Raw genomic sequence first — 401424 nt, 5'->3', positions numbered from 1 at the left:
AACCCGCTGTTGACAGCCGCATTGCCGGAGACGGCAAGACGGTAGACGTCGTCAGATCCAGGATTTCTGAACGGCCATTCGTTCAGACTTCGGCTGAAGTTGGCTTGCCGAACCGACACTTGATGTCTGGTCGGTTCTCAAGTCCAATCATTCCCGGCGAAAATCGCTGCGGATTAATCAAGGAGTAAACCAATGCACACTGTTACCGCAAATGGGGCGACCATTCCCGCGCTCGGCTTTGGTACGTTTCGTGTCCCCGGCAGTGATGTCCTCAGGATTGTGCCGCAGGCGCTGAAGACCGGATTCCGCCATATCGACACTGCGCAGATTTATGGCAATGAAGCGGAAGTTGGCGAGGCCATCACCGGTTCCGGCATTGCGCGTGGCGACATCTTCCTGACCACAAAAGTCTGGGTCGATAAATACAAACGCGACGCGTTTGTAACCTCCGTTGACGAAAGCCTGAAGAAGCTGAAAACCGGCTATGTCGACCTGTTACTTCTCCATTGGCCGAACGACGCGGTTCCATTGGCTGAGCAGATCGGTGCGTTGAATGAGGTCAAGGAAGCCGGCAAGGTGCGTCATATCGGTGTTTCCAACTTTAACACGGCTTTGATGGCGCAGTCCGTTTCACTTTCAAAGGCGCCGATCGTGACCAACCAGATCGAGTATCATCCGTATCTCAATCAGGATGTCGTGATCGCCGAAGCCAAAAAGTCCGGCATGTCGATTACCAGCTATTTTGCCATGGCGGATGGCAAGGTGCTTGCTGACCCAGTTCTGAAAGATATTGCTGCCAACCACGGCAAGTCGGTTGCTCAGGTCGTATTGCGTTGGCTCGTCCAACAGGACGGCGTTATTGCGCTTTCCAAGACGGTGACTGAAGCTCGTCTCGCCGAGAACGCAGCGATTTTTGACTTTGCCCTGTCTTCAGAAGAAATGGCGGCCATTCACGCGCTTTCCAAAGCAGACGGCCGTATCGTGTCCCCGGATGGCCTCGCACCGGTCTGGGATGCTGCTGTGTGAAAACAACAGGAGGAGCCTGCGCTCCTCCCCAAATGCCTCTTTACATTTGTCGATGGTGTTACTCGCGCGCGCCATCGGCAAGCTGCATCAGACCCGGCATGTTGCAGACCAGAAGTTTCTGACGGCCGCCCTGCACAAGACCCTTGGATTCCCAGTTGCTCAGAATGCGCGACACCGTATGCAGTGTCGTTCCGGTCATCTCGGCAATATCCTGTCGGGATATCGGGAAATCGATCCGAATGCCTTCGCTTTCCTTGCGCCCGGCCTGTTGTGACAGACGAAGCACGGCGTGGGCAACACGGCGCTCCACTTCCTGCGTGGACATTTCGCGAATACGAGTATGGGCTTCTTCCAGCCGCTGGCCGATGGTCTGCATGGCAGACACTGCCAGATAAGGGTTTTGCTCAACAAATTGTGGCCAGAGGTCTGTCTGCCAGGACAGAATAACGCTTTCAGCAGCGGTGGTCGCCGTGCCGGGGTAATCGGTTCTTTGAAGAGCCTTGGCAAAACCGAAGAGATCGCCTGGATGCACAACGCGCACAATGATCTGCTGGCCATCCTGCGTGACCTGGGTGACCTTCAACCGGCCATGAATCAGCAGGAAAAAATGGGACGCCGCCTGTCCCTGCTCAAAGATCGCTTCGCCGGGTGGCACAAGCCGGGAATTGGCATGGGACAGAAGCTTGTCGAGGTCCTCGTCCAACATTTTACTGAACAAAGGCAAAGCCCGGATGACGCTGCGGTCAATCTTCACCAGATGTCCTCTCCAGACACCCTGTTTCCGCTTGTCTGCGGTAGTCGACGCTTCTGATCGAGCGGTGACGGCAGGATTAGTCTCGTTAAAAATTTCCGTGTTGTTTCGTCGCTGTCTTTAGCACGTGTCGAGGGTCGTGGAAAGGTTTGTCGGGGTTCTTAAACCGACCAACCATGGTTGCGCAGCCTTGCTGCAAGTGGTGCATGCCAACGTGTGTCCTTGATCAGCCGAAAGCCGAGATTATCCGGAGGTACGCCCACTGCACAGCCGCCGCCCTTCGGATTGCGCACAAAACCGCTAAGCGCTGCACGGTGTTTGCCCGAAGCAACCGGTATCCCACATGAAGAGACGGCGCTCGTTACATTGCCGTTGGCATCCAGATTGACGCGGCGACTGCAGGTCGCCGTCCATTCCCATATGTTCCCACCAAAATCCGAAAGGCCATGCTCATTTTCGCCGAACGTGCCGTATGATTGCGGAACCGGATTGCTCGAGGCCTTACGGCTGGTCTGGCGTTCGTAGTCTGCCAGCCAGCGTGCGGCAGGGTTGGTCGAATCCGTATCGACATCGAGTTTTTCATCAGGAAAGATCGAGCCGGCGGCGAAAGCCAGTTGCGCATCACTTGGCAAGGTCCAGACCTCGCCGGTGCGAGCGCTCAGCCATGCGGCATAGGCTTTTGCATCGTCGTGGCTGATGCCAGTTGCCGGTGTTCTCACATCAAGTGCGACGGTAAAACTAGGCTCTGGTGCAGCACAGGCACCATCCGTTACGCAACGGTTATAATCGCTGCCCGAGACCTGATATTTCATAATTGTCAGTGCACGGTTCATGGTCATGGTTCGCATTGGCGCGTCAACGGCATAACCGTTTTTGAAATATTCTCCGTCTTCACGATAGCTGAATGTGCCCGTTGGAATGACAATGGTCTGTGGTGCGTCAACGCTTGCAACAGGTGTACTGTCTGAACCGATGATACCCGCTTGGAAAGCTGCTGTCGCGGTCAGCGCTGCGATAATTGACAGCGGCAGCGCTATCGAGAGTGTTGGCGAGACAGGTTTTAGACGAAGCGCGGTCATAGCAATCTCCTTGCGCCATCAGTCGTGAAGATGTTCAGCTTGTATTCCGTACACCCACGAGGTGGGCCAAGGGGCCGGGCTGTTTCCGGTCCCTTGGCTGTTGGTCATGTTAGATGCTCGATGGTGCGAGAACCGCAGTCATCAGGTCGTCGTTCCAGTCACCAGTGACCTTGAAGTGAGCGGCCGCGCCCAGTTCGAAGGCTTCGATGAGGTTGTGGTTCACATAGGCGTAAATGCCTGGCTGCTCGAAGGTATAGAATGCTGCACCTGCCGTGCCGCCTGGAATGAACCAGGTTTCCTGATCGACATCAGGAATGTTGCGGAACTTGCCGGTCGCCCAAACATAATCGCCGTGGCCACCGATCAAGTGTGGACGGGTATCACGGTTGGCCTGCGAGTGGACGATCAGCACTTTTTCGCCAACTGCTGCCTTCAGCGCGTTATCACCTGTCAGAGCACCGACTGCCCCGTTAAAGACGATATGGCTTGGGGTCAGCGTGCGCATGACTTCCAGCGTGTCGACCATGGCATCGCCAGCACTGTCATACTTCTTGAAGGCACCCTTCTCATCACGAGGTACGTAGAAGTCCTGCTCACCGACGTAATAGACGCGGTCATAGGCCAGTTCCTTACCGTGGCCATCCGTCAAGCCTTCGCGTGGCAGAACCATGATGGCGCCATTCATGCCCGAGGTAACATGCCAAGGCACCATGCCGGGAGGTGCGCAGTGGTAGACAAATACGCCAGCCTTGGTGGCCTTGAAGCGCAGGATTGCCTTCTCACCGGGGTTGACGATTGTCAGGCCGCCGCCACCCAGGGCGCCTGTCGCCGAGTGGAAGTCGATGTTGTGCTGAAGTTCGTTGGTGTCAGGATTAATGAGCGTCAATTCAACATAGTCATTCTGGTGAACGACCATCAGCGGGCCGGGAACCGAGCCATTGAACGTCATGGCGTGAACTTCACTGCCCTTGTCGTCCAGCACCATCTTCTTTTCTTCGATGGTCAGTGTGAACTCGACAATTTTTGGTCCGCCGACAGCTTTCTGGGTGTGTTCATGCACGAAAGGTGGTTTCGCCAATTCCACTTTAACGCGAGGTAGTGCCGCAATCTCGGCGGGTGTCAAAGCCTTCTCAGCTGCCTTTGTTTCGCCTGCTGCATGCGCGGTTGCTGCGCCGATGACAGGTGCCATCGCACCAGCAAAAGCCGCACTAGCCAGTATGTTCCGGCGTGTGATGTTGAAGTTGTCAGTCATCGGGTTTCTCCTTCTCCGATAGGACAAGCCTTGCTTGGCCCTGTCGTGATCGTTTTTAGCGCAACTCGCGAATTACAATTTGAGATGGAACAAAGAGCCCGTTTTGATGGCTGCGACATTTTGGCTGGGGGTGTCGCGGTCTTTGCCTGTTCGCAAAGACGGGGTGGCCAGGGGTGGTTAGACAGATGTCAAGAATTCACCACGAAGGCTAATCCCAGGAGCAATATCATGAGTGGTACAGAAACAATCCGGCAAGAAGGACATGCCCGTCCAAAAGGCGGAGTTCCAAGAGGTTTGTCACGCACCGGACCGGTCATTTTTTCTTATGGTTTCCGCCCGTTCTTTCTGGCGGCGGCCATTTGGGCAATCGTCACCATGGTCTTGTGGATTTCCGCAATGAGCGGGTTCATCCAGATCGGCGGCGATTATGGCGCGCATAACTGGCACGCGCATGAAATGCTGTTTGGTTTTGCCTCGGCTGTGCTTGCCGGATTTTTGCTGACAGCCGTGCCGAACTGGACAGGCCGATTGCCGGTGTCCGGGTTGCCACTGGTGCTGCTGTTCGGGTTATGGTGTGTGGGACGGTTGATGTTCCTGGTGCCTGGCATGTTTGGCATGACATTAGCTGCGGTGATCGATGGTCTGTTTCTTCCGGCCCTGCTGGCGATATGCGCAAGAGAAGTCATTGCCGGGCGCAAATGGAAAGACCTGAAGGTACTGGCGGGCTTGTTGGCGCTTTCAGCCGCCAATATCGTCTTTCATTTTGCGGCGATCAGCGGCGATCACAGCCACGTTGCCACACGGCTTGCGGTTTCGGCCTATACGGTTCTGGTGATGATCGTCGGTGGACGCATCGTTCCAAGTTTTACCCGCAACTGGATCAACAAGTGTGGCCGTACCGATTTTCCTGTTCCTTATAATACCTTCGATACGGCGGCGATTTTAACGGGGGTTGCCGCCCTTGGTGGTTGGACCCTTGCACCCGAGAGCCCATTAACGGCCATTGTCGCTGCAATCGCTGGGTTCATGCATGCGGTCAGGCTTGTGCGGTGGCGCGGTTGGGCTACATGGCCGGAGCAATTGCTGGTGGTTCTGCATGTGGCTTATGCCTTCATACCGCTCGGCTTCATGGCCATTGCGCTGGGTGTCTATGAGGTGATGGATGCCCGCTCGGTGCTGCATATATTTACCGTCGGCGTTGTTGCCTGCATGATGCTGGCGGTGATGACGCGCGCCAGCCTTGGTCATACCGGTCGCAAACTGCATGCAACGAAGATGACAGTTGCCGCCTATCTGGCGCTGATTGGAAGCGCAGTGCTGAGACCAGCCGCAGAGGCCTTCCCGGATGCCATGATGCACCTTTACGCCTGCTCGGGCGCCCTGTGGATCATAGGCTTTCTGTTGTTCTGCATAGAATTCGGGCCGATCCTGACACAGGAGCGCAAACCGTTGCGGGCTTGACGGTTCGCAGCGGTTTTATCTTTCAGAATGAACCAAAGAAAATGCCCCGCTTGTTGTCACAGGCGGGGCATTTTGATGGAGGTATGCTTTGTTGCCGAGATTACGCTGTCAGTTCGGCGGCATGCCAATCCTGATGAACATACGGAATGCTGTGCGGCCTTCGTCGAAGTTTCCTGCCCATTGATGGCCATTCGACATCAGGTCAGCATAGAGAAAAACCGGTTCCTGCTGCATAACGGCAAAAATGACCGAACCCGGAGGGTGGCTCTTTGTGGCTTCCGTCAGCCGCTTGATTTGCAGTGGTGGAGCGAGTTCGACGAGATCAAGATATTCGCTGGGATCCGGCCATGCTTCTGGTTCTGCGGCATCATGGACCAGCGTTGGTGACACGGAGAGTTCTTCGCTTTTTTTATGCGGAATGAACTGGACCTCCCACTCACCATTGCCAAGCCCTTTTTCCAGATGATCGAACCCGCGGCGCGCCATGACATTGAACAATGGCACCGGGCGAAAGGTTGTCATGATCGTCAAACCTTCACCCGGAGCCAGCGATGCCACAGTCTCCATGATGGCGGGGAATGGTTCGATGCCACTGCGCAAAAGTGGACGCAGATCCAGTTCTTTCATGCTGCCATTCATGGTTCACCTTTTATCTTTGAAACAGCTTTTGCCGATTTTTGGAGACGTCTAGCATGGAGCCGGATTGCTCTTAATGGTTTGATCCACAGCAACAATCGCAGCCGGAATGTTCTTCTTCACTGCCTTCGCTCTCGCCTTCCATACGGTTGATGTCAAGGCGCCAGACTTCCGGACCCTGCTCGAGATATTCCCAGCCAAACTCGCCAGGGAAATTGGTGGCCAGTTGGTACAGCAGCGGGCGCGGGTCATGATCACTGGTGATCTGCAGCGACTGGCCGGCGGTTAATGCGCCAAGAGCACCAAAAATCTGCGGATGGCGTTCACGTGGCGGAATGACCCTGACATCAATGTTGGTAACGGGTTGAGCTTCGGACATAATCTGTTTCCATTGCCGCAAAACAAGGACTGCTCGTGCGTGCGGCAGCCGCTTGAGCAGCCCGGAAGCTACCTATTGTCACAGCGGGCAACGTTGACGCGGCTCAAATAAATCTGAAAATTGTCATGTATGCGCTTTTACGCAAAGAAGGGCGCATTCTTCACGGGCAGGATACGGGCACATTTGTAACCGTAAAGGAGTGCCCCATGCATCAGCCGCTTATCGAGAAATACGGCGAAGCGCGACTGCCGCGTTACACCAGTTATCCAACTGCACCGGCCTTTTCGGCCTCGATAGGGGCCGGAACCTATTCGGACTGGATTACCGAAATTCCACAGCAGGACAAAGTCTCGCTTTATCTGCATATTCCGTTCTGCCGATCGATGTGCTGGTATTGCGGCTGTCACACCACGATCACCAGCCGCGACCAGCCAATCCTTGATTACCTCGACGTCCTTCATGCGGAGATTGATCTGGTGCGGGCGCGGACATCTGGTCGCCTGAAGGTTGGCCATGTGCATTTTGGCGGTGGTACACCCACCATCATGCAGCCGGAGGAGTTCCTGCGGTTGATTGCATTGCTTGGCAGAAATTTCGTTTTTGACAAGACAACCGAGATGGCTGTCGAGATCGATCCCAGAACATTGACACCGGACATGGCGATTGCGCTGGGTGAGGGCGGTGTCAGGCGTGCAAGCTTAGGAGTGCAAAGCTTTGACCCTATCGTGCAAAAGGCCATCAACCGCATCCAAAGCGAAGAACAAACGCAGACCGCCGTCACGAGGTTAAGAGCTGCCCGCGTTCCACGGATCAATTTTGACCTGATCTACGGCTTGCCACATCAAACCGTGGCGTCCTGTATTGCCACGGCCAAGGCTGCGATCAAAATGCGGCCCGACCGGTTTTCGGTGTTTGGCTATGCGCATATCCCGAGCTTCAAACAGCATCAGAAACTGATTGATGAAAAGGTCTTGCCAGAAGCCAAGGCGCGGGCAGAGCAGGCAGATGCTATTGCCGCCACTCTCGAGCGGGCAGGTTATACCCGCATCGGTCTCGATCACTACGCTTTGCCCGGTGACGACATGGTGATTGCACAAAAGTCAGGACGTTTGCATCGCAATTTCCAGGGCTACACGACGGATGCCTGCCAGACTTTGATCGGTCTGGGCGCTTCCGCCATTGGACGCATGCCTGGTGGGTATGTGCAGAACGAAGTGCCACCCGGCATTTATGCGCGGCAGATTTCCAGCGGGCAGCTGGCGACCGTCAAGGGATATCGGTTGACCACCGAAGACCGGATGCGCGCCGATCTGATTGAACGGTTGATGTGCGATTTTCGCGCCGATGTGGCGGGGATTGCTGCGGGTCATGGTTTTGATGCGGCCATGTTGCTGGAGGACAATCGCCAGCTCTCCATGCTGGAAGGTGATGGCGTCGTTGACATCAGAGATGGCATCGTCAGCGTCAAACCGGATCAACGCTTCATTATTCGTGCCGTTGCGGCCTGTTTCGATGCCTATCTGCATTCATCGGGCCGCACACATAGCAAAGCGGCCTGATCCATATCTCGCGAAGGCTTGTAAGATCTTCGGGAGGACATTCTGCAAGGTAATGAAGACTGAAACAAAACAGCCCCGCTATTTGGCGGGGCTGTTATTTTGGTGGTATTTGCTGCGGTTAACCGGCCAAGCTGCGATAGATGGCGGGCAAGGCCGAGGGCAGTTTGGAAATCCTGTTGACGACGGCGTAGCCATTCTTGCCAAAGATCGCCGGAATGTAGGACTGGGCTTGCCTGTCCACCGTCACACCAAACACGTTGACGCCGGAGCGCCTTGCCTCGGTGATGGCCCGGCGGCTATCTTCGATGGCAAACCGGCCTTCATAGTGGTCAACGTCGTTGGGTTTGCCGTCGGTCAGCAGCAACAGCAACTTGCGTCTGTCAGGGCGCTTGCGCAACTCCGCAGCCGCATGGCGAACCGCAGGGCCAATACGGGTGTAATAGCCAGGTTTCAGTGCGGAAATGCGTCGCTCCACCTTGTCGCCCATTGGCTCGTCAAAATCTTTTACCGTTTCCACCCGCACCCATGAGCGACGACGGGAGGTGAATGTCAGAATGGAGTGGCTGTCGCCGCAGGCGGACAGTCCGTTTGCCAACACCAGCAGGGCTTCTTTCTCGACATCCAGGACGCGGCGGTTATCAAACCACGCATCAGTGGATAACGACACATCGACAAGAAGGGTGACTGCAAGATCATGAGCCTGCGGTCTGCTCATCATGTGAATGCGATCACTGCCTTGACCGCCGGCAGCCATGTCGCTTCGCACACGGACTACGGCATCCAAATCAAGATCGTTTCCGTCGATCTGGGCTTTGAGCATTTCATGGCGCGGACGCAGAACCTCGAATTGTCGTTTGACACGGCGGATCAAGCTCTTGGTTTGTTCATCGGCTTCTGGCGGTATTTCCGAACCGGCGGCCGCCGAGGCAAGCACGCGGCAATGGTTGGGTAGATAGGTGCCGCTGCGATAATCCCATTCCGGATAGGTCAGATCTGCCGTCAACGTGGTGCGATCCAGTGCTTCCGGTGGAAGGTCAAGATCGAAACGGAAGCGGGCGGATGGTCTGCCCTTGCGTTCGCCAAGCGTCATCTCGTCGAGTTCATCGGCGGCGGTGGCGTCATTATCATCACTATCGTCGCCGGGGCGATCGACATTGACCATTTCGGCCATGGCCAGGATCTTTTCGAACCTATTGAGAATGAAAGGGCTGCGTTCGGTCTGGCGATTTTCCGCCTTTTCTCTGACCGCAATGTGCCGGGCGGTGGGTGCGCCTTGGGGCTGAGCACCGCTGGCGGGCTGGTCTTCATTGTCGCGCGGTTCGGAGGCTTCGCGCAGCAGCGTATCGGGCCAAAGGGGAACCGGCAGCATCGGCAGATAACCAGGCGGTGCCTTGTATGGGAACTGGAACGGCGCGACCGGTGCATGGTGTTCGGCACCATTTGCCAGCATCGCCAGAATACGGTTTTCAACCTGCTGCTCGACCTTGGGAAGTGATCTTTTCTGGCGCACGGCAAGGATGGCAGCACACAGGCGACGATAGCGGTTTTTCATGCCTGGAAAGGCTTCCATGACATTGTCGGCCAACTTTGATGCCCGATCAAGCCGGGTGAGATCGTTCAGCAGCAAATCATCTGATGGCAACTGGTCGAGTGGCAGGCAAGCCATCGCCGCTGCAAGCCAGACATAGAGGTCACGGTTAAGTCCTTCGTCCGGGAACAGGTCGATGACTGGAGGCAACATCAACGTGGCGTGGTCACGGCCCGGCTGGGCCAACTTTTCCTCACCAAGTCCCATGCGTTGGCGCAAACGCAAGCGGTGGGTGGACGTGCGGGCACGGGCCGGCGCGATCTGCACCGCCCTTTCACCGCCGAAGCCGCGAAAGCACACAGCCAACACCGTTTGCACATCGTCCAGTTTGACGGCATGTTCAGGAAAACGCAGCCATGTTGCCGTTCCGCCAATCAGGCGATGCCATGCACGGCCAACGGTTTCTTCCAGTTCCAGAAAATCCAGCATCGAACTATCCTTGCCGCATCGGTGCGAAATCCCGTTTCGAATTTCGCAAATGGCGATGCGTAGCTTCAGTGTGTCGGAGGGCCTTTTGCGCCGTTGAAGACGCAAAGTGCCTTAGCGGATCATTGCGTCCGCGATCTCGAAAAGGGCTGCCTTTACATCCTGCTCGTCGGTCAGCGGTTCGATCATGGCAGCGCGGACGGCGTCACGATTGCTCATGCCGGCATCGATCAGGCTTGCGCAATAAACGACGAGGCGGGTTGAGACACCTTCTTCAAGGTCATGGCCTTTCAGGGTGCGCAGACGCTGCGCCAGATTAACCAGCGGTTCGATGTCGGATTCATCAAGACCACTTTCCTTCGAAACAACTGCTATTTCCTGGTCCTTCGGCAGGAAGTCGAATTCAATGGCGACAAACCGCTGCCGGGTGCTGGGTTTCAGGCTTTTCAGCAGGTTCTGGTAGCCGGGGTTATAGGACACTACCAGCATGAAGCCGGGAGGTGCGTCGAGCACTTCGCCGGTGCGTTCCAGCGGCAGAATACGCCGGTCATCCGTCAGCGGGTGAAGCACGACGGCGACATCCTTGCGGGCTTCAACAATTTCGTCGAGGTAGCAAACGCCGCCTTGACGAACCGCTCTGGTTAGCGGGCCATCCATCCAGACCGTATCGCCACCTTTCAGCAGATAACGGCCGGTCAGATCGGCGGCAGCCAGATCGTCATGGCATGAGACGGTGGAGAGCGGCAGTCCGAGCTTGGCGGCCATATGGCTGACAAAGCGGGTTTTGCCGCAACCGGTTGGACCTTTCAGAAGCAGCGGCAGTTGCCGGGTCCATGCTCTTTCAAACAGCTGGCACTCATTGCCGGACGGGCTGTAGAAAGGAATTTCCGTGGTGGTCTTTGGTCCGTCCCTGAAGATCGTGTTCATGTTTTTCTCTCCATGAGATTCTGAAAAAGGGAAGCGCCGGCCCCTGGGGTTTAAGGGCCGGCGCGTTTCTCATTCGGCAGGCTGCACTGCACGGGTGACGTCACTCCGTCGTTCCTTGCCGGGCACCAGGACTGCCCAGGTGAACATGAGAGCCGAAATGAGAACTCCAGCGCCCGTCGCCAGGCGTATCCAGTAGAACAGCGACAGCTGTTCCTGCACGTCCATGTAATTGTCGCCGAGCACGCGCTGCAGGTGCACCTGGACAACACCAGCAAAGGTCAGGGCAAAGGTCATCAGGAACATGGCGGTGCACATGATCCAGCAGCTGGCCATTGACAGCATCTGGTTATACGGTGCGCGCTTGCGCATTTCCGGCATGGCATAGGCCATCATGGCGAGGTTCAGCATCACATAGGCACCAAAGAAGGCGAGGTGACCGTGCGCGGCGGTGATCTGCGTGCCGTGGGTGTAGTAGTTGACCCATGACAGCGTGTTGAGGAAACCCCAGACGCCAGCCCCGAAAAATGCCATGACCGAGCAACCGATCGACCACAACAGGGCGGCGCGGTTGTCGTGCTTGCGTCCGGCCTTCCAGGTCATCACGAAAGTAAAGATAACCATGGTGAAGAACGGTGCGACTTCCAGCGTCGAGAACAGTGAACCGATCCACTGCCAGTATCCGGGAGCGCCGATCCAGTAGAAGTGGTGGCCGGTGCCGAGAATACCTGAGAACAGTGCCAGGCCGACGATGACATAGAGCCACTTCTCAACCACTTCACGGTCAATGCCGTTGAGCTTGATCATCAGGAAGGCCAGGATCGAGGCCATGATCAGTTCCCACACACCTTCGACCCAGAGATGGATGACGTACCACCAGTACATCTTGTCGAGTGCCAGGTTGACCGGGTTGTAGAAGGCAAACAGGAAGAAGATCGCCAAACCCCAAAGGCCAAATAGCAGGATGTTGATGACGGTGGTCTTGCGGCCTTTCAAAGCTGTCATGGTGATGTTGAACAGGAACATCAGCACGACGATCACAATGCCGACCTTGATGGCAAAGGGCTGTTCCAGGAACTCGCGTCCTTCATGGATGCGGAACAGGTAACCGACCACGGCAACAGCGGCGGCGACGAGGAACAGCCAGAACTGGATGATCGCCAGTTTCGGACTGTACAGCTCGGTTTCCGTCTCTTCCGGCAGCAGGTAATAAGTCGAGCCCATGAAACCCATCAACAGCCAGACAACAAGGGCGTTGGTGTGGATCATGCGGACGATGTTAAAGGGTAAAAGCTCGGACAGCGTGTTGGGCAGCACGTAGATTGTCGCTGCAAACACACCGAATATGACCTGCGCAATGAACAGGCCAATGGCGCCATAGAAGTAAAGCATGGCGACTTTTTGCGTCTGGTATTTCATGTCTTCTCTCCTTGCCTCACATCTCACCCGGCATCATTCGGTGGCCAGTTCTGGGTCTTGATGCGACTTGCCCACTCAAGGAAGTCGACAAGGTCATCAAGTTCCTGATCGGTCAGGTTGAACTGGGGCATCTGACGTCTGCCTTCGATGCCGGTCGGCTGTGCGGCCATCCATCCTTTGATGGAATCGCGTGCGGACTCCTTGTCCTCAACGCCGCCGTAACGCTTCCAGACATTGCCAAGCTCTGGTGCGAAATAGGCACCTTCGCCGAGCAGAGTGTGACAGTTGATGCAGGAGTTTTTCTCCCAGACATGTTTGCCGCGGGCGACACTTGCCGTCAGCGTGCTTTCATCCGTAGAAACGGTGCGCATATAATAATGGCTGTGGGCGGTAAGCCCGACGAATATCGCAAAGAAGAATATGGAGCCGCCATAAAAGACGTTGCGCGCTCCTGTCTTGGTCAGGCGTTCTGCCATGCCATGGTCCTTTCCATTCCGGGGAACCGCCAGCGCGGACCGGCTTGATCGAACCCTTTTCCGGGGTGTTTGGCTGTTGGGCGGCGCACTGCGGTAGGGCTGGGACCTTTCTAGAGGCTGGGGCAGAACCGTCTTTGCCATTTGGCAAACAACAGGCACGCTATCGGCCCCAGGTTGCTTTCAAAGATGATAGACGCCCTGCAGAACAGCGCGCAGCAGCGCTGCTGCAGCAAAAAGCACCGGCCATGCCAGCAGGGCATTACGCAAAAAACCCGGCTCGCCGCCAAGGCCCAGAAACTCATCGATAATGCGTCGGGATTTTAACAGCGCAAACAGCAGAACCAGGCACGCCGCAGCAAGTGCAGGCATGTAACCGGCCTGTCTTGCCGTCACCACGGCCATGCCGGCCAGCACCAGAATGCTAAGAATGACAAAGGTTTTGCGCAGTTGTGAAGATGTACGATCAAGCATGGATCTACACCAGATAGATAACGGGGAAAATGACGATCCAGACAAGATCGATGATGTGCCAGATGGTCGTGACGAGCGTGACGTTTTCATCTTTCGGTTTCACGGCAACGATCAGCAGCAGCCCTGCAACAAAGATGACGTGGAAAAGATGAAAGCCGGTGAGCATGAAATACAGCTCGTAAAAAGCGCCGTAGGCCGCATCTGATGCAAAGGCGATTTCGGTGCTGTATTCGTAGAGCTTCAATGCGGTGAAGACGAAACCCAGCAGGGCCGCCAAAATCAGCGCCCGTCTTCTCAGCTGCGCCGAGCTATTGCGCCGGGCGGCAATCGCCGCCTGCCAACCGCTACCAAGCAATACCAGCGTATTGAAGCCGGCAATTTGCGGCTGCAAATGGCCTCTTGCTGCGATAAATCCTTCTTCGTTCAGAGCAAAGGCGATCAGAAATGCCGCCAGCAATGCCCCAAATACAATCAACTCACTCCATACCAGAATCCACATCAGCAGATTGCCGTTATCCTCGTCTTTTGCCGCCATGACCTCATCCATATTTGCCGAATAGCAAGTCAGAGATAGGCGGGTGCACCATGTGCTTCTTTGCTGCCGATCAAAGAACGCCGTCAGTAAACGCTTATGGTCATGACAAAGCGCAATTACCATTTGATGGAGCATAAGCATGAACGACGCTCAGGTCGGACTCATTGTCGCAACGCCTATTATTATCGGCTTTTCTATCCTTCTTTACCGAATGGGGGTGTTACAAGGACCGGGCACCATTTCGGCCGTGCTGGCCTCTGCTGCCATAGCAACAGTGCTGTTTCTAGGGCAGTAAGAGAACAAGCGAGGATCCTGCCATGATAGAACTTTTAGCCGCATTGGCATTGTTCGTTGCCCTGCATTCCATCCCTGCCATGCCATCGGTGCGCGGCAAGCTGGTTGCAGCCATGGGCAGGCCCGCATATTTCGGTGTCTATTCTCTGGTGTCGCTGGCCGCCCTTGGCTGGGTTTTCCATGCGGCCCTGATGGTGGACTATATTCCCCTGTGGGACACCGCGCCCTGGCAAGCGCATGTGACATTTCTTGCTGCGCCACTTGGGGTGTTTTTTGTTCTTGCCGGCCTGTGCAGCGTCAACCCGCTGTCCATCTCGGTGCGGCAGGGAGAGAAGGCCGGGGCGATCGTCACCATTACCCGGCATCCGGTTTTATGGGGTTTTCTGTTCTGGTCAGCAGGGCATCTCGTTCCCAATGGTGACCTGCGGTCGCTGATCCTGTTTGGCGGTTTTGCCCTGTTTTCGCTCGGCGGAATTCCAATGATTGAAAAACGCGCCCGCAAGAGACTGGGATCTGGCTGGGGTGAGGCGACAGCCCGTACCTCATCCATTCCTTTTGCAGCTTTGTTGTCCGGCAAGGTGCGGCCAGCCTTTGATGCACCATTGCTGGTTGCTGCCGCTTTGACGGGACTTATCACTTGGTGGTTGCTGGCTGGCGGTCACGCCGCACTCTTCGGTGCCGACCCGATGCTTTACATGTAATCGCAAGACGTCAGGAGGCCGCAATCACATGCGGCTCCCATGCTTTTGCCTGTGGCGACGCCGATAGGCCAAGCTGGTCGATTGCGCGGGCGGCAAGTTGATCGACAATATCAGCCACACTTTCCGGAAGATGGTAAAATGCAGGCACGGGCGGCATGATCATAGCGCCCATTTCGGTGGCCGCACACATGTTGCGCAAATGGCCTAGGTGCAGCGGTGTTTCCCGTGCCATCAAAATCAGTTTGCGGCGCTCTTTCAAATGCACATCTGCTGTCCTGACAATCAAATTGTCGGAAAAGCCATGGGCGATTGCCGCCAGTGTCCGCATGGAGCAGGGGGCAACAATCATGCCTGCCGTGTGGAAGGAACCGCTGGCGATAGCAGCGCCAATATCGGTGACCGGATGGTTGAAATGCGCCAGCGCCGAAATTCGCTCTACGGCGGCCGCACCGACTTCATGCAGCAAGGTCTGGCGGGCAGAGGGCGAGATGACCAGATGGGTTTCTACGTCCCGCATGTCTGCAAGACGCTCAATGATGCGCACGGCAATGGCGGCGCCGGATGCACCGGTAATGCCAACAACGAGCCGGGATATGGTCATGGTTTTTCTCCCAATCCGAGCTCACTCCACATGGCGTCGACTTTGGCAATCACATCTGGCGTCATCGACAGCACGCGGCCCCATTCCCGCTCTGTTTCACCGGGCAGTTTGCGGGTGGCATCCAGTCCCATCTTGCCGCCAAGACCGGCCTTGGGAGAGGCGAAATCGAGATAATCAATCGGTGTGTTGTCGATGATCGTCACATCGCGTGAGGCGTCAAAACGCGTGGAAAGTGCCCAGATGACATCCTCCCATTTGCGAACATTGATATCCGGGTCCACAGCGACGATCAGTTTGACGTAATTGAACTGCGGCAGCATGGACCATAGGCCCATCATGATGCGCTTGGCCTGACCGGGATATCGTTTGTCTATGGAAACGACCATGACGCGGTAGGAACAGGCTTCCGGCGGCATCCACAGATCTACGATCTCGGCAAACTGTCGTTTGACCAGTGGCAGGAAGATTTCCAGCATCGCCTCACCCAGAACCGAGGGTTCATCCGGCGGCCGGCCGGTATAGGTGGAGAGGTAGACCGGTTTTTGCCGCATGGTGATGGCAGACAGGGTCATGACGTGGAAGGGCTCAACCGAATTGTAATATCCGGTGTGGTCGCCATAGGGACCTTCCGCCGCCGTTTCTTTTGCCGAGACGGTTCCCTCCAGAATGATTTCCGCATTGGCGGGGACGGGCATCGGCACCGTCACTGCCTGTGCGATACGGCTTCGCATTCCGCGCAGCAGGCCTGAAAAACCAAGCTCGCTCATATGTTCCGGCAGTGGCATGACGGCCGCCAGAATAAGGGCGGGATCCGCGCCGATCGCAATGGTAACCGGCATATCCTCTCCGCGATTTTGCCACATGCGGTGATGTCGTGCGCCACCACGGTGGGCAAGCCAGCGCATGATCAGCCTGTTGGGTCCGAGCACCTGCATACGGTAAATCCCGACATTGATATCGCTTGGATCATCCGGTGATCTGGTTATGACAAGCGGCCAGGTTATCAGTGGCGCAGGTTCTCCCGGCCAGCCCCATTGCACGGGTAATTTTCCGAGGTCGACCTCCTCACCCTGAAGCACAATGTCTTGCACCGGTGCGCGCGATACCTGTTTCAGGCGCATGGAAAAGGCCGCCTGCAACATCGGCAGTTTGCTCCATGCATCCTTGATGGAGTGTGGAGGGCGTGGCTCGCGCAGTTCGGCAAACCGCTCCGCCAGGGCTTTCAGGCCGCCGGTCTCAACCCCCATGCCCCATTCTATCCGTTGCTGCGTGCCGAACAGATTGGCCAGAAGCGGTATGTCATGCACCTTGCCGTCTGCGGCCACCGGCTTTTCAAACAGCAGGGCAGGCCCACCATTTTGCAACACCCGGCGGTGAATTTCCGTGACCTCATGCACCAGCGACACGGGCTGTTCAATGCGCTTCAACTCGCCACGTTGTTCTAGCATGGCAAGGAAGCCGCGCAGATCGCCGGCGCGGGTTGGCGTGGTTTTTTTATCCGTCATGTGTTCTGTCTGGCGATTGCAAATCCTTCTGTCTTTGCGCTCGGTCAAACGGATTTGCGTCCGGTGCGGTTAGTTTGCCGCACACTGGTCCATAGAGTTAGAGACGCCCATGATGACTTTCCCCACCGCTCTTGCGAAACCGATGCGCTATCTGCCGCTGCCGATTGTGCAGCGCATGACCGCGCTGATGCTGACGCAAATCATGAAGCAACATCCCGATCTGTTTGGTCGCCTGGCGGAACATCGCAACAAACATTATGCGTTTCTGCCAAACGATCTGCCATTTGCTTTTGTGGTTCATCCGGCACGTTCGTCAATCATCGTCAGCCGTAAAAGCCGTTCCTTGAAAGCGGACGCTTCGGTCACGGGACCGCTATTCATGCTGCTTGCCCTGATGGAGGGACGGCAAGACGCGGACGCACTGTTCTTCTCGCGTGATCTGACGGTTACCGGAGACATGGAGGCCATGCTGGCGCTCAGAAATGCGTTGGATGACAGCGGTGTCGATCTGCCACACGATCTGGGCAGCATTGCCGGGCCGCTTGGTCCGTGGGTGACCAAGGCTGCAAGCAACCTGCGTGGGCGCATCCCGTCTGAAGGCGGGGGTGCGGCATGGAACTGATCTGTCCTGCAGGAACGCCAGCCGCCTTTCGTGAGGCCGTCGATGCGGGGGCTGATGCCGTGTATTGCGGTTTCCGTGACGAGACCAATGCCCGCAATTTTCCGGGCCTGAATTTTTCGCGTGAAGAACTGGCGGACGCGATTGTCTATGCCCGCAAACATGGCACACAGACCTTCGTGGCGCTCAACACCTTCATGCGGGCAGGCAGCGAGGAGATCTGGTACCGCGCCGCGGCCGATGCCGTTAGGGCCGGCGCCGATGCGCTTATTCTTGCCGATTTCGGTTTGATGGCCCACGTGGCGGAAACCTTCCCCGAGCAACGTATCCATGTGTCGGTACAAGCCTCCGCTTCCAATGCGGATGCCGTGAACTTCCTCGTCGATGCATTTGGGGCAAAACGAGTTGTGCTGCCACGAACCTTGACCATTCCGGATATTGCCCGTTTGGCACGGCAGATCCGCTGCGAAATTGAGATCTTTGTATTTGGCGGTCTGTGCGTCATGGCGGAAGGACGCTGTTCGCTCTCGTCCTATGCCACGGGAAAGTCGCCGAACATGAATGGCGTCTGTTCTCCGGCCAGCCATGTGCGTTACCGGCAGGACGGCAAGGACCTGGTGTCGGAGCTTGGCGACTACACCATCAACCGTTTTCCGGATGGTGAGGCGGCGGGTTACCCGACCCTGTGCAAGGGCCGTTTCGATGTGGCCGATGACAAGGGGTACGCCTTTGAAGACCCGGTGTCACTTGATGTGATGGATCAGATTGACGCCCTGCGCGATGCCGGCGTCAGCGCGCTGAAAATCGAAGGCAGACAACGCGGCAAGGCCTATGTGGCGGAGGTTGTGTCCACCCTTCGCAAGGCACTGGATGCCGGCGCCGATGAACGCGGCAAACTTCTGTCGCGGCTCAGGCTTTTGAGTGAAGGCCAGCGCACCACGTCGGGCGCATACGAAAAACGCTGGAGATAATGGCATGTCACAAATAGCAACGCTGACACTTGGGCCCGTTCTCTATTTGTGGGAAGGGGAAAAGTGGCGTGATTTTTATTTCCGCATCGCTGATGAGGCACCGGTCACCCAGGTCTTTCTTGGTGAAACCGTCTGTTCCAAGCGCTTCCACTTTACCGAACCGCATCTGGCCGAGGTTATCGAACGGCTGGAAAATGCCGGCAAACAGATTGTTCTGTCGACCCTTGCCTTGGTGACGCTGGAGCGCGAAAGCCGCCATGTTCGTGGCCTGATCGCCGACAGCCCTTACCCTGTGGAAGCAAACGACCTGTCGGCCTTGGGCATGTTGCGCGGCACGCCGCATGTCATTGGTCCAATGGTCAATGTGTATAATGCTGCAACGGCGCGGCTGCTGGCCTCGCGTGGCGCCACCACGATCTGTCTGCCGCCGGAGTTGCCGGTGGAATCGGTCAATCGCATTGTTGCTGACACGCCTGATGTTGAGTTTGAGGTATTTGCATTCGGCCGCATGCCGCTCGCCATTTCGGCGCGCTGTGCCCATGCCCGCTCCAAGGGCAACATCAAGGATAATTGCCAGTTCGTCTGCAAGGATGATCCGGATGGTCTGGCGGTCAAGACGCTTGATCAGCAGTCGTTTCTGGCGCTGAACGGTGTGCAGACGGTGTCACATACTTGCCAGTCGTTGCTGGGGGAATTGCATGATTTGGCGCAGGCGGGTGTTTCCCGTTTCCGTCTCTCGCCGCAGGACTGTGACATGGTGGCGGTTGCCAAGATTTATGATGATGTGCTGGCCGGTCGGTGCGATGCCGACGATGGCATCGAACAGATGCAGCGCATCTATCCCGGCGTACCGCTTTCCAACGGTTTCCATCACGGACGCGAGGGTGCCGCATGGGTTGCCCGCGCTCGCAACACGGCGCATGGAACAAACCTCTGATGATCGATATGCAAAACCCGGTTGAAAAAATGCAGCCGAGAACCCTGAACGTGAGCGACATTCCCGACGCCATTCATCTGGTGCGCAGTGTGATCATGAAAAGTGCACTGGACTGTGAGTGTCGCGACAAGGTGGATGCGGCCCTGCAGCAGCTCGAGGCGTTTGAACAGCAGCGCAATCAGGCGAAACTATTGGCGATGGCGCGTGAGGAGCGCCGCAAGATCGGTATCCTCCTGGATATGCTGGGGGATTTTGCCGAGGATGACGAGATGGACAGCGGCATTATCGAAGCGGCTAGCCTGCTGTTTGCAGACATTGCTGCTGCCGCGCAGGAGGGCTCCCGAATTCTCAAGGAAATAACCTCTCCAGAAACATGCATTTAATTGTCATGTTTTCTCTGTTCTTTGTTCTAGAGCAAAGAGCGGGTACTTGCAAAATGTCATCTCCGGGACAGTAAAGTCTATCAAGGGATGAATGGCGTATGCGCTTGTTGGGGACTGGGTTATTTACGGTAACGGCATTGCTCGCCGCCGGGGTTTCGAGTGTTGCGTTGGCACAATCGGCAGCGCCCGGCTCTACGACAGTTCTGGACACGATCACGGTTGAAGGCAAAACATTGTCGGGCGTGGAGCAGGCGCGCAGACGTCTAAAGGCCGTTCCGGGCGGGGTTTCCTCTATTCAGCCGCAGGCGGATGCCGGTCCAGCCGTGCCGACATTGGCCCAAGCGCTGTCTTCGGCTCCCGGCGTTGTTGTTCAACGGTTCTTCGGTGGCAATGACCAGCCGCGTATCCAGATCCGCGGCTCCGGTTTGCAGCAAAACCCGGTTGAACGCGGAATTCTGGTGCTGAAAGATGGCCTGCCAATCAACCGCGCCGATGGCTCTTATATTGTCGGCCTGGCCAATCCGGGGCAGGCCAGTCTTATTGAAGTCTACCGTGGTTACACGGCAAACCGCCTGGGTGCGAGTGTGCTGGGTGGGGCGATCAATTTCGCTTCGCCGGTCGAAAAGGGCACGACCATTTCCGCCGGCGGTGGCAGCTTTGGGCAGGCCGATGTTTCCGCAAGAACCGGTTTTGACGGCGAACGTTTCGCAGCCGGATTTTATGCCGATGTCAGCCGCCGTAACGGTTTCCGCGATTATAATGATTCCCGTCGGGTTAATGTCGGCGGCGTGGTGGAAGCCGAGCTTTCCGACATTGTGAAAACCCGTATCTTTGCCAGCTATACAGATCTTGGTTTTGACGTGGCTGGACCGCTGAACAAGACCGCGATGGAGGCCAATCCGCAACAGGTTTCACTAGGCCCACCCACCAGTCAGGGCCCCAATGTCATCCGCGACAAACCGCGTCGTGAAGCCAGCCAGTTCCTGATCGGCTCTCGTACATCAATCGAGCTGGAAGAACATCTTTTCGATATCGGTCTCGGTTACACCTACACCAAGGACATGTTCCGCTTTCCGGTGTCGAGTGGCGTAAGACGCACCGAAGGTGGCGATGTGACCGGCCTGTTGCGTTACGCCTATCAGCCGGATGCTTCTGCCCTGTTGCCGCTGTTTGAAACATCCGTGCAGTACACGGTTGGCTCGTCGGACCGCACCTACAATATCAATCGCGCCGGTGGTGATGGACCGGCTTTCTCCAGCAATGATCTCGATGCTTCGACGTTATCGTTGAATGCCGGATTGAACATCCCGCTATCCGATACGGTGACGCTGTCGCCTTCCTTGTCCTACACCTATGCAACGCGTGACAGTGAAGATCTTTGGACGGCAGCAACGCGGCCACGTCTGACCTATGGTGCCGTTGGTGGTGTCCTGTCGAATGTGGCCGCTGTCGATACCAGCTATGAGCGCAACTACAGCGGTTGGTCACCGGCCATTGCTGCAAGCTGGCGGCCAGATGAAAACAACATGCTGTTTGCCGCGTTGAGCCGCAGCTTTGAACCACCGACCCATGATGATCTTCTCGGCACCACCGGCGGCACACCAAACGCCTCGCCGACAGGCTTTTCGACACCTGATCTCCACGCGCAAACCGCAACAACGGTGGAGATGGGTTGGCGCGGTGAACGTGGCCTGTGGACCTTCGATGCGACGGCCTATTATTCCTGGGTCGACAATGAGCTGTTGAGCCTGCGCGATAGCAGCGGTTCCTTGCTGGCGGCCTTCAATGCCGACAACACGACCCATGCCGGTCTTGAATTTGGTGTGTCCGGCGAAATCATCGACGGGTTGACGGCACGCATGGCCTATGTGCTGCAGGACTTCCGGTTCCATGATGATCCGGTGCGTGGCAACAACCGACTGGCCGGCGCACCGCGCCATGTCGTCAATCTGGCCTTGCAATATGCGCTGAGTGAGCAGTGGGACATCGGTGCAGCCTTGCAGTGGGTGCCCTCCAAAACCCCGGTCGATAACATGAATACGGTGTTTGCCGATCCTTACGTCGTTGTCGATGTGAAGAGCGAATATCGCATCAACGACACGCTGTCGGTCTACGGCGCAGTCACCAATGTCTTCGACAAGACCTATGCCTCCTCCACGCTCATTCTTGATCAGGCAAGCGCCGGTCAAGCGGTTTACCTGCCGGGTGATGGACGTGCGTTTTATGCCGGCATCAAGGCACGTTTCTAACAAAAGGACGGGATCATGACTTTGTTTACACGCCGCCAAACCCTTTCGGCGCTGTCAGCCTTTACGGTCGCCGGTCTCGTCGCACCCTCGCTGCTTAGGGCTGAGGCACCGCTGACCTTTTATGGCCCACCGGCGGCACCATCGGCCGTGCTTGCCCATGCGGTTAAGGGTGGCCTCCTGAACGAGGTTGCGCCGGGGGCGATCTTCAAGGCGTGGAAAACACCGGATGAAATGCGGGCCGCCGTTGCTTCCGGCTCGATGGGGGCGGTCGTCATGCCAAGTTACGGCGCGGCCAATCTTCACAATCGCGGGCTAGGCATTGGGTTCCTGAACGTGCTGACCACCGGCCTTCTCTACATCGTGTCGAAAGACGAAACGCTGACGTCATTGGAAAGCCTGAAAGGCAAGACAGTTGCCTTGCCGTTCAAGAACGACATGCCCGACTTCGTGCTGGCCCGACTGATCGCAGAACAGGGCATCAAGCCAGGGGAAATCGCACTTGAATATGCTGCTTCCCCACCGGAAGCCGTGCAACTGCTGTTGACGGGCAGGGTTGATGCCGCGCTGCTCAGCGAACCCGCGGCGACCGCCGTGTTGATCAAGGCCAAATCCTTCTTCATGACCGTGCATCGCACCATTGATGTTCAGAAGGAATGGGCCAGGGTGTCCGGCAAAGCTGAAATTCCACAGGCCGGTTTGGCGCTGACATCGGAGTTTCAGCAGAAACTTGGCAAGGCCGGCATCGCGGTATTACAGACGGGTATCGAGACGGCGTTGGCAAGTGCCATTGCCAATCCGCAGACCGCCGCAGAGGCCGCTGCCGATGCGCTGGGCTTCCCGGCTGACATTATCGCTGCTTCCTTCCCGACCAGCCACCTGTCGGCATTGAAAGCGAGTGCGGCGCGGGCTGATCTCGAGGCCTTCTATGATGAGCTTGCCAAGGCTAACCCCGCCATTATCGGCGGTAAAAAGCCGGATGACAACTTCTATCTGGTGTGAATGACATGAACCGTATTCTCGAAGGTTTCGGCTGGACTGGGCGCTATCTCTGGGCGGGGTGGGCCGGACTTTCGGGAATATTCTGTTTTCTCGCTGCCTGGCAGGCCGGGCATGAAATCTACGGCTCGTTCATTCTGCCGTCGCCGGGAGAGACGTTTTCTGCGATTGCGCAACTGGCAGCCCGACCTGATTTCTTCGACATTCTGTCGCAAAGCGCGGTGCGTGCGCTTGCCGGTTTTGTGATCGCGGCTGGCATCGGCACGACAGCTGGACTGCTGGCAGGTTATTCCTTTGCGGCCATGCGATTGATGAAGCCGGTGGTGACGGTGATGCTGGGCGTGCCGCCGATCGGCTGGATCGTGCTTGCGCTGATCTGGTTTGGGTCATCCGGCGGCACGGCTGTCATGACCGTGGTAATTGCCTCCGCTCCGGTGTCCTTTGCCGGTGCACTGGAAGGGGTAGCCAAACGTGACCGGCAGCTTGAGGTCATGGCACAGGCTTTTGGGGCGTCGTGGTTTTATCGCCTCCGCACCGTCACTCTTCCCCATGTGCTGTCGTACCTGTTTCCCGCCTGGACCACGACGGCTGGCAGCGCATGGAAGGTCACCGTCATGGCAGAGCTTCTTTCCAATTCCGGAGGCATTGGCGGCGAACTGGCAACCGCTCGGGCCCTGTTCGACATTCCGCAGGTAACGGCGTGGCTGGCGATCACCGTAACGCTGGCACTGCTGACCGATTACGGATTGCTGCATCTGCTGCGCGAAGCGGTGGAGCGGTGGCGGGCCGCCGGGCTGCCATGGGGTGTGAGACGATGAATGACACTGTTGCCCTGCATTTTGAGCGTGTTGGTCACGCCTTTCTAGGACGGACCCTGTTTGAGGATTTCGATCTGGATGTCGCAAAGGGTGAAACCGTTGCTTTGCTCGGCCCTTCCGGTAGTGGCAAGACGACCATCCTGCAAATTGCCGCCGGCATTATCGAACCGGTAAAGGGCCGTCTGCAAAGAGGTTATCACCGGCAAGGGCTGGTGTTTCAAGAGCCGCGGCTTTTGCCATGGATGACATTGATCGACAATATTGCCTATGGTCTTGCGGCCGAGGGCATGTCGAAACGCGAACGCCGGCAGATTGCCAGTGCCTTTGCGCTGGAAGTCGGGTTGGAAGAAACCGATTTTACAAAATACCCGGTTGAGCTTTCCGGCGGCATGCGTCAACGCGCCGGAGTGGCACGGGCGCTTTCCGTAGATCCGGATATGCTGTTTCTCGATGAGCCGTTCAGTGCCGTGGATGTCGGCTTGCGACGCCATTTGCAGGATTTGTTGATTGCGGCAGCGACCAGACGCGGTTTCGCCACCCTGCTGGTGACGCATGATCTTTATGAGGCGCTGCGGGTGGCGAACCGGCTGATTGTGCTTTCCGGGTTTGATGGTCGGGTGCTTGCCAATTATCTGCCTGACGGGCAGCCGGGGCAGCGTCAGGAACGGATGATCTTTGAAGAGGCAGACCGACTGTCGCGTGATCCGGCATTCGGTGAGTTGTTTTCGGCACGGGAGCGGCGCCGATGAAACGGCATCTGATCCTGTCCGAAGCGTTGCGGTTGTTCTTTCCGCTTGCAGCCCTGCATGGCGCCCTCTGGCCCTTCTTATGGGTGCTGGTGGGCGGTTATGACCTGCCATTTGCTCACGATATAACCCCGTCGCAATGGCATGCGCATGAGATGATTTTTGGCACCTATGGCATGGCCTTGGCCGGATTTCTGGTGGCCGCCGTGCCAGAATGGACCGATACCAAAACCAGCACCGGCAATACGCTGCTCTGTCTTGCCGCACTTTGGTTGCCCGCCCGGATTATCGGTGCTTTGGGAGCTGATGCTTTAAGCCTGCTCGCAGGTGTGTTTGATCTTGCATTTCTGGTTGGCATCGCCGCTATCATTGGCAGGGCGATGCTGGAGAGGCGCACGACAAAACATCTGGCATTTCTGGCTTGGCTGCTTTTGTTTGCCGGGGCTGAGGCCGGTGTTCGTTATGCCTGGCAGGTTGGCGATGTTGAACTGGCATCTCGTATGCTGGAAGCCGCCCTTTGCATTTTCATCGTGTTGTTTTCCTTGTCGGCCTCGCGCATCAATGTCGTTGTCATCAATCTGGCGCTTGATCCCACGGGCGAAAGCTCGCCTTACCGGCCGCATCCCGGACGCAGACACATGGCGGGTGCCATGGTCACGCTCTATCTGGTGGCAAAACTCGCCTTCCCAGACGGTGACGTGTCTGCATGGCTTGCTCTTGCTGCCGGCGCTGCATTTTTCGACCGGCTGGCTGAATGGTTTGTCGGCCGCGCTGCGTTCAAAACCGAGGTTCTACTGCTGGCTTGTGGCAATGCGTTTGCGGGCATCGGTTTTCTGGCGATTGGGGCAACCCGTCTTGGTTTTAACCTATCGCCCGCTGCCGGTCTGCATATGTTGTCGCTGGGCGCGCTCGGCTGCGCTGTCATGGCGGTGTTTATCATCGCCGGCCTTCGTCATACGGGGCGCAACCTCGACCGTTTGCCATGGCAGGCGCATGTTTCTGCTGGTCTGATGATCCTTGCCGCACTGGTTCGGGTGCTTCCCGAGTTTGATGCACTATCCGCCATAGCGCCCTATCATCATGGTCTGAGTGCTGCCTTGTGGGCGCTGAGTTTTGGCGTGTGGTTGCATGGCTTCATGCCATTCATGCTGCGACCGGGTGTCGATGATCAGGGGGCTTGCGGCTGATCTGAGGGTCTTACACCTCTGTGTTCGCCCCTGAGTTCACTGCCCGTTGTGTAGGCATGGCAAATTGATGCTGCCGATTTTTGTGCCTTGAACCTAAAATCAATCCCAAGCGTGGACCCGTGTTCGGGCATTTTTCGCTGCAATTACAATCCCGTTTTTATTTGGCATGCTTGTTGCTTCGTTTTGAAGGCGTCCAACGGCGGGCGCTTATAGCAAAGCTGCTGATCTGAAACTGACGTTCCTCAAGGAACGGCAATTTTCGATCTGCAGCTTTTTTGTTTTTGGGATTTTCAAAAGACCGGAAGGTCTTGTTCGAACCGGGTGATGTGTATGCAGGTTTTGCCATGACAGATACCAGAACGGTCAAAGGTTCCTGTCCCTATTGTGGTGTCGGCTGCGGTATCGTGATGCAGGTCAGGGATAACCGCGTGGTCAAGGTTTCCGGCGATAAGACCCACCCGGCAAATTTTGGCCGGCTTTGCACGAAGGGCAATAGCTGTGCGCAGGTTATCGCGGATCCGGGCCGGATGGATAAGGCACATATGCGCCATGAACGCGATCAGGACCAGGTTCCAGTTCCCGTTGAAAAGGCGATCAAGGAAACCGCGCAGAGGCTGAAGGCGATTATCGAACGGCACGGGCCGGATGCGGTTTCACTTTACGTGTCCGGGCAGATGTCGCTGGAGGCGCAATATCTGTCCAACAAGCTGGCCAAGGGATTTATCCGCACCAAACATATCGAATCCAACTCGCGCCTTTGCATGGCCAGTGCTGGCAGTGGCTACAAACTGTCACTCGGCTCTGATGGACCGCCCGGTTCTTACGAGGATTTCGACAAGGCCGACCTGTTTTTTGTGATCGGCGCCAATATGGCTGATTGTCATCCGATCCTGTTCTTGCGGATGATGGACCGCGTCAAACAGGGTGCCCGTCTTATCGTGGTTGATCCGCGCCGTAATGGCACGGCGGTCAAGGCGAACCTGTTTCTACAAATTCGGCCGGGAACCGATCTGGCGCTGCTCAACGGTCTTCTGCATCTGATTGTCAAAAACGGCCATACAGACAGCGGCTTTATCGCCGAGTTTACTGAGGGCTGGCAGCAAATGCCTGCTTTTCTGGCCGATTACACGCCTGAAAAAGTCTCTGACATTACCGGGCTTGCAGTCACAGATATTCTGCAGGCTGCTGACATGATGGGTACGGCGCGGGAGTTGATGAGCTGCTGGACCATGGGGCTGAATCAAAGCACACATGGCACCTGGAACACCAATGCGATCTGCAATCTGCACCTTGCCATGGGCAAGATCTGTCGGCCCGGGAGCGGACCTTTCTCGCTGACCGGCCAGCCCAATGCCATGGGTGGGCGTGAAATGGGCTACATGGGTCCGGGATTACCGGGCCAGCGTTCCGCACTTGTTGAAGCAGACCGAAGCTTCATCGAAGATCTCTGGAACGTTCCGCGTGGAAGCCTGCGAGCGGAAGCGGGTGGTGGAACGGTTTCGATGTTTCAGGAGATGGCGGACGGGCTGATCAAGGCCTGCTGGATCATCTGCACCAACCCGGTTGCCAGCGTTGCTAACCGCGACAATGTCCTGAAGGGTTTGAAGGCAGCTGAGCTTGTGGTGGTGCAAGACGCATTTCTCGACACCGAAACCAATATCTACGCCGATATTCTCCTGCCCGGCGCGTTATGGGCCGAAGGCGACAGCGTTTTGGTCAATTCGGAGCGCAACATCACGCTGACACCAAAGGCGGTTGAGCCACCGGGCGACGCGATGCCTGACTGGTTGCTGATTTCCCGCGTTGCGCAAGAAATGGGATATGCCGAGGCATTCAGCTACACCTCTTCAGCGGAGGTTTTTGAAGAGATCAAACAGGCCTGGAACCCGAAAACCGGCTACGACATTCGTGGGGCAAGCCATGAACGGTTAAGCCGCGGTCCATTGCAGTGGCCGGTGGCATCGACAGAAAGCGCGTCCCGCAATCCGATCCGCTACCTTAATGACAGCCAGAGCCAACCCCTCAATATGGACAATGCTGGAGCACCACGGCTGGTGTTTGCCACGGCCAGCGGTAAGGCTGCTTTTTTCCCACGGCCGCATATGGATCCTGCTGAAATGCCGGGGGCGGAGCGACCCTTTGTCCTGAATACCGGCCGCTTGCAGCACCAGTGGCACACGATGACCAAGACCGGCAAGATCGCTACGCTGAACAAGCTCAACCCCGGTCCGTTTGTCGAGATCCATCCTGAGGATGCTGCCGAATTCGGCATTGAAGACAAGGACAGGGTGGAAATCAGAAGCGCACGCGGACGGGCTATTCTACCGGCTGTGGTCTCCGACCGCGTTTTGCCCGGTAATTGTTTCGCGCCATTTCACTGGAACGATGTGTTTGGCGATGATCTCGCCATCAATGCTGTGACCAGTGATGCGGTTGATCCGATCTCCCTTCAACCCGAATTCAAATTTACGGCCGTTTCAATTCGCCTCAGCGAAAAAGCCAACAAGCCCGCATCCGCAAAGGAGACCTTCGCCGTGAACGCCATTGCAGATCCAGCCACCGCCTTTTCTCTTTCTCCCGTGTCGGAAATTGCCGCTTTCAGCAGGATGACCGGTGTCAGTCTGGCGCCTGCACCGGTGTTGACCACTCCCGAGCAGACCTATCTGCAAGGCTTTATAACTGGCCTAAATGCGGCAGCTACTTTGGGTACTATTGAAACACCGGTTCTGCCTGACAATGCACCCTTTGTGCAGGAACGTCGGCTGTTAATCGATGGCATGCTGGCGGGGCTTTTTTCACGCAGTCGCCTTAGACAGACTGACACGGTGCCGCTGGCGCCGTTTCTTGTGCCGACGGACGATGTGGAAGGTGCAGGTCAAAGCATTGTTATTGCCTGGGCATCGCAGACCGGCAATGCGGAAACCGCAGCGAGTGCCTTTGCCAAACAACTGGCCGCACAGGGGAAACATCACCGGCTTGTTGCCTTGGAAGACCTGTCAGTTGAGGATATGGCGAATAGCGGCATCTGCCTGTTTTTCGTCAGCACCTTTGGTGATGGTGATCCGCCCGATGGAGGCGAGGCGTTCTGGACGATGTTGAATGCGGAGAACGCCCCGCGACTGGAGAGGCTTCACTATTCTGTCTGTGCATTTGGCGACAGCAATTACGACCAGTTCTGCGGTTTTGGCCGTAAGCTGGACCAGCGGCTGGCGACACTTGGGGCGCAGCGCCTGACTGAGCGGATGGATTGCGAGCCGGATTATCAGGACGTCATTGTCGAGTGGGAAACACGTGTCCACGAACAACTGCAGCCAAAAAAGGAGGCGGCAGTTGCCTCAGACTCATCATCGGTCGGTTTCGTTGAGACCGCGAAGTCGGATGCCAAACCGGCTTTTACGCGCAAAGCTCCCTACACGTCTCGGCTTCTGGTCAATCGATGCCTGACGAAAGAGGGCGGGGCAAAGGACGTTCGCCAGTTTGTATTTGATCTTGGCCAAAGCGGTATGGTCTATGAGGCCGGGGATGCGCTGGGCGTGTGGCCTAGTAACTGCCCGATGTTGGCGGAAGAAATTCTGACCTCACTTCACCTGAAGGCCGATAGCCCTGTGACGCTTGATGGTCTGGGCGAAATGCCGGTTTTCGAGGCGCTTCAACGCCATCTCGAGATCGGCAATGCAAGTGCTGATTTTGCAAAGTCGTGGGCGGCACTGTCCGGTAACAAAGCCCTGACCGACATTCTGGCTGGTGGGAAGGAGCAGGTGGCGAACTGGCTGTGGGGCCGGCAGATTGCCGATGTGGTGGCTTTTGCGCCTTGTTCCCTTGGTGCTCAGGATCTGGTTGGCAATCTCAAACGGCTTCAGCCGCGGCTTTATTCGATTGCGTCCAGCCCGAAATCACATCCTCACGAAATTCATCTGACCGTCTCTGTTGTTCGCTATCTCAATGAAAGGATGAGCCGTTCAGGTACAGCCTCGGCATTTCTGGCAGATCGTGCCACGGACTGTCCGGTGCCGATTTTTGTGCAGCCTTCCGCGCATTTTCGTCCACCGCACAATTCAGATGCCCCCGTGATCATGGTGGGGCCTGGCACCGGCATTGCGCCGTTCCGGGGCTTTCTTCAGGACCGGCAAGCCACGGGCGCGAAAGGAAAAAACTGGCTGTTCTTCGGTGAGCAACGGCAGGCGACTGATTTTTATTATCGTGAGGAATTGGAGCAGTGGCAGAAAACCGGCCACCTCAACCGTCTTGATCTGGCATTTTCCCGCGATCAGGGCGCAAAAATCTACGTTCAGCACCGCATGCAAGAGCAGGGTGCCGCGCTGTTTTCCTGGTTGGAGGAGGGAGCGTATTTCTACATTTGTGGTGACGCAAGCCATATGGCGCGGGATTTGGATACCGCTCTTAGGGATATTGTTGCCAGGCATGGCAACATGGATCGTGATGCCGCCGAGGCATATGTGAAGCGGCTTTCATCCGAAAAACGTTACCTTAGGGATGTCTACTGAGCAGGCTGCTGTAGCGTGCTTGTTCATGTCCGAAATGGACAAGCGCAGCGGTCTATCAAAAGAATGTTGGCAAGCCGCGCGATTGTTCCTAAGAATCGCTTCTGCGGCATTCATCACCAATCCTGCCGTATCGAAATCACGAAGTGGACGGCAAGCTTTGGGACTGGATAATACTTTTGATACAGCCAGGGATCGCGCCTTGCTGGAGGCTCTGTTCAAAGCGGCGGTTGAGGCTGCTGACCCGTTGATCGGCATTAAAAAACATCTGCCGTCACCGCCGAAGAATGGCCGCACGGTGGTGATCGGTGCTGGAAAAGGCGCTGCACAAATGGCCGCTGCTCTTGAAGGCCTGTGGCCTGAACCGTTGAGCGGTGTGGTGGTGACCCGCTACGGATATGGCTGTAAGACGCAATCAATCGAGGTTATTGAGGCCGCCCACCCGGTGCCGGATGAAAATGGGCTTGCTGGGGCCAAGCGGCTTTTCGAGACCATTTCGGGGCTTTCAGAAAATGATCTGGTGATCGCACTGATCTGCGGTGGTGGTTCGGCTTTGTTACCTGCGCCGCCAGAAGGTTTAACGCTTCAGGACGAGATCGCCCTCAATGAGTTGCTACTGGCGTCGGGCGCGCCAATCTCTGCGATGAATATCGTGCGCAAACATCTTTCCACCATCAAGGGTGGTCGTCTTGCCGCGGCGACAAAAGCCCGGGTCGTCAGCCTGATCGTATCGGATATTCCCGGCGACAATCCAGCATTTGTGGCATCGGGCCCAACCATTCCGGATGACACGACGCGGCAGGATGCGCTTGAGATCGTCAGGCAGTACAAACTTGCCCTGCCGGCGGCCGCATTGCGGCATCTGAATTCGCCAGCAGCGGATGCGCCACATCCCGGTGATGTCGTTTTTGCACGCAACAGCCAACACATCATTGCCTCCGCCAGCGTTTCACTGGAGGCCGCCGCAGATGTTGCCCGGTCGCACGGGCTGGAGGCTCATATCCTGTCTGACTCGATTGAGGGCGAAGCGCGTGAGGTGGCGTCGGTGCATGCTGCATTGGCGCGCGAAGTGGCTGTCCGCAACCGGCCGTTTCGCAAGCCTATGGTTCTGCTGTCCGGAGGAGAAACCACCGTGACCTTGCGGCAAAAAGGCGGACGAGGCGGCCGCAATGGTGAGTTTGCGCTTGCCTTTGCCATTGGCATCAACGGCCATGATATCAGCGCACTTGCCGCAGATACCGATGGGATCGATGGTTCTGAAGATAATGCCGGTGCCTTTGTTGATGGTAGAACCGTACAACGGCTGCGGGCTGCCGGACTTGATCCACGGGTCTTGCTGGATGGTAATGACAGCTTCAGCGGCTTTTCTGCTGTTGGCGATATATTTCACACCGGTCCAACCGGTACCAATGTCAATGATTTTCGCGCCATTCTGGTCCGCTGACCCCTACGCGCAATGAGAGCATGTCCATGATTCTGTGTTTTGATATTGGCGGCACCACGATCAAGGGTGCCTTGGCGTATTCGGCTGAAGATATTCGCCTTTTGCCGCGCGTCACAACGCCGAAAGATGATTTCACAGCGTTCGTCGGCGTGCTCCGTCAGGCGGTTGAAGACTGCGAAACGAAGCCTGAATGTGTGTCGATTTCGATTGCCGGTGTTGTCGATGAAGACAATGGTTGGGCAACTGTTGCCAATATTCCCTGCATTCACGGTCGTGATCTGAAAGCTGATCTCGAGGTCGAGCTTGGCCTGCCGGTTATCGTTGCCAATGATGCCGACTGTTTTGTGATGGCGGAAGCCGGCATTGGTGCCGGCAAAGGCCACCGGGTGGTTTTTGGCGTTATCCTCGGCACAGGTGTTGGCGGCGGACTGGTGATTGATGGCAAGCTGATCAATGCCAATGGCGGGTTTGCCGGCGAATGGGGGCATGCTCCGGTCGCTGCGACACAAGCGGGCAATCCACCGGCTCATATTCCGGCGTTCCGCTGCGGTTGCGGTCTTCACGGCTGCATCGACGCAACCTGTAGCGCGCGCGGTCTGGAGAAATTGCACGAACTTCTGCATCAAGAAGAGAAGTCCAGCCAGCAGATCATTGATCTCTGGTGTGCGGGCGATAAAAAAGCCACTCGTACCATTGATGTCGAGGTCGATCTGCTTGCGTCGCCGCTTGCACTGGTGGTCAACGTTACGGGCGCTAGCATCGTGCCAGTTGGTGGCGGTCTTTCAAATTCGCAGGAATTGCTGTCGGCGCTTGATGACGCGGTGCGCAGTCGTATCCTGCGCAAAATTTCCCGACCGCTTGTGGTCAAGGCGCAGTGCGCCATTGAGCCGGGACTGGTGGGCGCTGCGGTGCTTGGGCTCGCGTCACTTGGCGACTGAAAGCACGCGTACTTATTGCAAATAGATATCAGCCGGGCCATCGCCGCGCCCGGTGGTTAGCCAGTTGCGGGTGACGCCAAGAATACTGGCAATGGGATCGAGATAGTTTTCCGGCGGTTCATCGCGGTCATTTTCCCAGTGCGACCAGATAAGTGCGGAAATTCCGAGCTTTGCAGTGACGATTTCGGTTGAAAGCTGTGCTGCATCACGGGCCAGCGAGAGACGGCCACCGATCGTGTCGTCATGGGCGGAGAAAGTCGGGAAAGAATGGATTGTCACAAGGTGTCACCTGCCGGTCATCACGGTAACAGCCGGGCGACCTGAACCGCCCGGCTGTAAAATTATCAGCCTTTTTCTTCGCCGACCCATGCGGCGATCTGATCGGGATGATCTTCAATGTATTTGGCAACGGCCTCGTCGTAGGAGGTTTCCTGAGCATTGAACATCGCGGCTTCCAGATCGGCAATCGGCAGCTTCATGCGTGACAGGAACTCGGCGACCTTAGGGTTTTCTTCCTTCAGGCCTTTACGAGCCAAAATGTCGACATGTTCTGCTTCGCCAAGCGAGTTTTTAGGATCGGCGATGTAGCGAAGCTTGTATTTGCCAAACATCCAGTGTGGGCTCCACGAGGTGGCGACAAACCATTTTTCAGACCGCATGGCGCGGTCGACAGTGGTCAGCATGCCGGCTTCACTGGAAATCTGCAGCTTGTAGTCGCTCAAGGCATAGTCTGTCAGTGCCTGTTCGGACAGACGTGTCAGGCCCGCGCCAGGATCAATGCCCTGAACGGTGTTAGCCAGCTGTTTTTTCACGTCATCCTTGGCCAGATCTTCGATCGAGGCGATGGCATCTTCCGGAATATAGTCGGGAACGACCCATCCGAGCTTTGCACCTTCGTAAACGGTGCCAAGGGTCTCAACCTTGTCTTTGACCTTGTCGTAATAATCCGCGTGGGTCTGCGGCAGCCACGCCATCATCATGGCGTCAATGTCACCACGGCTGACACCCTGATAGAGCGGTGCAACGTCTGTCTGCACCAGTTCAACCTTGGTGCCCAGCTTATCTGTGATCAGCTTGGCGGCAAGTTTGGTAACAAACTCGGCATCCGACCAAGCTGCCCAGCCGATTTTGACTGGCTTGGCATCCTGCGCGACGGAAAGTGTCGCCGTGCTGCCAAACATCATGGCTGCGAGGCCAAGGGTAGCGATTGTCTTGAACATATGTGCTCCTTTTTTGAAGGTTCGCATGGGGCGGGTTTGAGCCCGCTTATGGGGAAAGTTAGTTGGTGGCAGTGACCAGTTGTGGTTCGCGGGCGTTCTTGTGAAACAGCACACGCCAGAAGGCAGGGCGTTCCTTGCCAAGGCTCTGGGTGATGCGGTCCAGAATGACAGCAAGAATGACTACGGCGATGCCACCTTCAAAACCAGTGCCAACATCAAGGCGTTGAATGCCTGTCAACACGGTGTTACCGATGCCGCCTGCGCCAATCATCGAGGCGATGACCACCATGGAAAGCGACAGCATGATCGTCTGGTTGATGCCGGCCATGATGGATGGCATGGCGTTCGGCAACTGTACCTTGAGCAACAGCTGCGAAGGCGTGCAGCCAAAGGCCAGACCTGCTTCGATAAATTCTGCATGCACCTGGCGAATACCCAGATTGGTCAGGCGAACAACCGGTGGCATAGAGAAAATGACGGTGGCTATAGTGCCCGGCACCGCGCCAAGACCGAAGAACATGGCAGCGGGAATAAGATAAACGAAGGCAGGCATCGTCTGCATGAGGTCCAGCGTTGGACGGGCAACCGCGGCAACCTTGTCATTGCGCGCCATGGCAATACCCATCGGCAGGCCAAGCACCATGGCGATGATGGTCGATGCCAGCACCAGCGACAGGGTCTCCATCATTGCCGACCAAAGTTGCATATGGTTGACGAGATAAAGCGACAGGGCTGTGAAAACCGCAAAACCTGCGCCGACGCGCCAGAGAGCCAGCGCGACAAAAATGGCGATGCCAAGTGGCATGGGAATGGCTAGCAAACTGTCCTGAATGCCGCTGGTTACGAAGCCGATTGCTGCGGCGATGAAATCCAGTGCGGGGGAAAAGTTATCCAGAATGTAATTGACGGCAATGTCTATACCGTCTCCGATATCGAAATTCATGAGAGGGTCCAATTGTTGCGGCGACGACGAAGAACGGCGTGAACTGTTCCATCCGCAATCGCCGGGGTAAAAGGCGGCATGTCCTTAAAGCGCAGCTTGTCAGGACATGGGGTTGCGATGGTCATCAGTTGGTGCGGTCAAGCGTTTCCAGCAGTGTGGACTTGCTGATCGAACCCAGGTAGCGGTTTCTGTCATCGACGACAGGCACAGGCCATGGGCTGCCTGCAACCTTGCTCATCACATTGGACAAGGGTTCGGATGCGGCAATCGCCTCGGCTTCTGGCAGGAAGGCGTTGCGGTAAGGATCGTTCGCGCCAGCCTTGACCTTTTCCACAACGGAGGTCTGACTGACCATGCCATGGTAGGTTTTGTCACGGCCGAGAATGATCGCGTATTCGCGGTCAAAGCTCTTCATGCGCTCCAGGGCTGCGGCTGCGGAAACCCCCTGCCGTTCGATGATGGTGACCTGCGTCTTGCGGGCAATATCGCCAGCCTTGAAGACGTGCGAGACATCCACGTTGCGGAAGAACGAACGCACATAATCATTGGCTGGGTTGAGAACGATTTCATCCGGCGTGCCGACCTGCACGACATTGCCGTTTTCCATGATGCAGATACGGTCGCCGATGCGCATGGCTTCGTCGAGGTCGTGGCTGACGAACACAATCGTGCGGCTGTGTTCGGACTGAAGCCGGACAAGTTCGTCCTGCATTTCTGTGCGGATCAGCGGGTCGAGTGCCGAAAACGCCTCGTCCATCAATAGAATTGTGGGTTCACTGGCGAGAGCGCGGGCCAGACCGACACGCTGTTTCATACCACCGGAAAGCTGATCGGGACGGCTGTTTTCATAACCGGCAAGACCAACGGCAGCGAGGGCGGCCATGGCTTTTTCGTTGCGCTCTGTTTCACCAACGCCTGCCACTTCAAGACCGAAGGCGGCATTGTTGAGAACTGTGCGATTGGGAAGCAGGGCAAAGGACTGGAATACCATGCTGATGTCGCGTCTGCGCACATCAATCAGGTCACGCTGCGACATGCCGGTAATATCGCGTCCATCGATTTCGATCGAACCGGATGTTGGTTCGATCAACCGGTTGAGAAGGCGCAGGAGAGTGGATTTTCCCGAGCCCGACAGGCCCATGATGACGAAGATTTCGCCAGAGCGGATGTCGAAACTGGCGTCATTGACACCGATCGAACAGCCAGTGGCTTTGTGAATTTCGGATTTTTTCTGCCCTGACCGGAGCATTTTCAAGGCTTTCTCGGGATGGTCACCAAAAACCTTGTAGATGTTTTTCAGACTGATCTTGGTCGAGTTCTGCTGCACAGACGTCTCATTTTCAGTTGTCAAAGCCATACAATATGAGCCGCGCTCAATAGCGCAGGCATTCTCCTTGAGTTGAAGACTGTAACGTCAAAGAATAAATATCCTTATACGTAGTCTTTCTTGCGTTATTATTGGTTGTCCGGTTTCACCCGAACATTATGGATTTTTTATCGTGCAACTTGTTCAATAACGAAGTCACGCACGCGAATTTAGCGGCCATGTTGCACGCAGTAATATTGAGAATTACGGTGCTTCCGCGATGAAGTGTGCTCATCATATAATTCAATTAACTTGAATTGTCTACCAAAAAATCAAATTTGTGGAAATCCATTGCTAAAATTGCCTTATTTTAGGTTGAAAGTAGCTCAAAATTGTCTTCGCGCTTAAGGTTGTTGGAACGATAATCTGCGCGCGCGCTTTTTGTTCCACACCCCCTGAAAAATAACGGCTTTTCAGGGCGCTTTCTGTGCTGGCTTGGATCAGGAATGAAGCAGTTTTGGCGTCGCCGGAACGGGTGGCAATTTCGACAGGCCAATTCCCAGACTTCCCATCAATCGGTCAAAGGCCAACTTGGCTTTTTCAGTGTATTCCCGATGAACAGGATTGTCGGAATAATATCCCTTTAGCGTCGAGAATATCTCCAGTGCTTCGACTGTATTTCCAGACGCGGTCAGTGCAACGCCACGTTTGTAGAGCGCCTCGCGGTTAAATGGCGACAGTTTGGTGACTTTCTGGAAGGTTACCGATGCTTCTTCGTAGTGATGCAGCGCAAGCTGTGTTTCACCCAACCGCATCAGCACAGGAACGGGGCTATCGACCTGCCTGGCGAGAGTGGAAAAGGCAACTTCCGCCTGCGGGAGTTTTCCTTTTTCAAACAGCAGATTTGCCAGTCCAAAGCGTGCGCCGTAATGTTGTGGCGCTGCGTCTACCACTTGTTTGAAGGCAACCTCGGCATTGCCCTTCTTGCCCTCTTTGTACAATTGCAGCGCCTTTTCATAGACGAAGCGAATGCTACGAGGATGTAAGGTGCCGCCGAGATTTTCCCCGGTGCGGGAGCGAAACAACGTGCAGCTTATCTGGCGTTCATCCGGCCCGAACATATATTTGTAGGGCTCGTTGCCACGCAGGAAGTCATAATAGTGGAAGCCATTATCGATCGCACGTCGTATGCAATAACCGTGCAGAACAAAACCCGGTGAAGGGGTTTTCCAGTTTTCATCTCGGCCCGTGACATAAAACAGGACGGCCATTTTCTGCCGATCAACAATATTGGCAAGTGCACCCAATGGTTTGCCCTGATACCACAAAACGGGCACATCCAGATTGCCGTCAACAAAACAATCCATCAGCATTTCGCGTGATCCCGCGATCAACCTTTCGGTGCGCTCCTTGCCCTTGAAAGGCGCCCATTTTATGCGCCACAGGTCGAATAGGATTGTAATGTCGCGTTTGATGGTTTGCGGGGTTGCAAAGGTGATTTGCCAGTCCGCGTCGCTTTCCACCTTGCGCAGGAAACGCCGTAATTTCTGTCGTGACTGGCTGCTCATACGACTATCGAGATAGGCGTCAAAAGTGTCCGGCAGCGGTACGCCCGGGCACACGCAATTGTCGATGTCATTCAGGCTCTTGGGCGTGCTGTCCCGGAACATGACGTCCGGCCCTTGCAGTGCCCGTATCATCGCTTCGCGGCGTCCGGGAGGACCGTAGAAATATTCTATTTTCAGGTTGGTCCAGTTCTGCTGGCGAATATAGGAACAGAAGCCCTCAACGGCATGCTGCTCATATTCGGCCATGGTCAGGAACCCGGTATAGTCAGCGGCAAAATTCCCGGCCATGATCATTTCATCATAAAAACGACCGGTCTTTTCATTGAGGATCGTGACAATGCGCAAGGGGAAAAAGGCGACGTAGGGAGAACCTTCGGCCTTTTCGCGCAGGGCCAGAATAAACCAGCGCTTGCGGCGGAAAAGATAGCGTTTCAACCACACCCAAGACAGGAAATGCTGTGCGAAGGGGTCGCTCATGAAAACGCGATCCCAATTCTCACGCACATCGTCAAACGCCTGATCCGTATCGATTACATCGATGCGCATGGTCCCCTCCCGTTACGATTTACCTCTGTCGGGAGTGTTCATTGTATTGGGAATTATTCGGCTTCAAATATTCCCTATGGGTGAAAATCGGCCATCAATAGGGATTAGGCTCACGCCCATGTCACCGAAAAGACGTGGCCAAATGATCAGAATTTTTTCTTGAGGAAGTAACGGCCGATGGCATTTGGTGCGCCTTCCAGTTCACCAAATACGGTGTAGCCCATCTTTTCGTAAAACGGTTTGGCCTGAAACTCGAAAGTATCCAGCCATATGCCGATATAACCACGGTCTCGAGCAATTTTTTCGGCTTCTTCAATCAGGTGTGAGCCGAGTTTCTGGCCACGGAACTGTTCGGGAACGACGAGGTATTTCACAAAAGCCCAACCGTAGCTGTCGGTGCCGTAAAGGCCGCCCAGTACCTCACGAGTGCCAGGGTCACGTACCAGCACGGCAAAGTCCGGCTTATCCTCAATCATACCGCGGTTTGCCCGGTTAAACTGGCGCAGTGGTGCGATGATTGCTGCACAATCCTGCTCGGTCGGGTTTTCGGTAACGATGTCGATGATGGGCAGGCTCATGGGGAAATTATCCTTTGAATTTTCCCCGTATAAGAGCGCCTGCTTTTCGCTTGTCAATATGAGTGGGAGGCTTGAGATGGCTTTACAACTCGCCTGACACATGAGGGCTGGCGTGAATGAAATTCCAGATGGTCTTGCTGAGTTCGACTATCGCGCCGATCGATTTTTCAAGGGAGTCCAACTCCTTCTGGTCCATCTGCTCAACCTTGCCGTAGCGGACTTCCTTGTCATCGTCGAACAGACGCATCAGTTGTGTGCTGGAAATCTCGCCGTTTTCGTCAAACGAATAAATGCAGTGATTGTATTTGTTGCGCATTTTGGATTCTGACTTCAACCGTGCCATCATACCGAGAATGGCCTTCCGCTCGGCCGCAGGCGTTGCGGAAAGCTTGGCAAGTCGCTCGATGAGATCGATGCGGGCGCGCGTTGTATTAAGTGTCAGAAACACCACAATGGCTGCTTCTTTTTCAACGCGAAGCAGATGAGCGATGATGTAGATCAGCAGGCTTTCCGTATTGGTCCAGACGTAATTTAAACGTCCGACACGTAACAGAACATCTGACATGGCTGCCATTGTGGTCCTCCCATCTGGCATGACAGCACGATCATATGCTTCCGTCTGACGATCATCAACGTTCCTTGAAGGCGCGTGACATGCTGTCCGAAATCGGTTTCGTCAGATACTCGAAGAAGGTACGCTCAGATGTCTGGATCAACACATCCGCCGGCATGCCGGGAACAGGATGAAAGCCATTGACGCGGGCAATTTCCTCATCGGGAATGCGGACACGCACAATGTAGACATCCTTGGTCGAAAGACCGCTGCTTTCTTCGATACTGTCGGCAGATACGTAGAACACTTTGCCATGCAGCACGGGTGTGGTTCTGCGATTGAGGGAAGACAAGCGGATCGCCGCTGTCTGACCTTCATGCAACTGGTCAATGGAGGTGCGTAGCACCTGTGCCTCAAGGATCAGCGGAACACCCGCTGGCAGGATTTCCATGATCGGTTTGCCGGTGGTAATAACGCCACCTGCGGTGTGGTAATAGGAACGTATGACTGTGCCGGTCACCGGTGAGCGGATAATGGTACGATCAAGCACTTCGGCCGCTTCGTGCAGCTGTTGGCGAATACTGTCGAGGTCGGATTCGGCCGTTTCCAATGCGTCCAGTGCTGCCTGTTTGTTGGAGTTGATCGCGATGATTGCTTCTTGCCGGAACTTGGCAATCTCTGCCTCGCTCTGGTTCATCTCTCCACTCAGCCGGGCAATATCGCCCATAGCGTCCGCTATGGCCCGTTCCAGCGCAAGCATATCGGTTTTGCGGATGACGCCCTCCTTGGCGAGGCGCACCTTTGAATCCCGTTCCTGCGTCAGCAAAGATAGCTGACGATCAAAAGAGTCTTTTTGACCCTTGTAGCCCTCGTAGCGGAATTCAAGGGATTTGATATTCTTCTCTATAAGGTTCAGTTGTTCTTCAAGCTTGATCTGTTTGCTGTGAAACACAACATTCTGGCTTTGAATGATCGCGTTGATATCCGGGTCGGCGGCTTCTTTCAAAACGATATCCGGCACTTTGAAAGTTTTCTCACCTTGCGCTTCTGCCCGCAGTCTGGTGACGATCGTTTCCAGTCGCAGTTGGCGCAGTTTCAGCATGCGTTCGTTAGAAAGAGCTGCGGTCTTGTCGAGGGTGAGGAGTACATCTCCCTCATGCACCACATCACCTTCACTGACGCCGACATCCTTGATAATGCCGCCTTCCAAGTGTTGGATGATCTTATTGTTGCCGGTGGCAACGAAACTGCCTTGCGCGATGATGGCAGATGCCAGCGGTGCGGTTCCCGCCCAGTAGCCAAACCCGCCAAATGCGGTGAAAAGCACGGCCAGACCAACAACGCTGTGTAAACGTATCGAGCGTGGCACCTCGCTATACCATTCAAGCTGGCCTTGTTCTTTTATATCCTGCTTTTTGCCTTTTTTCCGGAAAGTCATTTGCGTTCTCCCTCAATGCGTGGAGCAGGGCCATTTTGTTCGCTTTTGTTGCCGCGCGACAGCGCTTTAAGGACGTCCATCCGCTCGCCGAACATCGCCACGGTGCCGTCTTTCAGGACCATGATCTTGTCGACGCATTGCAGAAGAGCAGGGCGCTGGGTAATCGTGACCGTTGTGATGCCCTGCTTCTTTGCGTGTATAATGGCTTTTGCCAGGGCAGCCTCGCCTTGCGTATCAAGGTTTGAATTCGGCTCATCCAGCACCACGAATTTCGGATCTCCGAAGAAAGCGCGGGCAAGGGCAATACGTTGTTTCTGGCCGCCGGAGAGTGGTGCGCCATCGGCCGCCACGACGGTTTCATATCCTTGCGGGAAACCGGCGATCAATTCGTGCACATCCGCCAGCACCGCAGCCTCAAAAATCTGGCGATCCTCGACATCGTCACGCATGCGGCAGATGTTAGCCTTTATGGTGCCGGGGAAGAGCTGCACGTCCTGTGGCAGATAGCCAATGCTTTCTCCGAACTGCCGCTGGTCCCAATTGCGCAGATCCATGAGGTCGAGGCGCACATTGCCTGAGGTTGGCATGATCGAGCCGACCAGCATCTTGCCAAGGGTTGTTTTGCCGGAACCGGAATTGCCGATGATGGCAAGCGATTCACCCTTTTGCAGAGAAAAGGAAATGCCGTTGAGAATAACCTTCTTCTGTGGTGGTGGCACAAACAGCAGGCGTTCTACATCCAGTCGCCCCTCAGGATTGGGCAAGCGCAGGCGTGGGAAATTAAGCGGTGAATTCAACAGCAGCGCCTTGATGCGTCCGTAGGCCGTGGCCGACTTGTTGAACTGGTGCCAACCTTCGATAGCACCTTCAATTGGTGCCAGCGCGCGGCCGGAAATGATCGACGCAGCAATGACCATGCCGCCTGTCAACTGATCGGACAGCGACAGATGGGCGCCCCAGCCGAGCAAGGTGATCTGTGTGATCATTCGGCAGGCTTTGGATATGCCGGAAAAGATGATGTTACGATCCTGTGCTGCAACATGTGACTGCAGCGAACCGGCTGTCTCACGCCCCCACATTTTCACAGCTTCCGGGATCATCGCCAAGGCGTTGATGATCTGCGAATTGCGCGACATGGAGTCGAGATGAAAATTGGCGCGGCTGAGATAGACATTTGCTTCGGCAAACTGGCGGGCTGTGAACTTCTGATTTAGCCATGCGATCAGGAACAGCACCGCACAACAGACCATGATGATGATGCCCAGATGCGGATGCACCAGATATACGACCACAACAAAAAACGGCATCAATGGCGCGTCAAGAAACGCAATCAGCGTACCTGAGGTGATAAAGGACCGCAGTTGCTGCAGGTCCTGCAAAATCTGGTAGTCCTTGCCATTACCATGCATCGATGCGCGCGCGGCGGCGCTAAGAATTGGGGCGCCCAGACGTACCTCCAGTTCAACCGCCGTGCGCATCAGGATAAAGCGGCGAATGGAATCGAGGAACGCCTGCAACAGAACCGCGCCAAGGACTGCGATGGACAGCATGATCAGCGTATCCATTGAGCGGCTGGTCAAAACGCGGTCGGAAATTTGAAAAAGATAAAGAGGAATGGCAAGCAGCAGTACATTGATGGCGATTGTGAACAACATCACGATGATCATGTTGCGCCGGATTGCCGCAATGCCCTTTGCCAGGCTGACCGCAAAATTCACCGGTTCGCTGCGTTTGTGGAAGCCGGTATTGTCGCCGCCGCCACCACCGCCGCCACCGCCACGAAATTCCGGGTCCTTGCCATTGCCGCCACCGCCGGTCGCCACGCGGCGTTCATTGTCACGTAGAGGGCCGACATTGCTATCGATTGTTTTGGTGAAGGCTGGAACCTCTGGTGCTGATTTCAACTGTGGTTCTGGCTCGCTTGTTTCACGGTCGATGGTCCGTTGCGGAGGAACCTGTTCTTCAGGGGCTATACGTGCAGTTTCCTGCGGTATGGGTTGAGGCGTTGGTGCGACTGGCACTTCTGGAGCGGAAATTGTTGTTGTTGGCCGGGTCGGTTCGACCGGTGGTGGAGCGGTAAGTTCCACCTTTTCATTGCTTCTTACCTCTTCAACGGGTTGGGACAGTGTGCGAAATTTTTCAACGGCATCATTGATGGCCGAAATGCATGCCTCGGTTACCTCGTCTTCGGTTTTTGCCTTTCCGTCGGCAGTTAGATTACGCGAAAACTGGTTCATCTGCTTCTCCTTCGGAATGCTATTTACGCGACGACGGATTGCATGACGTCGACTGGATGTGCCGACGACCAGGACAGGTCGTGACCGGCGTTAATAACGCCGTCGGTATCGTCCACCGCAGGGTTGTCATCATGGAGAAATGCTATGACCTCGTTTGCGAGGCCGCTTCCAACGGGCGTTGGCTGAGAGGTATCATGTTCGATGATGCCGCCTTGAATGAGGATCGCATCTGAATAGAGGTTACCTGCCAGGTAGGTTGTGGAACCGAAACTGTCGTAGTCAACAATCTGGGCGATGTTGACGATGGCATTGCTTCCGGTGTCGACAGTCACGGTCGCATCGTGATTGCTCTCAAGAACCTTGGATATGGCCTGGGTCACATCGTCGGAATCTCCTAGAATGCTAACCTGTTTGATGATGTTGACCTCGAAGAGGTTGCCCGTGATGTAGAGGACATTCAGTCCCGCGTAGCCCGTAAAGGTCGGGTCGGTCGCAAAGCCATCAGGAAGGTTTGGATCGCGCTCATTGATGGCGTCAACCGCTTTGCCAATGTGGTCCGGCATTGCCTCGAAACGATCGTTGCTGCCAATATTGTGGATAGATGCCTGGTTCCAGATGAGGTTGTTGCCGGATTGGGCAACGGCACCATTGGTGCCGCCCAAATCGGCCGCGGCTCTAACCCAGTCATTATCGTAGAGTACGGCGATCTGACTGATGATGCTCATGTCAAGCACATTGCCACCAACGATGATGAGATCGAACTGCGTACTCATGCCTAGGAACGAAAACAGGTTGATGGCGGCATTACCGCCTGTCAGCAAACTGACCTCGGAGCCGGTGGTCGTGATGGTCATCGTGTCGTTGTCGGAAATGAACTGATATTGTTCCAGCCAGTTCACAAAGCAGACATCGCCATCAACAACGCTGACGCGCCAGGCGGTTGGGAATGCCAAGTCTCCATGCTCATCAACGGCAGAAGGGTTCGTCGAGTATTCGTACGCGCCTCTTTCGAATGTCGCGATATTGTATGCCGCAGTTGCAGAATGGTTTTCTGAAGTTGTGAGCGCGCTGTCTATTTCGTCGCGGTCGCTATAAACAAAGGCTTGGGTTATCGCATCGATCTGATGGTAATCGCCCATCACAGCCATGACTGGAGCCATGACGCCGGTATTGGTTAGAGTTGTAATATTGGCGACGATATTGGCGCCCGCGGCAACATCCACACTATTGGGATGTGCTGCGTCGCTTTCCAGTGAAACTTCACTTTTTTCTGGTTCTTCAGCAGGTTTGGCGATTCCGCGCTCGGGCATGAAATCATTGACATCGGGTGCCTCTGCGGACAGCGCGCCATTGATGTAGACACCATTAATTTGATGGGCAGCCAAAACGAAATCGACTTCTGCACCGGTATTTAGGGAGGTAATGTCATTTTCGCGGGCATTGTCGACGTAGTCATGGACATCCTTGGCAATGTCTTGGAGTTTTGCGTATTCATCCGTGCGGGTGAAGCCCGAGAATGGAATATAACCCTCGGCCTTGTCGTAAAACTCCATCATGCGTGCCGTGACAAAGGTCGTGTCGCGTGGAATGTTCACACCGTCAGTCATGTTCAGATAGTCATCGTCCTGAAGCAGATTGACCTGCGCGGTGTGCGCGATGGTGGAGCCAGGGCCGCCGTGGATTACGAGTTCCTGCTCTTGCGAAAACGGCCCGACCCCCGGATGGTGGATGCGCGGTGCGCTCAACCCGAGAGCATGACCGGCGTGCAGTCGGTCGAGAGCGTCGTTGAAATCTCCGGCTGGTCTGTAGCCGAGGTAATTCCAGTCATAATAGGGAGCGTGGTAATTGACGCCGGGTGCATAGTCCTGCAAGGCAAGCCGGGAATCGAAATCCCGATCCTGTGTTTCCTCTGTCTGCAGGGCAGGATCTTTGTCCGGGGTGCTTCTGCCGTCGAGAAATTTCTGGCGCATGCGTGCTTCTTCTGTTTCGGTCTCGAACAGCCCGATGAAGTGCGCGATCATTTCCGAAATTTTGTCGTCATACACATACATGGTGAACCCCTCCTTTTAGAGCGGCATCACGAACAGAAATCGCAGGCTGGTCACTTCAGGGGAGACTGGGAGCGTGCGATTTCTGCTGCCACCGGATGCCCTTTGCCGGTTTTCACAACCGCCAAACTGCACCGGCGGGTGCCGGTGCAGCCTTTTCATTGTCGAGGGAGCATCAGTGACTTGAGGTATCTTCGCCCACATCGGTGATGTGAGAGTTGCCACCGATGATGCTGACATCAACGGCATTGCTGAGCATGTTGGCACCCTGTACCAGTTCCATGTGGAAGCCGGAATTTGCCAGGATCGCAGATGCATCGGCTGTGCTCGTGCCTGCGACGTCGTCGCCTGCCTTGAGGTCCCAACCCTTGCCGTCCATATCCACACCTTCAGCACCGTAGGCTGTGCCTGCATCGGCCTTGAGGTGGTTTTCAGCGCCGCCGTTGTTCATCTTGACGTCATAAGCGACGTCTTGATCAGCAAGGTGGTTGGCCTGCACAAGGCTGAAGCCTGTGTTATGGCTGCCACCGTTGAGGGAGCTGTTCAGTACATTGTCGACATCCAGTGTGAACGAGAAGTCGTCACCGAGGTTGAATGTGAGGTCGCCACCGGCAATACCCAGATTGCCAAAGTCCTTCACATCATCAAGAACGGCAAAGTCGGTGTCCGACTTGTAGAAGCTTTCGGAAGAATTGAAGCTTCCTGACGTGTTGGTTGTGTCGTCATCTGATATGTTCTTGATGTCCGTGTCGGTATCGGTAACGGTGGTTGTCTTGATGTTGGTGTCGTTGTCCGACATGCTGACTGTTTTGCTGTCATAGCTCCAGTCATAGTCAACTTTGGTGTCTGTGTCGGTGATGGTCGTCGTCTTGGTGTTGGTGTCATTGTCCGACAGGCTTACAGTTTTGCTGTCATAGCTCCAGTCGTATTCATTGTCGCGGTTGTCGCCATTACCAACGGCAACGTCGACTTTCGCATCAATGTCCGTGTTGGTGCTGTTGTCGCTATTGTCGTTGTTGCGGTTGTTACCATTGGCTGCGCCGACATTGCTGTCTTCTACGCTGGTGTCATTGGTCGCTGTGTTGGCAAAGCCGTCTGAAAGCGCGCCGATTTTCGTGATGTCGTCGTCGCTGCCGCTTGGCGATTTGTGATCGTAAGCACCCATTTCATTTCCTCCAAAAGAAATTGGAGCAGCTTTCGACATCCCTTTCATCTAAACGGGATTTTTCGTCTGTGCATGCTCCGTAGCGGTTACAGTTGGGCAGATGTGATCAATACAATTCATCTGCGGTTCATCCCGACCTGTTGATCAGGCCTTATTATCCGGTTGCGCCGGGTTTTTGGGATTGCACGTTACAAAATACAAAGGCGTACAAATCCGTTCTGGCAGCTGTTGCCGGCTGCAAGTCATGCGTTCATATGATTGTCGTTTAAGAAGGAAGGGCTGCTTACGTGCCAAACACAAATGCATTTCTGCGACGCTTCCGTGCTGCCCTGTGGCAACGGTCAAACTGTGTCTGATAAGGGAATGTTTTGATAGATACCAATTCGGATTACGTCGCCGCGGGCTATTGCGGGAGCAATATTTTCCGACTTATCTATTTGCAATAAAAAGATTTTTTAGTTTTTGACTTGTTCTGCGAATGGATGTGCGGAACTTTTCGGGCGCGAAATGATTACTACCCTTCGTACTTTGGCCGCATTGATAGTTATACCAACACAGACAACACGTATGGATATTTTTATTTTGTAAATAAGGTTCAGGCTTATTTTAAACGTCCGTCAAATTGATGGCTTAAACTTATCACGTAACAATTCGAGCAAGGCCATTCTGGCTGTATACCGCACAATTGACCGAAGAGATTTGGTGAGTTGACATTCTGTTGTGCGCCGCACAAGATTAACGAAAAGTTACACCGTCGCGAATGGAAACAGGCAATGGCTGAGCACATAACGGACAGTTCGACTTTGAAATCGAAACTTATTGCATCTGCGTCATATGACGAGGATAAACGCATGCTGTCCGTGACATTTCACGATGGTCGCCAAAGGACAATCGCTGTTCCTCGTGCCATGTATGAGAACCTTATTACGGCACAATCTCCCGGCTGGTATTACACCCGCCACATCAGCCCGCTCCGCAAATTGTTATGAGGAACGGCTCTGTCTTTTCCGTCTCCCGGCGGAGGGGCGCAGGCTTATGGTGACGAGCGGCGCGAGTAGCGCTGTAAAACTTGTTGCCATGCCCGGTATCTGCACGGAAAAATCGATTGCCGAGTGAATGGCGACCAGAACAATAGCCGCAAGGCCGAGCTTGGGTGCGAAACCGTAGTTCTTTCTCTTGAAAATGCCTCGTATGAAGATGGTTGCGAAGGTGACGACAAAAATCGCAACCAGAATGGCAAACACGATGCCGAACGTCAGCAGGCCTTCCATGTAAACATTATGGGCACGGGTCCATACACGGGATATGCCGCAGGCGGCTTCATGATATCCGGCATAGACGGATTGGAAGCTGGACAGGCCGCTGCCCCAAGGCAAATGATCTGCAACCGCGGATTTGACAAACGGCATGACGCAGAAACGGCCGTCTTCACCGCCAGCGGCTTCGATGCGCAGAGATGCACGTCCGGCAAAGGCCGAGAACATGATCATCACCATAAACATTGCAGCGCCCGTCAGGGCAAAGGGGCGGATGCGCGTCCATAACGTTGGTCGGGCGAAACTCGTGGCGGATGATTTTTTCGAACCAAACACCAGCATAACGGCAAGCATCATCAGGGAAATGAATGTTGCAGCGGTTGCGCCACGCGAGCGGGTCAGCATCAACGCAACGAAGGTTGCAAACAGCAACAGAGTATAAAAGCCGGTATGCAGAAGTTGTTTTTTCTGGTTGTCGGTCAGGCCTGTGCCATAGGTGATGCGTCCCCAGATATGGCGAATTTCCAAGGGCTCAAGTGTGCGCCATGCCAGCGTAAACAATGCTAGCAGCAACAGGCCGAGGAACGTTCCTGCGGTGTTTCTGTTAATGAAGAAGCTGGTGAGGCTGTCGAGATAAAATTTCTTCTGCCCAAAGCCGAGAGTGCCGGGCAGAAGCAGAAACTGCAGGATGGACCATATGGCAATGATCCCGCCACCGATGCCGATGATCTTGAGTGCGGACAGTGCGCGCTCATCCGTATCATACAGCATCAGGCCAAGCATGAAGATGCCTGCACACAGCGCGATTTTCAGAAAACCGCCCATGTCGTCCGCCGGGGTCAAGGATATCACTGGCACGGTATCAGGGTTAAGTTTGACCACTTCCTGCCAGGCGGGGTGCGCCAGCATATGGCCGGGCAGCGGGCTGGTCTGGAACGTGATAAAACCCAAAATAGCTATCAAAACAACGGCCGTTCCGATTATAAATGAACGGGAATATTTCGGCAGACCTGTTGTTGCCAGCATCATCGGCAGCAGTGCAAAAATGCCAAGACAGAGGATTGGAACAGTTTTTGTACCCGAGCCACCGTAATCAACGACCGACAGCAAGATAATCAACCAGTAAATTACTGAACAAATGCTCCGTGCTTTACTTATGACGAGGCTCACTGGCAGGGAAAGCGTACTCAAGACAGCACCTCATGCATGGCAAATGCATTTTCTGAAATTTTTTAAGGTCATAACGTGGGTGTTATAGAATTGACGCCCATAAACTATTGAACAGTTCTATGAAACAATAATTTTCGGTATGATTAATGCAAGAAGTCACAAGACTTGTTTTCCGTCTGTTTTGCGCTGTTGGTTTTTTCATGCTGGCTATGATGGTGGTTGCACAAATTATCGCGCCACCAGAAAGTGATGCATCATCACATTTGCTTGAAAAGGGGCTGTATTCACCGGATCAGCGGGCCGTTTGGACGACGGAACCTATAAAAGTACAGCGCCGCGAGCCGGATATTCCCCTGATCGATGAATTTCCCTACAAGTTCCGTGCACAATTCAACATGAAAATCCACGACAGTGCGTCCTTCTCGACGGACGAAGGTATTTTCCTTCTGGAAAATGTCGTCGGAATACCCTCACGCAAGATTTGCATTGATAAGAGCGGCCAAAGAAATGCATGTGGCGCAAAGGCATCGGTTGTTTTGCGGAATATTCTGGCCAGAAAGTTTGTGGAATGTCGTAGAACTTCCATCGCACTCAGGACATGGCTCGTCGATTGCCGTATAAATGGACGCAGCGTTTCTGATATGTTGTTGGAAAAGAATGCTGTAACGCCTTTGGAGCGGGCCGCGGCTGGCAGCCCAAAATGAATTGGAATGCTGTGCAGGAAAGTTTTTCGATAGAATGATACCGTCATTGCAAAGACTGTTCGGGAACAAGGCTGCACCACAGGCAGCGACCGAGCCCAGAAGGCAGAGAATCGATCTTGGTCCGCAAATCCCGCATTATCCTATCTACGCCATCGGGGATGTTCACGGTCGTATAGATCTGCTGCAGCATGCCGAAAGCCTTGTGGCAGGCGATCTGATTGCAAACGGACAGGCGGGTCTAGTCATTCTTTTGGGTGACTACATCGATCGTGGCAAAAACTCCGCTGATGTGATGAACTATCTCTGTGCACCGTCTGCTTACGGCCTGCAGCGCTATATCGTCTGTGGCAATCATGACGATGCGTTTCTGCAATTTCTGGATGACCCGGCACGCCATATGAACTGGCTGGACTTTGGCGGCCGCCAGACATTGCTGTCCTACGGCATCGATGCCGATTACATGCTGACGCGTGGCAAAAAGGGCATTGATGATCTGAAGCGGGCGCTGGCTGACACCATTCCTTCACAGCACGTGGAGCTGCTGAAAAATATGGTCGGTTATGTCCGGATCGGGTCTTACGTGTTTGTCCATGCCGGCTTGCGGCCGGGCGTGGCACTGGAGGAGCAGGATGACCGGGATCTGTTGTGGATCCGCGAACCGTTTCTGTCACGCGGGCCGGAACTGCCGTTTCTGGTGGTGCACGGTCATACGGTTTATGAGCGGCCGGAAACAGGCCCAAACCGCATCGGAATTGATACCGGTGCTGTTAACAGCAACCGTTTGACTGTTCTCAAACTTGAGGATGGTAAAGGCTTCATTCTGTCCTGAAGCCAGTTTTCAAAATTGCTGTCTATTTTGTCAGGTGAACGGCAATACGGTCTTTCCCGGCTTCAATGACATGGCGCATCGCAACCGTTGCCTTTTCTGGATCACGCAGGGCAATGGCGTGGGCAATACGCAAATGGTTGGTTGCGATTTCCTCGATGGTTTCTGGCGAAGCGGCTGGTGACGACAGCTTGAAGGAGATTGCCAACGCTGCTTCGATCAGACCGCTTGCCGAACGCATGAATGGATTGCCGGACATGCGGGCAATTGCGAGATGGAAATCAAGGTCCACCTTGGCGATGGTTTCCGGTGTGTGGCTAAGGTCATCAAACCGGGCAGCAATTGCATAAAGCGCTGCAATATCGTCGCTTGATGCCTGAGTGGCGGCAGCCGCTGCGGCTGCCGGTTCCAGCGTCATGCGGATTGTTGCCAGATGTTCTACAAATTCCTGGTCTAGCCCAGCGTCGCAGCGCCAGCCAAGAACATCAGCGTCAAAAAAGTTCCAGCTTTCACTGCCCAGAACGCGGGTGCCAACTTTCGCCTTGGGTTCGACCAGCCGTTTTGCGGCCAATGTCTTCATTGCTTCCCGGAGAACTGTGCGCGAAACACCAAACCTCAGCGACAGATCGGCATCTCCCGGCAGGATCGATCCCTCGGCAATACTGCCCGAGACTATTCCGCTGCCTAGTTCCGCAACAACATGTGCGTGGCTACTGCGTCTTTTACGTCCTGTGATCGTCGTTTCAAGCAGCCCCACGAAATCTCCTTGGCGTTGGCCCATTTCTGCATTTCGTTAAAACTGTACGTCAAAATTCAGCCATTTGCGAGAAATAGCTTGGTCGTCTCCTAACACAACAGGGCGATGAAGATTCAGCATATAGTATGATTATTGTACTCATGTTTGCTTTGCAATAAAAAACATATGTGTCTTCGCGGTAAATTAGCGTATTAAAAATAATGCTGTTTAGCTCTTTTATACGAGAGTGCCGTGTTTGGTGCCAACGACTCTTGACAAGCGTTCCCCTCGATAAATAGTAATACAAATAACGGAAGCGTGGACCGTAGTGGCATAGCTGCGTGCGGATACCTTCCCAGACAGAGCATTGACGCGGCTGTCGTCTTATTTTTGTTTTGAGGCAATCACCATGGGAAATTCCGATAATCTTCCGTCCACTTCCGGAAAACTGCGTTCTCGCGCTTGGTTCGATAACCCGGCCAACGCGGATATGACGGCGCTTTATCTCGAGCGTTACATGAATTTCGGCTTGAGCCAGGCGGAATTGCAGTCAGACCGTCCGATTATTGGTATTGCCCAGACCGGTTCTGATCTTTCGCCTTGCAACCGTCACCACCTTGAGCTGGCCAATCGCCTGCGCGAAGGTATCCGTGAAGCTGGCGGTATCGCCATCGAATTTCCGGTTCACCCGATCCAGGAAACCGGCAAGCGCCCGACCGCTGGTCTCGACCGTAACCTTGCTTACCTCGGCCTCGTTGAAGTGCTGTACGGTTACCCGCTTGACGGCGTTGTTCTGACCATCGGTTGTGACAAGACCACGCCTGCCTGTCTTATGGCGGCGGCCACCGTCAACATTCCGGCAATTGCACTGTCCGTCGGCCCGATGCTGAACGGCTGGTTCCGCGGTGAGCGTACCGGTTCTGGTACCATCGTCTGGAAGGCACGCGAGCTTCTCGCCAAGGGCGAAATCGACTATCAGGGCTTTGTGAAGCTGGTTGCTTCCTCTGCACCTTCAACCGGTTACTGCAACACCATGGGTACGGCCACGACCATGAACTCGCTGGCTGAAGCACTCGGCATGCAGCTGCCAGGTTCTGCCGCTATTCCGGCTCCTTACCGTGACCGTCAGGAAGTTTCCTATCTCACCGGTCTGCGTATTGTTGAAATGGTCAAGGAAGACCTGAAGCCTTCCGATATCATGACCAAGGATGCTTTCATCAACGCAATCCGCGTCAATTCGGCAATCGGTGGTTCTACCAACGCACCGATCCACCTCAACGGTCTTGCACGTCACGTTGGCGTTGAACTGACGGTTGATGACTGGCAGACCTACGGTGAGGACGTTCCGCTACTGGTGAACCTGCAGCCAGCCGGTGAATATCTCGGCGAAGATTATTACCATGCCGGTGGCGTTCCAGCCGTGGTCAACCAGCTCATGACGCAGGGTCTGATCAAGGAAGACGCCATGACGGTCAATGGCAAGACCATTGGCGACAACTGTCGCGGTGCGATCATTGAAGACGAAAAGGTTATCCGTCCTTACGAGCAACCTTTGAAGGAACGTGCCGGTTTCCGCGTACTGCGTGGCAACCTGTTCTCGTCTGCCATCATGAAGACCAGCGTTATCTCGGAAGAGTTCCGCAACCGTTACCTGTCCAACCCGAACGATCCAGAAGCCTTCGAAGGTCGTGCTGTCGTCTTCGATGGTCCGGAAGATTACCACCACCGGATCGACGATCCGTCGCTGGCTATCGATGCCAACACCATCCTGTTCATGCGGGGTGCAGGTCCAATCGGTTATCCGGGCGCAGCTGAAGTTGTGAACATGCGTGCACCTGACTACCTGCTGAAGCAGGGCGTCAATTCGCTGCCTTGCATTGGTGACGGCCGTCAGTCTGGTACTTCCGGCAGCCCGTCGATCCTCAATGCATCGCCGGAAGCCGCTGCTGGCGGCGGCCTTGCGATCCTGAGAACCGGTGACCGCGTTCGCGTTGACGTGGGTCGCGGCAAGGCTGACATTCTCATCTCCGGTGAAGAATTGGCTGCACGTTACGAAGCTCTGGAGAAGGATGGCGGTTACGAATACCCGGCTCACCAGACTCCATGGCAGGAAATCCAGCGTGCCATTGTTGGTCAGATGGAAAGTGGTGCCGTGCTCGAGCCTGCGGTGAAATATCAGCGCATTGCCCAGACCAAGGGTCTGCCGCGTGACAACCACTAAAATACAAGCTGTTCTCCGCAAATTTTTGTGGAGAACACTCCCCGCTCTGAATACGTGAGCGACAGTATATTTGCTGCATCATCGTGAAAGCCGTCCTTAAGGGGCGGCTTTTATGCATTTTTGATAAGATTCTTACTTATGCGTCGTAATCATTCTATTTCATTAATTGGTTCTCAATACCCCCCCTTGATGATGGTTTTCCATGGGGTGAGGCCTGTGAGAAAAATACAAACCGGACACAGTGCCTTCGTATGACTGGGAATTACTTTGTCACATGGTTCAGAAAATTATCCGTTCGATTGAAACGGGGGTGCCACAACAGGCAGGCGCTCATGTCCGCCAGCCGACACTTTTCATGCGTGTGAACGCGTGGAGGCGTTCGCTTGTCGGTAAGATCACCCTTGTTTTTCTGGGCGGAGTAATTTTTGCCTATGGCGCCGGAGCTTTTGTCGGCTGGTCGATGTTTGTGACTGCCGCCAGTGAACAATGGCGTAACCAGGCCCGCATCAATACCCAAATCGCCAGTGCTACCTTGCGCAGCATCTACACCTACATTGCTGTCAGTGTGGATGATGGCGGGCAGGTCGATCGCATTGTTACCGATCAGCCGATCGGCGATGACGAATCCGTCCTGGTGACCGGTTTCAGTCCCATTGATGTGCTGGCGCTGGTCAGTGCGCAAACCAAAAAGACCACGTGGCTTTACCGTTATGATGCCGAGCAGGCTGCATTTGTCAGCGTTGCCGTTGCCTATGATGGTGGTTCCGGTTCAGACGTATTGGCACCGATCCATGATCCTATTTTTCAGGATTATGGTGGCAAAGGTGAGTTTGCCACCGGCTTTGCGCAGATCGACGGCGTCAAACATTATATTGGGCTGCTGCCGATCCTGAAAAACCAGGGTGGCGAGGTTATCGGTGCGGTTGCAACCAGCATCGGCACGGACTCGGAGCTTTATAATGTCCAGCAACGGTTGCTGCGGAACTCCCTGTTGGTGCTGCTAGGGGTTTTTAGCGTCACAGGAATCATCGTCAGCTTTGTTGCCAAGCGGTTTCTCAAACCCGTTCCGGCGCTTATTCAGGCGACGTTGCGTATCGCCAACGAAGAGACCGATGTGGAAACACCGTTTCGCAACCGCAAGGACGAAATCGGTGCGATGGCCACAGCCATTGAAAGCCTGCGTGAGGCGGTGGTCGAAAGAGGCCGGTTGCGACAAGTACGCGATATGGCGCTGCAAATGGAGCATATGGCCCATCATGACGGGCTGACTGGTTTGCCCAACCGTGCCTTGCTAATGAAAACCATGAATGCCTGCCTGGAAGAGACCGCCCAGACCGGCAAGATGTTCAATGTCATGTTGCTTGATCTCGACCGCTTCAAGACGGTCAATGACACGCTTGGCCATGCGTCAGGCGATGCGCTTCTAGTGTCCACCGCATCGCGTGTTCGTTCCGTACTTGGTCCTGATGACATCGCGGCACGTCTCGGTGGTGACGAGTTTGCGATTGTGCAGAGGGTGAACCGCAATCCATTGCGCGAGGGCCAGAAGCTGGCTTCGCGCATTCTGGAATCCATCTCCACCAGTTTCATGCTGGATGACCATGAAGTGATGGTTGGCACCAGTATCGGCATTGCCTGTGCACCTGCGCATGGTGTGTCTGCGGGCCAGTTGCTGCAAAATGCCGATCTTGGTTTGTACCGTGCAAAGGCAATGGGGCGCGGCATTTCCGTGTTCTATGAAGAGGGCATGGACATGGCCGTTCAGGACCAGCACGCGCTGGAAATGGACATGAAATTTGCATTGCAGAACAATGAATTCGAGCTACATTACCAGCCGATCATCAATCTGCATGATGGCAGGATTGCCGCTTATGAAGCGCTTGTGCGCTGGCGTCACCGCAAACAGGGGATGATCCCGCCTGACAAGTTCATTCCGCTGGCGGAAGAAACCGGCTTTATCATTCAGCTCGGCGAATGGATCCTGCAACAAGCCTGCACCGATGCGATGAGCTGGCCTGATAACATCAGGCTGGCTGTAAACCTGTCTGCCGTCCAGTTGCGACAGAGCAATATCGTCGGAACGGTTGAGCAGACCTTGAAGGAAACCGGATTGTCACCTGAGCGCCTTGAGCTTGAGGTAACGGAAACCGTAATGCTGACCGGTGCGACCAGCATTGCGGCCCTGGCCAAACTCAAGGAAAGTGGCGTTCGTATCGTTCTCGATGACTTTGGAACGGGTTACGCCTCGTTTGGGGCGCTGAGAAATGTGCCCTTCACCAAATTGAAGATCGACCGCGAATTTGTGGCCGGCTTGCCGGATGATGCGACCAGTAACGCCATTATCAGCGCCATCACCACACTGGCGCGGCAGGTGGATATGGAAATAACGGCTGAAGGTGTTGAAGGGCCGGGGCAGGTTGCAGTGCTGAAGGTTGCGGGTTGCACGGAAGCGCAGGGTTATTACTTCGCGCGGCCGATGCCTGCGTCGCAACTGTGCCATGACCTGTCTACAGAGAATGAAGATTTTTTGAGGAAAGCAACGGCTCACGGTTGAGCGAAACAATACCTTTTCAGATGTTTAGGTAAATCAGCAGGAGACTTGGAATGCGTAAATTTGCGTTGTCTCTTATTATGCTTGGCAGCGTTGTGTCCTGGTCGACGGCCAGCGCGGAAACGGCAAGTGTGACATTACAGGCCATATCCAAATCGGGAAAAATCCGCATTGGTTACCGTGAGGCAGAACCTCCGTTTTCCTACCGCTTGCCGTCCGGTGAGGTAGTCGGTTTTTCCATCGATCTCTGCAAAAGTCTGACAGATCATATTCGACAATATCTGAAGCTGGACAAGCTGGATGTCGAGTATGTCATGGCGACACCGGCCACTCGGTTCATTCTCGTCAAAACAGGCAATATCGACATTGAGTGTGCGGCAACCACCAACACGGCAGAGCGCCGCAAAACGGTGGACTTTTCCTATTCGAATTTCATGACCGCAACGCAGTTCGTGTCACGGGCCGAAGACGGCATTTCCAGCATGAAGGATTTGACAGGGCGTTCGGTGACCTCGGCATCCGGCACGGTCAATATTGATCAGCTGAACCAGATCAACCGCGAGCAAAAGCTCAACATCGCGGTCATTCCAACCAAGAATAACGAAGAGTCCTTCGAACTGGTGGCCTCGGGACGAGCATCAGCTTTTGTGATGGATGGTATTTTGCTGGCGGCAATGATCGCCCAGTCACCAGACCCGTCGAAATACAGGCTGTCTGAGGAAACATTGAGTGAACCGGAGCCTTATGGTCTGATGCTTCGCCATGGAGACACAGCCTTCAAGACGCTGGTTAATGACAGCCTGAGGGAGATTTTCGCGGGAGATGAAATCAAGGCACTTTACAGCAAATGGTTCACTTCGCCGATACCGCCGAGCAACATGAATATGAACCTGCCGATGTCTGCAGCTTTAAGAAAAGCCTACGCAGCGCCAGTGGAGTTTAACGATTAATCCACATGCTGTTGTTTGATGATGAAATGAAGCTCATGCTTTCAGAGGATCACCATGTTGCGACTTAAAGCTCTGCTTTTTACCGGCTTGATGATGGCGTCGTCCGGTCAGGTTCTTGCGAATGAACCGGTGCCGACACTGGAGAGAATGACACAGTCAGGCACTATCAAACTGGGATATGCGACGAAAAACATTCCGTTCTCCTATCTCGATCACAAGGGTGAACCGGTCGGTTATACGATTGATCTATGCAGGCGGGTTGTCGATCTGGTGAAGCAAAAACTTTCCCGGCCTGACATCAAAATTGAGTTTGTTGAACGCACTGCCAGTAACCGCGTGGTGCTGTTGAATGACGGTTCTATCGATCTGGAATGTGTTTCGAGCACCAATACCGAAGAACGCCGCAGAAGCGTGTGGTTCTCCTATAGCCACTTCATTACATCGACGCGCTTCGTGACGCTTAAATCCAGCGGAATCAACTCGATCAACGATCTGGCCGGACGTACGGTCGTCGTTACCAAGGGTTCGACCAATATTGCCCAACTGAACACCATCAACCGTGAAAAGAGCCTCTATCTGGCGCTGGTGCAGGGCGTCAGCATCAATGATGCGTTTGATATGGTCACACAGGGCAAGGCATCTGCCTTCGTGATGGATGGAATTCTGCTGGCGTCTCTGGTGGCGAACGCGCAAAATCCGGAGAACTATGCGTTGTCTGCGGACACGTTGTCAGAACCGCAACCCTATGGGCTAATGTTGCGTAAGGACGACGTTGGCTTTCGTGATGCTGTCAATGACGCTTTGTTGACGATCTATAAAAGCGGCGAGATCAACGACATCTACAACAAATGGTTCATGACGGATATCGGACCTGATGGCGTCAACCTCAACACGCCGATGACTGACGATCTGAAGGCGGCGTTCGACAATCCTGTCAATCTCGGCGGCTAATACTCAAACTTTTCAAAATGTTGGCGGCGTGCACGCGCTGATCACTTCGCAGGGAACCACTCCCACGCAGCGAAAGCGGTGCGGGCGACGGCTTTCAAAATAATAGGCATCACCCGGCCCGAGAATGCGGCGTTCATCTTCCACGATAACTTCCAGCCGACCGCTTAAAACAATGCCGCCTTCTTCCCCTTCATGGACAAGTGGCACTTTGCCGGTGTCAGCACCGGGCTGATAACATTCTTTCAGAATTTGCAGGCTGCGGCCAAACAGGTTGTTGCCCACCTGGCGAAAAGAAATCGAGCCCTTGCCGATTTCAGTCAATTCTTCCGCTGCGTAAAAGAACTGCCTTGGTTTTTCCGGCTGAAACGCGAAGAATTCGGCAAGGCCGATGGGGATTCCATCCAGAATGCGCTTTAATGCGCCAACTGACGGGTTGGAGGCGTTCGATTCAATCAAAGAAATGGTGGAATTCGTGACGCCTGCACGTCTCGCCAATTCTCTCTGCGAGAGGTTGTGAAGCGTTCTTAAATGTCGCAACCTGTTGCCAATATCGACTGACATGCCTCAACCCTGTTGTCGTTGTTCGAAATATCGAAACATTAGCTCTTCGGCATCAGTTTTTTCAATAGGTTGGCTTCTCGAAGAAAAAGGCTTGTTGAAGAAGGGGAAATATTTCACAAATTGGCAAACATGGAGAGCATCATGAACGCGCATAGCAAACCCAATACACCCGTGCTTGAAAACTTCTGGATGCCATTTACTGCCAACCGGCAGTTCAAGGCAGCGCCTCGTCTGTTGGCCAGTGCATCGGGCATGTATTACACCGACGTTGACGGCAACAAGGTTCTGGATGGCACTGCCGGTTTGTGGTGCGTGAATGCCGGTCACGGCCGTGAGCGGATTGCCGAAGCCGTCGAGCGTCAGCTTCGCACCATGGATTTCGCACCAACCTTCCAGATGGGCCACCCGATTGCCTTTGATTTTGCCGAAAAGCTGGCCGCGATTGCACCCGGCGGTGAAGCTGCTCAGCTGGACCGCGTGTTCTTTACCGGTTCCGGTTCTGAGTCCGTCGATACCGCGCTGAAGATTGCCATTGCCTATCAGCGTGCCATTGGGCAGGGAACGCGCACCCGCATCATCGGTCGTGAAAAAGGTTATCACGGCGTTGGTTTTGGCGGCATTTCGGTTGGTGGCCTCGTCAACAACCGTCGTGTTTTCCCGCAGATCCCGGCGGACCATATGCGCCATACGCTGGATGTGGAGCGCAATGCATTCAGCAAGGGCCTGCCGCAGCATGGTGTCGAACTGGCAGATGATCTGGAGCGGCTTGTCGGCCTGCATGGCGCCGAAACCATTGCTGCTGTGATAGTTGAGCCAATGTCCGGTTCTGCCGGGGTGGTGCTGCCAGCAAAGGGTTACCTTGAGAAGCTGCGTGTCACGGCTGACAAATACGGCATCCTGTTGATTTTCGATGAGGTGATCACCGGTTTCGGTCGCCTTGGAACACCGTTCGCCACGGATTATTTTGGCGTTGTTCCTGACCTCGTTACAACGGCCAAGGGCATTACCAATGGCACGATCCCGATGGGCGCGGTGTTTGCAAAGCGTGCGGTTTACGATGCACTGATGCAGGGACCGGAAAACCAGATCGAACTGTTCCACGGTTATACCTATTCCGGGCATCCGGTTGCCTGCGCGGCTGGCATTGCAACGCTTGAAGTCTATGCTGAAGATGGCCTGTTGACCCGCGCAGCAGAGCTTGCCGAGTACTGGCAGGAGGCGCTGCACTCCTTCAATGGACATGCAAATGTCGTTGACGTGCGCAACCTCGGTCTGGTTGGCGCGATCGAACTTGCACCACGCGAGGGTGCGCCGGGAGCCAGAGCCTATGACGTCTTTGTTGATTGCTTCAGCAAGGGTCTGCTGATCCGCGTGACCGGTGATGTGATTGCGCTTTCGCCGCCGCTGATTATCGAGAAGGAACAGATCGATACGCTTGTGTCGATTATTGGCGACGCAATTAAAAGAGCAGCCTGATCAATCCTGAAAAAGGCGCCAGTCACTGGCGCCTTTTTTTGTAGGCTGTTTCAAAACACCATCATTGTTTGTCGTCCGTGTCTTGTCGTGCCGAGCGGGAGCGGAGCAATGTATGCGCTGATCGTTTTGGCTCAGGCAGCTTGTCTTCATCCAGTGAAGCGTAAAGCCAGTCGATAAACACGCTGACGATGGGTGCGTTGCGCATTTCGTGACGACAGGCGACGTGAAACGCGTCATCAGCCGGCACAGTCAAATCGAATGGCAGGACAAGCTCACCCTCGGCAATCAGGTTTGCAGCGGTGATGGTGTCGCCCAAGGCAATGCCCTGTCCATAAAGGGCGGCCTGTGTGGAAAGATGGGCGTCACTCATGAAGTGCTGGCGTGGGCGAGGTACGGCAGTTGCGTCTGCCGCCGTCAGCCAGGTGTTCCATTCTCGGCCGATATCGCCATGCAGCAGCACATGATCCGACAGGTCGCGTATCGAACGCAGTGGCCTGTTGTTGAGCAGGGTCGGGCTTGCCACGGGAAACAGCCGGATTTCGCTCCACAGGCTGCTCCATATACCGGGCCACCGGCCGTTTCCATAGAGAATGCACAGATCAATATCGGACGAGTTGAGCATGGCCGGATCATTGCCGGTCATTAGCGTCAGACTGATATCCGGAAACTGTTCCGAGAACCTGTTTAGCCGTGGGATCAGCCAAAGGGACAGAAGACCAGCCACGCTGCCGATCGTCAGTTTTCCGCCGGTTGCAGGGCGTGCCATCAGGGCCGTAGCTGCGGCAATACTGCCGAATGCCTGTGTGACGACAGGTAACAGGAGTGCACCCTGTGAAGTCAGTTTCAACCGTCTGCCGCCCCGTTCAAACAGCACTGTGTTAAGGGATTCCTCGAGCGACTTGATCTGGTGGCTGATGGCGCCATGCGTCACGTTCAACTCCCGCGCAGCGGCCGACACGGAGCCACGTCTGGCAGTGGCTTCGAAGGCCCTGAGAGGGTTGAGCGGGGGCAGACGACTGGACATTGAGCGTTGTCCTTGTGTGAGAAAAATTCACATTAATTGCTACAACAATGTGAATTGCTTTTTCAATTGCCTTGCGTTGAAATGACGAAAACATGGGCAGTATTTTTACCGTCCAAAAAATGTGCGGCGCACCTGGATGCGTTGCTGGTCAATGTGAATGGGAACCACAAAATGACATTCGACGACAAAAAGCTGCAAGCACTGAAGGCGAAGTATGGCGAGAGCCATGGCGGTGAACTGTTCGATCCCAAGTTCAGCAAGGTGGCGAGCAAGATCTTTTCCAAGAGCGGCACACGTGTTGCGCCCTATGCTGGAATGCCGACGCTGCTGGCTGCGCCGCATATGCCTGTCGACAATGACGAGCCGGATTTCGGCAATCTTCAGGTTGCCCTGCTTGGCGTGCCGATGGACCTTGGTGTGACCAACCGCACCGGCTCTCGTTTCGGGCCGCGTGCGTTGCGCGCCATCGAACGTATTGGTCCCTACAATCACGTTCTCAATTGCGCGCCGGTGCATGATCTACGTGTCGCTGACATTGGCGACGTTGCATTCCGCAGCCGTTACCGTCTGGAAATGAGCCATGACGATATCGAAAAGCGTCTGAACCAGATTGTCGATGCCGGTGTCCTGCCGCTGTCAGTGGGTGGCGATCATTCCATCACCCATCCGATCCTCAAGGCGGTTGGGAAAAACGGTCCGGTCGGCATGATTCATATCGATGCGCATTGCGATACTGGTGGTGCCTATGACCTGACCAAGTTCCACCATGGTGGCCCTTTCCGTAACGCGGTTCTCGACGGTGTTCTTGACCCCACCCGCACGATCCAGATCGGTATTCGCGGCTCGTCCGAATATCTGTGGGAGTTCTCCTACGAATCCGGCATGACCGTCATCCACGCCGAGGAAGTAACCGGCCTCGGTATCCCCGCAATCATTGAAAGGGCCAAGGCGATTATCGGTGACGGCCCGACCTATCTGTCTTTCGACATCGACAGTCTTGATCCATCTTTTGCGCCCGGTACTGGCACACCGGAAATCGGCGGACTGACGACGCGCGAAGTTCTTGAGTTGGTTCGCGGTCTGAAGGGTATGAATATCGTGGGTGGTGATGTGGTTGAAGTGGCACCACAATATGATGCCACAACCAATACCGCACAGGCTGGTGCGCAAATGTTGTTCGAAATCTTGAGCCTGATGGTGTTTAGTCCTTCCGTCAAAAGCTGATGATGACTTATTATCCGTAACAAAAACTGGGGACGGTCTGATAAAAGAAAACAGGCCGAACAATAAAGGAGAAGTCGATGTCTGAAAAAATTACATTGCCGGTCAGTCGCCGCACGGTTCTGGGAGCCGGTCTTGCTGGCGCATCCATGCTGGCCATGCCTTCCATCCTGCGCGCGCAGGACAAGTCGCTGAAGGTCGGCGTTTACGGTGGTTACTTCAAGGATTCGTTCGACAAGAACATTTTCCCTGAATTCACCAAGGCCACCGGCATTGCTGTTGAATCCGTGGCTGAGCCGACAGGTGAAGCATGGCTGGTACAGCTTGAGCAGGCCGCCAAGGCAGGTCAGGCTCCGGCCGACGTTTCCATGATGTCGCAGGTGGCGGTTCTGAAGGGCCAGGCGACAGATCTGTGGGCACCGCTTGATCTTGCCAAGATCCCAAGCTCGTCTGGTCTCATCGATCGTTTCATCAACAAATATCCTGACGGTCGCGTGTCCGGTATCGGTGCGGTGTCCTGGTACATCACGCTGGTGACCAACACGGATGTCTACAAGGAAGCACCAACCTCCTGGGAAGCCCTGTGGGATCCGGCAAATGCCGACAAGATCGGCCTTCTGGCACTCGTGTCCAACTCCTTCCTTCTGGAAGTGACAGCCAAGACATACCTTGGCGGCACCAATGCGCTCGACACCGAAGAGGGTCTTCTCAAGGCGTTTGAAAAGCTGGCGGAAGTGAAGTCCAATGTCAGCCTCTGGTACCGTGATGAGGCACAGTTCGAACAGGCGTTGAAGTCGGGCGAAATCCCGATGGGTCAGTATTACCACGACGTAACCGGTCTTGCTGCTTCGCAGGGTCAGCCGGTTCGCTCGACCTTCCCGAAGGAAGGCGGCATTCAGGACGCCGGTTCGTGGGTTCTGTCGCGTGCATCCAAGAAAACCGAAGAAGCGCATGCCTTCATCGAATATATGAGCCAACCGGCAACGCAGGCCGTGCTTTCGCGCAAGGTTGGCACAGCGCCAACCGTAAAGCGTGAACTGACCGACCTGACAGCGGAAGAGTTCGCGGCAGTGTCGACGGATATCGATCCGGTTATTCCACGTTACGATCTCTACCAGACCAAGTCTGACTGGTTGAACCAGAAGTGGACTGAGATGATTGCCGGTTAAGGCACTCATTTACAAAACAACATCCGGTCCGGGGGAAAACCCGGATCGGCTTTCAAAAAAAATAAACGGGGAATGTATGTCCGGTCTGGCCCTGAATAATATCGTCAAGCAATTCGGCAACTTCACGGCCGTGAATGGCGTCAGCCTGAATGTTCCGCACGGCACATTCGTCTGTCTGCTTGGCCCTTCCGGCTGCGGAAAAACGACATTAATGCGTATGATCGCCGGGTTGGATTTGCCAACCAGCGGCACGATCCGTCTTGATGGTGATGACATTACAACCGTGCCGACGCACAAACGCGACCTTGGCATGGTGTTCCAGTCGCTGGCCCTGTTTCCGCATCTGACGGTGGGCGAAAATATCGCCTACCCGTTGCGCATCCGTGGTGCTGGCAGGGAAGAGCAGAAAAAGCGCGTTGACGAGCTGCTGGCGATGATCCATCTGCCCGGTTACGCCGATCGCCCCGTTTCCAAACTATCTGGCGGCCAGCGCCAGCGCGTCGCCATTGCCCGTGCCCTAACAATTTCGCCAAAGCTTTTTCTACTGGATGAACCCCTGTCGGCGCTGGACGCGAAATTGCGTGAGGCGATGCAGGTTGAACTGCGCCAGCTTCAGCAGCGTCTGGGCATTACCACCATTGTGGTAACACATGATCAGCGCGAAGCGATGACCATGGCCGACACGGTTGTGGTGATGAATGGCGGCGAAATACGCCAGGCTGCTGCTCCGGTCGATGTCTATCGTAAACCGGCCGATACCTTCGTTGCCGACTTTATCGGCATGACCAACCTCATTGATTTTTCCGCCGACAGTGCTGGCCGTGCTGTTGTGCTTGGCGAAGCTGTAGAGGGATTGGCGCTTTCGTCCGGTCTGTCAAAGGGCGTAATTTCGGTGCGCCCGGAAGATGTCGAACTGACGGCGCCTGGTCAGGGCACGATATCCGGAACCGTTACCTTTGTGCGAGATCTTGGTGGTACGATCGAAACGTTCGTCGAGGCGGGCGGTAAGCAGATTGTTGCCGTGTCGACACCGAGCGCCCGTCCTCAGGTTACTGTCGGACAAACTGTCGGCGTGAAGCTCGGCGCTGACGTCTGCGTGGTATTGAAATCATGAGACGGGAAGCGCCGCAAAAACTGACCGATTACGGGCCGCTGCTGTTTCCAGCCCTGATGCTGATCATTTTCTTCGTCGTTCCGTTTGGCACGATGATTTCGGTCTCGTTTTTTCAACGCTTGCAGGGGGCGTTTTACGAACCGGCCTTCGTTCTCGACAATTATGCCCGGTTCATGAGCCTGTTTTTCGGGCGTGTGCTTGGCTTTTCACTGATGCTTGCGGTGCTTGTCGCCATTTGCTGCGTGGTGATTGCCGTGCCCTTCACCTACCTGCTGTCGCGCTCGGCGCGAAAAGTGCAGGTACTGTGGCTGGTGACACTGTTGTCGGTGTTGTCGCTGTCTGAAGTCATGATCGGCTTTGCATGGTCAACGCTGTTTTCGCGCACCGCCGGTATCACTAACCTGTTTGTGGCGATCGGGTTAATGGAGCAGGCAAAGGCTCTGACCCCGAGTTTTGGCGCTGTATTGACAGGTATTGTCTACCAGGCACTGCCTTACACCGTTCTGGTGCTTTATCCCGCACTTGTGCGGCTTGATCCGACATTGACCGAGGCTGCGCGCACGCTTGGTGCTTCACCGATCAAGGCATTCTTCACAGTCGTGGTGCCAGCGCTCAGAAGCACGATCATGGCAACTTCGATCATGGTGTTCATCTTTGCGCTCGGTTGTTATCTGCTGCCTCAGTTGCTCGGCCGTCCGCAGCACTGGACCTTGTCGGTGCTGATTACAGATCAGGCGATCTATCAATCCAACATGCCATTTGCAGCGGCCATGGCGGTATTTCTTGTTCTCGTAACCCTTGGACTTGTCGGCTTGACGCTGTTTCTGGGACGTAAAGGAGAGGCGGCATGACCACGTTTCTGAAACGCCTGTTCTTCACGCTTTTCGGCCTGTTTCTGGCAATGCCGCTGATTGTGGTTGCCGGCGTGTCCGTCAATGAAAAACAGACGCTGGCATTTCCGCCGCAGGGTTTTTCACTGTCGTGGTATGGCGAAATTTTTACCAATGTCGAATGGCGTAACGCGCTGTTTGCATCGGTAACGCTGGCTGCTCTTTCGGCTGCACTTGCGTTGTTGATCGCTTTGCCGCTGGCGTGGTTTCTGTGGCGTCGTATCGCGCCATGGGCAAATATTTTTCAGGTGCTAGGTGTTGCGCCATTTACGCTGCCACCAGTTATCACAGCGCTTGGCCTTTTGACCTTCTGGGCAACAACAGGCTTTTATGGCCAACCATGGACGGCCGTTATCAGTCACGCCATCTTTTTTGTGACACTGCCGCTGGTGACGATTTCACTGGGATTTTCCTCGATCGACCGCTCGCTGGTTGAGGCTGCATCGACGATGGGCGCCAATGACCGCACCATCTTCAGGACTGTAGTATTGCCATTGATCCTGCCCTATCTCGTGTCGGGTTATGCCTTCGCATTCGTGCTGTCGCTCAACGAATATATCGTCGCCTATATGACTGTCGGTTTCACCATGGAAACCCTGCCGATCAAGATCTTCAATGCATTGCGTTACGGCTACACACCGACCATGGCCTCGGTGACCGTGTTGTTCCTGACAATTGCAGCTGTGGTCTTTGGTCTGGTGGCGCGGTTCGGTGACTTGCCGAAACTTCTGGGTGCCATGTCCTCCAACGACAAGTGAGTGTCATGAAGATCGCAGCTTTGCAGATGCAGTCGGTTTTGGCAGATGTTTCTGCCAATCTGGCGCGTATTGAACAGGCAGCAAAGGAGGCAGCCTCGCAGGGTGCCTCATTGCTGATTGCACCGGAACTTGCTGTCACCGGTTACGGGGCTGGCGAAGCCATGGCGTCACTGGCATCTCCGGCCGATGGCGAGATTGAACAACGCTTGGCAGAGATTGCGAGCGTCTATTCGATTGCCGTTGTGGCGGGGTTTGCAGAACGTGCCGGGGACAAGGTTTATAACAGCGCGATCTTTGTTGATGAAAAGGGCGATAGCCGCATCTATCGAAAATCCCACCTTTATGGCGAATACGAACGCGGCCTGTTTTGTGCCGAAAAACCATCGGCTGTGCTCGTTGAGCATGGTGGCATCACCTTCGGTATGCTCATCTGCTACGATGTCGAGTTTCCAGAAAATGTCCGCCGTCTTGCACTTGTCGGCGCTGAGCTGGTGGTGGTGCCGACAGCCTTGCCCAAGGGGGCGTCGGGCAGCTTTATTGCCCAGACCATGATCCGCACACGTGCCTATGAAAACCAGGTTTATGTTGCTTACGTCAATCACTCCGGGAGCGACGGCGCCTTTGATTATGCCGGACTATCCTGCATTGCAGCGCCGGACGGCCAATTCCTCGCGCAGGCGTCCGCGGACAATGACGCCCTTCTTTACGCGGAGATAGAGCCCGGGGCCTACGCGCAGTCCCGACAGGAAAATACCTATCTGCGCGATCTCGTTTCGCTCACATAAACAACCCGACAGAAGCTTCAAGCATCTGCCGGGTTACGGAAGGAAGCACGTTGCTTCAGGTGATCTGAGCAACGTGCTTTATTTTTGTGGTGTCAGCCGATTGACATCAGGCTGGCGTTGCCGCCGGCAGCTGTGGTGTTGACGCTGACAGACACTTCTTCAACCAGCCAGTTCAGGCAATAGGCCTGCTCTTCACCGGCCAGTTCATCGCTCGATGCGGACTGCACGAGAACAAGCGGGCCAGGCAGGGCGGCAATAAGCCCGTTGGTCTGCTTGATCTTGTCGACATTGCCTTCAACCAGTGCGCCAGCAAATGGTCCTGCGTTTTTCCAGTCTGCAGACCATGTGACGCGATTTGCGATCGCCTGCGGCACGCCGGAAAGCGATGGCTGCAGGTTTGCAGCCGTATCAATGACCACGTTGTTACCTGTTGCCAATGCTGCCGACAGTTGCTGGTAGAGACCGCTTTCAGTTTCCGGAACCAGCAGGATGCGACCGCGCGGATGCAGAGCATAGACGTTGCGTTCGCCAACCGGGCCTTCCAGTTCGGTTTCAAAACCGACGGCGGACAGGTCTGCGGTTTTGCGGGCATTGGCGGCGGCTGATGTCTTGCCCTTGCTATCCAGCCACTTTGCAATTTCGGCAATCGCCGGATCGGCTTTACCGTTGTGCTTTTCTGCAAAGACCGGTGCCTTGGTCGACAGACGGCCAAGGTAAAGTGGTCCACCTGCCTTAGGACCGGTGCCAGACAGACCGCGACCACCGAATGGCTGCACACCGACGACCGCGCCGATGATGTTACGGTTGACGTAGAGGTTGCCTGCCTTCACGCGAGACAGGACATGGGCGATGGTTTCATCAAGGCGGGTATGAAGGCCGAATGTCAGGCCATAACCGGTTGCGTTGATGTCATCGATCAGCTTGTCGAGGTTGTCGCGCTTGAAGCGAATGACGTGCAGAACCGGACCAAACACTTCGCGCTTGAGGTCGGACAGGTTTTTCAACTCGATGATGGTCGGCGGTACGAATGTACCCTTGCCAGTTTCGCCAGCCAGTTCGATCTGTTCGATACGATTGCCAATCGAACGCATGCCCTCAATGTGGCTTTCAATGATGCCCTTGGCTTCAGCAGTGATAACAGGGCCGACATCCACGGACAGACGGTCGGTACGGCCGATGCTGAGTTCGTGCAACGCACCCTTCAGCATGGTCAGCGTGCGGTCCGCCACATCTTCCTGCAAGCACAAGACACGCAGTGCCGAGCAACGCTGACCGGCGCTGTCGAAGGCAGAAGCAATCACGTCGAAGACAACCTGCTCTGCAAGGGCAGAGGAGTCGACGATCATGGCATTCTGGCCACCGGTTTCCGCAATCAACGGAATTGGGCGGTTGCCTGCCGATACGCGCGTTGCAAGCTGGCTCTGGATAAGGCGGGCAACTTCGGTGGAGCCGGTGAACATGACACCAGCTGTCTGCGGCGCACCAACGAGGGCAGCACCAGTTTTGCCGTCGCCAGGCATCAGCTGGACGGCATCGGCCGGTACGCCTGCTTCATGCAAAAGGCGGATGCCTTCGGCGGCGATCAGCGGGGTTTCTTCCGCTGGCTTTGCGAGAACCGGATTTCCCGCGACCAATGCTGCAGTCACCTGACCGATGAAAATCGCCAGCGGGAAGTTCCACGGGCTGATGCAGACGATTGGACCGAGTGCCTTCTGTTCGCTTGCAAAGTTGTTGCGGGCTTCTTCCGCGTAATAACGCAGGAAGTCGATGGCCTCGCGCACTTCTGCAATGGCGTTGGGCAGGGACTTTCCTGCTTCGCGCACAATCAGGCCAAGCAATATTGGCATTTTTGCCTGCATCAGATCAGCAGCGCGTTCGATGATTACTGCACGTTCTGCGACTGGCAGGTTTGGCCAATTGGACGCGGTGGCAGCCTCGAATGCCTGCTTGACGTCAGCTTCGGACGGTTCGGTCACGTAGCCGACGATATCGGTGTGGTCGCCAGGGTTCAAAACCGGTCGGCTTGCACCCGTCGATGCCGGGAAAGCCGCCGTCCACTGCATGGCGGCACTTTCCGTCAGTGCGGCACTCAATACCGACAGAGAGTTTTCGTTGGCAAGGTCAATGCCGTCGGAGTTGCGGCGCTCTGTGCCGTACAGGCCGGCTGGGCTCGAAATCTTGTCATGCTGAGCACCCGGAACCGGCATTGCCTTCACAATGGCAACCGGGTCGGTCAGCAGGTCATCGACCGGTACAGCGGGATCGGCAATACGGTTAACGAAGGACGAGTTGGCGCCGTTTTCAAGAAGACGGCGAACGAGATAGGCGAGTAGGGTTTCATGCGTTCCGACAGGTGCGTAGAAACGGCACGGACGGTCAAGTTTGTCCTTGCCGACAACTTCACTGTAAAGCGGCTCACCCATGCCATGCAGGCACTGGAATTCATAATCGCCAATTTTGAAGTCCGGCCCGGCCAGGTGGTAGACGGTCGCCATTGTCTGAGCGTTGTGCGTGGCAAATTGCGGGAAGATCACGTCGCGTGCAGCAAGCAGCTTGCGCGAGCAAGCAATGTACGACACGTCGGTGTGGATCTTGCGGGTGTAAACGGGGAAGTCATCCAGACCATCCAGTTGCGCACGCTTAATTTCCGCATCCCAGTAAGCGCCCTTGACGAGACGCACCATGATACGGCGGTTTGAGCGACGGGCAAGATCGATGATGTAATCGAGGACAAACGGGCAGCGGCGACCATAGGCCTGCACGACGAAGCCCAGACCTTCCCAGTTACCGAGATCAGGATCAAGCGCCAGCGATTCCAAGAGGTCGAGCGAAAGCTCCAGGCGGTCTGCTTCTTCGGCGTCGATATTGAGGCCGATGTCGTAGTTTTTCGCCATCACCATCAGCGCTTTGACGCGTGGCAGCAGTTCAGCCATGACGCGGTCTGCCTGCGAGCGCGAATAACGTGGATGCAGTGCGGAAAGCTTGATGGAAATGCCAGGCCCACCATAAACCCCACGGCCGGCAGATGCCTTGCCGATGGCATGGATGGCTGCCTCATAATCCTTGTAATAGCGCTCAGCATCCTTGCCGGTTGTGGCTGCTTCGCCCAGCATGTCGTAGGAATACTGGAAGCCCTTTGCTTCATAGGGCTTGGAACGCTGGATGGCTTCGCCAATCGTCTGGCCGGTCACGAACTGTTCGCCCATCATGCGCATCGCCATATCGACGCCACGACGAATGACTGGTTCGCCCGCGCGGGCGATCAGACGGGTGAGGGCGGAGGAAAGACCAGTATCGTTGACGGTCGATGTCAATTTGCCGGTGATCACCAGACCCCATGTGGCGGCATTGACGAACAGCGAGCGACCGCCACCGATGTGAGACTTCCAGTCACCATTGGCAATCTTGTCACGGATCAGTGCGTCACGGGTTGCGGTGTCGGGAATGCGCAGCAACGCTTCTGCCAGACACATCAGCGCCACGCCTTCTTGACTGGACAGCGAATACTCCTGCACCAGACCTTCCACGCCGGTGCCTTTTGCCTTGGAGCGCAGGGCTTCAATCAGCTTGCGGGCGATGGAGCGGATTTCTTGTCCCGACTGTTCGGTAACAGTGGCGCGTTCCAGAAGAGGAGCAATGCAGTCCTGCTCAGAGCGGCGATAAGCCTGGGTAATGGCCTGACGGTATGCATTCTGCTCGCGTACAGGCGGTGCAAACCGCTCGAAGACGCCTTGAGCAGTCGTATTTCCATTCACACCCATGCTGCCTGTGACATCCGCCATCGGTTCGTCCTTCCAATTCTCAATGCATGAAATCGTTTTTGCAAAGGTGCACAGAAATATTTCGCGCACCTTTTCTCTGCTGAGAACATAACATTTCGCAGGAAATTGCATTGTCCTTATTTTTGCAATAAAATAGGCAAAACAGTCTTATTAAATCATAATGAAAGTCTATATTGATGGTTCAAGGCGTAAAATCAGGCGATTTGGATCAGTTCGATATGAAGATCCTCGAAGCTCTCAGCGATGATGGCCGCATGTCGGTTTTGCAGTTGTCGAAACAGGTCGGCCTGTCGAAAACGCCGTGTCAGGCGCGACTTAAAAGACTGATCGAAGACGGATATATTCTGGGTTTTCGCGCAACACTTAATCCGGCCAAGCTTGGACTTGAACATATTGCCTTTACTGAAGTGAAATTGTCCGACACCCGCGAAAAGGCGCTTGAGGATTTCAACTCGGCTGTACGAAAAATCAAGGAAGTCGAAGAATGCCACATGATCGCGGGCTCGTTCGATTATCTTCTCAAAGTCAGAACAACGGATATTCGCAAATATCGCAGGGTGCTGGGTGAAAAAATCTCCAGCCTTCCATCCGTTTCCAATACATCGACCTATGTCGTGATGCAGTCCGTGAAGGACACGGGTATTTAAGGCGCAAGCGCCTGTGGTTTTCATGCAAAAGGAAAAGGCTTGAGAGTGTTGAACTCTCAAGCCTCGATATCAGCGAATGATAGCGCTTGTGGTAACCGCAGTCATCTGGGCATCCGGCCCAAACTCCCGCTCATCCTCAATGCCGAGCAGTTCCTGCAGGCGCAGACGCGCGCGGCTTACACGGCTTTTGATGGTGCCAACAGGGCAGCCGCAAATTTCGGCGGCTTCTTCATAGGCAAAACCTGATGCACCAACCAGCAGAATGGCTTCACGCTGGTCATCCGGCAGCAAGGCAAGTGCCTGCTTGAAATCCTGGAGGTCTACTGAACCGTTCTGTTCTGGTGGCACTGAAAGCTTGGATGTGAAAGCACCGTCGGTGTCCTGGACTTCACGGCCTGATTTTCTGATCTGGCTGTAAAATTCATTGCGCAAAATGGTGACAAGCCAAGCACGCATATTGGTGCCAGGTTGATAGCTGTCCTGTTTTGCCCAGGCTTTCATGATGGTGTCCTGAACTAGATCATCTGCGCGATCGCGCGATCTAATCAGGGAAATGGCGAAGGCACGCAAGTTTGGCAGCGCAGCAAGCATTTCACGCTTGAAGTCGCGCTCGTTCTGATCCGAGGAACCGGTCATCGCGCCTCCGATGTACCGGCGTTACGCTCGGCTTCATCCAGCTTTTCCAGCAGATCGAGAAATTTGTCCGGAATACCTTCGTCTTGAACAGTGTCGTAGAGTTCTCTTAACTTGCGGGAAATAACAGTACGTCCGGAGGCTGGAACAACTGGTCCATCCGCCTTTCCTGCAATATCATCATCTGTCTGAAAATCACTCATAACTTAAAGTAGTCCTTTCATCGCCGTACAATAAAATGCGGCAAGCAAAAAAGAGTTCCGGCAGTGTGGAACTTTTTTTTAAGTGTTGTGTTTACACACGGATTTGCAGGGCAAATCGCATGTAAGGGGAGAATTATTAATGTCAGTTTCCACTCGTATAGCGCCTCATCTGCCTTATTTACGCAGGTTTGCGAGAGCCGTTTGCGGTTCCCAGACCACAGGTGATGCCTATGTTGCTGCGAGCCTCGAGGCCTTGATCGCCGATGTCAGTATTTATCCCAAGACCAGCGGCGACAGAGTTTCAGTCTATCAATTGTTTGTCTCTATTTTTGGTTCCGTTAGCATCAATATAAACCCCGAAGAACCACTGAGTGGTTGGGAAAAGCAGGCCTCTGCCAATTTGGCAGCACTGCCGCCTCTTCCAAGGCTGGCATTTCTGCTAACCACAGTGGAAGAGTTCAGCGCCAGTGAAGCTGCGGAAATTATTCAGGTTTCGGAAAAGAAGCTCGGCGAACTGATCGACACAGCCGCATCGGAAATCGCCCGCCAAGTGGCAACCGATATCATGATCATCGAAGATGAGCCTTTGATCGCCATGGATATCGAGCAAATGGTGACAGACCTCGGTCACAATGTTACCGGCATTGCTCGTACCCACAAAGAAGCCATCGAGCTGTTCAAGACCACCCGTCCAAAGATGGTTCTTGCAGATATCCAGCTGGCCGACGGAAGTTCCGGTCTTGAAGCGATGAATGAAATACTGCAGTCCACGTCGCTGCCAGTTATCTTCATCACGGCATTCCCGGAGCGACTGCTGACTGGCGAACGGCCAGAACCGACCTTCCTGGTTACCAAGCCATTCAACCCAGATATGGTGAAGGCACTGATCAGTCAGGCGCTCTTCTTTAATGAAAATTCACGTGCTGCTGCATAGGTGATTTGTCCAGTCATGACGGGGGAAGGGTAAGGCTCTTCCCCGGACATGGTGTTCGTCACAACCTTCGCGAAGCGGTTGTTGTGACATTGTTTAAGGAGATCATGAGTGCACCGTCTGGCTTGGTACACGCCTGGGCAGGATGAGCAGGAATTACGTGAATCGCTGATACTCGCTCTGCTGGATTCCGGCGAGACTGTCATGCTTCAGGATTGTTCCTCAAACTACATCTTCATAGCCAATCTCCCGGATCTTTGGCAGGTTCCCGCCGGGTGCGAACCGACTGATGAAAATCTTTTTGGATCGGAGTTGGCCCTTCGGCTTTCAGATTTGAAGCAAGGGCTCAACGTGTCCGGTGCCAGCGGTATGCTGGAGGTGAATGCGGGCGAAGACCGGATTTTCCAGTTTGCTGCCTACACTACCGTCACGCGCGGTGAGCAGCTTGTAATCAAAACCACGATCCGTGAGGTCACCGCAGAACGCAGGCGTGAGCAACTACTGCGCTCTTTATTGCGTGAAGTGAGCCACAGGTCGAAGAACCTGATGGCGATAATTCAAAGCCTTGCTTCGCAAACGGCACGTTTTACGCTGTCGAAAGACGAGTTCCTGCGCAAGTTCAGGGGGCGTCTGCATGCGCTGTCGCAGGCGCAGGATCTGATTACCGATTCCGATTGGCGAGGCGCTTCGGTTTTTGACCTATTGCGTCAGCAGTCCAATCTCTATCTGCCGGAATATCCGCATCTGGTTCGCATGCATGGCGATAATGTGCTGCTGAACCCGAATGGTGCTGTCTATGTCGGGTTGGCGTTTCATGAGCTGGTGGTTAATACCATCTCTCATGGCGGCAATTTGGCAAGCCATCTTCCAGTTACCTTGCACTGTACCCGTTCGCAGACGGATGGGGAAGATCGGCTGGAAATTCTATGGGAGGAGCCACTTTCAAACCGGCCTATCGAACCAAAGCCGGAGGGGCATAAACACAATGCCCATTTTGGCAGTGTTGTGCTTGAAAAGGTCGTCCCGGCGGCTCTGGCTGGCGAGGCGGTTTATGAAATTCATACCGACCACATCCGCTATCGTCTGACGTTCCCTATTTAACAGTGGTTTCTTCTGCCAGTTTTGCGGCCCTCCCCAATTTTGTTGCGGGAGGGTTATTCATTTGGGCAAGTGATCGATACTCAGGAAATCAGCCATAAAAAAAGCCCGGTTCGGGGGCTGAACCGGGCTTTTTTATACAGGTCTTAGGGCGGGACCTGCATAAGCCAAGGGAATGACGGGGGACGGGGTAACATTCCTGGCTTGCAGAAAGAATGCGTGAGCATTCATTTCGTTCCCAAGAAATTTTCATTTTTATTCTGCCTCGGATGTTTTGCTTGATTTGATGAAATAGCGTGTTGGGGCAGTGAGCGTCCAGGCAAAGCCAGAGGTGGCGTAATCCATGGAGACAACGCCCGAAAACGCGCCTTCCGCATGACGTTTGACAATGGTTGAACCAAATCCTTTACGGCTTGGTTGTTCGGCCGCCGGCCCATTTTTCTCGCGCCAGTAAATCGTCATCATCTCCTGACCATCATCTCTCTCAGAGTGCTGCCATTCAATTTCAACGATACCGTTTTTGACAGACAGCGCACCGTACTTGATGGAGTTGGTTGTCAATTCGTGCAGGATCAATCCGAGATTCTGTGCTGCCTCTGGCGAGAGCATGAAGTCTTCACCCTTGTTGACGACTTGCTGGCTTACACTGCCGAACACATCAAGATGGGTTTCGATCAATTTCTTGATTGGCAATCCCTGCCACTGGGTTTCTGTCAGGGCACGAATAGACATACCAAGGCCACGCAGTCTGTGATCGACCTCTCTCTGGAAATCAGCAATCGACGTGTTTTCACGCGCAAGCTGCCGCATCATCGCTTGCACAAGTGTCAGGATATTTTTTGATCGATGAACAAGCTCGTGCAGAACCAGCAACATATGGTCTTCAGCCTGACTTCGGTCGAAGGAGGCATTGGACAGAGCAATAGCCACCTGGTTCGCTTCGGTGATCTTGGTCTGTACCGGTGCAACAATTTCGCCCTGGCCGATGCGCTCCGCCATATCGGTTATTTCCAGTATCGAGCTTCGCAGTTGCCGACCGACGATATAGGCGCCGGTGATTGCGGCCAGCACCATCAGCACGCTGCCTATCATCATGTTGCGCCAGGTGCTGACCAATGCGACTTGGCTAGAGGATGCCGGACCCCAGATAACGGTTTTCCATGACCAGCCGAGAAACTGGGAATAGGCGAAGACGTTGCCGTGATCATCGAGAAAGTTGCCACTGAAACCGCTCATGCGGCCGAGCAGATTTTCCTCGGCAAATGCTTCTCCAGGCACGACCTTGCCTGGTTCGCTTGAGATAATCACCCTGTCTTCATCGTCCAGCACGGCAACAGACCAGTCAGCAGGCAGGTTCTCTGTCGAGATAAGCGGGCGAAGATCAGCGGCATTTTGCGTCATGATCAGTGCATCGCCTGTGCTTGCAAGTCTCGACGGTAGCGGCAATGTAACGTTAAACACCCATTGCTTGCTGGTGTTGCCAAAAAAGATATTCGATACGGTTATGCGGTTTTGAGACAGCGATTTCGAGAGGTCTGCCTGCTCAGGAATTTTTCCCAGCGTTTCGCCTGATGGCAGGCGCGTGTTCAGCTTCTGCTGCCCGTCTTTGGTGGCGACAATAACGTAAAGACCTTCTTGCGCGAGGCTTGAATGAATACGGCGCTGAAAGGCGGGAAGATCGTTGCTTTCAAGTTCTGGAAACTGTGCCAGCAAGTTGAGGGATGTTGCCATTTCCTGTAGGCGGCGTTCAATGCTGCGGCTTATCGCTCTGGCGTCGTCTACGGTTTCACGTTGCAGGTCGGAACGTTCGTCGGCCTCGAGTTTGAACATCAGGTAGCCGGTAAAAACAATCAGCGGCAAGGTGACGACAGTGGTCATCACCACAATATAAGCTCTTAGCGAAGCGACCGGGAACAACCGTCCAAGGTATGCTTTGAGTTTCTCGATCATCCCGTTCCTTGTCGGTCATGCGACTGATTTCACTTTCAGGCGATGAGAACGATTGCCAAACTGGTGATACATTATGTCATGCCGGATCATTTTAAAAGCATGATTACACCCCGAAATTTAGGGCGTTAGAATGAAAAAGCAAAGACATTTCCGTGCGTTGAGCAACTTTCTCGATAAAATAAGGAACCATCTCCGCCCTTGTGCCGTTTCCATACCGAACAGCAAACACAACCGAACATACCGGTTATTGCAAGTTCTTGATGTTACGAAAGGAAGGTTCGATATGAAGAAGACACTCACCATGATCGCATCCGCTGCCCTGTTGGGTTCAACTGCTTTCGCACCACTTGCGATGGCGCAAACCACACCGGCCCCGGGTGCTCCAGCAAGCCCTTCGGTAGAAAGCCCTGCGGCTACACCCACAACTCCTGTTGCTCCTGCAACACCTGATGCGACTGTTGCCCCAGACACAGCCGCTTCCGCGTCGGGTGAATATTTGACCGAGCAGTCTGAGCAGCAGGTCAGTGCCAATGACTATATTGGTAAGTCGATTTACACCTCTGGTGATGAAAGCATCGGTAACGTGACCGACCTTATTATTCAGGAAAACGGTGGCATTGATGCAGTTGTCGTCGGTGTCGGTGGTTTCCTTGGTATTGGCGCTAAAAACGTAGCGCTGCCAATCGACAAGGTAACTGTAACGCGTGACGCCGAAGCTGGTACCGTTCGTTTGACGACGATGGAAACAGCTGATGCCCTGAAGGCGGCACCACAGTTCATGACGCTGGAAGAAAAGCGTAATGCACAGAATGCCCAGGCGCCAGCAATGCCTGATACCTCGACAACCTCGTCAACCACCCCGTAATGGTTAGTTGAGTTCAAATAAAAAGGCGATGCTGTTAGCATCGCCTTTTTTGTTGCCTGTCTATCAGAGACATTTCAGCCGTTATGAGTGGAATGCCATTGCCAGGCCGAGCTGATGATGTCTTTTAACGTATATTGTGGATCCCAACCCAAAACTTCGCGTGCCTTGTCATTATTGGCGACCAGTGTGGTGGAGTCACCCTCGCGACGATCGGCATAGGTCACCGGAAATGGGCGTCCGGATATGTCGGAAATGGTATTCAGCAATTCCTTGACCGTGGTGCCCGTGCCGGTGCCAAGGTTCAACTCAACGGTTGAGCCTCCCGCCAGCAGATAATCGACAGCACGAACATGGGCGTCGGCCAGATCGAGCACATGGATGTAATCACGAACACAGGTGCCGTCGCGTGTGTCATAGTCTGTTCCGAAGACCTTGAAACCTTCACGGCGGCCAAGTGCTGCGTCGATTGCCAACGGAATGGCGTGGGTTTCCGGCGTATGCCATTCGCCGATACGGCCTTCAAAATCTGCACCTGCTGCGTTAAAGTAACGCAGGATAACCGACCGCAGATTTTTGTAGGTGCCAAAATCCTTCAAGGCTTGTTCAATGATAAGCTTGGTGCGGCCGTAGGGATTGATCGGTGCTTGTGGGTGTTGTTCATCCAGCGGCACCCGTTCCGGAAGACCATAAGTCGCGCAGGTGGACGAAAACACAAATGCATCGATCCCGGCATTTAGCGCGCAGGAGAGCAAGGTCAGTGCACCAATGACATTGTTGTCGTAAAAGGCGACCGGCTCCTTGACAGATTCTCCAACTTCGATCAGCGCCGCAAAATGCATCACCGCCTTTGGCTTGTGCTTTGCAATGACCTCGTCAAGGCGTGCACGGTCTCTGATGTCGCCCTGCTCGAATGGGCCCCAGCGCACAAATTCTTCATGTCCATTGGAAAGGTTATCGTAAACTACGGGCTCGTAGCCTCTTTCTGCAAGCAGGAGGCATGTGTGCGAGCCAATATATCCGGCCCCACCGACGACGAGAATTTTTTCTGGCATCTATTGTCTCTCAATTACTGCACCACGCGTTTCATTGCATGGTTTCCAGATCGAGGCCAGAGACGCAGACAGTTGTTACGGCAATATTAGGGGAGAACGGTATCCGGCCGTCCGATAACAGCCGGATAGATTTGTTACTTGCGCACGATTGGCCGCGCAGCCAGAAATGCTAACACACCGGCAACCGCTAGGGTCACATAGGGCCGGGACTGCATGGCGTTGCCAACCAATGACTGCACAACAAGCGGCGCCATGGCGACTTGCCCCACTCCAGGCGGAGGGCCGTAGGCACGTGGCCGGTTCATTACAGCCAAGATTATCAGTGCGATAACACCAAGCAAGAAGGCGATGCCTGCAATCAACAAAGCTGCAGGGCCGGCGCCAATTTCCCGGGCCAGATAGATGGCGCCAGCAATGATGCCGAAGATCAGAGCGACCAGAAAACTGAACAAGCAGAATGCCCACAACATGGCCTTGCAGCGCATGCGGCGGGTTATAACTCTGCCCTCACGCTGGCTGTCGCTGAGGTAAACGAGAAGGGTTTGGAGCATGGCGATTATTAGCGACGGTTGATAACGGCAAGCAAAAAGCCGACCGCAACAGCAATGCCAATAGACTGCAGGGGCTTTTTTTGCACCTGTTCTGTCAGGCTCTGGTTGAGGGCGGAAAACTCGTCGCGAACATTTTGCGCTGCTTGGGTGGAGGCGTTGATTGCCTCATCTGTGACACGACTTGCCTGCGCTTTGATCTCATCTGTTGCATCAACGCCAAGCGCTTTCACACTTTTGGCGAGGCCGGCAAGGTCTTCTCGCAAGCGTGCGAGTTGCTCGGCAATCTCCGCAACATTCTCATTTTCGAGCGCCTGATCGATCTTTTCATTCACGTTGCGTGGTCCAGCCATGTGTTGTCCCTTTCAGTTGTTGCCCTGTAAAAAATACGTCTATTGCGTGTCTCACATATAGCCGAAGAAGTAGAGAAGGATAATGACTGGGATAGGAATACCCACCAGCCAAAGAAAAATGCCTCTCATATTTATCTCCATTAGGGCGCTCGCAGGTACGCTTCACGCCAACTTTACCAACTACGGCTTTAAACAGCTCGAGACTGCATATTGTTCCATGACAAAAGGAATTTGCTGGCGATGACAGCCTGTTGACGGCTTTTTTTGGCAAACAGGGTTTGCACACGCACAACATTTCTGCGTGGTTATTTGTTTTCCTGTCACAAGCATCATATAAGGCCCATCAAAATCCTATAGACGAAGATGTGACGCCGCGATGATTCAGACACCTTATTACATGATCGACAAGTCCAGACTGCTCCAGAACATGGAGAAGATTGCCTATGTGCGGGAGAAGTCTGGCGCCAAGGCTTTGCTGGCGTTGAAGTGCTTTGCCACATGGTCGGTGTTCGATTTCATGAGCCAGTATATGGATGGCACGACATCCTCATCGCTGTACGAGGTTCGTCTTGGCCATGAGAAGTTTGGCGGCGAAACTCATGCTTACAGCGTGGCCTATGCCGATTACGAGATCGATGAAGTCATCTCGCATGCTGACAAAATTATTTTTAACTCGATCAGCCAGCTTGAGCGTTTTGCTGACAAGGCTGCTGGTATCACGCGCGGACTTCGCCTCAATCCTCAGGTCAGCTCGTCCAGTTTTGATCTGGCGGACCCGGCCCGTCCGTTCAGCCGTCTCGGTGAGTGGGACGTCGCCAAGGTCGAGAAGGTCATGGATCGGATCTCCGGCTTCATGATCCACAACAACTGCGAAAACAATGATTTTGCGCTGTTTGACCGCATGTTGACGCAGATCGAGGAAAAGTTTGGAACGCTGCTTTCTCGCGCCGAATGGGTAAGCCTTGGTGGTGGCATCCACTTTACCGGCGAAGGTTACCCGATCGATGCATTCTGTGACCGCCTCAAGGCGTTCTCGCAAAAATACGACGTGCAGGTTTATCTGGAGCCAGGCGAGGCTTCGATCACCAAGAGCACGACGCTTGAAGTGACGGTTCTCGATACGCTTTATAACGGCAAAAACCTGGCAATTGTCGACAGCTCGATCGAAGCCCATATGCTCGATCTGTTGATCTACCGCGAAAATGCCAAGGTAACGCCAAATGAAGGCGATCACAGCGTTATGGTCTGCGGTAAGTCCTGCCTCGCCGGCGATATATTCGGGGAGTTCCGTTTTGGCTCCGAGCTCAAGATCGGCGACCGGATTTCGTTCCAGGACGCTGCTGGCTATACTATGGTCAAAAAGAACTGGTTCAATGGCGTGAAAATGCCGGCCATCGTCATCAAGGAACTGGATGGCTCGCTCCGTTCGGTCCGTGAATTTGATTTTGCCGATTACGAGCAAAGTCTTTCATAACATGAGCTGTGATAAGGGCAGCTCCTGTAAAACCTAATCCAACAGTATCTTATCCCCGTGGGGAAAAGGAGGCATCACCTGAAATGAAGAAGAACGTTCTCATCATCGGCGCCGGTGGCGTGGCACAGGTCGTGGCGCATAAGTGCGCCCAGAACAGCGATGTATTGGGAGACATTCATATTGCGTCACGCACCGTTGAAAAGTGCCGCAAGATTGTCGAATCCGTACGCGAGAAGAAGAGCCTCAAAACCGAGGTGAAGCTTGAGGCCCATGCGCTTGACGCTATGGATGTTGAGGCAACAAAAGCCTTGATAGAGAAAACCCGTGTTGAGATTGTTATCAACGTCGGTTCGGCTTTCGTGAACATGTCCGTTCTTCGCGCCTGTATGGATGCAGGTGTTGCCTATATGGATACTGCAATCCACGAAGATCCGGGTAAAATCTGCGAAGCACCACCGTGGTACGGAAACTACGAGTGGAAGCGCGCCGCAGAGTGTAAGGAAAAAGGTATCACTGCCATTCTCGGCGTTGGTTTCGACCCGGGTGTCGTGAACGCCTATGCACGTCTTGCCAAGGATGAATATTTCGACAAGGTGACCTCGGTTGATATCGTTGATATCAACGCTGGCAGCCATGGTCGCTGGTTCTCCACCAACTTTGATCCGGAGATCAACTTCCGCGAGTTTACGGGCGTTGTTTACTCCTGGCAGAACCAGCAGTGGCAGACCAACAAGATGTTCGAGGTTGGTCAGGAATTTGACCTGCCTGTTGTTGGCAAGCAAAAAGCCTACATGACTGGCCATGACGAAGTGCATTCGCTTTCCAAGAACATGGACGGCGCCGATGTCCGTTTCTGGATGGGCTTTGGTGATCACTACATCAACGTCTTTACCGTACTGAACAACCTTGGTCTTCTGTCTGAAAAGCCGGTTAAGACCGCTGAAGGTCTTGAAGTTGTGCCGCTGAAGGTGGTCAAGGCCGTTTTGCCTGATCCGTCATCGCTTGCACCTGATTATGTCGGCAAGACCTGCATTGGCGATATCGTCAAGGGCACCAAGGACGGCAAGGAACGCGAAGTCTTCATTTACAACGTGGCTGACCACAAGGAAGCCTATAAAGAAGTCGGCAGTCAGGGCATTTCCTACACTGCTGGCGTGCCGCCAGTTGCTGCAGCGATGTTGATTGCGACTGGTGAATGGGATGTGAAGCAGATGGCGAACGTGGAAGAACTGCCGCCGCAGCCATTCCTCGACATCCTGAACCGTATCGGCCTGCCGACGCGCATCAAGGATGAGAACGGCGATCGCGCGCTGGACTTCTCTTGAAGATAGACAAAAAGAAAGCCCCGCAATTGCGGGGCTTTTTTAATGGCCTATTCGGCGGGAACCTTTATCTTTTTCGGTTTGGCAGGCGCGGCAGCCTTTGCCTTGGTTTTTCTTTTGACGGCCGGATGGGTGGCGGTGGACTCGTTCAAGAGTTTAAACTCCCGGGTCGCCTGGCCCCAATGTTCGGCATCCCTGCCATTTGGATGTCCTTCTGCCTCCCACAGGGTGTAGGCACGCTTGCTGATCCATTCGTATTCCGAAGACTGCATTTCAAATCTCCTGTTGATGATCGTTGCTTGTGCAACGCGATACGCATGGCCGGCAGGACGCTGGACAGGGATTGCGCCGGCAATCTGAGAGGTCATTACAAGGCATGATTCGGCAGGCGTCAAGCGTTCTTGCTGCGCTGCAAGAACGCCATGGTTGCCATTTGTCAAATCCATGCGATTTTTGGGACGAAGGTTGTATCGATCCTGGACCGGCATTGGTGTTTATCAATGCATTGCCACCTGTAAAATGTACTTTCACAATGAAAACCGAACAGCGTTTCCTGGCATTCAATTTTAGGTGATCAGATGAATGACATGACCGGTCCCGACAATGACCTCATGGTCGAGCGTAAAGGTTACTGCGGGATTATCCGGCTTAACCGGCCGCGCGCACTGAACAGTCTGAACCTGAACATGGTGCATCACATGAGGGAGGCATTGGCCACCTTCTCCGATGACCCTGAGATTGCCAGTGTCATTGTTGCCGGTGAGGGCGGGCGGGCTTTTTGCGCCGGCGGAGACATCCGCATTATCCATGATCTTGGCAAGGCAAACGATCCGGATGTCAGCCGTTTTTGGCGGGAGGAATTTCCGCTCAACTATACTATCGCACATTATCCCAAACCCTACATCGCCCTAATGGATGGCATCGTCATGGGAGGTGGCGTCGGGCTTTCCGCCCACGGTGCGTTCCGTGTGGTGACGGAGACGACACGTCTTGCGATGCCCGAAACCGGGATCGGTTATTTTCCGGATGTCGGGGTCAGTTGGCTTTTGCCAAAGGCGCCCGGGGAAATTGGCACATGGATGGGTTTGACCGGCAATGAGGTCAATGCCGCGGATGCGGTATTTGCAGGACTTGCGGATGTGCACGTTCCATCAGAGCGACTGGAGGAGTTGACCACTGCAATTTCTGCACTGGCTCCATCGCATGTGCATAAGGGCATTGAGATGCTGTTTGCGCAATTTTCAACGCCGCCAGCACCGGGGATGTTTGAAACTGGTCGAGAGCTTATCGATGCCGTGTTTAGCCATGATACGGTTGATGAGATCATTGCCACATTGAAGACCAGGGATAATGCTTTTTCGCAATCTATACTACAGACCCTGCAGAAGAGGTCACCAACCAGCCTGAAAATCACCTTGCGTATGTTGCGGCTGGCCCGTGACAGTTCCGGTCTGATCGAATGTCTGGAGCGTGAATTCGCGGCTGGATTAGAGGTTTTGAAGGGCCATGATTTTTACGAGGGTGTGAGGGCGGCGATCATCGACAAGGACCGCAATCCCCAGTGGCAACCGGCTATGCTCAGTGATGTCACAGATGAAGATGTCGCACGGTATTTCGGCCAAAATCCCCACCCGGTTTTTGCCAGCCACAGGCTATAAACTCGCAAAAGCTTTAGGCAATACTTCCTACTATTTGCCTGTGAGGGAATATTAATCGCATTCCGCCAATTCATTTGGCGTAAAATTCTCCTTTCCCGAGAGGTGTTGGAGGGGGATTCCTCGCATGAGCTGTCTGCTATCTATAGTTTCATCGGCAGTTCATTTGTGGGGAATTCAATGAAGCGCCTTCTCATTCTCGGTTCAGCACTTGCTGTTCTCTTCTCCGGTCAGGCTTTTGCCGAAACGCCGAAAACGCTGCTCAACGCATCCTATGACGTTGCGCGTGAAGTCTTTGCTGCCGAAAATGAAGCCTTCATCAAGGCGCATCCGGGCGTAACGGTTGACCAGTCACATGCCGGTACATCCAAGCAGGCGCGCGCCATTGTCGAAGGTCTGGAAGCAGACGTTGTGACGTTCAATCAGGTAACGGATATCGATTTTCTGGTGAAGCAGGGTTTTGTCTCTGCTGACTGGCAGAAAGACTTTCCGAACAACGCTTCGCCATTTTATTCCTTCCCGTCTTTCCTCGTTCGCGCCGGTAACCCGAAGAATATCAAGGACTGGGACGATCTGGCCCGCGATGATGTGAAGATTGTTTTCCCAAACCCGAAAACCTCCGGCAATGCCCGCTACACCTATCTGGCCGCCACCGCATATGCCAAGGAAGTGTTTAAGGGCGACGAGGCGAAGGTTGAAGGTTTCGTCAAGAAAATCTTTGAGAACGTTCCGGTTTTTGACACCGGAGGCCGCGCTGCCACCACCACCTTCGTTGAGCGTGAAATCGGTGACGTGATCATCACGTTTGAAGCTGAAACCCGTGGCATTGCCAAGCAATATGGCACCGACAAGTTCGAAAGCGTGGTGCCGTCGGTCAGCCTGCTTGCAGAATTCCCGGTTGCTGTCGTCGACAAGGTCGTTGACAAGCGCGGCTCGCGTGAACTGGCAAAATCCTACCTCGACTTCCTATACACCGAAGAAGGCCAGAAAATCGCCGCTGAATTCGGCCACCGCGTCAACAACGAAAAGGTCGCTGCAGAATTCAAGGATCAGTTCCCAGCAATTCGTTTGGTGACCGTGGACGATGTTTTCGGTGGTTGGGATAAGGTGCAAAAGGAGCATTTTGCGTCCGGCGCCGTTCTTGACAAGCTTTACGGCAACCGTTGATAAAATCGAACTGAATACGGATTTAACCCGGCAGGGCAAACCTGCCGGGTCAATTTGTTTGGGGGATGCCGTTTGAAACGCAATGTCTTGCCGGGGTTAAGCCTCTCACTCGGCGTAACCCTTTTTTACGTTGGCGTTATCGTTTTGCTGCCGCTGGCGGCGCTGGTGTTCAAGGCCGCCAGCCTTGGGCCTGTTGAATACTGGAACATCGTGTCGTCGCCGCGTGCGGTTGCAAGCTACCGCGTTACGGTTTTGTGCGCTTTGGCGGCCACGTGTTTCAACTTGGTGTTTGGATTGGCGCTGGCTTGGGTGCTGACCCGCTACCGTTTTCCTGGCTGGCGTTTTGTCGATGCGATTGTCGATCTGCCCTTTGCCTTGCCGACCGCCGTTGCCGGTATCGCGCTGACCGCCCTGTTTGCCGGCAATGGCTGGTTTGGTTCCGTTCTGGCCATGGTCGGTATCAAGGTTGCCTACACGCCGATCGGCATCATGATTGCGATGGCCTTTACCAGCCTGCCTTTTATCGTGCGCACGGTGCAGCCGGTGCTGGAAGATCTCGACCCAGCGCTCGAAGAGGCGGCACAATCGCTTGGTGGGTCCGACTGGGAAATCTTTCGCAAAGTCATTCTGCCATTGCTCACACCCGCCATTCTGGCCGGTCTGTCGCTGTCCTTTGCCCGCAGTCTGGGTGAGTTCGGTGCGATTATTTTCATCGCTGGCAACCAGCCATTTGAGACTGAAATCACCTCGTTGCTCGTTTTCATCCGGCTTGAGGAATATGACTATCAGGCCGCCGCAGCGATTGCATCGGTGCTGTTGTTGACGGCATTCCTGATGCTGGCGGTGACCAACCTGCTACAGGCTCGTGCCTTGCGTTATACGGTGAGGAGTTGAAGCCATGAGTGCAATCTCTTCTCATCGCAAACCGCCACGCGTCGGTGATACACCGCTTGTTCGCCGCTCCTTGATTGCCTTTGTGTTGATCATCGGTTTCCTGCTGGTGGTTGCGCCACTTGTTATCATTGGTGTTGAGGCTTTTTCGGCTGGCTTGAAAGCCTATTCCGCGACGATAATTCATCCGGATACACGCCACGCGATTTTCCTGACGGTGATTACGGCGCTGATTGCGGTTCCGATCAATACGGTGTTCGGTATTGCGGCGGCATGGGCAATCACCAAGTTTGATTTTCCCGGTCGCAGGCTGCTTCTGGTGGTCATTGAAATACCTTTTTCGATCTCGCCAATTGTTGCGGGTGTGGCCTATCTATTTGTCTATGGTCTGCAGGGGCTGTTTGGGCCGTTGCTGGATGCCTACGACATCAAGATCCTGTTTGCCCTTCCGGGCATCGTGATTGCGTCGATGTTCGTGACGGCACCCTTTGTGGCGCGTGAGCTCATTCCGCTGATGCAGGCGCAGGGCCGTGATCTGGAAGAGGCGGCAACCTCGCTGGGTGCTTCCGGCTGGCGGACATTCTTCTCGGTCACATTGCCGAATATCAAATGGGCTTTGCTGTATGGCGTTGTGCTCTGCAACGCGCGTGTGATGGGCGAATTCGGCGCGGTGTCAGTGGTATCGGGCAATATTCGCGGGCAAACCAATACGCTGCCGCTGCATATCGAGCTGCTTTATCATGACTATCAGACGGCGGGCGCCTTCGCGTCCGCCTCCATTCTGGCTTTCCTGGCGGTGGTCACCATCATTGCCAAGGTCATGCTGGAACGACGCGGCGCCGGGCGTGGCCGCAAGGCTGAAAATGGTGCCAGTGCTGCATCTACGGAGACACATGCATGAAAATCCGCCTCGAAAATGTGGTGAAAACCTTCGATACATTCCGTGCCGTGCATGATGTGTCTCTGGATATCGAAAGCGGCGAACTGCTTGCACTGCTTGGTCCTTCCGGTTCTGGCAAAACGACGATCCTGCGCATGGTGGCGGGGCTTGAATATGCCGATGGCGGCCGCATCATGTTTGGGGATGAGGACGCGACCAATATTCCGGTGAGAGATCGCGGTGTCGGTTTTGTGTTCCAGCATTATGCGCTGTTTCCACACATGACGCTCAATGAAAACATTGCTTTTGGCATGAAGGTGTCGCGCGTCAAACGTGACAAGGCAGAGATTGCTGCACGCGTTGACGAGCTGTTGCGGCTGGTCAAGCTGGACGGTCTGGGTGATCGGTTTCCGGCGCAGATTTCCGGCGGCCAGCGTCAGCGTGTTGCTCTGGCACGCGCGCTTTCGGTTGATCCAAAAGTGTTGCTGCTGGATGAGCCTTTTGGTGCTCTCGACGCCAATGTGCGCCGTGATCTGCGCCGCTGGTTGCGCGAAATTCATGAGGAGCTTGGTATCACCACGATTTTCGTGACGCATGATCAGGAGGAAGCGCTCGATCTGGCCGACCGTGTCGTCATTCTGAAAGACGGAAAGATCGAGCAGCAGGGCACGTCTAAAGAGGTTTGCCGCAATCCGGTGTCGCCGTTCGTCATGCGCTTTCTGGGCGATGCCAATCGTATCTCCGGCGTTGCCAGAAACGGCAAGGTGTTTGTCGGCGAGATGGAATTGCCCTTTGCCTATCATTCCGGTGACGGCAAGGTCGATATCTTCGTTCGTCCAGTCGATCTGGATTGGGAACATCTCCACGACGGGTTGCCTGCCAAGGTTATCCGGGTGCTGGACCGGGCCGGTGAACGACGGGTGATTGCCAGCACAGAAGCCGGGGATATTCTGGAATTCGATGTGCCCCCGGAAAACGGCGTTGAAGCCGGTGAAACCGGATATGTGGTCGTGCGACGGGCCCGGATTTTTCCAGCAAGCTAAAGCCAAGGGTGTTATGAGGTGAGGGTAAATTCGCCCTGCGCCTTGATTTCACCATTGATCAGCAGATCGACCTGATGGCGGCCCGGATAATGTATCCGGGTCGTAAAGTCTTTGATAGCGCGGTTGATGCCAAGTTCGACACGCTCGCCAGGTTCCAGATGCAGTTCCTTCCACTTGAAAACCTTGGGCGCCGTGCTGCCAGTTTTTTTGACGTAATGCAGGGCATAGTCCACCACCAGCTTTTGCCGCTCCGCACCGGTCGCCTTGATCGCAGCGGTAATTCGCACATTCTCTCCAAGGGAGATGTTGTCGGGTGATACCTGAAAGCTTTCAATCTCGACGTCTGCCTTGCCCTTCACACCAAGGATGGCGAGAGCCGAGTTGTCGCCTTTCTTGATCAGGGTTCGCAGCGCCTGGCGAATGATCCATGTGGTGTGCTGATTATCCGTGGGCCATGTCGCCACCTTCTGTAAAACGAAGGCCGGATTATCCTTGGTGATGTCATTGAGATGGTTGGCCACGGATTTGCGGACATAAAGAGACGGATCGCTTCTCAGCTTCTCCAGAATAGGCATGACCGGGGCGGGGTCGTCTACCAATGCCTTTAACTGGAAAGACCATGGCAAGCGCGGACGGCAACCTTCCGAACTCAGCCGACGCACATGCTCGTTTTCATCAAATGCCCATGTCTTCATAACATCCAATGTGCGCGACATGTCCTTTGCCAGAAAATGCCGGATTGCAAATTCCGATGAGCCGAAACGTGTGAAATATTGCAGCGCCTGCATCGACTGTTCGAAATGGTCCTGACCATAAAGCGCCACATATTCTGCAAGGCTGATCGAGGTGAAACCATGGTTGATATGGGGCGCAAGAGCCGTGAGAATTTCGATATTACGGTTGTAATCGCCGGGCAAAACGGCGTGCCAGGCAACGGCAACTTGCCGCATGCGTTGCATGATGCCGAGATCATCAAGTCCCAACATGGCATGGTGCATGAAAGCCGCTTCATCAAACGGTGCGTGTGCTGCCTTGGTAATTGACGCAAGGTGCCGCAGGCGGTCGCGATTGAATATTTCCTTTAGGGCGGGCTGGGGTTCTTGCGCCATTTTCTGCGATCCGATTGTTCTCTTTTTGTTCCTTAATCGTAAAACGATAGTGAGGCAATCGATAAAAGAAACCCGGCGTTTATGGCGCCGGGTCTCCTCGAAAAGCAGTGCTGTATCAGCTCATCTGGCTGATGAAGCGGGTTTCGAGATAAGCCTGTGTGGCTTCAGAGCCACCTTCCGTGCCGTAACCACTGTCCTTGATGCCACCAAACGGCACTTCCGGCAGGGCCAGACCATTGTGGTTGATGGTCAGCATGCCTGCTTCCACTTGGCGACCGAGGTCGTGGGCTGTCTTGGCAGAACCGGTGAAGGCGTAAGAGGCAAGACCGAAGGGCAGGCGGTTTGCTTCCGTCACCGCGTCCTCGAACTTCGAGAACTTGTTGATGATAGCGACCGGGCCGAACGGCTCATCATTCATGATCTTGGCGTGGGTTGGTACATTGGCCAGAACCGTTGGCTCGAAGAAGTTGCCGCGGTTGCCGATGCGGTTGCCACCGGTCTTCAACTCGGCGCCATGCGAAACAGCATCGTTGATCAGTGCTTCGATGGCCGGAATGCGGCGTTCATTGGCCAGCGGGCCCATGGTGACATCGCTTTCAAGGCCATTGCCAACCTTGACGGCCTTGGCAGCTTCCACGAAGCCTTCAAGGAAACGATCGGCCACACCCTCCTGAACCAGGAAGCGGGTCGGAGAAACACAGACCTGTCCGGCATTGCGATACTTCGACAGGGAGGTAACAGCAATTGCCTTTTCGATGTCGGCGTCATCAAAGATCATAACCGGTGCGTGACCGCCCAGTTCCATGGTGGCGCGCTTCATGTGCTTGCCAGCCAAGGCGGCAAGGTGTTTGCCGATTGGTGTCGAACCGGTAAACGAAATCTTGCGGATAACCGGATGCGGAATGAGGTATTCGGAAATTTCGGCAGGAACACCATAAACGAGGTTGATAACGCCAGCCGGAACGCCGGCATCAGCAAAGGCGCGGATCAGTTCGGCCGGTGATGCCGGGGTTTCCTCTGGTGCCTTGACGATGATCGAACATCCAGTGGACAGGGCAGCGGACAGCTTGCGGACGATCTGGTTGATCGGGAAGTTCCACGGTGTGAAGGCGGCAACCGGGCCGACCGGCAGCTTGATGGCAAGCTGCGAAACCCCAGTGGCGCGTGAGGGAATGACCTGGCCGTAGGTTCTGCGGGCTTCTTCGGCAAACCAGTCGATGGTGTCGGCCGCGCCCACCACTTCCATGGCAGACTGTGCCAGCGGTTTGCCCTGTTCGCGGGTCATGATCCAGGCAATGTAATCCTTGCGTTCGCGCAGAATGTCGGCAGCGCGACGCATGATCTTGGAGCGATCATAAGGCGAGGTATCACGCCAGACTTTGAAACCTTCGTCCGCCGCGACAAGCGCCAGATCGAGATCAGGCTTGGTGGCGTGGGCAATCTTGCCAATGATTTCGTCGGTGGCGGGGTCGCTGACGGCAATCGTCTCACCGTTGATGGCATTGCGCCATTCGCCGTTGATGAAAAGCTGGATGTCTGGATAAGTGTACATGTCAAACCTTTGTGATTTGGTGTATATCAGCGCGCCAGGGGGAGACCAATTCCAGGACTTGTCCGGTGGTTACAAAACCATAGACGTGAAACTGGCTGACAGAGCGTTGTAAAATCTTTGTGCCGTTATAGGATGGGAGACCGGACACCTGACATATTGGGTTTCGTCTGCTGCATTGCAATATGATTTGCGTTCAAATTTATTGAACTGAAACGTCGTTTTAGATGCTGATGGGCGCAATTGGTGCGTTTCAAACCATGTTCAGCAATGAAAAAACCGGCACCTTCTTGGATGCCGGTTTTTTGCAGGTGATGGCTTTTAAGGATTAGAAGAATGCCTGAATGCCGGTCTGCGCACGTCCAAGGATCAGCGCATGCACGTCGTGGGTGCCCTCATAGGTGTTGACGGTTTCCAGGTTCTGCGCATGGCGCATGACATGGTATTCAATTTGAATGCCGTTGCCGCCGTGCATGTCACGGGCCTGGCGCGCCACATCCAGTGCCTTGCCGCAATTGTTGCGCTTGACGATGGAAATCATTTCCGGTGCCATCTTGTGTTCATCCAGAAGACGGCCAACCCGCAAGGAGGCCTGCAGACCAAGGGTGATTTCCGTCTGCATGTCGGCCAGTTTCTTCTGGTAAAGCTGCATGCCAGCCAGCGGCTTGCCGAACTGCTTGCGGTCGAGGCCATATTGACGGGCGCGGACCCAGCAATCTTCCGCTGCACCCAGCACGCCCCAGGAAATGCCGTAGCGGGCGCGGTTGAGGCAACCAAACGGGCCCTTGAGGCCGGAGACGTTTGGCAGTAACGCATCTTCGCCAACTTCAACGCCGTCCATGACGATTTCACCTGTTATGGATGCACGTAGGGACAGTTTTCCGCCGATCTTCGGAGCGGAAAGACCCTTCATGCCTTTTTCCAGCACGAAGCCACGGATTTCATTGTTGTGTGCTTCAGACTTTGCCCAGACCACAAAAACATCTGCGATCGGTGCGTTGGAAATCCAGGTCTTGGCGCCACGCAGACGATAACCGCCTTCGATCTTTTCGGCGCGGGTTTTCATGCCGCCGGGATCGGAGCCTGCATCCGGTTCCGTCAGACCAAAGCAGCCGATCAGTTCGCCGGACACGAGGCCTGGCAGGTATTTGTCTTTTTGTTCGTCCGAGCCGTAGGCAAAGATTGGATAAATGACCAGCGAAGACTGCACGCTCATCATCGAGCGATAGCCGCTGTCGATACGTTCGACTTCGCGTGCAACGAGACCATAGGCAACGTAACTTGCTTCTGCGGCGCCGTATTTCTCAGGCAAAGTCACACCCAGCAGGCCGGTCTGGCCCATCAGGCGGAACAATTCCGGCTCGGATGTCTCGGTGAGATAGGCTTCCTGTATGCGAGGCAGAAGTTCGGCTTCGGCAAACGCCGCTGCCGTATCGCGGATCATCCGCTCGTCTTCAGTCAGTTGGTCTTCGAGCAGGAAGGGGTCCTGCCAGTTGAATGCAACACGCTCGCTCACAATCACGTCTCCTGTTTATGCCAGGGATAATTGGGTATTGTGCCGTCGCAGGCAAGCAATGTTTACTCATTTTCCTATTCCATATAGTAATGATGCATGACAACGCTCAGCCGCAAATTACTGCCGTCTTCCAGTGCGCTTGCCGCCTTCGATTCCGTGGCGCGGCTTGGTAGCTTTTCATTGGCCGCCGATGAGTTGTCACTCACGCAGGGTGCTATTAGTCGGCAGGTTATGTCGCTGGAAGAGCAGCTTGGTGTACGATTGTTTGAGCGTGGTGCACGCGGTGTTTCGCTGACAGCTGAAGGCCGCACTTATGCCAAGGCGATCGGTGCAGCTCTGGGTGAAATACGCGCTGCATCTCTACAGCTTATGACTAAAACGCATGGCAATGTTTTAAATTTGGCCATGTTGCCGACATTCGGTACACGTTGGCTGCTGCCGCGTATTCCCGATTTCGTCGACAGTCACCCCGAGATCACCATCAATTTTGCCACCCGTATCGGCCAGTTCGATTTCGAGAGGGAAGGGATCGATATGGCGATCCACATCGGTCAGCCGGATTGGCCAGCGGCAGAAAGCACGTTTCTGATGCCGGAAATGGTGGCGCCGGTCTGCAGCCCTGCGTTTCTGGCTGATCATCCCATTAAATCCGCGCAAGATATTGCCGATTTTCCGCTATTGCATATGGCATCACGGCCTGGCGCCTGGGATCACTGGCTTCAGAGCTTGGGTATTGTCACGTCGCCCTCCAAAGGCATGCGTTTCGAACAGTTTTCCAGCGTTGCACAGGCCTGTATTGCTGGGCTTGGTATTGCATTGATGCCATTGTTTCTGATCGAGGTGGAGTTGAAGGTCGGGCAGATCGTGCAGGCGTTCCCGCATCAGGTCAGAAGCCCCAGTTCCTATTACGCAGTCGCGCCGGTTTCGCGCAGCAATCATGTGCCGGTAAAGCTGTTCCGCGAGTGGCTGTTGGGGCAGGTTGAGCAATATCGCCAACAAGCCAATTTATAAATTTTTAGCGTCGTTTGAGGGCGTTACCGCGTTATCCCTTGTTTTTGAGGCAACGGGACTCGACTCGCAAATTCATCTCGCTTATGCTGATTAAACGTTTAATCACTACGATTGATTGGTATGGCAACTCTGCGGCCCGGAACAAATCTGAGCGCGATCGCAACGGCATTGGGTGTGTCGGTTGCGACGGTGTCCAACGCGCTGTCGGGCAAGGGCCGTGTTTCTGCCGAATTGAGTGAAAAAATCCGCAAAACCGCTGATGAACTGGGTTATGTGCCAAGTTCTGCCGGGCGTGCACTTCGCACCGGCCGCAGCGGCGTTCTTGGGCTTGTTCTGCCCGACATTGCCAATCCCCTTTTCCCGCAAATTGCGCAGGCCATTGAACAGGCCGCTGGCAATGCCGGTTACGGCGTGCTGATTGCCGACTCCCGCGGCGAAATTTCCAAACAGACCGAAGCGATCAACCGGCTTATCGAGCGGGGTGTTGATGGCATGGTGATTGTTCCACGTCGTGGCACCCGCATTGCTGATGTGGATTTTCCGGTGGCTGTTATCGACAGCCCGTCGACACCGGGGAATACGGTCTCTGCCGACCACTGGGAAGGTGGCGCAACTCTTGGCAATTACCTTTCCGATCTCGGTCATCGCAAAATCCTGCTTGTCGGCAAAAACCCTGACTCCAACGTGCAGAATGACCGATTGGGTGGCATTCGCTCCGCCTTGCCAAATGGCTGCGTGACGGAGACGTTGTGGATCGAACGGTTGGAACAGACGGCCGGCGGCGATTGCGGTCTCGGACTGGCGGAGAAGGTCCAGAACGGATTTACAGCATTTGCGGCTGTATCCGATCTGCATGCCCTGCGTATCCTGACGGAATTGCAGCGGGAAGGCATCAACGTGCCCGAGCAGGCCAGCGTTGCAGGATTTGATGATCTTATCTGGGGTCCTGTCGTCACGCCGCCATTGACCACAATGCGCATGGATATGGACCGTATTGCAGAAATTGCCGTGGCAGCACTCGTCAGCGTGATCGAAAACGAGGATGTGGCCGGAAAACAGATATCGGGAAATGTCACGTCGGAGGTGTCCAAGGTGCCGATGGAACTTGTCATTCGTGGTTCGGCAGGCCCGGTGACCAATCGTCTTATGAACGTCAAAAACTCTAGAGCTGGAGAACAAATAACATGAAAAAGATTCTTTTCGCGTCGGGCACAGCCTTGATGCTGACCATGGGTGCCGCACAGGCGCAGGACAAGACGCTGACGATCTCCGTCTACGCATTTGCCCAGGATGAGTTCAAGGAACTCGTCTACACACCATTCGAAGAAAAGTGTGGTTGCAAGCTGGTCGTTGAAACCGGCAACAGCGTTGAACGTCTTGCCAAGATGGAAGCCAACAAGGCAAATCCTGTCGTTGATCTCGCAATCGTTTCGATGGCTGACGCTCTTTCCGCCACACGCAAGGACCTGACGCAGAAGATCGATGCCGCCAAGGTTCCGAACATCGAAAAGCTGTACGACATTGCCAAGGACCCGAATGGCGACGGCATGAGTGTTGGCGTCAACTTCTACGCCACATCCATCGTTTATCGCACCGACAAGATGAAGATCGATTCCTGGGCTGATCTTCTGAAGGATGACGTTGTTGATCACGTTGCTTTCCCGAACGTCACCACCAACCAGGGCCCGCCAGCGCTCTACATGCTCGGCAAGGCCATCGGCAAGGACACGCCGGACCTGAAGGGCGCTATCGAAGCGCTCGGTGAAAAGAAGGACGAGATCGTAACCTTCTACGTGAAGTCTTCGCAGCTCGTGCAGCTCATGCAGCAGGAAGAAATCTGGGCCGCACCGATCGGTCGGTTCTCCTGGGCACCTTTCACCAAGCTTGACCTGCCACTGGCATGGGCAACGCCAAAGGAAGGCCAGACGGGCGGCATGAACGTTCTGATCCTGCCAAAGGATGGCAAGAACGAAGACCTGGCGCTGCAGTTCATGGACTTCTGGCTGTCCACAGACGTTCAGAAGGCTCTCGCTGAAAAGCTGGTCGACAGCCCGACCAACAAGGAAGTCAAGGTTTCCGACGATGTTGCCAACAACATCACCTATGGCGAAGAAACCGCAAAGAGCCTGCAGCTCATTCCGTCTGCTGTCGCTCTCGACAACCGCGACGCATGGTTGTCCGAGTGGAACGCCAAGGTCGGCCAGTAATACAGATAGCCTCCCAAGGCTTGAGGAGTGCGGCTCTGGGTAACCCGACCGCACTCCGCTCTTTACGAGGTTTGACTACGCTTTGCGGTGCACGGTGCACTGTTTGAAGGATGATTTGAATGTTTCAGAACCGGACTGAAGCTCTGGCGCTTGCTCTGCCGGCAGCGATTTTTGCAGCAGCGGTTTTTCTTGTGCCGGTGTTCATGCTGCTTTCGGAGGGTTTCCACACTCCGCAAGGGTGGACATTGGGTGCCTATGTCGACTTCTTCTCAGAACCGTTGAACCAGACGGTGTTTCTGCGCACCCTTAAACTGGGCGCTATCGTGACGCTGGTGTCCGCGGTTATCGGTTATGTGGCGGCTTTTGTCATTGTCAGCTTGCCGCCTGGCTCCAAGGGTCACGCTGTCAATCTGGTCGTTTTGCCGCTGATGATTTCACCGGTTGCGCGTACCTATGCGTGGATCGTTATTCTTGGCCGCACCGGTATCGTCAATCAGGCGCTGATGTCGATCGGTTTGAGCGACGCGCCGATCCGTATCCTGTTTAGTGAAACGGCCGTGTTTATCGGTCTGTTGCAGCTTTTCCTGCCGTTGATGATCATTTCGCTGATCAGCGCGCTTGAAAACATGCCGAAGGACACGATTGCTGCTGCCCGCGTGCTCGGTGCCAACTGGTTCCAGGTGTTCTGGAAGGTCATTCTGCCGCTGACCAAAGAAGGTCTGGTGGTGGGTGGTACGCTGGTTTTCACCGGTTCGCTGACCGCCTATATCACGCCCGCCATCCTCGGCGGTTCCAAGGTGCTGATGCTTGAAACGCTGCTCTACCAGCAGGTTACGGTTTCGAACAATTTCGTATCTGCCAGCGTCATCGCCTTCATTCTCATCATCATGAGCTTTGCTGCCAACATCCTGCTCAAGCGACTGGCGACAGCGAGGAACAAGAAATGACCCAACGCCTTTTCATTCCCATTACGCTCCTGTTGGTGCTTGGCTTCCTTATCGGGCCGTTCCTGATCATTGTGGCGGCATCCTTCTCCGCCGGTGATACGCTGGCTTTTCCGCCGCAGGGTTTCTCCCTGAAATGGATCGCCAAGGTCTTTACTGTTGAGAGCTTCCGGGCAAGTTTTGCCATGTCGATGTTCCTGGCGATTGGCGGCACGTTTACGGCCCTGGTGCTCGGCATTCCCGCAGCTTACGCCATGTCGCGCTACAAGCTGCCGTTTGCCGAGACGGTCAGAACCATCGTTTCCGCGCCGATTATCGTGCCGGGCATCATCGTTGGTCTGGCGTTGCTGCGTTACTTTGTCGTGCCATTTGGCGTTGGCATTACGCTGGCTCTGTTTCTGGCGCATACGGCGCTCATCCTGCCCTATGCGGTGCGGGTGGTGTCTGCCAGCCTCAACAACCTGCGCTCGGACATTGAGGAAGCGGCTGTTCTGCTTGGCTCCTCGCGGCTTGGCGCTTTCTTCCGGGTGGTGTTGCCCAACATCCGTGGCGGCATCCTGTCCGCCTTCATTCTTGGTTTCGTAACGAGCTTCAATCAGGTGCCTGTGTCGCTGTTCCTGTCCGGTCCAGGCGTGCGCACCCTGCCCATCGACATGCTGGGCTACATGGAAATTGTTTTCGATCCGTCCGTTGCCGCGCTTTCTTCGCTCTTGGCTTTCCTTTCCATCGGCATTGTTTTCCTTGCCGAACGTTTCCTGGGGTTCTCCCGTTATGTCTGACGCAAAATATCTCTCCCTTCAGAACCTCTCGCTGGCCTACGGTAATTCGATTGCCGTCAAGGATCTCAATCTGGACATCCGCAAGGGCGAATTGCTGGCGCTGCTTGGCCCGTCGGGCTGTGGCAAGACCACGACCATGCGCGCTGTTGCCGGCCTCATGCCGATTGCCGGTGGACGGATTGATCTTGATGGCGTCGACATTACCCGCGTATCTGCCAACAAGCGTGCGGTCGGTCTGGTGTTCCAGTCCTACGCACTTTTCCCACACCTGACGGTGTTTGAGAATGTGGCCTTCGGCCTCAAGCTCAAGGGCATGACGGGCAAAAAATTGGAAGACAAGGTCAATTCCGGTCTGAAGTCGGTTGGCCTTTCCAACTTCGCATCGCGCAAGCCGGCAGAACTTTCCGGTGGTCAGCAGCAGCGTGTGGCATTGGCCCGTTCGATGGTGATGGAGCCGAAAGTGCTTCTGCTGGACGAGCCGCTGTCCAACCTCGATGCACGTCTGCGTCTTGAAATGCGCACTGAACTTCAGCGTGTTCAGAAGGAAACCGGCGTAACGATGATTTTCGTTACCCACGACCAGATCGAAGCACTGGCGCTTGCTGACCGCATCGTCGTGATGAAGGGCGGTGCCATCGAGCAGATCGGCACGCCGGAGGAGATCTATAATGCCCCGGTATCCTCTTTCGTTGCAGACTTCGTTGGCTTCGAAAATGTCTTTTCGCTTGACAATGGCCAGTTGAAAACGCCGAACGGCAATGTGGCTCTTTCTGGCCAGATCCCTGCTGCTGCAGGACTGGCCTGGCGGCCGCGCATGGTAAACCTCGGTTCCGGTCCTTTCCGGGGTACCGTGCGCGGCACGTCCTTTGCCGGCAACACACGTGAATATCTTCTCGATACGCCGCTTGGCCCGATCAAGGCGGAAACGGATGCCGCACTGCCGTCGCATGCGCTGGGTGACCAACTTGATTTTGACCTGCCGATTGAAAAAGCGGCACGTCTGAACGAGGTCTGAAATGGGCGTCTGGATCGATACCGATATGGGCTTTGACGACATTGCCGCCGTTCTGGTGGTGATGCAGTCTGGTCTTGAAATCGACGGTGTGTCGCTGGTCTTTGGCAATGCGCCACTCAAACAGGCCTGCCAGAATGCAGCAGGTGCGGTTGCGGCATTTGGCTGGGATTTTCCGATCCATAGTGGCCGCGAACTGCCGGTGCTCGGCCAGCTGGAAACTGCCGAGCGTATTCTCGGTGAAACGGGCATTCCGACGCTTGGCCGGACCCTGCCGGATGTTGGACCGCTGACCATTCCACGCGGTATGGCTTTTACCGCCTTGTGTGACTGGCTGGAAAATGGCGAAGGGGAAAAGCGTATTCTTGCGCTCGGCCCGCTCACCAATATTGCAGCTCTCTGTCTCGCGCGGCCCGATCTTGCCGAGCGAATTATCGACCTGACATGGATGGGCGGCGGCGTTACCGCAGGCAATCACACGGCATCTGCCGAGTTCAATGCCTTTGCGGACCCCGAAGCCCTTTCGATTGTCATTTCCAGCCGGCTGCCATTCCACATGGTGGATCTCGACCTTTGCCGTAAGGTCACCGCGGGCCCTGAGGATGTTGATCTGGTGCGCAACGCCGGTGGGCGCAACGCGGAGATGATTGCCGATTTCCTCGGTGGTTTCATTCGTATCGCAACCAGCCGTGGTCGCTCCTCGATGGCGCTTTATGATCCGGTTGCTGCCGTGGCGTTTTGTTATCCTGAGCTTGTGACATGGCAAAAGGCACGTATTGACGTTGAGCTGCAGGGCACGTTCACGCGTGGACGTACGGTTCTCGAAGCGCGGCCCGGTCGTGCCGTGTTCAACGCCCGTTACGGTGCGGAGGTCAATGCTGAACGTGCCCGTGACATCATTCTGAAAACCCTCGTTGTGGAGGGGGCGCGATGATGTCGGATTATCCGCAGCATGAGCCTGACGATCTGAACGTCGAGGCTCTGCGAAGCCGTGCCGTGGCGGCGGCCCGTGGTGACATGCCGTTTGATATTCTTATCGAGGGCGGCACACTCGTTGATATGGTGACGGAAGAGCTTCGGCCTGCCGATATCGGTCTCGTTGGTTCGCTGATTGCCAGTGTGCATGAGGCTGGCAGCCGGTCGGATGCCGAGCGGGTAATCGATGCCAGCGGTGCCTTCATCGCACCGGGCCTGATCGACACGCATATGCATATCGAAAGCTCCATGGTGACGCCGTCGGTTTATGCCGGTGCCGTTCTCAGTCGAGGCGTGACCAGCATCGTCTGGGACCCGCATGAATTCGGCAATGTGCATGGTGTCGATGGCGTGCGCTGGGCTGTTGAAGCGGTCAAAGGCCTCAATCTCAGAACTATCGTGCTTGCACCATCCTGCGTACCATCCGCTCCGGGTCTGGAGCAGGCCGGTGCGGATTTCGACGCCAGCGTTCTGTCGGAATTGTTGTTTTGGCCGGAAATTGGTGGCGTTGCGGAAATGATGAACATGCGCGGTGTCATCGATGGGGACCCGCGCATGAGCGCCATCATGCAGGAAGGTCTTGCCAGCGAAAAGCTGATCTGCGGCCATGCGCGCGGTCTTGCCGGTGCCGACCTCAATGCCTTCATGACAGCTGGCGTAACCTCCGACCACGAGCTGACCTCTGCCGAAGATCTGATGTCCAAGCTGCGGGCCGGCCTGACGATTGAGCTTCGCGGTTCGCATGATCACCTGCTGCCGGAATTTGTCGAAGCGTTGAACAAGCTGCGCCACCTGCCGCAAACCTTGACACTCTGCACCGACGACGTGTTTCCCGATGATCTGCTCAATGGTGGTGGACTGGATGACGTTGTGCGGCGGCTGGTTAACTACGGTCTGCCAGCAGTCTGGGCGCTGAAGGCCGCGACACTGAACGCAGCCATGCGGCTTGGTCGCTCTGACCTTGGTCTGATCGCCGCCGGAAGACGCGCTGATCTGGTACTGTTTGAGGACCTGCAAAACTTTAGGGCACGCCACGTTTTTGCAGGCGGTGTACCCGTTGCCGAAAATGGTGTGATGTCTGTGGCTCTGTCGGCTGCCGATAGCAAACCGCTGCTTGGCTCCGTGCATGTCGAAGAACTGTCTGCCGATGATTTTCGGGTGAAATCTGCCGGCAACAGAGTTCGTCTTGCGACCATTGATCGGCCGCGCTTTACCCAATGGGGTGAAACGGAAGCCGAGGTCGTTGATGGTTTTGTCGTGCCACCAGAGGGAACAACCATGATTTCGGTTGTTCACCGTCATGGCAAGGCGACTGCCAAACCCCGCACCGGTTTCCTTGTCGGGTGGGGAGAGTGGGACGGTGCATTTGCCACCACAGTTGCCCATGACAGCCACAACCTCACGGTGTTTGGTGGCAACGTCGAAGACATGGCACTGGCTGCCAATGCGGTCATCAAGGCAGGCGGTGGTATGGCCGTTGCGTCGAAGGGTAAAGTGACGGCGCTGCTGCCGTTGCCATTGTCAGGATTGGTGTCTGAGGCGCCACTTTCCGAGGTATCTTCTGCCTTTGAAAAGGTTCGCGAAGCTGTGGGCAATGTTGTTGAGTGGCAACCGCCTTATCTGGTGTTCAAGGCCTGCTTTGGTGCAACGCTTGCCTGCAATGTTGGTCCACATCAGACCGATATGGGCATTGCTGATGTCGTCACCGGGAAGGTCATGACAAGCCCTGTTCTTGCCGTTATCGGCTAAGATACCAACCTTGTCACCCCCGTCGCTTAGGGCGGGGGTGACGTCTGTTGACCGTCAAGTTTTCATTCGGCCAGCAATTCCTGCTCGACCAATGTCGACCAGAAGGCCACGCCCGAGGCGATGGCGTCATCGTTGAAGTCATAGGATGTGTTGTGGTGCAGCGCGCCGTCCACGGCTGGACCATTGCCCAGCCAGACATAACAGCCCGGCACCTTGCCTGAGAAGAACGAGAAATCATCGCCGGCCGTTGACGGTGGGAAGCTGGTTTGTGTTTTTGATCCAAACACAGTTTGCGCTGCCGACAAAGCCCGCTTTGTTGCGTCTGCATCGTTCACGACAGGTGGAATGCGGCGTTCAAATTCATAGGAAACCTCAATGCCGAACATGGCGGCGGTGCCATGTGCGAGGCGACCGATTTCTTCCTCAAGCTGGTCTCGCACATGCGGTGTGTAGGCGCGGGCAGTTCCGCCGATTTCAACGATATCCGGAATGACATTCAGAGCCTTTGGATTGCCAGCCTGCACGGAGCATGCGCTAACGACAGCTGGCTGTAGCGGGTCAACCACCCGGCCGACAATGCTTTGCAGAGAGGCCAGAAACGTTCCGGCTGCCGTCACCGGGTCGCGGCCCAGATGCGGTTTTGCACCATGGGTACCAACGCCTTTGAAAGTGATGCGCCAGCTGTCGGACGAGGCAAGTTGCGGGCCTTCGACCACAGCCATTTCATCGGTTGCCAGTCCCGGCATATTGTGCAGGCCGTAGACTGCATCGCATGGAAACAGATCAAAGAAACCGTCTTCCAGCATTTTGCGCGCACCGCCACGACCTTCTTCGGCTGGCTGGAAAATGAAATGGACTGTGCCTGAAAAATTGCGGGTTTCGGCGAGATAACGTGCAGCACCCAACAGCATGGTGGTGTGTCCATCATGGCCGCAGGCATGCATTTTTCCGGCGACGGTCGACTTGTACGGCCGCTCTGCCACTTCCGGCATGGCAAGCGCATCCATGTCGGCACGCAGGCCGATTGTTCTGGTGCCGTTGCCAATCTGCAGCGTGCCGACAACGCCGGTCTTGCCCAAGCCGCGATGGATTTTTACGCCTGCTTCTTCCAGCAGTTTTGCAACGATATCGCTCGTGCGCTCTTCTTCAAAACCAAGCTCGGGGTGGGCATGCAAGTCCCGGCGCAGTGCAGTCAGAAACGGCACGTCTTTTGATATTCTGTCCTGCATGGGCATTGCGGTATTCCTGCTGGTAAATGGAACCGGAAACGAACGGCGGTTCCTGTCTGTCGAAATGTCCGCCAAGCTTATAGTCCGTAGCGGCTGGAAACAAATCAGAATTGGTTCTGCGGCGCTAATTATCCGAAAACCGCGTACACTTTTTGATCTGATGCTTTATAAGCGCGGCAATCAGTGAAATGAACAGCAACCTCTGAATTGACTGACCTTTTCCAGCACTCAGAGCAAGGTACCCGATATGCTCCCTCACGAATTCTGGCAGGAAATCCACGCAGCTGGCAGTTTTGATGTTTCCGGCCCCCATGGCGGATTTTATCCAGCAAGTCTTGAAGATGGACGGCAGATTTGCCTGCCAATTCGTCCGCTTGCCGATGGCCAGCATGCGCTTGCGTCGCTGATCGTCAATCAGGCCAGTTTTGCGGTGCTGGATGCGCTGGCGGAAAACCTTGCCGCGAAGCTTAGAACCTATGATCCCGATGTGATTGTTGGTTTACCGACACTGGGACTGACCCTTGCCTCGGAAGTTGCCCGTAAGCTTGGCCACACACGGTATGTGCCGCTCGGGACATCGCGCAAGTTCTGGTACCTGGACGAATTGTCGGTGCCGCTTTCCTCCATCACCACACCGGACCAGCAGAAACGCCTCTATATAGACCCGCGCATGTTGCCTCTGATGGAGGGGAAAAGAATAGCGCTTGTTGATGATGTGATCTCCAGCGGAACATCGATTATTGCCGGTTTGTCGCTGCTTGCAGCGCGTGGATTGGCTCCTGTGGTGATTGGTGCGGCCATGCTGCAATCCGACCGTTGGCGTGACCGGGTTTCCTCCTCGGATCCGGATTGGCAGGCGAAGGTTTATGGCGTGTTTCACACGCCTCTTCTTGGCAAAACGCAAGGCGGTTGGATGGCTTAACTTTACCCCTCTGAGGAACTGGTGAAAAAAGCGTCGTGATGAAAAATCCGGCTTGCACTCTTTAAGGATATGTTCTTAGCTTTGAATACGACAGATATTCGAGCCTTTGGAGGTTGCCTCCGGTAAAGGCTGCTCGCGCGGTGACATTCCGGCATCTGCCAGACAAAACGGCCATTATGGCTGCCCGCCCAAACCGTATCGGACATTCCTGCATGCAATTGATTTTTGATGGTCACAATGATGTTTTGCTTCGCTTGTGGCACAACAGCAAAACCGGCGCGGATCCCGTTGCCGAGTTTATGAAAGGTACCAAAGAGGGGCACATGGATGCGCCTCGCTGCAAGGCTGGCGGTGTGGCTGGTGGGCTTTGTGCGATCTATATACCCTCGGGTGATCTGGTTCTGAAAGAGCCGGATGAAAACGGTCACTACGAGACGCCTCTGGCTGCGCCGCTGGAGCGGTCCCCCTCTCTCGATATTGCGCTTGAGAAAGCAGCGATTGCCCTGAAGCTCGACCAGGCCGGTGCCTGGAGACTGTGCCGCAGCACCGCCGACATTCGCAAGGCGATGGCGGATGGCGTGTTTGCTGCTGTCATGCATATGGAAGGCTGTGAGGCGATCGGGGCTGATCTCGATGCGTTGGAGGTGTTTTATGCGGCGGGCCTGCGCTCTCTCGGTCCGGTTTGGAGCCGTCACAACATTTTCGGCCATGGTGTTCCATTCGCCTATCCAATGACGACGGATACCGGACCTGGACTGACCGATGCCGGTTTTGAACTGGTGCGTGCGTGCAACCGCCTGGGTATTCTGATCGATCTTTCGCACATCACCGAACAAGGCTTCTGGGATGTAGCAAAGACCAGCGAACAGCCATTGATTGCCAGCCACTCCAATGCGCATGCATTGACGCCGGTCGCCCGCAACCTGACCGACAAGCAGATGGACGCAATCAAGGAAAGCAAGGGACTTGCAGGCCTCAACTATGCCGTGACCATGCTGCGTGCCGACGGTCGCAATGACGGCAACACGCCAATTTCCGACATGATCCGCCATATCGACTACATGGTTGAGCGCATGGGAATTGATTGTGTGGCGCTTGGTTCTGATTTCGACGGTGCAACTATTCCGGAAGAAATTTCCGATGCGAGTGGCAACCATATTCTGGTTGCCGCGCTTCAAAACGCGGGATACGGTGAAGAAGATATAGCTAAAATATGCCGGGAAAACTGGCTTAGGGTTCTGGCTCAAGCGTGGCATGAGCCAGTGAAAGGTTGAGTGCAGTCGTACTCACAGAAAAGGGGAAACTATGATTAAGTCGTTCAATAAAAACATGCGTATTCTCAGCACCAGTGCTGTGCTCGCCCTGTCGGTTGCATTTGCACCGCAGGTGTTTGCTGCAACACCGGCGGACACGCTGGTCGAAGGGTTCGCAATCGACGACATTATTTCGCTCGATCCGGGTGAGGCGTTCGAGCTGTCGGCTGCGGAAGTGACCGGTAACACCTATAGCAAGCTGGTCACCATCAATATTGACGATACGTCCAAGGTGATTGGCGATCTGGCCGATAGCTGGACGATCTCTGACGATGGCATGACCTATACGTTCAAGCTGAAGTCGGGCCTGAAGTTTGCTTCCGGCAACCCGATTACGGCTGCTGACGTTGCGTTCTCGTTTGAGCGTGCAGTCAAGCTTGATAAATCCCCTGCATTCCTGCTGACGCAGTTCGGCCTGACTGGCGACAACGTCACTGAAAAGGCGAAGGCTTCAGACGATGCAACCTTCGTCCTGACAGTCGACAAGGCCTATGCACCGAGCTTCGTTCTCAACGTGCTGACCTCTACTGTTGCGTCCGTTATCGACAAAAAGCTGATCGAGGAAAAGGCAAAGGCCGTTACTCCGACCGACGACTACAAATATGAAACAGATTTCGGCAACGAATTCCTGAAGACCGGTTACGCCGGTTCCGGCCCGTACAAGATCCTTGGCTGGAAGGCTAACGAAGCGGTTATTCTGGAAGCCAACACCAACTATTACGGTGAAGCACCAAAGCTGAAGCGTGTCGTTTACCGTCACATGAAGGAAAGCTCGGGCCAGCGTCTGGCGCTGGAAAATGGTGACATCGACGTTGCCCGTAACCTTGAGCCAGGCGACATGGAAGCCGTTTCCAAGAAGGAAGGCCTCTCGGTTACCTCAGCACCAAAGGGCACCGTCTATTACTTCAGCCTCAACCAGAAAAACGAGAACCTGAAGAAGCCTGAAGTTATCGAGGCCTTCAAATACCTCGTTGATTACGACGCCATTGGCGAAACCCTGATTAAGGGCATCGGCGAAATCCACCAGACATTCCTGCCAAAGGGCCAGTTGGGTGCACTCGACGAGAACCCATACAAGCTGGACGTTGCCAAGGCCAAGGAACTGCTGGCAAAGGCCGGTCTTGCTGATGGCTTCACTGTCACCATGGATGTTCGCAACACGCAGCCGGTAACCGGCATTGCCGAAAGCGTCCAGCAAACACTTGCGCAGGCTGGCATCAAGCTGGAAATCATTCCAGGTGACGGCAAGCAGACACTGACCAAGTATCGTGCACGCACGCACGACATCTACATCGGCCAGTGGGGCTCGGACTATTTCGACCCGAACTCCAATGCTGAAACCTTCACCATCAACTATGACAACTCCGACGAAGGCAAGAACAAGACACTTGCCTGGCGCAACGCCTGGGACGTGCCTGAGCTGACGAAGGAAACACAGTCTGCGCTTCTGGAAAAAGACAATGCTAAGCGTGCGGCGATTTACGAAGACCTGCAGAAGAAAGTTCTCGAAAGCGGTCCGTTTGTCGTGATTTTCCAGCAGACAGAAGTTGCCGGTTATTCCGCCAAACTGAAGGGTTTCAAGCTTGGTCCGAGCTTTGACACCAACTTCGTTTTCCCGATCTCCAAGGATTGATCCGTAAGGGATCACGCTTTTGAGCATCGTGGATTCAAAACCAAAGGCAAGGCGCGGCAAAAGCCGCGCCAACGCACGCCTTAAAGCCGTTCTCGGCTTCGCCCTTACCGTCATCACGACCTTCTTGGGTCTGTTGGCCGTAACCTTCTTTATCGGTCGTGTTGTGCCTATCGATCCGGCTTTGGCCATCGTGGGAGACCGTGCACCGGCGCATGTTGTGGAACGGGTGCGTGAGCAACTCGGCCTCAATCTGCCTTTGTGGCATCAATTCATCATTTACATCCGGCAGGCACTGTCGGGTGATTTCGGCATCTCCGTTCTCACGACCAACCCGGTCATGCAGGACATCAAGCGCGTTTTCCCCGCCACCATGGAGCTTGCCACGATTGGTACGCTGATCGGTGCGGTGTTCGGTATTCCGCTTGGTGTATTGGCGGCTGTCAAACGTGGCAGCTTTATCGACCAGATCGTTCGCATCATTGGACTTGTTGGTTATTCTGTGCCGATCTTCTGGCTCGGACTTCTGGCTCTTCTGGTATTTTATGCGCAGCTGAACTGGGTAGCCTATCCCGGGCGTATTGATATCGTTTACGAATTTACGTTTACGCCCATTACCGGCTTTTATCTGTTCGATGCCGCATGGCAGGGGCAATGGGATGTTTTGTGGGACCTGTTCCGTCACATCATTCTGCCGTCCGGTCTGCTCGGCTATTTCTCTCTTGCCTATATCAGCCGCATGACGCGCAGCTTCATGCTGAATGAACTGGCACAGGAATATGTCGTGGCAGCTCGCGCCAAAGGTCTTTCCGAGGCCCGCATCATCTGGTTCCACGCACTGCGCAATGCTGCCGTGCCGCTGATGACGGTGATTGCACTGTCCTATGCCGGATTGCTGGAAGGCTCGGTGCTGACGGAAACAATCTTCGCATGGCCCGGTCTCGGGCTGTATATTACCAATTCGCTTCAGAATGCGGACATGAATGCCGTGCTGGGTGGTACCATCGTTGTGGGTGCCGTTTTCGTCGGTATCAACCTGTTGTCCGACCTGCTGTACCGCACACTCGATCCGAGGACGCGCAGCCGATGAATACACTGACTACACTTAAACCCTATAGCCGTGAATGGCTGCTGTCAGACCGTCCAACCTCGCGCAAGCAGGCACGGCTTGGTCGTGCCTATATTATCTGGCGCCGGTTTTCTGAAAACCGGCTGGCGCTTGCTGGTCTCGGTATTATTCTGGCTCTTATTCTGGTGGCCATTTTTGCGGATGTGCTGGCGCCGCACTCACCGGTACAGGGCGATTTGCGCAATGCGCGCCTTATGCCACCGGGAACGGCAGGGTACTGGCTTGGCACTGACGATCAGGGACGCGATATCCTGTCGCGTCTTATCCACGGTTCGCGGCTAACGCTGTTTGTCGTTGGACTGGTGGCGATCATTGCAGCACCTGTCGGATTGATCATCGGTACGGTTTCCGGTTATGCCGGTGGCTGGGTCGATGCGGTTCTGATGCGCATTACCGATATCTTTCTGGCATTTCCAAAGCTGGTTCTGGCGCTTGCGTTGGTTGCGGCTCTGGGACCGGGTATTGAAAATGCGGTTCTGGCGATTGCGCTGACCTCATGGCCTCCTTACGCGCGTATTGCCCGTGCAGAGACCATGACCTTCCGCAATTCGGACTTCATTGCCGCTGTGCAGTTGATGGGTGCTTCACCGCTTCGCATCGTGCTGAAGCACGTCATGCCGCTGTGCATGTCGTCGCTGATCGTGCGTGTGACGCTGGATATGGCCGGCATCATCCTGACGGCTGCTGGTCTCGGTTTTCTCGGCCTTGGCGCACAGCCGCCGCTGCCTGAATGGGGTGCGATGATCGCGTCCGGGCGTCGTTTCATTCTCGACCAGTGGTGGGTTGCCGCAATGCCAGGTATCGCCATTCTCGTCGTCAGCCTTGGTTTCAACCTGCTGGGTGATGGTCTGCGTGATGCGCTTGACCCGAAGGAGGCTGGACAATGACGCCGCTTCTGACGGTTGAAAACCTGCGAGTGACCTTCCCGACACGAACGGGCGAGGTGCAAGCGGTGCGTGGCGTATCGTTTACGCTTGGCAAGGAACGTCTGGGCATCGTGGGTGAATCCGGCTCCGGCAAATCACAGACGGGCAGGGCCATTATGGGCCTGACACCGGCACACGCGAAAATCGAGGCAGACCGTCTCGAATTTGCGGGCGAGGATTTGCTTGGCATGTCCGCCGGCAGACGGCGGGCGTTGCGTGGCAAGCGTGTTGCTATGATCCTGCAGGACCCGAAATATTCGCTCAACCCTGTCATGACGATTGGTCGCCAGATTGTTGAAACGCTGAAAACGCATGAGCGCATCGGATCTTCCGAGGCACGCAAGCGGGCTTTGGACATGCTGGAAGCGGTACAGATCCGTGACCCGGAACGTGTGTTCAATCTTTATCCGCATGAAGTCTCAGGCGGCATGGGCCAGCGCGTCATGATTGCCATGATGCTGGTCTGCGGGCCAGAACTGCTGATTGCCGATGAACCGACGTCTGCGCTCGATGTGACGGTGCAGCTGGAAGTGCTTGGCATTCTCGACAAGCTTGTGACCGAGCGTGGCATGGGGCTGATTTTTGTGTCCCATGATTTGCGACTGGTGTCGTCCTTCTGTGACCGGGTTATCGTGATGTATGCAGGGCGGGTGGTTGAAGAACTGCCTTCCGCAGACCTTGCCTCGGCCAAACATCCCTACACGCAGGGGCTTTTGAAATGTCTTCCGCAGATCGGTGATGATCGTCATCCGCTGCCGGTTCTGGAACGCAAACCGGAGTGGGCGCTATGACGGCTGTACTTTCTGTTCGTGACATGGTGGTCGCCTATGATGATTTCGTGGCGCTTGATCAGGTCAGTGTTGATGTGGCGCAGGGCGAATCCTTCGGCATCGTGGGTGAATCCGGCTCTGGTAAATCCACGCTGCTGCGTGCGATTGCCGGGCTTGCCTCTTTTGAGGAGGGCAGCCTTTCGGTTGCCGGACGCTCCTATAAAGGCAAAAAGCGCGATAAGAGCTTTTACCGCGACGTGCAGATGGTGTTTCAGGATCCCTATGGTTCGCTGCATCCGCGCCAGACGGTGGATGCTCTGCTGTTGGAGCCGCTTGTCATTCACGGCATGGATAATCGCGAGCAGCGTATATCGCGTGCGCTCGACGAGGTTGGTCTCGGTGCGGGTTTCCGCTTCCGTTATTCGCATCAGCTCTCCGGTGGCCAGCGTCAACGTATTGCCATTGCCCGTGCGTTGATCGTAGAGCCAAAAATCCTGCTGCTGGATGAGCCGACGTCTGCTCTCGATGCTTCCATTCAGGCTGAAATCCTCAACCTGTTGGAGGCGGCACGCAAGAAGCGCAAGCTGACCTTCGTCATGGTCAGCCACGACCTTGGCGTCATCAGCCATATGTGTGAACGCCTGGCGGTGATGAAAAGCGGCAAGGTTGTGGAGATGCTGGCTGCAAAGGCACTGGAAACCCGCGAGTTTTCTGCCGATTACACACACAAGCTGCTTGTTGCGAGCGAGGGTTTCCGCCGTAACTGAGCAAGACGTCTGTCTCGCGATCCATCTCATTCCTGTGCGTGTCAGGAATGAGATGTTTTCGCGTGACATTATCTCCCCTATGCTCCGCCCGTTTTAGAAGGATTTCTGCCGGATGAACCTGCGTGCATTGCTGTATTTCGACGAACTGGTGCGCACCAACTCGATGCGTGCGGCAGCGGAAAACCTCAACGTTGCGCCAACCGCCATCAGCCGCCAGATTGAAAATCTCGAAGAGTATTTCGGAACACAACTCGTGGAACGATCCAGCCGGGGTGTGACGCTGACGGCTGCCGGTGAATTTCTGGCCGCACGGGCAGGTAAGACCCTGCGTGAACTCGATCAGGTCCATCAGCTGATCGATGACCTGAAGGGGCTAGAGCGTGGACAGGTAACAATCTATGCCAATGGCGCGGCGGTTTCGAGCCTGCTTGCACCGGTTCTTGCGCAGTTTAGCCGGACCTATCCCAAACTGCGTTTTGAAGTGCGGATCACCAGCGCCCGTCAGGCCATCGATGCGCTTGTCTCCGCGCAGGCCGATATTGCCATCACGCTGTTTGCGCCAAAGACCGCTGAGGTCAAAATCCGCGCCCGTCGCGAAATCGCCTATGATGTCATTCTCCCGGCTGGCCATGCTCTTGCCAGTAAAGATGGCATATCACTCGCAGACCTTGCGACCCTGCCATTGGCGCTTCCGGAAAGGAATTTTGCGGCACGACAGGCCTTTGATGCTCTGTTTGGAGAGGCCGGGATTTCTTGTGAACCGGTGGTAACGGCAAGTTCACTCGAAATTCTGAAAGAGCTCGTCCTTGATGAAACCGCCGTGACCGTATTGCCTGCCATGGCGGTCAAACGCGAGATCAAGTCCGGGCAGATGGTGGCAATTCCCCTTGTTGGCACAAAGGGCGTTCGCACTTATGTCGAGCTTTGTGTTGCGCCAGACCGGGAGCTGTCCTTCGCCGCTTCAACACTTGCCGATTTCATCGAGCACTTTATGCAGCAATCTATTTCAAAGTAGGTGGTTGATTTCTACCCCAGACTTCGTGTAGCGATTTCGGCAACGCGATGAACACAAAATGTTTGCGCGATTTTGCGAATATACGGCCAGTGTGTTTCTTTGCTGTTGCCGCCTAACGGGGGATAATGATGCGCAGTTCTTTTTCTCAGCCGGTACAGCTGACGCGGCGTGTCGCGCTTGGCATTGCGTTCAGTGGTATGCTGGCACTGTCTTTTGTTCCTGCACCCGTATTGGCTGCACCCAAGACCACGCTTGCTCTTGGCATGGGCATAGAGCCAGCAGGGCTTGATCCGACCATTGCCGCACCTGTCGCTATCGGTCAGGTGACATGGCAGAATATTTTTGAAGGTCTGGTCCGCATCGACCATGACGGCAAGATCCAGCCACAGCTGGCTGAAAGCTGGACGATATCTGACGATGGCAAGACCTACACATTCAAGCTGCACAGTGGTGTCAGCTTCCATGATGGCGAAGCGTTCGATTCGTCCGTTGCCAAGTTTGCGCTGGACCGGGCGCGTGGCGATGCATCGGTTAACCCGCAAAAACGGTTCTTTACCTCGATTGATACGATCGACACGCCTGATGCCACCACTCTCGTCATCAAACTGAAGCAACCCGCCGGCAGTCTGCTGTACTGGCTGGGCTGGCCGGCATCGGTAATGGTTGCTCCGAAATCTGCGGAGAACAACAAGACCACGCCCGTCGGTACCGGACCATTCAAGTTTGTGAACTGGGCCAAGGGCGACAAGGTCGAACTGGTTCGCAACGATGCTTATTGGGACAGCTCCGCATCGATCCAGCTTGAAAAGGCGACTTTCCGTTTCATCACCGACCCGCAAGCGCAGGCTGCAGCCCTCAAAGCTGGTGATGTTGATGCGTTTCCGGAGTTTGGTGCACCGGAACTGATGCATTCCTTTGGTGGCGACAAGCGTCTGGTGACCGTCATCGGCAATACCGAATTGAAGGTTGTTGCGGGAATGAACAATACCCGCAAGCCTTTTGACGACAAGCGGGTTCGTCAGGCCCTGATGATGGCCGTGGATCGTTCAGCCGTTATAGAAGGTGCATGGTCTGGTTATGGTACGGCGATTGGCAGCCACTACACGCCCAATGACCGCGCCTATGTCGATATGACCGGCACATACCCGTACGACCCTGAAAAGGCGAAGGCACTGCTGGCTGAGGCCGGGTACGCCAATGGCCTGACGTTTACGATCAAGGCGCCACAGATGGCCTATTCCCAGCGTACATCGCAAGTCCTTCAGGCGATGTTTGCGGAAATTGGCGTAACGATGAATATCGAAACGACGGAGTTTCCGGCCAAATGGGTTTCCGATGTGCTGAAGGGTGCAGACTACGACATGACCATTGTCGCGCATGCCGAGCCGATGGACATCGATATCTACTCACGGGATCCCTACTACTTCAATTATCGCAACCCGGCCTTCAATGAGATCATCCGCAATGTCGAGATGACGCCTGACATTGCCCAGCAGGATGCGCTCTACGAAGACGCACAGGAAATTCTGGCCAAGGATGTGCCAGCGCTGTTCCTGTTCGTGATGCCAAAACTGGGCGTCTGGGACGGGAAGCTGAAGGGATTATGGGAAAACGAACCTATTCCGTCTAACGTCCTGAGCGACGTTCATTGGGAAGAGTAACCCTTTAGTTTACAGGTTGAGAGACGTGGTGTGACCGCCGTGTTGTGGAAGGTATTATGCTGAAACTCGTCGGTCGCCGTCTTCTCAATCTGATGCTGACCCTAGCTGTCGTCTCCGTGCTGATCTTTTTTGTGATGGGGCTGCTGCCGGGTGATCCGGCGGCCATCATGCTTGGAACATCGGCAAGTCCAGAAACACTTGCGGCCCTTCAACAACAACTTGGCTTGGACCAGCCGTTGCCACTGCGCTATCTGCACTGGCTGGCCGGTGTTTTGCAGGGCGATCTCGGGCAGTCCATCACCTATGGCGTGCCGGTGACGGGTCTTGTTCTGGAACGGCTGAAGGTCACAGTGCCACTGGCGTTGATGGCTATTGTGCTGTCCATCGCCATTGCCTTGCCACTCGGTGTGCATGCGGCCAGAAACCGCAACAGGGCGTTTGATGTGGTGGCTGGCATGTTCTCTTATGTCAGCATAGCGGTGCCCGGTTTCTGGGTTGGGCTGTTGCTGATCATTCTGTTTTCAACATTGCTGGGCTGGATGCCAGCCGGTGGTTTTCCCGGCTGGCAGGCTGGCATTGCTGCCAGTTTGCAGGCGCTTGTCATGCCAGCGGTTGCACTGGCGCTTTCACAGGCCGGTGTGCTGACACGGGTCAGCCGGTCGGCCGTGCTGGAAGTGCTGAATGAGGATTATGTCCGCACGGCGCGCGCCAAGGGTTTAAGCGAGGCTGCCACCATCTGGCGCCACGCAGTGCCCAACGCGCTGGTTCCTGTGGTGACGATGATCGGATTGCAGTTCACATTCCTGATTGCCGGAACTGTACTTGTCGAGAATGTTTTCAACCTGCCCGGATTGGGCAGGCTTGCCTATCAGGCCCTGACACAGCGTGATATCATTGTCATGCAAAGCGTGATCATGTTTTTCTGCGCTCTGGTTATCATCATGAATTTCCTTGTCGATCTGGCTTACCTCTTCATCGACCCTCGCTTGAGAGAGCAGGTGTCATGACGATATCCGCTATACGTCGCCCGATCTTCATGAGCGGTTTGGTCATAACCATGCTGTTGCTGGCCATGGCCGTGTTGTCGCTATTCTGGACGCCGTATTCGCCCACGAAAATGCAGATCGCCAACAAGCTCAAGGCACCGCTGGAGCAGGGGTTGCTTGGCACGGATCATTTCGGGCGTGACGTTCTGTCGATGCTGATGGTGGGCGCTTGGAACTCACTTTCGATCTCGCTGATTGCCGTGGCGCTCGGTGCCAGTGTTGGCAGCCTGATCGGTGTTGTGGTGGCCGCCAAACGAGGCGTGACAGAAAACGTCGTCATGCGCCTGTGCGATATCATCTTTGCTTTACCGCCCATCCTTTCGGCGATGATGCTTGGCGCATTTATTGGTGCCGGACGTTTCACGGCCATCGTCGCGATTGCCGTGTTCATGGTGCCGGTGTTTGCGCGATTGACGCTGGGCTCAGCGCTTCAAATCTGGACGCGTGATTATGTTACCGCAGCCATTGCCATGGGGCGCAGTCGTCTGCAGATCACGCAGGCGCATATTCTGCCGAATATTGCCCATATCATTACTGTGCAGATTACAATCCAACTTGGTCTTGCCATTCTCACCGAAACGGGCCTGAGTTTCCTTGGTCTTGGCATGCCACCACCAACCCCAACCTGGGGTCGTATGCTGTCGGAAGCACAAACTTATCTGGGTGTGGCGCCGTGGCTTGCCATCATGCCGGGTATTGCCATTGCGCTTGCCGTGCTTGGTTTCAATATGTTGGGAGATGGTTTGCGAGACTTGTTGGATCCTCGCTCGCGCTCAACCTGAAATCGGCACCCCTGAATATAGTAGCAACATTTATCTATCTGTTTTTGCTTTTATTTTCTAATTGACGCCTGTTGTTCATAGTGACCGTCGTTGCCACTGTCAATTTGCCTGTTAATGCGTGGTGCAACATGATTATCAGGCGTATCCTGACAGGCACTGTTTGACAGCGGCCTGCAAATAATGGCAGCAAAACAGGGCGGGATTCTTGAGAAAGGCGCTGTTGAATGGCAAAGCGGTCCGAGACTGGCAGTCGTCTGGATGATGCAGCACGTGCTGGCTGGCTCTATTATGTTGCTGGACGCACGCAGGATGAAATAGCTGCTGCCATGAGCATTTCGCGCCAGACCGCGCAGCGTCTCGTGTCGCTGGCAGTGGCTGAGCGTCTCATTAAAGTCCGGCTGGATCATCCCATCGCTGCATGCCTTGAAAAGGCAGAAGCCCTGCGTCAGAAATTCGACCTTCGATATATTGAGGTGGTACCGAGCGACCCCGAGGGGATTTCGAGCACGGTCGGTATTGGCGAGGCCGCAGCGGCAGAGATCGAGCGATGGTTGAAACGGCCAGACCCTATCGTGCTTGCGGTGGGTACCGGCCGCACGCTGAAAGTCGCAGTGGATCAATTGCCGCCGATGGAGTGCCCGCAGCACCGGATCGTTTCGTTGACCGGTAATATCGGACCAGATGGCTCCGCCGCCTATTACAACGTCATCTTCAGCATGGCTGATGCCATCAAGGCGCGCCACTTTCCAATGCCGCTGCCGGTTTTATGTTCTTCGCCCGAGGAGCGCGAGCTGCTGCATGATCAACCGCTTGTCCGCTCGACCCTGGCGTTGGGCACAGCCGCTGACGTGACCTTTGTCGGTGTTGGTGAAATGGGTGAGAACGCGCCTCTGTGTCTCGATGGTTTCCTTGGTGTCGACGAGATGAGGGCACTTGTTGCTCAGGGTGCAGCCGGGGAAATCTGCGGCTGGATGTATGATGAGAATGGCCACATCCTCGACAACGTCGTTAACCAGCGCGTCGCGAGTGTGCCGCTTCCGTCTCGCGACACTTCTGTCGTTATTGGCATCGCGCAGGGGCAACGTAAATTACTGCCCATGCTGGCTGCTTTGCGGGGACGTTTGCTCAATGGTTTGATTACCGACGAACGTGCTGCCGAATATTTGCTCTCTCACTGAGCAAAAAATAATTATTCGTTTTCATGTCGTTAATTGCCGGTCGCATCAATGTGACAGGGCGGGGCTTGACTTTATCTTGCCTTAAGTGAGTAATTGCCCTGGAGCAAAGCGAATGCTCAATTTTCTTCTGGGAGGAAGATATGACATTGAAAACAATTTTGCTGGGCGCATGCTCGGCGCTCGCCTTTGCGGGCATGGCTTCGGCTGAAACCCTCACCATCGCAACCGTCAACAATGGCGACATGATCCGTATGCAGGGTCTGACGGAAGACTTCACGTCCAAGAACCCAGACATCAAGCTGGAATGGGTTACGCTGGAAGAGAACGTTCTGCGTGAACGCGTCACCACGGACATTGCCACCAAGGGCGGTCAGTATGACGTGCTGACAATTGGCAACTACGAAGTTCCAATCTGGGCCAAGCAGGGCTGGCTTCTTCCTCTTGAGAAGCTGGGCGATAACTACGACGTTGATGACCTTCTGCCTGCTATCCGCGGTGGTCTGTCGGTTGAGGGCAAACTTTACGCGGCGCCGTTCTATGGCGAATCCGCGATGATCATGTACCGCAAGGACCTGTTCGAAAAAGCTGGTCTGAAGATGCCGGAAAACCCGACATGGGAATTCATTGGCGATGCTGCACGCAAGATTACCGATCGTTCTGCAGACATCAACGGCATGTGCCTTCGCGGCAAGGCTGGCTGGGGTGAGAACATGGCGTTCATCACTGCTCTTGCCAATTCTTACGGTGGTCGCTGGTTCGATGAAAACTGGAAACCGCAGTTCGATCAGCCTGAGTGGAAAAATGCCCTTCAGTTCTACGTAGACCTGATGAAGGATGCCGGTCCTTCCGGTGCCTCCTCCAACGGCTTCAACGAAAACCTGACATTGTTCCAGCAGGGCAAATGCGGCATGTGGATTGATGCCACGGTTGCTGCCTCCTTCGTGTCCAACCCGAAGGATTCTACCGTTGCTGACAAGGTCGGCTATGCGCTGTTCCCAACGCAGGGTGAATTGAAGAACCACGGCAACTGGTTGTGGTCCTGGAACCTTGCCATTCCTGCCAGCTCGCAGAAGTCGGAAGCTGCCGAAAAATTCATTTCGTGGGCAACAAGCAAGGATTACACCGCGCTTGTAGCCGCTAAGGAAGGCTGGTCAAACGTTCCTCCGGGCACACGCACCTCGCTCTATAAGAACGAAGAATACAAGAAGGCGGCTCCATTTGCCGAGCCGACCCTTGCAGCGATGGATGCGGCTGACATAACCAAACCAACGGTGAAGCCAGTGCCGTACACAGGTGGCCAGTTCGTGGCTATTCCTGAGTTCCAGGCACTCGGTACAACGGTTGGCCAGCTTTTCTCTGCTGTGGTTGCCGGTCAGTCCAGCGTTGATGACGCCCTTGCCGGCGCGCAGTCCACCGCGACGCGCGAAATGACCCGCTCCGGTTACATCAAGTAATCCTCCTGAAGACCACTGTCCGGCACCTGGTGCCGGGCAGTGGGCATGCACTGACTGCTTGAGTTGGTCGGGCATGGGCCTGCGTTGACACCCATTCAAAACAAGAAAATGCCAGACGTTGTTTGCTGATCAAACAAGGAACGTCATTGGGAGGGAGCCGCATCGATGGCTACGCAAAATACAAAAAATCTGGCGCGCGTGATGATGGCGCCCTCCGTTTTGCTGCTGCTGGTCTGGATGATCGTGCCGCTGGCAATGACGCTCTGGTTCTCTTTCCAGAACTATAATCTGCTGAACCCGGCCAATGTCAGTTTCGCAGGTCTGTTCAATTACAAGTTCTTCTACACCGATCCGGCCTTTTTCCAGTCGATCTGGAACACGCTGGTGATCGTTGGCGGCGTGCTGCTGATCACCGTCATCGGTGGCATCGCCATTGCACTGTTGCTCGACCAGCCGATTTTCGGTCAGGGCATCGTGCGTATCATGATTATCTCGCCGTTTTTCGTCATGCCGCCGGTCGCCGCGCTGATCTGGAAAAACATGATCATGCATCCCGGTTATGGGGTGCTGGCGGACTTGAACAGGTTATTCGGGTTTCAACCGGTCGACTGGTTTTCACAGTTTCCATTGTTATCAATTGTTATCATCGTCGCGTGGCAGTGGTTGCCTTTCGCAACGCTCATTCTGTTGACGGCCATGCAATCGCTTGACGGTGAACAGAAGGAAGCGGCCGAAATGGACGGTGCCAACTTCATCAACCGGTTCATTTATCTGGTGCTGCCGCATCTGGCGCGCGCAATTACTGTCGTCATCCTTATCCAGACGATCTTCCTGCTTGGCGTCTATGCGGAAATCCTTGTCACGACCAATGGCGGCCCGGGCTACGCTTCGACCAATCTTGCCTTCCTCATCTACCGCACAGCTTTGCTGGGCTATGATGTAGGCGGAGCTTCCGCTGGCGGTATCATCGCCGTTGTACTGGCCAATGTGGTTGCCATCTTCCTGATGCGCGCCGTTGGCAAGAACCTGGACCGATAGGAGGCTTTGTCATGGCTCGCCAAATTACCAAAGGAAGAAAAATCGGTCTGACAATTGCTGCCTGGGCTGTTGCGCTGATTATCTTTTTCCCCATTCTCTACGCATTCATCACCAGCATAAAGACCGAGCCGGAAGCAATTGCCGGCTTCAGCCTCTGGCCATCGGGAACGTTTGAAAACTATGTCACCGTCAACACGCAGCGGGACTATTTCAAGCCGTTCATGAACTCGGTCATCCTGTCGGTTGGCTCAACCATCCTGGCGCTGATCGTTGCTATACCGGCGGCCTGGGCAATGGCATTTTCGCCGACCAAGCGCACCAAGGATATTCTGATGTGGATGCTTTCCACCAAGATGATGCCTGCTGTTGCTGTGCTGGTGCCGATCTACCTGATGTTCCGTGATGCCGGTCTGCTGGATTCCCGCATCGGTCTGACCGTCATGCTGATGTTGATCAACCTGCCGATCGTGGTCTGGATGCTTTACACCTACTTCCGTGAAATCCCGGGTGAAATTCTCGAAGCGGCCAGAATGGATGGCGCCTCACTCTGGAATGAAATCGTGCATGTGCTGACACCGATGGCAGTGCCGGGTATCGCATCTACGCTTCTGCTGAATGTCATCCTGGCATGGAACGAGTCCTTCTGGACCATCCGTCTTACGACCACGAATGCTGCTCCGTTGACGGCGTTCATCGCGTCTTTCTCCAGCCCTCAGGGTCTATTTTGGGCAAAGCTTTCGGCAGCATCCATGATGGCGATTGCACCAATCCTCGTTCTTGGCTGGTTTTCCCAGAAGCAACTCGTTCGCGGCCTCACCTTCGGCGCGGTCAAATAAGGATAAAAACAATGGGCAGCATTTCTCTCAGAAAAGTCTCGAAAGCCTTTGGTGAGGCCAAGGTTATTCCTTCCATCGATCTCGATATCAACGATGGTGAGTTCGTGGTGTTCGTCGGACCGTCCGGCTGTGGCAAGTCCACGCTGCTGCGCCTGATTGCCGGACTGGAAGATGTGACCGGTGGCCAGATCATTATCGATGGCAAGGACGTGACGGAAACGGCACCGGCCGAGCGCGGTCTTGCCATGGTGTTCCAGTCCTATGCGCTTTATCCGCATATGAGTGTGCGCAACAATATCGGCTTTCCGTTGAAAATGGCCAAGATGGACAAGGCTGCCATCGACAAGAAGGTCACCGATGCGGCTGGTATCCTCAATCTGACCGATTATCTGGAGCGTCGGCCTTCGCAGCTTTCCGGCGGCCAGCGCCAGCGTGTGGCGATTGGTCGTGCGATTGTGCGCGAGCCATCGGCGTTCCTGTTTGATGAACCTCTTTCCAACCTGGACGCGGCGTTGCGCGGCACCATGCGTCTGGAAATCTCCCAGCTGCATAACACGCTGAAAACAACGATGATTTACGTCACGCACGATCAGGTGGAAGCCATGACCATGGCTGACAAGATCGTGGTGCTTAACCGCGGTAACATCGAGCAGGTTGGCTCCCCGATGGAGCTTTACCGTTCTCCTGCCAACCTGTTCGTGGCAGGTTTTATCGGTTCCCCACGCATGAACCTTTTCAAGGGTGCTTACGCCCAATCGAAGAATGCGGCGACCGTCGGAGTGCGGCCTGAGCACATTTCACTGTCGCATGAAAGCGGCGTCTGGAAAGGCAAGGTCGTGGTGGCGGAACATCTGGGCTCAGACACGTTCCTGCACCTTGATGTTGAAGGCATTGGCAGCATCACGGCACGTGCTGGCGGCGAATTCCAATGCAAACACGGCGACACGGTTTTCCTGACGCCGGATGAAGGCAAGCTGCATCGTTTCGACGAGCGGGGTATCGCCATTGCCTGAGCTTGGCTCAGGCTCCTGGCTTCACGAATAATGTTTCCTATCGAGGATAGTACCATGACCTGCAAACTCTCTCTGGCAACACTCGATCAGGTAAAAGCGACCGCCTCTGTTCCTGCCTATTCCCGTGCGCAACTCTCTGCTGGTATTGTGCATTTCGGCGTTGGCAATTTTCACCGCGCTCATCAGGCCGTCTATTTGGATGACCTGTTCAATGAAGGTCATGATCATGACTGGGCGATCATTGGTGCAGGCGTATTACCATCCGACACCGCGATGCGCGAAAAACTTGCGGCGCAGGATTTCCTGACGACGGTGGTTGAGCAGGATAACAACCGTACGGCTGCCCGGGTGACGGGGCCGATGATCGATATTCTGAAAGTCGGCGATATTAATACGACCGTTGAAACATTGGCAGATCCCAAGATCCGTATCGTCTCGATGACGATTACCGAGGGTGGCTATTTCATCGATGCGTCCGGTTCGTTTAATCCGGCACATCCTGCCATTGTCGAGGATGGCCGCAATCCGGCCGCACCCAAGACGGTGTTCGGTTTTATTGTGGCCGGTTTGAAGGCGCGCCAGGAGCGCGGCATTCAGCCGTTTACCGTGATGTCTTGCGATAACATTCCGCATAATGGCAAAGTGACCCAGAATGCAGTGGTTGGTCTTGCGAAGCTGTCCGATCCGGCGTTCGCAGACTGGATCAAAGCCAATGTTTCCTTCCCCAACTCGATGGTGGACCGCATCACGCCGGCAACCGGTGAACGGGAAATCAACATTGCCCGTGATGATTTTGCCATTGAGGACAACTGGCCGGTGTTCTGCGAAGAGTTCAAACAGTGGGTGATGGAAGACAATTTCCCGGCGGGCCGTCCGAAGCTTGAAAAGGCCGGTGTGCAGTTCGTGCCCGAAGTCGCACCTTACGAGCATATGAAAATCCGCATTCTCAATGGTGGTCATGCCGCCATTGCCTATCCTGCAGCATTGCTGGACATCCACTTTGTGCATGAGGCGATGGAACATCCGCTGATCCGGGCTTTCCTTGCCAAGTTGGAAAAAGACGAAATCATTCCGGTTATCCCGCCGGTGCCGGATACTGACCTCAACGCCTATTTCGATCTGATCGAGCGACGTTTCTCCAACCCGAAAATTGGCGACACCATTCCGCGTCTGGCGCAGGATGGCTCCAACCGTCAGCCAAAATTCATTTTGCCATCGACGGCTGATCGTCTGGCCCGCGGTGAGGATATTGTTGGCCTGTCGCTGGTTTCGGCGCTCTGGTGCCGGTATTTCCACGGCACGTCCGATAGCGGCCAGAAGATCGTATTTAACGACGCCAGCGCCGAGCGCCTGCAGGCTGCAGCGATCAAGGCGAAGGACGATCCGTCGGCATTCCTGGTGTTTGATGACATCTTTGGCGAGGTCGCCAAGTCAGAACTTTTCCGCAAACGCTTCGCGCATGCCTTGCGGACACTGTGGAGCCAAGGTACGGCAAAGACACTTGAACTTTATCTGCAAAACAAGCTCACCAGCTGACAAAAGAGATGCGCCATGCATAACGAAAACACTCCTCTGCTGATTTTCGATTGCGATGGCGTTCTTGTTGATAGTGAGCCGCTGTCGATTGCCGTTCTGATCGAGATGCTTTCCCATCTCGGCGTGCATATTTCAGAAGAGGACGCGTATGATCGTTTCCTCGGGCGCAGCGTCGCGAGCATGATTTCAACCCTGTGGAATGATTACGGGGTTGAAACCGATATCGACTTTCTCGACCACATGCGCAGCCTTCTTTATGAACGCTTTCGCACAGATCTCAAACCTGTCACCGGTGTTGCACAGGCACTGGATAATCTTGAGTGCCGCCGTTGTGTTGCGTCATCCAGCCAGCCGGAGCGCATTCGTTTTTCCCTTGGCCTGACTGGTCTGCTTGACAAGCTGGAGCCGCATATTTTCAGCGCGACCATGGTCAAAAACGGTAAACCGGCACCTGACCTGTTTCTGTTTGCTGCTGAAAACATGCAGACCAGCCCATCGGACTGCATTGTCGTGGAAGACAGCCCTGCCGGTATCATCGCTGCAAAGGCCGCTGGCATGACTGTTCTTGCATTTACCGGGGCAAGCCACGCCCGCTTTCCAGCCTTTCGTCAAAAAATTGAAATCCTGCAACCGCACGGCATGTTTGACGACATGGACGATTTGGTCCACCTTGTCAGTCAATTTACAAAAAACGGTCATGCAACCAACGAAAGACCGATGCGTTCTTGAAGCCTGATTCAGGGTCCGGTTTTTGAATGATGCCAAGGGGTGGGAATTATCCGTATGCGTGAGTTTCTCGTGGCGGTCGATGTGGGCACCGGCAGCGCACGTGTCGGCGTTTTCACAGTGAAGGGCGCCTTGCTTTCGCGTGTCGCACATCCAATTTCCATGAGCAGGCCACAGGAAAACCATGCGGAACACCAGTCGGAAGAAATCTGGCGGGTTGTTTGCCGCTGCGTGCGTGAAGCCCTTGATATTGCGAAGGTAACCGCGGGCCAAGTTGCTGCCATCGGGTTCGATGCGACCTGTTCGCTGGTTGTGCGTGGTAAAAAAGGTGAGCCGGTTACTGTTTCGGTCACGGGTGAAGACCGTTTTGACACGATTGTCTGGCTTGATCACCGTGCTCTGGCCCAAAGTGACTTTTTATCCGCTTCCGGCCATCCGGTTCTGGAATTTTCCGGCCAGTCAATTTCACCGGAAATGCAAATCCCCAAGCTGATGTGGCTGAAGCAACAAATGCCGGAAACCTGGCAGCGTTCGGGTTACTTTTTTGATCTGGCAGACTTTCTGACCTGGAAAGCCTCGGGTTCGGCCAACCGGTCACTGTGCACGCTCACGGCCAAGTGGAATTTTCTGGCGCATGATGGTGGCTGGTCCGGAGATTATCTGGCAATGGCCGGTCTTGAGGATTTGCTGTCGCGCGGCGGTTTGCCGTCATCGGCCATTGGGCCGGGGACAAGCATTGGATTTGTCTCGGCCGAAGCCGCACAGCAGCTTGGGCTTGATACCGGCTGCAAGGTGGCTGCAGGCATGATTGATGCCTATGCGGGCGCGCTTGGCGCTTTGGGCGGTTGCCTGAAAAATGATATCGAGCAGCATGCCGCGCTGATTGCCGGCACATCCAGTTGTCTTGTTGCCTTTACGGAAAAACCCAAGCCGGGCCACAGCCTGTGGGGACCGTATTGGGATTGTGTGCTGCCCGGCCATTGGCTGGTCGAGGGTGGGCAATCGGTCAGTGGCGGCCTACTCGACTACATCGTGCAGATGCATGCAGCTGGTGGTAAACCTGAGACCGGTTTGCACCAGCGTATAGAGCAACGCGTGCAGCAATTGCGGGTGAAGGAGGGGGCGGAGTTTGGTAGTCGGCTGCATGTGCTGCCTGACTTTCATGGCAATCGATCCCCCTTGGCGGATCCCCATGCGTTGGGTGTTGTCAGCGGTCTGACGCTGGATATGTCCTTCGACGGGCTCTGCCGCCTCTATTGGCGAACAGCCGTGTCCATCGCGCTTGGCACGCGGCATATTCTCGAAGCGATGGAAGACACCGGCTACCACATCGATACGCTGCATGTGACGGGTGGTCATGTGCACAGCAGGTTGCTGATGGAGCTTTATGCCGATGTGACAGGTCGCAATATCGTGATGTCAAAAACGGTTGATGCCGTGCTGCTCGGCACGGCAATGACGGCGGCCTCGGCCGGTGGCGTGCATGCCGATCTTTTTGCTGCCGGTAAGGCCATGCATTCGGCAGGTGAGATGTTGCGGCCCAATCCGGGTCTGACCGGTGGTTATGACCGTGATTATCGACGGTTTATGGCCATGCAGCGACATCGTGAAGAACTCGAAAGTCTTTGACACCCTATGTTTTGCGATGCCAGGGGTTTGACCGTTTCAGAACGCTAGGGCCCGGCTCAATTCCATCAGCCGCTGGGTGCGATCCTCGTTTTCGCTCTGCAGCTGTTTTGTGACGGCACAGGCCAGAAACTCGATCATCGACAGCAGCTGAATGGCACTGCCATGATCGGTCATCGGCACCAGCGGAATCATCAGGCAGATACTGGCACTGCCCGGACCCCATTCGTAATAACGACCGGTGATCAATACGACGGTGTAACCGGCTTTGACTGCCTCATGTCCGAGACGCTGGACATGCGCCGGGTTACCGCCGCAATCCACGATAATCAGCGTGGTGTTCGCAGGTTTGCCGTCAAAAACTGCGATATAACCCGCACCTTTTTCTCTCAGGTGATGCACATTGCCACGCTGTTCCAGCAATTTTGAATGCAGGTAATCGGAAATGCAAAACGCATCGCAGCAGGAGACGATGAACACGTCTTCGCTGGAAGCAATGGCATCAAGCGTTTGTTGCCAGACAGGCTGGCGACAGAGGTCATAGACGTTTTGAATGGACTGAACCTGCTGCAGCAAAAGCGCCGAAAGAGCGTTTTCCGGCGTGTCCGGTTGTCTCGGTGCCACAATGTCTGTTTGCGGCAGCTGCAACGAAGCGGGATCGCGCAAATGCTGGCGAATGTCGCTGAACTGCTGATAACCGAGCGAACGGATAAAGCGACCGACAGTCATCGGGCTGAGGTTAAGGCGCTGGGCTAAGGTCGCAGCCGTTTCGAATGGCAATTCCGCGAGATGTTCCAGAAGGTATTTTGCAATTCTACGCTCGGAAGGCGTTCCGAATTTCAAAAGCCGGGTCAGTTTCAGGAGTAGATTTTCCAACGCCGTTTGCCTGTTGATCGCGACCCCTATGGGAGCGTGCCGCATGAGTTGGCAAACTATTTCCCCCATAAGCTGTCATGGGATAAACATTAAATTAGAAAGTGCTTTTTTTCAAGCCAAATCTTGGGTGTTGCATTTACATTTTATTAATGCTTGCCCGGGTCTCCATTGCGATAACCGCACTACCTTCCTATGTGGGAAACAATTGTGACTTTGCGAGGGACCAAATGATATTTGATGCGACACGTTTGGCCTTGACCAACATTCTTTCGCCCGCGACACGTTCGGTTTTCTGGAAGGTATTAGGCCTTACCCTGCTGGTGCTGGCTGGCCTTTGGGTGGCCATCAGACAGCTGTTCATTTATCTGGCGCTGCCGTGGATCGATACGCTGTTGCCGGGTATTCCGGACTGGGCAGGTTGGCTCGGTTTTGTGTTTGCCATTCTCGCAGGCATCGGACTGGCGCTGGCACTGGCCTTGCTGATTGCGCCGGTAACGGCCATCATTGCTGGTCTGTTTCTCGACGATGTGGCCGAAGTGCTTGAGAAGCGCGATTATCCGCAGGATGCGCCGGGTCGTGCCATGCCGATGGGTGAGGCCATCTGGGCTTCCCTCAAGTTTTTTGGCGTGATCATTCTTGGCAACCTGATCGCGCTGTTGTTGCTACTGGTTCCCGGCGTCAATCTGATCGCTTTCTTTCTGGTCAACGGTTACCTGCTGGGCCGAGAGTTTTTTGAATTTGCTGCCATGCGGTTCAGGACGCCCGATGAAGCTCGCCAGTTACGCGCAAAACACGCGGCCACGGTCTTTACCGCCGGCCTTGTTATTGCGCTGTTTCTGGCCATCCCGTTTGTGAACCTGCTGACGCCACTGTTTGCTGCCTCGCTGATGGTGCATTTGCACAAATCCATCAGCATGCGCGAACCGCCGTTAGTCACGCAACAGTTGGGCCGGTAACTCGACCAGCGGAGCCGGAATATCGCAGGATTTTTCCGGTGACTTGCATAAATCAGCGATCACGCAGCGCTCGCACTCAGGTTTGCGGGCCTTGCAGCAGTATCGTCCATGCAGGATCAACCAGTGATGGGCGTGGAACAGGTATTGTTCCGGTATGATTTTCATCAACTTGTCTTCAACGTCATCCGGGGTCTTGCCCGGTGCCAGACAGAGCCGGTTGGCAATACGGAAGACGTGGGTATCAACGGCCAATGTTGGTACGCCGAACGCCATGGACATTACCACATTGGCGGTTTTGCGCCCCACACCCGGCAGCGTGACAAGTTCGTCGCGGGTTTTTGGCACCTCGCCGCCGAAATTGTCGATCAGCATGCGCGACAGCGAAATGACGTTCTTGGCCTTGTTGCGATAAAGTCCGATCGTCTTGATGTGATCGATCAGCCGTTCCTCACCAAGGTCGAGCATTTTTTGTGGGGTATCGGCGATCTTGAACAGGGCACGTGTTGCCCGGTTCACACCAATATCCGTTGCCTGCGCTGACAGTGCAACCGCCACCAGCAGCGTGAAGGGATTGGTGTGTTCCAGTTCACCCTTGGGCTCAGGTCGTTGCACCGAAAAACGCCGGAAGATCTCTTCCAGATCTGCCTTCGAATACAGGGAGCGGGGCGTGCGTCCTTTACGCGCAGAAGTCTGATTTGACTTTTGCAAGGTTTGGGTGCTGGATCGTTTCTTCGCTATTGTCATGCCTTCATCTATAGCCAGCCGGAATGCGGGAACGCAACGTGGATACGATAAACGATGAACCGGTTTTTGCTGCACAGTTGGTGCCACACCGTTCGCTGGGGCGAAAAGGGTTTCGAGTGCTGCTGTTACTGACAGGCATGGTCTGCTTCGTCTACGGCGTGTTTTTTGTCGTTACCGGCGCGTGGCTGGTGGGCGTGTTCTTCGGTCTTGATTTTCTGCTGCTCTACGGAGCCTTCAAACTGAACTATCGGGCCGCGCGCAGACGGGAGGAAGTCACCATCTGGCGCACCCGCCTGTCGGTGCGTAAATACGCTCCTTCTGGGCGGGTGGAAGAGCATGTTTTCAACCCGTTCTGGACAAGGTTTCGGGTGCGTCGACACGAGGAATTTGGCATCCTCTCCATGCATGTTTCAGGGCAGGGGCACGTGACGGATGTCGGCTCCTTTCTCAATCCGGATGATCGCGAAAGCTTTGCGAAAGCATTCAAGGGTGCCCTGGCTAGAGTAAGACGCAGAATTTAACGTGATGGTTTGCAGACGCAAGAAACGGGTGGCGATGATCGTCCGTCCGTGGTCTTCTGTTACCCAAGGAGACATGCCATGAAAGCCGATCTTATTTTGCAGGAAGATATCACACCTGACGGTTCCGATTACGAGACCGTCCGGCAGGTCATCGAAATCATGACGGTGGACTACCGTGATCAGCCATCGCTGGAAATGATTGCGGCGCGTATGGGCAGATCGCCAACACAGTTGCAGAAGACATTCACGCGGTGGGCCGGTTTGTCACCGAAAGCGTTTCTTCAGGCCGTGACGCTCGATCATGCGAAACGTCTGTTGCGGCAGGAACAGTTGCCGCTACTGGAAACCTCTATCGAGGTTGGCATGTCCGGGCCGGGCAGGTTGCATGATCTGTTCGTTACACATGAGGCCATGTCGCCGGGTGAATGGAAGGCCAAGGGTGAAGGGCTAACGATCCGCTGGGGTTATCATGTCTCTCCATTCGGTCTGGCGCTCGTCATGGTCACCGACCGTGGTCTGGCGGGCGTTGCCTTTGCCGATGCCGGTGAAGAGGCCGCCTGTTTCGAGGATATGGCGCAGCGTTGGCCGAAAGCGAATTACGTCGAAGATGTTGCTGCCACCATGCCTTATGCCTCGCGTATTTTCGAGCCGCAAGCATGGCGTTGCGACCAGCGGCTTCGCGTGGTGCTGCTGGGCACGGATTTTCAGGTCCGTGTCTGGAAAAGCCTGTTGAAGATCCCGTTTGGTAAGGCGGTTACCTATTCCGACATCGCGCAGGATATTGGCCAGCCCACGGCGTCCCGCGCGGTGGGTGCCGCTGTCGGCGCAAACCCGGTGTCATTCGTGGTGCCCTGCCACCGTGCGCTTGGCAAAAGTGGTGCCTTGACCGGTTACCATTGGGGCCTGACGCGTAAACGGGCCATGCTCGGCTGGGAATCCGCGCACGCCTGAGATGTCAGGCGGCGGAACAGTCGTTTGACAGGGCCAGCAATGCCCGTGCGGCTGTTTCATCTGTTATAAGGGTGTTGCAGCCGATGCGTCGTATTGTGGCCTGAATGGCGACAGCACGCTGCGCGCCACCGGATGCCAGAACAATGTGCTTTGCTTTCTTCAGCGTGTCGAGGTCGATCGACATGACGCGCTGGTTGATTGGATGTTCAACGGAATTGCCGTCCTTGTCGAGGAAGTTGAACATTGTATCGCAGACGCAGCCTGCATCGATCAGTTCTTCCAGCGTCTGGCGGCTGATAAAACCTTCGGACAATGACGTGGACTGCGGGCCTATGTCGCCGCAACTGACAATGGCTATGTCGAGTTTTTCAGCCAGATCGTAAAGCGTGTTCAGCCCGCATTTTTCAATCAGGGTTTTGCGGGTTTCTACGGAATCGACCAGCAGCGGCGCAAGGAACATGTAGCATTCGGCGCCAAGCTGGCTTGCCAGTCGCCATGTGTAATCCAAAGGGTTGGTCTGGTGTACAGCGACGATACCTCCCAGCAAAGAAACCACTTTGCAGTTATCACGACGCGGTGGGCGGAAGCTCGCAAGCGACGCTGTCATGGTACGCCCCCAACCAACGCCTATGGTGGCATTTTCCGGGATGGCTTCAGAGAGAAACTGCCCGAGCGCCAGGCCCACTGCCTTTGCGATGGCCGGTGCCGACGTATTGGCCGGGGAAGGAACAATGATGGCCTCGTCCAGCCCGTAGGCTTTTTCGAGCTGTCCCGCCAGCTCAATGAAATCTTCGATACCTTCGTTGATCCAGATCTGCACTTCGGACCGTTTCATGGCCTCGTCGAGCAGGCGAATGACGGTGGACCGGCTGATCCCCAGTTTTTCGGCGACATCCTTCTGCGTCATGCCCTGATTATAATAGAGCCAGGCGGCTCTGAGGCGTAGGGACGAGGCTTCGGAAATGGATGTGTGGGTTTCGCGTCTGAGTTTCGCCACGCTTTTCACCAATGTTTGTTATGCAGCGAGTATGACTTTCGTGAAACTTATGTCAATTGCGTTGCGCAAATGTCTTGACTTTTATCGATCTGCCAAGCGATACTTTTAATCAGGTCAGGACCGTAATTTCGGCCGCACTCCCATGGCTTTCTTGGGGGAACGAAACGGCGGCTGAAGCACTTTTATAGTCAATCCATAAGGATCACCCGGATGACGTCCAAGCTCGATCAACTCCGTTCCATTACAACCGTGGTTGCTGATACCGGCGACATTGATGCGGTTGCACGCCTCAAGCCAGTCGATTGCACAACCAACCCGACCATCGTTCTTAAAGCATTGGGAACGCCTGCGTTTGCAGATGCGGTCAAAGAAGCTGTCAGCTGGGGTAAAAAACAGGGCGGCGATCAGGATGCCGTTGTTGCTGCCGTTGCAGATCGCCTTGCCATTTCGGTTGGTGCCGCACTTGCCAAGCTCGTTCCGGGCCGCGTTTCCACCGAAGTGGATGCCGACCTGTCCTTCGATACCGAAGCCTCTATTGCCAAGGCGCATGGCATCATTGCTGCCTACAAGGAACGCGGTATTGAGCGTGACCGTATTCTCATCAAGCTGGCTTCCACATGGGAAGGTATCCGTGCTGCGCAGGTTCTGCAGTCGGAAGGCATCGATTGCAACCTGACCCTGCTGTTCTCCAAGGCTCAGGCGATTGCTTGCGCGGAAGCCAAGGCATTCCTGATTTCGCCATTCGTTGGTCGTATTCTTGATTGGCACAAGAAGTCCACCGGTCAGGACTACACGTCTGAAACCGATCCGGGCGTTGTCTCGGTGCGTGGCATCTACAACTACTACAAGTCCAACGGCATCTCGACCATCGTCATGGGTGCCTCTTTCCGCAATGCAGGCGAAATCGAAGCGCTTGCTGGTTGCGATCGTCTGACCATCAGCCCGGCGCTGCTGGAAGAACTCGACAAGGACCAGGGTACGCTTGAGCGCAAGTTGTCTCCTGACAATGTCACGGCAGAGCCCCTGCAGTCGCTGGACGAAAAGGCATTCCGCTGGATGCTGAACGAAGATGCAATGGCAACTGAAAAGCTGTCGGAAGGCATCCGTCTGTTTGCCAAGGACCTCGTTGCACTGCGCTCGATGGTCAAAAAAGAACTTGCAGCCTGAGGTTTGTTGGAACTTTTGAAACGTTTACCCGTTTAATTTCCAAGAATACTCCAGTGCCAAACGCGACCGTCTCCCTGCCGGTCGCGTTTTTTTATTTGCTATGGTGCAATCTATTTTCTTATTGCGTGCGGCTGCCGGCAACGATTTCCGAAATGCGGGCGGCTGCTTCTACAATATGGGTCAGACATACTTTCTGGGTCGGCGCACTGGCGCTGAGCGGTTCAATGAACGGGCAGGTCAAAGCCGCGATGGCGGTGCCATCCAGTGTCAGCACCGGTGCCGACAGTGTCGTGACCACGGCGGTTTGCATGCTTTTCATGATGTCATAGCCGTCGTGCCGGATGCGGCTTAATGTTTCACCGAGATTGTCAGGTGTCGACATGCCCTCGTTGAAACGCAACTGCTCGGCAATCATCATCTCGCGTTGTGTTTCGGTCTGGAAAGCCAGCAGGATATGACCGGAGCCGGTATTGAACAGGCTCATATGCGCGCCAACCCGCACGGACAGCGCCCAATAGGTCGATGAATCCTGCTGGGCAATAACAGTGACAGCGCCTCTGTCGTGCACAGTCAGATGGCAGGCCTGCTGAGCCTTGTTGGAAAAGTCGCGCATGACAGGCGTCGCGAACGATACCAGTCTGCGAACAGGGGCGTGAAAATGGGCAAGGCCGAACATTTTCAGGCTGAGGAAAAAGCGGTCGCCATCCTGACGGTAGACGTACCCGCGCCGTACCAGACGATCGAGCATGCGGTAAAATTCGCTGGGGCTTTTGCCGAGCGACTTGGCAATCTCGGCCTGGGTCAGACCGCCATCCGTATGGGCCAGCAGTTCGAGGATATCCAACCCTTTGTCGAGCGCGGGCGCACGATAGCGATCACTATTGTCTTCGGTCGTCATGGTACCCCTCCAGTAACCTCATTTTGCCTATGCCAAACATCTTCTTGTCTATCTGTTGCGCTTGACGGCTTATAAATACACTGTTTACATATGAATTATCAATCCGCATCTGAATGTCCTCATTGTGAAGGCCAGTCATTGGCGCGGTAAACTGGATTGGCAGGGAGGATTACCATATGTCCCAGAATTTTGCAGGGCAGACCGTTGTTGTGACGGCAGCCGCTCAGGGTATTGGCCGCGCAACGGCTGAACGTTTTGCGAGCCTCGGTGCGCGCGTTATCGCAACCGATATCAATGAGCAGGCACTGGCCACACTGGAGGGTGTTGAAAAACGCGTTCTGAACGTTCTGGATGGCGACGCTGTAAAGGCATTTGCGGAAGAAGTTGGCCCAATCGACGTGCTGTTCAATTGTGCAGGCTACGTGCATGCTGGCACTATCCTCGAATGCGAGGAAAAGGACTGGGACTTCTCGTTCGATCTGAATGCCAAGGCCATGTACCGTACTTGCCGCGTATTCCTCCCAGGCATGCTGGAAAAGGGCAAGGGTGCTATCGTCAACATGTCGTCGGTGGCATCTAGCGTTAAGGGCGTTCCAAATCGTTTTGCCTACACGGCCTCGAAGGCAGCTGTTGTAGGTCTGACAAAGGCGATTGCCGCTGATTTCGTGACCAAGGGCGTTCGTTGTAATGCAATTTGCCCGGGCACCGTAGACAGCCCGTCCCTGCATGAACGTCTGAAGCAGACCGGCAACTACGAGCAGGCATTGAGCGACTTCATAGCGCGTCAGCCCATGGGCCGTATTGCAAAGCCCGAAGAAATTGCTGCTCTGGTGACCTATCTGTCGTCGGAAGAGGCCGGTTTCACCACGGGCCAAATCCATGTGATCGATGGCGGCTGGACTGCCTGATTATGAAACAAAGACCCGCTGCGGCGGGTCTTTTTTGCTTCATTTTGAGAATGCCGTATCACGGATGTGCGGCTACTGGACGCGCTTGATTATTGTCAGTTTGCGCCTGTCAACGCTTTATACATGAAGCGCAGTAATATTTTTTGGCAGAGTCCAAAAATGGTTCACTAAAAACACTGAATAACACTCCGGGTTAAATCTTCGTCAAGGAGAAACCGTCAGGATCAAAGCCAGTCTGGACGTGGATTTTTGATCCATGCCGGATGGTCTTTGGTTGGCCCATTAGGGCTGGGGCATTGCGTAATTGACGGGGTAGGTATGTCAGGGCGCCTAGTGTGAAAGCAGTATTCAGCCGAATACGGCTTTCCCGTAAAGTAGTGTTTATCAGTTGCGGTGTTCTGCTTATCAGCGGAGCAGCTGGTCTCGCTGCTGTTTACGTGGGTACCGAACGTTTGCTTGGCCCTTCGTATCGTTCAGTCAATGGTCTGGAATGTCAGGCCGTCCAGACTGTGACCATCAAGAAAAACGGTACATTCTGGATAAGGCAGTTTATCCGCACAACCGGTGGTGATGGTACGGACAGGCTGAAAACCGCCGTGCGTGTAGCCAAGGCTATTCACGAAAAACAGCACCCTGATCTTGTGCAGGTGTCGGTTCTGGACGCCAATGGTCCGCAGCTGCGCTCCGAGATGCGTGGTCGTGCGATTGCAGCGCAGGCAGTTTATATCCCTGATATGGCCAAAATACCCGAAGGTACGGATGGCAAGCAATATTCCGGCTTCTATTATGATGGCGTGCCGAACGCACAGGGTTTCTTCTACGGCTTGAGAATTGACCTTCCGCTTGAAGACATTGAGCAGGTTGTACATTCGTTGTCCGATAATACCGGCTGTGAAGGTGGCGTGTCGGAGAATGCCGAGGGTGCGCATGGAAAAAGCGATGGCCATGGTGCGCCAACAGAAAAAGCCGCGGAGCCGGCAGGGCACGGCGGCGAGGGTGAAACAGGCCATGGTGACCCGTCGGCAGAGGCGCACCCTGTGCCAGATGATGAACAGTTGCTGACGTCGACGCCCGTGCATGACAGCGGTAGCATTTTCAGCCTCAGCTATCTGAAATCCCTGATTTTCGGGAAAGGCTCCGCCACCGCGGAAGCTGCGGAGCAAGAGCACGCACCCGTTGCAGATGCACCAGCGGCTGAAGGCACAGGCGCCGAGGCTTCTGAAGGTCATTCGCAGCCATCTCACTGATATCTCGGTAATTTTTCAAAAGTTCGATGAGAACAAAAAAGCCGGAGGCGTTTTCGCTCTCCGGCTTTGTTGATGTTCTGCCTGTGTAACACGCTGCAGATGGTGGTTATCACGCAGCGTGTTGTTGTTATTTGACGATCAGATGTTTCTGCCAAAAACCGCTAAACGGTCCTGTGAAACATGCCGCAGCGTCAGTCGGCCTTCTGGCGACGGGCCGGGAAGAGAATGACGTCGCGGATCGACGGTGCATTTGTCAGCAGCATGATAAGACGGTCAACGCCGATGCCGAGACCACCTGCTGGTGGCATGCCCTGATCGATTGCATCAAGGAATTCATCGTCAAGCTGCTTGTCTTTTTCGCCGCGAGCGTGAGCCTGTTCCAGCTGCTCGACCATACGGCGGCGCTGTTCCTCGGGATCGTTGAGTTCGGAGAAAGCGTTGCCCACCTCCCAGGCGTTGCAGTAGCTTTCGAAGCGTTCCACCAGACGTGGTTCGCCGGGAACTTCCTTGGCGAAAGGCGAGATGTCCTTCGGGAAGTGCGTGACGTGGCTTGGCTGAATCAATGTGCCTTCAACCTTCTCTTCGAAGATGAATGCCAGGCACTCGCCCCATGTCCAGTCCTTCTCGACTTCGAAACCGGCAGCCTTGGCGGCGGCGCGGGCTTCTTCATCGGTCTTGATGTTCAGGAAGTCGATACCGGTTGCTTCCTTGACGGCATCAGGCATAGGAACGCGCTTGAACGGGCCCTTGAAGGAGATCGTCTGGCCCTGGAACTCCAACTCTGTCGTGCCATGGATGGCGACAGCGAGGGTTTCGAACATGCGCTCGACCAGACCCATAATGTCTTCGTAGTCGGAATAGGCCCAGTAGCACTCCATCATGGTGAATTCAGGATTATGCCGCGTGGAAACGCCTTCGTTACGGAAGTTGCGGTTGATCTCGAATACCTTGTCGGCAAGGCCGGATACCAGCGTGCGCTTAAGGAACAGTTCCGGCGCAATACGCAGGTACATGTCCTGCTTCAGCGTGTTGTGGAAGGTCTTGAACGGATCGGCAGTCGCGCCGCCATAAACCGTCTGCAGCATTGGTGTTTCCACTTCGAGGAAACCTTCCGCTTCCATGAAGCGGCGAATGCCGGAGATAATTCTGGAGCGCTGCTGGAAGCGCAGCTTGGACTCTTCATTGGAGAGAATGTCCAGATGACGCTTGCGGTAACGCACTTCGACGTCGGAAACGCCGTGCCACTTTTCAGGCATCGGCAGCAGCGACTTCGTCAGCATGGTGATTTCTTCAGCGTTGATGGTCAACTCGCCACGCTTGGTGCGGCGAACCTTGCCAGTGACGCCGATAATGTCACCCATGTCGATCAACGGCAGCAGCTCACGGGCCGCTTCCGGTGTGGTGTCCTTGTGGCTGAAGATCTGCACCTTGCCGGACGCGTCATGGATGTCCATGAACATGCCGGAGTTGCGGTTGGAATAAACACGACCAGCAACGGTGACCGTATCACCGGTTTCGACGTCCGGCTCGATATCGGCGTATTTTTCCGCCAACTCGGCATTGGTCATCGTGCGGTGGAAATGCGCAGGGTAGACGTCACCGATCTTTTCGCGCAGCAGCGCCAGTTTCTGGCGGCGCACTTCCGTGACGTCGGAGGAGAGAGCGGTTTCGGTTGTCTTGTCGTTCATTGTTCAATTCCTGTTGCGGCGGTGCCGCGGCGGCAATTAGTTTCCGGTTCTCCCTCATTCCTGTGTTCATCACAGGATACCAGTGCGCACAGGTCTTTGGGCGCGGGAGATTCTCTTTTATGCATTCACGGCGCAAATACGCCGTGGCTGGTTTCCTGTGACAAACTCAGGAATGAGGGGCGAATGATAATCCGCCCCGGCAAACCTTAGCTTCCGCTGCCAACCATGGTAACGACAACAGCAATGGCAACCTTCAGACGCTGGCGTACCACGGAGCGGCCAAGCAGCGCCATGCTGTCAAACAGCGGCAGCGAACGCGATGTGCCGGACATGGCAACGAACAGCGGTGGTGTCACCACGCGCAGTTTCTTGCCGGTGCGTTCAGCAAGGTCACGCAATTCTGCCTCGATGCTTTCAATGTTCCAGTCTGGCATTTTTTCCAGATCGGCAGCAACGGTGGTCAGGATTTCATGAATTTCTTCCGGCTTGCTTTTCAGCCCTGCGAAGGAGGCTGGTGTCAGGCCAACATCACCAGACAACAAGAAGCCTGCCAGCTGCGGCAGTTCGCTCAATCGGGAGATGCGGCTCTGTGCCAGCTTGAGGCCTTCGGTCAGACGGCCGTTTTCCGATGACCATTCGAAAATGCGGGCAAGGAATTCTTCCTGGCTCAGCTTTTCGCGCAGCCAGCGGCCGTTCAGCCAGTCCAGCTTCTGCACGTCGAAGATCGCGCCAGCCTTGGACAATGCATCCGGGTCGAACTTGTCTGCAAGCTCGTCCATGTTCAGAAGCTCTTCGCCTTCACCGATCTGCACGAAGAACAGACCCAGGAAGTTCATCAAGGCTTCTGGCAGGTAACCGAGTGCCGAGTAGTAGGAAATCGACGTCGGGTTCTTGCGCTTGGAGAGCTTGGACTTATCGGCATTGCGCATCAGCGAAAGATGCATGAATACCGGCTGGTCCCATCCAAAATAACGATAAAGCAGAATGTGCTTAGGCACTGAGGCCAGCCATTCCTCGCCACGCGCAACGTGGGTGATCTTCATCAGATGGTCGTCGATGACATTGGCCATATGGTAGGTCGGCATGCCGTCGGCCTTCATCAGGACCTGCATGTCAACGGAATCCCACGGGATCGACACTTCGCCGTACACGCCGTCGGTGAAGTCGCAGGAACCCTCGGTCGGGATCTTCATGCGAACAACCGATGTCTCACCGGCCGCCAGCTTGGCTGTTACTTCTTCAGCTTTTAAATGCAGACACAGGCCGTCATATTTCGGTGGCTTGCCAGCCGCGCGCTGGGCTTCACGCATCTGTTCCAGGCGGTCAGGCGTACAGAAACAACGGAAGGCATGGCCTTTATCCAGAAGTTCCTGAGCATAGGGCTGGTACATGTCCTTGCGCTCGGACTGGCGGTACGGGCCGTAAGGACCGCCGACATCGGGACCTTCAGACCATTTCAGCCCGGTCCATTTCAGTGCTTCCAGCACTTTTTCTTCATATTCGCGGGTCGAGCGGGTCGCATCGGTATCTTCGATGCGCAGGATGAACTCGCCGCCGGTTTTCTTGGCGAACAGATAGTTGAAAAGTGCGATGTAGACAGTTCCGACATGCGGCTCACCGGTAGGAGAGGGCGCGATACGGACGCGAACGTTGGAAGTGCTCATTGGATGATCGCTCGTATTGACGTGCAAGGGTTACGGGAAGTTCCCGTATGCGACGACTGGTTTTAGCATGCATTGAGGAAACGGGATTTGGGGATCTAGGATGCCCGCAATTCCGCAATTTTCCATTGGAATGGCCTTAGGCCACATTCAGCCCCATGCGTCAAGAAAATTAGGTCAAATCAGGATGCCGGCCAGACGTAAAGCAGCATTGGAATGCTGGTGATGATGATCAGGAATGATAGCGGCAGACCAAGCCGTGGATAGTCGCTGAACCTGTAGCCGCCCGGTCCCATGACAAGAGTGTTGCACTGGTGGCCGATGGGGGTGAGGAAATCACAGCCGGCGCCAATCGCGACAGCCATCAGAAATGCCTCCGGCTTGAAGCCAAGTGTGGTGGCAAATCCTGCCGCGATCGGGCCCATGACAAGTACCGTTGCGGCATTGTTGAGGAATGGCGTGACAGCCATCGCAGCCAGCAGAATAAGACCAAGAGCCATGAAGGGTGGCATGCCTTTGGCCGTTTCGCCCAACCAGGTCGCAATAAGGTCGCTCGCACCTGTCGTGCGCAGTGTATCGCTGACCGGGATAAGTGCCGCCAGCATCACAAGAATTGGGCCATCTACTGATTTGTAGATGTCGGACAACGGGATAGCGCCAATAGCGATCATCGCGAAGGCGGCGGCAAAGAAGGCAACGGCGACCGGTGCTATGCCGGTGGCCGCAGCTGCCATGGCAGCTGCAAGTACCAGAAGTGGCAAAATCGCGCGTCTGCGGGTGCCGAGCAGGATTTCACGTTGCGCGAGCGGCAGAAGGTCGAATTCCTTCAAAACCTGTGAGATGTTTTTGCTGTTGCCTTGCAAAACGATCACGTCACCGGCCATCAATGACAGGTCACTCAGACGCTGGTTCAGGCGATGTCCGCGACGACTGACGGCAATCAGATTGACGCCGCGTGTGTAGGACAGTGCCAATTCTTTCGCCGAAAGGCCTTTGAGGATCGAGGTGTTGTCGATCACCGCCTCCATGGCCATGACATCGCTTTCCTTCTGGCCACTGCCGGTCAATGGCTTGCCTGACAGTGTGAGCTTTGCACTGGAGACAACCCTGTCCAGATCAGTGGCATTGCCTTCCAGCAGCAGTGTATCGCCAACCTTAAGCACAACATCGGGGAAGGGAGAAATCCTGCGGTGGCCTCTGAGAATGGTTGTCGCAATGACCGCACCATCGCCCTGTTTCAGCAGTTCATTGAGGCTTTTGTCTTTAATCGGTGAATCTGCTGTTATGGAGGCCTCGGCTGTGTAGGCGGATTTTTCCATAATGTCTTCGACGGAGGCGTCCGGCTTGGTGCGCACTGGCAGCAGCCGGTAGCCAAATGTCAAAAATACGATGCCGATGACTGTCAGGCCAAGACCGACAGGCGTGAAGTCGAACATCGAGAAACTTTGACCGGTCATTTCCTCACGCAGTCTGGAGACCACGATGTTGGGCGAGGTGCCGATCTGCGTCATCAATCCACCGAGCAAGGCAGCAAAGGCCATCGGCATCAGATAGAAGGACACGGGGGTGCCGGACTTGCGGGCAAACTGAAAAGCCACTGGCATCATGATAGCCAATGCGCCGATATTCTTGATGAAGGCCGACATGACAGCCACAACAATCATCAGGAAAGCGAGCTGCAACCCTTTCGAGCGCATTTCGGGGAAATATTTCTTGATCAGCGTATCGACAATGCCGGAACGGGCCACCGCCGTGCTGACGATCAGTGCACTGGCGACGATGATGACAATATCGTCACTGAAACCGGAGAATGCCTTGTCGAAGGGCACGATACCCACCGCAACAGCGCCTAATAGGGCGGAGCAGGCAACCACGTCATAACGCAACTTGTCCCAGATGAAAGCTGCCATCATTGCTGCGATAACGGCGAAGGCTAAAATCTGGTCTGTTGTCATTCAGGAATGCACTTTCGGCAGGAGAGTGATTGGCCAGAACAGCCGATCAGATGCGGTATTAAACGTATGAAACCATAGCGCGTTCCGTCGTCAAAATGCAAAAGACCCGCCCTTGTCAGGCGGGTCTTTCAATATTCGATTCAGCGGTTAATGCTTGGCGGCCTGTCGTTTACGGGCACGGGCGTTACGCGCCATCATGTTGAGAAGTTCGACCAGGGCAGAGAAAGCCATAGCTGCATAGACGTAGCCCTTCGGCACATGCATGCCCATACCTTCGGCAATCAGCGTGGTGCCGATCATGAGCAGGAAGGCGAGAGCCAGCATGACGATTGTCGGGTTGCGCTCAATGAAGTTAGCCAGCGGCGTCGCGGCTACCAGCATCACAGTCACAGCAAACACAACAGCAACGATCATGATCGGCAGATGCGGCGTCATGCCAACGGCCGTGATAATGCTGTCGACCGAAAATACGAGGTCAAGCAGCAGAATCTGAATGATTGCAGATGAGAACGTGTTGGTGACCGTTCCGCCAACCATGTCTTCCTTGTGGTCGATAGGGTCAACATTGTGGTGAATTTCCTTGGTCGCCTTCCACAGCAGGAACAGACCGCCGACGATCAGGATAATGTCTTTCCAGGAGAAGGGGTGACCGAAAACATCGAAAACCGGGTTGGTAAGCTGTACGATCCAGGCTACAGTGCCAAGCAGGCCGAGGCGCATGACAAGTGCGAGGCCAATACCGATCTTGCGGGCTTTTTCACGCTGCTCCGGTGGCAGCTTGTTGGTCAGGATCGAGATGAATATCAGGTTGTCAATGCCGAGCACGACCTCCATGACGATCAGGGTAATCAATGCCACCCAGGCAGTGGGGTCGCTCAAGAGAGGGAGAATGGTCTCCATCGGGGGGTGTTGTCCTTTCAATTGTGCAGCACTGGCAAATATACGACGCAATCATGTACGTTATAAAACGCGAGAAACAAGCGCATTTATTTCAACGATATGCCTGATTATTCGCAATTTTCGCGTTTAACGCGAAATTACGCCTGCGCAGATTTTGCCTAATGCGCTCAACTGATTTTGGTTCCGTAAGCGGCCATGAATACGCGCACGGCGCTGTTGACCACCCGGTCCAGTTCCTGCTGCGGCACGTCACCATTAATTTCACCAAACAGGCGAAGTTTGAAAAACGGACCTGACGACAGTTCGATATATTGCCGGGCGGCCAATTCGATATCGTCGACCTGCAAGTTTCCAAGCTTCACATGATGTTCGATGAAATCCTGTAGCACGCTTTTGATGTTGACTGGTGAACTGGCGAAAAAACGCTTCGCGAGGCCTGGCATGCGGTCAATAACGCCAATCACAGAACGCATAGCAGGTATGACTTCAGAGCAGGTCATCTGTCGGGAAAAGGTGAAGCCGAACTTCTTGAGTCCTTCTTCAACCGCTTGTTCCCCCGCCAGCACATCACGCATGGCTTCGGCAAAACGGGTACGGTGCCGGTCGATCAGGGCCGCAAAAAGATCTTCCTTATTTGCGAAGTAAACATAGATCGTACCCTTGGAAACGCCTGCTTCGCGGGTAATATCGTTCATGCTGGCAGCATCAAAGCCAAGTTTGCGGAAAACAATCCAGGCGCCATCGAGGATCTGTTCGCGCTTTGCAGGATCTTCTCCCGCCGCGAAACGCCCGGTGGTGACCGGCGTTCCAGATGTCTCCATGTCTTCTTGCGTGCTCACACTCTTATCCCTGTTTGAAATTTTGATTCCCGTCAAATCGAACTGTTTGGTTCGATGCCCTCTTGATATGTGTCATGAAAAGCTTTATGTCAATCGAACCGAACGGTTCAGTTCAATAAAATTATATCCTACATGGTGGTGAGCACATGTCTGCCCAGAACACAGGCGCGGTACGCGCGGTCAATACAAATGAGGGCGCAGATGAAACGGCGCGTAAAGATGATGCGGTAGAAACCACATCTCAGACACCTGCGCCGCCACAGGATGCGCCACAGCAGAAGAAGGCAAAGCGTCGCTCGCCTATTTTGCCTGTGTTGGCAATTGCCGTGCTGGCCGGTGCCGGCTGGTATGGTTACCAGTGGTGGACCGATGGCCGTTTCCTCATCTCAACCGATGATGCCTATATCGAAGGTGACATTGCGATCATTTCGCCTAAGGTTTCCGGTTACGTGAACAAGGTCCATGTCGTCGACAATCAGGAAGTCAAGGCTGGTGATCCGCTCGTCACTCTGGATGATGGCGATTATCGAATCGCGCTTGAACAAGCCGAAGCGCAGGTTCGTACCCAGGAGCTGTCGTTGTCGCGTATCGATGCACAGCTTGCAGGTGCCAAGGCTGCTCTGCAGCAGGCCGAAGCACAGAAGGGTGCGCTTGACGCAGCCCTGCGCGGCGCGGAAATCAACCAGAAGCGCGCCAACGAGTTGCAAGCCAAGGATGTTGGTACGGTTGCCTCTGCAGATAATGCACAGGTCGCGCTTGATCAGGCTGCCGCAAATGCTGTTGCCGGTGCGGCCAGCATCGAATCCGCCAAAGCCAATATATCTCTGCTCGCAGCGCAGAGAAACGAAGCTGAAAGCACCATCCGTTCGCTGGTTCTGGCCAAGGACAAGGCTCAACGTGACCTTAGCTTTACAGTGTTGAAGGCGCCGTATGATGGTGTCATCGGCAATGTGGCTGTTCAGGTGGGTGATCTCGTCTCAAGCGGCAAGCGGCTTGCAGCCCTGGTGCCTATGAACGACCTCTACATTGATGCGAACTTCAAGGAAACGCAGATCGCCAAGGTCGAGCCGGGTTCCAAGGTGCGTATCCATGTGGATGCGCTTGGTAAGCAGGATATTATCGGCACGGTCCAGTCGATCTCGCCTGCTTCCGGCTCGGTGTTTTCCATGCTGCCACCTGAAAATGCCACCGGTAACTTCACCAAGGTTATCCAGCGCGTGCCTGTTCGTATCGCTTTCTCTGCCGAAGATCTTGCAAAGCATAATCTTCGTGCCGGTTTGAGTGTTGTCGTGGACGTGGATACACGCACTGCACCTGACAACAATGCGGTAGCGCAGAAGTAAGCGCGAAAGGCTCGCATCATGACGGAAGCGGTCATCCGAGGCGGCAATGCAGTTGCCGCGTCCGATCCCCCCATGGATAAAAAGCGGCTCATTGCCTTCTTTGCCATGGTCGTGGGCATGTTCATGTCCATTCTGGACATCCAGATTGTGTCTGCCTCTCTCGCGGAAATCCAGGCCGGCCTTGGTGCCGGCTCGGATGAAATCGCCTGGGTGCAGACGTCTTACCTGATCGCTGAAGTTATCATGATCCCGCTGTCGGGCACGCTGGCGCGTATCCTGTCAACGCGGGTGCTGTTCAGCATGTGTGCAGCAGGTTTTACCCTGTCGAGCGCATTGTGCGCCACGGCCACCAACATCGACCAGATGATCGTGTACCGCGCCATTCAGGGCTTTATCGGCGGTGGCATGATCCCTTCGGTGTTTGCGGCAGCTTTCACCATTTTTCCGCCGTCCAAGCGTAGCATCGTGTCTCCGATCATTGGTCTGGTGGCAACACTTGCGCCGACCATCGGTCCGACGGTGGGTGGTTATCTCAGCCACGCCATGTCCTGGCACTGGTTGTTCCTCGTCAACGTTGTGCCGGGTATCATCGTCACCTTGCTGACCTGGAGCCTGATCGACTTCGACAAGCCCGAAAAGTCACTTTGGAAGAAGTTTGACTGGTGGGGTCTGCTGGCTATGGGCGTGTTCCTCGGTTCGCTGGAATATGTGCTCGAGGAAGGCAACAACAAGGACTGGTTCAACGATGAACATATCGTTGTCGGTTCGATTGCCATGACCATCGGTGCGGTGGTGTTTTTCTGGAGAGCGTTCAAGGTCGAATTCCCGATCGTGGATTTGCGGGCATTCACCGACCGAAACTTCTCGATTGGTTCACTGTTCTCATTCGTGATGGGGGTTGGCCTTTACGGTCTGACCTACCTCTACCCGCTCTATCTCGGACGCATCCGTGGTTACGACTCGCTGATGATCGGTGAAACGATGTTCGTGTCCGGTCTTGCGATGTTCTTTACTGCACCGGTTGCCGGCATGTTGTCCAACAAGCTCGATCCGCGTGTGATGATGGGTATTGGCTTCCTTGGTTTTGCCACCGGCACCTATATGATGACCGGCATTACCTCGGACTGGGATTTCTACGAACTGCTTGTTCCGCAGATCCTGCGCGGTTGCTCGCTGATGATGTGCATGGTGCCGATCAACAACATTGCTCTCGGTACGTTGCCGCCGCAGCGTATCAAGAACGCGTCGGGCCTGTTCAACCTCACCCGTAACCTTGGTGGTGCGGTTGGTCTGGCCATAATCAACACCATGCTGACACAGCGCACGGATGAACATTATGCGCGTCTGTCGGAGCATGTGAACTTCAAAAATCCGGAAGCGTTGGATTGGTTGAGCAGTGTAGGTGCGAACTATGACAGCTATGGTCTGGATGGCGCTTCAGTCGCCTTCAAGAAGCTGGCGGGCATGGTAACGCAACAGGCATGGCTGCTGTCATTTGCCGATGTGTTCATGGCCTTGACAGTGCTGTTCTGCTTCCTGGTGACGCTGACGTTGCTGATACGCAAGCCATCTGCTGCACCGCCTGCAGGCAGCGGCCACTAACGATTTTCCCTATCCACCGCCGAGGCCGCCAGAAATGGCGGCCTTTTTCATTTTACGTTTAAAGATGATAGCTGCCGTCCGCTATTTTTTGATTTACGTACCTCAAATTTGGGAATAGAAGGGCTGTCGGAGGACGGAAATGAAGCCAACAGTTCACGACATTGCTGCGAAGGCGGGTGTGAGCCTTGCCACGGTTGACCGTGTGGTCAACCTCCGTTCCGGTGTACGGGAAGTGACCAAGGCGCGTGTGGAAGCAGCCATCGCCGAGCTGGGTTACGTGCGTGATGTCGCCGCTGCCAATCTGGCGCGCAGCCGCGTTTATCCACTGGTTTTCATTTTGCCAAACAATGACAACTCCTTCATGCAGGCATTGCGGGATGAGGTGCGTGCAGCGATTTCACGTGGCCCCTCGGAACGCGCCGAAATTACGCTGCTTGAAATTCCCCCATTTGATGCAGCCGCACTTGTTGCTGCGCTGGAAACCGCGCGGGCTGACATGCCGGCCGGCGTTGCGTTTGTTGCCGTTGAGGGTGACGCGGTGCGTCAGGCGGTTGCGGCACTGTCGGATGACGGCATAGCGACAGTGACAATCGTTTCGGACCTCTCCGGTTCAAAACGCGACCACTATGCCGGTGTCGACAATATTGCTGCCGGCAAGACGGCGGCCAGCCTGCTTGGGCGTTTTGCCAATCCGTCGGCCAACAAGATCGCTGTGCTGGCCGGTTCACTTATGGTGCGCGATCACCGCGAGCGCGTCGACGGTTTCATGTCGGTGATGGGATCAGAGTTTCCGCAGCTGGAAATTCTGCCGGTTCTCGAAGGGCGTGATGATGTTGCGACGGTTGAAAAGCTGGTGCGCGATACACTTGCCCAACATGCAGATATTGGCGGTGTTTACAGCCTCGGTGCCGGTAACAGAGGTCTTATCCGGGCGCTGGAAAACCTGCCGCAATCGCGTGGCAGACCGGCGGTCATTGCCCACGAGCTGAGCACCCACACCACTGCGGCGCTCAAGGCCGGGCTTATCGACGCCGTTCTCAATCAGGATGCCGGACATGAGGTGCGTAGCAGCATTCGTGTGCTCAAGGCCAAGGCTGACAAGGTAGGAGTGATTGCGGCACAAGAACGCATTCGCCTCGACATATTCATGCGAGATAATTTGCCGTGATTGCAAATCCGTCTCACCGTATTTTCATGGAGGAATAACATGTATCTTGGTCTCGATTTGGGGACGTCTGGCGTCAAGGCGCTGCTGATTGATGGCAACCAGCGTATTATCGGTTCTGCCAATGGCGCACTTGAGGTGTCCCGGCCTCATTCCGGTTGGTCGGAGCAGAACCCTGCAGACTGGATCAAGGCAAGTGAAACGGCAATTGCCGGATTGAAGGCTTCCCATGCCAAGGAACTTGCTGCCGTGAAAGGCATTGGCCTGTCCGGGCAAATGCATGGTGCAACCCTTGTTGATGCGGCCGGTGCGGTGCTTCGTCCCTGCATTCTATGGAATGACACGCGCTCTTATGCCGAGGCTGCCAAGTTGGATGCTGACCCAAGGTTCCGCAAGCTGACCGGCAATATCGTGTTCCCAGGCTTTACCGCGCCAAAGCTGGCATGGGTTGCCAAACATGAACCGGAGATTTTTGCCAAGGTCGCCAAGGTTTTGCTGCCGAAGGATTATCTGCGCCTCTGGCTGACCGGTGAATATATCTCCGAAATGTCGGATTCTGCCGGCACGTCATGGCTTGATACCGGTGCTCGCAAGTGGTCGGCAGAATTGCTGGATGTGACTGGCCTTAGCGAAAGCCTTATGCCTTCGCTGGTGGAAGGCACTGAGCAGGCTGGTAAACTGCGCGGCGAGCTTGCATCTGCTTGGGGCATGAGCGATGTCGTGGTTGCCGGTGGCGCCGGTGACAATGCTGCATCGGCTTGCGGCATGGGTACGGTATCGGAAGGCGCTGCTTTCGTTTCGCTTGGTACTTCAGGCGTCTTGTTTGCGGCCAACGGCAGCTATCTGCCCAAGCCGGAAAGTGCCGTACATGCGTTTTGCCACGCCTTGCCAAACACCTGGCACCAGATGGGCGTGATCCTGTCGGCAACCGATGCCCTTAACTGGTATTCCGGCATTGCAGGCAAATCTGCAGCCGAACTGACCACAGAGCTGGGCAACAGCCTTAAGGCACCAAGCGGCGTGACATTTGCACCTTATCTGTCTGGCGAGCGCACACCACACAATGACGCGGTCATTCGTGGTGCCTTTATCGGTCTTGGTCATGAAAGTGACCGTTCGGTCTTGACGCAGGCGGTACTTGAAGGTGTCAGCTTTGCCATCCGTGACAATCTGGAAGCGTTGAAATCGGCCGGTACAAGCATCTCGCGCGTCACGGCCATTGGCGGCGGTTCACGCTCGGAATACTGGCTGGCGTCGATTGCAACGGCCCTTGATGTGCCGGTTGATATTCCCGCCGATGGTGATTTTGGTGCTGCCTTCGGTGCCGCACGTCTTGGTCTTATTGCGGCCACGGGCACCGACCCGGTTGCCGTGTGCACGGCGCCGCAGACCGCTAGAACCATCGAGCCTGTCTCGGCACTTAGCGGTGCCTACGATGCTGCCTATCAGCGTTACCGCGAGCTCTACCCGGCCATTCGCCAACTCGCGCACTAACATCCCGTTTTCTTCCGGCGCAAGCCGGGGGTCTACTTTCATTGACAGAGGTTAGATTTCAGGAGGAATACCCATGTCGACAGGCTTTTTCGGTGATATCACCAAAATCAAATATGAAGGACCGGACAGCACAAATCCGCTGGCGTTTCGTCATTACAATGCGGACGAGATCGTGGCTGGCAAACGCATGGAAGATCACCTGCGTTTTGCGGTGGCCTACTGGCACACATTCACATGGCCAGGTGGGGATCCGTTCGGTGGCCAGACATTTGAGCGCCCATGGTTTTCCGACACAATGGATGCGGCAAAACTGAAGGCTGATGTTGCCTTTGAGTTTTTCTCGCTGCTGGGTACACCGTTTTATTGCTTCCACGATGCGGACGTTCGCCCGGAAGGCAACAGCTTTGCGGAGAACACCCGTAACCTCAACGAGATCGTTGACCACTTTGAGAAGAAGCAGGCGGAAACCGGCGTCAAGCTTTTGTGGGGTACTGCTAACCTGTTCTCGCACCGCCGTTACATGTCGGGCGCTTCGACCAATCCGGATCCGGATGTGTTTGCATTCTCGGCTGCGACGGTCAAAACCTGCCTCGATGCTACCAAGCGACTGGGCGGTGCCAACTATGTTCTGTGGGGCGGACGCGAGGGATATGAAACCCTGCTGAATACCGACCTGTCGCGCGAACTCGACCAGATGGGCCGGTTCCTCAACCTTGTCGTCGAATACAAGTACAAGATTGGCTTTGAAGGCACGATCCTGATCGAGCCGAAGCCGCAGGAGCCAACCAAACATCAGTATGATTATGATGTGGCAACGGTTTATGCCTTCCTGCAGCGTCATGGCCTGGAAAAAGAAGTCAAGGTCAACATCGAGCAGGGCCACGCGATCCTTGCGGGCCATTCCTTCGAACACGAACTGGCCATGGCAAATGCCTTCGGCATTTTCGGTTCGATCGACATGAACCGCAATGATTACCAGTCCGGTTGGGATACCGACCAGTTCCCGAACAACGTGCCGGAAATGGCGCTGGCTTATTACCATGTTCTTGCCGGTGGTGGCTTCCAGAACGGTGGCACCAACTTCGATTCCAAGCTGCGTCGCCAGTCGCTTGATCCGGCTGATCTGCTGATCGGTCATATCGGCGGCATTGATTGCTGCGCCCGTGGCCTGAAGGCTGCTGCCAAGATGATTGAAGATGGCGCGCTGTCGAAGCCGCTTTCGGACCGTTATTCAAAGTGGGATTCTCCTTCGGCGCAAAAGATGCTGCGTGGCGAGTTGAAGCTGGATGAGATTGCTGCTCTGGTCGAGCGTGACAATATCAATCCTCAGCCGAAGTCGGGTCGCCAAGAATATCTCGAAAACGTCGTAAATCGTTACGTTTAAAACGGCCGAAAAGCTTTATGTAAAAAAGCTGATGAAAGGCGGGGATCAATCCCCGCCTTTTTTGTTGCTAACTCGCTGCATTTGCACCAAATCCCTGTCGTAAAAGTTTTGTATGATTTAACTGAAACGTTGCAGTAGGCGATGATTTGCCTTTATACCTTGCAAACACCTGTCCAGGGCAGGACCAAAACCCGATACTTAACGGGCCAAATTATTCAGGAGGAGACGGAATGATCGATCCCAAGGTGCTTGCAACACGCTTTCCCGGTGATTTTCTGTTTGGTGTCGCGACGGCATCCTTCCAGATTGAAGGAGCATCCAAGGCAGATGGTCGCAAACCTTCGATTTGGGATGCTTTTTGCAACATGCCGGGCCACGTTTATGGTCGCCACAATGGTGACGTTGCCTGCGATCATTACAACCGTCTGGATGCCGATCTCGATCTCATAAAAAATATGGGTGTCGAGGCGTACCGTTTCTCTATTGCATGGCCACGTATCATTCCTGATGGCACCGGTCCGGTCAATGAAAGAGGGCTGGATTTTTATGACCGTCTGGTTGACGGCTGCAAGGCGAGGGGCATCAAAACCTATGCCACACTTTACCACTGGGATCTGCCGTTGACCCTGATGGGTGATGGCGGCTGGACGGCGCGTTCCACCGCCTATGCCTTCCAGCGCTACGCCCGCACGGTGATGGAACGACTGGGCGACCGGCTGGACGCTGTTGCCACCTTTAACGAGCCATGGTGCTCGGTATGGCTTAGCCATCTCTACGGCATTCACGCGCCGGGTGAGCGCAACATGGACGCCGCACTGGCGGCGATGCATTACACCAATCTTGCCCACGGTCTTGGCGTACAGACCTGCCGGGATGTTGCGCCCAACGTGCCGGTCGGTTTGGTACTGAACGCACATTCGGTCATTGCTGCTTCCGACAGTGCGGCGGACAAGGCGGCAGCCGAGCGGGCATTCCAGTTCCATAATGGTGTGTTTTTTGGCCCTGTATTCAAGGGTGAATATCCCTCGGATTTCGTTGAGGCGCTGGGTGACCGCATGCCGGTTGTCGAAGAGGGCGATCTCACCATCATCAACCAGAAACTCGATTGGTGGGGATTGAATTATTACACACCAATGCGGGTTGCCGCTGATCCCGATCCATCAGCTGAATTCCCAGCCACGGTTGAAGCACCTTTCGTCAACGATGTGACGACCGATATCGGTTGGGAGGTCTATTCTCCGGCCCTGCATTCGTTGGTAGAGGAGCTTTATCGCCGTTATGAATTGCCCGATTGTTACATCACCGAGAACGGTGCCTGCTACAATATGGGTGTTGAAAATGGTGAGGTCGATGACCAGCCGCGCCTTGATTATTACGCTGACCACCTGTCGGTGGTTGCCGATCTGATCAAGGATGGTTACCCGATGCGCGGTTATTTTGCCTGGAGCCTGATGGACAATTTTGAATGGGCGCAGGGTTATCGCATGCGCTTCGGCCTTGTGCATGTCGATTATGACACGCAGGTCCGGACCATCAAAAAAAGCGGCAAATGGTACTCGTCGCTGGCGGCCGAATTTCCGAAGGGCAATCACAAAAAGGCAGCCTTGTAGTTTTCGGTGATTACCTTGAGGTGCCTGCTTGCAGTTGTGGACTGGCGCCCTATGTGTAGCGGGTTTCAAAATGAAACCTGCACGCTTGCCTCATGGCTGCGTCAGTGATCCTCCCAAGGAGACTGCTTTGCTTATTGAAAAACTGAACTGGCGTTATGCCACCAAAAAGATGGACCCTTCCAAGCCGGTAACGGAAGATAAGGTTGCCCGTATTTTGGAGGCTGCCCGTCTTGCCCCGACATCCAGCGGTTTGCAGCCGTTTGAAATTATCGTCGTTACCAATCCTGAAGTGCGTGCGAAGATCCAGGAAATCGCCTGGAACCAGGCCCAGATTACCGATGGTTCGCACCTCCTGGTTTTTGCCGCGTGGGACAACTACACCGCTGAGCGCATCAACGGCATGTTCGATCTCGTCAATAAAGAGCGCGGCATCAAGAACGAAGGTTGGGAGAACTATCGCCAGATGCTCCTGAACATGTATCCCCCACGCGATGCTCAGGTGAACTTCGAACACGCTGCACGTCAGGCCTATATCGGGTTCGGCATGGCGCTTGCTCAGGCTGCGTTTGAAGGCGTGGACTCGACACCAATGGAAGGTTTCGATCCGGACAAGCTGGATGAGATTTTGGGCCTGCGTGAGAAGGGCCTGCGCTCGGTTACCATTCTGCCACTTGGCTACCGCAAGGAAGATGGTGATTGGCTGGTGAACCTCAAAAAGGTCCGTCGCCCGAACGATCAGTTCATTTCTTCGGTAAAGTAATCACTTTACGGCCAAAACTGCGGAAAATTTTCCTGAAACTGCCTTTCAGTTGAAAAATTTTCCCTGTCAAAAGGTGTCGCATACAGGCATGTTTGGGGCACCTAAGAAAGTCGATAACGACTTTGGTGTGAAAGCAGAATAAAATGACACGGACTATGTGCTGTAATCGAATGTGCTTCGTGATTGCGTAACGACACGCACTGAATGCACGGGTGACTTATCTTGCGAGCATCGTTGATGCTGTAAAAATGGCAGGACAGACACCAAAAAACGCAGAATCCTTTATTTCAGCCGGAATTGATTTAAAGAGATACGCACAACAGACATTATCCGTAGAGTTATCCATGAGTTTCCAATTGACAGCGGGCAGCACCGCTCAGCAACCACCAGCACATGCTGATGCCATGGTTGTGTTTGAAAATGTCACCAAACGTTTTGGCGGCCAAAACGGCGAAGCGGCGTTTACCGCACTCGGCGGTGTGGACCTTTCTGTTCCGCGCGGCTCCATTACCGGCATCATCGGGCGCTCAGGCGCTGGTAAATCCACACTGATCCGGCTCGTCAACGGCCTGGAGACGCTGACATCCGGTCGCGTTCTGGTCGATGGCGTTGATGTTAGCAGGCTGGATGAACAGGGGCTGCGCCAGTTGCGCCGCTCGATCGGCATGATCTTCCAGCATTTCAACCTGCTGGCTTCGCGCACCGCGTACGACAACGTGGCGCTGCCGCTGGAGATTGCCGGTGTCAGCCGCCAGGATATCAAAAAGAAAGTTCAGCCTTTGCTTGAACTTGTCGGACTTGGCGACAAAGCCAACCGCTATCCGGCGGAACTGTCCGGCGGTCAAAAGCAGCGTGTCGGCATTGCCCGCGCTCTGGCAACCGAGCCCAAGCTGTTGCTATCAGATGAAGCGACTTCGGCGCTCGATCCTGAAACCACCCAGTCCATTCTTGAACTTCTCCAGAAGATCAATTCGGAACTGAACCTTACGGTGCTTCTCATCACCCATGAAATGGAAGTGGTGAAAACAATCGCGTCGCAGGTTGCCGTTATCGACAAGGGTCTGATCGTCGAAAGTGGTCGCACCTTTGATGTGTTCACGGCTGCCAAGCATGAAACCACCCGCAGCCTGTTGTCATCTTCGATCGGTGCGAAGCTGCCTGAATGGATTAGCGGTGTGCTGAAACCGCAACCGGACAGCGGTGACCGCGTTCTGGTGCGATTGATCTTCTTTGGTGCGACAGCCTTCCAGCCGCTGACGGCAAGACTGGTCAGCGAAATCGGTGCGGATGTGAATATTCTGGCCGGCACGATCGAGGAAATTGCAGGCGAACCATTTGGTTCACTGGTGGTTTCCTACCCAGCAACACCTGAAACAATTTCCCGCGCTGACCGCCTTTATGCGGAAACCGGACTTGCCACGGAGGTGCTCGGCTATGTCGCCTGATATACTCTTTGTCCTTCTGTGGAAGGGACTTTTACAGACATTGCACATGGTGGCGATCTCCGGTCTGGTCGGGTCGCTTGTGGGCCTGCCGATCGGCATTTTCCTGGCGACCAGCGGCAAAGGCGAGCTTTTTGAAGCGCCGATCACCAACCGTATCGTTGGTTTGATCGTCAATGCCGCCCGCTCTACGCCGTTCATCATTCTGGTGGTGGCCATCATTCCATTTACCCGCCTTGTTGCCGGTACCTCCATTGGTACTTCGGCAGCCATCGTTCCGCTCACGGTTGCGACCATTCCATTTGTTGCCCGTTTGGTGGAAGCGGCGATCCGCGAAGTCGACAAGGGTCTGGTGGAAGCGGCGCGCGCCATGGGTGCCACACCGGTGCAGATCGTTACCAAGGTTTTGCTGGCCGAAGCCAAGCCCGGCATTACGCTGGCGCTTACCCTAACCCTGGTCAGCCTGATCGGTTACTCGGCCATGGTCGGTGCTGTCGGTGGCGGTGGTCTTGGTGACCTTGGCATTCGCTATGGATATCAACGTTTTATGCCGGAAGTGATGCTTGCCGTTGTCGCAGTGCTGATCGTTCTGGTGCAGCTGGTTCAAAGTGCGGGCGACAGGCTTGCCCGCCATTTCGACAAGCGTAATCGTAAAAACTAACAAGCAATAACAATCTACCCCAAGGAGACTGACATGAAAAAACTGATTATCGCAGCTTCCCTCGCTGCCCTGTTTTCCACCGGCAGCGCGCTGGCTGAAACCATCAAGATCGGTGTAACGCCGGGCGAACATGCCAAGATCATGGAAGTGGTAAAGGAAGTGGCTGCCAAGAAGGATCTCGACCTCGAAATTCTCGAATTCTCTGATTATGTTGTTCCGAACCAGGCGCTGAACGATGGCGAACTGAACGCCAACTCCTTCCAGCACCAGCCATATCTCGACAACCAGGTTGCCGACCGCAAGTTCGACCTCGTCAGCGTTGGCACAACCATCACCACTCCAATGGGCGTTTACTCCAAGAAGGTAAAGAGCCTGGACGAACTGAAGGACGGCGCGACAATTGGCATTCCGAACGACCCGACCAATGGCGGCCGCGCTCTGCTGGTTCTGGCCTCCAAGGGCCTGATCAAGGTCAAGGAAGAAGCTGGTCTCAAAGTAACGCCTGCTGACGTTATCGAAAACCCTAAGAACCTGCAGTTTGCAGAATTGGATGCTGCCCAGTTGCCACGCGCGCTTGATGATACCGATGCTTCAGTCATCAACACCAACTACGCTTCGCAGGGTGGCCTTAATCCGAAGACCGATGCTATCGCCATTGAAAGCGAAAAGTCGCCTTACGCCAACATCATCGTTGTGCGCACTGCCGACAAGGACCAGCCATGGGTAAAAACTCTGGTTGAATCCTACCAGAGCCCGGAAGTGAAGGCTTACATCACCGACGAATTCAAGGGCACGGTTATCCCTTCCTGGTAAGCCTTTTACCGCAGAATTCCTGAAGACGATGAGCCTCCCTCGTGAAAGCGTGGGAGGCTTTTTGCTGCCTTATCAACGCCACGTCACCGACTACAGTTTCGTACCTGTGTTTTTTTAGGGGGGTGGCCGGTCACAGATTTAATATCTTTTGAATAATTTCCCCGGAAAGTGTTGTTTTCTCGAAGGGAATTGCATGCGGACCAAACCGCGAAACGTCGTGAATACATCGCAAAGAGAGTGGCGTCGCATCGTCACTGCTCTCCTTGCTGCTTTGGCCGTTATTGTAACAGTCGTCACGATGCTCGTTTTGTCCGCTCTGAACGACGTTGCCCAGAACACCAACAAGCTGGATGAGGAACGTTCACGCGAAACCATTACCGGTGCGTTGGAGACGTTTCAGGCGCAGTTGGGTGCAACGCTAAACGACTATGCTGCCTGGGATGATGCTGCCCAGTTTGTTTATGCTGCCAATGGCCACGACTGGGTTGTCAGCAACTACGGCGATATGACTGTCAACAGCGAGCTGTTTGATACGGCGCTGGTGATTGACGAAAATAACCGTGTTCAGATGTTTTATCAGTTTGGGCAGCCGGTTCTGCGTTCTCCGCAGGAACTGTTCCCGACCGGTCTGACAGAGCTGCTCAAGACTGTGCGGCAGATACCTTTCGGCCAGAACCCAGAGGCGACCGGCTTTGTCCAATCGGACCGCGGCATTACCGTTATCGGCGCAGCACTCATCCGCCCCAAGATGGCACTTGACGTTCCCGCTGGTGAGACACGTCGTTATCTGGTGTTCGCCCGTCATCTGGACACCGCCAAGATCAAGCGCCTGTCGAAAACCTATGTTGTCGATGGTCTGCAATTACGTAAAGCCAACTTTGACGCTCGCTATTTTGTGAACATCTTCAGCCCGCAAGGTGAGGTGCTTGGCAAATTGACCTGGCGTTCGCGTGCCCCTGGTGATGTCAGCTTCCGGGAGGTGCGTCCGACCGTTCTTCTGGCTGTGGTAATTGCCGGCCTGTTTTTCCTGACGCTGTTTTTTGTCGGCTCAAAAATTATTGGACGTATCAAGACTGATGAGGCGCACGCCAAGGAAGAGGCGCTGCGGGATCGTCTCAGCGGCCTTTATAACCGCGCCGGACTTTTCCAGCGGCTTGAGCAGATGGTTGCCAAGGCCCGCCTAGGGTCCGATGAGGTCAACCTTCTCTATCTCGATCTGGATGGTTTCAAGGAAGTCAACGATTCCTACGGACACGGAACGGGTGACCGTCTGATCAAGGGCGTTGCTGCCGGCCTGAAGATGCTGGTGCCGCAGGACGCGGTTCTTGCGCGTCTGGGCGGCGATGAATTTGCTGTTGCCATCAACGGGCCCTATTCTAAGCAGCAGTGCCTTGATCTCTGTGAGGCCTGTCTGTTGCTGTTTTCCGAACCATTCGTGATTGGTGAGCGCGTGGCAACGATCGGCTGTAGCATTGGCGTTGCGACCTCCGAGCGCGGGGAGGTTGACGGCGAGGAATTGCTGAGACGCGCCGATATGGCGATGTATGAAGCCAAAGAAAATGGCCGCGGTCGCTGGGTCTCCTATCATGCGCAGTTGGATACCGAACGCGAAGACCGCAACATGCTGGAAGCGGATTTGCGTCGTGCGATTGAAAAAGATGAATTGACGGTCGTTTTCCAACCTGTCGTCAGTGCAAAAAGCCGCCGCATCACGGGGGTCGAGGCCCTGGTGCGCTGGAACCGTGATGGGCACGGTCCTGTGTCTCCAGAGGTGTTTATCCCGGTCGCGGAAACCAGCGGTCTTATCGACCAGTTGGGTCTAATCGTGTTGCGCAAAGCCTGCATGACCGCCCGACGCTGGCCAGAGATCAAACTGTCGGTGAATATCTCTCCGGTTCAGTTCAGAAATCCGTCCTTCTCAACATCTGTGCATGATGTGTTGCGTCAAACCCAGATGGAGCCGGAGCGGCTACGCTTGGAGATGACAGAAGGTTATTTCATCCAGCATCCTGAACGTGCCAGCTTTGTCATCGAGAAGCTGAAGGCTCTTGGTGTTCAGATTGCGCTGGATGATTTTGGCGCAGGTTTTGCCAGTGTCGGATATCTGCGCCGTTTCGGTTTTAATAGAATGAAGATTGATCGCTCTCTGGTGGCGGCTCTGGAGAATGGTGGCCGTTCGCTTGACATGCTGGAAGCGACCGTAGCGTTGGCGCGCTCGCTGGAAATTCCTGTCACGGCTGAAGGCGTGGAAAGCGTCGAGCAGGCATCCATTCTGCAATTATGCGGTTGCGACGAATTGCAGGGATATCTGTTCTCAAAGCCGGTTTCGCCAGAAGAGGTAACTTTGCTGTTGGAACGCCAGAAGGCAACCTTGCCCCGTGACGAGCAAAGGGCATTTGGCTGAGCGGCTTTGCGTGTATTCAGCCTGCCTGTTTCCGGGACGATCAAATTCCAAAAGACAAGGGCACACTGACGTTCAAATCAGTATGCCCCAGCATTTTGATATAAACCGTGTTGGCGTAGACTGGATCGGCTTAACTGCCGATGTGTTTTTGACCGCGTTTCTTGGCCAACATGATCTGCTGCTGACGGTCACGAAAACGCTGACGGTCTTCTTCCGTGCGTTCCTCATAACAACCCGGGCAAGATACGCCTTCCTCAAACATAGGAGACAGGCGAACGTCTGGGGTAATTGGATTGCGGCAGGCGTGGCAAAGCTGGTGGTTGCCTTCGGCCAGTCCGTGGGTCACCGAAACGCGCTCATCGAACACGAAACATGCGCCTTCCCAGAGGCTTTCTTCCTGCGGAATTTCTTCCAGATATTTGAGAATGCCGCCCTTCAGGTGGTAAACCTCTTCAAAACCCTGCTCTTTCATGAAGGCAGTGGCCTTCTCACAGCGAATACCGCCTGTGCAATACATGGCGATTTTCGGCTTGTTGTGCAGGCCGGGATTGTTTTTCACCCAGTCTGGAAACTCGCGAAATGTCTTGGTGTTCGGATCGACAGCATCTTTGAAGATGCCGATTGCCGTTTCATAATCATTACGCGTATCGATCAGGATCGTCTCAGGATCCGAGATCAGCGCGTTCCAGTCCTTCGGGTCGACATAGGTGCCAACAATCTTCTTTGGATCGATATCCGGCACACCCATGGTGACGATTTCTTTTTTCAGCTTCACCTTCATGCGCACGAACGGCATTTTGGAAGCGCGGCTTTCCTTGTGTTCCAGCGCGGAAAATTCCGGTTGCGAGCGGATGAAAGCTAGAATTTTGGCAATGCCTTCGTCCGTCCCGGCAATCGTGCCGTTGATACCTTCATGGGCCAGCAGCAGCGTGCCCTTGATGCCATTTTCCTGGCAGATGCGGAACAGCGTTTCGCGGAAGCTTTCAAACTGCGGAAAGCTTGCGAAATGATAAAGGGCAGCCACGAGAAATTCGCCAGTGGCTTCCGGGCGCGGAAGAATTGTTGTGTCGGTCATGGCGCTGAAATACAGCCAGACGGCACGCTACGCAATGCGGATTCTACGATTTTTACAGTGTTCAGGTGATTTTGAATTTTGTCAAATCCCTTGGCGTACAGGCATTCTCATGCAGCGCATGCCCGTTTCCAGAGTGATTTGATGGTCTTGCTTTCGGCGTCTGGGCGATCGCGGAAAACGAGCTCGGACAGCTCGAGAGATGTCTGTTCCAGCTTCTGCTGCTGGTTGATGATGGCGTCCAGCAACCGGGCCAGTGTATCGCCATTGCCGAAAATATCGGGTTCGCGATCTGCACAGGCGGCTAGCACCGAAAGGTCATTCTGGTGACCCAGCAGTTCAGCGAGAGCTGAGGCGTTCTTTTCCTTTGCCAGCATTGCGGAGGGCCAGATTTTTCGCAGCAAGGCGAGATACATGCGGTAGGTCTGGCAACATTTACGCAAGTCGTGGAAAGCTTCCGCTTTCTCTCCCTTGCGGCATTCTTGCTGCGCAAGGGCGGCCTTTTTGCCATTTGTCAGCCACGCCCTGGCAATGCCTTTGGCGACGCTACGCCTGCTATCAGGCAGAGACAGGCCCTGCACGGCGATCAGCGCTTTTTCGCACTCGGCTATGGCAGCGTTGATGACACCTGAGAGATCACCTTCTTCGCTGTAAATGCGATCACGTCTTTGCGTCAGTGCGGTGCGTGCCATATCAAGTGCTTCGGCTTCTGCGGCGGAACGAGCGTGCTGGTGAAGGTAATTGATGTTTTCAACCAGAGCGGCGGCATCGCGTGCACCGGAAAGCGAGCGGGCTACGTCACGCAAGCGGGCATTTTCGGTTTTGAAAAAACCAGGCGCCAGCGGCCTGATCAGCCGGTAGAGGCCACGCAGACGCTTGAACTTCTTGCGTGCCTCATGAATGGCTTCGTGGCGATCGCCAGTCGTATCAGACAAAATGGCAATGGCGTCTGCCAGAAGCGCATTTCCTAGTTTGCGCACCTCTTCCGCAAATGGTTTTGCAGGATCAAGACGATACGACATCCGGCAGTTCCCCGAGCAGGTTTTCCGTGGCCAGATATTGGTTCGAGTACCGTTTGTCGCCGGTGACTTCACGGCCCAGCCATGTTGGCAGGTCAGGATTGTCGTCGACCGATGTCAGTTCCACTTCGGCAACGACCAGACCGCCATACACACCTTCGAAGACATCAACTTCCCAGGTGAAGTTGTTGTGCTCGACAAGGTGGCGGGTTTTCTGGATGACATTGCCAATGGCGGTGCCGATCATCTCTTGCGCATCGCCAAGCGCTATCGAATATTCATATTCGTCGCGTACAAGACTGCTGGCGCCAATCTTGATCGTCAGTGTGGCGTCTTCATCGTTGACGATGCGTACGCGGACTGAGCGGTTTTCTGTGGAAACGACATATCCTTGACGGAAGGTCATGCTGGAGGACACGTCGGTTTTCCATCCATCGCCCGAAACGAGAAATTTGCGTTCTATTTCTTTTGCCATGCAAGCCCATGTCCAATTTTGTGGCACACTATCTCATGGTTTCGTTTGGAAAAAGCAATTTGCCTGAAATATTTGCTTTAGTCTCGACAGGACAATCACGACGCGATAATTCATCACCTGTAATTCAATCGTTTCATATCTGGGAGGCACCGTAATGGCGCAGGACTCTGAAAAACTTCTTTCCATCCTGAAACTTCAGCCGGTTGTGCCTGTTCTGATTGTTGACAGCGTTGCCTCTGCCGTCCCGCTGGCCCGTGCACTGGTTGCCGGTGGTTTGAAGGCCATCGAAATCACCATGCGCACACCTGCGGCGCTTGAAGCCGTGCGCGCAGTTGCCGCAGAAGTTGAAGGCGCGCATGTCGGCGCCGGCACCATTCTCAATGCTCGGGATTTCGACGCGGCTGTTGAAGCTGGTTCGACCTTTATCGTCAGCCCAGGCGTTAACAGAAGCGTTCTGGATGCTGCCAAAAATTCCAAGGTTCCGTTGCTGCCAGGTGCTGCAACCGCCAGCGAAGTCATGGCGTTGCGCGATGAAGGTTACAAGGTTTTGAAGTTCTTCCCGGCCGAGCAGGCTGGTGGCGCACCTTACCTCAAGGCACTGTCTTCGCCGTTGGCGGGCACCTTCTTCTGCCCAACCGGCAGCATTTCGCTGAAGAACGCCAATGACTATCTGTCATTGCCAAATGTCGTCTGCGTTGGCGGTTCATGGGTTGCGCCGCGTGAGCTGGTGGCAACGGGTGACTGGGCAGGCATTACCAAGCTGGCAGCAGAAGCAGCGGCTCTCGCCGTCTAATCAGACCGCAAGACCAGAATTTTCGCGAAGCAGCGTGATATCCGTCACGCTGCTTTTTTTGTGATTTGTATTTGGCTATTGCCGTTCCTATCTCCAGTGACGAGTTTGATCGAAACAGGAGATTTTGATGTTCGACGCCAAGAAGCTTCTTGAACAATTCCTTGGTTCCCAGGTGCCGGGACTTTCCGGGACTGTTCGAGACAGAGCAGGTCAGGCTGCCGATATCGCCAAGAACAACCCGCTGAAAACCGGCGCACTTGCCGCAGCTATTCTTGGTACAAAGACCGGCCGTAAGCTGGCGGGCAACGCGGCAACCGTGGGCGGTATCGCTGCCATTGCCGGTCTTGGTTATCTCGCATATCAGAACTACAAATCCGGGCAGGCGCCGCAGAACGCACCGCAGCCTGAGCCGACAACCGAACTTCTGCCACCACCGGCAGATTCGCCCTTCCACCCGCAGGCGGCAACACTGTCCAATGACTTTGCCTTGACGCTGGTGCAGGCGATGATTGCTGCTGCCAAGGCTGACGGTCACATTGATGCCGGTGAACGCGTGCGTATCATGGAAAAGGTACAGATTTCCGGTCTCGATACGGAAGCTGAACGCTTCATTGAAAAAGAGTTGGCTGAACCGCTCGATCTCGATGCGCTTGTGGCCGCTGCCAAGACCGAAGAGCAGAAGGTTGAGCTTTATACGGCATCCCGCCTGACGATCGATCCAGATACACGCGCAGAACGTGGTTATCTTGACCTGCTTGCTGGCCGTCTTGGTTTGCCGGATGCGCTGGTTGATCACATCGAAGCCACGGTTTCAGCCGCTAAGGCCTGATAAATATTCCGGTGGGGTTGCACGTTAGCGTGGCAACCCTACTGCCCGATATGCTGTTGTTTTTGAGCAATGACTGGCCTACATCTTTTCTCAACAAAATGGTGAGGAAAAGAATGCGCGATCTTGCTGATTTCAAAGGATGTCCGGCTCCAAAACCGGTGACGCTTAACGGGCGGTATGTCACCGCGCAGCCATTTGACCGCGCATCACATCTGCAGAAACTCTGGGATGCCCTTGGCGGTCTGGAAACCAACGCCCTTTTGAAATATTTCCCGCAGCAAGCCTTCCCAAATGCTGATGCGTTTGGTGACTGGATCGAAGGCGCGCAGCAGAAACTCGGCTGGGTCACTTTGGTATTTACCGAAAATGCCGGCGGTACCGTTGTTGGTATGGCAAGCTATATGCGGCCAGATCCTGCTAATGGCGTGATTGAGGTCGGTTCCGTGGCGCATGGTGCTGCGATGAAGCGCTCACCGCTTTCCACCGAAGTTCATTATCTGATGGCCAAACATGTGTTCGAGGATCTTGGTTATCGCCGCTACGAGTGGAAATGCCATAATGAAAACGAGCCGAGCAAGGTCACGGCGAGACGTTACGGCTTTACTTTCGAAGGTGTGTTCCGTCAGCACATGGTGTCAAAGGGTGCGAACCGCGATACCGCATGGTTTTCGATCATCGACAGCGAATGGCCTGTAATCCGTGATGCCTTTGAGGCATGGCTCGATCCTGACAATTTCGATGCTGACGGCTCACAGAAACGGAAACTGGAAGATATTCGTGCGGGGATGGTCGCATGACCAGTGCTGATCCAAAAGGGCGTTCGCCTGTTTTTGCTGCTGCCGTGATTTTTGTTGGCGTTGCCCTGCTGTTTTTTGTGATGCCAAACATCATGCTGTGGCTGGCAGATTATTCGCCGTGGCTGGCTGCGGCATTTGGCGCGGTGGCAGTGCTGTCATTCTTTCTTCTGTTCTGGCTGCGCGGGCGGTACCAGCGTCGCAAGGACCAGTCTGACACCTGACTGCGTGGCGCATCAGGACTGCAAGGAAGCGCCGAGCAAGGCGAGGCCCATCAACAACACAAACAGCGCACCGGCAATTTCAATGACGGTGGCGACGCGCATGGCTTTGGTGGTGCCGGAACCTGCGTAACGAACAGCCACGTCCTTGGCCATGACGGCCAATGTGGCCAGGATGGATACGGTGATCGCCGTGCCGATCGACATTGCCAATACAGACAGGACACCGCCGAGATAGAGGCTGTTCAATAGCGAAAAGCTCATGACGATGATCGCGCCTGAACAGGGGCGCAAGCCCACTGCAATGATGGCAGACCATGCCTCATGCAGACTGAAATCACGAGACCGCAACATGGATGGGTCCGGTGTGTGGGCGTGGCCGCATGTCGAGCAAACATTGCCGGCGCCACTGTGCTGATGATCAGAGAAAACTTGTTGTCCCTTAAATTTGAGGCCGGTTCCCATGCCCTTGGTACCAAGGCCGCTTGCGCCAGCATTTTCAACGACAACAGGGGCAGCGGCCGGTTCTCGCACCATAATGCTGCGCAATTTGCGCACCAGCAGCCATGCGCCAAACAGGGCGATCATCGCAAAGCTGGCAATCTCCATGGCTTGGGTGGCCTTGGTCATGGTGATCGACGTGCCGCGCAGTACCAGATAGGCCGCACCAACCAGCAGAATGGCGACGATGCCCTGCAGCACCGCCGAAATGAACGAGATGAGCACACCGCGCCGCAGCTCCGTCTCATTGGCAATCATATAGGAGGAGATTACTGCCTTGCCGTGGCCGGGACCGGCGGCATGGAACACACCATAGGCGAAAGAAAGGCCGATCAGCGAGGTCAGGGCCCAAGGATCTTCGCGCATCGCCTTCAACGCACCGGTCAGTGCGCGATAGAAGCTTTGCTGGTGCATGTTGATCCAGGCGAAAAATGAACCGAATGGACCTGATACGGAAAAGGATGGCTCCGCAGAGCCAATGCCAAGCGGAGATTGCGCATGGGCAGCCGTTGCCAGAAAGACGCCACTGATCAAAAGAAGCGGCACCATACGGTTCAATCTGCTTGTCATGGGCAGGTTACCTCCAGCCTTGTCGAAAACAGTTTCGACATGTCTGTTCCGGTTGGGTCGTTAAAAAACGCGTCGGTCAAGGTAGACTGGTTCTGCGCTAGAACCTCATCGGCGTCCGGGCGGATGACGGCACGTTTACAGGCGTTAAAACCGTCTCCCTTGGTGGCCAGATCCGTATCATTTGCGAAATCGATCGCGGTATACATGGTCGGATCCCACACACCGAAACTCATCTTGCCTTTCATTGGCATCGGCTTGGCGGGCTTGAGTGAAAAGAACATCAGGATCTGGCCGTTGTCGTAATCGACATGGATAGCGTCCGGTTTGGCAAGGTCGGTCTTTTTCCCGTCTTCGGTCACGAAGGTATAATAGTCGAAGTCGGCAAGCGATTCATGTACCACCTTGCCCACTTCGGCCAACTCATCCTTATCGAGCTTCAGATCGCTATTCTTGTCGAAATCCAGCATCACACTGGCAGAAAACATTTCGTCAAAACGCCAGATGTTGCGCAGTTCGCTGATGTTGCCGTCTGAACCGGCAATGACCTCAAGACGTGCTTCTGCAAAGATATGCGGATGGGCAAAGGCTGGGGCAGGGGCGAGCAACAGCCCAGCCGCAATTGCAGTTCTTGTCTTTTTCATCAACCCATGTGCCCTTCGCGAATCTGTCAGCCAGTTTTAGCGGAAAATGGGACCGAATTTCGACTCAGCTCACGATCAATTTATCGGCGACCTATCCGTTCTTGCGAAACCAGTTCGACAGGAAGTCGACAAAGCTGCGCACTTTGGCGGGCAGATAACGGCGATGAGGGTAAACCGCATAGATGCCTCGGTCTCTGGCGATGTAGTCATCGAACAGGGTTACCAGTTCACCGGACTGGATATAGGGCTTGGCAATAAAGTCCGGTACCATGGCGACACCCAGTCCCGCTCGTGCCGCACGAAGCGTGGCCTGTGGCGAGTTGACCTCAATCGGGCCGCTGACTGCCACCGAGGCATTGGCGCCATTCGGTTCGAAATAACGGATGTTGTTGTGGAAGCGTGAGTTGGTATCGACAATGAACGGCACGCGGGACATGTCTTGCGGCTCATTCAGTGGACCGTGCTGGGCGACAAAGTCCGCCGTGGCGACGGCGTAGACGCGAAAATCGGAGAGCTTGCGGGCAATGAGGCCGGAATCTTCCAGCTTGGTAATGCGTACCGCAAGGTCAAAACCTTCCTCGATCAGGTCAACGAAACGGTCCTCTGCCAAAATCTCCAGCTGAAGCTCCGGATTTTCCTTGGCGAAGTCGATCAGGCTCTGGCCGATTTCGGCGTCGATGAAGGTGCGTGGTACCGAGATGCGCAACTTGCCTTTCAGGTCCGCATTGTTCTCACGCACCAGGTCGGCGAGGTTGTCGATTTCCTTCAGAATATCAGAGGCGGTGCGGTAATAGGTATGGCCCGCTTCGGTCAGCGAAAACTGCCGTGTCGTCCGGTTCAGCAACAGGGCGCCGAGATCGTCTTCCAGCTCGCGTACATATTTCGAAAGCAATGCTTTGGAGCGCCCGGTTTTGCGGGCTGCAGCTGAGAAACCTTCCGCTTCGACAACGTCAATAAATGCGCGGATGCGGGTGAGGGTATCCATGGCTGTTCTCTCCTGTTTGTTCCATATAATTGAACGTTCAGGCGCCGCTGTTCAATGGAAAAATACATGGTGAAAAAAACCTCAATTCGATGAAAAAATCCTCTTGATTATGACGGCGAATATTCTTATTTCCCGTTTTGCCCAAAGTCGCACGTGCCCATGGGTGTCCGCCGTCCCTCGATGTGGTGAGGAGTTCGGTAAGGTACCTGGAACTAACCCCTCCAGTCGCTATTCCGGCCAACCGGAAAATGCGAGGACATCTGAAGCAACGACGGTGCGGGCCTTTCTGGTTCTCTGCCGGCTTTCCATCAGCCGGGGTACTAAAGAGGCACACCATCATTGCCGGAAGTGCGGTTGGGTCCAATCCCTCCAATCTATGGCAGACAAAGCCGGATAATTCCCGTGGCAGGGTTTTGTCCATATTTGCGCCTTGAGCGTATGCAACTGATCTGCGCCTCCACCGGCTGATCCGTAAGCATATCTCGAGCGTTCTTTGTCCTCCGGAATTTCCGGAGCCGGATTATACAGGGATTATAACGATGACGACTGCACGCATCCTTGACTTCATCAAGACCCGCCGTCCTGAAGGCCCATGCCTCGTGGTTGACCTCGAGGTCGTGCGCGATAACTATCACGCTTTCGAGCACGCCCTGCCGAACAGCTCGATCTATTATGCCGTGAAGGCTAACCCGGCCCCTGAAATCCTGTCGCTGCTCGCCTCCCTCGGCTCGAACTTCGACTGCGCTTCGGTTGCTGAAATCCAGATGGCGCTTGACGCCGGTGCGACTGCTGACCGTATTTCTTACGGCAACACCATCAAGAAGGAGCGGGACATTTCCCGCGCTTTCGAACTGGGCGTTGGCCTGTTTGCGGTGGACAGCCATGAAGAAGTTGAAAAGATTGCCCGTGCAGCCCCTGGCTCGCGTGTGTTTTGCCGCGTCCTGACTGACGGTGAAGGTGCCGAATGGCCGCTTTCGCGCAAGTTCGGCTGCGTACCGCAGATGGCTGTCGATGTTCTGGTTTACGCACACCAGCTTGGCCTCGAGTCCCACGGTGTGTCCTTTCACGTCGGTTCGCAGATGTTGAACCTTGACGCATGGGACGCTGCTCTTTCCGATGCAAAGCGGGTTTTCTCCTCGCTTGCCAAGCAGGGCATCCACCTGAAGATGGTCAACATGGGCGGTGGTTTCCCGACAAAGTATCTGCGCGACATTCCATCGGCAGAAGCTTACGGTCAGGCGATCGATGCTGCGCTTCGTACGCACTTCGGCAACCAGATCCCACAGACGATCATCGAGCCAGGTCGTGGCATGGTCGGCAACGCCGGTGTCATCAAGGCAGAAGTCGTGCTGGTTTCGCGCAAGTCCGACAATGACAACCATCGTTGGGTGTACCTCGACATCGGCAAGTTCGGTGGTCTGGCTGAAACCATGGACGAAGCAATTCGTTACCCGATCCGCACCGAGCGTGACCAGGACGAAATGCAGCCTTGCGTTCTGGCTGGCCCGACCTGCGACAGCGCCGACGTGCTGTACGAAAAGAACATGTATCCGCTGCCCGTATCCCTGACGATTGGCGATGAAGTTCTGATCGAAGGCACCGGTGCATACACCACCACGTATTCGGCGGTGGCGTTCAACGGTTTCGAGCCACTCAAAGCCTATGTGATCTGAGTGTTCTTTGGCCGGGCTGTCAGTGCTCCGGCCAATTAACCCGGATCTTTCCGTTCCGGCCTCGCGCCACGCTTTGCGCAACCCCTGCTTGCTGCACCTCCTCCAGTGAGGATGAGCGGGCGAGGGGCCGGGACGGCTTATTCACAATATTGTTTTGGGGCCGCTTGTGCGCGGTTATGTAACGGGAGGCCGTGATGGCCGCTGTTCTCAATTCAGTCCGGGCGTTTTTCACGCCGCAGACATTCCATATTGAAGCTGAAAATCCGGGCGATGTTGTCGCGCGCGAAAACCTGCTTGACCGTGCCATGGGCCCGGGCCGTCGCCGCAAGTCTTCCGAGAAGCTGCGCAAGGGCCGCATTCCGGCCGATGGTTTGGCACTTGTTGCCCGTGACAATGATGGTCACGTCATCGGCACTGTGCGCCTGTGGAATGTTGAAGCTGGTGTTACGCCGGAAGGTCGTCCGCTACCTGCGCTTCTGCTGGGCCCGCTTGCGGTTGATTCCTTGCATGAAGGCAAGGGTATTGGCGCAGCTTTGATGCGTGCGGCGATTTCCGAAGCGGCCAACCGTGGCCATGGTGCGGTTCTGCTGGTCGGCGATGCACCCTATTACGAACGTTTCGGTTTCTTTGCAGCCAAAACACAGCATCTGGTGATGCCAGGTCCATTTGAGCGTCACCGTTTTCTGGCGCTGGAGTTGAAAGACGGTTGGCTGGATGGCGCCGCCGGCATGCTGGTGGCCAGCGGCCGCAAGCTCTCCTACTGAATTTGATTCCCTGAAATTCCGTGCGATGGCCCCGTTCGGGGCCATTGTCATATCGGGCAACTATTATTTGTGTGACATTTTTGTCGCGACCCGCTTTTCCGCGTCTCAAAACGCAGTGTTAAACCTGTGTGTTTGATCTGGCTCAAACCACCGTGGTGATTTCGGGTCTCATAGTCTCTCCCAACAACCCTGCTGACAGGAAAACCTATTCCAAAACCGCAGGCGATGTTGTCGTGCCAAACCTGCCGCTGATGGAGCAAAGCAGGTTTCGGTGCTCAATTGGTACAAGGAGAGATGAAATGAACACGAAGAACGCAATGCGGGTCATGTTGATGGCTGGCGTAGCATTGATCGGTGCAAACGCAATGGCTGCAGATCTCGCGCCACCAGCGCCTGCGCCAACCGTTGAAGAAGCCATTGAGGCCGCGAGCCCGTGGATGATCCGTGTTCGTGGCGTTGGCGTTATCACACATGACAGCGGTTCTGTTGATCAACTGCCCGGCGCTGGTCTCTCCTATTCCGATACGGTTATTCCGGAACTCGACATCAGCTATTTCTTCACCGACAATATCGCTGCAGAACTCATTCTTGGCACGACCTATGCCAAGATCGATGGCACCGGCGGTCTAGATGGCGTAGCGGTTGGTAAATCCTGGCTGCTGCCACCCACACTGACACTGCAGTACCACTTCACCAATTTCGGCAACTTCAAGCCTTACGTCGGTGCCGGTGTGAACTACTCGCTGTTCTACAACCAGTCTGAAAAGCCCGGTTTCTCCAATCTCGATGTTAAGAACGATTTTGGTTACGCGCTGCAGGTTGGTGCCGACTACATGATCAACAAAAACTGGGGTGTGAACTTCGACGTGAAGAAGATCTTCCTCGACACCAAATGGACTGCCACACATGACGTGCTTGGTCCTGTCAGCGGCAAGGCAAAGATTGATCCTTGGCTGATTGGTGCCGGTATCACTTACCGCTTCTAACGCCCTAGCTCCCAAGCGGAGCGGTTTATTGCATAGTCATAACCGCAGCAGTTCCATTTGATGCAGCTTTTAGCGAGGCCCGTTTGACGAAGACGGGCCTTATCTCGTATAAGGGCGGCACGGGTGAGAGCACCGGCCGTCCGCAGGCATATGCCATGGTGAAGTCTCTCTTAGTCGAACCACGGTTTTCCGCATTTATGCATGCAATCCGATGGCAACGCGGACCCCTTCTGAACAGCATGCTTTTGTTGGAGAACTGTCGTGGCTCATACGGCATCACAATCACATGTGTCTCAGGCGCTGCCATCGCTTGAGAGTTTGAAAGATCAGGCAAAACGTCTTCGCGCACGGCTGCAGGCCGAGGGGCAGGAGATGTCTCATTCAAAATCACTGGAACTGATTGCCGCACAAATGGGATTTCGTGACTGGAATACCCTACATGCGCGCGTCGGCAACCGTCCGCCATTCAATCCCTATTTGTTGGGATCGCAGGTGCGTGGCTTCTATCTCGGACAGGCTTTTGAGGCCGAGGTTTTGGGCGTGCAGTCGCTTGGCGGCAGTCCGGAGCGGTACAGGTTAACGTTGCATTTTGATCAACCTGTCGATGTCGTGACGTTTGAGAGCTTCTCTGCTTTCAGGCAACGCGTGCATTGCAACGTTGACGGCACTGGCCGGACGACCGAGAAGACATCGAATGGCCGGCGGCAGGTGGAACTGGTCTGGTAGCCAGATTAAAAGCTCAGGAAACTCGGGGCAGGCGTGGTTAGTTAACCTGTAAACGCCTGCCTTAATACTTTGTTTTGTAATCTGATTCGCATTCGGGCGTTTTGGTGCATTTATTGCAAGGTCGTAGGGCTTCGCCGAGCACCTGCATGCCTGCGTTTGTTAAACGGTGACGCGACAAACGCTACTCAAGTGTGAATAAAGTCCCCTTCTTGTAACCGTTTATAAACCTAAACGCGAAAGTCATCTGGGGATTTTCGAGTGTGACATATTTGTTATAGACAACCATAGGAAGAGGTTGTAGCCAGGGCCGATCATATCAAGGAATGTACTAATGTTGAAAAATCTTATCCTCGCCGCAGTTGCCGCATCTGCTTTGTCGGGCGTTGCCCATGCTGCTGACGCTGTGAACGAGGTGCCTGCTGCACCTGTTGCTGATTACGCTGCACCTGCATTTTCGTGGGCTGGTTTCTACGGCGGTGTGACCGGTGGTTACGCTTGGGACAAGGTAAAGCTGGAAGACGACACTTTTGCTGGTTCCACTACATTTAACGGCGCACGCTTCGGTGGTTTTGCTGGCTACAACGCTGAAATCGCACCTTCTATCATTCTCGGTGCTGAAGGTGAGCTCGCTTACAACTGGGCTGACAAGACATTTGGCGGCGCGAAGATCGAAGCTGGCCTGAATGGTTCTGTACGTGCACGCGTTGGTTATGCCATGGACAAGGCGCTGGTTTACGCTGCAGGTGGTTATGCTGCCACTAACGGTAAGATTTCTGTTCCTGGCTACAGCGACAGCGACACATTCCACGGCTGGACAATCGGTGCTGGTGTTGACTACGCCGTAACCGATAACATCTTTGCCCGTGCTGAATATCGTTACAATGACTTCGGCAAGAACACCTACACCGATGGTGCTGACAGCTACAGCCTCAAAGTCAGAGAACACGTCGTCAACGTCGGCGTTGGCTACAAGTTCTAAGACGCTTTAATTATCGATTTCCAAGATGCCCGGTCTCTTCGTTGAGGCCGGGCATTTTCGTTATTAGGCTTCCGGTATTCGTTAAAATTGTAAACGTTAATCTTAACTTTTTATTATAACATTAGCATATGCTTGCATAATAGGCATTCGCGGCTACCATTGGAACTGCATCAACGGTGATGCTCTTGATGGCATACCTTCATAAGAGCAACAAAATGCACCGAAAACTCAAAGGGGGCTGTAAGGCCCCCTTTTTTCGTCTGGTCTTTTATGCCGCTGACTGTCAGCCGGAAATATCGATGACGCCGCAGTCACCGGCTTCCGAGGCAAAAGCAAGCAGTTTGCCTGTGCTGCTCCATGACATCGAGGTGATGGCACCTTTGCCGGGGCGGCGCAGCAGCGCTTCCTTGCCGTCTGCAAGTCTTACACCCAGCACCATGCCGTCGATAAAGCCAATGGCCAGTACATCTTCCGCCGGGTGGAAGCTGACGCAGGTCGCCATGATATTGGCGCGTGTGCCCAGTTCCTGCGGGGCTTTGCCCATTGGGCCATCCTTGCCAGCAAAGGGCCAGACAATGGCAGCAGGTGCACCTGACGACGCCAGCCACTTGCCCTTGGCGGACCAGGACAGCGATTTGACCTTGGCGGGATAACCGGTCATGCGCATGTGGCGCGATTCCATACCACCCTTTGTTGCTTCCATCTTCCAGCCATGCAGCGCATTTTCCTGCATGGTGGTGACGAGGAACTTGCCGTCCTGCGAGAAGGTGACGCCGGTATGCGCACCCTTCCACTCCAGATCGACAGGCTCGCCAGCCATGCCAACCCAATGCAGGGAAACGCCATTGTAACGGGCAACGGCAATGCGCATGCCCTTGGGCGCAAAGGCCACGCCTTCGACGGTGCGGGTTTCGGTAAATTCCTTCACGCTGCCATCACCGAGGCGCACGAAGGTGGATTTTCCAACACCGTAGGCGATGCTGTTCTGCGGACCGCCAGCGACGACTGAAATCCACTTGCGCGGCACATTGGCCAGTTCATTGAACGAGCCATCATGCAGCACGCGCAGAACCTTGCCATCTTCACCGCCGGTCAACAGTGTGGCGCTGTAAGGATCGCGAATGCAGGTCAACAGGCCCTGATGGGCTTCGGTTACTTTTTCACCGCCATCAAGCCGGTGAATTGTGCCGGCCGCTGTGGCGAAAAAAGGAATATCGCCAAGGAAATGCGTGGAAACGACATGGCCTTCCAGATCAAATGGAGCAACGGTGGGCATTGAATAACGGTCTTTCTGTGTTTGGTATTCTGGGTCCTGCAGGGACGTTTTCACGCTACCCTATCATGGTAATGGTCGGGTTTGGCCCGACCATCGACAACATTTCGAGACTGGCGCCCCAGGTCAAGCCCGAGGACGTCTGGAGGTTACGCTGACGTGCCTGAAAAACGGGTCTTCAAGCACATGTCATGCATCACGCCGTTGCTTCGCAGGCGTGGAAGCTCTTTTCCAGCTTTTCACGATCAAGATCGCGGCCGATGAAAACGAGGCGGGATTCACGCTTTTCACCGTCTTTCCATGGACGCTGGTGATCACCTTCGATGATCATGTGAACGCCCTGAACGACGTAACGTTCGGCATCGCCCTTGAATGCGATGATGCCCTTGAGGCGCAGGATATTCGGACCGTCCGTCTGGGTAACCTTCTGGATCCATGGGAAGAAGCGGTCGGGGTTCATTTCACCGCCGCGCAGCGAGACAGACTTTACCGTGACATCGTGAATGGCCGAGACATCGCCATGATGGTGATGGTGGTCATGACCGTGATCGTGGTGGTGATGATCGTGGCCATCATGGTCGTGATGATGATGTCCATGATCATGATGGTCATGGCCGCAATCCGGGCCGCAGACATGGTCTTCATGGCCGTGCTCAAGGAAATGCGGATCGTTTTCCAAAGCGCGCTCAAGGTTGAATGCACCCTGATCAAGAACGCGGGCAAGATCAACGCCAGAGCGGGTGGTCTTGTAAACGCGTGCGGATGGGTTGATGGCATGCACGACATCTTCGATGCGGGCCAGCTCTTCCGGGCTGACGAGGTCAGTCTTGTTGATGACGACGACGTCGGCAAAGGCGATCTGGTCTTCAGCTTCGCGGCTATCTTTCAGGCGCAGAGGCAGGTGCTTGGCATCAACCAGCGCCACAACGGCGTCGAGTTCGGTCTTGGCGCGAACATCGTCATCCATGAAGAAGGTCTGGGCAACAGGAACAGGGTCTGCCAGACCTGTGGTTTCGACGATGATGCCATCAAAACGGCCGGGACGGCGCATCAGGCCTTCGACAACGCGAATAAGGTCGCCACGAACGGTGCAGCAGACGCAGCCATTGTTCATTTCGTAGATTTCTTCATCAGACTCAACGATCAGATCGTTGTCGATGCCGATTTCACCGAACTCGTTGACGATAACTGCATATTTTTTGCCGTGGTTCTCAGAGAGAATGCGGTTGAGCAGTGTCGTTTTACCAGCGCCGAGATAGCCGGTCAGGACGGTCACGGGAATTGGCTTGATTGGGGCTGTTTCGGTCATGGGAAACCTCGAATAAGAAAGAAGCGTCGGAACGCCAAATAAAATCTGCTGTTCATATAGGCTGCGTGTGCGAGCAGTTCAAAGAGAATCTGCCTTCAGTTTTTTTTGATCCATGCTGTTGGCCGGTTGTTAGCTGTCAGCAAGCTGCGCCATATCAAAGGAATTGATGTCTTCCAGCAATTCAACCAGTCCGGTGACGGAATGGTTTATCAGTGCCTCTCCTTTTTCAGCCGTTGCAGCACTGGCATTTCCGGCCACACCAAGCGGATTGAGATCACTCATTTTCCAGCCGAAAGCATGTGGGCCGTAGGCGCGTAAATGCTTGTAATTTATGGCGAAATCTTGCTGCTTTGAGGAGAAGTTGACAGCCTTTTTCATGTCAACCAGCTCGGGATACATCGCCAGCATTACCGACGTTTCGATATCTCCACCGTGAATGTCGAGGGCCTTTTCCTCCGGCGTAATCAGACCGGTTGGCACGCCAAAGCGAGTCCAGCTTGTGGCGACGGCCAGCATGCCGAACCTTACACGAGCTTCGGTTGCGACGATGGTCATAAGCGGCGAATTGCCGCCATGCGCATTCAGCATAACGAACTTTTTGATGCCCCTAGACGCTGCTTCTTCGGCAATGCCGAGCCAGCGTTCCACGGCTTCGTCATAACGCAGGGTTCTTGTGCCCTGCACGTCGATATGTTCGATTGAATACCCGACCGGCTCTACCGGCAGAAAGCTGACGGGCAGGGATGGAGGAAGCGCCCGTTGCAAACGACTGACAATTCCAGTCGCAATCAATGTGTCCGTTTCAAACGGCAGGTGAGGGCCGTGCTGCTCATGGGCTCCCAAAGGCAGCACAATAATACGCTTCGCCGGGTTATCCCCTGATGCTGTTACATTATCTTCGTAAAAGCGCGTGTATGTGTTCGGCATCTGGCAGTGCGATCCGGCTTTCTGTATTGGATATCGTACAGCTTATATCCGATCCGCTATCCGGTAAAAGGTTCAAAGGCGATGGGCAAAAAAGACAAGAGCGAAAAGAAGGTCAAGGACGGCAAGAAAAAGGACGAGGTGCTGAACCCTGAAGTTCTGGCGCAGTCCATTGCCCAGGCCGCCCGGTCCATGCGCACAGCGCTTAGCCACAGCCTTGCAACCAGCGGCCTCTATGCTGGCCAGGACGGCGTTGTGCTGGCGCTTGCCAATGAGGGCAGCATGACCCCTGGCCAGATTGCCCAGAAGCTGGGGGTAAAGGCTCCGACCATGACCCGCACAATCGGACGTATGGAGGCGCAGGGTTTTGTCGAGCGCAGTGAAGATGACGGTGATGGCCGCATGACCCGGGTCAAGTTGACCGATGCCGGTCTGCGTAGCGTCGAACACATCAATGCCTCGCTTTCGGTGTGCGCGGCACGTGCCATTGATGGGCTTTCCAACAAGGAAGTCAAAACTGTGGTCAAGTTGCTGCGGGTGATTGATGCCAATCTGCAGAGCAATGGCAGCGCAGAATAAGCCATCCTGATTTCTCTCCATTGCGGATTTCCCGGTTCATCAGATTTTCGTGATTAAACAGATTGCGAAATCTATTTAAATTCTTTAGATAATTTTAAATGGGGAATAGCGGGGCCTGATCAAGCCCGATGTGGAGGGGAGCCTTTGGCTCAAAAAATCAAACTTTCGACGATTGCGGAAAGTCTCGGATTATCAACGGCAACCATCTCTCTGGCACTGCGCGACAGCCCGCTGGTTGCCGCCGATACGCGCGAGAAAATCAAGGAACAGGCCCGCACGCTGGGTTATATTTATAACCGCCGTGCCGCCAGTCTCAGAACCTCCAGATCCGGCATTGTCGGCGTGGTTTTCCATGATGTGATGAACCCGTTTTACGGCGAAATTCTCAAGGCCATCGAGAGTGAACTCGACCGTAGTCGCCAGACTTTCATTCTGTCGAACCACTACGATTCCGTTGAAAAACAACGCAATTTCATCGAGACACTGCTGCAGTTGGGCAGTGATGGCATCATCATGTCGCCCGCCATTGGCACGCCGACCGAAGATCTGAAGCTGGCAGAAGAAAACGGCATGCCGGCCATTCTGGTTGCCCGCTCGATGGACGGCGTTGATATGCCGACCTATCGCGGTGACGACAGCTATGGCATCTCGCTGGCCACCAACCATCTGATCAGTCTTGGCCATCGTACCATCGCCATGGTCGGCGGTACTGACCAGACCTCGACCGGTCGTGACCGTTATCAGGGTTACGTCAATGCGCTGCGCAAGGCGAATATCGAAGTTGATCCGAACCTGCGTATTCCCGGCCCACGCTCCAAGCAGGGCGGCTTTGAGGCTGCGGTTCACTTCCTGTCCCTGCCACAAAAGCCGACAGCGGCGGTGTGCTGGAACGATCTGGTCGCAATCGGTCTGATGAACGGTATTTCACGCGCCGGTTTCGTGCCGGGTGTCGATATTTCTGTGACCGGATATGACGACCTTGAGGAAGCGGCAATTGCAACGCCAGCTTTGACCACCGTGTCCAACGGTCAGGCCGAGGTTGGGCGTATGGCAGCGCGTGCGCTGCTTGACCGCTTAGAAGGTAGTCATGAACCGGATGGTATCCATCTGATCAAGCCGGAAATGCGTATTCGCCAATCAACTGGCCCTGTCCGCTCGAGACAGTAACGGATATCGGCATCCTGGCCTTTCAAAGTCATACTATTCTGTTTTAAAGTCTTGAATTGTATGGTGGCAGACAAGGGCATGTCGGGAGCGATTTATCCCGTCATGCATTGCCTGCAACAGGCGATCAAGGGCTTCAAAGCCTTCATCGCGGGGCTGTTTGACGTATGGATAGACAAGCTGAGCTTGAAATGAATTTTACATTTGCATGGCTCATTTTGCCCTTCAGACTGAAAATTTCCTCGCAGAATGGATGAATTTAGTGGGTCCTGACCCTATGGAGGAAGTGCATGTCTGATACCAAAGCGACCGTTCTCGTTCCTGGCAAGATCAACCCTCGTGTTACCGAACGTCTGAAGGGCAATGTTGAAATCATTACCGTTCCGGCCGGTGGCGAGCTTGTTCTGCCGGAGGGCGTAGCTGAACGCGTACGTGGTATTGCCGTGTCCGGCGTTGTTTCTGCGGCTTGGATGAATGCCTTGCCGAAGCTTGAAATCATTGCCAATTTTGGCGTCGGTTATGATGGTGTGGATGCCAAACATGCGGCATCGCGTGGTGTTGTCGTGACCAATACACCGGATGTTTTGAACGATGAGGTGGCTGACACCACCATTGCGCTGCTGATCAATACGCTGCGCCGTCTGCCGCAGGCGGAGAACTATTTGCGTGAAGGCCGTTGGGCCAAGGAAGGCGCGTTTGGCCTTTCGCCGTTTTCGCTCAAGGGTCGTACGATCGGTATTTTGGGCCTCGGTCGTATCGGCCTGGAGATTGCCAAACGTTTGGAACCTTTCAAGGTCAATCTTGGCTACCACACCCGCACAAAGCGGGATGACGTGGCCTATACCTATTATGGTTCGCTGAAGGAAATGGCTGAAAAGGTCGATACCTTGATCAGTATCGTGCCTGGCACGGCTGCAACCCACAAGATTATCGATGCCGATGTCTTCAAGGCGTTGGGGCCGCAGGGCGTGTTCATCAATGTCGGCCGTGGTTCGAGCGTTGACGAGGATGCTCTGATCAAGGCGTTGCAGGACAAGGTGATCGGTGCTGCCGGACTTGATGTGTTCTACAATGAGCCGCAAGTGCCGGATGCGTTTCTGAGCCTCGACAACATTTCGATGTTGCCGCACGTGGCATCGGCGTCCATTCCGACGCGAAATGCGATGGCAGATCTGGTGGCCGACAATCTTCTTGGCTGGTTCAAGGACAAGACAGTCCTGACACCGGTGCCGGAAACTCCTGTCAAGGGTTAATGGGCGTACCGGCATGCTGAAATTTGATCTCTCCCTCGGCGGGCGAGATTGATGTGCTGGTATCAGGCCTTGCTGGCCTGATATTCCCTGATAGCCTTGCCGAAAGCTTCAAAAAGGGCACGAGACGGTGCGTCCGTCTCAGCCCAATATTCCGGGTGCCATTGCACACCGACGGCAAATCCCTTTGCATCGATAACCGACACGGCTTCAATCGTGCCGTCTTCTGCCGTTGCCTCCACCTGCAGACGCGGCGCTGTTTTGGCAATCGCCTGACGATGCAGGGAGTTGATCTGGATTTCGCCTGCGAGACCCAGATGCTGGGCAATGCAGGAACCCTCGCGGATGATCACTGGCTGGCGAATGGCATAAGCCTCGTGCCGATCAACATCGGTCGGTTTGCGATGATCCCACACGCCCGGCTGCTCCTGAATTTCACTGGCCAGCGTGCCGCCCAGTGCCACGTTCAGTTCCTGAATGCCACGGCAGATGGCAAACATCGGAATGCCGCGTTCCAGTGCACGACGGATCAATGGCAGGGTGGTGGCATCGCGGGCTGGATCGAAAGGTCCGTCGCTCTCCTTGGCTTCCATACCGTAGAGTGAGGGATGCACATTGGTGGCAGAGCCGGACACCAAGAGCCCATCGACACGATCAAGGATTTCATCGATATCATTGCCTTCGACAAGTGCCGGGATAATGAAGGACATGACGTCAGCGGCCTTGAGCGCTGCATTGATATATTGTGTCTGTGCCGCATGCCATGTTGTGCCGTCGAATTCCCTAATATCGGCTGGGATGGCAATGACTGGTCTTGGCATGATGTCTCCGGTTGAACTTGAAACTTTTCAAGCCTTGTAAAAATGCCTGTTCGTGATGGAAGTCAAGCGTCCGCAAAACCCACGAAGTGATTGCTGAATGCAGCTCATTCTTTAGTCTAAGACTATGTGCTGCAGGCGGGTTTTCGCCGGTTTTTGCCGTTAAATGCGGCTAACAGGCCGGTTCTGGCGTGACCGAAAATCGTGGCTGATCTTGCCAGCGCCAAAGTGCTCATGTTTACTTTCAACCAGGCGTAGCCGTGGGGAGAACGGTCAAGCTTTGTCGCGATTATCTGGGAGGATAATATGGATCGCCGCTCATTCTTGAAAAACAGTGCAGTGACAGGTGCGGGTGCAGGTGCCGCAGCTGTGTCGTTGGCCGCACCGGCAATTGCGCAGGAAAAGACCAAGATCACGTGGCGTCTGACGTCATCATTCCCCAAATCGCTGGATACGATTTTTGGTGGGGCGGAAGACATTGCCAAACATGTTGCTGCGGCAACTGATGGCAACTTCACGATCCAGACATTTGCCGCCGGTGAAATTGTGCCCGGCCTGCAAGCTGCTGATGCCGTGTCGTCAGGCACAGTGGAGATGGCGCATACCTGCTCCTATTATTACGTTGGCAAGGATCCGACCTTTGCGATTGGTTCGGCCATTCCATTCGGTCTTAATGCCCGCCTGACCAACGCCTGGTTCTATGAAGGCAATGGCAACACGCTGATGAACGAGTTCTATGCCAAGCATAAGATTTACGGCATCGTCGCGGGCAATACCGGTGCGCAGATGGGTGGCTGGTTCCGCAAGGAGATCAACACTGTTGATGACCTCAAGGGCGTCAAGATGCGTATTGCCGGTCTCGCCGGCAAGGTGGTGGAGAAACTTGGTGTCGTGCCGCAGCAGGTGGCTGGCGGCGACATCTATCCAGCACTTGAAAAAGGCACCATCGATGCGGCGGAGTGGATAGGACCTTATGACGACCACAAGCTTGGTTTCCAGAAGGTGGCGAAATATTATTATTATCCGGCCTTCTGGGAAGGCGGACTTGCCATTCACGCCTTTGTTAATCTCGACCAGTGGAACAATCTGCCAAAGCACTACCAAGCAGCACTGCAAGACGCCTGCGCTTATGCAAATACCCATATGATGGCAAAATACGACACCAAGAACCCAACGGCCATCAAGCAGTTGGTCGCGGAGGGCGCGGTGCTGCGGCCATTCAGCCAAGAAGTGTTAGAGGCTTGCTACAAGGCGTCGATGGAAGTTTACAGCGAGATTTCCGCTACCAATGCTGACTTCAAGAGAATCTATGAAGATCAGGCGGCGTTCAAGCGGGAAGGTTATCTCTGGATGCAGCTGTCCGAATATACCTTCGATACGTTCATGATGATCCAGCAACGCAGCGGCAAGCTGTAGGATCGTCGCGGACTTTTCTCGAGCACCACCAGTTCTAAGTAAAAACCCCGCCAGAGCGATCTGGCGGGGTTTTTGATTATTATTGGATCTTGGGTGGTTCGTTAAGATTTGGCATTCCCGGTAATCCACCACCCTGGCCGCCACCCGGTTGAGCTGGCGCACCATCCATTGGCGGCAGGCCGAAGTTCGGCATGGTGTTGCCACCCTGATTGCCGAAGGCGGGCACTTCGATCTTGATCGAATTCAGGTCGACTTCAGGTGCCTTGTCTAGCCAATAGGTGACGGATTCGGGCCAGAAGATCACGATGGCGACGAGGATCAGCTGCATGCCGAGCCACGGTATCGCCCCCATGTAAATATCTGACGTCTTGACCGATCTCGGCGCGATACTGCGAAGGTAAAACAGTGCAAACCCGAAGGGCGGGTGCATGAAGCTGGTCTGCATGTTGATGCAGATCAGGACGCCGAACCAGATCAGGTCGATGCCGAGCGACTGTGCAACCGGTGCCAGCATCGGAATAACGATAAAGGCAATCTCGAAGAAATCGAGGAAGAAGGCGAGGAAGAAGATGAAGATGTTGACGAAGATCAGGAAGCCGATCGGGCCGCCTGGAATGCCGGACAATAAGTGTTCGATCCACAACGAACCATCCATGCCCTGAAACACCAGGCTGAAGCAGGTCGCACCCACCAGAATGAACACCACCATGGAGGTGATGTGCATGGTGGAGTGCATGCCCTGCTTGACGAGATCCCAGGTCAGGCGGCGATGGCCTGCAGCCAGTGCCAGTGCACCGACAACACCAAGCGCACCGGCTTCGGTCGGTGTGGCAAGGCCGAGGAACAGCGTTCCCAGAACCAGGAAGATCAGCACGATGGATGGGATCATGCCGCCGAGCACCTTGAGGACGAGGGCGCGGTTCAACTCGCCACGCGCTTCCGGAGGCAGGGCTGGCACATCCTTCGGGCGAACGAGCGACAAGATGAAGATGAACAGCAGGAAGATACCGACCTGAAGGAAGGATGGTCCGATAGCACCCAGATACATGTCGCCAACCGACTTGCCGAGCTGATCAGCCAGAACGATCAGCACGAGCGATGGCGGGATAACCTGGGTGATGGTGCCGGAGGCGGCAATAACACCCGTGGCAAGGCGTGGGCTGTAGCCGTATTTCAGCATGATCGGCAGTGAAATGACACCCATGGTGATAACCGAGGCAGCAACCGTACCGGTTATGGCGCCGAGAATGGCACCCACGACGATAACCGCGTAGGCCAGACCGCCGGGAACGGCGCCGAACAGTTTTCCGGTGCCTTCCAGCAAATCCTCCGCCAGACCGCATCGTTCGAGAATTGCTCCCATGAAGGTGAAGAACGGAATAGCCAGCAGTAGATCGTTCGACACTATGCCAAAGATGCGCAGCGGCAGAGCCTGCAGAAACGCTGGTGAAAAATGCTCGGTGAAAATACCGATGACGCCAAACATCAGGCCGACGGTTGCGAGCGAAAAGGCCACAGGAAAACCGTACAGCATGAAAATGACCATGCTGACGAACATGAGTGGCGGCAGAATACCGTATTCGAACATGTTTTAAGTCCCCGTTCCCGACGCCGTTATTGAAGTGGTTTTTCGTATTTGGTGTCGAGAGCCACCAAACCGGCAAGAGCGCCGAAACGCTTGATCAGTTCCGACAGACCCTGAAGGAACAGCAGCGCAAAACCTGCAACGATAATGAGTTTGACCGGCCAGCGGATAAGACCACCGGCATTCGAGGACATTTCACCCTGTTGGAAGGACAGGGCAAACATCGGCCAGCTGAGCCACATCAGGTAGAAGCAGGCGGGAAGAAGGAAAAGCGTGATGCCGATAATATCGACCCAGATACGGGCACGCGATGAAATCGAACCGTAGATGATGTCGACACGGACGTGCTCGTTCATGCGCAGTGTATAGGACGCCCCGATCAACACGATGAACCCGAACATGTACCACTGGATTTCAAGCCAGCCGTTGGAGCTGTAGTTGAAGATGTAACGCACAAGGGCGTTGATGGCGCTGACGAGGCAGCATATCAGAACGAGGTAACCTGAAAGTTTGCCAAGAAACTCACTGATCGCATCGATCACCGTGCTCAGCTTCAATAGAGCTGTCATTATTCTCCCCCCTCTTGTCGTCTTTTCGTCCCTGATCCGACTCCAAGGCTATATTTATTGATTTTGCCACGCATCGTATCCTGCCCTTAAGGGCCAGCGAAAAAGCCATTCAAATTTCTGTATGTGTTGTATTGTTGAAATGCAACGGTCCGGGCATGCGTCAATAGTAGTGCTTTGTGCATTTATATCGATTTGATGCGGCATCTCGTCCATTGCGCAGTTTAGTTGCTTTGTGTTAGGTCTCGGCGTGGAGAGAGAGCCGTAAAGGTCACGTATTCCGGCGTTTTATTGCGTATCGCGCTTCAAAAAGCGTCTGTTCCTTTACGGATTTTTGGAAGGGAAATTACCATGAGCGAACATCATACCGGACCTGTCGAAGTCGGCGCGCCGATGAACTATGCAGAGCACGAAAAAACCTACAATCTTTTTCTAAGCGCGACCAAACTGGGTACCATTGCGCTTTGCGCATTGATGATCGCCATGGCCGCAGGGTTCTTCACCACTGCCGGCTTTTTCGGCGGATTTATTGTGTTCGTCGTTCTGCTTGTAGCGGGCACAATTATCCTGCGCTGATATTTCGTCAGCAATCTGATTGGTCGAAGCCATCCTGCTGGAGATCACCGTCTCCACCGGGCTGTATTGCCGTGAAATTTAATGGATGGAACATGCCGGGCGCATCTCCGGATTTTCCAGTGATCTAAGGAGAGTCTGCGTTGAGCAGTGTGGTATTTGTGGCGAAGGAAACCTCGCCGGACGAACCGCGTGTTGCCGCTTCGGCGGAAACCGTCAAAAAGATGATCGGCCTCGGACTTGAGGTTGTTGTCGAAGCCGGGGCAGGTCTGCTGTCACGTATTCCCGATGCGGACTACGAAAAAGCCGGAGCGAAAATCGGCAAGGCAACCGACGCCAAAACCGCCGATGTCATTTTGAAAGTTCGTCGCCCGGTGGACAAGGAAATCAAGTCCATAAAGCAGGGCGCTATCGTCATTGCCATCATGGACCCCTACGGCAACGAAGAAGCGTTGGCTGCTCTGGCGAAAGCTGGCGCCACGACATTCGCCATGGAACTGATGCCGCGTATCACCCGTGCCCAGTCGATGGACGTTCTGTCGTCGCAGGCCAACCTGGCCGGTTATCAGGCGGTTATTGATGCGGCTGGTGAATACGACCGCGCCATGCCGATGATGATGACCGCTGCCGGTACCGTGCCAGCCGCCAAGGTGTTCGTGATGGGTGCCGGTGTTGCCGGTCTTCAGGCCATCGCGACGGCACGCCGTCTGGGTGCTGTGGTTTCGGCAACCGACGTGCGCCCTGCCGCTAAGGAGCAGGTTGCGTCTCTTGGTGCCAAGTTCATCGCCGTTGAAGACGACGAGTTCAAGGCCGCCGAGACCGCTGGCGGTTACGCCAAGCAGATGTCGGCTGAATATCAGGCTAAGCAGGCCGCTCTGGTTGCCGAACATATTGCCAAGCAGGATATCGTCATCACGACAGCACTTATTCCGGGCCGTCCAGCACCGAAGCTTGTTTCGCGCGCGATGCTGGCCTCCATGCGTTCCGGTTCGATTGCCGTTGATCTTGCTGTCGAGCGTGGCGGCAACGTGGAAGGCGTCGAGGCCGGAAAGGTTGCGTATGTCGAGGGCGTCAAGGTCATCGGTTACAGCAACGTCGCGGGCCGAGTGGCTGCATCGGCGTCGCTGCTTTACGCAAAGAACCTGCTGACATTCCTGGAGACGATGATCTCCAAGGAAACCAAGCAACTTGCCCTGAACACGGAAGATGAACTGGTCAAAGCAACCATGCTGACGCATGGCGGCGCCGTCGTTCACCCGAATTTCGGTGGCGTCAAGAATGAAGGAGCCGCATGATGGCGAATGAAGTTTTGAACAAGGCTCTCGATGGGCTGGATCAGGCTGTCGAAGCGGTCAAGGCTGCAGCGGCGCAAACGCCTGATGTTGTTGACGCTGTCGGTTTGGCAGCACACGGTGTATCAGGCGGCGCAATCGATCCCTTCGTATTCCGTCTGGCTATTTTCGTGCTGTCGATCTTTGTCGGTTATTACGTCGTGTGGTCGGTAACGCCTGCACTGCACACACCGCTTATGGCTGTCACCAACGCGATCTCTTCTGTGATCGTAGTCGGTGCATTGCTTGCCGTTGGCATTTCCACCTCCGGTCTTGCGACCGGTTTTGGTTTCGTGGCGCTGGTCCTCGTATCGGTCAACATTTTTGGTGGCTTCCTCGTCACCAGCCGCATGCTCGCCATGTACAAGAAAAAAGATAAGTGAGGGCTGCCTGAATGTCCCAAAATTTTGCCGCCTTCCTCTATCTCGTTTCCGGCGTGATGTTCATCATGGCACTGCGCGGCCTTTCGCATCCTGCCACCAGCCGCAAGGGTAACCTGTACGGCATGGTCGGTATGGCAATCGCCATCGGCACGACGCTGCTTCTGGCAACGCCGTCCTTCGGCGGTCTGGTGCTGATCATTCTCGGTCTTGCCATTGGTGGTGGTGCCGGTGCCTATATTGCCCGCACAATCCCGATGACTTCGATGCCGCAGCTGGTCGCTGGTTTTCACTCGCTGGTTGGTCTTGCTGCTGTGCTGGTGGCTGCTGCTGCCATCTACACACCGTCATCCTTTGGCATTGGCGAACTTGGTTCGATCCATGCGCAGGCACTGATTGAAATGTCGCTTGGCGTGGCAATTGGTGCGATTACCTTTACCGGCTCGATCATTGCCTATCTGAAACTTGATGGCCGCATGTCGGGCAAGCCGATCATGCTGCCGATGCGCCATGTCATCAACGCATCGATCTTCGCTGCCATTGTCGTGCTGATCGGCATTCTGGTTGCTACCGAAAGCCACTTTGTCTTCTGGTTGATCGTTGCCCTGTCGCTGGTCTTCGGTATTCTGCTGATCATCCCGATCGGTGGCGCGGACATGCCTGTGGTCGTGTCGATGCTGAACTCCTATTCGGGCTGGGCTGCCGCCGGTATCGGCTTTACGCTCGGCAATCTGGCGCTGATCATCACCGGTGCACTGGTTGGTTCTTCGGGTGCGATCCTGTCCTACATCATGTGTAAGGGTATGAACCGCTCGTTCATCTCGGTTATTCTGGGTGGCTTCGGCGGTGAAGCAGCTGCTGCCACCGCTGACGATGGCGTTCAACGCACCGTCAAGCAGGGTTCTGCCGACGATGCTGCTTACCTGATGGCCAATGCCTCCAAGGTTATCATCGTACCGGGTTACGGCATGGCGGTTGCACAGGCACAACATGCGCTGCGTGAAATGGCCGATACGCTGAAAAAGAACGGCGTAGAGGTGAAATACGCAATTCACCCTGTTGCCGGTCGTATGCCTGGCCACATGAACGTGCTGCTGGCCGAGGCCAATGTGCCCTATGATGAAGTGTTCGAGCTGGAAGACATCAACTCCGAATTCGCACAGGCCGACGTGGCCTATGTGATTGGCGCGAACGATGTGACCAACCCGGCTGCGCGTGACGACAAGACCTCGCCGATTTACGGTATGCCGATCCTTGATGTCGACAAGGCAAAGACCTGCCTTTTCGTGAAGCGTTCTCTTGGTTCCGGTTATGCCGGTATCGACAACACACTGTTCTACAAGGACGGCACGATGATGTTGCTTGGCGACGCCAAGAAGGTGACGGAAGAAATCGTCAAGGCCATGAACCACTAATCATCGGCTTAGGATTTGTTTTGAAGGGCGCGTGCAGAGATGCACGCGCCCTTTGTTTTGTGTTGCGTCGTGCAAAGTTAGCGACGGTATGGAATGCAAAAAGCCGGAAGGTTTCCCTTCCGGCTTTCGATCATGATTATGTCAGGCTCGAGCTTTATGCGCCACCGCGAGTACGGGCAACGCCGTCAAGTGCCGGCTTGTATTTGGGATCAAGACGCGCTGCGTGCGAATAGGACTTTGCCGCCTTTGCCGTCTCATTGCGACGCTCATAGACCAAAGCCTGGTTTGCCCAGGATTCAGCAATCTTGTCGTCCAGCGCAATGGCCGTGTTGAAGTCAGCAAATGCGTTTTCATCGTCGTTGAGGGCGATGTAGGAAATACCGCGACCGTTATAGGGCTCTGGTGAGCTTGGCGACAGCGAGATGGCCTTCGAGAAATCTTCGATCGCCTGCGCATGCTGGTTGCGGAGCTGGTAGATCAGACCACGGTTATGCCAGGCGCGACCATCCGTGGTCTCAAGCTGGATCGCCCGGCTGAAATCGTTGAAAGCCTCATTGGTGCGGCCGGTCTGGCGGTAAAGGTTACCTCTGCCGATATAGGCCACGTCATAAGATGCGTTGATCTGCAGGGCGGCGTTGTAATCGGCAAGTGCCTGCGCCTGCTGCCCCATGTTGCGGTTGACCAGCGCGCGGTTGGCGTAAGCCTGGTAAAAGCGTGGGTTCAACTGGATGGCGCGGTCGAAGTCGGCCAGCGCACGGCGAAAATCACCAGCGCGGCCGTAAGCGGAGCCACGCACATTGTAGCCTTCCGGATCCTGCGGGTTCGAACTGATAACCGATGACAGGGAGGCGATGTTTTCACTGGAGCCCTGAGCACGATCCAGACGAATGGCGTCAGATGGCTGAGTGGTTGTGGCGCAACCGGAGAGGCCGGCAACAAGCAAACAGGCCATGATCGGGAACAGTGCCGATGTCTTGTGCTTATCAACCACGTTGCGCCGCAGAGTGTTGGAACGAGCGGTTGCACAATTCATGTCGGCGATCATCTGGTGTCTTTTCCCTTAAAGGCCTGGCACTCAACTATGCTTGAGGCCGTAAACTGAAAAAGCGGCGGCGAAAATTCGCCCCCGCCCAACAAGCATTCAAAAACGTCGAAAAGACGACCGCTTAGCGAGCCGCACGGGCGCCAGCAACCAGGCCTTCGCGCTGTGCACGCTTGCGTGCGAGCTTGCGAACGCGGCTAATTGCTTCAGCCTTTTCGCGAACACGCTTCTCGGATGGCTTCTCGAAATGGTCGCGCATCTTCATTTCGCGGAAGACGCCTTCGCGCTGCAATTTCTTCTTCAGAACGCGTAGCGCCTGATCGACATTATTGTCGCGGACTAGTACCTGCACGTGTATCCCGTTCCTTTGTTTGGTTCTTAGAGCCGAAGACGAATGGCATCCTCAGGCAAACAAAATATCGTTCGTTGGCCAGACGGCCACGCGATTGGTGTGGTGCAATATCAGATGATCTGCAGAAAGTCTAGCCGTTAACCTTGACGGCGCGTCAAAAAGCCCGGCTGCGCCGACATCGGGCAAATCAACAGCGCTGCCTTAATACAACGAATATGTTGCTTCATGTCAAAACATCGTGTGTCATGCGTCGCAAAGTGGACGATACGGCATGTCGCGATTTGTCATGTGTATGGTGCGTTAAAAACTCTACCGGTCCTTCCAAGGGAGTCTGAAATCACATGCGGAAATATTCGGTTTTTGCCGTGGCCAGAGAAGCATTACGCGGTCACAAGGGCTGGGACGCCCAATGGGTGTCGCCCGAACCTCGCAGTGAATACGACGTCATTATCATCGGCGGTGGCGGGCATGGTCTTGGGGCAGCTTATTATCTGGCCAAGGAGCATGGCATCACCAATGTTGCCGTTCTGGAAAAAGGCTGGCTGGGTGGGGGTAACAGTGGACGTAACACCACCATCATCCGCTCCAACTATCTCTACGAAGAGAGCATGGACATTTTCGAGCATTCCCTGAAACTGTGGGAAGGGTTGAGCCAGGAATTGAACTACAACGTCATGTATTCGCCACGCGGCGTGATGATGTTGTCGCATAACATCCATGACATGCAGTCGTTCAAACGCCACATCAATGCGAACCGTCTTTATGGCATCGATAATGAGTGGCTGACACCGGAACAGGCCAAGGCCTATTGCCCGCCGCTCGATATCTCCGGCACAGCCCGTTATGCGATCAATGGTGCCGCCTTGCAGCGCCGTGGCGGTACGGCCCGTCATGACGCGGTCAACTGGGGTTATGCGCGTGCTGCCTCCGACCGGGGTGTCCATATCATTCAGAATTGCGAAGTAACCGCCATCCGGCGCGGGCCTGACGGCGCGGTGACCGGGGTTGAGACGAACCGTGGATTTATCGGCGCGAAAAAGATTGGCGTATCGGCGGCCGGGCATTCCTCTGTCGTCATGTCGATGGCGGATGTGCGGGTGCCGCTGGAAAGCCAGCCGCTACAGGCGCTGGTGTCCGAACCGCTCAAGCCCATCATTCCATGCGTGATCATGTCCAATACGGTGCATGCCTATATTTCCCAATCCGATAAGGGAGAGTTGGTAATCGGTGCTGGAACGGACCAGTATACATCCTATTCGCAGACCGGTGGATTGCAGATCATCACCCACACGCTGGATGCGATTTGTGAGCTTTTCCCGGTTCTGCGTCGCGTCAAGATGATGCGCCAGTGGGGTGGCATTACGGACAACACACCCGATCGTTCCGCCATCCAGAGCGTGACGCCGGTGCCAAACCTCTTTGTCAATTGCGGCTGGGGTACCGGCGGCTTTAAGGCGACGCCGGGTTCAGCGCATCTGTTTGCGCATCTGATTGCACGGGGTGAGCCGCACCGGCTGGCCGCCGGGTTGACGCTCGACCGTTTCCGCACCGGCCGACTGATCGATGAAGCTGCCGCTGCGGCTGTTGCGCACTAAGGCTTGAGGACTAAACCATGCTGATTATTCGTTGCCCTTATTGCGAAGATGACCGTTCCGAACTGGAGTTTCGCTGGGCGGGTGAGGCGCATATTGCGCGCCCTGAAAACATTGCCGAGATTTCCGATGAGGCTTTTTCGGAGTTCTTTTTCATGCGTGACAATACCAAGGGGCTGATTTTTGAGCGCTGGCGCCACATTCATGGCTGCGGGCGTTTTTTCAATGCAGCCCGGCACACGGTCAGTGACAGAATTTACCTGACTTACAAGGCAGGTGAACCGAAGCCTGATGCCGATGCCATTCTTGAAACTGCCAATGATAAAGGAGCGTCGAAATGAGCGGCGCATATCGTATTGCCGGAGTGGGGCGTCTAACGCCTGCACGCACTGCCCGATTTACCTTTGACGGGAAGATTTACACGGCGCTTGAAGGTGACACGGTGGCCGCAGCATTGCTGGCCAATGGTGTTCACCTGATTGGTCGTTCTTTCAAATATCATCGGCCACGCGGTTTTCTTTCGGCAGGTCCGGAAGAGCCCAATGCCTTGATTGATGTGTCGCGTGACGCTGGCCGTCGCCAGCCAAACGTGCGCGCCACGGTGCAGGAAGTATTCGACGGTGCCATCATCCGTTCGCAAAATCGCTTCCCAACCCTGTCTTTTGATGTTGGAGCGATAAACGATCTGTTTTCACCGTTTTTTGCCGCCGGTTTTTACTACAAGACCTTCATGTGGCCAAAGAGCTTCTGGCACAAGATTTACGAGCCGGTCATTCGCCGGGCTGCCGGTCTTGGCGTGGTGCCAGAGGAGGCGGATGCCGATCACTACGCAACCCGCTACGCGCATTGTGATGTGCTGGTGGCTGGCGGTGGTGCAGCGGGTCTGACGGCGGCACTTGCCGCTGCCCGCACCGGTGCCAATGTGATCCTTGCGGATGAGCAACCGGAGGCCGGTGGCGCACTGCATTTCGACAAGGGTGCGATTATCGATGGCATGGAAGGATATGACTGGGCGCAAGCGACCATCGCCAAGTTGAGAGCCATGCCGAACGTGCGGATCTTGCCGCGCACCACCGTGTTTGGATATTACAATCACAACTTCCTTGGGCTTGCGGAACGGTTGAGCGATCATTTGGTGTTGCCGGAAAAGGCGCAGCCGCGTGAGCGTCTGTGGCAGGTTCGCGCCAAGCAGGTTGTTCTGGCGACAGGCTCCATCGAACGTCATATGGTGTTTGCCAATAATGACCGACCCGGCATCATGCTGGCATCGGCAGGGCGCACCTATCTCAACCATTATGGTGTGGCGGTCGGTCACAAGGTGGGCGTCTATACCGCCCATGATTCTGCCTATGAAACGGCCTTTGATCTGAAAAAGGCTGGCGTCGAGATTGCCGCTATTGTCGACTGCCGCGATAACCCGGCTGAAAGCCTGTTGGCTGAGGCCCGTTCGCTCGGCATCACAGTCTTGACTGGTCATAGTGTTTTCAACACATCGGGACGTCTGCGGGTGTCGTCGATAACGGTCGGTCGCAACGGCGGTGCGTCCAAGCGCAAGATTTCGGTTGATGCTCTGCTGGTTTCGGCGGGCTGGACGCCTTCAGTACATCTGTTCTCACAATCACGCGGCAAGCTGCGGTTCGATGCGCAGAATGATCGTTTCCTGCCTGATGTCCACGTGCAGGACTGCATTTCCGTTGGCACCTGCAATGGCACGGATGATCTGGAAGCACTGATTGCCGAGGCACTTGCGGCCGGTGAAAATGCCGCAAAAGCGGCCGGTGCCGCCGAGGATGCCGATGTCTACTTCACCGGCAGCAACTCGCGCAACTGGACCGGTGGCATGATCGGGGCGGCGGAAGGTGCAGGGGAAGATAGCGGCGTCAAAGCATTTATCGACTTCCAGCACGATGTCTGCGCCAAGGATATTCGCCTTGCGGTGCGTGAAGGCATGCACTCCATCGAACATATCAAGCGCTTCACGACGAACGGCATGGCTTCTGATCAGGGCAAGCTCTCCAACATGCATGGTCTTGCCATTGCTGCGGAAGCACTGGGTCGCGACCTGCCGAAAGTGGGACTGACCACCTTCCGTGCGCCCTATACGCCGGTGACCTTCGGCACGCTGGTCAACCACTCGCGTGGCCATCTGTTTGATCCGACGCGCAAGACACCGATGCATGCGCTTGAAGAGGCTGCCGGTGCGGTGTTTGAAGATGTCGGTAACTGGAAACGTGCGTGGTTTTTCCCGCGAGCCGGTGAAAACATGCATGAAGCGGTCAACCGCGAATGCAAGACCGCCCGTGACAAGGTCGGCGTGTTTGATGCTTCAACCCTTGGCAAGATCGAGGTTGTTGGGCCGGATGCCGCAAAGTTCCTCAATCTGATGTACACCAATGCCTGGGACACGCTGAAACCGGGCAAATGCCGTTACGGCATTATGACCCGCGAAGATGGCTTTGTGTATGATGATGGTGTTGTCGGGCGCATTGCGGAAGACCGTTTCCATGTGACGACGACAACAGGTGGCGCGCCACGCGTGTTGCACCATATGGAAGATTATCTGCAAACTGAATTTCCGCATTTGAATGTCTGGCTGACATCGACCACCGAACAATGGGCGGTCATTGCCGTGCAGGGACCAAAGGCGCGGGAAGTGATTGAGCCGTTTGTTGAGGGCATTGATATTTCCAACGAAGCCTTTCCGCATATGAGTGTTGCGGAAGGCAAGTTCTGCGGGGTGCCAACCCGGTTGTTCCGTGTGTCGTTTACCGGCGAACTTGGTTTCGAAATCAATGTTCCCGCTGACTTCGGACCGGCGGTCTGGCAGGCCGTTCGCAAACGGGCAGAAGCGGTGGGTGGTTGCCTGTACGGTACGGAAACCATGCATATTCTGCGTGCCGAAAAGGGGTACATCATCGTCGGTCAGGATACTGACGGCACAGTGACACCTGACGATGCGGGTCTGTCCTGGGCTGTTTCCAAAAAGAAGACGGACTTTGTCGGTATTCGCGGGTTGAAACGACCAGATCTCGTACGGTCCGGACGCAAGCAATTGGTTGGGCTCTTGAGCAAGGAACCGACCATCGTACCGGAAGAGGGCGGGCAGATTGTTGCCGATCCCAACCAGCCCAAACCGATGACCATGCTCGGTCATGTCACCTCTGCCTACTGGTCGGAAAATCTCGGTCGTTCCATCGCGTTCGGCCTGGTGGTGGATGGCCATAAGCGGGTGGGCGAGACGCTTTATATCCCTCTGGTAGACAGAACGATTGCCGTTGAAGTCACCGATATGGTGTTCTTTGACAAGGAAGGAGGCCGCATCCATGGCTGATACGATTGAAGCAACAAGAACACAGCCGAATGCCAGCTTCCGGCGTGTTCAGGGAAGCATTTCCATCGAACAGGCGGCATTTGCATCACGCATCTCGCTGCGTGCCAAGGAAGATGCGGTTGGTCCTCTGTCCACGGCACTTGGTCTTGTGCTGCCAACCAGACCCAAAACATCCAGCGTGTCAGGACTGCGTTCAGCATTGTGGCTCGGGCCGGATGAGTGGCTGGTGATCGACCAATCAGGCGGAGATCTGATGGCGGTTTGTGCCACTGTCGATGCAATACATTCGTCTGCCGATATTTCTCACCGCAACACGGCCTTTATTGTGTCAGGTGAGGATGCGGCCGATGTGCTGAATGCAGGCTGCCCGCAGGACCTGTCGCTTGCGGCCTTCCCGGTGGGTGCGGTTTCGCGCACGCTGTTTGGCAAGGCCGAAGTGGTTATCTTGCGTGTGACCGAGGATACGTTCCGGCTGGAATGCTGGCGCTCATTTGCGGAATATGTCGGCGGGTTACTGGGTGAGGCGGTATCCGAAGTCATATTCTGAGAGTTGACATGTAAAGCGCGACGGGCTGTTCCGGTCAAATACCGGGCCAGCCAAACCATTCTTCCGAGCGGCCATTCTGCCGAGGGAACATGAAAATCGGCGTGGCCGATTTCATTTTTTCAATCTTCGGTCGGTCTGTCTTTGGGATCAAACTGAACGATGGTTGTCCATCGCGCGGTCAAGGCAGGTTTCTTTTCATTTTCGATTTCTACCGACACATCGTAGCTGGTCATCATCATGGCCGCGCCGCGCAGGCGTGCTTCAACCAGGGTGAAATGTCCACGGATACGAGCACCGCTTTTAACCGGGCTGACAAAGCGAATATTTTCAAAGCCATAGTTGATACCCATGGTCTGTTCGCGGATTTTTGGCAGCGCGCTGTAATTGATGGCAGATAGTAGCGACAGTGTCAGGAAACCATGTGCAATGGTGCCGCCAAACGGGCTTTCAGCCTTGGCTCGTTCCGGGTCGGTATGAATGAACTGTTCGTCCAGAGTGGCCTTGGCAAAGGCGTCAATCATCGGCTGATCAACGAGGATCCAGTCCGATACACCGATCTCGCTGCCTACCAGGTCTTTTACGTCTTTTAATGAAATTTCGCGGGTCATAAGATTTTACCAGAAATGGTGAGGTGAAGCACTGCAATGCCTCAGTCTATGTTTGTTGCCTATCTCCCAACAGCGGTATGCAATTTCGGGAGGCGTGCTGCTACATCATAAATGTTCACTTGGTGTGGCAATAACAAGATTTGTCATGGCTGATGATAGAAACCGACGCTGCGGGCAGGCACGGTAGCGCCACCCTCCTCGGCATCACCGCCAACAGACTTCCAACCGCTGCCGGGAAGGATAAAGTTCTGAGGTTCATATCTGCGGTTGAACAGCACGGCGAGACGCGTCGATTTGCCGGTTTTCAGATCTTTGGTTTTTAACAGCATGGAAAAGGGTGTGCCATCGGATCTTTCCCAGTCTGCGATGCTCATAGCCACGCCTTCAGGGTTCAACCATTCAACATCCTGATCGCGTCCGGTGAAAAAATCCGTCGAGGAAAAGACAGCGAAGCGTTTGCGCACAGAAGACAGGAACGCGGTGTGGGCAACCAGTTCGCTGTTCAGGCCTCTCCAGTCGAGCCAGGTAAGCTCATTGTCCTGCGCATAGGCATTATTATTGCCCTGCTGCGAGCGTCCACCTTCGTCACCTGCCGTCAGCATGATTGTCCCATGAGTGACAAACAGTGTGGACAACATGGCTTTTACGTCAGCGGCACGTCTTGCAAGTATCTCCGGATCGTCGGTACTGCCTTCTGCACCATTGTTCCACGAATGGTTTTCATTATGGCCGTCACGGTTTTCTTCGCCGTTTCGCTCATTGTGCTTGCCGGCATAGGAGACGATGTCCATCAGGGTGAAACCATCATGGGCGGCGAGAAAATTGACGCTGCGGGTTTCCGTTCCGCTGTGGCGTGAAAAAATGCCCGACGAGCCGGCCAGCGCATCGGCCAATGCACCTGTTGTCCACTGATCGCCACGCCAGTAACGACGCAGATCGTCCCGGGCCCGGTCATTCCATTCCAGATAGGCATCCGGGAAATTGCCAAGTTGATATCCATCCGGTCCGATGTCCCAGGGTTCGGCAATCAGGATGCGATCTTTCAGCAGAGGGTCGTTGTGAATGGCAGCCAGTGTCGGTGATTGCCGTTCAAAACCGGTTGCCGAGCGACCCAGCACCGGCGCCAGATCAAAGCGGAAACCATCTATGCCCACATGCTGAACGAAATGGCGCAGGCTATCGACAATAAGCCGACGCACCGGCTCCCTGTCGCAGGCAACGGTGTTGCCGGTGCCGGTATCATTGACCAGCACGCCGGGATTGTCTGCTGCGTGGCGATAATAATTGAGATTGTCGAGCCCGCGCAGTGACAGCGTTGTTCCGTGACGATCACTTTCGCCGGTGTGGTTGAACACCAGATCGAGGATGACGCCGATATCCTGTGTATGGAGTGCGGCGACGGTGTCGCGCAGTTCGTTCACACCACCGGGCGCAAGCCGTGGATCGAGCGCCATGAAGGCAACGGGGTTGTAACCCCAGCCATTGGTCAGGCCGAGAGGCGGCAGATGGCGTTCATCAATCCAAGCGGTTATCGGCATCAGCTCGATGGCATCAACGCCGATATGTTTGAGGTGGGCCACCACCGACGGATGGGCGAGGGCTGCAATCGTACCCCGCTGATGTTCAGGCACGTCAGGATGCAGCATGGTGAAAGGTTTGACGGCAATTTCATAAATGAAACCGCCCTTATTGAAGCGCGGTTTGTCCAGTGTGACGGGCTTGTGCCGTGTCACAACCGATTTTGGTGTGACGAAGGCTGTTTCCAGACCAAAGGTGAACATGCTTGGATGATTGGAAAAGGGACGATCAAGCACGGTCGCGTAAGGATCGACCAGCAGTTTTGTTGGATCGAACCACAGGCCGTGATCGGGTGCATAAACACCGTGTGCCCTGTAGCCATACCGTGCGCCGGGTTTTACGCCGTCTACAAACAGGCGGTGAACATCGTCATCGCCGCGTTCCATCGCCAAGCGGGCGATTTCCTTGTTTCCGGTCTCGTCAAACAGGCACAGTTCAAGTTTGGATGCATATTGCGAGCGGACGGCGAATTCCACGCTATCCTGGAAAAGCTGAGTTCCTCCATGCAAGGCACTGCCGGTGTTGGTGAAAGCGGTGTCATCTGCCATTGGAAGATATTTCCCGAGCTTTTCCTGCATGGTTTTGACAGGAAGGTTTCGACCAGCGCGCATGGCTGTGGCACCGCACATCTTACTGTGCGGTGCCTGCTGTTATCAGGTGATAACGGTTGGCTCGGAACGGCCGGTATGGGACTTGATTCCGGCAATGGTATCTGCCACGGAAATCAGGTCGGCCAGAGCTTCCTGCGTGTCAATGGCGTGACGGGCCGGATCAGCCTCGTAACGTTCGACATAAAGGCGCAGCGTTGCACCCGCTGTACCGGTGCCGGACAGGCGCAGCACGATGCGTGAGCCGCCTTCAAACAGAATACGGATGCCCTGATTTTTGCTGACGGAGTGATCGATCGGATCGTGATAGGCAAAATCATCGGCTGAGGCGACCTTGAGGTTGCCGTAGGATGTGCCCGGAAGTGTGGCCAGCTTTTCGCGCAGTGTCGTTACCAGCGTGTTGGCGGCGGTAGCATCGACCTCTTCATAGTCGTGACGCGAATAGTAGTTGCGACCATATTCGGCCCAGTGTTTCGTCACGATGTCTTTGACGCTTTCCTTGCGGACGGCAACGATGTTGAGCCAGAACAGCACGGCCCAGAGGCCGTCTTTCTCACGTACGTGGTTGGAGCCGGTTCCGAAGCTTTCCTCACCGCATACCGTCACCTTGCCAGCATCCAGCAGGTTGCCGAAGAATTTCCAGCCGGTCGGGGTTTCGTACATGCCAAGGCCCAGTTTTTCGGCAACACGGTCTGCTGCGGCGCTGGTTGGCATGGAGCGGGCAATACCGGAAATGCCGCCAGCGTAACCGGGTGCCAGTTTGGCATTGGCGGCAATGATGGCGAGGCTGTCGGATGGTGTCACGAACATGCCCTTGCCGACCACCATATTGCGGTCGCCATCGCCGTCCGACGCAGCGCCGAAATCGGGACCTTCTGCGCTCATTACGTCGTCGTAAAGTTCTTTGGCGTGCACGAGGTTCGGGTCAGGATGGTGACCACCAAAGTCAGGCAGAGGAACAGCGTTGCGCACCGAACCCTTTGGTGCACCAAGGCGTTTTTCGAGGATTTCGACCGCATAAGGGCCGGTGACGGCACTCATGCTGTCGATGATCACGCCGAAACCGCCAGCAATCAATGTCTTGATCGCGCCAAAATCAAACAGGCTTTCCATCAGTTCGGCATAATCGGCAACGGGGTCAATGACCTCGACGGTCATGCCGCCAGCATCGACCGAGCCGATGACATCCAGATCTATGTCGGCGATATCGGCGATCTTGTAGCTGTCGATAACCTTGGTGCGAGCGAAGATCGCATCGGTAATTTTTTCCGGTGCAGGGCCGCCATTGTCGACATTGTACTTGATGCCAAAATCTTCATCCGGGCCGCCGGGATTGTGGCTTGCAGATAGTACGATGCCACCGAAGGCGCCGTATTTGCGAATGATGTTAGAAGCGGCCGGCGTGGAGAGAATACCACCCTTGCCGACCAGAACCTTGCCGAAACCGGCAGCTGCAGCCATTTTGATGGCCTTCTGGATGACCTCGCGGTTGTAATAACGGCCATCGCCGCCAATCACCAGTGTCTTGCCATTGAAGTTTTCAAGTGAGTCAAAAATGGATTGAATAAAGTTTTCTGCGTAATTTGGTTGCGCGAAGACTTTCACCTTCTTGCGCAGTCCGGACGTGCCGGGTTTCTGATCCTGAAATGGCGTCGTTGCGACGGTCTTGATCATTGTTCAATTGCCTTTCGAAGCAAGACGGGAATAAAGGTTGGCATAAAGGCCTGCACTTTTTTCCCACGATACGTCTGATTTCATGCCCTGTTTCTGGATTTGCGTCCATAGTTTCGGTTCACTGTAGAAGCGCAATGTCTTGCGCAATGCCTGGCGGAGACCGTTGGCCGACACGGGCGAGAACTGAATGCCGGTCGCTGCCTTGGCGGCAAGGGCTGCCGGGTTAGCATCGATAACCGTGTCATTCAGGCCACCCGTACGGGCGACAACGGGCACGCAACCGTAACGAAGGGCATAAAGCTGGGTCAGGCCACAAGGCTCAAAACGGGAAGGGATGATAATGCTGTCGCAACCTGCCTGCATGAGATGTGAAAGTGGTTCATTGTAGCCTATAGCGACGCCTAGGCGGCCATTGTGGCGGGAAGATGCCGCAAGCAGCGCACCTTCCAGTGCGATATCGCCAGCACCCAGCACCACCAGCCGTGCACCCATATCAACGATTTCATCGGCGACTTCGGCCATCAGGTCGATGCCTTTTTGCCAGGTCAGACGGGAAATGATGCACAATAGTGGCGTGTCGTCTTCATCGATGCGAAAGTGCGACGCGACGGCGGCTTTGTTGGCGCTGCGCGCCTTGATGTTTGCCTGGCTGAAATTGTCCGCGATCAAAGTATCGGTGGCCGGGTTCCACACCTGCGTGTCGATACCGTTGACGATACCGAACAGGGCATCGGCGCGACTGGCAATTACCCCTTCAAGGCCCATGCCAAATTCTGGTGTGAGGATTTCCTCGGCATAGGATGGGCTGACAGTGCTCAGCGCAGTCGCGGTTTGCAGACCACCTTTCAGGAAACTGACGGAACCGTAATATTCGACAGCCTCCATGAAGGCATGGGCTGGCAGACCCAACTGACTGAAAATAGTGGCGTCGAACTGGCCCTGGAAGGCGATATTATGGATGGTCAGCAGGCTTGGAATTTCCGGTGCCTCACCATATCGCATATAGACCGGTGCCATGGCACCTTGCCAATCATGGGCGTGCAGAATGTCCGGTTGCCAGCCGGGCATTTTTCCGGTGGCGATTTGTGCCGCCGCCAGCGACAGTGCGGCGAAACGTTTCCAGTTATCCTGATAGTCCTTGCCGGTCGCATCAAGATACGGCCCGCCCGAGCGCGCAAACAGGCTGGGTGCGTCCAGCACCAGCAGGTCCAGACCCTCATGCGTAACTTCGAGAATGTTGCCGGTTTCACCCAGCAGATTATCGTAGGTCGCAATCTTGCGAGCATCCTTGATGGCCGACATGACCGGCGGATAGCCCGGAATAAGGGTCTTGGTTTCCACCCCCAGCGACTTGATCGCAAGGGGCAGGGCGCCTGCAACATCCGCAAGGCCGCCGGTTTTGATGAGCGGGTAGACTTCGGATGAAACCGAAAGAACTTTCATAGGTGTTACACGTCCAGCTTGTCGATCATGGATTGGGTGATGAGGCATATGCCGTTCTCGGAACGACGGAAGCGTTTTGCATCCATTTCCGGGTCTTCGCCAACGATCAGACCCTCTGGAATGGTCACGCCATGGTCAATGACCACATTGGTCAAACGCGCATGGCGGCCAATGGTAACCTTCGGGAGAATGATCGCACCTTCAAGACGCGAGTAGGAGTTGGCGCGAACACCTGTGAACAGCAAGCTGCGGTAAAGCGACGAACCGGAGATGATACAATCGCCTGAGACCAGCGAGGAAATGGCCGACCCACGACGACCTTCGTCGTCATGCACAAATTTGGCTGGCGGGTTAATCTCCGCATAGGTCCAGATCGGCCATGATTTGTCGTAGATATCCAGTTCCGGCAGAATATCGGTCAGGTCGATATTGGCCTGCCAGTAGGCATCGATTGTGCCAACATCGCGCCAGTAAGGAGCACGTTCAAAATCGGAACGGACACAGGATTGCGCAAAACGATGCGCCACGGCCTTACCGTTTTCCACAATATAGGGAATGATATCCTTACCGAAATCGCGGCTGGAATTGGGATCGTCGGCATCGCGACGCAGGCATTCCATCAGGAATTTCGTATGGAAGACGTAAATGCCCATCGAGGCCAGCGCGAAATCCTCGTTGCCGGGAATTCCAGGCGGATCGGCCGGTTTTTCGATGAATGCGCTGATTTCGTCCTTGTCATTGACATGCATGACACCGAAGCCGGTTGCTTCCATGCGCGGCACTTCCATGCAGCCAATGGTGACATCCGCGCCTGAATCGACGTGCTGTTGCAGCATCAATTCATAATCCATCTTGTAAATGTGATCGCCAGCCAGAATGACCATGTATTCAGGTGCATAGGGCTCGATGATGTCGATGTTCTGGAAAACGGCATCGGCGGTGCCCTCGTACCACTGCGTTTCTGACACGCGCTGGCTGGCCGGCAGAATATCAAAACTTTCGTTTCGTTCCGGGCGCAGAAAGTCCCAGCCGCGTTGCAGGTGGCGAATAAGCGAATGGGCCTTGTATTGTGTGGCCACACCAATGCGACGAATACCTGAGTTCAAGGCATTGGACAGTGCAAAATCAATAATGCGGGCTTTGCCGCCAAAATAAACCGCAGGCTTGGCGCGTCGGTCGGTGAGTTCCTTCAAACGGCTTCCACGCCCACCGGCAAGCACATAGGCCATAGCATCGCGTGCCAGAGGCTGTATTCTTTTTTCGCTCATGTTCGTCCTCCCTCATGGGCCTTCATGTGTGTGCTGTCAGTTTTCTGGTTCCAGCATGATTGTGGCCAAGGGCGGCAATGTCAGCACCGCACCAATGGCCCCTCCCGCATCGACGGCTTGTACCTTGCCGCCGTTTCCTTTGCCGCTGCCGCCGTAAATCTCGGCATCGGTATTCAATATTTCGCGCCAGCGGCCAGCCGTTGGCAGCGGCACATAATAATTTTCACGGTAGACCGGGGTAAGATTGCAAATCACCGCAACCGGCTTTTCACCCGGTGCCGAACGAAGCCAGGCAAAAACAGAGTTTTCCTGATCGTCGACCACCAGCCAGTTGAAGCCTTCCGGCTCACAGTCACGGGCATGGAGTGCCGCTTTTGATCGGTATGTCAGGTTGAGGTCGCGGACGAGGCGACGGATGCCTTCATGCATATGATATTGCAGCAGATTCCAGTCAAGTGACTTGCTTTCACTCCACTCGCTCCACTGGGCGAATTCCTGTCCCATGAACAACAGCTTCTTGCCGGGATAACCCCACATGAAGCCGTAATAGGCGCGCAGATTGGCAAATTTCTGCCAGTCATCGCCTGACATCTTGGCAATCAGCGACCCTTTGCCATGCACAACCTCGTCGTGAGACAGAGGAAGCACGAAGTTTTCGGTAAAAGCATAGAGAAGGCCGAAGGTCAGTTCCTGATGGTGGAATTTGCGATGCACTGGCTCGCGTGCAAAGTAGCTCAGCGTGTCATGCATGAAACCCATGTTCCACTTGAAGCCAAAGCCGAGTCCACCCTCATGCACCGGATGCGAGACCTTGGGCCAAGAGGTGGATTCTTCGGCAATGGTCATGATGCCCGGATTGGCACCATAGGCCAGTTCGTTCATCTTTTGCAGGAAGCGTACCGAATCCAGGTTTTCGCGCCCGCCATATTCATTAGGAATCCACTCGCCTTCCTTGCGAGAGTAGTCGAGGTAAAGCATTGAGGCCACGGCATCGACACGAAGGCCATCCAGATGGAACTTTTCCGCCCAGTAAAGAGCGTTGTTGATGAGGTATGACATCACCTCAACGCGTCCAAAGTTATAGATTGCGGTGTTCCAGTCGGGGTGCATGCCCTGACGCGGGTCGGCATGCTCGTAAAGAGCGGTGCCATCGAACTGGCGCAGGCCATGTTCGTCGGTCGGGAAGTGGGCCGGAACCCAGTCGAGGATAACGCCAAGGCCAACCTTGTGCGCACCGTTCACAAAACGGGCAAATCCTTCCGGTTCTCCAAACCGCGCCGATGGCGCAAAAAGACCGGTGGTCTGGTACCCCCAGGACGGGTCATAGGGGTGTTCGGTAATGGGCATGAACTCGATATGGGTAAAACCCATGTCGACACAGTAGGGGATGAGCTCTGCGGCCATTTCATCCCAGCTCAGCATGCCACCGTCCTTGTGCCTGCGCCACGACCCGGCATGCACTTCGTAAATGCTGATCGGCTGACGGCGCTGATCAACCTTGGCCCAGTGCTCCATATGTTCCTGATCTTCCCATTTCTGGACCAGTTCAGGTGTTGTCATGGAACCGTTTTTAGGGCGCAGTTCTGCCCGGCGGGCATAAGGGTCTGCCTTCAACGGAAGGCGGGTGCCATCGGCGCCAATAATCTCAAATTTGTAAATGCAGCCTGCATAAACGTCCGGTGCAAAAATTTCCCAGATGCCGGTATCGGCGCGGTTGCGCATGACATGGCGGCGGCCATCCCAATTGTTGAAATCGCCGACCACCGACACCCGCTTGGCATTTGGTGCCCAGACGGCGAAATGAAATCCTTCGACCCCTTCGAACTTGAGCGGGTGTGCACCCATCTTATCGAACAAGCGCAGATGCGATCCTTCACGGACCAGATAATCATCCATCGGGCCAAGTACAGGACCGAAGCTGTAGGGGTCGGTGACTGCCCACTCCGCATCGCCACGCAGTGCACGGTATCTCAGGGCTTTCCTCGACGTCAGGCTGACCGGGCCTTCGAAGAAACCGGCCGGATCGCGGCAAGTCAATTCACCCACCACGTTGCCGTCAATCGTCAGAGCCGTTACCGCTTCCGCGCCAGGAATAAAACAGCGCGCAACGAAGCCGTCCGCGACTTGATGCACGCCGAGAATTGCAAAGGGGTTGGAATGCAGACCGCCCGTTATCGCCTCGATTTCTGCTTGAGATATTTCACTCTTCTGTTTTGGATCAGGCGTATCGAGCGGTTTTTTCATCAAGCTCTCCAGATTTCTGAGGCATATTGCCGTATTGTTCTGTCGGAAGAGAACCAGCCCATACGCGCGGTATTGTAGATGGTTTTGGAGTACCAGGAAGCCGGGTCGCTCCAGATGGCGTCAACATCACGCTGGGCCTTGGCGTAAGAATCGAAATCCGCAGCAACCATGAACCAGTCATTGTTGTAAATGCCATCCATCAGACCTGCGAACCGTGAACGGTCATCCGGAGAGAACACACCGGAGGCAATTGCCGAGAGGGCTTGTGACAATTCACGCGAACTTTCAATGATGGCGCGTGGATTGTGACCATCCGCGCGGGCCTGAGCGACTTCTTCAGCTGTCTTTCCGAAGATAACAATGTTTTCGTCGCCTACATGTTCCAGCATTTCGACGTTTGCACCGTCAAGCGTGCCGATGGTGAGCGCGCCGTTGAGTGCGAACTTCATGTTGCCGGTACCGGATGCTTCCATGCCAGCGGTCGAAATCTGCTCCGACAGATCTGCGGCGGGGACCATGATTTCTGCCAGTGAAACGTTGTAATTCGGAATGAAAACAACTTTCAACAAACCGCGCACGGAAGGATCATTGTTAATGACACGAGCAATGTCGTTGGCGAGTTTGATGATCAGCTTGGCATTGTGGTAGCTCGGTGCTGCCTTGCCCGCGAAGAATTTGACGCGTGGCGCCCAATCCAACTCAGGATGGGAGCGGATCTGGTCATACAGTGCCACCGCCTCAATGAGGTTGAGAAGCTGGCGTTTGTATTCATGGATACGCTTGATCTGGATATCGAACATCGCCGAAGGGTCGACACGAATGCCCATGCGCTGCGCAACGAGATTGGCGAGACGCACCTTGTTCAGGCGCTTGACCTCTGCAAACTTGTCGCGGAATGCACTGTCCTGAGCGAACCCATCCAGTGCCTTTAGTTTCTCGGCATCATCAAGGAAGTCGTCGCCAATAGCTTCACGCACCAACCCGGTCAGGCCCGGGTTACACTGCATCAACCAGCGCCGCGGGGTAATGCCGTTGGTCTTGTTGTTGATACGATCTGGGTAGAGCCGATGCAGGTCGGCAAATACCGTTTCCTTCATCAACTCTGTGTGCAATGCCGAAACACCGTTGACGGAATGTGAGCCGATGAAGGCAAGATTGCCCATGCGCACGCGCCGTTCGCCATTTTCATCGATCAGAGAGATCGAGCGGATTTGCTGATCCTCGACCTTCTTTTCCTTGCGCGCGGTGAACAGGATTTTGGCGTTGATTGCATAAATGATCTGCATATGGCGCGGCAAGAGACGCTCGAGCAACGGCACAGGCCAGCTTTCCAGAGCTTCCGGCAGCAGGGTGTGGTTGGTGTATGAGAATGTGTTGCGGGTCAGTTCCCAGGCATCATCGAAGTCCAGGCCGTGAATGTCGGTCAGCAGACGCATCATTTCGGCAATCGAAATTGCCGGGTGGGTGTCGTTGAGCTGGATGGAGACCTTGTCCGGCAGGCTGGTAAAATCCGGGTACTGCTGGAGATGTCGGCGTAGAATGTCCTGCAGGGATGCAGACGAGAAGAAAAATTCCTGCCGCAGACGCAGTTCCTGACCGGCCGGATTGGCATCTGCCGGATAGAGAACGCGTGTCAGGCTTTCAGCCTTATTGCTTTCACGCAGGGCGCCAATGTGATCGCCAGCGTTGAATGCATCGAGAAGAATAGGGTCGATCGGTTGGGCCGACCACAGGCGCAGCGTGTTGACGCGCTTGCCGCGCCAGCCAACGACCGGGGTATCGTAGGCCATGGCGATAACACGCTCGGCCGGTTTCCAGACAAAACGTTGGGCGTCATCATAACTGCCAATGGTTTCGACAGCGCCGCCGAAGCCGATTTCATAGGAACTTTCGCGCCGTTCAAACTCCCAGGGATTGCCGTGGGCGAGCCATGTTTCCGGCAGTTCGACCTGCCAGCCATCCGCCATCTGCTGGCGGAATAGACCGTGAACGTAACGGATGCCGTAACCATAGGCCGGGATTTCAACTGTTGCCATGGATTCCATGAAGCAGGCAGCAAGGCGTCCAAGACCGCCATTGCCAAGCGCGGCGTCCGGTTCAAGCCCTGCTATGACGTCCATGTCGACACCAAGCGATGTCAGGGCATCACGAATTTCCTGCATCAGGCCAAGGTTCGAAATTGCATCGCGCATCAAGCGGCCAATCAAGAACTCAAGCGACAGGTAATAAACGCGCTTGTTGCCGGTCTTGTAAACCTTGCGGGTGGACTCCATCCACCTGTCGATCACACGGTCACGGACAACGAGAATGGTTGCGGTCAGCCAGTCATGCGGCTTGGCAACCTTGACGTCTTTGCCGATTCTGTATGTCAGGCGTTCAATGATTTCCGAAGCAAGAATTTCCGGATCGGAACTGCGCGGAGTGGGGAGAGGAAGATCGGCCGGCGAGAGGTTATTGATCATTATTTGGTCAGCACCTTGAGAGGGAGGGAGGGTCTGATTCTGTCGATCTGGCTTACACTTAGTCGAAGCAATTTATGCACCGATACGGAGCGGTTGCAATAATCGTTTTTGCGAAGAATGCAGTTCGCGATGATTATTTTATTATGTCAAAAGTATAACTGCTTGTCGGCACGAGCCCGCAATTTGGGTTTTGATAAATGATCAAAACGAAAACGGCAGCGGAGATGCCGCTGCCGTAAGGTGGTTCGTGCTTTTTGTTGTATCAGTTGGTAAGGCGGCTGGTCTCGTCGTTCATCTTGCGAGCGATTTCGCCGAATGCCTCAACGATTTCTTCCATGTTTTCAGGTGCGTAGTAATTTTCGGCACTCGATGCACATGTCTGCAGCAAAGACTTACCCTTGGTCGGGGCCATGAAGGCAACCGAGAAGATCTTGATGCCGTCGTTTTTGATCGTCTGGCACATGGTGCGCACGTTGGTGTCGATGGTAGTGCTCGACATTTCGCCGTCGGTCATAAACACAATGTAACGTTCAAACGACGTGCTGCCATTGCCCTTGTGAGCTGCTGCTTCAGTCGCAGTCGATTTTCTCAACGCTGTATAGGCATTATTCAGTGCGGTGTATGCGTTTGTGCCGCCTGTCGGATAGGCTGGGATGGCCTTGACGTAATCATTTGCTTTCGTCGTGCCCCAGTTCATGGCTTGTGCTGAATATGTCGTGTCGCTGTAGCCGATGGCGCCAGTGCGAACGAGCTTCGATTCAGGCGAGCCATTCTTGACATAGCTGTAGTCAGCCTTGTTGAGCGTATCGACGAGATAGCTGACGGCGGTTTTCAGCGACGCGATCTTATTGATGTAGCAAGGGCTAGACGTTACCTTGGATTCGCTCTGTCCCCAGTTGCTTTCGGTATAGTTGGCGCAGGACGACTTTGATTTGTCGATGGTATCCGTCTTGAACGACATTGAACCCGAACGGTCGAGAACCAGATACATCGACAACGGCGAACCCTTGTTGATGCTGCTGACTGCGGTGCTGGTGACGCCGATGGTGACGGTCTTGGATGAAATCAGTGAGATCAGCGGGTTGAGCTGCATGCCGTAGCTCATATTTGCAGTGATCTGAAAGTTTTTGCCGGAAACACTTTCGTCCACCTTCGCGGTGACGCTGGAGCTTTTCATCAGCTCCTCTTTTTTCTTCTTTTTCTGTTCGTCAGTGGCGTCAGGGGACAGGCGTTTCGTCGCTTCGTCAGCGATAAATTCCAGTGCCTGCTTGGAGGCCTGCTCTGGCGAGAGGTTTTCGTTTTCGTGCATGAAAGCGGTGGCGGCTGCGAGGGTTGCGGCGTCTACAGCGCTCTGCAAGCCCGCCTTCGTCTGCATGGCATTGGTCATTTCAAGGGCAACACCCGCGGTGGCAATCGTCACCGGAATGAGAATGGCAGTCAGGATGCCGAAGTTACCATCTTTGTTGGCAATCAGCTTATTGAGCACTGGCATTGTTTTCGAGAACACAGTCATGGTTCAGCCCCTTAATTAGTGAGGCATAAATAATTCAAGCTGTCTTCGTGAAGGCTTAACTTGTTAGGTTAAATTTTAGAGATACTCATTTTGGTGCAAAAATAAGCTGTTATTGGCATGAAATAATGCAGGCGTGACTTGTAAAAACACACTTAAACGGCCGCGATCGGAATAACGTCAACAGCCTGTACAGTTTGTTGGTTGCCGTAGCTTTTTAGAACACCAATAACCGGCGATACATCAGAGTAATCGCGTCCGTAACCAACCACGATGTGGTCATGGCCGGCATAAATATTGTTGGTGGGATCAAGTTCGATGTAGCCGGTGACCGTGCCACACCAGATCCGCACCCAGGCATGCATGGCGTCTGCGCCTTCCAGCCGCTCCTTGCCGGGGGGAGGAATGGTTCTGAGGAATCCGCTGACATATCCTGCGGGAATGCCAAGGCTGCGTAGCGCCATGATCAGCACATGCGAAAAATCCTGACACACACCACGCTTCAGCTTGAAGGCCTCGCTCGGTGTGGTGTCGACTGTCGTTGCCTTGGGGTCATAGGTAAAGTCTGTGTGGATGCGCTTGCACAGTACCTTGGCAATTTCCTGCACCGTCATGTCAGGTGTGACAGTCTCGAGCGCATATGCATGGATGGCCTCATCCTGCGGAATGCGTGGACTGGTGCCAATCAGATGATGCGGGGATGATGCATCCAGTGACCAGTGGTTGAAAATGTCATCCGGCAGACGTGCCAGCAGCGGTGATAGATCGGCTTGCTGCGGCTGTGTTTCCACCTGCACGCGGGCCTGCATGCGAATGTCGAATTTTTCATGGGCGGCGCGCAGATAGACAGATGTTGCCGTCTGCTGGAAAAAATCCGAGAAAGACGTTCTTTCATCCGGTGTCGGGCTGACGGCCAGTGAGCCGGCGATTAGCCGCTGGCGGTTCGGTAGCGACAACGGCATGACACGAATGATGTGGCGGGCGCCGCTTGCCGGGGCGTCGTAGACATAGCCCATGTGCATGGAAAGATCATAAAGCATGACACATCAACCAAGGTAGGTTTGGGCAAGAAGATCGGACAGGCGTTCGAGGTCTTTTTCCAACTGACGGTAAAGCGCCACGTCGAGTTTCTCCGCCGTCATGACGGCAAGACCGGAATGAATGCGCATGGCTTCGCGGTAGAAGGGCGACATCTGGCTGTTGACCAGAGCGTTGGGCAACTGTTCGACTTCGGTGCGGATTTCGTTCAGTTGGAACAGGATCGAACGCGGATTGAGCGGATCAAGCGCCAGAAGGTCGGTCACCGTCAGGCCGGCGGTATTGACGTTATAACGGCGGCGGTGGGTCATGACACTGTCGCCGATTTCCAGCAGCATGTCGAAACTACCATCCGGTGCATCCGGACCTGTCATGTGGCCCAGCAGGCGGGTCATGTGCAGACCACGTTCAAGATAACGACCGATGGTCAGGAAACGCCAGCCGGTGAAACGATACATGTTTTCATGCACCAGACCGGCAAAGCCTGCGAGTTTGCGCAGCAAAATGGTCATGGCATGGGTGGCGTCATCGCCATGGCCAATATTGTCGTGGAAGCGACGCGCTGTCTTGGCGAGATCGTTCAGCGCCAGCCAGCCATCCGGTGAAAAACGGTCACGGATGTTGCTGGCCGAATATATGGCGCTGTTGATGTTGGCAATCAGGCTGGCGGGTACCGCCTCGCTCATTTCGATATCCGTGGTGGCGAGATATTTCGTGACATGGGCCAGCAGCGGTTGGCGCGGATCGGCAGATTCTGCGTAACGCGCATTCCAAGCGCGCAGGATACGCAACGCCCCTTCAGCCCGTTCAATGTAACGACCAAGCCAGAACAAATTGTCTGCCGCACGGCTTGGCAGGCTGCCTGGCATGTTGCGGCTGAATGTTTCCTCGGCGGGCAGCAGTGTCGTGCGCTCAACCGGCTTGTCGCTAACGATCCACACGTCCGCTGCCGTGCCACCATTTTGCATGGCAATGGCTGTAACGTCAGGGCTGCTGCCGATACGGGCAAAGCCACCCGGCATGATCTGCCAGCCATTTTGTGTGCGGGCGGCAAAAACACGCAGGCTCATCGGCCGCGGTACCAGCTTGCCGTCAACAAAGGCAGGGGTGGTGGACAGCGTCACAACTTCCTGACCGACCAGCTTGTTGCCGTCGGTGGCAAGCCATTCCCCGATGGAATCCTTTGCCGTGTCGCGCAAGGTGGCGCCCAGCACCGACTGGCCGTTATCATCAAAGAACGGCATGCGGGAATAGGCAGGGCCGATCACCATTTTTTCGATGTTACGGGCGACGTGTTCACGCTCCTGTTTCTGGCCACACCACCATGTGGCGATGGACGGCAATAGCAGGTCTTCACCGAGCATATGGCGACTGATGGTCGGCAGGAATGATAGCAGGGCGCGTGTTTCGAGAATGCCCGAACCCAGTGCGTTGACGATGGTCACAGAGCCATCACGCAGTGCCTGCACCAGACCGGGTGTACCGATGCGCGAATTCTGGTCGAGTTCCAGCGGGTCTGAATAAGAGGCATCCAGGCGCCGCCACAACACGCCAATCGGCTTCAGGCCGGCAACTGTGCGTACCATCACACGGCCGTTGACCACCGTCAGGTCTTCACCTTCCAACAGCATGAAACCGAGGTAACGAGCGATATAGGCGTGTTCGAAATAGGTCTCGTTGGCAGGGCCGGGGGTCAATACCGCAATTCGTTCTTCCGGGTGTTTGCGGTGTGCCTGTAGCGTGTCGCGGAAAGCACCGAAGAACGAGGCCAGCCGGTGCACATGGGTTTCTGCATAGATATCGGAGAAGGCGCGGGTTGTTGCCACGCGGTTTTCCAATGCAAAACCGGCCCCTGATGGAGCCTGTGTGCGATCAGCCAGCACCCACCAGTTGCCATCCGGACCACGGCCGATTTCGAAGGAACAGAAGTGCAGATAATGGCCACCTTCCGGTTTTGTGCCGACGAGGGGGCGCAAGAATTCCGGATTGGATGCAATCAGGGCAGGCGGAATATAACCTTCCTGCACCAGACGGTTCTCTCCGTAGATGTCAGCGACGACCGCTTCCAGCAGGTTGGCGCGCTGAATGAGACCGCGTGAAACGCTTTCCCATTCCTTGCCATCGATGAGGACCGGAATATGTGAAATCGGCCAACTGCGTTCGATATTGGCGCCAGATCCGTAGTCACGGTAAAAGACGCCAGCATCGCGCAGATAACGGTCGGTTCTGGCAAAACGGTCGTGCAGTTCCCTTTCGGGCATGCGCGACAGCGCCGATACCATGTGCTGCCAGACGGGGCGAATATTGCCGTTGGTATCCAGCATTTCATCGGCAATGCCCGGCAAGGCGCTATAGGCAAACAATGAATGTTTGTCTGTTTGCTTTTTGCGCTGCGATGCCGGCGTTCTTGCCAATTCAAACTCCCAGAGGGCGACGTAAATCGAGTGTCAGTGGAAATTCCGGTGAAACCGTTTCCGGCCTCAAGGGATAATTTCCTGCGGTATGGCCCCAAGGTTCGAAACGCGCAAGTCTGCGTGCCTCCGCCTCGTTACCATTGACCGGGAACGTGTCATAGTTTCGGCCACCGGGATGGGCAACATGATAGATGCAGCCACCAATCGATCTACCTGACCATGTATCATAAATGTCAAAGGTCAATGGCGCGTTGACGGGCAATACCGGGTGAAGACCTGATGATGGCTGCCAGGCCTTGAAGCGAACACCGGCAACGGCAACACCTGATTCCTCTGTCTGCTTCAACGGCACAGCCCGACCGTTGCAGGCAACGGTGTAACGCTCCGGATTTGCAGTTTCCAGACGGACTTGCAGACGTTCGACGGAGGAATCGACATAACGCACAGTGCCGCCAATTGCCCCCTGCTCACCCATCACGTGCCAGGGTTCCAGCGCCTGACGCAGTTCCAATTTCGCACCTTCATATTCCACTTCACCGAAGAACGGGAAACGGAATTCAAGCTGTGCCTTGAACCATTCAGGCTGGATATCAAAACCGTTGGCCTTCAGATCGGCCAGCACATCCATGAAGTCTTGCCAGATGAAGTGTGGCAGCATGAAACGATCCGCCAGAGCAGTACCCCAACGGACGAGCTTGCCACTTGCCGGATTTTTCCAGAAGCGGGCAATCAGTGCACGCACCAGAAGCTGTTGTGCCAGCGACATGCGGGCATTTGGCGGCATTTCAAAGCCACGAAACTCGACAAGTCCCAGACGGCCGGTCGGACCATCCGGCGAAAACAGCTTATCGATGCAGATCTCGGCACGGTGCGTATTGCCGGTTACGTCGGTCAGCAGGTTGCGGAACAGCCGGTCGACCAGCCAAGGCAGGGGAGGTACGCCTTCGCCGGGGGCTGGCACCTGCGCCATAGCAATTTCCAGCTCGTAAAGGCTGTCGTGCCGCGCTTCATCTATACGCGGGGCCTGACTTGTTGGGCCAATGAATAGGCCCGAAAACAGATAGGATAACGACGGATGGCGCTGCCAGTGGAGGATCAAACTTTTCAGCAGGTCCGGGCGGCGCAGGAAGGGGCTGTCATTGGGGTTTGCACCGCCAACGACCACATGGTTTCCACCGCCGGTGCCAGTGTGACGACCGTCGATCATGAACTTGTCGGCACCAAGTCTAGACTGCCGGGCGTCCTCATAAATCGACGAAGTGATGTCGACACATTCTTTCCAGCTTGATGCCGGGTGAATGTTAACCTCGATGACCCCGGGATCGGGTGCCACGCGGATAACATTTATCCGCTCGTCATGGGGGGGCGCATATCCTTCGATATGGACGGGCAGGCCAAGCGCGCTGGCCGCACTTTCTGCCGCGGCAATCAGTTCCAGATAGTCTTCAATACGCTCGACCGGCGGCATGAATACACAAAGACGACCGTCGCGCGGCTCCACAGACATTGCGGTGCGCACTGCGCCGCCCAGTTCACCGATCGACTGTTCGATGCGGTCCTGCGATATCGTTTCATCCGCATGAAAGGATGCTTCCGGCATGACGCGGCCGGTTGGTTCCGTAACCTCCGGCAATGGCCCTCTTGGAACGGATGGGTCTGCCTCGTGAATGTAGGGGTAGGCGGCAGGGGGGACGTAAGGCAGCGTGCCAAGCGGCAGGCGATACCCGACCGGGCTGTCGCCGGGAACGAGGAAAACCCGGCCGCGCCTTGTTTTCCATTTTTCACTGATCCACCGTTGCGTTGATGCTTTGGCATTCCAAGCCTGCACCGGCAGGATGTAGCCGGTTGGCGTGGTCAATCCGCGCTCGAAAACCCGTGCAATGCGGCTTCGCTCTTCCGGGTCCTTCAGTTTTGAATTCGACGGATCAACGTTTTCGGGCAGATTGCCTTCCTTGACGATCCACTCTGCCGGATCTTCATAGGCGGGCAGAACCATGTCATTGGCAATGCCGAGATTTGTCGCAATCGTGGTCAGGAGATTTTCGGCGTCGGCCGCCGTCACGCCGGTTTCTGCGCCTTCCTGTGCCACCAGTGCCGGGTTCTGCCAGATCGGTTTTCCGTCCTTTCGCCAATAAAGCGAAAATGTCCAGCGCGGCAGGCTTTCACCGGGATACCATTTACCCTGGCCGTAATGCAGGAAACCGCCGGGGGCGAAACGTTCGCGGAGTTTGCGAATAAGGATATCAGCCTTTTCCCGTTTGGTCGGGCCAACGGCGCCGGTGTTCCATTCTTCCGCTTCAAAATCATCGATCGAAACGAAAGTCGGTTCTCCTCCCATCGTCAGGCGAACGTCCTGTTCTTGCAGAAGTCTATCGACCTCCTCGCCAACCGCATTCAGCTTGTCCCAGCTTTCGTCGGAGAAAGGCTTGGTAATGCGGGGATGTTCTGCCACACGACGTACTTGCATATCAAAGGCAAATTCGGTGTTGGCCTGTCCGTAATAACCGCCGGAAATCGGTGCGGCGTTTCGGTAATGCGGTGTGGCTGCCAGCGGAATATGGCTTTCGCCCGTCAAAAGGCCAGATGTCGGGTCCAGTCCAACCCAGCCAGCACCAGGCAGATAGACTTCTGCCCATGCGTGCAGGTCAGTGAAATCAACTTCGGTGCCGGAGGGGCCGTCGAGTGCCTTCAAATCAGGCGCCAACTGAATGAGGTAGCCAGATACGAATCGGGCAGCAAAACCCAAGTGCCGTAATATCTGCACCAGAAGCCAGCTGCTGTCGCGGCATGAGCCCATTTTGGTCTGCAGAGTTTCTTCCGGCGTTTGAACGCCCGGCTCCATGCGAATGACGTAACCGGTTTCCTGCTGCAAGCGTGCATTGAGGCCGACAACCATATCCACCGTTGGCTGGCCGGGAGACCGGTCGATAGTCTGCATGTACTCGGAAAGGTAGGGACCGGTGGGTTCCGGTTTCATGTAGATCGACAGGTCTTCGCGCAGTGTCTCGGGATAATCGAAAGGCCATTTTTGGGCCTCTTCCTCAACAAAGAAGTCGAACGGGTTATAGACGGTCATATCTGCCACCAGATCGACCTCTATTTTAAACTCCGTAACCGGTTCGGGAAACACAAAACGGGCGAGGTAGTTGCCGTAGGGGTCCTGCTGCAAATTCACGAAGTGATTTGCAGGCGTGACCTTGAGTGCATGGCTGATAACCCGGGTGCGGGAATGAACTGCCGGTTTTAACCTGATGATCTGAGGCCCGAGCCGGACCGGTTTGTCATAGATGTAATGGGTGAGATGATAAATACTTGCCTTAATAGACATATTATCCTTTGTCCGGCCAAGCCGGTTATTGCGGACTTAGCCGCCCCCTCTGTTATTATCAGGATTTTGTGCAATGCACGCAAATAAAGCAAGGCGGATTATACAGGCTTTATCATGGTTTTTACGGGGCCGCGAAGAGTAAGCAGTTCCTTATCTTTTGGGCTTACGGTAAATAGGTCTGGCGGCTTGCGTTGCTGAGTCTCGATGATTTGGCCGTCTGCTGTGCCTTGTTGTTTGGACGATACGCATGGAAAATACCCGCCAGGTTGATTTGAAACCTGATCCAGCAGCTCCATTGAATTTTGAACTTGGTTTTATGGACCAGTTGAGAATGATGGGTAATGCGTTCTGGATTTCGCCGGTCCGAAACAGGCTTCTCGCTCTTATATTCGCGCTTCTGTTCATCATCTTGGTGACTGCTTACGGGCAGGTTCGATTAAATGAGTGGTACGCGCCGTTTTATAACTCGCTTGAGCGGCGAGATATGGACGGGTTCATCCACCAGTTAGAGATTTTCACCATTATAGCCGGCACTTTATTGTTGCTGAACGTGTTTCAAACCTGGCTTAATCAGATGACCGCTCTTTATATGCGCGAAGGTCTGAGCAAGGACATGGTTCACCAGTGGCTCAAACCGGGGCGGGCTGCCAAGCTGGCTGGTTTTGGCAGTATTGCTGTTAATCCCGATCAGCGCCTGCATGAGGATTCACGAAACCTGGCGGAAAGCAGTACGTCACTTGCCATTGGTCTGGTCAATTCCACCATATTGTTGGTTAGCTTCATCGGTGTTTTGTGGGGTCTATCAAGCGGTTTCTATCTGACCATCGGCGGATCGCAGGTGGCAATACCGGGTTACATGGTCTGGGCAGCGATGTTTTACGCCGGTTCTGCCTCGCTACTCAGCAATCTTGTCGGTCATCGTCTGGTCGGGCTGAATGCCGAACGTTACTCGAAAGAGGCGGAGCTACGGTTTTCGCTGATGCGCGCCAATGAAAACATGACCGCAATTACACTGGCGCGGGGGGAGCGAAACGAACGGGCTAGGCTTGGCGTTGACATCAATTCCGTACTTTCCGTGATCCGTGGTCTAGCGATGGCACTAACGCATCTGACCTGGGTATCCTCGGGGTACGGTTGGCTGGCGATTGTCGCGCCAATCTTGATTGCCGCTCCAGTGTATTTCTCCGGCAATCTGACCTTTGGCGGATTGATGATGGCGGTTGGTGCCTTCAACCAGGTCAACAATGCCCTGCGCTGGTACATCGATAATTTTGGTGCCATCGCCAGCTGGAAGGCGACACTGCTGCGTGTCTCGGCATTCCGAAATGCGCTTTTGCAAATGGACGCCGTGGAAAAGCAAGGCGCGACGATCGACTTCGAAGTCGATCCCGCCGCCAAGTCGATTATCCTGTCCAATGTGATGATTTGCGGCGAAGCCGGTGCAAAGCAGGTGGTACGTGGTTTCCGCCTGAAGGAAGAGTTTGTCGAGTTGCAAGCTGGCGAGCATTTGCTGGTCAATGGCGATCAGGGCGTGAACCGGCGTCTGTTGTTTGCTGCCATGGGCGGGCTCTGGCTGTGGGGGCAGGGACGTATTTCCGTGCCGCCGCTTGAAGACGCGCTGCTGATGCCGCAACGCGGTTACATTCCGGTCGCACCACTGCGGGAGATTCTGTCCTACCCACATTCTCCGGCAGTCTTTAACGACGAGGAGTGCTCCGAGGTCCTGACCCTCTGTGGGCTGGATGAGCTGGTGCCGCGTCTTGATGAAAATGCCCGTTGGGACAAGAAGCTCGATACGGATGCTCAGATGTGCCTGCGGGTGGCGAATGCCATTCTGTTGCAGCCGCGCTGGCTCATTCTTGATGATATTTTGGAAGGGCTCGAGCCGAACACGCAAAACCTGCTTGCCGACGCGTTGTTAACGCTGAAAGACAGTGCGGTGATCTATTTTGGGCGCTCTGAAACATTCATCAACAAGTTTGCTCCGACGGTCGTGCATCTTGAGGCACTGCCGACCAACGGAAATGGCCACTGAGGGAAAGCGGGGATTACAGCCGCAGCTGCCATTTGTCTGTTGTCAGAAGATAAGGATTGTCCTGTCGTGCAGGGATTGGCTCTCGCAAAAGCGCGCCAATCGTGACCGCAGTCAAAAACAAAGCAGAAATGATGCATGCTGCAAGAAACCTGTCGTCACGCTTCTGCATGACGTTATTGCCAGTCCAGTCGTACGCCATTTAGCACCTCGTATATGAGCTGATACTGGCCGATCATGGTTAATGATCCGTCTATGTCGCATTATGAAACCGATGGAAATTCACCAAATGTGTTTGACGCAGCACCCTTGCATAACAGGGTTGCAGCACTGTGGCGCACCTTGCTCTTGGCGGCTGTCCCTTGCTTTTGTTAAGCAAGGGGTGGGAGGCTCTTGAATGAAGGTATGCATAAGATGGACGGTAATCCTCCTGACACAATGGAAATGACACTGCGCACACTCGCCATGCCGGCGGATGCCAATCCGGCCGGTGATATTTTCGGTGGCTGGGTCATGTCGCAAATGGACCTTGCGGCCTTTGTTCGTGCCAATGATGTGGCAGGCGGGCGTACCGTAACAGTTGCCGTGCACGAGATTGTTTTCAAGAAGCCGGTAAAAATTGGCGATACGCTGTGTGTCTATACTGACATCGTGAAAGTTGGCCGTACATCGATCACACTCAAGATCGAGGCCTGGACACGCAAGCACTACCAGGATTCGCGTGAGAAGGTCACCGAAGCGGTTTTTGTGATGGTATCTGTCGATGACGATGGTAATCCGCGTCCGGTGCCATCGCGCCCGACTGAAGCATTAGCCTGATCGAATTGTCACAGCAAACCGAACCGGTGCCCGCTGCATTTTGTGGCGGGTGCATGGGCTTCGAAATGACGCTGTGTGGGGGGCCGGAAAGTGGTGTCTCGACAGGTTCATCGAACCTAACTGCACAAGGTAAAAAGGCCTCGCAGTGTTCTGCAAGGCCTTGATACTTAAGGAATTTGGATGGTGGGCGTGACAGGGATTGAACCTGTGACCCCTACGATGTCAACGTAGTGCTCTCCCGCTGAGCTACACGCCCATCCGATGTGGCGCATAGATCACAAAACCGATTGACGCGTCAACTGCTTTTTTGCGGTTTTGTGAAAGGTTTTTTGAAAGCCTTATGCCACAAGGAGTTTGTTGACTTCATCCACAAGGTCACGCAGGTGGAAAGGCTTGGAAAGCACCTTTGCATCCTTCGGAGCCTTCGAATCGGCGTTGAGCGCGACCGCTGCAAAACCGGTGATGAACATAACCTTGAGGTCTGGATCCAGCTCGGTGGCGCGGCGCGCCAGTTCGATGCCATCCATTTCCGGCATGACAATGTCGGTCAGCAGCAGAGAGAAGGGCTCTTCACGAAGCCGATCATATGCGCTTGCGCCGTTGTCAAAAGAAGATACCTGGTAGCCGGCTTTCTCAAGCGCTTTTACCAGAAAGCGGCGCATATCGTTGTCGTCTTCTGCGAGAAGAATTTTCTGACTCATGTAGGTGACCGTAACTGCCTGTAAAATTGAGAATACCGTATCCCAATTGTAGCCTGCTCTGGGTAAATATCCCGTGAATGGCGTTTGAGGAATCCGGTTATGGTTGCGCCAGTATGGACTTGTGGCCATGCAACTGGCAACATATGTTTATTGGCATATTTGTGACATGGTAAATATCATCGAATGGACTGGATAACGGGTGAATATGAGCTGTTCGAAGTCCGCGAGCCGGATACGCACAGAATCCCGTTCGTCTATAATTCACCTCATAGTGGACGTTGCTACCCTGTTTCATTTCTCGAATCGTCTCGCCTTGATTCGTCAGAAATCAGGCGATCTGAAGACCATTTCGTTGATGAGCTTTTTTCTGCAGCGCCTGAACTGGGTGCGCCTTTCCTGATTGCCAATTTTCCGCGCGCCTATCTGGATGTGAACCGCGAGCCATATGAACTGGATCCGCGCATGTTCGAGGGGGCGTTGCCGCCTTATGCGAATATCGGCTCCATGCGGGTCTCCGGTGGGCTGGGAACCGTGCCGCGCATTGTTGCGGAAAACATGGAGATCTATAACCACCGCATACCCGTTGAAGAGGGTTTGCTGCGGGTGGAGGGTATTTACAAGCCCTATCACACCTGCCTGCGTCGGCTGATTTCGCGCACGCATTCACAATTCGGCATGGCGGTGCTGATTGATTGCCATTCGATGCCCGGTAATATCCGGGTTGCCGGGTCCAATGTCCGACCTGATGTGATTATCGGTGATCGCTATGGCACCAGCGCTTCTCCCGAAATATCACGTGCTGCATTGCATTTCCTGGAAGAACTCGGATTTGTTGCCGTATGCAACAAGCCATATGCTGGCGGTTTTATTACCGAACATTACGGGCGGCCCGTGCGTTCTCTGCATGCCTTGCAGATTGAAATTAATCGCGCGCTATACGTAGATGAAAAGACGCTTCTCAAAAGAAGTGATTTTGCAGCACTTTCTGCGGTGCTTGCAGTGTTCATGCGCCAAATGGGTGATTTCGTCACCGAGTTCTGTGGCGACTCGGCTCTGGCTGCCGAATAATTCTCTTTAATCTCTTCTGTTTGATGGCTTATTGCTCTTTTACGGGCAAAAAAAACCGCGCTCGTGGCGCGGCTGAGTCTAGGGAGGAAACACCCAAGGAGGGTATTTACAGTCAAAGACTGTATGGAAAAGATACGCCATAATGCACAATTGTCAATCATTTTTATTTTTGCTTAATAAATGTGCCATTTGCTTAGCCGTAGGCAGAAGATGCGCTTTTACGATGTAAAATGATGCAATTTTTACCTGTGATGTGCTGGTTTTGCATTGCCGGGCTCTATTGATGGAGGGGTCGCTAAGCGCTCACCAAGATGATTTTTCCGAAAAAACTACAAAATCTGTTCCTCTTTTCCGGCAGTGCTCTTACAAGGCTGAAGCTATTGTTTTGCCAAGTGGAGATGTCATGCTGCCGGATCGGGATTTTTTCTTTTCTCTCGCGGATGCTGCCAAAGCAGAGACGTTGCCGCGCTTTCGTACCGGCATAGATGTCACCAACAAGCAGGACGGTGGTTATGACCCGGTCACCGAGGGTGATCAGGCGGCAGAACAGGCGATCCGAGCGCTTATCGGCAAGGCCTATCCGGACCACGGTATTCTCGGCGAAGAACATGGTAGCGTCGGTCTGGACCGTGAGCATGTCTGGGTGATTGATCCGATTGACGGTACACGCGCCTTCATTTCCGGCGTTCCGGTCTGGGGTACCTTGATTGGTCTGCAGAGCAACGGTCGCTCTGTCATGGGTGTCATGGATCAGCCTTTTACCGGCGAACGTTATTTCGCAGATGGCAAGGCCTCCTGGTACAGCGGCCCTGATGGTACCCGTCAGATCAAGACCCGTGATTGCAAAGACATTTCCGCCGCGACATTGTTCACGACATCCCCGCATATTTTCGATGCCGAGGAAGCACCACGTTACAACAGGGTGCAGGATAAGGTGCGTCTATTCCGCTACGGTGTCGATTGTTACGCCTATGCGTTGCTCGCAGCCGGCCATATCGATCTGGTGATTGAAAGCTCGCTCAAGCCCTATGATGTCGGCGCGCTTATCCCGATCATCGAGCAGGCTGGTGGCGTGATAACGACCTGGGATGGCGGCAGGCCAGAAGCGGCGGGTCGGATCATCGCGGCAGGCAGCAAAGCTGTTCATGCGCAGGCATTGGAGATCCTGTCCGGCCTTTGAGCGGCCGATACGCCCCGGGGTTACTCTTCCGGTGAGAAGAATGCCTCTATGGCCGCAAGCGCCTGACTTCTGAAGATATCGCGCTCGTGCAGCAATTCGTGCCGGGCGCCGGTCACAGGGATGAGTTGCGCTGCACGGAAATTGCGTGACAGTTCTTCCTGCGCACCATAGGGCGTGATCGGGTCCAGAACCGGCGCCAGCACCAAGGTTGGCACGTGAATATGAGTCAGGTGTTCCTGCTTTGTAACGCGACTTGCCGCTTTCATGGTCTCATAAACCCAGCGAGCGGTTGGCGAACCGATGAACAGTTCCGGCATTTTCTGCATCAGGGTCAGATTGCGTGCAAAACGCAGTTCATCTGATGTCAGCGGATTGCCAATGAAGTTGCGTTCACGCTGGTCCTTGCCCAGCCTCATCCGTCCAAGGCCGATCAGGCTCAAGGTCGCTGCGATTGTAAAAACGGCAGGGCTTGGCATGGATTGCCCGGACAGTTGAATGAACGGCGAACACAAGGCCATGCGCTCGATGCGGTTGGACAGGTTGGGTGCCATGGACAGGGCGATCAGCGCGCCGGTGGAATGTGCGACCATATAAAAGGGCAGGCGCGTATCGGGAAGCACGATCTGTTCCATAAACAGCGAGACGTCCTGCTCATAATCCCGGAACCGATGGACGTGACCGGCGTCGGGATTTTTGATCAGTCGATCCGATCCGCCCTGACCGCGCATGTCAAACGTCGCGACCCAGAAACCCATCGTCGTCAGGTTGATGATTGTCTCGTAATATTTTTCGATGCACTCGTTTCTGCCGTGCAGCAGAACGATGGTGCCCTTGGCAACCGATTGTTGGCAGCGAAAAACCGCGTAGCGCAGTTTTTTGTTACGGTGTCCGGTGAAATATCCGGCCGTGTAATTCTCGGGCAGTGGATTGCCGGGTGTGGCGTGTAAAATAACGTCGTCCATTACCTTTTCCGGCCGATTCCATGGTGGATAATAATGGGATAGGTCGAGTGGGTTATCTCGTCAAAGAAAAAATGCCGGAACCGTCGGTTGTGCGCAGTCACGGTCCCGGCCAACAGGACTGAAGAAGAAGGGACGTTATACTCTTCAGTCAGCGGAGTTGCCCCCGATGGCTGTTTTCTAAAGCCTGAAAGATGAACCGATTTGGAACTGACTGTTCATTTGAAGTTCAGTTTCAAGCCGGTTGCAGGGCATCGTTCTGTGGCGCCGATAGTCGCGATAACGTGATATTTTTGCTGCTTGCCTAATGTCTGGCAAAGGAGGATTTTGGTACCAGCCGGGAGGATCCAGATGTTGCGTGGTTCCGGGAATGCCTATGGATTTTTTGCTATCCTGCTGCATTGGTTGATCGCACTGTTGATCCTTGCATTGCTGGCCCTTGGCTACATCATGACCAGGCCGGATATAGATCCGGCGTTGCAGTTTTCGCTTTTCCAGTGGCACAAATCTTTCGGTATGCTGGTGTTGGTACTTGCTCTTGTTCGGGCGGTGCAGTGGTGCATGTCGGTGAAAGTTGCGCCGGTTGCTAGCCTGTCTGCCCTTGAGCGGCTGCTGTCATCCACCACACATAAATTGCTTCTGGTGCTTGGCGTGCTTGTGCCGCTTGCGGGATGGGTCATTGCATCCGTGTCGCCGCTTGGAATTCCAACATTTATGTTTGATCTCTTTGTGGTGCCGCATCTGCCGCTTGCGCAGTCGGAAGGTGCAGAAACCCTGTGGTCAGAGGTTCATGCAACGCTTGCCTACACGCTGTTGTGTCTTGTCGTGCTCCATGCGCTGGCCGCATTTTATCACCACGTCTGGCGTGGTGATGATGTGTTGATGCGCATGCTGGGGCGCCGTCGTTCACCGCCTAGGGAGAAACGCGCATGAGCAGGTCTGGACTTTTATTCGCATCGGCTTTGTTGCTTGCCAGCACAAGTGGTCAAGTCTGGGCGGCAAATGCCCCTGAGTTGAGCGAGGTCGCCGGCAAGTACACTGTAACGCCGTCTTCTCGTATTGCCTTTTCGGTGGAGCAGGTTGGCGGTGGCGGCATCAAGGGTGTGTTTGGCAAATTCTCCGGTTCCTTCACACTTGAGGCGGGCGATCTGCAACATTCGACGGTGTCTTTCACGCTGGTGCCAGACAGTGTGGTGGCGGGAGAAAAGCGTATTGATACGTTCCTGAAATCAACGGCGGTGTTCGATGCGGCGAATTTCAATGCCATCACCTTTCGCTCCAGCGCTATCAAGCAGACGGGGCCGGACACGGCAACGGTAACCGGTCAACTTTCCGCGAAAGGTCACCAGCGTAGCGAAAGTTTCAATGTCAAATTGACCCGCTGGAATGGCAAGTCGATTGCGTTTGATGTGAGTGGGGACGTTTTTCGGTCGCGTTATGACATGGATGTCGGGACACCGATTTATTCTAATGTCGTGCATTTCGATATGTCTGTTGAGGGTGAAAGACGATAGGTCACCAAGCGACAATCTTCACTTTATCGTTGCCTCTTGAAGTGCGACAAAACTGTTCCCATCTGTTTGTCACGGTCGCCAGAACGGGGCCGTGACCCGGCTTCCTCATCGCCAATACGGGATGAAAGCCTTAACCGCAAACAGTCGCTTCTCAAGGAGGACACCATGCGTCATTTGGATTTTTCGCCACTCTACCGCTCCACCGTCGGTTTTGACCGCCTCTTCAATCTGCTTGATAATGTTGGGCAGCCGGAACAGGCGCAGAGCTATCCGCCTTACAACATCGAACGCACTGGCGATAACACCTATCGTATAACGATGGCTGTTGCCGGCTTTGATGAAAACGAGCTGAGCATTGAGGCGCGTGCCCATGTGTTGACCGTCAAGGCTGAGAAGTCGGAGCAGGACAAGGCGAATGAAGGCGAGTTCCTGTATCGTGGCATTGCCAAGCGCGCCTTTGAGCGTCGCTTCCAGTTGGCCGATTATGTGGAAGTGCAATCTGCTTCGTTGAAGAACGGTCTGCTCCACATCGACCTCCTGCGTAACCTTCCTGAAACAATGAAACCGCGTCGTATCGCGATCGTTTCGGATGCTGCTGAAGGTGCAAAGACCATCGAGGCGCAGATTACGCCGACACAGGTCAACTAAGCTTCATATCTACTTATACTATTCAGGACGGCCCTCATGTGAGGGCCGTTTTTGCATTTGCGGGTTCAGCTTCTGCGGCCTTAGCTGCTCTTGCATAACGCTGTGCAATCACCGCGCAGGCCATCAGCTGGATCTGGTGGAACAGCATGATTGGCAGAACGATGGCGCCGATGCTCTGGCCAGCAAAGATCGCGCCTGCCATTGGCACACCGCTTGCCAGGCTCTTTTTCGATCCGCAGAAAGTGATGGTGATTTCGTCCTGTTTGTTGAAGCCCAGCAGACGGCTGCCAAACATGGTGACGCACAATACGGCGGCCAGCAGGACAATGTTGATGGCAACAACGACGCCGATATCGCGCAATGTGAACTGCTGCCAGATGCCTTCGATGACCGCTTCACTGAAGGCGAGATAAACCACCATCAGGATTGAGCCGCGATCAACAGGCGCAAGCAGCTTCTTGCGCGACCGGATCCAGTCGCCGATCCACGGCTGCAGGGCCTGGCCTGCTATGAAAGGCAAAAGCAACTGAAGGAAGATTTGCCCGAAGGCATCAAGCGAAAATCCACCGCCATGACCACCGACCGTAAACAGCAGGCCGACGAGGAGTGGTGTCAGAAACATGCCGAAAATGTTGGATGCTGATGCCGAACAGATGGCTGCGGGAACATTGCCGCCTGCCATGGATGTAAAGGCTATGGAGGACTGCACGGTGGAGGGCAGAACGCAGAGAAACAGCACGCCCATATAAAGCGGGGCTGGCAGGATGCTTTCAGGAATATAGCCAAGCGCTACGCCAATCAGTGGGAAAAGCCCGAAGGTCACCAGAAGAATGGCCAGATGCAGACGCCAATGCAAAATACCGGCAATCACCACATCGCGTGCCAATCGCGAGCCGTGCAGGAAAAACAACAGCGCAATTGCCAGCTTGGTCGCCATGCCGAAATATTCAGCGGGCTCACCGCTGATCGGCAAAAGGCTGGCCAAAATGACGGTGCAGATCAGCATCAGGGTGAAGCGGTCGGGCAGAAATCGGCTCATGGTCTTTGTCTCTTAGGGAATTCAATTTACATATCGCTTATCGTGAAGCAGGATGCAAAGACTAACAGTTATTGTGATTTGTGATAACGATGCTCAATCTTCATCATCTCGCCAGTTTTGTAACGCTGGAGCAGACCGGAAGTTTCACGCTGGCCGGCGAACAGCTTGGTATCGGTCAGTCAACCGTCAGTCAGCATATTCAACGGCTTGAGACCTTTCTTGGCCAAAGGCTCATTGAGCGTAATACCCATCAGGTCAGGTTAACGGCAGAAGGGGAGGCGCTGCTGGGTTATGCGGGCTCCATGCTGGATATCAATGGCAAGGTATCGTCGCTTTTTACCGCAAATCGGCTGCGGGGGCGGTTGCGACTTGGTGTTTCCGAGGATTTTGTCGCCAACCGCCTGACAGTCATTCTGGAAGACTTCATCCGGCTTTACCCGCTGGTCGACCTTGAGTTGACGGTTGCCTTGAGTGGTGTGCTCTACCAGATGCAGGATAATGGTGATCTGGATGTCGTGCTTGCCAAGCGCCGGCTGGGCGATCGACTTGGACGCTTCCTCTATCGCGAACCGCTGGTGTGGCTGGCACGTGATCCGGAAATTCTCAAAGCCCATGACGGTGTTGTACCGCTTATTGCCTTTCCGCAACCGAGCATAACGCGGAAGGTGGCGCAGGAAGCACTTGATCGCAAAGGCATTGCCTGGCGGATTGTCTGTACCTGCGGCAGTTTGAGCGGGTTGGTCGCGGCGGCCCAAGCCGGCATGGGTGTGCTGGTGCAGCCACGCAGCATGACGCCTGCGGCCTTGCGTGAAATCACTCAGGGCAGTCTGCCTGCGCTGGAGGATGTGGAGTTTGTGCTGGTGCCGCGAAAGGGTGCCAACCCGGAGCTGGTCGAGGCGCTGGCTGCACGTGTTGTTGCCAAGGTGGCGATTGCACCCCATACGCCCTAAGCGCATGGGGTGATGTTGATCGAGGCCTGGGATAATCAGGCGGCGCCGCAAATCGCCAGGAAGCTGTCGACATCGGTTTCGCTGGTTGCAAAGCTGGTGACGAGACGGATCAGCGTTTCATTTTCCTGTACTGGCTCGGCCATGTCATGCGGGACAGCCCAGTCATAAAAATGGGCGCCTTGTTGTTTCGCGGCAAGCGCGGTTTCCTTTTGCAGGACCACAAACAGCTCATTCGATTGTGTAGACCATGCAAGGCGGGCGCTGTTGGAGGCTTCGATGCCTGTGCGCAAGCGGTTCGCCATGGCATTGGCGTGGCCGGCCAGTGCCAGCCAAAGGCCGTCATTAAAGTAAGCTTCGAATTGTGCGGCGATGAAACGGGTTTTCGAGAACAGCTGTGCCGAACGCTTGCGCATGAACGGCAGGTCTTTTGCCATTTTCGGATCCATATAAACGATGGCTTCCGCACACCAGCAGCCGTTTTTGGTGGCGCCGAACGACAGGATGTCAACGCCGCGCTTCCAGGTCATTTCTGCCGGGTTGGTGCCGAGCGTCATCAGTGCATTGGCAAAACGTGCGCCATCCATGTGCAGCGGCAGGTTATGCTGTTTGGCAATCGCCGAAATAGCATCGATTTCATCAAGCGAATAAACCGTCCCAACCTCGGTTGCTTGGGTGACGGTCACAGCCATTGGCTGGCCCTGATGGATGGAGCCGGGTGGGAAGCGGCGAATGGCGGCGCTCAGATTCTCTGGCAGCATTTTGCCAGCCGGACCGGCAACCGGCATCAAGCGCGAGGCATTGGAGAAATAGACCGGCGCACCACATTCGTCTTCGATGACATGGGCTTCGGAGTGACAGAAGGCGATGCCACCGGGGCGGGCAACGCTGGCAAGTGCCAGGGAATTGGCGGCCGTTCCGGTGCCAACAAAAAATACGGCAACCTCCCGTTCAAATATTTCGTTGAACTTTTGCTCAATGGCTTTGTCGAGCTCGCTGGTGCCGTAAGCGGCCGCAAAGCGGGTCGATTCTTTCATGAGCCGTTCGTTGATGGCGGGGTGAGCGCCAGCCCAGTTATCGGAAGCAAAAAACATGTATCTACGCTTTCAGATGAGATGATGCGGATTGCAGCCAGAAGAAATGATCTGTGTGAATGTTTTATGGCGTTGGGGCGATGTTGGCAAATCGGGCAATGAAAGCAACGCACAAGCGCTGTATGGCGTAACAAAATTTCTCGCTCTCGCATGTTGTCGTAATTTCACTGCGAAACTCATGTTTATATTTTGTTAGCACGCACTTGCGAACGGCGGGGCTTTCTGTCAAAATTACCGAGAATTGAGACAGTCTTGCTGTCCTAAATTGAATAAGTCGGTTTGTGAGGTTCCTTGAAAAAAGGGCTTCGTCAGTCCGGCTTTTACTGCCGTTTTATGCAATGTTTTGCAGGAGGGACCAAAATGACCAACAAGCCGGAAAGCGAATTTGCTGCCGCAAGCATGACGACTGACTGTCCCACCGCGGCCGGGGCCGCGTCCGTCGTCGCTCAGAAGAGCTTTGCGCGTCGTATTCCCGAGCGTCAGGGTCTGTACGATCCACGCAATGAACATGATGCCTGTGGCGTCGGTTTCGTCGCGCATATGAAGGGCCAGAAGTCTCACCAGATCGTCAAGGACGGCCTGTTCATTCTTGAAAACCTGACCCACCGCGGTGCGGTTGGTGCAGACCCGCTGATGGGCGATGGCGCTGGCATTCTGGTGCAGATCCCGGACCGCTTTTTCCGCGAGGAAATGGCAAAGCAGGGCATTACGCTGCCGAAGGCTGGCGAATATGCGGTTGGCCACATCTTCATGCCGACCGATGCCGAGCGTATCGAACACTACAAGAAGGTCATTATCGACGTCATCGGTGAAGAGGGCCAGCAGTTCCTCGGTTTCCGTGACGTGCCTGTCGACAATGCTTCGTTGTCCAAGGCAGCGGATATTGCGGCGACCGAACCGCATCACGTGCAGGTTTTCATCGGTGCAGGGCGCGACGCCGCGACCAATGCCGAGTTCGAGCGCCAGCTTTTCCTGATCCGCAAGGTCATTTCCAACCGCATCTATGACGAGCGTGGCGGCAAGGAAGCGCAGGATTTCTATCCTGTATCGCTGTCGTCCTCGACTATCGTCTACAAGGGCATGTTCCTCGCCTACCAGGTTGGTGCCTATTACAAGGACCTGTCGGATCCACGCTTTGAGTCGGCCGTGGCGCTTGTTCACCAGCGGTTCTCGACCAACACCTTCCCGTCCTGGAAGCTGGCGCACCCGTACCGCATGGTGGCGCATAACGGCGAAATCAACACGCTGCGTGGCAACGTCAACTGGATGGCTGCACGTCAGGCTTCGGTTTCGTCCGAGCTGTTCGGCGAGCACATTTCCAAGCTGTGGCCGATTTCCTATGAAGGCCAGTCGGATACTGCGTGCTTCGACAACGCGCTGGAATTCCTGGTGCGCGGCGGTTATTCCATGGCGCATGCCGTGATGATGCTGATCCCGGAAGCCTGGGCTGGTAACCAGTCCATGTCACCTGAGCGTAAGGCATTTTACGAATATCACGCTGCCCTGATGGAGCCATGGGATGGCCCGGCTGCCGTTGCCTTTACCGATGGCAAGCAGATCGGTGCGACGCTTGACCGCAATGGTTTGCGTCCTGCCCGTTATCTGGTCACTGATGATGACCGTATCATCATGGCATCGGAAGCCGGGACGCTGCCGGTTCCGGAAGAACGTATCGTCAAGAAGTGGCGTTTGCAGCCTGGCAAGATGCTGTTGATCGATATGGAGAAGGGCCGCATCATTTCCGACGAGGAAGTGAAGCACGAGCTTGCTGCAAAACATCCTTACCGCACATGGCTGGATCGCACCCAGCTGATCCTTGAAGATTTGAAGCCGGTGGAGCCACGTGCGCTGCGTCGCGACGTTTCGCTGCTCGACCGTCAGCAGGCCTTTGGTTACACCATTGAAGACACCAAGCTGTTGATGTCGCCAATGGCAACGACCGGTCAGGAAGCTGTCGGTTCTATGGGAACGGACACTCCGATCTCTGCAATGTCGGAAAAGTCCAAGCTGCTTTACACATATTTCAAGCAGAACTTTGCGCAGGTTACCAACCCGCCGATCGACCCGATCCGCGAAGAGCTGGTGATGAGCCTTGTGTCCTTCATTGGTCCCCGCCCGAACATTCTTGACCATGCCGGCGCTGCCCGCGCTAAGCGTCTGGAAGTGCGCCAGCCGATCCTGACCAATGGCGATCTGGAAAAGATCCGCTCTATTGGCCACACGGAAGACCGTTTCGACACCAAGACACTCGACTTCACCTATGATGTGGAGCGTGGTGCCGAAGGCATGCCGGACATGCTTGACCGTCTGTGCGAACGTGCAGAATCTGCCGTGCGTGGTGGTTACAACATCATCGTTCTATCTGACCGTCAGCTTGGACCGGACCGTGTTGCCATTCCGGCGCTGCTTGCTACCGCTGCCGTTCACCATCACCTGATCCGCAAGGGTCTGCGCACCTCGGTTGGCCTTGTGGTTGAAACCGGTGAGCCGCGTGAAATCCACCACTTCTGCCTTCTGGCCGGTTACGGCGCGGAAGCCATCAACCCGTACCTCGCTTTCGATACGCTGCTGGACATGCACAAGCACGGTGCGTTCCCGAAGGAAGTATCTGATGATGAAGTGGTTTACCGCTACATCAAGGCTGTTGGTAAGGGCATTCTCAAGGTCATGTCCAAGATGGGCATTTCCACCTATCAGTCTTATTGCGGCGCGCAGATTTTCGATGCCATCGGCCTGTCGTCCGAGTTCATAGAGCAATATTTCTTCGGTACGGCCACGACTATCGAAGGTGTTGGCCTGACGGAAATTGCGCAGGAAACCGTTTCGCGCCACGCAGCGGCTTTTGGCAAGGACCCGATCCTTGCCAACACGCTCGATATCGGTGGTGAATATGCCTTCCGTATGCGTGGTGAAAGCCATGCCTGGAGCCCGGATGCGGTTGCGACCCTGCAACACGCGGTTCGTGGCAACAGCCAGGATCGTTACCGCGAATTTGCCGAGATGGTGAATGACACGGCGCTGCGCATGAACACCATTCGTGGTCTGTTCAAGGTCAAGACTGCCGAGGCTTTGGGCCGCAAGCCGATCTCGGTTGACGAGGTTGAGCCTGCCGTCGAAATCGTCAAGCGTTTCTCGACAGGTGCGATGTCCTTCGGTTCGATCAGCCGTGAAGCACATACCACGCTTGCCATTGCCATGAACAAGATCGGTGGCAAGTCGAACACCGGTGAGGGTGGTGAAGAGGCGGATCGTTACACGCCGCTGCTCAACGGCCAGCCGAACCCGGAGCGTTCTGCCATCAAGCAGATCGCCTCAGGTCGTTTTGGCGTGACGACGGAATATCTCGTCAATGCTGACATGCTGCAGATCAAGGTCGCACAGGGTGCAAAGCCCGGCGAAGGCGGTCAGTTGCCAGGTCACAAGGTCGACGCAACGGTCGCCAAGACCCGTCACTCCACACCGGGCGTTGGTCTGATTTCGCCGCCGCCGCACCATGACATTTATTCGATCGAAGATTTGGCACAGCTGATCTACGACCTGAAGAACGTCAATCCGGAAGCCGATGTTTCCGTCAAGCTGGTGTCGGAAGTGGGTGTTGGTACGGTTGCTGCCGGTGTCGCCAAGGCCCGTGCGGACCATATCACTGTTTCCGGTTTTGACGGTGGTACCGGTGCATCGCCGCTGACATCGCTCAAGCATGCTGGCTCGCCATGGGAAATCGGCCTTGCGGAAACCCAGCAGACGTTGGTGCTGAACGGACTTCGTTCACGTATCGCCCTGCAGGTGGATGGTGGTCTGAAGACCGGCCGCGACGTCATCATCGGCGCGCTGCTGGGTGCAGACGAGTTCGGTTTTGCAACGGCGCCGCTGATTGCGGCCGGCTGCATCATGATGCGCAAGTGCCATCTCAACACCTGCCCGGTCGGCGTTGCAACGCAGGACCCGGTTCTGCGCAAGCGCTTCAAGGGTTCGCCGGAACACGTCATCAACTACTTCTTCTTCGTAGCTGAGGAAGTGCGCGAAATTCTCGCTTCGCTCGGCGTTGCCAAGCTGGATGAGATCATCGGCGCTTCCGAAATGCTCGAGAAGGATGAGATGCTGGCACACTGGAAGGCCAAGGGTCTCGACTTCAGCCGTATCTTCCACAAGGTCGATGCCCCGAAAGCGGAGACATTCTGGACGGCACGCCAGCACCACCCGATTGACGACATTCTCGACCGCAAGCTGATCGAGAAGTCTGCCCCGTCGCTGGAAAACCGCGAGCCGGTTGTTTTCGAAGTGCCGATCAAGAACGTTGACCGTTCTGCCGGCGCCATGCTGTCGGGTGCGCTTGCCAAGCGTTGGGGTCACAAGGGTCTGAAAGACGATACCATCCACGTTACCCTCAAGGGTACTGCTGGCCAGTCCTTCGGCGCTTTCCTTGCACGCGGCATCACTTTCGATCTGGTGGGTGATGGTAACGACTATGTTGGCAAGGGCCTGTCGGGTGGACGCATCATCGTTCGTCCGCCGGAAAATGCCCGTATCGTTGCGGAAAACTCGATCATCGTCGGTAACACCGTTCTCTATGGTGCGATCACCGGCGAGTGTTATTTCCGTGGTGTGGCCGGTGAGCGTTTCGCTGTTCGAAACTCCGGTGCGGTTGCTGTTGTCGAGGGCGTGGGTGACCATGGCTGCGAATACATGACCGGTGGTATCGTTGTTGTGCTCGGTGAAACCGGCCGCAACTTTGCAGCTGGCATGTCGGGCGGTGTCGCTTACGTGCTGGATGAGACCGGAGACTTTGCAACCCGCTGCAACATGGCGATGGTTGAGCTGGAGCCTGTCCCGGAAGAAGACGACATGCTGGAAAAGCTGCACCACCACGGCGGCGACCTCATGCACAAGGGACGTGTAGACGTTTCCGAGGACATGACACGTCACGACGAGGAGCGCCTTTACCAGCTGATCTCGAACCACTTCCACTACACCAACTCGGCTCGTGCCAAGGATATCCTTGATCGCTGGACCGAGTTCCGTCCAAAGTTCCGCAAGGTCATGCCGGTTGAATACCGTCGTGCGCTTGAGGACATGGAACGGATGCGGCTAGGCGTGGCGGCGGAGTAATCCGCCGCGTGAAGACATTACACCGACTGGTTTCGCTAATCGTTGCAGTTGCCGCACCCGCGGCAACCTATCTTGCAAGTGGCGACGTCAGATTTGAGTTTATCATACTGGGGGCGGTCATTGGTTTCGCTTACTGGTATTGGGGCCCGACAGGCGCCCTGCTTTGATGTGAGGATATAAAGTGGGTAAGGTTACAGGCTTTCTGGAAATCGACCGTCAGGTGGGCAAGTATCAGCCTGCGTCCGATCGTATTCGCCATTTCCGTGAATTCACCATTCCAATGTCGGATGCCGAAGTGCAGAAGCAGGCGGCACGCTGCATGGACTGTGGTATTCCCTACTGTCATGGCCCGACGGGCTGTCCCGTACACAACCAGATCCCAGACTGGAACGATCTGGTCTATAATGGCGGCTGGGAACAGGCGATCCGTAACCTGCACTCCACCAACAACTTCCCGGAATTTACCGGTCGCGTCTGTCCCGCGCCTTGTGAGGAGGCGTGCACACTGAACCTTGAAGATACACCGGTTGCGATCAAGACCGTTGAACAGGCGATTGCCGACAAGGCCTATGAGCTTGGCTTCATCGTGCCAAAGCCTGCGACCGTTCACACCGGCAAGAAAGTTGCGATTATCGGTTCCGGCCCGTCCGGTCTGGCTGCTGCCCAACAGCTCGGCCGCGCCGGCCACGAAGTTCACGTTTACGAGCGTGAATCCAAGGCTGGTGGTCTGCTGCGCTACGGTATTCCTGACTTCAAGATGGAAAAGAACTTCATCGATCGTCGCGTTGAGCAGATCAAGGGTGAGGGCGTGACCTTCCATTACGGCGTCAACATCGGCGTTGATATGACCGTTGAAAAGCTGATCGCAGATCATGACGCGGTTCTGTATTGCGGTGGCTCCGAAACCCCACGCCCTGCCGGTATTGGCGGCACGGATTTCCATGGCGTTCATGATGCCATGCCTTATCTGGTGCAGCAGAACCGTCGAGTCGGCCGTGAAAACATCGACAGCGTTGGCTGGCCTTCCGACCCGATCCTGGCTGGTGGCAAACATGTCGTTGTTGTTGGTGGTGGTGATACGGCGTCTGACTGCGTTGGCACTGCATTCCGTCAGGGTGCTGTGAAGGTAACGCAGCTCGACATTCGTCCGATGCCGCCTGAAAAGGAAGACAAGCTCGCAGTCTGGCCATACTGGGCAACAAAGATGCGCACATCGTCTTCGCAGGCTGAAGGTGCGGTGCGTGAGTTCCAGGTTGCGACCCTGGAATTCGTCGGTGACGAAGACGGTGTTTTGACGGGCGTGAAATGCTGCCAGGTTGATGACAAGCGCAAGCCGATTGCCGGCACCGAATTCATCATCAAGGCTGATCTGGCATTCATCGCCATCGGTTTCTCCGGTCCGTTCACCGACAGCGTTCTGAAGGAAATGGACGGCAAGCTGACGCTCAACACTGACCGCCGTGGTTCGACCAACGTTGTTGCCAATGAAACCGACTACAAGACCTCGGTCGACAAGCTGTGGGCGGCCGGTGACGTGCGTCGTGGCCAGTCACTGGTTGTATGGGCAATCCGTGAAGGTCGACAGGCAGCACATGCGATTGACGAAGCGTTGATGGGATCGACGGTTCTGCCGCGCTAAACACCACAAAAAAGGCGGCCATCCGGTCGCTTTTGTTTGAGGAAATGATCCCCGTATCAACACGGGGATCATGACACATCCAGAATCAGTGTTTGTTTTTATGATCCTGCTGACCGCCCTTCATCGACTGGTCGCGAGGGCTGTCTTTCATTCCGGTCTTGTTTTCTGTTGCTGCCCCGGATGATGCGCTGCGGGTTTTGTCGCTGCCGCCTTTTCCGGATTTCTGGCCAGCTTTGCTGTGCTGGTCATGCGTGCCACCTTGGTGGGCCATGATGTTTACTCCTCATATCCATCATCTGGGCAAAGCAATGTTGCTCTGCCCCAAGCTTAACCAAAGCGTTTCAGGAACGTTCCTGTTTTAATATTATGTGATGGACTGCAGGCCTACTTGTTGCGGCCGGATATTATTCCGTGGTGTCGGTATCTGGTGTTGGCATGCGATAATCGTCGACGCGGCCCAACGGCGCATCGGCCATTTCACCGCGCTTGATCAGCAGTTCGCGTGGTGTTTCGCGAATGGTGGCCGGTGCTGGCCTGTCTCCCAGCAATGCATTGCCACCGTCCAGTTCCGGGTCGGTCAAGCTGATCGGCTGCGTTCTAACTTGCCCGGCATCAATGCCAAGCGCAGGCAGGGACGTGAGAGCAGGCAGATTGCTTGCGTTCAAATCCTGTTCTGGGGCGGCGGTATCGACGTGGCGACGCAGGAACTTCTCGACATAGAAGGCGAGCTTGCGTTTGCCGGCCTGCGTCATGCCGATGCCGTCCGCCTCACGCAGGCGGGCCTGCTGTCCATTGACGTCGTAACCGGTTATGATGAACTTGCCACCTTCATCGACAAAGCCGTCCCAGACATCCACGAATTCGCCACCGTGTTTTTCGGTGTGGTTGCGATACAGGCGGTTGAAACCGACAAAATCTGTGGTGAGAGACGGGGACTGGAAGGCGGGCAGGCCGACCCACAAAAGTGGTATCTTCTGCCGCGAAACAATCGTTGCCAGCGCATCGATGCGCCGCTCATACTCCTTGAACCACAGATCGGTGCCGTATTTTTCCCTGAGATCGCCAATCATCATCAGCTGCCTGTCATTGGAACCGAGCATGATGACGACGGCGGCAGGTTTGACCTCCTGAATGAAATTCGGAAGGTTGGACAGCCAGTCATAATAGTCTGTACGGACAAGGCCGGACGAACCATTTGCTCTGACATCAACGGCAATTGCCGGTGATGAAGCAAAGGTCTTGGTCAGCTCGTCACCCATGCCGCTGGCCAGAAAATCACCGACGACCAGAACGCGGCGGGCATTTTCAAGTTTGGTAACCGGTGCGGCCGGGGCTGTGGTGCGCATCTGCGTGACGGATGGTGTCGTGCGCGGTGTCTGCGGGCGCGAAACGGAGCGTTCGCGGGGAGGGGGACGCCTTACGCGCGGCTCCTCCTCCCGCAATTGGCGGCCGTCACGCATTTCGCGCTGGCGCCCGCCAAACAGCATATCCATGAGAGTACGTGGTCGCTCACGTTCCTGTGCGAACACAGGTGAGGAAAAAAGAGGCAGGACAACAAGCACACACAGAGCACTCGCGCCTGCGCGAAGCCGGGCTGGCTTGTTGATCTTTGCCTGCTTATTCATGATGCATCCTCGTATGACATACCATATCACAGGCTTGCCTATAACCGGAAGCCTGCTTCAGGGTTGTCAGTTCCTCAGTGCACGCAGAAGTCGCTGCGATGGTTCGCCGTCATTTGTCATGCCCAGACGTTGCTGGATGGCGCTGATGGCTGCCTTCGAGCCGGAACCGAAGTTTCCGTCGATTTCACCATCATAATAACCGAGTTCCTTCATGCGGCTTTGCAGTTCGAATTTTTCACTAATATCCAGCGTGCCATCCGGGCGTGGCCAACGCTGCTGCATGCCGCCATAACCGGCAATTTCATCTGCCAGAAGACCGACAGCAAGCGCGTAGCTGTTGGAAGCGTTGTACTTCTTGATGGTGAAGAAGTTTTTCATCATCAGGAAGCCAGGGCCGGATTTTCCGCCCTGCATGACCAGTTGCGCTCTGTCGGAGCCGCGTGGAAACGCCTTGCCATTCGGTCTGGCGAAACCAAGCTTTGCCCATTCCGCCAGAGTTTTTGTCTGGCCTTCATAGCGACCGGCACCTGAGGGGACAGCGGCTTCATAACCCCATGTTTTGCCGGGCTCCCAACCATTCTTCGCCAGAAGATTGGCGGCGGTTGCCAGAGCATCAGGAATGGAGTGCCAGATATCGCGTTTGCCGTTTCCATCCGCATCAACCGCGTAAAGCAGGTAGCTGGTAGGAATGAACTGCGTGTGGCCCATGGCACCTGCCCAGGAACCGGTGAGGTTTTTCGCCGACACGTCGCCGTTCTGGAGAATCTGCAAGGCGGCAATCAGCTGCGTTCTGGCAAATTTCGCGCGCTTCGGATCGGCATAGGCAAGCGTTGCCAGCGTGGTTGGAATGTGATGCAGGCGTTCAGGCTTTTCCAGAACGGCACCATAATTCGATTCCATCGACCAGATGGCGAGCAGGATGTTCTTATCGACGTTAAAGTGACGCTCGATGGCATTCAGCGTCGAGGCGTGCTTGGCCTTCATTTCGCGACCAATGCGGACCGTGTACGGGTTTACGCGCGAATCCAGGTAGTCCCAGATCTGGCTGCTGAATTCCGGCTGAAAGTTTGCTTTGCGCAAGGCTTCTGGGTCTGGTTCAGTGACGCCTGAAAAAGCCTTTTGATATGTCGCCTTGGTAATACCACTTTTAGCGGCAGTGGTATAAAAGTCGTTGATCCATTTTCGAAAACCAGCATCCGCGCTGGCGGACGCTGGGGTCAAAGTTATTGCTAAGCCTGCAAAAACCATGCAGCCAAATTTACGGACATCTGAAAGGATCAGCTTTTTCATCGTCAGTCTTTCGTCTCTCGAATTTCATTTCGATGGCGAGATACGCATCGGGCTTCACGATGTGATAACAAATTAATGTCAACAAATTCTTTACCATTAACCGTTCGTAGCGTCACCCTTTGCAAATCTTAAAAAGTTTTGGAATATAGCGCTGCGCGGGGAATATTATCCAATTAGTCTCTCAGGAGGGATGCGTGGTAGAAAATACGAAAATTCGGAAGGCCGTTTTTCCGGTCGCAGGTATGGGAACTCGTTTCTTGCCGGCAACTAAAGCTGTTCCGAAGGAAATGCTTACTGTTGTTGATAAGCCTGTTCTTCAGTACGTGGTCGATGAGGCCATTGAAGCAGGCATTGAACATTTTGTTTTTGTTACAGGTCGCGGCAAAGCGGTCATTGAAGACTATTTTGACATTCAATTCGAACTTGAGCAGCTGCTGCGCGAGCGCAACAAAAAGGTCGAGCTGACTTTGCTTGAAGACCTTTTGCCAAAGGCAGGTACAGCGAGCTTTACACGCCAGCAGGCACCACTCGGCCTTGGCCATGCGGTATGGTGTGCACGCGATATCGTTGGTGATGAGCCATTTGCGGTTCTGTTGCCTGACATGATCATGCATTCCGAAAAGGGCTGCCTCAAGGGCATGGTCGACGTTTACAACCAGACCGGTGGCAACGTTATTGCCGTGCAGGAATGCGACCCTGATCAGGCGCACAAGTACGGTATCGTCGGCGTTGGCGAAAAGGCCGGCGACGGCTTCAAGATCACCGAAATGGTCGAAAAGCCAGCCAAGGGCACTGCACCTTCCAATTTCTACATCAACGGCCGCTACATTCTGCAGCCGGAAGTGTTCAACATTCTGGAAACGCAGGAACGTGGTGCCGGCAATGAAATCCAGCTTACCGATGGCATGCTGACGCTTGCCAAGGACCAGGATTTCTTCGGTTACCATTTCCAGGGTCAGACCTATGACTGCGGTGCAAAGGATGGCTTCATTCTTGCCAACTTGGCATTTGCGCTGGAGCGGAGCGATATTCGCCCGTCCATCGAAGGTCCTCTGAAGGAACTGCTCGCCAAGCTGAAATAAGCGGCGGCACAGTCAGAAAAGCAGAAAATCCCGGTGAAAGCCGGGATTTTTTTATGTCTCGATTTGAAGCAACCGCTGCGGCGCGTTCAACGCTTGAAAGCGATACCTGCGCCAATCCGCCATGTGCCGGTGTCGTAGGCCGGTGTCGTCTGGTAACTGATATCGCTTGTCAGATCGAGATAACGGTTGAGGCTCCATGTCAGCCCGGCCGAGGTGAAATATTCCGTCACGTCCCGCGTATCTCCGGATGGGAAGTTGCGGCGGGTGACCTGTCCGGTGAGGCGCGCCACCAGGTTGTTGCGCAACTGATGGGTCAGGCCTGCCGTCAGGCGATGAGATATCCAGCCACCCTGTGAGCCACCAGCAAAATCTTCGATGGTTGTGCGCAGGCCAAGGCTCACGTCCGTACCGCGCTGCGGCGACCATGAGAGATCGCCATCAACGCTGAATGCATTTATGGAGCCCAATCTCTGGTCGTCGTAGCTTTTACGCAGATAACCGAGTGCCAGTTCGCCACGCAGTTTCTCACCGAGATCAAGCTCCGTTCCAAGCTTGGCACCGTAGGATTTGGAAGAGCGCTCATAACCCGTATCGTCGAATTTGTCGTCATAACGGGTCAGGCCGGATGAGACCTCGAGAAACGGAATGAGAGCAGGTGACAGTTCATAACCTGCCCGCACGCGAATATCGCCGCCGGTGCGGTCGCGGGCGCTCAGATCAATCGAGCTGCCATCGAGCGCCTTGGCGGCAGAATAGACGTTGCGTTGCAGTTCAATGGCCGCCAGTCCGCGTATACGGCCAAGATCGCGCGCCACGGCAACGCCGCCGGTAAATTCATGGACACCTGACTGAACGGATGCATTGTTCAGGGCGTTCGGGTCATCAGTATCTTCGCGGCTGAAGTTGTAGCCGCCGGTTATGTTGACCGTTGTGTCTTTTGCAAGATCAAGCTGCAGGTCGGCATTGATCGAGGCACGTGGTTCCTCGCCGCTTTTATCGCTGCCGAAATTGCGCTCCCAGGCTCCGTCGCCCGTTACCGTCAAGGAGTGGCGCGACCAGTCGCTGTTCAGAGTACCGCGAATGCCTGTCGTCATGTAGTTGCGACGATCAGAACTGCCGGATGATTTCTGTTTTTCGGTGTTCAGCGTCTGGCTGATTGTCGGGCGCAGCACCATCGTTCCCAACCGAATACCGGGTGTCAGGTTCGTCGCAGCCGTTGGATCAACGTCACCACCATCTATGGTCGGTTCGTAAGGGTTGAGCTGCTGCTCATAGGGTGCACTTGCCTCGTCCGGCTCGTCGGTGATGGCATCGCCCGCATTGACAGGTGGGGCAATGCTTTGTGTGGTCAGCGTTGTTGGGTCGGTCGGGTTTGCCGCTGCCGGATCAACGCCGGTGGCTTCGGCCTCTACTTCCGCCTGGTTTTGTTGCAGGGCTGTGGCGACACGGCTGTCGGTCCGTCTTTTGAGGACGGGCGTGGCTTGTGTGCTTTGGGCAAAGGCGATGGCCGGCTCGTACAGACATGTGCATGCCACCAGCAATGCGGCTGCATTGCGCCACGCTTTAAGGCGTCTGGCCGCGCTGTCTGTGGGTTTCGGCATGGCTGTTCCGGCAAATTTCCAAATCTTACCCAAAGGTAAAGCCATGTGGTTAACATCTGGTTTCGCATGCCGGGATTGCGGCGATTATAATGCGGGTGCCAGGTTGGTTTTGACCGCTGGACAGTTTTTTTCGAAAGGAGTAACAGTCCGGCATGATTAAAAGATCTGTGAAACTCATCGATAATCTCGCCATCGACTCGGCCCTGCGCACGATCAATATCGAGCGGAAGGGTCTTGAGGCACTGGAACTGGCGCTGCAGAATGGTCTTGCCCAGCCCTTTAACGCGGCAATCGAGACGATTGGCTCGATCGACGGCCGTGTCATCATCACAGGTGTTGGCAAAAGTGGGCACATTGGCAGCAAGCTGGCGGCGACATTTGCGTCGACCGGAACACCGGCCTTTTTCGTGCATGCCGCCGAGGCAAACCACGGTGATCTTGGTATGATTGCTGGCAATGATGTGGTGCTGGCCATTTCCAAGGGTGGTGAGAGTGCAGAGCTGCGCAGCACCATCGATTATACACGGCGTTTTTCCATTCCATTGATTGCACTGACCTGTTCGGAAAATTCTTCGCTCGCCAAGGCGGCCGACATCGTGCTGTTGGTGCCGAACGAGCAGGAGGCGTGCCCGCATGGTCTGGCGCCAACCACGTCGACATTGATGCAGCTCGCCTTGGGTGATGCGCTTGCCGTTGCACTGCTGGAAGCGCGCGGGTTCACGGCCGGTGATTTCCGGGTGTTCCATCCTGGTGGTAAACTGGGTGCGAGCCTGGCGCAGGTCGGTGATATCATGCACACCGGTGAGCGGGTTCCGCTAGTTCCCAAGGGCACATTGATGCCCGAGGCGGTCAAGGTTCTGTCGCACAAACATTTTGGCTGTGTCGGCATTCTCGATGAGGATGGCCGACTGTGCGGTATCGTCACCGAGGGTGACCTTGCCCGTAATCTGTCGCGCGATCTCTCAGGATTGCAGGTTGACGACATCATGACCCGCACGCCGAAGGTGGTTAAGACCACCATGCTGGCAACAAGCGCACTTGCCTTCCTTGAAAAGCATCAGATTGGCGCGCTGATCGTGGTCGACGATGAGAACCGGCCGCTTGGGCTGGTGCATTTCCACGATTTCTTGCGGCTCGGCGTTGCCTAAGCCGCAAGGTTTTTTCTGACTTATTCCACGGACTCGACGGTGAGGTTGCGCCCATGTGCAGCCATGATGCGCACGCGCGTTCCGGCTGGCAGATCCGGGCCGCTGACCGGCCAGACCGTATCGTCCAGTTTTATGCGTCCGCGACCTTCCGCAATCGGTTCCATCAGTGTTGCCGTGCGGCCAATCAGGCTTGCTTCACGCTGATTGAGGAAGGGTTCGTCCGAGGCTGCATTTGGCTTGCCGAAGTAACGGCGACCAATCAGGGCAAAGGCAACAGAGAGTGCTGCAAACAGCACGAATTGCACCTGCCATGACCACAATGTTGCGTCCCAGAGCAGCAGTGACAATGCACCAACAACGATAGCTGCTGCACCGATCCAGATCAGGAATACGCCCGGAGCGGCAAGTTCTGCGGCAAACAGGATGAAGCCGGTGATCCACCAGCTCCATGGACCAAGCTCTGCTATGGCCTGTTTTATCATGATTATCTATCCGACGGCGGTGCGAATGGATTGACCTGAGGTGCGGTGCGCGAAGGCGCTGCAGGGCGTGGCCGTGATTCCGGCTGGCGTTGTGTGCCGTCGCTGCCGAACACCTCTTTGGCAATTGCGCCAATACCGCCCAGTGAACCAATCAGCGCCGAGGCTTCCATCGGCATCAGCACGATCTTGGCATTGTTTGCAGTACCGATATCTGACAGGGCTTCGGTGTATTTCTGCGCAATGAAGTAGTTGATGGCATGTACATCGCCCGCAGCAATGGCCTCCGACACCATGCGGGTTGCCTTGGCCTCCGCTTCGGCAAGGCGTTCGCGGGCTTCAGCGTCACGGAACGCTGCTTCACGTTGACCTTCCGCCTGCAGGATGGCCGACTGCTTGGAACCTTCCGCACGCAAGATCTGCGCAGCACGCGAACCTTCAGCTTCCAGAACCTGCGCACGTTTTTCGCGCTCGGCCTTCATCTGGCGGGCCATCGAATCAACGAGATCCTTCGGTGGTGCGATGTCCTTGATTTCTATGCGGGTTACCTTGATGCCCCATGGGCCAACGGCTTCATCCACGACCCGGAGTAACCGGTCATTGATGGCATCACGGTTGGACAGCAATTCATCAAGATCCATCGAGCCCATTACCGAGCGGATGTTGGTCATGGTCAGGTTCTGGATGGCGTTTTCCAGATTGGAGATCTGGTAGGCGGCCTGCGCAACATTAAGAACCTGATAGAAGGCAACGGCGTCCGCAGAGACGCTGGCGTTATCGCGGGTAATGACTTCCTGAGTCGGAATGTCGAGCACCTGCTCCATGACGTTCATACGAGCGCCGATGGACTCGATGAAGGGCGTTATGATGTTGAGGCCTGGTTCCAACGTACGTGTGTAACGACCGAAGCGCTCCACCGTATAACGGAAACCCTGTGGTACGGTTTTTATACCCGCAAACAGGACCAGAATGACCAGCGCCACCCCGACCAACACCACAATATCAAACCCTCCGAGAACCATCGGTTCCTCCATATGCATGTTAAACTTTCCGTAGAAAGTCTTATGCGCTTATACCCAGCCTTGCAATTCCCGACGCACAACTGTTTCCAGAACGCGCATGCCATCCTCGCTGTCATTGAGACATGGGATATGTGTGAAATGTTCGCCGCCATTATGCAGGAATATCTCCCCCGCTTCACCGGCAATTTCTTCCAGTGTTTCCAGACAATCGGAAACGAAGCCGGGGTTCATGACCGCGATGCGCTTGACGCCTTCCTGCGCCAGTTTTTCAACCGTTTTGTCGGTGTAAGGCTGCAACCATTCCTCCGGTCCGAAACGCGACTGGAATGTCAGAAGGAAGCGGTTTTTGTCCATGCCCAGTTTTTCACGCAGTAAACGTGCCGTTTTTGCGCAATGACAATGGTAGGGATCGCCTTTTTTGAAGTAGGACTGCGGAATGCCGTGGAACGAGGCAATTATCTTTTCTGGCTCCCAATCCAGCTTGGCAAGATGTGACTTCACCGAGTTGGCAAGCGCTTCAATGTAGGCGTCGTCATCATGATAGGGAGGAACGGTGCGAACGGCAGGCTGCCAGCGCAGTTTCATCAGATGTTCGAATGCCTTGTCGTTAACCGTTGCCGTCGTGGAAGCGGCATATTGCGGGTAAAGCGGGAAAATCAGCAGCTTTTCGCAACCCTTGGCCTTTAGCGCGTCAATGCGCTCGGCAATGGATGGCTGGCCATAACGCATGCCCCAGTCGACAACCACATTTGGCAGGTCGGTGAGGATCTTGCCAAGCAGATCAGACTGGTTGCGGGTATAGGTGCGCAGATAGCTTTCGTTTAGGTCCTTGTTCCAGATTTCTTCGTAAGCCTTGCCAACCTTCTGCGGGCGCTTGTTGAGCACGATGCCGTAGAGAATGGGGTACCAGTACAGGCGCGACCATTCGATGACGCGCTTGTCCGAAAGAAACTCTGCGAGATAACGGCGCATGGACCAGTAATCGGTTCCATCCGGAGTTCCGAGATTGACGAGAAGTACGCCGACCTTGCCGAAGGAAACAGGAGGGTGATCTGCCGGAATGACTGAAGTGCTGGCTACCATACATAAATTCCTGAACATCAATAGGTTGTGTGCAATACGTTCGTATTGCTGCAACGGTTCACTCTTCTAGCGGAAAATGGTTCACCGTGAACATCTTCCGGAATTGCTTTTCGCCTCCCATAAAAGGGCAGGTGGCGGTTATTGATATGACATATGTCAAATAATACCGGTTTTTCATATATTTATAGAGCTGTAAAAAACAAAAGCCGGCCCATGAAGGGCCGGCTGTGTCATATGCGGCAAATTGTCTTCTCTGCTTAGTTCTTGGCTGGCAGTTCCAGCTCGGCGCCAACCTCGATGTGGTTTGGACGCTTCAGCGCATTGGCTTCGGCAATCTTTGTCCACAGGGTGCCGTCACCGTATTTTTCAACGGCGATCTTCCAAAGCGAGTCGCCCTTGGTGACGACATACTTGGCAAGGTTTTCAGCGGTTGCTGCCGGTGCAGTTGCCGCTGGTGCTGCAGGGGCCGGAGCCGCAGGTGCTGTCGCAGCTGGAGCAGGGGCAGCCGGTGCGGCAGCAGTTGCAGGAGCAGCTTCCTTGGCAGGAGCAACATAGTCAGCCGGGGTTACGTCGGTGATACGGCCGTCTGTTGCAGGCTTGTACGGGTTGTTTGCCGTCAGGTAGGCTGCAACGGAATCTTCAAGGCTTGGCCCGAAGTCGTAAGGGTTGATCGCCTTGCTTGCGAATACCTTGTAGCCGTCACCGCCCGAACGCATGTAGTTGTTTGAGACGACGCCATAAACCTTGTCATTATCCAGCGGTACGAAGGCATCGCCTTCCTTGACCTCGATGGAAACCACACGGCTGCCGGGTGCCTTGGACCGGTCGAAGGAGTATTTCAGACCGGCAACCTGTGCGAAGCGGCCTGCACCTTCTTCGATCTGGCCTGCGCCATTTTCAAGTGCTTCCTTGATGTCGGAACCCTTGAGCTGGAAGGTGGCCACCGAGTTCTGGAATGGCAGAACCGTCAGCACTTCGCCCATGGTGATGGTGCCAGAGTCGATTGAGGCACGCAGACCACCGCCGTTCTGGATGGCAATCGAGATGCCCTGATCCTTCACGCGGTCGAGCAGCGCATCGGACACCAGGTTCCCCATGGTGCATTCCTTGGCGCGGCAAACTTCACGCGAGCCATCGATGCTTTCCGTGGTCGAGCCGATTTCCTTTTTCTTCAGCTCTTCAAGCGGCTGTGCCAGTTCAGAAACGCGGGTCACGTAGCCGGCATCAGGGGTAACTGATGCATCGAGCAGCTTTGGTGCGCCTTCCCACGACTTGACGACGCCGTTGTCATCGAAAGTTACCTTGAGGTCGCCAAGATACTTGGAATAGGCATAAGCCGTGACGATTGGAACTTCGACGCCCGATGGGTTCTTGACCAGTGTTGGATAAGGACCGGCGGCCTTGTCATCCGTGCTGGACAGAAGTGTGTGGCTGTGGCCGCCAACGATAACGTCGATGCCATCAACTTCCTTGGCGATTTCCTGATCCTTGACGTAACCGACATGCGACAGAAGCACGATCTTGTTGACGCCCTGATCCTGAATTTCCTTTACCGCACCCTTGAGGTAGGAAATTTCGTCGGCAAACAGAATCTTGTCGCCTGGCGAAGAGGTTTCGTCCGTGTCTGTGGCCAGAACTGAAACAACAGCAACTTTCTCGCCGCCCATTTCCTTGATGACGTAACCCTTGAACTTGTCCTTCAGGATGGAGCTGTCACCCGCCATGGTGTTGCCAGCGATGATCGGGAATTTCAGGGCGTCGATAAATTTCAGCAGTTCTTCAGGGCCATCATCGAATTCGTGATTACCGATGGCCATGGCGTCAAAACCGATGCCATTCATGAATTCGGCAACTGGGCCACTTTTATATTGTGTGTAAAACAGCGAGCCCTGGAACTGGTCACCAGCATCGAGAACGAGCGTGTTGGCGTTGCCGAGTTCGCCACGGCGAGCGTCAATGGCACTTTTTACGCGGGCAATGCCGCCAAAGCATTCATTCTTGGCTGCTTCACTTTCAGAGCAAGTCGAATCGAATTTATTGATCGCTTCGATGCGTGAATGCAGGTCATTGATATGGAGGATGTTGAGTTCGTAATCGGCAAAGGCGGCGCTTGTCGACAGCGTAACAACCGATGCGGCCAGCAAGCCGAGTTTGGTAAGTCTGTGCATTTTTCTCTCCTGTATCAATACGATATAAACGGCCACCGCATTTTGCAGAGGCCGCTAATGTCTCATGAGCTGTTCACCCGAAGCAGATGTTTCCATTTGGCCGCACGAACTGCAAGCTAAATTGTGACACAGCTTTTCCTTGCGAACACACTTCTCATGCGCGCACTCTTTAAACCGTAAATATAACAGGAATGAATCAGCCCTGACGGGACAGAGAAAACTGATTGTTGCTATCCGTGGTGCAGTTCAGCTGAGACTGAGAAACCATCGCGCAATTAACCTTCGACTGGGTGTTACGCAGCAGCGAGGTCATGTTGATTTCGATGAGGGTCGGTGAAATCATGCTGTAGTTGCCCGAGGCCAGCAGCGTATTGCTGTCGGTCGAATGGGTGGAGAATGTTCCGTTCTGGAACGTCGACACAATACCGTTGCGATCCACCCACCGGCCATCAACAGCAGGTCTCTGTGGTGCGGCCGGAGCCATCGAACGCGGGGGCGGTGCGGAAACGCACGATGCCAATGTTATGGAAACCAGGCCCAGAGCAATGCCGGTCTTGATCTTCATGCGTAAACTCCCTGCGATTCGATATTTATGGTGTGAAAACATGCCGTGAAGAATGGTGCGTTGCAAGGATGCATTGGTTTCAATCACGTCAAACAACAATAGATTTCAGATATGCGTTGCACAAAAACTCATATCTTCGCAGATACGCAGCCGGTAAATGCGCAGCGCGCGAAATCGTTGCGTCGTTTCTTGCATCCTAAATCAGCTGTGCAGGAATAAGGCCATACACCGAATTGCCGACGAAAATACGTCGTCCCTGCAGATCGTCCAGCGTGAGCGCCTGACCACGTGCCCTCCGTTCTCTTATCAAATCGGCGCGCAACACGCCGGGTAGAATGCCACTGTCCAGCGGTGGGGTCAGCAATTGGCCCTCGCTATCTTCGACAAACAGGCTGGTGGAGGAGCCTTCGCATGCCTCACCGCGTTCATTCAGCAGCAAGACCTCGTCTGCTTCAGAAATCGGGAATTCGGCGCGCGCGGTTTCATAAGGCTCACGGCGGGATGACTTGTGACGATAAAACGTGTCGCTGGAGTCCAGCCGTGCTTTGTTGGCAACTTTCAATTTCCAGACGGTACCTTCAGGCAGAACCTGCAGGTCTGAGGTGGTGATGTCCAATTGTCCCTTGTAGTTCATCACAAGGCTGACCCTGAGGGCTGCCTCTCCGGCAACGCTTTTTTCCAACGTTTTCTGGGCATCGACTGGTTGGCGGAAACCAAGCGCATCGGCTGACCGTGCCAGGCGGCGAAGATGCTGCTCCAGACGCTGAAAGCCGGTTTGTGGCTCCCATCGCAGGGTTTCCATCAAGGTCAGATCGACTGGTTTGCGTTTCATCGCTGTTTCATCCGCTTGCCAAAACGTGTTCATCCCCGCTGGCGCGGGGACGAATTTTCTTACGCATTCAGGACTATGAAGCTTGCCCGAAATTTAAGGATTTTCGTCTTTGTCGAGAACTTCCAGTTCATCGATCAATTCTTCGATCATCGACAGGCCCTTGCTCCAGAAGGATGGATCGGTCGCATCAAGACCGAAAGGCTTCAAAAGCTCTGAATGGTGTTTGGTACCGCCAGCCTTGAGCAGCGCGAAATATTTGTCCTGAAAACCCTCATCCGCATTGCGGTAGACCGCATAGAGCGAGTTCACGAGGCAATCGCCGAAGGCATAAGCGTAGACATAGAAAGGCGAATGGATGAAGTGTGGGATATAGGCCCACCAGCTTTCATAGCCTGCCGAAATGCGAATGGCCGGGCCAAGGCTTTCTGCCTGCACCGACAGCCACAATTCGCCGATCTGCTCTGAGGTCAGTTCGCCGTCTTTTCTGGCGGTGTGAACCTTACGCTCAAATTCGTAAAAGGCGATCTGGCGCACGACGGTGTTGATCATGTCTTCCACCTTACGCGCCAGCATGGCCTTGCGCTCGCGCTTGTCGGTGGTGTTTTTCAACAGGGTGCGGAAAGTCAGCATTTCGCCAAAGACGGATGCCGTTTCCGCCAGCGTCAGCGGTGTGGAGCACATCAGTGCGCCCTGTTCGCCGGCCAGTACCTGATGCACGCCGTGACCAAGCTCGTGGGCAAGGGTCATGACGTCGCGTGGTTTTCCTAGATAGTTGACCAAGACATAAGGGTGGGCAGAAGGAACTGTCGGATGGGCAAACGCACCCGGTGCCTTGCCGGGGCGGGCAGGCGCATCGATCCATTGTTCATCGAAGAAACGGGCGGCGATTGTTGCCATTTCCGGCGCAAAGTCGCCGTAAGCGGTCAAAACCGTGTCCTTTGCTTCATTCCACGAAATCAGCGTGTTGGAGGTGTCAGGCAGGGGCGCATTGCGATCCCAATATTCCATCTGTTCCATGCCAAGCCACTTGGCTTTCATGGCGTAATAACGATGGGACAGACGGGGATAAGCCTGCTGAACAGCGGCGGCCAGTGCGTCAACCACTTCGCGCTCGACGCGGTTGGCCAAGTGGCGGCTGTCGGCAATATCGTCAAACTTGCGCCAGCGGTCGGAGATGTCCTTATCCTTGGCCAGCGTATTGGTGATCAGCGTAAAGATACGGATGTTCTTGGAGAATGTGCTGCTCAGCGCCTTGGCGGCCTTGGCGCGGGTTTCTGCTTCCGGGTCCTGTAAAAGGTTGAGCGTGGCTTCCAACGGCAGTTCTGCGCCGTCAATGTCGAAGCGCAGTTCGGCCATGGTCTCGTCGAACAGGCGATTGAAGGCTGCAGCGCTGGTCATCGACTTTTCAAGAAACAGCTGCTCCAGCTTGTCATCCAGCTGGTGCGGCTTGTCCTTACGCAAATCCACCAGCCATGGGCGGTAGTGACCGGCAACCGTGTCGTTCTGCATGGCGCTTTCAAGCGTCGCGTCATCAAGCCGGTTCAGCTCTAGCGTAAAGAACAGCAAATGTGCCGAGATGTCGGTGAGCTTGGATTGTGTGTCGCCATACAGCTTGCCATTGGCCGGGTTTGCCGTGTCGGCAAAATAGGTGAGACCGGCAAAAGAGCCAATCTTACCGAGCAGATCATCCAGCGCCTCATATTCTCGCAGCGCCTGACCAATGCCTTCGTTGCCGGTCTTGGCTGCTGCTTGTTCCAGCTTGCCTTTCCACTTGTCTTCAAAGGCCTTGGCATCTGCTGCTGATTTTTCGATGTCCTGCTTCAGTGCGGCAGAATCTGCCGAAGGATAAAGATCAGACAATTTCCAGACAGGAAGTTCTCCAAGGGCTGGATCGAATGCCTGCCCACCTGCAACCGAAGTCGAGAACGTGCGGTGTTTGCCTTGCGTCGGAAATGTCATTTTCTGTCCTCATCAGCTGTGCATCTCACAAAATTTCGCCTCTTGTTTCCCCCGCCAATAGATAAAATGCAAGCAATTCTCAAAACTGGATGTTCAAGCCTTTTATGCAAGTGTGACGTCAAAGGGTCTGCATGAAGTGGGTCCATAAACCGGAAACCGGGAGCCCAAGATGATCGCGCAAATTCTCGTTATCGATGACGATCCAGTTCAGCGTCGCCTGCTCAAAAACGCGGTTGAACGTTATGGCCATGCCGCCATGATCGCCGAAAACGGCAGAGCCGGTCTCGAACTGCTTAAGCAGCATAGCGGCGAAATCAGCGTTGTTGTGCTTGATCTCATGATGCCGGAAATGGATGGGCTTTCCTTCCTCAAGGCGATCAGCGAACAGGGTATCGATGTGCCAGTGGTCGTTCAGACCGGGCAGGGAGGCATTGATACCGTCGTTCAGGCCATGCGCGCAGGTGCGTTTGATTTTGTGGTGAAGCCGGTTTCACCCGAACGTATTGGCGCGGCCATTGCCAATGCCCTGAAGCTTGATCAGCGTGAAGCAAAAGCCCGAACAGGCCGTCGCAGCCGTCATCACGCGGTTGGCTTTAACGATATCGTATCGGCAAGCCCTGCCATGTTGCGGGTTGTCGAACTGGCGCAGCGCGCAGCGCAGTCCAATATTCCTGTGGTGCTGGAAGGTGAATCCGGCGTCGGCAAGGAAATGGTGGCGCGTGCCATCCAGTCGGCCGGTGATCGCGCTGGCAAACCATTCATTACCGTCAACTGCGGTGCTATTCCGCAAAATCTGGTTGAGAGCATTCTGTTCGGTCACGAAAAGGGTGCCTTTACTGGCGCGACCGAAAAACATGTCGGCAAGTTCATGGAAGCCGACGGTGGCACGCTGTTTCTCGACGAGATTGGCGACCTGCCGCTTGAAGTGCAGGTCAAGCTGCTGCGCGCCGTGCAGCAGGGAGAAATTGAGACCGTCGGTTCCGCAAAGGTACAGAAGGTCAATGTTCGCCTGATTTCGGCAACCAACAAGAACCTTATTGAAGAGGTGAAAGAAGGTCGTTTCCGCGAGGACCTCTATTACCGCCTCAATGTGTTCCCCATTACCATTCCAGCATTGCGTCGTCGCAAGGAAGATATTCCATATCTGGCGCGCGTGTTCGCAGAGCGTTTTTCGGCTGAACAGAAACTGCCACATGCCATGGGCGTTAACGCCAGTGCGCTTGCATTGCTGACGGCTTACGACTGGCCGGGTAATATTCGCCAGCTTGAAAATGCGATTTTCCGCGCTGTTGTTCTGGCGCAGGGCGATGAATTGACGGAAGACGATTTCCCGCAGATCGCACTGCAGATGCCGGAATTTGCATCATCCGATGAGTTGCATGACCTTAGCCATCGTATCAGCGACCGCATGTTGCTGAGCACGCCGGCACCGGAACCACGCCCGATGTCGCGCACGCCTGATATCCTTTCTGTCATGGAGGCTTTTTCCGCCGAAGACAGCCAATCCTCCCCTGTTTTTTCAGGTGGCAACCTCATTTCCAGCGTTGATGACAATGGAAATGTGCGCAAATTGGCCGACATTGAGGAAGAATTGATCCGCTTTGCCTTAAGATTTTATCGTGGTCAGATGAGTCAAGTTGCCAGAAAACTGGGGATTGGACGTTCCACGCTTTATCGCAAGCTGAAGGATTATGGCATCGATCCGGACGATCCACTCAACGAAGCTGCTTAAAAACCAATGACTTCTTGCGTTAACCGTCAGGCAAGGATATTCCCTTACCATCTGTAAACCTCTTATTAGCGTACTATTCACTATAAAGAGGAAGGTTGTATATGTGTGGTAAATTTGCCATCGTGTCACCGTAATTTACGTTCATCTGAGACACTATGGTGGGTTGTCTATCAGACGGGGATCGAATTGCCAGATTTGAAGCGGAATATAGCGCGCTCGGGCAAAAGCGTGTGTGACAGGCTCAAGCATGTGGGAGAGAAGCTTTCCGGGCGTGGTATCGCCCTGGTTATGGCTGCTCTGATGTCATTGCCTGCATTGTCCTTGTCTGCTGCTCCGGCGGCAGCCGAGACCCGTAGCCTCAAACTGTATTACATCCATACGAAAGAGAAGGCGGTTATCACCTTCAAGCGTAATGGAAAGTATGATCAGAAGGGTCTGCAGGAGCTTAATCGCTTCCTCCGCGACTGGCGTCGTAACCAGCCAACCAAGATGGATCCGAGACTTTTTGACCTTGTTTGGGAAGTCTATCAGCGCAGTGGCGCGACTGAATATATAAATGTTGTGTCCGCGTTCCGCTCGCCAGAGACCAATGGCATGTTGCGGTCGCGCACCAAGGGTGTTGCAAAGAACAGCCAGCACACGCTTGGCAAGGCCATGGACTTTTATATTCCTGGCGTAAAACTTTCCCGTCTTCGTGAAGTCGCCATGCAGATGCAGATCGGCGGCGTGGGCTTCTATCCAACCTCCGGTTCTCCTTTCGTGCATCTTGATGTCGGCAACGTTCGCGCCTGGCCACGCATGAGCCGTCAGGACCTCGTGCGCATTTTCCCGAAGGGCAATACTATTCACCTGCCTGCCGATGGTAAGCCATTGCCGGGTTATGATCAGGCATTGGCCGACTACAAGCGTCGTGTAAGCTCGTCGTCCGTTCAGGTGGCAAGCACTGCCGGTGCGGGCCCGACATCATCCTCCGGTGGCAAGAAGAGAACCCTGTTGTCTGCGCTGTTTGGCGGAGGTGGCGACGAGGATGAAGATGCAGAAAGCATTGCAGCACCAGCACCTGAAGAGCGTCCTGCTCCTGTGGTGCGGGAGCAGCAACCTGTTGCTGTAGCAAGCGCAGAACCGCCTCCGGGCGTTAATATCGATGCTCCGCTTCCGCTTTCGCGTCCTTCGCTGAACACCCAGCAGGCCAATACCGGTCTGGCAACGGCGCTGTATTCTCCGACGCGTAATGCGGCGCAGGAAGCTTTGCAGGCCGCACTTCCAGCAACGCCAACACCTGCGAACCCACAGTTTGCAGATCTGGGCGACTACAAAATCCCGGTTCCGACCCTGCTCGGACCGCGCGGTATGCGTGGCGATGCTGAAAATGGTGTGATGACAGCTGCTGTTGATCCGCAGGCGTCTGGCGAACCCAATATCATGGCGCCAATTCCATCTCACCGTCCTGCAAGTGTCGAATCGCTGATTGCCGTGGCTGATGCAGATACTGAAGCACAGGCAGACGAGGCCGAGCAGAAAGAAGCTGTTCTTTCGCCAATCGTGGTTGCTGCGCTTGAGCGTAGCGGTCAGAGTGCACGCGATAGCATACAGTCTGCGTCCGCACCGGTTCCAGCCACGCCTGCTGCGAAGGATAATGTTGCTGACTTGATCCACAATCAGAAGCCAGCTCAGCAAAAGCAGCAGGTTGCTTCGATTGCTCCAGCTGCTGCCGTGCAGGCGACCAAGCCAACTGCTGCGCAGTTTGGTGATGCTTTCGATGTGAAGGGCACGGCCGATAATGGTCTGCGCGCTGGATTGCCTGCCAAGGGTGGCCGTCCAAGCAAGCAGGAAGCTGCGATCTCCGAGCAGGCGATGACCGGTGGTGGTCGCTTGACCCAGGACCTGATTTCCGGCTGGGCGCTCAACAAGACCAAGGGTGAGGCTCCTCGTAACGTGAAGGCTCCACGTGTTGTCAGCAACCGTATTCTGAACAACGAGATGACAGCTTCGAACGCCTCTTCCGGTTTCAAGCAGGGTGCCGCAGCAATCGACTCCAGCCGCTTCAGCACACCAACCAGAATGCCGTAACGCATAAAGCCATTCATTAAAAAAGCCCGCTGATCGTGTCAGCGGGCTTTTTTGTTGTATGGTTGATTGGGCTTTTTAAAACAGGCGGCATACTCGATAGATTAGGAGTATGCCGCAACTGTTGTGTTAGACGCCGCTCTGGCCGTCGGAGCCGATGTAGGCGATACGGACCATGTTGGTTGCGCCAGGCGTGCCAAGCGGTACACCTGCGGAGATGATAATACGGTCGCCCGGATTACCGAAGCCTTCCGACACAACGATCCGGCAGGCGCGGTTGACCATGTCATCCAGATTGTCTGCGTCGCCAGTGACCACGCAGTGCAGACCCCAGACAACCGACAGACGGCGCGCCGTCTGAATGACCGGAGACAGGGCGATGATCGGAACCTGTGGACGTTCACGGGCCGCACGCAAGCCGGTCGTGCCTGAGGACGTGTAGGTAACGATAGCCGACAGTTTCAGTGTTTCAGCGATCTGGCGGGCAGCAAGAGAAATCGCGTCGGCACCGGTTGCTTCCGGCTGGGCGCGCTGAGCATAGATGATACCGGAATAATGCGGGTCGAGTTCAACCGTGCTCGCAATCGATGCCATGGTAGAAACCGCTTCAACAGGATAGTCGCCAGAGGCTGATTCTGCCGAAAGCATGATGGCATCGGCGCCTTCGAATACGGCTGTTGCCACGTCGGACACTTCCGCACGAGTCGGAACCGGCGCGGTGATCATCGATTCCAGCATCTGTGTTGCCACAACAACCGGCTTGCCGGCGCGGCGACATGCGCGAATGAGCTGCTTTTGCAGGCCAGGCACAGTTTCTAGCGGCATTTCAACGCCAAGGTCACCACGGGCAACCATCAGAGCGTCAGACAGCTCGATGATTTCTTCGATTCGCTCAATAGCCTGCGGCTTTTCGATCTTCGACATCAGGCCAACGCGACCACGGGCAATCTTGCGAACTTCTGCAAGGTCTTCCGGGCGCTGCACGAAGGACAGGGCAACCCAGTCAATTTCATTGGTCGCCAGAACCGCATCAAGGTCGACACGGTCCTTTTCGGTCAACACGCCAACGCCGAGCAGGGTGTCGGGAAGGCTGATGCCCTTGCGGTCTGAAATCTTGGTGCCAGCGACAACCGTGGCAACGATGCTCTTGCCATCGCACTTTTCAGCGCGCAGGTGCAGCTTGCCGTCATCGATCAGCAGGCGGTCGCCTGGTTTCACGGCTTCGAGGATTTCGGGATGCGGCAGGAAAACGCGGTTCTTGTCGCCCGGCTCCTCGTTGCTATCCAGTGTGAAGGTCTGTCCCGGTACGAGATCAACCTTGGTATCGGCAAATTTGCCAACGCGCAGTTTTGGTCCCTGCAAATCGGCGAGAATGCCAATCGGGCGGCCATTACGGCTTTCGACCGAGCGAATGCGCGCCACGAGCGTACGCATGAGTTCATGGCTTGCATGGCTCATGTTAATGCGGAAGAGGTCTGCGCCAGCAAGGTGCAGCTTTTCGATCATGGCTTCTTCGCCGGAAGCCGGACCAAGTGTTGCAAGAATTTTGACTTTGCGGTTACGCCTCATCAGTGCTGACTTTCCTGTGTGCCGGGCGTATCCGAAAGCTGGACCATCCAGCTTCCTTGGCGCCCCGTATCATATTCCTTGAAACCCATGCGCTGGAAACTGCGAGCGTAGCAATCGTCGATGCCTGCAATCTTGAACTCGTTTTCAGCCACGCACATGTTGACATCGCCAGTCCAGCGACCACCGCGTGCAGCATCTTCCGCATAAAGATAATAATATCGTGATTGCAACTCGCCCTCGATCAACGTGGCGCATGTAGAGGCCGGAACCTGCCACCATCCTTCACTGACCCAACCCGCTTCGGCGCGATATCCGATAGCCACGCCAACGAGGTTCTGTGTGCTGTTGCAAACACGGAAATCTGCTTTTGCAGGCGCTGCGAACAGGAACGGAGCGACCAGAAGGGCGCCAATGGCAGGTGTTGCGGCGCTGAGCCGGGTAGGTACTCGAAGGAGAGAGGAGATGGTTTTGCGCATGGCTTCCCTCCGGTTTCCATAGTTATTCATGATACACTTTCTTGGCGCGACGGGCGGCGAATGTCAACGCAAGTCTAATCGATTATATTCGGTGTGTGTCTGCATTCTGATGGCTGTTGAGAGCTGGCACTCCCGTTTGGCTTGCGCTGTTGGGCCAGCCATGTCATCAAACGCGCTCCCACGAATGCTTTCAAGAAATTGACGATGCAAGACTTCCCCGCATTTGAAATCCTAGATGGTGATTATGACAAAGGCATGGTTCTGATAGCGGACCATGCCATGAACAATGTTCCTCTACAGTATAATCAGCTTGGCTTACCAGAGAGTGCATTTTCACGACATATTGCTTTTGACATTGGTATTGAGGGCTTGACCCGCTCCCTGTCAAAGACGCTGGGTGTGCCTGCGGTCATGAGCCGCTTTTCCCGGCTGCTGATTGATCCCAATCGCGGTGAGGACGATCCGACGCTGATCATGAAAATTTCCGATGGCGCCATCATTCCCGGCAACCATCCGATTTCGGATGAAGAATGGAACCGGCGTATCGAGACCTACCACCGTCCGTACCATAATGCTGTCGACAAGGTTCTCGGTCAGGCAAAACAGGCGACTGGCAAGGCGCCGCTGGTGTTTTCGCTGCATTCCTATACGCCGTTCTGGAAACAGACGCCGCGCCCATGGCATGCTGCGGTGTTGTGGGACACGGATTATCGCGCGGTTCACCCGCTTCTGGACGCGCTGCGTTTGCCCGGCGATATTCTGGTTGGCGACAACGAACCCTATGATGGTGCGCTTAAAGGCGACTGCATGTATCAGCACTGCATGAGCAAGGGTCTTGCACATGCGCTGTTGGAGGTGCGGCAGGATCTGATCGCCGATGATGCAGGAATTACCTCATGGTCTGACAGGCTTGCTCCTATTTTTGCCGCAATGAACAGCGATCCGGCGTTGCACGAATACCAGCTATTCCAATCCCGGACCGGACCTTATGCCTGAAAAGGGGAGTGACGTTTTGACGACACCGGACGACAGACAGCAGATTGAATTTGAAGCGGCTGCTTTCCGCAGGCTCGTTCAGCACCTGCGTGAAAGAAGCGATGTGCAAAACATCGATATGATGAACCTGGCCGGGTTCTGCCGTAACTGCCTTTCCAACTGGTACCGCGATGCGGCAACAGATGCCGGTGTCGAGATCAGCAAGGACGAGGCCAGGGAAATCGTCTACGGCATGCCTTACGAGGACTGGAAGAACCAGCACCAGCATGAGGCGTCAGATGCGCAAAAATCAGCATTTGAAATAAATAAGCCAAAGGAATGAGGGTTCGCGCTGTCGAACAGGCTTGACGCGGGCGTTTCCAGTCGGCAGTTCACAGCGGGAAAAAATTGGTGCCATGTTCTGGACGTCGTTCCATTGACATGTGCCGGATGAAACATGCCCGATCGGGCTCAAGAACAGACAAGATGAAGGAATTCACGATGGATGAGACCAGCACAACAGAAACCGTAGCCGCTGCCGAGCTGCGCCAGTTCATCGAGCGGATCGAGCGCCTTGAAGAAGAAAAAGCGGCTATCCAGGGCGACATCAAGGACGTGATGGGCGAAGCCAAGGGCCGTGGTTACGACACCAAGGCCATCCGCACCATTATCCGCCTTCGCAAGAAGGACGCCAATGAGCGTCTGGAAGAAGAATCCATTCTGCAGACCTACATGGCTGCCCTTGGCATGGAATAAGTGTCCTTCAATGGGCAATAAAAAACTGGCCGTCTCCTGCGAGACGGCCAGTTCTTCTTACACTTCAGCTTCCTGTCGCTCATTGGCGCCGCGGAAGCATATTTTTAATGACGTGTATCTTTTTTGAGTTTTTGCAATTCATCCTTCAGGCGAAGTTTGCGTCGCTTTAGTTCCGAAATCTCATGGTCATTCGATGACGGGGAAGCAAGAATACTTTCGAGCTCGTCCTCAAGAGCTCCGTGTTTCTTTTCGAGCGATGCGATATGAGCCTGTATGGTCATGCTGCACGTCCTTCCTTCTTTTGTGACCTACTTCCAGCACTCCACTGCTGGAGTTTCAGGTTTACGAAACTAATGTGACACGGATTGTTAGGATTGTCGAAGGCGAAATCAGGGCAACATCTGGGCAATTTGGTCGCAATGGATAACTTCCCGTTACCGGCATTTGGTGGTAGAGGCAGGTCAGCGAATGTCAGAACACCGGCAAAGCCGGGATCATAGAGTGGGGATGCAGAAATGCCCGATCAGTCACAGGCAGATATCAGATTGGCATTGGCGCGATTGCGGCAGGAACATGAAGATTACGACGTCGCCATCAATGCGATGATCCAGACCAATTGCGATGCCTTGCGTGTTCAGCGGATGAAGAAGAAAAAACTGGTGGTTAAGGATCAGATGAGCCAGATCGAAGACCAGATCATTCCCGACATTATTGCCTGACAGGGAGCCGGTAAGCATGACGACAGAAACGCCGCCAGTCGCAATCATCATGGGTAGCCAGTCGGATTGGGAGACCATGAAAAACGCTGCCGACACACTGGATGCCCTGGATATTGAATATGAGGCGCGTATTATCTCTGCGCATCGCACGCCTGAACGGCTGTTCAATTTTGCAACAGGCGCACGTGATGAAGGCTTCAAGATAATTATTGCAGGTGCCGGTGGTGCTGCACATTTGCCGGGCATGGCCGCTGCAATGACCTCTTTGCCGGTTTTTGGCGTTCCGGTTCAGTCCAAAACCATGTCCGGACAGGACAGTCTTTATTCGATCGTTCAGATGCCCGCTGGCATTCCTGTCGGCACACTGGCCATCGGCAAGGCCGGCGCAGTCAACGCCGCGCTGCTGGCGGCTGCGGTTCTGGCGCTGTCTGACGAAGATCTTGCAGACCGGCTGGATGCATGGCGTGCCCGCCAGACCGCCTCGGTTGCTGAGTACCCGATGGATAATCCTCAATGAATATTTTGACCATCGGCATTATTGGCGGTGGCCAGCTTGGCCGTATGCTGGCCATGGCTGCTGCCCGTCTGAACTTCAAAACCATTGTTCTTGAACCGCAGGCCGATTGTCCGGCGGCGCAGGTTTGCAACCGCCAGATCGTGGCGGCGTATGATAACGCCGCAGCGCTGGCGGAACTCGCTTCGCTTTGCGATATCGTCACCTATGAATTTGAAAACGTGCCGGTTGGTGCCGCTGAAGAGCTGGCGCGGACGGTTGCGGTTTATCCGCCTCCGAAGGCACTCAGCGTTTCGCAGGATCGTCTGGTCGAAAAAACATTCATCAATGGCTGTGGAATCAGAACCGCTGATTTCCGCGCTGTTGATAGCCAGTCTGATCTGGAGAAGGCGCTTTCCGAATTTTCCGGCAAGGGCGTGTTGAAGACCCGCCGGTTTGGTTATGATGGCAAGGGACAGAAGCTGTTCCGTGGCGAAAGTGCTGACGGCGCGTTTGACGCGTTGGGTGGTGGTGCTCTGATTCTCGAAAGCCTTGTAAATTTCGAGCGTGAGATTTCCGTCATTGCGGCTCGTTTCCAGGATGGTTCGGTGGTTTGTTACGACCCTGCCGAAAATGTCCATCTGAACGGCATCTTGCACACCTCGACCGTACCGGCCTCCATTTCCGAATCGACTGCCAGTCAAGCGGTTGATGCTGCGGGCAAAATTCTTGACGCTCTGGACTATGTCGGAATTATCGGCATCGAGTTCTTTGTGTTGCCCGACGGCTCGCTCGTAGCCAATGAGATTGCGCCACGTGTCCACAATACCGGCCACTGGACGGAAGCTGCCTGTGCAGTTTCGCAATTTGAGCAGCATATTCGCGCCATAAGCGCGCTGCCTGCTGCTGATTCCCGACGTCATTCCGACTGCGTTATGACCAATCTGATTGGTGATGATGTGGATGCCGTGCCGCAATGGCTCGGCAAAAGTGATTGCGTCTTGCACCTTTATGGCAAGTCGGAAGCCCGTGCAGGCCGCAAAATGGGGCATGTTACGGAACTGAAAGGTGCTGTAAAACAACGCTCCTGAACTGGAAACACGGCTTTGCGTGTTGACAGGGCGGGGGCGACAGGGTATTTGCCTGCCAACCGAAAAGAGCGCGCCTCATTGCGCGTTTTTGATTGTTAGATACCACGCGAGACAGAATGTCTTGCAGAACTGCGGACCAGTAAAATGAAGATCAAGAATTCGCTTAAAGCGCTTAAGGCCCGTCACCGCGATAACCGCCTGGTTCGCCGCAAGGGCCGCGTATACATCATCAACAAGCAGAACCCACGCTTCAAGGCTCGTCAGGGCTGATTGCTGCGAGGTTGATCCGTCCTTGTCAAACAGGCCGGTTCACATTGTTGATACTGCATAAATTATGATTTGATATTCGGCGCGACGGGATTACCATATCCCAATGCGCCGATTTCATTTTTACAGCCTATTTGTCCTTCCTGCGGTTTTTGTAACCGCGATTGGTTCTGTTGCCTTTGCGCAGGACGTTGCTCCCGCAACTGTCGCGCCACAGCAGGACAGTGTTTCCCAGACAGTCGATTCGCTTTTTGATGGTTTGAAAAAAGAGCGTAATGCCGACAAGGGCAAAAGCATTGCTATGCAGATCGTGGGGGAGTGGGCTGATTCTGAAAGCCCAACAGTCAATCTTCTCACGCAGTGGGCCGCTGAAGCGGTTGAAGACAAGCGCAAATCTGCCGCCTATGATTTTCTCGATCAGGCCATTCTGCTTGAGCCTGAATATTTTGAGGCGATTTTTGCGCGGGCGCAGCTGCATCTGGCCGATGGTGACACCAAAAAGGCGATGGCGGATATCAACCGGGTGCTGAATGATGAGCCACGGCATTTTCTGGCTCTGGCCAGCATGGCGGAGATTCTCGAGGCATCAGGCCGTGATGAGTTGGCGATAAAGGCTTGGGAACGATATCTGGATATCTATCCGTCCAATCGCGAAGCGCAAAAAGAACTTCAGGACCTCTCGGAAAAGTTGGCTGGCCAGCGCAGCTGAGGGCTCAGCCTCCTGCAGGCTGTTGTTAAACCGGCAGGCTATCCCACAGAAGCTTTAAGGCGGCGCAGAGCGCCATGCCATACATCAGCGGATAAAATACCTGTGGTTTGAGGTATTTGACGACCCTTGCGCCAGCAAGCGTTGCGATCAGTGCAACAGGTAGTAGGCTGGCTGAGGCAGTGAGATTGGTGCTGTCCAGTCCGCCAAGTGCAAAATACGGGATCAGTTTGACTGCATTCATGATCGCGAAGAACCGCACACTCATGCCAGTATAGATCTTGGGGTCGAGTTTCAGGGGCAGCACATAGATCTGGAATGGCGGGCCGCCAGCATGGGCCACAAAGCTGGCATATCCCGACAGGGTTGAGAAAATGGAAGCCAGAATACGGTTTTGCGGTTTGGGTGGTGTGGTTTGTCCCGGCTTGGATTTCCAGCTGTCATAGAAATACCGCAGCACAAACAGAATGGTTATGATGGCAATCAGCAGGCGCAAGGCATCCGGCGGGATGATGGCGGCGGTTGCCCAACCAATTGCGATGCCAACCATGGCGCCCGGTAGCAGAAGACGAAGTGTCTGGCGATCGTTGAAGTGCCGCCACGACCATAGTGCCACCATATCCATGACGATCAAAATAGGGAGAAAGACCGCTGCGGCCTGTACCGGTGGCATGACAAGTGCCATAAGCGGCACGCCCATCAAGGCCAAGGCGCCACCCAATCCACCCTTCGATAATCCAACCAAAGCGACGGCTGGAATCGCTGCGGCGAAGAAATACATATCAAGCATGATGAAAAGGGTGGGTTGATCCTGATTTCTGTCCGGTTTATCGGATTTAGGAAATAAAAACGAGTGCGGATTTTAAACGGCTGCACGTTTCCGGAATGGATGACCTTATGAGTGTACATGACGACCGCTGCCGCCTCGTTCTGATCCTGAACGACAATACTGATGCCGAAGTGCAAAAAACCGCGCTGACAGAAGCCCTGCGCGGTGGTGACGTGGCCTCGGTCATCGTGCCGCAATATGCGCAGCCTGAGGGCGCGTTTCAGAAATTTGCCGAAATATTGGTGCCGGTCATTCAGGGCGCTGGTGCTGCGGCGCTGATCGCCGGTGACACCCGTATTGCTGGCCGTGCCAAGGCGGATGGTTTGCATATCAACGGGCCGGTGGCAGATGTCGCTGAAGCTGTGGAGAAATTCACGCCGAAGATGATTGTCGGCGGTGGCAACGCCGACGACCGCCACAAGGCGCTGGAAATTGGTGAGCCAGGCCCGGACTATATTTTCTTTGGCAAATTTGATGGTGATATCAAGCCGGAAGCCCATCCTAAAAATCTGGCGCTTGCAGAATGGTGGGCATCCATGATTGAAATTCCATGCATGGTCATGGGCGGCACCGATACGGCGTCTGCGGCTGCTGTTGCAGAAACTGGCGCAGAGTTTGTGGCAATGGGCCGGGCGGTTTTTGAGCACGCCGCAGGACCTGCGCAGGCGGTTGCTGAAATCAATGCCCTGCTTGACGAAAAAGCGCCACGGTTTGAAGATTGATAGGGGTATGTATCGAAAGTTTTCATATCGGTTTCTGACCGGCATAGTTGCATCGACCCTGCTTATAGCCAGCGGTGGCGAGGCGTTTTCCCAATCCGCGCCGGATGCGGTTTCGCGTCCGCTGGAAAAGGACGCCGATGTCATCCGCAAGGGCAGGGTGGATGCGCCGGAAGGTGATGGCATCCAGCCATCGCAGGGCGTAACGCTTTTTGACCGTATGGGGGCTGATCTGCCGCCACTGCCGCCCGAGAAAGAATTCAAGGGCATTATTGACGAAGCTTACGGCGCTTTCCAGCGCGGTGAATATGTAACGGCGCTGGACAAGGCGCTGACCCGCGCACAGGCTGGTGATGCTGCGGCACAAACACTGGTCGCTGAAATGATGTCACGGGGGCTTGGCATCGCCAGTGACCCGAAGACGGCAGCCTTCTGGTATGGTCAGGCGGCCAATGGTGGCGACCCTGCAGCGATGTTCCAGTATGCGCTGTTGTTGATGCAAGGCAAAAACGTTACCCGTGACAAGGCGAAAGCCGACGAGTTCATGAGAAAGGCGGCGGATGCTGGCAATGCATCGGCGCAGTTCAATTGGGCGCAGATTCTTGTTTCGGAAAACCCTGGCGCAAAAGGTCTGTCGGAGGCTTTGCCTTATTATGAAAAATCCGCTGAGCAGGGTGTTGCCGATGCGCAATATGCCGTCGCCCAGATTTACGTCTCGGTCAGCGACATAGGCCCGGAAAAGAGGGCGCAAGCGCGTGACTGGATGCTGCGTGCGGCAAAGGCCGGCTTTGATACCGCACAACTTGATATGGGTGTGTGGCTGGTAAACGGCGTTGGTGGTCCGCGTGACTACAATGAGGGTTATAATTGGATGCAGCGTGCCGCCTTGAAAGGTAATGTCGCCGCCCAGAACAAGCTGTCGCACCTTTATATTCAGGCACTTGGCACACGGCCAGACCCGGTTGAAGCGGCGAAGTGGTATGTGCTGTCACGGCGTGCCGGAATGAAGGATCTGGCGCTTGAGGACTTTTATCTTGGCCTCACCGATGAGCAGCAGAAACAGGCAATTGATGCGGCAAACAAGTTCCGGCGCAGCTGAACTATTGCCCTTTCTTGCCTTTACCCTTGAATTTCCGGTCATTTTGTGGTCTTGAACCCCAAATCTTTCAATCAGCATTCATAACCGTCTGCTCCGGCCCTTGTATGTGGCTAGGTTCGGCTCGGCTTTCAGGGAAATTGTAATGGCCCGTTCTGCCCTTCTTAATGTCATGGTTCAGGCCGCTCTCAAGGCGGGTAAATCGCTATCGCGCGATTTCGGTGAAGTGCAGAACCTTCAGGTCTCTGTCAAAGGCCCAGGCGATTTCGTATCGCAGGCCGATCTCAAGGCCGAAAAAATCGTTCGTGACGAACTGTTGAAGGCACGCCCCACCTATGACTTTCTGGGTGAAGAAGGCGGCGAAGAAAAAGGTACTGATGGCGCGCACCGCTGGATCGTTGATCCGCTGGATGGCACCACCAACTTCCTGCATGGTATCCCGCAGTTTGCAGTATCGATTGCGCTGGAGCGTAATGGCGAGATTGTTGCCGGTGTGATCTTCAATCCGGCAACCGACGAGCTGTTCACCGCAGAGCGTGGCGGTGGTGCATTTCTCAATGACCGTCGTATTCGCGTTGCTGCCCGCAAGACCTTGCCGGATTGCGTCATTGCCTGCGGCGTGCCGCATCTGGGCCGTGGCAACCATGGCAAGTTCCTGGTCGAACTGCGTCACGTCATGGGTGAAGTTTCGGGTATTCGCCGTATGGGCGCTGCAGCGCTTGACCTGGCCTATGTTGCAGCCGGTCGCGTTGACGGCTTCTGGGAGGCCAACCTTTCGCCATGGGATATTGCAGCCGGTATCGTGCTGATTCGTGAAGCTGGTGGTTTTGTCAGCGACATGAAGGGCACACAGGACATGTTCACCTCATCCACCGTGGTGGCTGGTAACGAATATATCCACAAGGCACTTGTCGAGGTCGTGAACCGTCCGGTTCCCGCGAAGTAAGCCCTTAAAGGGTCTGATTATTGCAAGATGCCCACCAATGGCCTTAGTGCTGCTGGCGGGCATTTTCGTTTGGCTGCCTTATTCCGCTCAGACGGCTTGAGCATTTGCCGCTTTCCACTTCAATTCGTCGCATTTTTCCACTAGCTTCGCCAACACTGTAGCCGAAGGGAATGGGTATTATGGCGAATACTGAAATGCTCGATATGGGGGTCGAGAGGCCGGTTAAGCACGGCCTTGAGTATCGGCTATCCAGCCCCACGCCGTTTCTTTGGACGATGTTCATTTTCCTCATCATCGTTGGTTTCCTGGCTGCCATTCTCTACCGGCAGGCACATCAGGCGTTCATGACCAATCCGGGTCTTAACGGCTTCATCCTTGGCGTGCTGCTGATCGGTATCATTCTGGTGTTTACGCAGATTTTGAGCCTGCGGCCGGAAGTCCGCTGGTTCAACGCCTTTCAGGCGACGGGCAGCGTCGACAAGGCCGGTCGCATTCCGAAGCTTTTGGCGCCTATGCATGCGCTGATCGGGCGCAGGGGCGACATCACACTGTCGCCCGTCATCCAGCAGTCCATTCTCGATTCGATTGCTACCCGTCTGGATGAAACACGTGATACATCGCGTTATCTGATCGGCCTTCTGGTGTTTCTGGGCCTGCTTGGCACATTCTGGGGTCTGATTGGCACGATTGGATCGATTAGCAACGTCATTCAGTCGCTAGACCCGAATGCCGGCGATGCCAATGACGTTCTGTCGTCGCTGAAATCAGGTTTGACAGCGCCGCTATCCGGCATGGGCACGGCGTTCTCGTCATCGCTTCTTGGTCTGTCTGGCTCGCTCATTCTCGGTTTCCTCGACCTGCAGGCCGGCAGGGCACAAAACCGCTTTTACACTGATCTTGAAAATTGGCTTTCGACGGTAACGGATACCGGTTCCGAAGCACTGTCGTCGCCTGCTCAGATAAAAAAAGAGCTGCTGCAGATTGCGCAGTATCTTTCGAAATCATCGCAGGGCGATAATGCCTCCGGCGAACGCTCGCTGGCTGCGCTGTCCAATCTGGCGGAAGGTGTGCAGGGCCTGGTCAAGACCATGCGGAGCGAACAGCAAATGCTGCGCGACTGGATGGAAGCACAACAGGATGAGGCCAAGGCGCTGCGGCGAACGCTGGATCGGCTGACCGCACGCGTCAACGCTGATCTCAATGCCTCTGCAGCGGCTGACAGGCCTAGTGACGGCGGGAGCAAATAAATATGGCTCTTGCTCGCAACCGTCGCCGTGAGCGGGGCGTGGACTATTGGCCTGGCTTTGTGGATGCCTTGTCCACACTGTTGTTGGCCATCATGTTCCTGCTTACCGTTTTCGTGCTGGCACAATTTGTGCTATCGCGCGAAATCACTGGCCGGGATGAAGTTCTTACTCGTCTCAACAACCAGATATCTGAGCTGACCGAACTTCTGGCCCTTGAACAGGGCAACAAGCAGGACATCGAAGACACGCTGGCCAATCTGCAGTCCACCCTTGCTGTTTCCGAGCAGGAGAGAACCCGGTTGCAGGCCTTGCTGGATGCCGGTACGGGCAGCAGTTCTGCTGCTAACTCCCGGATCGGCGCGCTGACAGGTGAATTGGATGCGGAGAAGCAGGTCAGTGCGCGGGCGGCGAGCCAGATCGAACTTCTCAACCAGCAAATCGCAGCGCTGAGAGCACAGATTGCGTCTGTTGAGACAGCGCTTCAGGCGTCGGAGGCCAAGGACGCGTCTTCACAGGTGCGGATTGCTGATCTTGGACGGCGCCTCAATGTGGCGCTGGCGCAGCGCGTACAGGAGCTTAATCGCTATCGCTCCGACTTTTTTGGACGCTTGCGTGAAATTCTGTCCGATCGCGAGAATATCCGCATTGTCGGCGACCGTTTTGTGTTCCAGTCGGAAGTGCTGTTTCCTTCCGGGGGCAATGATCTCAATCCGGCAGGACAGGCTGAAATGGAAAAGCTGGCCATGGCGCTGATTGATCTCGCAAAGGAAATTCCAGCCGAGATCAATTGGGTTCTGCGCGTCGATGGTCACACAGACAATGTGCCGCTGGCTGGCACTGGCCGGTTTGCAGATAACTGGGAGCTTTCTTCTGCCCGCGCGACCTCGGTGGTCAAATTCCTGATTTCAAAGGGTGTACCAGCCAACCGTCTGGTTGCGGCAGGCTTCGGTGAATATCAGCCGATTGCCGAAGGCGATACTCCGGAAGTACGTTCGCAAAACCGGCGCATCGAACTGAAACTCACAGAGAGATAAAATAAGAGTGTGGCAGAGGATTACTCTGCCACCTCGATATGGGTCACTTCGCTGGTCTGGAATTGCAGACGCGCCAGCTTGGCATAAAGTCCGCCGTGATTGATCAGGCTCTGGTGGGTGCCCTCTTCAACCAGCTTGCCGTCCTCTAATACCAGAATACGATCTGCTTTCAGCACGGTGGAAAGTCGATGCGCGATGACGATTGTCGTGCGCTGCTGCATCAAACCGTCCAAGGCTTTCTGCACGAGTGTTTCGCTTTCCGCATCCAGCGCCGAGGTAGCCTCGTCGAGCAGCAAAATCGGGGCGTTGCGCAGGATGGCGCGGGCAATCGCAATACGCTGTCTTTGGCCGCCTGAGAGGGTAATGCCACGCTCGCCAAGCTGCGTGTCATACCCGTTTTCCAGCTTGCTGATGAAATTGTCGGCCTGTGCGGCCACGGCTGCTGCACGCACCTGTTCACGGGTTGCAGTTGGCAGACCAAAAGCAATGTTGTCGTGGATGGAGGTGGTGAAGATAGTCACGTCCTGCGGCACGATGGCAATACGGGAGCGAAGATCCTGTGGTGAGGTCGTGCGAATATCTGTCCCGTCAATCACGATGCGGCCGAATGCTGGATCGTAGAAACGCAGGAGCAGCGAGAAGATGGTGCTTTTACCGGCGCCTGACGGACCGACGATGGCAACCGTTTCACCCGGTGCAACGTGGAAAGACAGGTCACGCAGGATTTCCTTGGTGCCATATCCGAAGCTGACATTTTCAAATGCGGCTTCACCTCGTGCCGGCGTTGGCATCACGCTTGCCGTCTGCGGCGCACGCACGGCGGGAACTTCCTGCATCAGTTCGGACAGGCGCTCTGCGGCACCACCGGCTTGCGACAGTTCACCCCAGACCTCGGACAATTGGCCAAGCGCACTGGCGGCAATGACAGAATAAAGTACGAATTGGCCAAGGGTACCGGCAGACATGGTGCCGTTCAGCACGCTGTGAGCACCGTACCAGAGAATGGCGACAACACTGCCAAATACCATGGCAATGGCAAAACCGGTCAGGCCCGAACGGGCGCTGATCGAAGAGCGTGCGTCACGATAGGCGCTTTCGACGGCAGCGCCGTATTTTGAAGTTGCGACCGATTCGGCATTAAAGGCCTGAATGGTGCGGGCAGCACCAATGGTTTCCGTTGCGAACGCGGAGGAGGCGGCCAGTGTGTCCTGCGTGGCGCGCGAGCGTTTGCGAACAGAGCGGCCAAAGGCAATCAGCGGGAACACGATCAGTGGTATGGCACAAAGCGCCAGACCCGACAGGCCAGGGCTGGTGTAAACCATCATTGCCACGCCACCCAAACAGAGCAGGGTGTTGCGTAGTGCCTGCGAAGCTGCCGAACCGAACGCGGATTTGATCAGCGTGGTGTCGGCAGTCAGGCGCGAGGTCAGTTCACCGGAATGGTTGATATCAAAAAACGCCGGCGAAAGTGTCGTGAGATGATTGAAAACGTCCTTGCGGACATCCGCGACAACCCGCTCACCAATGGCGGAGACGTAATAATAGCGCATGGCGCTGGCGACAGCGAGAACAATGGCAAGACCGAACAGCATGCCAAAATAGTTGTTGATCATGGCGCCATCGGCATTTTCGAAACCGTGGTCCATGATGCGACGGACGGCAAGTGGCAGGGCCAATGTGGTCAGCGCTGAAAGAACAAGTGCGAACAGGGCTGCTGCGACCATGCCGCGGTAACGCTTCATGTAAGGCAGCAGGCTGGCAAGCGGTTTCAGACCCTTGCGCCGTGCCGATTTCTGTTCCTGCGTCGCTTCCACGTAACCACTCCTGCTACCTGTTTTGCCTCACAACCGCCGTCTGTGTTTGCTTTTTGCAAACAGGTCGTTTTTTGGCACTTTCATCACTTAGCGATAGATCGCCAGGCACTTGTTATCTGGACGACCTTCATGTATAGGCACGGCATCGAATTGGGAAGCCGTGGAATAAATGTGCTGCGGTTCCATTTATTGAATTGGCTCCGTTGACGCAATTGCGGCAAATGGACCGCAGTCACACAGCAGGAAGATTGTCATGAAGGCTGAAATCCATCCCGACTATCACGTGATCAAAGTGGTCATGACTGATGGCACCGAATACGAAACACGTTCCACTTGGGGCAGCGAAGGCGCGGTCATGAACCTCGAAATCGACCCTAAGTCCCATCCGGCATGGACCGGTGGTAACCAGCAGCTCGTTGACCGTGCTGGCCGCGTTTCCAAGTTCAACAAGCGTTTTGGCGGCCTCGGTCTCTAATCCGTTTGGATTTGAATACAAAAAGCCCTCGAACATCGTTCGGGGGCTTTTTGTTTGTCCTGTAATAGGGGGTGCATGAGACGCTATGTCTCAGGTGTTGGTATTGCCTCTGATGGCAAAAACAAAAAAAGCAGGCTACGAGCCTGCTTTTTTCATGACATGTGATGTGAAGCGGATCAGTTGTTCACGAAGGCCGTACGCAGCAGGTTAAGCTGGGCTTGAACGCTGTTTTCATTGTCCGGCACCTTCGCGGCTTCTGCAGGACGATAGATTTCGCGATCGAGCAGGGCGACGCGATTCTGGAGGCGCAGGGAACGTTCCACGAGATCGCGGAATGATTCTGGCAGGTCATTCCAGCCTGGTGCGTTACGATCAACGTTAAAGCTGTCGAGGCGAACCTTGCTCTTTTCGTTCAGAACCTGGTCACGGCTCATTTCACCATTGTTGACGGCGCGTTGCAGAAGAAGCCAAGACGCCATCTGCATGAGACGGGTTGTCAGGCGCATCGATTCTGCTGCGTAGAGCACGGAGGCCATGCGCGGCAGCACCTTGGACGCTGCGCGTCCGGCGCCGTCGAGATAGGACGCTGTTTCCTCAACCAGCGTCATGCCCTCGGCATAAAGAGTCTTGAACTGGTTGGATGCTGCGGCATGCCCCGCAAAGCTGATAGTATTCAAAACCTGTTCTGACATTTCTTAATATCCCTGCTCACGCATCACTTTTGTCAGGTAATAGAATCCGTAAATCTTAATACGGTTCCCTTTTTTCTGCTTTTGAGGATGATACCAATAACTCAAATGCGCAAGTTGATTATTAAAGAAGGGTTAATACCCACAGTTTTGATGGCCAAAGCGGACCATAAAAAAAGAGCCGCAAAAGCGGCTCTCAAGGTAAAACAGGGAGAAAAATCAGACCAATTCGCCAGTTGGAGAAGCTGCCTGAAATCCAGAAGCTCTGGATAGGTATAGTTATCTCTCAAAAAGGTTTATAAAGTCTTAATGGTAAACGAATGACTGATCCAAAAATCAACGTTTACGGATTTTTTTCTATATTCATGAACGGAAGAAGTTCTCGGCGGCGAGCCGTCCTGCTGACTTTTTCTTCTTCTCTTCTTCCAGACGTTCAATCTCTTCCTGAAGTAACTTTACACGGTAGCTGAGTTCATCCACCGAGAGCAGCGTGAGGTCACAGCCGATTTCATGGGCTGCAAGCCGCTTGGGGCGATCGTCATCCGATATACTCATATTCCGGCTCCTTTATCGACGTCGTCATCGTTAGATTGGGCGGCGCGTGGGTCAAGTACGGCACTTTCCGGTGTTGCCAACGCAGAGGTAACGGCTGGCATGGTCGAAAAGTTGTCCTTCTCCTCGGTGGTCAGCGCTGCACGTTTCTTACTTCTGAACATCGCATAGGCGGTGATGAGAAGGTGAGAAACGGCTGTGACCAGAAACAGTTCGTAGGGTCCGACTGCGGTCATGATCGGGCCGCCAATCGTTGGTCCGATAATCGTGCCGATGCCGAAAAGCAGCAGCAGGCCGCCAGAAACTTTGACGAAATCTTCAGGCGACGCGTAATCGTTGGCGTGGGCAACGGCGATTGGGTAAAGCGCGTTTGCGGCTGCGCCATAGATGGCGATCATGCTGATCAGGACATAGACGTTGGATGGCTGGAACAGCGCCACGGCAAGGCCTGCAAAGGCCGCGAGGGCTGAAAGACCGGCCAGGACATACCGACGGTCAATTCTGTCAGAGAGGCGTCCTGCCGGAAACTGGGCAATGGCACCGGCAAAGATCGTGACGCTGACCATGACAGCGATCATGGTTGGTTCCAATCCCGCACGGGAGGCAAAGACAGCGCCCAGTGTACCGTAGGCACCATTGGCGATGCCGATCATCAATATGCCAACGCATGAGACCGGTGAGTTTTTATAGAGGGCAGGCAGATCCAACCGCACAGTTTGCAACGGTTTGGGGCTTTCTGCTTTGGACAAGGTCGCGGGCAAAATGGCGATGCAGTAGACAATGCCGCAAATCATGAACAGCGAGGTGTTGCTGATGTCGCCAATTGGCACCAGCAACTGGCCACCCACTACACCCATCAAGGTGATGGCGATATACAGCGAAAAGATCGTGCCACGGCTTTCATTGGTGGCGCGTTCATTCAGCCAGCTTTCGATGATCATCGAGGTGCCAGCGGTGCAGAAACCGGTAATGGCGCGCAGAACAATCCACCAGACGTCGTCAATGATCAGGCCGGTGGTCAGAACCGTAAGGCATATCAGCGCAAGAAATGTATCAAAGGCCCGAACGTGGCCCACTCTGCGGACAATATTTGGCGCAATGAAACAGCCAATCACAAAACCTGCAGCCCAGGATGTGCCGAGAAAGCCAAGGATTTCGTTGGAATAACCTTCTTCTGCGCCGCGAAGGGGCAGGATAAGACCTTGAAGACCATTGCCTAAAAACAAAAACAGAGTGCTGGATAAAAGTGCGAATACGGGTAGAAGATTTCTGCTCATAGCAACACTCTCATTTTTTCCGCTCGTCGTTATCGCGTTTGTCTTTGATGAAGGGTAGGTGAAAGGGATACTGCACTTTCCCTGCTGCACGTCAAAGATGTCCACCCTGTGACGGGACATGGATAAAGACAAAAGGTTTATGCGATGACAAAAGCGATAGGTCTTTTTTTGCTTTTGGCAATGTTGGTGCAGATCATCAGACCGCTTGGATATCCGGGCCTGAAAAAGCGTAGCGACTGTTGGAAGATTGCTGTCGCAGCCTTCGTTATCTGGTCAATTGTTTTGTTGATTAGGCCGTAACGGGCCGCTCTCCTGCCCATTGAAGGCAGGAAAGCGAATTGCAAAATTGCAATCTTCGTTATGGACCAGCCATCGCGTCGGACTTTTCCGATTGTCGATTAAAGCTTACGCCCGAGGTGGTTTTCGACCTGTTTCTTTTCCCAGTCCGCATTCAGGAAGGGAATAAGTTCAAAGGTCTTGAGGGCATGGGACGCAAGCGCAATACCCCAGCCGAGAGCCGGCCAGATCACCCAGAAATATCCGGGGTTGGTAAGCAGATTGATCACGGTCAATACGCACAGAACGACGACATATTGAATGAGGTGCAGATAGAATTTCTTGATGCGGCGAACCTTGGCAAAGGCAATCGCTTCCTAAGCCTCGGTGTGACTTGCGACATAATTCGGCATTTCGGCTTCCTTCTGATCTGTCAGTTGGGACAAATCGACTTCGAAGACTGCTGCCAGAGTATTCATGGTTTCGAGGCTGGCGGGTTGGCCGCGCTCCAACCGTTGAATGGTTCGTGTGCTTAACCCGCTTATGGTTGCCAATTGTTCCTGTGACCATCCGCGCTGAAGCCTGAGTTTCTGTATCAGCATACTGTCTCTCCAAGTTCGACGGCGGATTGATGTGCAATTTCGCGGGCCAACACCACGTCAGACACACGACTGTCGTGTTGCTGTCGGGTGGGTGGGAGCGAGGGTGCAGCACCCGGGTTAACGTCTTTCCGTCCATATTGCCATTTCCAGCCTCAAGGGTTCTGCATGGCAACAAAAAAGCCGCCCGGAGGGCGGCTTTGATGGTTTTGGAAACATGCCTTTATCAGGCAGCCTTTTCCAGTTCCTTTTTCCAGCTGCCGGTGGCGGCAAGGCTGTTCATTTCTGCACGGTGCGTGAAAGCGCGCTGGCCAGCAGCAACGTTTTCCGACTTGCCGGCCCAGGTCTTGAGCGCGGTGTCCTGCAGGGCACGACCATAAGAGTAGGTCAGTCCCCAAGGCAGGTCGTAACCGGAGTTCATGGCCGACAGGTGCGCGGTTGCTTCTTCCGACGACTGGCCGCCGGAGAGGAAAGCAATACCAGGCACCAGAGCCGGTACGGTTGCCTTGAGAACCTTAACGGTCTTCTCCGCAACTTCTTCAACACCTGCCTTGCGCGCTTTCTTGCCGTCGATGACCATGTTTGGCTTGAGGATCATGCCTTCGAGATTGACGCGGGCGTCAAACAGGTCTGCAAACACGGTCTGCAGAACCCACTGGGTTACTTCAGCGCAACGATCGATGTCGTGAGTGCCAGGTTCACCGTCCATCAGCACTTCCGGCTCGACGATGGGAACGATGTCGGCCTGCTGGCAGAGAGCTGCATAACGGGCGAGCGACTGGGAGTTAGCCTTGATCGAACCCCAGCTCGGACGCGCTTCACCAATAGTGATAACGCCGCGCCACTTGGCGAAACGTGCACCAGCTTCGTGATATTTGCGCAGGCGCTCATACAGGTTGTCGAGGCCTTCGGTGATGAATTCGTGTGGGTGGTAAGCCATTGGCTTGGCACCGATATCAACCTTGATACCTGGAATGCTGCCAGCAGCTTTGATGAGGTCTACGAAAGGCGTGCCATCGGCAGCTTTCTGGTAGAGGGTTTCTTCGTAAAGGATGACGCCGGAGATGTACTTCTTCATGGCATCATCGGAACGGAACAGCATCTCGCGGTAGTCGCGACGGCTGGTTTCCGTGGATTCCAGATTGATGGTGTCAAATCTCTTTTTGATTGTGGATGTGGATTCGTCGGCAGCCAGGATACCCTTGCCGTCGGCAACCATTTTAATTGCGATGTCTTCAAGGCGTTCGGTCATTGCTATTCTCCCAAGGCACAATGTTTTCGCGATAACAGATGTTTACGACGAGGAAAATGGCATGCTAACTCATTGAAACGATTGAAATCATTTCAATCGTTTGAAAGTTGTTGGCCCATTGTACACCCAAAAAGAAAAAGCCGGACAAAAGATTTTGCCCGGCTGCAAAAGTATCAAATGATAGGTTGATCTCAGGCCTTGCTGAGCACCGCAACGCCGGGAAGAACCTTGCCTTCCATCCATTCGAGGAACGCGCCACCGGCTGTCGACACATAGGTGAAGTCGTCTGCAGCGCCAGCGTGGTTAAGGGCAGCTACGGTGTCGCCACCGCCAGCAACTGACACCAGCTTGCCGGACTTGGTGCATTCAGCAGCATGTTTGGCGGCCGCAACCGTTGCCGTGTCGAATGGAGCGATTTCAAATGCGCCAAGCGGGCCATTCCAGACCAGTGTTTCAGCGCGGGAAATCCATGCCTTGATGCTTTCGACGGATTTCGGACCAACGTCCAGAACCATCGCGTCTTCAGGAATTGCGTTGATGTCGACAGTTTCGTTGGCAGCATTGGCCTTAAACTCGCGCGCAACTACGCCATCTTCCGGCAGAACGATTGCGCAGCCAGAGCTTGCTGCTTCAATCATGATCTGCTTGGCAGTCGCGGCCAGGTCATGCTCGCAAAGAGACTTGCCGACATTGGTGCCGCGAGCTGCAATGAAGGTGTTGGCCATGCCACCACCGATCACCAGCGCGTCTACCTTTTTGACAAGGTTCATCAGCAGGTCGATCTTGCTGGAAACCTTGGCGCCGCCAACGATGGCAACAACCGGACGCGATGGCTTGCCGAGACCCTTTTCCAGTGCTTCAAGCTCGGCCTGCATGGTGCGGCCGGCATAGGATGGCAGGTGGTGAGCGAGGCCTTCTGTCGAAGCGTGCGCACGGTGTGCCGCCGAAAACGCGTCGTTGACGTAGATGTCGCCGTTTTTGGCAAGCGCCTCAACAAATGCCGGCTCGTTCTTTTCTTCGCCCTTGTGGAAGCGGGTATTTTCCAGAAGCAGGATGTCGCCGTTTGCCAGCTTGCCAACGGCTTCGGCAGCGGCATCGCCAATGCAATCGGCACCAAATTGAACAGGCTTGCCAAGAACGTCCTGCACGGCCGGCACGATGAGGCTCAGCGACATGTCGGCGACCGGCTCACCCTTCGGACGACCGAAATGCGCAAGCAGAATAACTTTGGCGCCTTTGTTCGACAGCTCGAGAATGGTCGGTGCAACGCGCTCAATGCGGGTAGCATCCGTTACTTTGCCGTCAGCAACCGGTACGTTGAGATCGACGCGTACAAGAACGCGTTTTCCCGAAATGTCGTTCAGATCGTCAAGGGTCTTAAAGGCGGGCATGTGTCGGTCCTGATCTATGCGTTGTGGAAAAATATTGCCGGACCATACTATGACTGCTTTTGGACGCAAGCGGTTCAAGTGTCATTTTTGATACTGCGGCCAAACATCCTAGGAACCTTTCACCTCACGACTGGCAAAGTGGGTTTGGACGCGGTGGATGATTTCACGAAGATTGATGAAAACCGGCAGATGTGTAGCCGGTTCTACCGGCTCAAGCGACAATCCAACACTCGATATTGCGTTGTTTTCATCGAGATTGCGAACGATCAGGACGATTGAGCCCAGACGAATACGGTCGGCATATTCCGCCTTGCCGCCAAGGCGGCTTTCAATCAGTTCGACAATGGTCATCGAATGCTCAGAGGTTGCCAACAGATCCGGCCCATAGGACGTGTCGAGGTCGCGGGCCAAGCCGGTGGGCGAAATCGAGAATGTTCCGAAAAAGTCGGCGTCATCTGGAGCAACCGGAATGCGGCTGGCAAACAGTCTGTCGAGCAGTCGGGAGTAGCCAGGGGCAACGAACAGATAGATCTGGTCATTTTCCCGTAGCCGACCTGCATATTGGTAACGGATGGATTTGCCATCGCGAATGACCAGCGACGGCATTGCCCAGCGTGGAATGCGCTCTCCGTGCAGCACAGGGCTTTCTTTGGTCACACGGTATGAAATCAGTTCATGATTGGCTGTACCAGGCAAATCGACCTCCAGCTTATCGACCTCGCCCATGCGTGGCGGCACGATCAGTCCGAGACGCATGGCGACGGGTTTGATGGTCCAACCCTGCAACATCAGAGACACAAGCACGATGATGAAGGCGGCATTGAAGAATATCTGGCCGTTTTCCAGCCCGCCGAGGATCGGCATGATGGCAAGCAGGATGGAAACCGCACCACGCAGGCCGACCCAAGCGATGAAGGAGGTTTCCTGCTGCGTATAATTGAACGGCATCAGGCTCAGCCACACGGCCAGCGGGCGGGCAATGAAGATCAGGAACAAGGCCAGGAGTATGGCTGGTACGATGATGGCGGGAAATTGCGATGGCGTGGCGAGAAGTCCGAGCATCAGGAACATGATGATCTGTGAAAGCCAGGTCATGCCTTCGTGGAAGCGTCGGATAGCATGTTTGGCGAAAATCTTGCGATTGCCGGCCACGATGCCGGCGACATAGACGGCAAGGAAACCGCTGCCTCCAATCGTGCCGGTGAATGAAAACACCAGCATCGCCAGCGCCAGTACAAAGATCGGTGCCAACCCGCGATCCACTGCAAAACGATTGACGACGGCAACGATCATGTAACCGCCGGCAAGACCGACCAGCACACCGAGGCCCATTTCTTCGATGAACAGCAGGAGGATGCTACTATCGAGACCCGACATGCCGCGACCGCTGGAAATAACCTCAACCAGCATAAGCGTCAGGAAGATCGCCATGGGATCGTTTGTGCCGGATTCGACTTCCAGTGTAGAGCGGACCTGATCGCGAATATGAATGCCGCCAATGCGCAGCAGGAAAAACACCGCTGCGGCATCCGTGGAAGCAACGATGGCGCCGAGTAAAAGCCCTTCAATCCATGAGAGCCCCAGCAGCAGTGAGGCCGCCCCGGCGAAAAAGATTGCCGTCAGCACCACGCCGACGGAGGCAAGGGTTATGGCGGGGGCTGCCGATAGCTTGAACGATTGCAGGTTGGTTCCGAAACCTGAGTCGAACAGAATGACGGCAAGCGCGACAGACCCGAGCATGTAGGCGAGCGGGTTGTTTTCGAAGTGAATGCCGAGCCCATCTGATCCTGCGAGAAGACCGATCAGCAGGAAGAGAAACAGCAAGGGTGCGCCGAAGCGGAAAGCAATGAGACTGGAAAACGCAGCGACAAGAACAAGAACGGTTGCTGCCAAAAGAAGAATATAAAATGATTCCAATGCCCTAATCCTTCAGCAGTGCTGTGTCATCAGGCATGCCGTGCACGTCAGCAGTCAATGCGCCACGGGTTGGACGGCCTTCTGACAGCAGGGTTTACTGGTCAAGGCAGGGCAAGGCGGGGTGTATCGATTGATACGGGCAGGGCATGAAGCACATGATGCGCAACCAATCCCTGCTTTCTTTTTTCCGCAGCAAAGTGGACCACAGCAAGGCAGGAAGACGGAAAGTTAGTGTCCATTTCGCAAAAATTTTGCAATGCAATAAATTTATGTTTGCAGGGCTGTCGAAGCGTGAGTGTCGACGTGTTGATGTCGGAAAAAGAAAAACCCGGCAGAATGGCTTCTACCGGGTTCTCATCATCAGAGTGAAATCTGATTAGATGGTCTTTGCGAAGGCAACAGCCGTGTCGGACATACGGTTGGAGAAACCCCACTCGTTGTCGTACCAGGTCAGGATGCGAACGAACTTGCCTTCCAGAACCTTGGTCTGGTCGATTGCGAAAATCGAGGAGTGGCTGTCGTGGTTGAAGTCACGCGAAACCAGCGGCTCTTCGGTGTAGCCGAGGATGCCCTTCAGGGCGCCATTGGAGGCTGCCTTGATGGCTTCGTTGATTTCTGCAGCTGTCGTGTCGCGCTTGGCAACGAACTTGAAGTCGACAACCGAAACGTTTGGTGTCGGAACGCGGATCGACGTACCGTCCAGCTTGCCCTTGAGGTGAGGCAGCACCAGGCCAACGGCCTTGGCAGCACCGGTCGAGGTCGGGATCATGGACAGGGCAGCAGCGCGAGCGCGGTACAGGTCCTTGTGCATGGTGTCCAGCGTTGGCTGGTCGCCCGTGTAAGAGTGGATGGTGGTCATGAAGCCATGGTCGATACCAACGGCGTCATCGAGAACCTTCACGACTGGCACGAGGCAGTTCGTGGTGCAAGATGCGTTGGAAATAACCAGGTGGTCCTTGGTCAGCTGGTCATGGTTGACGCCGAACACGACGGTCAGGTCAGCGCCTTCAGCAGGAGCCGAGACGATAACGCGCTTTGCGCCAGCTGTCAGGTGAGCAGCAGCCTTGTCGCGTGCAACGAAAATGCCTGTGCATTCCAGAGCGATGTCGACGCCGAGTTCCTTGTGCGGCAGCTGGGCTGGGTCACGAACTGCGGTAACCTTGATTGGCTTGCCACCGGCAACGGTGATGGTGTCGCCGTCGACCTTTACCTCGGCTGGGAACTTGCCGTGGATCGAATCGTAACGCAGCAGGTGCGCGTTGGTCTCTACTGGTCCAAGGTCGTTAATTGCGACAACTTCAATGTCAGTGCGGCCGGATTCAACGATAGCGCGAAGGACATTACGGCCGATACGGCCAAAGCCGTTAATGGCTACTTTTACAGTCATTTACATACTCCCGATCAAAAAATGCTTGTAGTGGGAAATAGTGAGGGCTCGGGGCCCTCACGCTAGCTTTGCTTCGGCTGCAGCAACAACGGCTTCCACCGTGATGCCGAAATGCTTGAAGAGATCCTTGGCCGGTGCGGATGCACCGAAGGAGTTCATGCCGACAAATGCGCCATCCGAACCGATGAAGTAATCCCAGCCCTGACGGATTGCTGCTTCGACGGCAATCTTGACGGGTGCCTTGCCGATCACTGAATTGCGGTAGGTTTCTGGCTGCTCAGCGAACAACTCAAAGCAAGGAACCGAAACAACACGGGTGGAAACACCCTTCTGCTTCAATGTTTCTGCGGCCTTGAGTGCCAGTTCGACTTCAGAACCGGACGCGAAGATCGAAACCTTGGCGTCGCTTGCGGAAACCAGTTCATAGGCACCGTAAGCGCAAAGGTTCTTTTCTTCATATTCCTTGCGGGCTGGCGTCAGGTTCTGACGGGTCAGTGCAAGTGCCGACGGGCGGTCTTTATGCTCCAGAGCAATCTGCCAGCATTCTGCGGTTTCGGTTTCATCCGCAGGGCGGAAGACCAGCAGGTTTGGAATGGCGCGCAGTGCTGCAACATGTTCGACCGGCTGGTGGGTCGGACCGTCTTCGCCAACACCGATGGAATCATGTGTCAGAACGTGAACGACGCGGATGCCCATGAGAGCAGCAAGACGAATGGACGGACGGCAATAATCCGAGAAGATCAGGAAGCCGCCGGAGTAAGGAATGAGACCGCCGTGAAGGGCGATACCATTCATGGCAGCAGCCATACCGTGTTCGCGGATACCGTAGTGCATGTAACGGCCCGAGAAGTCCGAAGGCGTGATGGACTTCATCTGGCTGGTCTTGGTGTTGTTCGACGGCGTCAGGTCGGCAGAGCCGCCCAGCGTTTCGGCCAGGATGCCGTTAATGACTTCCAGAGCGTCTTCCGAAGCCTTACGGGTCGCAACAGTTGGGTTGTTCTCGGCGACCTTCTTTTTGAAGGCGTCGATGGCACTGTTGAAGTTGCCCGGCAGGTCGCCCGCGAAGCGGCGGGTGAATTCAGCCTTCTTGGCATTTTCAGTGGCGGAAAGGCGACCTTCCCATTCCTGGCGTGCCTTGGTGGAGCGCAGGCCGGTGAGGCGCCAGGCATCCAGAACATCTTCCGGCACAACAAATGCTTCAGCTTCCCAGTTAAGGTGCTTGCGGGCAGCAGCGATTTCTTCAGCACCCAGCGGGTTGCCGTGGACCTTATGTGTGCCCTGCTTGTTCGGCGCACCAAAACCGATCACGGTCTTGCAGGCGATGAAGGTCGGACGGTCCGACTTCTGGGCAGCCTCAATGGCAGCGGCAATCGCGTCTGGATCATGACCGTCGATTTCGATGGTGTTCCAGTGAACGGACTTAAAGCGTGCGATCTGGTCTGTGGAATCGGACAGGCCAACTTCACCGTCGATGGTGATGTTGTTGTTGTCCCAGAACAGGACCAGCTTGTTCAGCTTCAGGTGGCCAGCAAGTGCGATGGCTTCGTGGCTGATGCCTTCCATAAGGCAACCATCACCGCACAGGGCATATGTGAAGTGGCTCTGCAGGTCGCTGCCGAATTCCTGCTCGAGCTTCTTTTCAGCGATTGCCATACCAACGGCGTTGGCAATGCCCTGGCCGAGCGGGCCGGTGGTGGTTTCGATGCCGGTGGCATGACCATATTCCGGGTGACCGGCGGTCTTGGAGCCCAACTGGCGGAAACGCTTGATCTCATCGATCGTCATGTCTTCGTAACCCGTCAGGTACAACAGGGCGTACAGCAACATGGAACCATGACCGGCAGACAGCACGAAGCGGTCGCGATCTGGCCACAATGGATTTTTGGGATCGAATTTCAAATAACGGCTGAACAGGACCGTTGCTACGTCTGCGGCTCCCATCGGCAGGCCGGGGTGGCCGGAATTGGCCTTTTCCACAGCATCCATGGCAAGGAAGCGGATCGCATTCGCCATCCGGTTATGTTTGTCGCGAGAGATCATGGCTTTTCCGCTTTGTTTCGGGTGAAAGGTGATAGTTTCGAGATACTATCCAGAAAGCGGCTGATCCATAGCAGGTGGTACAGCCAAGTCAATAAAAGCACGCGCGTTTGCCGTCGTCGATGCTATAAAAAAACACTGTGCTTTGGACTTGAGCGTGATTGACGATTGGAAGGGCCGCATAAATCTCCGTCCACAGGCTATATTATAGCATTATCCCACGTTTGATTGACGTGCTTGTTACTCTGGGAATATCGTATCCGGGCTGAAGAGGACGCAATCGGACGATTCGTCGCGGCTGCGTCAAACCGGATAAGAAAATGGCGGCGGACAAGACACTACAACTGGCGCTGTCGGAGCTGGGCTCCGCGATTACAGGCCTTGAAAACGCAATCGACATGCGTATCGAGCGTCAACGTGAGCAGGGCGATATCGATAGCGAAGTGCGCCGTGTTCATACGGATCGCTCCCGGCTGGCTCAGGAACTGGACCAATCCGAGTTTCGTGCCAACAGACTCGAGGAAGTCAATCGCGAAGTATCGCGTCGATTGGTGACGGCGATGGAAACCATACGTGCGGTTCTGGATCGCTGAGGTAAAAAGGTAATCGAATGGCGCAAGTGACCGTTATGATCGATGGCAAGGCCTATCGCATGGCCTGCGAAGAAGGGCAGGAGGGTCATTTGACCGAACTCGCCTCGCGGTTCGATCAATATGTTGGCCATTTGAAGAACCAGTTTGGCGAAATTGGCGACCTGCGCCTGACCGTGATGGCTGGTATCATGGTGACGGACGAGTTGTCGGAAGTGAACCGCAAGCTGGCATCGCTGCAGGAGCAGGTCGATAACCTCAAGCAACACCGCGATGGTGCTGCAGAAAACCGCGCCCAGACCGATGCATTGCTGGTGCAGGCCATTGGCGATCTGACGTCGCGGCTTAACGGGGTTACCGAAAAACTGTTGTCGCGGCCAAAGTCGCAGGCCCACCCGAACTGATCCGCAGACAATTTTCCCTGCCTCAATTACGTCTGCCTCTGGCAATGCGATTTGATACACTCTATATCTGATGTGCGGTCTGCGCTTCTCGACAGGAATCACAATCCCTGGGGCCATACTCGATCCAAAGGGAGCTGTCCCTGACCAGTCCCGTGGGACTGGACACACGGCGCCCACCTACGTTTGTAGGCACCCAGGATCGTAAACCTCCATCGGTCGCCGTGGATCGCGCTTTACTCTTTTCTCCGTGATGTTTGCTACAGTCATCGCCTTGGCGGCGCACGGTCGCTTTCCGCCCTTGATCTTTGGTGCTTTCCGGGATGTCGATGCTTTGATGGCGCGATGCCTGTTCAGGCATTTGGATCAATCGCCTGTTGCGGCGCCTTACTCATAGGTTGCGAACGATAAATATTATCGCCAATGTAGAAATAATCATGAGTTTACGCTGATATTTTATATTGGCGGTCATTGCATTGATAATTTTATTCCTTATTATCCGACATGGCGTATCCGTTTAACCCCTTAGGGTTTCTGCTGTTTCCAGCCGTGATGCGACGTTCAACAGCCCAAAGAGCTAAACTTGTTTACTGAAATTATTATCGTGGTTCTGCTCACCGTCTTGAACGGTGTGCTTGCCATGTCAGAACTCGCCGTGGTTTCCTCCAGACCGGCGAGGCTGAAGGTGCTTGCCGCTCAGGGTAGTAAGGGAGCCGCAATCGCCATTAGTCTGTCGGAAAATCCCGGCCGATTTCTTTCCACGGTACAGATCGGTATTACCCTTGTCGGTATTCTGTCCGGTGCTTTCTCTGGTGCAACACTCGGCGCGCGCTTTACCGCCTGGTTGTTGGCACAGGGCGTTTCCGACAGGCTTGCCGATGCGCTTGGTGTTGGTACCGTCGTTGTTGCCATTACCTATCTTTCGCTGATCGTTGGTGAACTGGTTCCCAAGCAGATCGCTTTGCGCGACCCGGAACGGGTTGCTGCACGCGTCGCTCCGGCTATGATGCTGCTGTCCAAAATCGGCGCACCCCTGGTGTGGCTGCTGGACAAGTCCGGCAAGCTGATCCTCGGCCTGCTGGGTCACAGCGGTGATACCGGCGCATCTGTCACCGATGATGAAATCCGTACTGTTCTTGCCGAAGCCCATAGTGCCGGTGTTATCGAAACCGAGGAATCGGCGATGATATCGGGTGTTATGCGATTGGCGGACCGTAACGCCCGTGGTCTGATGACACCACGTCGCGATGTCGAGGTTATCGACATTGAAGACACCGCTGAGGAAATTCGCGAGCAGCTTCGCAGCACGCAGAGATCCCGCCTGCCGGTTCGTAATGGCTCGTCGGATGAAATCCTCGGCGTGCTGTTCGTTAAAGACGCGTTCGACGCTTTTGCATCCGGCAAAGAGCTCAATGTTCGTGAAGCGATGCGTGAAGTTCCCGTCGTCTCCGACCTGACAAGTGCTGTTGATGTCATCCAGTCGCTGCGCCGTTCCACAGTGCATATGGTGCTGGTCTATGACGAATACGGTCATTTTGAAGGTATCATCAGTTCCGGTGACATTCTTGAAGCCATCACAGGTGCGTTTCAGGAAGAGGACGACGAAGAGCCTGCAATGGTTGAACGTGAAGATGGATCCTTCCTCGTTGCCGGCTGGATGCCTGCCGACGAGTTTGCCGATCTCATGGGCTTCCAGATTGATGACGATGCCGAGTTTGAGACCGTTGCCGGTCTGGTGCTGGGCGAATTCCGGCGCCTGCCGCAATTGGGTGAGCACGTCACCCGCAACGGCTGGCGCTTTGAAGTTATCGACCTTGATGGTCATCGTATCGACAAGGTGCTTGTGAGCCGGGCTGCCTGATGTCCGGCGATCCACTGGTAAAAGCAAGGCTGCGCGGCGAAAGACTTGCCGCGCGCGATGCGCTTGGAAAACATGAGCGTGTTGAGAAAAGCCTTTTGATTGCCAGACACGGCCTGGCCGGGCTTGCCTTCAAGCCCGGTGCGATTATCTCAGGATTTTTGCCAATCCGTTCCGAGGTCGACCTTCTGCCGCTGCTGACTGTATTGGCACAAAAGGATGTTCGACTGTGTCTGCCAGTGGTTCTGGATCGCCAGACTATTGTGTTTCGTGAGTTTCATCCCGACATCCCGCTCGTTGATACCGGTTTCGGCACGCGTGGGCCGGGGGACAATGCTGCTGTGCTGGATCCGGATATTCTTCTGGTGCCGCTTGCAGTTTTTGACGGTCAGGGCAATCGTATTGGCTATGGTGCTGGCCATTATGACCGTGCCACCGATAAATTGCACAAAAAAGGCCTGAATCCCGTGCTCGTGGGCGTTGCATTTGCCTGCCAGGAAGTGCCATCAGTGCCAGCGGAGCCGCATGATGTGCGCCTTCATGCCGTTCTGACTGAAAACGGCTTCCGATATTTCGAGTAGTGGATCTTTGCATGCGGCTTTTGTTTTTGGGTGACATGGTTGGAAAAACAGGTCGGACAGCGGTTTGGGACCGACTGCCGGGTTTGGTTTCTGATCTGAAACTCGATTTTGTGATCGTGAATGGTGAGAATGCGGCCGGTGGTTTCGGTATCACCGAGGATATCTACCTCGAAACGATCAATGCCGGTGCCGATGTGGTGACAACCGGAAATCACGTCTGGGACCAAAAGGAAGCCGTATCTTTCTGTGAGCGCCATGACCAGTTTCTGCGCCCGGCAAATTATCCTGATGGCACACCAGGTAAAGGTTCCGGAATTTTTTATGCTCGCAATGGCGCGCGCGTGCTGGTGGCCAATATTATGGGGCGCGTTTTCATGCACCCTGAACTGGATGACCCCTTCAAGTCAGCAGAAAACATTCTGGCTGCCTGCCCGCTGAAAGAGCAGGCGGATGCCATTATCTTCGACTTCCATGCCGAAGCGACCAGTGAAAAGCAGTGCTTCGGACATTTCGTCGATGGCCGTGCCAGCTTCGTGGTTGGAACGCATACGCATGTTCCGACAGCGGACGCGCAGATCCTCAATGGCGGAACAGCCTATATGTCGGATGCGGGCATGTGCGGCGACTACGATTCCTCGCTTGGCATGGAAAAAGAAGAGCCGATCAACCGGTTCATTTCCAAGATGCCAAAGGGTCGTTTTGAGGCTGCGAGCGGGCCTGCCACGATTTGCGGCGTTGGTGTGGAAATCTCAGACAGCACGGGTCTGGCTGAAAAGATTGCACCCCTGCGTCTCGGACCACGTTTGGCAGAAACCGTTCCGTCCTTCTGGGCCTGATCCTCTAAACGTCGATATCATTTGCAATAGCGTGTTGATGACGAGATTGTGAAAGGCCGTTCTGGCTTGCCGCTGGACGGTTTGCCTGTTCTGCCGCATCTTTCTGACGGGAAACCAGTTCAGGAGAGCGGCATGAGGCTGCGCGTGCTTTTAAGTGCATTCACCGGACTTCTGTCAGTGGCGGGACCATCATTCGCCCAACAGGCAGCAAGATTACCTGTCAGCCAATGTCAGGCAATCGCACAGAACATCCCTGGCGTGACCTTCGCCAGTCTCAAACTTCCAGACGTACAGCTTGTGCAACAGTCGGCCAAAGAAGAGGTGAAAATCACCTTCATCGGCCATTCGACCTATGAAATTGAGACACCGGCCGGTGTTCGGATTGCAACCGATTATAACGGGGTCTATAGGCCGCAGCGTACGCCAACCGTTGCGACGATGAACCGTGCCCACACCACCCATTACACACTGAAACCAGACCCGGGCATTGAATATGTCCTGCATGGCTGGAGCGATAAGGCAGGTGAAAAGGCTGAGCATCAGGTGATGGTGGATGACGTTTATATCAGGAACGTCACGACGGATATTCGCAGCGGTTGGGCGGATTACGAGTCCTTTCAGAAGAATGGCAATTCGATCTTCATCTTTGAGGTTGCTGGCCTGTGCATCGGCCATCTTGGGCATCTGCACCATGAACTGACCAACACACACTACGCAGAAATCGGCCGTCTCGATATTCTGATGGTGCCGGTGGATGGCGGTTTGACGATGGGCGCCGATAGCATGAGCCGGGTGGTCAAACGATTGCGTTCAGCGCTGATCCTGCCGATGCACCGCACTGGGCCACCGCTTGAACAGTTCGTCAGCATGTTCAGCGCGTCGTTTGATATTGCCTATGCAAAGGATCCCGTCATTACGGTTTCCATGCGGTCGCTGCCGAAAAAGCCGACCATTCTTGTGCCTCAGGGTATGTGAGGAGATATGAAAAAGGCATGCAGGTCGGAACCGGCATGCCCTTGATTGATATCGCTTGTCTGCGTCTTGTCATGCAAATGCAAGATGCTGGCGAACGCCGACATCCGGCATTTTGTTATCGGTCAAATTGGCCTTGGCGATTTCCCATCCGAATTTCAACGTGCTGTCGGTCGATGCCCAGATATCTGCGTCATCAATGTGCATGGCCAGCATGGTCAGTTCCGGGTCTTCCTTGCCGTGTTCATACCAGGCAGCGACAACAGAATTCCAATATTCGTCTATCTTGCCAAGATCCTTGCGCTGTTCGAGCTTCCCTGAAAGGCAGGCGTGGTAGTCGTGGTCTTTGCCAACGAGACAAAAATGCGCTCTCGAGCCCGGTTTAAGTTGGTTGACCAAATCCGTATTGGTTTTGGTAAAAAACCAGATCGTATTTGTTTTCGGGTCGGCATGCGGTGCCATTGGCTGCATATGCGCGTGAAGACCCTCTAGGCCGAGCATGCCAGCATGAACGGAGTTGATCTCGTCCCACAGCTGTTGGGCCGGTGCCTCACGAGCTTCGCTAAGACTTACCATTCTGTTGTCCTTTCTGCCTTTTCCCAAATGGGCGTTAATGCCGCATTTTTGTGTTTCCGGTCAGAAAACGAACGAACATTGCGTTCCGTTCCAGTGCGTGATGGCATTTCAGTTTGCCAACAGGCTTGAATGAAAGGCGCTTCACACTTATAAGGCCGCATTCCAAACAAATTATCGGATCAGGGGTGCCATGGCTGGCCATTCACAGTTCAAAAACATCATGCATCGCAAAGGAAAACAGGATTCGATTCGTTCGAAGATATTTTCCAAGCTCGCCCGTGAAATTACCGTCGCGGCCAAGACCGGTCTGCCAGATCCGACCATGAACGCTGCTTTGCGTCTGGCCGTTCAGAACGCCAAGGCCCAGTCGATGCCGAAAGACAACATCGACCGCGCCATCAAAAAGGCATCGGGCGCTGATGCTGAGAACTACGATTATGTTCGCTACGAAGGTTATGGCCCAGGCGGCACGGCTGTCATTGTTGAAGCTCTGACGGACAATCGTAACCGCACGGCATCGAATGTTCGTTCGATCTTCACCAAGGCTGGCGGCGCGCTCGGCGAAACCGGTTCGGTGTCCTTCTCCTTCGACCGCGTTGGCGAAATCACCTACAAGGCATCGGTTGGCGATGCTGACAAGGTGATGGAAGCTGCTATTGAAGCTGGCGCTGACGATGTTGAAACCACCGAAGATGGTCACACGATCATCTGCGCTTTCGAAGCGATGAACGAAGTTTCCAAGGCACTGGAAGGCGTGCTCGGCGAAGCTGAAAGCGTCAAGTCAATCTGGAAGCCACAGAACACGGTTCCTGTTGACGAAGACAAGGCCGAGTCGCTGATGAAGCTTATCGGCAACCTTGAAGACGATGATGACGTTCAAAGCGTTTATTCGAACTTCGAAGTGTCAGAAGAAATTCTGGCCAAGCTGTCGGCCTGATTTTTTTCGCCATCAGAATTTAAAAAAGCCCCGGTTCGTCTGGGGCTTTTTTTGTTTCGTCAAGATTTTGAAAACAGGCCGTCCAGCCCGGCAAATACTTCAATAGATCGCAGTCGGGCATCCACATCGTGGATCGGGGTGGAGATAATCAATTCATCGGCAGCGGTCACCCGAAGGAATTCTTCAAGCTGACGGTGGACAGTTTGCGGCGAGCCGACCATTGCGTATTGCAATGTGTGATCGACATTGATGCGCTCCATTTCATTCCACAACTCATCCATATCGGCCACTGGCCTTGGAAAACGTTTGCGGACATTACGGCGCAGATTGATGAATTGCTGTTGCGCCGAGGTGAAGTGATATTTCGCCTCCTCATCAGTATCGGCCGCAGATGCCATGACACCCACCATGACATAGGGTTTGTCGAGTGTTGCCGATGGCTGGAAGCGTTCACGATAAATGGCGATTGCGTCCATCAACATGTCAGGCGCAAAGTGTGACGCGAAGGAATAGGGCAGGCCGAGGGCCGCCGCCAAATGGGCGCTGTAGAGGCTGGAGCCCAGAAGCCAGATCGGCACGTTGGTATCGGTGCCGGGCACGGAAAAGATCGCCTGATCCTCGCGTTCTGGTCCGAGATAGCGCTGTAATTCAATGATGTCGTGCGGGAAGGTGTCTACGCCATTGTCCATGTTGCGACGCAGGGCACGTGCGGTGCGCATGTCGGTACCCGGTGCACGGCCAAGGCCCAGATCAACGCGATCAGGATAAAGCGCTGCAAGTGTGCCGAACTGTTCTGCAATGACCAGCGGCGAGTGGTTCGGCAACATGATGCCGCCAGAGCCGATGCGGATGCGCGATGTTGCCGCGCCGACATGCGAGATAACCAGCGATGTTGCGGCACTGGCAATGCCCGGCATGCCATGGTGTTCGGCCAGCCATATCCGTTTGTAGCCGAGTTCTTCGGCCTTGATGGCCAGATGACGGGAGTTGCGCAAGGCATCGCTTGCCGTTTCTCCCTCGCCGATGGGGGAAAGATCTAGAATTGAAAATGGGATCATCGGCGGCTCCTGCATATGCGAATTGTTGTTGTGCAGGATGTAAGGTGCGTGGACACTATTGCCAGAGTGTGAAAGCGTAATTGTATGAAGGATCAAAAAAATTGGGGCTTCGATTGAAGCCCCAATCCGGTTTCTGGTCAGAGCGGTGAACCCACTTTATCCGGCGCGTCGCAAATGTTGGCTGTGGCTGCCAGCGAATGCATCGGTCGCAGGTGCCAGCACGAATTGGCTGAGCTTGCTGTCCATTTCTCCGGCCTCCGTTGCAAGATTGTGAATGGCAGCTGTGGTTTCTTCCACCATGGCGGCATTTTGCTGCGTCATGGAATCAAGACTGGAAACAGCCCGGTTGATTTCAAGCAGTGTGGTTGCCTCTTCGCGCGTGGATTCCATGATGTCGTGGATGCGGCTGTTGATGGTTTCAACATGGCTGCCGATGCCGGAAAGCGAATTGCTGGCCTGTTCCACCAGTGAAACACCGCTTGAGACTTCGTCGGTCGACTTCTTGAGGAGAGCCGTGATCTCCTTGGCTGCGGTGGCAGAGCGTTGCGCCAATTCACGCACCTCCTGGGCTACCACGGCAAAGCCTTTGCCTGCTTCGCCAGCACGGGCGGCTTCCACACCGGCATTTAGCGCAAGAAGATTGGTTTGAAAGGCAATTTCATCGATCACGCCGATGATCTGGTTGATCTGTCGTGACGAGGCTTGAATGGCTTCCATGGCCGCTATCGTCTGCCCCATGATCTTGCCGGAGGATTGCGTTTCGGCGTTGGCATCCTTGGCTATCTTGCTTGCCTGCTCGGCGCGCGCGATCTGGTGTTTGACGGCATCGGTGATGGCGTTGATGGCACTTGCCGTTTGCGTAATCGAAGCGGCCTGTCGTTCCGTGCGTTCGGCCAACTGGTCTGATCCAACGCGCATTTCTTCCGAACCACTGCGCACAGCCTGCGAATTGCCGCCGATTGAGTGCAAGGTGTCGCTGAGGGTTGCCAAGGCCTGATTGAAGTTCAGCCGCAGGCTTTCAAGCTCCTGTGGAAAGGGCTTTTCAATACGGTAGGAGAGGTCACACTTGGCAAGGTGGTCCAGCCCCTGATCAAGAGAGTGGACAACCATTTGCAATGTTGCGGCCTCAGCCTCACGTTCCGCCAGGTTCTGCCGCCGGCTTTCCTCGGCTTCGGCACGGGTGCGGGACGTGGTGTCTTCCAATTCGCGTTGCTGGATCAGCTTTTCCCGGAAACTGCCGAGCGCCTTGGCCATGGTGCCAATTTCGTCTTTTCTGTCCTGCGCGGTGATTTCGGTTTGCAGGTTACCATTGGCAACATCGCGCGTGAGGTTGGCGAGTTTCGACAGCGGTGCAAAAAGTCGTCTGGAGAATACGGCCGTGATTAGGCACATGGCGATCAGTACACATATGCCGATGACCGCCAAAGCGCTGGCAATGGAGAACGACCCAGCATCCAGTTCGCTTTGCAGGATGCTTTCAACGACAAGATAGGTCTGGCCATTAAACTCGAACGGCCGCGCATAGGCGTTGGCCTTGGCGTTGCCGCGTTGGATTTCGGCGACCGTCATACCCTTTTCAGCCATTGCCTTGGACTGGAAGGTAAACGGTGCAGGATCGAGATTGGTCAGCTTGCTCTGATCAAGGCCGATTGCCGAGCCGTCAGCAGACAAAACGGCAGACTGTTCAGAACTTGCCGGTGCAATACCTTTTGCAAGCAACTGTACGAAAACATCGCTGTGAACACGGAAAAGGACGACACCCTTGAAGGCTTCGAACTTCATGACGGGTACGGCAAAATAAATATCGGATTGACCGGTTGCCTGTTCTACCTTCCAGCCGGAGAAGCTGGAGGCTGCGATGTCACCAACCGCTTTGCTGGCGTTTTCGGCCGCACGCGCAAAGGCGACTCCCAATCCAGTATCCTTCCAGGCCGCATCCGTGGTGTTTTCCGCGAAGGACGCGTCTTTTTTATAGGAGTAATAGACGGTGCCTGATGTGTCGGCAAAAAGGATATCGCTGAAAGGTGTGCCTTTCAGGTAGGTAGCAATGTCAGTCTGGGTTTTTTCGTGGGTGGAGTAATAAAAGCCACTCGGATTTTCAGGTTTGATCAGCTTTTCGCGCTGATCCGCAGGGTTGGGATTCTCCGAGATGAATACCCGTTTCAATTCAGCCTTGGCATCTCCGGAGTTTTTCTGGACCGTTCCCCAGCCACTACGCATAGAAACCACGGCCATCTGTAGGGCTTCGATTTTTGCGATGGAATCGGCCTGGTTTTGCAGTTGCTCCAACCGCTCTTTCAGCATGTCGCCACGGAACGTCAGCACACTTTCCATGGCGTTCTGGGCCTGCTCTTGTAGAACGCTACTGCTGCTTCGGTAAGCCAGCAGGGTCATGAGCGAGATGGAGACGAACATCAGTGCCAGAAAAATGACCAGCACTTTTGATGAGATTGAATGAAACCTGTTTAACATCAATACGAGCCTATGCCTGTCTGGAACAACCGCAGACCAACAGGCCACAGGGTTGCCAGTGCCAAGTGAAGTTTATGCTTCTTGTTTTGTTTGGAACGACAGGCGGTGCCCGGAATTCCCCTCTATTTTTGATGCGCAGCATGCGGACAGGAATTTAAGTGTTGGTAAATGCTGCAGTGCAAATTTATCAATGTTGTCGTTTTGTTCACTTCTCGCTGGCAGGTATTTGTTGCTGACGATAGAGTGAGACCATGCAACAGACGATTCGCATCATAGGAATAGACCCCGGCCTTCGCCGCACGGGGTGGGGGATTATCGAAACACTGGGCAACAGCCTGCGTTTCGTCGCCTCTGGAACAGTGACTTCTGACGGCGATATGGATCTGGCTTCGCGCCTTTGCCAGTTGCATGACGGACTTGCCGAGGTGGTGCATTCCTACACACCGGATGAGGCGGCGGTTGAACAGACCTTCGTAAACAAGGACGCTGTGGCGACGCTGAAACTGGGACAGGCGCGTGGTATTGCTATGCTCGTTCCCGCACGCGCCGGGTTGCCCGTCTCCGAATATGCGCCGAATGCCGTCAAGAAATCTGTGATCGGTGTCGGACATGGTGACAAACAGCAAATTCACATGATGCTGAAAATCCTGATGCCGAAAGCTGAGTTCAAGGGTAACGATGCGGCGGATGCGCTGGCCATTGCCATCTGCCATGCACATAATCGCGGTGGCGACCGCATGCGTCGCGCGCTGGCGGCGGGTTGATATTTTTCACTGTTTAAACGGGCGTTGTCATGATCGGTAAACTCAAGGGCACAATTGAAGAAATCGGCGATGACTATGTCCTCGTTGACGTGCATGGTGTCTGTTACGTCGCGCATTGTTCAGCGCGCACACTGTCTAGGCTTGGCTCGGTGGGGGAAGCCATTGTGCTGTTCATCGAGACTTATGTGCGCGAAGACCAGTTGAAGCTGTTCGGCTTCATGTCTGCGCTGGAGCGGGAATGGTTCAACTTGCTGCAAAGCGTGCAGGGGGTAGGCTCCAAGGTGGCACTTGCTGTGTTGTCGACGCTGTCACCTTCGGAACTGGCCAATGCCATTGCGCTGCAGGATAAGACCGTGGTGTCCCGTGCACCTGGTGTTGGGCCGAAGGTCGCCATTCGCATCATGACCGAGCTTCGCAACAAGGCGCCTGCCTTTGCCGGTGAGGCATCCGGTTCGATCGGTCTGAGACAGGAACTGGGTGAGGGGGCAGCTCCTGCGCCAGTTGCCGATGCCGTATCGGCTTTGACCAATCTGGGTTATTCGCGTGATCAGGCTGCCAATGCAGTGGCGGCGGCGCTCAAAAACGGCGGTGAAGATGCCGACAGTGCCAAGCTTATTCGCCTCGGGTTGAAGGAACTGTCCCGGTAAGGCAAAAGAACAACATCAAAGGCATCTGTTTTGACCCGGTGCCGTCTATTCTCTGTAATGAAGATGGAATGCGCTGAATGAGCGATGCCACAAGACTGATATCGGCGGACAAGCGTGGCGAGGATATCGACACAACCTTACGCCCGCAATCGCTCGACGAGTTCACCGGGCAGGCTGAGGCGCGCGCCAATCTCAAGATCTTTATCGAGGCCGCCAAGAACCGTGGTGAGGCTTTGGACCACGTATTGTTCGTGGGACCACCCGGCCTTGGCAAAACGACACTCGCGCAGATCATGGCCAAGGAACTGGGCGTCAATTTCCGTTCGACATCCGGTCCGGTGATTGCCAAGGCCGGTGATCTTGCCGCCTTGCTGACCAATCTGGAAGAACGCGACGTTCTGTTCATCGACGAAATCCACCGATTGAACCCGGCCGTCGAAGAAATCCTTTATCCGGCGATGGAAGATTTTCAGCTCGATCTGATTATCGGTGAAGGGCCGGCTGCGCGTTCGGTCAAGATTGACCTGTCCAAGTTTACGCTCGTTGCCGCGACCACCAGACTTGGTCTGCTGACCACGCCATTGCGTGACCGCTTTGGTATTCCAGTTCGTCTGTCCTTTTATACGGTAGAAGAGCTGGAACTGATCGTTCGTCGTGGTGCACGATTGATGGGCCTCGGCATGACCGATGAAGGTGCCCGCGAAATTGCCCGTCGTGCACGTGGTACGCCACGTATTGCCGGCCGCTTGTTGCGGCGAGTGCGTGACTTTGCCGAAGTTGCCAAGGCGGAAGCTGTCACGCGGGAAATCGCAGATCAGGCACTGACCCGTCTTTTGGTTGACAATATGGGGCTCGATCAACTCGACATGCGTTATCTGACGATGATTGCCGTCAACTTTGGTGGCGGTCCGGTGGGTATTGAAACAATTGCCGCCGGATTGTCAGAGCCACGTGATGCCATTGAGGATATCATCGAGCCCTACATGATCCAGCAGGGGTTCATTCAGCGCACGCCACGCGGCCGCGTGTTGACGGCAACGGCATGGAAACATCTCGGGCTACAGCCACCGAAGGATATGGAGGCGGCACAGTTCCGCCTGACACTGGAGGATGACTGAGGCTCGTTTGAAGGAGAGAGCATGAGCATTTACGATCCTGTCCGCGGCTTTCGTAAACTTGCCTTTAACAATGCGCTGGCCAATTACCGTCTACATCAGGCCTGTCGGCAGTTGCAGCCGGGAGAATTTGAGGCGCCGCGGGTTTCCTTCTTCCCATCCATTCGGTCGACACTCAATCACATCCTCGTTGTGGACCGATTTTATATCGATGCGTTGCAGGGTGGGAGTTTGGGCCCCGCTGCATGGGCTGACCCCGAACCCTACAAGAACATTGACGACTTGGCCATTGAGCAAGGCGCCTTGGACAAGGTTCTCATCACGCTTACTGATGATCTCACCGCTGAGGAGCTCTCCTCCGAGATCCTCATTCACCGTCAGCAGCGTATTCAGCGTGAACGGTTTGACGACGTCTTACAGCACGTCTTTCAACATCAGACACATCATCGTGGCCAGGTGCATGCAATGTTGGCTGGTACAAGTGTCAAGCCTCCGCAACTGGATGAATTCATTGTTGCCGATGACGCGAAATTTCGTCAGGACGAGGTCGCAGCGTTAGGGCTGGATGAGAAACGGCTTATGCAGGCAGGATCATTTTTATGACACAAGACATGCGCATTCGCATGAAATTCAAACCAAAGCGTATTTTCCAGATGCGGATTGCCGGACTGGCTTTTCGCGATGGGCATGTGCTGGTGCACCGTGCGACACACGAGACATTTTGGACATTTCCCGGTGGTCGGGCTGAAGTGGGGGAAACCTCTGCCGAGACGCTTGCCCGCGAAATGGTGGAAGAGTTGAGTGCTGAAGTCCAGGTCGGTCGCTTGCTCTGGGCCGTCGAAAACTTCTTCCATTATGAAGAAAAACATTGGCACGAACTCGGCTTTTATTACTTGATGGAACTGCCTGAGAACTTCCCATTCCACCCCAGTGATATCATCCACCGGGTGCAAGATGGTAAAAACGAGCTGGAATTCCGCTGGGTGCCGGCGACGCGTGACGCCTTGAAAGCACTCGATATTCCTCCCTATTTCATTGCCGACGAAATCGAAAATCTTCCAACGACTGTCAAACATCTTGTGTGGCGGGATGGCGATCTGGACGCGACCGGTCATCCCTGAAAGTTATGTTCACAGAGTTTTGAATGGGGTTGGCATCGCGCTTTCTTTCGTTCCAGCTGTTGTGGTATCTGCCGGTTTTCATCTGAAGCAATCAGTTTCCTAATCGGGACGGACGTCACATCATGAGCGACCAGCTTTTTTCACTCTCCGGCGAACTCATTGAACATGGCCACCGCTTGACGCAACGGGTCTATTACGAAGACACGGATTTCTCCGGTCTGGTTTATCATGCCAGATACCTGCATTTTCTTGAGCGCGGCCGCACCGACTATCTGCGGTGCCTGGGTTGCGAACAAAGCGCGCTGCTGACGGCGGATGAAGAGGGCTTGGTTTTCGTTGTCCACCGTATGGAAATCGACTTCAAAACGCCGGCGCGAATGGATGACGTGTTGACCATCATAACGCGTACCGAAAAGGCGGGTGGGGCGAAAATGGTGCTCAATCAGGAGATTTTGCGGGGCGAGACTCTGCTTGTTGCAGCCAAGGTTATTATTGCCGTGATCAACGCCAAAGGGCGGCCGAGGCGCTTGCCAGAGACCATCAGCGAGAAATTTCTCAAATAAACGTGACAAAAGCCAGCGTTCTTTTCTGATGGTAGCGAAAGTGTAACACTCTCTTAACCATAATGTAGTCTTACTTTCACGATCGCTATTTGTGCGCTGCACGCCTTCCTTTAACCAAATTTACAGGCAAGGAAGGCGCAATGGCAAATAACGGGGCTTGCGCAACGGGGTTAACGGTCAGGTGCCGTTCTTCGGCCATGAGCGCACACTTGAAACCGCCCGGTCTCGTGCCGGGCGTTTGGATTCGGGGATTGAGTATTTATGGAACAGGCAGGTTTGGCAGCAGCGACACATGACGTAAGTCTCTGGGCACTGTTCATGCAGGCGGGCTTCATCGTCAAGGTGGTCATGATTGGTCTTTTGGCTGCGTCCGTTTGGACGTGGGCAATCGTCATCGACAAATATGTGAGCTTCGGCAAGGCGAAGAAGCAGTTCGACCAGTTCGAACAGGTCTTCTGGTCCGGCCAGTCACTTGAAGAACTCTACAGAACGCTCGCAGAGCGTCAGAATGGTGGCCTTGCCGCTATTTTCGTCGCGGCGATGCGCGAATGGAAGAAATCCTTCGAACGTGGCGCGCGTTCACCCATCGGCCTTCAGATGCGTATTGACCGCGCAATGGATGTGACCATGGCGCGTGAAAGCGAACAGCTGGAATCGAAGCTCGGATCATTGGCGACCATCGGTTCTGCCGGTCCGTTCATCGGCCTGTTCGGTACGGTTGTCGGTATCATGACTTCGTTCCAGGCGATTGCCGGTTCCAAGTCCACCAACCTGGCTGTTGTTGCTCCCGGTATTGCCGAGGCGCTTTTGGCAACCGCGATCGGCCTTGTTGCCGCTATTCCTGCGGTTATCGCCTACAACAAGTTCACGGCGGATGCAGGTAAGCTTTCTGCACGTATGGAAGGTTTCGCGGACGAGTTTTCCGCCATCCTGTCCCGTCAGATTGATGAGAAACTGCAGCCCCGCCAGGCCGCACAGTAATCGCATACGGTAATTTGTGGAGTAGACGCTATGGGTATGTCAGCAGGTGGCAATAGCGCCGGTTCCGGTGGTCGGCGCGGTCGCGGCGGTCGCCGCAAGGGCGCCATCAGTGAAATCAACGTGACACCGCTGGTCGACGTCATGCTGGTGCTGCTTATCATCTTCATGGTGGCTGCACCGATGATGACGGTCGGCGTGCCAGTCGATTTGCCACAGACCTCGGCGAATGCTCTCAATTCCGAAACGCAGCCGATCACCATTTCGGTCAATGCCAATGGCCAGATCCATTTGCAGGAAACTCCGATCGAAGCTGCTGAGGTGGCCGATAAGTTGCAGGCTATTTCTACCACCGGCTACAATGAGCGCATTTTCGTGCGCGCAGATTCCGTCGCCGCATACGGTATCGTGGCAGATGTGATGGCGCGCATTCAGGCCGCCGGTTTCAAGAACATCGGTCTCGTTACGCAGCAGAAACAGGATAATTGAAGCGCGCTATGAAGGGCAGTCTGACCACATCTGCTATTCTGCATGTCACCGCTCTGGCGTTTGCGCTTGTTTCCATAGGCGCGCCGGAGCCCTTCGACGTGACTGACGTTGAAGCGTTGCCTGTTGATCTGGTACCCATTGAAGAACTGACGCAAATCCAGCAGGGTGACAAAACTGCGCCGCTTGCTGAGAAGTCGGCCCCTGTTCCGACCACGCGCCCTGATGTCGTTCCGGAAGCCCAGAATATCGGCAACAACACTGCTGACATTGAAGCGCCGCCGACCCCTTCGACAAAGCCAAGCAACAATGTCAGCGCCGCAGCACCTGCCAAGCAGGAAAAGCCGCAGCCTGTCGTTGACACCAAGGCCAATGAGGTCAAGGAAATCGTCAAGGAAGAGACATCGGCTCCGCCACCGCAGGAGATGGCTTCTCTGCCGACGCCGAAGCCCGAGGTAACGCCGCCGCCACAACAGCAGCCGCCAGCGGAAACGCAGGCGCAGGAACCGCCTCCGCAGAATCAGGAGCCGGCTGAAATTCCGGTGCCCCCAAATGTGCCGCGCCCGAATGCTCGTCCGCAGCCGCCGCAACCAAAGCCGGAGCCACCGAAACAGGCTGAAACGAAGCCTGCTGAAAGCAAGCCCGCTGAAAAGCCGGCTGAGACGAAACCGGATCAGGCCAAGTCGACGGAAAAGCCTTCGGACAAGAAGCCGGGTGAGAAAAAGCAGGAAACCGCAAAAGCGACCTCCTCCAAGGAGAGCGACTTCAATGCGGATGACATTGCAGCACTCCTGAACAAGCAGGAGCCTTCCGGCGGCGGAGCAAAACGCTCCACCCAGCAGGCTTCGCTTGGTGGCAAGAAGACAACAGGCGGATCCACGCTCAGCCAGACGGAAATGGACGCGCTGCGTGGCGCGATCCAGAAGAATTGGCAAATTATTCCCGGCATGGTCGATGCGTCAGAAGTGCGGGTGCAGGTCAGCATTCGTCTTGATCGTGACGGCTCGATTATCGGCCAGCCTGAAGTTACCGCGACAGGCGGCACAGATGGTACCCGACGGGCGATGGCCGGTGGTGCATTGCGTGCCGTTAAACGTTCAGAACCATTCACCAACCTGCCTCCGGACAAATATGACGCCTGGAGTGAGGTGGTTATCAATTTCGATCCCAGTGATTTGCTGTGAATGCTGAAAGGCCTGGCAACATGAAGACATTATTTTCAACACGGCTGGTGGCTGCCCTTGTGGCTGTCATGGCCATGTTCTCCGCACCGGCTTACGCCAAGGTCGAGATCAACATCAACAAAGGTAACGTCGAGCCGCTGCCGATTGCCGTGACGGATTTCATTTCCGGCAACGAACTCGGTGCGCAAATCTCGGCTGTTGTTGCCGCTGACCTGCAAAGGTCTGGCCTTTTTGCGCCGGTCAACAGAAGCGCCTTTATTGAAAAGATCACCAACCCCGATCAGGCGCCACGTTTTGAAGACTGGAAGGTCATCAACGCACAGGCACTGGTAACCGGACGTGTGACCCGCGAAGCAGATGGTCGTCTGCGCGCCGAGTTCCGTCTGTGGGATACCTTTGCTGGCGAGCAGATGACAGGCCAGCAATTCTTCACACAGCCGGACAACTGGCGTCGTGTGGCCCATATCATTGCCGACGCTATCTATGAGCGCATTACCGGCGAAAAGGGCTATTTTGATACACGTGTGGTTTTCGTTTCCGAGAGCGGTCCTAAAACGGCACGCAAGCGTCAGCTTGCCATTATGGACCAGGACGGCTTCAACGTACGCACGCTGACCAACTCCAACGACATCGTTCTGACGCCGCGTTTTTCGCCGAATCGTCAGGAAATCACCTACATGTCGTTTGAAGGTCAGCAGCCGCGCGTTTACCTGTTGCAGCTTGAAACCGGACAGCGCGAAGTCGTGGGTAACTTCCCAGGCATGACGTTCTCGCCCCGTTTCTCGCCTGATGGCCAGAAGGTTATCATGAGCTTGCAGCAGGACGGAAACTCCAACATCTATACGATGGACCTGCGGTCGCGGACGACAACACGCCTGACGAACTCAGCTGCTATCGATACCGCACCGTCCTATTCTCCCGATGGCGCGCGTGTGGTGTTTGAAAGCGACCGTGGTGGCCGCCAACAGATTTATGCCATGAATGCAGATGGTTCCGGCCAGACGCGTGTGTCCTTCGGTGACGGTTCCTACTCGACACCGGTCTGGTCTCCACGAGGCGATCTGATTGCCTTCACCAAACAGTCTGGTGGCAAATTCTCGATCGGTGTGATGCGTCCGGATGGTTCTGGTGAGCGTATTTTGACCACCGGCTTCCACAATGAGGGGCCAACCTGGGCGCCGAATGGCCGCGTGCTGATGTTCTTCCGTCAGAACGCGGGTGCCGGCGGACCGCAGCTCTATTCGATCGATTTGACCGGTTATAACGAGCAGTTGGTCAAAACCCCTGCATTTGGTTCGGATCCGGCCTGGTCGCCGCTCCTGGACTAAGATCTCAAGATTTGCAGCGGCCGTGGGTACAAAAGCACCGATGGCCGCCGCATTTTCGTCACGGGCACGGAAAGACGCCTCTTTCTCGCCTCATTCTATTGTGAGGACCGGTGCTAATGTGACGATTTGTTAACCATGAATATTTGATCGTGGTTAACCGAAAACAGTTATTGTCTGGCAACGTTACTGAAATTCTAAGGAGAGACCGGCGATGAGCCGTACACACACTTCGTCGATCAGCCCAATGCAGAAACTGGCCCGTAACCCGGCCGTCATCGCTCTTACGCTTGCCCTGGCTCTTGCCGGTTGTGCGAAGGGTAACAAGAACATGCCTAACAGTGCAGGCGATCTTGGCCTTAACGGTGGTGCCGGTGGCCCTCCTGGTTCGCAGCAGGACTTCACGGTCAACGTTGGCGACCGTATCTTCTTCGACACCGACTCGACTTCGGTTCGCGCAGATGCGCAGCAGACACTCGACCGTCAGGCACAGTGGTTGCAGCGTTACCCGAACTACGCCATCACCGTTGAAGGTCACGCTGACGAGCGCGGCACACGCGAATACAACCTTGCACTGGGCGCTCGCCGCGCTGCTGCAACGCGTGATTACCTTGCTTCGCGCGGTGTTCCTGCCAACCGTATGCGCACCATCTCTTACGGCAAGGAAAAGCCGGTTGCAGTTTGCGACGACATTTCCTGCTGGTCGCAGAACCGTCGTGCGGTTACCGTTCTCGGTGGCGCAGGCATGTAATTATGCGGGCGTTCACGCGCTCGTTATCAAAAAGCAAAAGGCGGCCTCGTGCCGCCTTTTGTTTTTTTCATAGTTTGGCCGAAGTTAAGTTGCTTTTTGGCGTAAGTTGAGAACAATCCGGCTTTGCGTCAATCTGGCGCAAATCAGAACAGGCAGGACGTTGACATGAAGAAACTTGTCGTGGCGGGAATGCTGGGGCTTGCAGCTTTTACGGGCTTGAGTGGAATTGCCGTTTCGGCACCGCTTTTCGGCTCAGGCTGGGGCGCTGGCGCAGTCAATTCCCAATCGGCGTCGCAGGCTCCTGTTGTGCGTGTACAGCAGGGCAGTGAAGCCGTTCGCGTACAGCAGCTTGAAGAAGAGATTCGGCAGTTGAACGGCCGTATCGAGGAAATGAGTTTCCAGCTTCTTCAAATGCAGGAGCAATTGCGCAAGGCGCAGGAAGACAACGAGTTCCGTTTCCAGGAACTTGAAAAGAGTGAGAACACAAAGGGAGGCCGTGGCGCTGCCACAGCTTCCTCTTCTTCTCCATCATCGACCGCACCATCCAACACGGATGAGGTGGCAACAATCATTGAAACGCCGTCCAACAACGGCGCTTCAACAACAACGTCGCGTGACATTGGTGCAGCGCCCGGTGAAACCACACTTGGTTCGATCCAGCTTGACAGCAGCGGTATGCCGGTCGGTGGGACGCTGAACGACAGCGCAAAAAACTCTTCCGGTGCTCTGCCAGGTGTCGAGCAGAACAACACGGCTTCGGTTGGTGGCGCGGGCAATGGAGCGCTGACCAGCGAGAACGACATTTACCAAGCGGCTTACGGTCATATCCTCTCGGGTGACTACAAGCTGGCTGAAGACGGTTTCCAGAGCTACCTCAAGGGCTATCCGAAGGGCGGAAAGGCTGCCGACGCAACTTTCTGGCTGGGCGAAGCACAATATTCGCAGGGTCGTTTCAACGATGCCGCCAAGACTTTCCTTGATGCGCACAAGAACTTTGCCAAGTCGCCACGCGCACCTGAAATGCTGCTGAAGCTCGGCATGTCGCTTGCGGCACTTGATAACAAGGACACCGCCTGCGCAACGTTGCGTGAAGTGACCAAACGTTATCCTTCCGCACCGAAAGCCGTTCTGGGCAAGGTTGCGTCTGAGCAGAAGCGACTAAGCTGCTGACCGATCGGTAGTGTCCGATCCGATTATGAATTTTCCCGTGACAAGCCCTGCCGCCGCCGCGCAGACCTTTATCAGGCAATTACGCAAACCCGCCAAAATCCTCGTTATGGTTTCTGGTGGCAGCGATTCCCTCGGTCTGCTGCTGGCGCTGATAAAAGCTGCACACGCCAGCGCCAATGATGATGTCGCCCTATCTGCTGTTACCATCGATCATCAGTTGCGGCCCGAGGCCGCCGAAGAGGCCAGGCAGGTTGGCGAGATTTGCCGAAGTTTCGGTGTCAAACACGTCATTCGCCGATGGGACGAAGTTAAACCCAAATCTGGCATTTCGCAGGCGTCGCGGCTCGCCCGTTACCGATTGGTAGCAGCGGTTGCCGAAGAGCTCGGCACGACCGTCATCGTAACCGGGCACACACTCGATGATCAGCTTGAAACCGTGTTAATGCGGGCCGCCCGCAGCACGCGCACAGAAAATACCGGGCTTTCCGGCATGGCAGAGCGCACGCTCTATGCTGGACGGCATTGGCTCGTCCGGCCATTCCTGTCTGTACGCCGCGCCGATATTCGTGAATTTCTCGGCAGAGAGCAGTTGGGCTGGGTTGATGACCCCAGCAACGAAGACCGCAAATATGAGCGGGTGCGGACACGGCAAGGTCTGGAGCACCTTTCCGAAGCATCCGTTGATCGCAATGCCGGAGAAAAGCGCAAGGCAATCTCTAATGCGGCTGCCGGTCTTTTGAAAGACCACGCGCAAGGTGAGGGCAGTGGTGTGATCTGGCTGGACAATGAGGCCTTCGATCAGAAACCGGACATGTTGCGCCACGCACTAGCATCAATGGCTGCGGTGATTGGTGGCCGCCAACATCTGCCGGCGGCGGACAGCATGGACCGGCTCGCCGCGTTCATTCTGCAAAATAGGCTTGGCCGGATGACAGTATCCCGCACGATGTTTGATCGTCGTCGTGATGGTTTGTACCTATACCGTGAAAACCGAAACCTGCCATCGCTGAAAATTGTACCCGGTGAGACTGTGTTATGGGATGAGCGGTTCATGCTGCACAATCCGTCTGCAGAGCCGGTTGATGTCTCCGCAAATGGTGGAAAAAATACGGAACTGGCGTCTGTGATTTTCCCCAATGTGCCGGTTGGTGTGGCAAAGCGTGCCTTCTCCTCCATGCCGGATATTTTTGATGCGGGTGGAACGGCGATTCTCACGCGTTCTGTACTTATGCCTTACGAATTGTTTTTACCGGATTTCGACCTTGAGTTGGCAGGCGAAATAGCAATTCTGCTGGATTGCGCACCTGTGTTACAGCCACCGGTTTAAATTAGAGCTGTTTTTATCGATTTAATTTTCAGACTTTTTGCTTGAAAACGCATCTGAATGCCGTGTCTGCCTTGGCAACGGCATATGTCGACCTTATGTTAGTGGCACAGATGAGCGGGCACATAAGATGTCCGTGTGAGTTCGGGGAGTTCGATGAACCCAAATTTTAGAAATTTCGCCTTGTGGGCCATTATTGCCCTCTTGCTGATCGCGTTGTTCAGCATGTTCCAGACGTCGCCCTCGCAATCGGGTTCGCGTGAGATTCCTTATTCGCAGTTTCTGCGTGATGTGGACTCCGGTCGAGTGCGTGACGTGACTGTTACGGGCAATCGAGTGCTTGGCACGTACACGGAAAGCGGCACCGCTTTCCAGACTTACTCTCCGGTTATCGATGATTCATTGATGGAGCGTCTGCAAAGCAAAAACGTAACGATCGTAGCGCGGCCGGAGAGCGATGGCTCCTCCGGTTTTTTGAGCTACCTTGGCACGCTTTTGCCGATGTTCCTCATTCTCGGCGTCTGGCTGTTCTTCATGCGGCAGATGCAGGGTGGCTCGCGCGGCGCAATGGGCTTTGGCAAATCCAAAGCGAAGTTGCTAACTGAAGCACATGGCCGTATCACGTTTGATGACGTTGCCGGTGTTGATGAGGCCAAGCAGGATCTGGAAGAAATCGTGGAATTTCTGCGTGACCCGCAGAAGTTCCAGCGCCTCGGCGGTAAAATTCCGCGTGGTGTTCTTCTCGTTGGTCCTCCTGGTACCGGTAAAACGCTTCTTGCCCGCTCCGTCGCAGGTGAAGCCAATGTTCCGTTCTTCACGATTTCCGGTTCCGACTTCGTTGAAATGTTCGTGGGTGTTGGTGCAAGCCGTGTGCGCGATATGTTCGAGCAGGCGAAGAAGAATGCGCCGTGCATTATCTTCATCGACGAAATCGACGCCGTTGGCCGCCATCGTGGCGCCGGTCTTGGCGGCGGTAACGACGAGCGTGAACAGACACTCAACCAGTTGCTGGTCGAGATGGATGGTTTCGAAGCCAATGAAGGTATTATCCTGATTGCGGCGACAAACCGTCCTGACGTTCTTGACCCTGCTCTGCTGCGTCCAGGCCGTTTCGACCGTCAGGTTGTTGTGCCTAACCCGGATATCGTTGGCCGTGAGCGCATTCTCAAGGTTCACGTTCGCAACGTTCCGCTTGCGCCAAATGTCGACCTTAAGGTTCTGGCACGGGGCACACCGGGCTTCTCCGGTGCTGACTTGATGAACCTCGTCAACGAAGCTGCCTTGATGGCTGCACGCCGTAACAAGCGTGTTGTCACGATGCAGGAGTTCGAGGACGCCAAGGACAAGATCATGATGGGTGCCGAGCGCCGCTCGACTGCCATGACCGAAGCAGAAAAGAAACTGACGGCTTACCACGAAGCTGGTCACGCCATCACCGCGCTCAATGTGCCGGTGGCCGACCCGCTGCACAAGGCAACCATCATTCCGCGCGGTCGTGCCCTTGGTATGGTCATGCAGTTGCCTGAGGGCGATCGCTACTCCATGAGCTACAAGTGGATGGTTTCTCGTCTCGTTATCATGATGGGTGGTCGCGTTGCTGAAGAGCTGACGTTCGGCAAGGAAAACATCACTTCTGGTGCGTCTTCCGATATCGAGCAGGCTACCAAGCTGGCCCGTGCGATGGTGACCCAGTGGGGCTTCTCCGATGAACTCGGTCAGGTTGCCTATGGTGAAAACCAGCAGGAAGTCTTCCTTGGTCACTCGGTTTCGCAGTCCAAGAATGTGTCCGAAGCCACAGCCCAGAAAATCGACAACGAAGTTCGTCGTCTGATTGACGAGGCTTACACCGAAGCACGCCGCATCCTGACGGAGAAGCACGACGAATTCGTGGCTCTGGCAGAAGGCTTGCTGGAATACGAGACCCTGACTGGCGAAGAAATCAAGGCGTTGATCAGGGGTGAAAAACCAGCCCGCGATCTTGGCGATGATGGTTCCTCCAACAGCCGTGGTTCCGCAGTTCCGAAGGCTGGCACCAAGAAAGACGGTCCAACCGAAGCCAAGGGCGACGGTGAAGCTGAAGGTGGCATGGAGCCACAGCCACATTAAGTTGTGCCTGACAGTAAATGTCAGTGGAAAACAGACCATCCGGTTTTGCCGGATGGTCTTTTTTTACAGTAACAAGATGTAATCCGTGTTTGCGGTAATTTACGTGCTGTATTGTGCTGTTTATGGCATGAGCAGATCATGTGCGCTGATCGCGCGACTATTTCTGGAGTTCACATGACACGCCGTTATTTCGGGACCGATGGTATCCGCGGACAATCCAACGTCTTTCCGATGACGCCTGATCTAGCAATGCGGGTTGGTATTGCGGTCGGCACAATCTTCCGCCGCGGACATCACCGCCACCGCGTGGTTATTGGCAAGGATACCCGTCTTTCGGGATACATGCTCGAAAACGCATTGGTCGCCGGTTTTACTGCAGCTGGACTGGACGTTTTCCTTCTTGGACCAATTCCGACACCTGCTGTTGCCATGCTGACGCGTTCTCTGCGTGCCGACATCGGTGTGATGATTTCCGCTTCGCATAATCCGTTTGCGGATAACGGCATCAAGCTGTTTGGCCCCGACGGTTACAAGCTGTCCGACGAGTTGGAGCTGGAAATTGAAGACCTGCTCGACAAGGATATCTATTCCCAGCTGGCTAAACCGCACGAGATTGGCCGTGCCAAGCGCGTCGATGGCGATATCTATCGCTACATCGAATTCGTGAAGCGCACCCTGCCACGCGAAGTGACGCTGGATGGTTTGCGTATCGCGATCGATTGCGCCAACGGAGCGGCCTATAAGGCTGCTCCCGCAGCGCTGTGGGAACTGGGTGCTGATATCGTGACGATCGGCAACGAGCCGAACGGCACCAACATTAATTTTGAATGCGGTTCCACGCATCCGGACGCCCTGCGCAAGAAGGTGCATGAAGTGCGTGCCGATATCGGTATTGCGCTTGATGGTGATGCTGACCGCGTGATCATTGTCGATGAGCGTGGCGAAGTGGTCGATGGCGACCAGTTGATGGCGGTCATTGCCGACAGCTGGGCCAATGACAATATTCTACGGGGCGGTGGTATCGTGGCGACTGTCATGTCCAACCTCGGTCTTGAGCGTTTCCTTGGCGGTAAAGGACTGTCTCTTGCCCGTACGAAGGTTGGTGACCGTTACGTGGTTGAGCATATGCGCAACCATAACTTCAATGTTGGTGGTGAGCAGTCCGGCCATATCGTGCTGTCTGATTACGGTACGACGGGCGATGGTCTTGTCGCTGCGCTGCAGGTGCTTGCCTGTGTGAAGCGGTCCGGCAAGACGGTTAGCGAAATCTGCCGCAAGTTCGAGCCTGTACCTCAGCTGCTGAAGAATGTTCGTATTTCCGGCGGCAAGCCACTTGAAAACCCTGTGGTTATTCAGGCGATTGCCGACGCTGAGAGCGAGCTGGCTGGCAATGGCCGTCTTGTCATTCGTCCGTCCGGCACTGAGCCGCTGATCCGTGTTATGGCAGAAGGCGATGACAGCGTGAAAGTTGAGAGCATCGTAAACGGTCTGGTTGACGTTATTGCCAATGCGCGCAGTGCTGCTGCGTAAGAGAAATACTCGCTAAGTTACTGAAAAGCCGGTCTTGTACCGGCTTTTTTGTTGCCGGTTCTTTGCTGTATTAATAAATCTTGGTGAATGATCGTAGTTAATCGGCACTTAACCTTTCTCATTCATTATTCATAACGGAACAGTTTACTGGCATGCGGCCATGGGCGCAGGTGCCGCTTCTGGAGTTGATGTTATGAAAAAAAGCCTGATTGGCATTCTCGCCGCGTTGACGGCGGGATCCAGCGCATTTGCAGCCGACCTTTATCAGCCAGATCCTCCGGCCTATATTGAGGCACCAGAAATTCAGATCACCGAATCAAACGGTTGGTATCTGCGTGGAGATATCGGCTACGCCTACAACAAGTCGCGTGGCGCTGAATTTTATCAGGGTCCATTCACAGCCGGTTTGACAGATTTCCGCTCCACAAAGCTCAAGGGTGGCTTTATGGGCGGCGTTGGTGTTGGTTATCAGATCAACAACCACTTCCGTACGGATCTGACGTTTGACTACATGGCCAAGAGCAACTTCCGTGGCTCGACCTTTGGCAGCTGTGGCGTAGCTGGTAGCTGCGTATCGACAGATCTGTCTTCACTGCGCGCTTACACGCTGATGGCCAATGCATATGTCGATCTGGCGACATTTGGCCGTTTCACACCTTACGTTGGTGCTGGTATCGGCGGTTCCTACGTTAAGTGGGCTAACCTCAGAAACACATCGTGTGAGGTAGGCGATCCTTCCAACTGCGACCCGACCTTCACCCATGGCGGCAAGGGCGGCTGGCGATTCGCCTATGCGCTGATGGCCGGTGCATCGATCGACGTAACCTGCAATCTCAAGGCTGATGTCGGATATCGTTTCCGCCAGATCGGCAAGGGCGACATGTTTGGCTATGACAGCGTCGGTGGTGGCCCAGGCCGCGACAAGGGCTTCTACTCGCATGAAGTGCGCCTTGGCGGTCGTTACGTCTTCGGCGGTTGCGACACGGCACAGTACATGCCGCCAGCAGAAATCCCAATCCAACCAGCAGTTTACAAGTAATTTCAGTTTCGAAAACAAGACCGCTCGTGCCTTTCAGGCGCGGGCGGTTTTTTGCATTTTCAGGGCACTTTCCTGATCATCGATATGGCGCAGCTGCGCCAATATTTTTTGTTCCAGCGACATATTCCGCTTGACTGTAACAAGCGACAGGCATATCCACCGGGGCAGGCCACCTCTCCCTAACGAGAGGCTTTCTATCTGGAAGGATAGCATTATGACTGCGATTGCAAAACCGGACGTACGTCCGAACAACACCCATTTTTCTTCTGGTCCTTGCTCGAAGCGTCCCGGTTGGTCGCTCGAAGCGCTCGCTGATGCCCCGCTCGGTCGCTCGCACCGCGCAAAGGTTGGCAAAGCCAAGCTCAAGCAGGCCATTGACCTCACCCGCGAAGTTCTCAACGTTCCTGCCGATTATCGCATCGGTATCGTTCCCGCATCTGACACTGGCGCTGTTGAAATGGCACTGTGGTCGCTGCTCGGTGAGCGTGGCGTTGATATGGTTGCATGGGAAAGCTTTGGCGCCGGTTGGGTTACCGACGTCGTCAAGCAGCTCAAGCTGAAAGACGTTCGTAAGTTCGAGGCCGACTACGGCCTGCTGCCGAACCTCAAGGAAGTCGATTTCGACCGTGACGTCGTTTTTACCTGGAACGGCACAACCTCGGGCGTTCGCGTTCCTAACGCTGATTTCATTCCGGCGGACCGCAAGGGTCTGACGATTTGTGACGCCACTTCTGCTGCATTTGCGCAGGACATGGACTTCACCAAGCTCGACGTCGTCACCTTCTCCTGGCAGAAGGTTCTGGGCGGCGAGGGCGGCCACGGCGTTATCATTCTGTCGCCACGTGCTGTTGAGCGCCTGTTGAGCTATTCGCCAGCATGGCCGCTGCCAAAGATTTTCCGCATGGTATCCGGCGGAAAGTTGATTGAAGGCATCTTCACCGGCGAAACCATCAACACACCTTCGATGCTTTGCGTAGAAGACTACATCGACGCGCTGCTGTGGGCGAAGAACCTCGGTGGCCTGAACGCGCTGATCGCGCGCGCTGATGCCAATGCCAAGGTGATCTACGATTTCGTTGCCGCCAATGACTGGATTGCAAATCTGGCCGTTGTCGATGAGACACGCTCCAACACCTCTGTCTGCCTCAAGATCGTCGACAAGGATGTTGCTGCTCTCGATGCTGACGCACAGGCTGCTTTCTCCAAGGGCGTTGTTGCACTTCTCGAAAAAGAAAATGTAGCGCTCGATATCGGCGCTTACCGCGATGCTCCGTCCGGTCTCCGGATCTGGGCTGGTGCCACGATTGAAACGGCTGACATTGAAGCTGTCATGCCATGGCTTGCCTGGGCGTTTGAAACGCAGAAGGCTGAGCTTTCCAAGGCTGCGGCCTGATTTGGATTACCGGCCCTGCAAAGTGCAGGGCCGCACATACCTCATCTTATGAATAAACCGTTTTTAGGGAGCCCAAACATGGCACCTCGCGTACTCGTATCTGACGAACTGTCGGAAACCGCTGTCCAGATCTTCCGTGATCGCGGCGTTGAAGTTGATTTCCAGCCAAAGCTTGGCAAGGACAAGGACAAGCTAGCCGAAATCATCGGCAACTATGATGGTCTGGCTATCCGTTCCGCCACCAAGGCAACCGAAAAGCTGATCGAAGCTGCAACCAACCTCAAGGTTATCGGTCGCGCTGGTATTGGTGTCGACAATGTAGATATCCCGGCGGCATCGCGTCGCGGTATCATCGTCATGAATACGCCATTTGGTAACTCCATCACCACTGCTGAACACGCCATTGCGCTGATGTTTGCTGTTGCTCGCCAGCTTCCTGCTGCTGATGCCTCCACGCAGGCCGGCAAGTGGGAAAAGTCGAAGTTCATGGGTGTTGAAATCACCGGCAAGACGCTTGGCGTTATCGGTGCCGGTAACATCGGCGGCATCGTCTGCTCGCGTGCACTCGGCCTCAAGATGAACGTTCTGGCCTATGACCCCTTCCTGTCGCCTGAGCGCGCCCAGGAAATGGGTGTTACCAAGGTTGAACTGGACGAACTGCTAGCACAGGCTGACTTCATCACCCTGCACGTTCCAATGACTGACAAGACCCGCGGCATTCTCGGCGCTGAAAACCTTGCCAAGACCAAGCCAGGCGTTCGCATCATCAACTGCGCCCGTGGTGGTCTTGTTGACGAGAAGGCTCTCGCTGACGCCATCAAGTCCGGCCAAGTTGCCGGTGCCGCCTTCGACGTGTTCGAAGTTGAGCCTGCAACGGAAAGCCCGCTGTTTGGCCTGCCAAACGTTGTCTGCACGCCGCACCTTGGCGCGTCGACAACAGAAGCACAGGAAAATGTTGCCCTGCAGGTTGCCGAGCAGATGTCGGACTACCTCGTCAAGGGTGCTGTTTCCAACGCCATCAACATGCCGTCGATCACTGCTGATGAAGCTCCACGCCTCAAGCCGTTTATTCGCCTTGCAGACGTTCTCGGCTCCTTCGTTGGTCAGGTGCAGGAAAGCGCCACCAAGGAAATCGAAATTCTTTATGATGGTGCAACCGCCAACATGAACACCAAGGCGCTGACATCAGCGCTGCTGGCCGGTCTGATCCGTCCGCAGGTTTCTGACGTGAACATGGTTTCCGCACCGATTATGATCAAGGAAAAGGGAATCATCCTTTCCGAAGTCAAGCGCGACAAAACCGGCGTTTACGACGGTTACATCAAGCTGACGGTCAAGACCGAAAATCAAGTTCGTTCCGTCGCTGGTACCGTGTTCTCAGACGGCAAGCCACGCTTCATCCAGATCAAGAACATCAACATGGACGCTGATGTCGGTTCGCACATGATCTACATCACCAACACCGACGTACCGGGCATGATCGGCTTCATGGGTACGACACTGGGCGAAGCGGGCGTTAACATTGCCAACTTCCAGCTCGGCCGTGAAAAAGAAGCTGGCGATGCTATCGCGCTTCTCTACGTGGACGGCCCTGTTTCAGAAACCGTTCTGGACAAGCTCCGCGCCAACCCGGCCATCCGCCAGGTCAAGTCTCTGGCGTTCAACGTCGAGTAATATCGTTCCTCCCAAGGGGACAATAGAGGCCCGGTACTGGAGCAATCCAGTGCCGGGTTTTTTGTGCATTATTGGTGGACGCAATCAAGGGTTGTTTATCACGAAAAATTTTATAATTAGGCACTAAAAATGATCATCCAGAGTTGCTATATGGTCCGACGATAGGCCGCTCATGGGAGGGCGGCACAACAGGAGAAGACGATGTTTGCTGCCGTTCGGCGCTTTAAAGGTTTGTTTGCGGTTGCCGCTTTGGGAATTGCTGTTTCGTTCGTGGCTGTGGATATGGCTGAGGCTCGTCGCGCTGGCGGTGGTTTCGGCAGCCGTGGAACGCGTACATTCTCTGCCCCACCTGCAACCAACACTGCGCCGGGTCAGGCTGCACCGATCAATCGCAGCATGACACCGAACACGGCGCCAAGCCAGGCGGCTCCTGGTGCTGCGCAGACACGTCCGGCCAACGCACAGCAGCCACAGCAGAACCGTGGTCTTTTCGGCGGTATGGCCGGTGGCCTTATGGGCGGCCTTCTGATGGGTGGTCTGTTCGGTATGCTGATGGGCGGCGGTTTTGGCGGTATGGCCGGTTTCTTCGGCATGTTGCTGCAGGTCGCGCTGATTGGTGTGCTGGTTATGCTGGCTATGCGTTTCTTCGCGTCGCGCCGTCAGCAGCAGCCTGCTTACGCCGGCGGCCAGTCGCAGCGTAGCAACTATTCCGGTTCGTCCAACCCGCCGACGGGTCAGGGTGGCTTCAAGATCCCGCAGATGGGCTCCCTGTCCGGTGCTGCCGGTAACGCCGCGACTGCTGCTGAAGCCGCTGTCGCGCCAAAGCCAGTTCCGCATGCCAATGCCATGTCTGAAGGCGATGAGATTGGCGTTACGGGCGAAGACCTTGGTCAGTTCGAGCAGATGCTCAAGGACGTACAGGCTGCCTATGCTGCAGAAGACTATGCTGCACTTCGCAAGCTCACCACTCCAGAAGCCATGTCCTACCTGGCGGAAGAGTTGAGCGACAACGCGACAAGCGGCGTCAAGAACGACGTCAGCGATGTTCAGTTGCTGCAGGGCGACCTCGCAGAAGCCTGGCATGAAGAAGGACGTGATTACGCGACTGTCGCCATGCTGTACTCGCGTATCGACGTGATGCGTGACCGTACAACGGGTAAGGTTATCGAGGGTGACGAGACCCAGGCAACCGAATCGACCGAGCTGTGGACTTTTGTGCGCCGCGAAGGATCCGAGTGGCAGGTTTCGGCTATCCAGTCGGCATCCTGATCCATAAAAGAGTGATTTGAAGGTTTATGACGCCGCAGTGCACCGAGATGCACTGCGGCGTTTTGCGTATTGCTGCGTGCAAATAATTGACGCGTCACTGCTGTTTTACTGGTCGCTTGCAATCTGTGATCGCAGCTTTAGCTGTTGGGCTGATCACATTCACATTATTGCCCTTTTTCGTTCATCCGGCATTCAGCGGCACCTCCGTAACCATTGTGCACTTGCAAAAACGTGATCAAGCCTATGGCTACCATGATCGTTTTCTGCGGAACCGCTTGGCGAAATGTGCGTTGTCAAACCGATGCCAGAGGTTCGTAAACAAGGCCGGGCGATGCGCGGTCCTCAAGAGAATGGAGAGCTATCGAGATGAAACGCTTTGACCTGATCGACGGGATGCGCGGGTATTTTCTTGTTTTCATGCTGATAAACCACCTTGTGTTTGTGGGTGGTTATTGGCTGGTTGAGGTCAACCACCGCCAGTTTGCCTTCGTGGAAGATGCGCAGGGTTTCGTGTTCCTGTCCGGTCTGCTGATTGGCCTGGTCTATGCCCGCAAAATGATGAAGTACGGTTATGAGACCGGTCGTCAGGCCATCTGGAACCGTTCCATGGAGCTTTACAAATATGCCATGGGTCTGGTGATTGCGGTTCTGGCCGTCACGCTGGTTCTGCCACATGCTTCCTATGTCTGGTTCAACTGGATCGGTGCGACATCGTTTGATGATCCGCTGCGTCTGGCCGCCATCGCGACCTTTGTGTTCCAGCCTACTTTCATGGACATTCTGCCCCAGTATATCGTCTACATGCTGTTTGCGCCTGTACTCATCAAGCTGTGCCTTGATGGCAAATGGGCCTATGTGATGGTTGGTTCGTTGCTCGTATGGATGGCTGGACAGCTTGGTTTGCAGAAGGTCATCACCACGCCACTGCATGAGCTGGTCAAAGGTCCTGACGATCAGGGCATCCGTGTCAGCTTCAACATGCTGGGCTGGCAGATCGTGTTCTTCTCGGCTCTGGTGATGGGTGCAATGACCGCCCAGAACAAGATCGAGTGGAAGAAGATCTTTTCGCCAGAAAACAGCTGGATTCCGAAGGTTGCTCTGCTGGTCTGCCTGTTCTTCATGCCACTGCGTATTGCGACGGCTTGGGGCTTCATGCCCGACTACGTGATTGGCAAGTTCGCAGCGATGGAAATTCGTGCTGACTTCGGCCCGGTCTATCTGATCAACTTCATCGCGGTTGGCGTTGGCCTGACGTGGCTGTTGATTGCCGGCCCTAAACACCACAGCCAGATTGTGCGTCGTATTGCCAATGGCGTTATCTGGGTGCTGTCGCTGAAGTTCCTGCAGCTGCTGGGTCGCCATTCCCTGCAGGTCTATGTCTGGCACGTCGCTATCGTCTATGCCGTCTATTACATGGACGGTCGTACAGCGGAGCTGTCGCAGCTGGAAAAGACGCTGATTGCGCTCGTCGGTATCGCCCTACTTGCTTTGCCTGCGCTGTGGCGTGAACGCGACAAGTGGATTGGTGGAACCAAGGCGACCGCCTGATTTTAACGACAATCGAGAGATATGCTTACAGGGCAGGGCGGGTTTCCCGCCCTGTACTTGTTTGCCGGCCCGATATTCTTTATATGCACCCTCAAAATTCCACGTTCCGTACCTCTTGAGCGCCAGGCTGCTCTGCGGCATGTTTTGTGGAATTGAACGACAGGCGCCGGGGCCTTGACCCCCGGTATGGCTGACGATTGGACAAAAACTTGAATACACTCGACTTTGACAAGAAGCCGGAAGACACGCGCGTTGTTGTCGCCATGTCCGGCGGCGTGGATTCTTCCGTGGTGGCGGGTATCCTCAAGCGTGAGGGCTATGATGTCCTCGGTATCACCCTGCAGCTCTATGATCATGGCGCAGCCGTACACCGCGCCGGTTCCTGCTGTGCAGGCCAGGACATTGATGATGCGCGCCGCGTTTGTGAAACGCTTGGCATTCCGCATTACGTGCTGGATTACGAAGCCCGCTTTCGCGAAACGGTGATCAACCCGTTCGCGGAAAGTTATGCCATGGGTGAAACACCCATTCCTTGCGTTGCCTGCAACCAGACTGTCAAATTTGCAGATCTTCTGAAGACTGCGCAGGAGTTGGGTGCCGATGCGCTGGCGACTGGGCATTATATCCGCTCTCGCAACAACCCGGTTCCCGGTAATCCAATCCGACGGGCGCTTTTCCGGCCGATTGACAGTGATCGCGACCAGAGCTGGTTCCTGTTTGCGACAACACAGGAACAGATCGATTACCTACGTTTTCCGCTTGGCGGCCTCTCCAAGGCGCAGACCCGGGAACTGGCGGAAGAAATGGGCCTTGTCGTTGCCAAGAAGGCGGACAGTCAGGACATCTGTTTTGTGCCACAGGGCAAATATACCGATGTCATCAACAAGCTGAAACCGAATGCGGCGCTGTCGGGTGATATCGTTCATCTTGATGGCCGTGTACTTGGTCGCCACGACGGCATCGTCAACTACACCATCGGTCAGCGTCGCGGTATCGGCGTCGCAACTGGTGAACCACTTTATGTCGTGCATCTCGATGCGCGCGGCAAGCGGGTGATTGTTGGCCCAAAGGAAGCGCTGGAAACACACCGTGTTTATCTGCGTGACATCAACTGGCTGGGTGACAGGTCGCTGGAAGAGGATGCCGCAAATGGCTTCCGATGTTTTGCCAAGGTCCGCTCCACGCGTCCGCCGGCAGAGGCTGTTGTCCATTATGACGGCAACGGCGTTTATGTCGATCTGATGGTCGGCGAAGCAGGTGTGGCGCCGGGGCAGGCTTGCGTGCTCTATTCTGCGCCGGGCGCAGATGCCCGCGTGTATGGCGGCGGTTTCATTGGCCGTTCAGAGCGTTCGGCTGAAGCAGAGATGTCTTTAAAGACGCTGCTGGAAGGTTCAGTGGCCGCGTAAAATCCTGCAATATTCACAGGCTTGTCGAAAGCTATGAAAATTGCAAATCTTGCGCTTGACATAAAAGGGAGCGGCACTTTATAAGCCGCTCATCCTAAGGGAACAAAGACTTGAAACAAAGTCATCGTTCCTTGTGGCGGGGTAGCTCAGGTGGTTAGAGCAGCGGAATCATAATCCGCGTGTCGGGGGTTCAAGTCCCTCTCCCGCTACCAAATTCTCTCATGACACATCGACAAAATCGAAAAACTCTTTTCAGAGTGCCATTTATCGAGATTCGATTTATCCGCCGCACCGCGTTTTGTCAGGCAGAGATTCACCTGTTTCCAGAACAGCAAAAGGCCCCGTAGTTTTCGTACGGAGCCCTGAAGTCGTTTGCATTGTCCAGATGACATGAAACGCGTGATTACGCGTATTCCAGTGCCTGTGTCAGGTCGGCAATCAGATCGTCGGGATGTTCAAGGCCAACTGACAGGCGCACATAGCCCGGTGTCACGCCGCTTTTAAGTTGATCTTCCACCGACAGCTGTGAGTGGGTCGTCGTTGACGGATGGATGGCCAGTGAGCGTGCATCACCAATATTGGCGAGATGATAAAAGAGTTGCAGCGAGTCGATGAAACGTCGGCCGGCATCGCGTCCTGATTTCAGCTCGAAGCCAACAAGTGCGCCATAAGCACCATTTTTCAGATAGGTCTTGGCACGTTCGGCTGCTTTGCCCGTCTGGAATTTCGGGAAGATGACGTTGGACACCTTCGGGTGTTTTTGCAGAAACTCAGCCACCTTGATAGCGTTTTCATTATGCTGACGCAGGCGCAGTGGCAGCGTCTCAAGCCCCTGAATAAGTTGAAAGACATTTTGCGGGCTGATCGCCGCACCGATGTCACGCAGCAGAACGGCGCGCGCCCGCAGGATATATGGGAAGAAGCTGATGGCATCTGCCTTTTCGATCCATGTCTTGCCCTGGTAGCTTGGGTCAGGTTCATTCAGTTGCGGGTGGCGATCCGCCAGATCCGCCCAAGGGAAATTGCCACCGTCAACGATCGCGCCGCCAATCGATGTGCCATGGCCACCAATATATTTGGTTGCGGAATAGACGACGATGGCAGCGCCATGTTCCAGCGGTTTGATGGTGAGTGGTGCGGCTGTATTGTCGATGATCAGTGGAATGCCGAGCTTGCGGCCGATCGCTGCGACCTCGCCAATCGGAAACACTTCCAGCTTGGGATTGGGCAGCGATTCTGCGTAATAGGCGCGGGTGCGGTCGTCGGTTGCACGGGCAAAGGCTTCGGGGTCATTGCCATCGACAAAGCGTGTCTCAATACCGAAGTTTTTCAGTGTGGCGGCAAATAGCGCCCATGTGCCGCCGTAAAGACCGGCTGCGCTGACGATGTTGTCTCCTGATCGGGCAAGGTTGAGAATGGCGAAAGCAGAGGCTGCCTGACCTGAGGAAACTGCCAGTGCGGCCGCGCCACCTTCCAGCTCTGCCAGACGTTGTTCAAAGGCGTCCTGTGTGGGGTTAGACACGCGGGTGTAGAGATGTCCCGGTGCTTCTAGCGCAAACAGCTTGTCGGCGCCGTCGGTGCCGGGAAGCTGGAAGGATGTGGTCTGGTAAATCGGAACCGCAACGGCTCCTGTTGTCGGGTCAAAACGGAAGCTGCCACCGTGAATGGCCTGTGTTTCCGGATGAATGCTTTTGAAGGTTGCTGTGCCTGTCGGCTGCTGCGGGACAGATTGCAGAATTTCGTCGGTGGATTGTTGAATGGTCATCGTCTTCCTCCTTGAAACGGGTTGGGAAACAGGTCTGGTTATGGTGTGGTTGGTCCAAAGGATGTCTGAGCCAGTGCGACAAGCAGCAGGGCTGCTGATGCCCAGAGAGTTTCCGGGGCGTACCAGCGGATTTCAAAAAAATGTTCGTTGCTACAGAGCGCCTGCGCGAGACGACAAAGATCGGTCTCAGCAGCAAGGCATGTCGCGGCCTGTGCTGTGGTGATGTAGCCGTTTTCGACGACATTGCCGAAAACCAGCCACCACCAGCCAAGGCTGAGCAATAGCAGTGTGATGGACAAAGACAGGGTGAAGACGACAAACCGCTTCTCAAACATCGTGGGATACCCCCAACTGTTCCAGCAGACTGCGGCGCAAATCCAAGAGGTCACTGTCATCACGTTTGCGCGGGTGTGGTTTGGCAACATTGACTTCAGCCACTATCCGGGCCGGGCGATCTGAAAACACGATCACACGGTCCGCCAGAAGCAAGGCTTCTTCGACATCATGGGTGACAAGCAGCGCCGTAAATCCTGTTTGCTTCCAGAGCTGCAACAGCTCTTTCTGCATGGTCAGCCGGGTCAGGGAATCGAGCTTGCCGAAGGGTTCGTCAAGCAGCAGCAATTTTGGATCATTGACAAGAGCCCTCGCAATGGCAACGCGCTGCGCCATGCCGCCCGAAAGCTGATGCGGATAGGCGTCGGCGAAGCCCTCCAGCTTCACCAGTTTCAGAAGCTCATCGACCCGGTGTTGTTGTTCTTTCAGCACGCCGCGTGCATCCAGACCTGAGGCAATGTTTTTGCGCACGGTGAGCCAGGGAAACAGGGTTGCATCCTGAAATACCAGAATACGGTCCGGGTCGGGGTTGGCGATTGGTGTGCCGTCCTCGCTGAGCGATCCCTTGCTGGGTTGCTCCAGCCCGGCAGCCAGCCTCAGTAATGTGGATTTACCGCAACCAGACGGGCCAAGCAGCGCCACGAACTCTCCAGGTTTGACGCTGATCGAGACATCGTCGAGCACGGGCAGGGTGCGGTCTCCCAAATCGTAGTGATGGGAAACGCCGTCAATCTCAAGCTGCAGGTTGCGGTTTCTGTCTTCGGTCGAGGAAAAGGCAAGGGCCATCAGAGAATTCCCTTCTGCCAGTTGAGAAGCCTGTCTCGGAGAACGAACAGCAATCGAACCAGGCCAGCGCAGATAAGCGCCATGATGATCAGCGCCGCATAGACGTTGGCATAGGCGGAATAGGCTGTGTTGAATTGCAGGTACCAGCCAAGGCCAAATTTTGCGCCGAGCATTTCCGCAACGACGAGAACGGCGAAGGAATAATAGAGCGCCATAAACAGCCCGACGAACACATTGGGAAGTGATGCCGGAACCGCCACTTTGAAAATCAGGTAGGAGGTGGATGCTCCCAGTGTTCGCGCAACATCATAATAGGCGCGGTTGACCTGCCCTACACCGGCGGCGGTGAGGATGGCGACAGGAATGCCCGAGGCCAGAGCCACCAGAAAAATCGACGCTTGGAAGGTGCTTGGGAAAATGAAGAAGGTGCAGGGTATCCACGCACTTGCCGGCACGGGGCCGATCAGTTTCAGCACCGGCATGCCCCAGTAGGCAAAGGATTTTGACCAACCGAGAGCGACACCGGCAACAAAGCCAACCGCAATGCCGGAGAAGAAACCGAGCGACCACAGGCGGGCGGTATATCCGACGCAGACCAGTAGACGCTCCCAGTCTGTGATGTAGACGTTGAGCAGGCCTTGTGGTGGGGAGAAAAACGGCTTTGGCAGCCAACCCAGCTTTGCGGTCAGTAATTCCCAGACCGCAAACCAAACACCAATGGCAACCAGCCATGGGCCATAATGCTGCAATGTCTTTGTTCTTTTGTCGGAGAGCGGAACAACAAACGCCAAGGCTAGCAACAGGAGGGCTATGCCAGCGACGATGGTGGCAAACAGACCCGTGGCATTCCAGTTGATGACGTCAGGTAGCAGATAAGTGACTGCCGCTGCCGTCCCCCAGCTCGCGGCAGCCAGCACGCCATTCCGCCATGGTTTCCATGGCCGAAAGGCTGCCTGTTGAACTGTGCCAAAATCGTTTCTCAACACATCGGTCATTGTTCAGCTCACGCGAAAATGTCGATAGTGATGCGATTGGCGATTTCTTCCGGATCGGTCGATGCATCGGCAACGCCCGTCAGTTTCAGATCCTCGTAACCGATACGAACTTCGTTGAGCAGTTCCCTGCCGAACCAGTGGTCATGGTAGGTGAAGGACGCAAGGACTTCCGTCAGGTCTTCCAAGGGAAGGCCAGGTTTCAGTGTATCGAAATACCACTTGGCAACTTCATCCGGGTGCTTGGCGGTATATTGATGCACTTCGAGATTGGCAGAGGCGACACGTTTGATGGCATCCTTGTTGGCCTCATAATAATCGCCGTTAACGCCTAGTACGCAGCACACGCGATCCTGGAATGTTTCGGTCTGGGTGTCGGCAATCTTCACGAAGCCATGCTGTTTTTCATAGGAGTAAGCCCAGGGGTCCATATGCGCGACCGCATCGGCTTCTCCCTTCAACACACCTTCCGCGACCAGATCGAAGGGGAAGACCTTCCAGGTGACGTCGGTTTCCGGGTTGAGACCAGCCTTTGCCAATGCCACCGAGAAGGCAACGCGTGACGGGGACATCACATCAAATGTGCCGATGGTCTTGCCCTTGAGGTCGAGCAGCGTCTTGATGCCGGAATCCGGCTTGACCAGAACGCGCTGGCAGCCACCATGCGAACCCGCAAACAGCTTGACGTCAAAACCCTGTTCGATGGGTTTCAGCCAATCATAGAGAAGGCCAGGACCGGCCTCTGCCTTGCGGGTTGCCAGTGCCTGGATGAGGGTCTGGCCGCTAGCCCCCTGGTAGAACAGTTCCACATCCAGCCCGTGTTTGGCGTAGATGCCCTTGGAAAGGCCAAAACCAACGGGAGAGTGGCATGCTGCCACTTCGGTCCATTCCAGCTTGATGGGAATAAGGTTGCCTGCGATGGCATAGCTTGTTGTGCGACCCGCCAGCGCGCCAACTGCTGCGGTGGCTCCCACAGCTGCGGCAGATTTGAGGATCGTGCGGCGGCTGATACTGCGTTTGGCGGGTGAAGATTTGCTGGAAAGCTCTGACATGGTTTGCCCCTCATCGTTTGATAGGGAAAAACTTAGCAGCAACAATTAAATTACATAGATTTTATAGACTATTTATAAAACACAAAGCGGATAATTTTTCGAACAAAACGCGCGTCCAGATCACAGCTTGTTCAACATGCAATGGAACGACCCACCGCCTATGGACAGGCCGGTGGATCTGTTGTTTCGAAGAGTTAGTAGGCCGAAGCCACCTTGTTGCCGGTCAGCTGTTCCGGTGTCAGCAGATCGGCGTAGTGGGCACGCGCCACATCCGGATGCGAGCGCAGACGACTTTTCAGAACATTATTGCCAACGTCGCGGAAGATCGGGTTCAGTGGATCAACGGTGATGCCGCGTTCGCTGCGCTTCAACTCTTCCGGCAGGTCAATGACTGGAATGCTGGAATCGTAACGGGCGCCCATGAAGAAGGCGACGGAGAAACGTTCGGTGCCGGCTGGCGGTACGATAACGTCATGAACGTCGGCGCGCACAAAACCGTTGGTGGCCAGCTCCAGCAATTCGCCGGTGTTGATGATAAAGGTGCCGGGAACCGGCGGCGCATCAATCCAGACGCCATCTTCCGTCTGCACACGCAGGCCCGGAACGACGTCCTGCAGCAACACGGTGACGAAACCGCCATCCTTATGGGCGCCAACGCCCTGATCGCTCTGCGCCACGTCACGGCCGGGGTAACGGATGATTTTCAGAAGTTTTGTCGGCTCTGGGTCATAGATGCTGGAGAAGACGTTTTCGTCCTGACCGAGAGCGACGGAAATGGCTTTCAGCACGTCGATGCCGATGCGTGTCACTTCTGCCTGATAAGCCAGCAGCAGGTCTTTGAGTTCCGGCAAGGCTGATGGCCACTGGTTGGGTCCGATCAGGCGTGCCCAGGCCGGGGTATCTGGACCAATCTCGACTGGCGTGGACTCATTGTTGATATCCACCTGTTCGCGCCAATCCTGCTGACCGCGCGTGTGTTCGAGGCCGGCACGGTTGTAACCGCGGAAATGCGGAGACTTGACCATCTCGATCTCCAGCTTGTCCTTTTCAGGCAGGGCGAAAAACCGCTTGGAGGCTGCGACTACGTCTGCAAGAAATTTTGGATCCACGCCATGGCCGGTCAGATAGAAAAAGCCATGGTCATGCAGGATTTTGCGCAGCTCATCGATGAAGCGCGCGCGCTCTTCAGGACCGGCGTTGAAACGGGAAATGTCGACAAAGGGCAGTTGGGTAGCAAGCGTATGAACGGTCATGATGTTCTCCTTTGAATTACGTTGGTGGGCCTGAGCCCTGAAATTAAAAAGGCTCCCTGCGCAGGCGCTGGCCCCGCTGTCAGGCGGAGCGGCGGCTGCGTGCTATGCGGTGATTGACGAGACGGGCGGCAAAATCACCGGTCATCTGCACGGACTGGACGATAGCGACGAGAATGACGACCACCGCGACCATGACCTCAGGCATGAACCGCTGGTAACCAAAACGGATACCAAGATCACCCAATCCACCACCACCGACAGTGCCAGCCATGGCGGAGTAACCGATCAGGCTGACCAGCGTGACGGTTTGGCCAGCGATGATGCCGGGCAGGGCTTCCGGCAACAGCACCTTGAAGATGATTTGCAGCGGCGTTGCACCCATGCTTTCAGCCGCTTCGATCAAGCTTTGATCAACCTCGCGCATCGCGGTTTCGGCAAGCCGGGCATAAAGCGGGGTAATTGCCACGGTCAGCGGCACAATGGCTGCAAATGTACCAACCGTTGTGCCGGCCACAAGCCGCGTGAAGGGAATGATAGCGACCATCAGGATGATGAACGGTGTCGAGCGGATGAGATTGATCAGGGTGCCGGTTACCCGGTTAAAAATTGGCCGCTCGAGAAACTGCCCTGGCGAAGTGACGACGAGCAGCACGCCGAGTGGCAGGCCGATGAGCGTCGAGAGCAGGGCAGCCACCGCCACCATGGTAACGGTCTGCTTGATTGATTCAATGAGCAGCGCGATGAGCGCCGGTGACAGCAGGTCGGACAGCATGACCGATAACCTCTCCATGAAGACCGAGTGATGACAGGTAAGACAGAATGTCGGGCAGGCGTGGTCCGGTGTTTTCCGAGACAATGGTGAGGATACCGAGCGCTGCACCACCTATGTAATCAATGCGCCCATGCAGAATGTTGGGCCGCACTTTGAAACGCTCCACAAGGTCGGCCACCACGGCACTATGTGCCGATGAACCGGTAAAGGTGATACGAATGACCGGGTCGGTGTCGCCTGTGGCGTCCGGCACCAATCGTGCGGTCACCTCTTCCGGCAGGTCATGTGCGACGATGCTGGAGAGGAAGGAGCGCGCTGTCTTGGAACGGGGAAAAGCAAAGACATCAAATGTCGGGCCGCTTTCGATGATCCGCCCCTGTTCGAGAACGGTCACGTGATCAGCGATTTGCCGGACCACATCCATCTCATGCGTGATCAGCACGATGCTAAGCCCGATGCGGCGATTGATATCCTTGAGCAGATCGAGGATCTGTTCTGTGGTTTCCGGGTCGAGTGCCGACGTTGCCTCATCGGACAACAGCACGGCTGGTTCAAGGGCGAGTGCACGGGCAATACCGATGCGCTGTTTCTGCCCGCCGGAAAGCTCTGACGGATAGGCATCTGCTTTGCCCGAAAGGCCAACCAGTTCCAGAAGGTCGGGGACACGTTTGCGAATGGTTTCTTTGGCTATGCCGGCAATTTCCAGCGGCAGGGCAACATTGGCCGCTGCCGTGCGGGACGACAACAGGCTGAAATGCTGGAACACCATGGCAATCTGCCGACGCGCCTTGCGCAGGTCCTGTCCCTTCAGGGCGCTTATTTCCCGGCCGGACACGAATACCCGGCCAGAGGAGGGGCTGACGAGCCCGTTCAGGCAGCGCACCAATGTGCTTTTACCAGCACCGGAGCGACCAATGATGCCATGTATCGAACCTTCGCTGACATTCAAGCTGATGTCATCCAGCACCGGGCCGCTTTTGGCGTCATAGGTCTTACTCAGCGACTGGATTTCGATGATCGGCCTTGTGTTTGCCGGGCGAAGGCCAGAGCCATGCTCCTGTGAGCGTGGCTTCGTTTCGGTCGCGTCATCTGTGCGTGCCAAAAGGGTCATGTTACCAGCCCGCGATCACATTGCCTTCGAACTTCTTGTCGATGAAGGCTTTCACTTCCGGTGATTTGTAGGCTTCGATCAGGGTGTTGACCCAAGGCGCATCCTTGTTCTTTTCGGCAACAGCGATCAGGCAGAAATATTCAGAAAGCTGATCTTCAATCAGCAGGCTGTCCTTGCTTGGGTTGAGACCGGCTGAGAGTGCGAAATGCGAGGTGATGACGGAGAAATCAACATCTTCGAGCGAGCGCGGCAGCTGAGCAGTTTCAAGCGGTACGATCTTGATTTTCTTCGGGTTTTCGACGATGTCCAGTTCGGTGGCGTTGAAGGTGACGCCAGGTGTGAGCTTCAGGAGGCCGCCAGCTTCTAGCAGTTTCAGGGCGCGTCCGGCATTGCTCGGATCATTGGGAATGGTGACCTGCGCACCCTCTGGCAGATCGGCCACGGATTTGTATTTGTGGGAGTAGCCGGCCATCGGCAAAAGCACTGTCTTGCCACCAACCGCCACGAGGTTCAGTCCACGGTCGGCATTCTGACGATCAAGATAAGGTGTGTGCTGAAAACCGTTGGCATCGAGATCGCCGTCATTGGTCGCCGGGTCGATCAGTGCACCGTCAGAAAATTCGATGATCTGGATGTCCAGGCCCTTGGCCTTGGCAACGGGCACGATCGCTTCGGCAATCTGGGCATGCGGGCCGGCCGTGACACCAAGCTTGATGGTTTCGGCAAGTGCTGTGGCATGGGTTGCCAGAAGCAATGCCAGTGCGGAAACGGTGCCGGCGACAAATGATTTATAACGCATGGAATGGTCCTTATGGGTGTTCTGATGATGTGTTTGAAAATGGACCGACATCGGGAAGAACCTTGCCGGAATTGAAAATGCCGAGGGGATCAAGTGCGGTTTTGAGCGTCTGCATCAGCGCTATGGCTTCCGCGCCGTGTTCGCTTTGCAGGTACTGCCGTTTGCCAAGCCCGATGCCGTGTTCACCGCTGGCGGTACCGCCCGCTGCAATGGCCCGTTGCACGATGCGGGACGCGTAGTTCGCCACCTCTGTTTCTTCGTGCTCGTGCAACATGAAAACGCAGTGGAAATTGCCGTCTCCCACATGGCCGACGATAAAGGCGGGTGCGGTGGAACTGGCGACATCCTGTCGTGTTTCTAGGATTACCTCTGCCAATCGTGAGATTGGCACGCATACATCGCTTGGCCAGGAGTGAGAGCCGGGCCGTTCAGCCTTGGCCCAGGCCAGGCAATCGCGGCGGGTTTCCCATAATAGTTTGGTGTCCTGCGCCGTGTCCGTCCATGTCAGCGGTGTGCCGCCGTTGTCGGAGATGATCTGCTCAATGGTCTCCGACAATGTGTCGATTTCTGCGACCGAGCCGTGAAACTCGAAAAACAATGTCGGCAATGGCACAAGGCTCAACTCTCCCCGGCGATTGATCACGTCGACCAAGGGTTGATCGACCAGTTCGACACGGCCGATGGAAAGGCCAGCGCGCTTGATATCGGTGACCGCATTGACCGCACCGGCCAGCGTGGCAAAACCGGCATGGGCAGATCTCGCCTCCGGTATTGGATGCAGGCGCAACAAAACTTCGGTGACGATGCCAAGTGTGCCTTCGGAACCGACAAACAGCCGTGTCAGATCGTACCCGGAGGATGATTTGCGCGCCAGTGATCCCGTTTTGACGATATCGCCATTGGCCGTCACCACGGTCAGGCCGAGCACGTTTTCGCGCATAACACCATATCGCACGGCATTGGTGCCGCTGGCACCGGTCGATACCATGCCACCAATCGACGCATTGGCGCCGGGATCAACGGGAAAGAACAGACCGGTGTCACGCAGGGCATGGTTGAGGTCGAGCCGGCGAACGCCGGCACCCACCCGTGCAATCATGTCATCGGCGCGGATTTCAACAATCTCGTTGAGATCACTTGTATCCAGTGAAATTCCGCCGTGAACGGGAATAGCGCCACCTTCAAGCCCCGAACCGGCACCAAAAGCCGTGATCGGAATGCGATGTCTGCCCGCGATCTTGACGATCTCGGCAACGTCTTGTGTGCTCTGCGGTCGCACAACAATGTCTGGGCGCTGCCGGGCATGGTGGCTTTCATCGCCAGCATGCAGGTCCAAAACAGATGCGCCGGTTGATGCCGCAGCACCGAAACGGTTTTGCAACTCAGCGATCGCCGCATCGTAACTGCGATGCGTAAGATGCAGATTCATGACGCGACCTTTACCGCATGTCCCTGCCGCCACAGCGCAAGGCGCTCGACTGCATTCACGAGGGTCTCTGCTTTTTTGGCAAAGCAGAACCGCACATGGCTGCGCACATCGCGGCTACCGTAAAAGGACGAGATCGGCACGGGTGTTACGCCAGCTTCAAGCGTCAGACGGCGGCAAAAGGCAAGGTCGTCGACGGCCGTGTCGAGTGCGGAAATATCCGCGACCACAAAATAGGTGGCTGGAGCATCGGCGACTTCGAAACCTGCGTCACGCAAGCCATCGACTAGCAAGTCCCGCCGCTCAGCCAACTGGCGACGCAGATCGAGGAAATAACTGTCGGGCAGGTTCAGTCCTGTCGCCACTGCGGTTTGCAGGGCAGGCGGGGTCGTGAAGGTAACGTATTGGTGGGCTCTGGCGATCGGCTCCAGTAGTTTGGGCGACGCCGTCACGTAACCGACTTTCCAGCCGGTGACGGAAAAGCTTTTGCCAGCCGAACCGATCCTGACGACACGGTCGCGAATACCGTCCACCGCAAACAGGGAATGGAAGGGGCGGCCGTCAAAAACCAGATGCTCGTAGACCTCATCGGAAACAATGGTGAGGTCATGTTTGACGGCAAGCTCACCGAGAAAACGCAGCTCTTCGGGTGAGAAAATCTTGCCGATCGGATTCATCGGCGTGTTGACGACGATCAGTTTCGTTTTGCTGGTGATGGCTTTCTGCAGGGCGTCCTGCGGCAGATCCCAATGGGGCGGCAAAAGCCTGACAGGCACGACAACGCCACCCGCCCGACGGATCAGTGTGGCATAGGCATCATATACGGGTTCGAAAAGAATGACCTCGTCACCGGTTTCAAGCAAAGCGAGGAATGTGTCGGCCAGCGCTTCGGTCGCACCTGAGGTGACAAGCACTTCACGTTGCCAGTCAATGTCCAGATTGAAAAACCGTTTGGCGTTGTCAGCAACCGCCTGACGTAGAACAGGCAATCCCATCATCGGCGGATATTGGTGGGGTCCGTCACGCAATGCTGAGATCGCGGCTTCCACAAGTGCTGCAGGCTCAAAACCTTCAGGAAACCCCTGGCCCAGATTGATTGCGCCTGTTTCTGCAGCCAGCCGCGACATGGATTCAAATATCGATGTGCCTGCTGCACCGAAGACCGAGTTCACCACCGAGATATTCCCCGTATTTTTGATTTATCCCGGCCAGCTTAAAATCCATAAAATAGATAAACAAAGTATTTTAAAGCGTTTGGATTTGAGTTTGGAGAAAGATTTGCTCCGGAAATCGACCTGTCGTGAATTGATTTGCGGAGAGCGGTAAAATGGTCCGATGTGTGCGGTTAAAAGCCGTGTCGACGCTTTTTTGTTGAAGGCGGAAAAGACGGAAAATTCTTTCGCTTTGCAATCGATAAAAAAGATAGAATTACTATCTTTGGTTTTTCACTCTGCGATGCTTGAGGCCAGTTTACCACCCGAGGCGAACACGCCTTTTACAGGCGGAGCACGAGGCCAGAATGAGCAAAACGATCCATTTCAATGCCTTCGATATGAACTGCGTCGGCCACCAGTCTCCCGGCCTTTGGGCTCACCCCAAGGATAAATCCTGGAAATACAAGGATTTGGACTATTGGCAGGATCTCGCTCGAACGCTGGAACGCGGCATTTTTGACGGCATCTTCATCGCCGATGTCATTGGCTATTACGATGTCTACAAGGGCTCGAATTTCCACGCCATTCAGCAGGCGGCGCAAATCCCCGTCAATGATCCGTTGCAGCTTGCCGCACCCATCGCACTGGCAACGGAGCATCTGGGCATTGGCATTACGGCTTCCACTTCCTTCGAGCACCCCTATATTTTCGCACGTCGCCTTGCGACCGCCGATCACCACAGCAAGGGGCGTATCGGCTGGAACATCGTCACCTCCTATCTGGAAAGCGGTGCCAAAAATATCGGGCAGGCCGGGCTGCAGCGGCATGACAACCGCTATGATATCGCCAACGAATATCTGGAGGTTGTTTACAAACTTCTGGAAGGCAGCTGGGAAGAAGGCTCTGTGCGGCGTGACCGAGATGGCCGGATATTCACCGATCCGTCCAAGGTTCACGAGATTGGCCACAAGGGCAAATATTTCGATGTGCCCGGTTACGGGCTGACGGAGCCATCACCGCAGCGAACACCGGTGCTTTATCAGGCCGGTGCATCGGGCCCCGGCAAAAAGTTTGCCGCCGAACATGCCGAATGTGTGTTTGTGGCAGCGCCGACCAAATCTGTTCTCAAAGCTTATGTCTCTGAAATCCGCCAAAAGGCAGCGGCAGCGGGACGCGATCCCAAGGCGTTGCGCATCTACACGCTTTTGACCATCATCACCGATGAGACGGAAGAAAAGGCCAAGGCCAAATTCGAGGACTACCGGCAGTACGTGTCCTATGACGGTTCGCTGGTGTTCATGTCCGGCTGGAGTGGCATCGACTTTGGGCAATATGCGCCAACCGATGTGATCCAGAAGGTCGAAACCAATGCGATCCATTCTTTCGTTGAGCACATTGCTGGCGGCGACAAGTCCTGGACCATCGATGAGCTGGCGAAATTCGGTGGCATTGGCGGGCTCGGTCCGGTGTTTGTCGGTTCGCCGAGCCAGATTGCCGACATATTGCAGGAGTGGGTCGAAGACACCGATGTTGACGGTTTCAATCTTGCCTACGCCGTGACGCCTGACAGTTTCGAGGACGTGGTGCAATACATCGTTCCCGAACTGCAAAAGCGCGGCGTTTATCCCACATCCTATCGTCCCGGCACATTACGGGAAAAGCTTTTCGGCAAGGGGCCTTACCTGCCATCCGACCATCCGGGGGAACATTACCGCGATATTGAAGCCATTAAACGCGGCCAGCAAACCCGGCTTGCGATCTAACTCCTATTATTCGAACCCGATGAGGCATGACCATGGGTACCGTTTCAGAAACCAAGATTGATTATTCCGTCCATCCGCGCGTCAATTCCAATGATCCGGTTGCCCCACGGCCACGGCCTGCGGAGCCAGCGCATATTATCAAAAGTGATGCCGAGGCCGTTGAGATCGCAGAACGCCTTGCTGCACGTTTCAAGGTCGATGCAGCCTTGCGCGACCGTGAAGGCCTGCTGCCGATCAACGAGCTGGATGAATATTCGCAAAGTGGTCTGTGGAGCATCAATGTACCGCGCGCCTATGGTGGACCTGAGGTGTCCTATGCGACGCTTGCCAAGGTGATTTCAATCATTGCCACTGCCGATCCGGCGATTGCGCAGATTACCCAGAACCATCTGGCCATTGTGGCAACGGTTGATCTTGATGGCACAGAAGAACAGAAAGAGCTGTTCTTTGGCTGGGCCCTGCAAGGGCTTCGTTACGGTAATGCTTTTTCGGAATTGAAAAGCAAAACGGTTGCCGATTTCGAGACCAAGGTGGTGCATGACGGCGATGATGTCATCGTTCAGGGCGAGAAGTTTTACGCGAGCGGTGCGCTGCTGTCGCATGTTGTGCCGATTGTTGGCGTCGATGAGCAGGGGCAGGGCTTCCTGGTGTTTGCTGAGCGCGATGCGCCAGGCCTGACCGTGACCAATAACTGGTCGAGTTTTGGCCAGCGTACGACGGCGTCCGGTTCAGTCAAGATCGAGAATGTGCGGGTGCCGAAGGTGCGTGCCGTCAAGGTGACCTCTTTTGATCATCCAACGGTTGGTGGCCCGGTGTCGCAGATTATTCAGGCGTCAATTGATGTGGGTATTGCGCGGGGCGCCATTGAAGACACCATCACTTTCGTCAAGAAATTCAGCCGTCCGTGGATCGACAGCGGCAAACAAAGTGCCAGCGAAGACCTGTTCACCATCGCGGCGATTGGTGATCTGAAGATCAAGCTGCATGCAGCTGAAGCATTGCTGGAAATTGCCGGTCGCAGCATTGATGTTGGACGTGCCAACACCACGCTTGAGACTGTTTCAGAAGCGACGATCAAGACTGGAGAGGCCAAGGTTCTGACAACAGAGATTGCTATTCTCGCCACCAACAAGCTGTTCGAACTGGCCGGCACGCGCTCGACATTGGCCGAACACGGGTTGGATCGCCATTGGCGCAATGCGCGTGTTCACACGCTGCATGATCCGGTGCGCTGGAAGTTCTACCATGTCGGCAATTATTATCTGAATGGCGAACATCCGCCACGCCATGCCTGGAACTGAGGTGTCGCCGATGACCACGACAGATCGTCAGCTTCATCGCCAGGCTGCGCTGACCAAGGGGCGCCCGGGACCGCATATTCCACCTCTGCGAACCCATGCGCACGTCATCCGTGATGATGCCGAGGCCATATCCGTGGCCCACACATTGGCGGCGGAATTCGCTGTCGGTGCCGCTGAGCGGGATCGGGAACGGCGTTTGCCAATTGCAGAAATCGAAAGGTATTCGCAGAGTGGGCTCTGGGCAATTTCGGTGCCCAAGGACTATGGTGGTGCGGGTGTTTCTGCTGTCACGCTGGCCGAGGTGACGGCTATCATTTCTGCGGCGGACTCCTCGATTGGACAGATTCCGCAAAACCATTTCTTCATGGTCGAGGCGTTGCGATTGTCTGGTTCTGAAGAGCAAAAACGGCACTATTTTCAGCGTGTGTTGAATGGTGAGCGCTTCGGCAATGCCTTCACGGAAATCGGCACCAAAACGCCGGTTGATTACAAGACGCATTTTGCTGAGAAGGGCGGCAAGCTGGTGCTGAATGGACAGAAATTCTATTCCACCGGCTCGCTTTTTGCTCACATTATCGTGGCGGTCGCCAAGGGGCCGAATGGCCGCATTCATATTGTTTTCATTGACCGTGCGACGCCCGGACTTGATCTGGTGGACGACTGGACGTCTTTCGGGCAGCGCTCCACCGGCAGTGGCACTGTGACATTCGACGATGTCGAGATTACACCGTCTCAGGTCGTTGATCATGATGACCCGTTTGACCGGCCAACGGCGATGGGGCCCTTTGCGCAGATCATCCACGCCGCCGTACAGGTTGGCATTGCGCGTGGTGCGCTCGCCGAAACCATTTCCTATGTTCGGGCACATTCGCGACCGTTTTTTGAGCTGACGATAGAGCACGGTTATGAGGACCCGCATACAATCCATGCGGTGGGGGATGTCACAATCCGCGTGCATGCGGCTGACGCATTGTTGGCACGGGCGGGGCGTTTTCTCGATGTTGCTACAGCCGATCCCAATGAGCGCACGGTTGCCGAGGCGTCGATTGCCGTTGCCGAGATCAAGGCGCTGGGCACCGATGTAGCGCAGCTTGCTGCAACAAAGCTGATTGAGCTTGGTGGTGCACGCTCAACACTGGAAAGTTACGGGCTGGATCGCTTCTGGCGCAATGCCAGAACCCATTCCCTGCATGATCCGGTTCGCTGGAAGTACCACCATATCGGCAATTTTTATCTGAATGACCAGTTGCCGCCGAGACATGGGGCTCTGTGATTTCAGAGCCATTTGTTCCGCCGGGTGTAGGGTTTCTCTGCGCCCGGCTTTTGCTTGACCACAGGAAACCAAGACATGAGTTATCTGCCTGATCCCAAACGTTATGATAATGCACAGTTTCGCCGTGTCGGGCGAAGCGGCCTGAAATTGCCTGCGCTTTCCTTTGGCCTGTGGCACAATTTCGGTGACACGACGACCATTGAGACGCAACGTTCCATCCTGTTCAAGGCGTTTGATCTGGGCATTACCCATTTCGACCTCGCCAATAATTATGGTCCGCCAGCGGGAAGTGCCGAGATCAATTTTCGGCGTATTCTGAAGCAAGATTTTCGCGGTTACCGCGATGAGCTGATTATCTCGACCAAAGCTGGTTGGGATATGTGGCCGGGTCCTTATGGTCGTGGCGGCGGTTCGAAAAAGGCGCTGCTGTCCAGCCTTGATCAGAGCCTTTCGCGGCTTGGCGTTGATTACGTCGATATCTTCTATTCGCACCGCTATGACGCGAACACGCCGTTGGAAGAAACCGCGGATGCGCTGGCCCAGGCCGTACGGCAGGGCAAAGCCCTTTATGTTGGTATCTCCTCTTACTCCGGTGCCAAGACCCGTGAGATCGCCGCTCATTTGCGCGACAGGCAGGTGCCGCTGCTGATCAACCAGCCGGCCTATAACCTGTTTAACCGCTGGGTTGAAAAGGACCTGCTGAATGCGGTCGAGGATGTCGGGGCTGGTATCATTGCCTTTACGCCGCTTGCTCAGGGTTTGCTGACCAACAAATATCTGAACGGCATTCCGCAGGATGCACGCGTGAACCGGCCGGGTGGTGATTTCCTTCGGCCGGAACATCTGAAGGAAGAAAACATCATTCGTGCTCGCGCACTGAACGAGATTGCCGCACGGCGCGGCCAGTCATTGGCGCAATTGGCCATTGCCTGGGTTCTGCGTGACACGCGTGTAACCTCTGCCCTGATTGGCGCAAGTTCGGCCAGGCAGATCGAGGAGAACGTGGCAGCCTTGAATAACCTTTCTTTCACACCAGAGGAGCTGGCGGAGATTGATCGTCATGCGGTCGAAGGTGGTATCAACCTTTGGGAAAAACCATCGCATGATGAAGCCGTCTGACCGGCACATATCGTGAGGATTACAAGAATACCCGGCGTGTTATCCGCCGGGTATTCTATTGAGTGGGACAGATGTTTTTCACGATGGTCACGTCGCCTGGCCGGTGCCGGAAAGCCGGGCAGAAACTTGCCGACATCTGACGTTAAATGGCAAAGAAATCTATTTCCGATCCCCAATTGATAAATATTAAATCTATAAAATAAGTGTATTTATTTGAATAATGGACGTCATCCGGGGCCGCTGAAGGCCTTCTCGTTTCAAGGGGAACACCATGACGTCAACTCTGCGTTTTCTGGCATTTACCGCTCTGTCCTCTTTGGCTTTGGTGCATTCGGCATCTGCGGAAGGCCTTACGGGCGCACCGGCTCCCTTCGACAAAGGTGGCGTAAAACTGGCCCTGATCAGCTACATCTCAGCCGGTGATTTTTTCCAGGCCTATCAGGCCGGGGCCGAAGCGCAGGCCAAGGCACTTGAGGTTGATCTGCGTATCTTTCCGGGCCGCCAGAATGCCGCAGAACAACGCGAACAAATTCTTCAGGCCATCAATCTCGGCGTTCAGGGTATTGTGGTTGACCATGGTCTGCCGGAATCTTTGGGGGATGTCGTACAGCAGGCACTCGATAAGGGCATCAAGGTTGTTGCCTTTGACGTGAACCTCAACAATCCGAAAATTCCGCAGGTCGAGCAGTCCGACCACAAGCTGGCAGAGTTGGCGCTGGATCAGGCTATCAAGGATAATGGCACCAGCTTTAATGCCGGTTATGCCTATGTCGCCGGTTTTGCGCCGCTTGATCGTCGCAACGAGGTTTGGGACAAGGTGAAGGCGGCAAATGCCGGTATCGTGGAAAAGGCCCGTTTCGGCAATGTCAGCGATACAACGGCGACCTCAACGGCTGATCAGGCCAAGGCGGTGTTTCAGGCCAATCCCGATATTTCAGTTGTATTCGCACCCTATGACGAATTTGCACGCGGGGTGAAACTGGCTGCGGCCGATCTTGGCATCAGCGACAAGCTCAAGATCTATTCGGCGGATATTTCTACGGCCGATATTCAGGAAATCGTTGAAGAGGGCAGCCCTTGGGTAGCAACCGCTGCCACCAATCCGGCGGTTGTGGGTGCTGTCTCCATTCGCGCGGCAGCCCTGCAGATCGCCGGGGAAGAGGTTCCGCACCAGATTATCGTCGATCCTGTTTTGGTGACCCAGCAGCAATTGCGTGAGGCAGGTGTGACGACGATTGACGATCTGGCGGCTAAAATTCCGGCATTCTCTACCAGCACGGCGGCGACCGCCTCGTGGATTCCGTCTGCCGCTTTCTGAGCAACTTCCTCCCAAGCATGCTCTGCGCAGACAATCGAACGGAAGCATCGCGGCAGGTGCTTCCGTTTTCCATTTTGGTTGCTCTTTCAAATGAGGAATGCATATATAGCACTAATTTTATAGAATATATTTGCGCGAGACTATCCGAGACGATTGTGTTGGAGTGTCCAAAATGAAGGAGGGCAAACCCTGTTATCTGGCTTTGCTAACACGATATCTGATCGGCTGGCACGCTTTCGCCAATCGTCGGATGCGCGTATTTTTAAACCTCGATTGCATGGCGCTATGCTGCGCTCCGCATATATCTTCCATAACTGTCGGAGCTTGTGATGCCTCAAAAGTCTCTTTGTCCGGTTATTGCGATTGTGGGTGGCGGTGTTACGGGAGCTGCACTCGCAATCCATCTTGCCCGGCGTTACCCGGTCGTTGGCACTGTCCGCATGGTGGTCTTTGAGCCGCGTGAAAAGCTGGGTGCTGGCCTGGCCTACAGCACACATGAACCGGCACACCGCATCAATGTGCCTGCCGGTAAGATGACGCTTTACCCTGACGATCCAGAGAGTTTTCTGCGGTTCGCAACAAACAGGAACATTCTGGCAGAGGATGCGGATGCGTTTGGCTCGGATGGATTGCCCTATTTGCAGCGCGCGTCGTTCGGCGATTACGTGTCGTCTGAAATCCAGCCCTATCTTGATCAGGGTGTTGTCGAACATCGTCAAACCAGCGTAACCGGCGTCGGAAAATCCGGGACAAAGTGGCTGTTGAAAGCCGAAGATGGCAGCGTGCTGCTGGCTGACGCCGTTGCAATTGCGGTTAGCCATCCGGCACCGGCACTGCCTGCTGCATTGGCCGGCCTCAAGGATCATCCAAAACTGATTGCCGATGTGACGCAGCCTGATGCGCTTCAACCGATCGAACCGGACGACCGCGTGCTTGTCATCGGCAATGGCTTGACCTCGGCCGATGTCGTCGCAACCCTGAAAGATAAAGGGCATCACGGAACGATTGTTTCAATCTCGCGGCGCGGGTTGCGTTCGCGTGGTCATTCGGCAACCGCCCAGGAAGCGTTCGGCGATTTTGTCTCCAGACCCAGTGTCCGCGCGTCTGAGCTGGTGCATCGGATCCGCGACACGATCAGGCAGGCGGAGAAGGCGGGTTTCAGTTGGCATGCGGTCATCGATGCCATCCGCGCACAGGGGCAAAAAATCTGGCAGGCTTTGCCAACCAAGGAGAGGCGACGCATTGTCCGGCTGGCCCGTCCATATTGGGATGTTCACCGTTTTCGCGTCGCGCCGCAGGTCGAGAAAGTGCTGGACGAAGCAGTTTCCGCCGGCCAGCTGTCGATAAAAGCAGCTTCCCTTCAAGGCGTTACGTCCGAGGATTCCGGCTTCCGTGTGTCTCTGAAAGAGAAGGTCACAGGCGAAGTGGCCGATTATCTTTTCGATGCGATCGCGGTGACCACCGGTCCCGCGCATGGCGAGGTTCTGCATTCAATCCCGTTCCTCGCCGCCCTGCAACGGGACGGTCTGATCTCATCTTGTGCCACCGGCCTTGGTATTGCCTGTAATGCTGCCTCCATCGCGATTGATGAAACGGGCAGGGCGGTGCCGGGACTGTACATTGCCGGGCCATTGGCGCGCGGTACATTTGGAGAGCTGATGGGGCTGCCGCAGGTGACGGACCATGCGATTTTTGTTGCCGGCCAGCTGTCGTCTTATCTCAATCTTGACAAACAAGAGCAGTCTTTGAGCAGTACCGGCTGACCACGATTTACAGCCTATTGGTGGGCAATGAGGGCGGGCTGGGCCAGGTTCCTCCAGTCCGCGATTTTGAAGATGGAATTTCATCGCTTTGAACCTACCGTGAGATAATCTTCATCAACGGTGGGATCTTTGGAATAGTATTTCTTATAAAATCTATGGATATAATTATTGTTGAGGCGAATGAGGGGCCAATATCGAAATGGACTGGAAAAGTTCAGTTCGACCCTTCTCCGCGGAGGTGCTGATTGTCTGGCAAGCCGTGAATGATGTGTCCGATGGGGCTTTCGTGGTCACATCATCAAACGGGACTTGAGCAATGGCAAAACCTCATCAACCACTCGATTTTCTCTGGTTCATTCCATCTTCCGGTGACGGCGCCTATCTTGGGTCGGATGATCTGGCGCGGCAGTCAGATCCCGGTTACTTCCGCGAGATTGCCCGGGCTGTTGATCGTCTGGGGTATTCCGGCGTGCTTATTCCGACCGGTGCTGCCTGTGAGGAATCCTTCATTCTCGCTGCCGATCTGGCCGCGCATACGGAACAGCTAAAGTTCCTCGTTGCCATTCGTCCGGGAACGGCGTCGCCTGCCTACTACGCACGATTGGCTTCAACGCTTGACCGGGTTTCCAATGGAAGGCTGTTGTTGAATATTGTCGTCGGTGGCAGCGCGCAGGAACTGGCTGGAGACGGTATTTTTTTAGCACATGATGAGCGCTACGATCATGCCGGTGAGTTTTTTCAGGTGTTTAATGACCTGATTGAAACCGGCAAGGCGCATCTTGATGGCCGGTATATTCAGGCCCATCACGCTCAACTGGGCTTGCCACCGGTGCAGCAGCCACGTCCACCAATCTATTTTGGCGGATCCTCGGATGCTGCAATCGATTTTTCCGCCGGCATTATCGATAAGTACCTGACATGGGGTGAACCACCTCATCTGGTGGAGGAAAAAATTGCCAAGGTGCGCAAGGCTGCGGCGGCGCAAAATCGCGATGTCAGCTTTGGCATCCGACTGCACTTCATCGTGCGTGAAACCGATGAAGAGGCGTGGGAGGCTGCGGATCGTCTGATTTCGAAACTGTCCGACGACACCATTGCCGCAGCGCAGGAGGTGTTTGCCAAAAATTCCGATTCCGTCGGGCAGGCACGCATGGTGGCACTACATAATGGTCGCCGTGACAAGCTTGAGGTGTCGCCAAATCTTTGGGCCGGTATCGGTCTTGTGCGCTCCGGTGCCGGAACAGCGCTTGTCGGTTCGCCCAAAACCATCGCTGCCCGACTTCGGGAATACCAGGATCTCGGCATCGATACGGTCATCGCCTCTGGTTACCCGCATCTTGAGGAAGCTTATCGGGTCTCTGAATTGCTGTTTCCAGAAATCGGCCTTGGCGGACCGCGCAACCAGATTCGCTCGTCGTTTGGCGAACATCGCGTTTTTGGCGGCGGTGGGCACGGCGGCAACGTAAAAATCGTCTCCGGTTCCTGAGACGAAGCACCACTTAAATGCCTTGCCCGGTTGCCTGTTCACATCAGGCTACCGGACATGGGTAATTTTGATTAAATCTCTCGAATAGATTGCGTGCGCTCTGTTGCCTTAAGCGCGGTTTTTGCCCATATCTATCGCCGCGATGTGATTGTGAAAGAGCGGTTGATGCTGACGAAAAAAGGGAAATACGGCTTGAAGGCCATGGTTGATCTGGCCGGGCTTGCTGAGGGGCAGACAGCATTTGTCAATGAGATTGCCAGCCGTAACAACATACCTAAAAAATTCCTCGATACGATTCTTCTGGAACTGAGAAATGCAGGCATGCTGCGTTCAAAAAAAGGTCCAGGCGGTGGATATTCCCTGTCCAAACCGGCTTCCGAGATTTTGATTGGCCAAGTGGTGCGTACCCTTGATGGGCCGCTGGCCCCGATACGTTGTGCAAGCAAGACGGCGTTTGAGCCATGCGAGGACTGTGAAGATCCAGAGCACTGTCAGGTGCGCCGGTCCATGGGCCGAGTGCGCGATGCTATGGCAGAAGTCCTTGATAACACGACATTGGAGCAGTTTGCTGCCGACACCGGCAAGGGTGTCGACGATGCCGCATACGCTTGAGATTTAACCTGCAAGGTTAAATCGGGACGATGTTTCCATACTGGCCATTGTGATAAACCAATGGCTCTCCTTGGCCAGTCACCAAAGCGACCACACGTCCGATAACGATAGCGTGGGTATGTCGTTCAATTACATCTTCGACGGCACAGTCGATGGAGGCAAGTGCGCCTTCCAGTACGGCCGCGCCACTTTCGAGCGTCGACCAGCTGGCGTTGCTGTATCGCTGCACGCCCTTGAGGCCGCCAACACCAGCAAAGCGGCTGGCAATATCCTGCTGCTGCGCCGAGAGAATGTTCACACAGAAATGGTTGAACCGGCTGATAACCGGCCAGATGGACGATGAGCGATTGATGCTGATTAGCATCGATGCTGGATCCATGGAAAGGGCTGTGGCCGAGGTCACGGTTGCGCCATTGCGCTGATCTCCAGATCCCGCAGTGATAACGGAAACGCCCCCGGCAAAATTGCGCATGGCAAACTTTAGCTGGTCGGGGTGGGTAAGCTGTGTTTCCAGCGGATTATGAAGATAAGTCACGGTCGCAGTCATATAGGTCTCCAAGGCTGGTGAAGATGCCCTTGCAATTTTGCAAATATACCATCGCGGATCAGGACTGATGAGCGACAGAATTTCATTGTTGACCAATATTATAGAAAATATTGTCAGTCGACCCGCTTCGACGCTGTGTTGAGATTGTGGATTTCAAATTCTCGAAATGAAATTCCACGGTTTAGAACTTTTTCGGAAATCCTCATCTAGAATATGGATTTTTCCTATAACTATCGGATGTTTTTTCTCCTTCTATTTGGCATCTTGGCATGTGGTGCCTTTAGTCTACTAAATTTATGTATAATTTTGATTGCATGATTTTTCGACGAAGGAGTTCGGAAATGGGCATTTTTCGCCGTGTTGCAAAATTGATCAGAACGCAGAACGAACTTGAGGACCGCTTGCTTTTGCATGATGCCCGTCATTGCTTCGGTGATTACGAAATCGACGACGGAACCGGTTTCGAGTTGCGCAGCAGAATGCGCGAAGTGGGCAAAGAACTGCGGCTGTTGGGCGAGCACTGAGATGAAGATCTGTTGTCACCTTGTTGATTAAGAGGACGCCATGCGCACGCTTATTCTTCCCGGACTGAATGGATCTGATGAAGGGCATTGGCAGTGGTACTGGCAGAAGGACCATTCTGACGCGAGCATCGTCGTGCAGGATGATTGGTCCAAACCCAGCCTTGATTGCTGGGTGGCGAATGTCGAAGAAGCGCTGGAGCGCGAGGGCGAGGCCTATATTGTGGCGCATAGTCTCGGGTGTCTGGTGGCTGCCAAATTGGCGGCCCGCGCCTCTGCCAATCGTGTCAAGGCGGCGCTGCTTGTTGCGCCCTGCGACCCCGAGTTGACCGATGAATTGCATCCTGGCGCGATTTCTTTTGGACGGCTGGATGACGGGCGTCTGCCGTTTCCGAACATCGTGGTTGGCAGCCTTAATGACCATTACATGCCGATAGATCGGCTGACATCGGTTGGTGAAAAATGGCAGGCCAATATTCTCAATCTGGGGATGGCCGGTCACATAAATATCGCAAGCGGATTTGGCCGGTGGTCCAGTGGTTACAGCCTGCTGGATGGCCTAGCCAGCAAGGTCAAAGCACAGAAACGCAGATATGCCGATCTGGATTTTGATGAGCCCCAGGTGCAACGCTGTTGATGCCGGTGGAACATGTATCTCTGAAAGTCGTTTAGCAACAATGAGATGGAGGATCTCAATGAGCCATGACAATTTACAGGTTATCTATGATTACCCAAGTAAAACGGTGTTGCTGCAACTGGGGCATCGCAGCCATGTCTTGAAAAACCTCTCCAGCCGGGATGCCGCAGAAAAGGCCGCCCGCGATTATGCCGGTCAGTTCTGGCCCGCAGTGCACCCGCCACAAGGCGACCAGTTTTTTACGATCCACACGGTTTCATAAAGGAGCTATCCGTCTATAGTGTTTTTGCCTGTCACCAAGATCCAAGGAAGATTGCGCATATTTTCAACCAATATGCACTCAACGGAGGAGAATGTTATGACATCCAAACTACCGGAGCTTTTTAACGGCCACGCCCCAATCGACCTGCATTATCTGTTCTGGGAAGCCGTTTTGAAATTTGAAGAGTGGGAGCCTTATGATGGCCAACCCCTCGTAGCCTTCGAAAACTCTCACATTCCGATTTCCGATGTCTTCAACGCCATGCGTACCTGCACGGATATCGTGCCGGCTGCCCTGGTTGGCTCGGTTGTCGCACGTCTGAACAAACCGTGGGTGGGTCATGGACCACTGGGTGAAATGAGCTTTTCGACAGCGGCGCGCATCATGAGCCTGCTGATCAGAAAGCGCAGATTGAACCCGGCCTTTGCGCCTGCATTTGACACCGCCTATGCCGCTGACTGGAACCGTTCGCGGCATTCCTATAACGGCAGTCTGAGATAGTTATGCCACTGTCGCAATAAGGTCTGCGAACACCGTTCTGTACAATTGACATCGTGACTTCCTTGGATTGCCCCCGATACCAGACCGGTGTCGGGGGCAGCATTTTGAGGTAGGGTCAATAGTTTGCCAAAACGCGATGTCCAAATTTCCAATTGGAAAACTTGATTGCCGGCTCGCGTTGATTTGCCATTTGATTTCGTTTTGTCGAGTGGCTGGCACTCGGAATAATGTGATCTTCTCTGATCGAAAAAATGGCAATTACATTCCTGATGTGATCGGAAAATGGGCATGTGGTGCCTCGAATATAAAAACTATTGAAATAGTGTATATTTCGGCATCAGTTCCTCGGGGGACACCAAGATCTGATCGCCTGATTGAAGCATCAGGAGTATTTGAACAATGAGATTTAAAGGATATCTCGGCGGCTTTCTCAAGTCGGCGATCGCCGGGACTTTGTTGACCAGTCTGGCTCTTTCAAATGTTGCACAAGCCGGCCCAACGCTGGACAAGATAACGCAACGCGGCTCCATCAAGGTTGGTGTTGGGACGACACCAGGTTTCTTTGCGCCTGACAGCAGCGGCAAATGGCAGGGGCTGTTTGCGGATTACGGCCGTGCTCTTTCCATCGCTGTTTTCGGCACACCTGATAAGGCAGAGTTCACCAACTCTTCTCCGCAGCAGCGTCTGCCAGCCCTTCAAAGCGGCGAATTCGACATTCTGTTGTCGGGTGTGACGGTTACTATCACCCGTGCGCTGAAGCTTGGTTTCCACTTTGGTCCTACGGTGTTTTATGACGGTCAGGGCATTCTGGTCCGCAAAGACCTCGGTGTGACAACAGCTGCCGAACTCGACGGCGCAACGATTGGAGCTCAGAGCGGCACGACAGGTGAGTTGAACGTTGCCGACTTCTTCCGCAAGACGGGCAAGAAGTTCACGCCAGTGACGATTGAAGATACCGGACAGTTCATCGCGGCGCTTGAATCTGGTCGCGTGGATGCAATCACCCAAGATTCGTCCGACCTTGTCGGCAAGCGTACACAGCTGAAAAAGCCGGATGATTATATCATCCTGCCAGAGCGCCTGTCCAAGGAGCCACTTGCACCTGCAGTTGCCGGTGGTGACGACCGTTGGCTGGAAATCGTTACCTGGACTGTCAATGCAACCATCCAGGCGGAAGAGTGGGGCATTACCTCGCAAAATGTCGATGAGTTCCTGAAGTCGGAAGACCCTGCCATCCAGCGTTTCCTTGGTGTTGATCCAGCCCTTGGCGAAGCGATCGGTCTTGATCCGAAGTGGGCTTACAACATCATCAAGACTGTCGGCAATTACGGTGAAATCTTCGACCGTAACCTGAAGCCGCTCGGTTGGGATCGTGGTTACAACCGTCTGTGGACGGATGGTGGTCTCCTCTATTCTCCGCCATTCCGCTAAGCAGTCGGGGCATATCAATAATGCCGGTAAATCCAGCGCCGGGCCCTCAAAGGCCCGGCATCTTTCGCAAGGCCTTGATGTGGTGGGGCACTCGTCCGCTGCTTCAGGTTTTCATCATCGGTTTTCTTGTCGTTTCGCTGTATTTTCTCGCGGTCAACGTGATCGAGAGCATGCGCCGTATTGGCGTGACGCCAGGGTTCGACTTCTTGAACCGGGCGGCCAATTTCGAGATTGGCGAAAGCTCAATTCCGTTTCAGGCGGGGGATACCTACATCCGTGCCATTATCGTCGGTTTGCTGAACACGCTGAAAGTCTCAGTGCTGGGCTGTGTCCTTGCGACTGTACTTGGGGTCGCGGTCGGCGTGGCCGGGCTTTCGCGCAATCTGCTGCTGGCGACTGCAGTGCGTTGGTATGTCGAGATTATTCGCAACACGCCACTGCTTCTACAACTGTTCTTCTGGATCTCGCTGACAAGTGCCTTTCCGGCGCCGCGACAGGCCAGCGCCTTTCTGGGGTCGATCTATTTTACCAATCGTGGTGTGTTTATCCCCGGTGGTTCGATTGAGGGTTTGAGTGTCAGCGGCAGCACGGTGTTTGCAGGTGCAATCGCGACCTTCGCCGCCATCCTATTTATCCTCAAGCGTAGCAGGGCTTTAAACATTACCAGCACGGCCTTGAGCTTCACGGCCGTGGTCGTGGTTGTTGCCGCTGGACTGTCGTTCAGCGGGGCACAGCTGAATGTTGATATTCCAGAATTGACCGGGTTCAACATTCGTGGCGGCTCCAGCCTGTCTCCGGAGTTTGCGGCGTTGTTGACCGGGCTCGTCGTGAAGTTTTCCGCGGCCATTGCCGAGATTGTTCGGGCGGGCATTCAGTCCGTCAACAATGGTCAGTGGGAGGCTGCACGGTCGCTCGGGTTGCATCCGGAACAGATCATGCGGCTTGTCGTGTTACCACAAGCCTTGCGGGTGATCACGCCGCTAACGACGTCAAGTTATCTCGACTTGACCAAGGATTCGAGCCTTGCGGTGGCCATCGGTTATCCGGAGCTGGTCAGCGTCATCAACACCACGGCCAATACAACAGGCCAGTCGCTTGAAGCGCTGATGATCCTGATCGGCACCTATCTGGTCATCAACCTCTCGGTTTCGGTGTTGATGAACGAATATAACAGGCGTGTTGCCTTGCGGGGGAATGGCCGATGACGGTGAATGTTGTGCCCAGCCATCGCGGCAAATTGCGCATCCTGTTGTTAGGATTGAGGGCAGGGTTGTTCGGTACGGTGACAAATAGTTTGATCACCCTATTGACCTCAGCCGCACTCGTCTGGACCCTGCCGCCGCTTATTCGCTGGGGCATTCTCGATGCCACGTGGAGTGGCGCGTCGGCCGATTGCGCGGCGCGTGGTGGTGCCTGCTGGGCGTTTATCAGCGCCAAACTGCAATTCATTCTGTTTGCTTTTTACCCCGCTGAGTTTTTGTGGCGGCCGGCTCTGGTTGTGCTGTTACTGGTGTTGTTGCTGTTTGCAACGGCAATGCCGCGCTTTTGGAGGAAGGAAACCCTGCTCGCCTGGCCGCTGATTATTCTGGCCAGCTGGTTTCTGATGGCCGGCAGTTTTTTCGGTGGGCCTGTCCCGTCCAACCAATGGGGCGGACTGCCCGTTACGCTGTTTGTCTGGGCTGGCTGTTTTGCTGCCGCGACACCGCTTGCCATTCTGCTGGCGCTGGCGCGTCGCTCCAAGCTGGGTGGCCTGCGCACATTTTCGATCCTCTATATCGAGTTGATGCGTGGCACACCGATGGTCGCCATTCTCTACGTGGCGATGCTGATCCTGCCGATGGCGTTACCCGACGGCCAGTTTTTCGACAAGATGATTAGAGCGATGATCATGGTCACACTGTTTTGGGCAGCCTATATCGCCGAGGTCGTGCGTGCCGGACTACAGGCCATTCCCAAAGGGCAGGAGGAAGCCGCCACCGCACTTGGTATTGGTTACTGGCGTACGATGCAGCTGATCGTGCTGCCGCAGGCATTGCGGATCGTTATTCCCGGCATGGTCAATCTGGCGATCGGTTTCCTGCTCGCCACGTCCTTGCTGGCCGTGATTGGTATCTTCGATATTCTCAACGCTGCTCGGGCATCTGCAACGGACCCCAGCTGGCTTGGGTTTTATAACGAAGCCTATATCGCCGTTGCCTTCATCTATTTCGTGATCTGCTTTGGTGCCTCACGTTACAGCCTGTGGCTGGAAGGCAGGTTACGCGGCCATCACAATAAATAAGGTCGCAAAAAAAGGTCCGCGCGTTGGTACGCGCGGACCTTTCTTAGAACGCTATGCTCTTTGCTTACAGGCTTACGGTGATGCCGCCATCAACGTAGAGGATGTGGCCGTTGACGAAAGACGATGCGCCTGACGCGAGGAAGATGCAGGCGCCAACCAGTTCTTCCACCTTGCCCCAGCGACCAGCTGGCGTGCGCTTCTGCAACCATTCGGTAAAGGCCGGATCCTTGACCAATGCGTCATTGAGAGGTGTTTCGAAATAGCCGGGCGCGATGGCGTTGCATTGCAGGCCGTGTTTCGCCCAGTCGGTTGCCATTCCCTTGGTCAGATTGCCGACTGCACCCTTGGTCGCGGTGTAAGGCGCAATGCCTGGACGCGCCAGTGCGGTCTGAACACTGGCAATATTGATGATCTTGCCAGCGCCACGACCAATCATATGACGGGCAACGGCTTGGCCAACATTAAACACCGACGAGATATTGGTGCGCAGCAGACGCTCAAAGGCATCGGCAGGGAAATCTTCCAGCGGGGTGCGGTGCTGCATGCCAGCATTGTTTACGAGGATGTCGATGGCACCCTTGTCGTTTTCATAGGCGTCGATGGCTTCGCGGGCAGCGGCATGGTCTGTCACGTCGAAGGCGAGGTAGTCGACATTACCGAGCTCTTGTGTCGCAGCTTTCAGCTTCTCGGGGTTGCGGCCATTGATGACGACGTCAGCACCGGCATCCTTCAGACCCTTTGCCAGTGCAAAGCCAATGCCCTGCGAGGAGCCGGTAACAAGGGCGCGACGGCCGGTCAGGTCAAATATCTGGATGCTCATGGTTTTCTCCCGGTCTTGAAATAAGTCGTACTTTTCGACTGTCTGTTTTCAAGCACAGGGGATGGGCAGGGACAAGTCTTGCCGCTGTTAAAAACAGCGTGAAAGGCTATTTCTTCCCCTGTCGTCCAGAGGCGAATGCGTGGCTGGAATAGACGCCGGTTTTCAGGTTATGGGGTTTCCGGTGCACGCAGTGGATATTGATGGCGTGGTGGTATCAGGTGGTGAACCACGGCGATGACCACAAGTAGCGCGCTGCCAGCCAGAACGACCAGAAACAGATCCTGTCCTTCAAGGTGCGAGCCGTAAGCGACAAGCGGTACGGCGCCGGCCGGTGGATGGGTCACGCGCAGCAGCAGCATTCCGGCAATAGAAAGTCCAACCGCAATTGCCGAAGCCCACCACATGCCGGGCAGGAACTGCAAGGCAAGGCTGCCGACCAGGGCTGCCAGCAAATAACCACCGATGACATTTGCCGGTTGCGCAAGCGGGCTTTTGGGCTGGCCGAACAGCAAAACCGCTGTCGCTCCAAAAGGCGCGATCAATAATGGAATGCCTGTCTCCACCGTCAAGCCACCCACGGCCAGCATGGCGGCAATGGCACCAATCCCCGATTTAAGGTGATGATGCGCCTGTCCTTTAGGCTCATGGCGGTGGATGTAATGCCGCAAGTGGCGTCGCATGAAATTTTTCCGGCTTAAAATTATGCAATTGCCGTTTAATAAACCGAAGACTGCATGTTTTCCAAGCAAAGTCTTTATGAAACTCGTCCGCTTCTGCGAATATATTTGCGCCTGTTGCGATCGCCCTCACCCACGATAGAGGCTTGAGACAGATGCGGTCCGTCGCTGTGGCTGAAATAAAAAGACGCGGGGAGACTATGTTCTCCCCGCGCCCTGTTTTGACGTTTGATATTTTTAGTCTTCGTTGGCAGCGAGCTGTGACAGGACCTGACCACGACCGCGGATACGCATGATCAGCGGGATGATGAAGGCGGCTGCGGCAACAATGAACAGGCCAACGGCAATCGGCGACGTGAACAGCACGACAGGATCACCCTGGCCGATGGCCAGTGCGCGGCGCAATTGCTGCTCGGCCAATGGCCCAAGGATCAGGCCAACGACAGCAGGTGCGATCGGATAACCGAAGATGCGCATGATGTAGCCAAGAATACCGAAGCCGAGCAGCATGCCCAGTTCGAACACCGAAGGGTTCGCACCAATTGTGCCAAGCGTCGCAAACAGCAGGATGCCCGCATAAAGCCATGGCTTTGGAATGGTCAGCAGCTTAACCCAAAGGCCAATCAGCGGCAGGTTGAGAACCAGCAACATGAAGTTGGCAATGAACAAGCTGGCAATCAGACCCCAGACAAGCTGCGGGTTGGTGGCAAACAGCAGCGGGCCGGGTTGTAGGCCGTATTGCTGGAAGCCGGCCAGCATGATGGCGGCGGTCGCCGTGGTCGGCAGGCCAAGCGTCAGCAGTGGTACCAGTGTACCGGCGGCAGATGCGTTGTTGGCGGCCTCCGGACCGGCGACGCCTTCAATCGCGCCATGGCCAAATTCTTCCGGATGTTTTGAAAGCTTCTTTTCCGTGGCATAGGACAGGAACGTGCCGATTTCTGCACCACCGGCAGGCATGGCACCAATCGGAAAGCCAATCAACGTGCCGCGCAGCCATGCTTTCCACGAGCGAGCCCAATCCTGCGCACTCATCCAGACAGAGCCTTTCACAGCTTCGATCTTGTCCGGGCCGCTTTGTCCCTGTGCGACGATGAACAGCGTCTCGCCAATCGCGAACATGGCAACGGCGAGCGTTGTCACTTCGACGCCGTCAAGCAGATCTGGAACGCCGAAGCTCATACGGGCCTGACCGGTCAACTGGTCGATACCGACAATGGCAAGGGCAAAGCCGATGAACAGCGAGGTAAGGCCGCGCAGTGCAGAATCACCAAAGGCGGAAGACACGGTCACAAATGCCAAGACCATGAGCGCGAAATATTCGCGTGGTCCAAACACCAGTGCCAGCTTGACGATATAGGGTGCAATGAAGGCTAGGGCGATCGTGGCAATGAGGCCAGCCACGAAGGAGCCGATGGCGGCGGTGGCAAGAGCCGGTCCACCACGCCCCGCTCGGGCCATCTTGTTGCCTTCCAGCGCCGTCACAATGGACGCACTTTCACCGGGTGTGTTGAGAAGGATGGAGGTGGTCGAACCACCATACATGCCGCCGTAGTAGATACCGGCGAACATGATCAGCGATCCGGCAGGATCAAGCTTGTAAGTGACCGGCAGCAGCAATGCGACAGTAAGCGCCGGGCCAATGCCTGGAAGAACGCCGACAGCCGTGCCAAGCGTTACGCCGATCAATGCATAAAGCAGGTTCATCGGCTGCATTGCGACCTCTAGGCCGTGAAGCAGAAATTCAAATGTATTCATGGACGAATGTCCCCCTGTCGGGTGGAGTGTTACCAACCGCTTGCACAAAAGCGATTGTCACTCCCTGTTTTTCAATCAAGAAAAGAAGGCCGGTTCCGTTTAGAAGAACAGGCGTTCCAAAGGCCCAGCTGGCAACGAAAGCTGCAGGAACTGCGCAAAAATCACCCAGACTACGAAGCTGATGGCGATGCCGACGGGAATGGAATACCAAAGCTCCCGTTTGCCAAAGGCACGGGCGGTGAAGGCAAACAGAATGCCTGTTGCGATGGAAAAACCGGCTGTTTTCAGCAGCAGCATCTGCCCGGCCAAACCAGCGATAACCCAGATGACGGCGCTTGTTTCCTGCTTGTCCCGCTTGGGAAACTCACCACGCAGAGCTTCCACGACTGTCCAGATGGCAAGGCCGACAAGACAGAATGCGATGGCGTAAGGTACGGTGGCTGGACCAACAGGCGAATAACCGGACACGCCTGCAAGGCGTGTAGAGTCCATGAAGATTACAGCAGCGATGGCAACGAGTGCAGCGGCTATAACCAGCGCCGCCCGGTCAGGGCGGCGCTTTTGAGAGTTGGATGAGTCAGAACCCATGCTCATTTTACAAGTCCGATGTCTTTGAGAATAGCCTGAGTGGATTCAACATCCTTGTCGAGCTGTGCCTTGAAAGCATCGCCAGCAAGGTATGTGTCCTGCCAGCCCTTGGTCTTCAGGGTGTCCTGCCAGCTCTTGGACTTCACCAGCTTTTCAACGTCGGCATTGATTGCTGCTTCCTGATCTGCAGACAGGCCAGGAGCCGCTGCGACCATGCGCCAGTTTTCAACCACGACATCAAGGCCGCTTTCTTTCAGGGTTGGTCCGTCAACGCCTTCGATGCGCTCTGCGCTCGACACGGCCAGAAGGCGAAGTGTGCCAGCCTTGACCTGGCTTTCAAATTCCCCGTAGCCGGAAATGCCAGCTGTCACCTGCGAACCGAGGATGGAAGCGAGTGCTTCACCGCCGCCGGAGTAGGCGATGTAGTTGATCTTGGTTGGATCAACGCCAGCAGCCTTGGCAATCAGGCCAACTGCGATGTGGTCGGTACCACCAGCTGAACCGCCACCCCAGGAAACGCTGCCTGGATCTTTCTTGAGCTGCTCGATGAGGTCACCCATGGTCTGCAGCGGAGAAGAGGCCGGAACGACAACGGCTTCATATTCGCCGGTCAGACGGGCAATCGGTGTCACGTCCTTCAATGTCACTGGCGAATTGTTGGTCAGGATGGCACCAACCATCACGTAACCACCAACGATCAGAGCATTTGGGTTACCCTTCTGCTGGCTTGCAAACTGGGCAAGACCGATTGTGCCACCGGCACCTGGTACGTTCTGTACCTGTACGCTCTTGGAGATGCCTTCATCCTGCAGCGAGGTCTGCAACGAACGCGCGGTCTGGTCCCAACCGCCGCCTGGGTTTGCTGGTGCAATGATCGTGTAATCGGCTGCTGCGGCAGGAAGAGCCAAAGCACCGGCGATAATGGAAGCAAGTACGAAATGTTTCAAAAGCGAACCCTCCTTGATAGCCCATCGGGCTTCGTTGTTTTGGCGGAAGGAGAACGCGGGCAAATGTAGACTCGCTGCCATCACAGGACAGTTTGTTCATTCGCGATAGATATTTCCTCCCGCATCTTCGTTAAGCCGCCTCCACGGCCGAAGAGTAGAAGCAGAGCACCATAGAAAGCTGACATTTAACTGACGCAATCCCCGGCTTTGCCAATTTAACATTCATTAATTTTTGGATGACGTCCAGTTTTTAGCTGATAACCGGCTTTGGCGGGTGTTTATTGCAGGCGCAAGGCCTCGTTCCAGCGGGCAATCAGCCGATTGCGCTTTACCTGATCGAGATAAACCATCAGGCCAAGGCTGACAGGAACGGGCAAAAGCTGGGCGCCGTGAATGGCCTGCATGGTGTTTGCGGTATTGTCTCCGGCGACATCCGGATTGACGGCCGGAATTTGCAATCGCGTTGACAGGATTGTCTGGCCTTCCCGTGACATGAAATATTCCAGATATTTACGGCCCAGTTCCGGGGAGTTTGCGGCCTGTGGCACAAGGCCGATGCGTGACATCACCACCGTGTAATCCTTGGGCAGGACGATGCCGACATCCGGGTGACGGGATGCCCAGTCGGCGGCGTAGGAGCCGAGAATATTGTAACCCAGCACGAATCGTCCGTCGGCAATGCGCTCCAAAATGGCGGAGCTGTTGGAGTAGAGTTTTACGCCGGCTGCCCCCATGTGTTGGATGACGGACCAGATATCGGTAAATTGTTCCTGGTCCCGTGACATGAACAGGAAACCGACGCCGGAACGTTCAATGTCATAGGTGGCGATGCGGCCGTGCACGTCCTTGGCATGGTGCTCAAGATAATCGACAAATTCGGCGCGGGTGGCTGGTGGTTTTTCGGTGGTGAAACTCGGCTTGTGATAGACAAAAACTGCCGGTTCAAAGGTCAGGGCATAGGCGGTATTGCGCCAGTTGGCCCAACTTGGCCATTTTGCGCTGAGCGGCAGGTCGCTGCGTTGCGCATAACCGTCATTGCTCAGTTTGACCTGCAAATCCATGGCTGAGGAAAAGGCGAAGTCGGCGGTTTTCTGTCCGGCATCGGTTTCCTTGACGATGCGGTCATAGATCTCACCGGTCAGCAAATCCTCATAGGACACCGTCACATCCGGGTTCTGTCTCTGGAATCCTTCGATCATCGGAGCAGCCAATGGCTCATCCAATGAGGAATAAACGATCAATACCGGTGCATCCGGATTGCCGGATGGTGCCGGAAACACGGTCGGTTTGGCCAGTGCAGGTGCTGCGAAAGAGAGACCCAAACAGAGACAGAGAAGAATACGCATGAAAATATCATGCCGCACCAGCTTTGCGTGCACAAGCGTCTGCCCCTGTGATTGCCGCACAGCTGACGGATCGATGCTACGATGAGGCGCTCTAACTCCTTGAAACTATGCAGCATGCCCAAGCGAAATTCGATTCCGATTTTCAAATCGATGCGTTAGGGTGCGCGGTGAGGGCAGGAGATTGATTTGCGTATATTGCTGGTCGAAGACAATCAGGTTCTGGCGGACGGTCTGGTCGCTTTGCTGCGCGGCAGTGGCTATGCCGTGGATTGGGTATCGGATGGTACTTCGGCCCTGGCTGCGACCGCGACGGAAAGTTTTGATTTGGTCATTCTTGATCTCAATCTGCCGGAAATGGATGGCATTTCCGTGTTGCGCTCCATGCGGGCGCGGCAGGAAAGGGCGGCGGTTCTTATACTGACAGCGCGTGGCTCCCCGGAAGAACGCGTCAAGGGACTGGACCTCGGTGCCGATGATTACATGATCAAGCCTTTTGATGTCAGCGAGCTTGAGGCACGGGTGCGTGTCCTGCTGCGCCGTCAGGCGGGTTTACGCTCTTCGACCGTCAGTTACGGCAAGGTATCGTTTGATCTGACCTCGCGCACCTTTAGCGCGGAGGGTGTGCCACTGGATATTCCGGCGCGTGAACTTGGCATTCTGGAACTGCTGTTCATGCGCGCTGGCAAAGTGGTTGCCAAGGAGGCCATCATGCAATCGCTGGCCGGGTTTGATGACGAGTTGAGCGGCAATGCCATTGAGCAATATGTCAGCCGTCTGCGTAAACGCCTTGCGCCCCACGGGCTGACCGTCAAGACGGCACGCGGCATAGGGTATTATCTGGAGCGTCTACCGGAGATCGCCGAATGACAGGCGGAGCCTACTCGCTCCGCAAGCGCCTGTTGGGCTGGCTTCTGTTTTCGACGGCAATTATCGGCACTGTTGCCCTAACGGACACCTATTCAGAGGCGGTCAAAACAGCAAATGTGGTGTCGGATCGTGTGCTGGCGGGCTCTGCCCTAGCCATTGCCGAGCGGGTTGCCGTGTCTGAGGACGGCAAGCTTGAGGTCGATATTCCCTACGTCGCATTGGAAATGCTGACATCGGCTGCACAGGACCGGGTGTTTTACCGTGTTGATGGTTCGCACGGCGAGTTCCTGACCGGTTATCAAGGACTGCCGTCAGTTTCGCCTGAAGAGCCGAATGTGGCGATCTTCGAGGATGCGTTTTTTCGAGGTGAACCCATTCGTGTCGCTGTCATGCAGCGATCCGCGTCCACCGGCATCAATTCGGTGCCGTTTACCGTGACAGTTGCTGAAACCACCATTGCCCGCCGCCAGCTTGCGCAATCTATTCTGTTTCGTTCCGCCCTGCGCCTATTGGCGATGATTGTCGGAGCTTCGGTTATCGTGTGGGTGGCGGTGACGATTTCCTTGCGGCCGCTGTTTCGGCTGAGTGAAGCGATTGCCGAGCGCAATCCGAGCGATCTCCATCCTATTGACCAGAAGGTCCCGGTGGAGGTGCAAAACCTCGTTGACACTGTCAATTCCTTCATGGTGCGCCTGAATGCGGCGCTGGAAGCGCTTCGACATTTCACCGGTAATGCCAGTCACCAGTTGCGCACGCCGCTGGCGATCATCCGCACTCAGTTGGCGCTTTCCGAGCGGGCGGAAACATTGGCGCAGGCCAAGGACGCAGCGCGGAAAGGCGATGAATCCGTTGCTCATGCCGAGCATATTCTGGCGCAGCTTCTGCGCATGGCAAAAATCGATGCGGCAGGATCAGGTGAGCCGCAGGCGCTGTCACGCATCGACTTGGTGGAAGTCGCCCAGACAATAACTGCAGAGTATATTCCACAGGCGGCGGAGGCTGGCGTCGATCTGGGTTTTGAGGGTGAGGGAACCGTTGCCGTTCTGGCCGAACCGTTGTTGATCGGTGAGCTGCTGGGCAACCTCATCAGCAATGCCATTGCCTATGCCGGTGATAATGTTGAAGTGACGGTGCGCGCTTACCGCAGTGCTGCGGGGCAAGTTTGCCTTGAGGTGGAGGATAACGGGCAGGGCATCGCGCCTGAGAAACGTGACATGGTGCGTCAGCGTTTTGCCCGTGGGGATGGCAATCCAGCTCCCGGTGCCGGTCTGGGGCTGGCCATTGTCGAGGAAATTGCCCACCTGTTTGGCGGGCAATTGCTGCTGGATGCCGGTCAGAACGACAAGGGTTTGAAGGTCACCGTGCTGCTGCCCGCAGCCGGTTAATCTCTTATCATCCCATGCGCTCGGATGCGTAGCTGCCGGGGCTTGGTGGGAAAACGACCGTGCGGTTGCCGTTGATAAAGGTGCGGTGATGGATATGCGCGTGGATGGCGCGTGCCAGCACCTGGCTTTCGACATCGCGGCCCAGCGACACATAGTCATCGGCGCTTTGTGCGTGGGTAATACGGACGGTTTCCTGCTCGATGATCGGACCTTCATCAAGGTCGGCCGTAACGTAATGGGCAGTTGCGCCAATCAGCTTTACGCCGCGCTCATAGGCCTGCTTGTAAGGGTTTGCGCCCTTGAAACTTGGCAGGAACGAGTGGTGAATGTTGATGATCTTGCCGGACATTTTTTGGCAGAGCTCATCGGACAGCACCTGCATGTAACGGGCAAGAACGATCAGTTCTGTACCAGTCTGTTCGACCAGATCCAACAACTGTGCTTCGGCCTTCGGTTTGTTATCCTTGGTCACCTTGATGTGGTGGAAAGGAATGTCGTGATTGACGACAACTTTCTGGTAATCGAAGTGGTTGGAGACGACACCGACGATATCGATTGGCAGCGCGCCGATCTTCCAACGGTACAGCAGGTCGTTCAGGCAATGGCCAAACCGCGACACCATCAACAGCACTTTCATGCGCTCGGCCGAGCTTTCGATCTTGGCATCCATGCCGAATTTCTCAGCGACGGGTGCAAAGCCTTCGGTGATGGCTTCGCGGCTTTCGCCCTGTTCGGAAATGAAGCTGACCCGCATGAAGAACATGCCGGTCTGAAGGTCATCGAACTGCGAGCTGTCTACGATGTTGCAACCCTTGTCTGCCAGATAACCCGATATTGCCGCCACGATGCCGCGGGTGGATTTGCAGGTTACAGTCAGAACATAAGTCGTCATCAGTCTATTCCTCTGGAAGCGCCATTTCCGGTGCTTCTGGTTTTACGTCACGCGCCACAATTCGGGCGTCCTGCATTAGCGCAGTCGCTGGCCGTGGCATAGTGGCTTTGTCGCAATTTGAATATCCGCGACCTGTGTGCGGGTGGAAGAGCGATCAAGCGCCCATAGTCATACGGCGCTTGCTGCCGTTCTGTGTTGCGCAAAACGACATTGGATAACGAGTTTCTGACGTGAGATGAAAACGCCCCGCTTGATATCACCATCAAAAGGGGCGGAAACCGATGCCGTTCAGGCCCGGCGAAGGCGCATCAGTGGGCGACCCCGACGGTCGCGTAACTCCAGCTGATTGCTGCGCGGGCTCAAATCATAGCCGCGTGCTTGCTCAAGCGCGGAAAGAAACGCTCTTTCCTGGCGCATGATTGGCGGTTCGCAGGCCATTTGCGTGGAAATGGCGCGACTGAAATCAATCTCGCGGCGGTTTACCCTGAGTTCGGCACCAAAACCATTGCAGCCGGTGTTGCCAGATACACGGTTATCAGGCCCAATTTGCAGGACCGGTGGTTTTCTGTCGGTAACACGCTGACCTGCAATGTCGACGACAACCCAGGAACCGACCAGGGATGGTTCACGGTCCGGCTCCGGCCGTGGTGCCGCCCCGGCACGTTCAAGCATCAGGTCCGTGGTCTCGCGGCGATTGTTGAGGATCGGGTAGTTCTGTGTGGTGGTAAACAGCAGGCGGCGACCATCGCGGATTTCGGCGCGAAGCGCATAACGCCGGTTGGGGCGGATGTCCCGGTCATTGTAACGAATGACATAGGGAATAGGTACGTTGCGTCCCGGCAATGGAGTGGTTTCTGCAATGATGCTGAAACTTGCGCCAGCGCGTGAGACATCAATCAACTGAACCGTGACTGTCGCAGAAGGTGGTAACGCCATGCGCTCACGATAGCTGACTGTGCCGCGAATGGAGGCTGGGGCTGCAAGCGATGGTGATGCAACCAGAACGGCGGACAGGCCAAGAAGGCTGGCAAAGCCGCGGCGAGAGATTGGCCTTTTGCCACTCAGTGTATTTTTGTCGGTCATTTCCAAACCCCCATGATCACGATGTGCGAATATTCGTCTTCGATAATAAGGAAGCCAGATGAATCCGGGATGAACTGCCCGGATAAGCAACGCTGCCGGGCCATGGCTGGCAGCGTTGTTGTTGTTTAGCGTGACAGACTGTCGCGCAAAGTCTCGAACTTCGAAAGCTGGTCTGCCTTCAGTTCCTTGTTCTCGTCACGACGGACAAAAACCTTGAACATGGCCTGACCATTGGCATTCATGAACCATACGGAGCAGGAGCGACGGCCATGGAATGCACGGTCCACAAAGCTGATGGCGTGACAGTTGTCCTTCTTGATGTGGCCACCAATCGGGCTGTCGCCGTGAATGTTGAACCAGCCATGGCTTTCGGTACCTTCCGGCAGAAAGCCCGGCACTTCCAGTACGATATCGGCGGTCTGCACGATCATTAGCACTTCGCCCCAGGTCATCATGTCGGACCAGATTGCGGAGAACTGTTCGGCCGGACTGGTGACTGCAGCGCCCTGCGGCAGGATTTCCAGAACTTCGGCCGGCGTGACGTCTGCCTTGCTGGCAATCGCCTCAACGATGCCGTCAGGCTTCTCGTTCAAGGCAGCAAGGGCTCTCTCACGACGCTCTGGCGTGTTGTATGCAACAGCTGTCATGGGTTCCTCATGCCGCATCAAAAATGCGTTGGCCGTTCTTGTCGTCGTGAATGATCACGTCAAAACCTTCAAAATGCGGACCGGAGAGGTATTCGACCTTGCCACGGTTGTTGCCAGCATTGGCATGTGCTGCGCGGAACTGCTCGGACTTTGTCCATGCGGTGAAATCTTCGCGGGTTTCCCAAACGGTATGCGAGGCATACAGCGTGTGGTCGTCAGACTTCGGGCCTTTGAGCATGTGAAACTCGACATAGCCCTTCAATTCGTTGAGTTGCGTCTTGCGCTCGCGCCAGATTGTTTCAAACGCTTCCTCAAAACCCGGTACCACGCGAAAGCGGTTCATTGCGATGAACATCCAATAACTCCCTTGACTGAAATAAGTTTCCTGTAATTGTCAGGATATAGGTGGTTCCCAAGGTTGAAAAGCCCGCATGTGCAAGAAATCCAGTGGTTTTTGACAGTTTTCATTTCTTGGTTTGTCTACTCTTGCGCGGGTTTTTAAACATGTGTACCAAACTCCACTTAAATGAACTGCCCATGGCAGCTTGCCACTTTTATCTGGATGAAAAGCTCATGATGTCTTCAAAACGTTCGCTTCGATCTCTGGCTTTCGGCGTGTTCCTGCCGGTGGCGCTGGTAACATCCACTTTTGCGCAGGCGGGCGATGGCGGTAATGTCAAGGCACAACGTATTGTGTCTGTCGGTGGCACTATTACGGAAATCCTCTATGCGCTTGGCGCGCAAGACCGCATCGTGGCACGTGATTCCACCAGCAGCTTTCCTGTTGATGCGCTGGCCAAGCCGGATGTCGGCTACATGCGTGCGCTTTCCGCTGAGGGCATTCTGTCACAGAAGCCCGATCTCATCCTGACGGAAGACGGTGCTGGCCCGGCCGATGTTCTCAATATTCTCAAGGACAGCGAAGTGCCCGTCGTGACAATCGACACTCCGCCATCGGGTGCCGCGATTGCCAAGAAGATCCTGGATGTCGGCGCAGCCGTTGGTCTTGAAGACAAGGCAAAGAGCCTGGCGGACGAGGTGGACACTGGTCTAGCAGCCCTGGCCAAGGATGTTTCGGCGGTTGGCGAGAAGAAAAAGCGCGTGCTGTTCGTGCTGTCGACCGCGGGTGGTCGCATCATGGCCGGCGGTCAGGATACAGAAGCTGCGGCCATTATCGAAATGGCCGGAGGTGTAAATGCTGCGTCGGCGATTACCGGTTACAAGCCGCTGACTGACGAGGCTGTCATAGCAGCAGCACCTGACGTGGTGTTGACCATGGCGCGTGGCAATCATCAGGCCTCTCCCGATGAAGTGTTTGCGCTGCCTGCATTCCAGAGCACACCTGCCGCAGCCAACAAGGCTCTGATCAGCATGGACGGTCTTTATCTGATCGGTTTTGGTCCGCGCACACCTGCGGCGGCACATGAACTGGCCTCCAAATTGTATCCGGATGTGGTGAAGCCGTGAAATCGCTTGCCGTGACGCCCGCCACAGCTCCCGTTGAAGGCAAGAGATCGCGCGTTGGCGGCATTGCACTTGCGGTGCTTGTCGGCCTGTTGTTTCTGGCCTGTCTGGTGTCGCTGGTCAGTGGGCCAACCGGGGTAGGGCCGGCAGAAATCTGGGCCTATTTCACCGGTCATGCGGCCGATATGGAACCGCGTGACCGGATTATTCTTGAAGCCGTGCGTTTGCCGCGCACCGCGCTTGGCCTTCTCATTGGTGCTGGGCTTGGTGTGTCCGGCGCCATGATGCAGGGTCTGTTCCGCAACCCGCTGGCCGATCCGGGTATTGTCGGTGTCACCTCGGGTGCTGCCTTGTTTGCGGTTGCCGCACTGGCGCTGGGTGGTGGCATGCTTGCGCCGCTGGCGGCGTTTTTCGGTTCGCAGTTCCTGCCGGTCATGGCGTTTTTTGGTGGCCTGATCAACACCATCCTTCTGTATGTGATTGCTACGCGCAACGGTATGACGTCAACCACGACGCTGGTTCTGGCCGGTATTGCGGTTGGGGCCTTGAGTGGTGCCCTGACCGGTCTGATGATTTTTGTCGCCGATGATCGTGCGCTGCGCGACATCACCTTTTGGAGCCTCGGCTCACTGGGTGGGGCAACGCCGGCAAAAGTTCTGGCGACACTGCCGTTTATTCTGGTGGTTCTGGTCATCATACCCTTTGTTGCCAAGGGGCTGGACGCACTCATCCTGGGTGACGCGGCTGCCTTCCACATGGGCGTGCCGGTCCAACGCTTGAAGCGTCTGGTCATTCTGGCGGTTGCTGCCGCCTGTGGTGCAGCTGTTGCGGCGGCCGGCTCGATCGGTTTTGTCGGCATTGTCGTGCCGCATCTGCTGCGTCTTGCCATTGGTCCCTCGCATCGCTTTCTGCTGCCGGCATCAGCGCTGGGTGGTGGCGCGTTGTTGTTGCTGGCCGACAGTTTTGCCCGCACGGTTGCTGCGCCTGCCGAGCTGCCGATCGGCATCGTCACGGCGCTTATTGGTGCACCGGTGTTTCTGTTCCTGCTGTTTGGCAAGGGCGGTATGGGTATGAGGAACCTGTCATGATCACGGCAAGCGGTATCAATCTAACCCGGTCGGGACGCAGGCTGCTCCACGAAGTTTCATTGAAACTCGAGCCGGGCAAGTTCAATGTGATTATAGGCCCGAACGGTGCCGGAAAGTCGACATTGATGAAAGTGCTGTGTGGAGAAACCAAGCCGGATGTCGGCACCGTTTCTTATGGTGGGGCGGACATAAACCTGTTCTCGCCTCGGCAACTGGCACGTCAACGTGCAGTGCTGCCACAAAACACCACATTGGCATTTCCGTTTACTGCGTTTGAAATTGTCCGAATGGGCGCTGTTGCCTATGGCGGCCTGGATCCTGACGCACAGGCCCAGACGGCGCTTGTCAATGTCGGTCTGCGTGGCTTTGAAAGCCGTTCTTATAATTACCTGTCTGGCGGCGAACAGCAGCGTGTGCAATTTGCCCGCGCTTTGGCGCAGGTACCGCATTCCGTTGAAGACGGTGAGGCGCGGGCACTGTTTCTCGATGAGCCAACCGCAAGCCTCGATATCGGCCATCAGATCAGCGTTCTGGAGACAGCACGTGATTTCGCTGAGAAGGGCGGTCTGGTACTGGCCATTTTGCACGACCTTAATCTTGCGGCGGAGTTCGCAGATCACCTGATCGTGATGCACGATGGCAGGATCACTGCGCAGGGCGCGTCCTTCGACACGATCAGCGATGAAACCATTGCACGGGTCTATGGCATTGGCGGTGCGGTGGGACGTCTGCCGGCGGCGCACATCCCCTATGTTTTACCGCAGTCACGCCACAGATAGCGGGTTGGAATTCACGCCTTTGGTTCCGGCCGCGTGACGATGAAGGCGGCGGAACAGAGCATGACAACGAGTACAATTACCGCCCGCAAGGCGGGTGGATCTGTGGTGAACCAGAAGATCGCGTAGCTGGCGGTCATGACGGAGACGGCGGCAATCTTGGCACGGCGGGCAATCGAGCCAGTTTCTTTCCAGTTGCGCAGAGACTTGCCAAAACGCGGGTGAGACAGCAGCCATGCTTCGAGTTTCGGGGACGAGCGGGAAAAACACCAGACGGCTAAAAGCAGGAACGGCGTGGTCGGCAGAACAGGCAGAAACGCACCAGCAACGCCGGTCGCCACCATAATCCATCCCAAACAGAGATACACGTAACGCATGTCGTTTGCTGCCTTTTGTCTTTATGAGTGCAATTCTCATGATAGGCTTGTGATGTCTAGGTTTGACCTTTGTTTTTTGAACAAATGGCGTGAGACAAATTGGCTAGGACGCCGCGTAAAAGGGTTGAAATGATCAGCCCGTTTTCGTTTCACAGGTGAGGCTAGGTACTGTCACAGCGGGTAGGATGTGTGAATTTGCGTCGCCCGAGTTGCATTCCTATATTAAGGGTTGTGATAAGGGGCTTGCTTCGCGTCTGTATATGCCTTTATCCCGGTGCGGCAATTATTTGGCTCCAAGCCGAAGTGCCAACAGAAGAAGGAAAACACCATGGCCAAAATGATCCACTCGATGGTCCGGGTGCTGGACGAAAAGCGTTCGGTTGACTTTTACTCTCTCGCATTCGGCCTGAATGTGGCGGAGCGTGTGGAGCAGGAAACTTTCACGTTGGTCTATATGAGCAATGAAGAGGAGAGTTTTGAACTCGAGTTGACGATCAACCGAGGCCGTGATGTTCCCTATGCCCTTGGCGATGGTTATGGCCATCTGGCCGTTTCCGTCGATAATCTTGACGCAGAACACGCACGCCTGATCGAAGCCGGTCTGGCACCGGGCAAGATCATCGAATTTGTCCGCAAGGACGACGTGTTTGCCCGTTACTTCTTCATCTGCGACCCGGATGGTTACAAGATCGAAGTTCTCGAGCGCCGCGGTCGCTTCAAGTAAAAGGTTGGCCAGAAGGGGCAGGATATGACCGAAGAGAGTGTGAAGCTCGAAGAGAGCTGGCGGCAGAAGCTTCTTCCGGAATTTTCCAGTCCCTATATGGCCCAGCTCAAGGCTTTCCTGCTTGAACAGAAACAGGCAGGAAAGCACATCTTCCCCAAGGGGCATGAATATTTCCGTGCTCTTGACCTGACACCGCTTGGCAAAGTCAAGGTGGTCATTCTCGGACAGGACCCATATCACGGTTACGGTCAGGCGCATGGCCTGTGCTTTTCCGTCCGCCCCGGTGTCCGCACACCACCATCACTGGTAAACATCTACAAGGAACTGCAAAGCGATCTCGGTATCCAGCCAGTTCGCCACGGCTTTCTGGAAAGCTGGGCGCAGCAGGGCGTGTTGTTGCTCAACAGCGTTTTGACTGTTGAAGAGGCACGTGCGGCTTCTCACCAGGGGCAGGGCTGGGAAAAATTCACTGACGCTGTTATCCGTGTTGTGAATGACGAATGTGAACATGTTGTCTTCATGTTGTGGGGCTCCTACGCGCAGAAAAAAGCATCCTTCGTGGACCGCGACCGCCATCTGGTCTTGAAGGCACCGCATCCCTCCCCGCTGTCGGCCCATAATGGCTTTTTCGGCAGCCGGCATTTTTCGCAGGCTAATGATTATCTCGTTTCCCATGGCCGCACGCCGGTTGAGTGGGCATTGCCAGCGGATGTGGCGGAAGCTTCGTAAGTCGTATTTTCTGCAATTCCTGACTTTAAAGTTCCAGTTCGTTGGTCTATGAGATAAGTGGACTTACGGCCGAAGGATTTTTGTTGTGTCTGTGTTATTTGCGGAAACTTCTGTTGAAATTGCCAATGCGGAGTTGATTGTTGACAAGTTTCAGCAGCACTTTGCCGAGCATTTTCCTGTCATCCGTGAAGGTACTGTTCTCCATTACGAAACGGAATACGGCAAAGTCTGGATGGCTGGCGAGAAGGGCCGCTTCCAGGCTGAGGTCAATTGTTATGACGCCCATGTCCTGATGTCGATCAAGGCAATGCTTGCGGAACATCTGCTGGAGTTCTCGGGCGACAAGGATCTTCGTTTTCGTTGGCAGGGCCACGGCGCTGATCTGAACCAGCTGCCAAATCTGTTTGAAGGTCGCGTGGTCAGGGCGTTTAACGTCACACCCCGCATGCGTCGTCTGGTTATTTCGGTTGGTGAGGGCATTGAACGCCTGATGACCGGTGGTCTGCATATCCGCATTCTGATAGTGCCGCAGGGTCGCACACCGGTTTGGCCTCACCTGTCGCAAACCGGTGCTGTCGTCTGGCCGGAAGGTGATGACGAGTTGATCCGGCGCGTTTACACCATTCGTTACGGCAATGTGGAGCGTCAGGAAATCGAACTGGATTTCGTCATGCATGAGGGAGACCACATGCCTGGTGCGCATTTCGGGGCAAATGCCAAGGCCGGTGATCTGGTCGGTATTATCGGTCCCGGTGGTGGCGTCGTCCCGGTCGAGGTGGATGCGTGCGTGTTCGCTGGCGATGAAACGGCGTTGCCGGTTATATCGCGCATGGTGGAAGAACTCCCGGCTGGAAAGAAGATTACCGTTTATGCCGAAGTGGCTGACGAAAATGAACGTCAGGACATCAAGTCAGAAGCTGATGTGAAGTGGACCTGGCTTTACCGCAAGGGCAAGGCTGCCGGCACATCCGGCCTTTTGGAACAGGCTTTGCGTCAGCACGACTGGAGCAAGGATAGCGACAGCCGCCATGTTTTCATTGCCTGTGAAAAGGGCGAGGTTCGACGGATCAAGAAATTCCTCAGCGATGAGGCAAAACTGCCGAAGAACGATTTCCGCACGGCCGGATACTGGGTGCTGGGCGAAGGCGATGATCACTGAACGTAATTGTCGGTAGCCGCCAGACCTACCATGTAATCCTCTCAAGCCGCCATAAACTGGCGGCTTTTGTGTTTTGAGATCTTGTGGATTGTTGAACGGGTTGGATTTTTCGTTCTCATTTTGTGAACAATGCGTTCTGAGAGCTCGATCTATGCTTTGCGGCAGATCGGCCTAATTATAAGCCCATCAACAGCAACGATCCTTTCTCAGGGATCCGGCACAAGGGGTTTTATCATGCTGAACCAGCTCAAGGGACTGCACCACGTCACGTCGATGGCAGCAAGCGCCCGCACCAATAATGCATTCTTCACCGGTACGCTTGGCCTGCGCCGCGTCAAGAAGACTGTGAACTTCGATGCGCCCGACGTCTATCACCTTTATTATGGCGATGAGCTTGGTACGCCCGGCTCGGTCATGACCTACTTCCCATTCCCGCACATTGCACGCGGCCGGCCGGGGACAGGCGAGGTTGGCACGACACTGTTTTCCGTTCCGCAGGGATCGCTCGGTTACTGGCAGGACCGCCTGACCAAGGCCGGTGCAGATGGCCTGAAAACCGACGAAGCCTTTGGCAACAAGCGCCTGCATTTTGCAGGTCCTGATGGCGATGGTTTTGCGCTGGTTGAAGTGCCTGACGATAATCGTGCCCAATGGGTTGGCAATGGTGTGACGGCGGATCATGCGATCCATGGTTTTCAGGGCGCGTCGTTGCGTCTTCGTGACGAAGGTGCGACTGGCGAACTGCTGAAATTTATGGGGTATGAGGAAGTTGACCGGCAAGACGGAGTGTTGCGCCTTGGTATTTCCGGCGGCAACGGTGCCGACTTCATAGACATCGAAACCATGCCCAATATTTCGGGTGCACGTCTTGGTGCCGGTTCCGTTCATCACATCGCTTTTGCGGTCGAAAACCGCGAAAGGCAGCTCGAGGTGCGCAAGGCATTGATGGATACCGGCTATCAGGTCACGCCCGTGATCGACCGAGACTATTTCTGGGCGATCTATTTCCGCACACCGGGCGGCGTACTGTTTGAGGTTGCCACCAATGAACCGGGCTTTGATCGGGACGAAGATACGGCGCATCTCGGTGAAGCACTGAAACTGCCTGAACAGCATGCGCATATGCGCGGCATTCTGGAACAGCATCTGGAACCGCTTGGTGACGAAAAGGCCGCGTAACGGCCTTCACTGAAACTATTGCCGAAACGATGACGTCACCCTCGGGATTTGCCCGAGGGCCAGCCCATTGGCATGGATGGTCAGATCAAATCTTGCCATGACGCGAGCGAAATAAGGAACCTTTCCATGGGTCAGGATAACTACATTCACAATGTCAGGGCCGGTGCTGCTGGTCAGCCGCTTTTTGTCGTGCTGCATGGCACGGGTGGGGATGAAAACCAGTTCTTCGACTTTGGCAGCCGGTTGTTGCCGCAGGCCACCGTCGTTTCGCCGCTTGGCGATGTCTCCGAACATGGTGCTGCGCGGTTTTTCCGTCGCAAGGCGGAAGGCGTTTATGATCTGGATGATCTTGAACGTGCCACGAAAAATATGGCCGGCTTTGTTGAGGCGCACCGCGATTATTATCAGGCGGGAAAGGTTATCGGACTCGGTTTTTCCAATGGTGCCAATATCCTCGCCAATGTGTTGATCGAATTTCCGGACCTGTTTGATGCGGCGGTCCTGATGCACCCGCTCATCCCGTTCCAGCCGGTCGTCAAGCCATCCACCAAGACGCCACGTATCCTGATCACTGCTGGTGAACGCGATCCCATCAGCCCAGTACCGTTGACGAAGGCGCTTGCCGAGCATTTCACCGGAACTGGAGCAGATGTGTCGCTGGTCTGGCATCCGGGCGGCCATGAAATCCGCTCGGGTGAAGTTGATGCCGTGCGCGAATTCATAGCGCCTTACGCATAATTTTTAAGAGCGCTTCTGGCAGACATCACATCGCCGGAAGCGCTCCATCTTTTCTTTTCACGCAATTCCGGGATCGGAGCCGTCTCTCGTTTTCGCTGGAAATTGCTTCAGTAGCCGCAGTTTCGCAGTTGCCGTGCATAGTTATCGGCAATGTTGGCGGAACGGCGTGCGGCTTCGCGGATTGCAGGTTTGCTTTTCCAGACACCCTGCGCATAACCGCCGTGGCCGGAATAATAGGCCAGATAGAGGTTATAGGTGTCGCGCAAGGCGATGCCGTTCCGCTTGTTGCTCTTATTATGATACCAGCCAACGAAATGGATCGCGTCGGTGAAATCGGTGCGGCTTGCACTCCAGCGGCCGGTGTCACGCTGATATTCTTTCCATGTGCCATCCAGTGCCTGGGCATAACCATAGGCAGTGGAACGACGCTTCCACGGTATGAAACCAAACAGCTTGGTGCGTGCCGGGCGCGCATACTGACGGAAACTGGATTCTGTGTAGATGGTTGCCATCAGCACAGGTACAGGCACACCCCAGGTGCGTTCTGCCGCCTGCGCATCACGACGCCAGTTGTTAAACAGGCCATCACGCTGTTCAAACACGGCGCATATGTTGCGCGTCTGGGTAGGGGCTGTCGCACAGCCTGCCAATAAAGCGGTCAAAAAGAGCGCGACAAATAGTTTACGCATCGCAAAACCTCACGTTTTGCTGATTACTAATTGGTAAATACTAACGTTAGGTTTTTAGATAAGGTTAACGCTGGACCGCTTGTCCACTGCCTGTTTAACCTTATGAAAACATGTGTGAAACGGGCATGGATTCAAGCTTGTTTTGCGTCCGGAAAATGCCGGATTTTGGCCATTTTTCAGCTTGGCAGCACATTCGTTTTTTATAGGGAAAACAGGCTCCCTGGATGCCGAAAGCCGACAGCAACAACGGGGTCGTTTATTAACAAAAGCGTCTCGTCGCGTGTTGCAAATGTTAATGGACAGCTGCCGAAAGAGAGAGGGGGCTGGTGCCGTCCCAGGCCGTGATTTCAAAAAATCGCGTTAGATGGCAATAAAAACAAATTCCGATAAAATTGTAGCTATCGATTTAAATGCCCCGAAAAGACTGCCCTGTAAGTTGGGTGTCACTGGAGAAGGGATCTGTTGCCCTGTGGCGGCAGATACCGAAGCAAACTCCAGAAACGATATTCAAGACCGGCGGGCAAGCTGGCTGATACCGAAACGGGGTATGAAATGTTGAAGAAGATCATAGCTGCCGCAATTTGCGGTGTATTCGTAGCATCTGTCAGTGGCGAAGCCGATGCGGCCGGGCCTGCTGGTTTCGCACGTGGTTTTGCCTCGGCTGAAAAGGCGCAGGCAATGGCCGTTGAGGCATCAGCCAGCAAGGGTCTGCGTTTCGGCGATTGCCTGCTGGTTGCCGGTCAGTGCGCACCGCGCGCCGCCATTTCGCTGACTGAGGCCCGTCGCAAGGACCTGTTGCGCGTCAACAAGGCGGTCAATGAGCCAATGCAGGCGCTGGATGACTTTTTCGGCTCTTTCGACAGCAACAATTCGGTGCCGGCCTTTATGCAAGCCGACAATTGCGGTGACTGTGCCACCATCAAGCGCCAGGAATTGATCCATCGTGGTTGGCCATCACATGCGTTGCGTATCGGTTACGCGCTGGGTGATGATGGCTCGCTGCAAAAGGTTCTGATTGTCGAAACGGCAAAGGGCGGCGTTGTACTCGGCAACGGTTCGCGCAACGCCAGCCCAGCTGCCAGCGAAATTACGCTCTAAGCGTTCACACTATTCATGACTGACTTGGCTGCCGGCTCCCTTTCAAGGGAATGGCAGCTTTTTTCGTTCTGCCACCGCAATGCCACCCAGCGTCAAAAGCAGAGCCATGATCTGGTAGGTGTGCAATGTCTCTCCAATAATGATGACGGAGAGCAACGTGCCGAACACCGGTACGAGATTGATAAACAGTCCGGCCCGGTTTGGGCCAATGCTTTCGACGCCTCTGATGTAGAGAATCTGTGCCAGAAGCGACGCAAAAATCGCCGTATAAAGCGTGATTATCCAACCCTTCTGATCCGGCCAGACGGCTGTCTGTTGCATGACCTCCCATCCCATCAGCGGGAAAGATGAGATGAGTGCGCCAAGCGCCGGTATGGCCATCAAGGTGCGCCAGTTTACCAGTGGTTTCCAGCGCAACATGATGGTGTAGACGGCATATACCAGCACCGCCAGCAGCATGATGGCATCCCCGGCATTCAAGTCCAGCGCGAGTAACGACCATGGATCGCCATGCGAGGCCAACAGGGCAACACCGGCAATCGTCATGAAGAACCCAATGATCTGGCCACTCATCACACGTGTTCCAAACAGCGCGAAGTTCAGCGCAAAAATCACCATGGGAATACCAGCCTGAATAACGGCGGCATTGATGGCGGAGGTGTATTGCAACGCGGTGTAGAGAAAGGCGTTGAAGCTGGTGTAACCGATGACGCCCAACCCGAAGAAATAGGGCAGGTTCTTTTTGACCACCGGCCAGTCACGGACCAGTTGCGGCACGGAAATGGCAAAGATGAAAGCAACCGCAAATACCCAGCGCAGATATGTCAGCACCATGGGACTGACGTGGCCGAGAGCCAGTTTTCCGGCGACAGCATTGCCGCCCCAGCACAGTGTGGCGATGATCAGGGCGAGGTAGGCTCTTGAAGGCACGGGGGATTCTTTCGGTGGTTGTATGCAGGCGCAGGGCGGGAATCGTCGGTCGTCGACAACGTTTTTGCCGCCTCGGTGCCGAGATAAAGCCGCAAAGCGTGCTTTGTCACGGATTTTGTCATGCAAAAAGCAAAAAACGCTAGCATAAACAGGGTCGCTTTCCTTAAAACAACGCAGTATACATTCGCGGGTTTGGGTTAGGGCGCAGACACGCGCCATAAGCAGGAAAGCAAGATAATGACGAATGTCGTAGTGGTCGGCTCTCAGTGGGGCGACGAAGGCAAGGGTAAGATTGTTGATTGGCTCTCCGAGCGTGCGGACGTTGTCGTTCGTTACCAGGGTGGGCATAATGCCGGTCATACACTTGTCATTGATGGCGTCAGCTACAAGCTGTCTCTTCTGCCTTCGGGTGTCGTGCGTCCTGGCAAATTGGCCGTGATCGGTAATGGCGTTGTGGTCGACCCACATGCGCTGATTGCTGAAATGGGCCGTCTCGCTGCACAGGGTGTTACGGTTACGCCGGATAATCTGCGTATCGCCGACAACGCCACACTTATCCTGTCTCTGCACCGCGAACTGGACGGCATGCGCGAAGACGCGGCCTCCAACAGCGGCACAAAAATCGGCACCACGCGTCGTGGTATCGGCCCTGCCTATGAAGACAAGGTCGGTCGTCGCGCTATCCGCGTGATGGATCTGGAAGACACCGAGGCACTGGCTGCCAAGGTTGACCGTATCCTCAACCACCATAATGCGCTGCGTCGCGGTTTTGGTGTGGCTGAAGTCAGCCATGAAACAATCATGGAAGAACTGACATCGATCGCCGACAAGATCCTGCCGTTCCGTGAAACCGTATGGCTTCTGCTCGACAAGAAGCGTCGCGCTGGCGCACGCATCCTGTTTGAAGGCGCGCAGGGTTCGCTGCTCGATATCGACCACGGCACATATCCGTTCGTGACCTCGTCCAACACGGTTGCCGGTCAGGCTGCTGCTGGTTCGGGCATGGGCCCCGGCGCGCTCGGTTACATTCTTGGTATCACCAAGGCCTACACCACCCGCGTTGGTGAAGGTCCATTCCCGACCGAGCTGAACGATGAAATCGGTCAGTTCCTGGGTGAAAAGGGACATGAGTTCGGCACCGTTACCGGACGCAAGCGCCGTTGCGGCTGGTTTGACGCTGCACTGGTTCGTCAGTCGGTGGCGACTAACGGCATTACCGGCATCGCGCTGACCAAGCTCGATGTTCTTGATGGCCTTGATGAGCTGAAGATTTGCATCGGCTACAAGCTCGACGGCAAGGAAATTGATCACCTTCCGGCAAGCCAGGGAGCGCAAGCTCGCGTCGAACCAATCTACATCACGCTGGAAGGCTGGAAAGAATCGACCGTCGGTGCCCGAAAATGGGCGGATTTGCCTGCTCAGGCGATTAAATACGTTCGTCAGGTCGAAGAACTGATCGGTGCGCCAGTTGCGCTTCTTTCCACCAGCCCTGAGCGTGACGATACGATACTTGTGACTGATCCTTTTGAGGATTAATGTCACAAATAATAAACCATATCGGGCCGGTACGTCGCCGGTGACGACGAGAAAGTGCTTATGGCAGATTTTGTAGCGGTCATTCGCAAAGCCGTTGATGGCTTGGCGAACAACACTCCCGAAACCCGGGCGAAGGTTTACGAAAAAGCTCGCAGTGCCGTTGTTCGGCAACTGGAGAATATGAACCCACGTCCACCGGAAGAGTTGCTGCGACGTCAGGTTGTCAAACTTGATGCGGCGATTGCCGAGGTTGAAGGCGAATATGCCGAAGCCTTGCCGCCCCTTGAAGAAGAAGACGACTATGTGCATGACGACTATGCTGCGCCGGAGGAAACAACCTCCGGACAGCAGTCCTACGTGCAAGAGCCTGCCGATGTGGTTGAAGAAGAACCTGCACCTGCGGTTGAAGAGCCGCAGGTTGAGGAGGAAGAGCCTGCTGCCTATGCAGCGGCTCCTGCCTATGAACCCGAGACCGAACAAGAGCCAGAGCCGGTTGAGCCTGTTTACGAACAGGCTTACGAGCCCGCGCCTGAAGTTACCTACTTCAAACCGCAGACTGTTGAACCTGTCTACGTCGATGAGCCTCGTTATGAGGAGCCCGTAGAAGACGAACCGGCACCAGAACAAGAAACCGCTTACCATGAGCCCGTCGTCCATGCGCAAGAGCCGCATTGGGTCGATGATGATGCTCCTGCTGCGGAAGACGAATGGCGCAAGCCTGCCGATGATGCCGTGTATGCCGATGACGTGCGTGTAGAAGCGGAAGAGCCTGTTCTGCAGGCGCCACGTTCCTATCCGGAAGTGGTTGAGCCGGTGTACGTTGCTCCCGCTGTCGAGAATGAGGCAGAGGTAGAGCCTGAGCCGGAAGTCGTTGCCGCTCCAGCCTATGGCGTGGTTGAACCGGATAACCGTCACAGTTTCGAAGACGAATCCGATCCTTTCGCCGCCCGTGCTGATTACCGTGACGACGTGTTTGCGACGCCTGCTGTCGAGCAGCCGCGCAAACATTCGGCACAGGATGAGGATTTCTCCTCCTATTTTGAAGACGCGACTGTTGATCTGCCGACCGCTGGGCAGGCTTCCAGCGCTGCAGTTGCTGCGGCGGCTGGAACCGGCAAGCCGTCCTTGCAGGAAGTGCCACTGGACTTCAAGCAGGCACCTGCTGACACCACAAAGGAAGCCGCCAACAAGGAACGCACTCCTTGGGACGATCTGGAAGAACTGATCGGTTATGACGGCATTGGCACCGATGCCAAGGTTGCCGGCAAGGTCGGTTCCTACGAGGCTGGGGCCTCTGGCATTTCTGCCGATGGTGTTCCGCCTGCGTCCTACATGGTCAAGAAAAAGCCGCGCCGCAATTATGCAAGCTATGTGCTTGCTCTGCTGGGTGTTCTGCTTCTGGCCGGTGGTGGTTACGCGCTGTGGCTCAACCGCGATGCCATGAATGACATGGTCAGCGGATTAACGCAGTCTGCGCAGCCAGAAACACCCGCCACGACAGAGCAGCCAACCCAGAACGGTGCAGGCGAAACAACGACGACACCACCTGCAACGACGGAACAGACACCGCCTGCCACGCCGCAGACGGATGACGGTTCGGTGCAGGGTAGCAAGTTTACCCAGCGTCTGCTTCCTGACGGCACCGAGCGGGACGAAGGTCCGGCACCTGGCGCCAACGGCCAGCCGGTGACTGCTGAAGGTCAATCTGTGTACGAGCAGAATGAAGCTGCTCCTGCGCAGACACCAGATGCTGCCACTACAACACCGCCAGCCACTCAGGGCGCTGCTGCGACACCTGGCGTGGGTGCGCCACTTGCAGCCGGGGCAGAACGCATGTTCCTCTATGAAGAGGTGCTTGGCCAAACGGTTCCGACTGCAATCGAAGGCAGCGTGGCCTGGACCCTGCAGCATGAGCAGGGTGAAGACGGCAAGCAGCTTGCGACCGTTCAGGGTCAGATGAGCATTCCTGCACGCGGTTTGAGTGCTCTGATTACCTTCAAGCGCAATCTGGACTCGTCGCTGCCTGCCAGCCATCTGGTGGAAATCGTGTTCTCTGTTACGCCTGGGTTTGAAGGCGGCGCGATCGACAGCGTTCAGCGTATTGCCATGAAGCAGACTGAACAGGACCGCGGTAACGCTTTGATTGCTGTTCCAGCGAAGATCACGGACGATTTCCATATGATCGCCCTCAATGACTTCCCAGATGCAATGAAGACCAATCTGGAGTTGCTTGCCACCCGTGACTGGATCGATATTCCAGTGTCCTATCGCAACGGCCGTCGTGCATTGCTAACTATGCAGAAGGGTCCTCAGGGTCGTGCTGCTTTTGATGCTGCGCTCAAGGACTGGGCATCAACCGCACCCGCCGCTGGCCAGTAAGGTTTCAACGCGCAACCATTAAAAAAGCCCCCGAACAGTGTTCGGGGGCTTTTCTTTTGGCTTTTACAGCCGAGGTCGCTTGGGAGGAGCGAACTTAATCAGGCGTCCACCACTCGAAGAGCCTTGGCTGCTTCCAGAGCTTGTTTCTGCACCGCTTCCTGTACCTTTTCAAAGGCACGGACTTCAATCTGGCGTACGCGCTCGCGGCTGATATCGAACTCCTCGGAAAGTTCTTCCAAAGTGATCGGATCTTCTGCGAGGCGGCGCGCTTCAAAGATGCGGCGTTCACGATCGTTCAGAACGCTCATGGCACGCGCCAACATGTGGCGGCGTGTTTCGAGCTCGTCCTGCTCAATCAGCACCTGCTCCTGGCTGTCGTGGTCATCGACCAGCCAATCCTGCCATTGGCCGGATTCGCCTTCCGCTGCCTTGATTGGTGCATTCAACGAAGCATCGCCATGCAGGCGGCGGTTCATCGATACAACTTCCTCTTCGGAAACCTTCAGCTTTCTGGCAATTTCAGCGACGTGTTCGGGCTTCAGGTCACCATCATCGATTGCCTGAATACGGCCCTTGAGGCGGCGCAGATTGAAGAACAGGCGCTTCTGGTTGGCGGTGGTGCCCATTTTGACGAGCGACCAGGACCGCAGGATATATTCCTGGATCGAGGCCTTGATCCACCACATGGCATAAGTCGCCAGTCGGAAACCACGCTCCGGGTCAAACTTCTTGACGGCCTGCATCAGGCCGACATTACCCTCGGACACCACTTCACCGATCGGCAGGCCGTAGCCGCGATAACCCATGGCAATTTTGGCTACCAGTCGCAAATGGCTGGTGACGAGCTTATGCGCAGCATCGCGGTCTCCATGTTCGGCATAACGTTTGCCGAGCATGTACTCTTCCTGCGGCTCCAGCATAGGAAACTTACGAATTTCGTCGAGATAACGATTAAGACCGGCTTCGCCGGCGGTAATTGAAGGCAAACTATTGCGGGCCATAAAGCACCCCCTATCCTTGAACTACGGCCCCCTAATCATTGCTTTTCAGGCAGGCCGCCTCGTGCGCATACAATGTATCACGCACAATTTCCCGTTACAGATATGTAGGAGTGAACGGTGTTTCAAGAATACGGTTGCATCACGAAGCCGTTACGGTTTGCTTTTTTGATAAAAAAGGACCGGTAACGGTCCCTTTCTTGAATTCACGCCTCTTTGTCATTTCGCAGCGCTTGCACCAATTCCTCCATGTCGTCAGGCATGTCGGTTTCAAACTCCATCACCTCACCGGTGCGCGGATGTTCAAAGCACAAAAGGAAAGCATGCAGGGCCTGGCGGGGAAAGCGGTTGACTACGGCTTTTGCTTCGTCATCCAGCAGGTTTGCCTTTGTGCGGAAGGCTGCACCGTATTCGGGGTCGCCAAGTAATGGATTGCCGATATGTGCCATATGTACGCGGATCTGGTGCGTACGGCCAGTTTCCAGATGGCACTCGACCATCGATGCAAGGCACGAAGCGTCCGGCTTCTCTCGGTAGCGTTCCATGACTTCGTAATGCGTAATGGCTTCGCGTGCGTCTTCCGCTTCCTCGCGCTTCACGGTGCGCTTTGTGCGGTCATTTCCCGAACGGCCGAGCGCCGCATCGATGGTGCCACGAAGCTGTTTCGGGCGGCCCCAGACGATTGCCTTGTAGGCGCGTTCCAGTGGGCCTGTGCGGCCATGGTCGGCAAACTGCGCAGCAAGATGGCGATGGGCATTGTCGTTTTTGGCAACCACCATAACGCCGCTGGTCTCTTTATCCAGGCGGTGCACGATGCCGGGGCGTTTGACGCCACCGATACCGGAAAGGCTATCACCGCAGTGATGGATCAACGCGTTGACCAGTGTGCCCGTCCAGTTGCCAGCGCCGGGATGAACGACAAGACCGGCCGGTTTGACAAGCACGATCAAATCTTCGTCTTCGTAGAGAACATCAAGCGGGATGTCCTCGCCCTGCGGTTCAGGATCTTCCGGTTCCGGCATGTTGATCTCCACCCGGTCGCCGGGGCGGATTTTCTTTTTTGGCTCAGTGATGGCGACACCATTGACGGTGACAGCTCCCTGCTCGATGAGAGATTTGAGGCGGTTGCGTGAAAAATCGCCCTCAACAGCCGTCGTCAGCCACGAATCCAGACGACCTTCGGCATCTTCTTCGGCAATCAGGACTTTTCTTGCGTCTGCGCCTTGTTTAAAGGGGTCGTTCATTCAACTTTCCGATCAAATAGTAATGACAGGACCTCAGATGACGCAGATCGAGCCAGAAGAACAGGAAGACAAGCCGCTCGACCCGGCCATGGAAAGCGTTCGTCGCAAGATGATACGCTTGCAGATCGTTTCAGGGTCCGTGATGTTCATCAGCCTTATGGCGGTGTTCGGAGCCGTTGTCTACAAGGCTATGGGGCCATCCAAGGCGCAAACGCAGGCTCCGGTTGCTGCGGTCAATGGTGCAGTGCCATCTGATGGACCTGTTTCTGCCACCGCAAGCCTGCCACAGGGCTTTGTCATTGAAAATACCTCGCTTGCTGCGGGTCAGTTGCTGTTTACCGGCAGGCTTGCCAATGGCACACGCAAGGCAATGGTGTTTGATATCGCAACGGGCCGCTTCGTGGCCGATGTGACAATCGATGCACAATGAGGCAACAACGGCCCCGACCGGCCGTGCTGTCATCGAGATAACCTCTGCCGATGATCCGCGTATCGAAGCGTTCTGCAACATCAGGGAACGCGATCTGACCGGACGGCAGGGGCGTTTTATTGCCGAGGGCACCGTGGTGTTGCGCATGCTGGCAGCCGCCCACCGCGAGGGCGGTGCATTCGAGGCTGAATGCATACTCGTGCTGAAGAACCGGCTGGAGGGTGTTGCCAGCATTCTGGAGGAGTTTCCGGCCTCTGTTCCGCTCTATGTTGCTGATGCTGCAGTTCTGGATGCGATTGCCGGTTTTCACCTGCATCGCGGTATTCTGGCGCTTGGTCGACGTTTGGCTGCTCCTCAGGCTGACGGCGACGCGACTGGGCAAGGGCTGGATAGTCTGATTGCCAGGCTGCCAAAATCATCGCTGGTGGTGGTTGGCTGTGGCGTTTCGAACCACGATAATATCGGTGGCATGTTCCGCAATGCAGCGGCTTTCTATGCCGATGCGATTCTGCTGGACGAGACATGCTGCGATCCGCTGTATCGCAAGGCACTGCGCGTCTCTGTCGGTTCTGTGCTTGCGGTGCCCTACATCCGTGAAGGCAATGCGGTGTCGCTGCTGGAAAAATTGGCGGCAGAAGGTTTTACCATCTGGGCGTTGTCTCCTGCCGGCGAAACGGAAATTCGCAATATTCCTGTTTCCGAGCGTATGGCGTTGGTTATCGGAACAGAAGGCGACGGTTTGCCACCGGAGGTGCTGTCGCGTTTTCGAACGGCGCGTATCTCGCAATCGGCGCGGTTGGACAGCCTGAATGCCGGTACGTCATCCGGTCTTGCGCTTTACCAAATGGCAGCGGCACTCGGCCGCTTGTAATCGGTATCTCGATTAGTTTGGTTTCTGCGACAGAAGCTCGTTTGCGCGTTGCGCAAGGCTCTGGCGCGTTGCATCCGGATTGGCGATGTCACGCGCCAGAATTTCCGGAATTGGTGAGTTGTCGCCTTCAAGGCGGGCAGTCAGGGCAATCATCCTCGCGGCAATGATGGCAATCTCCTGACGGATCGCTTCATCATTGTTGGTATTCTTGATGTTGATGAGACGCTCGGTGAGCGCCGTTCCCTGATTGCGGATTTCTTCGATTTCGCTGTTTAGATCAGCTTTGTCAGCTGCTGTGGCCGATGTTGCGGCGCTGGCGGCGATATCGATGATGGGCGGTTTTGCTGCCACGACAGGCACCTCTGGTAGGGTGGAAGCAGCACTTTTGTTGGCCACGGCCGGGTTGGGCAAGCGAATGACCATTTCGCCGGACTGTGGACCGGATGTTGCTAACCGCTCTTTAAGGCGTGCGATTTCCTGGTTGCGGCGCTCAATCAGATTTTCATTGTCGGCATTGCGAGCAGCTTCTTGCGCCAGCTGTTCTTCCAGTCGGTGGATCTTGCGGCTGTCGCGGGTGATCTGATTTGCCATGTCGCGGCTTTTGTCGGTCGAGCTGTTCAGATCGCGGGTAATGGCATCTTTTTCCTTGCGCCAAGAATCATTGCGCTGACGCGCCTGTTCCACCTCGAGTTCACGGGCAGACAGGTTGATTTTCAACTCATCCAACTCGCTAGTGATACGGCTGGCGCGCTTCATCAGGTCAGCCAGTTCTGCGGCCTTCAGCTGATTGCTTTCTTCTGCATGACGCAAGGTGCTTTTCAGTTTTTCAGCGGCGTCTTCCTGCTTGCGCAATCTGGAGCGCAGGTCTCCGGTCTCGACAGACATTTCTTCGAGATGCTGGCGAAGCTCGCGGTTCTCGGTCAGGATTTTGCTGGCATCATCCGCCAGGCTGTTGCTGCGCACGGAAATCTGGACCGACTTGGCGCGCTCATTTTCAAGCTCCTGGCGGGTTCTCGCATTTTCGGCGGCATACAGCGCACGCGCCATGTCCTTCTGTGCACGCACTTCCTGGGGGCTGATGGGCATGGTGGCGCGCAGGCGCTTTTCGGTATAGGCGACGATCCGACGATGAATGGCGGGCGCTATGAGGGCTGCAACAAGAGCGGCACTCAAAAAACCCAATCCAAATAAAATCGCAAACTCGATCACGCCGGGATCTCCAAACTAAGACACGCTATACCGTTCTGACTTTTGTCGCCACCACCGACGCAAAAAGCTGCCGCATGTGTCACACGCGGAGCTTGCGCTGGCCGTTCCATACCTGCGTTAAGGGATGGCGAACTGACGCTGACTTTTACAGTCAGCCGATCATCAACTGAAAAAAATGTCAGAAAGGGTTCCAAGTTGGCTGCTGCGTCAGCTTGAGATAGCCGACATTGATGCCGAGACGTGCGCCGATGCCGGTGCGAATCGGTGCAATGGTTACGTCGTTGTTCTTCAAAACGGTCATGCCGACACCTGCAATAACGAATGCGGAGCCACTGACACCGCCAAAGCGGCGGTAAAGACCATCCACGGATGCAAGGTTATAAACCAGCATCATGGTGCGCGTGCCTTGGCCACCGTAATCAAGGCCGAGCGATGGGCCTTGCCAGAAAACTGGGTGCTGACCTGCGTTCTTTGTGTAGAGCTGACCTTCGCCATAGGTGAGGCCCGCGACAAATGCGCCTGAGCCTTCCTGGCCCAGAATATAACCGTTTGGCAGGCCGTAACGCTGGAATGCCTGTTCAACGACCTTTGCAAGGCCACCGGTGGTGGAGCCAAAAAAGCCGTGTCCTGCATCCACGATTTCTTGCATCGTGTATTGGTCGCTGCTTTGCGCCATGGCCTGTGCCGGCAGAATCATTCCTGCAACGACCATGAAAATCCTGATCAGTCCCAGGTGCGCAAAAGTGCGAATTTGGTGGAGGCTCATCGTCATTTCCGTCCGTCTGTTTCGTTTTACTTGCCGTATCATGACATCTGACCATTTTGGAAGCATGGTCTTAATAATCGGTTTACCAAATATGGTGTCATTATGACGGCAGGTTATTCTTGAAATAACGCATGACCGAAGAGCCGACGGCGCAGGAGATATTTATGACCATTAACCCGAACCTGACACTCTCGGGAGCCGATCTTGCGGCGTTGCTTTGCAGTCGTGTATGCCACGACGTCATTTCGCCCGTGGGCGCGATTAACAACGGCCTTGAACTTCTTGATGAAGGTGGCGCGGACGAAGATGCAATGGATCTGATCCGTACATCCGCGTTGAACGCTTCTGTGCGACTGAAATTTGCCCGTCTGGCCTTTGGTGCTTCCGGTTCGGCCGGTGCGTCCATCGACACGGGTGAGGGTGAAAAAGCGGCAAAGGATTTTGCCAGCGCCGACAAGAAGGTTGAGGTTAGCTGGACCGGGCCGCGCGCTATCGTCGCCAAGAACCGGGTGAAGTTGCTTCTGAACCTTTTCCTGGTCGCTTACGGCGCTATTCCACGCGGTGGCAATCTCGACGTTGTCTTGGAAAATCCAGAAACCGATGCCCGTTTTGAAATCACCGTTAAGGGCCGCATGCTGCGCGTTCCGGCGAAGTTCGCCGAACTTTGCAAAGGCGCTCTTGAAGAGGCAATCGACGCCCATTCCGTGCAGCCCTATTACACGCTGCTGTTGGCACAGGAAGCTGACATGGAACTGGATTATACGGTGCACGAAGACAAGATCGTGTTCGTGGCGACACTCAAGGCCTGATCAGGTCCCCGGCTATTCTTAAACAAACGGCGTCCAATGGGCGCCGTTTTTGTTTGTGCCACTTTATATTGAGCCGCTGATCCTTGATCATGATCCAGTCGTCCTCAAACCTATTTCAGGTCGCCGCATTCACACAGCTGTCTCATTGGATTGACCCAGTTCAACATATGGAGACGGAAATGCGTTGTTTCTCATTGGCGATACTCGTGTTGAGTATGACAGGGCAGGTTGCCCTGGCAGACACGGGGGTAGGTTTCAAACAAATCGAGCAGGCTGAAAAAGGTAATGATCGGCCGCTGAAGATTTCATTGTGGTACCCGGCAAACGAGACGGTGACGAAAGCCGAGACCGTTGGGGAGAATCCTGTCTTTTATGGTCTTGGTGTCGAGCAGGATGTGTTGGCAGCACCGGGCAGACATCCGTTGGTTTTACTGTCGCATGGTTATGGCGGCAGCTGGCGAAACCTTAATTGGCTGGCTGGTGAGCTTGTGCAAAGCGGGTACATTGTTGCGGCACCAGACCATCCTGGCACAACATTCCAGAATATGGACGACGCAGAAGCCTTGCGGCTTTGGGAGCGTCCGCGCGATATCAGCCGCACGTTAACGGCTGTGCTGGAGAATACGTCGCTGGCTGGCGAGATAGACGACGGGAAAATCGCCGTCATAGGCCACTCTCTGGGTGGTTGGACGGCAATCGAACTGGCTGGCGGTCGTTATCAGGCGGATCGCGCGCTCAAGGACTGCACGGGCGATGTCATGCCTGCGCAATGCAAAGACCTGAAACTTATGGCGCGGATCGGTATTGTCGGCGGTGGCAAAGCCCGTCCAGAGCTTTCTCAGGATTTGAAAGACAAGCGCATCAGGGCTGCTGTCTCGCTTGACCTTGGACCTGCCTCCGGCTTTGTGCCTGACAGTCTTGCAGGGATCGATATACCGGTTTTGGTCTATGCTGCGGGTCATGAGACGGCCGAGATTGCCGCGATAAAAAACGATTCGGAATATTTGCGGCAATATTTGCCAGCTTCTTCAACGGTTTACCGTGAAATTGCCGATGCAACGCATTTCAGTTTTGTGCAGATGTGCAAACCTGGTTCGGACAAGATCATTGACGAAGAATCGCCCGGGGAAGGTTTTGTTTGCCGTGATGGTGGCGGGCGAAACCGGGCGGATATTCACCGCGAGATCGCTGACGGTATTGTCTCATTTTTGCATGAGGCACTGAAATGACCGTATGTTTCACCGCTTGAAACAAAAAAGCCCGCCATGAAGGCGGGCTTTTGCATTGGGGAATGCGGTATCAGGCAGTTTCAAGATATTCTGTCGCGCCATCCGGCTCGCGAAGAACGTAACCACGACCCCACACCGTTTCGATGTAGTTCGCGCCGCCTGCGGCATTTGCCAACTTCTTGCGAAGTTTACAGATAAACACGTCGATGATCTTCAGTTCAGGCTCATCCATACCGCCGTAAAGGTGGTTCAGGAACATTTCCTTGGTAAGGGTGGTGCCCTTGCGGAGCGAAAGCAGCTCCAGCATCTGGTATTCCTTGCCGGTCAGGTGAACACGCTGGCCGCCGACTTCTACAGTCTTGGCGTCGAGGTTCACGATCAGCTCTCCAGTTGCGATGATCGACTGGGCATGGCCCTTCGAACGACGCACGATAGCGTGGATACGGGCAACAAGCTCATCCTTATGGAATGGCTTAGTCATGTAGTCGTCTGCGCCGAAGCCGAGACCACGTACCTTGTCTTCAATACCGGCCATGCCGGAGAGAATAAGGATAGGTGTCTTCACCTTGGACAGGCGAAGTGTTCTCAAAACTTCATAACCGGACATGTCCGGAAGATTGAGGTCGAGAAGAATGATATCGTAGTCATACAGCTTGCCTAAATCCACGCCCTCTTCGCCGAGATCGGTCGTATAGACATTAAAGCTTTCTGACTTCAGCATTAGCTCGATGCTCTGAGCTGTCGCGCTGTCGTCTTCGATGAGTAGAACCCGCATAATTATCCCCTTTGCCGCCCGCCGGAAGGTAAGTGCCTTGCGCGATACGGATCCAGACGTTGCCTGATTTGCAGGCTGCCATCAAATGGTTAACAAATTCTAATCGCCTCTGGCAAGTGTATCGAATTTGTTAAATATAAATGGCACGCCACTGATTTTCCATATGAATCCACCATCGCCAACATTGAATCTTAACATGAGGATGTCGTGCTAAGTGATTCAACCGACTCGTACATTGTCGCGTCCAAATTTTTGGACATGGCATTTACCGACCCTTAAATGATCGTCGTTATCATTAATGATGCCCGTAAACGAAAGGTTAACGCGGACGTTTTTTTATTAACGTCTTGTTATTTTTTTGAACGATTTCGGCTCACACCGGCATCAACGGGTTTAAATTGTCTTGAACCGGGGTTTCGACATCCACGGAGTATTGCGTATGAAGTCGCGTGACAGCCTAATTCGCCTGAAGGAATTTCAGGTCAACGAGAAACGCCGTCAGTTGCAGCAGTTGCAACTCATGATGGCGGAGTTCGACCGGATGGCTAAGGAACTGGTTCACCAGATCAGTCTTGAAGAATCCAAGTCGGGTATTACGGACCCAACACATTTTGCGTATCCGACCTTTGCCAAGGCCGCACGTCAACGTGCTGATAACCTTCAGGTTTCCATTCGGGAACTGAGGGCGCAGCAGGAGGCGGCCGAAGCATCGCTTGAGGAAGTCGTGGCCGATTATGAAAAGGCTGCTGCTCTCGAAAGTCGCGATGGCGCCATGCGGGCACGGGCATAAGCCACCTTTATTTGCTTGAAAAACGATAAATCCGTTTTCTCGCAAAGGCTGTACTGATGACTATTTTCAGGCAGGCGCCTTCATCGAGGGCGCGTGCCTGAACCCATTTTGGGATATTTTTGTCATTTTCGCGATGAAAGTGATTCGTTTGGCGCGCGCTGGTGATTTTCGTGATGCTTTAGCCGAGAATCCGACCTTGGATTTGCGTTCCGGAGCCCTCTATAACGGTTAACGCGCCGCTGAAATGGTTAAGACCTGACGACCATCGATGCGGATGTTGGGTTTTGAATCTAAAAAATGGCAATTTTTATGCGCCTCAAATCTGCTTAACCGGAGATGACGTCGTTCCATTCTGGGTGACGAAGCACCTGCGCCTTGAAAAAAGGGCAAAGCGGCATGATTTTCCAGCCACCTTTTCGCGCCTCTTCGATTGCGTGCGCTGCCAGTGCCTGGCCAACGCCCTTGCCACGAAGCTCGTCGGGAACACCGGTGTGATCAAGAATGATTAACTTTTCCGATGCGCGAGAATAGGTCATCTCTCCGGTATGGCCCTCAAGCGTTGCCGTGTAGAGACCTTTTGAGCCCGTTTCACTGCTTTTGAATTCCATCATCTTCTCCCGCTTAACGTTTGTGATGGCGTAGCTATACCATGCCACATGAGCAGCAGACGGGAAAAGGTGACCGCAGTTTGTGAACAGTGATGTTACAATTTGGAATGCTCAGCTTGTGCTGCGCTGCTGAATGCCGTGGGTGGGGAGCGCGAGGCGAGCCATTTGTATGGCAACTGAAAACAGATACGCCACGGTGCATGTTTTGAAACATGCCGTGGCGCTATCTTGTATAATGGTCTCGATGCGGCTTAAGCCACAACAGGACTTTAACTAGTGACGGTACTGCTGGATGCGCGTGGTGCGCAGACCTGCAAGGCCGTGATCGGAAATCGAAGACTGCCAGGACAGGAATTCTTCAACCGTCAGCGTATAACGCTCACAGGCTTCTTCCAGGCTCAAAAGCCCACCCCGAACCGCAGCAACTACTTCTGCCTTCCTACGGATCACCCAACGACGGGTATCAGCCGGAGGAAGGTCGGCAATTGTTAGCGGGCTGCCATCTGGGCCGATGACATATTTAACTCGTGGACGTATCATTTCGGTCATTGGACACTCTATACAAACTCAAGACCATATAGGATCAACCTAGCGCGCTAACTTTAAAAAAGAACTAAGCTGTTCGAGAGAATTTGTTAACAATTTGAACTATTTCGGGTGTTCTGTGAGGAAAACGGTTCAAATCTGGCCGAAAGATTACGGTCGTGTCAAAAAAACGCAGTCTTTGTCGTGCCAATAAAAAGGCACATCTTCGACATAAACCCGGCCGGATATATCTGTGTCTGCTGATTTAAGTATTTCTTATTTGTTGTTTCTGGCTATTACTGTAATTGTAATATATTCGAATGTTTTAATGTTATTATTCTCATGCGTGCAGTATGGTCGGTTGCACAGCGATTCCGTGTACTGTTTCAACCGATAAGCCAATGCAAAAATCCAGCACCATTTTCAAATGTGAATTTCCAGATGCTTTTATAGAGGGGAGAAGAAACGTGTCGGGCAACGTTTCAACGACTGATGCAATTGATATGGCAGTTCAGGGTCTGTTTTCGTCGGAGTGCAGGGTGTGACCGGGGCCGTGATGACAGACAAGGGCGATAGCGAGTTTCCAAACCGTCTGGAAAGTGACCTCGCAGACTTATGCAAGCGACATGGCTTTGACCGTTATATGCTGACGGCTTTTCCACGTGCGGATAAATCCGGCTTCCGAGACAATATCGTTCACAGCAACTGGCCGACCGGGCTGGTGAATGCATATTCGCTGAGTGATGCGTTTCGGAGCAGCAAGCTGATTGCCATGCTGAAGCGCAAGGTCGTTCCGGTGTTGCTGCCAGGTTCATGTTTCTGGCAGGACGAGAATGGTCGTGATGTGGCCGATCTTGGCAAGGAGTTTGCCCGGTTTGGTTATGCCAATGTCCTGGCCTGCTCACTGCATGATGCCCATATGAATATCTATGTGTTGGCTCTCAGCAGCGACGCTGTCGATCCTACGCAGCCGGATATGGCGGCATTATATTTTGAAGCTGTGGAGATTCTGGACAGGGCATCTGGCGACAGTCTGTTGCAGGCTGGGCCACGGGAAAAACTCACGGCTCGTGAAATTGAGTGTTTGCGTTGGTCTGCTGCCGGTAAAAGCAGTGAAGAGATCGCGATCATTCTCTCCATTTCCAGCCATACCGTGATCAGCTACCTGAAAAGCGCGATGCGCAAGCTTGAGGCAGTCAACCGCATGCAAGCGGTGGCGCGGGCCTATCGTTATCGATTGCTGTGAATTTGGTGACGGGCAGGACGGATGATTGGAGCAATCAACCGTCCTTACTTCTTAAAGCAATAATCAGGTGTTTTCCGCCATGGCGGGCGTGCCCCAGGCCACGAAGTGGCCGTTGGCAAGACCTTCTTCCGTGCAGATCTTGGGCAGATAGACCAGCGGCGCACCTTCAGGTGTCACTGTGATCCCGCCGGCCGCGCGCAAGATGGCGTCACCCGCGGCCGTATCCCACAACATGGTGCGGCTGAACCGCGGATAAACATCGGCCTGACCTTCTGCAATAAGACAGAATTTCAGCGATGATCCGACCGAATTGAAATTACGAATGCCGTGCTGTGTAACGAAAGCCGTCGCTTCCGGCGTGCTGTGCGAGCGACTGATGAGCGCCATCATCGCGTCAGGACAGCTTCTTGTGTTAATCTCTTCCCGCGAGACAATGTTGAAATCCTCGTCGAGCGTCAGCTTTTCGGCAATACCTTCGTGGCCGGTCCAGAGTGTTCTGAGCAGAGGCGCCAGCACCACACCGGTTACCGGTTTTCCATCGCGAATCAGTGCAATATTGACGGTGAAATCGTCGTTTCCAGCGATGAACTCCTTGGTGCCATCAAGCGGGTCGACCAGAAAGAAATCGCCGCCGGATATTTCCGGCATGATGCCAGATGATACAGCCTCTTCGGCAATAACCGGGATAGTGGGAAAAGCCTGTTCTAGCGCTGCCAGAATAACGTCTTCGGCACGCTGATCCGCCTCTGTGACGGGGGAGCAGTCATTCTTATAGAGCACATGTGGCCCAGCCGTGTGGATGGCCATGATTTCTCGACCTGCTGCAAAGGCTGCGTGTGTCAGATGCTCCAGCATTTTGACGATGTGTCCTCGGGTTCCCAGCGTTGTCTCAGATATATCGCATTCATTTCAAGTATTTACGATATATAATATTGATAAATACAGCATTAAATTGTGTCGGGAAATGGTACGGGTATTATTTCGAGTTACGTTAAGTGATAACGTTGTATTACACTGCGAAATGAGTGGTTTTTGCTCAGCTTCTGCCGAATTCCTGCTCTTTGTGATCCCAAATGCGGCAGTGAATATGAAAACTCCAAATATTTGGCTGAAATTTTCCTTTTGGGCTTCACATTTCTTTCGAACGCGTTATGCATTTCATACGGATCTGTCTTACAGGATCGCGGGAACGTAATAAAAGAGATGTGCTCCTTTAGAGAGTGCATCCGGGGGAAAATATGGAGTATTTTATCCAGCAGCTCATAAACGGGCTGACTCTTGGTTCTATCTATGGCCTGATCGCAATTGGCTATACGATGGTTTACGGCATTATCGGCATGATCAACTTCGCCCATGGCGACATATTCATGCTGGGTGGCTTCGCAGCCCTTATCGTCTTCCTCATTCTCACATCGTTTTTTGCCGGTATTCCGGTGGCGCTGCTCCTTCTTCTTATGATGGTTGTTGCGATGCTGATGACCGGGTTGTGGAACTGGACGATTGAGCGCGTGGCTTACCGGCCGCTGCGTGGCTCCTTCCGCCTCGCGCCGCTGATCACCGCGATCGGCATGTCGATTGTGCTATCCAACTTCATTCAGGTTACGCAGGGTCCACGCAACAAGCCGATCCCGTCGCTAGTGACAGATGTCTTCCACTTCGGCGCAATCACCATCTCGTTGAAGCAGCTTATCATTGTGGCCGTCACATCCGTGCTGTTGTTCGTGTTCTGGTATATCGTCAACAAGACACCGCTTGGCCGTGCGCAGCGGGCAACCGAGCAGGACCGCAAGATGGCGGCACTTCTGGGTGTCGATGTAGACCGCACCATTTCGATTACCTTTGTTATGGGCGCTGCTCTCGCAGCCGTCGCTGGCACGCTGTACCTCATGTATTATGGTGTTGCCTCGTTCAATGACGGGTTCATTCCTGGCGTAAAGGCGTTCACGGCTGCGGTTCTTGGTGGCATTGGCTCACTGCCAGGCGCTGTGCTCGGTGGTCTTCTGATCGGCCTGATCGAAAGCCTTTGGTCTGCCTATTTCTCGATTGCCTACAAGGATGTTGCAGCTTTTGCCATTCTTGCATTCGTTCTGATCTTCAAGCCTACGGGCATCCTCGGACGTCCCGAAGTCGAGAAGGTATAAAAACATGGCAAATTCTGGCTCTGAAACAAAATCCTCCAGCCCCGATCTTACGGTCGTGGCGCTGAAGGAAGGCCTCTACGCGGGCTTGATTTCCTTCGGCATGTTCCTGCTGTTCGTTGGTATCCGTACCTTTCAGGATATCAATAACGCACTTGTCTGGGAGACCCGTTGGGATCTCCTGGCGATTTTTGTCGCCATCGCTGCTGTCGGTCGTTTTCTGGTTGTTGGTTTTATCAAGCCAGCGCTTGATTCACGTAAACTGAAAAAAGCACGCACTGGCGTACTGGATATCACTGAAGAAAAAAGTGATTTCCAAAAGTATTTTCTGAAGATCGCGCTTGTTGCGTTGCTTCTCTACCCACCTGCTATGGTCGCAATTAACGGCTTCCAGGGTTCACTGAAATACGTTGATAACTTCGGCATCCAGATCCTGATCTACGTCATGCTGGCATGGGGTTTGAATATCGTTGTCGGTCTGGCCGGTTTGCTCGATCTGGGATATGTGGCGTTCTACGCGGTTGGTGCCTATTCCTACGCACTGCTGTCCAGCTACTTCGGCTTCTCGTTCTGGCTGCTCTTGCCAATGTCCGGTATTCTGGCGGCGTTTTGGGGTGTTATCCTCGGCTTCCCCGTTCTGCGCCTGCGTGGTGACTATCTAGCCATCGTGACACTTGCCTTCGGTGAAATCATTCGTCTTGTTTTGATAAACTGGACAGATGTGACCAAGGGCACGTTCGGTATCTCGAGCATTGCCAAGGCATCGGTCTTCGGCATCTGGTCGTTCGATACCGGTGCGCCGAACAACTTCGCCAAGGCTTTTGGCCTGTCGATGTCGTCGGCCTATTATAAAATCTTCCTGTTCTACGTCATCCTGGCGCTTTGCCTTCTGACAGCCTACGTCACGATCCGCCTGCGTCGCATGCCGATCGGTCGTGCATGGGAAGCCCTGCGTGAAGATGAAATTGCCTGCCGCTCGCTTGGTATCGATACGGTTGCGACCAAACTCACCGCCTTTGCAACAGGCGCGATGTTTGGTGGTTTTGCCGGTTCATTCTTCGCAGCTCGTCAGGGGTTCGTATCGCCTGAATCCTTCGTGTTTCTTGAATCTGCGGTCATTCTGGCCATCGTGGTTCTCGGTGGTATGGGATCACTCACCGGCATTGCCATTGCGGCTGTGGTGATGGTGGGTGGCACGGAAGCGCTGCGCGAAATGGAGTTCCTCAAGCATTTCTTCGGAAATGACTTCACTCCCGAACTCTACCGTATGCTGCTGTTCGGTCTGGCAATGATTATCGTGATGCTGTTCAAGCCACGTGGTTTTGTGGGTTCACGCGAACCGACTGCCTTCTTGAAAACACGCAAGGCTGTCTCCGGCAGCTTTACGAAGGAAGGTCACGGCTGATGGCATCCGGAGCAAGTTCCATGAAAAAAGATACGATACTGAAGGTCGAACATCTCTCGATGAAGTTTGGCGGCTTGATGGCCATCAACGATTTTTCGTTCGAAGCCAAGCGTGGTGAAATCACCGCGTTGATCGGGCCGAACGGTGCTGGCAAAACAACGGTGTTCAACTGCATCACCGGTTTTTACAAACCGACAATGGGCATGATCACCATGAACGGGAAGGAGGGGCAGCAGCACCTTCTCGAACGTTTGCCGGATTTCGAGATCACCAAAAAAGCCAAGGTTGCGAGAACCTTTCAGAATATCCGGCTTTTCTCCGGTCTGACGGTGCTCGAAAACCTGCTGGTTGCGCAGCACAACGTGCTGATGAAGGCATCCGGTTACACCATTCTCGGATTGCTGGGTTTCGCGGCTTACAAAAACGCTGCAGCCGATGCCATCGAGAAGGCAAAGTACTGGCTCGACAAGGCCAATCTTACGGATCGTGCTGATGACCCGGCAGGTGATCTTTCCTATGGCGCGCAGCGCCGTCTGGAAATTGCCCGTGCCATGTGCACCGGTCCTGAGCTTCTGTGCCTCGACGAGCCGGCCGCTGGTCTGAACCCGAAGGAATCTCTGGCACTGAACGCATTGCTGCGTGGCATCCGCGATGAAGGAACATCGCTTTTGCTGATCGAGCACGACATGTCGGTGGTTATGGAAATTTCCGACCATGTGGTTGTGCTTGAATACGGTCAGAAGATTTCTGACGGCACGCCGGACCATGTCAAGAATGACCCCAAGGTCATCGCCGCCTACCTCGGTGTCGAGGACGATGAAGTGGAAGAAATTATTGCTGAAGAACTTGACGGGGGAGCGGTCTGATGTCCGGTGAATCCCTTCTTAAAGTCCAGAATGTTGAAACCTATTACGGCAATATCCGTGCGCTCGCCGGTGTCGATATCGAGGTGAACAGGGGTGAGATCGTCAGCCTTATCGGCGCTAACGGCGCTGGAAAATCCACGTTGATGATGACCATTTGTGGCAGCCCGCAGGCCCGCTCCGGTTCGGTCATCTTCGACGGCGAGGACATTACCCGTGTGCCAACACACCTGATTGCGCGCAAACGTATTGCGCAGTCTCCTGAAGGTCGTCGCATTTTTCCGCGCATGACGGTTCTGGAAAACCTTCAGATGGGCGCTGGTCTGGATAATCTGAAATACTTCAAGGAAGATGTGGAGAAGATCTTTGTGATGTTCCCGCGCCTGAAGGAACGTCAGAGCCAGCGCGGCGGTACATTGTCGGGCGGTGAGCAGCAGATGCTGTCCATCGGCCGTGCGCTGATGGCCCGTCCGAAACTGTTGTTGCTGGACGAACCTTCACTGGGTCTGGCGCCCCTGATTGTGAAGGGCATTTTCGAAGCGATCAAGAAACTGAACAGGGAAGAAGGTCTGACCGTGTTTCTTGTTGAACAGAACGCTTTTGCTGCCCTCAAGCTTTCCGACCGCGCTTATGTGATGGTGAACGGCAAGGTAACCATGAGCGGTTCCGGCAAGGAACTTCTGGCCGATCCTGAAGTGCGTGCGGCCTATCTGGAAGGTGGCCGCCACTGATGTCGTCACGAAAACTTTTGGCGGTTTTCAAGACGATAAAAGGTGAGGCAACGAGATTTTGAACGGCGATATTTTTACGAAGTCGACGTTTTGAAAAGAAATTCAGGTGTCGCCAGCCATCAAAAAGAAGCTGGTACGCCTGCAATCGGAATGGTGTTTCTCTTTCTGAAAAACGTCATGCCGCAAAATGCTTTCCCGTCTTTGGCCTCAAAGCTGGCAACAGATTTGAAGGGGTGGGAAATGGAATTCCCGGTCTGCAAGGACCGGTTTTAAAATAAGAATAACGGAGCGTCTGTCGTAAGGGCGACCGCGCTAAAGGGGAAAATGAAATGCAGGGACTTTTTTTCGAAACAGATACGATGCCTCGTTACGTCTTGCGGGTATTGGTTCTGCTTCTGGGGTTCTGGACAGCATGGCGTACCGGCAAGTCGGTAGCCGATGGTTGGGGCGAAATGCCTCGTGTCATCGTCTATACGTTACTTCTGGGCTTTGCCATGCGCTTTTTGCATCACGCGCTGTTTAACGGCCCGATACTGAATGGCTTCTACTACACAATCGATGTGGTGGTGTTGCTTGTTTTTTCCGTTGCCGGTTTCCGTACTCGCAGAACGAGCCAAATGGTCAATAACTACTATTGGCTATACGAAAAAAGTTCTGCTTTTTCCTGGAAGAAGAAAGATTGACAGGGCAGGGTCTCTGACCTCAGACTGCTCGCAAAGGTGGAACAGCTTTCCTGTTTAGTGATGATGGGGCTGGACAGGTAAACAACAATACCCATCCAAAAGGAACTGGGAGTAACATAATGAAGAAGTCTCTTCTTTCCGCAGTAGCGCTGACTGCAATGGTCGCGTTCAGCGGCTCTGCCTGGGCTGATATTCTCGTCGCCGTTGGTGGCCCGCTGACTGGCCCGAACGCAGCGTTCGGTGCGCAGCTCCAGAAGGGTGCCGAGCAAGCGGCAGCAGACATTAATGCTGCTGGCGGTATCAACGGCGAACAGATCAAGATCGTCCTGGGTGACGACGTGTCCGACCCCAAGCAGGGCATCTCCGTTGCCAACAAGTTCGTTGCTGACGGCGTGAAGTTTGTTGTTGGTCACTTCAACTCGGGCGTTTCGATCCCGGCTTCCGAAGTGTACGCAGAAAACGGCATTCTCGAAGTGACGCCTGCTGCGACCAACCCGGTTTTCACCGAACGCGGCCTGTGGAACACCTTCCGTACTTGCGGTCGTGACGACCAGCAGGGCGGCATTGCCGGCAAGTATCTTGCTGACCACTTCAAGGATGCAAAGATCGCCATCATTCACGACAAGACCCCATATGGTCAGGGCCTTGCCGACGAAACCAAAAAGGCTGCAAACGCTGCTGGTGTGACTGAAGCCATGTACGAAGGCGTTAACGTCGGCGACAAGGACTTCTCGGCACTGATCGCAAAGATGAAGGAAGCCGGCGTTTCCATTATCTATTGGGGCGGCCTGCACACAGAAGCTGGTCTGATCATCCGTCAGGCTGCTGACCAGGGTCTGAAGGCAACGCTCATTTCGGGTGACGGTATCGTGTCCAACGAACTGGCCTCGATTGCTGGTGACGCTGTTGAAGGCACGCTCAACACATTCGGTCCTGATCCAACCCTGCGTCCTGAAAACAAGGAACTGGTAGAGAAGTTCAAGGCCGCCGGCTTCAACCCTGAAGCTTACACTCTGTACTCCTACGCTGCGCTCCAGACGATTGCTGAAGCTGCCAAGGCTGCCGGTTCGACCGACGCTGAAGCTGTTGCCGAAGCAATGAAGAAGGGTACGTTCAAGACCGTTCTTGGCGATATCTCCTTCGACGAAAAGGGCGATCCAAAACTTCCTGGTTACGTTATGTACGAGTGGAAGAAGGGTCCGGACGGCAAGTTCAGCTACTTCCAGCAGGGCAGCTAAGTTTCTGCTAATACATCCAAGAAGCCCGGCAGAGATGCCGGGCTTTTTGCTTTTGAGGCACGGAATAGCAGCTGTTTTCTGATTTTCCTGCGCCCAGATTGTTTTTGCCACAAAGGCGACATTGTCGTTGCAATGAATGTCGAGGGGACAACTGCCGGGAGAGATTCGATGGTGATGCGGCGACTTTTGACAGTCGGTTTGGTTGTGCTTGGGCTGGGGGGCGGTCTGTTTGGCCTTTACACACTTGGCAATTCTCGCACCACACAGTTGTTTGGCGAGATTTTCGCCCGGGTCGAAACCAGCAAGCCCCTCGTTGCCCTGACATTTGATGATGGTCCGACCGTTCGTTTCACACAGGATGTGCTGGACATGCTGAAAGAGCATGATGTCCCGGCAACGTTTTTCCTGACCGGCAGAGAGATGCAGGAAAATCCGGCGCAGGCGCGGGCGATTGTCGAGGCAGGGCATCAGGTGGGCAATCACTCCTACTCGCATGCCCGCATGTTACTGACAGGGCCTGCCACCGTTGCCGACGAAATTGAGCGGACTGATGCCGCTATCCGTGCAGCCGGCTATCAGGGCGAGATCGATTTTCGCCCACCTTATGGCAAAAAGCTGGTGACCTTGCCGTGGTATCTGTCGCAGAATAATCGCAAGACAATCACCTGGGACATAGAGCCGGAAAGTTATCCTGACATTGCGGGCAATGCTGATGCCATGGCTGCGCATGTGCTTGAAAAAGCGCAGAATGGATCGATCATTTTGCTGCATGTGATGTATCGCAGCGGAGAGGCAAGCCGTGCAGCCGTACCGAAGATTGTCCAGGGTCTGAGACAGCGCGGTTTTGAATTCGTGACCGTTTCACAGCTACTCGCCAGCCGTTCTGAGGAGGCACCGTAGACTTAGGAGGGCTCAGCCGTTGTTATGGATGACCTGCGTTGCTTTCACAGCAGCAGATGCGCGGTTTTCAACGCCAAGCTTCACATAAATCTGCTCCAGATGTTTGTTCACCGTGCGGGCAGAAAGGCCAAGAATATCGCCGATGTCGCGATTGGATTTACCCTTGGCAATCCACAATAACACTTCGGATTCCCGCAACGTCAGGCCAAAATGTTGTCGCAGCAAGGCATCGGCCGGTTTGTCATTGGTTGCCATCAGGCGGAACAGATATTCGTCAGCCCCCATCGCTCCCAAGAAGGTAAGCTGCAGGATCGCCTGCCCATTGTTGGAAATGCTTAAAGCTGCATCCCGCATATGTTGGGCGCGATCGGGAGAGCCAAGCCAGGTGGCAATTTCGGCAGAGACAATTTCCAATCCGGCATCACTACCCGTCGCTGCGTTGATCAGCCGTGTCGCCTGTGGTGTTGACCAGTGGATTGCACCATTGGCCCGCACCGCCAACAAGTGGCGCCCGGCGGCATCCAATGCCACACGGGCACTTTGTGCTGAGCGGGCATTGGACAAGTGAACACGAATACGGGCGCGCAATTCGTCGATATTGATTGGCTTGGTCAGATAGTCGACGCCGCCGGAACCCAATGCGTGCACCACATGTTCGGTCTCCGTCAGGCCAGTCATGAAGATAACCGGCACCTGTGTGACCGAGGCATTTGCCTTGAGACGACGGCAGGTTTCAAAACCGTCCATCGAGGGCATGATCGCGTCCAGCAGAATGATATCTGGGGTAATGCGTTCGACAATGTTGAGGGCGGCTTGACCGGAAGTGGCAATCAGGACGGAGAAACCGGATTGCTCAAGTGCCTCTGTCAGAAAGCCCAACGCTTCTGGGCTGTCATCCACCAGCAGCACGATATCGCGCGGGTTCATCGGCTCAGTCATCCGTGCCCGTCCTTTTGTCTTCAAATTTTTTTATAAAGTCCGCGTAACCCGTCAAGTCGAAGGATCGCACGAAATTGCGGGCTTGTGCGGTAAATGGCAGGTTTTCTTGGCTGCGGTCAAGATCATCCAGCTTGGCTTCGATACCTCGGATGTAGCCAATTTCCCCAAGGCGCAGCAAGTCCTGAAGGTGAACAGAAGCCGGTGCCTTTAACGGGGCTGGCGGAGCTGTCGAAACAATGACCGTGGAAAGGTCTTTTTCATACACCCAGTGCAGACCCAGATGCACGGCGAGGCGGTCACAGAGCTTGCGAATGTCGACCGGTTTGGCAATGGCATCATTATGGCCATCGGTACCTGCGCCAATAATGGCCGTGTCCCCAATATTGGCTGACAACATGATGATAGGTGCGGTTTGACCGGCATCGCGCAGCTTGGCGACCAGTTGCCAGCCGTTCATGCCGGGCATGGAAATGTCGATGAGGAATGCATCCGGCCTTAACCCTTCGATGAGGGTCAGGCAGTCCGGACCACTCTGGGCAGTTAGCACCACAAAATCGAGCGGAGAGAGGACTTCCTGCATCAGATCACGGTGGTCCTCATTATCATCCACCACCATGATGGTGCGACGTGGCCCGGCGTAGGACACGATTTTCTTTTCAGCGGCCGGCGCCGTGCTCGGGCGGTTGATGGCCGACAACATAAGGCGCACGCGGAATGTCGAACCTACATCCTTTTCGCTGGTGGCAGAAATCTCGCCGCCAAGCGTGTTGGTCAATAGCTGGGTGATGGTGAGGCCAAGGCCAAGACCCGGCATGGGTTTGATGTTATCCGCTTCACCGCGTTGGAACGGTTCGTAGATGCGGGCCAAATCCTTGGGGGAAATACCGCGTCCGCTGTCCGTCACCGTGAAGGTGGCGACCTGGCTGCGATAGGCGACTTCAAAGGTCACGGTGCCTGCATCGGTGAATTTAATGGCATTGGACAGCAGGTTTACGAGGATTTGACGCAGTCGTTTTTCATCGTTTCGCACATATTGCGGCAGTGACTGTGCCCTGATGTGATGAAATGTCAGCCCCTTGGCCTGAGCCTGCGGGCGAAACATATCGACGATCTGATCCAGAAAATCCTGGATATTGATTTCGTTGGAGTAGACCTGCAGGCGGCCAGCCTCAATCTTGGAAATATCCAGCAGGCCATCGATAAGACCGGACAAATGATCGGCGGAACGTTTGATGACCTTGATGGCAGATTGGCGTGGTGCGGGTATGGTTTCGTCTCGCTCGAGAATTTGCGCGTAACCCAGCACGGCATTGAGCGGCGTGCGCAGTTCATGACTGAGGCCAACCACATACCGACTTTTGGCGCGGTTTGCCGCCTCGGCGGTTTCCTTGGCGGTCTGCAGCGCGGCATCTGTTTTGCGGTGGGCGGCAATTTCCTTAAGCAGCAACGTGTTTTGGCGCGATGATTCTTCTTCCGCGACCACGCGGCTGTCGTGGGCAAGGACCAGAAACCAGCAGACGATGCCGGCAATGACAGCAAAAACAAAAAACACGATGAGGATGGTGCGGTTCACGACATCCGCAGTTTCCGGTGAGGCTGTGGCGACCTGATGGGCAATCAACGCCAGAATGCCACCGAGAACTGCGATTGCCAATGCTGCTGACATGCCATAGCGACCAAGGCGCGTGGCAAGTTTTGCCACCAACTCATTGGGCAGGAAGGACTTCGCGACCGTCGCTACCTGATAATTGAGCTTTGCCTTTGGTTTGCACATGTCATGACAACGGCTATCCAGCGAACAGCAGAGCGAACAGATAGGCGCTGCATAGGCAGGGCACCACGCCATGTCCTCCGGCTCAAATGGGTGCTCGCAGATAGAACAGGTAATGCTGCTTTCTTCATGCCATTTCTGGCGCGGCTTACGAGCGAGATAAAACTTTCCCTTTGTTCCCCACGCAATTAGCGGGGAGGCGATGAAAGCAACCACCAGCGTGATGTAGGGTGCAAGTGAAGCGGCCATCGAGCCGAACAGGCCAAAATGGGCGGCAAGTGCAATGGTTGCTGACAGCATCATACTGCCGACACCAACCGGGTTGATGTCGTAGAGGTGTGCGCGCTTGAACTCGATACCGGGTGGGGCAAGGCCAAGTGGCTTGTTAACGAACAAGTCGGCCGAGATCGTGCATAGCCACGCCATTGCAACAATGGAAAAGATGCCGAGCGTTTCTTCCAGCAATTTGTAAATGCCGAGTTCCATCAGAAGCAGGGCGATGGCAACGTTAAACACCAGCCACACAACGCGACCGGGATGGCTATGCGTGAGGCGGGAGAAGAAATTCGACCATGCCAGCGATCCCGCATAGGCATTCATGACATTGATCTTGAGCTGCGACACCACCACGAAAGCTACCATCAACAGCATGGCAGCATTTTCGTTCGGGATCATGTAGCCAAAGGCGGTGAGGTACATTTGCGAGGGGTCGGCGGCCTTGTCGACCGGCACGCCTGACGACAGGGTCAGAACGACAAGGAAGGAGCCTGCCAGCAGTTTTGGCACGCCCACCACGACCCAGCCGGCACCTGCCAGAAAAACAGCGATGCGATGGCGCAATTTGCTTTGGCCCTCGGCAGGCAGGAAGCGCAAAAAGTCGACCTGTTCGCCGATCTGGGACATCAATGCCAGAATGACGGCTGAGGCGGCACCAAATTCAACGAGATTAAACCGCGCAAACTCTCCAACTGGTGCAGGTGTGTGGTGGATGCCGGAAAAGGCCAGCCAAAGATCGAATTTGTCCCAGTCCAGAAAGGCAATGAAGATAAACGGCAATATGTTCAGGATGATCCAGAATGGCTGGGTCATGATCTGGAACTTGCTGATCAACCGCACACCGTGGGTCACGAGCGGTATGACCATGACGGCCGAAATGATATAGCCGATCCATAATGGAATGCCGAGTGCCAGTTCCAGCGCACCGGACATGATGGATGCCTCGATGGCAAACAGCATGAAGGTGAAGGCGGCATAGATCAGCGAGGTTATCGTCGAGCCGATGTAGCCAAAGCTTGCACCGCGGGTCAGAAGGTCAATATCGACGCCGTGGCGGATGGCGTAACGGCTGATCGGCAGGCCGACGGCCAACATGGCGACAGCCGCGACTATAGTGGCAAAAAACGCGTTGGTCGTGCCATAGGACAGGGTGATCGCACCGCCGATAGCTTCGAGAGCTAGGAAGGAGATGGCGCCAATGGCGGTATGGGAAATTCGGTTTGATGAAAACTGCCGGGCGCTTTTTGCGGTAAAGCGCAACGCATAATCTTCCAGCGTCTGGTTGGCGACCCAACGGTTATATTCACGTCTGACGGGAATGATGCGTTGTCGTGCGGCCATGCCGGATTTCATAGCCTCCGAAACCGTTATCAGAGTTTGTGGTCGTTGCTCGTCTTAGCAACGCGGCCTGCCTGTGCAGACACAAAAATGGCGTCGTCCGGATCGAACGACGCCATCATTTTATGTTAGGCCGCAGCCGACTTTGCAGTCGGTACTTCTGCGATCGTCTTCAAAACGACAGACGCGATCTGGTAAGGGCAACCCTGCGAGTTCGGGCGGCGATCTTCCAGGTAACCACGGTAACCGTTGTTGACGAAGGAGTGTGGAACGCGGATCGACGCGCCACGATCAGCAATACCGTAGGAGAACTTGTTCCATGGCGCTGTTTCGTGCTTGCCGGTCAGACGCAGGTGGTTGTCTGGGCCGTATACGTCGATATGCTCCTGCCAGTTCTTGGAGAACGCAGCCATGAGGGCTTCGAAATATTCCTTGCCGCCAACTTCGCGCATGAACTTGGTGGAGAAGTTGCAGTGCATGCCCGAACCGTTCCAGTCGGTGTCGCCGAGCGGCTTGCAATGGAATTCAACGTCGATGCCGTACTTTTCGCAAAGGCGCAGAAGCAGGTAACGAGCGATCCAGATCTGGTCAGCGGCCTTCTTGGAGCCCTTGCCGAAGACCTGGAATTCCCACTGACCCTTGGCCACTTCGGCGTTGATGCCTTCGTGGTTGATGCCTGCTTCGAGGCAGAGGTCGAGGTGCTCTTCAACGATTTCGCGGGCGATGGAGCCGACATTCTTGTAGCCAACGCCTGTGTAGTATGGGCCCTGCGGAGCTGGGTAGCCCTGCTCAGGGAAGCCGAGCGGGCGGCCGTCTTCGTAGAAGAAATATTCCTGCTCGAAGCCGAACCATGCATCTTCGTCGTCGAGGATGGTCGCGCGGCTGTTGGATGCGTGTGGCGTAACGCCATCTGGCATCATGACTTCGCACATGACGAGCGCGCCGTTGGTACGGGCTGGATCAGGATAAATGGCAACTGGCTTCAGAACGCAATCCGAGCTGTGGCCTTCGGCCTGCTGGGTGGAGGAGCCGTCAAAGCCCCAAAGCGGAAGCTGCTCGAGTGTCGGGAATTCGTCGAATTCCTTGACCTGCGTTTTGCCACGCAGGTTTGCTACCGGCTTGTAACCATCGAGCCAGATGTACTCGAGTTTAAACTTAGTCATTGCGAACCTCTCATAGGTAATAATGCGAAGCCTTGATATCCCCTGACCTGTTCAGGCCGCAGGGAAACCGCTTTCGCTTTCAAGGGCTGCCTATATACAAGCACGCGGCGTGCCAGTTTGAATTTGGATGGCGGAACGGCTGCAAAATTCTTTTGGGAGAGTGGATTCGTGTGCGGTGGAACGACTGTTTAAGCTGTTCGTTTAACCGAAGCGACAAATCGTAATTCCCTGCAAATATGAAGTTTTTATAAAGGGAAGGGCGCTATGATGACGCTTCGGACTGGAAATTTGCCGATAGAGGCGCTTTTTGCGCCAGGAATGACCGATTTTAGGTCGCTAGCTGCATAAAGACTACTCTTTCACGTCTTTGATTTTTTGAATGCCTACTTTTTAATCTTTTTGATTTTTTTTTAATCGATACGGTGAAATTTCGATCCTGATGCGCTATATTAGGGTGAAGCAAGATGCTGAGGTGTTTTTAACGAAGAGAGAATATCATGAGAAATGAACCGCAAATGGAAAGTGCCAGAATTTATCAGTTTCCCGTTGGTGGTCGTGCAGGCTACAACCGCTTCCGCAAGGACGCGTCTGTGCACCCTGAACCTCATGCCGCACCCTTACCTCAGGTCGACTTCGACAGCTGGTATCACCAGGAAGCCATCCTTGAGACGTCTACAGATCCAAAACCGCAGAACTAAGTTCCACCACTAGGTTCTTTGTAAACGAATAGTGCTCCGACCTTCCGCGCCGCTTCTTGCGGCCTTCTTGATGGCTGAGTTTTCTGCCTTCCTGTTTCGCCACCCTGCATACGTCAATTGACGTATACGGTTTTGCGGATGTGCGTTTGATAGTTCCCCACGGCGGCAGTCAAAAAGTCTGCTGGTGCCTTTTAAGGCAAACCATAAGAGGGGTCCGATCAGATGACATTCAGAACAAAGGTTACAGGCGCGCTGCTGGGCGCAATCCTGTCCACCACCGCCTTCCACGGCGCTTTTGCTGCCGATGACACAATCAAGGTTGGCGTTCTTCACTCCCTTTCCGGCACCATGGCGATCTCCGAGACGACGCTGAAGGATGCCATGTTGATGCTCATTGAAGAGCAGAACAAGAAGGGTGGCGTTCTCGGCAAAAAACTCGAAGCTGTTGTTGTCGATCCGGCCTCTGACTGGCCGCTGTTTGCCGAAAAGGCGCGTCAACTGATCAGCCAGGACAAGGTTGCCGCCGTGTTCGGTTGCTGGACCTCTTCTTCGCGCAAATCCGTTTTGCCGGTGTTTGAAGAGCTGAACTCCATCCTGTTCTACCCGGTTCAGTATGAGGGTGAAGAATCCTCGCGTAACATTTTCTATACCGGTGCCGCTCCAAACCAACAGGCTATTCCAGCCGTTGATTATCTCGCCAGCTCCGAAGGCGTTGAGCGTTGGGTTCTGGCCGGTACTGACTATGTCTATCCGCAGACCACCAACAAGATCCTCAAGGCCTATCTTGAATCCAAGGGCGTGAAGTCTGAAGACATCATGGTCAACTACACGCCATTTGGTCACTCCGACTGGCAGACCATCGTTTCCGACATCAAGAAGTTCGGTTCGGCTGGCAAAAAGACCGCCGTTGTTTCCACCATCAATGGCGATGCCAACGTACCGTTCTACAAGGAACTGGCAAACCAGGGCGTCAAGGCTGAAGACATTCCGGTCGTTGCCTTCTCGGTTGGTGAAGAAGAGTTGGCCGGTCTCGACACCGGACCACTGGTTGGCCACCTTGCAGCCTGGAACTACTTCCAGTCCGTCGATTCCGAAGTCAATGCAGAGTTCATCAAGACCTGGCACGCCTTTACCAAAAATGACAAGCGCGTCACCAACGACCCGATGGAAGCGGCCTATATCGGCTTCAGTGCATGGGTAAAGGCTGTTGAGGCCGCTGGCACGACCGAGACGGATGCCGTTCTCGACTCGATCATTGGTGTATCGGTTCCAAACCTCTCCGGCGGTTATTCCACCGTCATGCCGAACCACCACATCACCAAGCCGGTGCTGATTGGCGAAATCCAGGCCGATGGCCAGTTCGATATCGTTCAGCAGACCCCACAGGTGGTTGGCGACGAGTGGTCCGATTACCTGCCGGACAGCAAGGACCTGATCTCGGATTGGCGCAAGCCAATGGAGTGCGGCAACTTCAACGTGGCCTCGGGCAAGTGCGGCGGCAAAGGCAGCTGATAAACGAAAAATGCGGATGCCGATCAACGTGAAGTTGGTCGGCACCAAGCGCCTAAGCCGGGTGAGGCCCGCTGATGACGTCTAAGGGGAAAGCCCCTGAGGCATGAAGGAAAGCTCCTTCACTCCAGAATTCGTCTGCCAGTTTTCGCAACTGATGTGCAGGCTTCCAAGGGGGACTTGGGACTATGATATTTCGTCTATTGGCCGTGATCGGCCTGCTGTTCAGTCTGGTGTCAACTTCAATGGCGCAAAGTGATCCAAAGGCGCTGTTCGATGCGCTTGGCACAGCTGACTTCAAGCAGGCAGAGGTCCTGATCGGGCAGATTGCAGCGACGGGGGATCCACGTGTCGTTCCTGCTCTTGAAGCATTTGCATCCGGCGACCTCTATGTGCGTAAAGCCGATAATCTGGTTTTCATGGCAACGGCTGCAGGCTCCAGTTTTGCGCTGATCGACCCGATGTCGGGTGAGGCGGCTGGAGAAGTGCCAAAAGCGGCTGTGACGAAGATCAAGGTCAACAACAATCTGCGCCGGGTTATCCGTTCCGCTTTGGGCGGTTTGACACTGTTGAGCCCGGAAAAATCTGTTCGCCTGTCCGCGGCAGATGCGGTGCTCAAGGCACCCAGTGCCGAAAATCTCGATTTGCTGGATGCTGCTCTTGCCAAGGAAACGGACGCAGAAGTGCGTGGCCGCATGGAAGAGGCGCGGGCTGTATCCCTTTTGTCGTCAGACCGTTCGGTGGACGAGAAAAAAGCGGCAATTGAAACCATCAGCAAGATTGGCGGGCGCGATGCGATCAGCATTCTGATGGCAGCCTCATCTTCTGTCGATACCAGCCTGAAGGCTGATATCGATAGCGCGATTTCAAACATTGAAAGCTCGCTTGCTGTCTGGGACGGCGTGCAAAATGTCTGGTACGGCCTGTCGCTTGGTTCCGTGCTGCTGCTGGCCGCCATTGGCCTTGCCATCACCTTCGGTGTGATGGGCATCATCAACATGGCGCATGGCGAAATGGTGATGATTGGTGCCTATTCCACCTTCATGGTGCAGGAGGTTATCCGCAGCAATTACCCTGGTTTGTTTGACTGGTCTCTGGCCATTGCACTGCCAGTGGCTTTTCTGGTGACTGGCTTTGTCGGACTGGTCATGGAGCGGAGTGTCATCCGCTTCCTGTATGGCCGTCCACTTGAAACCCTGCTTGCCACATGGGGTATTTCGCTTGTGCTGCAACAGGCGGTTCGGACGATTTTTGGGCCGACCAACCGTGAGGTTGGCAATCCGAGCTGGATGTCCGGTTCGTTCAGTGTCGGTTATCTGAACTTTACCTGGAATCGCGTATGGATCGTTGCCTTTTCTTTCACGGTTTTCTTTGCGCTGCTTCTGCTTTTGAAACGGTCATCCTTCGGTCTGCAAATGCGAGCAGTCACCCAGAACCGCCGCATGGCTTCATCAATGGGTATCAGAACGCCCTGGGTTGATGCCTTTACCTTTGCGCTCGGATCTGGTGTGGCTGGACTTGCTGGCGTCGCCCTTTCACAGATCGACAACGTGTCACCCAACCTTGGCCAGAGCTACATCATCGATAGTTTCATGGTGGTGGTGTTTGGCGGTGTGGGTAACCTGTGGGGAACGCTTGTCGGGGCGCTGTCGCTTGGCGTGCTCAACAAGTTCCTGGAGCCGACGGTCGGCGCTGTTCTCGGCAAAATCCTCGTACTCGTGCTCATAATCCTGTTCATTCAGAAGCGGCCGCGTGGTCTCTTCGCACTCAAGGGAAGGGCCATCGAAGCATGATTACCGGCTTCCTTCTTCGGGCGCTTGATCGCCACATCACCATTGCTCTTGCCATTCTTCTGGCGGTTGCCCTGCTCATCCCGGCATCAAACCTTTTGCTGCCTGCCGATAACCCGCTGCATGTGCCGACCTATATCATGTCGATGCTCGGCAAATATCTGGCCTATGCCTTGCTGGCATTGGCTCTTGACCTTGTGTGGGGTTACTGCGGCATTCTTTCGCTGGGGCATGCTGCGTTCTTTGCGCTGGGTGGTTATGCCATGGGCATGTACCTGATGCGCCAGATCGGCACTCGGGGTGTCTACGGTCACCCCGTTTTGCCTGACTTCATGGTGTTCCTGAACTGGAAAGAATTGCCGTGGTTCTGGCAGGGCTTTGACATGTTCTGGTTTGCCATGCTGATGGTGCTGGTAGTGCCGGGTGTTCTGGCCTTCGTGTTCGGCTGGTTTGCCTTTCGCTCCCGCGTCAACGGCGTTTATCTATCGATCATCACCCAGGCGATGACCTACGCGCTGCTGCTGGCCTTTTTCCGAAATGATATGGGGTTTGGCGGAAATAATGGCCTGACGGATTTCAAGGATATTCTCGGTTTCTCCGTGCAGGCCGATGGCACACGTGCCGTTCTGTTTGCCATGACCGCAGTGATGTTGGCGCTCAGCCTTTTGATCGCCTCGGCTATCGTCAATTCCAAATTCGGCAAGGTGCTGGTTGGGGTGCGCGATGCCGAAAGCCGCGTGCGTTTCCTTGGCTTCCGGGTCGAAAACATCAAGCTTTTCACCTTTGTTGTCTCAGCCATGATGGCAGGCATTGCCGGTGCATTGTTCGTGCCGCAGGTCGGTATCATCAACCCCGGTGAGTTCTCGCCTGCCAACTCGATTGAAGTGGTGGTGTGGACGGCGGTCGGCGGTCGCGGCACCCTGATTGGTCCGATTATCGGTGCCGTGCTGGTCAATGGCGGTAAAAGCTATTTCACCGGTGCTTTCCCTGAATTGTGGCTGTTTGCATTGGGCGGGCTTTTTATTGCCGTCACGCTGTTTTTCCCCAAGGGCATTGTTGGCACCATCCAGCAGGTCATAGGCAACCGCCGGGACAGGCGTAATGCCTTGGCAAACACCAAAAAGGCAGCTGCGGTTGAGGTGAACACGGCAACACCTGCGCAGCAGGCGGCGGAGTGATATCCATGAATATGATTGCTGAAAACAGATCGAAAAGCTTGCTTTATCTTGATGGTGTGTCGGTGTCGTTTGACGGTTTCAAGGCGCTGAACTCCCTGTCCTTCGTCGTGGAGCCGGGGGAACTTCGTGCCATCATCGGCCCTAACGGTGCCGGTAAAACGACGATGATGGATATCATCACTGGCAAGACGCGACCTGACACCGGCAAGGTGCTGTTCGAGGATAGCGTCGACCTCACCAAAAAAGATGAGGCGGACATTGCCCAGCTTGGCATCGGTCGCAAATTCCAGAAACCGACCGTATTTGAAAGCCACACGGTTTGGGACAATCTGGAACTGGCGCTGAACCGCAAGCGCGGGGTTTTCGCCACGCTTTTTTACCGGCTGACCGAAGAAGACAAGGCCCGCATTGAGGAAATTCTTGGCACTGTGCGTCTTGGTCATCGTCGAAATGATCTGGCAGCCAACCTTTCGCACGGCCAGAAGCAGTGGCTGGAGATCGGCATGTTGCTGGCCCAGGAACCGAAACTTCTTCTGGTCGACGAACCGGTGGCTGGCATGACGGATGCCGAAACAGCCGAAACGGCTGTGCTGTTAAAGGAAATCGCCAAGACACGTTCCGTGGTGGTGGTGGAACATGACATGGGCTTTATCCGTGAACTGGGTGTGAAGGTGACCTGCCTTGCCGAAGGTTCGGTGCTGGCGGAGGGATCCATCGATTTTGTGTCTAGCGATCCGAAGGTGATCGAGAATTATCTGGGGCGATGACATGCTGAGCGTTAACAACATCAATCTTCACTACGGCGCAGCGCAGGCCTTGCGTGGCATTTCGCTGAATGCGGAGATGGGCAAGATTACCTGTGTTCTCGGACGTAATGGTGTTGGTAAAAGCTCGCTGTTGCGGGCCGTTACCGGTCAGCATCCTTTAAGTGCCGGCACCATAAGCTTTGGTGGTGAAAGCCTCAACGGCCTCGCCCCTTATCAGCGCGCCAAGCGTGGGGTTGGTTATGTGCCGCAGGGACGTGAAATCTTTCCGTTGTTGAGTGTGCAGGAAAATCTGGAAAGCGGTTATGCGCCGCTGCCACGCAAGGATCGTTTTATTCCGGATGATATTTTCAGCTTGTTTCCGGTGCTGCAATCCATGCTGTCGCGCCGTGGCGGTGATTTGTCCGGTGGGCAGCAGCAGCAGTTGGCAATTGGCCGTGCATTGGTAACGCGGCCGAAAATTCTGGTGCTGGATGAGCCGACTGAGGGCATTCAGCCATCAATCATCAAGGATATCGGGCGGGCGATCAAATATCTGCGAGATTCCACCGGAATGGCTATTCTGCTGGTGGAGCAATATCTGGATTTCTGCCGTGAGCTTGCAGACTATGTCTACATCATGGATCGCGGTGAGATCGTTCATCAAGGGGCGGCTGAAACGCTGGATAGCCAGGAGGCGCGTCGCCATTTGACAGTGTAATCAACCTGTTTTCGTTCACGGACATGTAAAGCCGCTATAATAAAGTGAAGTCCTATGCGTTGTTGCATAGCATTTATGCATTGTTTTAGCATTTCATCGAATAATGAGTTGTGGTATTTGGCGCAAGATTGACGCATGCAGGACACATGAAGAGCCTTAAAGCATGCGGCTTCCGTCGATCCTTTACATTCCACGTGTCTCTGCCGTATGGTTGGGAACTTGTGCCAATAAAGGCGTGCCGATGAAACTTGATAATGCTGGCCGGATCGTCCGGTTTGTTTTGCCCCTTCGAACCATCACCGCAAGCTTTTTCGCGCTTACAGCCATGAGTGCCGCCGCATCTGCATCGATGTGCGGTCAACCTGTCGAGCCGGGCCGTCACCAGTTTTCCGTGGTGTCCGGTAGTGATCAACGCTCTGCCGTTTATTTTGTTCCATCATCGTATGACGGACAGAAAAAATTGCCTGTGGTGTTTGATTTTCATGGCAGCAACAGCAATGCCATTGGCCAGATGAACCGCAGTGGTTGGGACAGGGTCGCGGAGCGTGACGGCTTTATCACAGTTGCGCTGCAGGGCAGTCTGTCCGGCGAAATGACAGGAACGAATGCCTGGAATGTCCCGGGTGTGACCACCCGCGAAGGCGGGTTGGATGAGGTCAGCTACATCCGCGCGGCGATCAAGACCGTTTCGGAAAAACTGTGTGTCGATGAACAGCGCATCTATGCCTCCGGTTATTCCGGTGGTGGCCGCATGCTGTCGCAATATCTGTGCAACGGTAACGAGGACTTTGCGGCAGCCGGTTTTGTCGCGTCGCTTCGTGCCGGTTATCCGGTCGAAAAAGATGGTTCATGGATGCCTGACGGTGCGACCTGCACACCAGCACGTCCTATCTCCATTATTGCCTTTGCCGGTACCAAGGATCCTGCCAACCCTTATCAAGGTGGTGGTAAAGCCTATTGGCGTTATAGCGGTGAAACCGCGCTGAAGCGTTGGGCGGAATTGGACGGCTGCAAGGGCGCCGTCAAAAGCCGTACTGCCGGTCGTGTGACATTCAATACCTATGATGTCTGCAAATCCGGTTCACGTGTCTATTCTTACGTGATTGACGGTTGGGACCATGCATGGCCTCGCAGCCCGGTAAAAGCCGAGGTTATTCAAGCCTCTGCCGACGGCAAGCGCAAAGCTGTGGCTGAGGTGTCGCGACAGGTTGATGCGGCTGACACGATGTGGGATTTCTTCCAGAACACAGAAGGCCAGCTGGTGGTTGATGCTGCGGTCAAGAAAAGCGATTGCGTCTTGCAGGCAGTGCCAGCTTCGGCTTCGGCGAAAACTTCGGAGACGACGTGCATTCAGACCAGCAACTCGGGGAACATACCCGCCATCAAAGCCGTCAGCAAAGAGCGCGTGGTAGAGGACGCCTTGTAACCAAGGCGCCGCAGGGCAAGACCCGGCTAGAAACATTGTTTCAGGAAGGCTGCGCCAAGATCCGCCTTCCTGATACGTTTTCCAATGAGATGGAAGCCATTCTCATCAATTCCTCCGGTGGGTTGACCGGTGGCGATGAACTCGAGTGGAGCGCCGTTGCAGGTGCTGGCTCCCGACTGACTGTCACCACGCAGGCCTGCGAAAAAATCTACAAAGCGTCGTTTGGTACTGCTGCCGTCATTGCAAGGGTTACGGCTGAAGCTGGTTCTGTGTTGCACTGGCTGCCACAGGAAACCATTCTTTTCGACAATGCCTCCCTCAGCCGCAGGTTGGAGGCAGATATTGATCCCTCCGCAGAGTTTCTGGCCGTCGAAGCTGTTTTGCTAGGCCGCAAGGCCATGGGTGAAATGATGCGTGGCGGGCTGTTTCGTGACCGTTGGCGCATTCGCCATGGCGGCAAACTCATCCATGCCGAAGAACTGTTGCTGGATGGCGAGATTGAGGAACTGGCAGGATCGGCATCCGTACTGAACAGGCAGGTGGCCTTTGCTACGCTGTTGTATATCGGGCCTCTGGCAGAGGCGATGTTGCCGAAAGTGCGCGAAGCGTTGGGCGATCATGGTGGGGCAAGCGAGTGGCAAGGCAAGCTTGTGGTGCGTGTTGCCGCGGAAGACGGATTTGCGTTGAGAAAAATACTGGTGCCGGTCATTTCGCACTTGCGTAATGGCGCGCCAGTGCCGAAAGTCTGGAATCTATAAGAACAAGAGTGGGACGATAATGAACCTTAGCCCGAGAGAGAAAGACAAGCTGCTTATTTCCATGGCGGCCATGGTTGCACGCCGTCGTCTGGAGCGCGGTGTGAAGCTGAACTATCCTGAAGCAATCGCGCTCATCACGGATTTTGTCGTGGAAGGCGCGCGCGACGGTCGCGCTGTTGCCGAGCTCATGGAAGCTGGCGCGCATGTCATTACCCGTGCCCAGGTCATGGAAGGCATTGCCGAAATGATCCATGACGTTCAGGTGGAAGCGACCTTTCCCGATGGCACAAAGCTGGTGACGGTTCACGAACCAATCCGCTGACGCTTATCAAGGGGAACACCATGACGCTGGAACTGAGACCCAATTGTGAGTGCTGCGACAAGGACTTGCCTCCGGCAAGCCTTGAGGCTGTGATCTGCTCTTTCGAATGCACCTATTGCAGCGATTGCGCTGAAGGCACTCTTGGAGGAAAATGCCCGAATTGCGGCGGCGAACTCGTGCGCAGACCGGTAAGACCGGCTGGAAAGCTGGTGAACAATCCGCCCTCCACGGTTCGCGTACTCAAGGCGGAAGGCTGTAGTTCTCTAACAAGTGCATAGGCCGAAAATATAAGGAGGATCAAATGATCCCAGGGGAAATTATATCAGCCGAAGGCTCCATCGAACTCAATGCGGGTCTGGAGACGATTACTCTCAAGGTTTCCAACACCGGTGATCGTCCGGTACAGGTTGGCAGCCACTATCACTTCGCAGAAACCAATGCCGGACTTGCCTTCGAGCGAGACCGCGCCTTTGGCATGCGCCTTGATATTCCGGCAGGAACGGCCGTGCGCTTTGAGCCGGGGCAGACCCGTGAAGTGACGCTGGTGCCGCTTTCCGGCAAACGTGAGGTCTATGGTTTTCGTCAGCAGGTCATGGGGAGGCTTTGATATGGCAACGCAACATTATCACGGAAGTTGCCAGTGCGGCGCAGTCAGTTTTGAGGCAGATGCCGATCTCGATCAGACGGTGGTGTGTAACTGCTCCCGCTGTAAACGGCTGGGATCGGTACTGACATTTGTGCCAAAGGATCATTTTAAACTGGTCTCGGGCGAAAAGAGCCTCAACGAATATCTGTTCAACAAGCACAAGATCAATCACCTGTTCTGCGCAACCTGCGGCATTGAAAGCTTTGCTTATGCCGATGCACCTGATGGTACGCCGATGGTCGCCGTCAACGCCAATTGCCTCGACGGCGTGGATGCCAGGGCGCTGTCGCCCAAAGCCTATGACGGCGCGTCACGATGACAGGACGGATGATTTATAACGGAATAGCAGCACTTATCATCAGTGCTGCTTCCGCAACAGCGGCGTTAGCGCAGAGTGAACCTGACATCGACTGTGATTCGCCGATGACGCAGGCAGAGATGAACATCTGCGCGTCGCGAGATTACGAGACAGCGGACGCGGAACTAAACACGCAATATCAGAGCGTGCGTAAGGTTCTGGCGGAGCGAGACAGTTCTGCGGGTGAAGATGGTGCAGGTGCGGTCAAGGCATTGTTGGCAGCGCAGCGAGCATGGATTGCATACCGTGATGCCAATTGCGAAGCGGTTGGCTTTCAGGCGCGCGGCGGCTCCATGGAACCGTTGCTGGTGTCGTCATGTCTTGCCGATATGAGCCGTAAGCGGACGGAAGAATTACGTTCCCTCTCGGAAGGATTTTAACCGCGATGGGGCAAAAAATCGTGGTTGTCGGCAATGGCGACATACCTGACGGTGCAAATGCACTGATTGATGTTGCGGATCTGGTGATCCGTTTCAACGATTGCCGTTCGTTCGGTCGAGGTGGCGTCAAAACTGATATCGTTGCCGTGTGTAATACCGGACGGCCGGGAAAGTCGATGAGTGAAGAGCCGCAATGGCGCTCACTACAGCCGGTCCAGGCGGCGTCAACCATCTGGTCGGTACGCGATCCCGCTAAATTTCTGGACATGCGTTCCGGTTTGAAGGTTTCCAATCCGGAGCTGGATGATTTCTGTGACGACTATAGTGATGCCTTTGCTGTGATCGCTTCAGACAACGGCAAACAGCACCAGATCATTTCGCGTGACATCCATGAGCGTGCGGACGGATTTCTGGCCGCATATTCGCCAGAACCCTATATTTGCCCGAGCAGTGGTTTGATTGCCATTTTCCAGGTGCTGGACATGGCGGCTAAAGATCAGGCCCAGGTTTTTATTACCGGCTTTGGCCATCAGGGGTGGGCAGGGCATCCGTTTCAGGCTGAAAAACAATTGGTCGATACCTTCGCAAGCGAAGGTAAACTTGTAAGAATTTCAATAGAATAGCTTTTCTCCGCTTTTCAGGGAGCATGATCTAATGGCTTATAAAATTTCCCGTGCAGCCTATGCCAGCATGTTTGGCCCAACGGTGGGCGACAAGGTGCGTCTGGCGGATACCGAACTGTTTATCGAAATCGAAAAAGACCACACCACCTATGGTGAAGAGGTCAAGTTTGGTGGCGGCAAGGTTATTCGTGACGGTATGGGGCAAAGCCAGGTGACGCGCGCCAATGGTGCGGTTGATACGGTTATCACCAATGCTGTCATTGTTGACCACTCGGGTATCATCAAGGCCGATATCGGCCTCAAAGACGGGCGTATTGTTGCCATCGGCAAAGCCGGTAACCCGGACACGCAGCCGGGCGTTAACATCATTGTTGGACCGGGCACGGAAGCGATTGCCGGTGAGGGCAAGATTGTTACCGCTGGCGGTATGGACAGCCATATTCACTTCATTTGCCCGCAGCAGATCGAAGAAGCGCTAATGAGTGGCATAACCTGCATGTTGGGTGGCGGCACAGGCCCGGCCCATGGCACGCTGGCGACGACCTGCACGCCGGGGCCATGGCACATTGCCCGCATGATCGAGGCCGCAGATGCCTTCCCGATGAACCTTGCCTTTGCCGGCAAGGGTAATGCCTCGCTGCCCGGCGCACTCGAAGAAATGGTGCTTGGTGGCGCCACATCGCTCAAGCTGCATGAAGATTGGGGCACAACACCCGGCGCTATCGATTGCTGCCTGTCAGTTGCGGATGAATATGACGTTCAGGTGATGATCCATACGGATACACTGAACGAAAGCGGCTTTGTCGAAGACACGGTCGGATCGATCAAGGGCCGCACCATCCATGCATTTCACACCGAAGGTGCCGGCGGTGGTCACGCGCCTGACATCATCAAGATTTGCGGTCAGATGAACGTTATTCCGTCGTCTACCAATCCGACGCGGCCCTATACGGTCAATACCCTGGCCGAGCATCTGGATATGTTGATGGTCTGCCACCATCTGTCGCCATCCATCCCCGAGGATATTGCCTTTGCGGAAAGCCGCATTCGCAAGGAGACAATCGCTGCAGAAGACATCCTGCACGATATCGGTGCGTTTTCGATCATCTCGTCCGATAGTCAGGCGATGGGGCGCGTGGGTGAAGTGGCGATCCGAACCTGGCAGACGGCAGACAAGATGAAACGTCAGCGTGGCCGTTTGCCGGAAGAAAAGGGTAATAACGACAATTTCCGTGTGCGTCGTTACGTTGCCAAATACACCATCAATCCTGCCATCGCACATGGCGTCAGCCATGAAATCGGCTCGATCGCGGTTGGCAAACGTGCGGATCTGGTGATCTGGAACCCTGCTTTCTTTGGCATCAAGCCGGATATGGTGGTGATGGGCGGAATGATTGTTGCAGCGCCGATGGGGGATCCAAACGCTTCTATTCCGACACCGCAACCGGTTCACTACCGTCCGATGTTCGGGGCTTACGGCAAGGCACGTACCAATTCTTCGGTGACCTTTGTGTCGCAGGCCTCTCTCGATGCAGGGTTGGCGCAGCGTCTGGGTGTTGCAAAGAACCTTGTTGCGGTCAAAAACACCCGTGGCGGCATCTCGAAGAAATCGATGATCCTCAATGATCTGACACCGCATATCGAGGTCGACCCAGAAACATACGAAGTGCGTGCCGATGGGGAAGTGTTGACCTGCGAACCGGCAACCGTTCTGCCTATGGCGCAACGTTACTTCCTGTTTTAAGAAAGCGCCTCAGAAACCGCGTAATTGTGCATGGCTGCTGTGCAGAGGGATATTTCCTGCTGCATTGAACGCCGTTTTACGCTATCTCGAAACACGAATTAGAGGCGGGCATTGTTCCCAAGCTTTGTCGCGCCATCGACAGGAGAAAATCATGCTAGGTAAAAAAGTTCCCGCAGTTACATTCCGCACGCGCATTCGCGACGAAGCTGTTGGCGGTCCAAACCCATTCCGTTGGCAGGACGTAACATCCGACGATTACTTTGCAGGCAAGAAGGTTGTTCTTTTTTCCCTGCCAGGTGCTTTCACGCCAACATGCTCGACCTACCAGCTGCCAGATTTTGAAAAGCTGACACCAGAATTCCGCGCGCTGGGCGTCGATGAAATCTATTGCCTGTCGGTCAATGACGCGTTCGTCATGAACGCGTGGGCAAAGAGCCAGAACCTCGAAAACGTCAAGGTTATCCCTGATGGTTCGGGTGAGTTCACCCGCAAGATGGGCATGCTGGTTGCCAAGGATAATCTCGGTTTCGGCATGCGTTCATGGCGTTATGCTGCCGTCGTTAATGACGGTGTTGTCGAGCAGTGGTTCGAAGAAGAAGGCTATTCCGACAATTGCGAAAGCGATCCATACGGCCTGTCTTCTCCACAGAGCATTCTTGAGCATCTGCAGGCTCGCAAGGTCGCCTGAGACCCACGTCAAATTTGGATTTGAATGCAAAGGCCCGGAAGCAATTCCGGGCCTTTTTTGCAAACGATGTATGACTTTAAAGTGTTAATGGTTATCCGTAGCAACTATCCCTATGCAGCAAGGCATTGGAACACTTTATCGTTTGCCGGACGTGGACCGTCGCAAGTCGTATTTGATTCGCCTTGTCCTTATTTTTAAGGCCGAAAGGTGTTTTCTTCTTGGTGTGTCAAGTTGTTTTTAGATTTTTGCTATGTTCTGTGTGTGTTCAGTTTTATACTTGGAAATACTAAAATTTTAGACATTGTATTAACTTCGAACAAACATCTGGGCCTTATCCGTTAGGAGGTTAAATGAGGTGCTTCGATGTTTGCTCGTCTGAAAAAACTCTTTTCAATCGATATTGATTCCGCCGAACTTGAGAATGCGAGAACTATTCCCGCATTCGCTGGTAAGACGGTTTTTCTTGCAATTATTCTCTCGATTTTCGTCAGTATTTCAGTATTGCTGATGGCGAGTGTTTTCGACTTTTTGCCGGTGACATTCTCGCTGGCCATTGCCTATGGCATTGCCATGTCCTGGCTGGTTGGTGGTAGTGTTGCGCTGTTCATTTCCTTTTGTGCATGGCGCCTTATCCGCAAACTTTATCATTCTCGCGATGAATTCGAGCGGTTGAGCCGCACCGATGCACTTTCAGGCCTGTTGAACCGTCGGGCGTTCAACGAGGCCTTTGAGAGTGTGCAGGATAATGCCTCGCTTGCCATCTTCGATCTCGACCGCTTCAAGGCGATCAATGATTGTCACGGCCATTCCGCTGGCGACATCGTCATTCGCACCGTTGCAAACACGCTGGCTGATTCTTTCAGTTCCCTGCATCCGGTCGCACGGTTGGGCGGGGAGGAGTTTTCCGTCATCATCAAGGGCGGACAGCAGGGTGACAGGATGGCACTTGTGGAGTTGGCGCGTCGGAAAATTGAAGCGCTGACACTGAATTTTGAAACGGATGTGGTTAGCACCACGGTCTCAGTTGGCGTGGCGGAGATCGTGCCCGGTCGGCGAAAGGATGATATTTTCATTTCTGCGGACCGTGCGCTTTATCTTGCGAAGGCCAGTGGCCGCAATCGCGCCCTGCACGAGAATGAGATGCATGGTGTACAGCAGGAATATCGCAGCGGCATAACGCTGTTGAAGGGTTCTGCCGTTCGTGATGTCAAACAGGGGCAGGCAAAGGCAAGTTGAACCTTGCAATCAGGCAGGTGATCCGGCAGTTATTTCATTTGAGACTTTTTGATGGAACCGGAAAAGCCATGTTACGCGTCACTTCATACCTGCCAGCTGGCACGCCTGCCGATGAAACATCCGACTTTGTGGTGCTTGCCCATGACCAGCGCCATCTGCGCCGCAAGCTGCTTCATTTACAGAATGATGAGATGGTGATGCTGGACCTGAAGGAGCCGGTATTGTTTGCGCACGGGGATCTTCTGGTGGTGGAAAATGGCGACCTGATTGAAGTGCGTGCTGCCAATGAGAAACTGTTTGAAATCACTGGACGCGATACGCTCCATCTGATCGAACTGGCCTGGCACCTGGGCAACAGGCATCTTTCGGCGCAGATCGAAGAGGGCCGCATTCTGATCCTGCGTGATCATGTCATTCGCTCGATGCTTGAAGGCCTTGGCGCAACGGTTCGCGACGTTGAAGAACCGTTCCAGCCAGCGCGGGGCGCCTATCATTCGCATGGCAGCCACTCACACGGCCACGATCACAAACATGATCACGGGCACGGTCATGACCATCATAATCACGACTGATCGATGAGCGCACAGAGCGATGTTGCCGGGCTGCTGCGGCTGATGGCGTGGATGTCTCCGGCATTTCCTGTCGGAGCATTTTCCTATTCGACTGGCCTTGAAGGTGCGGTGCATGATGGTTTGCTCAGCAATCCGCACGAGCTTTCCGTTTGGTTGAAACTATCACTTGAACGTGGTGCGCTGTGGAACGATGCGGTGTTACTGGCGGCGGCCAGCCGTTGCCATGAAGACGGTCAGGCGCTGCATGAATTGTGTGAACTGGCCCGTGCCCTGGCCGGATCTGCGGAACGTTACCGCGAGACGGTTCAACTGGGCGACGCGTTTGTTGTCGCTGCCAAAGCCTGGCCACATCAGGTATTTGAGCTGCTGCCAACGCAAACCGCATATCCGGTTGCCGTTGGTGCCGTTGCGGCAGCCCACGCGATTGATCCGGTCAGTGTTATTGCCGCCTATCTGCATGCCGGTGTCTCGCAAATAGTGTCAGCAGCGATACGCTTGGGGCTCGCAGGTCAGACGGACGGTGTTGCTATTCTCGCAAACAACGAGCAGCTTCTGACTGACATCTCGGTCAAGGCAAAGGGCTCGACACTGGATGATCTGGGAAGCTCGACCATTCTGGCGGATATCGCGTTCATGCGGCATGAAATCCAGCATTCACGGCTGTTTCGGTCCTGATTATCGCGGCATTTCGAACGCTGACATTCGGCGCATGATCCCCCCACAAAAGTCGGGTCAATTTTTCTGACGGTGCAGCGCAGCATATTGAACCAGACGACCAAGCTCCATAAAGTCGTGCGATCAGAACATATAAAGGAACAGCTGATGAATTCGGGAAATGGCCCTTTGCGGGTTGGCATTGGCGGGCCGGTAGGCTCGGG

At 54.9% G+C, this 401424-nt stretch carries 369 protein-coding genes, 2 tRNA genes, 1 other RNA gene and 3 pseudogenes (1 of these 375 only partly in view); 228 read left to right on the top strand and 147 right to left on the bottom strand.

From position 1 onward, the window contains the following. Positions 1–101, bottom strand: a pseudogene (locus tag PYL13_RS16475) (LysR family transcriptional regulator); the annotation flags it as partial. 91 nt (positions 102–192) lie between these two features. Between PYL13_RS16475 and PYL13_RS16470 the strand changes: the two are divergent. Then, positions 193–1026 carry an aldo/keto reductase gene (locus tag PYL13_RS16470; RefSeq protein ID WP_275642023.1) on the top strand — a complete coding sequence of 278 codons (834 nt, stop codon included), beginning with the start codon at positions 193–195 and terminating at the stop codon, positions 1024–1026. Between the two features lie 58 nt (positions 1027–1084). On the opposite strand, the gene PYL13_RS16465 is transcribed toward PYL13_RS16470, so the two are convergent. The 3 genes from PYL13_RS16465 to nirK all read right to left on the bottom strand — a co-directional run bounded on the left by PYL13_RS16465 (position 1085) and on the right by nirK (position 4108). Next, a complete protein-coding gene (locus PYL13_RS16465; protein ID WP_275642022.1) occupies positions 1085–1780 on the bottom strand; it encodes a Crp/Fnr family transcriptional regulator in 696 nt (231 codons plus the stop codon). A gap of 158 nt (positions 1781–1938) precedes the next feature. Then, positions 1939–2856 (bottom strand): formylglycine-generating enzyme family protein, encoded by a 918-nt coding sequence (locus PYL13_RS16460; RefSeq protein ID WP_275642021.1) that lies wholly within the window; start codon positions 2854–2856, stop codon positions 1939–1941. A gap of 109 nt (positions 2857–2965) precedes the next feature. Then, positions 2966–4108 carry a copper-containing nitrite reductase gene (gene nirK, locus PYL13_RS16455; RefSeq protein ID WP_275642020.1) on the bottom strand — a complete coding sequence of 381 codons (1143 nt, stop codon included), beginning with the start codon at positions 4106–4108 and terminating at the stop codon, positions 2966–2968. A gap of 228 nt (positions 4109–4336) precedes the next feature. Between nirK and PYL13_RS16450 the strand changes: the two genes are divergently transcribed. Next, a complete protein-coding gene (locus PYL13_RS16450; RefSeq protein ID WP_275642019.1) occupies positions 4337–5569 on the top strand; it encodes an NnrS family protein in 1233 nt (410 codons plus the stop codon). Between the two features lie 108 nt (positions 5570–5677). Here the strand turns inward: PYL13_RS16450 and PYL13_RS16445 are convergent, their stop codons facing one another. Next, on the bottom strand, positions 5678–6208 hold the full coding sequence (locus PYL13_RS16445) for a DUF2249 domain-containing protein (protein ID WP_275642018.1): 531 nt from the start codon (positions 6206–6208) through the stop codon (positions 5678–5680). A 70-nt stretch (positions 6209–6278) separates the two neighbouring features. After that, positions 6279–6584: a DUF2249 domain-containing protein gene (locus PYL13_RS16440; RefSeq protein WP_250982362.1), complete on the bottom strand. Its 306-nt coding sequence runs from the start codon at positions 6582–6584 to the stop codon at positions 6279–6281. 206 nt (positions 6585–6790) lie between these two features. Here PYL13_RS16440 and hemN point away from each other — a divergent pair, with 206 nt between their 5' ends. Continuing rightward, entirely contained in the window at positions 6791–8143 is a 1353-nt protein-coding gene (hemN, locus tag PYL13_RS16435; protein WP_275642017.1) for an oxygen-independent coproporphyrinogen III oxidase, read from the top strand. A gap of 118 nt (positions 8144–8261) precedes the next feature. Here the strand turns inward: hemN and PYL13_RS16430 are convergent, their stop codons facing one another. The 6 genes from PYL13_RS16430 to PYL13_RS16405 all read right to left on the bottom strand — a co-directional run bounded on the left by PYL13_RS16430 (position 8262) and on the right by PYL13_RS16405 (position 13982). Then, complete coding sequence (locus PYL13_RS16430) at positions 8262–10160, bottom strand: nitric oxide reductase activation protein NorD (RefSeq protein ID WP_275642016.1); 1899 nt, start codon at positions 10158–10160, stop codon at positions 8262–8264. A gap of 111 nt (positions 10161–10271) precedes the next feature. After that, positions 10272–11084, bottom strand: coding sequence for a CbbQ/NirQ/NorQ/GpvN family protein (locus tag PYL13_RS16425; RefSeq protein WP_259141980.1), 813 nt, complete (start codon positions 11082–11084; stop codon positions 10272–10274). Between the two features lie 69 nt (positions 11085–11153). After that, positions 11154–12500 carry a cbb3-type cytochrome c oxidase subunit I gene (locus PYL13_RS16420; protein WP_259141992.1) on the bottom strand — a complete coding sequence of 449 codons (1347 nt, stop codon included), beginning with the start codon at positions 12498–12500 and terminating at the stop codon, positions 11154–11156. Between the two features lie 23 nt (positions 12501–12523). Continuing rightward, entirely contained in the window at positions 12524–12976 is a 453-nt protein-coding gene (locus PYL13_RS16415) for a c-type cytochrome (RefSeq protein ID WP_192487921.1), read from the bottom strand. Positions 12977–13156: 180 nt separating this feature from the next. Then, on the bottom strand, positions 13157–13447 hold the full coding sequence (locus tag PYL13_RS16410; protein ID WP_275642015.1) for a cytochrome C oxidase subunit IV family protein: 291 nt from the start codon (positions 13445–13447) through the stop codon (positions 13157–13159). A 4-nt stretch (positions 13448–13451) separates the two neighbouring features. Beyond that, entirely contained in the window at positions 13452–13982 is a 531-nt protein-coding gene (locus PYL13_RS16405; protein ID WP_250982356.1) for a cytochrome c oxidase subunit 3, read from the bottom strand. 139 nt (positions 13983–14121) lie between these two features. On the opposite strand from PYL13_RS16405, the gene PYL13_RS16400 reads away from it, so the two are divergent. Together PYL13_RS16400 and PYL13_RS16395 are read left to right on the top strand one after the other, a co-directional pair. Next, a complete protein-coding gene (locus PYL13_RS16400) occupies positions 14122–14277 on the top strand; it encodes a hypothetical protein (RefSeq protein WP_192487924.1) in 156 nt (51 codons plus the stop codon). A gap of 22 nt (positions 14278–14299) precedes the next feature. Further along, positions 14300–14977: an NnrU family protein gene (locus PYL13_RS16395; RefSeq protein WP_275642014.1), complete on the top strand. Its 678-nt coding sequence runs from the start codon at positions 14300–14302 to the stop codon at positions 14975–14977. Positions 14978–14987: 10 nt separating this feature from the next. On the opposite strand, the gene PYL13_RS16390 is transcribed toward PYL13_RS16395, so the two are convergent. Both PYL13_RS16390 and PYL13_RS16385 read right to left on the bottom strand, forming a co-directional pair. After that, positions 14988–15572 (bottom strand): UbiX family flavin prenyltransferase, encoded by a 585-nt coding sequence (locus PYL13_RS16390; protein WP_368077689.1) that lies wholly within the window; start codon positions 15570–15572, stop codon positions 14988–14990. A gap of 2 nt (positions 15573–15574) precedes the next feature. After that, on the bottom strand, positions 15575–17083 hold the full coding sequence (locus PYL13_RS16385) for a UbiD family decarboxylase (RefSeq protein ID WP_275642012.1): 1509 nt from the start codon (positions 17081–17083) through the stop codon (positions 15575–15577). Positions 17084–17192: 109 nt separating this feature from the next. Between PYL13_RS16385 and ubiT the strand changes: the two genes are divergently transcribed. The 12 genes from ubiT to PYL13_RS16325 all read left to right on the top strand — a co-directional run bounded on the left by ubiT (position 17193) and on the right by PYL13_RS16325 (position 32873). Further along, positions 17193–17705 (top strand): ubiquinone anaerobic biosynthesis accessory factor UbiT, encoded by a 513-nt coding sequence (gene ubiT, locus PYL13_RS16380; protein ID WP_275642011.1) that lies wholly within the window; start codon positions 17193–17195, stop codon positions 17703–17705. Continuing rightward, a complete protein-coding gene (gene ubiU, locus PYL13_RS16375; RefSeq protein ID WP_275642010.1) occupies positions 17696–18673 on the top strand; it encodes a ubiquinone anaerobic biosynthesis protein UbiU in 978 nt (325 codons plus the stop codon). The genes ubiT and ubiU overlap by 10 nt, the downstream gene beginning before the upstream one ends. Before the next feature lie 4 nt (positions 18674–18677). Further along, entirely contained in the window at positions 18678–19610 is a 933-nt protein-coding gene (ubiV, locus tag PYL13_RS16370) for a ubiquinone anaerobic biosynthesis protein UbiV (protein WP_275642009.1), read from the top strand. After that, a complete protein-coding gene (locus PYL13_RS16365; RefSeq protein WP_275642008.1) occupies positions 19610–19993 on the top strand; it encodes a hypothetical protein in 384 nt (127 codons plus the stop codon). The genes ubiV and PYL13_RS16365 overlap by 1 nt, the downstream gene beginning before the upstream one ends. Before the next feature lie 98 nt (positions 19994–20091). Continuing rightward, positions 20092–22242, top strand: coding sequence for a TonB-dependent receptor family protein (locus PYL13_RS16360; RefSeq protein ID WP_303299115.1), 2151 nt, complete (start codon positions 20092–20094; stop codon positions 22240–22242). 15 nt (positions 22243–22257) lie between these two features. Beyond that, a complete protein-coding gene (locus tag PYL13_RS16355; RefSeq protein ID WP_275642006.1) occupies positions 22258–23241 on the top strand; it encodes an ABC transporter substrate-binding protein in 984 nt (327 codons plus the stop codon). Positions 23242–23246: 5 nt separating this feature from the next. Further along, entirely contained in the window at positions 23247–24056 is an 810-nt protein-coding gene (locus PYL13_RS16350) for an ABC transporter permease (RefSeq protein WP_275642005.1), read from the top strand. Then, positions 24053–24805, top strand: coding sequence for an ABC transporter ATP-binding protein (locus PYL13_RS16345; RefSeq protein WP_275642004.1), 753 nt, complete (start codon positions 24053–24055; stop codon positions 24803–24805). Before PYL13_RS16350 ends, PYL13_RS16345 begins: the two co-directional genes overlap by 4 nt. Then, positions 24802–25989 (top strand): NnrS family protein, encoded by a 1188-nt coding sequence (locus PYL13_RS16340; RefSeq protein WP_275642003.1) that lies wholly within the window; start codon positions 24802–24804, stop codon positions 25987–25989. Before PYL13_RS16345 ends, PYL13_RS16340 begins: the two co-directional genes overlap by 4 nt. 344 nt (positions 25990–26333) lie before the next feature. Further along, positions 26334–30494, top strand: a complete 4161-nt coding sequence (locus PYL13_RS16335; protein WP_275642002.1) for a bifunctional nitrate reductase/sulfite reductase flavoprotein subunit alpha — start codon at positions 26334–26336, stop codon at positions 30492–30494. Between the two features lie 34 nt (positions 30495–30528). Further along, on the top strand, positions 30529–31935 hold the full coding sequence (locus PYL13_RS16330) for a glycerate kinase type-2 family protein (RefSeq protein ID WP_441296670.1): 1407 nt from the start codon (positions 30529–30531) through the stop codon (positions 31933–31935). Positions 31936–31961: 26 nt separating this feature from the next. Further along, positions 31962–32873 (top strand): ROK family protein, encoded by a 912-nt coding sequence (locus PYL13_RS16325; RefSeq protein WP_275642057.1) that lies wholly within the window; start codon positions 31962–31964, stop codon positions 32871–32873. A 12-nt stretch (positions 32874–32885) separates the two neighbouring features. Here the strand turns inward: PYL13_RS16325 and PYL13_RS16320 are convergent, their stop codons facing one another. The 11 genes from PYL13_RS16320 to PYL13_RS16270 form a co-directional block, all read right to left on the bottom strand. Next, positions 32886–33152: a helix-turn-helix domain-containing protein gene (locus PYL13_RS16320; protein WP_275642000.1), complete on the bottom strand. Its 267-nt coding sequence runs from the start codon at positions 33150–33152 to the stop codon at positions 32886–32888. A gap of 65 nt (positions 33153–33217) precedes the next feature. Next, positions 33218–34093, bottom strand: a complete 876-nt coding sequence (locus PYL13_RS16315) for a glycine betaine ABC transporter substrate-binding protein (protein WP_275641999.1) — start codon at positions 34091–34093, stop codon at positions 33218–33220. A gap of 58 nt (positions 34094–34151) precedes the next feature. Beyond that, complete coding sequence (locus PYL13_RS16310; RefSeq protein WP_371815259.1) at positions 34152–35036, bottom strand: ABC transporter permease; 885 nt, start codon at positions 35034–35036, stop codon at positions 34152–34154. A 124-nt stretch (positions 35037–35160) separates the two neighbouring features. Continuing rightward, a complete protein-coding gene (proV, locus tag PYL13_RS16305; RefSeq protein WP_275641998.1) occupies positions 35161–36393 on the bottom strand; it encodes a glycine betaine/L-proline ABC transporter ATP-binding protein ProV in 1233 nt (410 codons plus the stop codon). 449 nt (positions 36394–36842) lie between these two features. Then, entirely contained in the window at positions 36843–38456 is a 1614-nt protein-coding gene (locus tag PYL13_RS16300) for a GNAT family N-acetyltransferase (RefSeq protein ID WP_259142098.1), read from the bottom strand. Positions 38457–38602: 146 nt separating this feature from the next. Beyond that, a complete protein-coding gene (locus tag PYL13_RS16295) occupies positions 38603–39034 on the bottom strand; it encodes a GNAT family N-acetyltransferase (protein WP_192487942.1) in 432 nt (143 codons plus the stop codon). Between the two features lie 82 nt (positions 39035–39116). After that, the gene (locus tag PYL13_RS16290; RefSeq protein ID WP_250982338.1) at positions 39117–39608 is read right to left on the bottom strand and encodes a hypothetical protein; all 492 of its coding nucleotides are present in this window, start codon (positions 39606–39608) and stop codon (positions 39117–39119) included. Between the two features lie 55 nt (positions 39609–39663). Then, a complete protein-coding gene (locus PYL13_RS16285; RefSeq protein ID WP_192487944.1) occupies positions 39664–41025 on the bottom strand; it encodes an HlyD family type I secretion periplasmic adaptor subunit in 1362 nt (453 codons plus the stop codon). Next, positions 41022–43262 carry a type I secretion system permease/ATPase gene (locus PYL13_RS16280; RefSeq protein ID WP_275641997.1) on the bottom strand — a complete coding sequence of 747 codons (2241 nt, stop codon included), beginning with the start codon at positions 43260–43262 and terminating at the stop codon, positions 41022–41024. Before PYL13_RS16280 ends, PYL13_RS16285 begins: the two co-directional genes overlap by 4 nt. Before the next feature lie 23 nt (positions 43263–43285). Next, the gene (locus PYL13_RS16275) at positions 43286–45307 is read right to left on the bottom strand and encodes a hypothetical protein (RefSeq protein WP_275642056.1); all 2022 of its coding nucleotides are present in this window, start codon (positions 45305–45307) and stop codon (positions 43286–43288) included. A 178-nt stretch (positions 45308–45485) separates the two neighbouring features. Next, positions 45486–46475: a fibrinogen-binding protein gene (locus PYL13_RS16270; protein ID WP_192487946.1), complete on the bottom strand. Its 990-nt coding sequence runs from the start codon at positions 46473–46475 to the stop codon at positions 45486–45488. Between the two features lie 773 nt (positions 46476–47248). On the opposite strand from PYL13_RS16270, the gene PYL13_RS26955 reads away from it, so the two are divergent. After that, the gene (locus PYL13_RS26955) at positions 47249–47464 is read left to right on the top strand and encodes a KTSC domain-containing protein (RefSeq protein WP_352230542.1); all 216 of its coding nucleotides are present in this window, start codon (positions 47249–47251) and stop codon (positions 47462–47464) included. On the opposite strand, the gene PYL13_RS16265 is transcribed toward PYL13_RS26955, so the two are convergent. Beyond that, the gene (locus PYL13_RS16265) at positions 47459–48841 is read right to left on the bottom strand and encodes an O-antigen ligase family protein (protein ID WP_275641996.1); all 1383 of its coding nucleotides are present in this window, start codon (positions 48839–48841) and stop codon (positions 47459–47461) included. The genes PYL13_RS26955 and PYL13_RS16265 overlap by 6 nt on opposite strands. A gap of 206 nt (positions 48842–49047) precedes the next feature. Between PYL13_RS16265 and PYL13_RS16260 the strand changes: the two genes are divergently transcribed. Continuing rightward, complete coding sequence (locus PYL13_RS16260; protein ID WP_250982335.1) at positions 49048–49605, top strand: hypothetical protein; 558 nt, start codon at positions 49048–49050, stop codon at positions 49603–49605. A 46-nt stretch (positions 49606–49651) separates the two neighbouring features. Next, positions 49652–50434 carry a metallophosphoesterase gene (locus PYL13_RS16255; RefSeq protein WP_275641995.1) on the top strand — a complete coding sequence of 261 codons (783 nt, stop codon included), beginning with the start codon at positions 49652–49654 and terminating at the stop codon, positions 50432–50434. Between the two features lie 22 nt (positions 50435–50456). Here the strand turns inward: PYL13_RS16255 and PYL13_RS16250 are convergent, their stop codons facing one another. Continuing rightward, a complete protein-coding gene (locus PYL13_RS16250; protein ID WP_250982333.1) occupies positions 50457–51188 on the bottom strand; it encodes a FadR/GntR family transcriptional regulator in 732 nt (243 codons plus the stop codon). A gap of 388 nt (positions 51189–51576) precedes the next feature. On the opposite strand from PYL13_RS16250, the gene PYL13_RS16245 reads away from it, so the two are divergent. The 4 genes from PYL13_RS16245 (at position 51577) to PYL13_RS16230 (ending at position 57840) form a co-directional block, all read left to right on the top strand. Further along, positions 51577–53388, top strand: coding sequence for an IlvD/Edd family dehydratase (locus PYL13_RS16245; protein WP_192487952.1), 1812 nt, complete (start codon positions 51577–51579; stop codon positions 53386–53388). Positions 53389–53743: 355 nt separating this feature from the next. Continuing rightward, positions 53744–55942 carry a putative bifunctional diguanylate cyclase/phosphodiesterase gene (locus PYL13_RS16240; RefSeq protein WP_368077687.1) on the top strand — a complete coding sequence of 733 codons (2199 nt, stop codon included), beginning with the start codon at positions 53744–53746 and terminating at the stop codon, positions 55940–55942. Between the two features lie 77 nt (positions 55943–56019). Further along, complete coding sequence (locus PYL13_RS16235; RefSeq protein WP_275642055.1) at positions 56020–56889, top strand: amino acid ABC transporter substrate-binding protein; 870 nt, start codon at positions 56020–56022, stop codon at positions 56887–56889. 54 nt (positions 56890–56943) lie between these two features. Next, the gene (locus PYL13_RS16230) at positions 56944–57840 is read left to right on the top strand and encodes an amino acid ABC transporter substrate-binding protein (protein WP_275641993.1); all 897 of its coding nucleotides are present in this window, start codon (positions 56944–56946) and stop codon (positions 57838–57840) included. A 12-nt stretch (positions 57841–57852) separates the two neighbouring features. Here PYL13_RS16230 and PYL13_RS16225 read toward each other — a convergent pair whose 3' ends face one another. Further along, positions 57853–58401, bottom strand: a complete 549-nt coding sequence (locus PYL13_RS16225; RefSeq protein ID WP_192487956.1) for a cupin domain-containing protein — start codon at positions 58399–58401, stop codon at positions 57853–57855. A 141-nt stretch (positions 58402–58542) separates the two neighbouring features. Here PYL13_RS16225 and PYL13_RS16220 point away from each other — a divergent pair, with 141 nt between their 5' ends. Beyond that, positions 58543–59877: an aspartate aminotransferase family protein gene (locus tag PYL13_RS16220; RefSeq protein ID WP_275641992.1), complete on the top strand. Its 1335-nt coding sequence runs from the start codon at positions 58543–58545 to the stop codon at positions 59875–59877. 61 nt (positions 59878–59938) lie between these two features. On the opposite strand, the gene PYL13_RS16215 is transcribed toward PYL13_RS16220, so the two are convergent. Next, complete coding sequence (locus PYL13_RS16215) at positions 59939–60901, bottom strand: LysR substrate-binding domain-containing protein (RefSeq protein ID WP_275641991.1); 963 nt, start codon at positions 60899–60901, stop codon at positions 59939–59941. Between the two features lie 171 nt (positions 60902–61072). On the opposite strand from PYL13_RS16215, the gene speB reads away from it, so the two are divergent. The 6 genes from speB (at position 61073) to PYL13_RS16185 (ending at position 66838) form a co-directional block, all read left to right on the top strand. Further along, positions 61073–62125 carry an agmatinase gene (speB, locus tag PYL13_RS16210; RefSeq protein WP_275641990.1) on the top strand — a complete coding sequence of 351 codons (1053 nt, stop codon included), beginning with the start codon at positions 61073–61075 and terminating at the stop codon, positions 62123–62125. 77 nt (positions 62126–62202) lie between these two features. Next, a complete protein-coding gene (locus PYL13_RS16205) occupies positions 62203–63291 on the top strand; it encodes an ABC transporter substrate-binding protein (RefSeq protein WP_275641989.1) in 1089 nt (362 codons plus the stop codon). A 76-nt stretch (positions 63292–63367) separates the two neighbouring features. Further along, positions 63368–64405, top strand: a complete 1038-nt coding sequence (locus tag PYL13_RS16200) for an ABC transporter ATP-binding protein (protein WP_275641988.1) — start codon at positions 63368–63370, stop codon at positions 64403–64405. Beyond that, on the top strand, positions 64402–65256 hold the full coding sequence (locus tag PYL13_RS16195; protein ID WP_250982325.1) for an ABC transporter permease: 855 nt from the start codon (positions 64402–64404) through the stop codon (positions 65254–65256). Before PYL13_RS16200 ends, PYL13_RS16195 begins: the two co-directional genes overlap by 4 nt. Further along, positions 65253–66053, top strand: a complete 801-nt coding sequence (locus PYL13_RS16190; RefSeq protein WP_192487963.1) for an ABC transporter permease — start codon at positions 65253–65255, stop codon at positions 66051–66053. The genes PYL13_RS16195 and PYL13_RS16190 overlap by 4 nt, the downstream gene beginning before the upstream one ends. 5 nt (positions 66054–66058) lie before the next feature. After that, positions 66059–66838 carry a carbon-nitrogen hydrolase family protein gene (locus PYL13_RS16185; RefSeq protein ID WP_275641987.1) on the top strand — a complete coding sequence of 260 codons (780 nt, stop codon included), beginning with the start codon at positions 66059–66061 and terminating at the stop codon, positions 66836–66838. 92 nt (positions 66839–66930) lie between these two features. On the opposite strand, the gene putA is transcribed toward PYL13_RS16185, so the two are convergent. Continuing rightward, complete coding sequence (gene putA, locus PYL13_RS16180; protein WP_441296650.1) at positions 66931–70620, bottom strand: trifunctional transcriptional regulator/proline dehydrogenase/L-glutamate gamma-semialdehyde dehydrogenase; 3690 nt, start codon at positions 70618–70620, stop codon at positions 66931–66933. 176 nt (positions 70621–70796) lie between these two features. On the opposite strand from putA, the gene PYL13_RS16175 reads away from it, so the two are divergent. After that, positions 70797–71267, top strand: coding sequence for an Lrp/AsnC family transcriptional regulator (locus PYL13_RS16175; RefSeq protein WP_192487966.1), 471 nt, complete (start codon positions 70797–70799; stop codon positions 71265–71267). A 69-nt stretch (positions 71268–71336) separates the two neighbouring features. Here PYL13_RS16175 and PYL13_RS16170 read toward each other — a convergent pair whose 3' ends face one another. Together PYL13_RS16170 and PYL13_RS16165 are read right to left on the bottom strand one after the other, a co-directional pair. Beyond that, entirely contained in the window at positions 71337–71903 is a 567-nt protein-coding gene (locus tag PYL13_RS16170; protein WP_250982323.1) for a sigma-70 family RNA polymerase sigma factor, read from the bottom strand. Beyond that, positions 71900–72103 (bottom strand): NepR family anti-sigma factor, encoded by a 204-nt coding sequence (locus PYL13_RS16165; protein ID WP_192487968.1) that lies wholly within the window; start codon positions 72101–72103, stop codon positions 71900–71902. Before PYL13_RS16165 ends, PYL13_RS16170 begins: the two co-directional genes overlap by 4 nt. A 139-nt stretch (positions 72104–72242) precedes the next feature. Between PYL13_RS16165 and PYL13_RS16160 the strand changes: the two genes are divergently transcribed. Beyond that, positions 72243–73037 carry a response regulator gene (locus tag PYL13_RS16160; RefSeq protein WP_275641986.1) on the top strand — a complete coding sequence of 265 codons (795 nt, stop codon included), beginning with the start codon at positions 72243–72245 and terminating at the stop codon, positions 73035–73037. A 108-nt stretch (positions 73038–73145) separates the two neighbouring features. Then, positions 73146–74135: a sensor histidine kinase gene (locus PYL13_RS16155; protein WP_250982322.1), complete on the top strand. Its 990-nt coding sequence runs from the start codon at positions 73146–73148 to the stop codon at positions 74133–74135. Positions 74136–74387: 252 nt separating this feature from the next. Here the strand turns inward: PYL13_RS16155 and PYL13_RS16150 are convergent, their stop codons facing one another. Further along, the gene (locus PYL13_RS16150; RefSeq protein ID WP_275641985.1) at positions 74388–76082 is read right to left on the bottom strand and encodes a sensor histidine kinase; all 1695 of its coding nucleotides are present in this window, start codon (positions 76080–76082) and stop codon (positions 74388–74390) included. A gap of 283 nt (positions 76083–76365) precedes the next feature. Between PYL13_RS16150 and PYL13_RS16145 the strand changes: the two genes are divergently transcribed. Further along, positions 76366–76947 (top strand): PRC-barrel domain-containing protein, encoded by a 582-nt coding sequence (locus PYL13_RS16145; protein WP_275641984.1) that lies wholly within the window; start codon positions 76366–76368, stop codon positions 76945–76947. 74 nt (positions 76948–77021) lie between these two features. Here PYL13_RS16145 and galE read toward each other — a convergent pair whose 3' ends face one another. The 3 genes from galE to PYL13_RS16130 all read right to left on the bottom strand — a co-directional run bounded on the left by galE (position 77022) and on the right by PYL13_RS16130 (position 78900). Then, a complete protein-coding gene (galE, locus tag PYL13_RS16140; RefSeq protein WP_259142262.1) occupies positions 77022–77999 on the bottom strand; it encodes a UDP-glucose 4-epimerase GalE in 978 nt (325 codons plus the stop codon). A gap of 134 nt (positions 78000–78133) precedes the next feature. Then, positions 78134–78550: a hypothetical protein gene (locus PYL13_RS16135; RefSeq protein ID WP_250982318.1), complete on the bottom strand. Its 417-nt coding sequence runs from the start codon at positions 78548–78550 to the stop codon at positions 78134–78136. Positions 78551–78558: 8 nt separating this feature from the next. After that, positions 78559–78900: a DUF883 family protein gene (locus PYL13_RS16130; protein WP_275641983.1), complete on the bottom strand. Its 342-nt coding sequence runs from the start codon at positions 78898–78900 to the stop codon at positions 78559–78561. Positions 78901–79276: 376 nt separating this feature from the next. Between PYL13_RS16130 and nspC the strand changes: the two genes are divergently transcribed. Both nspC and PYL13_RS16120 read left to right on the top strand, forming a co-directional pair. Further along, positions 79277–80374: a carboxynorspermidine decarboxylase gene (gene nspC, locus PYL13_RS16125; RefSeq protein ID WP_259142294.1), complete on the top strand. Its 1098-nt coding sequence runs from the start codon at positions 79277–79279 to the stop codon at positions 80372–80374. 83 nt (positions 80375–80457) lie between these two features. Continuing rightward, entirely contained in the window at positions 80458–81699 is a 1242-nt protein-coding gene (locus PYL13_RS16120) for a saccharopine dehydrogenase family protein (protein WP_275641982.1), read from the top strand. 47 nt (positions 81700–81746) lie between these two features. Here the strand turns inward: PYL13_RS16120 and PYL13_RS16115 are convergent, their stop codons facing one another. Continuing rightward, positions 81747–81968 (bottom strand): DUF2934 domain-containing protein, encoded by a 222-nt coding sequence (locus PYL13_RS16115; RefSeq protein ID WP_275641981.1) that lies wholly within the window; start codon positions 81966–81968, stop codon positions 81747–81749. Between the two features lie 306 nt (positions 81969–82274). Between PYL13_RS16115 and PYL13_RS16110 the strand changes: the two genes are divergently transcribed. The 5 genes from PYL13_RS16110 (at position 82275) to PYL13_RS16090 (ending at position 87332) form a co-directional block, all read left to right on the top strand. Beyond that, on the top strand, positions 82275–83354 hold the full coding sequence (locus PYL13_RS16110) for an enoyl-CoA hydratase/isomerase family protein (protein WP_441296649.1): 1080 nt from the start codon (positions 82275–82277) through the stop codon (positions 83352–83354). A 177-nt stretch (positions 83355–83531) separates the two neighbouring features. Next, on the top strand, positions 83532–84518 hold the full coding sequence (gene cysP, locus PYL13_RS16105; protein WP_275641980.1) for a thiosulfate ABC transporter substrate-binding protein CysP: 987 nt from the start codon (positions 83532–83534) through the stop codon (positions 84516–84518). A gap of 72 nt (positions 84519–84590) precedes the next feature. Next, on the top strand, positions 84591–85412 hold the full coding sequence (cysT, locus tag PYL13_RS16100) for a sulfate ABC transporter permease subunit CysT (RefSeq protein ID WP_275641979.1): 822 nt from the start codon (positions 84591–84593) through the stop codon (positions 85410–85412). A gap of 4 nt (positions 85413–85416) precedes the next feature. Next, entirely contained in the window at positions 85417–86310 is an 894-nt protein-coding gene (gene cysW / locus PYL13_RS16095) for a sulfate ABC transporter permease subunit CysW (RefSeq protein ID WP_275641978.1), read from the top strand. Beyond that, positions 86307–87332, top strand: coding sequence for a sulfate/molybdate ABC transporter ATP-binding protein (locus tag PYL13_RS16090; protein ID WP_275641977.1), 1026 nt, complete (start codon positions 86307–86309; stop codon positions 87330–87332). The genes cysW and PYL13_RS16090 overlap by 4 nt, the downstream gene beginning before the upstream one ends. Before the next feature lie 11 nt (positions 87333–87343). On the opposite strand, the gene PYL13_RS16085 is transcribed toward PYL13_RS16090, so the two are convergent. The 3 genes from PYL13_RS16085 to PYL13_RS16075 form a co-directional block, all read right to left on the bottom strand. Continuing rightward, on the bottom strand, positions 87344–88441 hold the full coding sequence (locus PYL13_RS16085; protein ID WP_275641976.1) for a DNA alkylation repair protein: 1098 nt from the start codon (positions 88439–88441) through the stop codon (positions 87344–87346). A gap of 115 nt (positions 88442–88556) precedes the next feature. After that, on the bottom strand, positions 88557–89993 hold the full coding sequence (locus PYL13_RS16080) for an NAD-dependent succinate-semialdehyde dehydrogenase (protein ID WP_275641975.1): 1437 nt from the start codon (positions 89991–89993) through the stop codon (positions 88557–88559). 325 nt (positions 89994–90318) lie between these two features. Beyond that, positions 90319–91506: an acyl-CoA dehydrogenase gene (locus PYL13_RS16075; RefSeq protein WP_275641974.1), complete on the bottom strand. Its 1188-nt coding sequence runs from the start codon at positions 91504–91506 to the stop codon at positions 90319–90321. A 96-nt stretch (positions 91507–91602) separates the two neighbouring features. On the opposite strand from PYL13_RS16075, the gene PYL13_RS16070 reads away from it, so the two are divergent. From PYL13_RS16070 to PYL13_RS16035, 8 genes are all read left to right on the top strand, one after another. Continuing rightward, complete coding sequence (locus tag PYL13_RS16070; RefSeq protein WP_275641973.1) at positions 91603–92517, top strand: LysR family transcriptional regulator; 915 nt, start codon at positions 91603–91605, stop codon at positions 92515–92517. A 120-nt stretch (positions 92518–92637) separates the two neighbouring features. Beyond that, positions 92638–93705 (top strand): LacI family DNA-binding transcriptional regulator, encoded by a 1068-nt coding sequence (locus tag PYL13_RS16065; RefSeq protein ID WP_250982308.1) that lies wholly within the window; start codon positions 92638–92640, stop codon positions 93703–93705. Next, the gene (locus PYL13_RS16060; RefSeq protein WP_250982307.1) at positions 93702–94724 is read left to right on the top strand and encodes an ABC transporter substrate-binding protein; all 1023 of its coding nucleotides are present in this window, start codon (positions 93702–93704) and stop codon (positions 94722–94724) included. The genes PYL13_RS16065 and PYL13_RS16060 overlap by 4 nt, the downstream gene beginning before the upstream one ends. A gap of 119 nt (positions 94725–94843) precedes the next feature. Next, positions 94844–95671 carry an ABC transporter permease gene (locus PYL13_RS16055; RefSeq protein ID WP_275641972.1) on the top strand — a complete coding sequence of 276 codons (828 nt, stop codon included), beginning with the start codon at positions 94844–94846 and terminating at the stop codon, positions 95669–95671. Then, a complete protein-coding gene (locus PYL13_RS16050; RefSeq protein ID WP_250982305.1) occupies positions 95668–96447 on the top strand; it encodes an ABC transporter permease in 780 nt (259 codons plus the stop codon). Before PYL13_RS16055 ends, PYL13_RS16050 begins: the two co-directional genes overlap by 4 nt. Continuing rightward, a complete protein-coding gene (locus tag PYL13_RS16045; protein ID WP_275641971.1) occupies positions 96440–97462 on the top strand; it encodes an ABC transporter ATP-binding protein in 1023 nt (340 codons plus the stop codon). The genes PYL13_RS16050 and PYL13_RS16045 overlap by 8 nt, the downstream gene beginning before the upstream one ends. A gap of 1 nt (position 97463) precedes the next feature. Then, positions 97464–98393: a nucleoside hydrolase gene (locus tag PYL13_RS16040; protein ID WP_275641970.1), complete on the top strand. Its 930-nt coding sequence runs from the start codon at positions 97464–97466 to the stop codon at positions 98391–98393. After that, positions 98390–100183: an adenine deaminase gene (locus PYL13_RS16035; protein ID WP_441296648.1), complete on the top strand. Its 1794-nt coding sequence runs from the start codon at positions 98390–98392 to the stop codon at positions 100181–100183. Before PYL13_RS16040 ends, PYL13_RS16035 begins: the two co-directional genes overlap by 4 nt. 62 nt (positions 100184–100245) lie before the next feature. Here the strand turns inward: PYL13_RS16035 and PYL13_RS16030 are convergent, their stop codons facing one another. Then, complete coding sequence (locus tag PYL13_RS16030; RefSeq protein WP_275641969.1) at positions 100246–101418, bottom strand: M20 aminoacylase family protein; 1173 nt, start codon at positions 101416–101418, stop codon at positions 100246–100248. A 241-nt stretch (positions 101419–101659) separates the two neighbouring features. Between PYL13_RS16030 and PYL13_RS16025 the strand changes: the two genes are divergently transcribed. After that, positions 101660–102334 (top strand): phosphoribosyltransferase, encoded by a 675-nt coding sequence (locus tag PYL13_RS16025; RefSeq protein ID WP_275641968.1) that lies wholly within the window; start codon positions 101660–101662, stop codon positions 102332–102334. Positions 102335–102336: 2 nt separating this feature from the next. Here PYL13_RS16025 and PYL13_RS16020 read toward each other — a convergent pair whose 3' ends face one another. Continuing rightward, positions 102337–102657: a hypothetical protein gene (locus tag PYL13_RS16020; protein WP_275642059.1), complete on the bottom strand. Its 321-nt coding sequence runs from the start codon at positions 102655–102657 to the stop codon at positions 102337–102339. Here PYL13_RS16020 and PYL13_RS16015 point away from each other — a divergent pair. The 18 genes from PYL13_RS16015 to PYL13_RS15930 all read left to right on the top strand — a co-directional run bounded on the left by PYL13_RS16015 (position 102547) and on the right by PYL13_RS15930 (position 122783). Continuing rightward, positions 102547–103608: a dipeptidase gene (locus tag PYL13_RS16015; protein WP_275641967.1), complete on the top strand. Its 1062-nt coding sequence runs from the start codon at positions 102547–102549 to the stop codon at positions 103606–103608. The two genes, PYL13_RS16020 and PYL13_RS16015, sit on opposite strands and share 111 nt — an antisense overlap. Positions 103609–103639: 31 nt before the next feature. After that, entirely contained in the window at positions 103640–105280 is a 1641-nt protein-coding gene (locus tag PYL13_RS16010) for an ABC transporter substrate-binding protein (RefSeq protein ID WP_275641966.1), read from the top strand. Positions 105281–105308: 28 nt separating this feature from the next. Next, complete coding sequence (locus tag PYL13_RS16005) at positions 105309–106367, top strand: ABC transporter permease (protein WP_405049369.1); 1059 nt, start codon at positions 105309–105311, stop codon at positions 106365–106367. Then, the gene (locus PYL13_RS16000) at positions 106364–107293 is read left to right on the top strand and encodes an ABC transporter permease (protein ID WP_259142388.1); all 930 of its coding nucleotides are present in this window, start codon (positions 106364–106366) and stop codon (positions 107291–107293) included. The genes PYL13_RS16005 and PYL13_RS16000 overlap by 4 nt, the downstream gene beginning before the upstream one ends. Further along, positions 107290–108123: an ABC transporter ATP-binding protein gene (locus PYL13_RS15995; protein ID WP_275641965.1), complete on the top strand. Its 834-nt coding sequence runs from the start codon at positions 107290–107292 to the stop codon at positions 108121–108123. Before PYL13_RS16000 ends, PYL13_RS15995 begins: the two co-directional genes overlap by 4 nt. Then, on the top strand, positions 108120–108869 hold the full coding sequence (locus tag PYL13_RS15990; RefSeq protein ID WP_275641964.1) for an ABC transporter ATP-binding protein: 750 nt from the start codon (positions 108120–108122) through the stop codon (positions 108867–108869). Before PYL13_RS15995 ends, PYL13_RS15990 begins: the two co-directional genes overlap by 4 nt. 112 nt (positions 108870–108981) lie before the next feature. Further along, positions 108982–109884, top strand: coding sequence for a LysR family transcriptional regulator (locus PYL13_RS15985; RefSeq protein WP_275641963.1), 903 nt, complete (start codon positions 108982–108984; stop codon positions 109882–109884). A gap of 125 nt (positions 109885–110009) precedes the next feature. Beyond that, positions 110010–111545, top strand: coding sequence for an ABC transporter substrate-binding protein (locus tag PYL13_RS15980; RefSeq protein ID WP_275641962.1), 1536 nt, complete (start codon positions 110010–110012; stop codon positions 111543–111545). 56 nt (positions 111546–111601) lie between these two features. Beyond that, complete coding sequence (locus PYL13_RS15975; protein ID WP_275641961.1) at positions 111602–112552, top strand: ABC transporter permease; 951 nt, start codon at positions 111602–111604, stop codon at positions 112550–112552. Continuing rightward, on the top strand, positions 112549–113373 hold the full coding sequence (locus PYL13_RS15970) for an ABC transporter permease (RefSeq protein ID WP_275641960.1): 825 nt from the start codon (positions 112549–112551) through the stop codon (positions 113371–113373). Before PYL13_RS15975 ends, PYL13_RS15970 begins: the two co-directional genes overlap by 4 nt. Positions 113374–113597: 224 nt before the next feature. Continuing rightward, positions 113598–114551: a sugar-binding transcriptional regulator gene (locus PYL13_RS15965; RefSeq protein ID WP_275641959.1), complete on the top strand. Its 954-nt coding sequence runs from the start codon at positions 113598–113600 to the stop codon at positions 114549–114551. 140 nt (positions 114552–114691) lie between these two features. Next, positions 114692–116005: an ABC transporter substrate-binding protein gene (locus tag PYL13_RS15960; protein ID WP_275641958.1), complete on the top strand. Its 1314-nt coding sequence runs from the start codon at positions 114692–114694 to the stop codon at positions 116003–116005. Between the two features lie 165 nt (positions 116006–116170). Next, a complete protein-coding gene (locus tag PYL13_RS15955; protein WP_275641957.1) occupies positions 116171–117043 on the top strand; it encodes a carbohydrate ABC transporter permease in 873 nt (290 codons plus the stop codon). An 11-nt stretch (positions 117044–117054) separates the two neighbouring features. Beyond that, positions 117055–117879, top strand: a complete 825-nt coding sequence (locus PYL13_RS15950; RefSeq protein ID WP_192488008.1) for a carbohydrate ABC transporter permease — start codon at positions 117055–117057, stop codon at positions 117877–117879. A gap of 11 nt (positions 117880–117890) precedes the next feature. Next, positions 117891–118892, top strand: coding sequence for an ABC transporter ATP-binding protein (locus PYL13_RS15945; protein ID WP_250982287.1), 1002 nt, complete (start codon positions 117891–117893; stop codon positions 118890–118892). A 54-nt stretch (positions 118893–118946) separates the two neighbouring features. Beyond that, positions 118947–120428 (top strand): mannitol dehydrogenase family protein, encoded by a 1482-nt coding sequence (locus tag PYL13_RS15940; RefSeq protein ID WP_275641956.1) that lies wholly within the window; start codon positions 118947–118949, stop codon positions 120426–120428. Between the two features lie 15 nt (positions 120429–120443). After that, the gene (locus PYL13_RS15935; protein ID WP_192488011.1) at positions 120444–121157 is read left to right on the top strand and encodes an HAD family hydrolase; all 714 of its coding nucleotides are present in this window, start codon (positions 120444–120446) and stop codon (positions 121155–121157) included. 54 nt (positions 121158–121211) lie between these two features. After that, positions 121212–122783, top strand: coding sequence for an FGGY-family carbohydrate kinase (locus PYL13_RS15930; protein WP_275641955.1), 1572 nt, complete (start codon positions 121212–121214; stop codon positions 122781–122783). Between the two features lie 36 nt (positions 122784–122819). On the opposite strand, the gene PYL13_RS15925 is transcribed toward PYL13_RS15930, so the two are convergent. Beyond that, positions 122820–123656, bottom strand: a complete 837-nt coding sequence (locus PYL13_RS15925; protein WP_275641954.1) for a MurR/RpiR family transcriptional regulator — start codon at positions 123654–123656, stop codon at positions 122820–122822. A gap of 227 nt (positions 123657–123883) precedes the next feature. Here PYL13_RS15925 and PYL13_RS15920 point away from each other — a divergent pair, with 227 nt between their 5' ends. Continuing rightward, positions 123884–124612 (top strand): sulfate transporter family protein, encoded by a 729-nt coding sequence (locus PYL13_RS15920; RefSeq protein ID WP_275641953.1) that lies wholly within the window; start codon positions 123884–123886, stop codon positions 124610–124612. Here PYL13_RS15920 and nth read toward each other — a convergent pair. Then, positions 124586–125356: an endonuclease III gene (gene nth / locus PYL13_RS15915; RefSeq protein ID WP_192488015.1), complete on the bottom strand. Its 771-nt coding sequence runs from the start codon at positions 125354–125356 to the stop codon at positions 124586–124588. The two genes, PYL13_RS15920 and nth, sit on opposite strands and share 27 nt — an antisense overlap. A gap of 23 nt (positions 125357–125379) precedes the next feature. Here nth and PYL13_RS15910 point away from each other — a divergent pair, with 23 nt between their 5' ends. Next, positions 125380–125877 (top strand): DUF2244 domain-containing protein, encoded by a 498-nt coding sequence (locus PYL13_RS15910; protein ID WP_275641952.1) that lies wholly within the window; start codon positions 125380–125382, stop codon positions 125875–125877. A gap of 78 nt (positions 125878–125955) precedes the next feature. Next, on the top strand, positions 125956–126828 hold the full coding sequence (locus tag PYL13_RS15905) for a bifunctional helix-turn-helix domain-containing protein/methylated-DNA--[protein]-cysteine S-methyltransferase (protein WP_275641951.1): 873 nt from the start codon (positions 125956–125958) through the stop codon (positions 126826–126828). 4 nt (positions 126829–126832) lie between these two features. On the opposite strand, the gene PYL13_RS15900 is transcribed toward PYL13_RS15905, so the two are convergent. After that, positions 126833–127825, bottom strand: a complete 993-nt coding sequence (locus tag PYL13_RS15900; RefSeq protein ID WP_250982280.1) for a sugar-binding transcriptional regulator — start codon at positions 127823–127825, stop codon at positions 126833–126835. A gap of 210 nt (positions 127826–128035) precedes the next feature. On the opposite strand from PYL13_RS15900, the gene tal reads away from it, so the two are divergent. Further along, the gene (tal, locus tag PYL13_RS15895; protein WP_192488019.1) at positions 128036–128992 is read left to right on the top strand and encodes a transaldolase; all 957 of its coding nucleotides are present in this window, start codon (positions 128036–128038) and stop codon (positions 128990–128992) included. 118 nt (positions 128993–129110) lie between these two features. Here the strand turns inward: tal and PYL13_RS15890 are convergent, their stop codons facing one another. Beyond that, a complete protein-coding gene (locus tag PYL13_RS15890) occupies positions 129111–129890 on the bottom strand; it encodes an IclR family transcriptional regulator (RefSeq protein WP_275641950.1) in 780 nt (259 codons plus the stop codon). Between the two features lie 176 nt (positions 129891–130066). Here PYL13_RS15890 and PYL13_RS15885 point away from each other — a divergent pair, with 176 nt between their 5' ends. Together PYL13_RS15885 and PYL13_RS15880 are read left to right on the top strand one after the other, a co-directional pair. Next, entirely contained in the window at positions 130067–130798 is a 732-nt protein-coding gene (locus PYL13_RS15885; RefSeq protein WP_275641949.1) for an SDR family oxidoreductase, read from the top strand. 335 nt (positions 130799–131133) lie between these two features. Next, on the top strand, positions 131134–132045 hold the full coding sequence (locus tag PYL13_RS15880; RefSeq protein ID WP_259142466.1) for a hypothetical protein: 912 nt from the start codon (positions 131134–131136) through the stop codon (positions 132043–132045). Positions 132046–132236: 191 nt separating this feature from the next. Here PYL13_RS15880 and lysS read toward each other — a convergent pair whose 3' ends face one another. The 5 genes from lysS to PYL13_RS15855 all read right to left on the bottom strand — a co-directional run bounded on the left by lysS (position 132237) and on the right by PYL13_RS15855 (position 139070). Continuing rightward, the gene (gene lysS / locus PYL13_RS15875) at positions 132237–133733 is read right to left on the bottom strand and encodes a lysine--tRNA ligase (protein WP_192488022.1); all 1497 of its coding nucleotides are present in this window, start codon (positions 133731–133733) and stop codon (positions 132237–132239) included. Positions 133734–133939: 206 nt separating this feature from the next. Next, positions 133940–135397 carry a glutamate--tRNA ligase gene (gene gltX, locus PYL13_RS15870; RefSeq protein WP_275641948.1) on the bottom strand — a complete coding sequence of 486 codons (1458 nt, stop codon included), beginning with the start codon at positions 135395–135397 and terminating at the stop codon, positions 133940–133942. 179 nt (positions 135398–135576) lie between these two features. Next, positions 135577–137349: an SLC13 family permease gene (locus PYL13_RS15865; RefSeq protein ID WP_250982276.1), complete on the bottom strand. Its 1773-nt coding sequence runs from the start codon at positions 137347–137349 to the stop codon at positions 135577–135579. Between the two features lie 147 nt (positions 137350–137496). Beyond that, positions 137497–138249, bottom strand: coding sequence for a TerC family protein (locus PYL13_RS15860; protein WP_250982275.1), 753 nt, complete (start codon positions 138247–138249; stop codon positions 137497–137499). 167 nt (positions 138250–138416) lie between these two features. Beyond that, positions 138417–139070: a TetR/AcrR family transcriptional regulator gene (locus tag PYL13_RS15855; protein ID WP_259144703.1), complete on the bottom strand. Its 654-nt coding sequence runs from the start codon at positions 139068–139070 to the stop codon at positions 138417–138419. Between the two features lie 164 nt (positions 139071–139234). Here PYL13_RS15855 and PYL13_RS15850 point away from each other — a divergent pair, with 164 nt between their 5' ends. The 11 genes from PYL13_RS15850 to PYL13_RS15800 all read left to right on the top strand — a co-directional run bounded on the left by PYL13_RS15850 (position 139235) and on the right by PYL13_RS15800 (position 153766). Then, entirely contained in the window at positions 139235–140431 is a 1197-nt protein-coding gene (locus tag PYL13_RS15850; RefSeq protein ID WP_259142494.1) for an HlyD family secretion protein, read from the top strand. An 18-nt stretch (positions 140432–140449) separates the two neighbouring features. After that, positions 140450–142033, top strand: coding sequence for a DHA2 family efflux MFS transporter permease subunit (locus PYL13_RS15845; RefSeq protein ID WP_275641947.1), 1584 nt, complete (start codon positions 140450–140452; stop codon positions 142031–142033). A gap of 139 nt (positions 142034–142172) precedes the next feature. Further along, a complete protein-coding gene (locus PYL13_RS15840; protein ID WP_250982272.1) occupies positions 142173–143201 on the top strand; it encodes a LacI family DNA-binding transcriptional regulator in 1029 nt (342 codons plus the stop codon). A 39-nt stretch (positions 143202–143240) separates the two neighbouring features. Next, entirely contained in the window at positions 143241–144692 is a 1452-nt protein-coding gene (gene xylB, locus PYL13_RS15835) for a xylulokinase (RefSeq protein WP_275641946.1), read from the top strand. A 73-nt stretch (positions 144693–144765) separates the two neighbouring features. Further along, on the top strand, positions 144766–146076 hold the full coding sequence (xylA, locus tag PYL13_RS15830) for a xylose isomerase (RefSeq protein WP_259142532.1): 1311 nt from the start codon (positions 144766–144768) through the stop codon (positions 146074–146076). Positions 146077–146306: 230 nt separating this feature from the next. Beyond that, a complete protein-coding gene (locus tag PYL13_RS15825) occupies positions 146307–147686 on the top strand; it encodes a GH1 family beta-glucosidase (RefSeq protein WP_275641945.1) in 1380 nt (459 codons plus the stop codon). Between the two features lie 127 nt (positions 147687–147813). Then, positions 147814–148446, top strand: a complete 633-nt coding sequence (locus tag PYL13_RS15820; protein WP_275641944.1) for an NAD(P)H-dependent oxidoreductase — start codon at positions 147814–147816, stop codon at positions 148444–148446. Positions 148447–148790: 344 nt separating this feature from the next. Then, complete coding sequence (locus PYL13_RS15815) at positions 148791–149891, top strand: methionine ABC transporter ATP-binding protein (protein WP_275641943.1); 1101 nt, start codon at positions 148791–148793, stop codon at positions 149889–149891. After that, positions 149881–150549, top strand: coding sequence for a methionine ABC transporter permease (locus PYL13_RS15810; protein WP_275641942.1), 669 nt, complete (start codon positions 149881–149883; stop codon positions 150547–150549). Before PYL13_RS15815 ends, PYL13_RS15810 begins: the two co-directional genes overlap by 11 nt. A gap of 33 nt (positions 150550–150582) precedes the next feature. Further along, on the top strand, positions 150583–151362 hold the full coding sequence (locus PYL13_RS15805) for a MetQ/NlpA family ABC transporter substrate-binding protein (RefSeq protein WP_259142546.1): 780 nt from the start codon (positions 150583–150585) through the stop codon (positions 151360–151362). Positions 151363–151555: 193 nt separating this feature from the next. Next, entirely contained in the window at positions 151556–153766 is a 2211-nt protein-coding gene (locus tag PYL13_RS15800; protein ID WP_275641941.1) for a bifunctional diguanylate cyclase/phosphodiesterase, read from the top strand. Between the two features lie 130 nt (positions 153767–153896). Here PYL13_RS15800 and trhO read toward each other — a convergent pair whose 3' ends face one another. From trhO to PYL13_RS15785, 3 genes are all read right to left on the bottom strand, one after another. Beyond that, a complete protein-coding gene (trhO, locus tag PYL13_RS15795; RefSeq protein WP_259142551.1) occupies positions 153897–154841 on the bottom strand; it encodes an oxygen-dependent tRNA uridine(34) hydroxylase TrhO in 945 nt (314 codons plus the stop codon). 107 nt (positions 154842–154948) lie between these two features. Continuing rightward, positions 154949–155860: a CHAD domain-containing protein gene (locus PYL13_RS15790; protein ID WP_259142560.1), complete on the bottom strand. Its 912-nt coding sequence runs from the start codon at positions 155858–155860 to the stop codon at positions 154949–154951. Next, positions 155844–156332, bottom strand: coding sequence for a CYTH domain-containing protein (locus PYL13_RS15785; RefSeq protein WP_192488037.1), 489 nt, complete (start codon positions 156330–156332; stop codon positions 155844–155846). Before PYL13_RS15785 ends, PYL13_RS15790 begins: the two co-directional genes overlap by 17 nt. 154 nt (positions 156333–156486) lie before the next feature. On the opposite strand from PYL13_RS15785, the gene PYL13_RS15780 reads away from it, so the two are divergent. The 4 genes from PYL13_RS15780 (at position 156487) to PYL13_RS15765 (ending at position 158972) form a co-directional block, all read left to right on the top strand. Continuing rightward, positions 156487–157125, top strand: coding sequence for a 2-dehydro-3-deoxy-phosphogluconate aldolase (locus tag PYL13_RS15780; protein ID WP_275641940.1), 639 nt, complete (start codon positions 156487–156489; stop codon positions 157123–157125). Between the two features lie 127 nt (positions 157126–157252). Beyond that, positions 157253–157954 carry a tellurite resistance TerB family protein gene (locus PYL13_RS15775; RefSeq protein ID WP_192488039.1) on the top strand — a complete coding sequence of 234 codons (702 nt, stop codon included), beginning with the start codon at positions 157253–157255 and terminating at the stop codon, positions 157952–157954. A 113-nt stretch (positions 157955–158067) separates the two neighbouring features. After that, complete coding sequence (locus PYL13_RS15770; protein WP_275641939.1) at positions 158068–158751, top strand: GNAT family N-acetyltransferase; 684 nt, start codon at positions 158068–158070, stop codon at positions 158749–158751. Further along, positions 158748–158972: an intracellular growth attenuator family protein gene (locus tag PYL13_RS15765; protein WP_250982259.1), complete on the top strand. Its 225-nt coding sequence runs from the start codon at positions 158748–158750 to the stop codon at positions 158970–158972. Before PYL13_RS15770 ends, PYL13_RS15765 begins: the two co-directional genes overlap by 4 nt. 12 nt (positions 158973–158984) lie before the next feature. Here PYL13_RS15765 and PYL13_RS15760 read toward each other — a convergent pair whose 3' ends face one another. The 3 genes from PYL13_RS15760 to PYL13_RS15750 form a co-directional block, all read right to left on the bottom strand. Continuing rightward, the gene (locus PYL13_RS15760) at positions 158985–160040 is read right to left on the bottom strand and encodes a nickel/cobalt transporter (RefSeq protein WP_275641938.1); all 1056 of its coding nucleotides are present in this window, start codon (positions 160038–160040) and stop codon (positions 158985–158987) included. Continuing rightward, the gene (locus tag PYL13_RS15755) at positions 160037–160681 is read right to left on the bottom strand and encodes a DUF1007 family protein (RefSeq protein WP_250982257.1); all 645 of its coding nucleotides are present in this window, start codon (positions 160679–160681) and stop codon (positions 160037–160039) included. The genes PYL13_RS15760 and PYL13_RS15755 overlap by 4 nt, the downstream gene beginning before the upstream one ends. A gap of 91 nt (positions 160682–160772) precedes the next feature. Next, entirely contained in the window at positions 160773–161666 is an 894-nt protein-coding gene (locus PYL13_RS15750) for a LysR family transcriptional regulator (protein WP_275641937.1), read from the bottom strand. A gap of 539 nt (positions 161667–162205) precedes the next feature. On the opposite strand from PYL13_RS15750, the gene odc2 reads away from it, so the two are divergent. The 5 genes from odc2 to PYL13_RS15725 all read left to right on the top strand — a co-directional run bounded on the left by odc2 (position 162206) and on the right by PYL13_RS15725 (position 166794). Continuing rightward, positions 162206–163339: an ornithine/lysine decarboxylase gene (gene odc2, locus PYL13_RS15745; protein WP_192488045.1), complete on the top strand. Its 1134-nt coding sequence runs from the start codon at positions 162206–162208 to the stop codon at positions 163337–163339. A gap of 194 nt (positions 163340–163533) precedes the next feature. Next, positions 163534–164103 (top strand): GNAT family N-acetyltransferase, encoded by a 570-nt coding sequence (locus PYL13_RS15740; RefSeq protein ID WP_192488046.1) that lies wholly within the window; start codon positions 163534–163536, stop codon positions 164101–164103. A gap of 299 nt (positions 164104–164402) precedes the next feature. Then, on the top strand, positions 164403–165089 hold the full coding sequence (locus PYL13_RS15735; RefSeq protein WP_250982256.1) for an OmpW/AlkL family protein: 687 nt from the start codon (positions 164403–164405) through the stop codon (positions 165087–165089). 261 nt (positions 165090–165350) lie between these two features. Next, a complete protein-coding gene (locus tag PYL13_RS15730; protein ID WP_275641936.1) occupies positions 165351–165815 on the top strand; it encodes a glyoxalase superfamily protein in 465 nt (154 codons plus the stop codon). 331 nt (positions 165816–166146) lie between these two features. Further along, the gene (locus PYL13_RS15725) at positions 166147–166794 is read left to right on the top strand and encodes an outer membrane protein (RefSeq protein WP_250982254.1); all 648 of its coding nucleotides are present in this window, start codon (positions 166147–166149) and stop codon (positions 166792–166794) included. Positions 166795–167077: 283 nt separating this feature from the next. Here PYL13_RS15725 and PYL13_RS15720 read toward each other — a convergent pair whose 3' ends face one another. From PYL13_RS15720 to PYL13_RS15710, 3 genes are all read right to left on the bottom strand, one after another. Next, the gene (locus PYL13_RS15720) at positions 167078–168070 is read right to left on the bottom strand and encodes a WD40 repeat domain-containing protein (protein WP_275641935.1); all 993 of its coding nucleotides are present in this window, start codon (positions 168068–168070) and stop codon (positions 167078–167080) included. 193 nt (positions 168071–168263) lie between these two features. After that, on the bottom strand, positions 168264–169376 hold the full coding sequence (locus tag PYL13_RS15715) for a CobW family GTP-binding protein (protein WP_192488051.1): 1113 nt from the start codon (positions 169374–169376) through the stop codon (positions 168264–168266). A 129-nt stretch (positions 169377–169505) separates the two neighbouring features. Continuing rightward, on the bottom strand, positions 169506–170303 hold the full coding sequence (locus PYL13_RS15710; protein ID WP_275641934.1) for a creatininase family protein: 798 nt from the start codon (positions 170301–170303) through the stop codon (positions 169506–169508). An 81-nt stretch (positions 170304–170384) separates the two neighbouring features. Between PYL13_RS15710 and PYL13_RS15705 the strand changes: the two genes are divergently transcribed. The 3 genes from PYL13_RS15705 to PYL13_RS15695 all read left to right on the top strand — a co-directional run bounded on the left by PYL13_RS15705 (position 170385) and on the right by PYL13_RS15695 (position 173296). After that, positions 170385–170879 carry a MarR family winged helix-turn-helix transcriptional regulator gene (locus PYL13_RS15705; RefSeq protein ID WP_250982250.1) on the top strand — a complete coding sequence of 165 codons (495 nt, stop codon included), beginning with the start codon at positions 170385–170387 and terminating at the stop codon, positions 170877–170879. Positions 170880–171023: 144 nt separating this feature from the next. After that, positions 171024–172046 carry a LacI family DNA-binding transcriptional regulator gene (locus PYL13_RS15700; protein ID WP_275641933.1) on the top strand — a complete coding sequence of 341 codons (1023 nt, stop codon included), beginning with the start codon at positions 171024–171026 and terminating at the stop codon, positions 172044–172046. A gap of 287 nt (positions 172047–172333) precedes the next feature. After that, the gene (locus PYL13_RS15695) at positions 172334–173296 is read left to right on the top strand and encodes a 2-hydroxyacid dehydrogenase (RefSeq protein ID WP_275641932.1); all 963 of its coding nucleotides are present in this window, start codon (positions 172334–172336) and stop codon (positions 173294–173296) included. Between the two features lie 62 nt (positions 173297–173358). On the opposite strand, the gene PYL13_RS15690 is transcribed toward PYL13_RS15695, so the two are convergent. Next, positions 173359–174114, bottom strand: coding sequence for a gamma-glutamyl-gamma-aminobutyrate hydrolase family protein (locus tag PYL13_RS15690; protein ID WP_275641931.1), 756 nt, complete (start codon positions 174112–174114; stop codon positions 173359–173361). Positions 174115–174417: 303 nt separating this feature from the next. Between PYL13_RS15690 and PYL13_RS15685 the strand changes: the two genes are divergently transcribed. Beyond that, positions 174418–175527, top strand: a complete 1110-nt coding sequence (locus PYL13_RS15685) for a TRAP transporter substrate-binding protein (RefSeq protein ID WP_275641930.1) — start codon at positions 174418–174420, stop codon at positions 175525–175527. Between the two features lie 79 nt (positions 175528–175606). Here the strand turns inward: PYL13_RS15685 and PYL13_RS15680 are convergent, their stop codons facing one another. Further along, positions 175607–177115 carry a TRAP transporter large permease gene (locus tag PYL13_RS15680; protein ID WP_275641929.1) on the bottom strand — a complete coding sequence of 503 codons (1509 nt, stop codon included), beginning with the start codon at positions 177113–177115 and terminating at the stop codon, positions 175607–175609. Between the two features lie 26 nt (positions 177116–177141). Further along, on the bottom strand, positions 177142–177681 hold the full coding sequence (locus tag PYL13_RS15675) for a TRAP transporter small permease subunit (protein ID WP_259142657.1): 540 nt from the start codon (positions 177679–177681) through the stop codon (positions 177142–177144). 348 nt (positions 177682–178029) lie between these two features. On the opposite strand from PYL13_RS15675, the gene PYL13_RS15670 reads away from it, so the two are divergent. The 4 genes from PYL13_RS15670 (at position 178030) to PYL13_RS15655 (ending at position 181377) form a co-directional block, all read left to right on the top strand. After that, positions 178030–178254, top strand: a complete 225-nt coding sequence (locus PYL13_RS15670; protein ID WP_192488060.1) for an aa3-type cytochrome c oxidase subunit IV — start codon at positions 178030–178032, stop codon at positions 178252–178254. A gap of 140 nt (positions 178255–178394) precedes the next feature. Next, positions 178395–179546, top strand: a complete 1152-nt coding sequence (locus PYL13_RS15665; RefSeq protein ID WP_250982247.1) for a Re/Si-specific NAD(P)(+) transhydrogenase subunit alpha — start codon at positions 178395–178397, stop codon at positions 179544–179546. After that, positions 179546–179965 (top strand): proton-translocating transhydrogenase family protein, encoded by a 420-nt coding sequence (locus tag PYL13_RS15660; protein WP_192488062.1) that lies wholly within the window; start codon positions 179546–179548, stop codon positions 179963–179965. Before PYL13_RS15665 ends, PYL13_RS15660 begins: the two co-directional genes overlap by 1 nt. Positions 179966–179976: 11 nt before the next feature. Next, the gene (locus PYL13_RS15655; RefSeq protein WP_275641928.1) at positions 179977–181377 is read left to right on the top strand and encodes an NAD(P)(+) transhydrogenase (Re/Si-specific) subunit beta; all 1401 of its coding nucleotides are present in this window, start codon (positions 179977–179979) and stop codon (positions 181375–181377) included. Between the two features lie 154 nt (positions 181378–181531). On the opposite strand, the gene PYL13_RS15650 is transcribed toward PYL13_RS15655, so the two are convergent. Then, positions 181532–182410, bottom strand: a complete 879-nt coding sequence (locus PYL13_RS15650; protein ID WP_371815298.1) for a tetratricopeptide repeat protein — start codon at positions 182408–182410, stop codon at positions 181532–181534. Between the two features lie 133 nt (positions 182411–182543). After that, positions 182544–182771, bottom strand: coding sequence for a 30S ribosomal protein S21 (gene rpsU / locus PYL13_RS15645; protein WP_192488065.1), 228 nt, complete (start codon positions 182769–182771; stop codon positions 182544–182546). Positions 182772–183112: 341 nt separating this feature from the next. Between rpsU and PYL13_RS15640 the strand changes: the two genes are divergently transcribed. From PYL13_RS15640 to PYL13_RS15625, 4 genes are read left to right on the top strand one after another with little or no spacing between them, the layout of a single operon-like run. Continuing rightward, positions 183113–184366 (top strand): sarcosine oxidase subunit beta family protein, encoded by a 1254-nt coding sequence (locus tag PYL13_RS15640; protein ID WP_250982246.1) that lies wholly within the window; start codon positions 183113–183115, stop codon positions 184364–184366. Between the two features lie 17 nt (positions 184367–184383). After that, entirely contained in the window at positions 184384–184704 is a 321-nt protein-coding gene (locus tag PYL13_RS15635) for a sarcosine oxidase subunit delta (protein WP_275641927.1), read from the top strand. Beyond that, positions 184701–187694, top strand: coding sequence for a sarcosine oxidase subunit alpha (locus PYL13_RS15630; RefSeq protein WP_275641926.1), 2994 nt, complete (start codon positions 184701–184703; stop codon positions 187692–187694). The genes PYL13_RS15635 and PYL13_RS15630 overlap by 4 nt, the downstream gene beginning before the upstream one ends. Next, positions 187687–188241, top strand: coding sequence for a sarcosine oxidase subunit gamma (locus PYL13_RS15625; protein WP_275641925.1), 555 nt, complete (start codon positions 187687–187689; stop codon positions 188239–188241). The genes PYL13_RS15630 and PYL13_RS15625 overlap by 8 nt, the downstream gene beginning before the upstream one ends. Before the next feature lie 119 nt (positions 188242–188360). Here PYL13_RS15625 and PYL13_RS15620 read toward each other — a convergent pair whose 3' ends face one another. The 11 genes from PYL13_RS15620 to PYL13_RS15570 all read right to left on the bottom strand — a co-directional run bounded on the left by PYL13_RS15620 (position 188361) and on the right by PYL13_RS15570 (position 208416). Next, entirely contained in the window at positions 188361–188849 is a 489-nt protein-coding gene (locus PYL13_RS15620; RefSeq protein WP_192488070.1) for a MaoC family dehydratase, read from the bottom strand. Positions 188850–188992: 143 nt separating this feature from the next. Continuing rightward, entirely contained in the window at positions 188993–190975 is a 1983-nt protein-coding gene (gene glgX / locus PYL13_RS15615) for a glycogen debranching protein GlgX (RefSeq protein ID WP_275641924.1), read from the bottom strand. Positions 190976–191080: 105 nt separating this feature from the next. Then, on the bottom strand, positions 191081–192709 hold the full coding sequence (locus PYL13_RS15610) for an alpha-D-glucose phosphate-specific phosphoglucomutase (RefSeq protein ID WP_275641923.1): 1629 nt from the start codon (positions 192707–192709) through the stop codon (positions 191081–191083). A 3-nt stretch (positions 192710–192712) separates the two neighbouring features. Continuing rightward, positions 192713–194152, bottom strand: a complete 1440-nt coding sequence (glgA, locus tag PYL13_RS15605) for a glycogen synthase GlgA (RefSeq protein WP_275641922.1) — start codon at positions 194150–194152, stop codon at positions 192713–192715. Positions 194153–194157: 5 nt separating this feature from the next. Next, the gene (glgC, locus tag PYL13_RS15600) at positions 194158–195420 is read right to left on the bottom strand and encodes a glucose-1-phosphate adenylyltransferase (protein WP_259142766.1); all 1263 of its coding nucleotides are present in this window, start codon (positions 195418–195420) and stop codon (positions 194158–194160) included. Positions 195421–195456: 36 nt separating this feature from the next. Further along, a complete protein-coding gene (glgB, locus tag PYL13_RS15595) occupies positions 195457–197664 on the bottom strand; it encodes a 1,4-alpha-glucan branching protein GlgB (protein WP_192488075.1) in 2208 nt (735 codons plus the stop codon). Next, the gene (locus PYL13_RS15590) at positions 197664–200126 is read right to left on the bottom strand and encodes a glycogen/starch/alpha-glucan phosphorylase (RefSeq protein ID WP_275641921.1); all 2463 of its coding nucleotides are present in this window, start codon (positions 200124–200126) and stop codon (positions 197664–197666) included. The genes glgB and PYL13_RS15590 overlap by 1 nt, the downstream gene beginning before the upstream one ends. A gap of 262 nt (positions 200127–200388) precedes the next feature. After that, positions 200389–201639, bottom strand: a complete 1251-nt coding sequence (locus tag PYL13_RS15585) for a TadE/TadG family type IV pilus assembly protein (RefSeq protein WP_275641920.1) — start codon at positions 201637–201639, stop codon at positions 200389–200391. A 152-nt stretch (positions 201640–201791) separates the two neighbouring features. Then, positions 201792–202676 carry a transglutaminase family protein gene (locus PYL13_RS15580; protein ID WP_275641919.1) on the bottom strand — a complete coding sequence of 295 codons (885 nt, stop codon included), beginning with the start codon at positions 202674–202676 and terminating at the stop codon, positions 201792–201794. Positions 202677–202682: 6 nt separating this feature from the next. Beyond that, the gene (locus tag PYL13_RS15575; RefSeq protein ID WP_192488078.1) at positions 202683–205088 is read right to left on the bottom strand and encodes a circularly permuted type 2 ATP-grasp protein; all 2406 of its coding nucleotides are present in this window, start codon (positions 205086–205088) and stop codon (positions 202683–202685) included. 1 nt (position 205089) lies between these two features. Beyond that, the gene (locus tag PYL13_RS15570; protein ID WP_275641918.1) at positions 205090–208416 is read right to left on the bottom strand and encodes a transglutaminase family protein; all 3327 of its coding nucleotides are present in this window, start codon (positions 208414–208416) and stop codon (positions 205090–205092) included. 247 nt (positions 208417–208663) lie between these two features. Here PYL13_RS15570 and PYL13_RS15565 point away from each other — a divergent pair, with 247 nt between their 5' ends. Next, positions 208664–210451 (top strand): ABC transporter ATP-binding protein/permease, encoded by a 1788-nt coding sequence (locus tag PYL13_RS15565; RefSeq protein WP_275641917.1) that lies wholly within the window; start codon positions 208664–208666, stop codon positions 210449–210451. Between the two features lie 13 nt (positions 210452–210464). On the opposite strand, the gene PYL13_RS15560 is transcribed toward PYL13_RS15565, so the two are convergent. Beyond that, the gene (locus PYL13_RS15560) at positions 210465–210650 is read right to left on the bottom strand and encodes a hypothetical protein (protein WP_192488081.1); all 186 of its coding nucleotides are present in this window, start codon (positions 210648–210650) and stop codon (positions 210465–210467) included. A gap of 212 nt (positions 210651–210862) precedes the next feature. Between PYL13_RS15560 and PYL13_RS15555 the strand changes: the two genes are divergently transcribed. Then, a complete protein-coding gene (locus PYL13_RS15555) occupies positions 210863–211267 on the top strand; it encodes an acyl-CoA thioesterase (RefSeq protein ID WP_275642051.1) in 405 nt (134 codons plus the stop codon). 181 nt (positions 211268–211448) lie between these two features. Here PYL13_RS15555 and PYL13_RS15550 read toward each other — a convergent pair. Both PYL13_RS15550 and cpdR read right to left on the bottom strand, forming a co-directional pair. After that, positions 211449–211523, bottom strand: a tRNA-Val gene (locus PYL13_RS15550). 82 nt (positions 211524–211605) lie between these two features. Then, the gene (gene cpdR / locus PYL13_RS15545) at positions 211606–211968 is read right to left on the bottom strand and encodes a cell cycle two-component system response regulator CpdR (RefSeq protein WP_192488083.1); all 363 of its coding nucleotides are present in this window, start codon (positions 211966–211968) and stop codon (positions 211606–211608) included. Between the two features lie 183 nt (positions 211969–212151). Here cpdR and PYL13_RS15540 point away from each other — a divergent pair, with 183 nt between their 5' ends. Continuing rightward, the gene (locus tag PYL13_RS15540) at positions 212152–213036 is read left to right on the top strand and encodes an N-formylglutamate amidohydrolase (RefSeq protein ID WP_192488084.1); all 885 of its coding nucleotides are present in this window, start codon (positions 212152–212154) and stop codon (positions 213034–213036) included. Positions 213037–213439: 403 nt separating this feature from the next. Beyond that, the gene (hisN, locus tag PYL13_RS15535) at positions 213440–214216 is read left to right on the top strand and encodes a histidinol-phosphatase (RefSeq protein ID WP_259142861.1); all 777 of its coding nucleotides are present in this window, start codon (positions 213440–213442) and stop codon (positions 214214–214216) included. 20 nt (positions 214217–214236) lie between these two features. Here the strand turns inward: hisN and PYL13_RS15530 are convergent, their stop codons facing one another. Then, the gene (locus PYL13_RS15530; RefSeq protein WP_275641916.1) at positions 214237–215178 is read right to left on the bottom strand and encodes an alpha/beta fold hydrolase; all 942 of its coding nucleotides are present in this window, start codon (positions 215176–215178) and stop codon (positions 214237–214239) included. Between the two features lie 348 nt (positions 215179–215526). Between PYL13_RS15530 and PYL13_RS15525 the strand changes: the two genes are divergently transcribed. The 3 genes from PYL13_RS15525 to PYL13_RS15515 all read left to right on the top strand — a co-directional run bounded on the left by PYL13_RS15525 (position 215527) and on the right by PYL13_RS15515 (position 217337). Beyond that, the gene (locus tag PYL13_RS15525) at positions 215527–216108 is read left to right on the top strand and encodes a cytochrome b (protein ID WP_275641915.1); all 582 of its coding nucleotides are present in this window, start codon (positions 215527–215529) and stop codon (positions 216106–216108) included. Beyond that, entirely contained in the window at positions 216105–216689 is a 585-nt protein-coding gene (locus PYL13_RS15520) for a YceI family protein (protein ID WP_275641914.1), read from the top strand. Before PYL13_RS15525 ends, PYL13_RS15520 begins: the two co-directional genes overlap by 4 nt. 165 nt (positions 216690–216854) lie before the next feature. Next, positions 216855–217337, top strand: coding sequence for an Hsp20 family protein (locus tag PYL13_RS15515; protein ID WP_192488087.1), 483 nt, complete (start codon positions 216855–216857; stop codon positions 217335–217337). Between the two features lie 34 nt (positions 217338–217371). Here the strand turns inward: PYL13_RS15515 and PYL13_RS15510 are convergent, their stop codons facing one another. After that, positions 217372–218376: a bile acid:sodium symporter family protein gene (locus PYL13_RS15510; protein WP_275641913.1), complete on the bottom strand. Its 1005-nt coding sequence runs from the start codon at positions 218374–218376 to the stop codon at positions 217372–217374. 89 nt (positions 218377–218465) lie between these two features. Here PYL13_RS15510 and PYL13_RS15505 point away from each other — a divergent pair, with 89 nt between their 5' ends. Beyond that, positions 218466–219326 carry a LysR family transcriptional regulator gene (locus tag PYL13_RS15505; protein ID WP_275641912.1) on the top strand — a complete coding sequence of 287 codons (861 nt, stop codon included), beginning with the start codon at positions 218466–218468 and terminating at the stop codon, positions 219324–219326. Positions 219327–219361: 35 nt separating this feature from the next. Here the strand turns inward: PYL13_RS15505 and PYL13_RS15500 are convergent, their stop codons facing one another. Beyond that, positions 219362–220417, bottom strand: coding sequence for a threonine aldolase family protein (locus PYL13_RS15500; RefSeq protein ID WP_275641911.1), 1056 nt, complete (start codon positions 220415–220417; stop codon positions 219362–219364). A gap of 360 nt (positions 220418–220777) precedes the next feature. On the opposite strand from PYL13_RS15500, the gene gltB reads away from it, so the two are divergent. The 3 genes from gltB to PYL13_RS15485 are packed head-to-tail and all read left to right on the top strand — an operon-like array spanning position 220778 to position 227162. Next, entirely contained in the window at positions 220778–225523 is a 4746-nt protein-coding gene (gene gltB, locus PYL13_RS15495) for a glutamate synthase large subunit (RefSeq protein WP_275641910.1), read from the top strand. Between the two features lie 8 nt (positions 225524–225531). Beyond that, positions 225532–225690 (top strand): hypothetical protein, encoded by a 159-nt coding sequence (locus tag PYL13_RS15490; RefSeq protein WP_303299113.1) that lies wholly within the window; start codon positions 225532–225534, stop codon positions 225688–225690. A gap of 14 nt (positions 225691–225704) precedes the next feature. Then, positions 225705–227162: a glutamate synthase subunit beta gene (locus tag PYL13_RS15485; protein WP_275641909.1), complete on the top strand. Its 1458-nt coding sequence runs from the start codon at positions 225705–225707 to the stop codon at positions 227160–227162. Between the two features lie 85 nt (positions 227163–227247). Here PYL13_RS15485 and PYL13_RS15480 read toward each other — a convergent pair whose 3' ends face one another. From PYL13_RS15480 to PYL13_RS15470, 3 genes are all read right to left on the bottom strand, one after another. Further along, positions 227248–227433, bottom strand: coding sequence for a hypothetical protein (locus tag PYL13_RS15480; RefSeq protein ID WP_250982220.1), 186 nt, complete (start codon positions 227431–227433; stop codon positions 227248–227250). Positions 227434–227566: 133 nt separating this feature from the next. After that, a complete protein-coding gene (locus tag PYL13_RS15475) occupies positions 227567–228790 on the bottom strand; it encodes an SGNH/GDSL hydrolase family protein (RefSeq protein WP_441296669.1) in 1224 nt (407 codons plus the stop codon). A 63-nt stretch (positions 228791–228853) separates the two neighbouring features. Continuing rightward, positions 228854–230077 carry a lytic murein transglycosylase gene (locus PYL13_RS15470; RefSeq protein ID WP_275641907.1) on the bottom strand — a complete coding sequence of 408 codons (1224 nt, stop codon included), beginning with the start codon at positions 230075–230077 and terminating at the stop codon, positions 228854–228856. A 194-nt stretch (positions 230078–230271) separates the two neighbouring features. On the opposite strand from PYL13_RS15470, the gene galU reads away from it, so the two are divergent. Continuing rightward, complete coding sequence (gene galU / locus PYL13_RS15465) at positions 230272–231159, top strand: UTP--glucose-1-phosphate uridylyltransferase GalU (protein WP_250982217.1); 888 nt, start codon at positions 230272–230274, stop codon at positions 231157–231159. 86 nt (positions 231160–231245) lie between these two features. Here galU and PYL13_RS15460 read toward each other — a convergent pair whose 3' ends face one another. After that, positions 231246–232760, bottom strand: a complete 1515-nt coding sequence (locus tag PYL13_RS15460) for an outer membrane beta-barrel protein (protein WP_275641906.1) — start codon at positions 232758–232760, stop codon at positions 231246–231248. A 152-nt stretch (positions 232761–232912) separates the two neighbouring features. Between PYL13_RS15460 and PYL13_RS15455 the strand changes: the two genes are divergently transcribed. Then, the gene (locus tag PYL13_RS15455; RefSeq protein ID WP_275641905.1) at positions 232913–233908 is read left to right on the top strand and encodes a KpsF/GutQ family sugar-phosphate isomerase; all 996 of its coding nucleotides are present in this window, start codon (positions 232913–232915) and stop codon (positions 233906–233908) included. Positions 233909–233928: 20 nt separating this feature from the next. Here PYL13_RS15455 and PYL13_RS15450 read toward each other — a convergent pair whose 3' ends face one another. The 7 genes from PYL13_RS15450 to PYL13_RS15420 all read right to left on the bottom strand — a co-directional run bounded on the left by PYL13_RS15450 (position 233929) and on the right by PYL13_RS15420 (position 242016). Beyond that, positions 233929–234390 carry an NfeD family protein gene (locus tag PYL13_RS15450; protein ID WP_259142937.1) on the bottom strand — a complete coding sequence of 154 codons (462 nt, stop codon included), beginning with the start codon at positions 234388–234390 and terminating at the stop codon, positions 233929–233931. 2 nt (positions 234391–234392) lie between these two features. Then, the gene (locus PYL13_RS15445; RefSeq protein WP_275642050.1) at positions 234393–235409 is read right to left on the bottom strand and encodes an SPFH domain-containing protein; all 1017 of its coding nucleotides are present in this window, start codon (positions 235407–235409) and stop codon (positions 234393–234395) included. A gap of 48 nt (positions 235410–235457) precedes the next feature. Continuing rightward, positions 235458–236492: a ferrochelatase gene (gene hemH / locus PYL13_RS15440; protein ID WP_275641904.1), complete on the bottom strand. Its 1035-nt coding sequence runs from the start codon at positions 236490–236492 to the stop codon at positions 235458–235460. Positions 236493–236749: 257 nt separating this feature from the next. Further along, complete coding sequence (locus PYL13_RS15435; RefSeq protein WP_275641903.1) at positions 236750–238660, bottom strand: 5'-nucleotidase C-terminal domain-containing protein; 1911 nt, start codon at positions 238658–238660, stop codon at positions 236750–236752. Between the two features lie 196 nt (positions 238661–238856). Further along, on the bottom strand, positions 238857–239225 hold the full coding sequence (gene omp10, locus PYL13_RS15430; RefSeq protein ID WP_250982211.1) for an outer membrane lipoprotein Omp10: 369 nt from the start codon (positions 239223–239225) through the stop codon (positions 238857–238859). Between the two features lie 196 nt (positions 239226–239421). Further along, positions 239422–240057 carry an aminotransferase class IV family protein gene (locus PYL13_RS15425; RefSeq protein WP_275641902.1) on the bottom strand — a complete coding sequence of 212 codons (636 nt, stop codon included), beginning with the start codon at positions 240055–240057 and terminating at the stop codon, positions 239422–239424. 93 nt (positions 240058–240150) lie between these two features. Further along, positions 240151–242016, bottom strand: coding sequence for a M3 family oligoendopeptidase (locus PYL13_RS15420; RefSeq protein WP_275641901.1), 1866 nt, complete (start codon positions 242014–242016; stop codon positions 240151–240153). A 169-nt stretch (positions 242017–242185) separates the two neighbouring features. Here PYL13_RS15420 and PYL13_RS15415 point away from each other — a divergent pair. From PYL13_RS15415 to PYL13_RS15410, 3 genes and pseudogenes are all read left to right on the top strand, one after another. Beyond that, positions 242186–243374, top strand: a pseudogene (locus PYL13_RS15415) (sigma-54-dependent transcriptional regulator); the annotation flags it as partial. Positions 243375–243544: 170 nt separating this feature from the next. Next, a pseudogene (locus PYL13_RS27050) lies at positions 243545–243748 on the top strand (helix-turn-helix domain-containing protein); the annotation flags it as partial. 288 nt (positions 243749–244036) lie between these two features. Next, a complete protein-coding gene (locus PYL13_RS15410) occupies positions 244037–245818 on the top strand; it encodes a DUF882 domain-containing protein (RefSeq protein WP_275642049.1) in 1782 nt (593 codons plus the stop codon). Between the two features lie 126 nt (positions 245819–245944). On the opposite strand, the gene pyk is transcribed toward PYL13_RS15410, so the two are convergent. Both pyk and PYL13_RS15400 read right to left on the bottom strand, forming a co-directional pair. Beyond that, positions 245945–247384 (bottom strand): pyruvate kinase, encoded by a 1440-nt coding sequence (gene pyk / locus PYL13_RS15405; protein WP_275641900.1) that lies wholly within the window; start codon positions 247382–247384, stop codon positions 245945–245947. After that, complete coding sequence (locus tag PYL13_RS15400) at positions 247384–247860, bottom strand: DUF1036 domain-containing protein (RefSeq protein WP_275641899.1); 477 nt, start codon at positions 247858–247860, stop codon at positions 247384–247386. The genes pyk and PYL13_RS15400 overlap by 1 nt, the downstream gene beginning before the upstream one ends. Positions 247861–248064: 204 nt before the next feature. Between PYL13_RS15400 and PYL13_RS15395 the strand changes: the two genes are divergently transcribed. From PYL13_RS15395 to PYL13_RS15385, 3 genes are all read left to right on the top strand, one after another. Beyond that, complete coding sequence (locus tag PYL13_RS15395; protein ID WP_275641898.1) at positions 248065–248856, top strand: N-formylglutamate amidohydrolase; 792 nt, start codon at positions 248065–248067, stop codon at positions 248854–248856. Positions 248857–248872: 16 nt separating this feature from the next. After that, complete coding sequence (locus PYL13_RS15390) at positions 248873–249178, top strand: DUF1244 domain-containing protein (protein ID WP_259143000.1); 306 nt, start codon at positions 248873–248875, stop codon at positions 249176–249178. Between the two features lie 158 nt (positions 249179–249336). After that, positions 249337–249591, top strand: a complete 255-nt coding sequence (locus tag PYL13_RS15385; protein ID WP_192488109.1) for a DUF2312 domain-containing protein — start codon at positions 249337–249339, stop codon at positions 249589–249591. A 104-nt stretch (positions 249592–249695) separates the two neighbouring features. Here PYL13_RS15385 and PYL13_RS15380 read toward each other — a convergent pair whose 3' ends face one another. After that, a complete protein-coding gene (locus PYL13_RS15380) occupies positions 249696–249872 on the bottom strand; it encodes a YdcH family protein (RefSeq protein WP_192488110.1) in 177 nt (58 codons plus the stop codon). A 234-nt stretch (positions 249873–250106) separates the two neighbouring features. Between PYL13_RS15380 and PYL13_RS15375 the strand changes: the two genes are divergently transcribed. The 5 genes from PYL13_RS15375 to PYL13_RS15355 all read left to right on the top strand — a co-directional run bounded on the left by PYL13_RS15375 (position 250107) and on the right by PYL13_RS15355 (position 252870). After that, on the top strand, positions 250107–250310 hold the full coding sequence (locus PYL13_RS15375) for a YdcH family protein (protein WP_192488111.1): 204 nt from the start codon (positions 250107–250109) through the stop codon (positions 250308–250310). A 16-nt stretch (positions 250311–250326) separates the two neighbouring features. After that, positions 250327–250827, top strand: a complete 501-nt coding sequence (purE, locus tag PYL13_RS15370; protein ID WP_250982207.1) for a 5-(carboxyamino)imidazole ribonucleotide mutase — start codon at positions 250327–250329, stop codon at positions 250825–250827. Then, the gene (locus tag PYL13_RS15365) at positions 250824–251894 is read left to right on the top strand and encodes a 5-(carboxyamino)imidazole ribonucleotide synthase (RefSeq protein WP_275641897.1); all 1071 of its coding nucleotides are present in this window, start codon (positions 250824–250826) and stop codon (positions 251892–251894) included. Before purE ends, PYL13_RS15365 begins: the two co-directional genes overlap by 4 nt. A gap of 144 nt (positions 251895–252038) precedes the next feature. Then, positions 252039–252164 carry a type B 50S ribosomal protein L36 gene (ykgO, locus tag PYL13_RS15360; RefSeq protein WP_003497670.1) on the top strand — a complete coding sequence of 42 codons (126 nt, stop codon included), beginning with the start codon at positions 252039–252041 and terminating at the stop codon, positions 252162–252164. A 103-nt stretch (positions 252165–252267) separates the two neighbouring features. Further along, entirely contained in the window at positions 252268–252870 is a 603-nt protein-coding gene (locus PYL13_RS15355; protein ID WP_275641896.1) for a tetratricopeptide repeat protein, read from the top strand. A 25-nt stretch (positions 252871–252895) separates the two neighbouring features. On the opposite strand, the gene PYL13_RS15350 is transcribed toward PYL13_RS15355, so the two are convergent. Continuing rightward, positions 252896–253657, bottom strand: coding sequence for a sulfite exporter TauE/SafE family protein (locus PYL13_RS15350; protein ID WP_441296647.1), 762 nt, complete (start codon positions 253655–253657; stop codon positions 252896–252898). A gap of 107 nt (positions 253658–253764) precedes the next feature. Between PYL13_RS15350 and PYL13_RS15345 the strand changes: the two genes are divergently transcribed. The 5 genes from PYL13_RS15345 (at position 253765) to PYL13_RS15325 (ending at position 258738) form a co-directional block, all read left to right on the top strand. After that, on the top strand, positions 253765–254418 hold the full coding sequence (locus PYL13_RS15345; protein ID WP_275641895.1) for a thiamine phosphate synthase: 654 nt from the start codon (positions 253765–253767) through the stop codon (positions 254416–254418). 7 nt (positions 254419–254425) lie between these two features. Continuing rightward, on the top strand, positions 254426–255514 hold the full coding sequence (locus tag PYL13_RS15340; protein WP_275641894.1) for a tetratricopeptide repeat protein: 1089 nt from the start codon (positions 254426–254428) through the stop codon (positions 255512–255514). Positions 255515–255656: 142 nt separating this feature from the next. Beyond that, entirely contained in the window at positions 255657–256457 is an 801-nt protein-coding gene (locus PYL13_RS15335; protein ID WP_192488117.1) for an inositol monophosphatase family protein, read from the top strand. A gap of 179 nt (positions 256458–256636) precedes the next feature. Then, positions 256637–257704, top strand: a complete 1068-nt coding sequence (locus tag PYL13_RS15330; RefSeq protein WP_275641893.1) for a flagellar motor protein MotA — start codon at positions 256637–256639, stop codon at positions 257702–257704. 2 nt (positions 257705–257706) lie between these two features. Further along, positions 257707–258738, top strand: a complete 1032-nt coding sequence (locus PYL13_RS15325; protein ID WP_259143078.1) for a peptidoglycan -binding protein — start codon at positions 257707–257709, stop codon at positions 258736–258738. A 20-nt stretch (positions 258739–258758) separates the two neighbouring features. On the opposite strand, the gene PYL13_RS15320 is transcribed toward PYL13_RS15325, so the two are convergent. Further along, positions 258759–260552, bottom strand: a complete 1794-nt coding sequence (locus tag PYL13_RS15320) for an ABC transporter transmembrane domain-containing protein (RefSeq protein WP_275641892.1) — start codon at positions 260550–260552, stop codon at positions 258759–258761. 253 nt (positions 260553–260805) lie between these two features. On the opposite strand from PYL13_RS15320, the gene rpmE reads away from it, so the two are divergent. After that, positions 260806–261027 carry a 50S ribosomal protein L31 gene (gene rpmE, locus PYL13_RS15315; RefSeq protein WP_192488120.1) on the top strand — a complete coding sequence of 74 codons (222 nt, stop codon included), beginning with the start codon at positions 260806–260808 and terminating at the stop codon, positions 261025–261027. A gap of 176 nt (positions 261028–261203) precedes the next feature. Here rpmE and rcdA read toward each other — a convergent pair whose 3' ends face one another. From rcdA to tkt, 10 genes are all read right to left on the bottom strand, one after another. After that, positions 261204–261719 (bottom strand): protease adaptor protein RcdA, encoded by a 516-nt coding sequence (rcdA, locus tag PYL13_RS15310; protein WP_250982200.1) that lies wholly within the window; start codon positions 261717–261719, stop codon positions 261204–261206. Between the two features lie 360 nt (positions 261720–262079). After that, positions 262080–262271, bottom strand: a complete 192-nt coding sequence (locus PYL13_RS15305) for a DUF1192 domain-containing protein (protein WP_250982199.1) — start codon at positions 262269–262271, stop codon at positions 262080–262082. Beyond that, positions 262268–263545 (bottom strand): MFS transporter, encoded by a 1278-nt coding sequence (locus tag PYL13_RS15300; RefSeq protein WP_250982198.1) that lies wholly within the window; start codon positions 263543–263545, stop codon positions 262268–262270. Before PYL13_RS15300 ends, PYL13_RS15305 begins: the two co-directional genes overlap by 4 nt. A 398-nt stretch (positions 263546–263943) precedes the next feature. Continuing rightward, positions 263944–264192 (bottom strand): 2TM domain-containing protein, encoded by a 249-nt coding sequence (locus tag PYL13_RS15295; RefSeq protein WP_275642047.1) that lies wholly within the window; start codon positions 264190–264192, stop codon positions 263944–263946. A 6-nt stretch (positions 264193–264198) separates the two neighbouring features. Continuing rightward, on the bottom strand, positions 264199–264423 hold the full coding sequence (locus tag PYL13_RS15290; protein ID WP_275641891.1) for a helix-turn-helix domain-containing protein: 225 nt from the start codon (positions 264421–264423) through the stop codon (positions 264199–264201). 223 nt (positions 264424–264646) lie between these two features. Beyond that, positions 264647–265672: a class I fructose-bisphosphate aldolase gene (locus tag PYL13_RS15285; RefSeq protein WP_192488125.1), complete on the bottom strand. Its 1026-nt coding sequence runs from the start codon at positions 265670–265672 to the stop codon at positions 264647–264649. Positions 265673–265863: 191 nt separating this feature from the next. Beyond that, complete coding sequence (locus tag PYL13_RS15280) at positions 265864–267063, bottom strand: phosphoglycerate kinase (RefSeq protein WP_275641890.1); 1200 nt, start codon at positions 267061–267063, stop codon at positions 265864–265866. A gap of 108 nt (positions 267064–267171) precedes the next feature. Next, positions 267172–268980, bottom strand: a complete 1809-nt coding sequence (locus PYL13_RS15275; protein WP_275641889.1) for a potassium/proton antiporter — start codon at positions 268978–268980, stop codon at positions 267172–267174. 376 nt (positions 268981–269356) lie between these two features. After that, positions 269357–270367: a type I glyceraldehyde-3-phosphate dehydrogenase gene (gap, locus tag PYL13_RS15270; RefSeq protein WP_275641888.1), complete on the bottom strand. Its 1011-nt coding sequence runs from the start codon at positions 270365–270367 to the stop codon at positions 269357–269359. A 57-nt stretch (positions 270368–270424) separates the two neighbouring features. Continuing rightward, on the bottom strand, positions 270425–272407 hold the full coding sequence (gene tkt / locus PYL13_RS15265; RefSeq protein ID WP_275641887.1) for a transketolase: 1983 nt from the start codon (positions 272405–272407) through the stop codon (positions 270425–270427). A gap of 317 nt (positions 272408–272724) precedes the next feature. Here tkt and PYL13_RS15260 point away from each other — a divergent pair, with 317 nt between their 5' ends. The 7 genes from PYL13_RS15260 to PYL13_RS15230 all read left to right on the top strand — a co-directional run bounded on the left by PYL13_RS15260 (position 272725) and on the right by PYL13_RS15230 (position 277645). Then, positions 272725–272997, top strand: a complete 273-nt coding sequence (locus PYL13_RS15260; protein ID WP_192488130.1) for a DUF4164 domain-containing protein — start codon at positions 272725–272727, stop codon at positions 272995–272997. Between the two features lie 17 nt (positions 272998–273014). After that, the gene (locus PYL13_RS15255; protein WP_250982192.1) at positions 273015–273398 is read left to right on the top strand and encodes a cell division protein ZapA; all 384 of its coding nucleotides are present in this window, start codon (positions 273015–273017) and stop codon (positions 273396–273398) included. A 73-nt stretch (positions 273399–273471) separates the two neighbouring features. Next, a non-coding RNA gene (ssrS, locus tag PYL13_RS15250) (6S RNA) lies at positions 273472–273630 on the top strand. Positions 273631–273993: 363 nt separating this feature from the next. Then, complete coding sequence (locus tag PYL13_RS15245; protein ID WP_192488835.1) at positions 273994–275256, top strand: hemolysin family protein; 1263 nt, start codon at positions 273994–273996, stop codon at positions 275254–275256. Beyond that, entirely contained in the window at positions 275256–275834 is a 579-nt protein-coding gene (locus PYL13_RS15240) for a 5-formyltetrahydrofolate cyclo-ligase (RefSeq protein WP_275641886.1), read from the top strand. The genes PYL13_RS15245 and PYL13_RS15240 overlap by 1 nt, the downstream gene beginning before the upstream one ends. Positions 275835–275845: 11 nt before the next feature. Continuing rightward, on the top strand, positions 275846–276670 hold the full coding sequence (locus PYL13_RS15235) for a TIGR00282 family metallophosphoesterase (RefSeq protein ID WP_250982190.1): 825 nt from the start codon (positions 275846–275848) through the stop codon (positions 276668–276670). 132 nt (positions 276671–276802) lie between these two features. Further along, positions 276803–277645 (top strand): MBL fold metallo-hydrolase, encoded by an 843-nt coding sequence (locus PYL13_RS15230; RefSeq protein WP_275641885.1) that lies wholly within the window; start codon positions 276803–276805, stop codon positions 277643–277645. 69 nt (positions 277646–277714) lie between these two features. Here PYL13_RS15230 and PYL13_RS15225 read toward each other — a convergent pair whose 3' ends face one another. Then, positions 277715–278218: a pyridoxamine 5'-phosphate oxidase family protein gene (locus tag PYL13_RS15225; protein ID WP_275641884.1), complete on the bottom strand. Its 504-nt coding sequence runs from the start codon at positions 278216–278218 to the stop codon at positions 277715–277717. 190 nt (positions 278219–278408) lie between these two features. On the opposite strand from PYL13_RS15225, the gene PYL13_RS15220 reads away from it, so the two are divergent. Continuing rightward, positions 278409–279155, top strand: coding sequence for a YebC/PmpR family DNA-binding transcriptional regulator (locus tag PYL13_RS15220; RefSeq protein WP_275641883.1), 747 nt, complete (start codon positions 278409–278411; stop codon positions 279153–279155). A gap of 59 nt (positions 279156–279214) precedes the next feature. On the opposite strand, the gene PYL13_RS15215 is transcribed toward PYL13_RS15220, so the two are convergent. Continuing rightward, positions 279215–280213: an LLM class flavin-dependent oxidoreductase gene (locus tag PYL13_RS15215; RefSeq protein WP_250982187.1), complete on the bottom strand. Its 999-nt coding sequence runs from the start codon at positions 280211–280213 to the stop codon at positions 279215–279217. 156 nt (positions 280214–280369) lie between these two features. Beyond that, positions 280370–282685, bottom strand: a complete 2316-nt coding sequence (locus tag PYL13_RS15210) for a methyl-accepting chemotaxis protein (protein ID WP_275641882.1) — start codon at positions 282683–282685, stop codon at positions 280370–280372. 251 nt (positions 282686–282936) lie between these two features. Between PYL13_RS15210 and ruvC the strand changes: the two genes are divergently transcribed. The 22 genes from ruvC to PYL13_RS15100 all read left to right on the top strand — a co-directional run bounded on the left by ruvC (position 282937) and on the right by PYL13_RS15100 (position 306290). Continuing rightward, positions 282937–283449, top strand: coding sequence for a crossover junction endodeoxyribonuclease RuvC (gene ruvC / locus PYL13_RS15205; RefSeq protein WP_192488139.1), 513 nt, complete (start codon positions 282937–282939; stop codon positions 283447–283449). A 29-nt stretch (positions 283450–283478) separates the two neighbouring features. Beyond that, positions 283479–284096 carry a Holliday junction branch migration protein RuvA gene (ruvA, locus tag PYL13_RS15200; protein ID WP_275641881.1) on the top strand — a complete coding sequence of 206 codons (618 nt, stop codon included), beginning with the start codon at positions 283479–283481 and terminating at the stop codon, positions 284094–284096. Between the two features lie 77 nt (positions 284097–284173). Then, positions 284174–285214, top strand: a complete 1041-nt coding sequence (gene ruvB / locus PYL13_RS15195) for a Holliday junction branch migration DNA helicase RuvB (protein WP_192488141.1) — start codon at positions 284174–284176, stop codon at positions 285212–285214. 21 nt (positions 285215–285235) lie between these two features. Beyond that, positions 285236–285814: a DinB family protein gene (locus PYL13_RS15190; RefSeq protein WP_275641880.1), complete on the top strand. Its 579-nt coding sequence runs from the start codon at positions 285236–285238 to the stop codon at positions 285812–285814. Beyond that, a complete protein-coding gene (locus PYL13_RS15185) occupies positions 285811–286332 on the top strand; it encodes an NUDIX hydrolase (RefSeq protein WP_275641879.1) in 522 nt (173 codons plus the stop codon). The genes PYL13_RS15190 and PYL13_RS15185 overlap by 4 nt, the downstream gene beginning before the upstream one ends. 122 nt (positions 286333–286454) lie before the next feature. Beyond that, positions 286455–286895 carry a tol-pal system-associated acyl-CoA thioesterase gene (gene ybgC / locus PYL13_RS15180; RefSeq protein WP_275641878.1) on the top strand — a complete coding sequence of 147 codons (441 nt, stop codon included), beginning with the start codon at positions 286455–286457 and terminating at the stop codon, positions 286893–286895. Positions 286896–287156: 261 nt separating this feature from the next. Next, the gene (gene tolQ / locus PYL13_RS15175; RefSeq protein ID WP_192488145.1) at positions 287157–287876 is read left to right on the top strand and encodes a protein TolQ; all 720 of its coding nucleotides are present in this window, start codon (positions 287157–287159) and stop codon (positions 287874–287876) included. Positions 287877–287906: 30 nt separating this feature from the next. After that, positions 287907–288362 (top strand): protein TolR, encoded by a 456-nt coding sequence (gene tolR, locus PYL13_RS15170; protein ID WP_192488146.1) that lies wholly within the window; start codon positions 287907–287909, stop codon positions 288360–288362. An 8-nt stretch (positions 288363–288370) separates the two neighbouring features. Continuing rightward, the gene (locus PYL13_RS15165) at positions 288371–289543 is read left to right on the top strand and encodes a cell envelope integrity protein TolA (RefSeq protein ID WP_192488147.1); all 1173 of its coding nucleotides are present in this window, start codon (positions 288371–288373) and stop codon (positions 289541–289543) included. A 20-nt stretch (positions 289544–289563) separates the two neighbouring features. Further along, positions 289564–290871, top strand: coding sequence for a Tol-Pal system beta propeller repeat protein TolB (gene tolB / locus PYL13_RS15160; RefSeq protein ID WP_192488148.1), 1308 nt, complete (start codon positions 289564–289566; stop codon positions 290869–290871). Positions 290872–291082: 211 nt separating this feature from the next. Then, entirely contained in the window at positions 291083–291619 is a 537-nt protein-coding gene (gene pal, locus PYL13_RS15155) for a peptidoglycan-associated lipoprotein Pal (RefSeq protein ID WP_192488149.1), read from the top strand. Positions 291620–291784: 165 nt separating this feature from the next. Beyond that, positions 291785–292789 (top strand): tol-pal system protein YbgF, encoded by a 1005-nt coding sequence (gene ybgF, locus PYL13_RS15150; protein ID WP_275641877.1) that lies wholly within the window; start codon positions 291785–291787, stop codon positions 292787–292789. A gap of 37 nt (positions 292790–292826) precedes the next feature. Then, positions 292827–294116: a tRNA lysidine(34) synthetase TilS gene (tilS, locus tag PYL13_RS15145; RefSeq protein ID WP_275641876.1), complete on the top strand. Its 1290-nt coding sequence runs from the start codon at positions 292827–292829 to the stop codon at positions 294114–294116. 153 nt (positions 294117–294269) lie between these two features. Next, a complete protein-coding gene (ftsH, locus tag PYL13_RS15140) occupies positions 294270–296219 on the top strand; it encodes an ATP-dependent zinc metalloprotease FtsH (protein WP_250982178.1) in 1950 nt (649 codons plus the stop codon). Positions 296220–296393: 174 nt separating this feature from the next. Then, positions 296394–297749 (top strand): phosphoglucosamine mutase, encoded by a 1356-nt coding sequence (glmM, locus tag PYL13_RS15135; protein ID WP_275641875.1) that lies wholly within the window; start codon positions 296394–296396, stop codon positions 297747–297749. A 193-nt stretch (positions 297750–297942) separates the two neighbouring features. Further along, positions 297943–298788, top strand: coding sequence for an outer membrane protein (locus tag PYL13_RS15130; RefSeq protein ID WP_259143215.1), 846 nt, complete (start codon positions 297943–297945; stop codon positions 298786–298788). A 214-nt stretch (positions 298789–299002) separates the two neighbouring features. After that, positions 299003–300181, top strand: a complete 1179-nt coding sequence (locus PYL13_RS15125; RefSeq protein ID WP_275641874.1) for a phosphoserine transaminase — start codon at positions 299003–299005, stop codon at positions 300179–300181. 78 nt (positions 300182–300259) lie between these two features. Further along, a complete protein-coding gene (serA, locus tag PYL13_RS15120) occupies positions 300260–301855 on the top strand; it encodes a phosphoglycerate dehydrogenase (RefSeq protein ID WP_275641873.1) in 1596 nt (531 codons plus the stop codon). Positions 301856–302056: 201 nt separating this feature from the next. After that, the gene (locus PYL13_RS15115; RefSeq protein WP_275641872.1) at positions 302057–303124 is read left to right on the top strand and encodes a Tim44 domain-containing protein; all 1068 of its coding nucleotides are present in this window, start codon (positions 302057–302059) and stop codon (positions 303122–303124) included. Positions 303125–303490: 366 nt separating this feature from the next. Beyond that, positions 303491–304672 carry an OpgC family protein gene (locus PYL13_RS15110; RefSeq protein WP_275641871.1) on the top strand — a complete coding sequence of 394 codons (1182 nt, stop codon included), beginning with the start codon at positions 303491–303493 and terminating at the stop codon, positions 304670–304672. A gap of 209 nt (positions 304673–304881) precedes the next feature. Continuing rightward, positions 304882–306078, top strand: a complete 1197-nt coding sequence (mnmA, locus tag PYL13_RS15105) for a tRNA 2-thiouridine(34) synthase MnmA (RefSeq protein ID WP_275641870.1) — start codon at positions 304882–304884, stop codon at positions 306076–306078. A gap of 135 nt (positions 306079–306213) precedes the next feature. After that, a tRNA-Met gene (locus tag PYL13_RS15100) sits at positions 306214–306290 on the top strand. Between the two features lie 191 nt (positions 306291–306481). Here PYL13_RS15100 and PYL13_RS15095 read toward each other — a convergent pair. The 11 genes from PYL13_RS15095 to PYL13_RS15045 all read right to left on the bottom strand — a co-directional run bounded on the left by PYL13_RS15095 (position 306482) and on the right by PYL13_RS15045 (position 317542). Further along, positions 306482–307843, bottom strand: coding sequence for an O-acetylhomoserine aminocarboxypropyltransferase/cysteine synthase family protein (locus PYL13_RS15095; protein ID WP_275641869.1), 1362 nt, complete (start codon positions 307841–307843; stop codon positions 306482–306484). A 38-nt stretch (positions 307844–307881) separates the two neighbouring features. After that, on the bottom strand, positions 307882–308178 hold the full coding sequence (locus PYL13_RS15090) for a hypothetical protein (protein WP_275641868.1): 297 nt from the start codon (positions 308176–308178) through the stop codon (positions 307882–307884). Then, complete coding sequence (locus PYL13_RS15085; RefSeq protein ID WP_275641867.1) at positions 308171–308962, bottom strand: ABC transporter ATP-binding protein; 792 nt, start codon at positions 308960–308962, stop codon at positions 308171–308173. The genes PYL13_RS15090 and PYL13_RS15085 overlap by 8 nt, the downstream gene beginning before the upstream one ends. Beyond that, on the bottom strand, positions 308962–309957 hold the full coding sequence (locus PYL13_RS15080; RefSeq protein ID WP_275641866.1) for an ABC transporter permease: 996 nt from the start codon (positions 309955–309957) through the stop codon (positions 308962–308964). Before PYL13_RS15080 ends, PYL13_RS15085 begins: the two co-directional genes overlap by 1 nt. Before the next feature lie 8 nt (positions 309958–309965). Beyond that, a complete protein-coding gene (locus PYL13_RS15075; RefSeq protein WP_259143247.1) occupies positions 309966–311006 on the bottom strand; it encodes an ABC transporter substrate-binding protein in 1041 nt (346 codons plus the stop codon). Positions 311007–311200: 194 nt separating this feature from the next. Then, positions 311201–312259, bottom strand: coding sequence for an isopenicillin N synthase family dioxygenase (locus PYL13_RS15070; protein ID WP_250982163.1), 1059 nt, complete (start codon positions 312257–312259; stop codon positions 311201–311203). 79 nt (positions 312260–312338) lie between these two features. Continuing rightward, complete coding sequence (locus PYL13_RS15065) at positions 312339–313031, bottom strand: methionine ABC transporter permease (protein ID WP_192488166.1); 693 nt, start codon at positions 313029–313031, stop codon at positions 312339–312341. Beyond that, a complete protein-coding gene (locus tag PYL13_RS15060) occupies positions 312985–314142 on the bottom strand; it encodes a methionine ABC transporter ATP-binding protein (RefSeq protein ID WP_250982162.1) in 1158 nt (385 codons plus the stop codon). Before PYL13_RS15060 ends, PYL13_RS15065 begins: the two co-directional genes overlap by 47 nt. 1 nt (position 314143) lies before the next feature. Next, positions 314144–314941 carry a MetQ/NlpA family ABC transporter substrate-binding protein gene (locus PYL13_RS15055; protein WP_275641865.1) on the bottom strand — a complete coding sequence of 266 codons (798 nt, stop codon included), beginning with the start codon at positions 314939–314941 and terminating at the stop codon, positions 314144–314146. Between the two features lie 10 nt (positions 314942–314951). Further along, complete coding sequence (locus tag PYL13_RS15050) at positions 314952–316370, bottom strand: FAD-binding oxidoreductase (RefSeq protein WP_275641864.1); 1419 nt, start codon at positions 316368–316370, stop codon at positions 314952–314954. Next, positions 316367–317542: an aminotransferase gene (locus PYL13_RS15045; protein ID WP_275641863.1), complete on the bottom strand. Its 1176-nt coding sequence runs from the start codon at positions 317540–317542 to the stop codon at positions 316367–316369. The genes PYL13_RS15050 and PYL13_RS15045 overlap by 4 nt, the downstream gene beginning before the upstream one ends. A gap of 344 nt (positions 317543–317886) precedes the next feature. On the opposite strand from PYL13_RS15045, the gene PYL13_RS15040 reads away from it, so the two are divergent. The 8 genes from PYL13_RS15040 (at position 317887) to PYL13_RS15005 (ending at position 328156) form a co-directional block, all read left to right on the top strand. Next, positions 317887–319284, top strand: a complete 1398-nt coding sequence (locus PYL13_RS15040) for an LLM class flavin-dependent oxidoreductase (protein ID WP_275641862.1) — start codon at positions 317887–317889, stop codon at positions 319282–319284. A 32-nt stretch (positions 319285–319316) separates the two neighbouring features. Further along, a complete protein-coding gene (locus PYL13_RS15035; protein WP_275641861.1) occupies positions 319317–320585 on the top strand; it encodes an SfnB family sulfur acquisition oxidoreductase in 1269 nt (422 codons plus the stop codon). A 10-nt stretch (positions 320586–320595) separates the two neighbouring features. After that, the gene (locus tag PYL13_RS15030; protein WP_275641860.1) at positions 320596–321858 is read left to right on the top strand and encodes an SfnB family sulfur acquisition oxidoreductase; all 1263 of its coding nucleotides are present in this window, start codon (positions 320596–320598) and stop codon (positions 321856–321858) included. A gap of 75 nt (positions 321859–321933) precedes the next feature. Then, the gene (gene mgrA, locus PYL13_RS15025) at positions 321934–322977 is read left to right on the top strand and encodes an L-glyceraldehyde 3-phosphate reductase (protein ID WP_275641859.1); all 1044 of its coding nucleotides are present in this window, start codon (positions 321934–321936) and stop codon (positions 322975–322977) included. Between the two features lie 271 nt (positions 322978–323248). Then, positions 323249–324295 carry a substrate-binding domain-containing protein gene (locus PYL13_RS15020; RefSeq protein ID WP_275641858.1) on the top strand — a complete coding sequence of 349 codons (1047 nt, stop codon included), beginning with the start codon at positions 323249–323251 and terminating at the stop codon, positions 324293–324295. A 329-nt stretch (positions 324296–324624) separates the two neighbouring features. Continuing rightward, complete coding sequence (locus PYL13_RS15015) at positions 324625–326058, top strand: FAD/NAD(P)-binding protein (RefSeq protein ID WP_275641857.1); 1434 nt, start codon at positions 324625–324627, stop codon at positions 326056–326058. Between the two features lie 316 nt (positions 326059–326374). Then, positions 326375–327544 (top strand): FMNH2-dependent alkanesulfonate monooxygenase, encoded by a 1170-nt coding sequence (ssuD, locus tag PYL13_RS15010; RefSeq protein ID WP_275641856.1) that lies wholly within the window; start codon positions 326375–326377, stop codon positions 327542–327544. 165 nt (positions 327545–327709) lie between these two features. Further along, the gene (locus tag PYL13_RS15005) at positions 327710–328156 is read left to right on the top strand and encodes an RrF2 family transcriptional regulator (protein ID WP_192488178.1); all 447 of its coding nucleotides are present in this window, start codon (positions 327710–327712) and stop codon (positions 328154–328156) included. 16 nt (positions 328157–328172) lie between these two features. Here the strand turns inward: PYL13_RS15005 and PYL13_RS15000 are convergent, their stop codons facing one another. Then, a complete protein-coding gene (locus PYL13_RS15000; RefSeq protein ID WP_275641855.1) occupies positions 328173–328703 on the bottom strand; it encodes a flavin reductase family protein in 531 nt (176 codons plus the stop codon). Positions 328704–329044: 341 nt separating this feature from the next. Here PYL13_RS15000 and PYL13_RS14995 point away from each other — a divergent pair, with 341 nt between their 5' ends. The 7 genes from PYL13_RS14995 (at position 329045) to PYL13_RS14965 (ending at position 334336) form a co-directional block, all read left to right on the top strand. Next, positions 329045–329227: a hypothetical protein gene (locus PYL13_RS14995; RefSeq protein ID WP_250982424.1), complete on the top strand. Its 183-nt coding sequence runs from the start codon at positions 329045–329047 to the stop codon at positions 329225–329227. Between the two features lie 40 nt (positions 329228–329267). Next, positions 329268–329861 carry an RBBP9/YdeN family alpha/beta hydrolase gene (locus PYL13_RS14990; RefSeq protein WP_192488181.1) on the top strand — a complete coding sequence of 198 codons (594 nt, stop codon included), beginning with the start codon at positions 329268–329270 and terminating at the stop codon, positions 329859–329861. Positions 329862–329919: 58 nt separating this feature from the next. Further along, positions 329920–330123 carry a hypothetical protein gene (locus tag PYL13_RS14985; RefSeq protein WP_275641854.1) on the top strand — a complete coding sequence of 68 codons (204 nt, stop codon included), beginning with the start codon at positions 329920–329922 and terminating at the stop codon, positions 330121–330123. A gap of 96 nt (positions 330124–330219) precedes the next feature. After that, positions 330220–330624, top strand: coding sequence for a hypothetical protein (locus tag PYL13_RS14980; protein ID WP_250982148.1), 405 nt, complete (start codon positions 330220–330222; stop codon positions 330622–330624). Positions 330625–331023: 399 nt separating this feature from the next. Beyond that, positions 331024–332055, top strand: coding sequence for an amino acid ABC transporter substrate-binding protein (locus PYL13_RS14975; RefSeq protein WP_250982147.1), 1032 nt, complete (start codon positions 331024–331026; stop codon positions 332053–332055). 20 nt (positions 332056–332075) lie between these two features. Next, positions 332076–333260 carry an amino acid ABC transporter permease gene (locus PYL13_RS14970; protein WP_275641853.1) on the top strand — a complete coding sequence of 395 codons (1185 nt, stop codon included), beginning with the start codon at positions 332076–332078 and terminating at the stop codon, positions 333258–333260. Continuing rightward, positions 333257–334336, top strand: a complete 1080-nt coding sequence (locus tag PYL13_RS14965) for an amino acid ABC transporter permease (protein ID WP_275641852.1) — start codon at positions 333257–333259, stop codon at positions 334334–334336. The genes PYL13_RS14970 and PYL13_RS14965 overlap by 4 nt, the downstream gene beginning before the upstream one ends. 64 nt (positions 334337–334400) lie before the next feature. On the opposite strand, the gene PYL13_RS14960 is transcribed toward PYL13_RS14965, so the two are convergent. The 6 genes from PYL13_RS14960 to PYL13_RS14935 form a co-directional block, all read right to left on the bottom strand. Then, entirely contained in the window at positions 334401–335156 is a 756-nt protein-coding gene (locus PYL13_RS14960; protein WP_275641851.1) for an SDR family oxidoreductase, read from the bottom strand. A 167-nt stretch (positions 335157–335323) separates the two neighbouring features. Beyond that, on the bottom strand, positions 335324–335836 hold the full coding sequence (locus tag PYL13_RS14955) for an HPP family protein (RefSeq protein ID WP_275641850.1): 513 nt from the start codon (positions 335834–335836) through the stop codon (positions 335324–335326). 234 nt (positions 335837–336070) lie between these two features. Beyond that, complete coding sequence (locus tag PYL13_RS14950; RefSeq protein ID WP_192488189.1) at positions 336071–337588, bottom strand: tripartite tricarboxylate transporter permease; 1518 nt, start codon at positions 337586–337588, stop codon at positions 336071–336073. Positions 337589–337687: 99 nt separating this feature from the next. Next, positions 337688–338182, bottom strand: coding sequence for a tripartite tricarboxylate transporter TctB family protein (locus PYL13_RS14945; RefSeq protein ID WP_275641849.1), 495 nt, complete (start codon positions 338180–338182; stop codon positions 337688–337690). Further along, the gene (locus PYL13_RS14940; RefSeq protein ID WP_250982141.1) at positions 338179–339123 is read right to left on the bottom strand and encodes a Bug family tripartite tricarboxylate transporter substrate binding protein; all 945 of its coding nucleotides are present in this window, start codon (positions 339121–339123) and stop codon (positions 338179–338181) included. The genes PYL13_RS14945 and PYL13_RS14940 overlap by 4 nt, the downstream gene beginning before the upstream one ends. 278 nt (positions 339124–339401) lie before the next feature. Beyond that, positions 339402–340469 (bottom strand): ABC transporter substrate-binding protein, encoded by a 1068-nt coding sequence (locus PYL13_RS14935; RefSeq protein ID WP_275641848.1) that lies wholly within the window; start codon positions 340467–340469, stop codon positions 339402–339404. A 186-nt stretch (positions 340470–340655) separates the two neighbouring features. Between PYL13_RS14935 and PYL13_RS14930 the strand changes: the two genes are divergently transcribed. Both PYL13_RS14930 and PYL13_RS14925 read left to right on the top strand, forming a co-directional pair. Continuing rightward, positions 340656–341336 (top strand): response regulator transcription factor, encoded by a 681-nt coding sequence (locus tag PYL13_RS14930; RefSeq protein ID WP_250982139.1) that lies wholly within the window; start codon positions 340656–340658, stop codon positions 341334–341336. Continuing rightward, positions 341333–342721, top strand: coding sequence for a sensor histidine kinase (locus tag PYL13_RS14925; RefSeq protein ID WP_275641847.1), 1389 nt, complete (start codon positions 341333–341335; stop codon positions 342719–342721). The genes PYL13_RS14930 and PYL13_RS14925 overlap by 4 nt, the downstream gene beginning before the upstream one ends. Before the next feature lie 7 nt (positions 342722–342728). Here PYL13_RS14925 and purU read toward each other — a convergent pair whose 3' ends face one another. From purU to PYL13_RS14905, 4 genes are all read right to left on the bottom strand, one after another. After that, a complete protein-coding gene (gene purU, locus PYL13_RS14920) occupies positions 342729–343613 on the bottom strand; it encodes a formyltetrahydrofolate deformylase (protein ID WP_192488195.1) in 885 nt (294 codons plus the stop codon). A gap of 288 nt (positions 343614–343901) precedes the next feature. Continuing rightward, a complete protein-coding gene (locus PYL13_RS14915; protein ID WP_275641846.1) occupies positions 343902–344696 on the bottom strand; it encodes a YbaY family lipoprotein in 795 nt (264 codons plus the stop codon). A gap of 125 nt (positions 344697–344821) precedes the next feature. Then, positions 344822–345343 (bottom strand): heme utilization cystosolic carrier protein HutX, encoded by a 522-nt coding sequence (gene hutX, locus PYL13_RS14910; RefSeq protein WP_275641845.1) that lies wholly within the window; start codon positions 345341–345343, stop codon positions 344822–344824. Positions 345344–345350: 7 nt separating this feature from the next. Next, positions 345351–345698 (bottom strand): antibiotic biosynthesis monooxygenase family protein, encoded by a 348-nt coding sequence (locus PYL13_RS14905; protein WP_192488197.1) that lies wholly within the window; start codon positions 345696–345698, stop codon positions 345351–345353. Positions 345699–345916: 218 nt separating this feature from the next. On the opposite strand from PYL13_RS14905, the gene PYL13_RS14900 reads away from it, so the two are divergent. From PYL13_RS14900 to PYL13_RS14890, 3 genes are read left to right on the top strand one after another with little or no spacing between them, the layout of a single operon-like run. Next, positions 345917–346810 (top strand): heme/hemin ABC transporter substrate-binding protein, encoded by an 894-nt coding sequence (locus PYL13_RS14900; protein ID WP_275641844.1) that lies wholly within the window; start codon positions 345917–345919, stop codon positions 346808–346810. After that, on the top strand, positions 346807–347895 hold the full coding sequence (locus tag PYL13_RS14895) for a FecCD family ABC transporter permease (protein WP_275641843.1): 1089 nt from the start codon (positions 346807–346809) through the stop codon (positions 347893–347895). The genes PYL13_RS14900 and PYL13_RS14895 overlap by 4 nt, the downstream gene beginning before the upstream one ends. Then, on the top strand, positions 347892–348674 hold the full coding sequence (locus PYL13_RS14890) for a heme ABC transporter ATP-binding protein (protein ID WP_259143312.1): 783 nt from the start codon (positions 347892–347894) through the stop codon (positions 348672–348674). The genes PYL13_RS14895 and PYL13_RS14890 overlap by 4 nt, the downstream gene beginning before the upstream one ends. 11 nt (positions 348675–348685) lie before the next feature. Here PYL13_RS14890 and PYL13_RS14885 read toward each other — a convergent pair whose 3' ends face one another. Further along, the gene (locus PYL13_RS14885; RefSeq protein ID WP_250982132.1) at positions 348686–349048 is read right to left on the bottom strand and encodes a YbaN family protein; all 363 of its coding nucleotides are present in this window, start codon (positions 349046–349048) and stop codon (positions 348686–348688) included. Between the two features lie 328 nt (positions 349049–349376). Here PYL13_RS14885 and PYL13_RS14880 point away from each other — a divergent pair, with 328 nt between their 5' ends. From PYL13_RS14880 to PYL13_RS14860, 5 genes are all read left to right on the top strand, one after another. Beyond that, complete coding sequence (locus PYL13_RS14880) at positions 349377–349772, top strand: VOC family protein (RefSeq protein ID WP_250982131.1); 396 nt, start codon at positions 349377–349379, stop codon at positions 349770–349772. Positions 349773–349796: 24 nt separating this feature from the next. Then, positions 349797–350501, top strand: coding sequence for a uracil-DNA glycosylase (gene ung / locus PYL13_RS14875; protein WP_275641842.1), 705 nt, complete (start codon positions 349797–349799; stop codon positions 350499–350501). An 85-nt stretch (positions 350502–350586) separates the two neighbouring features. Continuing rightward, the gene (locus PYL13_RS14870) at positions 350587–351660 is read left to right on the top strand and encodes a siderophore-interacting protein (RefSeq protein ID WP_275641841.1); all 1074 of its coding nucleotides are present in this window, start codon (positions 350587–350589) and stop codon (positions 351658–351660) included. A gap of 234 nt (positions 351661–351894) precedes the next feature. Beyond that, entirely contained in the window at positions 351895–352839 is a 945-nt protein-coding gene (locus tag PYL13_RS14865) for a VOC family protein (RefSeq protein ID WP_275641840.1), read from the top strand. Between the two features lie 126 nt (positions 352840–352965). After that, positions 352966–353577 carry an alpha/beta hydrolase gene (locus tag PYL13_RS14860; RefSeq protein WP_275641839.1) on the top strand — a complete coding sequence of 204 codons (612 nt, stop codon included), beginning with the start codon at positions 352966–352968 and terminating at the stop codon, positions 353575–353577. Between the two features lie 107 nt (positions 353578–353684). On the opposite strand, the gene PYL13_RS14855 is transcribed toward PYL13_RS14860, so the two are convergent. Further along, positions 353685–354266, bottom strand: coding sequence for a transglycosylase SLT domain-containing protein (locus tag PYL13_RS14855; protein WP_192488207.1), 582 nt, complete (start codon positions 354264–354266; stop codon positions 353685–353687). A 552-nt stretch (positions 354267–354818) separates the two neighbouring features. Between PYL13_RS14855 and PYL13_RS14850 the strand changes: the two genes are divergently transcribed. Next, on the top strand, positions 354819–355364 hold the full coding sequence (locus PYL13_RS14850; RefSeq protein WP_275641838.1) for a transglutaminase-like cysteine peptidase: 546 nt from the start codon (positions 354819–354821) through the stop codon (positions 355362–355364). A gap of 42 nt (positions 355365–355406) precedes the next feature. Here PYL13_RS14850 and PYL13_RS14845 read toward each other — a convergent pair whose 3' ends face one another. Then, on the bottom strand, positions 355407–356294 hold the full coding sequence (locus PYL13_RS14845; protein ID WP_275641837.1) for a DMT family transporter: 888 nt from the start codon (positions 356292–356294) through the stop codon (positions 355407–355409). Between the two features lie 237 nt (positions 356295–356531). On the opposite strand from PYL13_RS14845, the gene PYL13_RS14840 reads away from it, so the two are divergent. Continuing rightward, complete coding sequence (locus tag PYL13_RS14840) at positions 356532–357830, top strand: adenylosuccinate synthase (protein ID WP_192488210.1); 1299 nt, start codon at positions 356532–356534, stop codon at positions 357828–357830. A 60-nt stretch (positions 357831–357890) separates the two neighbouring features. Then, a complete protein-coding gene (locus tag PYL13_RS14835; protein ID WP_275641836.1) occupies positions 357891–360209 on the top strand; it encodes a hypothetical protein in 2319 nt (772 codons plus the stop codon). Positions 360210–360307: 98 nt separating this feature from the next. Here PYL13_RS14835 and rpoH read toward each other — a convergent pair whose 3' ends face one another. Together rpoH and PYL13_RS14825 are read right to left on the bottom strand one after the other, a co-directional pair. Further along, positions 360308–361210 carry an RNA polymerase sigma factor RpoH gene (gene rpoH, locus PYL13_RS14830; protein WP_192488212.1) on the bottom strand — a complete coding sequence of 301 codons (903 nt, stop codon included), beginning with the start codon at positions 361208–361210 and terminating at the stop codon, positions 360308–360310. 203 nt (positions 361211–361413) lie between these two features. Continuing rightward, positions 361414–362451 carry an RluA family pseudouridine synthase gene (locus PYL13_RS14825; RefSeq protein ID WP_250982123.1) on the bottom strand — a complete coding sequence of 346 codons (1038 nt, stop codon included), beginning with the start codon at positions 362449–362451 and terminating at the stop codon, positions 361414–361416. A 37-nt stretch (positions 362452–362488) separates the two neighbouring features. Here PYL13_RS14825 and PYL13_RS14820 point away from each other — a divergent pair, with 37 nt between their 5' ends. Further along, entirely contained in the window at positions 362489–362881 is a 393-nt protein-coding gene (locus tag PYL13_RS14820; RefSeq protein ID WP_275641835.1) for a hypothetical protein, read from the top strand. Continuing rightward, positions 362871–363752, top strand: coding sequence for a TrmH family RNA methyltransferase (locus tag PYL13_RS14815; RefSeq protein ID WP_275641834.1), 882 nt, complete (start codon positions 362871–362873; stop codon positions 363750–363752). Before PYL13_RS14820 ends, PYL13_RS14815 begins: the two co-directional genes overlap by 11 nt. A 12-nt stretch (positions 363753–363764) precedes the next feature. Here PYL13_RS14815 and PYL13_RS14810 read toward each other — a convergent pair whose 3' ends face one another. Next, positions 363765–364925 carry a hypothetical protein gene (locus PYL13_RS14810; protein WP_275641833.1) on the bottom strand — a complete coding sequence of 387 codons (1161 nt, stop codon included), beginning with the start codon at positions 364923–364925 and terminating at the stop codon, positions 363765–363767. A gap of 214 nt (positions 364926–365139) precedes the next feature. Beyond that, positions 365140–365733 (bottom strand): DUF1134 domain-containing protein, encoded by a 594-nt coding sequence (locus tag PYL13_RS14805; protein WP_192488217.1) that lies wholly within the window; start codon positions 365731–365733, stop codon positions 365140–365142. 158 nt (positions 365734–365891) lie between these two features. On the opposite strand from PYL13_RS14805, the gene chpT reads away from it, so the two are divergent. Beyond that, positions 365892–366536: a histidine phosphotransferase ChpT gene (gene chpT, locus PYL13_RS14800; protein WP_275641832.1), complete on the top strand. Its 645-nt coding sequence runs from the start codon at positions 365892–365894 to the stop codon at positions 366534–366536. 179 nt (positions 366537–366715) lie between these two features. Beyond that, positions 366716–367765, top strand: a complete 1050-nt coding sequence (locus tag PYL13_RS14795) for an alpha/beta hydrolase family protein (RefSeq protein ID WP_275641831.1) — start codon at positions 366716–366718, stop codon at positions 367763–367765. Between the two features lie 70 nt (positions 367766–367835). Here the strand turns inward: PYL13_RS14795 and ctrA are convergent, their stop codons facing one another. Continuing rightward, a complete protein-coding gene (gene ctrA / locus PYL13_RS14790; protein ID WP_192488220.1) occupies positions 367836–368540 on the bottom strand; it encodes a response regulator transcription factor CtrA in 705 nt (234 codons plus the stop codon). A 439-nt stretch (positions 368541–368979) separates the two neighbouring features. On the opposite strand from ctrA, the gene PYL13_RS14785 reads away from it, so the two are divergent. Beyond that, a complete protein-coding gene (locus PYL13_RS14785) occupies positions 368980–369330 on the top strand; it encodes a flagellar export protein FliJ (RefSeq protein WP_250982118.1) in 351 nt (116 codons plus the stop codon). A 326-nt stretch (positions 369331–369656) separates the two neighbouring features. Here PYL13_RS14785 and PYL13_RS14780 read toward each other — a convergent pair whose 3' ends face one another. After that, positions 369657–369938, bottom strand: a complete 282-nt coding sequence (locus PYL13_RS14780; protein WP_192488222.1) for a GNAT family N-acetyltransferase — start codon at positions 369936–369938, stop codon at positions 369657–369659. Positions 369939–370211: 273 nt separating this feature from the next. Beyond that, positions 370212–370487: a CtrA inhibitor SciP gene (sciP, locus tag PYL13_RS14775; RefSeq protein ID WP_027675777.1), complete on the bottom strand. Its 276-nt coding sequence runs from the start codon at positions 370485–370487 to the stop codon at positions 370212–370214. Positions 370488–371019: 532 nt separating this feature from the next. Between sciP and PYL13_RS14770 the strand changes: the two genes are divergently transcribed. Then, the gene (locus tag PYL13_RS14770; RefSeq protein ID WP_303299112.1) at positions 371020–371709 is read left to right on the top strand and encodes a LuxR C-terminal-related transcriptional regulator; all 690 of its coding nucleotides are present in this window, start codon (positions 371020–371022) and stop codon (positions 371707–371709) included. 63 nt (positions 371710–371772) lie between these two features. Here PYL13_RS14770 and cysQ read toward each other — a convergent pair whose 3' ends face one another. Further along, entirely contained in the window at positions 371773–372564 is a 792-nt protein-coding gene (gene cysQ, locus PYL13_RS14765) for a 3'(2'),5'-bisphosphate nucleotidase CysQ (RefSeq protein WP_275641829.1), read from the bottom strand. A 383-nt stretch (positions 372565–372947) separates the two neighbouring features. Between cysQ and PYL13_RS14760 the strand changes: the two genes are divergently transcribed. The 7 genes from PYL13_RS14760 to PYL13_RS14730 all read left to right on the top strand — a co-directional run bounded on the left by PYL13_RS14760 (position 372948) and on the right by PYL13_RS14730 (position 379667). Further along, complete coding sequence (locus PYL13_RS14760) at positions 372948–373850, top strand: branched-chain amino acid ABC transporter permease (RefSeq protein WP_192488225.1); 903 nt, start codon at positions 372948–372950, stop codon at positions 373848–373850. A gap of 4 nt (positions 373851–373854) precedes the next feature. Then, complete coding sequence (gene livM, locus PYL13_RS14755) at positions 373855–375252, top strand: high-affinity branched-chain amino acid ABC transporter permease LivM (RefSeq protein WP_275641828.1); 1398 nt, start codon at positions 373855–373857, stop codon at positions 375250–375252. Positions 375253–375272: 20 nt separating this feature from the next. Then, on the top strand, positions 375273–376118 hold the full coding sequence (locus tag PYL13_RS14750) for an ABC transporter ATP-binding protein (protein WP_371815269.1): 846 nt from the start codon (positions 375273–375275) through the stop codon (positions 376116–376118). After that, positions 376118–376846: an ABC transporter ATP-binding protein gene (locus PYL13_RS14745; protein ID WP_250982113.1), complete on the top strand. Its 729-nt coding sequence runs from the start codon at positions 376118–376120 to the stop codon at positions 376844–376846. Before PYL13_RS14750 ends, PYL13_RS14745 begins: the two co-directional genes overlap by 1 nt. 329 nt (positions 376847–377175) lie before the next feature. Continuing rightward, positions 377176–377529, top strand: a complete 354-nt coding sequence (locus PYL13_RS14740; RefSeq protein ID WP_259143357.1) for a DUF6867 family protein — start codon at positions 377176–377178, stop codon at positions 377527–377529. A gap of 119 nt (positions 377530–377648) precedes the next feature. Beyond that, on the top strand, positions 377649–378767 hold the full coding sequence (locus PYL13_RS14735; RefSeq protein ID WP_192488230.1) for a branched-chain amino acid ABC transporter substrate-binding protein: 1119 nt from the start codon (positions 377649–377651) through the stop codon (positions 378765–378767). A 168-nt stretch (positions 378768–378935) separates the two neighbouring features. After that, entirely contained in the window at positions 378936–379667 is a 732-nt protein-coding gene (locus tag PYL13_RS14730; protein WP_275641827.1) for a polysaccharide deacetylase family protein, read from the top strand. Between the two features lie 12 nt (positions 379668–379679). On the opposite strand, the gene PYL13_RS14725 is transcribed toward PYL13_RS14730, so the two are convergent. From PYL13_RS14725 to PYL13_RS14715, 3 genes are all read right to left on the bottom strand, one after another. Next, the gene (locus PYL13_RS14725; RefSeq protein ID WP_275641826.1) at positions 379680–380606 is read right to left on the bottom strand and encodes a response regulator transcription factor; all 927 of its coding nucleotides are present in this window, start codon (positions 380604–380606) and stop codon (positions 379680–379682) included. Beyond that, positions 380599–383994 (bottom strand): hybrid sensor histidine kinase/response regulator, encoded by a 3396-nt coding sequence (locus tag PYL13_RS14720; RefSeq protein WP_275641825.1) that lies wholly within the window; start codon positions 383992–383994, stop codon positions 380599–380601. The genes PYL13_RS14725 and PYL13_RS14720 overlap by 8 nt, the downstream gene beginning before the upstream one ends. A 125-nt stretch (positions 383995–384119) precedes the next feature. Further along, complete coding sequence (locus tag PYL13_RS14715) at positions 384120–385154, bottom strand: glutamine synthetase beta-grasp domain-containing protein (RefSeq protein WP_192488234.1); 1035 nt, start codon at positions 385152–385154, stop codon at positions 384120–384122. 497 nt (positions 385155–385651) lie between these two features. Here PYL13_RS14715 and PYL13_RS14710 point away from each other — a divergent pair, with 497 nt between their 5' ends. From PYL13_RS14710 to ureG, 20 genes are all read left to right on the top strand, one after another. Beyond that, positions 385652–385852: a DUF2735 domain-containing protein gene (locus PYL13_RS14710; protein WP_250982106.1), complete on the top strand. Its 201-nt coding sequence runs from the start codon at positions 385652–385654 to the stop codon at positions 385850–385852. 222 nt (positions 385853–386074) lie between these two features. After that, positions 386075–387364 (top strand): urea ABC transporter substrate-binding protein, encoded by a 1290-nt coding sequence (gene urtA / locus PYL13_RS14705; protein ID WP_275641824.1) that lies wholly within the window; start codon positions 386075–386077, stop codon positions 387362–387364. A 185-nt stretch (positions 387365–387549) separates the two neighbouring features. Then, positions 387550–389154, top strand: coding sequence for an urea ABC transporter permease subunit UrtB (gene urtB / locus PYL13_RS14700; protein WP_275641823.1), 1605 nt, complete (start codon positions 387550–387552; stop codon positions 389152–389154). Then, on the top strand, positions 389151–390329 hold the full coding sequence (gene urtC / locus PYL13_RS14695; protein WP_275641822.1) for an urea ABC transporter permease subunit UrtC: 1179 nt from the start codon (positions 389151–389153) through the stop codon (positions 390327–390329). The genes urtB and urtC overlap by 4 nt, the downstream gene beginning before the upstream one ends. A gap of 5 nt (positions 390330–390334) precedes the next feature. Continuing rightward, positions 390335–391096, top strand: coding sequence for an urea ABC transporter ATP-binding protein UrtD (urtD, locus tag PYL13_RS14690; RefSeq protein ID WP_409515546.1), 762 nt, complete (start codon positions 390335–390337; stop codon positions 391094–391096). Between the two features lies 1 nt (position 391097). After that, positions 391098–391793, top strand: a complete 696-nt coding sequence (gene urtE / locus PYL13_RS14685; protein WP_192488239.1) for an urea ABC transporter ATP-binding subunit UrtE — start codon at positions 391098–391100, stop codon at positions 391791–391793. 241 nt (positions 391794–392034) lie between these two features. Next, the gene (locus PYL13_RS14680; RefSeq protein WP_441296646.1) at positions 392035–393219 is read left to right on the top strand and encodes an alpha/beta hydrolase family esterase; all 1185 of its coding nucleotides are present in this window, start codon (positions 392035–392037) and stop codon (positions 393217–393219) included. After that, positions 393138–393977, top strand: coding sequence for an urease accessory protein UreD (locus PYL13_RS14675; RefSeq protein ID WP_368077681.1), 840 nt, complete (start codon positions 393138–393140; stop codon positions 393975–393977). The genes PYL13_RS14680 and PYL13_RS14675 overlap by 82 nt, the downstream gene beginning before the upstream one ends. A 19-nt stretch (positions 393978–393996) precedes the next feature. Beyond that, positions 393997–394299: an urease subunit gamma gene (locus PYL13_RS14670; protein ID WP_192488241.1), complete on the top strand. Its 303-nt coding sequence runs from the start codon at positions 393997–393999 to the stop codon at positions 394297–394299. A 20-nt stretch (positions 394300–394319) separates the two neighbouring features. After that, positions 394320–394577, top strand: coding sequence for a DUF1272 domain-containing protein (locus PYL13_RS14665; protein ID WP_250982101.1), 258 nt, complete (start codon positions 394320–394322; stop codon positions 394575–394577). A 23-nt stretch (positions 394578–394600) separates the two neighbouring features. Beyond that, on the top strand, positions 394601–394906 hold the full coding sequence (locus tag PYL13_RS14660; protein WP_192488243.1) for an urease subunit beta: 306 nt from the start codon (positions 394601–394603) through the stop codon (positions 394904–394906). 1 nt (position 394907) lies between these two features. Beyond that, the gene (locus PYL13_RS14655; RefSeq protein ID WP_275641821.1) at positions 394908–395264 is read left to right on the top strand and encodes a GFA family protein; all 357 of its coding nucleotides are present in this window, start codon (positions 394908–394910) and stop codon (positions 395262–395264) included. An 8-nt stretch (positions 395265–395272) separates the two neighbouring features. Continuing rightward, positions 395273–395683, top strand: a complete 411-nt coding sequence (locus PYL13_RS14650; RefSeq protein ID WP_259143375.1) for a lysozyme inhibitor LprI family protein — start codon at positions 395273–395275, stop codon at positions 395681–395683. A gap of 5 nt (positions 395684–395688) precedes the next feature. Further along, a complete protein-coding gene (locus PYL13_RS14645) occupies positions 395689–396306 on the top strand; it encodes a Urease operon accessory protein (RefSeq protein WP_259143376.1) in 618 nt (205 codons plus the stop codon). 31 nt (positions 396307–396337) lie between these two features. Continuing rightward, positions 396338–398050, top strand: a complete 1713-nt coding sequence (gene ureC / locus PYL13_RS14640; RefSeq protein WP_275641820.1) for an urease subunit alpha — start codon at positions 396338–396340, stop codon at positions 398048–398050. Positions 398051–398201: 151 nt separating this feature from the next. Further along, complete coding sequence (locus PYL13_RS14635; protein ID WP_192488248.1) at positions 398202–398738, top strand: peroxiredoxin; 537 nt, start codon at positions 398202–398204, stop codon at positions 398736–398738. A gap of 363 nt (positions 398739–399101) precedes the next feature. Next, the gene (locus PYL13_RS14630; protein WP_275641819.1) at positions 399102–399974 is read left to right on the top strand and encodes a GGDEF domain-containing protein; all 873 of its coding nucleotides are present in this window, start codon (positions 399102–399104) and stop codon (positions 399972–399974) included. A gap of 68 nt (positions 399975–400042) precedes the next feature. Beyond that, complete coding sequence (ureE, locus tag PYL13_RS14625; protein ID WP_275641818.1) at positions 400043–400546, top strand: urease accessory protein UreE; 504 nt, start codon at positions 400043–400045, stop codon at positions 400544–400546. A gap of 3 nt (positions 400547–400549) precedes the next feature. After that, the gene (locus tag PYL13_RS14620) at positions 400550–401221 is read left to right on the top strand and encodes an urease accessory protein UreF (protein WP_275641817.1); all 672 of its coding nucleotides are present in this window, start codon (positions 400550–400552) and stop codon (positions 401219–401221) included. Positions 401222–401368: 147 nt separating this feature from the next. After that, positions 401369–401424: the 5' portion of an urease accessory protein UreG gene (ureG, locus tag PYL13_RS14615; protein ID WP_275641816.1), read on the top strand. 556 nt of this gene lie beyond the right edge of the window; only the first 56 of its 612 coding nucleotides appear in the window; the start codon lies at positions 401369–401371; the stop codon falls past the right edge of the window.

The organism is Agrobacterium sp. Azo12 (assembly GCF_029193765.2).
Taxonomy (GTDB): domain Bacteria; phylum Pseudomonadota; class Alphaproteobacteria; order Rhizobiales; family Rhizobiaceae; genus Agrobacterium.
Note: the sequence above shows the minus strand (reverse complement) of the source record. Positions and strands in the feature narration are given on the sequence as shown.

Excerpts from the sequence above, each read along its gene's own strand:
- PYL13_RS16470 (WP_275642023.1), top strand. The coding sequence starts at position 193 with ATGCACACTGTTACCGCAAATGGGGCGACCATTCCCGCGCTCGGCTTT.
- PYL13_RS16460 (WP_275642021.1), bottom strand. The coding sequence starts at position 2,856 with ATGACCGCGCTTCGTCTAAAACCTGTCTCGCCAACACTCTCGATAGCG.
- nirK (WP_275642020.1), bottom strand. The coding sequence starts at position 4,108 with ATGACTGACAACTTCAACATCACACGCCGGAACATACTGGCTAGTGCG.
- PYL13_RS16450 (WP_275642019.1), top strand. The coding sequence starts at position 4,337 with ATGAGTGGTACAGAAACAATCCGGCAAGAAGGACATGCCCGTCCAAAA.
- PYL13_RS16445 (WP_275642018.1), bottom strand. The coding sequence starts at position 6,208 with ATGAATGGCAGCATGAAAGAACTGGATCTGCGTCCACTTTTGCGCAGT.
- PYL13_RS16440 (WP_250982362.1), bottom strand. The coding sequence starts at position 6,584 with ATGTCCGAAGCTCAACCCGTTACCAACATTGATGTCAGGGTCATTCCG.
- hemN (WP_275642017.1), top strand. The coding sequence starts at position 6,791 with ATGCATCAGCCGCTTATCGAGAAATACGGCGAAGCGCGACTGCCGCGT.
- PYL13_RS16430 (WP_275642016.1), bottom strand. The coding sequence starts at position 10,160 with ATGCTGGATTTTCTGGAACTGGAAGAAACCGTTGGCCGTGCATGGCAT.
- PYL13_RS16425 (WP_259141980.1), bottom strand. The coding sequence starts at position 11,084 with ATGAACACGATCTTCAGGGACGGACCAAAGACCACCACGGAAATTCCT.
- PYL13_RS16420 (WP_259141992.1), bottom strand. The coding sequence starts at position 12,500 with ATGAAATACCAGACGCAAAAAGTCGCCATGCTTTACTTCTATGGCGCC.
- PYL13_RS16415 (WP_192487921.1), bottom strand. The coding sequence starts at position 12,976 with ATGGCAGAACGCCTGACCAAGACAGGAGCGCGCAACGTCTTTTATGGC.
- PYL13_RS16410 (WP_275642015.1), bottom strand. The coding sequence starts at position 13,447 with ATGCTTGATCGTACATCTTCACAACTGCGCAAAACCTTTGTCATTCTT.
- PYL13_RS16405 (WP_250982356.1), bottom strand. The coding sequence starts at position 13,982 with ATGGCGGCAAAAGACGAGGATAACGGCAATCTGCTGATGTGGATTCTG.
- PYL13_RS16400 (WP_192487924.1), top strand. The coding sequence starts at position 14,122 with ATGAACGACGCTCAGGTCGGACTCATTGTCGCAACGCCTATTATTATC.
- PYL13_RS16395 (WP_275642014.1), top strand. The coding sequence starts at position 14,300 with ATGATAGAACTTTTAGCCGCATTGGCATTGTTCGTTGCCCTGCATTCC.
- PYL13_RS16385 (WP_275642012.1), bottom strand. The coding sequence starts at position 17,083 with ATGACGGATAAAAAAACCACGCCAACCCGCGCCGGCGATCTGCGCGGC.
- ubiT (WP_275642011.1), top strand. The coding sequence starts at position 17,193 with ATGATGACTTTCCCCACCGCTCTTGCGAAACCGATGCGCTATCTGCCG.
- ubiU (WP_275642010.1), top strand. The coding sequence starts at position 17,696 with ATGGAACTGATCTGTCCTGCAGGAACGCCAGCCGCCTTTCGTGAGGCC.
- ubiV (WP_275642009.1), top strand. The coding sequence starts at position 18,678 with ATGTCACAAATAGCAACGCTGACACTTGGGCCCGTTCTCTATTTGTGG.
- PYL13_RS16365 (WP_275642008.1), top strand. The coding sequence starts at position 19,610 with ATGATCGATATGCAAAACCCGGTTGAAAAAATGCAGCCGAGAACCCTG.
- PYL13_RS16360 (WP_303299115.1), top strand. The coding sequence starts at position 20,092 with ATGCGCTTGTTGGGGACTGGGTTATTTACGGTAACGGCATTGCTCGCC.
- PYL13_RS16355 (WP_275642006.1), top strand. The coding sequence starts at position 22,258 with ATGACTTTGTTTACACGCCGCCAAACCCTTTCGGCGCTGTCAGCCTTT.
- PYL13_RS16350 (WP_275642005.1), top strand. The coding sequence starts at position 23,247 with ATGAACCGTATTCTCGAAGGTTTCGGCTGGACTGGGCGCTATCTCTGG.
- PYL13_RS16345 (WP_275642004.1), top strand. The coding sequence starts at position 24,053 with ATGAATGACACTGTTGCCCTGCATTTTGAGCGTGTTGGTCACGCCTTT.
- PYL13_RS16340 (WP_275642003.1), top strand. The coding sequence starts at position 24,802 with ATGAAACGGCATCTGATCCTGTCCGAAGCGTTGCGGTTGTTCTTTCCG.
- PYL13_RS16335 (WP_275642002.1), top strand. The coding sequence starts at position 26,334 with ATGACAGATACCAGAACGGTCAAAGGTTCCTGTCCCTATTGTGGTGTC.
- PYL13_RS16330 (WP_441296670.1), top strand. The coding sequence starts at position 30,529 with ATGGACAAGCGCAGCGGTCTATCAAAAGAATGTTGGCAAGCCGCGCGA.
- PYL13_RS16325 (WP_275642057.1), top strand. The coding sequence starts at position 31,962 with ATGATTCTGTGTTTTGATATTGGCGGCACCACGATCAAGGGTGCCTTG.
- PYL13_RS16315 (WP_275641999.1), bottom strand. The coding sequence starts at position 34,093 with ATGTTCAAGACAATCGCTACCCTTGGCCTCGCAGCCATGATGTTTGGC.
- PYL13_RS16310 (WP_371815259.1), bottom strand. The coding sequence starts at position 35,036 with ATGAATTTCGATATCGGAGACGGTATAGACATTGCCGTCAATTACATT.
- proV (WP_275641998.1), bottom strand. The coding sequence starts at position 36,393 with ATGGCTTTGACAACTGAAAATGAGACGTCTGTGCAGCAGAACTCGACC.
- PYL13_RS16300 (WP_259142098.1), bottom strand. The coding sequence starts at position 38,456 with ATGCGCATCGATGTAATCGATACGGATCAGGCGTTTGACGATGTGCGT.
- PYL13_RS16295 (WP_192487942.1), bottom strand. The coding sequence starts at position 39,034 with ATGAGCCTGCCCATCATCGACATCGTTACCGAAAACCCGACCGAGCAG.
- PYL13_RS16290 (WP_250982338.1), bottom strand. The coding sequence starts at position 39,608 with ATGGCAGCCATGTCAGATGTTCTGTTACGTGTCGGACGTTTAAATTAC.
- PYL13_RS16285 (WP_192487944.1), bottom strand. The coding sequence starts at position 41,025 with ATGACTTTCCGGAAAAAAGGCAAAAAGCAGGATATAAAAGAACAAGGC.
- PYL13_RS16280 (WP_275641997.1), bottom strand. The coding sequence starts at position 43,262 with ATGAACCAGTTTTCGCGTAATCTAACTGCCGACGGAAAGGCAAAAACC.
- PYL13_RS16270 (WP_192487946.1), bottom strand. The coding sequence starts at position 46,475 with ATGGGTGCTTACGATCACAAATCGCCAAGCGGCAGCGACGACGACATC.
- PYL13_RS26955 (WP_352230542.1), top strand. The coding sequence starts at position 47,249 with ATGGCTGAGCACATAACGGACAGTTCGACTTTGAAATCGAAACTTATT.
- PYL13_RS16260 (WP_250982335.1), top strand. The coding sequence starts at position 49,048 with ATGCAAGAAGTCACAAGACTTGTTTTCCGTCTGTTTTGCGCTGTTGGT.
- PYL13_RS16245 (WP_192487952.1), top strand. The coding sequence starts at position 51,577 with ATGGGAAATTCCGATAATCTTCCGTCCACTTCCGGAAAACTGCGTTCT.
- PYL13_RS16240 (WP_368077687.1), top strand. The coding sequence starts at position 53,744 with ATGCGTGTGAACGCGTGGAGGCGTTCGCTTGTCGGTAAGATCACCCTT.
- PYL13_RS16235 (WP_275642055.1), top strand. The coding sequence starts at position 56,020 with ATGCTTGGCAGCGTTGTGTCCTGGTCGACGGCCAGCGCGGAAACGGCA.
- PYL13_RS16230 (WP_275641993.1), top strand. The coding sequence starts at position 56,944 with ATGTTGCGACTTAAAGCTCTGCTTTTTACCGGCTTGATGATGGCGTCG.
- PYL13_RS16225 (WP_192487956.1), bottom strand. The coding sequence starts at position 58,401 with ATGTCAGTCGATATTGGCAACAGGTTGCGACATTTAAGAACGCTTCAC.
- PYL13_RS16220 (WP_275641992.1), top strand. The coding sequence starts at position 58,543 with ATGAACGCGCATAGCAAACCCAATACACCCGTGCTTGAAAACTTCTGG.
- PYL13_RS16215 (WP_275641991.1), bottom strand. The coding sequence starts at position 60,901 with ATGTCCAGTCGTCTGCCCCCGCTCAACCCTCTCAGGGCCTTCGAAGCC.
- speB (WP_275641990.1), top strand. The coding sequence starts at position 61,073 with ATGACATTCGACGACAAAAAGCTGCAAGCACTGAAGGCGAAGTATGGC.
- PYL13_RS16205 (WP_275641989.1), top strand. The coding sequence starts at position 62,203 with ATGTCTGAAAAAATTACATTGCCGGTCAGTCGCCGCACGGTTCTGGGA.
- PYL13_RS16200 (WP_275641988.1), top strand. The coding sequence starts at position 63,368 with ATGTCCGGTCTGGCCCTGAATAATATCGTCAAGCAATTCGGCAACTTC.
- PYL13_RS16195 (WP_250982325.1), top strand. The coding sequence starts at position 64,402 with ATGAGACGGGAAGCGCCGCAAAAACTGACCGATTACGGGCCGCTGCTG.
- PYL13_RS16190 (WP_192487963.1), top strand. The coding sequence starts at position 65,253 with ATGACCACGTTTCTGAAACGCCTGTTCTTCACGCTTTTCGGCCTGTTT.
- PYL13_RS16185 (WP_275641987.1), top strand. The coding sequence starts at position 66,059 with ATGAAGATCGCAGCTTTGCAGATGCAGTCGGTTTTGGCAGATGTTTCT.
- putA (WP_441296650.1), bottom strand. The coding sequence starts at position 70,620 with ATGGCGGATGTCACAGGCAGCATGGGTGTGAATGGAAATACGACTGCT.
- PYL13_RS16175 (WP_192487966.1), top strand. The coding sequence starts at position 70,797 with ATGGTTCAAGGCGTAAAATCAGGCGATTTGGATCAGTTCGATATGAAG.
- PYL13_RS16170 (WP_250982323.1), bottom strand. The coding sequence starts at position 71,903 with ATGACCGGTTCCTCGGATCAGAACGAGCGCGACTTCAAGCGTGAAATG.
- PYL13_RS16165 (WP_192487968.1), bottom strand. The coding sequence starts at position 72,103 with ATGAGTGATTTTCAGACAGATGATGATATTGCAGGAAAGGCGGATGGA.
- PYL13_RS16160 (WP_275641986.1), top strand. The coding sequence starts at position 72,243 with ATGTCAGTTTCCACTCGTATAGCGCCTCATCTGCCTTATTTACGCAGG.
- PYL13_RS16150 (WP_275641985.1), bottom strand. The coding sequence starts at position 76,082 with ATGATCGAGAAACTCAAAGCATACCTTGGACGGTTGTTCCCGGTCGCT.
- PYL13_RS16145 (WP_275641984.1), top strand. The coding sequence starts at position 76,366 with ATGAAGAAGACACTCACCATGATCGCATCCGCTGCCCTGTTGGGTTCA.
- galE (WP_259142262.1), bottom strand. The coding sequence starts at position 77,999 with ATGCCAGAAAAAATTCTCGTCGTCGGTGGGGCCGGATATATTGGCTCG.
- PYL13_RS16135 (WP_250982318.1), bottom strand. The coding sequence starts at position 78,550 with ATGCTCCAAACCCTTCTCGTTTACCTCAGCGACAGCCAGCGTGAGGGC.
- PYL13_RS16130 (WP_275641983.1), bottom strand. The coding sequence starts at position 78,900 with ATGGCTGGACCACGCAACGTGAATGAAAAGATCGATCAGGCGCTCGAA.
- nspC (WP_259142294.1), top strand. The coding sequence starts at position 79,277 with ATGATTCAGACACCTTATTACATGATCGACAAGTCCAGACTGCTCCAG.
- PYL13_RS16120 (WP_275641982.1), top strand. The coding sequence starts at position 80,458 with ATGAAGAAGAACGTTCTCATCATCGGCGCCGGTGGCGTGGCACAGGTC.
- PYL13_RS16115 (WP_275641981.1), bottom strand. The coding sequence starts at position 81,968 with ATGCAGTCTTCGGAATACGAATGGATCAGCAAGCGTGCCTACACCCTG.
- PYL13_RS16110 (WP_441296649.1), top strand. The coding sequence starts at position 82,275 with ATGAATGACATGACCGGTCCCGACAATGACCTCATGGTCGAGCGTAAA.
- cysP (WP_275641980.1), top strand. The coding sequence starts at position 83,532 with ATGAAGCGCCTTCTCATTCTCGGTTCAGCACTTGCTGTTCTCTTCTCC.
- cysW (WP_275641978.1), top strand. The coding sequence starts at position 85,417 with ATGAGTGCAATCTCTTCTCATCGCAAACCGCCACGCGTCGGTGATACA.
- PYL13_RS16090 (WP_275641977.1), top strand. The coding sequence starts at position 86,307 with ATGAAAATCCGCCTCGAAAATGTGGTGAAAACCTTCGATACATTCCGT.
- PYL13_RS16085 (WP_275641976.1), bottom strand. The coding sequence starts at position 88,441 with ATGGCGCAAGAACCCCAGCCCGCCCTAAAGGAAATATTCAATCGCGAC.
- PYL13_RS16080 (WP_275641975.1), bottom strand. The coding sequence starts at position 89,993 with ATGTACACTTATCCAGACATCCAGCTTTTCATCAACGGCGAATGGCGC.
- PYL13_RS16070 (WP_275641973.1), top strand. The coding sequence starts at position 91,603 with ATGACAACGCTCAGCCGCAAATTACTGCCGTCTTCCAGTGCGCTTGCC.
- PYL13_RS16065 (WP_250982308.1), top strand. The coding sequence starts at position 92,638 with ATGGCAACTCTGCGGCCCGGAACAAATCTGAGCGCGATCGCAACGGCA.
- PYL13_RS16060 (WP_250982307.1), top strand. The coding sequence starts at position 93,702 with ATGAAAAAGATTCTTTTCGCGTCGGGCACAGCCTTGATGCTGACCATG.
- PYL13_RS16055 (WP_275641972.1), top strand. The coding sequence starts at position 94,844 with ATGTTTCAGAACCGGACTGAAGCTCTGGCGCTTGCTCTGCCGGCAGCG.
- PYL13_RS16050 (WP_250982305.1), top strand. The coding sequence starts at position 95,668 with ATGACCCAACGCCTTTTCATTCCCATTACGCTCCTGTTGGTGCTTGGC.
- PYL13_RS16045 (WP_275641971.1), top strand. The coding sequence starts at position 96,440 with ATGTCTGACGCAAAATATCTCTCCCTTCAGAACCTCTCGCTGGCCTAC.
- PYL13_RS16040 (WP_275641970.1), top strand. The coding sequence starts at position 97,464 with ATGGGCGTCTGGATCGATACCGATATGGGCTTTGACGACATTGCCGCC.
- PYL13_RS16035 (WP_441296648.1), top strand. The coding sequence starts at position 98,390 with ATGATGTCGGATTATCCGCAGCATGAGCCTGACGATCTGAACGTCGAG.
- PYL13_RS16030 (WP_275641969.1), bottom strand. The coding sequence starts at position 101,418 with ATGCCCATGCAGGACAGAATATCAAAAGACGTGCCGTTTCTGACTGCA.
- PYL13_RS16025 (WP_275641968.1), top strand. The coding sequence starts at position 101,660 with ATGCTCCCTCACGAATTCTGGCAGGAAATCCACGCAGCTGGCAGTTTT.
- PYL13_RS16015 (WP_275641967.1), top strand. The coding sequence starts at position 102,547 with ATGCAATTGATTTTTGATGGTCACAATGATGTTTTGCTTCGCTTGTGG.
- PYL13_RS16010 (WP_275641966.1), top strand. The coding sequence starts at position 103,640 with ATGATTAAGTCGTTCAATAAAAACATGCGTATTCTCAGCACCAGTGCT.
- PYL13_RS16000 (WP_259142388.1), top strand. The coding sequence starts at position 106,364 with ATGAATACACTGACTACACTTAAACCCTATAGCCGTGAATGGCTGCTG.
- PYL13_RS15995 (WP_275641965.1), top strand. The coding sequence starts at position 107,290 with ATGACGCCGCTTCTGACGGTTGAAAACCTGCGAGTGACCTTCCCGACA.
- PYL13_RS15990 (WP_275641964.1), top strand. The coding sequence starts at position 108,120 with ATGACGGCTGTACTTTCTGTTCGTGACATGGTGGTCGCCTATGATGAT.
- PYL13_RS15985 (WP_275641963.1), top strand. The coding sequence starts at position 108,982 with ATGAACCTGCGTGCATTGCTGTATTTCGACGAACTGGTGCGCACCAAC.
- PYL13_RS15980 (WP_275641962.1), top strand. The coding sequence starts at position 110,010 with ATGATGCGCAGTTCTTTTTCTCAGCCGGTACAGCTGACGCGGCGTGTC.
- PYL13_RS15975 (WP_275641961.1), top strand. The coding sequence starts at position 111,602 with ATGCTGAAACTCGTCGGTCGCCGTCTTCTCAATCTGATGCTGACCCTA.
- PYL13_RS15970 (WP_275641960.1), top strand. The coding sequence starts at position 112,549 with ATGACGATATCCGCTATACGTCGCCCGATCTTCATGAGCGGTTTGGTC.
- PYL13_RS15965 (WP_275641959.1), top strand. The coding sequence starts at position 113,598 with ATGGCAAAGCGGTCCGAGACTGGCAGTCGTCTGGATGATGCAGCACGT.
- PYL13_RS15960 (WP_275641958.1), top strand. The coding sequence starts at position 114,692 with ATGACATTGAAAACAATTTTGCTGGGCGCATGCTCGGCGCTCGCCTTT.
- PYL13_RS15955 (WP_275641957.1), top strand. The coding sequence starts at position 116,171 with ATGGCTACGCAAAATACAAAAAATCTGGCGCGCGTGATGATGGCGCCC.
- PYL13_RS15950 (WP_192488008.1), top strand. The coding sequence starts at position 117,055 with ATGGCTCGCCAAATTACCAAAGGAAGAAAAATCGGTCTGACAATTGCT.
- PYL13_RS15945 (WP_250982287.1), top strand. The coding sequence starts at position 117,891 with ATGGGCAGCATTTCTCTCAGAAAAGTCTCGAAAGCCTTTGGTGAGGCC.
- PYL13_RS15940 (WP_275641956.1), top strand. The coding sequence starts at position 118,947 with ATGACCTGCAAACTCTCTCTGGCAACACTCGATCAGGTAAAAGCGACC.
- PYL13_RS15935 (WP_192488011.1), top strand. The coding sequence starts at position 120,444 with ATGCATAACGAAAACACTCCTCTGCTGATTTTCGATTGCGATGGCGTT.
- PYL13_RS15930 (WP_275641955.1), top strand. The coding sequence starts at position 121,212 with ATGCGTGAGTTTCTCGTGGCGGTCGATGTGGGCACCGGCAGCGCACGT.
- PYL13_RS15920 (WP_275641953.1), top strand. The coding sequence starts at position 123,884 with ATGATATTTGATGCGACACGTTTGGCCTTGACCAACATTCTTTCGCCC.
- nth (WP_192488015.1), bottom strand. The coding sequence starts at position 125,356 with ATGACAATAGCGAAGAAACGATCCAGCACCCAAACCTTGCAAAAGTCA.
- PYL13_RS15910 (WP_275641952.1), top strand. The coding sequence starts at position 125,380 with ATGCGGGAACGCAACGTGGATACGATAAACGATGAACCGGTTTTTGCT.
- PYL13_RS15905 (WP_275641951.1), top strand. The coding sequence starts at position 125,956 with ATGAAAGCCGATCTTATTTTGCAGGAAGATATCACACCTGACGGTTCC.
- tal (WP_192488019.1), top strand. The coding sequence starts at position 128,036 with ATGACGTCCAAGCTCGATCAACTCCGTTCCATTACAACCGTGGTTGCT.
- PYL13_RS15890 (WP_275641950.1), bottom strand. The coding sequence starts at position 129,890 with ATGACGACCGAAGACAATAGTGATCGCTATCGTGCGCCCGCGCTCGAC.
- PYL13_RS15885 (WP_275641949.1), top strand. The coding sequence starts at position 130,067 with ATGTCCCAGAATTTTGCAGGGCAGACCGTTGTTGTGACGGCAGCCGCT.
- lysS (WP_192488022.1), bottom strand. The coding sequence starts at position 133,733 with ATGAACGACAAGACAACCGAAACCGCTCTCTCCTCCGACGTCACGGAA.
- gltX (WP_275641948.1), bottom strand. The coding sequence starts at position 135,397 with ATGAGCACTTCCAACGTTCGCGTCCGTATCGCGCCCTCTCCTACCGGT.
- PYL13_RS15865 (WP_250982276.1), bottom strand. The coding sequence starts at position 137,349 with ATGACAACAGACCAGATTTTAGCCTTCGCCGTTATCGCAGCAATGATG.
- PYL13_RS15860 (WP_250982275.1), bottom strand. The coding sequence starts at position 138,249 with ATGGAGACCATTCTCCCTCTCTTGAGCGACCCCACTGCCTGGGTGGCA.
- PYL13_RS15855 (WP_259144703.1), bottom strand. The coding sequence starts at position 139,070 with ATGGAGACATCTGGAACGCCGGTCACCACCGGGCGTTTCGCGGCGGGA.
- PYL13_RS15850 (WP_259142494.1), top strand. The coding sequence starts at position 139,235 with ATGTCTGCCCAGAACACAGGCGCGGTACGCGCGGTCAATACAAATGAG.
- PYL13_RS15845 (WP_275641947.1), top strand. The coding sequence starts at position 140,450 with ATGACGGAAGCGGTCATCCGAGGCGGCAATGCAGTTGCCGCGTCCGAT.
- PYL13_RS15840 (WP_250982272.1), top strand. The coding sequence starts at position 142,173 with ATGAAGCCAACAGTTCACGACATTGCTGCGAAGGCGGGTGTGAGCCTT.
- xylB (WP_275641946.1), top strand. The coding sequence starts at position 143,241 with ATGTATCTTGGTCTCGATTTGGGGACGTCTGGCGTCAAGGCGCTGCTG.
- xylA (WP_259142532.1), top strand. The coding sequence starts at position 144,766 with ATGTCGACAGGCTTTTTCGGTGATATCACCAAAATCAAATATGAAGGA.
- PYL13_RS15825 (WP_275641945.1), top strand. The coding sequence starts at position 146,307 with ATGATCGATCCCAAGGTGCTTGCAACACGCTTTCCCGGTGATTTTCTG.
- PYL13_RS15815 (WP_275641943.1), top strand. The coding sequence starts at position 148,791 with ATGAGTTTCCAATTGACAGCGGGCAGCACCGCTCAGCAACCACCAGCA.
- PYL13_RS15810 (WP_275641942.1), top strand. The coding sequence starts at position 149,881 with ATGTCGCCTGATATACTCTTTGTCCTTCTGTGGAAGGGACTTTTACAG.
- PYL13_RS15805 (WP_259142546.1), top strand. The coding sequence starts at position 150,583 with ATGAAAAAACTGATTATCGCAGCTTCCCTCGCTGCCCTGTTTTCCACC.
- PYL13_RS15800 (WP_275641941.1), top strand. The coding sequence starts at position 151,556 with ATGCGGACCAAACCGCGAAACGTCGTGAATACATCGCAAAGAGAGTGG.
- trhO (WP_259142551.1), bottom strand. The coding sequence starts at position 154,841 with ATGACCGACACAACAATTCTTCCGCGCCCGGAAGCCACTGGCGAATTT.
- PYL13_RS15790 (WP_259142560.1), bottom strand. The coding sequence starts at position 155,860 with ATGTCGTATCGTCTTGATCCTGCAAAACCATTTGCGGAAGAGGTGCGC.
- PYL13_RS15785 (WP_192488037.1), bottom strand. The coding sequence starts at position 156,332 with ATGGCAAAAGAAATAGAACGCAAATTTCTCGTTTCGGGCGATGGATGG.
- PYL13_RS15780 (WP_275641940.1), top strand. The coding sequence starts at position 156,487 with ATGGCGCAGGACTCTGAAAAACTTCTTTCCATCCTGAAACTTCAGCCG.
- PYL13_RS15775 (WP_192488039.1), top strand. The coding sequence starts at position 157,253 with ATGTTCGACGCCAAGAAGCTTCTTGAACAATTCCTTGGTTCCCAGGTG.
- PYL13_RS15770 (WP_275641939.1), top strand. The coding sequence starts at position 158,068 with ATGCGCGATCTTGCTGATTTCAAAGGATGTCCGGCTCCAAAACCGGTG.
- PYL13_RS15765 (WP_250982259.1), top strand. The coding sequence starts at position 158,748 with ATGACCAGTGCTGATCCAAAAGGGCGTTCGCCTGTTTTTGCTGCTGCC.
- PYL13_RS15760 (WP_275641938.1), bottom strand. The coding sequence starts at position 160,040 with ATGACAAGCAGATTGAACCGTATGGTGCCGCTTCTTTTGATCAGTGGC.
- PYL13_RS15755 (WP_250982257.1), bottom strand. The coding sequence starts at position 160,681 with ATGAAAAAGACAAGAACTGCAATTGCGGCTGGGCTGTTGCTCGCCCCT.
- PYL13_RS15750 (WP_275641937.1), bottom strand. The coding sequence starts at position 161,666 with ATGGATACCCTCACCCGCATCCGCGCATTTATTGACGTTGTCGAAGCG.
- odc2 (WP_192488045.1), top strand. The coding sequence starts at position 162,206 with ATGACGACTGCACGCATCCTTGACTTCATCAAGACCCGCCGTCCTGAA.
- PYL13_RS15740 (WP_192488046.1), top strand. The coding sequence starts at position 163,534 with ATGGCCGCTGTTCTCAATTCAGTCCGGGCGTTTTTCACGCCGCAGACA.
- PYL13_RS15735 (WP_250982256.1), top strand. The coding sequence starts at position 164,403 with ATGAACACGAAGAACGCAATGCGGGTCATGTTGATGGCTGGCGTAGCA.
- PYL13_RS15725 (WP_250982254.1), top strand. The coding sequence starts at position 166,147 with ATGTTGAAAAATCTTATCCTCGCCGCAGTTGCCGCATCTGCTTTGTCG.
- PYL13_RS15720 (WP_275641935.1), bottom strand. The coding sequence starts at position 168,070 with ATGCCCACCGTTGCTCCATTTGATCTGGAAGGCCATGTCGTTTCCACG.
- PYL13_RS15715 (WP_192488051.1), bottom strand. The coding sequence starts at position 169,376 with ATGACCGAAACAGCCCCAATCAAGCCAATTCCCGTGACCGTCCTGACC.
- PYL13_RS15710 (WP_275641934.1), bottom strand. The coding sequence starts at position 170,303 with ATGCCGAACACATACACGCGCTTTTACGAAGATAATGTAACAGCATCA.
- PYL13_RS15705 (WP_250982250.1), top strand. The coding sequence starts at position 170,385 with ATGGGCAAAAAAGACAAGAGCGAAAAGAAGGTCAAGGACGGCAAGAAA.
- PYL13_RS15695 (WP_275641932.1), top strand. The coding sequence starts at position 172,334 with ATGTCTGATACCAAAGCGACCGTTCTCGTTCCTGGCAAGATCAACCCT.
- PYL13_RS15690 (WP_275641931.1), bottom strand. The coding sequence starts at position 174,114 with ATGCCAAGACCAGTCATTGCCATCCCAGCCGATATTAGGGAATTCGAC.
- PYL13_RS15685 (WP_275641930.1), top strand. The coding sequence starts at position 174,418 with ATGGATCGCCGCTCATTCTTGAAAAACAGTGCAGTGACAGGTGCGGGT.
- PYL13_RS15680 (WP_275641929.1), bottom strand. The coding sequence starts at position 177,115 with ATGTTCGAATACGGTATTCTGCCGCCACTCATGTTCGTCAGCATGGTC.
- PYL13_RS15675 (WP_259142657.1), bottom strand. The coding sequence starts at position 177,681 with ATGACAGCTCTATTGAAGCTGAGCACGGTGATCGATGCGATCAGTGAG.
- PYL13_RS15670 (WP_192488060.1), top strand. The coding sequence starts at position 178,030 with ATGAGCGAACATCATACCGGACCTGTCGAAGTCGGCGCGCCGATGAAC.
- PYL13_RS15660 (WP_192488062.1), top strand. The coding sequence starts at position 179,546 with ATGGCGAATGAAGTTTTGAACAAGGCTCTCGATGGGCTGGATCAGGCT.
- PYL13_RS15655 (WP_275641928.1), top strand. The coding sequence starts at position 179,977 with ATGTCCCAAAATTTTGCCGCCTTCCTCTATCTCGTTTCCGGCGTGATG.
- PYL13_RS15650 (WP_371815298.1), bottom strand. The coding sequence starts at position 182,410 with ATGAATTGTGCAACCGCTCGTTCCAACACTCTGCGGCGCAACGTGGTT.
- PYL13_RS15640 (WP_250982246.1), top strand. The coding sequence starts at position 183,113 with ATGCGGAAATATTCGGTTTTTGCCGTGGCCAGAGAAGCATTACGCGGT.
- PYL13_RS15635 (WP_275641927.1), top strand. The coding sequence starts at position 184,384 with ATGCTGATTATTCGTTGCCCTTATTGCGAAGATGACCGTTCCGAACTG.
- PYL13_RS15630 (WP_275641926.1), top strand. The coding sequence starts at position 184,701 with ATGAGCGGCGCATATCGTATTGCCGGAGTGGGGCGTCTAACGCCTGCA.
- PYL13_RS15625 (WP_275641925.1), top strand. The coding sequence starts at position 187,687 with ATGGCTGATACGATTGAAGCAACAAGAACACAGCCGAATGCCAGCTTC.
- PYL13_RS15620 (WP_192488070.1), bottom strand. The coding sequence starts at position 188,849 with ATGACCCGCGAAATTTCATTAAAAGACGTAAAAGACCTGGTAGGCAGC.
- glgX (WP_275641924.1), bottom strand. The coding sequence starts at position 190,975 with ATGGCAGATGACACCGCTTTCACCAACACCGGCAGTGCCTTGCATGGA.
- PYL13_RS15610 (WP_275641923.1), bottom strand. The coding sequence starts at position 192,709 with ATGATCAAGACCGTCGCAACGACGCCATTTCAGGATCAGAAACCCGGC.
- glgA (WP_275641922.1), bottom strand. The coding sequence starts at position 194,152 with ATGAAAGTTCTTTCGGTTTCATCCGAAGTCTACCCGCTCATCAAAACC.
- glgC (WP_259142766.1), bottom strand. The coding sequence starts at position 195,420 with ATGAGCGAAAAAAGAATACAGCCTCTGGCACGCGATGCTATGGCCTAT.
- glgB (WP_192488075.1), bottom strand. The coding sequence starts at position 197,664 with ATGAAAAAACCGCTCGATACGCCTGATCCAAAACAGAAGAGTGAAATA.
- PYL13_RS15590 (WP_275641921.1), bottom strand. The coding sequence starts at position 200,126 with ATGATCAATAACCTCTCGCCGGCCGATCTTCCTCTCCCCACTCCGCGC.
- PYL13_RS15585 (WP_275641920.1), bottom strand. The coding sequence starts at position 201,639 with ATGACTGTGTTCTCGAAAACAATGCCAGTGCTCAATAAGCTGATTGCC.
- PYL13_RS15580 (WP_275641919.1), bottom strand. The coding sequence starts at position 202,676 with ATGCTTTATGATCTTTCCATGCACATGGGCTATGTCTACGACGCCCCG.
- PYL13_RS15570 (WP_275641918.1), bottom strand. The coding sequence starts at position 208,416 with ATGTCTATTAAGGCAAGTATTTATCATCTCACCCATTACATCTATGAC.
- PYL13_RS15565 (WP_275641917.1), top strand. The coding sequence starts at position 208,664 with ATGGAAAATACCCGCCAGGTTGATTTGAAACCTGATCCAGCAGCTCCA.
- PYL13_RS15560 (WP_192488081.1), bottom strand. The coding sequence starts at position 210,650 with ATGGCGTACGACTGGACTGGCAATAACGTCATGCAGAAGCGTGACGAC.
- PYL13_RS15555 (WP_275642051.1), top strand. The coding sequence starts at position 210,863 with ATGGACGGTAATCCTCCTGACACAATGGAAATGACACTGCGCACACTC.
- cpdR (WP_192488083.1), bottom strand. The coding sequence starts at position 211,968 with ATGAGTCAGAAAATTCTTCTCGCAGAAGACGACAACGATATGCGCCGC.
- PYL13_RS15540 (WP_192488084.1), top strand. The coding sequence starts at position 212,152 with ATGGACTGGATAACGGGTGAATATGAGCTGTTCGAAGTCCGCGAGCCG.
- hisN (WP_259142861.1), top strand. The coding sequence starts at position 213,440 with ATGCTGCCGGATCGGGATTTTTTCTTTTCTCTCGCGGATGCTGCCAAA.
- PYL13_RS15530 (WP_275641916.1), bottom strand. The coding sequence starts at position 215,178 with ATGGACGACGTTATTTTACACGCCACACCCGGCAATCCACTGCCCGAG.
- PYL13_RS15525 (WP_275641915.1), top strand. The coding sequence starts at position 215,527 with ATGTTGCGTGGTTCCGGGAATGCCTATGGATTTTTTGCTATCCTGCTG.
- PYL13_RS15520 (WP_275641914.1), top strand. The coding sequence starts at position 216,105 with ATGAGCAGGTCTGGACTTTTATTCGCATCGGCTTTGTTGCTTGCCAGC.
- PYL13_RS15515 (WP_192488087.1), top strand. The coding sequence starts at position 216,855 with ATGCGTCATTTGGATTTTTCGCCACTCTACCGCTCCACCGTCGGTTTT.
- PYL13_RS15510 (WP_275641913.1), bottom strand. The coding sequence starts at position 218,376 with ATGAGCCGATTTCTGCCCGACCGCTTCACCCTGATGCTGATCTGCACC.
- PYL13_RS15505 (WP_275641912.1), top strand. The coding sequence starts at position 218,466 with ATGCTCAATCTTCATCATCTCGCCAGTTTTGTAACGCTGGAGCAGACC.
- PYL13_RS15500 (WP_275641911.1), bottom strand. The coding sequence starts at position 220,417 with ATGTTTTTTGCTTCCGATAACTGGGCTGGCGCTCACCCCGCCATCAAC.
- gltB (WP_275641910.1), top strand. The coding sequence starts at position 220,778 with ATGACCAACAAGCCGGAAAGCGAATTTGCTGCCGCAAGCATGACGACT.
- PYL13_RS15480 (WP_250982220.1), bottom strand. The coding sequence starts at position 227,433 with ATGGCCCACCAAGGTGGCACGCATGACCAGCACAGCAAAGCTGGCCAG.
- PYL13_RS15470 (WP_275641907.1), bottom strand. The coding sequence starts at position 230,077 with ATGAAAAAGCTGATCCTTTCAGATGTCCGTAAATTTGGCTGCATGGTT.
- PYL13_RS15460 (WP_275641906.1), bottom strand. The coding sequence starts at position 232,760 with ATGCCGAAACCCACAGACAGCGCGGCCAGACGCCTTAAAGCGTGGCGC.
- PYL13_RS15455 (WP_275641905.1), top strand. The coding sequence starts at position 232,913 with ATGATTAAAAGATCTGTGAAACTCATCGATAATCTCGCCATCGACTCG.
- PYL13_RS15450 (WP_259142937.1), bottom strand. The coding sequence starts at position 234,390 with ATGATAAAACAGGCCATAGCAGAGCTTGGTCCATGGAGCTGGTGGATC.
- PYL13_RS15445 (WP_275642050.1), bottom strand. The coding sequence starts at position 235,409 with ATGGTTCTCGGAGGGTTTGATATTGTGGTGTTGGTCGGGGTGGCGCTG.
- hemH (WP_275641904.1), bottom strand. The coding sequence starts at position 236,492 with ATGGTAGCCAGCACTTCAGTCATTCCGGCAGATCACCCTCCTGTTTCC.
- PYL13_RS15435 (WP_275641903.1), bottom strand. The coding sequence starts at position 238,660 with ATGCACAGACTTACCAAACTCGGCTTGCTGGCCGCATCGGTTGTTACG.
- omp10 (WP_250982211.1), bottom strand. The coding sequence starts at position 239,225 with ATGAAGATCAAGACCGGCATTGCTCTGGGCCTGGTTTCCATAACATTG.
- PYL13_RS15425 (WP_275641902.1), bottom strand. The coding sequence starts at position 240,057 with ATGAAACGCAAACCAGTCGATCTGACCTTGATGGAAACCCTGCGATGG.
- PYL13_RS15420 (WP_275641901.1), bottom strand. The coding sequence starts at position 242,016 with ATGACATTTCCGACGCAAGGCAAACACCGCACGTTCTCGACTTCGGTT.
- PYL13_RS15410 (WP_275642049.1), top strand. The coding sequence starts at position 244,037 with ATGGCTGCTCTGATGTCATTGCCTGCATTGTCCTTGTCTGCTGCTCCG.
- pyk (WP_275641900.1), bottom strand. The coding sequence starts at position 247,384 with ATGAGGCGTAACCGCAAAGTCAAAATTCTTGCAACACTTGGTCCGGCT.
- PYL13_RS15400 (WP_275641899.1), bottom strand. The coding sequence starts at position 247,860 with ATGCGCAAAACCATCTCCTCTCTCCTTCGAGTACCTACCCGGCTCAGC.
- PYL13_RS15395 (WP_275641898.1), top strand. The coding sequence starts at position 248,065 with ATGCAAGACTTCCCCGCATTTGAAATCCTAGATGGTGATTATGACAAA.
- PYL13_RS15385 (WP_192488109.1), top strand. The coding sequence starts at position 249,337 with ATGGATGAGACCAGCACAACAGAAACCGTAGCCGCTGCCGAGCTGCGC.
- PYL13_RS15380 (WP_192488110.1), bottom strand. The coding sequence starts at position 249,872 with ATGACCATACAGGCTCATATCGCATCGCTCGAAAAGAAACACGGAGCT.
- PYL13_RS15375 (WP_192488111.1), top strand. The coding sequence starts at position 250,107 with ATGCCCGATCAGTCACAGGCAGATATCAGATTGGCATTGGCGCGATTG.
- purE (WP_250982207.1), top strand. The coding sequence starts at position 250,327 with ATGACGACAGAAACGCCGCCAGTCGCAATCATCATGGGTAGCCAGTCG.
- PYL13_RS15365 (WP_275641897.1), top strand. The coding sequence starts at position 250,824 with ATGAATATTTTGACCATCGGCATTATTGGCGGTGGCCAGCTTGGCCGT.
- ykgO (WP_003497670.1), top strand. The coding sequence starts at position 252,039 with ATGAAGATCAAGAATTCGCTTAAAGCGCTTAAGGCCCGTCACCGCGAT.
- PYL13_RS15355 (WP_275641896.1), top strand. The coding sequence starts at position 252,268 with ATGCGCCGATTTCATTTTTACAGCCTATTTGTCCTTCCTGCGGTTTTT.
- PYL13_RS15350 (WP_441296647.1), bottom strand. The coding sequence starts at position 253,657 with ATGCTTGATATGTATTTCTTCGCCGCAGCGATTCCAGCCGTCGCTTTG.
- PYL13_RS15345 (WP_275641895.1), top strand. The coding sequence starts at position 253,765 with ATGAGTGTACATGACGACCGCTGCCGCCTCGTTCTGATCCTGAACGAC.
- PYL13_RS15340 (WP_275641894.1), top strand. The coding sequence starts at position 254,426 with ATGTATCGAAAGTTTTCATATCGGTTTCTGACCGGCATAGTTGCATCG.
- PYL13_RS15335 (WP_192488117.1), top strand. The coding sequence starts at position 255,657 with ATGGCCCGTTCTGCCCTTCTTAATGTCATGGTTCAGGCCGCTCTCAAG.
- PYL13_RS15330 (WP_275641893.1), top strand. The coding sequence starts at position 256,637 with ATGGCGAATACTGAAATGCTCGATATGGGGGTCGAGAGGCCGGTTAAG.
- PYL13_RS15325 (WP_259143078.1), top strand. The coding sequence starts at position 257,707 with ATGGCTCTTGCTCGCAACCGTCGCCGTGAGCGGGGCGTGGACTATTGG.
- rpmE (WP_192488120.1), top strand. The coding sequence starts at position 260,806 with ATGAAGGCTGAAATCCATCCCGACTATCACGTGATCAAAGTGGTCATG.
- rcdA (WP_250982200.1), bottom strand. The coding sequence starts at position 261,719 with ATGTCAGAACAGGTTTTGAATACTATCAGCTTTGCGGGGCATGCCGCA.
- PYL13_RS15305 (WP_250982199.1), bottom strand. The coding sequence starts at position 262,271 with ATGAGTATATCGGATGACGATCGCCCCAAGCGGCTTGCAGCCCATGAA.
- PYL13_RS15300 (WP_250982198.1), bottom strand. The coding sequence starts at position 263,545 with ATGAGCAGAAATCTTCTACCCGTATTCGCACTTTTATCCAGCACTCTG.
- PYL13_RS15290 (WP_275641891.1), bottom strand. The coding sequence starts at position 264,423 with ATGCTGATACAGAAACTCAGGCTTCAGCGCGGATGGTCACAGGAACAA.
- PYL13_RS15285 (WP_192488125.1), bottom strand. The coding sequence starts at position 265,672 with ATGACCGAACGCCTTGAAGACATCGCAATTAAAATGGTTGCCGACGGC.
- PYL13_RS15280 (WP_275641890.1), bottom strand. The coding sequence starts at position 267,063 with ATGCCCGCCTTTAAGACCCTTGACGATCTGAACGACATTTCGGGAAAA.
- gap (WP_275641888.1), bottom strand. The coding sequence starts at position 270,367 with ATGACTGTAAAAGTAGCCATTAACGGCTTTGGCCGTATCGGCCGTAAT.
- tkt (WP_275641887.1), bottom strand. The coding sequence starts at position 272,407 with ATGATCTCTCGCGACAAACATAACCGGATGGCGAATGCGATCCGCTTC.
- PYL13_RS15260 (WP_192488130.1), top strand. The coding sequence starts at position 272,725 with ATGGCGGCGGACAAGACACTACAACTGGCGCTGTCGGAGCTGGGCTCC.
- PYL13_RS15255 (WP_250982192.1), top strand. The coding sequence starts at position 273,015 with ATGGCGCAAGTGACCGTTATGATCGATGGCAAGGCCTATCGCATGGCC.
- PYL13_RS15240 (WP_275641886.1), top strand. The coding sequence starts at position 275,256 with ATGTCCGGCGATCCACTGGTAAAAGCAAGGCTGCGCGGCGAAAGACTT.
- PYL13_RS15235 (WP_250982190.1), top strand. The coding sequence starts at position 275,846 with ATGCGGCTTTTGTTTTTGGGTGACATGGTTGGAAAAACAGGTCGGACA.
- PYL13_RS15230 (WP_275641885.1), top strand. The coding sequence starts at position 276,803 with ATGAGGCTGCGCGTGCTTTTAAGTGCATTCACCGGACTTCTGTCAGTG.
- PYL13_RS15225 (WP_275641884.1), bottom strand. The coding sequence starts at position 278,218 with ATGGTAAGTCTTAGCGAAGCTCGTGAGGCACCGGCCCAACAGCTGTGG.
- PYL13_RS15220 (WP_275641883.1), top strand. The coding sequence starts at position 278,409 with ATGGCTGGCCATTCACAGTTCAAAAACATCATGCATCGCAAAGGAAAA.
- PYL13_RS15215 (WP_250982187.1), bottom strand. The coding sequence starts at position 280,213 with ATGATCCCATTTTCAATTCTAGATCTTTCCCCCATCGGCGAGGGAGAA.
- PYL13_RS15210 (WP_275641882.1), bottom strand. The coding sequence starts at position 282,685 with ATGTTAAACAGGTTTCATTCAATCTCATCAAAAGTGCTGGTCATTTTT.
- ruvC (WP_192488139.1), top strand. The coding sequence starts at position 282,937 with ATGCAACAGACGATTCGCATCATAGGAATAGACCCCGGCCTTCGCCGC.
- ruvA (WP_275641881.1), top strand. The coding sequence starts at position 283,479 with ATGATCGGTAAACTCAAGGGCACAATTGAAGAAATCGGCGATGACTAT.
- ruvB (WP_192488141.1), top strand. The coding sequence starts at position 284,174 with ATGAGCGATGCCACAAGACTGATATCGGCGGACAAGCGTGGCGAGGAT.
- PYL13_RS15190 (WP_275641880.1), top strand. The coding sequence starts at position 285,236 with ATGAGCATTTACGATCCTGTCCGCGGCTTTCGTAAACTTGCCTTTAAC.
- PYL13_RS15185 (WP_275641879.1), top strand. The coding sequence starts at position 285,811 with ATGACACAAGACATGCGCATTCGCATGAAATTCAAACCAAAGCGTATT.
- ybgC (WP_275641878.1), top strand. The coding sequence starts at position 286,455 with ATGAGCGACCAGCTTTTTTCACTCTCCGGCGAACTCATTGAACATGGC.
- tolQ (WP_192488145.1), top strand. The coding sequence starts at position 287,157 with ATGGAACAGGCAGGTTTGGCAGCAGCGACACATGACGTAAGTCTCTGG.
- tolR (WP_192488146.1), top strand. The coding sequence starts at position 287,907 with ATGGGTATGTCAGCAGGTGGCAATAGCGCCGGTTCCGGTGGTCGGCGC.
- PYL13_RS15165 (WP_192488147.1), top strand. The coding sequence starts at position 288,371 with ATGAAGGGCAGTCTGACCACATCTGCTATTCTGCATGTCACCGCTCTG.
- tolB (WP_192488148.1), top strand. The coding sequence starts at position 289,564 with ATGAAGACATTATTTTCAACACGGCTGGTGGCTGCCCTTGTGGCTGTC.
- pal (WP_192488149.1), top strand. The coding sequence starts at position 291,083 with ATGAGCCGTACACACACTTCGTCGATCAGCCCAATGCAGAAACTGGCC.
- ybgF (WP_275641877.1), top strand. The coding sequence starts at position 291,785 with ATGAAGAAACTTGTCGTGGCGGGAATGCTGGGGCTTGCAGCTTTTACG.
- ftsH (WP_250982178.1), top strand. The coding sequence starts at position 294,270 with ATGAACCCAAATTTTAGAAATTTCGCCTTGTGGGCCATTATTGCCCTC.
- glmM (WP_275641875.1), top strand. The coding sequence starts at position 296,394 with ATGACACGCCGTTATTTCGGGACCGATGGTATCCGCGGACAATCCAAC.
- PYL13_RS15130 (WP_259143215.1), top strand. The coding sequence starts at position 297,943 with ATGAAAAAAAGCCTGATTGGCATTCTCGCCGCGTTGACGGCGGGATCC.
- PYL13_RS15125 (WP_275641874.1), top strand. The coding sequence starts at position 299,003 with ATGACTGCGATTGCAAAACCGGACGTACGTCCGAACAACACCCATTTT.
- serA (WP_275641873.1), top strand. The coding sequence starts at position 300,260 with ATGGCACCTCGCGTACTCGTATCTGACGAACTGTCGGAAACCGCTGTC.
- PYL13_RS15115 (WP_275641872.1), top strand. The coding sequence starts at position 302,057 with ATGTTTGCTGCCGTTCGGCGCTTTAAAGGTTTGTTTGCGGTTGCCGCT.
- PYL13_RS15110 (WP_275641871.1), top strand. The coding sequence starts at position 303,491 with ATGAAACGCTTTGACCTGATCGACGGGATGCGCGGGTATTTTCTTGTT.
- PYL13_RS15095 (WP_275641869.1), bottom strand. The coding sequence starts at position 307,843 with ATGACCATTCAACAATCCACCGACGAAATTCTGCAATCTGTCCCGCAG.
- PYL13_RS15090 (WP_275641868.1), bottom strand. The coding sequence starts at position 308,178 with ATGTTTGAGAAGCGGTTTGTCGTCTTCACCCTGTCTTTGTCCATCACA.
- PYL13_RS15085 (WP_275641867.1), bottom strand. The coding sequence starts at position 308,962 with ATGGCCCTTGCCTTTTCCTCGACCGAAGACAGAAACCGCAACCTGCAG.
- PYL13_RS15080 (WP_275641866.1), bottom strand. The coding sequence starts at position 309,957 with ATGACCGATGTGTTGAGAAACGATTTTGGCACAGTTCAACAGGCAGCC.
- PYL13_RS15075 (WP_259143247.1), bottom strand. The coding sequence starts at position 311,006 with ATGTCAGAGCTTTCCAGCAAATCTTCACCCGCCAAACGCAGTATCAGC.
- PYL13_RS15070 (WP_250982163.1), bottom strand. The coding sequence starts at position 312,259 with ATGACCGTTCATACGCTTGCTACCCAACTGCCCTTTGTCGACATTTCC.
- PYL13_RS15065 (WP_192488166.1), bottom strand. The coding sequence starts at position 313,031 with ATGCTGTCCGACCTGCTGTCACCGGCGCTCATCGCGCTGCTCATTGAA.
- PYL13_RS15060 (WP_250982162.1), bottom strand. The coding sequence starts at position 314,142 with ATGACCCTTTTGGCACGCACAGATGACGCGACCGAAACGAAGCCACGC.
- PYL13_RS15055 (WP_275641865.1), bottom strand. The coding sequence starts at position 314,941 with ATGCGTTATAAATCATTTGTCGCCGGCACCGTTTCCGCACTGGCATTG.
- PYL13_RS15050 (WP_275641864.1), bottom strand. The coding sequence starts at position 316,370 with ATGAATCTGCATCTTACGCATCGCAGTTACGATGCGGCGATCGCTGAG.
- PYL13_RS15040 (WP_275641862.1), top strand. The coding sequence starts at position 317,887 with ATGAGCAAAACGATCCATTTCAATGCCTTCGATATGAACTGCGTCGGC.
- PYL13_RS15035 (WP_275641861.1), top strand. The coding sequence starts at position 319,317 with ATGGGTACCGTTTCAGAAACCAAGATTGATTATTCCGTCCATCCGCGC.
- PYL13_RS15030 (WP_275641860.1), top strand. The coding sequence starts at position 320,596 with ATGACCACGACAGATCGTCAGCTTCATCGCCAGGCTGCGCTGACCAAG.
- mgrA (WP_275641859.1), top strand. The coding sequence starts at position 321,934 with ATGAGTTATCTGCCTGATCCCAAACGTTATGATAATGCACAGTTTCGC.
- PYL13_RS15020 (WP_275641858.1), top strand. The coding sequence starts at position 323,249 with ATGACGTCAACTCTGCGTTTTCTGGCATTTACCGCTCTGTCCTCTTTG.
- PYL13_RS15015 (WP_275641857.1), top strand. The coding sequence starts at position 324,625 with ATGCCTCAAAAGTCTCTTTGTCCGGTTATTGCGATTGTGGGTGGCGGT.
- ssuD (WP_275641856.1), top strand. The coding sequence starts at position 326,375 with ATGGCAAAACCTCATCAACCACTCGATTTTCTCTGGTTCATTCCATCT.
- PYL13_RS15005 (WP_192488178.1), top strand. The coding sequence starts at position 327,710 with ATGCTGACGAAAAAAGGGAAATACGGCTTGAAGGCCATGGTTGATCTG.
- PYL13_RS15000 (WP_275641855.1), bottom strand. The coding sequence starts at position 328,703 with ATGACTGCGACCGTGACTTATCTTCATAATCCGCTGGAAACACAGCTT.
- PYL13_RS14995 (WP_250982424.1), top strand. The coding sequence starts at position 329,045 with ATGGGCATTTTTCGCCGTGTTGCAAAATTGATCAGAACGCAGAACGAA.
- PYL13_RS14990 (WP_192488181.1), top strand. The coding sequence starts at position 329,268 with ATGCGCACGCTTATTCTTCCCGGACTGAATGGATCTGATGAAGGGCAT.
- PYL13_RS14985 (WP_275641854.1), top strand. The coding sequence starts at position 329,920 with ATGAGCCATGACAATTTACAGGTTATCTATGATTACCCAAGTAAAACG.
- PYL13_RS14980 (WP_250982148.1), top strand. The coding sequence starts at position 330,220 with ATGACATCCAAACTACCGGAGCTTTTTAACGGCCACGCCCCAATCGAC.
- PYL13_RS14975 (WP_250982147.1), top strand. The coding sequence starts at position 331,024 with ATGAGATTTAAAGGATATCTCGGCGGCTTTCTCAAGTCGGCGATCGCC.
- PYL13_RS14970 (WP_275641853.1), top strand. The coding sequence starts at position 332,076 with ATGCCGGTAAATCCAGCGCCGGGCCCTCAAAGGCCCGGCATCTTTCGC.
- PYL13_RS14965 (WP_275641852.1), top strand. The coding sequence starts at position 333,257 with ATGACGGTGAATGTTGTGCCCAGCCATCGCGGCAAATTGCGCATCCTG.
- PYL13_RS14960 (WP_275641851.1), bottom strand. The coding sequence starts at position 335,156 with ATGAGCATCCAGATATTTGACCTGACCGGCCGTCGCGCCCTTGTTACC.
- PYL13_RS14955 (WP_275641850.1), bottom strand. The coding sequence starts at position 335,836 with ATGCGACGCCACTTGCGGCATTACATCCACCGCCATGAGCCTAAAGGA.
- PYL13_RS14950 (WP_192488189.1), bottom strand. The coding sequence starts at position 337,588 with ATGAATACATTTGAATTTCTGCTTCACGGCCTAGAGGTCGCAATGCAG.
- PYL13_RS14945 (WP_275641849.1), bottom strand. The coding sequence starts at position 338,182 with ATGAGCATGGGTTCTGACTCATCCAACTCTCAAAAGCGCCGCCCTGAC.
- PYL13_RS14935 (WP_275641848.1), bottom strand. The coding sequence starts at position 340,469 with ATGCGTATTCTTCTCTGTCTCTGTTTGGGTCTCTCTTTCGCAGCACCT.
- PYL13_RS14925 (WP_275641847.1), top strand. The coding sequence starts at position 341,333 with ATGACAGGCGGAGCCTACTCGCTCCGCAAGCGCCTGTTGGGCTGGCTT.
- purU (WP_192488195.1), bottom strand. The coding sequence starts at position 343,613 with ATGACGACTTATGTTCTGACTGTAACCTGCAAATCCACCCGCGGCATC.
- PYL13_RS14915 (WP_275641846.1), bottom strand. The coding sequence starts at position 344,696 with ATGACCGACAAAAATACACTGAGTGGCAAAAGGCCAATCTCTCGCCGC.
- hutX (WP_275641845.1), bottom strand. The coding sequence starts at position 345,343 with ATGACAGCTGTTGCATACAACACGCCAGAGCGTCGTGAGAGAGCCCTT.
- PYL13_RS14905 (WP_192488197.1), bottom strand. The coding sequence starts at position 345,698 with ATGTTCATCGCAATGAACCGCTTTCGCGTGGTACCGGGTTTTGAGGAA.
- PYL13_RS14900 (WP_275641844.1), top strand. The coding sequence starts at position 345,917 with ATGATGTCTTCAAAACGTTCGCTTCGATCTCTGGCTTTCGGCGTGTTC.
- PYL13_RS14890 (WP_259143312.1), top strand. The coding sequence starts at position 347,892 with ATGATCACGGCAAGCGGTATCAATCTAACCCGGTCGGGACGCAGGCTG.
- PYL13_RS14885 (WP_250982132.1), bottom strand. The coding sequence starts at position 349,048 with ATGCGTTACGTGTATCTCTGTTTGGGATGGATTATGGTGGCGACCGGC.
- PYL13_RS14880 (WP_250982131.1), top strand. The coding sequence starts at position 349,377 with ATGGCCAAAATGATCCACTCGATGGTCCGGGTGCTGGACGAAAAGCGT.
- ung (WP_275641842.1), top strand. The coding sequence starts at position 349,797 with ATGACCGAAGAGAGTGTGAAGCTCGAAGAGAGCTGGCGGCAGAAGCTT.
- PYL13_RS14865 (WP_275641840.1), top strand. The coding sequence starts at position 351,895 with ATGCTGAACCAGCTCAAGGGACTGCACCACGTCACGTCGATGGCAGCA.
- PYL13_RS14860 (WP_275641839.1), top strand. The coding sequence starts at position 352,966 with ATGGGTCAGGATAACTACATTCACAATGTCAGGGCCGGTGCTGCTGGT.
- PYL13_RS14855 (WP_192488207.1), bottom strand. The coding sequence starts at position 354,266 with ATGCGTAAACTATTTGTCGCGCTCTTTTTGACCGCTTTATTGGCAGGC.
- PYL13_RS14850 (WP_275641838.1), top strand. The coding sequence starts at position 354,819 with ATGTTGAAGAAGATCATAGCTGCCGCAATTTGCGGTGTATTCGTAGCA.
- PYL13_RS14840 (WP_192488210.1), top strand. The coding sequence starts at position 356,532 with ATGACGAATGTCGTAGTGGTCGGCTCTCAGTGGGGCGACGAAGGCAAG.
- PYL13_RS14835 (WP_275641836.1), top strand. The coding sequence starts at position 357,891 with ATGGCAGATTTTGTAGCGGTCATTCGCAAAGCCGTTGATGGCTTGGCG.
- rpoH (WP_192488212.1), bottom strand. The coding sequence starts at position 361,210 with ATGGCCCGCAATAGTTTGCCTTCAATTACCGCCGGCGAAGCCGGTCTT.
- PYL13_RS14825 (WP_250982123.1), bottom strand. The coding sequence starts at position 362,451 with ATGAACGACCCCTTTAAACAAGGCGCAGACGCAAGAAAAGTCCTGATT.
- PYL13_RS14820 (WP_275641835.1), top strand. The coding sequence starts at position 362,489 with ATGACGCAGATCGAGCCAGAAGAACAGGAAGACAAGCCGCTCGACCCG.
- PYL13_RS14815 (WP_275641834.1), top strand. The coding sequence starts at position 362,871 with ATGCACAATGAGGCAACAACGGCCCCGACCGGCCGTGCTGTCATCGAG.
- PYL13_RS14805 (WP_192488217.1), bottom strand. The coding sequence starts at position 365,733 with ATGACGATGAGCCTCCACCAAATTCGCACTTTTGCGCACCTGGGACTG.
- chpT (WP_275641832.1), top strand. The coding sequence starts at position 365,892 with ATGACCATTAACCCGAACCTGACACTCTCGGGAGCCGATCTTGCGGCG.
- PYL13_RS14795 (WP_275641831.1), top strand. The coding sequence starts at position 366,716 with ATGCGTTGTTTCTCATTGGCGATACTCGTGTTGAGTATGACAGGGCAG.
- ctrA (WP_192488220.1), bottom strand. The coding sequence starts at position 368,540 with ATGCGGGTTCTACTCATCGAAGACGACAGCGCGACAGCTCAGAGCATC.
- PYL13_RS14785 (WP_250982118.1), top strand. The coding sequence starts at position 368,980 with ATGAAGTCGCGTGACAGCCTAATTCGCCTGAAGGAATTTCAGGTCAAC.
- PYL13_RS14780 (WP_192488222.1), bottom strand. The coding sequence starts at position 369,938 with ATGGAATTCAAAAGCAGTGAAACGGGCTCAAAAGGTCTCTACACGGCA.
- sciP (WP_027675777.1), bottom strand. The coding sequence starts at position 370,487 with ATGACCGAAATGATACGTCCACGAGTTAAATATGTCATCGGCCCAGAT.
- PYL13_RS14770 (WP_303299112.1), top strand. The coding sequence starts at position 371,020 with ATGACAGACAAGGGCGATAGCGAGTTTCCAAACCGTCTGGAAAGTGAC.
- cysQ (WP_275641829.1), bottom strand. The coding sequence starts at position 372,564 with ATGCTGGAGCATCTGACACACGCAGCCTTTGCAGCAGGTCGAGAAATC.
- PYL13_RS14760 (WP_192488225.1), top strand. The coding sequence starts at position 372,948 with ATGGAGTATTTTATCCAGCAGCTCATAAACGGGCTGACTCTTGGTTCT.
- livM (WP_275641828.1), top strand. The coding sequence starts at position 373,855 with ATGGCAAATTCTGGCTCTGAAACAAAATCCTCCAGCCCCGATCTTACG.
- PYL13_RS14750 (WP_371815269.1), top strand. The coding sequence starts at position 375,273 with ATGAAAAAAGATACGATACTGAAGGTCGAACATCTCTCGATGAAGTTT.
- PYL13_RS14745 (WP_250982113.1), top strand. The coding sequence starts at position 376,118 with ATGTCCGGTGAATCCCTTCTTAAAGTCCAGAATGTTGAAACCTATTAC.
- PYL13_RS14740 (WP_259143357.1), top strand. The coding sequence starts at position 377,176 with ATGCAGGGACTTTTTTTCGAAACAGATACGATGCCTCGTTACGTCTTG.
- PYL13_RS14735 (WP_192488230.1), top strand. The coding sequence starts at position 377,649 with ATGAAGAAGTCTCTTCTTTCCGCAGTAGCGCTGACTGCAATGGTCGCG.
- PYL13_RS14730 (WP_275641827.1), top strand. The coding sequence starts at position 378,936 with ATGGTGATGCGGCGACTTTTGACAGTCGGTTTGGTTGTGCTTGGGCTG.
- PYL13_RS14725 (WP_275641826.1), bottom strand. The coding sequence starts at position 380,606 with ATGACTGAGCCGATGAACCCGCGCGATATCGTGCTGCTGGTGGATGAC.
- PYL13_RS14720 (WP_275641825.1), bottom strand. The coding sequence starts at position 383,994 with ATGGCCGCACGACAACGCATCATTCCCGTCAGACGTGAATATAACCGT.
- PYL13_RS14715 (WP_192488234.1), bottom strand. The coding sequence starts at position 385,154 with ATGACTAAGTTTAAACTCGAGTACATCTGGCTCGATGGTTACAAGCCG.
- PYL13_RS14710 (WP_250982106.1), top strand. The coding sequence starts at position 385,652 with ATGAGAAATGAACCGCAAATGGAAAGTGCCAGAATTTATCAGTTTCCC.
- urtA (WP_275641824.1), top strand. The coding sequence starts at position 386,075 with ATGACATTCAGAACAAAGGTTACAGGCGCGCTGCTGGGCGCAATCCTG.
- urtB (WP_275641823.1), top strand. The coding sequence starts at position 387,550 with ATGATATTTCGTCTATTGGCCGTGATCGGCCTGCTGTTCAGTCTGGTG.
- urtC (WP_275641822.1), top strand. The coding sequence starts at position 389,151 with ATGATTACCGGCTTCCTTCTTCGGGCGCTTGATCGCCACATCACCATT.
- urtD (WP_409515546.1), top strand. The coding sequence starts at position 390,335 with ATGAATATGATTGCTGAAAACAGATCGAAAAGCTTGCTTTATCTTGAT.
- urtE (WP_192488239.1), top strand. The coding sequence starts at position 391,098 with ATGCTGAGCGTTAACAACATCAATCTTCACTACGGCGCAGCGCAGGCC.
- PYL13_RS14680 (WP_441296646.1), top strand. The coding sequence starts at position 392,035 with ATGAAACTTGATAATGCTGGCCGGATCGTCCGGTTTGTTTTGCCCCTT.
- PYL13_RS14670 (WP_192488241.1), top strand. The coding sequence starts at position 393,997 with ATGAACCTTAGCCCGAGAGAGAAAGACAAGCTGCTTATTTCCATGGCG.
- PYL13_RS14665 (WP_250982101.1), top strand. The coding sequence starts at position 394,320 with ATGACGCTGGAACTGAGACCCAATTGTGAGTGCTGCGACAAGGACTTG.
- PYL13_RS14660 (WP_192488243.1), top strand. The coding sequence starts at position 394,601 with ATGATCCCAGGGGAAATTATATCAGCCGAAGGCTCCATCGAACTCAAT.
- PYL13_RS14655 (WP_275641821.1), top strand. The coding sequence starts at position 394,908 with ATGGCAACGCAACATTATCACGGAAGTTGCCAGTGCGGCGCAGTCAGT.
- PYL13_RS14650 (WP_259143375.1), top strand. The coding sequence starts at position 395,273 with ATGATTTATAACGGAATAGCAGCACTTATCATCAGTGCTGCTTCCGCA.
- PYL13_RS14645 (WP_259143376.1), top strand. The coding sequence starts at position 395,689 with ATGGGGCAAAAAATCGTGGTTGTCGGCAATGGCGACATACCTGACGGT.
- ureC (WP_275641820.1), top strand. The coding sequence starts at position 396,338 with ATGGCTTATAAAATTTCCCGTGCAGCCTATGCCAGCATGTTTGGCCCA.
- PYL13_RS14635 (WP_192488248.1), top strand. The coding sequence starts at position 398,202 with ATGCTAGGTAAAAAAGTTCCCGCAGTTACATTCCGCACGCGCATTCGC.
- PYL13_RS14630 (WP_275641819.1), top strand. The coding sequence starts at position 399,102 with ATGTTTGCTCGTCTGAAAAAACTCTTTTCAATCGATATTGATTCCGCC.
- ureE (WP_275641818.1), top strand. The coding sequence starts at position 400,043 with ATGTTACGCGTCACTTCATACCTGCCAGCTGGCACGCCTGCCGATGAA.
- PYL13_RS14620 (WP_275641817.1), top strand. The coding sequence starts at position 400,550 with ATGAGCGCACAGAGCGATGTTGCCGGGCTGCTGCGGCTGATGGCGTGG.